Genomic DNA, 461,373 nt, shown 5'->3' with positions numbered 1-461,373 from the left:
TGCTCACGTGGAGCAATACAGTTATTGGATAGGAGTGGAGAGAAACCATACTGTACCCTTATTATATGTATACGTTTTCATTTTGTCAACACTTTCAGTAAAATTGTTTGAATTAATTATATCTTTCGGTAAATCAGGATAATACATCCTTTTTTTCTGTGACTGAAAATCACATAACAACTCCAATATAACCTCACAAAAAAGAGGGCTTTCGCCCTCTTTCTCGTCTTATATCCACACTTGATAGCCTAAGGAATCCAATAACGTCTTGGCTCGTTCCATATCTTCTTCCTGACGGAAAGACAGACGCATAATGCCCGGCACATCCACCCGGTTTTCGATAATCTCCAAGTTGCTCAAGTTGATGTCATTCGCCCCAAGCTCAGTTGCGATCTTACCGATCATACCCGGTGCATCCTGGACATCAGTATATAGATCAAATAACGGCGAAATCATGCCTTTGCGTCGTTCTGGTAATATACTGCGGAACTCGCGGGCCTGACGGAATGCCTCCTCTATGCCTTCACCGTTCTTATGCTCCAGCATATCCGTAAAGGCCGTCATTTGGCTATTCCAGTCCTTAAGCAAGCCCAGCAGTACATCACGGTTGCTAAGCAAGATATCTCTCCACACAATCGCATCACTGGACGCAATCCGGGTAATATCCCGGAAACCACCCGCAGCCAGCATTTTATACAGTGGATTCGACTCATTATATTCACGCACCTGATTCACCAGTGCAACAGCAATAACATGTGGCAGATGACTAATCGCCCCCACGATGTCATCGTGCAGCAGAGGCTCCACACGCACGATCTGTGCCCGCGTATACGCAAGCAGCTCAGACAACCTGCTGTAGGCTTCCTCAGGTACATGTTCTGAAGGGGTTAAGACATAGTATGCATTCTCAAATAACACGGCTGAGGCCGCATCTACGCCTGCACGCTCCGACCCCGCCATAGGGTGACCACCAATGAAGTAAGCGTCAGTTAACCGCACATGCTCGGCACAAGCGGCAATGGAAGCTTTAGTGCTTCCTACGTCCGTGATGATACATCCTTTTTTCAATGGCAGCTTGGAGAGCTTTTCGAAATAGGATTCAAGCAAACCTACGGGAACGCACAAAAAAATAAAGTCGGCATCCTCTACCGCTTCTTCCAGAGAGAGCGTAGCATCATCCACTACACCGCTCGCTATGTACTTGTCCTTCAGTTCATCCAAGTGGGCGTAGCCCATCACGGTTACATCTGGCTTGCCTTTGAAGCAGAGCGCCAGTGAACCGCCGATGAGTCCTACACCAATCATTGCAATTTTTAGTTTCATGGGTCCTCACTCTTTCATCGCCAGTATTAAGGGCGTGCTACCGCCTTCTCAGCCAGCGTGTTCTCCAGTGCCGTGACAAATACACGGTTCTGTTCTGATGTTCCGACGGACACACGAATGTAAGTTGGGTATACGTTGAATCCTGAGCGAACGATAATGCCTTGTTTGAGCAAGGATTGGAACGCATTTGCCGAAGGCATATTCAGGTCAACCATAATGAAATTACCCTGTGAAGGGAAATACGACAATCCGAGACGTGCAAATTCATTTTGCAGGTAATCCCGATCCGTTGCATTCCGCTTCGAGCACTCTTGAACAAAATCCTGATCCAGTAGTGCAGCTTTTGCCGCAACCTGTCCAAAACGGGAGGTGTTAAACGGTTCACGTACACGGTTAATCAAATCAATAATTTCGGGACGTGCAATACCATATCCGATCCGGAGCGAAGCCAAACCGTAAATTTTGGAGAATGTCCGCAGGATGACCAAGTTCGGATACCGTTCGATCAATGGTATACTTTGCGGGTATGCTTCATCGGTTACGAATTCATAATAAGCTTCGTCCAGTATGACCATCACATGAGCAGGCACACGGTCCATAAAGGCTGTAAGTTCCTGCTCGGAGATAATCGTACCTGTCGGATTATTTGGATTACACACCCATACTGCTTTGGTTTTGTCGTTAATTTGCGCGAGCATCGCGCTCAGATCATGCGTGCCATCTTTCAGAGGCACTTCGATGGACACGGCACCCTCAATATCTGCATTGCTTTTATATACAGAAAATGTCTGATCTGCCATGATGGTCTCGTCACCCGGCAAGAAGAAAGCTCTCGTGATCAAAGCAATAATCTCATCGGAACCACAACCAAATATTAAGTTGTTCCGTTCAACGCCAAGATGCTTGGCAAGAACTCCCGTCAGCTCAACCGAGCTACCGTCTGGGTATATGCTTATATTAGTCATTTCTCTCGTAATGGCTTCCAGGGCGGCAGGAGAACTGCCGTATGGGTTTTCGTTGGAGGCCAGCTTGATGACTTGTTCAAGCCCCAGTTCACGTTTCACTTCTTCAATCGGTTTGCCCGGCTGGTACACAGGCAGATTGACAATCTGGGATTTCGGTTTCAACCCGACCGCCTCCTGTTATTGAAATAATGTTAGACACGAATCAGCGTGCACCTTACGTGTCCAAAAGATGTCCTTTCAGGACATCTCTATCCCTTTAATTGTGCCACAAAGTTGCGAATTTGCAACAGTCCCGCTACACGCGTATCCGGATTTTCAAGCAGAGGAATCGCATCTTCCACCTGACGAACAATGGCACTACCTACAACAACGCCATCGCAGATGCGGGAGAAATGTGCTACCTGCTCATGACTAGAGATACCAAAACCCACCGCAACAGGGAGGTCTGTCAGACTTTTCACCGTCTCAATAAAGCTCTCTACGCCATCAAAGAAAGAAGCTCTCTCTCCGGTTACCCCAAGGGATGATACACAATAGATAAAGCCCCTCGCGCCCGTTACAATCCGCTCAATCCGGGCATTAGATGTAGGTGCAACAAGCGGCACCAGATGCACACCAGCACGATTTGCGCGTTCTCGCATCTCTTCCGCTTCCTCAATCGGCAGGTCCGGAATGATCATGCCACTAATATCGTGTTTGACCAATTCATCAAAGAATACATCCAGGCCTGTCTGCAATACCGGATTATAATAGGTGAACAGTACAAACGGCAGTTTCACACCTGCCTTACGAGCTTTTGCAGCGGTTTCCATAACAGTACGAATGGTAATCTGGCTTTTCAGCGCACGTTCGGAAGCGCGCTGAATGACTGGGCCATCTGCAAGCGGATCGGAATAGGGAACACCCAGTTCCAAAATGTCCGCTCCAGCCTGTTCAAGCTCCTTGATGATATCAATCGTTGTATCCACATCCGGGTCTCCCACGGTTAAGAATGGAATAAGTGCCGTGCGATTCTGTTCCTTCAATTGCTGGAAGGTCTGGTCCATCAGATTCATCCCAAGTCACCTCCCGTGTATTTCATGATGGATTCAACATCCTTGTCTCCACGTCCCGACAGACAAATGACTACAATATCATCTGCTGTAAGTTCAGGCGCCAGTTTGACAACTTGGGCTACCGCATGTGCAGACTCCAGAGCAGGAATGATTCCCTCCGTCCGACATAGGAGTTGCAGGGCATCCAGTGCTTCCTGATCCGTGATCGGTACATATTTTGCCCGTTCAATATCCTTGAGATAGGAATGCTCTGGACCAACACCCGGATAATCAAGTCCGGCCGAGATGGAATGCGCTGGCTGAACCTGTCCATACTCATCCTGCAACAGGTAACTCATAGATCCCTGGAATACACCATGCGTGCCTTTGGTCATCGTTGCAGCGTGATACTCGGTTTCGACCCCTTTGCCTGCGGCTTCAACACCAACAAGCTTCACATCCTGATCACCGATAAATGGATAGAACATACCGATCGCATTACTTCCTCCACCAACAGCGGCTACAATTACATCCGGCAAACGCCCTTCGATCTCCTGAATCTGACGACGGGTCTCATCACCAATCACACGTTGGAAATTCCGCACCATCATCGGATATGGATGAGGACCAACGACTGATCCGAGCACATAGAATGTATCCTCCACATTGCTGACCCAGTAGCGAAGTGCTTCATTACCAGCATCCTTCAGTGTCCGTGTTCCAGACGTCACCGGAATAACTTCTGCTCCGAGCAGCTTCATCCGAAATACGTTTAACTGCTGACGCTCTGTATCTTCTTCGCCCATAAATACTTTGCATTCCAGTCCAAGCAATGCGGCTACGGTTGCGGTCGCAACGCCATGTTGACCTGCACCCGTCTCGGCAATAACTTTCTTTTTGCCCATCCGTTTGGCAAGCAAACCTTGTCCAATGGCGTTATTAATTTTGTGCGCGCCTGTATGATTGAGATCTTCACGTTTTAGATAAATTTTCGGTCCGCCCAATCGGCGTGACAATTGCTCTGCATGATACAATGGCGTTTCACGTCCAGAATACTCGCTTAGCAGATAGTTCAGTTCCTTGTTAAATTCCTCATCTTCAGAGAAGTGGCTGTATGCCTCCTCCAACTCAATAAGTGCGTTCATTAGTGTCTCAGGTACAAAGCGGCCTCCGAAGTGACCGAAACGCCCGTGTTGATCCGGCAATTGATGTGTCATGCCTGCTTCACCCTTTCTACGAATGCTGTAATTTTGGCAATATCCTTCACACCTTCAGTCTCCACGCCACTGGATACATCGACGCCGAAAGGTGCATATGTCTGTATTAGTTGTTGTACATTGTCCGGCTGCAACCCTCCTGCAACGAACAGAGCAATTTCGCGACTTTTCGCCCATTCAGCATAGGCAGGGATTCGCTCCCAGGCAAACGTTTTCCCGGAGCCCCCTCCATATAGAGGATCATGGGTATCAAGCAATATCGCATCCACGAATTTATCATAAGTATCAAGAGCCCTTATGGCTGCATCATCAGCTTCCGGTCCCGTTTCATCTTTGGGAAAAGAAAAAACTTTGAACACTTTGGCATTCCACCGCTGCTTCACCTGCTGGCAAAATTCCGCAGTCTCCTGTCCATGCAGTTGAATAACATCCAGCTGAGCAATGTCCATAATGTGTTCCAGTTCTTTGAGCGTAGGATTCACAAATACACCCGCAAGCTTCGGCCGATCATAGGTAGACCATTCGAACAACACCGTTCTTAATGCAGCAGCCTGCTCGGGTTCGATTCGGCGGCGTGATTTGGCAAAAACAACACCAATGTAATCCACAGGCAAGTTTATCATCGATTTTAGCACTTCAACGTCCTGAAGTCCACATATTTTTACGGCCGCTGGCAGCGGGTTTCTCAGTTCTGACATACTGTCGCCTGTGCCATCGTGTAAGGAAGTATTCATCATTTGGGTCCCATCAGATCATATACAGCCGCCTCGACATCATCCTTGCGCATGAGATGCTCACCTACGAGAATACCATGAACACCGGCCTGAATCAGAGGGACTGTTGATTCTGGTCCGTCAATACCACTTTCGCTAATCAAGGTAACGCCGTTTGGAATCAATTCCATCAAATCCAGTGTCGTGTTCAGACTGGTTTCGAATGTTTTCAAATTACGATTGTTGATGCCCACTAGTGTTGCCTGCGGAATCTCCAATACCTGCTCCAGTTCTGTTCGATCATGAACTTCAATCAAAGCGTCCAGCCCCAAACTTTTGGCAAATTCCAGATATTGACGAATCTGTTCAGGTGTCAGAATACTGGCAATCAGCAATACCGCGTCCGCACCCAGCAATCTTGCCTCGGCAATCTGTCGTTCATCTATAATAAAATCCTTGCGCAATAGCGGAATGTTCACCGCTTGATGAATCGCCTGCAAGTACTCATTGCTCCCTTGAAAATACGACACATCTGTTAATACGGAGATGCAGTCTGCACCCGCTCGCTCATAAGCAGCAGCAATCTCTACCGGATGAAAATCCGGACGAATTAACCCTTTGGATGGCGAAGCCTTCTTCACTTCAGCAATAAGGCCGAGTTTGCGATTGCGTCCGCTCGATAGTGCTTGTTCAAACCCCCGAGTTGCGGGTAGTTGTTCGATTTTTTGGATAGCTTCATCCATGCGAAATGTCTGTGCAAGAACTTCAACTTCTTTATGTTTGGTTGCAACGATTCGATCAAGATACATGACTGTACGCCTCCGTTGTATGAATTAACTGTTCAAGCTTCCCGGCAGCTTTGCCCGAATCTACCGCTTCTGCGGCAAGTGTCACCCCTTCAGCAATGCTATCTGCAAGACCGGATACATAGATGCACGCTCCGGCGTTCAACAGAACGACATCACGATAGGCACTCTGCTCACCCTGGAAGATCCTCTTAATAATTTCGGCATTCTGTGCCGCATCTCCTCCAAGTACCGCTTCAAGCGGATGTAGAGACAAACCCATATCACGTGGATCAATATCATAGGTGTGCACTTCACCATTGCGAAGTTCAGATACCTGAGTCGGTGCCGAGATACTGATTTCATCCAGACCATCATGGCTGGCCACGACCAACGCTCTTTTGAGACCAAGACGATTCAGTACTTCAGCAATCATCGGCGTCCGGGAACGATCATACAGGCCAAGCAATTGGCGATCTGCTCCCGCAGGATTGGTTAATGGTCCGAGCATATTGAAAATGGTACGAACACCCAGCTCTTTTCTTGGTCCTGCCGCATGTCGCATGGAAGGGTGATATACCTGGGCAAAACAGAAGCAGATTCCGATATCATCCAGACATTGTCTGGCCTGCTCACCGTTCAGATGGATATTTACACCGAGTGCCTCTAATACATCTGCACTACCCGCTTTGCCTGAAGCTGAACGGTTGCCATGTTTGGCGACCCGAACCGAGACGGCCGAAGCAATGATCGCGGATGCTGTGGAAATGTTGAATTTGTGAATACCCGATCCACCTGTTCCACAAGTGTCCAGCAAGCCGCTGCCATCCGTTAGAATTCGTCCGCCCTGACCACGCATGGCTTCAGCAAAACCGGTGATCTCATCTACCGTTTCACCCTTCATCCGTAGCGCCATCAGCAAACCTCCGATTTGAGCCGGCGTTGCCTCACCTCTCATGATCGAGTACATCAAATCTCTTGCTTCGGCTTGCTCCAGATGGCTGCCCTCTAGAATCTTCGCCAGGCCATTTTTCATGCCTTCCTCACGAGTAATCTCAGCAATAGGGGTTACAGGGTTCTCATTCATTATTGGGTTTATGTTCATCTCCGGTCTCTCCTCTCTCAGTTCTTAGCGGCCGCTGGTGTGACAAAGTAGTCTGCATTCGCCAGTCTCAACGTGCTGTCCTTTTCTTTGGCAGGAAACATTGCTTCTGCTGTTCGAATCGCCTTGAGCAATGCTTTAGCTTTGTTAACCGTTTCCTCATACTCATTCTCAGGCACAGAATCCCATACGATTCCCGCTCCGGCCTGTACATATGCTTTTCCTTTTTTGAAAATAATCGTACGAATTGTAATACAGGAGTCCATGTTACCTGAGAAACCGAGGTATCCGATTGCTCCTGCATAAGCACCACGTGCCTCTTTCTCCAGTTCCGCGATAATCTCCATTGCACGCAGTTTCGGTGCTCCGGATACAGTACCCGCTGGCAAGCATGAGAGAAACGCATCGAAGAAATCCTTGTCTTCTCTAAGCTCGCCCGTAACGTTGGATACCATGTGCATAACGTGAGAATACCGTTCAATCTCCATAAACATGTCACACTTCACACTGCCGAAGCTGGATACCCGGCCCAGATCGTTACGACCCAGATCAACCAGCATCAGATGCTCCGCACGTTCCTTCTCATCCTGGAGCAGATCAGCAGCGAGTGCACGATCTTCCGCTTCTGTTGCCCCCCTTGGACGTGTGCCTGCAATCGGTCGTGTTTCCACACGATTTCCATCCACCTTGACCAAAGCTTCAGGCGAAGTACCCACGATAATCTCATCATCCATTTTGAGGTAGTACATATAAGGTGATGGATTCAGGGTCCGAAGCACACGATACACGTGAAGCGGAGAAACTTCCGTATCAATGTGGAAGCGCTGGGATAATACCACTTGAAAAATATCACCTGCGCGAATGTAATCTTTGGCTTGCTCCACATTACCGATAAATTGTTCCTTCGTGAGGTTGGAGCGAATATCCCCCAGTTCCACGTCTCCCGGAATAGAACGCGGATTCAGGTTCTCCCCTGGTCCTTGCTGCTGCAAACGTTCTGCGGCCTGCTCCAGCTTCTCCGAAGTCACTGCATACGCTTGACGTATCTCGTCATCCGTTGCACCGTCCTTGACGTGTACATTCCCAACGAGCAGCATCTGCTGCTTCACATGGTCAAACACGATAATCTGGTCACAGAACATAAAGCGAATGTCATCCATATTCAGGTCATCCAGCGCGTGAGCTGGAAGTTTCTCATAATAGGACAGCAGATCATATCCGAAGAAACCAATTGCCCCACCTGTGAATGGTGGCAGTTCATCATCTTTTGGACTGCGATACTTACGCAGCAGTGCTTTCAGTTCTTCAATCGGTTTTCCTGGCAATTCACGAGTTTTCCCTGCTTCTTCTACAACAATCCGGCCTTTCTTGGCCGAAATCATCAGGAACGGATCTGTACCGATGAACGAGTATCTCGCCCATTGGATACCGCCCTCTACACTTTCCAACAGGAATGCCCGGTCGTTGTCAGCATAACGGCGGAATATTCGAATCGGAGTCTCCATATCTGCCAGAATCCGTTTGACTACCGGAATCAGATTATACTCATTCGACATTTTCAGTACTTGATTAACGTTTGGCGTTATCATCAGATCACGTCCTTTCAGATTTAGGTAGAAGAAAAGGTTATATGTACAAAAAAACCTCTACCATCAGGTAGAGGTTTGGTTATAAGCTGTATTTAACAGGGTGATGCTTCATAAATAACAAGTCCCTATACTTCGCTGTCGGATTATTCACAGGTCGCTGAATTGATGCATCTCACATCATCCAATTCGGGAAAATAAATTAGTTATAACACTTCAACTACTCATTCCAATATTTCGTAAAATATAGGAGAGTGCCTTGATTGTGTTTATACCAAAATATATCAAAACAAAGATGTCCTATGACACGTTTGTTTTCCCTGTTCCTGTTACCTATTCCGTAGCACGACGTACCGTGAATCAGTTGACCGGTTTCTGTTGCACCGGTTACCACCCACTGGACTCTGCTATATACTCCACTAGCTCAGCTGCTCTCAGCTCAATCTCAACTCTACTCAACTGGTTCTCACTATACATCATTATGATCGGTTTGACAACCCACTACTTAAGAGCCGGAAGGTGCTGCCAAATCGGGACGTAATGCCTGTGCACCGTTCAGATACACATGGTTGATTTCATTCTGAGCTTTGTTTGTATTGACATGCACCATGAAACGAATGCACTGCGCCAAGGCACCTTTAACAGGAACCTCCAGTGCACACATTAGTGGTACGAGTTCCCAGCCATCCAGTTGGCGAATAGCTTTTGCCGGGAAAGCAGCATCCAGATCCCCAGTTAACGTAATCCACACACTGCAGATATCTTCCGGTTGGATCTCATTGCGATCCACGATCTCCTGCAACAATACTGCCGTTTCCTTCAAAATCTGTTCTTCGTTGTTCTGCGTGACTGTTGTAGCCCCGCGAATTCCCCGTGTGACCATCGCTGTTATTCTCCCTTCCTGAGCATTTCAATGACGTCCCGAACTGTCGACACAGGTACGTCCTTCACAATTCTTGCAGCCCCGATCCGATCAGGAATGATAAACACCATATGACCTTCACGGAACTTTTTGTCATGCATCATCGCTTCCATTAATGCATCCGTGTCGAGATGCGCAGGCATCGTTGTTGGAAGGCGAAGTGAACGCAACATGCGGACCGTATCTTCATAGAGCCCTGCTGGCGCACCAAGCTTCTCACCAAGCAATGCTGAACCAGCCATACCGATCGAGATCGCTTCTCCGTGCAGAAATTCTCCATAACCGGCAATCGCTTCAATGGCATGACCAATCGTATGTCCCAGGTTCAACAACGCACGTTCTCCATTTTCACGTTCGTCTCTGGATACAATCTCCGCCTTAATGCCACATCCACGTTCCAAGCCGTATCCAAGTACTTCCGGATTAAGCGCAAGCAGTTCTTCCGCATGTTCCTCACACCAATGTGCAAAAGCCTCATCACGGATCAGCCCGTGCTTCAGCATCTCTGACAACCCTGCCGATACATCTCGTGGCGGCAAGGATTGAAGTGTGTCCACATCATAGAGCACTAGCTCGGGCTGGTGGAATGCACCAATCATATTTTTGGCCAGCGGATGATTGACAGCCACCTTGCCGCCTACACTGCTGTCATGCGCCAAAATCGTTGTAGGTACTTGAACAAACTTGATTCCACGCATATATGTAGCGGCAACAAAGCCAGCCAGATCACCTACGACACCACCACCTAAGGCCAGAATCGCAGAACTCCGATCCAGTTTGCCTTCAATAGCAACGGTCATCATATCCTGGTACACAGAAAGGGATTTCGACGTTTCACCAGAGGGTACAACCGCCGATACGACTGTATAACCAGCCGTACGCAGCGTTTGCTCCAAACCTGACAAGTATTTGGGAGCCACATTTTCATCTGTAATGATGAGCAACGGACTTTTTTTGGTCAACCCATATTGCTCAAAATATTGAGGGGCTTGTGCCAATAGACCGCTGCCAATCAGAATCGGATATGAGCGTTCCTCCAACTGTACCGTCAGCTGACGCATATTAGTAATTCTCCAGTTGAGCATTATAACTAGCAACATTAGCACGGATCTCTTCCATGGAATCCCCGCCGAATTTCTCCAGGAATGCTTTGGCAATTTCCCACGCTACAACATGCTCCATAACCACACTCGCTGCTGGTACAGCACAAGCGTCCGAGCGCTCAACCTGAGCCGTAAATGCTTCTTTTGTATCAATATCGACACTTTGCAGTGGCTTATACAACGTTGGGATCGGCTTCATCACACCACGTACAATGACTGGCATACCGTTTGTCATACCACCTTCGAATCCACCCAGACGGTTGGTTGCCCGGTGGTAGCCGCGCTCATCCGTATGCATGATTTCATCATGCACCTGTGATCCTCGAATGACTCCGGCTTCGAATCCGATACCAATCTCTACACCTTTGAATGCATTAATGGACATTACGCCTTGAGCGATTCGTGCATCCAGTTTGCGATCGTATTGAACATAACTACCAAGACCAATAGGTACACCTTCAACGATACATTCCACTATTCCTCCGATGGAATCGCCTTCTTGTTTAATCTGGTCGATGTAGGCTTCCATCTTCTTCTCTGTCTCAGCATCCGTAACACGTACAGAGGAAGCTTCTGTTACTGCGATCAGTTCATCAATCGGAAGGTCCTGATACGGAGCTTCGATCTCTCCAATACGAAGTACACGTCCAGCTACCTTGATTCCGAATTCAGCCAGGAATTGACGTGCAATGGCACCACATGCCACACGTACCGTTGTCTCACGTGCACTGGAGCGCTCCAGTACGTTACGCAAGTCTTTAAGATTATACTTGAGTCCACCATTCAGATCAGCGTGTCCGGGACGAGGACGATGAACGCGACGTTTCTCTTCGTCACTGCCTTCAATCGGCTCAATATTCATAATATTCTGCCAATGTTTCCAGTCGTTATTTTGAACAACCAGCGCTACCGGAGCACCTGTTGTATATCCGTGACGGATACCACCAACAAAATTCGCCTGATCCTTCTCGATCTGCATCCGGCGTCCACGGCCATATCCCTTTTGGCGGCGGTGAAGCTGGAAATTCAGTTCTTCAAAATCAATTGTCAAATTACTTGGCAATCCTTCAATAATAGCGGTCAATTGGGGTCCGTGCGTCTCCCCTGCGGTTAAATAGCGTAAACTCATAATACGTTCCCCCTTTAAACTGTTAAACTTCACATTGCTAAAATCCCATAATTTCTTTGCTTATTATAGTATAGCTGACCGGCTTTGACAAGAAAGTCGGCTCTTTCTTGTACTTGGTATACAAATAACCGCCTGAACACATGTACATGTGCTTCAGACGGCTGAACAACCATTATCATTATTTTTTCCGATAGAAAAATGTCTCTGCTGTCTCCAGACCATATTGTCCCGGGGAGAAGATCTGCTCCGTACTGCCCACAAACAAAATACCGCCTGGACGCAAACTTGCTGCAAATTTGTGATACAACAGGTTTTTGGCTTCCTCGGTAAAGTAGATCATGACATTCCGGCACACAATCAGATCGTACCCATCGTCAAAACGGTCCACCAGCAAATTTTGTTTCATGAACTTGATCGAATTTTTGAGTTGCTCATCAATACGGTATACCAAGCCATCCTGCTTGAAGTAACGGTTCGCCGTTTCCTTTGGCACATCCTTAAGTGAGCGTTCCATATAACGCCCTTCCTTGGCTTTGGCCAAAGCACCTTCATCCAGATCACTTGCCGTAATGGAGCTGTCCTTCAAAATGCCCATCGTGTCCAGAATCATGGCAAGTGTATAAGGTTCTTCACCTGTTGAACAGGCCGCACTCCAAACTTTAGCACGACGCTTGGACCCCAGCAGCTCAGGCAGGATCTCGTCCCGCAGCACTTCCCAACGATTGGGATTACGCCAGAATTCCGACACGTTAATCGTCATACGATCAAGGAATTCGTAAAACAATGATTTATCTTTCTGCATAGCTTCAAAAAAGTTAGAAAATGTATGAAACCCGTTTTTGTTGCGAAGTGTGGTCAGCCTTCTTTTCATCTGGCCTTCCTTGTATTGAGCAAGATCAATGCCTGTGCTCTCTTTGATTTTACGAATGAATCCGGTGTAATCCGGGTCTAGTAGTTGTTCTTGCTCCAGCATCGTGTATCACCCTTTTGGCTAATAATTACAACCAGGCTGCGATGCTCTTGTCGTATACCACCAGTTCATCTGAAGCAAAGAAATTTGCTGCTTCACGGGAAGCACTTTCCGGTGAATCTGCCCCATGAATCAGATTATGTGGTGTGTGGCTGGCGAAGTCTCCGCGAATGGTACCCGGAGCTGCTTCCTTCACATTGGTTTTTCCGATGACGATGCGCGCAAGCGCCACAATATCGTCGCCTTCCCACACCATGGCAAATACAGGCCCAGATGTGATAAAACGAACCAAATCATCGAAAAACGCTTTGCCCTCATGTTCAGCATAATGGCGTTTTGCCTGTTCCTCAGACATCTGCACCAATTTGCCTGCCACCAACTTAAATCCTTTGTCTTCCAGACGGCTAATAATTCGACCGATCAATCCACGCTGCACACCATCCGGCTTCACCATCAAAAATGTACGATCCATCAGCTCACTCCTCACTCACGGTTCAAAGTTAATCACTATGTAAACGCAATCCCTCTGATTGTAACATACATGTCCAAATCCTCCCAATGAGGAATCTCACAGTTCTGTTCAACTTTGGGTATGAGTAATCTGAGAGTCGAAGGTCATACATTGTTTAATGCGTACGTTTAACCACAAAATGAGCGATATCACGCAGGTTTTTGGTCGTCTTGATGTTAGGTAGCTGATCGAGAGCATCGAGCGCTTTCTTCATATATCGGTCAGCAAGGGCTTCTGCTTTAGCAATTCCTTGACTTTGTCGAATCATTCCAATTGCATCCGATGCACTTGCCCGTCCTTCTTCATGCTGGACACGGGAAATCTCCTTAAGCAAAGGTTCCCGCAGATCGGATTCTTCCAGGGCATAAAGTACAGGAAGAGTAATATTTCCTTGCTTCATGTCACTGCCAGGTGGCTTCCCAAGTTGTTTCTCGGTACCTACCAGATCAAGTACATCATCTTGAATCTGGAAGGCCATCCCCACATTGTATCCGTACGTATACAGCAGGGAAGATACATGCTCAGGCGCACGTGTAGCCAATGCCCCTAACTGACAGCTAACTGCAATCAGAAGTGCTGTTTTGCGGCGAATCCGCAGCAGATAGTTACGAACACTTTGTCCCGTATTGAAAAAGTCGCGAATTTGCTCCATCTCACCAATGGACATTTGTACCATAGCTTTGGCAAGAATACGATGAATCGCTGGATCGGATAATCCGGCAGTCATTTCAAGTGCCTTACCGTAGATATAGTCTCCAGTGTACATGGCAATCCGGTTATCCCATTTTGACTTCACCGTGGGTTTGCCTCGGCGTGTCTCCGCATTATCAATGACATCATCATGAACGAGGGATGCCGAATGGATGAGTTCCAGCGGAACCGCAACCAGCTTCAGACGTTCAATGTCGTATGTACCAAATTTCCCACCAAGTAACACAAAAACGGGCCGCAACCGTTTTCCTCCTGCTTTGAGCAAATGAAGTGACGTTTCACTCAGCAGCTTCTGTTCTCCTCGAACACTGCGATACAACTCTTTCTCAATGTAATCCATGTCCTTTTTTAACAACCCGAAAATATCCAATAGTTTCATTCGTTCACCCGTATCAGCGTATTGTCAGTCCATAAATTCATGCTTACCTTCCCCTCCAGCAAGTCGGGCCTGCAGGCATTACGAGAAACCCGGCTTACCGTTCTTGCTTGTGTTGTTCTATAAGGTAATCTAACGTGTTTTTCTTCTCCGAATGTCATAGCCAACACCCGAAAATTAAACTCTGCGACTTGTTCTGAAACAAAATACAGAAGTTGCCGGAGCATGGGTCAAGACTGTGGTTCATGAAGACTCACCATCAGTGCTCACCAATACCCCGGGATTCGGGGGACAAATAAACCGAGCAACACTTTGGCAAAAAACAGCCTTGTATCGAACTCAGTCGTTATCCCCGTTCATCCGGTTCTCCCCATCTTGTAAACAGTTGATGTGGGATGCGCAAGCTATCCAGCACTTTACCCACTAAAAACAGAATCAACTCATCCATAGTCTGAGGTTTGTAATAAAAAGCAGGCATAGCCGGTATCATTCGTACACCAAGACGAGAAAGCTTCAGCATGTTCTCCAGATGGATTGCATGAAGAGGCGTCTCACGTGGTACGAGAATCAATGTTCTTCCCTCTTTCATCATAACATCCGCTGCGCGAGACATCAGATTATCCGACGATCCCTGCGCGATGGACGAAAGAGTTCCCATCGAACATGGCATGATAATCATGCCGTCGGCCAGATAAGAACCACTTGCAATGGAGGCCCCTATATCACTCACAGGATGATAGATCAGAGAACCGGCACGGTTGGCGAATTTTTCTTCCAGCACCGCGTCCCGATTCGTCACATCCCAGTCCAATTCTTCTTTCAGTACACGCCACCCTGCATTGGATATGACCAGATGAACGTTATATTCCAAATCAAGCAGCGTTTCAATTAATCGAATGCCATATATGCTGCCACTCGCTCCGGTAATTCCGACAACCAGTCGTTTATTGTCCGGCTGCTGCACCATTTATTTCACCGCCAGATCAATCAGAGTGAACGTAAATACAATTAAACTAAGCAAACTGTTCATGGTAAAAAACGCCGTTTGAACACGGCTCATATCATTAGGCGATACAATATAGTGTTGATAGAACAGAATTCCATACGTCACCAACATGCCTGCGCCATACCACCAGCTCAGATCTGTCATCAACAATAACGCAAGAAAACCAATTGCAGTAATCACATGGAAGAACTTGGCGATCTGCAAGGATTTAACCAGGCCAAAACGGGAAGGTATGGAGTGAAGACCCTCTCCCTGATCGAATTCCAGATCCTGACATGCATAGATAATATCAAAGCCCGCTGTCCAGAACACAATCGTAACGTACAGCACAATCGCTGTCCAATCCATCGTTCCTGTTACAGCTACCCAGCCACCAAGTGGTGCCAAACCAATCGTCATACCGAGAACAATGTGGCATAACCATGTGAATCGTTTGGTGTACGAATACAGTACCAACATAAACACAGCAATAGGTAATAGCTGCATCGATAATACATTAAGATTGGATGAGGCCCAGAATAACAATATAAATGAGATAATGACAAATATAACAACTTCCCCATTTTTCAACAGTCCTGCCGGGATGGCTCTCATCGCGGTACGCGGGTTTTTGCTATCAATCGCTTGGTCAATAATTCGGTTCAAACCAAAAGCCGCACTACGTGCGCCGACCATCGCAAGCAATACCCACATGATCTGCATCCAGCTTGGGAAGGTATCATTCACTACCATGGAGCCGAGGATCGCCCCCATAAATGCAAAAGGTAAAGCAAAAAGCGTGTGTTCAATCTTGATCATTTCTAAAAAGATGCGAATTTTCCTAAACATGCTGATTCTCCTTGGTTCCAATATGCAGTGCCGCGATACCTCCGGTCAGAGGGTAGGCCTGCACTTGCTGTAATCCAGTTTCTGCAAAAATTTCTGCCAGTTCCTGCCTTCCCGGGAAAATGGCCAGTGAGTCCGGCAGCCATTTGTACTGCTCAAAACTTTTAGCAAACACTTTGGCAAGATTCGGTAAAACCTTCTCAAAATAAAAATAATAAATGCCTTTGAACGGCTGCCATGTTGGCTTGGACAATTCCAGGCACACAACCATACCACCCGGTTTGACCACACGTTTCATTTCAGACAACACTTGTCTGAGATCAGGTACATTACGCAACCCAAACCCGATCGTCACATAATCAAACGAATTGTCTTCAAAAGGAAGTGACATGGCATTTCCCTGTGTCAGGGTAATCTGTTTTTGACGTTGCACCGCATTGATCTTTGTCTGGCCGACCTCCAGCATGTTGCTACTGAAATCAAGTCCGTGCATGTGCCCCGTTTCACTTGCCTCTGCCATAGCAAGCGTCCAGTCACATGTGCCGCAGCACAAATCAAGACCGGTATCGCCTTTGGACATATTCATCTTTTTCATGGTGAATTTACGCCAAGCCTTATGCCTGCGGAAACTTAGAATATCATTCATGACATCATATTTTCCGGCTATACTCTGAAAAACCGAATGGACATATTCTTCTTTCGGTTTGGTCTCTCCGCTCCCCATTCGTCTGTCTCCCCCTCAATCTTCCCTTACTGCCGCATGTGAAGGCTGCAAATACGCCAAGTAAGGCTCTAGAATTGCATGTATCTCATGCAAGCCCATTCGCCCTTCCTCGTCTTGCAACAACAGTTGAATGCGGTGTGTACACTCGCGAAGCTTGTCCAGCAAAACCTCGCCAACCCTATGCTTCAGCACCATAGCGTTCCATGCACGTGCATCCAATTCAGACTGACGCAACACATTGCGCTCCTCGTCATTACCATGCTCGTATATGTGCCAATATGCATAGCTGTGAAGATATTGTTTTGCGTCATTCATCCGCTTCAGTTCTTCCACGATCGTTTCGCAGGAGCTGAATTCGGTCAACAGGCTGTTCCATAAAGACTCTTCGTTATGTTGAATCATGCCTGTAAATGAAAGAAACAGCTGCATCCTCAGCTGTACCGTTTCACGCAAGTATTCATCAGCCGAAACGAGAAGCTTCTTCATCCGTTCATACAGCGTCATCTTGCGTGCGTTCACTCCAGATACAGCACCACTGAGTTTGCCAATCATTTCAATTCTGCCCGCTTGGGCAAGCAATTGATAAAAACGGCTACTTAAATAATCCCCGGCGAGTACATTCAACTGACGTGAACGCATCTCCTGCTCTTTCCGCTCACCGGAAATGGTATCGATTCGATCATGCGTATCCATGGCCAACTGAACGAGCGAAGTTGCAAGAGCATATAACTCTTGATGCACCTTTTCGTCTGTGCGGCCAACAAATACCTGCAACAGACGTGCCCGGCTATCCGGAAATGATGGGATTTCCGTATGTTGTCGAATCATGTCGTAATCCGTATATTTCTTTGCTAGTTGGGGTACGCGATATGAATTCATTCTCAGCCTCCGAGCCTTAACATTGTTAAACCATTTCTGCACTACAATCTTATATATTATAGCATATGTTGAACGGGCACGCACTGAATCCTGCTATTCTATTACCCCTGACTTGTCATTTCGAATTGCTTCTTCCAGAGTTCGGTCTCCATCAAATGAAACCAGTCCTTCAATTCATCTGAAAAGGCCGCACTTTTCCAGTTCCGTAATGTTTCAATTGCATACAGAGGCCACTCTCCACGCCGAATATCAGCAGCAAGTAACAGATGTCGTTTATGCATCCATTCATCTTCTGCCATCACACGTAGCAGCACCTGATCCACGTTATCCAGACTCCGAAAGCCCAGATCTGCCACAGCTGCCATATTCTCATAGATTTCAGTGTAACTTGTACCCGTTCCTTTAACTTTGAGGTCCAGTCTCAAAATGGACTGCTTCCATTCCACTCTTGCAATGGGAGTTGATAGTTGCATGGAGCTTAGCACATCAACCAGATTGTCATTCGTTAGCTGAACTGGATGATGTGATGCAGAGGCAGGCTGTACGTTGTCCCCGCCCCATGTACGCATATGTAAGGTTTGTATCGCAACAAGCAGAAAGACCGCCGCAACCGTTGCCAGCATTGAAGCAGTAACAATCATCCGCGGTTTCATATACGCCTCCCTGCCTTTACCTGTTAGTGTAGTCTGTCCGGTAAAGGCTCATACCTCATTGTACAATGAAAAAAAGCAGGCTATGCCTGCAATCTTCATTTGAATGTATTCAATCTGTCCATTACTCCGATTCAATCTGTCCATGCTTGGTAATCAGCGTGGCTTTGCCCCGGATTTTAATAGCTGAAGTATGGGTGGTAAATTGGGCAAACATCACTTCACCTTTGTCCAATTTCTCGGTGTGGTGAAAACGTGTATCCTGACCTCGGGTTAATCCGATCACCTGGACACCATTTTCCTCTGCCTTAATTACAATATAATCATTGCCGGTTGGATGATCCATCACGCATGTCCCCTTCTTTAGTTCGATAGCGTTAATGATGATTAAGATTGTTTCATTTGTCAACCTGCGCCTTATACGAATGAACCGCAAGAATCATCGTTAAAGGGCAAAAGAAAAGGCCGTGAACAAGTCACGGTCTTTTTGTCGACATATGGAATATGTAGAAATCTTATTTAATTCCGTCTTTGAGCGCTTTACCTGGTTTGAATGCAGGAATTTTGCTCGCAGGAATTTCGATTTCTTCACCTGTTTGCGGGTTGCGTCCTTTACGTGCAGAGCGCTCGCGAACTTCGAAGTTCCCAAAACCAACCAATTGTACTTTATCTCCGCTTTGAAGAGCCTCAGAGATTGCTTCGAATACGGCATCAACCGCTTTCGTTACATCTTTCTTGGACAATTCAGTCGCTTCAGATACGTGTGTAATCAAGTCTGATTTGTTCATTTGTTTTTCACCTCCTGTATCAATGTCCTGAATGTTATACTGTGTTTCCGTTTTATAGCGAAATATACGTTCATACGCAAAAAATCTACGTACATCTTGAGCGCTGAACACAAATCTCCGCCTGCGGTCAACAGTCATTTTCGGCAGAATATCGTCTGAAACCACGGGCATTTCAGACGCCGAACAAATTTCATACTAATACAGACAGCCCACAATTTCAAGTCCGGTTGCGGTTTAAGACGTAAAATGTAACCGCCAGGGCAAGCACGAGAACTCCACCTTTTACAATATCATGTGTGAAATACTGTACGTTCATCATCGTTAAACCGTTCACAAGTACACCAATCAGAACCGAACCAATGAAGGTTCCGATGACATTGGGTTTACCCGCACCAAACACAGAGAAACCGACAAATACTGCAGCTACGGATTCCATTAACAACGGTGATCCAGCATCGATTTGCCCAGATCCTACTTTGGAGGCATAGATGATACCACCGATTGCTGCAAACACTCCAGCGGCTACATAGGCGAGTGTACGCACCTTTTTCACCTTGATTCCAGACAAACGTGCAGCTTCCTCATTACCACCTGTAATGTACATCTGGCGCCCATATTTCGTATACGTCAAAAAGATATGCACACCTATTACCGCAATAAGTAACATGATAACCGATATCGGCATACCAAGCCATTTACCCTGTCCTATAAGTAGAAATGTCGGGTCCATCTCTCCCGCAGCTTTGCTCCCGTCAGGGAACTGCATGTGATTGTAAATGGTATATCCCTGTGCATACGTTTTGTGAATACCTCCGATAATGTACATCGTGGCAAGGGTTGCGAGCAAATCCGGAATACGCAATTTTACAATAAGCAAAGCGTTAAGTAAACCAATAACAGCGCCAATGATTAGTGGCACAATAATTACAATTGCCAGTGGTTGTTGATACCAAATCATTAACGAAGCAGTAACGACGGTAGTTAATGAGACAGTCGCCCCAACCGAGAGATCGAATCCATCAACAATGAGAGATAACGTAACACCGATCGCTACAAAAGTAACGATAGAGATCGAGCCCAAAATATCGGTCAAGTTACTGTACGTAAAGAAATAAGGTAATTTAATGCCGAAAAATGCGATAACACCTATTATGACTATAATCGCCCCGTAACGGAACGCAAAATCCAGTGATTTATCCTTCATGATTGCACCTCACCTCTTGTCCACCGCTTGCATAGTATAGCAGCTGTTCTTGGTTAGTCTCGCCTCGTTTGAACTCTTTTACGATAACACCTTCGCACATGACAGCGATTCGGTCACCAATTCCCATGCCTTCATCCAGTTCACAGGTGAAATAGATTACACCCTTGCCCGCCAAAGCCAGTTCATTAATGATGCGGAAAATGTCACTTTTTGCCCCAATATCTACGCCTTTGGTTGGCTCATCAAATATAAATACATCCGCATCCGCATTAAGCCATTTACCAATGGCTACCTTTTGCTGATTACCACCGCTTAGATATTTCACTTCCTGTTTCACGGACGATGTTTTAATTCCAAGCTGTTTCACCAATGACTCTGCGTTCAGACGTTCCCGCTTGCGGCTTACGAAACCTAATGTACTAAGACGACTTAGCAAAGGTAGACTTAAATTCCGTTCCACGTTCTCCTGAATCAGAATTCCTTGTTTACGCCGCTCCTCCGGTACAGAAACAATCCCCAGAGCCGCCGCATCCGCAGGCTGAGACAGGCGGAGGTTGCGGTTGTTAAGCCGGATCTCGCCTCCCTCCAGCCGATCTGCACCAATCAGCAAACGAGAGCTTTCCGTTTTACCCGCGCCTACCAGACCCACCACAGCGAGGACTTCACCTCGTCGTACAGAGAGGTTAACACCTTTTACCTTCACTCCACGACGAAGCCCAAGTGCCTCCAAAAGCAGTTCACCCACAGGCGCTTCCGTCTTCGGAAACTCTTCTTCGAATGGTTTGCCCAGCATCTGTGTAACCAAATCGTTGATCGTCAGTCCTTTTGCTTCACCGGTAAATACATGTTGTCCATCTCTCATGACCGTAACGCGATCACAGTGACCCGTCACTTCAGCAAGACGATGGGTAATGAAAATACAGGCAACGCCCCGATCCTTCAGGAGATGAACAATCCGGAAAAATGCATCCGTTTCTTCCTGGCTCAGCGGTGCAGTCGGTTCATCAAAAATGATGACCTTGGCATCCTGAATCAAAATTCGTGCCAGCAGTATCATCTGTTTCTCTGCAAGTGTCAGATCGGCCACTTTTTGGTGAACAGATATGTCTGCTCCTAATTGCTTCAACGCCTCAACCGCACGCTGTTGCAGTTTTCGTGGACTTTTCCACCAACCTCCAGCAGATGAAGCCAACTGATCCAGCATAATGTTCTCCGCAGCCGTCAGCTGTGGCACCAGTGCCGCATCCACTTCCTGATAGACACAGTGAATCCCACTTGCCTTCGCGTCTCCCGGAGAACTCAAGTGAAGCGCTTGTCCACTCAACTGAATCGTACCCTGATCCAATGGATAGGCACCGGACAAAATTTTCATTAACGTGCTTTTACCGGCACCATTGGCACCCAGCAGCGCATGAATCTCCCCGCCTTTTACAGAGAAATCCACATCCTTCAGTGCAGGAATACCTGAAAACTGCTTGTGGATATGTTCCATTTGAAGCAGAATCGGTGCAGTGCTCATGATGTTAACCTCCAATCGTTCCCATACGGGAGTATCCCTTTTTCATCCAGACTACACATATCTTCATTATGGTTAAAAAAGCGCGCCTTGCGGCGCGCTTCCCATACGCTGCTTATTTAGCAGTAATTCCGTATTCGCTCATCCAGTCCTTGATTCCTTGTGTGCTACCACCCCAACCTTCAACGAACTCTGACAACTCCGAAGTGGAGATTTGTTTATCTGGCAGAGCTTCACGTTGAACATAGACCGGGTTAAGAACAACTGCATCTTCCGTCTCGTCCCCGTTCAGTTTTTGATAAGCATAACGCACTTGGACACGACCAATATCCGTTGGATCAACAGCAGCAGAAGCAACCCAAGGATTTTTCGGGTCCTGAATCATTTGCAGGTCCTCGTCACTCATATCGATACCATACACTTTGATCTCATCACGTCCAGCTTGTTGAATCGCACGCGCTGCACCTTTGGCGAACTCATCCCATGCAGTCCATACAGCTGTAATCTCACCTTTTGGATATTGTTTGAGAATAGCTTCCATTTTGGCTTGAGTATCCAGCGCCGGGTTCTGTGCAGAACCGAATGTAGCTATTTCCTTGATGTCCGGATTTGCTTTCATGAATTCACCGTATGCAATCTGACGGCGTTCCATCGGTGCGAAACCAGCTACCCATACTTTGACAATATTACCTTGTCCATTGATATCTTTTTTCATTTGCTCCAGCGTCAGTTCAGCCATCTTCTGGTCATCCTGCGACAGGACTGTAGCTCCTGGAACACTGATAGCTGCGTCAAACACGACCACTGGAATATTCTGTTCTACTGCCTTCTTCACGCCTGGCTCTAATAGGGAATCCCCATGATCCGTGAGAATGGCATCAAATTTCTGGTTAATAGCGCTATCAAGCAAGGAAACCATCTTTGCTTTGTCATTATCGGCAACAAACGTTGTCAGTTCTCCACCGAATTTTTCGATTTCTTCTTTTACACCTTGTACATATTGCTGCGAGAAAGTACCTGTATTAAACTCCATAATAAGTGCAATCCGTTTGCCGCTTAGAGGGCCTGTAACTGCTTCCGTTTTTGGTGTATCATCTGATGCACCCGAAGCCGGAGTGGCTGCCGGTTCTTTTTTGATTCCGCAAGCGGACAGCGCCAATGTAAATACTAATAACACACTCAACCACAGCCATTTTGTCTCTCTTCTTTTCATCTCTGTATCCCCCTGTCCAATCTCTGTGATCTCGATCACAATAGTTGAATATTAATATAACGGCTAATCCCTAGTATGTAAATGGGTTTTAGCAATTTAAAGCTAAAACTCGCTAAGTTTTTTCGAAAGTACTATTCTTCCTATCCATTTCATCCAAAATAAAGAAATCACGTAAAAAAGACCGCGAGGGGATGCCCCCTTACGGTCTTTTGATGTCTTACAGAATGATAGCGATCAAGCCGCCCGAACCTTCGTTAATGATTCTTCCCAGCGTCTCTTGCAATTTGTATCTTGCATTATCCGGCATCATGGCAATCTTGCCCTGGATCCCTTCTCGCACGATGGAGTGCAGCGAACGACCAAACATGTCTGAATCCCATACCTTGATCGGGTCGTTCTCGAAGTCCTGCATCAGGTATCTCACCAGTTCCTCACTTTGTTTCTCCGTACCGATGATTGGAGCGAACTCCGATTCCACATCAACCCGGATCATGTGAATGGACGGTGCCGTTGCTTTCAAGCGTACGCCAAATTTGGTGCCCTGACGAATGAGCTCAGGTTCATCCAGAGCCATCTCGGCAAGAGATGGAGCAGCAATGCCGTATCCGGTCGTTTTGACCATCTCCAGCGCTTCTGCAAAGCGGTCGTATTCTCTCTTCGCATGCGAGAATTCCTGCATCAATTGCAGCAGATGATCCTTACCGCGAATCTCGATGCCAACCACTTCCACGAGAATCTGATCATACAGCTCATCCGGTGCGTACAGGTCAATTTCGGCTACACCCTGCCCCATATTCATGCCACTCAGGCCTGCGCGATCAATGAATTCATATTCCATGAACTGAGCGACAACCCGATCCACATCACGAAGTCTGCGAATATCCTTAACGGTATCCCGTACGGAGTTTTCGTAGTTGCTACGCAGCCAGTGAGTCTCATTGAGTACCATAACCCAGCTCGGCAAGTTTACATTCACTTCATGCACAGGGAACTCATAGAGCACTTCACGAAGTACACCCGTCACATCATCTTCCGTCATGGTTGCTGCACTGAGTGTCATCACCGGAATGTCGTATTTGGCAGCAAGCTCACTACGCAATTGCAGGGCTTCTTCACTGCGAGGACGAGTGGAGTTGATGACCAGGACAAACGGTTTACCCACTTCTTTTAATTCCGCAATGACGCGTTCTTCGGATTCCACATAGGAACTACGGGCAATTTCGGCGATTGTGCCGTCTGTTGTTACCACAACACCCAGTGTAGAATGCTCCTGAATGACTTTGCGAGTACCAATCTCGGCGGCTTCCTGGAACGGAATTGGCTCCTCGAACCAAGGCGTGGAGATCATGCGTGGACCATTCTCATCCTCGTATCCCTTGGCTCCTTCCACCGCGTAACCTACACAATCCACAAGGCGCACATTGACATCAAGTCCTTCTGCCACCTTGATCTGGACTGCGTTATTTGGTACGAATTTTGGTTCGGTAGTCATGATGGTTTTACCTGCTGCACTCTGTGGAAGTTCATCCACCGCTCGACCACGGTCAGCCTCGTTAGTGATGTTTGGCAACACAATGGTTTCCATGAATCGTTTAATAAATGTTGATTTTCCCGTCCGGACTGCGCCGACAACCCCGAGATAAATATCCCCTCCGGTCCGCTCAGCTATGTCCTTAAAAATGTCCACTTTCTCCAATGAAATCCCCTCCCTAAATTACTCCGAAGGAAAAATGCTAAAGAGCATCCGCTTCGTTTTTTCAATCAGAAGACTGAAATCCCTGCAACGGTAGAGCCGCCTTTGTGAGTGCCCGGAAGTCGTCCGCCGCCGAACGTTGCATTCTGATGAAACCGGCGAGAGCGGCGTTAACTCGTACATGCAATTGGACTAGTATCATCTTATGTATCCGTATGCGGCAATATGACGCGTATTTTTGTTTTTTTATCTTATGGTGATGACATTAGGAGAATCCCCCGATCTCGGACTGCGCGTCTTTATTTCAATCTACTTTATGTGATCCGCGAAGCTTTTATGACGGTTATTGCTCATACTGACAAAAGAAAAAAGAGATATCCCTTATTTGGAATATCTCTTTTTGAACCATTAGAGCCATGGTGGTTATACAGCTAAATCATTTGAATGGCAACCATGCTTATTTTATGGGCTGGGCAACCGGCGCATTATTTTTCCAAGCGTAGAAAACCGATTTTACAGGTACGAAGTAGGAGTGTTCCACCAGCAAATCCCGAACATCTTCAGTCTCTGCTGGAGACACGTCAGACTTTTCCACTGCCTGCATAATATCAAAAGCATAATCTACATAGACCTTGCCTTCGTCATCCATCATAAACGGTAACGCCTGACCTGAATATACACTATTCAGCGTAATGGAAGGAGTACCTGCCTGAGCAGCCTGCTCCATATTCACAGCATATAACCCCGGATACAGTTCTTCCCCGCTTGGCAGCTTATTGTTATGTACGGACTTATATTGATTAACCATTCGTTGCACATCGTTTACTTTCTGTACGGTCAGAAGATCCATCACTTTAATGGTCGGATTCACTTCTTCGTCCTGAATAAGGAAGTAAGCGCTCCCACCACTTTCAAAAGCAGTCCCCGGTATTTCATCCAGATACCCCAGTTGTTTCAACTTGGGCAGGTCCACTCTGAACTTTTCATATTTTGGCGTTTCCATATCTGCATTGATGATTGGCAAAATCCCCTCATCTTGCTGAAATGCCTCGACCGCACTCTGGATGCGGCTCACGCTTTCCCGATAGGCTATCTTAGGGTCTGAATTGCTCTGGGATGGATACATACAACCACTTGCTGTAAAAGCAAACAACAGGAATAACAGCAGACCGCCCGTCTGATGTTTCAGACGCTGCCGTCCGCTTCCTTCCACACATTTTGGCTTGTTCCTAATCATTCGTGTCCTCCTTGAATAACTCATTAGAGAATCAATGTCATAACTCTCAGAACCAGTCGTCTTCCTGTTGTTGACGTTCCAGTTGTTTCCGAATGGCTGCCTTCAGCGGGTCCTCTGGAACATGAACCGATAGAGATCCACACACCTTGGCCTGACAAGACAGTCGTGTACCTGCTTCCAACAGTGAACCCAGCTTGCGCTTTTCTGCATCTGTTGGTGGATACAGTTCCGTCCGATGTTCTTCATCCACGTTCACTTTGCACATCAGGCAAGCCGCTTTGCCATCACATCGGGTCGTAATCTTGACTCCAGCACGTCGTGCTGCATGCAGAAGTGTTGCCCCTGGTTTGAGCACTATCGATTTGTTCATAGGTAAAAAAGTAACTTTATAGTCCATCATTTTCCTCCCTCAACCTACTGGGGCCATGTAAAGCCAACAAGCTCTTCCACTTCGGCTCTGAAGCGGCTTGTCCAGACATTCTGTTGACTTAACAGCATCATTATAGGTTGATGTGCATCTGGTTGCTCGCGCATCTGTTTCGCAATGGGGACATAACGATCTTCACGACCTCGTAGCAGATTAAACAAAAGCTCATGCGCAAGCGGCATCAGTCGCAGGCTATATGAACCCAATTGTGCTACTGGTGCATGCGGAGCAAGTACATGTTCAATCTCGATACGGTACCAACTTTTGCGAGCCCATATTTCGAAACCACCCACCAGTTCCAGCGCACATTCACCCACCTGATAGTGGCTCAGCAGAGAAGCATACGGTCCTGTCTTGTCCACTGTAGGCTCGTCAAGCATTTCCCCCGGAGCGCTACGGTGAAGTTCTTTAGCAGCAGCAACATCCGCATAGATATCAATATCTCTCGGAGCCTGTTGCAACTCCACCCCTTGAAGCAGCAACCCACAACTTCCTCCAAGTAACCATGTCTGTCGCTGTGTGTTCCAGGCTTTGGCCGTTTCCAGCAAAGCCGCGTGTAATTCCGGATAACGCTCTGTCCGACCCTCCGTATCATGCGGCCCCATAGACTCACACTCCCCTCATCCGTATTCATTGTGTCAGTTCTTATGATGTGCTTATGCGGATGTTATCTTTCAGGCATGGGAAATCAGGTCAGAGAAGCGATTCCACCGAAAAAGCCAATCAGCATAATCAAAAATGCAATCAGAGAAAGAATCCCCCGTACAATACCTTTTGTTTTGGCACGAGCAAACGTAATCAGGAATACAGATAGTCCCATAATGAGGATGGCCACCAATGACAGCCACATCTTGTCCATTGCGCTCATAATCCAGCAGTCTCCCCTTCAGTCCGATATTCATCACTGACACTGTGACAATTGCAACCATTATAACACGAAATTCAGCTCAACTTTCCAAAAAAAAGACAAAAAAGCAAGCCGGCAGAAGCCGACTCGTCTTTTTGTCTTACTGGATCACCTGCACATGCAGGTGTGATCTATTATTTTTTCATCATCATTTTCATTAACGATTCCATACTGCTCGGATTCAATCCGCTTTTCTTGACCGCACTCACAATATCCTTAACCGTATCCTCAGATACCGGAACTTTCGCCATGGCGGATACTTGTTTGATCAATTGGCGCAACTGAACTTCATTCTGAATCGTCGTTGGTTTCACCGTGCTTGCCAATTTCTTAACGGCACCTTCCGTTATCGTTTTACCCGTTTTCTTGTTGATTGCATTCAGTGCATCTTTGGAAATGTTGTTACCCATTCGTCTCCCCTCCTCCGGCAATACTCATGTGTATAGTATGAGTCTGCTACAGAAAAGGTGAATAAGCTTCTTATTTCACAAGGTACGTTTAGGCTGATTACAATCAGGAATGCCATTGCTCCCAGGTTTCAAGCTTCATGACTTCCATTTCAGTCTTCGGGTCACGTCCCATCAAGGCTTCAACCGCATCACGCGGCTGTCTCTCTTGGAATAAAACGTGATATAACTGATCCGCAATTGGCATTTGTACACCGTATTTTTGTGAGATGAAATAGGCAGCTTGCGTAGTTCGAATGCCTTCTACCACCATGCCCATGGACTTCAGAACATCATCCAGCTTCTGTCCCTGGCCCAACATGGAACCTGCTCTCCAGTTCCGACTGTGCTGACTTGTAGCCGTTACAACCAGATCCCCGATTCCAGCAAGTCCCGAAAACGTTAGCGGATTTGCTCCCATCTCAACACCAATACGTGTGATCTCTGCCAGACCACGTGTTAGCAAAGCGGCTTTGGCATTATCACCAAATTGAAGACCATCCGACATACCTGCACCAAGAGCAATGATATTTTTGAATGCACCCGCCAACTCAACACCGATCATATCCCGATTCGTGTAAACCCGGAAATAAGCATTCATAAACAAAGCTTGGGCAGATTCGGCAGATGCCTTATCCAGTGAAGCTACAACCACTGTCGTTGGACAACGCTTCACCACTTCTTCCGCATGGCTTGGGCCAGAAAGAACAACCACACGTCCTTCTTCACATTCAAGCTCTTCTGAAATGACTGTGGACATCCGTTTGAGGCTTTCTGTCTCAAAACCTTTGGTTGCATGAATGACTAACATCTCAGGCTTGTAATAAGCCTTAAGCTGGTTCGTAACTGCACGCATGGCTGATGAAGGCGCAACAATTAACACAGCTATAGCGCCTTCCACCGCAGCTTCCATATCAGTTGTTGCTTGAATCCGTGGTGAAAGCTCCGCATCCGGAAGATAGCGAGTATTAGTGTGCTTGTTATTGATTTCGTTAGCCTGGTCTTCACCACGTGTCCACATCATAACATCCAACTGATTGGCGGCGAGTACACTGGCCAGAGCTGTTCCCCAGCTCCCAGCGACTAGAACAGCAACTTTTTTAGACAACTCGTTTACCCCCTCCAGGGTTTTTCGATCCCAATTTATTTTCCTGTCCTTTGGCGAGCTTCGCAATATTGGTACGATGTCTCCAGAACGCAAACAGACAAATAATCAGACTCCCCCAGAAGATATTCATTGAATATCCGGGTAATACCATGATAAAGATGGGTGTAAATGCTACAAAAATCAGAGACCCCAATGAAACATAGCGTGTCAATACAATAGACAGAATGGCGATCACCCCAGCACATAACGCAGGCAGGAAAGCAAGACTCACCAGAACACCAATGGCTGTGGCAACGCCTTTTCCTCCACGAAAATGGAAGTAAAGCGGCCAGTTATGTCCTGCAATGGCTGCTATACCACTGAGTGCAGGAATCCAGGCAGAACCGTCGCTCAGCCAGATTCCAATCCATACAGCTGCAACACCCTTAAGTACATCAAGTAACAGAACAGCAATTGCCGGTCCTTTACCCAAAATACGCAATGTATTGGTAGCTCCCGCGTTTCCACTTCCGTGCTGACGAATATCGATCCCCCGTATCGCTTTGGCAAGGAGGACACTAAAGCTGATCGAACCGAGCAGATAACTCAGTACAATCGCTGCGATTTGTAAAATCACACACTTCTCCCCTAACTTTCGTCGGACTTCTTCCGAGTAAATATGCGAATTGGTGTTCCTTCGAAGTCAAACGCTGCACGGATTTTATTCTCCAGGTAGCGCTCATATGAGAAGTGCATCAATTCCGGATCGTTCACAAAAACAACCATGGTCGGTGGCTTAACGGCAACCTGAGTCACATAGTTAATTCTCATTCTCCGTCCTTTATCCGTTGGCGGAGGGTTAATTGCAACCGCATCAGACACCACATCGTTAAGTAGATGTGTTTGTACACGTAACGAGTGTTGATCTGCTACCCTTTTCACAACCGGTAACAATTTTTGTAAGCGTTGTTTTGTGAGGGCTGACAAGAATACGACTGGAGCATAAGTCATAAACAGGAAGTGATCCCGAATTTTTCTCTCAAACTCTTTCATCGTTTTGTCATGCTTCTCTACCACGTCCCATTTGTTCACAACAAACAATGACGCTTTACCAGCTTCGAATGCATATCCTGCAATATGCTTGTCCTGTTCAATAATGCCTTCTTCACCATTAATGACAATCAGAACAACATCTGCACGCTCAATCGCACGCATCGCACGCATTACACTGTATTTCTCAGTTGTTTCATATACTTTACCACGCTTACGCATACCTGCTGTATCAATCAGCACGTAACGTTGGCCGTCTTTTTCAAAAGGTGTATCAATTGCATCCCGGGTCGTTCCAGCCACGTCACTTACAATGACACGTTCTTCACCCAGAATAGCGTTCACCAGTGAAGATTTACCCACATTAGGACGTCCGATCAGAGCTACACGAATGACATCTTCATCGTAAGTCTCTTCCTCAAGTTCTGGCAACTTCTCCACTATTGCATCAAGCAAATCACCTACACCTGTACCGTGACTTCCGGATACGCCAATAGGATCACCGAAACCAAATCCATAAAACTCATAAATGAGCTCACTTCGTCCGATATTATCCACTTTGTTAACGGCTACAACAATAGGCTTGCCTGAGCGGTAGAGCATCTCTGCTACCTCTTCATCCGATTGCGTAATACCTGCTTTTGCATCACACATGAATACAATAACATCCGCTTCTTCAATAGCGAGCTCTGCTTGCATCCGAATCGATTTTAAGATTACATCTTCACCATCAATTTCGATACCACCTGTATCAATGATACTAAATGGTTTACCGTTCCATTCACCGATTCCATATATACGGTCACGGGTAATGCCCGGCTTGTCTTCCACAATGGCCAGTCTGTCGCCGATGATCCGATTGAAAATGGTGGATTTACCCACGTTCGGTCGTCCGACAATTGCCACAACGGGTCTTGCCATACATTCCACTCCTCCTGTCCATACTTACGATACTCATCATAGCAAAAAAGATATATCTTGGCTAACGTTTCATGCCAAATTACTCGCAATAAAAACAATCGGCGAACCCGCCTTGGGCTCGCCGATCTTGCTTTTGTTATTCAGCAAAATATGCAGTATATAACTTAGAACCATGCATTGTTAACTTATTTGAATTTGCTGAGTTTGTCTCCAAACAGTTCGCCAAGCGTAGTGCTCATACCTTGATTGTTCAAGGAAACGTTTGGATTGTTGATTTCTTCACGCGGAGCGTTGTTTCTTGAAGGTCTTTCTGATTTTTGTGGTTGAGCTGGAGCTTCTTCTGTTTCTTTGATGCTCAAGCTTACACGTTGCTCAGAAGGGTTCATGTCCAAGATTTTAACTTGAACTTCTTGTCCTTCTTTCAGCACTTCATGAGGAGTGCCGATGTGTTTGTGGGAGATTTGCGAGATATGCACAAGTCCCTCAACACCAGGAGCGATTTCAACAAATGCACCGAAGTCTACCAGACGTTTTACAACACCTGTTACGATATCGCTGGAATTGAATTTTTCGCTTGCTGTTTCCCAAGGACCTGGTTGAACAGCTTTCATGCTCAGGCTGATTTTGCCTTTTTCAGGGTCAACTTTCAGCACTTTCACACTAACTTTATCACCTTCAGACAGTACGTCGGATGGTTTTTCAACGTGTGTCCAAGCCAGCTCGGATACGTGAACCAAACCGTCAACTCCGCCCACATCAACAAATGCACCGAATTGAGTCAAACGTTGTACTGTACCTTCGATCACTTGACCTTCTTGCAAACCAGCCATTACTGTAGCTTTGTTTGCTTCGAATTCTTGCTCCAGTACGTCTTTTTGGGAAAGGATCACTTTGTTGTTCTCACGGTCGATCTCTTTCACTTTAACACGCAGTGTGCGTCCTTTGTAGTCGCTGAAGTCTTCAACGAAATGGCGTTCAACCATGGAAGCCGGGATAAATCCACGTACGCCCACGTCTGCTACCAGACCGCCTTTAACAACATCACCTACAACAACTTCGAATACGTCTTGGTCTTCAAAATGCTTTTGCAATTGATCCCATGCGTTTTCGCTGTCGATTGCACGTTTGGACAGAACGAGTTTTTCTTTCTCGTCGTCGATGCTAAGAACTTTAGCTTCAACTTCTTGTCCAACTTCTACTGCGTCAGACGCGCTGTCAACATGTAATGAAGACAGTTCACGAATTGGAATGACACCGTCATATTTATATCCAATGCTCACATAGGCTTGGTTATCTTCCAATTTGACGATGGTTCCTTTTACGGTATCTCCTTTTTTCAAGGAAACGAATTGATCCAACTCATCTTGGGTTGCTTCTTGATTTTTCATTTCTTCCGACATGTCAAATACCCTCCTCAATTCAAAAACCCCATTATATTCAAACCTGCCTGTAGCAGAGTTCAAAACACTTTCATCACTGAGTGCTCAAACTTTAGTCTCCCTCAAAAATATGGAAACATGCACTCAGCTACCGACGAAGCCATTACTTGCTTGGCACGCCCGTTTGCACCATCTCGTTAATCTTGGACATAATCTTTTCAGTCGCCTTCTCCAGAGCCTCTCCAGATGGGTCTTCCTTGAACTCGTCCAAACTTACTGGTGCTCCATATACAACTTTCATCTTACGAAAAACTTTGTAGTTACCGATAATAGCAGTAGGAATAACTGTAGCGCCACTGCGGAGAGCAAAACTCGCTGCCCCTTTTTTGCCGATACCTCCATCATTGTGACGGCTTCCCGAAGGGAAGATTCCAAGCACTTGACCATCACGCAAAATATTGAGTGAGGTTTTGATGGATTCCTTGCTGACACCTCCACGTTTAACGGGGAAAGCGCCCACGGCTTTAATAATTCGGCCGAGTACCGGAATTTCAAACAATTCGCTTTTGGCCATGAAACGTACCTGACGGCGAAGTTTGATACCAACGGTTGGAGGATCGAAGTTACTAATATGATTGGAACATAAAAGTACGCCGCCTTCTTTCGGAATATTCTCCCGTCCAACGGCCTCCAAGCGGAAAAGAATGGTATAAATGATCCGCAGTAATGTGCTGCAAAATGTGTAAATCATAGACCGATCTCTCCTCTGACCATTGTGCAATAAGATACGATTTTGTCAACCACTTCATGAATGTTCATCTCCGTTGTATCAAGGACAATAGCATCCTCAGCACAACGCAATGGGGAAATTTCCCGATTCTCATCCAATCTGTCACGGGTGGCAATGTCTCGCTCCAGCTGTTGCAACGTCAGTCCTTCAGAGGGGTCCAGTTCTTTGAAGCGGCGAAGCGCACGCTCTTCCACACTGGCAGTCATGAAGATTTTCACTTCCGCATCGGGCAGTACTGTCGTTCCGATATCGCGTCCATCCATGACGACGCCCTTGCGCAAAGCCATTTGCCGCTGAGTATCCACTAATTGCGTACGCAGCCCCTCGATTTGCGCATATCGGGACACGATTCCCGTCACTTCACGGGAGCGGATTTCCGAGGTTACTTCTTCCCCATTACAGAACACTTTCTGTCCGTCGGGATCCGGTTGTAAATCAATGACCAGCTTTTGGGCTTCCTGAAGTACCTGTGTCACATCTTCCGGTGTAATACCTTTCCGAAGCATATGCAAGGTTACCGCACGGTACATTGCGCCTGTGTCGACGTATACATACGCGAGCGCCTCTGCAACCAATCGGGCCACCGTGCTTTTCCCGGCACCGGCAGGTCCGTCAATTGCAACGTTCATTTTCCCGTTCTCTGATGTGTTCTGGCTTGCCAACGGGGCATTCCTCCTCAAACGATAAACCTCAATAAAAAAACAGGCATTGCCTGCATCGTGAAAATTATACCACACTCTACACATGGATGCAAAAACAGACAAATCAACGACGTTTGTAATCATTCATCGTTTGCACTTCAATTGGCGTTCCTTCCAGGCGGTCAATGGTGGTCAAATTCTTTTTGAAGCCTGGTACCAACAGCAGCAATTGATATACCACAAGCAGGATTAGAAGGACTGTAATCAGAATCGTAACCTTTCGTTCCATTCGCCTGGAGAAAACATAATAAAGTCGTTCATATCTGCGGGTTGCATGACGACGATTCAAGGCAATACCTCCGTTTTTTTCATTACGGTACCCGCAGTTCCCTCTCTTTATGCCACAACATTCCTATTTCGTGCGATAGTCAAGTTGCCGCTCAAAACAAAACTTGATAATTTTCTGGCGCTCCGAATCTGAAATCTGCACAAATTTCAGCATGCATAGCTGTCTGCCGGTTTCCATGGTTTTGATCCGCACAACTTCAGCTTCAAAATTCACATGTTCAATGGTTGAATTCCGGTAGGGAACCAGCAACCAGCATTTCAATTTTTGACCTTCAGCTATTGAAAAACCTGTTTCGCCGTAGATGGACAATCCACCGCCACCAATATCTTCAGTCAATCCGACGGCACGGGTCAGGTCTTCACTCTGGATGGCCAATTCGAGGTTTGCATGAACACGAAGAAAGCTGCGCCGTTGTATTTTGGATATATCGCTCGGGAGCGGTTTGCGGATACGGACAAGACGGACCACATCTTCCTCAAATCCCGTGACATAGGTATTAAAATAATGCCGGACCCCATCCTCCGTAATATATGAAATGGACAATTCATCTCCGAAAAAGAGCCTTTTCAGACGGCTGCTTCCTTGTTGCATCGGGACCTCAATCAGAAAACTGCTGTCATCCATATCTGCAATGCGTGATTTGTACTCTTTGTGTTCCTCTTTTTCATCTGCAGAAGCAATCTGGATGTATAAAATTTCATTTATTTTCGGAAACAAGCTGTTCACCGCCACTTTATGTATTTATCTTCGTATGTACAAGGACTATTATACCATGACCTTTCTCACATTGAACAAGAAAAAAACAGACCACATCGTGGTCTGCCCCAGTTATTCGCTCAACTTCAAATTCAAATTATCCATCTTTTTATGAGGTTGCATTGACCGGTTTGATCTCTTCAACCGCTTCTTCTATTCCTGTATTCGCATTAATGTATATCCGGTAACGAGAACCGTTAATTTTCCCTCCGAATTCATAACACAATACTTCTTTGCTGTAATCATTCTCAATCAGGGATTTGCGAACATAATTTTCTTCGAACTCCGAATTAAGCTTTTTCCGCGCCTGTTGCTCCGTAAGAGTTGCTTTCGGAATTTTGCGCATGTCATTATGTTCGTAAACAAAGTCACTCGCCTGGAAGCCGGTTACTTCGCCTGTATCCAGACCTACACGAACTGACATTTTCTCGGGATAAATCAAGGTGTCCCCTTGCTTACGCACATAAGTAAGGTTACCCAGATTACCATATTCATCGTAGTTTACAGCCTTCATATCCTTATAGCCTTTGTTCATTAGAAATTGATCTGCTTTAGCCATGGCATTCTGACGAGACACTTTTTTGGTTCCGATTGGACGCGTATCACTGTAAGAGATCAGCATTCCGCCATTACGGGTGAAATCCATCATCAGTTTGCCATTGTTGGCATGATCAATCGTGGCAGTGTAGGACTCCCAGTCTGTTCCTTTGCCGTTCTCCTGCACTTGGATTTTGTTACGATCCGCATCAGAGAATTTTGCAGCCTTGCTCTGAATCTGTTCTTTGGTCACCGGCAAGCCGTCCAGTTTCTTGACTGATCGTTTTGCATAGATATTCGATACGGAAGGACCCCAATCAAGCTCCGGGTATTCCTGTACCTTTTTGTTCACTGTACGAAAACCATCAACGATCGTGTTGTCCATGGTTTGCTCTTGGGTTGCCATGGCAGTCTCTGCATCCATCCAGCGCAATCGGTCCGTTAGGACTTTCTGCTGTACATCCTGCAGATTCTTGGTAATCTCGGATGAATTCTGATACAGCTTTTTCAGGTTGCCCATTTCCTTCTCGCTTAGCGGTTCGTTCGTCAAATCACGCATCGACGCCCGATAGGCAAAGTTGGAAATACGCGAGAGAAACTCCTCTGTCTCGTTAAATGGCAACATGGTGAGTGGCAGTTGGTTGATCTCATTCTGCGCTTCACTGGTGAGTCGCCATACATTCATCAGACCTTTGCGATGCATCCCCTGTGATGTAGAGTGAACCGCCAAGGTGTTACCAATCTCCGAATGCAATTTGTCCATATGAAAAGATAAATCGTGAAAGGCACGCTGATATTGATTCTCTGCCTTGATCAGAATTGCATTCTTCTCCTGATTCTCCTGATAGCCCCACACGAGCGCACCGACCAGCAGAACCGCAAATATCGGAAACATAACTGAACTTAATCGTTTATACATCGGTAGAGTCTCCTTTCTTCTAAACCACTACCTCTATTGTGGATCGAAGAAAGATCTCTTATGCATGCGATTTCCAGTCCTTACACAAGCAGGCTGCTAAAGTACCGTTTGGGTCCTCTTTTTAATTCAGCTGAATCCCAGTTGCCATGCCCTCTTCTTCAATTTCGAACTGGTCTCTGTTATCACATAGGCACTGCTTGAATCCCGTCTCAATCCGGCCCCGATCTTTCTTGCCTCGTAATGTAAATCGTTCACCGCATTGTTTGCATCTGATTTTAATTTTAATTCTCATCACAACGATCTCCGTTTCTGTCGGTCATTCCCCGGGAGTTTATCTGTAAAAATAAAAACACACCGGAGTCATAGGCGCAATATGCGCTTTATGTCCACCAGTGTGTCCGTATTTTTATAATTTAACCTCTTCCTCCCGCTTCACAAAACGAAAAGGAGAACGGTTATTAGCTCGTGTAATTTTACCCATTGCCCCATACCACAGGCCCGCCATTAGCGGCGCTATAAACCACAACCAATGATTCACCATGGTGTTCATGATGACATCGTACAATGCATGCCAGAAAAAAGGTAACACCAGAGAAAGAACCAGATACCACCGCTTTTTCTTACCACCGATAAACTTGGCTTTACCCATATAATAACCCATGATTACCGCAAACATAGCGTGCCCTGAAACGGGGAGCAGTGCCCGAAGGAACATGGCTGAGACGGATGCATTCCCCGCAAAGGCATACAACACATTCTCAACAGTGGCAAATCCAAGTGAAACAGCGACTGCATATAAGATCCCGTCATACGGCTCATCAAATTCGGTGTGATTATAGATGATATGATAAAGTACGAACCATTTAACGAATTCCTCCACACCACCTGAGATCATAATGGCCTCAAGATAAGGATTATCCCCGAGCCACATCATCATGCCACGCTGAATAATCATCACAGGCAGTACCATCAGAATCCCCATGAGGAAAACCCGCAATACCATATGAAGTGGCTCATAATCATAACGGTCTTTCAGGTAAAAGTATGTTAACAAGGCGAGACCCGGAGCAACTGCTGCCGCTAAGACCGAAAACAAAAGCACCGAAATTCCCTCCTCTGACTAAAGACGCGATTACAACTAGAGATTAATCCTGACGTTTGAAGTGGGTGCAGATAACATCAATCGCTTGTGCAGGAATAACAACCTTACCATACTCTTCCATGACTGCTGGAGTAACTGAGGAGCCTTCGCCAAATTCAGCAAGCAAGGCAATCAATGCCGCATGTTTGGTGGAATCTACCTCATCTGGCTCCAAATGCAAGAACCACTTGTCTTTATAGGAATAAAGTCTCCCAGCATCCGTAACATGCTGACGCAACATATGTGCAGCTTCAATTAGCACTTCAAAGTCCTTGAATGCATAAACAATGGAATCGCTTTGCTCGAGTGTAACTTCCATTTCATATACTTCTTCAGGAAGATCATCTTCATGACCTAAACCATATTGTTGCGGATCATATTTTCCACGTGTGACAATGACAACCATCCCTTGAGCGGGAAGTGCGAATACTTCGACAGCGAGTGGACCTGTGGCATCAAATCCAAGTTCGGAATAGGCCTGATCCATCATTTCAGTGAACAGTTCATGAACCTTAGGTATTTCCTGCCACATATCTTCTTTTTGTATTCCGCGCTCGCTCAGATCGTCAAAGGTCAGGAAAATCCGTATCTTATCGTGACTTAGTCGTTCTATTTTCATACAGGATCTCCCCTTTATAAGCAAGTCTTATAACAGATTATGAAGCACAAAACAATATGTGCTGAAAATAAATCTATGTAGTTATGTTATCATTTTATACCTCTAAATGCACGAAGTAAAATCGACAAAAAAAGAATCATTCCACAGCAAATCAAGACTGTGGATGATTCTAATTGGAGGTTTTGGTTTATAAACCCGGTACTGTTGTGTTTGTTTGGCTTAAAATTTGCTCAACTTCATGCTTCACATCGGGATTGGTGCGAATAAAATCTTTGAGCATGCTCATATTCGCTTCTTTTTCCTGCGGTGTGATTGCTCTTGCGGTCTTTGCTGCCGGATTTTTGTGGGATTCACCATGTTGATTTTGCTTACTTGTGAACCCGTCCATACCCGGGAAAGTCATTTCCATCATCTTATGTTTTGCCTGATCCATCATATTTCTTGATGAACCCGATGACATCATGGGCAATTTGCCTTTGGACAGCCATGAACTGGCTGCAACACCAATGACAATGCCCCAAAAAAAGGATGAAGCCTTCATTACACCAACCTCCTTCAAGTGTTAAAATCATATTTAGTGTTTGCGGTAGTGAGCGATCTCATTCCGTATAATTACAGGAAAGCGAGTTGAAATCATGTTTAGACATACCGCCGCATTGATCATTGCTGCAAGTTTGCTGTTGTCAGCTTGTGGGACAGCGGAAGAAAAAACATCTGATAATTCCACACCAGCGGGCGAATCAACTACCACGGTTCAAGAAGAGCAAGGTAACTCTAACCCAACTGAAACAGGAGAACCCGGAACTGGTGTGCCCGAGTCTTCAACGAAAGATTCAACTGCGACAGAAGAAGAACCTGAATCTTCGGAGAAGGTTTCTACAGAAGAGAAAGTGGAAAAGACGTATCATATGAATGAAAATTATTATATTAAACCAAACGATGAAGCGAGCCCAAGCAAAGTGGTCTTGTTAACTTTTGATGATGGACCCAAAGAAGAAAAAATGATTACTTCACTGATCGACACTTTAGATAAACATAACGCTAAAGCGATTTTTTTCGTCAATGGATATCGGGTGAAAAGCCATCCGGAATTACTCAAACTCATACATGAACGGGGTCAGATTGTAGGCAATCATGCCTGGGATCATGAGGATCTCAAAAAAATGTCCAACGCTGAGGCGGCAAAACAGGTTACAGATGTCCAAAAAATAGTGAAGGATACCATTGGTGAGGAACCGCAATTCTTCCGTCCACCTTTTGGTTCGGGAAATGATGCTCTGAAGGCTGCTGTGAAGAAAAATGGCATGTTATATATGACTTGGTCTAATGGTTCGCTCGATTGGGATAAAAGCACCAAAGACAAACCGGAAAAAGTCATTCAAAATGTACTGGACCAGTTAAATCCCGGAAGCAATATCTTGATGCATGAGTTGCCATGGACGGTTGAAGCATTGGATGAGTTGCTGACCAAGCTCGAAAAGAAAGGTTATTCCTTTGTTGATCCGCGTGCAATTGAATTGGAAGCTCGTTAGATTGTAATTTTGCGCATTAAAATAAAACAGCCCTGATCCATTGGATCAAGGCTGTTTCTCTGTGAGTGCTTTTTCCGCGGGCACTCTTAACGTGATGATATGCATCTCCGCAGGACAACTTAGTCGGAGAGGAAGATGATTTGTACCGTATCCTCTGCTAACAAGCATTTTGCCTTCTTGGTGAATGTCCTCCGGACTTCGCTTCAGGGAGTACCACCCGTTCGATACCGGACGATACGCTTTGCTCAGGAACACAGGTCCGAAAAATGGCAAAACCAATTGTCCGCCATGTGTATGACCGCTTAAAATAAGATCTGCATTTTCTTCCAAGCGAAGGGCCTGCAAAGGATCATGAACGATAGCAATTTTGCAAAAACGGTTACTGATCTGCTGTAGTAATACATCGCCCTGTTTGGAACGATAGTCTATGCCGATCAGGCTCAATCTGTCGTTGCCCCTTTGCAGATATTCTACATTATCCTGCAGGAGCCTAACGTCCGATTCCCGAAGGATTCGCGCAAGTTGAGCGGTACCAGCCCTCTTGTCATGGTTGCCATACACCGTAAATGAAGGAGCAATGTTCGATAAAATTTTCATGTTATGTCTAACTAAAGACCATGAGATTCCTTTTTCCGCAACATCCCCACCGATGAGAACCCAGTCCACTTTGTTTTTAATGTTTGCCAGATTCTTCTGCTTCAGCTTGCGCTTGTGCGTGTCGGATACATACAAAATCTTAGCCCCGTCAAAGGATGTTGGCAGATGAGGCACTTCAACCTCTTCTTCAATCATTAGATGAATATGGGCTTCACGCCACATATGAAAAAGCAGTAAAACTCCCATCAAAATGATTAAACCTGCGAGTAAAAGCATTACCACGGCAAGGGAAGGAACGTATTGAGAGCGGGTGCCCCTTCAACCCCCCACCAAACCAGACTAATCGTTAACATGACAAAAATAAAAATGAGTGAATTAACAAACCTCTTGCTCAATTTTAACCGACGTGAAGGATGTAATTCTGTCCGTGTAGGAAGCGAACCCGCTTCGGGGATCGATTCTTCCGTTGAATTTGGCGTTTTTTTGGAGCGTGATGGTGCCCTTTGAGGAAGTACTGGACTTTCCAGTTTTTCTGTATAGGGCTTGCGCTGTGATCTAGGTAAAGAAACGGAAGTAATTGGTGTGATTCCGCCAACCTCAGCAGCTGCTGCCGTTTCAGCAACGATGCTTACTTGAGAAGCCACCTGACGCTCGGATTTCTCTTTTTTATCCGATTGACGATGGCGCTGACTGCCATATGTCTTCATTCTACTTAATGGCTGATTCATGATCCCCTCCGAAAACGTATCGCTAATCCGGACACCAAATCAATTATAAAGTGACATAATATAGGCGCCCATAATGTGCCGGACTGCAAGTAAATCCAACCCAATCCATAACTTGAGACAAACACCCAGCCTGTTGGAATCCAGTGGCGCAAATAACGAATATGGATAACTGCAAATAAAATACTTGTCCAGTAAGGACCGATGGCATGTTGGATGGCTCCACGGAATAATAATTCCTCACACACAGCAACAATGGCTGCTATACATACAATGTGCCAGATCGGACGCCCACGGAACAACATCTCGTTAATTCCACCGTCATCCATGCTTTCCTGAGGTATAACATACGACAGTACCAAGTCCATAACAAGCATTATTCCTGCAAGACCAAGACCCCACCATATAAATTGGTAATTGTCAGGCCATGCGAGTACATCTAACAAGTTTCGTTTCTGCAATAAGATCCATACAACTCCGATAATCAGTGTCAGACCTTGTGTAAAGTATAGATTAATTAAAAGCAAACGCTCGGTAAGCTGCTGTGGCTCAGCCTTCTGAATCTTGAACTTGGGAAACTTGAATTTTTTCATCGGATGCGTCTGTCCTCTTGAGTTAAATTTGATGGATAATAATTACGTTGTCCAATCGGATAGTATACTAAATGATAGCCAAAAAACCAATTAGGTTCAAGACCTGCCCCAAGTCCTGGTTATATGTCCGTGCCATTACTTCATTAAAGCAGTAAAATTCAGTTCACCAAACAGCTTACTTTCCATCTTCTTGTGGTAGGTATATTAACTATTGTATTACTTATGGTGACTCTGTTTATGTGTGAATCTAAAGACATCTGCAAAACATTTTAAAACATTTAAGCCTATTGACATGCTCATGTCAGCCATGATACATTATGAAAAAATTAGTCACGTTAAACACGATGATGGAAAAAAGACGTTGCTTCGTCTTACAGAGAGCCGATGGTAGGTGTGAATCGGTGGCAGGCAAATGGTCTTGAGCGCTCCTGAGTTATTGCATTGAAATTGGAGTAGGTGCAATCGGTTTAGACCCGTTATCCTCTTCGGTCTTCATTGACCGCTAAGACTGTCGTTGCGAAACGGCGGTGAATTAGGGTGGTACCACGACAACTCTCGTCCCTTATTGCGCAAGCAGTATGTGGATTGAGAGTTTTTTGATTTATTTTAAAGGATATCTGTGGGATCACTCTATTTGCTTCACCTTCCCCCTCTGTTGCGACACCGCGTTGTTGGGCGGAAGAATCAACCTGGTTTTAAGGAATACCTCTTCGCTGAGGTCAGACCTTGACGATATAGATACACATACCTAAGGAGGAAGAAACCATGTACAAAGTGTTAGTGTCGGACCCAATCAGTGATCTGGGGATCCAGCAACTGGTGGATGCAAATGATGTTGTTGTTGAGAAGAAAACCGGTCTTAGTGAAGATGAACTTGTTGCCATTATTGGTGATTATGATGCCCTCTTGGTTCGTAGCCAGACTCGTGTTACAGATCGTATTATGACGGCTGGTACCAACCTTAAGGTGATCGGACGTGCAGGGGTTGGTGTAGATAACATTGATCTGGAAGCTGCTACACAGCGCGGTATCATCGTTATTAATGCACCTGATGGCAATACCATCACAACCTGTGAGCACACGTTTGCCATGATGATGGCATTGGCACGACACATTCCTCAGGCATATGCCAAGACTATTCAGGGTACGTGGGATCGTAAAACCTTCCTGGGTGTGGAATTAAGAAATAAAACGCTCGGTGTACTGGGTATGGGACGGATCGGTAGTGAAGTTGCCAAGCGCGCCAAAGCATTCGGAATGGACATTCTTGCTTACGACCCGTTCCTCACGGAGGAGCGTGCCGAGAAGCTGCAAGTGAAGCTGGCTAGTGTAGATGATATCATTCGCAATGCGGACTTCATGACCGTTCACACACCATTAACACCGGAAACACGGCATATGATCTCACGTCCACAATTCGAAGTGATGAAAAAAGGCATGCGTATCATTAACTGTGCTCGTGGTGGTGTAGTTGACGAGATGGCACTTGTCGAAGCCATTGATCAAGGTATTGTTGCTGGTGCAGCATTTGACGTATTCGAAAGCGAGCCGCCAGCCGCTGATCACCCGTTCCTGAATCACCCAAGCATTATCGTTACGCCTCACCTTGGTGCGTCCACAGTAGAAGCACAAGAGAACGTGGCTATCGATGTGTCGGAACAGGTGCTTCACATTTTGCGCAATGAACCGTTTAAAAACGCAGTTAACATGCCGGCTGTTGCACCAACTGTGATGAACAAATTGCAGCCGTATTTCAAACTGGGTGAAACGTTGGGTAGTTTTGCAGCACAGATTACACAAAATGCAGTGCAAGAGATTCGGATCGACTATGCTGGTGAACTTTCTGAAGTAGATACTTCTCCTCTCACTCGTTACATTGTGAAAGGGATTCTCGCCAGACATTTGGGTGGGGAAGCCAACATCGTTAACTCCATGCATCTGGCCAAAATCCGTGATCTGAATGTGGTTGTAAGCCAAACCTCAACAACTAAAGGATTTACTAACCTGATTACCGTAACATTGGTTACAACTCAGGATGCTGAGGAACGTCGTGTAGCAGGTACATTGCTTGCAGGTTATGGAGAACGTATTGTTCGTCTGGACAAATTCCCGGTAGATATCGCTCCGGAAAGTCATCAAATTTTGATCTCCCACAACGATAAACCAGGTATTATCGGACGTGTAGGAACCCTGCTTGGACAAAACGATGTCAACATCGCATCCATGCAGGTTGGACGTAAAATTATTGGTGGTGCAGCGATCATGATTCTGACCGTAGATAAAGCTGTTCCAAAAGATGTTCTTGTGCAGCTTGCTGCGTTGCCTGAAATCAATACTGCTGTTGAAATTGTTCTGGAATAATTAAACTTATTTCTATATGTAAAAGGAAAGACGGGACCCTAGTGGTCAATGTCATTAAGTTTAGCTCAAAGATAAAACTGAGAATCAAATGAAATCTGAAACGGCATGGGAAAAAGTCCCGTGTCGTTTGTTTTTTTGTGTATGCAAGGAAAAAAGCGTACAGCAAACAAACGGATGGATGATCCGCTTAAAAAGTGTTCATACGAACCGAGTTTATGCTACTCTGTAGACGAAGCTAACCGATGATTTATAACGTATTTTGCGCGTATTCTGCTGCCCTGGTCGAATGGGTCGAATCGGCAAAACGTTTTTGCGAATCAGTGCTTCAACATCGGGCGGGGGGTCATCGTCTCTTGAGCGCAGGAAATGTCTACAAACATGAACGGCAACCGTGAAGTTGACTTGGTAGTGGTACTGTTTAGCTTTTTGGGAAATGACGACGTGCGAGGTCATCATTTCTGCAAAATTGTACATGATCATTCTTGCAAAAATCTCTTGGATGACGGACTCTCGTCTCTTTGCGTGAAAATGGGTCAGACCGACGGTGTATTTTAATGCCCTGAACGAGGTTTCAATTCCCCACCGCATGTTATAGATGGACCTGAGTTCATCGGGTGGAAAATCTGCGTCAGATAAATTCGTAATAACGGTCTCATAAGCGCCATCCGGCAGGACAAACCGAACGACTCGAAAAGATATGGGGTAGTACAGATGCTCCTTCAAATCTAAGAAATCAAAGGTAGACTTAGAAGGGATGAACTTGTACATTTCGGGATGAGCTTTGATCTCTTTGGTTTGTTTTTTAGTAAGCACTAGATGAACCTCCTGATCAAACGAACCGCTATCGGGTAAACGCAAGCCCGAGAGAATACCACTGGAGGCCAGATCTTTTACTCGAATGACATAGCTCCACCCTTTGCGTTCAATATGTGCGAAATTGTTGTAACTTTCATAACCTCGATCGGCAATGACAATGGTTTTTCCCTCGATGCAGGAACGGTCAACCATATCCCCTAACGCTTTTCTCTCATTACTTAATCTTCGCGGTTGAACAATCGCATCCACGTAAAGTCTGTTGCAAAGGTCATAGGTGGCGTTTAAATGCAGCAGATTATAGCCTCTTGCTTCCGGTTGACTTTGAAAATAGGTGTCGGTATCCGCAGGGTCAGTGGCGAAATGCAAATCCGAACCGTCAATGGCGAGTAACCGATACCCTCGGTAGTTCTTGAAATCCGTATACGATTGCGTAAATTCTTGAAACAAATGTGCCATGGCAGACGGCAAAATTTTATTTCTCTGTTGGACAAAAGCAGAAGAAGTGGCCGTATTTACATCATAGCCCTGTGATTCCAAGAGTTCCTTGTATAAACTGTTTCCGCCCATAAAGATCAGTAGTTGCATAACCGTTTCAAAGGGTAACTTTTTCTTACGGGTAAAATCTTTTTCAGGATTTTTGACATAAGGTGCTGGTACAACTGACATTTCTCGTATGAGGGAGGTCAGTTTTTCTTTTAGCGAATTCGCATATTCATTCATTGGCGTAACCCCCTCGTTTTTCAAGGGCTTCGCCACACCTTTTCACCTGCTTGTCAAGTCTTTTTTCTTATTTCACACAAAAAAGAGCAGGCTATCTTTTCGATAACCTGCTCTTTTTATTGATTTTTGGTCCTGTTCCTTATCTTAATGACATTGCCCTAGTGGTTCCCGTCTTTTTTCATGTACTCGCTGAAATATCGGTGAAGAAGTTTGCAAACAAAATATTTTTGGAATTGGAAAAGGGGTGCCCATCAACCCCATATGAACTCCGCTTCTTTTGCTCACTGAGAAATAGTCTTAATACGTAATCGAACTATTAACTTAACTGAATAATGTTTAGTGTAGACCCCGGAGGAGACAGAACGGCTGCGCCAACAAGCCCGAATAATTGTAACTGTATTGTAGAACCAGCGGTAACGGTAACCATAAAGTCAGACTGCAGCTGACTGAGAGAAAGTACTGGAGATACTACACTCGCTGGAATTGCTGCGCCGTTAAGTAAAACCCGAGATTGGATAGCAAGTGCAGCTGTCAGATTTATTTTGTATGAGATATAGTAGCGACCTGCGTTGGTCAGTGTGAAGGTGTCATTTGTCCCATTGACGGTTATACCTGTGCCAATATTTTGGTTATTCGGTAATGGAACGAGTGTACCACCCAATATTACAACAATCGTACCATTAGTGTTCTCAGCAAAAGCCGAGTTAGATGTTACAGATGTTCCGGTTGCACCTGTTGCTCCGGTAACTCCTGTACTTCCGGTTACGCCGACTCCCGTGGCTCCTGTTCCCCCAGTCGCGCCTGTTGCTCCGGTACTTCCCGTTATGCCGACTCCTGTTGCTCCCGTTATACCTGTGACTCCGGTTTCCCCCGTCGCACCAGTAACTCCTGTACTTCCCGTTACGCCGACTCCCGTTGCTCCTGTTATACCTGTGGTTCCTGTTCCCCCAGTCGCACCAGTTGCCCCGGTACTTCCCGTTACGCCGACTCCCGTTGCTCCTGTTATACCTGTCGCTCCTGTTTCACCAGTGACACCAGTTACTCCAGTACTTCCCGTTACGCCGACTCCCGTTGCTCCTGTTATACCTGTGGCTCCTGTTTCCCCCGTAACACCAGTTGCCCCGGTACTTCCCGTTACGCCGGCTCCAGTTGCTCCTGTTATACCTGTGGCTCCGGTGCTCCCCGTTACGCTGATTCCCGTGGCTCCCGTTATACCTGTAGCTCCTGTTTCCCCCGTAACACCAGTTGCTCCGGTACTTCCCGTTACGCCGACTCCCGTGGCTCCCGATATACCTGTTGCTCCGGTTTCACCAGTCGCACCAGTAACTCCAGTACTTCCCGTTACACCTGCTCCCGTTGCTCCTGTTATACCTGTTACGCTTACTCCTGTGGCTCCTGTAATTCCCGTCGCCCCAGTCAACCCTGCAACACCAGTCGCTCCTGTTTCACCAGTACTTCCGGTCACTCCAGTTACTCCTGTTGATCCCGTTACGCTTAGTCCCGTGGCTCCTGTAATTCCAGTCGTCCCGGTTAACCCTGTAACACCAGTCCCTCCTGTTTCACCAGTACTTCCGGTCACTCCAACTCCAGTTGCACCGGTCACACCTGTTACGCTTACTCCAGTTGCGCCAGTCAATCCCGTTACGCCTGTTACTCCTGTTTCCCCTGTAGCACCAGTACTACCTGTTACACTTACTCCTGTGGCTCCTGTTATCCCCGTCGCCCCAGTCAACCCTGCAACACCGGTCGCTCCTGTTTCACCAGTTGTCCCGGTTCCTCCAGTTACTCCTGTTGAACCCGTTACGCTTAGTCCCGTGGCTCCTGTAATTCCAGTCGTCCCGGTTAACCCTGTAACACCAGTCCCTCCTGTTTCACCAGTACTTCCGGTCACTCCAACTCCAGTTGCACCGGTCACACCTGTTACGCTTACTCCAGTTGCGCCAGTCAATCCCGTTACGCCTGTTGCTCCTGTTTCCCCTGTAGCACCAGTACTACCTGTTACACTTACTCCTGTGGCTCCTGTAATTCCCGTCGCCCCAGTCAACCCTGCAACACCAGTCGCTCCTGTTTCACCAGTTGCCCCAGTTCCTCCAGTTACTCCTGTTATGCTTAATCCCGTGGCTCCTGTAATTCCCGTCGCCCCAGTCAACCCTGCAACACCGGTCGCTCCTGTTTCACCAGTTGCCCCAGTTCCTCCAGTTTCTCCTGTTACGCTTAATCCCGTGGCTCCTGTAATTCCCGTCGCCCCAGTCAACCCTGTGAGACCAGTCGCTCCTGTTTCACCAGTTGCCCCGGTTCCTCCAGTTATTCCTGTTGATCCCGTTACGCTTAGTCCCGTGGCTCCTGTAATTCCAGTCGTCCCGGTTAACCCTGTAACACCAGTCGCTCCTGTTTCACCAGTACTTCCTGTCACTCCAACTCCAGTTGCACCGGTCACACCTGTCGCTCCTGCTCCAGCGATCAACGTGTAATCTGGTGAAGTCCCCGGCGTTCCGGTTGGTGATGCTACATTTGCAATATACGTACTGCCATTGAACGTTACAACCTGACCCGCTGGATACGTCGGGGCTACGGCTGGATCGAATGGTACAATACCACTTAAACCTACACCAGTCGCTCCTGTTACGCCCGATGCTCCTGTAGCTCCGGTACTTCCCGTTCCACCAATGCCGGTTGCTCCTGTCACTCCCGTTGCTCCTGCGCCAGCAATCAACGTGTAATCTGGTGAAGTCCCCGGCGTTCCGGTTGGTGATGCCACATTTGCAATATACGTACTGCCGTTAAACGTTACGACTTGACCCGCTGGATACGTCGGGGCTACGGTTGGATCGAATGGCACGATACCACTTAAACCTACACCTGTCGCTCCCGTTACTCCTGATGCCCCTGTGACTCCGGTACTTCCAGTTACTCCAACGCCAGTTGCACCGGTCACACCAGTCGCTCCTGTTACGCCCGATGCTCCTGTAGCTCCGGTACTTCCCGTTCCACCAATGCCGGTTGCTCCTGTAACTCCCGTTGCTCCTGCGCCCGCAAGCAATGTGTAATCCGGTGAAGTCCCCGGCGTTCCGGTTGGTGACGCGACATTAGTTATATACGTACTGCCGTTAAACGTTACAACCTGACCCACTGGATACGTTGGGGCTACCGCTGGATCGAATGGCACGATACCACTTAAACCTAAGCCTGTTGCTCCCGTTACACCTGATGCACCTGTGGCTCCTGTAGGTCCTGCACCTGAAAGCAATGTATAGTCTGGCGAAGTACCTGGCGTACCCATAGGAGAAGCCACAGTCGTTATATACGTGCTGCCATTAAAGGTAACGACCTGGCCGGCTGGGTATGTTGGAGCTACTGCAGGGTCAAACGGAACCGCACCATTGAGACCGATGCCCGTAGCTCCGGTCACACCTGTAACTCCTGATCCTGCTAACAGCGTATAATCTGGAGAACTTCCTGGCGTACCCGTTGGCGAAGCGACATTTGTAATATAAGTACTGCCACCAAACGTGACGATCTGTCCAGCTGGATATGTTGGGGCTAATGCGGGATCGAATGGCACGATGCCACTTAATCCTGCACCTGTGGCTCCAGTTGCACCAGTCGCCCCCGCAGCAGCGATTAATGTGTAATCCGATGAAGATCCTGGTGTTCCTAGAGGACCAGCTACACTCGTAATGTAAGTACTACCGTTATACGTAATGACTTGACCTGCTGGATAACCCGGGGCGAGCGCTGGATTAAATGCCACGGCTCCTGTCAAACCAGCTCCGGTTGCTCCCGTTGCTCCAGTCGTCCCACCCGACAGCAAAAGAGTGTAGTATGGAGAACTTCCGGGTGTACCCAAGGGGCCATTTACATTAGCAACATAAAGACTACCCTCGTAGCTTACTACTTGACCTTGAGCATAAGTTGGTCCCAGTGCAGGATCAAATGCAGTAATATTGTTCAAACCCACACCAGGTGCTCCTGCCGGACCCTGTGCTCCCTGTGGACCAACTGGGCCAACCGGTCCTACTGGTCCAATTCCTCCTGGTGTGCCAGTAGCCCCTTTTACCCCAGGGACTCCTGGGACACCTGGTACCCCCGGGACTCCTGGCACTCCCTGTGGGCCGGCTGGTCCGGTAATCCCTCCAGTTCCAAGAGTTGTCGTCGCACGGCTAAGCGATATGGAGATCGATCGAATTAATCCCACAAGTTTATCTTTTTCTGCAGGTGGTACTTCCAGAAGCAGCGTCACACTTAACAAGTCATCCAGTAAGTTTTGCAAGTTACCTGCGAGATTAATAAGAGGAACAGGAACAACCTCTGAACCTGCAATCGTTAATTCCAATACGGCTTGTAATTCTGCCTTTACTCCGGCACGAAATCCGGATTGATTTACAAAAGTAAGTAACTGGCGTAATCCATTCTGTAATGACAGTATATTGGCTGAAGTCGGCTGACTAATTGCAGCAGGAATAGCCACAGCCAAAGAACGCAGTATGGATTCAAACTGCTCCAGTTCGCTTGTGGTTATTGGAATAAACGGAGAGCCTGCTCTAAAAGATCTGCCTTCCAGGAAAGCTTTAATATTGACCCTTTTTCGATCATCGGACATGCTTAACTCAATCCTCCTCTATCTTGCCTGCTTTTCAAGCTTATGTTACATAGGAAGGAAAATTATCTTGGACACTCTTTTTAGTCAAAAAAAGACCATTCTTGTTCCACGTTGAACAAGATTAAACGGTAGTCTTCAACAAAAAAACACCCTCCATAAGAGGGTGTCTCCGCACTTTTTGTATGAAATTCAGGCTATTTCGATGAATCCAAAGGAAATTGCAAAATAAACTCTGTTCCTTCGCCAAGCACACTATTGACGGTAATCATGCCTTGATGCGCATCAACAATATTTTTCACAATCGCTAAACCAAGCCCCGTACCTACACTTTCTCCCCGAACACGAGCCTTGTCTGCTTTGTAGAATCGTTCGAAAATAAATGGCAAGTCGGATGAAGGGATACCTACACCCTGATCCTTCACAGAAACTCTGACAAATGGAGCACGAAGATAAGTGACCCGCTCGGCTGAGATCATTACATTTTTGCCAGTAGGTGTATGTCTGAACGCATTATCCAGCAGATTCGTAAATACTTGCTCAAGTCGATCCTCATCTGCCTGTTGAAGTTCAATGGTTGGTTGTTCGAACTTAAATTGCAGTTGAATTCCCTGTTCTTTTGAACGCACAGAGAACTTCCGATATACACGTTCAAGTAGTTCTCCGAGGTCAACTTCCTTCATCACCATGTCCGTGTGTCCAGCTTCCATCCGCGCAAGATCAAGCAAGTCTTTAACCAATCTGCCCATCCGTAGAGACTCATCATGAATGACTTGGATCAGTTCTTCGCTCTCTTCCGGTGAGGTTGCCATACCGTCCAAAAGGGCTTCACTGTAGCCTTGCATCATGGATAGCGGAGTTCGTATCTCATGAGATACGTTAGCCACGAAATCACGCCGCATTTTCTCCAGACGCACTTCTTCTGTTACATCTCTTAAAACAGCCACAGCCCCTCTGACAACACTGTCAGCGTACAACGGTGCCATCTGAACAGACCAGACACCTTGCTGTACGTGAACATTGGAGTTCTGGTCCCCGCCTTGCTCCATCACCATTCTGAACAAAGGAAGAAGGGGCTCAGGTACATCCCGCGAAGTCTTGTCAGACTGCTCGGATTCTTGTCCTTCGTCCATTTTCGCCCAATCGAGATCATACCATGTCTGCATGATCTTCTCTCCAGGCGGATTCGTCAGAATAACTTTGCCTTCACCATCAAATGTAACAACAGCATCAGTCATGCTGCGAAGCACACTCGCCAAATGTTCCTTCTCATGGTTAAGGTTTCGAATATTATCTTCCAGTTGGGCAGCCATATGATTAAATGTGTTGGCAAGTTCACCAATCTCATCACTCGTTACCAGGGAGAGACGTGTTCCGTAGTTCCCTTTGCGAATCGCATTGGCTGCCTGAATCAATTGCTGCATGGGCTGCGTTATTTTAGTGAATAGAAACAATGCAAAAAACGTGGTTAAACTGAATCCGATAATACAGATATAGGTAAACAACCGCTTAATATCTCTGGATTCGGATTCTGCAAAGTTCGTATCAATGTAGGGCAGCAAAAAAAGACCCAGCGCTATAAGGACACAACCCACAAGGCAGATAATAGTGATCCATAACTTCCCGACCAGTGATCTCCAGAAACTAAAACTACTTCGGTACTTCCAATTTATAACCCACACCCCACACCGTCGTAATCATGGCCGCCGATTCAGGCGATACCTTGTTAAGTTTCTCGCGAAGACGCTTCACGTGCGTATCCACGGTACGAAGATCGCCAAAGAATTCGTAATTCCATACATCTTTGAGCAATTCTTCTCTGGAGAAAACTTTGTCGGGAGATGTTGCCAGGTAGTGAAGCAATTCATATTCTTTTGGTGTAAGACTAATCTCTTCGCCACCAGCAGTTACCCGGTGGGCATCATGCTCAATAACCAGATGCGGGAACACGATGTTGTTACTCGAATTGCTCTCCTTGGAGAGATAAGCTGTCGCGGAAGCTCGACGCAAAATCGCTTTGACGCGATAAATCACTTCACGCGGGCTGAATGGTTTTACAACATAATCATCAGCGCCAACTTCGAAGCCTTGAACCCGGTTAATCTCTTCACCTTTTGCAGTGAGCATCAAAACCGGCGTTGATTTCACCTGACGAAGACGGGTACACACTTCAACTCCATCCATACCCGGCAACATCACATCAAGCAAAATCAGCCCGTAGTCCCCTGCTGTTGCTTTACGCAGTGCAGTTTCCCCATCCTCAGCTTCATCGATTTCATAACCTTCTTTTTCAAGATACATTTTCAAAAGCCTGCGGATTCTCTCTTCGTCATCCACGACCAGTATTCGATTCTCATGTTCAGCCATGCCTCTCCAGCCCCTTTGCAATAACTCCTCATCACTTCTATTATGTTCGATCTGGCGAACAATATTTGAATACCCTTCAATAAAAAGGTACATTTGTGTTTCCCGCTTCTAAACTCAACCTCTGCAATACGAGTCTGTCCTAGTCAGCTCCAGCATAAGAATGTAATCCGGCAATGATCAGATTCACTCCAACCAGCGTAAACATAACCACCAGGAAGCCAAGAACTGCAAGCCATGCAGACTTCTGACCTTGCCAACCTCTGGATAAACGCAAATGCAGATACACACTATAATATAGCCATGTAATCAATGCCCACACCTCTTTGGGGTCCCAACCCCAAAAGCGACTCCAGGCAATCTGAGCCCAGATCATGGCAAAAATTAATGCTCCCAGCGTAAATATCGGAAAACCAATGGCAATCGCGCGATAACTTATCTCATCCAGATCATCGGCATCGATTCCATCCATCATTGGTTGTAACGCTTGTCCAAGTGGTCTGCGCACAAGAAGTCGTACAATTCCATACAGGATCAGACCAACAATAAGTGACCAAACCACCGTATTCAGCTTGCGCCCGGCATTTACCCCGTTCATCCAGGAAGGCGTCTCAAGTAAAGGTTTTTTCATGCCAAGAAACGGTGTCATGCTCTCCACTTCGCTATTATATGGTGCAAAAATCGGAGGCATGCGATAAATCACTTTCTCTATTGTACTATTTTCCTGTACCTCTGTGTCAATGCTGACCGTTTTCTGTACAAAAACCGCCTCGTAACCAGCTGTACGAAAGGCAAATACCGTTCCGATGAATCCGATGACTACAACGATCGTAACCAGGGTGAATTCAACCCATCCTCGTTGACGTCTTGAAGACTTGTCTTTACCACTGAAATCAACAGTACGGAGCAAATACATGAACCCTGCGGCAAAACCCACGGCGAAGAATGCTTCACCAAGCGCGGCCAACGTCACGTGAATTTTCAGCCAGATGGACTGAAGTGCTGGGATTAATGGTTGTACCTCCTGAGGAAATACAGCGGCGTACGCCATAATAATAATGGTAAGTGGTAACGCAAACAAACCCAGTAATGACTTGCGGTATATGGCATATACAACAATAAATGCAACCATAATCATCATGGACAGAAAAGACATGAACTCATACATGTTACTAACCGGGATATGACCTGCCCCAGCCCATCGGGTTACAAAAAATACGATGTGTGCCGCCAAGGCGACAGTCGAAGCGATGAAAGCTCTTTTACCCCAGCGATTCATATGGTCCAGAGGATCACGATTACTCCATTTTTTTCCCATGACCGCGACAGCATATAACAAGAATGCAGCACAATAGAGAAAGAAAGATACTATAAATGCGTCGCTGCTGAAATCCAATAAACTCATGCCTGATTCCCCCCGTTATCCAACGACTTCTCTTCCACTTCCAGATTCATCTGTTTTAAGACGGTCGCAACTTCACGCCTGAAGCCAAACCAGTTTTTGTTGGTATGTCCACCCAAGGTGAGCTGTTTATCATCAAAACGAATCCAGATGCGGCGATGATGCCAATAAAAACCCATGACCAGACCCAACATAACAATACCGGCTCCTACCCACACAAAAGGCATTGCCTTATCCACTCTTATATTGAGATAACTTACGGACTGAATAATATCGACCTTGTCCATGCTGTCTACTTCCAGCTGTAAAGGAATCTCAGCTCCAATCAGCTGTTGGTTAATTGCATCCTGTTGAAACCGTTGTTTATCAATCTGCTTCGCAAAGTACAGATATTGTATCCCCTCTTCGGGCAGATCCGGTCCCTTGATGAGAAAGAGAAAAGCAGGTGCATTAGGTGAAGGTGATTTTGATTTGGGCTGACCATTCTCATCCAATCCAAAGTCCATAAACTTTTCTTTTACCGTGAGCTTATAAGGACCAGCTTCAAATGTTCTTTGGGTATCTACCATATCGATCTTAATTGGCCCATATACTTCACCTGTCTTTGTATTGACCAGATCAGGCGTTACGGAACGAATGGTGGGTGTTAGATCATAATCAAACTGATATGCTTTCAGACCGTTATAATTCAATGGATGATTCACGCGTACATCATGTCTGGCTACCTCAGCTAACTGAGGTTTCTTCGAGAGATCCGAACAATCTGCTGTACATTCATACAAAACAACTTTTGTTTCGAACAGTTTTGGAACGGTCTTATTCAGGTTACGGAATTGCTCAGGTACTTCTTCCTCACTGTAGAATTCAACATTAAACTGTTCATTTTGCAGATACATCGATGTATTCGGGATCTTTTTGATCTCCCCTTCAGGAAAAGCAACATGCTCGTCCAGATTCAGACCAGGAAGTCCTCGTGCGAGCACCGCCAGCAAAAATATAATGAGTCCAATATGGATGACATATGGGCCCCATCGACTGAATCGCTGTTTCTCGGCGAGTAATGCATCCCCCTGGGTGTGCACGCGGTATCCTTTCTTTTTCAAGGGCGTAACCGCTTTCTTAATCCAGTCTTCTGGTGCCTCTTCGATGGTACCTTGGTACACCAGACGCTGTCTTGTCAAAAATTGTGTATGCTTACGTATTCTCTGTTTATTCAGTGCTTTGTAGAGCGGTAGGACGCGATCCAGACTGCATATCACCAATGATGCCCCAATCAGCACCAGCAGTAGAATAAACCACCAGGATTCGTATGTATGGGATAAACCCAACAGATAATAGATATGACCCAATTGACCGTATGTTTCTTTGTAGTACACGGAGGGATCGATATTCAGAAATGTACTTTCTTGCGGATAGATCGTGCCAAGCATAGAACCTACAAGCGTAAAAACAATCATATAGACGGCAATTTTAACGGAAGAAAAAAAGTTCCATATGCGGTCAATGATATTAGGATTACTGCGCTGTGAACGGCGCGCCATGCCATCATAACGCATTTCCAGCACTTCATCCGATTTAGCTTCAGACTCCAGCAGCGGTTTCCCACATGCTTCACATAGTACAGTGCCTACCGGATTCTGGTGTCCGCACTCACATTTGGTATTTTGGAACACGAATAGACCTCCTGTCAGGGCTGCTTCGCCAGTTGCGAAATTTGAGCGTCAAGTGTGTCCAAATCAAGTTGCCCGATATGAATGGTAGAGATTTTGCCCGTGTCGGATACAAAAAATGTCGTTGGCATGGGAGAGATCCCAAAATCACGAACCGAGTTTTTGTCCCGGTCAAGCATGATTGGAAACGTAACGCCAACCTGCCGTACAAAATTATCCACGGTCATCTGGTCTTCTCCAACATTAATCCCGACAAATTGTACTCCCTGGTCCTTCCATTTGTCAGCTTGCGCCTGAAGTGCAGGCATTTCTTTAACACAAGGTTCACACCATGTGCCCCAGAAATTGATCACCATCGCTTTTCCTTTGTACTCATCAGACGTATGAACTTGACCATCCAGGCCCAGCAGTTCAAAAGAAGGAGATTTGTCCCCTTCCTTTGGCTTGCCATTCGAGCCGGATACCGATGTGGTAATCGCATATCCGCCCAACACCAGGATCAATAACAAAATGACGATTTGCACCGTTCTTCTTGATTTCCCCATGTGCTGCTCCCCTTTTAAGTGACTGTAGCATTCGCATCTTATTGGTATAAGACAACTGTGAACATCCTATGAACAATTATAGCGAATTTCGTCACAAAACTGCGGCGGTTTTATGAAAATTATGTGTCCTCACATTACCTTTTTTTCATTTTTTTGGCTGGCTCTGATTGTGCGAGGGTAATCAGGTTGTTGACTTCCTCTTTGGTCAGATGACGTGTCAGACCACGTTTCAGGTTTTGTAGCAAAATACCACCAAACGAAATCCGTTTCAGACGGGTTACCGGATGATTGATTGCCTCGAACATACGTCTAACCTGACGGTTACGTCCTTCATAGATCGTAATGGAAATGACCGACTCATTGGCCGCTGTATCCACATCTTTGTACTCTACCTCTGCAGGAGCAGTCATACCGTCATCCAGCATAATGCCTGTCTTTAATTTCTCCAGAGCTGTACCATGTGGCACACCTTTAACCGTTGCATGATACGTTTTGGGTACGTGATGCTTCGGATGCGTCAGCAAATGTGCAAACTCACCATCATTGGTGAGAATTAATAAGCCCTCTGTGTCATAATCCAGACGACCTACAGGATATACGCGTTCCTTGACACCTTTCAGGTAGTCGGATACAATTTTCCGACCTTCCGGGTCAGATGCACTTGTGATTACGCCTTTTGGCTTGTTCAACATCAAGTACACTTTTTTCTCACTGCGGATCGGTTTTCCATTAACCGTAATCATATCCTCTTCGGGGTTCGCTTTTGTACCCAGTTCGGTTACGACCTCCCCGTTAACTTCTACTTTGCCGGACAGGATTAGTTCCTCGCTCTTGCGGCGGGATGCAATGCCTGCCTGTGCGATAATTTTTTGTAATCTTTCCATGTTTGTCATGTCACCTCACACTAATGATACCCATCACGCAGGGAAATCACAAGGATAATCCAAGGATTTTGTAAACTGGCGACACGAATATGCATTTTAGACTACCTTCCCTTTTGAGATTGACGCAAAAAAAGCCTGCCTTTACACGACCTGTTGAACACAGATGGCGTAAAGATAAGCCTTTTCCTCAAATCATTTAATTGGAAACTTTGCCGGCAACTGCAACCTGTTTTTTGGCAGGGTTAGTGCTCTCTTTAATGAAAGTCTGCAATGTCTTGGAAGTAATATAATAGGTACGTCCACCGTACACAAATGTCATCATACCAATGACCCGGTTGTTCTGATCCAGAACAGGGCCACCTGAATTACCTTGGGCCATGGATTTCACAATACTGCCGATTCCCTTTTTACCTGGGACGTCCAAAGCTTGGGAACTAAACACTCTGCTTTTGGCTATCGTATTGAAGGTTGAAGGAAAATCTTCATCCAGGATGACAAGATCACCAGCAGGATTTTTGGGGAATCCAATCGTATAGACAACCTGGTTATCCCTTGCATTTGCAAATGCGGCCGGTTGGGCGTCTATTTCCTTGTCCAGCTTCAGCAGTGCCATGTCTGTGACCGGATCTGTCTTAATAATCTTCGCCTTTACAGGCTTGCTAAGGGAACCCGGACTTGCAACAGTCAGTGTACCTTCATCACCATCAGACAGTTCAGCAAAACTCTGAACGACATGATAATTCGTGAGCACTTCATCCTTTGAGATCAATATTGAGGTACCAACATCATAATATACCATATCGGGTTCATCCTGCTTGACCAAACGTACATTCACGACTGGAAAAGAATCCGCTGTGACTGCCATTTGTGCACGCAGCTGTTTATCGAAGAAACCTGTAAAATGTATCGTCTGAACGGCTTGAGCTGCCGCCAGCCCCGTTGACCCTGCGAGCATTGCAATAGCAAGCACGCCTGACATTCCGACACGGAGCATTCGTTTCCAACTCTTCTGCATGTCTCACTCTCCTCCGCTATTATTCTAGCATATCTAATATATCGGAAGGAAAGGAGATATCTTTTAACCAAAAACGAGCAAACAAATGGCGAGCGCAGCAATAAAACCAACAACATCGGAAAACAACCCTACTTTGAGTGCATATCGACCGTTCCGTATACCTACAGCCCCAAAATAAACAGTCAGCACATATAACGTGGTGTCTGTACTCCCCTGAATCGTAGATGCCATACGTCCAATCATGGAATCAGGGCCATGGGTTTTGATTAGATCGGTTGTAAACGCCAGAGAGCCTGTCCCCGTTAAAGGACGCAGTATTCCGAGTGGCAACACTTCGCCTGGAACACCCATCCAAGACACCAGCGGAGCGAACAGGCTAATCACAAAATCCAGTGCACCCGAGGCACGAAATACGCTGATTGCGACCATCATGCCCACGAGATGCGGAATAATACTGATTGCAGTAGAGAAACCATCCTTGGCCCCATCAACAAAGGATTCGTAAACCGGGACCTTTTTGGTAAACGCATATAATGGAACAAACGCGATAATAACCGGGATGGCCCAGACGGAGATCCAGTTGATGAAGGTTAACAAAGGTGCTCATCCTTTCATGCCGGGATTGCCACTTTTCTGTATGCGCGGCGGTTTGTGTAAAGCCCTGTTTCGATACCAGCGATCGGCGATTATAGCAGCAAGTGTAGCGATAATGGTAGCCATCAATGTTGTTCCCACAATCTCTGTTGCATTGGCGGAATGATAGTTTAAGCGGATGGCGATCAGCGTTGTCGGAATAATGGTAATACTAGCCGTATTCAGAGCCAGTAAGGTGCACATCGCAGGAGAAGCGGTTTGTTTGTCCGGATTAAGCTCCTGCAGCTGTTGCATCGCTTTGATTCCCATGGGAGTAGCTGCATTTCCTAGCCCCAGCAGATTCGCACTCATATTGGAGAGAATATAACCCATCGCCGGATGATTTTTGGGCACATCAGGGAACAGGAAACCAACAACCGGACCGAGCAGCTTGGCGATCCTTGCCAGAAGACCGGCATCCTCAGCCATTTTCATCATGCCCATCCAGAACACTAGCACACTAATCAGTCCAAAACAGACCGTGACTCCCGTTGCCGCCCCATCAAAAGCGGCTTGCGTGACCACTTCGATATTGCCGTTGACGGCTGCAAAAACAAATCCGATTAAAATCATGAGCAGCCAAATTAGATTAATCATGGATTATATCCTCCCTTCAATGGCGATTTAGCTAAGGAGACAACAGATGGCTTAACACGGCGCGCCATGCAGCTGCCCAGGAAGAGACATCACCGATTCCACCCAGCGTTGCATCTTCTGTCTTCGGTTCAGGAGGAATATAACTGCCTTTGCGATACACGGGAATTGAGCCCACAAGTTTGCCGTCAAGTTGCATATCAATGCGACCTGCCAATCCAAACGAAGGATCTGTCGATTGTTCCTTGCCTTCCGTTTCCGACTGTCCTCTATTTTCGTGTAGTATCAACTTCTTGGTCAATGAGCCTTCTTCACTTTTAGCCAGTGGGTACCAGAATCCCCGGCCCGTAACGACATCTGTATTTTGCACAGGTTGTTCTTGCTTGGCGACCTCTACTAACGGGAAGTACTCAAAACCGAAATCTAGCATCCGAGCATGATCGTTCCAATCGTTTCCGTCGTTCAGCGTTACTGCGGCGAGCTGCTGTCCGTTACGTGTAGCGGAACTGACCAAACATCTGAAAGCTTTTTTTGTGTAGCCGGTTTTCACTCCATCCGCACCTTCATACATCCGCAACATTTTATTTTTATTGTGCCAAGAGTATTCCCAGCTTTCATTGGGGTTCGGTGCGGATTTGTCCTCCGTGGCTACGATGCGTTTGAACACCGGATTGTGCAATGCATATGCCGTTAATCGTGCCAAGTCGTTAGCTGTTGAATAGTGACCTTCTGCATCCAGTCCATGAGGGTTCATAAAATGAGAATGCGTCAGACCGATTTGCTCCGCCTTTTTGTTCATTAACAGGACAAAGCCTTCTTCCGATCCACCGACATGTTCTGCGATCGCAGAGGCTGCGTCATTGCCTGAACGGAGCATGAGCCCGTATAACATGTTTTCAAGCGTCATCTCTTCACCTAACTTGAGATAGAGAGAAGATCCTTCTTTGGCAAAAGCCGTGGGAGACACTTTCACTTTATCATCCAGCTTGCTGTGTTCGATCGCTACGATCGCTGTCATGATTTTGGTCAAGCTGGCAATTCGCAGTTCTTTATCCCCATCCTTGCTGTATAAGATCCGGCCTGATGTGACATCAATGAGAGCAGCGCTTTGCGCATGTGTAGACGGACCTTGAATCGTTGCCTGGGCTTGAGTTGCCCCTAATGAAGACAGCAAGAAGACAGGGATAAGCATGCATGCAATGACTTTCGTTATTTTTCGCATCAATTCATTCCTCCGGGTCACTTGGAATCTTGTACTATCTTATGTTCGGACAACTTGGAGTATGTCCCATCGGGCAAAAACAGCAAAAATCCCTCACGCTGGGATGCGGGAGGGACGTTATGTATGAGACATTATATAAGATATGAAGGGCTTAGACGACAATCAAGCCTGATCCTTTTTATCCAGCATTTTAGCTACTTTTCGCATAATTCTAGAGACTCTCATTTGGCTAATGTCTTCCATATTTGCGGTCTGGGTTTGATTAAACCCTTCAACACGATGCTTCAGTACAGTCACTTCTTTCTCACTAAGCTTGCGCTTGACCGAATCAATAACCGCATCAACGTATAACTTGTCCAGAATATCTTCTTCAATATTCTCCCCGCTATAGATGGTATCCATCAACGTCACGGATTGAGTTTGTTGATCATCAGCACCTACAGGCTCATCCAGGTATTTCACACCTTTACCCACTTGAAGTGCTTTATTGATCTTCTCTTCTTCCTCATCAAGCAACAATGCGATTTCATGTGCTGGTGGGAGGTAGCCCATATCGTGCTCAAGTCGATTGATTCGGTTAATTAATTCCGTAGCTGTGCGAGTTGGACGAATAATGCTTGCACTATCTCTCAGAAAACATCTGATTTCTCTGACAATCGCAGTAACACTAAACGAACTGAATTTTACGCAACGCCCCGTATCAAATGCTTTAACCGCTTTGATGAATCCCAGACGACCCAGTTGAAGAATATCATCCTTCTCCACACAATGATTCTTAATAATCATTTCAGGTTTTCCAATATACTTATGAACAGAATGCCAAATCAAGTTCTCATTGACCAAAATACAATCCCCGAGGAAATGCTCATCGAGCTTACAACGTTCAATATTTTCTACTTCATCCATTGTGTAGTGCTTCTTATTTACCTGCAAATTCGTGCTAATATGTTCTGGAAATTTTCCCATTTGGATCTCCCTATGTAAAATTGATAAACGATCTTATAGTATTCAAATTCTATTGTTAAATGATGTTTATTGACCTTTTTTGATTATTTGAAGCATCTTGTTATGATGTTCCTGCACTTGATTGTAGTACCAGGTGCGAGCCTTTCCCTTATCTACATTGCCCTCCCCCTGATTGTACGCAATGGTTGCCGTACGAAGATTTCCGTCGTACTTATCCATAAGATATTCCAAGTATATAATGCTTGTCCTGATATTCGTTTCAGGCTGATGTAGCTCCTGTTTGCTAACTCCAAACGTTTTCGCTGTGCTCGGAAGAATCTGAAGTAAACCAATCGCTCCATGAGATGATACACTTTCCTCTAACATCCGGCTCTCTTGCCACATCATTGCCAGAATCCAGACGGAATCGATATCCGTATCCTTCGAATATTGAACTACCCACCTCACATACTTCAGCAGCTTTGTCCGGCTCACTGTTTTCTCATGGTGGAGTTCTATATACTGCTCAAGCATATCCGTCATTTGTATGTGCTCAGGAGCAACCGATTTAACTTGTTTCTGCTGTTTCTGTTGTTTTCCCTGCTTCATTGGCTTTACCTGCTCTGCTTCCGTTGCTTGGTATTGTGAAGCTAATACCACCACCGCAACAACAATACCTATTACTCTTTCTAAAGTGAGCAACAGATTCGCCCACCTCCTTACTGAAAGCTCTATATTATAGAAGGAATAATCTCATACATACGTTAGGATTGGTCTTGTTCACTTGGCTGATATACAATGATTGCTGCAAATTCCAACGTGTTACTGGATGGATCAACGGTGGAGGTAAACTCCAGTCCGGTAACGAACGTGTGTGGTTTGGATAACATCCATGCGTTGATTAATTCTTCCACACCTGTAGCGCTAGCGGACACAAACGTTTTTACAGCTAAATCCGAGGCGTAGTTTAACACCTTCATTGCTCTTCACCAGATGAGTCTTGTTCCTCTTCCTTTTTCTCTTCAATGAGTTGATTAAACTCCTCTTCGGTCAGTTCATGAATCTCCAATTCGTAAGCACTTGTCAGAATGTACCCCATACCATCCGTTAAATGAACGTTATAAAATGTCTGTAGTTCTTCATGAAAGGTACCCTCTTCGTAGTTGAATCCAATAACGGCTTTTTCGTAACCAGCTACACGACCAGCAAACCATACGTTGGCTTTCGTTGTTGCGCCGGTTGGCGTCTGGATTTCATGCATATTGGTCGGCGCGTGGATATACTTTCCAATCATACTGGCTACGATTTCTTCCGTTAATTTATCATCTTTTGCTTTGATCATATGAGTCATTGAATTATTCCTCCATTAGTTAAAGTCTAGCGAATATTCTTGCCCTTACATTCTCTATACGTGTTATCGGAGCGGCAGTTAAATTGGAGCCGTAGATGAAGTATTGGTTCCGCTGCTTAAGACCATATAGTTCGTCCGCATATGATGTACAGCCACGTCCAGATCAGCCACTCGTTTGGAGACAAAATCTTCGATGACAGGCTCCAAAGGCCTGAAACCTACACCCAAGATCGGTTTTTTATGTATATTAGCATGATGCATGATCACAATATCAGTAGAGGTCAAATGATCCATACCCAGATTAACCAAGACAGCATCAGCCTGTACCACTACTTTCTCAATGATCAAGGCATACTCCCTGTTGCTTAAATCAGAAGCTGTCGAAGAATCATGACTTGCCCAAGCGATATCCGAATACCCCTCTAGACGTTCCACAGAAAATCCTAAAACCACCACACTAAGCATCCTTGTTCCGCCTTTCTTTCTGTACTAATCTCTCTATACGACATAAAAAAGCACCCAGTTAAGGGTGCTCTCTCTGTTCTATGTAGGTTACTGAATCTATCTTCATCTAACTTAGGCTATTAATTGCCACTTATGACTACAATGCTTCGTATTTCTCACGAATCGCTTTCCATAACTGGGATATACGTGCCTTGGATACACCTAGCATTCCTGCAATCTCTACAAATTCATACCCCGAAGTCCGAAGCTTAAAGATTTGTTTCTCACGTTCGTTCAGCCTCATATTTTCCATAATATCTGTTACAAACTCAAAATTCTCATAAGCAAACCCCGCATGACCAAGCGCTAATGCGATGTCTGAGCTTTCCGATTCATCGCCACCACCCTGATCCGTGCACATGATCTGTACAGCATTAACCACACTGAGATTTTTCTCAGACATACACTTGCGGTACATGTCCTTAATTTTATTTTCGATAAGATGATCAACAAACGTCGACATTTTGGCCTTTTCTGCATCATACTTGTCCAGGGAGTTAACTAATTTGATCATAATCTCCTGGGTCACATCTTCTTTCTCCATCCCGGCAAATGTTTTACCTCTAAGCTTGTGACGACACTTCTCCTGAGCTTTATTCAGGAACATGTCTATATCCCCAATCTCAAATAAATCATCAAAACCCATAGCAGTTGTAGCAGACATTATTCATTTCCCCCATTAACTATTTAATTATCAGTAATCGTATTCTTTCTTCACAATCTAGTCGCTATCCAGCATGATCTTACTCTATATTCCCGCTATTGCTCCCGAAATCTCATATACCATATGTAGTCTTGTTACACACAATTGAAGCTAATAAGCCTAATTACACACAAACAATCAAGAAATCTCCCTTTGATCCGCCTCCCCATTCCCATCCTATTACATTCAGAATAACAAATACGAACTAATGTTCGCAACATTTATTTATTTCGTTCGCTTATATGCCTTTTACTGACTATATACGAAGTATACAGTGAAAGGTAAAGTAGCATTTTTTACAAACAAAAAGACCAACACAGAGCGCACCACTGGAAAATACCAAAATGGTGGAATGTGTCGGTCTTGGTCTGACATCTATTTCGTCCCAATTACCGAAGATATGGCCTTCAAGTTCTTTAACAAGGTTATAGGCTTCGTCAAGATTATTAATCTATTCGATCGCCATAAGGGTAGTATAAGGAAATATGTAGGATATTGTCAACAACAAAATTAGTTCCTAAGAACCTGTCCAGTATTCAAACGTTAGTTAATAGGTCTTAAGGCATGTTAATCTCATCATTTTTCAGCAGCACTTCAACATCCTTGTTCATCTTGAAGACTGTAATCTGCTCTGCAAAATCATGACCAAAAAATGTTGTGTCGATGTCTTCGATCTTCAGACCCATGTTGATATAGGAGAAAACGGGGTTGAAATCTTCTCTCATCATATGTGCTAGCTTCATCTTGTATTCGGCGAAAATTTGACTTGAGTGTGATTGCATATGTTCCAGCATGAATGCTTCAGGCTTGGTGAATTTTGCTGTAAACTTTAAGATGATAAAATGATTCATGATAGAGACTCTGGTATCTACCGGCCCGCGCTCAGTAAAATCTTTTCTTATTCTGGATGCCAACTTTGCGAGCTCTCTTTCCAAGTCTTTTATCTCAATGTCCCATCCCTCCTTGCCAATCATCCTGACCCCTTCTACTGCCCCTGAACATATGAATTCAACCTAGTTTAATCAAAACTGCTTGTACAAGACAAGTTTCAATGGATGCATTAAATCAAGTCACTATCAACTTTTCATGAAAAAGGAATAGACCCCAGAACTAGGCTTGGGGTATATCACTTTATTAACTATATTTTATAATTATTCAAATAAATTAGAAGTTGGTGCTGAAAAGCTAACATTAGTTAGCTTTTACGCTTAATTTATCATTTCATTGGTAAGCTCTATTTTGAGCAGGCTAAACGCAACCAGATTCAAAACGACATTGGCACCATAGTCTCTTTCGATCAAATCGAACGCTTCTTCCGTTGCTCCAACCAGATCCTCCTTATCCGAGGTCATCTCCGTTGTGACAATTTCCTCATCATTCAGTGCAAAGGTCAGCCTGTACAGCATCTGTATTCCCCTCCTTAGAGGTCAATTCAATATTTCGCACATCGGTAAGATCAATAATATGAACCACATCGTCTGTATCTTCCAACGTGATCGATTTCCCCTCGTTCTTGTGTTTGGTGAATAGTCGGCGATATTCTTGCTTAACCTCATCCGCAGTTAACGGGATTTCGCGTACGACCTTATCCGAATCTTTCTCTTTCTGTTGTAATCTAGGATTATCTTCCATCCAGTTCACTGTTTTTTTCTTCCCACTTCCCTTGAAATAGAAATGAGCAGTAAGTTCAATATTCATCGTACACTACCTCCCGGAATAATTACGTTCTCATACTACTTTCTCTATACGTCTTGATCAGCTAATTGTTAATGCTAATCTTCAATGCAGATGTGGGATACACAAACTATTTCGTTGTAAAAAGAAAAAAAGGACAGCATATGCTATCCTTCCGTATTAGTATTTCTTAACCGCTATACGATTGCCGTATGAGTCATATATATATTGGAAGTTAGTTTGAACAGGTGTTGTTCCCAACCTGGTGATGGACTTGGCCACCAATCTTCCCTCATCATCATACTGATAGATGACATCAACCAAAGTAGGAAGTTGCACGAAGTCCAGACCGTCATATCGATATATCTCACCAATCGAAATGACTAAGAAGGAATCATCCTGTGCATAACCTTCTGGAGAAGCCGGCATGGTAAGTACAGGTTCTCTAACCAGCTGCTCGGTGTAGTTGTCTGTAACGACTTGTCGAATAACTCTTCCCTGCATGTCAAAAGCAAAATATGTAACTACATCTGTATAATCTACCAAATCGCTGATCGATTCCCACGGATCAATGACATTCAGGCGTTTTCGTTCACCCCAAGTCATGCTCACATGTGTTTCTCCATCGCTGATCATATCGGCACTATGTGTGTCAGGATGTGTGTAATAATTGGCCTCAAGCTCGATGTTGGACAACTTTTCACGTTCGTTCAGAGTCATGATAACGTTATGACTTCCATCTGTTAACATATCAGCACTGTGTGTATCCGGATGGCTATAGATCACCGTTTTGGTACCATTAAGATTAATCGTTCCATTCTCAGGATGGTTCGAAACTCGATCACCACCCACCTTTACATATTTCCCACCGCTGTATGTATAGGTCGTTGATTCATTTTGATTGCTTGAGTCTTGGCGTACCAGATATAATCTTCCTGCTTCACCTACGGTTGGAAGTTCTGTTTTCAGTCTGACCGAGACCACGTTTCCTACTGACACTGCGTCCAGTCTGCCATCAAGTGAGGCATAAGAATCCCTGGCTTGTTTAACTTCACGTTCTACTTTGGCAGCTTTGCTGTATGAAACAATATCCATGTGGTGGTCCTCCTCTCACCTTGTAGTCAAACCAACGACCTCAATATCGAAGTTGGCAACATCTGTACCCAGATTTTTTAACGACAAGTGAAGTGTTGAAGTCCCATCTACGTCCTCATATGGCAAATCAATCATATCGTAAATCCCTTCCATAAAATTTCCCGTCGAGTATTGGGCATTGTTGAAATAGAGAACCTCTGGATGTGGACCCGCACTGTTCAAAACATGAACTTCCACATTCGTCTCTCTGGACGGAATGACCCTAATCGTTTTGATCATGAATCGAGGATGTTCCATGGGAATATCAATCATTGCCTTCGCCCCACCGCCAACATACTCTACTCTTTGGGCAAACGATACCGGCAATAGCACTTTTCTCATCTCCTCCATCAGTTTCCATGTCCTGTTCAAGAACCTTCCCTCCTTCTAGGAATATGTGTATCCGGATACCGTCGTGGACGAAGATGACTATCAGATGTGTTTCCACTTCCGCTGTAGGACCAATCCCCCCACGTTTTCCCCACTAACCCAGCCTGCTGGACAGGAATCTTGACCTTAATACACCAATCGAGCCCCGCATAATTTTGTTTCACTTTGAGGCCTCTTATGGTATCACGAATTAAACCTACTCCACTGGACTGGGTCAAAAATTTATGCTTGAGTATCATATTTTTTTCATTAGGAACTCCCACTCTGGTTCGTGGCCCATAAATATACTTATCCGTAACGTATCCAATCAATTGATCATTATGGTTGTCCAGCATCCTCCATGTACCCCAACGGTAGATGTCAATTAATTCAGCCGTAGTGGATAACGTTCCTAATGAATAGACTATTTCCTTACCTTCAATGGTGACCGGAACAGCATCAAGATCGTATCCAATGCCATGGAGAACTGCCGCCTTACTCTGGGTATAGAGAGAACCGCTCTCGGCGGTCCCTACAACTTTCCCTTGATGTATAGCCATGTCCATCACCACCTTAATTCATCAGGACAGCAACCGTAGCTCCTGATAAGAAGCTCTGTCCACCAATCGACAGCGAGTATACCTTATATGTTTTAGTGCCCACTTTGATCTCATCTCCATGTGAGACTCCGGCAGAAGGTACCGCATAGATATCAATAAGTTCGCCTCTAGGGCCTTCCACACCATTACACATAATAACTGGAGCAAGATGATAAAGAGACCCCCACCCTGGATTAACAGGAAGCATGGCAGAGTAAGCATCATAAATGTTATTCACCATCTGTTTATCTTTATCACGCAACGTCCGGATACCATTATCCCCGTTGTAGCTGAGGCCAACACTCAAACTCGAGGAATCTGTCTCTGTGGCATACCTGTTCAGAATTCCGAAGTAACCCAGATTGGATATACCGGTAACCGAGTTCACATCCCCCTGCAAATAAATAATAATTCGGTTTGGTTGAACTGAAACTTGGTAATCGATTAATAGATTCGTATCAACCGCACTCGTATGACATAGGAAGTCCTTTTTCACTTCGGCTCTGCCCAAAGGAATACTACCATCTGTTGCCATCACATCTTCAGCCACACTCACGGTCAATGTGTTTCCCGATGTTCCCTTCGTGTTTCCAACCTCAAGTCTGAAGAACAGTTTATCTGAACCTGTTGTTCCCACTGATTTGAGCACGATCACACTCGCTGTCTCGTAAAATACGGACCAGGGAGATCCCGCAATCGTTTTAAAACCTTGAACAATATTCGCGAATAATTCATTCATCTTAACTTTGCCTGTGAAATTAGCCATTCCTCATAAACACCTCCTAAATTTGGAAAAGTAATGCTCTTTGTCCACCACCAAGCAGTCTGGCACCATGGAAGAACTTCGGTCTTGAATACACAGGAGCCAGGTTCGAATTGTAGTAATAACGTCCATAGTCTGTATTCGGATAATCCTGATCTACGACATGAAACACGTAATACTTGCCATCATTGCCAAGATCCAGGATCGATCCGTCCGGGTGCTGCGCACTGTTTTTAAATACAATGGAACGCATACCCTTGAATTCACCCCTAGCTCCTTCAGATGGATGATAGACCATAAAAGGCGTAACATAGTATCTTGAACCTACACCTGGAGAAGGGATGGACTCTGTCCCAAAATTGTACAGTGCGTACTCCGTTCCATTCCGTGAAGTCATCACGACACCTCTGGGAGTGTCATATTGATCTGATATGTTGTTATCCGAAGCAGATAAAGGCATATGTGGGAAAACGCCATAAAATTTATTGGCAATCGCCGGGTCTTCTTGCTCTAATGGCTCGCATTTACCTAGGAATATTCGTACTGGGTAAGCTCGTTCCGGGTAGTTCAGACTCTCTCCATGGATAAACAGAATATCCTCATTCGTTATTACAGACCACTTATAGTTCACATTGTACTGCACGTTATGACACAAAAATGGCGTTTCCGTCATGAATTTATCTGTGTCCACTGGCGGATTTACGAATAGATCTGGTGATGCCACATTGCTTCCCAGGTTCTTCAGTCCCCAGCGAATGTTGACTCCCCTGGCGTGTGCAATCACACACATGGTAAATCGCATGGATGTATTTTTTTTATTGGTAAGCAGCGCATTTCCCCAGTTGGCATAAGTCGTTTCGGCCGTATGTATGGTATCCCAGTAAGGATCGAGTGCATCTTTCAATGTGTTAACAAGCGTTGAAGTAAACAAGCTTAGCGTACTGGTAAACTCGTGTCTGCGAATCATGGTCATGCACTACACCTCCTTCTCGATCTCGAATAGCAGCACCCGTTGTCCGCCACCGAGAAGTAACGCTGAATCGAAGAAGTAGGGTTGACCCTGAACATATTTTCCTGCCGTGGTAAACCACCCTTGATGGTTTGCAGGATGCGCTTGGGAATAAGCATGGAATACATAGTACCGTTCATCACCAAGATCTAGGATGGAACCATCGGGATATTTACTAGCATCCTTTAATACCGCTGTTCGTACCCCATGAAACTCTCCTCTAACCCCTTCATTAGCATGCCACACGTAGAAAGGTGAAATAAAGAATCTACCTCCTACTCCTGGTGAAGCGATTTGACTATTCGTAGCCAAGTTATAAAGAGCATTCTCAGTTCCATTTCTGGATTTCCTTACGTAGCCGCCGCCTGCTCTATATTTCAGCTCATCAGCAGCGTCATCAAGCCCCATAGGGAAGTGACTAAATACTCCAACAAAATCATTAGCGATTAGTGGGTCCTCATCTTCAAACGGTCTAAGCCTCCCTAAGTAAAGACGTATAGGATAAGCAACCGTTGTATTATTCTGGGGTTCGCCGTATAAAAAGATATATTGTTCGGTAACAAAAAGCGTCCATTTAAAGTAAACATTAGTAAGTGAATTAGTTGTATCGCTAGTCCCAACATACGAATCCCCCGTATGCAATGGAATTTCACTAAGATGGCCTAGTTCACTGTATAAGTCTGGAATGACTGCAGCGCCATTATTACGAAATCCTGTACGTAAAAGATAGTTCTTATAATACAAACGGTCACTATATGTATTGGCCATGGAAAGATTACCACATATTGTAAAAAACATACTGGGATCTTTAATATTCTTCGCTGTGATTGTACCCATATTACTCGAAGTCATGGTGCTCCTGTTCCAAGCTCTGGGTGTAGCATAACTATTATTGGTACTAAGCGTCCACTCCCAGTGAATATCTCCATAGAGATCTTGTGTCACCGTATCATATAATGTTTGAATGAAATTTGTACAATACGAGTAAAACTCATAACGACGCAGGGCACCTAACAAAATATTTTCAGCCAACTATCCCACCTCCTTAAGCACCAAATCGGATTTTCATTTCGTGAAAGATGTTCTCTTTAAGTACGGTTAACAGAATTGATTTCACCATGTCACTTCTCTCGGTTATGAGATTCTCTTGATAAGACTGCTCTTTGTCCCCAGCTCCATCCTCTGTCTCCACACCACTAGCAGCCTCATGAATTTCAGGTAGCCCTTTAAGTGAAGGCAGAAACTTATGAGCCACATTATCAAACAGGATATTGCTTTCAAATGCAAAGATCAGGATTTCAATTTCCTCTGTACTGAATGGCTCCGAGTGATTCCCCACTAATTTATCCATAATGGTATGTAGAGCAAATTTTACATCCTGCACGGTCCTCGTCACGTCAAATCACAACCTTTCTAATTTTTACTTGTTTGATGTTACCGCTAGCATCGTATTCAAATGCCTTCTGAACTCCCTGGCCGTCATAGATCAAGGTCTCAGTCTTAACGGTACCATCTGTATTGTAAGTAAACGATGTTTTCTTCAATAGCTGTGGAGTCAAATCTACTGAAAATACTTCCTCCGACTCGATGTCACCATTAGAGAAGTAGTTATACACGACATCCAGTTCAAGTGTACTTCCTTCAAGAAAGACAAGCCTCCTCCGAATGTCTGTGTCATCGAAGGTAGCACCTCCTTGAAGCACATAATACTCTGCACCATTGTTGATTTCGCGCAGTACTTTCCCCGTAATGTCACGCTGATACTCAATGGACTTGATCTGTCCGTTACTCTCAGTTACCTCCTGTCGTTCCAGACTTCCATCCGGGCTATAGAAGTGCTCAATGGTGCGGTTGATCCCTCCATCAATCTTCTCCGTATGCACTTTTCCATCTGGATAATAGGTATATTCGGTTACCGAAGTGGTGTTAATAATTGATCCACGACCAATGACAGTTACTCGGGCTTCCTTGGGCACATCAAAAGTAAACCGTATAAGCGTATCATTATATTCAATGTAATCGTCTCCTGCATCCATGCGTATTCCATCCAGAAATACCTCTGCAGAATTTGAACCAATCACATATCTGGGCACTTGAAAATCTCTAGTCGTCGACAACCTGCTGTTAGGAGCAGAAGTGAAATGGAATACGGATTGATGCTCCATAGTGCCTCGACTCTCAGCGAGTTCAAGACGACTCTGCATGTTGTCGAGTCTGTCCTTGAGAGCATCATAGACGACTCCATTTTTGTCTTCTCTTGAAACCACAACTTCTTTAGCAGTTGCTTCTAATTGGGCTTCCATCGCTTTGATCGCCGTATGATGTGTAGCAATTGTTGTGGTTTGCTCACCAACGGTTTTTTCCAGATCATCTACACGAATTCCCAATGCTGACATGTCATTTTCAACAGATCCCTTTGTTAAGAAATACCTGAAATCCAAAGCCGTGAGTGAAGTTGTTGGAGAAACTCCAACATCGAGTCCACCAATGATCATGGCATCCTTGGGCTCTTCTTGATCTGAACTGTAAGAGTACTGCCCATTTTCATGAAGAAAAATATAATATGTCGTATTTGCCACAATGTCTGGAATGCTGAATGTCTGGGTAAATTGATCCACAATAATCTTGTTGATACTGGCTCGTCCTGCATTAATCGTAACTTGGACACTGTTATTTGCATCTAGGTACGTGGGGTTGGTAACACTGAGATCCTGAATGGGTTGCTTCGCTACAACTTCAATCGCTTTCTCCAACGTGTCAAATCGATGATCTATGGATGCCTCTGCTCCACGTGCTTCTTTTATCTCCGTCTCCGCAAGACTCAATCTCTTCTCATGGTCATCCTGACTCTTGGAAATGGTATTGACATCTGCTCTTGCCGTCAGAATATCCTGCTGAACATCATCCAATCGTGAGCTGTTTGAAGTAACCTTAGTCTCGACATCGCCTAATCTCTGCTCATGATCTTTTACTGCATCTCGGCTATCGTGTGCAGATTCTTCTACGAGTGTGATTCGGTCACCTAGACTGAGCGCAGACCCTCTGGCTTCTTCCAACTCTGCAAGATAGGAATCAATCTCATCATGCGTACGGACCCCAATATCACTTAATTCCTTATGACTCTTGGCGGATGATCGATGAGACTGGTTAATTCTTACTGACATTTGACCACCTCCATTCATGCCTTACATGATCTATACGTAATTACTCCAATACGATTAAGTCATATGTATGTCGAATACATCTGTAGCGAAAATTTGACCTGGGAAGCATACCTGTCTTGAGATTCTTCCCTTTCCATTCGCAGCCAGAATGGATAGGACGCTCCTGGTAGAATGGTAAACGCGGTGATCGAGTAGCTGAAAGACCCAGGAATGCCTTCAACATCAGGCGCAATCTGCACTTTATCCGTCCCGCTTGTGAGCGCAAAGGTTACATTTTTAAAGTCTCCTGAAATCATGGGGTTCTTGGCAAACATTCGAACTTCTTGTGTAGCAGAACCACCTGCCGTTAAATAGCCTAGAAACCTATCCGTGTTGGGATAGAGAAGCACATCGAAATCTTCTCCTGTTTCAGGATTTGATTCTTTGTAATATAAATCTGGTGTAACCTCAAAATACATTAGGTCTCCCCTGTATAACTTTATAGAATCCATGGCCTGAAACCGATTTCCATCCGGAAGCCTAATCCCAAAATTGCCCTCAAACGGATATGAATATGGATCCATGTTAAAATGTACAACCGTTTCTTCAGATCGGCATACCCTGGACTCAAGCACAACACCATTCTGATCGATTAGATCAACCACAGTTCCTTTGGTTAGATTGTCTACGGTAATAGATGTTCCTTTGTTGAGTCGAATATACTGAATATGCATGGGGTGATCCCCTTCACCCTTCAGATACAGACCAATTTTAGGGGCTCCCACCAGTTCTACAGAACCAATGATGTTCCAAATCATGCCATCATCCGACCAATACGCCGTATAATAGTTATAGTCTCGAATCAAACGTATCCACGGGTAAGTCTTCAGCAAAGGCTTTGGCAAGGACATATCCAAAAACTCTTCAATCTCCATGTAGTTATGTTCATCTACAAACACGATAACTCCACCGTAACATCCCTCTGTATCGGGATTGTAACTGTTCTTCACATCCATGACGAATTGCTTCATATCTGTCAGAGGTTTATAGAACATATACAGCGGATCTTGGCCATGTTTGAGCACCAGGCTGCCACTACCCGCTTCATAGCGAGTAGCATCGTTAGGGAGTACTTCCCATTTGGAATCCAGGTTGGAGCTTACGAACGCATCCTCATAAATCCTGCCTGACTCTTTCAATCTCGCAACACCCATACAGAACCTCCTTTCTTTACGTGAATAACCAGATGCGTTTACCGATCACACACATCTTGGGCCTTGCTTTCCAAACTTCCAGCAAACATTTAATAAGCGCTTCAACACACTTGTCTCCCCCACCACCTTCGCAGTAAGGAATGACATAGACGTCATCACAGATCCAGTTGGTCAGTTCCATCCAATCCAGATTAGCGTATTCGTAACTACGCGTACCCACTTCCTGAAGTGAGGTGAACACCCATTTGAACTCATGTTTGCCTTTAGGCACTGGATGTGAAAATGTATAGTATCCACCCTCTTGAGTGAATGTTTTGATAAGCTCATCGTCAATGAAGAAATCCAGTTGACAATCAAACGGCTCAGGCACCCACACCCATCTTTCGTAGGCTTTGAAGTCATGCACCCGGAAGGTGGTCAGATATCGTTTTCCTGTCCAATCGCTGATTTGCCCCTTCTGATCTGTTGTAATCTCCACCTTATACTTGCTATAAGGCTTGGGAGCCAGATCATTCAGTTCGAAGCCACGGTACCCATCCCCGTAATACTTTTCATCCCATAACACTTTGCCATCCTCGCGGGTAATTTTTACGCGCATATTACTGTTATCGCAGCCGCCCATCCAGATTGGTTTGTTATTCCAAACTTCAAAGTGAGTCACCTCAGCCCAGGATGGATCTAATTTGCTAATATCGTCAAGTTGCATCGATCCGCCCCAGATCATCGCTCCATCTCCCGGGCAGCCCTGTTCAAATCGAATGCGAACCTCATAACTTTTCTTCTGATCTGATGTATTTTCTACCTCAATAGAAATGATTTGGTCATCTTCATTTGTGAATGGTCGAGTATCAATTACTTGGCCTTCTTCAAGAGTTTCGATGACAATTTTCGTTCCGGAACAAGCTCTACTTGTATTTTTATATAAACGAATTACATCGAGCCAGGCATGACTTCCACCATCTGGCGCAGTCGTAACTGGTCCGGGCGGATTCCATGAGTCTTCACTTGGATGTGGAGACTCTCCTTCTCCATACAGTAATCCCTGAGCGTCTCCGCAGAAAGCATCCCATGTCTCTAAAAAGCTACCTCCGCTGAGAGTGAATCCACCAGCATCCAATCCAGAAGCCGTAGTTTCACCCCTTTTTTTATGAAGGGTGTACTCAATTCGATAGGTATGACCAGGTGTTAAAGTTTTAAAGCTGTCTGTAAATTTTCTAGGCTCTCCGTTTAATAAATTATAAGTGGCACTTCCCGCTTGCATATCTAGTGTTAAATCCCATATTACTGCTTGTACTTTCGTTTCATAATCATAATCGGGATACCCAATCAAACTATTTTCATTTTTACTGTAAGGGTCTTCAGTATGTATCTGCAAATTACCAATAGTCGCATGATAGCGGACATTTTGCTTGTTTTGATCATTATCTGGATAGGTATCCGTAACTCCAATACTTACTGTATACCTACCTGGTCGGGGTACATTAATTACATCAGATTGATAGGATGCTGCCGATTTTTCCCAAAATTCATTGGTGAAACTGTCATAATCAACAGTGGTACTATTGTATCCTCTGTTGTTATTCTCTTCATGGATTAGCTTTTTTTGTTTTGACTGACCTTCAGGATAGAAATATACTCTAAGTTTAGCTCTTGGGTTCTTGTCTACAAGGTAACTAATAAATTTATAGTTAAGTCTGAATTTTCCTTCACAATGAAAAGAAATTTCTATTTTTTTCGTGTATTTACTATCAAAATCAGAATTATTATCTCCTGGCTCTGTACCTTTAACGTTTATAGAATAATAAGATGTTCCCAAAAATTTAGGATATCTTACTCCTGAACTTGGAATGATAGTTGGAATAATTTTTCTTAGACCTTGAACTTTTTTATTTTTCACCGGATAAACGGTAATTTGCTCATTGTATAAGATACTTCCAGTAGGTGGAGCTTTAAAATACCGTGTGACTGTCTTACCTTCATCCAGCACTTTAATACCCTGCATACCATTATCACTATAAATTAATCCATCGTTCTTCCATCCCCACTGGCTAGACTGTGCTGAGTTTCCGTCATATGGGACTTGCCCATATTGAATTTTGTGAGTTTGAGTACCTGCTGGAAAACAGCTTTGTCCAAAAGGATCGGTGACTACATCTCTTATTTGCTCATTTGCTGTACCATCTCCACCGGTATTTCCAGAGCCTCCGGAGCCTCCTGAACTTCCCGCACTAGGAGTATATGCCTTCCCATCCTGGTATATCCAGCGGAATATATGATTACCAGCAGGGAGGGGATACATACAATCTGTACCTTTATCACCGTTGGATTGACTTCCTGTCCATACGCTGATGCCATCTATTTGTAGTTCCAACTTCTCCCCCGTATCAAAGTCGCCACCATACTGCCAGCATATATATCCAGAGTTATTCATTGAAGCTGTAAATTCACAAATAAAATTTTGGTTATGTCCCTGCGCCCACATTACACCATCTCCAACCGGGATTGGATCAGGGGGATTGTCAGGGTTATATTGCGGAGGTTTGATATCTTTCCATTTCCAACCACCAATAAATTTCAAAGACGGTTTATACACATCCTTTTTATTAAATAACTCTCCAAATATTTCGATGTCTCTTGAAGTCCCTTTATCTGGGTCATAATTGGAATCCATTGCAGGATAGATTCGCATGTGCTCTTTAATTTTTAATTTGGCACCAGGATTGAGCTCTGCGCTGTATGTAATTGTATCTCCATTTGTTTGTGTAGATGCTCCAGCATCGGTTACATCCCATCCACGTGTCACATCAACATATGAACCTAGCGGTGACGTTGTACGGTATGTATTACCCGTGTTATTACCATAGGTGAACAAATGATTCTTCTGATACTTAAATGGCTCCTCTGTCAATCTATCTTGAATATGAAACTCTATGATGTTGTGTCCAGCCTCTAATGGAATACGCACTAGTTCCCTGGCACTTTGCATGGACGTATAATGTACTAACATTCCGTTAACTTTTACTTCAAAAGCTTCAGTAGGTCTAAGCAAATGCGCGTAACTGAATACAAACCACCCCTCATGATCTAATATCACCTCTGTCTGTGCTATCATATTCCCTTCCGTTGGTTCATCCAAACGTAAAATATCTTCTTTACGGATCCATCTCGGATTTCCCGACATTAACCATTGATATTTTCCAATTCCTTGTCCATAGTGAAACGGTTCCCAATGATCAATCTCTCGCGGAGGACAAGTTACTTCGAGTGAACCTCTCAAGTCCACGGTCGTATCCGGCCCTGCAACAATTTCATATTCGATTTTAGCCTGGTTAGTCTCCGTTTCTGAATATTCCCCATTCAGTCTCCACTCCACACCATGCACTGATGTAGCATAACTGCCATGATCTCCATCCCCGCGCTGAGTGCGTTCAAGCATTTTATCATCAAAAAATAACTGATAATCATGATCGGGATACGGCTCTTCATCCACCCCCATCTTGTAAGCAAATGAAACCGTTCCATCACATTCGTTATCCAGATCCATCGTCATGGTTTTCTTACGTAAATCATCCGTAATGAACTGTCCTTTAAAATGGGCCTGTGCCACACTTTGCGGTGATCTTACAACCCAGTTTCCATACTCATATACGTCCTCACCATCCAGATCAATATCCAGAGGTGCAGGCGGCTTACGTGTATCCACAATCTCAACGACTTCAACATCCTTAATATAGATGCCATTGTTCTGCCATACTTCAGGTCTCATTTTGCGAATTAACCAGTCGAACTTGTACATCTGTCCTGGCTGCAACGTAAAAGCCGCTTCCTGCCATCCGCTATTCTCGCTCCATTCACCTCCGACTTGCTGCCCATTAATATAGAACAGCATGCCATTACCGCGCTTGGCACTAGCCAGGTACTTGAACCTGATCTGTCCATAACGCTTCACACGCCAGTTAAATGTAATTTTGGATGAGTTGCCAATCTCCAGAAGTCCTAGGTCCAGTTTCAAGATCATCTCTGAACCAGATTGTTCATTTCGCCCTACGGAGTGGACAGCTACCCATTCCTGATCCTCCGTTGATGATACATATCTGAAGAAATCAGGGAATTTATTCGAGAACGGAACATCCTTTTTCATCGAAAAGAGTGGAATCTCATATACGGTTGCATCAAAATGATTAAAGTAATTCCCACTAAAATGATGGTAGTAGGGTGCCGGACAAACGGGCAATGATACACCATGATGACTACCGCCAGGCTTCTGAGCATTTTCAAGAATCTTGTGAATACAATCTTTAATCATCTGCAGTACTCGCTGATATTGTGTTTTATCTGGAGGCTGCTGTTGTTCTACCCACCATTCAATCCTGCGATACATATTCCACAGTGCTTCACGGCATCGTACACTCGCATACCACGACTTATCTTTCAGATATTGCTCAATGATTTGATCAATACTATTTTCCAGTGCATCCAATTGAACCGTCTGCCATCGTCCGATCTGACCGTAACCTGGATCACCCAGAATAGGATTATTTTCTTCACCATGCCGGTCCGTTTCACTCCTCGGTGCATTGGGACTCTGCGGTAAATACGCAGGGTTATTGGGGTTACCGTAACTTTCGTCCGCAATCTTCGCTCTCATATTGGCGAACAATACACCTTTCTGTGATTTGGAGAACAAACCAAATGTATGACCCATACCAATCACCTCCCAATCTCTCTATACGACAAAAAGAGCACCGAGTTAATCGGTGCCCGTCAGATCATATTGCAATTTCGAATCTGTGTAGATCTGGAGTTTATTTTTCATGACCGACACGGACAATGTATACCATTTTTCCTTCTCCCACTTAAAGGGTTGCATCGGAGAACCCACTGCAGTTGGATTGCCAGCAACGATTTTATATAGCTGCATCGGCGTTCTCATATCCAGACTGTTATCGCTGTCTCCTCCATGAACCATAAACATCCAATAATTATTTTCATCGAAGTATTTGAAAATAATTCCTGCGCCATTCCCTTCCGTACTTGTATCCACCTTGAAATCAATGGAGAACTTATACGTCTCAGCCAGGAAATTATTGCGGTACCATCCACTGATGTCCTTCGTATCTGCCTTAGAATAAAACTTTCCAAGCAATGGATCCCGATCCCAATCGCCTTGACCGAATTTAGTCCAATCGTCAGACTGGGATAATTCCAGCGCATCCATATCCTTGGAATACGGATAGTACACATTAAATGGATCATTCGGATCATAGTCCTCCGGCACACCCAAACCACCTTCCCAATCTTCAGGATCCATCCCTCGATCGAGCAGATCTTCCGAGTAATCGAATATGAGACCCTGTGCCATGGTATCCATCATTGGAATGTAAGCATCAGCGGATTCCCGTTCAGCCACCGGGTGATCAGTCAGTGTGAAACTCTCACGCGGTTCCATCTTGGCTTCGTGATACATTTCCATAAGATGAGCTGTTCTCTCGGGAAGGAACGCGTGCAACTGTTCCAGATACTCTGCTCTTTTCTCAGGTCTTTCAGCGAAAATAAAACCTGTGATGACTTGAGAACAGCGTTCTTCAAATGAAGCCATGAGAGAATCAGGATCTTCAATTTCAGACAATCTGGCGTTCGCTATACCAGTCGGCAACTCTCTTGCAATGCTAGATTCACGTTCCTCTGTTATCCCTTCAAAATCATCTTCACTAAGATAACCCGGGTCTATTAACTTACTGCCAAAGCTCTCGCCGTCATTAACAATGTAACTTGTGTATGGAAGACTATTTCCGTAACTTAACTCCTCACTGGAGAAAGCAAACCTCTGGAGTGTGGTACCATATATCTCATCAAAATGCTCACCAGCTCGCTCATCCCCAACGCCACTTTCCATTTCATGTGAATGACCATATCGATCTATTTTCTCCGCTGCGAATTGCTCCCAATCCAGAGTCGTGCTTCTTAACAAGTTCATTCCAGAATCCAATTGATGGTTATACGCGTCATAAGAACTTCTGGAGCTCATGAACGAATTATCTTCAATATGAACGTCTCTCGTTTTAAGGTAAGCATATTCGCTTTGGATCAGGTCTAGCTGTTTATATTGGAAGCCAACCAGTTCCATGTCCATAATGGATTCATTAAATTCCTTGTTTCCGTAGAACATGTCCTGATCCAACGATCCATTTCGCAGCTTCACTACATCATTGATCGTCTCATGGGTATGCGCCCATCTTTCAGCTTTTACCCCCAAAAGGTTGTCATGCAGGAATGCTGACCTATCCTCTTTATTTAACTCAAGCGTTTGGATCAAATCAGCTTCTTTACCGTTTTTAAACGCATGAATTTGCTCATCAATAGTGGAATCTTTGGCATTTTTCAGACCATACATGTTCTCTTCCAAATATCCATATTGCGGTTTGTCAGCGAGAAGATTCTCTTCCATATTACCGTACTGGGGTTTATCCGCTGAGAGAGCAATCTCTGTTGTTCCATACTTCAAGTTTGTTCCACCAACAATCTCAACCGGAACATCACCGTATTTCAGATTTGTTCCCCCAACAATCTCTACAGGTATATCTCCATAACTGAGCCCCGTCCCACCCACGGATTCCACTGGAACATCAGCATATTTCAAATTTGTACCGCCTAGTGGTAGCGTGAGGTCAAGGTAACCATATTGCGGTTTATCCGCTATAAGTTGTTCTTCAAGATTAGCAATCTTTTCAATCGTGCTATCAGTTGTCTCATGAAGGTAAGCGTCATGAGTAAGCTTATAGGCAAGGATCACATCATGATCCAGTGCCGAATCCTTTTTACTCTTTATCGAATCATAGATTAGTTCGACCAAGTCAGTATCTTTGATATCTTTACCACCGTACCAACCCTCACCATGCAATTCACTTAAGCGTAACTTAACAACTTCACTCTCAATCTCATGGACTGATGCCTCTTTCACGATTCTTGTAAAATGGTTATCTTCAAGCATGAGAGATAATCTATTCATGTTATCCGAAATGATTTCAACGTTTAATTGTCCTTTGCGCATGATTGAATGAGCCGTCAGCATATCGTCAAGATTCGCAGATTTCATTACAGTAGTGGCTAGAGATATCTCATCTTGCACGGATCCATATCGATCTACCCTAATCGCTTCAGAAGTAATATTTACCAACGTGGATTCCCAAGCTTGCCGCATACCTTCGTTAAACTCAATATCCATCGCACCTTCTCTTGCCCACGATGAACCAAGCGTATATCCAATCTCAGCTACTCCATCTCGATATTTCGAGCTGCTTATGGAATAATCCTCGCTGAGCAGCGCAGATCTCCATTCCAAAGTCGCCAGTGAGTAATCTATATCAATAGCTGCCTGACGTGGTTCAATCATGCCAATAGAATAGCTCTCATTCAAATACAACTGTCTGATCTTGGCTGTGCCTATGGAGTACTCACCACTGATTAAACCTTCTCTTATTGGATTAGTAGCCATAAGTTGTTGATCATACGAGTATCCCTCACGAGTCTTTGACGTTCCAATAGCATATTCGCTGTTCAAAAGCATCTGGCGCAAGTTCGTGCCACCCATGGTGTATTCATCATCAATTATTCCATATCGATACCGGGAAACCCCGCCCATATTAAATTCGGTATGAATCACACTCTCACGGTTCATGTTGGAACTCACGATATGATGGTCGAGAGCCATTCCGTCCCGTTTATATTTTGCGCCTATCCCGTACTCATCAAAGGTTTGTCCTCTGCGTTCAACTTGACTTCCTTCATACGCTGGGTCATCCGGGAATAATCCCCCTCCAGGATTCAGGTAACCTAATGAATCTTCAAACTCAATAATAGCCGGTCTTGCATTAAAATCTGCGCCGTAAATGACTTCCGTAATTTCGCCATGCTGATCTTCCTTTACTTTCACTCCCTCGAAAACGTCTGTCTCTAGAGTAGAATTACGTCTGTTCAGTTCAGCCGATCGAGATTCATCCTCAAGTACTGTTATGCTCAAATCTTTGGATGCTTCTGAGAGTTCCGTCCCTATATCACCAAGCTGAGATTCCTTCGCACCTTCGAAATTAAAGGAAATGATGCCTGATCTGCTTCCTTCTTTATCAGCTGTTAAGATCCCACAATCGATTAACGCATCTACCCGCTCTCTAACCCCAGCCAAAAACGGTTCATCAAAATAAACCGAAGCGTCTGCATTATTCACAGCTTCCATCATCATTTCCAGGATGACTGCCGGGCTGTTCTCCAAGATCTCCCCAACAATAAATTCCTCGTCCAGATATCCAGGGTATGCTTTATTCCCCAACCATCCTCCACCAACCAATTTGTCTAAAAGCTCGTCTCGAATCATGGTTGGTCGGCTATTATCTCGGATGGATTGCAGGATTGTTTCCAGGTGTAGCTTTTTAGACTCTCTATGTGATACAAGTGGTTTGTCAGTCAGATGTACATACTTCTGTTCATCGTTCTTTCCATACGAATTTAGCTTTTCGAGCATGGTAGAACGTAATAATTCTTTGTCAGCCAAATGGTCCTCAGACTCAGGTAACCACAAATCATGAGCCAACGCTCTTTCTGCCGTTGTTGAACCAGCCGTATAGCTTTCAAAGGATGCTTTTCTTTCTGCGCCTTCCTCGCTGTTCGGAATGAACAAATTCCTTTTTTCTGTTTTTGCAGTATGGAACTTGTCCTCAATATAGCTATCGAACTTGCTTTCCCTTTCACCAAGTGATTGCTTGTTGAGTATTTCAAGAGCCTCTGCAGTCACTCGTTTGCCTAACCTACTCTCCTTCTCTACATACCCAGGAACCTTACTGATCCTTCTGCTCTCCTGCAAATCTCTGAAAACAAAACCGTGCTCCTTACTTTCACGATAAGCCTGTTCTGCATGACGGTCCACCTCACTATGAACCACATAAATTCGTCGTGCCTTAGGACGCTTATGCTCAATATACATTTTCTCCACATAAACTCTTTGCCCCGTAGTCAAATCACCTATGACGTTCATATCTTCTACTTGATCTCGAACAGCCCAAGGAAACTGTCGTTCCACATCCGTAATAGTCCCTATATCTCTGGATGCCAAAATGATACCGGATGCTGTAGTTGCTGGATGTTTGTCTATAATTCTGTGAGCTTGGAGCGGATGCCAAAGGGTATCACTCGGACGAAAGACTAACGCATTTCGATGTTGGTCACGGCTGCTTTGACTGAGATCATCATGAAAGTAAAGTTGCTTGTTGACTTCTCGCGTACTTCTCATTTCGGTATGTAGAACAGTGGGGTACTGACGATCCTTCAGTTTGGCAAGAACATTCTCATGAGTTGTCATTTCATTCTCAATTACCCGCGTAGCCTGATTCAGTCGTGAAAGAAACATGTTCTCTTCGATGTCTCTGATTGCTTGAACAATTGTGCCTGTAGTCGTTCCACCAAAAGTTGTTTCTCGCACAGCTGTTCCCAGTGTATGCATGAGTGTCAATTGTGAAATGTTATCCACTCTTTGGGCTAACGGCAACGTCCGATCAAGGTGCATATACTTTATTTCCTGAAATCTACGAATATAAGCAGTCGACATATCAGAGAGAATGGATAATTGCTGATGATCATCTACCCTTTTCCCAATCATGGTAGCTTGTTCAGCAAATGTTTCTTTATGAACATCACGTAAACCTAGCAGATCCTGATATAGAATTTCCACGTCTTGTTTGCTTACCTTCCGGGATTGAAGGCTTCTCTCCAGTTCTGTACTTCTGAAGTGGTCTTGAATGGCTTCTAACAAAAAGTCATTTTGTGCCCGGCGTCCAATGATCTTCTCCACTTTCTCGAAAACCTCTGCCACATCCATATCCGGTTTATCGTTTCGAACAGAGTGTATCAATTGTTTAATCACCAGTTCAGAGCTGTTATCTTGCTCTGCACTATCTGCATAGTCCGCAATCATCCCAAATTCACTAACCCTGAAACTGATTTTTCCAGGCTCCAGCTTATCCAGATTCTTAACAAAGTTACGAGTTAAACCCAAATTACGGACAATCTTCAGCTCTTTATCGTTATCTACGCGCCAGCCCTCTGACATATCTTCAGGAATGAATGAGTCCTTTAAACCTCCGGGTCTGTGGCCCTCATCTTGATGATCCATCTCCAAAGCTTCAATTAACGCAGACCGCTGCATTTCAAACGAAAATTCCATGACATCGCCTTGCTTGGTAGCTGAGCTCGATCCTTCCATGGAACTGTGCAGAAGTCCTTCTTTATCCTGTTTAGCTTCACTTAGGACAATAAATCGTTCTTCTCCTTCCAGATCCTTGCGAATCGCTTCCACAAGTTGATGATTAAATCCATGTGAGATCGATCTTGCCATGTAAAAATCAAGCATCAGGACACTTGGATACCGGCTGTAAGGCATGTATATAAATCGATAATCCTCAGGCCTGCTTCCTGTAGTTCCGACTGTAAACAGGTAACCGTACTGAGTTGTCGTGTAATCTATAACGGTGAAATCAAACTTATTGACTACTTGACTCACGTCACTGCCCCCTTCCAACTAAAAAAAAGGGAACCCCTGAGTGGAGTCTCAGAAAGTTCCCTCTCACTGAATCTATACGACTCAGCTTTGATTCAGTTTAACTTACGCCGTATAACGGACTTCCTTCAGAATAGCCACACCCATACGTTGGTTGGCAGACAGATTCATGAAATTCTGCGCTGTATCGGTATCGAAGTAACGATACACTTCTTGGTCCCAAGACTTGCCTTCCACATCAATAATTAACTCATCCAGGTGAAGGATATTATGCTTCGTAACCGCGATGCAGTTGTCGAATTGACCGCGGTAGCCCTCGTAAGGGTGAACCACGTAGATCGGAGACAAGTGATATTTGGATGTCCATTTGGACGCCTGGAAGCCTTGAGGCTCCAGTTCCAACCCCGTATCCCCCAATTCCGGATCTTGATAAGCTTTCCCCTTCGGTGGAGCTTGAGTAATAAAGGAAGGATAGTGCTGCTGGAATTCAATACCTGATTTGGTTTTCAACATCTGAAGTGTGTTGTTACCTGCAGAAGTATATTGACCGTAGTAATACGTTCCTGTTGTTGCAATCTGAGAGATATCTGGTTCTTCGATTACTGCTCCAGCTGTCAGCATTACATTTCCGTCTACGTCATTCAGGTTGTATTTGAACGGTTTCAATGCACCTGCATACAGGAAGGATTTTTTGTAATCAAGGAAGTTTACTGCTGGGTCCGCAACGAGAACCATCGCCAAACGATTGTTCATGACATTTACATACATGTATACAGGTTTTTCTTTATTCCGATCCGTTGGTGTATAGTTTTCCAGTGCCCATTGGTAGAGTACCGGATGTCCTGTTAGCTTGAATGTAGGGCGAGTGGTAACTGGTAGTGTAGTTGGTTCGCTGCCTTCCAATCCTTCAAGCAGCTGAACAGTCAACGTACTATGCTCCTCATAGGCTGGAACTGGTGCAACGACGCGTGGTACCAGAGCATGATTAATGAAACTAACATAGAAATGTTTAGTAATCGGTGTTGCTTGTGTTCCAATGGTCATGATCCCGCGAAGAATAAGTTCCTGAATACGGTCACTACTGTCCTTTTCTTCGTAAAATACTTCCCACAGATTTTGTTCCTGAGACTCGCCTGCAGTGGATTCAAATGGGAAACTCTTAAACCCTGTAACTTCCTCTTTCAGTTTTGTCAACACGTCCTGTGAAGTAGTGATTGTTTCTACATATTTAAAATTTGCCATTATGTAATCCTCCTTATTTTATCTCTTTCAAAAATGCAATCGTAATTACATCTGGTGATGGGGAATGCTTGAATAGATTCAACGGACTCTTGATACTGAAAAACTTGTAAACCTCTGTCCACGTACCCAACGCAGGTTTGGAAGGATCTTTCAGAATTTCTGTATCTACGATTAATTCATCGCGATTGACCAAATTATGGTCGTATATCGCAACTACACCGTCCATATAACCCCGATATCCTTCTGCCTGATGCACAAGGTAGATTGGGCTTGCGTGATACTTTCCTGTCCAGAGAGATTTCTGGAACCCATCCGTATCTACAATCAATTTCGAGAGGCCCGGGGGAAGTTTACCCACAGAAGGATAGTTCGGAAGATGCGAAATAAATGCCGGGTAATACCGCTGGAACAAGACATTACTGCGTGTCTTCAACATGGACATGGAGTCCATACCATTTGAAGTGTACTCACCGTATTTGGCATAGATATCCGGATTAAGATCCGTGAGAATATCATTTTTCGTATAACCTGTCATATCTGTTCGCAGATCACCCATGCCAACGGTGACACCAAAGTTTCCTCCATGGTCGTAATCATTGAACGGAACGATCTTGCCTATGTATCCAAAACTGCGGTAATAGCTGTGAATATTCGGTGAAGGATCACCTTCCAGAACAAGAACTACTCGATCATTGTTTACCGATAAAGTGTAAGCTACCAGGTAATCCGGTCTGCGTTTTTTGTTAGGCAACCATGACGTGGTAGAATGTCGTCCGTGGAAAAATCGAGCTGCCGGGCTTACGATCTCTGTCTTGCCGTCATAATCCAGCTTCCACTTCGTGGATGGTGGGATGAAAGGTTTAATGGCTGATGAATCATTCCATGTTAAATACATATAATGTGCCTTCAATTGGTCAATGACTGTAGGTGCTTTCCCAATCGTTATGGTTGCAGGATCACAGATCCCATCATACGTTTCGCTCTGGCTTCCTTGAGCAACTTTCCCCTCGAAACCTTCTCCATAGTAGATGTTAATGTAATTCCAGTCATTGGGTGGCTGCTCAAACATGACATAATAATCTCGAACCTGAATCCCTGTGGGAACTGTAGGAGTTGCTTTCACTACGGTCTGAGCAGTTACATTGTTCAATACATCAGCTGTATAGAACAGTTCATCGAACTTGTAAAGTTGCTTTACAGGTTCATAGGAATAATCCACAATATTACCCCAAGCCCAGTAAGGATTATATTGATAGTCGTTAACTCTTCTGGTTAAGTTGTATTGGTACTTGCCTTTAGACACTAGCTTGATTGCATATGCCCAATCTGTAGGCATCTCTGTGACAATCTCAAACTGATTCCATTCCTTTGATGGTTTTGTTGTGCCATCCAGGTTTCCAATCACCTGTCGTACCAGATATGCTCTGTACCCATCAGGAACTGAATTATCTACAACAACAGTTACCAAACAACCAGGAACATCAACATATATTGTTTCATTTGTCTGAGCATCTTTGTAATTGAATTGTACAACCTGAATTTTACGTCCTGTCTTATAATTGCCGTAAGTTTTTCCGATGTTTGCTGTGCCAGGTTGAGTCATACCTTCAGCTGATTCGTCAAAATAGGTTTGTCTTACTTCCCATAAACACCCATCCGCATCTAAGGCAGATTCTCCTGTGTAATTTTTGGCTTCAGTCCAATCCGGAATTTTGTATACTTCATACTGATTTCCATCCGAATGGGTGTACATGCCAACAATACCTTTGTGATAACTTTTACTGTAGGTCACCCACTCAGCTCCGCTAGATTCGTATACCTTCTCCCAGCGATTGGCGTCAATCCCGCCCTCTACTTTGGGAATATCAGCACCTACGATTTCATCGGCCAGCGTGTTGATTAGTTTTTGTGCTTCCGACTCTCCGTCAATATAAGCGGCAAAGTTCGTCTGCGGTTTTTGCAGTGCCATCGTCACCCTCCTTATCTCAAAAATTTGATGTTGTACCAGACCGACTTGGCTTCAGCCACCGCGTTGTAGAAGTCAAACTTAATGGTCGTCCCCGCCGGAATCGGGTAGACAATTCCGAAACTGTTCCCCATGGAAACCGACTCGGGAAGTTCCTTCGTATAGATGGTTTGACATACTCGCTCCGTCCCAATCATCAGCTCCCAGTAATCGCCGACACAGTAGTGGCTCGCAGCAAATGCAATGCTCAGAAACTCTGTGTCATACGCCAAGGTGAACGTATCAGACTTGGTGGTCTTCGCCGCCGGAATGTCCAACATCTGTCCCCGAATGAACGGGATCGTCTTTTTACTGAAGTGTGGGTACGGCAGCTCGCGCACTTTGTCGATGACGCCACCCGCGATGTAAGATACATTAAATGCCATGGAACCACCTCCTACATGTTATATACGACTTACGCTCGTTCCAGTTAAGCGTCCTTCGTCATCATAATTTAGACCAATATTGTAAGTGAACATCGACTCTCCACTCGGATCATATGTACGGGCCGTCACCTGCGTTAACCTGAAATACTTGTAATAATCATAATCCGGGTGGGAATAGCCCACTCCGGAAGGAAAGTCTTCCTCATCCTCTGAGCCAAACTTCATCCAGATCGAAACCTTCCATGCCGATTCATACAAGAGGTCTGCTCCAGTCACCCTGTCCGGGTCCTGTATGTGCTCCCGATATAATGTAACGGAAGGTTCACCTTCAAGGGGAGAAACATTCGAATTGGAGATACTGCTATATTTGCGAAGCTCCCGGTGGATTAGATCCAGCACGGGAAATACAATATTTTCATTCACAATGCCGGCCATTACACCATCACTCCCTTTCTTGCCCACATCATATCAATGACCTGTAACATGCCACGGTCGACCGAATAACTGGTTTTAATACTCTTAATCGTATATACAGCTCGTGTGGTGGTCGTTTTATCCGTCACAATGACGTTGTCGAGCAGATCAAGCGCAGGATTCGCAGGAATGGACACCTGTAGCGTACGGCACATCCGTTTCATATCAAAAAAAGCTCGTTCTGCCACCTGTCTCTTGGCTTCAACCGTCTTCGCCCAAGGAACGGCCAGCACCATGGTTCGGATTTCTCCTTTGAGTTCAAGCAAAATCTCCTTGTCCACGAAACTGCTCTGACTACTATTCGAGTCGATAACAACGATGTGACTTCTTCCTCTGGACCAATCCGTGGATTTGGTAATGGAGATCAGATTGTCATTCTCGGAAAACTCTGCCACGACCGGTTTGTCATAATTCAGGCGCTCCAATCGGTATGTACCATAACGGTCACAGTAGCTTCGATACGGAATCTCCGAGATCACTTCCTGAACGGCTTCCGTAACTTTGCTTGACCATTGCTCAAACGTCCTGCCATATTCCTCGATAAATGGATTAAGCCATCCATTCGGTGTCAGTACTGTACTTGCATCCTTGACTTCAAACTCACCTTCTTGACCCGGTACGGGGACAATGACCCTACCCGTCTTCTGATTTACCTCAATCAGATAGGTCTCGTCAATCACGTAGTCAGGATAAGAGCGATCCTCACTGGTAGCCCGCCAACCCACCATACCTGCATGTTTAACGAGATCTAGTACTACCGTAGATTTGACCCAGGCCGGCTTTTCAAGCTCCACAGGCTGAGCGGGTGTTGGATTAACTGCCGGAGTGGAGGTTGCTGTAATGGTCCAGCTTGCCGGGTCTGCGAGCATCTCCTGATAATAGGTCCATACCTTGTCCACCCAATTCTCCCGATCTTGACTCCAGGTCATGGGAGCAATGTCTCCACCATTATGGAAATAAAGTACATCCGCCTTGGAACTCACTTTTTTCCCTCTGGACGCCAGCGCCTTGGACATCCGTTCTGCTCCGCGCTTCATTTGCTCCTGAATACCTGCGTATTTCTCAGTACACGGCCCCTCACTAGGACAGCCATATCCAAGAATAAAGCTGCCGTTCTCATCTTTACCCTTACCTTGTGTTCCGAGAACGGTCTCGTGCCTGCATATCGCAAGCAAAAACTTATGATTAGGTACACCATACGCTGCAGCTTGGGCCTGTGCGGCCTGAATTATGGATGATGTCCGGTCCGTGCCAACTGCTGCAGGCGGCACCGGATCTGGCACATTATCAATCTCATCTACTTCTGGATAAGCTTTTTTCTCGGAAATGACTTTCTCGATAATGCGCTTGTACATATCTCGGGCCGTAATCTCCAGCGTGGAGCCTTCGCCATTGATGTCCACCTTGTCAATCAGTCCAGTAAATACCCGCATCATGTGCTGACCATATCCCATATATATGCGTATCGGTGTATTTTCACTCAGCACCCCGATATGGAATCCGTTTGCGAAATAAGACCATGGAGACGGCACACCCCCAAGCTCAGGAAAATGAGCAGGATTATAATCCGGGGAGAAGAATCCTCTCGGATTGGAGATGGTCAGCCGTGCTTCCCTGGCTTCAGAATCAAACTGATCATCGATTTCGGCACTAATAATATTTGGAAGAACCTGCGTGTCCATATAGACAAAAGACCCGACCTGAATAACATCCGTCTCTGTCCTTCTATTATTGATAAAATCTCCGTAGCTGTTCGTTTGATAATATCCTTTAGACGGATCGAGCCCTTCTTCACTCTTTTGATTCTTCAACGGAGCAGGTAACAACTCTTGTATGCGAATATAATCAATGGCGAATTTTTTATACTTCTTACTCGAAGCAGGAACAGACCCGGTTGGGACAGTGGGGTTTTGTTTGCCCCCATAGGTCACCTTAATCTTGATACTCTTGGCTTTTGCAGGGATCACAATATTATTCAATTCCGTGAGTTTGGTCAGATCATATGCCCCGTTAAACTTATTGACAAAGGCATACGTTTTACCATCAATCACCACAGCGAAAGAATCCCCTTCCACTTCACTAAAATTAGTCCCCATTCCAATACTAAGCAGCCCTTGCGTAGGCATACTCAGTTTCGTAACGTTAATCTCAAATTCAGCTACGGCAGCTTTGCCTTCAAAGGTGTATAGCAACTTGCCTCCTGAATCAAACATAGTCCAGCCCGATTCAATCTTGGCATAATCCGAAAATTTCAATCCGATTGTATAAACGTTTTTCTCATGCCAGTTTCGCTTGTCGAACTTCTCATTCAGTTTGATCTCTCCAGGATATCCTTCGACCTGAACCGGCTTTATATCAGTAAATGTTGTTTTCGCATTTCCGTGCAACTTGCGCTGTCCCTTGAAATACAATTGAGGATTAACTGCCTTACCACCTTCTCCAGTTCTCGTTGTTGGATTGACTCCTTCCCAAATTTCAAAATGTAGATGTCGTCCCTTGCCCACCGCACGTTCAGCCGCAGACACCTTATGACCACCGGTATATACGCCACCCGTATTGCCTAGTGTTCCAATGACAGCCCCTTGAGCTACTTCATCATCCACCGAACAGAGTATCTCTTTTAAATGGAAATACTTAGTGATTACACCGTTTGCATGTCTTATATTTACGGCATTACCAGCACCCTTTGTTTTACTATAGGATATTCGAACAACCTTTCCAGCCCATGCAGCCAAAATCGGCGTTCCAATCTCATCAAACAAATCAATACCTTTATGAATTCTTGTACCTTTATCACGAGGAGAGCCAAAATTATCTGTAACTGTAATACTATCAATCGTTTTACCCTTAACCGGAAAAAAAATCTCCTGAGCATTCGCTTGAGTCGAACCGTTATATATACCATTACTCGACTCATCCACCCAAACGGATTCTGTACTGATGATGGGTACCTGCTCGGTTACGATATGCCTGAACTCTTCTGTCCGTCCCGGGATAAATGCCAGCCGATCTACTTCGACCCGGATATTGGGAAGCGCTCCTTCCCCCAGCTTCAGACGCTGGGATAGCACATTCATAACCTCATCCGAAATTGGAATCATATTGTAATCTCCCCCTTACTTGAATCGCTCGATGGTCCACTTCATGAATCGGTCCAGGAAAGCTACGGCTTCAGCCCGGGTCATAGCGGAATTCCCAAGGAACCATACCTCTGCCTGTTCTGTGCCATTTGTAGGTCTCCCCATATCTGTTACTATCGCTGCACCATCCAGCTTGTTATTGATCGGAATGCCAGCAATTAGTGGATCATTGTTCGCAAATGTTTCGTCTTCCATTTCCGAGACAGCTATTTTCCAGAAGGCATCCTTGTTCTGTACAACTCGCTCCTTTTTGTCCCGATAATAAATGGCCGAATCTTTGCCGACGTCTGCGAACCTCTCGCTCACATCTTTGAGATAATAGAACGTCACTTCGTCGCCTTCTGAGAAAGGTTGATTGAAGACAACCGTATGGTTGTCAATTTCCGAATAAGCCGGTGTTTCTTGGACTTTATCTTTTTTTTCGTCTTTGAATTTCACTGTAATTTTAAGTTTCTTTTTACCTGCCGGATAATTGCCGTTAAGTCTAAAAACCCGTTGTCCCTGAAATGCCGTAATAGGTTGATTAATACCTGTCGTTGGTGCTTTCATGTCCGTAAATCTGGCATAGAACACCTTGCGTAACTTATTAATCAGATGAAAGGCTTCTCCCCGCTGTATAATGGCATTAGGAAAGAAACAATTGTTGTATGCTGGTTTGAGGGTTGTCGCTTTGATATCTTCACTCATGAACTTGTTATTCTTTGTCCAATAATTGAACTTGCAGGTGACACCGTTCAGATTAAAAGGAAGAAACACCGAGCCCCCTGGGCTGACACAATATACATCCGTTCGGTAACCAATAGCCTTTGTTGCAATTTTGGTTACCGCCGCGGCATCTCCCATGGTGTCTGCCCATACCTCGGAAGGAATACTGAGTCTGCGAAGCGGTTGGCCTGCTGCATACAAATATTCCTGATGATTACGACTGAATGGATCGTAGAAGTAGGTCGTCGCTGCACTAAGTACAGCTCTAGGCAGATCTCCAGTCCAGGACACGGGTGGCCTTTTCCAAGCACTGTCTAGCAACGGTTCTCCATAACTACAGAAGGACACCACCTGACCTGCTTTCACACCGGTATACAACTCCACATCGGTTAATCCCTTACTATTGGTTTCAGCCGTTTGGTAGATCGTTTGAACACCGTCAATAAACACATACAGTGGATTGTCATCTGTTGGTTTAATCAGCACAGGCAGACTAAATGAGGTTTGCCCCGCTTTCCCCTTGATTTCCTCATATACAAAAGGCTTGCCTTCCTCAAACTTGTTGTAGTTGATCCCGGCAACAAAAACTTCACCATCTTCCAAAACCATATTCGTGGCTTCCATGACATCGTTATAGAACCAGTCCCCTTCGTTTACATCAACCCATTTTCGTATGATAAACACCTCCTATCTTTAGAATAGACAGAAAAGAGAGTAGGTCACCCTACTCTCGAATTGTTCGTTCCAGCAGACGCTTGGTTCGCATCAGGAAAGTAACAAACTCTGCTCTGGTTATGAAGTTTTCCGGTCTGAAATATAGAATTGGGGTGCCATCCAATTGTGTTACAACCGTCAGCCCCAAATCAGCCAAGCGTTCAATGGAATCTCTTGCCCAGTGGTCCTTGCCTTCTGTCGTCTGTAAATCCTGAAACTGTATTGCACTCTTACGGTCATATCCATCTTTTTTGATAAGGGTCATGGTCAATTCGACCTTGTACCCCTTCTGATCTTTATCCATCGTATCCTGATGGTAGAAAATAGGGTCAACTTTGATGGACTCTACAACACCAACATAGATATTACCCTTCTCATCATAAAATTTGTGTGTCCAGCCTACGTACATCGCGTAGTCGTGATAGGATTGCTTATCTTTAAACAGGATGTTAATGATGGCCTTGTACGAAGACACGCCCATCTGATGAAAATGCGAGGGAGCATTAATCATTTTAATTTCCCTCACTTGCGGATTGGGCGAAGGTGAAGAGTACGGATCAATAATTCTTCCGTTCACTGGCTCAAACTTCATGCCTGTATCTATATACAGCTTTCTTTTATACCGGTCATTAACTAAGCCAAACGGGTCTTGCTGCGTCATATCAGATGCCCTCCTTACCTATTTTATCTGGGGATATGATTACTTCCCATTCCCGCACCAACATTGCTGGCCATTCGGTTTGCAATACCAGGACTGTTCTGCCGTAGTGTCTTGTCCAACGTAGATGTAAGTCTCTCCACATCTTTTGTGCTGCCTGTCATATTATCGATGTTCACATGAACCGTAACATCCCCCGAGCCAACCATCACACTTTTATGTGTATTGTTCGTCGTCATGTAGTCAAAGTAATCCATGACCTTAAGACCTGCTGGAATGTTGAATGAAGATATCGGTTTATCCATTTTTTTGCTAATTTCATACAAATTTTTGGACTGTTCTACACCCAATGATTGGATTTGTTTAAAAATCTGCATATATTCATCCGAGCCCGGTTTAAACACACCACTATTCAGCAGATTCTTCCAATCTTGCTTGATCGAACTTATTTGTGAGTTCATTTCAGATGCACGGGATTTGTTCAATGCAATTAATTCTGGTGCATCTTCCTTACCCCCATTAGCCGCAAGAAGATCATACATTCGTTTATCATAATCCAACTGCGTCAACTCAAACTGATCATTCATCTTGCGTCTAAGCTCATCAATCTGGCTGTTTTTAACACCATTCAGTTCAAGCTCTGATTGTGCCTTCTGCTGTTTCTTCTCATTGATCTCCAGGCCCAGTTCATCTTTATCCTTACCTTCAGCCATCTTGTTGTATGTCTTCTGTAAACTTGCAATGGCCTTATCGAAGAACTTGATATTCTCTTGCAAATATTTCTCCATTAGCGCGCGCATCTGACCAGAATCTTCGCGAACACCACTAATCAACAGACGGGATCGAGTGACTTGGTAATTGGTTTCGTTATCACTTGTCGATTTGTTAAGCTGCCGATTAATCTTGGCGATCATTTCATCAATACCATTGCTTTGCGGCTGTGGCCTATAACCGTTAGCAATAGTTCCTATTCCACCCGCAGCAGGAATATACTGCATTTGAGGTTGAATGTATTGTATCTGCGGTTGTTGTTTGTTGTCCCCAGGCGGTTTTCCAGACTCTTTATCCATTTGAATCTGGGCTTCTTTTTTCTCCTGCTTATAGTTGTATTCCTTGCCCAGTTTCTTCTCAACTGCATCTCCGCCGTCTTCGCTCCATACCGCCTTAAATCCCTTCCAGTAGTCCCCGAACTTGTTATTCGTTGCATTGTTACCAAATAGGCTGCTGATTCCTCCCTTAACAACTGCATCCATTCCAAGGTTAAGGCCTTTCCACACTTTACCTACAACTGAAGACTGCTCCATATCTTTAAAATCCTTGGCCAGTTCCTCTTTATTTGTTGCACGAATACTTTGCTTCTCCGCTTCTGACTTACCCATATTACTCAGCGGATCAACAAGACCGGACACTACATCCACAGCAGTCATGGCAGCCCCAAGATAAGGAACGGCTTTTAGGGGTTTCAGTATAGACTTACCGAACTTGCCGAGCTTTGCTAATTTCCCTGGAATGTCTCCTTTTTTCTTACGCTCGCTTGTAATATCACGTTGGGTAAGGATATCTCCAGGGGTTCCATCAGGTTTATCCGGACCTCTTAGTACGTTCCCATCCTTGTCACGAATAGGTGCATGACCGTTAAAAAATGCTTTTTTACTACCGACTTCTTTCATATCTTCGAATCTCTGTTTTATCCCTCGTCGCTTCGGCTTGTCCTTCTTCTTCTTGTCTGAACCAAAATCCATAACTTCCTCAATCTTTGATTTAGCCATATCCTTAATTACGTCATTGATAAAATCTTGATGTCTCTCTAAAAAAGGTTTGTTTGCTGAATCTTCCTTGTCATCCTTAACAGGGGATCCACCACTTCCTGCACCTGGAACAACTAACAATCCTCCTGGACCACTCATCATACTCGCGAGCTGAACCTGTTCAAGTTCCTTCAGTTTGGATATGTATGCTGTAGCATCGATCATGCCTTGTCTAAAAGAAGCATTTAACTCATTGACTTCGGTTCTCAATGTGGAGAGAACGTCATTCAATAGAGTTGACTGTTTACGCAGCTTCTGGATCTCGGATTCGTACCGTTGAACATCGGTTGAACCGTATGTAAACTCAGCATTAAGGAAATACAACTTATTTCGTAGTTCAACCGCATCGAGGTCCATGTCATCCATCGCCATCATCAAAACTCTAGCTTGGTGTTCAAGTTGCATCATTGCTCTACTCGTGTCATCCAACTCTCGCCCTAGAAACTCAAGGCTTCGCTTCGTCTTTGCAATCTGAATATCGAGTGAATGCATTTCTTCTCGCAACAGAAGAAGTTCTCGACTATACGTTTTGACTCGCTTCTCAGCTTCGTCACGTTCTTCTGCATGAATGGAAGAAGCCGCTGTATCCCCATCTTGTATAGCCTGATTGTACATTTTATGTTGATGATCTCGGTTAGTCCGGGCCTGAAGTACATCATCTTGCTTGGAGGCGGCCCTACTTTGAATTTTTGTTCTGCGATGATCCAGAGTCTGTAGACGACTCTGCTGTCTGCCCATTTCTTGCGCTACACCAGCACGTTGCACATCCATGACTCGAAGTGACTCGGGAACATCGCTCCCCGTATTTTCGACTTTCCCTGGATCCGCATTCTTATCACCGTATCGTTTCTGATCGCCTTCATTCATCACTTCACCGAACTTATCCCACGCAACCTGAACACCGACTTCATCCATAATTCGGTTAAGCAATTCCATATGATCAACAATGCCACCCGTACGATCACCAATTAACCGCATGACTGCGATAAGATAATCGCCCAGCTCGGCAAATTCCTCTTTCAACCCTTGCATAGCCTCATGTGTTGCAATCTGAAATGCGATTTCGATCTCTCGTTGTCGGAATTGAAGGTTGTCTCTACTACCGGTGCGCTGATGGATCGACGCGTTTGCATCCGTAGCCTTCACTTGTTCAGCAAGAAGATCGAATCTAACTCGATTCGATGCAAAGCCCTGCTGAGGATGATCTCCTTTTGACTGAACCAACAATCCAGCCTTGCTAATCCAGTTGGCTAATGCATCCTCTTGTGCAAGCGTTCCATCAGGGTTACCATCCATTGGAAGGGTCTGGCGCATCATATCCATCAAGTCCTGAATGCCAATATCCAACATCGTTGAAGCTCTAATCATCATGTCTGTGACTTGGGACAGATCAAAGCTATTGCTTCCCCATGCCGAAGTAACAGCTTCCAGACCTGTTGCCGTCTGTTCTACATCCATATTGCCCACTGAATGTAGCTTGGCTACTTCTTCAGCAAACGCGGCAGCTTCAGATGCATGATCATAATTACGAGAACCAATGCGATACGCAAGACCTACATCTTCCTGATCCATACCATGTTGCAGTGCAATTCGTTGCAGATTTTTGACCGTTCCGGTTTGTGTGAATTGCCCACTGTCATTTGTTGTCCCAGACGATCTAAGCTCCAAATTCTGGTCGGCCCGGCTTATCTGTTGATCCATCTGCTGCGACGAGTCAAGGGATTTCTTAAGTAATGTTGATGAATACCCCTTGGTTTCACCCACTGAAATATATTTCATCGTATTCATCACGGAGTCTATCAACCCCTGTGAGCCAGCTGCAGACACACCCTTCATTTCACTGAACGCTCCACGATAAAAGTGCTCCAAATCGGTAGTCAGTGTTTCAATCATTTCCGACTGCATATCACTTCTGATTGTCTCCACTCGTCTAACCAATGTGTTAACACCCGAAAGGTAGCTTCCTTTCAGCGCTGTATTTTGTCCAGTTAATTGATCCATATCTGTTAATATTTCTTGTGTTAAGGAATGTTTATCTCCTTGTCCTTCTGTTTCAGTCAAAAGAATCACCGCCTTTATGCATAAATCCCGTTCTACCTTCATTTAGGCAAAACGGGACATCTCTCTCTTATCCTCCGAGCGCTTGTGCAAGCATACCGATATCATCTTCTGATATCTCCGTGTAATCCTCGTCATTGAAGGTTCTTTTACGTCTGACGGTCCCATCTTCTTCAACTTCCTCGCCCCCACCGCCACCGAACATGCGAAGAGGTGCTGTCATAAGTTCAACCTCAAATTGAATATATTTTTCGGCTGACTTGCATAGCTCCGCAACCTGAGGGAGTGTGTACTCCCAAATCTCCCACTTGTTCAGCCCACAGTGTTTATGGAGGGTGAAAAAGATTTCTCCCCAGTGAACAGGTTCCTGTGTTTCCGTATCACGGATTTCGGTTCCCTCCAAAGACTCCCCCTCGGTGCGTTCTACTTTTTTAAACCATTGAGTCCAATGAGCATATCAATGACTTTGCGAGCTGTGTTCAGATCAAGGTACTCATCCAGATATTCTCGATTGATGATATACTCACCATGCTCATCTTTCGTCACGATATGTGGATAGTTTTTGAATGCCATTGCCAATACATCAAATAAATCCTGCTGCCGCTTTTCATCCAGTTCATCATTCTCAGTCGGAATGAAGTTAAGAATAATGGCATCGATATTCACCGTTTTTAGCAACTTCATCAGACGGCGGGCATCCTTCAGGTTACATGGCGGAATACGATATTTCCGTCGATCCCGCAGCGTAATAATCTCATCATCTTCAAAGAATGCACGCTCAGCAGCTTCCACTTCCTCCGGAGTCACCCGTTTGTTTTCTGGATCATCTTTGATTCGTTTCGCCGCTTCCTCATTTAGCTTTTCCGCAAGCTCACGCTCGGATTTTTCTTGTTCTGTTTCCATGAATTTAAAGACCTCCCCAGGACATTCTCCCCCATATAATAAAAAACCTGGCAAGGCAAGGCTCTGTGAAGGGGAGGACACAGATGCCGTTTGATACCTTGCCAGGAGCAATCAACCTTATTTAGATATTAGATCTTGCTTGGTGCGCTGAAGCGTTTGATACTGCCGATTTTTCCGTCAGCACGTTCAGGATCAAGAATCTGCAAGGAGATTGCAGATGCAGAAGCGGCAGCACGCTGGGCATTGATGCTGAATGTTCCTTTTGCACGGCACATGTACAACTCGGTTTCAACCCCTGCATACGAACCATCTTTTTGCTGGAACGTACCGTGATGAATGACAGAGATCGGGAATGGTACTTCGTCAACCAACAGATCAACCATGTCTACAATTTGATCTCGCTTGTAGTTCAACACAATCTCTTTACCGATATGGAACGCATTCAGGATGACTACACCGTTCGCTTCGTCGTAGAAGAACGCATTGGGTTCCACGGCTGTTCCTTTAGTAGTGAGTTGTTTCAGCAACGTGTTGGAATCTTTGAGACGAACCGTAATGTCACCGTTACTTCCATAGATATCACTCGCATGCTTCGGTTTGGCTTCCGCAAATCCAGAATTGGATACGCCTGCAGCCACTGTAGACTGCTCATTCAGCACCCATACATAAGACTTCACTTGCTCTTGTACCGTTGAACCCATCATCAGCTGGATCGCATCCAGATCGAATTTGGCATCTGTTGCCGACACTTCAATCGATTTGGACTTCACCAGTACATCAATGGCGAACAGACCGTCACCACCAAAGATGTCCTCAAGCTCCACGTTAAGGTCAATTTTCAGATCTTGCAGGGTACCCAGGGTAACTACCTCAATTTCGCCCATCGGATCTTTTGGAAGGCGTTTAGCCATAAACGTACCTACACCTTTGATAATCATTTTTTTAGCCATTGAACAGTCCACTCCTTAGGATAGTATGTAATTTTAGCTACGGAGACTTGCTTAAGCCGGGATCAGGTTAATTGACTTGATGATCGGGAGATCCATTTCGTTTAACCCGTCTGGCTGTTCGCCGTCTCTGCTTTTTATAGTGTAGAACGCTATCTTCAATCCCTAACGATAATGTAAACGAAATATATTGAAGCACGATTAGCCCCGTCATCTTTGGAAAAGGAAAAGGCCTATATACGATCAAAGTAAAGACCCCTACATTAGAGGGGCCATTCTGTTTGGCAAAGCATCTATAATTTGCGCTACCTGTTCCGCACGTTCCTTGATCTCAAATTCATCGGCAGTAACCAGATGAACATGTGAGCAGTATTTGCCATGCTCATAGATTCTCTCGGGTGTAATGAAGACAACGTCAGCAACAGCTTCCATCTTGTGTTTGTGCTTCTCGTACTGATCCGGATCGGTCAACGAATCAAATACGACCAGATCAGGATAGGCTGTCTCGACAGAACTTGCCAGCCGACTATCGTTCACCCAATAGATTACGCGATCACCTTGAAACAGCGTACGGACATTATGGCCCACACGGGCTACGACAAAGTTTGGAAGCTCCGGATGGGGATACTCCAAGGCATCTACCTGATAGAACTCATCACTGGAGTTGATATATATTACATTGTAGCCTACTTCCGCGAGTGCTTTTAACAGCCGTTGTGGTCGACGCCCGAATCGTTCACTATGGAAATCGATCGCAGGCAGATATACAATCGTTGTATCCGTGTTTGGGGTGTAGGTCGTAACATTGAACTCCGTCGCGTCAATCTCTATTTCTTCAAGCTCAATTGTCGGTGTAGTCGATTGGCTACCAAACATTCGTTTAAATATCTTTCTCATTTCTCATACCTCCTATGACCTGATTAATCATCTTCACGGCATCCATTGCCCTGCCATCCCAGCTATTAGACTTAGCCACCCTTACTCTTGCCGCAATTTTGGAAGCACTATTCTCACGAATCGCTTTCTCCAACATCACCCCGCAATTATGCTGATTCATAAAGTAAGTTACATCGCTGTACTTATGAACAATTTCCTCCATACGCGTTGTCAACACAGGTTTGCCCGCTGACAAATATTCGTAATACTTGATTGGATCGCAGCCACGGATCATCTCTGTCAGCTTGAATGGCACGATACAGACATCGAATTGAGCAATGTAGGCGGGAAGCACTTTATAATCTTTGTGCGGAAGACAAGTCACACTGGGATGCACAATATTTTTTTGATAGAGGGCATTGTTTCCAATCAAAACAACACGATAACCTTTATCTGCAATAGCGGTAATCAGCGAATAATCCACCCACGATGCCATTGCACCGTGGAAACCCACAATCTTTTGCCCATCATGAACATCGGGGAAGTCCGCCGGTTTGGGCAGAATTGCCCGCGCTTTCTCAAAATGTTGGTAATCTGCCCCGTTAGGGCACATAAAGATTGGTTTGCCGTCATGTTTATGTGCCTCGTACATCACCTTGGCAGTCGTGGCAATAAGATCTGCACGGTCGAAACATTTCGGGATGTAGGATTTCCACACAGCAAACTCATCAGCCGAATTATCAAGGTAATCAAATACGGTAAAATCAAACTTCCGTCCATCCGAATAATTGTACTGACCTGGATTCGAGAACCAGAGTACCTTCTTTCCTTTCACCAGGTGATCGTAGTTCACACCTTTTTGCACAAGGAACAGATCCTCATTTAACTTTTCAATCGGGCGGGTCTGCTTTCTGTACGTTTCTTCATTGATAAAGATAGCCCTTATACCTGGAATATTAGAGAAGGCGGTCATCAATTGCTGAGGACGTTGGAACAAGAGGTTCCAGTCAAGTGCGGGCGGGTAGACAATGGTCATTTCTATACTTTCAAAAACCGGATTTTCTCGTTGTTTTCTACGAAGCAGCCAATTGAGCAATCAACTCCACCCCTTCCGCATAGGCATGAACGGGACGCAACCGAGTATCTACAAACAATTGAAATCCCAATCTTCTAGCTTGCTCACAGAATGGTGCATCTTCACCTGTTGGATGGGAACCATATCGAACCCCTGCTTCGATCACTTCACGCTTAATAAAATATACGGCACCTGTCAGTTCTACCGGGAACAAACCCGCTTTGAATTCAGGTATATGTTTTCCGCCGATCATGGCATTATGAGCCTTCAATTTTGGGTGATTCCGTATAAGCATTGCGCATATATCTTTGTCATTATCCATTAACTGCCGTAGGCTACCCTCAGGAATGATGATATCCGTATCAATTGAGAACAGATAATCACAGTCCGATTTCAGAAACTCATCCAGAAGCATATTCCTCAACAACGCCAGGTTGTGATAGGAATATTGTCCACGTATATGACCATATGTTCTCCCCAGATTATGAGTCAGATAAGGAATCTGATGACAATCAAGGATATGCTCCGTCTGATCTTCACTATCATTCAGGATGTACATATAATGCTTCTGCACTGCTTGTTGCTCAAGTGATTGCAAGTGCCGTTCCATAATCCAAGCCCGATTACGTACAGGACTACCTATAAATACGTTTTTCACAGTCCATCCCCTCTCCCTTTTTACATAGTCTAGACTGTTGCTCAATAACCTTCGCACATTGAACAAAAAAGGAGTGATTCCTCAAAAGAAGAGAGAGAACGAAGCATTTTTCCTATTCTAGTACAGAAGGAGTTGATGAATATGTATACCAAAGAAACTATTATTCACACATGGGAAGAAGGTGACAGGCATGCTGGGGAGTGTAGAACTAATCCACAACTGGTTCCAAATGGCCTCTGATGGAGAAGCCCATGCTTCTGTCCGATTTGGGGATGCTTCCAACACCATTCTGGCCCACGATACCGTTCTGACTATGGATTTCATCAAGTCTCACTACGGCTGGTTGAACGATCCTACCTATTGCGGGATAACCTTACCCAATGCAAGTGCGAGAGAAATTATCGTACACTGCCTGCGAAAAGCGGATTACGTCGGACATCTGATCCAGACAGATCACTGGTATTTCAAGCCGTTATTCGATATGTGCCTTGCATATTACAAAGTTGAGCCCAGAGAGACCTTCTATGCTTTTGAGAATAATTACATCGCCCGATTCAAGTTATTCTACGAAACATTCAAGACCATGCCTATTCTGATCTGCGGAGCCAAGGCCGAGCAATATCGAGAAGTTCTGGAGCGGAGATACGGGTGGACAAGCATCGTGGGAACGGTGGACTGCCCCTCGTGGTCTCATGTGAGCACAGCATCCAAACAAATGGAACATATCTACCAACAGACACCGTGGAAGCTTGCTCTGGTGTGTGCAGGTGCACCCGGCAAGGTACTGGTTATTAAAGCCAAAGAACTGCAAACCGTAGGTGTTGACTTTGGTTCCGGAGCAGATGTTGCCATTCAAGCCGACAGCGAAAATCTGAACGCATGGGATTACAACGGATTTCCTGATTATTGGGAAGGCAGACCCAAAAAATGACCCTCTCCGGGTCTTTTTTGCTGGATAAAACTATGATTCCAAATCCGATTTTATTGACTTAGTAGCTGTTGATAATTTAAACTATCTGCCTTATTATTGTTAAGATAACTCCTAATCTAACCTGGTTTAAACTTGCATGAAGAGGAGCTCTGCTAAGATATTCAAACCGTTGGAGGGAAATGTAATGGCGTACTCGCAGTCAAAGACCGAAATAGTAGCAACTCATTTACGAACAAGATTTATGGAAGGTAACGTAGAGGGACATGAGATCGTTGTTGCCTTGATCAGTATGGTCAAAGCTGAGAAGATTAATTTAGATGAAGTTGCCCCTATTCTCTCTACAGTCTTTTTTGAACAACCGCAAGGTATTCTATTGGCACTCGAAAAAGCAAGCACTCTGATTGATGATGAATTAATTGATTCCATTCTCCACGAAGTAAACGAAAAAGCTTAATCTTACATACAAAGGGAGAGCTTATCATCAGATTTTAATTTACAACAACCAGTTATTCTCTCCACACTTTTAGATTGAATAGATTCATCACTGAGAAATTGGAATTTCTCGTTATTTTCTGTCCTCCTCTGCTTATTCTAGTAGTATTACGAAGGAGGGGACACCAATCGAGACAGTGAATAAAGCCATTTTATTTTTAGCAGTTATTGAAACCATGCTTGAAGCGCTCCACCATACAGAAGTAGATCAGACAGAACTTGTGGATTCGCTTGTCATGTTAGGTTTTGATCCCATTGAGATGTTGTATGAGACAAATACCATTAGATCTTTCCAAAAGATATGCAGGGCTTTCGCAGAACTCCATCTTACAGATGAGGCCCTGGACACGTTCTCAAAAGAGTAGTTACATAACCAGAACCCCACATCACATTCGACGTGGGGTTCTGGTTTTTTTTGAATTTGAACCTTTTTTGAAACGGATCAGTTTAACCTTCCCCATCCTGCCTCGTATAGGTCATCTAGGGACTATGGACATCTCCATCGCCCCTGTTGAGTCTGACTTAATAAACGAAAGGATGGTTGTATGAGCTCACCCACACCAACACATGTGATCGAAACAAATCAACTCGCTGTTATTGGAGTCGTCGATGAATCCTCGATTCAGACCCAATATGAACTTGAGTATCCTGATCATATCGTGATTATACAACATTTTTATTTTTTGAAAGATCCAGCACACTTTAACTCCTGGTTAACCAGCAGACAGGTATAACCTCTATCTGAGATGTACTTTGGGTCAGGACTTTTTACGTCTGCGCTCATCAATTAAAACCTTCAGTAACAGCAACTCTCCATAGGTTAACTTCTTCTTGCGTACCTTCTCTACCCATGCCCAATCTTCAATCACCTTGTCGTTGTAGGCATCTCCAATGTACTGATCAAGTTCATTCCAGGCCCATTGTGCATAATCCAGAACTGTATTCATATCATCATCCTCCGCGACTGCTACTTCTTGTAGTGGGTTTAATTTTATATGTACTGCTTGCTTAAATCTTTCATATTCACCTGGTTGTTTAATCCATGGCAGCGGGCATTCCTTCCATCCAACCACTTCTTTATGTGTGAAGAAGACGGGTGGAAAGCCCCGTTCCCTGATTAGGTATACCGCGAGGTCTACAACGTTATTAAATGTATCTTCATGAATACTGCCATCCTTTTCAATGCACATCTCAATGCCCACTGTACTATTGTTAGGATATGTCCCAAGTTTGGCTATAGCTTCCTTCGTGTATGTTGCACTCCCGCAGTGGTAGGCCAGTTCATCATCCGGTAGACTGTTATATATCGAAGTTCGATCTACCGAGAAGTGCGCGCTTGCATAACGACCTTTCACTGCTTTATTGGAATCCTGCTGTGCCAAACTTGCAAAGTATTTGCTAATGTTCTTCGCGGGCGCTCCGGGAGAAGCCGTATAATGCATCACAATTCCACGTTTCGCTTTTAACTTAAGTCCGGCCCGACTGTATTTATTAACAGGTATGTAATCCTTGGTGATCTGTATCATGACATCTTCTCCTTATCTTCAACTTGATCTTCATTCCCTCGAAGCTTAAAGAGTGCTGAAGTGATAAACTTCGGTACAGGCAGGCCCAGTTTCCCCATGTTCTCCAAAATACTGATTCCTTCGGTACCAATGATGAACATTAACATTGCATCTCGCATAAAATCATTGGAATTGCCTGCAACCATATCCAGTTGATGTGCAATAATGACAAAAACAAATGTCAATGACTTACGAGCAAGCCCCCACCATCCAACCCTGCTGGATAACTCCTTCCTATACCATGCAGACAGTACCCCTGTGATGTAATCCAGCCCCACAAAGATGGTCACGGCAATAAACAGGTGATCAATTCCTCCTACCAAATACACGACTGCCGATAGCAGCCAGCCAAACAAAACCATAAACACGGTATCTCTGTGCATTAACGTTCCCCCTTTAATAACCTATTTCATGTCTAGGTTAGGCGGATCATAGACATAAGTCTCATGCAATACGGAAACCTCCGAAAAAACACTCACCATCCGCTATACAAACAGCAAAAATCCCTCACGCTTGGATGCGGGAGGGATCATGACGAAATGATTCAGCTATAGGTTGATGGATCTGGTGTAACTGGTACACCTGTTGTATTCGTTGGTGTTGTATTCCGTTGGAACATGCCTTGAATTCGGTCCAAAACATAAGGGGTGGAGTCAATGAGTTTCTCAAACAGATGTGTGGAGTTATCGAGTGGTACAATGTGTACCCCCTGTTTACCTACCACCAGGAACGCAATAGGACGTATGGATACACCGCCGCCACTACCGCCACCAAATGGAGAAGCTACTTTAGCTGAACTCGCATGTTCAGCAGAGGTACCCGTAGCACCACTTTTGCCACCACTTTCTCCATTAACGTGAAAATCACTACCACCGGCAGCAAATCCGAATCCCACCTTACTGATTGGCAGAATCACGGTACCATCTGGTGTTTCGACTGCATCGCCAACAATTGTATTGACATCCACCATGGCCTTGATATTTTCCATTGCGGTTTCCATTAAGCCTTGAATTGGATGATCTGACATTTATATTCCCTCCAGTTTCAATGTAAGCTAGGTTTGATCTAACCATATCATCCCCAAACTTGAAGGGACTTATGTAATAAGCATTTTAAATACACTCACCAAATCCCAACCTTACATTCCCAAAAACAGACCGACTATGATGGGTTTTTATACTGTTGTCCCACTAAGCTTATTCTTTTGTTTCTCCTTATGCCTGCGGCGCTGTTCCTGAAGAAGCTTAAACCACATCCGCCATCCCCCTTCGACTTGAAGCACACGGGTGAGTAGTGTAACTCCAGCGATCAGAACGGCTGTAATCCGAATTTTCACTCTGAAATCAAGCTCCGTTCTAAATTCCATTTCATCGGACCATACCGGCATAACCTGAAGCACGGGTGTTTCATCAAAGCGGATCTGATAGGTGAGAAAACCAATAATAATGGATTTGATACTCCACACCCAGCCCGTCAGCACCGCTGTATATGCTGCATCACCAACGCCGATGTGGGTAGCCCAGGACAGTTGGGTCATATGTACGCGTGTAAGTGTTTGCTTCAGCCACAGTTTGAGCGCGTCCGTTGCCCTAAGCATAATTTTCACATCTTTAGCCCACTTTTTGACTTTGCGTTTGTTGACCCGCTCGCTTCCCTGGGCCTCGCCTCTCGAATGATTCATGGATTGTTCGGTTTTGACCAAGAAACCTTCCTTCATATTGCGAAAAACAATACTCGGGATCTCATAGTTAATCCGCACAATTCCATAGAGAAGACGAACATTAATATTGGCGTAATCATCACTTTTATGTTTACTGAATGTAAAATGTACATGAACATTTGAGATGAGGACTGCGGCAATCAGCAATGCGAACAACAAACCGATTCCTCCAAGCCAAATCCACACAGGCCTTACCTCCAAGCCCTCAATTCTTTTCTCGTCTAGTATGGCACTCTGAATAGGAAAAAATTCACGTCTGACCTAAAAATCCCATTTGATATTTGTTTGGAAACTGTTTTATTCACCATTTATCTAAAAACAATGCGCAAAAAAACCGACTCCACTGATGGGTGTCGGTTAGGATGAGCTTGCAAATTAGAGTGAAGAATCCGTATTATCGTCTTCATTGTCAAATTGACTTGCATCATCTGTTGGATCAGCACTTTCCGGTTCCAGTTGTTGCAAATCCAGTTTGTTGAACAACAGTTGTGTCTCTTCCTCCAGGTTTTCGGAATCTTCGAACAAGCCCGGTTCCGGAAGGTCTTTAATTGAAGCCAGTCCGAAATAATCCAGGAATGACTTGGTTGTTCCGTACAGAATTGGTCGTCCGATCGCCTCGGCTCGTCCCACTTCAATAATTAGATCCTTATTCACAAGCGTATGGATGGCCCGCTCCGATTTTACACCGCGGATTTCCTCAATCTCTACCCGTGTAATGGGCTGCCGGTACGCTACAATAGCCAGCGTCTCCAGAGCCGCTTGGGATAAGGACGTACGCGCGGGAGAGTATGCCAGTTTCTCGAAATATACAGCGTGGTCAGGCAAGGTGCCCAACTGAACTACACCCGCGATCTTGAGAATCTGTACACCTCGTCCCTGCTGTGAAAATTCATGAATCATCTCCTCAATCGCGTCCGTTACAAGTTCCACTCGTTGGTCGACGATCTCGGCGATTTGTTTGATACTCAGACCTTCTTCTCCGGACAAAAACAGCAGGCCTTCAATAATCGATTTCAATTTCGGAAAATCCATGATTCTTTGTTTCCCCTCTCCACTCCATAACAATATCCTCAAACATCCGTTCCTGATAACAGACAATCTGCTTCATCTTCATCAGTTCCAGCACCGCCAGAAAAGTGACAACAATCTCATGGCGATAGATATGCTCATCCATCAACTTGGAGAATAACAGTCTGCCTCCCGGCCCCATACTTTCCAAAGCGCCGATGACATCCCGTATCCGGTCTTTAACCGAAATCTCATCCCGTTTGATTCGAGTTACAGTTGTGCGCTTCTCAGCCTTGCGTAGCGCCTTCTGAAAGGCTGCAATCAGGTCAGAGGTGTGTAAACCCTCAACCGGATTCGATTGGGCTTCTACGGGCATATAGGGGCGCAGATCCTCGGGCTCTTTGGAAAATATAAGGCTGCGTTCCCACTCCCGTTCATGAAGATGACGCGCAATTCCCTTGTATTTGCGATATTCTATCAGACGTGCAATCAGCTCTGCACGTGGATCATAATCTTCTTCTTCCATAAAATCATAATCCTCGAAGTCCTCAATGACCGGTGGTTTGGGCAATAAAAGTTTGCTCTTGATCGCCAGCAATGTTGCTGCCATGACCAGAAATTCACTCGTAATATCCAGTTCCAGTTCCTGCATCGAATGCAGATACGCCATGTATTGATCGGTAATATCGCTGATGGGAATATCCTGGATATGAATTTCAGCCTTATCAATCAGATGAAGCAGCAGATCCAAAGGCCCTTCAAAAGTCTCCAGTTTGTATGTAACTACCGTCACTAGACGAATCCTCCCGCCAGAAAAATACAAAACCCTGCTAAGCCGTCCGAATCCGGTTTCCCGTGTTCGTCTGCGCAAAGCAGGGCACTACTATTAAATAAGCACTATTTTAGCTGTTTCGTCAAGTTTGCCATCTCAATTGCCGCCGTAGCTGCATCCCAACCTTTGTTACCCGCCTTGGTTCCGGCACGTTCAATCGCTTGTTCAATATTTTCTGTTGTAACCAGTCCAAAGATCGTAGGCACGCCAGTTTTCAGGTTAATTGCTGCTACCCCTTTAGCCATCTCGTTGCACACATAATCGTAATGCGTAGTTGATCCACGAATAACGGTTCCCAGGGTAATCACCGCATCATACTTGCCGCTCTCCGCCATTTTCTGCGCAATCAAAGGGATTTCGAACGCACCTGGAACCCAGGCTACATCCACTTCATCATCCTGCACGCCGTGGCGTTTGAATGCATCGAGTGCTGCGCTAAGCAATTTACTGGTAATGAATTCGTTAAAACGTCCAACGACAACTCCATATCTGGATCCTTCTGATACTAAATGTCCTTCAAAAAATTGTGGCATTCAAGTCATCTCCCTAACGGTATAATGTAATGTAAGTAACGGAAATTCCTAAGTAATCTCTTCCATAAATTACATGGTGAACGTTATTCATCTAAAATATATTTACTGTTCGTTCTGCTCGATATCATCAAACTTGAGCATATGCCCCAGCTTGGCTTGCTTGGTATGAAGATACACCGTATTGTCCTCGTTCTCCTCCATCTGGATCGCGACACGCTCTACGACTTCAAGTCCATATCCTTCAAGGCCTTTAATTTTACGAGGGTTGTTAGTTAGCAGTCTGATCTGACGAACCCCAAGGTCTTTCAGAATTTGAGCGCCAATTCCGTAATCACGCAAGTCAGCAGCAAAACCCAAACTCAGGTTTGCATCAACAGTATCCATACCTTCCTCTTGCAGCTTATAGGCTTTGAGTTTGTTGATCAGGCCAATACCCCGACCCTCTTGTCTCATATATAAAAGTACGCCATTGCCTTCCTCGTGAATCTGTTTGAGTGCCGCATCAAACTGCGGACCACAGTCACAACGATGCGAATGGAACACATCACCTGTCAAACATTCAGAGTGCACTCGTACAAGCACAGGTTTCGAACCATCAATTTCTCCTTTGACCAGAGCCACATGTTCCTTATTGTCCACAGCATTTGTATAAGCCACCGCTTGAAACTCACCAAAGTCCGTTGGCATACGCACAGCTACTTCACGTTGAACCAGCTGCTCTTTTTCGTTACGGTAACGAATCATGTCCTGAATACTGATCAGCTTCAGATCATGTTTGCGGGCAATCTCCTGCAGATCCGGAAGTCTGGCCATCGTGCCATCTTCCTTAATCACTTCACAGATAACGCCAGCAGGGTAGGAACCACACATGATAGCGAGATCTACAGCCGCTTCCGTATGTCCGGCACGCCGAAGTACACCGCCGTCTTTTGCAATCAGCGGGAACATGTGACCAGGCTTACGGAAGTCTCCGGCTTTCGCTTCAGGATCGATCAGACCTTTCACGGTAATAGAGCGTTCATGTGTCGAGATACCTGTTGTTGTATCTTTGTGATCCACAGAGACGGTGAAGGCTGTTCCATGGAAATCCGTATTTTGTTGAACCATCGGTTTCAGGTTAAGTTCGTCCGCACGTTGTTGTGTAATCGGAACACAGACCAGACCTCTACCTTCAGTAATCATGAAATTAATGACTTCAGGCGTCGCCTTTTCGGCCAAAGCGATAAAATCGCCTTCATTCTCCCGATCTTCATCATCCACAACAATGACGGGTTTACCACGCATGAGATCATATATGGCTTCTTCTATTGTGTCCAGAATGGATTGTTCTGACATTGGTCCACCTCCAGTTAATTTCTGTTCTCTATTTATGCAAATCCGTGATTGGAGAGAAAATCTTCACTGATACTGCGCGGCTTGCCAGTACCCGTCTCCCGATGTCCTCTCCCATACTGGAGCAGATGATCCACATATTTGCCCAAAATATCGCATTCGATATTAATGGTATCCCCTGTCTTTTTCACATTTAGTACAGTTTCACCAATGGTATGCGGGATAATGGAAACCGTGAATGCGGTATCCGATGTATGGACAACGGTCAAGCTAATGCCATCCAGTGTAACCGATCCTTTGGGGATCAGATATTTGAACAACTGGTGATCATCAGGCTTGATCTCAAACACAATTGCATTCTGATCACGTGTTATACTGCCAATCACTCCAGTACCATCGACATGACCCTGAACGATATGTCCGCCAAAACGACCGCCTGATTGCATGGCCCGCTCCAGATTAACTTTACTGCCAGATTGCAGCTGACTGAGATTGGTATGGCGATAGGTTTCAGGCATTACATCGGCGGTAAAACCTCCACCTTCGAGCGTTGTCGCAGTTAAGCACACGCCGTTCACTGCTACACTATCACCAATCTTCAGATCGTCCATGATGGCGGAAGCTCCGATATTCAGGACCATCGCTTCGCCTTTCCGACCAATACGCCGGATCTGACCGACTTCTTCCACCAAACCGGTAAACATGCTGCCGCCTCCCTTTTTCAAGTTATAAAGAACCTAACTTTCTACTTTCAAATCCATTTATTTATTCAGGCCACACCGGAATACCGCCAATGCTGATATTATCTCCAACTTGTTCAATCTCCAACTGATTCAATTGAATCGCCTGATTCATACGTTCCACACCCTCGAAGCGGAAGCTTCCAGGTGTATCATAACCGCCTACAATCTTCGGAGCGATAAACATGAGCAGTCGATCAACCAACCGTGCCTCCAGCATAGCTCCATTCAAGGTACCTCCACCTTCAAGCAAAATTGAACCAATGTCACGCTCACCCAACTTGCTAAGTCCGTTTAACAGATCCACACGTGGTCCAGGACCACAGCGTATAATCTCGACGCCGTAGGCTTCCAAACGTTCAGCAGCTTCAGGACTGGCTTCGTCTGTTGTCAGCACCCATGTTGGAGCAAGACCATCCTTAACCATTTTGGCACCTACGGGAAGACGTAACTTGGAATCCACTACAATGCGCACTGGACTAATGCCTTCGACTTGCAAACGGGTTGTTAGTTCCGGATTATCGGCGATTACCGTGTCGACGCCAACCATGATTCCCTGGTGACGATGACGAAGGGCATGCACAATCTCACGAGCGGGCTCGTTAGAGATCCACTTGCTGTCTCCGCTGCGAGTAGCAATTTTGCCATCCAGAGTAGTTGCCGTTTTCAGTGTCACGAAAGGTAGACCCGTTGTGATAAATTTAATGAACTTTTCATTCATACGTCTTCCACGCTCACGCAGTACGCCAACTTCAACTTCAATGCCTTGTTGACGAAGCATGCTTATGCCCCTGCCGGATACTTGCGGATTTGGATCTTCACAACATACCACAACACGTTTCACCTTTTCATGAATCAGGCGTTCACTACAAGGTGGCGTCTTGCCATAATGACTACAAGGCTCAAGTGTAACGTATACCGTACTTCCTTCTGCATCACTGCCTGCCATGTTAAGTGCATGCACCTCTGCATGACCGGTTCCACGTTTCAGATGGCTCCCCAGGCCTACAATACGACCTTCTTTCACAACTACACATCCAACGACCGGATTAATCCCCGTCTGTCCCTGTGCTCGTTCCGCCATATCCAATGCCAGTGCCATATAAAATTCATCATTGATCATTTCCAAATCCGTTCACCCCGCGGTTTAAAGTCTTGTTTATTAAAAAATCCCCGTCGAACAATCAGTTCGATGGGGATGATGAGAGACAAATGTCACCAGCAGGAGTGAAATGGATACAGCACGCCAACACTTTGCCCAAAACTTCATTTCGGGCAAGTGAAAATAGACACATACCTTAATGAACATCAATTACAGGTAAAGAGCTTTTATAGTGCGGCATATGTATGGAACTGTCCGGCGTAACCGGATCTTCCCTGCACAGTGCAAGACATCACAAATCGTGACTGTGCAGCAATACTCCTGCTGAATGCAAACCTGTTAGGTCTGCACCTCTCCTTCTCCCATCCAGACTATACTGTCGGTTCTGGAATTACACCAGATCAGCCATCTGCCAATGGCAGACAGGTCACGGACTTTGCATCAAGTGCTGGACTCATAGGTCCTTACACTTCCTGCATCACCGCCGGTAGGGAATTGCACCCTGCCCTGAAGGATTGCTTTCGTTATTACTTGGATGTTAGCACTTTAATGCCAAAAAATCAATTGTTTTTTGTTCCTTTTTGTCACATACTAACTTTTAATAAGCTAAGAAACAACAAAAACCGCTTCCTCTCAAGGAGGCACGGTTTTTGCTTGGAGGCCCATTTCACATCCATCGCATCATTCTACATATCAGGAAAACACCAGCTCGCCATATGCTTTAATTCTTTGGCATTATGGAATGGAGTGCGATCAGGTTCTTGCAGGGGCGAAGTCGGAAGCGGGAACTCTCTTGCCACCCTTCTGACCCAACTTGTGGAATCGATCGCAATAGCCGAGCATTTCCAGCGTCCATTCGCTCTCGGTCGAAACGTCCCATGCAAATCTGCTTTTCCCGGCATCTCTGGGAAGACTCCATCCAGATATTCAACGATGACGCGCTTGTCTCTGACTTCATGACAATATACAGTCACCCATACACCTTCCCGGACCCGAACAGCATACACATCTCCAGACTGTACCTCCCCGGTACCTGCATCAGGTGATGCCTTTGGTACTTTTCCGCGAACACTTCTCTTCTTCTCCAATGCCCCTAAGATCGTGTCCTTTACAGCTGGACTCTCACCAGGCTTATCCGCAAGTGATATATTATTCAGATCAAAATCATGAAATATCTTGTTCAGGTTGTTCTCATTAATTCCGACAGATGAATCCCACCACGCCAGAGGGGCCTGCACTTCCACCCGCACATTGGGGCGTGCGTCACGCTGCATGTAAGAGGTGAATTCCGTGATCATTCCAGGATGTTCCGGCGTATCCAATATGCCAATCAGAGCTAACGTCTCAAGTAAATCACGGTAGGCATATTCCTTCTGTGTAGGCAAAAGACGTTCCTTCTTGAGCGCTACTGCTGCCTTGCTGTAACGTGTTTTGGGAGGTAATTCGCGTAGCACCGTTAACACCGCACGGAATGTCCAGCGGTCGTACTCATTGGGTATTGGAAGCTCCTGCGCGGTAGCCAGCTCTCGAAGTGCCAACACATATCCAAAAGGATCACCGTCCAACGGTGTTCCATTGGTCATCCGCCAATACCATTGTAGCGTTGTGTCGGTTGCTTGATCTACACTTAATCCGCAGATCTTACAAGTGTTCGAAGATGGATATGGCGTATGTTCATGGCTTGGCATACTGCTCGCAATAAGCTTGCCCGTAAGCAACGAACGCCAGATCATGGGTGCTGACCACAAAGAGGATACAAAGGCCTGCGCTGCATCATTGATCGTCCATTGATTCGCAACTTTTTTCAGCTCAGTAATCGTCTCATCATGTTGCGGACGTACAAAGCGATTCGGTTCATGCCCGGCTGCCTCAAGCGCTTCTCGATCCTTTACGGATAGACTATCCGGAACGACATGGCGCGATGCCTGCAATTCTTCATCCCACAACGTGCGCTCACTATAAATTTGTTTTAACAAGCTTAGCTGAGTAACCATATCCAAGGTTTTATTCATCCTTTCTAATTATGGATCTCGAATACGTGACATATGAAAAATAAAAAAAGTGCTTCTATAAAAGAAGCACTTCATGTTTGGATCCAGTTAAGGTGAAGGTATTAAGCTTCTACAACTTCAACAGTTTCCATTTTGTCTTTACCTTCTAAAGCGTCCACGAACTCCATACCTTTAGTTACTTTACCAAATACAGTATGTTGTCCATCCAAATGTGGTTGCGGTTGGTAGCAGATGTAGAACTGGCTTCCACCTGTGTTACGGCCAGCATGTGCCATAGCAAGTGTTCCGCGCTCATGTTTGTTTGGGTTAATTTCACAGTTGATTGTGTAACCTGGGCCACCTGCACCGGAACCGTTAGGGCATCCGCCTTGAGCTACAAAGCCCGGGATAACGCGGTGGAATGTAAGACCATTGTAGAAACCGGAGTTAGCCAGTTTCTCAAAGTTTGCTACTGTGTTTGGAGCTTCTTGATCGAACAGATCGATCAGAACTTCTCCGCCGTTTGCCAATTTAATTTTCGCTTGTTTCGCCATATGTAAATGACTCCTTTCGTATTGACCATCGTTAATGGTGCCAGAACGCATGACCCTGGGCCAAGCATTACAGCACTTTTCTTAGTGTACACCGAAAATGTCTGGATCGCAAAAAAAACAGCAACTTTTTTCATGATTTAGCTCAAATACGCAAAAAGCAGACGAAAAAGGAAGGTCCCTTTTCATCTGCTTCAACTGCAAAATCCCTATATCTTGAATAATGCAGAAACGCATTATCTTTTGACGAATTAGCGAGTTACTGGCTGTTTTCCAATGCGCGCAGGTACCAGGTCATTCTGGATGATATCCTGATACGTCTCACGGCGTACCACGACATCTCCTTGACCGTCTTTGACAAATACAACGGCTGGACGACGAATCCGGTTGTAGTTGCTCGCCATGGAGTAGTTATACGCACCTGTGCAAGCTACAGCGAGTAGGTCGCCACTTTCCACTTTTGGCAGGTCCAGATCCCAGATCAACATATCGCCACTCTCGCAACATTTACCCGCAACAGATACTGTTTCCTGAGCAGCCTCATTCGCACGGTTGGCAAGCACAGCTTCATATTTGGATTCATACAAAGCAGGACGTGGGTTATCAGTCATACCACCATCAACGGCAACATATTTACGCACGCCTGGAATGTCTTTGCTTGTTCCAACGGTATACAGCGTTGTTCCCGCTTCACCCACGATGCTGCGGCCTGGCTCAACCCAGATCTCAGGTACGGCATAGCCGATTTGAGCAAAATGATTTTTAACGGCGTCTGTAATAGCCTTCACGTATTGTGCAACTTCAAGTGGCGTATCTCCATCGATATAACGGATTCCGAATCCCCCACCAAGGTTAACCACTTTGAAAGCAACATTAAGACGCTCATATACACTTGCTGCAAATTCAGCAACACGTTGAACAGCCATCTGGAAGCCTTCAACTTCGAAGATTTGGGAACCGATGTGGGAATGCACACCGAGCAATACCAGATTAGACTGCTTGGAAGCCAAGTCAATCGCTTCAAATGCTGTACCATTGCCGATATCAAATCCAAATTTCGAATCCGTCTGACCTGTAGAAATATATTCATGCGTATGTGCCTCAACACCAGGCGTCACACGAAGCAAAATGTTTACTTTACGATTTTTGTCCGCTGCTACAGCCTGCAACAGATGCAATTCATTGAAGTTATCAACAACAAAGCATCCAATCTCTGCATCAAGAGCCATTTCGATCTCTTCCAGCGTTTTGTTGTTACCGTGGAAGTGAATGCGCTCAGCCGGGAATCCTGCTTGCAGTGCAGTAAACAGTTCACCGTCAGATACAACATCCAAGGAAAGTCCTTCTTCAGCTGCAAGGGCACACATCGCCATTACACAGAATGCTTTACTTGCGTAAGCAACCTGGAAGCCCAGTCCGGAAGCACGGAATGCTTCCATGTACTCTCTGCAACGCTCACGAACCAATTGCTCGTCCACAACGTACAGGGGAGTTCCAAACTGTTCTTTCAGATCTGTTGCATCAACTCCGCCAATCTCCAGATGCCCTTGCGCATTTATTTTACTTGTACCATGTAAATACATAATCTGCATTCCTCACTTTTTATATACTGGAACAATTGATATTCCAATGATTTTACACCAGTATATCAAATTAGGCAGCGAGATGAATGGATTTTTTGGAAGATCATTTGTGTTTTTTACTTTTTTGCAGTTCCCCGTCCGGATCATCGGACATTTTGGTGTTGTCACGGGTTTTATTGAATGATGGACGTTTTTTATTTTCCAGCAGCGGAAGCCGGAATAAAAAGTTGCCCAAGGCCTTTGCATTAAACGGTATAAAAGGCCAGAGATACGAAGAATTGTACGACCGGTGAACGGTGAGCGCCAATATGAGTAATGTACAGCCCACGACCAACCCCGGAACCTTGAATATCGCAACAGCGACTAGCAGAACCAGCCTGACCAGCCTATTGGCGAGACCCAATTCGTAACTTGGCGTGGCAAACATACCGATGGCTGCGATGGCCATATAGAGCACAACCTCATTGACAAAGTATCCTGTTTTCACCGCGATATCCCCGACTAGAATGGCCGCGATTAAGCCCATAGCCGATGCCAGAGGTGTAGGCGTATGGACCGCTGCCATACGTAATAAATCGACGCCCAGTTCGATCAGTAGAAACTGTAGAATCAGCGGTAGCTTTACATTTTCCTGTGGACCAATGAAGTCAAGTCCCATCGGTTTAATCGAAGGGTCAATAACCATGAGAAGCCATAATGGTAGCAAAAACAACGAGATGAGAATCCCTGCAAAACGCACCCATCGTAAATATGTTCCCATCAAGGCCGTCTGTCTGTTCTCCTCCGCATGCTCACATAGGTCGAAAAAGGTCGTTGGTAGAATCATCACACTGGGGGAAGTGTCTACGAAAATGACGACTCGTCCTTCCAGCAAATGAGAAGCTGTAACATCTGGTCGTTCCGAATAACGAACGAGTGGGAACGGATTCCAACCCTTGTTGATAATCGCTTCCTCCAGCTGTTTATCGGCTGCGGGAATACCATCGATATCTACTCGCTGAATTTTTTCACGAACTGAATCGACCTGCACTTTATCCACAATATCATCAATATACACCACGCAGACATCGGTTTGTGTTCTCCGCCCTACCTGCATAATCTCAAACTTCAGTCCCGGGTCGCGTATTCTGCGACGCACCAGGGTCACGTTAGTCAGGAGTGTTTCGGTAAAGCCGTCTCTGGAACCTCGGACTACCCTTTCCAAGGAAGGTTCTTCGGGTGAACGTACTGGATAACTCCGGGTATCCATAATTAAGACCGAGCGATCTCCTTCAACGAACATTGCGCTCATACCGGTAAGGACCTTGTTGATGACAGCACTCATCTTCTCGACTTTTTCCACCTGAATGTGGGGAATGTAACATTCAAAATAGGATTTGAGTGCATGTCCTGAGACATCATCCGGCGTGAGATAGGTTAATCTTTTCAAGACTTCAAGCAAAATCTCATCCTTGGCAAAGCCGGTGATCATCAGCAATCCAACGTGCTTACCACCTAGGACCATTTCCCTCATATTCACGTCGAACGATTCTCCAAGCCCCAGTACCTGTTGCAGTGTATATCTATTCTCACTCATGCGTGGGGAGATATCATCGTTTTCCTGCCAATATTGTACGGATTCCTCAATGCTGTCGGACATCTCATTTTGTTTTTTCTTATTGTACGCTTTCTCCTCTTCTTCCTTCTGAATCTCATAAGCAGACTTGTGTAACATCTCTTCCGTTATACCTTCACTATTTTCCTGGCCTGTGTGCTCCGTTCGTTCATCCATCTTCCATCCTCCTATGGCCACGAGTTACCGCTGATATATGAAAAAATCAAACAGGGAACCTGTCATTTTGCCCAAAATCATGGCGAGCAGTAATCCAAATAAATAAGGTTTCATGCCCAATCGTTTGGCTAGCACGGGCAGTACATTGAGTACCTCAGTGAGCGCTGCGGCCAGTAGACCGATGAACACGCCACAGAACAAACCAACGATTGGGCTGAGCAGTAGCACCCCATGCATTTTCCAATGCCAGAAGTCCGCCACCGTCCCGAGCAGTGAACCACCAATTAGCGCCCCTTCGTACCAGTGAGTTTTGTCATACGATTGCGTAAGTTGAGCCAACCTGGGAATCATATCGAGCACCAGAATGAGCGCAATTACGCCGCTCCCTACGGCAATCCCCCCTGCAATACCCAATACAATGCTGATTGCTCCATTAAGAACGCTCATCCGCATTCATCTCCCTGCGTTCCTGCTCGTGCATCCGTTCACTTTCTTCAATCACCACATATTTATCTACATTTTGCTGGTATAGGAACATCTCTACTTCCAGCGGGGTAGGCTCCTCATTCCACTTTTTCTTAAACAAATGATTAAAAAATACTGCCATTCCGAATCCAATGCCAATGGAATACGCCACTTGAAACAGATAGGGATGTTCGTCCCGATGCCCAGTAAGCATCTCCACAATACGAATTTGTACTTCCTGCATGTTCACATCGGCATGAAAATTCATAATGGTTAAGGCCGATCCGAAGAACAGCAGCAGCCAAACCAATATGAACAGAGACTTGGAAGGTTGACCATTTCCCGCAATGACTTCAACCAACGTATGGCCTGATCCTATCAGTTCCACACTTACCTCCGGCAAGATGTGCCGAATTCGGGGAATTATCTGCAATATATCAATGAGGATCAGATTGCCATCCTCCGGTCCAGGGCGTAGCAGTTCAAGCTCCAGTAGCCTGACCTCTTGGTCTTCTGAAGAGGTCAGTACATGTGCAATGTCTCCAAGCTTGACTGCTCTGCCCCTCTGGATGCGAATACGGCTGCGCAGACGAATATAGACCATTGGAGTGGGTGTCTGGGACATCCATAGCACTCCTTTACTGCGTAATTTAGGTTAGTATTTGAAGAATGTGCAAATTTATTACAAACGGGTTGGAAAAAAGGTGGAAGGCTGAGTTGGCGCTGCGGGATGGATCGGTCATTGGTCGCTGTTATCCCCGGATTTCTTGAACTCTCCTTTTCAAGGAGGAAATCCGGTGCTAAAGGCGAACGCTTCGCTCCTTTTGACCGATTCCATCCCTCCGCTGCCCATCGTCCTCCCGTTTCCAAACGTTTGAAATAAATATGCTGGGGAGGTGGCAGGAAGGGAATTGAAAGATGAGCTTTTTGGGGTTATTTTGCTCAAAATTCTATGATGTTGGAGTTGTCTTCTGGGACCGTCTAGACTACAGTTGTGTAGAAATTTGGAGACAAAGGCGCACGCTTCGCTTCTTCAGGTCTAATCTGCCGCCTGCGTTGCTTATGTATCCTTAGGTGAACGCTCACGCTTCACTCCTTTTGACCGATTCCATCCCTCCGCTACCAGTCGTCATCCCGTTTCCAAACGTTTGAAATAAATATGCTGGAGGAGTAGGCAGAAAGGGAATTGAAAGAAGACCTTTTTGGGGTTATTTTGCTCAAAATTCAATGACTTGTGAAGATAGCTTCTGGATATTAATTTTAGAAATTTGGGGATTTGAAGCGCAACTGAGTGTGAAGCATTATTTTACATATCAAAAAAAGTCGCCGTATGGGCGACTCTTCGGTATTTAGATTGGTTCACGGATCATGAACATTATCTCAAGAATTATTTTCTTTGTCTCTTTGACTCAATTCCCTTCCTAAATCGTAAAGGGGTTGAATTCATTGTTTTGCGGAATTGGTTAATGTAATAACTCGTGCTGTTAAAACCGACCTCATAGGCAATTTCGGTGATGCTACGCTTGGAGGATTGCAATAGTTCGATGCTTCTTTGGATGCGGTACTCAATCACATATTGCATGGGTGTGGTTTTCAGGATTTGCTTGAAATAACGGCATGTCTCCGATCGACTTAACTGTCCAGCCTTTGCAATACCTTCAAGCTTAATTGGATCGGCATAATTGAGATTAATCCATTGCAACATGTCTTTCATTCGGTTGTTTCTGCTCATCTCTGATGGATCATGTTCAAGAGAATATCCGTTCATAATCAGCAGTTTCCACATATTAAGCACCGCCGAAGCAATATTCACTTCGTAAAAAGGAACTTGGTGCACTAGCTCCTTTCTAATCCATGCAACAGCATCCAAGATCTGTTCTCCCCAAGCGTTAGCTCTTTCGATATACAGAAAAGGCAAATTAGTTGCTGTTACATATGGATGTACGTACTTTATATACAAATCCGATGGCATGATAACGTGTGGGGACAAATTCAGACATAAATAAATGCAGTTCTCGCTCACCCCGTGATCTTCGGCCATATGCATTATTCCACTGTTGATAAAAACCCCGTCACCTTTGGACAAAATCATCTTTTGATCGTTGATATGAAACAACGCCGTACCCTGAAGAACGGCAACAAACTGCAATTCATCATGCCAGTGGAGAGGAATATGTCCGTGAACATTTTGAACAATGGTTGTCTCATAACAGGCTATAGATAATGTATCGGTACGGTGTTGCGTCATTTCTTTCAAATGTTGATCAATGATAAATTCGATCTTCTGCATGGCCCTCATCTCAATATAGTTATATTTTTAAGTGTAATATTGATATAAATGTATCGTATTTCTCTTTAATATAACACTATTCTTATATTTAAGGTGAGGCGAACAAGAATGACAACTTCTGCAAAATCCAAAATTTCAGGCATCGTGCTCGTTCTGACGGGAGCCATCTGCTGGGGCATTGGGGGGACGGTATCTCAAAAATTGTTTCAGCTGGATGGAATTGAGGTCAATTGGTATGTCACTGTACGATTGTTGATTGCTGGGTTACTATTACTGGTTATTCAATCGTTTACAAATGGAAGATTTCAGATTTTTGATGTATGGAGAAATAAAAAAACCGCTGGGCAGATGATCATTTTTGGATTGGTGGGCATGCTTGCCGTTCAGTATACGTACATGGCATCCATTAAACACGGCAATTCAGCGGTGGCTACACTCCTACAGTACCTGTCCCCTGTCATGATCATGATTTACATCGCACTCCGTAAGCAGTCGGTCCTCACACGCAATGACCTTGCATGCGCCGTTCTGGCTCTCAGTGGGTGTTTTCTCCTGCTCACGAATGGCTCGCTTACGCAGTTATCTGTCTCCTCGCTTGCAGTGATATGGGGGCTGTTATCTGGGGTTTCAGCTGCATTTTATACGCTGTATGCCGTGCAACTGATTAAAAAATTCGATTCACTTGTTGTGGTCGGCTGGGCTATGATCATCGGTGGTTTGGGAATGGGTTTTATTCACCCGCCCTGGAAAATGAATTTTGCTAACATCACGCTTGAAACCTACGGTTATTTGATATTTACGATCCTTTTTGGAACCATGATTGCTTTTTGGTTTTACATTGCGAGTCTCAAAAGTCTTACACCCCAGGAAACTAGCCTGCTCGGGAGCGCAGAGCCGCTTGCTGCTGTTGGAACAACCGTCATATGGCTCCATGAACCTTTTGGCTTCTATCAATGGATTGGTATGGCATGTATTCTTGGCATGATGCTGGTCATGCAGTCCAATCGTTCGGAATCTCCCCGTATTAACAACAAATAACCTCCCTCGCCATAATGCGCGATAGAAGGTTGTTAGTTGTCGTATATTGGTGTATAAACGCCAATACTGTTGGTGCAACCCATGAAATCACTGCGCGATCTGGTCGCGGATGGATTGCAGTATTTTTTTCTCCAGACGTGATACCTGCACCTGAGATATTCCCAGCCTGCTGGCAACCTCGGACTGGGTCTGATCTCGGTAATACCGAAGATAAACGATTAATCGCTCCCGCTCGCTGAGACCACCGATGGCTTCGTTCAGAGCCAGCTTGTCAAACCAACGTTCCTGAGACTCGTCGGCAATCTGATCCATTAACGTAATGGGATCACCGTCATTCTCAAATACCGTCTCATGGATGGAGGTCGGTGGTTTGTTCGCTTCCTGGGCAAATACAACTTCCTCCGGGGTTACCCCCAGCTCTGCGGCAACTTCCTTAATCGTTGGTAAACGATCCAGATGTTTGGACAGTTCGTCCCTTTTTTTGCGGACTTTATTCGCCATCTCTTTCAGTGAACGACTGACCTTAAGGGTACCGTCATCCCGCAGGAATCGCTGGATTTCTCCGATGATCATCGGTACCGCGTAGGTTGAAAACTTCACGTCATAACTGAGATCGAATTTGTCCACTGACTTGAGCAGACCGATACAACCAATCTGGAACAGATCTTCCGGATCATATCCCCTGTTCATAAAACGCTGTACGACGGACCAGACGAGTCTGATGTTGCAGTTCACCAGCGTATCCCGTGAGACATGGTCACCCGACTGACTGAGCGCAATCAGCCGTTTGACCTCGGCATCGTCCAAATAGGTCTGTGAAGATGGTTTCACTTCAGCATCCATAAGAACACCAACCCCTAATTATACAATGCTTTCTTGGATTCAATCCTTTTTTTCATCTTGATGGAGGTGCCTCTGCCGGGCTCACTGCTGACTTCGAATTCATCCATAAAGTTTTCCATAATGGTGAAGCCCATGCCCGACCGCTCAAGTTCGGGTTTGGACGTATATAGCGGCTGCTTGGCCAGTTCAAGATCTTCGATTCCTTCACCGCGGTCTTCCACGATGATAGTGATCATGTCTTCCCGAATCTCCGCCTGGATGGACACCACACCCTCGGAGTTGTTGTTGTATCCGTGGATGATGCTGTTGGTCACGGCTTCCGAAATGACCGTCTTCAGGTCACTGAGCTCGTCCATCGTTGGATCAAGCTGGGAGATAAACGCAGCAACGGTTACCCGTGCAAACGACTCATTCTCTGACTTGGCCGCGAATTGCAGATTCATGAAATTTGTCCCTGTTCCTTCATTCATGAGACGACCTCCAGACCTGAGAGAGCAGTTCCCTCATTTTCGTATATCGGCATAATCTTAAACAGCCCCGACATTTCCAGCAAACGGTACACTGGCGAATTGACGTCACAGACCACCATCTTGCCACCTTTATTCTTAATGAGCTTGTATCTTCCCAAAATGACACCCAGACCTGAACTGTCCATAAATTGCAGATCTTTCAGGCTGAGTACGAGATGCTCGCTTTGTCTCCGCTGGATGGCTTCATCCATTTGCATCCGTACCATGTCAGCTGTATGGTGATCCAGCTCCCCGGATAATCGTACAATCAGAATCCCGCGATGGTGTTCCATTTCCACATGCAAGTTCACGTTTGCTCACTCTCCTCCCTGTCTTAGAACAAGGATTTCTACGCTTCCGAAGGCTTTTCCTGCCCCCCGACAAAACTAGAAGAAAACCCCTATTTAACTACAAAATATGTTCGAAGGATACGTGCAACTCGCAGAAATCGCCGTTTAGTCAAACAGATTGGACGTTGTCCGCTTAAACAGCTTCCACCAGCCCGCCTTATTCACATCCTGCGGAGCCTGAATGTCGAACTCCTTAATGACGTCATTACCCTGATAAACCACCAGTTTACCTATACTTTGCCCGGCTTTGATCGGAGCTTTCAATTCTTTGGCGACCAGCAATTCATGCCGGATGTCATTGGATTTGGCTCCTTTGCGCATCAGCACACTATAATTTTGCGTGGCATTCAGAGGCAATTCGGCAACTTCACCTTTTTCGATCTTCAGACTTCCCAGCAGATCCCCTGCCTTGTAGAGCGCCTTCATCGTATATTGACTAAACGCATAGTCAAACATCGAAGACACTTCACTGTTCCGTGTTTTGGTATTTGGTTCACCGAGTACCACGGAAACGACACGTAGTCCGTCCTTGGACGCTGTTGCGGAGAGACAGAACTTCGCTTCGGATGTGTAACCTGTTTTCAAACCATCTGCCCCTTCATAAAAACGAACCAGCTTGTTTGTATTCACCAGCCAGAAGGGCTTTTCCGTATCTTTGCGAAGGTAATCCTGATATGCACCGGTGTACTTCGTAATCCCGGAATGTTTCAGCAGTTCACGGCTCATGACGGCAATGTCATGGGCGGAAGAATAATGATTATCGACCGGAAGGCCGTTACAGTTGGCAAAATGAGTATCCTTCATGCCAAGCTCCTTCGCCCGCTCATTCATCAGCTGCACAAAGGCTTCTTCCGAGCCAGCGATCTTCTCAGCCATCGCTACCGAGGCATCATTGCCCGAAGCCATCGCGATCCCTTTTAACATATCGTCGACCGTCATTTCTTCCCCAGGCTCCAGAAAGATCTGCGAACCGCCCATGGAAGCTGCGTATTCGCTCGTTCTTACTTTGTCGGTCAGCTTCAGCTTGCCTGAGTCGATCGCTTCGATTGTAAGCAGCATGGTCATAATCTTTGTAATGCTCGCCGGAGGCAGCTGATCATGACTGTTTTTCTCATAAATGACCGTTCCCGTGTCTGCATCCATTAAGATCGCAGAGCGCGCCGACGGGGCCAGATCAGTTCCTCCCGCTGCCTTCGGTGTTTCTTCAGCTAATGCCGTTGATGCCAAAAGGGACAGCAGGATACAAAGGGTCATGAACGATGCCATTATTCTTTTCTTCACAAGGTTACCTCCTCAAATGACTTGCTTACTGCATGTTCCATGCATGTACTGCTAATCATTGTCGGCCCGTTTCCAGTAAATTATTCCATGTAAAGCATGATTTCCCGAACTTTTATTGAAAATGTGGTCATAGTCAAAAAAACGCACTGTACTCAAGGAATGAGTAACCGTACGTTCAACACAACAAAAAAAGGTTACCCCCCGATGATTTCTCATCCAAAGAGGTAACCTTATCTACTCAAATCTTGCTTACATTTGTGGAATAACTGCCACTACCAGCGCCAGGAACGACTCACGCACACGTTCCGTCGTCTCCATAACCTCATCATGTGACAGTGGCTGGTCCAGAATTCCGGCAGCCATGTTGCTGATACAGGAAATACCGAGTACTTCCAGGCCCGCGTGGCGTGCCACAATCACTTCAGATACAGTGGACATGCCCACTGCGTCTGCGCCCAGTGTACGCAGCATTCTGATCTCTGCCGGTGTCTCATAGTTCGGACCGAGCATACCTGCGTATACCCCTTCACGTACGTTAAAACCTTGTGATGCAGCCGTATCCTTCGCCAGCGCACGCAATCGGCGGCTATATGCTTCGGACAGATCCGGGAAACGCACGCCCAGTGCAGCGTCATTTGGTCCGATCAGTGGATTTTTGCCTGTGAGATTCAAGTGATCCGAGATCAGCATCAAGTCTCCAGCTTCATACGACGTATTCACGCCGCCTGCAGCATTGGTTACAAGCAGGCTGCTTACACCCAGTTCTTTCATAACCCGTACCGGGAAAGCTGTCAATTCCGGACCATATCCTTCGTACATATGGAAACGGCCTTTCATCATCACGACTGGACGACCTTTAATGGTTCCGACCAATAGTTCACCTTCATGTCCTTCTACTGTGGACACTGGAAAATGCGGAATATCCTGATAAGCAATACTTACGCCATCTTCAATCAGTTCTGCCAGTACGCCAAGACCCGAACCCAAAATCAAACCGACTTCCGGCTTGATGGAGCTTTTGCTTTGAATATAAGATGCTGCTTCCGAAATCATTTGTTGGTTTAATGCTGTCATGCGATGTATGTTCCTCCTTGAGTTAAAACGATCCGTCTTATGTATAACGGCGTTTGGATGTATTCAATTTATTTTATCCTAAATCGGCCCAATGTTCCGCATTTATTTGTGAATGCCATGCGTCAAAATCTATCTTGCCCTCGGATGATGGGTTTCATAGATTTCTTTCATGGTTTTGCGACCATGATTGCCATATTGTTGTCCAGGCTGCTCCACGTGACCCAGCATGTCTTGAACCGCACGTGTATCCGCCCCATTGGCAATCAGGTGTGCTGCAAACGAATGACGAAGGGTATGCGGCGTAATTTCTTCCGAGATTCCCGCATCCACCGCCGCTTTTTTGAGCAGCTTCCAGAAGCCCTGCCGGGTTAAACGTCTACCAGATACATTCACGAATAGTGCCTGCTCGTCCGAATCGGTTTTGAGCAACTTGTTGCGGAATTCCTCCACATATACACTTGCCCAATGTGCAGCTGGTGCACCAATGGGAAGGATACGTTCCTTGCCCGCCCCACCGCATCGTATAAAGCGCATCCCTGGCTGTACATCCCGAATGTCAAGGGCAATCAGTTCCGAGACCCTAATGCCTGTAGCATATAACAGTTCAAGCATCGCTCGATCTCTCACACCCTGCGGTGAACGAGTATCAGGCGCTGTCAAAAGTTGTTCGATCTCTTGGATACTTAACACCTGTGGTGGCGTCTTGTCCGCCTTGGGAGCTTCCACATCAAACGTAGGGTCCTGTATAATATCACCCCGTCGCATCAAAAAATGAAAGTAGGAGCGCAGAGATACGATGCTGCGGGCAATGGTTGCATTGGCACGTCCTGCTTGTTTGAGCTGACCTGCAAACAGGACGACATGTGTACGTCTGACCTGGTCGGCTTCGCGTATGCCATATTCCTTATCTGCAAATTCAATGAACTTGTCCACGTCTCGGAGATACGATTCAAGCGTGCTGCTCGACATCCCTTTATCATCTTCCAAGTATAAGGCATAGGCGTGTATCGTCTGTTTCATGTACAACGCTCCTCAACTGACAGATCTGCCGCTCTGGCAGACTGCTCCCGTATTTGCATCCCTGGCTGTTCGAAGCTACTCCCCGTACCAATAGAACAAACGGAGACGCTCTGCCATCGTAGGACGTCCTTCTCCATTACCCGGCCAATCCGTTTCCTGAAATACTTTGATTGCATTGCCAGTTGGCATCTGATACTGATCCACAGGTGAGATCCAGCCATTAAACAGATCCAGAACATGATAGAACAAATAAACTAATGCAGCAAAAAATATAATAAATCGAATAAAACGGAGCCCTCTCCGCACTGATATAATCATGGGCGCGTCCCCTCCTGATTCGAATCCGGTAATGTCCTTGAATCAGGGTATGTCCATAAACACAGGTTTATGCCATTTGGGCGAAACTCCAGATCATGTCCGGTGCCAAAAAAGCTCTCCCGTCAAAACCGCCGGTGAGAGCTTGAAGATATGCTATGTTATTCTTCATCTTTGGGTTTCTGTTCATTTTTAGCTTTGCAACGATAACAAATTCCATGAAAGTCCAGTCGGTGATCTACTACCGAAAAGTTGAATTCCCGCTCCAAACGCTCTTCAAGCGGTCCAAGCCAGTCTTCACGTATTTCATCCATACTTCCGCATTGAACACAGATTAAGTGATGATGGTGATGCTTGGATGTATCTCCGCGCAGATCATAACGCGCTACACCGTCGCCGAAGTTGATTTTCTCTACAACATGCAGCTCACTCAGCAGTTCGAGGGTACGGTACACGGTTGCCAGACCGATTTCGGGAGCCTTTTCTTTAACGAGCATGAATACATCTTCTGCGCTCAGATGATCTTCTTCATTCTCAAGAAGTACTCTTAAGGTGGCTTCCCGCTGGGGCGTTAATTTATATCCTTGGGACTGTAGTTGCTGCTTAATTTTATCAATCCGTGCTTCCATTTTCTCCCTCCCCCTAGGAAATCACTGCACACTGCAACTTAACCCACTCTTTTCATTATAGGGGGAGTGCGTAATTAAAGTCAACATTTTACACTATACGGTACACGTTAGGCCGGTAGTAACATTGGCGTGACCCAACGCATCATCGCAGGTGTAACCCATGTTTCAAAAGACGCCACACCGAGCAGCAGTGCAGCCATAACCAAAGTTAACACTATATATGAAGCAAAAGGCCTTTGTCGACCAGGTGTTCGCTGCATCAAAACACGATTGCGAATGATGTATAACGAGAACGTCATCGCCGCTACACTGCAGATCAGGAGGATCGGAATGACAAATAGATTATGCGGTGCCACGGACACCAGTGCAAACAGCAACCCTTTCCAGGAATACTGTCCAACAAGGTACCCCACTGTGAATCCAATGAGCACACCTTTCAAAAAATCCAGAACCAGTATACCGGGTAGTCCAACGACGGATAAACCCAGAATAAAGATCAGACCCACCCATTTCAGATGGAGCATGGCAATGTCCCAATATGCCCCGGTCTCAGTCACTTGTGCACTGTGCTGCACGGTCATGAAGAAATTACCGAGATAGCCCTCCAAATCCTGGCGTTGCTCGAGAGACAATGCGTTCACCATGAGCGCGCCAAAAATGACGCCGACCAGAAACAAGACGGCCACGAATACATATAACGAAGTCTGACCTTTAAATGTAAAGTAGGAAGAGCGCATACAGGTACGAGTCCCCTTTCCGGTATCATGCTGCAAGGATTTTCATTTACATCCTCATAGTCATTCTTATGAACCGGAATGCACCTGTATGACTTCTTGTCCAGATTGGACCTCTGTATAGCGAAAGCTATATGAGTTGAACTAAAGATTATTTACACCGGTCACTCCGAGGCTTTTTCCTGAACAGCAACCTTTCCGTACGTACCGCCACCTCCGGAGGACAGCTCCAGTTGTCCGTTCCGTGCAGCCACAATCAAGCCTGCCAGCACAGGTCCAACAACCGCAGCAAGCTCTTCCTCACGCGTGCGATGAAGTACGTTCATTTCTGTACCAAAATGGTCCAGTAGCTGGCGCAGTTTGGCTTTGCCAAGTCCCGGAATAAACTCCAGTGGTACCTGATAATGATAGGCTGGTCTGTTTGCAGGAACATGAGGACTCTCCCGATCAGAGATCGCCAGGATGCGATCCAGCACCCCCTGCACCAGCTTCAGACTGCCACAGTGCGGACAGCGCTCTGCTGACATCGCTTGCTCATCCATAATGCTGCCACATGCTGCACAGTAGGTACGATGATATTTGCCCAGCCTTGGATTCAGTCCATAATTGGCAGCTATGCTCCTGCCGGCTTCTCCTTGAAGTGCCATACGGAATTCATCAAAAGAAGGGGCAGCAACTTGCAGTTCGTTATACTCCCGTCCAATCTTACCGAGTGAATGAGCATCCGAATTGGTCAGAAAAGGGACATGATCCAACTCCCGAATATAACTGGCCATGGATGAGTCCGAGCTTAACCCCAGCTCTACCGCATCCACGAGGCTAGTATCCAGCACTTCGCCCATACGGGGGGCTGTACTGCCATAGATGCCTTTATGCGGTGTAAATACATGTGCAGGAACAATAAGTCCCCCACGTGCCTTAATCTCCGCCTGCATCTCAAGAGCGGGCACGTAGACCCGCTGAGAACTGAGATTCACATTTTTCATATAACGTTTCATCCAGTCCGTGAAGGACTTCATCGTTTTCAGATCACGGAAGTACGCCAGCATATGGAACTCACGCATTCCAGGCTCGCGCAGCTCAATCTCTGTACCCAACAGAATGGTCGTATCCTGGTAGGCAATACCGCCGCCCTCAATCTCGGACATGGTACCACTCTCCAGCAATTGCTCGATATCCATCTGAACAACCGGAGAATGACAATCAATAACACCAAGCAAATGAATTCCTTTGCGATCCGATGCTTCCCGGGCAATATTCTCAAATGTCAGATCACGACTGCCGCTGATTTTAACAGCCTCACCCCGAGAGGTTCGTCCAATGTGGATATGCAGGTCTGTATAACAGGGCTCCCACGTCGTGGACGTTTCCAGTTCGTCTTGCATGCCTAGAACCGTCCTGTCGTTCTGTAAAGGTCCCACGCGTACACGGCCATCATCGTTTTGGCATCGCTAATCCGGTTCTCGTCCATAAGCGCATAGGCTTCCTCCAGAGTTATTTCGGCAACTTCAAGGAATTCATCTTCGTCCAGCGCCATGTCCCCTGCTTCCAACTCTTCAGCGATGTAAAGATGAATGATCTCATCTGCGAACCCCGGTGACGTGTAAAACGAACGCAAATGACGCAGCGACTTGGCTACATATCCCGTCTCTTCTCGCAATTCACGTGCTGCGGCAACCTCTGGCTCTTCTCCCGGGTCCAGTTTTCCCGCAGGAATCTCCACTTCGGTGCGTCCCATTGCCTGACGATACTGATCCACAACAAGCATGCGATCCCCATTCAGAGCGAGTACAGCTACCGCTCCAGGGTGCCGGATTATCTCACGTGTAGCCGTCTGGCCATTCGGTAGTTTAACGGTATCGACTTGAAGCGAAATCACTTTGCCCTCGAAGATTGGCTTAGTGGATACGGTCACTTCATCCAGTTTTGGATTGGCAGGTTGCGCCGCGTGGATGGATTGGGCAGATTGATTTGGTTTCATTGGTTCTTCAACTCCATATCGTAGGATTATATATTCGGTTAATGTATATATCTCTTATTTTGGGCATATGGTGAGCGTATAGAACTCTCACAGCAAATATAAACGAATCAGGGGGACTTTCAATGAATAGTTATATGACGCCTCAATCCTTACACGTGGTAGGACAAGCACGGCAAGTACAGCTCATACTCAAACAATGGTTGCGCGAGTGGGGCCCAGATGCCAAGTTAATTGATCTGCTCGCTGGACGTAAATAAACGAGTTTCTCCCATGAAATATAACATGAATTCACAAAAAGTCCGAATCCGATACAGATAGACCGGGTTCGGACTTTTGTCTAACAACATGTGAGGTAACATGTGCTCTATATTATTTCTTGTCAGCTGCCGTTTCCTGAATAATAGCTACGACTACCTGGGATAACTTCACAATGTCTTCGGCACGAATACGTTCTTTGGTTGTATGAATATCCTCATACCCTACCGCCAAGTTCACTGTCGGAAGGTCGAATCCGTTAAAGATATTGGCATCACTGCCACCACCGGAAGCAAACGTACTTGTCTCCAGCCCAATACTGCGGATGGCACGTTGTGCAAGTTGTACAACTTCGTGTTCATCATGGAAGCCAAATGCAGGGTAAAGAATCTCACTTCTGAATTCAGCTGTTGCACCGTATTTGCGACAAGTCGTTTCCAACGCGTCACGCATCTGTGCAACCTGCAATTCAACTTTCTCCTGAACAATACTGCGAGCTTCCGCTTCAAGCTGTACAAAGTCACATACCACATTGAGTGCTGACCCACCCTGGAATTTGCCAATGTTTGCTGTTGTCTCGTCATCAATTCTGCCCAGTGTCATCGCTGCAATTGCTTTTGCCGCAACCTGAATGGCGCTGATCCCGTCTTCCGGATTCACGCCAGCATGGGCAGACTTACCATAGATGCTCATTTGAATTTCAGCTCTCGCTGGAGCAGCAACACAGATCGTGCCTACAGCTCCATTAGAATCCAGCGCATAACCGAACTCGGCATCGATATCCTTCGGATTCATGGCACGTGCACCCACCAGTCCAGACTCTTCGCCGACCGTAATGACAAATTGAATTTTACCATGTGGAATCTTGTTTTCCTGGATCACACGAATCGCTTCGAACAATGCCGCAATCCCTGCTTTGTCATCTGCTCCCAGGATCGTTGTTCCATCACTGCGGATCCAGCCATCTTCACCCAGTTCAGGCTTGATTCCCTGTCCCGGCGTCACGGTGTCCATATGACATGTGAAAAAGATCGGTGCAACCCCTTCAGTTCCTTCAGCTTCCCAAGTAATGACGAGGTTTCCGGCGCCATGTCCGGTTTGCTCCATGGTATCATCCTCATAGACATGAAGCCCGAGATCTGTAAACTGTTCTTTTAACACCTTGGAGATGTTCTGTTCATTTTTCGTTTCACTATCAATCTGCACCAGTTCCATGAACTGATCGATAACACGTTGTTGTTTAATCATAGGACTTTCCTCCCTCTCGTGGATACGGTACAATACAATTACTATGGCTTGTTTACTTTATGAGGTTGTTCAAAAAGTCCGCTTTTGATTACGAAGGATGCCTCGCGGCATCATCTGCATCGAATATGGAATTCAGCCGAAATAAGCGGGAGGCTTACGAAGTATGTTTCCTTTGGAAACATTGTGGTTGCTCACGTAGTTTTCCCTACGCTCCGCTACTCCATTTCTAGCTTCATCCCATCTTCTTGGTACTGAAAACCAGTCTTTTTGAACATACACTTTATGTTGAAAGGAGTTCTCTCATCCATGCAAAAAAAGAAATGGTTCAAAATCATCATCTATCTCATGCTGATCGCCATGATCGGGTCCACCCTTTTCATAGCTCTCGAACCGTTGCTGTTTGGATAGCAACCTAAAGCCTTTCGACGACCTGTTTACAGACGTTGAAGGGCTTCTTTTTCCGTGACCCAATTAATTTGATATTGAAAAATACGATTAAAGTACGGAACAATCTCCTGCGCTACTTGCTCCACCGCATAGGACTTGCCCGTTATATCCTCCAGTGAAGTAACGCCATACTGCTCAATCCCACAAGGAACGATCCCCTGAAACCCTGCATGTTGAATGCCTGAGCTGATGTTAAAAGCAAACCCGTGACTGGTCACAAAACCGCGGCGGTGTTTGCAACGATTAAACTTGATGCCGATTGCAGCAATCTTCATATCGCCAATCCACACACCCGTGTAACCCTCTTTGCGTCCGGCTTCGATGCCCTGGTCTGCGAGATAATCCATAAGCACCTGCTCAAGTTTCCGTAAATAGCCGTGCAGATCCAAGTCTTCATCCCGCCCAAGAATCAATAACGGGTAACCTACCAACTGGCCCGGGCCATGATAAGTAATATCACCGCCACGGTCAATTTGAAACAAAGAAATCCCTTGCTCACGCAACTCTTCCGGACTGAGAAGCAGATGCTCCGGATGATTTTGTGAGCCGATCGTATACGTTGGCGGGTGCTGTAAAAGCAACATCTGCTCCGCTCCCTCGCCCTCGTCCAATCGCTGCACAATCGCTTTCTGGCGGTTCCAAGCCTCTTCATAATCAAGCATTGGTATGTATGCAACATCCAGCAGCTTGCTCATGATTCCCCACCCCCTTCTGCTTCAGGTTCAGTGTACAATTGAGCACCTGTCCGTAGACAGCAGGAAAAGTGCACGGCCTCCGGCACATACACTTTCCCGACAACTATTTACTTAATACACCTTGGTCTCCATGGTATATCCTTCAAGGTTTTCTTTGACACGTTGCAAGAAACGTCCGCTGATTACACCATCCAGGATTCGGTGATCCAACGACAGACACAGGTTAGCCATCGAGCGAACAGCGATCATATCATTAATAACCACTGGTTTCTTGACAATCGACTCGAATGTAAGAATCGCTGCCTGTGGATAGTTAATGATCGGCTGGGACAGGATCGAACCAAATGAACCGGTGTTGTTCACCGTGAACGTACCACCTTGCATATGGTCCAGCTTCAACGTACCTTCACGTGTTTTGCGAGCCAGTTCATCCACTTCACGGGCCAGACCTGCGATATTTCGCTGATCGGCATGTTTGATTACGGGTGTCAGTACGGAATCTTCGGTTCCTACTGCCATGGACAAGTTGATGTCCCGTTTGACGATAATTTTGTCCACTGCCCATACCGAGTTCATGATTGGGTAGTCTTTAATCGCATTAACGACTCCCTTCATCATGAAGGACAGATATGTCAGATTGATGCCTTCCTTACGCTTGAACTCATCCTTGAGTTTATTGCGAAGCATCACGAGATTCGTTACGTCTACTTCAATCATCGTCCATGCATGCGGGATTTCCGATACGCTTTGACGCATATTCCGGGCAATGGCATTACGCACAGGGGTAACATCGATGAAATACTCCGATCTTCCCTGGCCGCCACCTTCCACTTCGATCTGTGGAATTTTCGGACTTTCGGTTAGATGAATGCCTGAATGTCTCACAGGAACACCTGCATCGGACGCTGAGATCGCTTCTCCAGCGGTCAAACCCATTTCTCCATTTCCACGATTCACTCCGCTGAATGGAGAAGCAGAAGGCGCATGCTGTGCTGCAAGAGATGATGCTTGTGCAGACGATCCAGCCGCGTTACCTCCTTGTGCAACAAATGTCAGCACATCTTTGCGGGTAATACGACCACCGGCACCTGTGCCTTGGATACTTTGCAAGTTCAAGCCATGCTCTGCTGCCAAGGATTGCACTGCCGGGGAATACCGATTACGCATCGGCTGGTTCGGATCATGTCCTGCTGTATTTGACGCGGCAACAGGAGTATGGCTCGCATGTTGCTGCACTTGCTCCTGTTGCTGCGATACTTGTGTTACTTGCTCAGCCGCTTCTTCGTCAGAAGCTGCGACCTGCATGCGGCAGATTGCTTCACCAACAGCAATCGTTGTGCCCTCTTCCACCAAAAGGTCACCCATAATTCCATCCACAGTGGATGGAATCTCGGCATTAACTTTATCAGTGATTACTTCACAGATCGGCTCGTACTGTTCCACACGGTCGCCCGGTTTTTTCAACCATTTGCCTATGGTAGCCGAGACCAGCGATTCCGCCAATTGCGGCATAATGACCTCGATCCATTTCATACGTTCAGCCATTTGATTATCACTCCAAACTTTACTTTTAAACGATCCAAAAAACGAAATTAAAACTCGGCAAGTGTACGCATTGCAGCTTTAGCTTTGTCCTTGCTCAGCATGTAGAATTTCTCCAATGTTGGGCTAATTGGCATGGCCGGCACATCAGGTCCGCAAAGACGCTGAATCGGTGCATCCAGTTCAAAAAGACATTCCTCACTAATAATCGCGGCAACTTCGGCACCTACACCACCCGTTTTGTTATCTTCGTGTACGATCAGCACTTTGCCTGTCAGACGAGCGGAAGCAATAATCGCTTCACGATCCAACGGTTGCAATGTGCGCAGATCGAGAACGTGTGCTGTAATGCCTTCTTCACGCTCCAGCTCCTCAGCAGCCTGCATGACAAAATGCAGCGGCTGACTGTAACCGATCACCGTAATATCCGCACCTTCACGAAGTACGTTGGCTTTACCAATCGGAACGATGTAATCATCTTCAGGCACATCTTCCTTGATAAGTTTGTAGCATTTTTTATTTTCAAAAAAGAGTACCGGGTCCGGGTCGCGAATAGCGGCCTTCAGCAGTCCCTTAGCATCGTATGCCGAGTAGGGAGCTATAATTTTCAGACCAGGCGTACCAAAGAAAATCGATTCCGGACATTGGGAGTGATACAACCCACCGAAGATTCCGCCACCAATCGGCGCGCGTATAACAATCGGACAGCTCCAGTCATTATTAGAACGATAGCGGATCTTCGCCGCTTCACTAATGATCTGGTTTGTTGCTGGCAACATGAAGTCCGAATATTGCATTTCGGCAATCGGCTTCATGCCATACATCGCTGCACCAATGGCAACACCTGCAATAGCGGATTCAGACAAAGGTGTGTCCATCACTCTCATTTCGCCAAACTGATCTTGCAGCCCTTTAGTTGTGGTAAACACACCACCTTTGAGACCTACGTCTTCACCAAGGATAAACACATTTTCATCCCGTTCCATCTCTTCTTTCATCGCGAGACGGATTGCATCAATATATTCCATCACTGCCATACTTACCGTCCCCCTTCTTCGCTGTCCGCATAAACGTGCGTCAGAGTTTCCTCAGGTTTAGGATATGGCGCGTTGTCTGCATATTCAGTTGCTTCTTTCATTTCCAGCGCAAGCTGGGAAGCCAGATCCGCATCCCGGGCTTCGTCCCAGATGCCGCAATCGATCAAGTAGTTCTTCATACGAGGAACGCCATCTTTCTTCCAGTTCTCCTCAACTTCCTCTTTGGTCCGGTAAGCCAGATCATTATCGGAGGTGGAATGAGGTGACAACCGATACATCATCGCTTCAATCAGTGTCGGGCCTTCCCCGGCTATGGCACGGCGACGTGCTTCCTTCACTGCAGCATATACTTCTAATGCATCATTACCATCTACACGTAGTCCGGGGAAACCGTATCCTTGTGCTCGATCGGATATTTTGCCGCTCAACTGTTTATGAATCGGTACCGAAATTGCATATTGATTGTTCTCACACATAATAATGACAGGCAATTTATGCACACCTGCAAAGTTGGCTCCCTCATGGAAGTCACCCTGATTGCTTGATCCTTCGCCAAACGTAACAAAAGAAACAAATTCTTGCTTCTTCATTTTGGCAGCCAGCGCAAATCCAACAGCGTGCGGAACCTGTGTTGTAACCGGGCTGGAACCCGTCACAATCCGTAGCTTTTTGTGACCGAAGTGACCCGGCATTTGCCTACCGCCACTATTCGGATCTTCCGCCTTCGCAAAAGCAGACAACATCAACTCACGCGGAGTCATGCCTACCGCCAGTACAAAACCGTAATCGCGGTAATAAGGTAAATAATAATCGTGATCCCGATCCAAACCAAAAGCAGCGCCTACTTGCGCAGCTTCCTGTCCTACACCGGATACGTGAAAGTTAATTTTGCCAGCCCGTTGCAAGAGCAAGCAACGCTCGTCAAACTTGCGCGCGAGCAGCATGTATTTGTACATATCCAATACTTCACCATCGCTAAGTCCCAGCTGTTGATGCCGGTGGACCGCGTCTGCAGTACCTTGTGAACTCATATGAGGTACCTCCTTTTAATCAGAGCCTGTGCCACTCTTACTACCCGATCTTATAACCTGGTACTAAGACTTGGCTTAACCTTATTATAATCCCTTTTACCCAAAAAAGGAAAGGACCTTTCTCATAAGCTTGTTTGGCTTACATTCCAATGGCCTTTCCATCGACCGCCAACATGGCTTCACCCATAATTTCTGACAAAGAAGGGTGCGGATGAATGGTTTGTCCGACTTCCCAAGGTGTGGCATCCAGCATCTGAGCCAGAGAGGCCTCAGCGATTAATTCCGTCACATGGGTGCCAATCATATGTACCCCCAATATATCATTCGTCTTGGCATCTGCGATCACCTTCACGAATCCATCCCGACTTCCGTGAATAAGCGATTTGCCAATGGCCGAAAATGGGAACTTGCCTGTTTTGATGTCATAGCCACGTTCTTTGGCTTCACGCTCGGTGAATCCGATGCTTGCTGCTTCCGGGCGTGTGTACACACAGCGCGGGATGCGGTGGGATTCTACGGCATGTACCGTTTCGCCCGCCAGATGTTCGACAGCGAGAATGCCTTCATGACTTGCGGCATGTGCAAGCTGCAAACCGCCGATGCAGTCACCAATGGCGTAGATGTGACCTTCACCGGTCTGTAACTGTTTGTTCACAGCGATGAACCCACGCTCCAGTTTGATATCTGTATTTTCAAGTCCGATATTTTCCACATTAGCTTGACGTCCAACCGATACGAGCATTTTCTCCGCTCTCAGCGTTTCCTGCTTATCTTCACCAAGCTGCACATCAATCTGGATGCCCTCTTGATCTGTGTTATATGTTTCCGTTAGAACGGTGGCACCTGTCAGGAAACGAACACCTCGTTTGCTGAGCAATCGCTGCATTTCTTTGGCAACATCCTCATCCTCGGCAGGCAACACGTGAGCAGCTGCTTCTACTACTGTGATGTTTACGCCAAAGTCATTCAGCATGGATGCCCACTCCAGTCCAATCACACCCCCACCGACAATGATGAGTGATGCAGGAAGTTCATCCATACGCAGGGCTTCGTCGCTGCTCATTATGAATTTGCCGTCCGGTTCCAGGCCCGGCAACACACGTGGACGCGAACCAGTGGCAATGATGAGATTGGTTGGAACTACCGTATCCATCTCGCCATCTTCAAACTCCACAGCGACTGCTCCGCTCTGCGGTGAGAAGATGGATGGTCCGATGACGCGACCTTTCGCGTGTACAACCTGGATTTTATTTTTTTTCATCAAATATTGAACGCCCTGATGGAGCTGTTCGACAATTGCATCCTTGCGCGCCTGTACTTTGGGAAATACAAGTGTAGCTCCAGCTGTCTCGATACCATACGTCTCGCTCTCCTGGATTTCGGCGTATACTTCCGCACTTTTCAGCAAAGCCTTACTCGGAATACAGCCACGATGCAGACAGGTACCGCCAAGCTTGTCCTTCTCAATAATAACGACATGTTTTCCCAGCTGTGCAGCCCGGATCGCGGCTACATATCCACCGGTCCCTCCTCCAAGAATTGCAACATCACATGTAATTGGCATCTCTCATGCTCTCCTCTATGAATCAAATTTCAATATAATTTATGATAGCTTAAATCATGGTTTAGCTTATACCCTCTATATGCCATTGTACTCTCCTTGAGCGGTCAACTCAAAGTTTGAACCAATCACACATGGACAGCCTATGCATTCCAAGCTATGATGGAATCAGGTATGATCTGTAAGCGTAACCTTTATTTAATCTCGACTTTGGCAGAAAGGGTATAATGCTCATGAATACAAGATTGGTCTTTGCGCGATTTTTGGCAATTGTTGTCCTGGTCATCCCCGGTTTAATGGCAATGAAGGGTTTTCTGATGATGAAAGATGCCCTGTTCCTATATTATGCCGAGCACGGGAACGAACTGATTTCACCAGGGTTCCAGTGGCTTTCCTTTGGCGGTGGACTTGTCCTTTTTGCCGCAGGTATGAGTTTTCTGGGAGGCTGGATCCTGTTCCGTGACCGTAAGCGTAATTATGTAGGTCCCCGTTTCCGGTCCAAAAGTGTACCCGAAAAAGCAGAGACGCCCGGAAGGACTCCATGAGTCCGGGCTTTTTGTGTGTTCATACAACACACCGCCTACTTTACATAGACAGGATGGATCATCATGGTATCATTTCTAATCACGTTACAACGATTGCTCAAAGGCATTTTCCATGCGTTCAAAGACCCTAAGTTTCTGGCTCTGTTCGCGTTAACGGCAGCAACGTTGCTGTCAGGCACTTTATTTTACACTCGTGTTGAAGGTCTGCACTGGATCGATGCGTTATACTTCTGTGCGGTTACCCTGACTACGGTGGGACATCCTGAATTTGTGCCAACCACCGGATTCAGCAAAGCCTTTACCGTGATCTACATGTTTGCAGGCATTGGTCTCACCTTTGCCATGATTGCCAGAATTACAGCAGGTATTCTGTTCCCTCGCAAATTAAAGACAGAAGAGGACCCGGAGTAATCTCCGGGTCATTCGTATAAGGCATCCCGCAGTTTGGTAGACATACGTGATTCTTTGGAAGAAGACTTCAAGATCGTTCTACGCAAGGTAAGGTTACTTGCCTGCAGTCTCTCCGCTTCTGCGAACAGTTCTGCAAATAATGCCTGCGCCGCTTCATCTAGAGATCCCTGTTTTTTCAGGCTTTCATATCGCTCTTGAAGTGATGTTAATGCTTCACTCATACTAAACACCTCTTTTCACAACTCCTGTTAACTAGCTGCCGTAACCAATACCTTAACAATCCATATAGTAACACAAAGCTGCGCAGATTAGTTCTGGCTCTTTCCAAAGATTTTGTGGTACTCTGTAAAGGTCGCTTTTTTTGTTGAATCCCGTATGTGAGAGGAGTAGCAGCACCGTGCAAACAGGACGTATTACCGTAATTACTGGACCCATGTTCAGTGAAAAATCCGGTGAACTCATTCGCCGTTGTCAGAAATTAATACAATTTGGTCGTAAAAAGGTTGTGGCCTACAAACCAGCCGAGGATAATCGGTTTGCCCAGGACGAGATCGTGAGCCGAATTGGTTATCGACTCCCTGCCCATTCCATTCCCCGGCAATTAACCCCGGAATCCGTAGAAATGATCTTGAACCAAACCATAGATGCTGATGTTGTTGCATTTGATGAAGTACAATTTTTCAGCAGTGCCATTATGGAACTTGTCTCGGAGTTAGCGTATTGTGGCAAACATGTCATTGTGGACGGACTTAATATGGATTACCGTGGTAAGGAATTCGGATATGTCGGTGGTTTGCTTGCCATGGCAGACGACATTGAGAAACTCTCGGCTTTCTGTGCGGTATGTGGCAGCCCAGATGCAGCCTTTACGCAACGTATCGTCAATGGGGAGCCTGTTACCTTGGGTCCGGTTGTCATGATTGGCGATTCAGAAGCTTACGAGCCACGCTGTCGTTGCTGCTTCATTCCTCCTCACAAAGTTGAATGCTCATCATAATTCCTAAAAGATCGATCTTAGATATCTTCCAAAAAGGCCCCTTGGGGCTTTTTTTGTTATAGAGCAAACATTCGTACAAAAAAGCACCGCTTCGCAGCGATGCTTCCAGAGTCACTTCCCGCTAGTCCCGGGAAACAAAATATTTGTTGGTCATGTAGTAAGCGTCACCACGCGACGTTTCCACCATTCCTTTTTTGGCATCCAAAAATACAATCTCTTTACACTTTGTACAGTACCATTTTGTGCGCTTGTATGGGGATTCCGTCACATAAGCCGTGCCACATTTACAATCAATCTTCATTAATAACTCGGTTGATTTATAAGCACTGGACAAGCGTTCCAGGTTATCCTGCTGCTGTGTAGGCATAATGGTCTGCTGATAATCCGATAAATGATTTTGAACCTTGAAGTCTGCTACCAATCCTGCATTCAATCCAAAAAACTCCTTGCCGATTTCGGTCACGAAGCGCTTCTCATTTCTGTAGCAATCCAGCCACTCAATAATCTGCTTATTAGACAGTGGAACCGTACCCTTGATACCGCTGTTTAAGGTGTAGGTCATGATGTATAAAGTATCGTCTTGTCTACCTGAGTACATTAGAATCCTCCTTCGAATACATTTGCTAATGTACTACAAAAACGCGCATAAATCAAAAAATTCTTATTTCCTGAGCGCATCTCTTCTTATTAAATGGGAAACATTCCACGTTCATCCGCTAAAGACTTACAAGAACTGCATACACCTGAAACATTTCCCTGTGGCGCGGCATAATGCACGACCGATTTAACGTTTTTCTTGCATATGGAACAGTAGTGCCTCCTTTCCTTTTTTGGGATATAGTCCGATAGCTTAACCACGTTTTTGTTCGGTCGGAATCGTTGTAAGAAACCCGGCCATTTCATCTCGCTTCACTCTTTCTTGTTCGTCTACTTCGTAGTCATTTTTTTACTCTGGGCTAAAAATCATCTCGTCTTTTTTTATGTATACGATTCCAAGTTGTGCGTGCCTATCTCATAATCTATTCGACGTTTTGAGCGTTTTTCCTGTTTTAATCTCTACACATATAAAAAAAACCGACAGAACCTGCTCTCCTTTTTTTCGGAAGAACAGTATTTTAGTCGGTTCCAGCCTTATTTATAAAAAGTTCCCAGAACGTCCAGCTCTGATGAACGCTCAATTCGAAATGGATAGATATACCCCTGATTCATTCGGGTAAATTTGCGGCTCCACAGATCCAGTCCCGATGTGAACTGATAGGCCTGATATATAAACTTGGAGCAGTAATTGCGCTCAATACTGCGCAGATTGGTCTGCAAACGGTAGAATTTTACCTGCTTGTAATGGTCGTGTACCCACCCCGCTGCTTTCATTCCTGCCTCATTCAATCTGGAACGGAATACAATGAAACGATCTCCTTCATAAAATCGCGTCAGATACCACTCTAATGAATCAGCAAATACAGGCCCATAAGGGTGCACATGATACACCTTGCCGTCGAGACCGATAATGCCCATATGCCCGGCGTAATACGTCGATTCCGAGCTTGGCGTGTACACAATATCCCCTGGCTCTAGCTTCATCTCGCCCAACGCGTTAATAGGCAAGTCCTGATGCAGCCGTTTGGCTGCTGAACGTTCACGCCGCCCTTCAACCAACAAGCGATGAAGCGCGCCAGCCAGTGCGAGATACATTTCAGACCATTTGATCTTTTTTTTATCAGATCGTTTGAACCACCGCTGGATGAAGGCGAAACCTCGTTGTGGCTGTGATCCCTTTTTCATACGCTGCACTCCACTCTGATCTAGTTATTGTATCTTGATGTTATTCTACTGTTTCTCAGGCTTATTATAGACATTTGGTAGTGTATATTCAATTCGGAAGCTGTTAGTTCTGGTGAAATTATGCCTTTATAATACCCATTTTATGCAAAAAAGATGACTTCGGGATTAAATTACCCCGAAGTCATCTTAACGTATCCAATTGCAGACTTTTATTCTTCTACAACACCTAGAGCTTTATTTTTCTCCTTAAAGCGACTGTTATGGGAAGAAACATAAGCCACTTTTTCCGCTTCAGGGTCCATGTAAAGCTTCGCACTGTTTACCGCTAGCGCTGCATCAGTGAAGGTACCCGCAATCAGGTACAGTTTGCTACCATAATCTACAAAATCGCCTGCGCCAAACACGCCGGGAATATTGGTTTGCAATCTTTCTGTTGTAGTGACATGCCATTCGCCAAGATCAAGTCCCCAATCCCGGATTGGACCAAAGTCACTCTTCATGCCATGGTTTACAATGACAGCATCGACTTCAAGCAGTTCAGTTTCACCTGTGTCCACGTGTGAGATGGTCACCTGTTCAATCACATCACCACTCATACTATGCAGTGTCTCTACCGCGTAAGGTGTACGGACATCTACAGATGATTCTCTCATACGCAGTACATTACGCTCCAACCCGCCAAAGCGGTCACGACGATGCACAACCGTAACTTGCTCTGCCAGTGCTTCCAGTTCATTCGCCCAGTCCACAGCAGAGTCGCCTCCACCCGAAATCAGCACGCGTTTACCACGGAATGGCTCCAGTTCTTGCACGGTATAGTGCAGATTGCTAACCTCGTAACGGTCTGCACCTTCAAGCTCCAGCTTGGCCATTTTATATATACCATATCCGATTGCCATAATGACGGTACGTGTCCAGTGTTGTTCACCTGTTGCAGAAGTTAACAGAATTGTGCCATCAGGTTGACGCTCGAATCCTTCGATCTGTTGTTCAAATACGAGGGTTGGCTCAAAAGTTCTTGCCTGTTCTTCCAATTGTTTGATCAGATCTTCACACAGAATTGGCGTCACACCCCCGACATCCCAGATCATTTTCTCCGGATAAAAGAGCATGCGACCTCCCAATCTGTCACGTGCCTCAATCAACTTGGTCTTCATATCTCGCATGCCGCTATAAAAGGCAGAGTACATGCCCGCAGGGCCACCGCCGATAATGGTTACATCATAAAGTTCCAACTGATTCATATTAAAAATACCTCCGTTAATTCGATCCAGAACATCGAGTATTTGATATCGATTCTCATTATCACTTAAATCCTAGTGTAATGGTAATCTTATCAAAATACAATGGCTAAAAAACAAACATTTCTTGTACAAACATTTCACGAACAAATCCGCTCTTTACTATTGGGCTCTTGGAGCCGCCAACAGCTTTTCAACGACAAAATCAATTTGTTTATTGATTGAATAGATATCCGAATAATAGAAGAAATCAAAATCAATTTCAATTAGGCGACCTTCTTTAACAGCCGGGATGCTACTCCATATTGGATCATCCGTAAGGTTATCTGCCCCTTCATACACCGAACGAAACACGTAGTCCCCGATATACTCAGGCAGTACTTCCATGGATAAATTGGAGCCTCCCGCTTCCGAAACTACATCAATTTTCTTTTGTACCACTTCAGGTGCTTTCATCCCCAAGTATTCATATAATGCCTGAGATCCTCGGCCATATTGCTTGCTCTCTACAACGACCATACCTTTCAAACCGCCCTCCACAATGGAAACCGTTTTGTCTAATATGCCTGCGTCTGCTAGTGTTTGCTTACTCTCTTCGACTTTGCTATTGAGATTATTGATTAATGTCTCAGCTTCCTGTTCTTTTCCAAAAATACTCGCTATACTCTGGAGTCTTTCTTCTGTTGTCATTTTCTCGTATGGAATATATACCGTAGGTGCGATATCTTTTAACAACGTATACGTCTCTTCTGAAGGAACAATGATCAGATCCGGATCAAGATCAATGACAGCTTCAGGATTCGGTTCGAACCAGGTACCTAGTGAATTTACACCTTCAAGCTCACTCTTGTAGGCAGCCCCGTTGAATACTTCAGATGTAGCAATTGGCTTAATTCCAAGCGCAACGACGTCTCCCTGGAGATATAGTACAACAACCCGTTTCGGATTCGCTGGAACAACTACGTCGCCCTTAACCGTTGAGACCGTGCGTGTTTCATTGTCTTTGTTCGTCTGGCTTCCTGTGTCTGATGATACTGCCGTACTGCTGTTATTGGAACTGGCACCCGTTCCTTCGCCAGCTGCTGGTGTTGTTGCTGTACCTGAAGAGCAGGCTGCGAGGAGCATCGTTATGCTCAATAATGCAACCATAATCATACTGGAACTTGTTTTTCTTCTTTTCATTGGTGTAGACCCTCCGTCTATATATTGATAATGATTCTCATAATCAATATATCCCGACTTCCATCTTCGGCCAATGGACGATTCAGAGATTACCAATGGACGATCCTCTGTTCTCGCTTCTTCTCTCATCTTTCGTTGATACTGTATCGGAGAGATCCCCACATGTTTTTTGAAGATACGACTAAAATAATACACATCCGAATAACCTACTTCTGCTGCAATTTCACTCAGCGTTGCATCAGATCGCAAAAGCAGATTGCGAGCCTTAGCGATTCGGGTCTGAATTAAATAATCAATGGGACTGTGACCCGTCTGTCGTTTGAATTGCATGGATAAATGTCGGGAGCTGTAGTTGAATTGTTCAGCCAGGAAATCAAGCGTGACCTGTTCCCTATAATGGTTCTGTATATAACGAAGTGTTTGTTTCACCGGGTCAGCAAGCTCTGTTTTGATCTCCTGCTCTGCCAGCTGAACCATCATTTCATGAATGAATTGGTAAAATAAACTTTTTGTATGAAGCAGATCCAGACTGCCAGATTGTACCCATGCACCTTCAAGCTCATCAAGGTAACGTAACAGTCCAAGTGGACTACTTGGCGTAAATCCATATTGCAAAGAGAACGGTGCAACCTCAGGCTGTGCCAATAACCACTTTTTGCGATAACTTGGAAAGGCAAGGAATGCTCTATAATAGAGCAGAATATATTCGAATTCTTCGTTGGTTTGGATATCCAGTGAAGATCCTTTCGCCCCATGAAGCATGTAAAATCGCTCTGCCTTGTATGTTTGTCCATCCAATTGAAGTTGAGCCGATCCTCGAATCGTATATATAAAACCATTTGCTGGAAGTGTATAGGAACTCAGTTGTGCGCCTGCCTCCATAACGATCCGCCGTATATCCAGAACCTTAACAGCGGCATGATTCCAGCATTTCATCTGTTCGTCTAATTGCATCGAATACTCTCCAATCCCAGCACCCCCGTAACAAAGACCTCACGAAGTAAAGGTCATCATTCTGCCGAACATTCTTATAACATATGCGTAGCAGAGGTTCACTAATATTCCTTTCATTATAGATGATAATAATTTTCATTATCAACTGTAATTTGGGCTGGAATTGGATTTTATCTTATCAAGCACAGGTTACATTTATTTTTGTCCAGATATCTTCGTAAACCACGCGGCCAATTCCTCGGTCTGATCCAATGTTGCAATCGGGTCAAAGTACCATGAACGATCCGGGCTCCAGATAAACACTCGATCATTCTTAACCGCATCCAGTGAACTCCAGACCGGTTTCGATTTCAACTCTTCCAGGGTCAGATTATCTGCTGTTAGAATGATGTAGTCTCCGGCAAATTCAGGAATCGCTTCCGATGAAACTTCAACCAGTTGATCCTTCATTAAAATCTCTTTTTTATCTGCAGGAGGATTCAAACCAAGCGCGCTGTAGACTGCCTGACCTCCCCGACCAAAATTATCACCAAAGGCCAACGGTGCTTTATCATAGAACTGCATGACCGACACCTCGGCCTGCGGATCAATTGCCTCACCAACACGTTTCTTGGCATCTGCAATTCTTGCGTCATAATCGGTTAACCATGCCTCAGATTCTTTTTCTTTATTTAGCACTTCACCAAAGTAGACGATCTCTTCATGGGTGTTTTTCAATTCCCCATAAGGAACAACCAGGGTAGGTGCAATTTTGCTAAAGGAATCAAATAAATCAGGATTACCTGTCACAATGAGATCCGGTTCAAGCTCCAACACCTTTTCGAGAGAGATGGTTTCATATTCACCAATATTCTGCACACCCTCAAGTGATTTGATAAAATAAGGATTCTTCAGGTTCATCTCGGGTGTACCCACAGGCTTGATCCCAAGGGCGATTAGACTTCCCAGATACAAGTCAACCACAATCCGTTTAGGTTCAGCCGGAATTGTAATATCTCCCTTCACCGTTGAGATTATACGTGGTTCAGATGTTTTGGTTTGATTATCCGCTGTTACTGTGTTCGTGGAACTTGATGTACTTTTGCTTCCGGAAGCATCCCCGCTCGAATTACTGGCAACACCTGTTGAGCAGGCACTTAGCAGTAACGTAAGACTTAGTAGAATACTAAGCAACATTCCCGTTCTTGTCTGTCTGTTCATATTTATTGACCCTCCATGCTTATATTGATAATGATTATCACCATCAGTATAAACATACCTTCCACTTCCACCTCTGAAAATGTCATTTCGCGCCACACCTGATGTCAGATCAGGCCAATTTAGAGGTGCTGAGGTCTTTTCTTTAAATTGCAGAGGAGAAAGACCTGTATGTTTTTTGAACATACGACCCAAATAATATCCATCCGGATAACCGATGCCTGCTGCGATCTCATCCAACGTGGCGTCCGTTTGCAGCAACATCTCCTTGGCTTTGAACAAACGAAACTGAATCAGATAGTCGATGGGACTATATCCCGTCGACTGCTTGAACTTTCGTGACAAACTCCTCGGGCTGGAGCCGATCATTTCTGCCAAAGCATGCAGCGTAAGCGGCTCTGTGTATGAAGACTGTACAATTTCAATGACTTTGCTGACCTTATCCACAATACTCGGATAGCGGTTAGATACACGAGGAATCTGTGATGATATCTGCTCCACAAAGGGATAGAACAAACTCTTGGCCTGAAAATGCTGAATAGGATTCTTTTGATCCCACAAAAAGTGCATCTGTTTCAATTGCTCATATAGAATGGTTGGCATATCGGGGGTAAACCCATAGTTCATTTGGAACGGATTGATACGCTCCATTAACCTTCCCAGATCGTTTCTCCCTCCACTAGGCAGGTTCGCTTTGTACATCAAGTAATACAAGCGTAATCCGGCTTCGCCGGCTTGAATAACCAACTTACTCCCTTTTCCCCCATGGAGAACATAAAAGCGGCTCACTTCATACGTTTGGTTGTCTATCGTCACTTCAGCCTCACCCTGAATCGTGAGTACAAAAGTACTTGTCGGAAATTTGTATTTCATCTCCTCATATGCCCCGAATTCCATGTATCGGATATCTGTTATACTCACAGCAGCATAGTTCCAGAGTATATAATAATCATTCCACATTTTGCTAACCCATCTCCGTCTACATAGATTGTGTCTGAACTTCCACTCACTTATTGATAACCATTATCAATTATTATGATGAAGTACGCAATACAACCGAGTAAATGAATCATTTGATGAAACAAGAGCTATTCAAATCCTTCTCTTAACATCCGATATATGTAAATAGAACCATGATAAAGCGGAGAAGGAGAACAGAGGATATGAATTCAATCTCATCTGCAACCAAAAGCAGTTTCACTCCCGGGAATCAAGTCTCCAATCGGGATAAAGAAATTCAGGGACTCATGCAGCAGAAGATCCGGCTCAATGAAGAAATGCAAGGTGTAAAAACCAATGACGAGTTGGATACCAAAACCAAAGCTCAGCGAATAAAATCCTTAACAAGCTCTATTTCCCAGATCGATAGCCAGATTGCCCAAATTAAAGCTGAAGAATTGCAAGAAAAGAACAAATTTAGACAGCCCGAAAAGGCTCAACAGCAACAACCCAAACCAACCGACGAGGTACAAGCCCCTTCACTCGATCATCTGATCAAGCATAGTCAGACTTATGATCAATTGGGTAAGCTGGTCGGTTTGCGTGATCGCATGCAGGGCTCCATTCAGACCACCGAAGGAGAAACCCGCTTTGACCGACTTGTTCTCGAGATCAATCCTCCCGCAAATGATCTCGATCTAGGCAAATCAATGATGTTGGAAAATTCAGAACGCACCGTCTTTCAGGCAAAGCGAGAGACCGTCCAGGACATCAACTCCCAGTTAAATAAGGTCAATCAGAAGATTGGGCAACTGGTGCAAGAGATCCATCAGCCCGCACCTATAAAAGGAGTACAACCACCTATCTCTGCAACATCTGGAGAAGAAGATCAGGAAATAAATGAAGGAAAGAAAACGGGAAATAAGGAGCACCCTTCAGATGGTGGAACCACAGATCAGGAATCAGGAAATGGTCCGCAAACTACGGCTTCTACATCTCCTGCTGCTTCATATCCATCTGTCGATATTCGAATCTGAGTACGCATTGATCAAACATAATTTTATGTATACATAATGAGCTTAAAGATTAAAGTGGCTCGTTTGCTACACAACCTTTGACTCGCATCCAATGATAGAACCGCTATTACAGGTGACTAACTCCTGATAAGTAGCGGTTTTTCTGTATTTTAACGTTATGGGTATAGAGGCGAAGCCTCAGCTTCCGAAGAAGCTTTCTTACAGAAAGCTTTTAGAGACCCACATCTCAGGTTCTCTCTGTCCTCTACGTTCTCGAAATTTTATGTCTAGCACGAAGTCGTGGCGGTATCATTTGCACAGATGATACTTCCAGCAATCGCTTTACAACCTTTTTTGATGCGTGTGGCCTCATCAATAATCTGATCTATGTTTTCATATTTTCGCTTGCTATTGGTTACAACGGCGATGGATACCGACACCAGAGGAATGGGCCGATTTAGCCCGGAACGTCCTTCCCCCAGAACATATTGATGATGCCAATCATGTTCGTTGTAAAATGTCTTTTTCATTTCCTCAAAACCTGAGATGACTTCCTCACTAATATATTTGTAATCATGGTGATTCAGGATCGTAATAAAATCATCACCACCGATATGTCCAAGAAAAGCTTCAGGGAGAACAAATAGCTTGCGAAGCAAGTTAGCTGTCGCCTGAATAAGCTGATCCCCCATTTTGAAGCCGTAGCTATCATTGTAGGATTTGAATTGATCGAGATCAACATAGAGTACGCTAAATTGGTCCATCTGAAGAGCCTGAGACAGCCTTTCATCTATGATATGATTACCAGGAAGACCAGTCAGCGGGTTCATAAAAATCGCCATTTCAGCCCGTACATCAGCAACAGCAAGTAGCAAACGCCGAATACTCACAGCTCCAAAGAAACTTTCTCCTGACGTGACCAACACAAGATCATATATTTCCCCTTCATCTCGATCCATGGCTAGAACACTGACATCTGTAATCTGTTCCGAATAATCCACGACCAGTGCCTGCGTATTCATCACCAGTTCTACAGGACGTCCCATATACAGATTATAGCCATACTGGGTGCCAATCTGCTGAAAGAATCGGGGCCGCATCATTAATGACACATCCTTCTCCCCCATAACAGCTATACCTTCCAGACTAGGATTGGACTTGAAAAGATGATAGACGATATCACATTTTGTATCAGATTGTACTACAGGAATTGGTTCAGCAATCTCGCCTATTTGCGTAAACATACTATTCTACTCCTCTGTTCGTAGCATCTTATCCGAACTTTTTAAATATATATGTAGGTCTTTGTCAATGGTCACATCGTACCACTTTCTACTTGAAAAAGCGTTAACTGAGAGTAAAAGTTTATGAATTATTTCCTTTTCTAAACTTTGCTATAGTGAGCTTATTTTAATACTTGATCTCAAAATTTTGAAGCAATCATGCAACACTAAATTTCATCATCATGTTCTGTGTTATTTCGTTATGCAAAAATACCGTCATTTACTGGATATCTTTAATCCAATAAATGACGGTATTCGTTGGCATATATTACAGAAGTTTATCGGCATGAAATGAACGAATTCAGATATAGGCCGCCAAAATTTCATTTGGCTAGAATCTAATCTGAATCCAAACTATACTTGCCAGCTCACTACTCCTGACCCTTTCAGCTTACCTTATGCTCAATTCTCAGCTTGTCAGCAACCATCGCAATGAATTCCGAGTTTGTCGGCTTCGACTTGCTGATGTTGATTGTGTAACCAAACAGGTGGCTGATGCTGTCGATGTTGCCGCGTGTCCAAGCCACTTCAATGGCATGGCGGATGGCACGTTCGACGCGGGACGGCGTGGTTTTGAATTTTTCGGCAATCGCCGGATACAGAAATCCGCTAGTTTAAACGGTCAACGTGACGCAAAGTTTAGCGTGAACATACGCGAAATAGTCTGTCGCTATAGCGATAAAGATTTCGCAGCTTTATCGGAACATTTAGCGTAAATTTATCGCTAAAGGAGGCGCTGATAAATGGCGCAGAAAACACCTAAGTTTACGTTTGTATCGAAAGAGGGTAAGCCGCTTAAGCTTGCGTTAGGAGATCGCATCGCGCAGTTTCTCGACTCCAAGCGCAGGGACCGCCGCTCAATAAAAACGGTTAGTGCCTACGCGCAGGTCTTGAATCAATTCGAGAAGTGGTATAACGAGCGTGAGTATGACGAAATTAATACGGAGATCCTGCGTGAGTACATCGAGTATCTCTCATTCGGAAAGGTACGGTGGGACGATCATCCGACAAGCCCAAACGGTGCAAAAGGACTATCGCCTCGGACGATAAACAACGTCATACGTAATATGCGCATCTTCTTCAATTACTTAATAGAAGAAAGAGTTATCACGTACAACCCTATGGAGGCAGTTAAGTACCAAGCCGAGGCCAAAGATACATTCGATATATTCACGGACGAAGAAGTGGTCAAGTTACTCAGCGCGCCCAACCGACGGGTATATACAGGACGACGAGATTACTGTATGATGCTCCTCCTCTGCGACACCGGCCTACGTATTAAAGAACTGACGAGTCTTCGCGTCTCAGACGTTAACTTTAAGACACGGCAAATCATAGTACGTGCTGAGACGTCAAAGACGAATATGACTCGCGTAGTACCTATCTCTCCGCTTACCGCCCGTGAGCTTGAAAACTTGATTTCATACATGGACGTTAGCGAGGACGATCCGCTCTGGCTTACGCAATTCGGCGAACGCTATTTCGGAGACACCTTCGCTAAGATGCTTAAACTTTACGCAAAGCGCGTAGGCGTGACGGGACCGCGAGTGTCTCCGCATACCTTCCGCCATTACTTTGCGGTTAAGTTTCTCCGCGAAGGAGGCGACGCGTTAACCCTGGCGCGCATTCTAGGCCATACATCACTAAACATGACGCAAACATATGCGAAATTCACCGGAACAGATATAAGAGAGCAGCATGATAAGGCGAGTCCGATTTCGAGTTTGATCGATAAGGGTAATGAGAAGAAGCGCGGTAGAAAAATGTTTAAGTAAGGATCACGACGAAGGGAGATGAGCCCCTTCGTTTTTCTTTTACTCAATTCTCCCGCTTGCTTCCTCCGCCACTCCCGCGCTATACTAAGAACAAACGTTCCCTAACGCTAATTAACGGAGTTGAAACGGAAAATGATCGATATCACCTCGGAAGACCACACGCTCATCAAAACGCATATTATACTGCCGCGCGTCCTCACCGCATTCGAACGGGATATCGCGCTCATCAACGCTACATTAAAGACGCCGGGCCCGTATGTCGACGTAATAGCGGAGGCCCAACGCAAACTCACCGCAGACCTATACGAGATCCGCAAAGGATTCCGTCAGCGCGGCATCAAGGTCTACGAAGAGGTCTCGGATAATGACGGAGTAACGGCGCGCTATAAATGCCGCGGCTATGAATCGCAAATGCGGATTAGGTGGACGATGATGGCTGCGGACGCGAGCGTGGTTATGCGGAAGTATCTCGGGGTGAATACGGATATGTACGTTGATCCGTCGGTTCCGGAGTGGTTACAACGCGGCCCATAAACGCAGAAAGAGCGCCCACCTCCGGAGAGATGAGCGCTAGGTCTTGCGTATTTATTTCACCGAGCCGATATCGATATACACGTAGTCTGCCGAATCAAATAGGTCAAACATGTTATCCCGTACTGCGAGCTTTACGGATGTTACATCCTCTGGTACCGCGAAAATAACTTTACGCGTTAAACTCAGCCCCGGATTTATACTATCCATCAAGAATATCGGATCACCACCGAAACTATCCATTGCGTCCGTCTCAAACTTCCGGTCGTTTTGGTCATACATTTCGAAGTAACTACTATCGACGTTGATCGGCTCTTTACCAATATTCTTTACGCTAAGTTGTATCTGGATAAGCTTGGAACCTTCCTCGGTCCCTTTTGTACTCTCCGCGCCTTTTACATTAATTTGATAATCACCGAATTTTACAGTATCTTCAGCGGAGTAGATAGTAGGTTCTTTTTTCTCGGCGGTGGAAGTCTCCGGCGTAATCTCTTTAACTTCTTCCGTTAAGACCGAAGTTGTTGCTGCGGGAATCTGTTTTGGCTCATTGTCCGAAGGATCTAATGAGAGTTTTAAAATAAGACCCAACACGAAAACTCCCACTAAAAGCCACACTATATGTACTAAAGCTCGTTTCCTCATCTCACAACCTCCTCAGTAACCAAATAGTACCATCGAATCATATAAAAAGGAAAGACCTACCTACGATACAATACGTAGTCATCCGCAAGTAGGTCGCAGTTTTATTCCGCCGCGTCCGTTTTCTTAAACGTAGAGTACACGCCCGTCCCGATCAACGCGTACGTCACGAGGTCAACGCCGATCTGCCACGTACCGAAATCCGGAGCAACTCCGTACTTTTCGAGTACCTGGTACGCAAGCCCTACGGCCGCCGCGATGAATAGCGGATTCGTTAAGCGCTTCTTCATATTACTTCGCCTCCTTCGTAATTGTCACCGTTTTAGTCTTCGCGTCCCACGATACCTTCGCGCCCAATGCTTCCGCCACAGCTCGCGCCGGTGTATACGTAGTTCCTCCGTCAAGCACGCCGTCCGTTACTTTCTTACCGTTCACAACTACGCTTACGATTACGTCCTTCTTCACGTTAGCATCCGCCACCTTTTCGTTTAGTTTCGCAGCCACAGCCGCCTTAAACAGACCCCAACCGGTCCATGCGCCACCGTCGTACATTAAGCGCGGGCAGATTTTACCGGACCAATCGTAGTGGCGGCGCAATCGATCAACGCCCCATCCGCGCTCTTTCAGCATCGACGCAACGAGAGTAGCCGCGTTATCTAGCGTCTTTGCGTAGTTGCCGCTCTCGCAAATTTCGATGCCAATTGACGTACGGTTTCCGGAACTTGCTCCGCTACCGTCTCCGGAATGCCAAGCGTTCTCATTCAGCGGAATGCATTCGATAGCCTCGCGCTCATCCACTGCGATATGGAATGACGCGGTGCGTGCGTTCGACCCGTTCGTCAGCCAAGCGCGTTCGTTAGCCGCGGAACTTGCCGGATTACCCGTATTGTGTATCGTAATTGTTGTCGCGGTCATTACGTTAGCAGGCCGCCGATTAAACGCGGTACCTTTCGGAATATAATCTTTGCGATAGTTCACGCCGCATCATCTCCGTATTTGATTTCGATATTCACAGCGCGTTCGATATACTGCATCCGCATCTCCATCCGTTCCAATGTCGATACGATACGCGTCTGTACTTCTTCCGTTTTCGTCAAGTGCTCCATCAACCGGTCCTCACGCGCCAATGCCTCCGCCTTGTTCTCGTCAACGAACGCCATCAACTTATCCTCGCGCTTCTTAGCGTCTGCCCGGTTAGCCTCCGTCTGCTCTTTCTGCGCGCGTAGCATAAGCCATACGAGCACGCCGATTACGAGTACGGCCAGCGGCATCCACGCGCCCTCTTTCAATAGCGTAAAGGCCAGCGCTGATATTCCCGCAATGTCCATCACCAATCAACCCTCCCGATAATTCCGTCTATTGTCGCGGGGCCTACGCCCTCAACGCGATCCAATTCGTACACATCCGCGTAGGGACGGCCACTCACGATGCGATCCGCAAGTACCGGCCCGATTCCCGGCAGTGTTTCGATTGCGGCGCGGCTGCTTACGTTAATGTTGATGCGTGATTTAGTTACGGACGTTGCCGTGATGACGCTCGCTACGAATGTTAAGGCCAGCGCGAGCAGAACTAGGATGCGATAAAGCTGCGTCTTGTTCACGGGTTCACGTCCTATCCGTAAAATAAAAGAAGCGCCTAAGCGGGCGCTCAAAAGAGTTGGATCTGTGTATGCCTGATGATGTACTCAGCCAACCCGTAGTTTTTGGTGATCGACTCATTAATCATTGATTTAACAGTGTCAACATAAGTCTTGTTTTCTCTTAGGCTATTATCAATAACACCACCGAAGAATTGAACGAAATAGCTGTAAGTTGTTGCACACGAGCTGTCCCACTGTACTACTTTACCTTGCTCAACGGTCTGGACATCAAAGTGCTGTGTAATAAAATCTTCCATACTTATCCCTTCCTCTCTTTCTTACCTGCAGAGTGTGTTAAAGCTTGTTTGAGAACCTCTATTGTTTGTCAATTTAACCGCACCCGCTGTGTCGATGTAAATCTGGTAATCTTGCGCTTGTTGAGACATACCACTAAGAAACCCGCCATTCGCGCTATTAGCTACTGATACGGAAAAATAAGTGGCATCCGTTTGAGCCTTGCACGCCGCAAATACAGGAATGAATCCGACAGGTACCGTTATAGTGGAGCCTGCAGGGACAGTAACCCCCGAATTGGAGTACCGCTGCATTGCCTGCACTGTGAAATTTGGATAAATCCCCGATGGAAAATTTTGTTCTACGGTTGACGGAGCTATAACGGTAGTCCCACGCACGGCCAACGTACCCGTAACGTCCCCGTCATCGTTTGTCGCTGTTTTCCCCGCTCTGATATCTCCCGCTACTGCGGTACCTGAGCCACCAGAGCTATCGGCCAAAAAATCCGATCCCACTTTACGAAATGTGTACGGTTTACCTACCGCAAGCTTACCCGCTGCGTACGCGATTCCTTTTTGATCTTTGAGCGGAACAGCTCCCAGTCCGTTTACGTTAAGCGTCGGGCTTGCTCCGTTTGCAATATGCGGAACAATAGTGATCCCGAATCCGTCCGGCAGGGTAGTCGGAATTGGGGTTAGCGTCGCGGTGTAGGCCGTTGACGTTCCGCCAGTAGTAGCGAATCCAGGTTGCCGAATATAGTCGGACACAACGCTTACCTTCGCGTCATTGACCGCCTTCTCCGTAGCTGCCACCGTCTCAGATGTCCCACTCGTGCTGTTCGATAGTTGCACCTTACCTTTTACGGTCAGGCTCGCGTCAGGAATACTCACGTCCGCCAGCGCTTCCTCAACCGCTGTATCCACCGCATTCGCCAGCGCATTCATATCCCGCGGCACATCCGCAGTCATCGCGCCGTCAATCAGCGGCAATCCTAAATTTGGCGTTGTTGCCATCGTTATAACCTCCGATTGTAAATATCGTCGTACGCGTATCCCGTTAAGCTCGCGTATGTCGCACCGCTTCCCGTAAGCTCTCCGTACGTATAGAAGCGGAATACGTAGTCAATCGCCATATGAGCCGGAATAATATCGCGTAGATTCGCTTTTAGCGCGTCAAGTTGCGCAGGCACACCAAAGACGCCGACAAACGTAATCGTCAACGTATAAGCCGCGCTATCTACCGCCACATCCACGTCGCCGTTTGCGTAGGCTTCCGCTACGTTCTCGATGAGACTTACGCTAATCTTACCGACGCCACGCATTTTACCCCGCAGGACTTCCCGCCGCTGTTCATAGGTTGCGTCAGCTTCCGGTACTACGCCGAATATCCGCTCCCACCGCGCCAATCCCCACGTTGCGCGATCGATGTAAAACTGGTCGAGCACATCGTATATATCCGCGTTAAGCTGCGCGATCTCTATAGCCTCCGCGTTAAGCAGTCCGCTTGCTACGAGAGAATCGCGGTAATATTGCGGCACGTAATCGAGCATGTCACGCTGAATCTCCGTCAATGTTCTCACGTCACTGTCACCGTCCCAAGAACCGCAACCTCTCCATTAACTACGACGATATTCGCGGTTCCTCCATTAATCGTAAGGTCGCGGTAATCAATAACGCGAGGCACGTCGAGGATAACGTTAGCAATCCGCGTAATCCGTACGAGAGGGTCCGCAAAGGCCAGCGTTGCCAGATACGCAGTGACTCCGGCTTCTAGTTGTGCGCGCACTTCTTCGAGCGTATAGCCCGGTTCGACGTCGACATCTACCGCGACATTAATCGGAACTTCGACCGCTCCTTGAACGGTAACAACCGGACCAATTGGCGCAACTCCTTCGCCGTGACCGTCCATTGTCGGGTCAATATACGTTTGGGCCGCGGTAACAACCGAAGGATCTGGCGAAGTCTTATCCGCGCCGAGTAGTACGACTTTAACCGTGCCTGGGCCGGCCCATATCGGATAGACAATCGCGTCGGCTACGCCAGGTACTTCGAGCGCCCATTGGCGGTATTGATTCGCGTTGCCGGACGTGGCTGGCCGCTGTGCCCGTTCTTGGTAGCGCGCGAATAAAGCCGCATCCGACTCCGTATCTACGCCGCCTTCGAAGTTGACCGCGTTATTTACCGCAACAATGCCGACTAGATCGCCGACCATCGTGTAAATCGCGCCCATGCCGACGTTTCCTACAGCACCTGCATCCTGCGCTTCTGCTGTGACAGTAACCGTGGAGCCTGCGATAGTTGCCGCCGCGGTCGTTACGAAATAGACCGGCGTGTCTCCGCCAGTTGAGATAACCGTGGCCGCCGGAATTACCGTTGTATCCGGACCGGTAAACGTTACTGATCCGGTTGATTTGATCGCGGCCTTACGTATAAGCCCGTAGTCAGATGCGCGGCTATCCAGGTACTCGCCGAACGTCGTATCCGTGAATCCGTAGTTGAGTACGTTGTCAAGCTCCGCGTAAGCTAGCGAAATCTCAATGGCAGCAGGCGAAGCTAAATCGTAAGTTACCGAACCTGGCCGCTTATCAATATCGTTAGGTGGTTCCGCGAGTATCCGCTCTAAGACCGCGGCCTTCGTTTGATCTTCGTATGCCATTATTAAATCGTCACCTCCACCGGAATCGTTTCGTTATCTACTTCCACGAAAAAAGAGACGTACAATTTGTCCGCCTCCCTCGTTAATGTAAAGTCACGCACCGCAAGAATCCGGTCGTCGTATATTAGCGCGTCCTCAATTGTCCGCGGTATTTCCGTTTCTAATAGTTCGACCGAAACTTCCTGGCCGATTAAATCGTCTAACTCGCATCCGTAGTCATCGTCGAATATCGCGAAACGGTAACGCGCAGTCCGGATCGCTTTGTAGATGAACTGTTCAATCGCAGCCGTTCCGTCAACTGTCCCGCCCATTTCGCCAGTCTCAACGTTTAGTGCGTATGTTTTGAGCGGCAGTATTTCGTCAACTACCGCCTCTTCCGTTTCCTCGTCGGTAATTACCGCAAGTGGACTAAGCGCCATCTCCAACGCCCCCTAACCGGTCAAGTATTACGTAATCCTGTCCTGCATTGAACATCTGGAGTACGACGCGATCGCCCGCTTCCAGTACCGGCGGAAACTCGATCACCGAATCTACTCCGTTGATTTTAACAGTCCGCGTGTACCCTTTTAGGCGTTCCGGAATAACGAGATCCTCGCGTTCCAATTCGAAGTTGACGTTATCAAGTTTCACGCGAATATCCGGAAGAGGTGCGATGACCGTTCCGATTTCTACGTCAACGTCCTTGTTGTAACCGAGTTGCCGGATGACGTCGCGCAATTTACTTACGCCGCCCCCGTCGATAGTTTCGAGAGCCACCGCATCACTTCCCTTTCTTCGCTTTTTCTTTCGCCTTCTTCTTCGATTCTTTCGCCTTTTTCTTCTTCTCCGGCTCCTCTTCGTAATCCAGCTTCGGAAGGTCATCCGTTTTAGATAGCGTCAGGTCCATCATGTGGATTCCGTCGCTGAACGTATGCGTGTCCGCGTTGACGTAAAAGCCGCCGACCAAGTCCGTCATGCTTTCGAACGCGTAGACCGCTATGCCGGCGACGACGTCCGTAATGCCGAGCGCGTTAACTGATACGTCTTCCTTAACGGTCGATAGCTCCTTGAGGCGCTGTTTCGCGAGCTGGCGCAATTGAGACGCGTTAAGCTTCGAATCTGCGCTTTCGTAATGCTGCATGAGTCCGTAACGCGTAGCTAATGCCGCATTCTTTTCAGACGCGGTTATCTGCTTCTCTTCCGACTCGCCTCCGACAACTTTAACGGCCGTCCGTAACTCTTCGATTGAGCGCGTCCGTGTTGCACCGATAATGTTAACGCCGTCCTCGATCATCCAACGCACTGCGGCGTCCTTCTTCTCGCGTAGTCCAAGCTTACCGTTAGATGCGTAGACAACGAACTTCCGCCCGTTCTGCTTGCGCGTTTCCGTCAGTGCCGTGACCATCATGTCCCACAGCGTCTTACTCCGGAGGATCATGCGCGGTATAACGTAGCCGGTATTTGCGATGTCGCCCGTCGGGATTCCGAATGACTTACATAATTCCGCAATCATCGCGCCCGCCGTCATCTTGACAAACTTCCGCGTATCTGTATTCTTCGTGAGATAAACGTTCTCGTCATACGCAATTACTACCGCTTCGCCCTTCTCCGATATGTCATACGTAAAGATGACACCGCGAAATACGCCTTTACCGTCTACGTAAAAGCGTACTTCCTTTCCGAGTTCGAACGCGATCTCTTGATCCTCGCCGTTGAGCGTATTGGACAAGGACAGCGTAAGTGTTCGATGAGGTTGCGCGACGTCCCCGGACCAAGTTGCGGTCTTTACGAGAGACTCAACGTTATATTTACCGTCATATAAAACGCTAATCTTCGTACTCATTTCGGGATCACCAGCTTCTGACCCGGCTTGAGTGCGTTAGGATTCGCGCCGATTACCGATTTATTCTTCGCATAGATGTCGCGCCATCGATCGCCGTTTCCGTAGACTTTGGCCGCGATCTTAAACAGCGAGTCGCCGGACTTGACCGTGTATGACGTCGGTGTCGAACGCGTAGAAGGGCGCGCTGGATCAGTCGTAACCTTAGGCGCAGATATATTCGTCTTCTTTGCGTTAGGGTCCGACTTTTTCGCGTTGGGAATAAACGTGTACTCCTTGAGTTGCAGCGTGTAGTAAACGTCGCCAGGCTCTCCGCCGCGTTCCTCGTATTCAAACGACCGAATCGTAACCGCGATGTTAATCGGCGTATTCGTCACAATAAAACGGACAGGACGGCCGGACTTCTGCCACCGTTCGATTGTCTTAACGATTTCCCACGGATCTTTCAACTTCGAATATTGGCAATACGACCCGTTATAATCGCGCGGAAAGAACGAAGATACCGTAAATTCTTTCTGCCGATTGTTTCCGAGAATCGTGTACTCGCCGAGATTCGATACGCTGACGTCTTCGTAGCCGTACGTGGATGTTGCGTTGATTGTTTCGGGATTAACGGGAAGCCATAAGACCTCCGCGTTATTGTTATACTTGAGCCAAAACTGCGGCTTGCCTCTCGCCAATAATGCCGCCTCCTCTCCGTTCTATTGTGCCAACCGAAGCGCGATTCTGTTCGCAATATCGTCAATGTCGTTATCATTACGCACAACGAACGTATTGCCCGTTACCATTACGGAAGGGCCGCCGATACTGCTATTGCCATCGCGTCGATTACGCGCCTCTGTTGCGGTTAACACTTCCTCGCCTTGGTGGAGCCGCGCTGTGTAGCCGCTGTACGGCACGTAATCAAGACCGCCGGAGTGACCTAGCGCTTTGTTTCCGGCATAGTAAGCACCGCTGGCGTCCGGTCTCTCGACATTGTCGGGAAGTTTACCGCCGATCCGCACTAATTGCTCGTCGCTAAATCTGCTTTGGACCACTTCAACGCCCTTTTCTCCGATAAGGAGCTTACCGAGACCTTGGCCGATCCCCTTCGTAATAGCGATACCCACTTGCGTGCCCAGTGTCATAGCGGCCTCAATAAGCGGTTGCGATGCCTTCAGCGACTCTCCTAGAATATCGATTGCCCTACGTGACATATCTTGGATCTTATTGGCCCCGCCTGCATCCAACCATTTCTGGAATGTTTTTGACAGATCCTCGAAGATGAACTTTATTTTGCTTTGAATGTCGGGAAGAGATTGAAAGCGGGGGTTGTTGATGAAATGTGTATTTACATAGCTCTCCGCCGAGTCAACCATCCTCTGTACCGCCGCCGTAATCTGCGGAGTATATTCAGCGACAAGCCCCGCGGCTCCTCCTGCCAGCTTACGTATAATAGGCATTAGCGGAGTAAGAGCGGATATCTGCAGCGTCTCAACGGCACCGCGGAACTGCTCAATCGCACCCGCCGCGCTATTCATCTTCTCTTCCGCAACTTTTAACGCAGTAACTTTACCCATCTCGTCGTAGAACTTCTGAACACCTTCCGCGCCTTCTTTGAACAAGATATTACCGGCACGAATTGCGTCTGATCCGAAGAGTTGGTACATATAGTACTGGCGTTGCTCGCTCGTTAACTTACCGAAACGGTCTTGGAGAACATCGGCGACTTCCGCCAATTTCTTGATCTCACCGCGCTCATCGTAAAACGCGGAATGGACGAGGTTATTCGCCATCAAGAACTTCTGCGTCTCTTTTGCCGCCTTACTGGTGCCGACTTTTAGCCCCTTCATTTGCGCAACGTATTTCTCGACGTCGCCCGTTACTTGTTGGAGGGAGTTTCCGGTTGACTTTATACCTTTGTTTGCTAAAAACTCCATGGCGGCGGTTGTGTCGACGGTTAAGAGGTTAAACTGCTCAAACAACGCGTATGCCTTATCCGTCATCGGAACCAAATTGGATATCATCGTTTTGAGGGAAGTACCCGCGTCGGATGACTTAATTCCGTTATTCGCAAACAAACCGAGAGCCACGTTAGTATCGGCGAACGACATACCCACACCTGACGCGACTGCGGAAACGGCCTGTAAGGACAGACGGAGTTCCTGCACGCTGGTAGCGGAGGCATTGGCGGTTCCTGCGAGAATGTCCGCGGCTCGTGCGGCGCTCATTTCGTCTTTTTTGAATGCGTTAAGCGCGGTAGACATTATTTCCGCCGCATCAGCGAGCTCTAGTCCGCCCGCAGTCGCAAGGTTCAGAGCCGCGTTCAGCCCGTCCGCTTGAACTTGAGCTGGCGTAAGGCCCGCTTTCAACAGCTCCTCTATACCTTGTGCGGCTTCGAGAGCGGAGTATTTAGTCTTCGCCCCTTGTTCGAGAGCTAACGCCTGCATCTTAGCCATCTCATCCGCTGATGCTCCCGTAAGTGCTTTAATAGATTGTATCTGCGACTCGAAGTCCATTGCTTTCTTGAGGCTGTCCCCTACGATAGCGACCGTACTTGCGACAGCTCCGATACCCGCCGCAGCTACTCCGAATTTAAGTAATCCCGAAGTCATACTCCGCAGGGGCCTCGTAGCGTTGTCGATAATACGCAAATGTCCTACGATATCAAACGACATCTAGCGATTCCCCCTTTGGCGTTCGACTTGTTTACGTTCCCGCGCCTCTTCCTCAAGAACGAGCATGTCGGAGGCGTACATCATCGCGCGGTGGCGACTTTCTTTCGCGTAGACCACATCGGGCGGTATGTTATGGCGCTGATAAACAACGTGAAGCATGTACGCTTCCCCACCCGCCCGAATTAGTTTTTTGCGTCTTCAACCATCTCGTCATCGACGCCGAATCCGGACAGCTTAGCGATTTCCTCCGCCATCTTAGCGATCTCACCCGGCAGCAACGCCTTACCTACGCAATCCACGTCATCACTCGCGCCGTAATGTGCCTTGAGCGCCTTATCGTTAAAGTCCGGATCAACGCAAGCCATCGAAATCATAACGTAGCTGAGCGTCGTTGAATCCACGTTGTCCTTGCCCGTTGTAGCGCGCAGTCTCGCCTTTGTTGTCTCCGCGTTAGTCAGCGCCTTGATCGTAAATGTCGTTTTAAGTCGCGGAATGTAAACCTCTTTCGTAACGTCCAAATTCGCACCTAACAACGCCTCTAATCCTTTTGCCATATATGTCAACCTCCGATTATTTTCGTAATTAAAAACGGACCACCCGAAGGCAGTCCGCTAGTTTTGTTGCGCTGTTATGACGGACGGATTGCGTCCAGAATTTCGTAACCGGAGAACACAAACGTATACTCCTGCTCAACAATCGAGCCAACTTCGTAATTTACAACCGGAATCCGGTCGAACGTTACGTTTTTCAGACGTACGCGATACGCACCGAACGCTTCCGGGTCGTCGATTTTAACGATAAGCTCCGTAACGTACGGCGAGCTGACATCGTCGGTGACTTGCGCCATCTTTTCGATCCACTCGGACGTAACGAGGTAACCGTTAATCGATCCGCTACCTTTGAGCGTAGTCGTCTTGTTGCCGAGCCAGCGCGTGCCGGCCAGCTTGATTTCTTCCATGCCGATTTCGATATTCGCTTCCACGCTGGTAACGTTAGACAGCCATTCGCCGTCTTGGTCGAACAACTGACCGTAGTTACCGCTGATAACGCGTTTTGCATCCAAAGTCATTCTCTCACCGCCTCGATTAGATATTTACCGTGATAAAGATGCGTTCCATTGTGTCGGTTTCCATATAGCTAACCGCAAGGAAAACGGAGTCTCCTACGCTTGGCCGTTGCGGATCGAGCATTACAACGGGATTCGTAAGAACAGCCGCGCCTAACGATTCCAGGTACGCCTTAACCGCGACCATCAACGTAGCTTGACCGTCCGCGTTATTCGGAAGCTTGCCGATGTAACTGTCGGTAGCTGTGCGCGAGATATCATTCGTGACCGCTTGCTGCGTGCGGATCGACTTGATCTTGAGGCCGCTTGTTACGAGACCCTGCTCGATCTTCACCTTCGCGCCATCATTCGTAAATAACAGCGATCCGGCCGCCAATGCTGCGACTGTCTGCGAATTGGTCAAGCGCTTCGTCACGTCTTCAAGCGGCAATTGATCGTAGGTAATCGACTCGCTAATCGGAGTCCCTGCGATGTCGCCCGCAACGTAAGGCGCGTACTCAGCCGAAGTGTACGTAACGCCGCCTACAATACCGCCACTGATTACGTTGACGATGTAGTCGTCTTCGTTTAGCGTCGAACGTGCGTTACCGAGCGCAGGATCGGCGTCTGATGCCGCGTCTCCGCCGATTACGACGATAAAGTGTTTACCTTCGTCACGATTGCGCGCCACCCACGTTTTAGTTGCGGCTTGTTGCGTAGCGTCGAACTCTCCGTCGAACACGAACACGTTAAACGGACGCGCATCGAGAGCTTCGCGCATGTCAACGTAGTCATCCGCAACGGCCGTATCCGGCATCGTGTAGACGAGAACGTCCTTAGCGCCGCCAGCTAACGCGAGTAGAACGGATTGGATATTCGCGCTACCGAACAGCTCAACCGCTGCGGCTTCGGATTCAACCGTATAGAACGATTTCTCCACCGCTGTGCCGGCGTATGTCAGAAGCGGAATTGCGACTGTACCGAGCGTGCCTCCGCTAATCTGTGCGGCTGCTGCTCGGACAAAGCGCATGTAAATACCGGGACGTGTCGGTAAATTTGATGGGTCCCAAGTTGCCATGCAATGACCTCCTTTAAATTGAAAAGAGCGCCCGGATGGACGCCCTAGTTAAATCGTGAATTAACGTTTTGAATAAGCGGATACGACTGCTGTGTACGTGATTGGCGCGAGGTGATCCGAAGTATGCCGAGTGTTGCGTAGCCCGCGTTAGTGGTCGCTGCCTTATCGGTATCCGTCCGCAGGGGCTGCGAGTAGTTCAGCGCGTTCAGACGTGAGCCTGTCGCAACGATCCGTTGAGCATCGTATATCGCGTTACTGAGCGCGTCCATAACGGGGAATGCCGCTTGAGGATTCGCGCTGTAATAGATCACCTGATAATCGCGCTCTATCCGGTAGTGATACGCAGTCTCATCCGTACGTGACTCCATTAAAAAGCGCACGACAAAAAGGCCCGGCGTAGGTTGCAGCGGGACCGTTTGCTTTTCGACTACTGCGCCAGGAACGACGGACTTGATAAACGCTTCGATGCCGAGGATTTCGTCGATGATTGCGGCCATTATAACCGCCCCCGTTTAATCGCGGCTTTAATTTCGCCTTCGAAGATACGCGCCCATTCCGCCTCATTCTCCTCGGCAGGTACCGCCAGATAGCGCGGAATCGTTCCGGACGTTGTCGGATTCTTAAAAGAGTCGCCGTACTTCTCCGGATACGTATCGTGGATGTACGTTGCGTAGTCAAACCGCCGACCGCCGCGCATGGTTACCGCCGTTGACGTAATCTCACCGGTCCACGTCTTTCCGTTATGCGTGACTTCCGTTTCAATGCCGCGTCTCAGGTCACCCGACTTAAGGGGCGCTAAGTCCGTGGCCTGGCGTTTCCATTCGTCCATAACGTCATGTGTGCCGGTCATTGCTCCGTCTTCAATTGCGGCGGTCAAGCGCTCCTCGTATCGGCGGGAAAAGCGACTCACCAATCGCCGTATAAATCCGCCTCCGCGCCCAGTATCAAAGTCTATGCGGTTACGCGCCATCAGACGTTCACCTCCGTTAATCCGGGGCGGCCGCTGTACATGCGCTTAGGCTTGATTGCAATAGGTTTGCGCGCGATCGTAACACCCAATTCGTTCGTATACGTTATCGTGTCGTCGTACGATATATCCGGTAGCTTATCAAGCAAAATCGTCATGCTGGAAACGGCCTCCTCTCCGAAAGTGTTGACGACCGTCTTCGTCTGTTCGGTAACGCGCGCTTTGTATACGACAACAACATCGTCAGTCTTGTCGCCCCATCCGTCACTTGCGCCAGCCTTCGTAACAGTAATCGTTTGATTCATCGCTACTAACGGCATTACAAGATCACCGACTTCCATGCGCGGCGAGAAATCTTAACGCCGTTCTCTTCGCCGATTAGATCAAGCGCAACCTGCGGTATCTTCTTGCGCATATCATCGTAGGGCATCGACGTTGTACCGTCCTTGAAATTAACGTTGAACACTCCGGTCAAGCCGAACGTGGATACGCCTTGCTGCTGCATCCGGAGCATATCGTTGTACATAATCGCAAGCACGTTCGCAAATTCGTAGACAGCCGCGTTAGGTATCGTGTATTTCGAATAGGCGCGAGTCAGCGTTGATCCTGCGACATTTAACATTCGTGTTTTTTTCGCGGTATCGCTGGCCGTCCAATCCTCGATATCAATACAGTTCGCGTTGATGTACGCATCTGCGTCAGGTATTACGTAGTTCATCCGCCACACCTCCGTTTATTTTGCGGAGGACGTAGCGTTAGCTTTGCGCTTAGTGGTTGCCGGAGCTTTAGCGGGTTTGTCTTCCGCTTCCACTTCGTCCACTTGCGCAGGTTCCTCCGTATCTGGTTCCGCGTCCGATAAGCGGTTAAGTACCGCTACTTCTTCCGCAGTCTTTGCGTCATATACGCCGCCGGAAAACTTACGTTCTACGCCGTTAACGTAAAACGCGAGTTCCGGATAGCGTGATTTATACTTTGCCATCGTAAAACCTCCGTATTTAACGGGAGCCTCCGAAAAGACTCCCGGCTATTTGCGGTCGGCTTACGCCAAACCTTTGATGCGTGCGTGCGCTTGTTCTTGGTGCAGCTCGAACGTATACTCGCCGACGATCATACCTTGGTAGTAGTCTCCTTTTTTACCGAGGTACTCGTGTTGGAACTCACGACCATTCAGGTTACGGACGCTCGCGCGGTTTTTATCGACGATGAATACTTCGGTTGCAGCCAAGTTATCGTTGATGGATACCGGGAACTCACCGAAGTCCGTAGTCAGTTGGGATACAACCGTACCACGACGTTTATCATTTTGATCGATACGCACCTTGTCGTCACCGAACGCGGAGACTACGCGTTTTTGTTTCGCAGGAACGATGATCTCGTACATACCACCTGTTGAGAATCCGCCTTTTGTATAGACTGCTTGCAGGCTATCGTTGATCATGTCGAGGCTTAGCGCTGCACCAGCCGCGTCTTTAACGTTGGTCTGGATCAAGCTGCGCAGACCGGCCATTTGGCGTACGCTACCGTTTTCGTATTTGATACCGTTGATCAACGCTTTCTCCAATTGCAACGCGAGCTCAAGCTGTTTCTTCGATTGCTCGTACGTATACATGTCGGAGATACCGTAGTTAGCTACTGCCGCGGCTGTGCCGGTGATTTCTACAGTGTCCGTGAAGATTTGGGTGATGTTAGACTTACGCTCACGCTTTTTGAAACGCGCATCAATAGCATCGCGACCTTCCACACCTTCTGTGAATTGGAATTGAACCGGCGCATTAGTTGTAGCGGCCGCTGCGGTAGTGCCTGCGTATCCACGCGTAACAGTCAGCGTTTTAGTTCCTACGTTGATCGCGGTAACTTTCAGGAGCTCCTCGCCCAATTTAACTACGTCGTTAACGCGGAAAGGCTCAACGGATGCAACTACGACTGCAGTTGCGCTATTAGCGATATCAGCTGTGATTGTGGACTCTGTTGCAAACATTGCGTCCTCATACCAGTTATGCTCAACTTGACTAACTGCGCCCGCAAATCCTAGCATTGCAAGCATTGGTGTTTGGTGTGGGTTCAAAAGCAAAATCTGCTCTGTTACGGATTCCGGCTTACCGATCAAATCAGCGTTAAAAATCTTAGTCATTGTGTGTTTCCCCCGTTTAAAATTATTTTTTTTGTAAACAAAAAGGCCATCCGTTTTCAGATAGCCCTTAGCTCAGTTCTCTTTTTAGTTGTGTAAACTTGGCTACAGCTTCGTATGTGGGGTTCTCACGAACCTTCTCCGCCGCTTCTGCCAGTAGTTGTCCCTTCGTCTTCAACGGCTTCGCTTCTCCACCAGAAGGCTCACCGATTGTTCTCGGTTCGACCGGTGCTTGCTCGACCATGTACGGATTATCTTCGATCAGCGCCTTAACCGCGTCCTGAAGCCCTTTTACGTTGCCGTCACCGTCTACTTCTACCGCGGATAGATCGACGAGTTTCAGCGCAGATTTTACGGCGTCAGGACGCAATTTAAGCTCGCGGGCAACATCCCGGAACTCCGCATTAATAAGGCGCTGGTTAGCGGCTGATAGTGCGTTTTCTTTCTCTTTCTCGGCTGCCTCAGCGCGTTCTAACGCTTTGGTGCGCTCAGCTTCGGCTCTCTCAGTTGCGGACATCTCCGCTTTCTGCCGTTCTTCCTCCGCGCTCTTTAACTTGGTGAGCTCGGCTTTCAAATCGTCGTAGTCTCCGTACTTCTTTCGCTCTCTTGCGAGTCGATCCGTTACTGCTCGGTCCATGTCCTCCTGCGTAAATGTCTTCGTTGGCTGCGGATCAGCCGGCGGGTCTTGCGGAGTTGGTTCCGGATTCGGGTCGCCTTCTGCGAAAAGTTGCAAGTTCATCGGATACTTAACGTTTTTCATATCGTTTCCTCCCGCGTTTTAGCGCCGCGTAGCGCATAGTGTCCGTCAGTTTAACGACTTATCGTAGGTCGTGTTACGTTAGTTACTCCATAGATCGATCTTGACCTGCGATGCGACCAGCGTCTTAGCTACGGCCGCGCTAGTGGTTAGTTTTGCGATACATTGTAGGTCTCCGTCGATAAACGAATCGGTCACGTCCGCAAGCGCGCCAACTTGATCGTCATTTTGTACGTATACATAAACGCGTCTGCCGGTCGAAGCTGCGTATTGTTTACCGGTAAATAGACGTACGGTCAAGTTCTTGCTGTTCTGGCCTTCGTCGCCCGCCATATTTACGGTGAAGAACGCCATCTTCGTCGGATAGTCCGTGTACGTCCCGTCTGCCTTATATGCGCGGATGATTCCGCTCGGCTGGTTGACGTTGTGGAAAAACGTTATTCCCGCCTTGCTGTCCGCGCTCTTAATGCCAATCTGCGCCGATATCTGGATGTTACCGTTAAACTGTAGGCCTTCGATTGTGTACGAAATCTCCGTAAACTGCGTACTGTTGAACGTTGCGGTCGATTTTAACTCAACACTACTTGCTGCGGTCGCTGCTGTCGTCAAACGCAATAATCCACGTCCTGGCGGCGGTTCAAATGTCGGTGTGCCCACGGTTGTTAACCACGATGGTAGCGCGCCATCCAGAAAGTTAGCGCATAGTTGTTTGTGTATCTTGCCGCTCGGTATCTCCTTACCGTCTAGTCCGCGATGTAACATTACGCCACCTCCGTATGGATGAGTCCGACGTTAGTGTCCGTGTTGTAGTACACGTAAATGTTTCCGTCCAATACGGATACCATCATCGACTGCATGTTCGTCGTCTCCCAAGGCAACGTCGGAAATGGTACGAGGTCGATCGGTCGATGGAGTAGCTGCCGCAAGTCCGGACTAATCCGGGCAAGGGCCGGTCGAGCTACGGTTGTTTCGCCTCCGGACGCATATGCGGACATCATCCCGAGCCACCACATTTGACCTCGGTACATAAATAGTCCCGCGTTAGACCGCGAAAAGTTCTCTCCGTAGGTGAGAGTTGCGTCGTTACCGCCGAGCATTGCGCGCGGATCAGAGTACCAGAATTTCCCGTCGTTTGAGTAAGATATCGCTTTGCGGCCATAATCTCCGCCGCCCATAACGCTGTATCCTACCCACTTTTCCGCGAACTTGAACACGGCAAAATAACCGGTATGGCCATCACCTGGGTATCCGTCCGGTTTATCAAGTACGATTCCTATTCGCGTCCAGGTCAACATATCGGGAGATGTCGCGAGTAGCGTAGATTGATTGATGCCTGCGCCTGATTGCTGGTAGTACATATAAAACAGGCTATCTTTTTCGTTGTAGACTACGAATGGCGTCTCGGTCGAATTTCCCACGACGGTATCAACGTATATCTCTCCGTAGTTCTTGAACGGACCTTTCGGATCATCCGCGTAAGCGAGTCCGATGCCTCCCCGCGCATTATGGTTCGTCGAAAATGTCGCGTAGTACTTGCCGAGCGCATTCGGAATCAGTCCGTCAACCTTGATTACGCGGAACCAATAGATACTCGACTTTCCGGACATCGCCGCAGTGAATATCGGAGGACCTTCGAGCTTCGTAAACTTTGGTGTGTACGATTCAACTTGCGCACCGAATCCGTATGGCGCGACGCCGTCGTTCGCTTTCTTGGCGGTGATAGCCGCCTTTCTTGCGCTGTTCCTTGCGATCGTGTCACGTCCGGCCATTAACCGACACCTCCGGGAATAACGCGAACATACCCGCGGTAGGCTGAATTGCCACTAATAGAAAGCGTGGTAAACGGATCTACGCGCTCATCTAATGCATCGCCCGCCTTAACCACCGCTACAAACTTCCCGGCTGTTACGGTAATGTCCGCTGTTCCATCGTTAAAGACTACGATGTAGTTTGCGGTGTTCTTGATTGGTACGTTCGCCGTCCCCGTTCCTGAAAACGGATCTCTTGCGATTGGGTCCGCCATCTAAATTCCTCCTCCGATATTTTCCGGATTGCGGACCGGAGAAAGCACGTGACGACAGCGTGGGTGGAATATTTCTCGACGAGGTAGATCGCCTACATACGGATAATCTCCGGGAGCATCCGGTGTTAACTTTACGATGCGGCCTTCCCAGTTACGACACGCATCCTTTGCGCCATGACTCGATATCTGCGCGTAATAAACGTCACGGCCAAGCGCCTCATTAATCGTTGCTTCGCGCTGTGTCTCGGACATCTTCGTGAGTACAACTGTCTCAACGTAGACTTCCGGTTTCCAACGCCGTCCTGCAGCGTCGATAATGCCGGTGTCAGCTGCCTGGCCGAGCGTGTTTCGGAGACGGCTTAGCGCGTCAGCACTTATTGTCCGCGAGCTGTTAACGCCTTGGCCGAGATTGGCGCGCATAGCCTCCGCAATTGCCTGGCGGATACTCATACGCGTTCTGCGGTCCATGTTTTGCGTAACTGCGAGAAGGTCCGCGTACGTGTCCGCCTTGGCCGCGTTTAACATGGCGAGGTTGATGCGGGTGAGTTTAACGTCAGACACCGCGCTTCCTAGGCCGAGTGAAATGAGTACCTGGCGCATTCCGTCTTTGGCCGCTTTAGTTAGCGCCTCGTCAACGTGCTTCCGTGACTCCTCGTTAAGCTCGGCGAGTATCTTCGCGGACTCTTTCGCGGCCACATCGCCATTCTTACGGGAAAAGCCCAACGTAAATAAGCGTCCGACTGCCGCACTCACTGCGGATTTCGCACGCTTAAACGCGTTGACTATTTTCGATACCGGCCGCTCATCCATTGTTAAACACCGCGTCCGCTGACATTGAATCCGCTATGCCGCCGACGCGCGTTTCATCTTCGTCAATACGACGGATAGTTTCCTCGGCCTCGGCGTCAGTCACTCCGTCAAGGTCTTTAATCGCGTCAGTAACGGACCATGTCGCTTTGTTTCCGGTACGTATTTGCGCTGTTTCGGCGGCTTCCTTTTCATTACGCGGAATGCCGTCGCGCCACCCAATCGCTGGATATACCGGTTCGTAGCTTCCGAATGTCTCTACGCCTTTGTTCGCAATGTTTTCGAGGACCATCGCCTTCCATAACGCGTTTCTAACTGCGCGGTCAACGTGTGTCCGGATACGTTCGACTTTTTTGAGGATCGGCATAAAGCGCGCTTTAATCGCCGCGCCATCCGTATGTGACGTGCCAGTTCCGCCGCTGTCCGCCGTAATCGTTGTACCGAATAGCCATTGCGGAGTTTCCGCCATTTGATAAACGAGTCCGAGCAAGTAGTCGAGCTCCTTAAACGCGCCGTCAAGCTGCGAGTTCCACGTCATGTAGCCCGGCGTTACGTCCTCTTTCTCAAGCGGAATGTACTTACCGCCACCAACGCGGACCGTATCACTTCCGTCGTCGTCAATATCCGGACCATATGCGGTCGGGTCGCTGTGTTTCCACAGGATATAATCGATCTGTACAAGCCGGTCGTTAATCGCGGACAGTACGCTCTCCATCTTCTCTACCGTTGATATCCCGTACCAGTGGTCGTCCGTCGTTTTATGCGGAATGTGGTCAACGTTAAGGTGCGCTGTCCCTGTTTCCACAACATCTGCCTCGCGTCCAGTCGGAACCTTTTCGCCAACGATATAAATCGGAATAGCCACGTCCTCTGACGCGTCCACTCCGTTCTCAATCAACTTGTAGCGTTCGTATACGATATAGCCCGGTATGTGGCGCTCAACGTTAAGGTACGGCGTTTCTGTCGACGGTACGCCGCGGATAAAGGATATTACGCCGCTTGTGCGTTCGACTTCCCACTCAACCCACGCGATATTAATCGCTTTGAACCGCTTCTTAGATCCCCGCGCCAATTCCGGAAAGACGATCGATGGATCAACCGTTTCTATAATAGGCTCTGGCTTCGTAGGCGGCACCGTCAATCCGAGTTGCAGAGTCTCCGTAAAGTCATCGCGGAATCCATAGCGAGTCTTAATAAACGAGTCGCCGCGATAACCTCCGCCGATTGTCGTCTCGTGAATCATCTGGTTCAGGTCGTTTTCCTCAACGATAGAGTCAATTCGCGCCTGTTCCGTTGACTTCGGACCCTTGCCGCTGTTATATGTTGGCCTCTCGCCTACCAGCAAATCCGCCGGCTTTGTTACGAGGACGTCCACGATATTCACCGCGATAAACAACGTCTTAAGCTGCGCGGCGTGTGGCGTGTCCCGTAACAGCGCGGAAGCCCGATCGTAAATCTCAGCGTGACGTCCCGCGAATATCTTACGGCCACGCTCGTACTTAGCTAGGCGGTGTATTTCCGTTTGTGGCGGATATTGAGCGCCTGGATAAAACAGCTTCGTTTCCTTCACCGTATAAAATTCGGTCAATTTGCGTCCTCCTTTCCGTTACATTCCCCGCGGTTTCTTGCGGATTTTCTTGCGGCCTGATTTCGCAATGCTTACGGCCATTTCAGCAGCGTCCGGCAAATCGTCGTGGCTCCCGGTTCCGTAATACTCGAATTGCTCAATTAAAAGCGCGTGCCTCTTCGAAAACTGTATCGCGCCACCTTCAATATCCGGTAGCATCGCCTCAATCCGCAGCTCTTTACGGCTCCGCTGGTGTATTTCCTTAACGCGAGTCCCCGCCGGATATCCCGCAGCTCTTAGCGCCTCTTTTAGCTTCTGTACGAAGAACTCCTGCGCCGCCTGCGCCTCTGCCGCAATTCCAATCGGCTGATACCGCATAACCTTCTCGACAATAACGCGGATAAACTCGTCAGGCTTAACGCGTTCCCCATACGCATCGATTACGTACTTGGTACCGGTCTTCTTATGCCGCGCGATCGTAACAATAGCGGAATAGTCGCCGCGCTGTTTACCCATCGCAAAGTCAACGCCAGTGTAGACGTCCGACTCCCGCAAGATTGCGTCAAGCTCCATTTTTCCGTCCCAATACGTGAATGACTCCGGATTAAATACCATCGATTCCTCGTCGACCGGATTGTTCTGATACTCCGTGTTAAACGCCTTCGATCCGTTGTCCCACTTGAATTTCATCAAGCGCCATATCGGTTGTGCTTCCGGCCACAATACGGTAACCCCGCGATCCATTTCCGCGCGATTAGCTTCGTAAAGCTCTACTGCATCCTTGGCGCGTGCTTCTTTCGGTCTGTCCGGATCTTTATAAACGAGCCGACACGCTTCCCACAAGTCCATACGCTCAGGCCAATCGATAACTGCGCGGTAAATACGACTTTTAAAGTCGGCGCGATTATAGAGAACGTCAACGAGGAGCGCTTCGTGATGGACCGTTGTTCCCATGTAAACGAAGGCCGTCCGTTTCCCTTTCGGATCGCCGAGCGGTACGACGGTCTGTGCGAACCAATCGCGCAGCTTCTTACGCAAGTCCGGCGTTGATGCATTACCGCCAGGCCGCGCATCTTCCAAGTCATCACATACGATTAAGTCCGGCCGAACACCGTTCCAGTTACGTCCGCGGAGCGCTTGGCCGGTTGATGCCGCCTCCACCTTCGTAAGAAGCTTCTTCGTTCCGTCTTCGCGCGGTTCCCATGCGATAAATTCCGAACTGTTGTCCTTCGGATTCTCTTGTTGCTTCGGACTTAGTAGCGGGCCGAAGTCTGCGCGCAGTTTAACGTTGCTTTTAAGCTGCATCGCGATCCAATCGAGGTTGCCGGAGCTGACCGTTGGCGTATCCGAAATAATAATCTCGTATTTGCGCTTCCTATACGCAATCTCTCGCAAAGGGAAGCCCTTGGATAAATACGTTGATTTCGCGTGAGAACGGGGCGCCGCCACCGCAACCTTATCGTTTGTCGTATCGTTGGATACATCGTCCATAATCACGGCAATTTCACGGTGAAATACAGGCGCAAACTCCGCGTCCGTAATATCGAAGCCGTCCCAATTTCCGTCGTTGCCGGGATTCCGCGCTTCTGAGAAGTATTCAAGCGCAAATTCGATTAGGTCCGTTTCGCAGCGGTGTATTCGTTCTAGGCGTTCATACTCCGCAAGCTGTGCGTCAATGTCCGCCGCATCATCCGCTGAAAGATCGGCGATATCTACGCCTTCGAGCACGTCAAGTAGCGCGGAAAGATCGTTCAGTCTCTCCCCGCGTTCATCTCTTCCGATCCATTTTCCGTTAGTCCATGCTATAGATATCGCCTCCCTTCGTAGTTACGTTGAATTTGCGTAGATTTAGCGTGTTTAAGCGCTGACCCTAACGGATACACTCCGGAGAGGTGAAACGCGCTATTTTGACGGTGATTTTACGTGAATATTTACGATACGGCTGATAGCCGCGCCATAAATAGCTTCTGCCGGACTGTCCGCATACCCAAACCACACGTTTAACTTCGGCCCATCGCCTTCTATGCGTGCGACATATTCGCGCTCGTCTTGATCGTACGTTACGGTTACGCTATAATTAGCGAATACTTCGTCTAAGCTGGCGAAATGCTTGCGGAACTCTGCGTACCTGGCCGCGCTATCCATATCGAACCAACTTGCGTAGTTCATCTTCGTAATCCCTCCGTAAAGTCCAAAGTTAAAATTTGATACGCGGATGGTAAATGTGCCTGATCCGGCCGCCCGCGGCGGGGGCCTTGGGGGTCACCGCTTCACCGCACTAACGCTTCGCAGACACTTCAGTTTATTCATCCGCAATGCATAATCGTAATCATCACGTTTAATCACCGTTATACACGGACATATTCACATAGTACGTATTTTGCGTAATAGTCCGGTCCGCAAACCCGCGCCACATCAACGTTTATCCACGCTGCATAAACGCGCTTTATACATCGCATATGCATTTCCAGTTAATAAAGCGTATAACCCGCGGTGCTATGCGGATTACACCCGTTAGTAGCTGGAAGATTATGCGCCTATTTCCCGTACCCTACCCGCGCCTATATGCGGCCGTTATGCATCGGTAATTCACCGTTATACAGGCGGATGCATAAAACGTCGCGCTTTAACGTAGTGAAGTCCGAAAGTTTCACACTGTACTGCGCTAAAGTGGCGCGCTGTAGGTAAAACGCGGCCCAGTCGGACCCAGTCGCTTACTCTCGCGCATTTCCCTTCATATAATGACGCCTTATTCCGCCTCATCCGACTTCACACGTTTGATCGTACTAATACGCTGCATCAACGCATCCAGATCGGTTGCTCCGCTATCCTTCGTTTCCACTTCGACTTTATCCGTAAGCAATCCGTTAATCTGTAACGCCAATTTCGCCATTGCTGCGTTACCATCCCGCATAGCAATCGTAGATAACGAGTCGATAAGTTCCGGTAACTTGTCTTGGCTGTTGCGCACCATCTGACGCTTTAACTCCGCTTCGAATACGGGATTCTTCTTCCACTCGAATAACGTTGACCGATGTACTCCGATAATCTCCGCAAGCTCATCGTATGTCTTACCACCGCGCTTAGGTTGCGCCATCCACGCTATTGCATCGTGTTGTTCCTGCGTTAATTGCTTCGCCATAACTACGTCCTCCTTCCGTGTATTTAACGTAAATAGCACGCCTTCCTACGCTCAGGCAAGGCGTAAGATAGACGCGCTATTTGTACGTGATTATTACGTATTTCTACGTCTCCATTCGTCAAAGTCATCGATCCACATTACGATAATAAAGAGCGCCGGAACATACGGTATCAGCACAATCAATCCGAGATTCTTCGTCACTTGTATGAATCCGTTGCGTGATTGAATAGCGTTAGGAATGTACGCGATTAATACGACAAGTACTAACGCAATATGAACGCCTAATATAACGAATAGTACGTTTAACATACGTTCTCCCTCCGCTCACTTAGCGTTCGCTTAACGTATGTGAATCCGCGTTATTTTGTACTACATGAGGTACTTCGAGGAATAAGCTTCTTGACTACTACAAGCAAGGTTTGAGCTTAAGGAATGCTTCGTCACTGCGTTCCTAGCTCCATCGCCTGACGGCTCTGGAACATATAATTGATGACGCGTTATTCAACATGTTCACAAGGACCTGCTCCTGGTCCGAAGTGTCGGGCCGCTCCTGCCCGAATGTCTGTAGTGTCTCGCGTACCTTTACTGCGCGGTAAATCCCGTTATCTAAGACTAAGAATAAATTTGACCCCCTAAAACGCGCAAACCCTTGCGGCAGTAAGGCGGAGGCCACTTTTTTCGTGTTCGCGTTTTTACCGATGAAAGGCCGTTTTTGTTCGCGTTTTTACCGATGAGAAATTACGACGCCCGTTTTGCGAAGTTATTTCGGATGGAAAACATCTCCCGTAACGTCGCGTCAGGCTGTCCGCTTCTGCGGTAGAACACGAATGGGTTGATCTTGTAATAGCGCGACTTCCCGTAAATCACCTCGGCAAATACGTACTGATCGCCAAAGCGCAAGTTACGCAACTTCGTATATACCGATTTCTCCGTAATGTTCGTCAACCTGGCGATATCCTCTTTCGTAAGCGGCAACGTATTCTCAACGTCACGCTCGTAAGGATTCGCGCAGATCGTATTCGTTTCGAGGTGGATATGCGGAAGCAACTTGTACACGAAGCCGAGATCCTTCGCGTTAACCTCCGTATATAGCTCCTTCACCTTCGCAACGAACGTTTTGATGACCGCCGTGTTATCCGTTTTACCTTGGAAGTGGTAGCGCGGATTAAGCCGGTACTTGTCGCCCTCCTCTTCAATCACGCCAGCCTCCGTTGTCTCCCGTAGGAAGTGATGCAGCGTTGTCCGTCCGATCTTGAGCGTACGCATCATATCTTCGCGGCTCATTGCGGATTTGTCCGGATTCTCAAGGATCGCGTCGTAATTAACGAAGCATTGCAAATAAAGAAGGTACCCGCAGTGTTTATCGGATACCCTCTCGATTACTTCGTCAATATTGCGCATCTGTGTCACAGTAAATTCCGCGCTGCGTCCGTTATGTATCTTAGCGTATGCCTCACGTTGTGCTGCGCTTGTAACGCGGTCACCGTCCGCAAGGACTGCGGTACGTTCGTGTATTTCGCCCGTTGTCGGGTCAATTAAGCGTTTATATTGGGCCATTATAGAGGCGCCTCCTTAACGTTGGATTAACGTAAGGGTGTGCGGAGTATACCCGCATCGTTCGTAACCTTAACGCGGTGGAAAAGTACTCTCCCCTTATTGCCCGTAAAGTAAGGTGTTTTATCGTGTTTTTCAGTGATAAAATTATAAATAATTTCAGGAAATCTGCGCCAATTTATCGTATACTTTTCATATGAAAACGCTAATTACAGACACCGAATTGTTAACCGCCGCCCTCGCACAAGTCCGCGTTACTATCTACGAACCCGGCGCCCACACGATCGCAGATTACGGCGGCACCGTCGAAAAGTATATGCCAGACTACGTTAAGATCGCTGGCACGTATTTTAGGCGCGACATCTTCGTATTCAAGACACAAAAAGACCGGATTATCTCCGGTCCCACCTTCGTATAAAGCGTAATATCTTCCGCCATTTTCGAGCCAATCCCGTCTGCCACACGATCCTCCGCACATCAACGCGCTTTTTCATCCGCTGCTCCCACTTTTACCTCGACCCACTCGCCGCTCGCTACCTTTACGTAACTCCGCCCGCCCATCCGCTTACCTACCGCAAATAACCGCTTATTCATCCGCTAGTACCTCCTTACGCGCATCGTTTAAGTTACGTAACTTCGCTATCTTACGCGCGGCTGTGTAATCCGCGTCATTAACGATCGATTCAACCATGCCGACGAATGTTGCGTGGATTAGCGCCCGGCGATGTTCAGGCGCATCCTCCTCCGTATAACTGTTGCGTAATATTGATGCGTATGTCTCCGTACTCATTTTCCGCCCACCTCCCGAAAGTATTCGTTAACCTGGCGATCGAGTAGCGTATGGCCGCGGATAATCCAGCGAGTTTCGCCTGTGTACGTGGCTGGTGTTGTCATGCGGGCGACTGCGAAGGTGCCGCGGTCGAATCCGAACTTAGCAAAAGGCTTAGCGCAGATTACGCGTTTGGTCGGCGTATTAGCGTTGCCCGTGCCGGCGCATCCGTAGCAGACGTAGGTTTCGTTGTAGCGGCCAGAACCGTCGCAACGTTCGCATTTTACATGTGTAATATCAGTCATCAATTACGCCTCCATTGTCCCGTTTAGCGTTCCATTTATAATCCCAATATACTATGTCCCGTTTAACGTGTCAATACATTTTGGCACTTTTAACGTGACGAATTTTACGCTATACTAAACGTAGGAGGTGGCAATCCAATGTCCACGTATAAAGTCCGCCTCAAACTCGACGAGCTACTTAAAGAGCGCGGCATAGGCGATCGTGAGTTCGGCCGCTTAACCGGAATACGCCGTACGTCTGTCGGTGAGATGCGCGCCAACAAGACGCTGCGGCTACCGCTTGATAACCTCGCGATAATGTGCGAAGTTCTTGGCGTAGAAATAACGGATATACTCGAACTAGATAAGGGGGAAGCGCAATGAGTAACGACTGGAAGAAAGAGTGGAAAGGTGCCGATGTTCATAAGCGCGTTAATATCGTATTAATGGGCGTGCTCGCCGCCGGCTTGTGGGTCCACGTTGTCTTAATCGCGCTTGGAGTAGAATATTGATCGTAAACAACGAAAGCGCCCCGGAATGAGGCGCTTCTTTTCGTTATGCTGCTGTGGGCATTTCGGTACCATTCACGTCGTCCTCGCTGCCTCCTTCAAGTAAGTACTTCTCAAGAGGACCGTTAAATTGGCGCTTGTCTGCGCGATCAGACGGAAGTCTAACGTAGTCCTTATGAGACTCCTCGCTATCCATTCCAGGTTTCGGCTTAACGTATCGGTTACCCTCGATCTCCATGTCATAGTTATTTCTTTGGGGCGCGTAAAAAAGAACTTCTTTGTCGTTAACTCTCCGCCTCATTTGACGGTCAGAGAACACGTCTGCGGGCATCTCAGGCGCAAGTATCCAAGTAGCTAACCTTTCCAGTTGGGTACTATCTGGCATCTTGCCGAATTGCTCGAAGTGTTCTTCTGTAAGCTTAGCCGCCCACATACTTCGTTCTTTTGAGTCTAAATATGCGGTATGAGGGAGTTCGTATAAATTATGCAATAAGAACAAAATCTGTAGCCCACTCTTTTCGTAGCAACAAGTAGCTTTTCGTACTTCCTTAACAAGCCAACCTAGACACACATCCGCCTCAAACAGCTTGTTTACATCTATAAGTTTCACGCCACCACTCCTCACTATATCCTTGTGATTCAGCGATTTTTAGTATCGCTCTATATACTCGGTCGTTCACTGTGTTTTGAGCACATCCTAGCTCTGACGCCGCCTCTTCCTGCGTCATTTTCTCCATGTAGACATAGTAAAGTGCGCGCTTCTGCTTTGGAGTGAGCCTAGCCTCTTCCAGTGCACCAATAAAGTCTAATACAACGATAAGCGCGTCATAGTCTCCCTCGGTGACCGTACGCTCCCACAACGAATGGTAATCTTCGAGTATAGCGCGTATTCCAAACGGATTGTCCATCGGATACTTAAGATCGTATTGACGCTCCAAACGCCATAAGTCTACGGTAACTGCGCCCATCTACAGACCGCCCCATTCCGATTCAAACTCGCGAATAACATCGCGGCATTCGAGACACACTTTTCCGTTCTCTTTCGTCTTATACAGCTTCTCTCCGTGAATAAGTTCGCGATAACAATGTGCGCACTCTCTTACGCGGAGCTCACCGTTATATTCAAGTTCCGTAGCTAGGTAATCGTCTCCGAACTCCTTCACGCCAAATCCGCTCCCTTTTAACGATGAGAAGGCGCAGGCCGTGCGGATAATCTCGCGTTAACAAGACACCGCCAGGCCCACCGCTCCTCTATCGTGAATTTTTCGAATACTTACGTTTTCATACGTATGAACGCGTAATCCCCAACTCATTATCTACGTACTGTTCCTCGCAAAATCCGTCGTGTGTCTTCGCACCGCTTGCGTAAGATGTAACGGAATGGATGCCGCGCTCAATCGGTTCGCCGCAATAGGCGCAGTAACCAACGATCTCCACGTGTTCATCTGGCGGCTGGAAACGGTCAAACGCGCTCATTACGCCGCCTCCGATAAGGATTGCGATAAAGCTACGTTAAGTTGCTCGGCGAGCGCAATACCGATTAAGTAAGAGACGCGCGATGCGACTCCGTTGCCAACGATGCGGTATTGCGCGGATAGAGAGATTGATTCCGGAAGAACGTACGAGTCAGGTACGGACTGGATGCGGAGGCACTCGCGGACCGTGAATCTGCGCGGTTGTGTAGGATGAGGCTTAGACTGACCCTCGCTCGCAACCGTTAGTGCAGCTTCGTCGGTTCCTGCTCTGGCATAGTTCTGCCAATAAATATCGCCTAGTATTTCAGCTGCCCTGCGTGTGCTCACTCCTTCACCTTTTGGCAGTTTAGGCAAGTATTCTGCATCTGTCTTCAATCCGTTAGGTTTCCGGTGATTGTATGTGTGCGTATTTGGTTCCGGTAAATCCCCGATTACATCACGTAGAACCTGCGTTCGATAATCTTCCGGTCGTGGCTCCGGAAACTCGAACGTTAATCCGATATCATTACGAACGCCTACGATAAACACGCGCTCTCTCTTTTGGGCGACCCCGTAATCCCACGCGTTAACCAGGCGCCAGGATACGCTATATCCGATCTCCGCGAACTTAGCGAGCAACGCGTCGAATGTCGGGCGGTGCTTTTTCGTGAGCAAACCCTTCACGTTTTCAAATACGAAGGCTTTCGGTTGTTTCCGCTCAATAATACCGAGATACGTCCATACGAGTTTGCCGCGCTCACCCTCTTCGCCGTCTCCCGTTCCAGCAACGCTATAGTCCTGGCACGGCGGTCCTCCTGCGAATATATCTGCGTCAGGGATCTGCGCTTGGATTTCGTCGCTCGTAATGTCGCCACAAACTACGTAATCGCCGAGGTTGTAGGCGTAAGCTTCCGCCGCGCGCTTATCGAAGTCGTTTGCGAATGTAATATCGTAACCTGCCGCCTTGAGTCCGACGGCCATCAGACCGCCGCCACAAAAGAACTCGGCGACCGTAAGGCCGTTCGGAGGTAATTGCGGTGTGACGTTATAATTTCGGATGGTCATCGTCTCCTCTCGTCTCTTCCGTATCCTTCCGTTTCTGCAACGGCGTCCGATCGTCGTAATCTAATCCGTCTAACGCGTCGTATCTACCCGCCTGATATCCGGCTTGATAACCTTTGCGCCACTCTTCCGCGATGTTAAGCGTAGTTTTCGTAGTCATGCCGCATCACTTCCGCTCAACTGGCGCTCTTTTCCTGGCGAGCGCAGTGAGTCGATGATCTCGTCAATCTGCGCGTACAGCTCCGGCAAGCCCGCATCGTTTACGACCGTGAAGTCCGCGCTGTAATCATCGAGCGCAGTCTCCGTGCCGTGCGTAAGGTCGCGGAGGTTAAAGCGGTCGCCTGATGTAACTGCGCGATGGATGCGGAGGGCTTCCGGTGCTTCGACGCGGATGAGGACGTAGCCGGCGGCTTTCAAGCGTTCAGCCTCGTTTAACTGGCGTGTGTCGGTGATGACTGCGGGAATATTATCCGGATCGCTGAACGATAACCTGTGCGCGTCTACGTTCTCGAAGCAAGCGTCGATCCATACGTCCTCTCCGTAATACTCCCGCATGAGCTGTCCGTGCATTTGGTAGCCGACGCGTGGTTTAGGATCGCGTGGGATCTCCGGATAGCGGCGGTGGAAATCACGCTTGAGCTCGTCTCCGAATGCGAACGCTGTGTATCCGTATTTTGCCGCGAGATAGTCTGCCAGCGTGTCTTTCCCGCTACGAAGGCGTCCGATTAAGCCGATGTTAGGTAACGTACTCATTCCGCAGTCACCTCCGGTTTAATTACGTAAGCTTTAACGGAGAACTTAGCGCGAATCTCCGCCTTCACATCGTCAGCGGCGCGCCAACCTGCCCGGCCATCTACCGCTCTCGTAACGGCCGCTTTCGCCATGCCTTCCGTGTAATAAGCGGCTCGGGCGGCGTGTTTGTACGGAGCGCCTCCGTAATAGAGAACGTATACCGCGTGTTCCTTCGCCATATTACGCCACCTCCTTCCGGGGCTCTGCGCTGTCTGATTCGGCTTCGCGGGAATCGTCTGTAACGGATAAATCGTGCTCGAACGCCCAAACACATCCATCTGCGCGCCAGGACTCGTCGCTACAGTACAGTACGCCATCTTCTGCGAAGGATACTACCGGCCCTGATGAGCCGCGAGCGAACGCCGAACTTCCCGTTGCTTTAACGATATCCCCAACGCGAACCTCCGTAGGCTGCGGCGCGCTAACGTACTCTTCCGGAATCTCCAAGCCGAGCGCACGTCTCAACGCGATAGCTTTTCCGATCCATACGTTGAACACGTCTCCTGGCGTACATTTGGCGATGCCGCGCGTGATCTTACCGTCAATTGTGCAACGGATGATTGCGACTACCGTTCGTTTATCGCGGTTAACAACGTACTCTACCGTATGCATCGCGGTGTAAAGCGTCGGTTTATTAGCACGCGGCCAGAACTTTACGGAATCATTCGGCACTTGAGTTCCCGCAAACTTCCGCAAGTCCGCCACGTCCTCCTTCGCACGCTTAACGATGTCATCGCGCTTTCTCTGGCGTGCTTCCTTCGCACGTTGCGCCAAAGCTGCGGACGCTTCCGCAACTGTGACGGAGGGACGTTCCTGCGCTACTCTACGCGGAATAGGCTTAGCGCTGGCTACTTCGAGCATTGTCACGCGTCTTTCGAGCGAAGCCACTCGCGTCGTCAACTTCGCGATGATTTCGGCGGCTTGGTCAGGCGCGGGCTTGGCGGATAGGAGTGGCACCGGCCCCGCAAATTTGGCGGAGGTTAGCGGTTCGAGTACGCGGTAATCACGCTCAATATCCGACACTTGATCGTTTCCTACGAAATACGTCGCGCTATCGTAGTCAAACGTATCGCTTCGTCCAATCTGCCCGACTACACCCGGCGGAATAGCGTGGCACATGTGGTCGCTTACGACAATCACACGCTCGCCCGCCGCAGCTTTCCGATCGACCATGCGGAAGCGGGTTCCGTTGATGCGGACGATATCGGTGGGATATAGCGCGAGGTAACCGTTGACTGCGTCTGGTTTACCGATACACGCCCGCTCTCCGTTCTCGAAATCCGCCCACGCGTCGTCATCACCGTCAAACTCGGTTACTACGCCGATATCTCCGTCTTCATAAAATCCGCGCAAACTGCCCGTAACCTTAATCCGCTCACCAACGCACGCCTTCCGCTTAACCTCGCGATATTCACGCTCAACTCCGCCGAGGCTTTCGTCTTTCAATACGGTAACTCCGGTTACTTTTTCGTCCAATATGCGCAGCCCCTTTTCTCCGTAAATGTGGCGTTCTCCGTTCGCGGCCTCTACGATGAATACCCGTTGATTATCGCGCGTGACCGTCTCCCCGCGCTTGCCGACCGAAGACAACACCGTTACCACATCACCGTCTTGCGGACGTGTGCGATAATCCTGTTCAGACGGTACGGCCGCGTCAGGACATCCGAGTTGATTCGCCAGCGCTTCGAACGAGGACCAACGTTGTAACCTGTTAGTGATAACCGCTTTTCTTCCGTTAATGTTCGTCATATAAAATCCGCTCCCTTATCGTTTAGTTTTCGATTTTAACGCGTACTTTCTGGCGGCCAAACTGGCGCGCCTCCTTTTCTGACGCGACTAATACGTCAAGCTTGCGGCCTTTAATCAAACCTCCGGTGTCTTCCGCAATCGCCGCGATCTCCGTCCCGTCTGCCAAACGGATCGTAAGCGGAGTGTGTAATGCAATCACGCGCTTATCTACGGCTACGACGCGTCGTCCTTCGTGTGTGATCGTGTTGCGTACGTCGAGTTCCGTATAAGTGAAGCCGCTGCATCCTTCGGAACACATCGCGGTATATGCGGTCGCTTCGTACGTTGTCCATTTCGCAAGTTTGCCTGTTACCTGCGAAGAGACTGCGGACGGTTGCGGCGGTTCCCGCGTAGCTATTCCGTTGATTGCGCTGATTCCGACTGACACTGCGATGATGATCTGCGCGATAATATTTAGCGAGATTACTTCGCCTCCTGTCCGCCGAAATGTGCGTCAATCTTAGCGATGAGAGATGCGCGGGCTTCTTCTGGCGTGATTTTAACTAGATGCTCCGGCTTGAACGCTTCGAACACCGCATACCCGAGTACTGGCGAAAACACTCCGATCGGATAAATTGCGCTTTGTGCTCTCGCAATTTCGGAAACCATAACGATCTCATTTTCTTCGAATCGCCCTCCGTCAGGCCCGTCAACAACCCGCGCATAATCTCCGACTTTCAGACGCGATTCCTCGGCGAGCTGCGCTTCGAGTTGCGCGATTTCAGCCGTGAGAGTTGCGAGTTGGGTGCGTTTGGTTGCGAGGATGTCCATGGTTCCGGCTACGTAGGTCAAGTCTTCGTTAACCTTTATGCACTCACGTTCATCACCCGCGTCATCATGAATGTAATACGCATACGGAGTCTCTCGTTCAATTTCGTATACTTTACCGACTGTTACGTCCAGTCCACCGCGTAGAGACATTAAATACTTCGCCATCTAATCCGCTCCCTTATCGTTAATTTACGTTGTTAAACGTCGTATTCGTACGAACTAACCTCGCGTATCTCCTCGATCAATAGCGTCCGTTCGCGTTGGTTAACGCCCATATATTCCGTCATGATTTCGCCGCGCAATACGTCGTCCTTCGTCTTGGCTGCGATAATTACGCCGGTAACTTCGCCAGCTCGCGCCAGTTCCGCATACCGTTCGAGTAGCGCGATGACGGCCACCTGCGCCTCTTGTTCCGGAGTTGGACGTGGGACAAACGGGAGGACTTCGGCAAGGCGACGGGGTTCCGCTACGACTACGTCAAACTTTTCCGCAAGAGCATCAATAAACTCACGTGAATATAATCCGCCAACCAACGCGTCACCATATCGCGCCTTTACACATCTGTAGGTACCGGGAATATGCGTGTAGGTGAATCCGAAAGCCGCGCGTTCTCTGTCATCCGTTTTGATCTCGTTCATTCGCGGCCACCTCCGTCCAGATTTGTTTCGCAAGGATAATTCCGACTACGTAAGCGAGAAAGCCTTCCGCTGGACTTGCGTCGAAAACGTGGAATGCGAACTGTTGCGTGATTAACCCTGCGGCAAGCTGTGCGATTAGTTTCATTCTGCGTCCTCCTCTACGTTAAACTCCGTGTCACTTACCGCGGTAAATTCCCACTCGACCGCGAAGTCTTCGTTAAATAGTAGGTCCTCGATGCGGGCGCAGACTTCCATGCCACCGATACCCGGATTCCTTACTTCGTCCGGGTCATATACGACAAAGCCGCGTATTTCAACACGTTTCATTCTGCGTCCTCCTTTTTCGTGAGCAATTCGCCGATCGATACGGGGAATCGCGCTTCAATCAGCGAGAGAACCGCCTTGGCGTACGCTTGAATTTCGACCTGCGCATCATGTTCGAGACGTTGCGCCAGGAAATGCGCGACACTCTGCAGGCTTGCGGTCCAATACCAACGTACGTACATTCCGTAGGCCGGAAGGAATAGGCGCGCTTGCTCTGCGCAGATACCGAGCTTCAATGCTTCCTCATAACGCGAGATGCCGTCGTCAATGTACTCGACCAAGTCCGCAGACAATGACGCTCCTAACGGTAATGGGACGACGTCTCCGCTCCCCTGCTTCGAGTTCTCCGGAGCACTGCGCCATTCGTCAGCGGCTGGCACGTAAAATACCGGCTCCTCCGTAATATAACGGCGACTACTTTCGTTCCACGCGTCGAGACTATCTCCGGTCCCTTCTTGATGCGCGGAGCCTACGATGTACTTGAACCACTGGCGCGCAACCATTAGCGGCGCGTATACTTCGAATTGCGCGATCGCATGGCGGAATGGACTCGTATGATTTTCGCGTGCCAGGAACTTAATAAGGCGTACATCGCGCTCCGTGAGTACTTGCGATTCCTTTGCGTATGAGACGCGGGCGGCATTTACCGGAGTCAAGTCCGTTCCCATTGCGTCGACTAGGCGGACATATCCGTTATCCAAAACGTTGATTTTAGCGGTCAATTAGCGTCATCCTTCCGGTGATAATGTTTGTGAATCGTAACGAAATTGAATCCGTGTGCCGCAACCGCAAGGGCTACGCCGCCCGCGAGAATTACCGCAGCTAATCCGTATAAATCCATTAGCGTCAACTCCTTATCGTATAATCGTCCGGACTAGAAGTCCGATCCAAACCGTCGTACAGTATGCGGTGATGATTGCGTAGGTGTAACGTTTGATCAAATTGCGTTCACTCCTTATTGCGCGTTGCTAATTCGTTGTACTCCGTAATCCATTCGGGAGGTATCGGATGACCTGCGTTGACATATCGTGTAATGGCTGCGTGAATCTCATACATGCGGTGAATTTCGTGAGTGGCGCGCGGTTTGAGTCCGATTGGGTGTATCATGCCGAAGTCACTCCGCTACTGCCGAATCCGCCGTCTCCGCGCTCCGTATCGTCAAGGTCCGCGACCTCTTCGAAGGATGCGCGTGATACTGCGGCGAGTACGCCTTGGGCGATGCGATCACCTTTGCGGATGAGATACGCACCTTCTGGAAGAAATCCGCGAACAGGCGCTTGTGTCGGCTTCCCTTCGATATCTAGCGCGTATCCTGCGGCGGCGTCCCATACTGGCGCAGTGTTATCGATAAGCACCGCAACCTCTCCCCGAAAATCCGCGTCCAGAGTACCCGGCGAATTGGCTACGCGAAGCTTCGTCTTAAACGTAACTCCCGAACGCGGCCGGATTTGGATTTCGTAGCCTGGCGGAATCTGTACCGCGAATCCGAGCGGAACCTTAGCCGTCTCGCCCGGCGCAATGATTACGTCCTCCACCGCGACTAAATCGAAGCCGGCGGCCATTTCCGTCGCGTACTGCGGAATCTTAGCGTCCGGATGCAGGCGCTTGAATTTTACGTTAATTGCGTTCAAATACGATCACTCCTTCGTTAAATTAACGTGTATACCACGATTAATCCCGCAACCACTACCGCAATCGCCGCCCAATCACGCGCAGCCTGTTCGCGTTCGATACGTTTGGCTGGCGCGGTTCTGACGCTGTAGCCGGTCGGCGTGCGTTCGAATTTATACGCCATAGTTGGCGCCTCCTTTACCATGCGAGTTCATCGGCATGTTGCGCCAATTGTCCGCGGAAGTTACGTGTTAATTCGCATACATTTGCGTAAGGCTCATTGCGGAAGTGTTCGATATATGGCGCGAATCCAGACTTGCTCGCGTCAGGGAGATCGCATTGTAGCGTGTGTCCGATGACGATAACGACACAGTCATCGTGGACTCTCGATAATAACTTCTTCAACTCGCCGCGCGTCATATTCTGCGCCTCATCGAGTATCACCGTTTTACCTTTGATATTGATACCGCGAGCGAATACGTGAGACATCGGATACACCCAGTGGTCGCCGCGCTTCATAGCCGCAAAGTCTTCCGGATTGAATATCGCTTTCTCCGGAGTCTCGCCGATCTCAGCCAACGCATCGGTCAGCGGAGTGATATACGCGGCTTCCTTTTCGCGTTGTGTGCCGGGACGGAATCCCATGCGGCCTTCTTCTACCGGACTGAACACGTAGACTAGCGGCTTGCCGATCAACTTCGCGGCAGCTACGGCGAGCGTCGTTTTACCCGTGCCGGACTTCGCGTTAACGAACGTGATGCGGTTATCGAAAATGCTATCGACGTAAATACGTTGTTCATTCGTTAACTTGTCGGCGAATCCGAAGAACATATTTCCTTTGGGTATCGGCATGGCTTGCGGCCTCCTTAGCGTTATTTGTCACCTAGTTTCCACGAGTACATTGCGGCAAGCACACACGCACACACTATCGAAATTTTCCCTACGTCAACCCCTGCGATAGTCAACGCGCCGATAAGCAACCACCAGAACGCTATTAAACGAAATATCATTCGCCCACCTCCTCGATTACGATCTGACCTGCGCCAACCTCACGCAGTTTAATCTCCGTTGTTAGCCGCTGTCCTTCCGCCCGCCATACGAGGATTTGCGCATCGCCGGGGAGAGACGACCGTGTGAGTGCGATAATGAGTTCGTCTTTGGTCATCATACGGCTTCACACGGCTCGAACGTTGCTTGCGGGTAGTATGCGTCAGTGTCGTCGATGACAACGTATTGAGTATCGGCGACCCAGCCGCCCTCGACCGTTGTGAACGCGTTCCCTCCGTAGCCAATCCCGTCACAATACGTGCATCTTGATTCAAGCGTCATGGTACATCCGATATTGTGACCGGTAAGCTTACGCACTTTTGCGCCCGCGCTCGCCTTTTCCGGCTTAGGCGCATTCACGAACGCCTCCGTCACCGTCAGGCCGAGCGCACGTTCAGCCGCGATTGCCTTGCCGATGTCTGCGTTGAATACGTCGTCGGGCGCGGCCTTTGCGATGCCTACTGCGTTGGGCTTGCGGCGTTCCCGTGTATAGGTGAATCCGTTGAGGCGGTATACAAGCGCTGTGACTGCGCGCTTATCGCGATTAACTACGTAGTCAATTTCGTACCATGTACCGCGTAACGGGCTTCCTTCGAGGCGCGCGTCATCATCACGTCCGATCCGCGCCAACTCCGCCACCCTTTCGCGAGCCATTTCGATAACCTTGGCGCGAGCTAGTTGCGGTGTTTTAATTTCGAACACGTCCGCCAGAGGCTCCGCGCTATCAACCGGATCGATCTCCGCCAAGTAGCTGCGTACGGCCGGCGCATTGTCGCGGATGAATTGCGCGAAGAGGTCCGGGAGGTTAACGGATACTGGCGCGGAAGCTACGATAGGTTCGAGGACTACGTATTCGCGATGGTATATTGCGATTCCCACTCCCGCTACTGAAACCGCTTGGCCGGATCCTGCGACTTTCCACCGGTTAGCGTCGGTTACCGTAAAGATGTCACCGTTTGAGTATCCGAAAGCCTGATCCGCGGCTACGATCTTGATGCGCTCACCTGCGTTGGCTTTGCGTCGGACTTCGCGATATTGAGTTGCGTTGGACATCGTATCATCTCCGTTTCGTTTAGGTGTGGCGCTGTGTGCGGTGATTAGTTGCGGTGATTAGCATGTTGTCTGCGCCTTATACTTATATAGTGCCGGTCAACTCAAATCTCGGGTATTTTACGTAAATAAAAAAAACGGAGCAGCCCGCAGGCCCTCCGTTAGTGTCCGTTTTATACCGCGAAATCCGCGTCCGTAAGCGGTACGATATTGACCGCCTTCTGATATCCGTTGCCTTTTTTGCTGAAGAAATCGTGTATCTTTGTCGCGGTATTAATTCCGTTGAGTACGATCGGGTTAAACTCTTCGTCAGGGAATTGTGTATTGCGGCCTAGGTTCATTAACGCACGGTTGAAGTTATAGCGTAGGAAGCGCAGCACGTCCTCCTCTAACCCGATCGGCGTGTAGATGTCAACGGTATATCCCGCTTCATTGTCGTAGAGGCGGCGCATCAGTACGTCAACTTCGCGGTCAAGCTCCGCCTGTGTTTCCGCCGGCAACTCTGCGTAAACTTCACGCGCTAGTGTTCCGACGTACTGACCGTGGACGGCCTCATCCCGCATGATTAAATCGATGATCTCACCGCTTGCCGTCATCTTACCGCGGCCTGCGAGAAGAAGCGGATAATAGAAGCCGGAATAGAACAGCGCGGATTCCAAGAACACTGACGCAACCATCGCCATGTATAAGCGGTCAGGCGACGTAATGGAACGGTAGTAACCGCCGATGATTTCTCCTTTACGTTGGAGGAACGGATTTTGCTCCGTCCATGCGAATACGCGGTCGGATTCCTCCGTTGAGGTGAGCGTAGCGAAGATCGCACTATAGGACTTCGCGTGGATGTGCTCCATCATGCCCATGAACGAGAGGACCGCCTTTTTCTGGACGGACTCTACGTGTTGCATAATTAGCGGCATCCCTTCCGAACCTTGCTCCGTATCTAGGAACGTTAGCCCGCCAAGCACCTTCTTGTATACGTCGCGTTCCGTATCACTTAACGCAAGCCATGCCATTTTATCGTCATCTAGCGGGATTTCATGTTCTCGCCAGATTTGCATAAAGTTCTGATCGAGGAAATCCTCGGAGTAATCATCGTCAGGTCGGTTCCAGTTAACAGCGCGGATAATATTGTTGGTCATATAATCGTCTCCCTTCGTTTTAGACAGCGCATGAAGTACACTCAGATACCGGCAGCAATTTATTACGCGTATAGTACAGTGATTTAAGGTCTAATTTATGTGCGTATAAATAGTATTGGACGAGCTCGTTGGTCGGTGTATTTGAATCTACGAAGAGGATCGTCGATATCCCCTGGTCAACGTGTCGCTGGATTGTCGCAACCATTTCGATAATCTTGCGCTGGTCCATTTTAAACGCGCTGGTATACGATATCTTGTTCTCACGCGTCAGAAACGGAGCCGGATAGTATGTCGTAGAGTTTCCGTACGTACGCGTCTCCATTACGTCAGAGATCGGAAGTACGGAGCTGGTTGCGTTCTGGACATACGAGATACTTTGCGTCGGCGCAATCGCAAGCCTATATGCATGCCACAACCCATGCTGCGCGACATCCGCAGCCAGACGCTCCCACTCGTCAGGTCCCGGAAGCTCCATCCCGACACTGGTAAATAGATCCGCCACTCTCTCGAATTTAGGCCGGAAGTCATTTTCGATATACTGCGTGAAGTACGCCCCGTTGGCGTAGTCCGAACGGTCAAACCCGTAAAACGTACCACCGCGCTCCTTAGCGACTTCCATCGAACGCTCGATCGAGTAATAGTTAATCGCGGCAAAGAATGCGTCGGCAAATTCGCGTCCGATTCCGGATTGGTACGATATGCGGTTCTTCATCAAATATCCGTGAAGGTTCATTGCGCCGAGCCCTACGCTGTGCATCAAATCGTTAGCTTTACGGACGCCTGGCGCATTGGCAATCGCGGTCATGTCGGAAACGGCGGTCAGCGAGTCCATTGCGGAATGAACCGCGCGGCGAAGGTCTCCGGATGCCATTGCGGTAACAATGTTGAGTGATGCGAGATTACACGATATATCGAGGCCGATTTCGTCAGGTTGTCCATAGTCGTTGATGACGCTGGTTTCTTGTAATTGGAATATTTCGGTCTTTACCTTCGCGTGGATTCGCTAGGCCCACACCGCCTTACGGCTGCTGCATATCGCTATGCAGAAGAGACTATATCTTCGACCACGAGGGCCGCCCACCGTTTCGAGCGCCAATCGCTTGCGCCCTACTCTACTCCCTTCCGCGCTAGGCGTGGTTTCGATAGTCGTTCGGCATTTCTTCGTCAACGTAGATCCACGTTTTGTACTTATCTGACTCAGCCTTAAGTCGGTAACTTACCGTTGAAATTTTGACCCCAAGTGCGGCAGAGGCTTCCGTTAAGCTTCCGTAAACAATTCCGTTGATGGAAACTTTCTTGGAGTTAGCCTCCTTGACACTCGCGATCATGCGCTCCGACTTTTCTTTTCCGAACATCGGATTTCCTTCCCCACTGAATATCCTGCTTTTGAGTTCTCGTATTTCCTCTCGCCGAGGGTTATGCGTAAATGTGTCTCCTCCCAATGTTGAATTAGCGATGTTATACGATACTCCTCGGGAGCCGTCTATGAGTTTCTGCTCTTTTTCTAAAGATTCTTGATAGTCTGAGCAGAGTTCGATAACCTCAAAAACAAAGTCGTCCTCCCCGAACAGGGTCCAGTCGAGTTGTAGCTCGGAGTTACTGTGGCTGTTTTTACGTAGCATATTACGATGAGAACGCCAACGCTTAACTACCTCTTGGCTTCTTCCGTAATACGTACGGTCGTTTGACTTACACGTGATCTTATAAATTGCGTACATTTAGCATCGCCTCCGTATTTAGATTCGGGGCTACGCTGACGAAGGTTTAGCACGGGATTGTCTCCGAAGAGGGTTTCCCCGTTTAGGTGGGTTTGCGCTCCTGGATCGCTCCAAGAGGGTGCTATATCAACACAGGTTAGACATCTTTACTTGGCCGACGCCTTTCAGCGCATGACCTTCGTTCGCGTTATCTTTGAACATAAGATACGGATATCCCGATTCAAGCTGCGTCGTCGCAATCTTCGTCAACATATCACGCGCATTTAACTCACGTTTCTTAACGGACGGATTCGCAACCAGCTCGTCGTACATCGCGCTAATATCCATATCGTCCAGATGCGTTCCATACGCCTTGTATACGGTGTACGGCGCAAAGACATAGTACGGCGCGTCCGTTTTCGCAAGCTCGATAAACTTCGACGGAACGATGAGGCCGATCGACAACGTTTTAAGGCGCGACCGTTCATCCGCGTTGATCTTCTTCGCGTCAAGCAACTCCATTACGTCCCATCCGAATATGTTGTAATAGACTGCTCCGCTCCCTTTCCGTTGTCCCATTTGGTCCGCGTAAGAGAACGCCATTTCGAGTTGTTTGGCGACCGGAAGTATGCCCTTCGCTACGCCTTCCTCCTCTTTAATCGCCTCGCTCCGCCCACGCAGTTTCGACAGGTTCAACGCCACGCCTCCGCCTATTTTCGAAAGTTGCATCGCGGTATTATGTGCGTGGCCGATCGCGTTCAGGCTATCGTCAAGCTCCGTAAGGAAGCACGATACCATCTCGCCGCGTCTCGCTTTACCTGCGTTAAGGAACGTTGGCGTTGCCGGCTGCACTCCGTTAAGATAGCCCCACATGAGTTCGCGCGCCTGCTCGTAATTACCTTGCGCCAGATATAGCGCGATGATTGCGTAACGTTCTTCCGGCGATTCCAGGTACGTCTTCTTGTCGCGAGTCTTAAGCGCGTAGTCCGTGTAGTATTTGAACGCGGCCATGTACGAAGCGAATCGCAAGCCCGCATCGTCCGCCATGCGGTGAACATCCGTAATCTGCTCCGGCGTGTATTGCGTCAGGACTTCCGGATAGTAATATCCGTTGTCGACCATGTACTGAACACGCGCCATTACGGAATCAAACCGCATCTTATTATCGCGGATGAAGCGCATGAACTCGTTAACGGCCTCCGTGTCCTTTTCGAGCTGATAAAATCCGTCCTTCTCCACGGTAACCTCGTTATTTAGTTCGATATATCTATACGTTTGCGACAAGCGCGCTCACTCCTTCGGTGAATTTTAGTATGTCGGTAGGCGTGCCCGCCAGTTCGAATTTGCAAACGATCGGCACTCCGTATTGATTCGATATTTGATCCGCGGCGAGTGCGTAAGCCGGCCCGAAATTACGGTTGCCGGACGCAGCCACGCCGCGTAAGTATTCGTTGTTATGTGCGAGGAACTTGCGTGTCTTAGCCGGAACTTCTCCGATCTTATCCGTATATGTTACGAGGATAAACGGTTCAGTTACGCGCAAATCCTCCGTAAGCTTGATCGTACGATACGGGAGACGCTGCGCGAATAGGCCGACATTTCCCGTACGTGATGCGTAAACGATTAGCATTATACGCGCTCGCTCCTTTCATCTATTGCGCGGGCGTCGGCAAGTTTCCGTTCGTACTTATCCGCAAGCCCTCGGTATATCGCTACGGACCGTTCGAGGGCTGCGATTTCCTGGCGTTGGTGTTCGGCTAGGCGTGCGGCTAAATCGCTCATGCTGCGGCCGCTTCCGTATCTATTAAGTTCTCGCGGATAAGGTACGTTAAAATAACAGCACATGCGTCTGAGTCGTCGTTACCGTCTTTAAACGGATAGTCGTCTGGCAGGCGAAGTAATCTGCGTACACCGTTCGCGACTTCCTTCTTATCAGCGCGCCCACTCCCACCAACCGCCTTCTTTACGGTTGTTGGCGTCAGATGCTCGCCCTTCTTGAACTTCGCGGATTCGTATCCAAATACGTTCAATGCGCGATCGGCGGCTGTCCACGAGTTAAACACCGCGCGGGTAGCGTCCTTGTTCTTGCCTGACGTAAAATCCTCGCGTAGTACGATTTCGAACGGCATGTACTCGTAGACGTTCTGCGCAATAAACGATTCGACTACAACGGAGCGCGCCGCGTGATTAATGTTGGTATCCGTTGCGACTGAGCCTGCGTAAACAAGCGTTGGTATGCGTTCCTTCACGTCGATTACCGCGAGGCCGGGGGATAGCGACAAGTCGAGTCCGAGGTAACGTTTAGTCTGCGCTTTTGGCTTCGCCAGGACTACGCACCTCCTCGTACGTGGCTTCGAATATCTCCGGCTTACACGGGTAAATCTCTCCGGCAACTCCGCGGATAATGTAATCTCCGTAATCACCGCGCATAACTCCTTCTAACGTTTGGATTTCGCAATACGTGCGGGAGAATTCGAAGGGCCATGTTGGGTCATTTCCTCCTACGCGGTACGTCAGAATCTCATTTGCGATAACCTTGTCTGTAAACCAATCTGGCCTCGGATCGATTCCCATACAAAACGCGTCAACAACTACCGGCTTCTTACGATATCTTCCCATAGTTACGCAGCCTCCTTCGTTTGGCTCTCCGCTTCTTCCGGCTTCGCCTCTGCTCTTATCCGTTCAATATCCGCTAACGCCTCCGCCGGTCCGCGTTTCTTCCAGTCCGGTAGATTCGATCGCATAATCGCGGCTACTTTGCGCCTTAACGCTTCCACCTCGTCTTCCGAAAGTGACAACGATACCGTCCGCTTATAATCCAGAAATAACCACTTATCGAGATCCAACGCAGGCGGCTCGCCCTTATTCGCAGCGTCAACGATTCCGGCGAAGTGATCAAGCATTTCTCCGCGCATCTCATCCGTAATGTGCAAGCCGAACGCCACAATGTCCGGGTACTTTTCGATATCCGCATCAGGCATCGCCCACGCCTTCTTACTCGCGTTAACGTAGAGGATTACGTAATAGTCGACGTCGTACATAATCGAATAGCAGACGCATTGCTTAACGTGGTCCTCTTTCGCTCCGTTCCTCGTGGAGTAGCCGGATGTCGCCGCGTACGTACTCTGCTTCGATTTAATTTCGAGTCCGACGCGAATTGTACGCCCGAGCTCCGGTACGAATACCTTCATAATTCCGTCGCAAGTCCCGTATAACGCGAATGTCTGGCCGCCGTGATTAACGATATGGCCGCGCTTAGCGAAGTCCTCGAATACCGGCTCGCCGAGATCGTTACGGTCGAAAGAAAAGCTCGGATTCTCTCCGTAATGGCGTGCATAATGTTTCTCCGCGAATAGAATATCGCGCTGAATGACATCGCCAATTGCCGTCCCTATCCGGACCCAACGTCCTTGGTGCGCAGGTCGATCGGATGACTCACGCTTGGCTCCGCGCATCTTTTCGTAGAGGCCGCGGGCGTCGGAGTTGGCGGAACTTGGGGAGAAATACGGAATGCCTCGCGGCGGCCATACTTTGCGTGATTTGTCCGTGAGGGTATCGGCGTACAATTTGTGGATATGCGCGTCGAGTGCGTCGTCATACACTTCTGGCGCGGAATGGACTTCGTTCAGAAATACCGTAAATTGCTCCGCGATTCTATTTGCGATTAATTGGTTATCCGTAATTTAAACCGCCTCCTCTATTCTAGTTAATGACTTTCCATCCGTAGCCGGAGCCTTTATTCGTTTCTTCTAGCGTACGACTGGATAATCGCGTTCCTTTGAAGAAGTCAAACACATCCGCCATATATAGGGAGTAACGTTGACCCAATACCGTATCCTCCACGATAAGTCCCGCACTAGACCGCGATGAAAACCAATCGACAACACGGAAATCTCCGGACACTTGACATTTATCCCGCGTCACTAATTCGGTATGACAATGACAGTGGAAGCACCATTTACTTCCGGACTCTTTACCACACTTCGGACACGTCGGCATATTAATCTTACCTTTCGCCATCTACGCAACCTCCTTCGTTTGTTTACGTTCAATCGTCCGAACAATCGCGCCAGGCGGCGTATAAGTCAGCGGCCGATCCGGACTGTCAACGACGACATTGCGGTATGTGATTCCGTTAACTTCCGCCTTCTCCCGCAGGATTGCGTAAAGCTGTAGCGTAGCCTCCACGTCATTCATAGCGCGGTGGTGGCCGTTAAGCGCGATTCCGTAACGAGGACATACGTCCTTTAAACTCGCGCTCTCGTCCGGATCGATTAGGCGGGACATGGCGCGAGTGCAGGCGAACCAGCCGGAAGGAAGTCCGTCATAAACGCGGTCGATGAACGCAAAGTCAAACGGGGCGTTGTGCGCAACAAGATTCGAATCCCTTGCGAAGTCTAGCACCGAGTCAACCGCGAACCAGTGCCGAGGAGCACCGCTTAAATCCTCCGTCTTAATTCCGGTCAATTCCGTAATCTTCGCCGGAATCTCAACAGCTTCGCCCGCTATCGACGACAACGCCACGTACGTCTGGAAGCGCCCAATCTCGCGGATGTAGCCGCCTGGCCCAACTTCCGCACGGATGGCGGCGATCTCCGTAATGTGATCGGTGAGCGGGTCGAGTCCGGTTGTTTCGATGTCAATAACGGTGACGATTTTGTTCATTTATGCAGCCACCTCTCCTTTAATAATTTCACGTACAAATACCGGTAGGACTCTTCCGATCGCCTTACGCACGCCCTTCTCTTCGTAGTCTGCCGGCAATTCAGCGCCCTCCTCTTTCAGCAAGTCATCGTATACGCGTCCGCCAAGCTCACGCAGGATAACGCCCATGTCATCGAGTCCGAACGCTTCCGGAATAGCCGCCTCGTCTACGAGTTTGCGTAAGAGCTTATCGACGCGCGCTTCGGTCAGGTACGTTTTAACGAACGCCGTCTCGACCGTTTCTGGCGCGTTAGGATCACGCGGAGGCTTCTGCGGCTGACTCTCGCGGAATCCATCGCTTACGAGCTTCATAAACGTTTGCTTATCGTATTGATCCCGGAAATTTACGTTCTTGACAACGATGCCTTCGCCGCCCTCTGCGTTTACCGCGTAGGAGGAACGTCCGACAAACGATTGCAAGTGCTCGTAGGAAACGTAAGGGCCCGCGTAGAGGATAGGTGCGATTGCGAGTCCTAAGCGTGCGGCTTCGGAAATAACTACGTCAGTCGGCGCGTAATCCTCGTCTGTTGTGCTGTACACGTCGAACAGATAGAACGTTGCCGCTTTGTCACCGTAGTCAACTTTGTGCTTGACGAGCCATTCTCCGTAGTAGATAACGTCCGGCATTAGCGCGGAAGGGTTGATACCGCGAGTAAACTCGTAGAATCCGCGTAGGTTGTTCTCTGGAGAGAGCTGTGTATTACGGGAGAACGCGAGGACTTCTCCGTCAACACTTAGCGAAAACGACGCGTTAGCTCCGTCCAGCTTTTCGTATACCGTAATGTAGTCGCCTTCCTTAACGACGCCTACTGTATCGCGATGACCCATCCGTACAATACTCGTATATTTGCGTTGTTCCATTTACGCAGCCTCCTTTTGTTTGAACCAGTCTTCCGGCGTCACGCCTTTGCCCCACCGTTTCATAATCGCGATATCCGTTCCGTTAGCTACGGTTCCCCATGCGTAAGATTGCGTCATGATCCGCTCTATAACCGCGATATCCTCACGCGTAAAGTCATCCGGAATCTCGAATACGAGCTCGTCATGGATCGTCCCCCATAGCGCCCATCCTTCGCGATGTTTACACTCTTCATGCGCGCGGATCATCGTAACCTTCGTTTGGATTGCGGAGCTTCCTTGGACGCGTGCATTCGTTCCCTGCCGCATCGCGCGGTTAATACGGGAGTTATGCTTGCGATGCTCCTCATATTTGGCGTCATTCCACTTGCCGAACGGGATTTCCTTCCGCTTGAGTTTTCCGTCAGGTAGTCGGCGCTTCCGTTGCTGTCTATCCGCCCACACAAATCCGTACTTGGCGACATCCTCTTCGTTCGCTTTTAGCCACGCGCTTAGCTTCGGCATTCCGCTGAACAGCTCTTCTTTAAACGTGGTCGCTTCCGGCTTCTTCAAGCCGAGCATATCCGCGAGTGAAAAGTCGCTCATACCGTATAATGTCGCGAGCCATACGACCTTCATCGCTTTACGTTCCGGTGTATCCTCTCCGCTTGGTAGCTTATTAACTTCGTGATACGGACGCTTGTAGTACATACTCGCCATGTTAGCGTAAGGATCGATTCCTTTTTCGAACGCTTCGATCAGGACGGGCTCGCCGGATAAGTACGCGGTACAGCGAATCTCTTGCGCTTTAAAGTCCGCGGATACGAGTACCTTTCCCGGAGGGGCAACGAACATCTTCCGCGCATCCTCCGGTTGGTTCTGAACGTTGAACTGATTTGAATCCGCAGCCTCTTCGTCCTTCCCGGAACTGAATCGTCCTGTAACGGTGCCGATCGGGTTAAACCGCGAATGCCAACGCTTAGTCGTCGGATTCTGCTTCGTTGGGAGCGCGTCGATATAAGTTCCGCTGAGCTTCGTGATCTTCCGATATTCCAGGAGATCCGCAATGACTTCGAAATCACGCGCCATCGGCTTAAGCGTCTTCTTCGCGTCCATATTCGGGAGTTCCTTACCGATCACTTTAGATAACGCGGCTTTCATTTGCGGACCTGAGTTGAGGTTAAGCTCCGCGTCTCCTTCGTGATGTTTCGATAACACTTCGATGAGCTTGGCGTGGAGCACTTTTGCTCGCGCTCCTAATTGCTCTCCGTATTCCTTAGCGAAGTCCAAATCGAGTATATATCCGTTGGCCTCCATTTCGACGATTACGTACAGTAGCGGAACCTCAACCGTTCGGAAGTATTCGAGAACCGTCGGCATCTTCGTAAAGTGTTCGTATTGGAACTGATATAACTGCCACGTCAAATCCGTATCCTTGCCGGCATATGCCAGCGCAATGTCGAGCGTAATTTCGTTAAACGGTGTCTTTCCGAATAACTCCGCGAATGTATCCGACTCAACTCCGAGATACTTCGGCGCCAGGTCTTTCAAGCGGAATGACGGTTCGTTTTCGTTCAGCAAGTGCATCGCGACCATCGTATCCCAGGTAAGTCCGCGAAGATCGGAGCCGTGTCGCCTAAACATCGCGATATCAAACACCGCGTTATGAAGGACCTTGCCGATGCCCTCGTCGTATAGAAACCAGCGCAATTCGGATAATACGTAATCACGCGTTAATTGTTCGCCTTCATCGTGCATAACCGGAATGTATACGTGCATCCCTTTTTCGCGTAATGGCGGAACACTTACGGAGGGCAACGTTATGGAGATACCGACAATTACGTCGGTATAAACATCTACGCCCGTTGTCTCTGTATCGACCGCTACTTCCGTCTCTTCCCGTAACCTTTCGTTCAGCCGCGCCAACAGCTTCTCGTTCGTGATGAGGAAATAATTGCGCGGAGTCTTCTCGACCATTTCGCGTAACGTCTTTTCCCGCAATACTACGCGCAGGTCCGTGTAAATCCGCATTGCTTCCGCCTTACTAAACCGCTTGCCGACGCCGGACGGATGTCTGCCTGTTACATCCGTCTCCATGGCGTCTTTTACCGCAAGCAACTTTTCGGTATCCGAATCGCTGTTCTTCATCGCAAGGATACGTATCCACGCGTCCTCTATCGTCTCCTGCGCCGCCTTCTTCCGCTTAGTCGCGTCGGCCACCCGATCGGCGGCTCCGTCATCTGCAGGCGGTCGTAAGTTTAGCGTTAATTTCGGTACTATATGCGCCACTCCTTTCTACGCGTTATTTACGTGAAGCTTGCGGTTATGCGGCGTCCACCTCCCGGTCGAAGCGTTGTTCTACTGGTACGATAAGCGTAATTGTGTCGCCCGAATCTTCGAATGCGGAGTAGTATCTGACTCCAGCTACGTAAGCCTTCGAGGCCATTCTGACACCGATATTTCCGTCATCGCCACCGTCCTCCACTGTACCCACGCCGCGGAATGAGTCGTGTTTGCGTATAATCTCAACGATATCCCCGCGCTTATACTCGTTCACCTTACGCCCGATCGCGTTCCACTTCGTCTCCTCAGCGCGTTTGGCGGCTTCTTCCGCTTGCTTGCGTTCGATCTCCGCGATTTCGGCTGCGGTGAGTTTAACGATATCGGACGGTAGGGCAAATCCGCGGAGTCCTCCGGTCTTGATTTCGACGCGAGTTCCTTTGTGGTACGAGTTAATCGGATTGCTTACGGTATAAACTTCGCCGTCCTCAAATCCCGTGAGAGGCCACGCTTTTCCTCCGCTAACCAACCGCACCTTATCGCCAGCCGCGAATTGACTACGCGGATCTTTAACGGCCGCCACTTCTTCGTCTGTTGCGCGGATTAGTTTATCAACGGGTGCCCACGCCGTGTTGCCGTCAGTCAATCGTTTAACACGATACGGAACGAAGCTCCGGTCAACTTCCGTAATCTCTACGATATCTCCGGTAACCATAGCGTTACTTCCGCCTCTTACGTAACGCGCATAATCTCCGACGGCCAGGCGTTCAGGTTTCGTAGGCTCCGCGGACATTGTTACCGGTTCGAGTACTACGTATTCGCGATGGTAGATTGCGTTATTAACTCCGCGTACTGAAACGGCCCGTCCGTTGTTCCATCTATCCGCGTCAGAAACAACGTATTCTTCGCCGTCTTCGTAAAGTCCGCCACTCTGTTCCGCTGCTACGATCTTAATCCGTTCGCCTACGTTAGCTTTCCGTTTAACCTCGCGGTACTCTTGCGCCTTCTCTCCCGCAACCTTCTCGTAGACTTCGTAGTCATCTCCTCCCGCGTCGTAGCTGTCTTCATCATCGTCCGTAATATGCGGATCGCTATTGAAATCAACCTCGTTTACAACGTACAGCTCTGCTTCGGTCAAGTAGCTCGAACGGTCCTCATCCGTAAACTTAATCGCATCGCCTTCGCGGACAACGCGGTCTACTTTGCGCCATGTTGCGCCTTCGAACGTGATTGTGTCCGTCTGTGGTTGCGTAGCTGGTTCGGAGATTGGCGCGTAGACTTCGAATAGTTCTGGGCAGTCCCGCAAAGTAACCGGTCTGCTATCGTTTTCATTGTCATAGAACGTATGTCTTCCGCGTTCTTCTTGGACCGCGTAAAACGCGCCACCCGTAATATCCTCCTCGTTTTTAAGCGCCTTAACGATATCGCCCGCTTGCGCCTTACGGTCAACCTTACGATAAGTCACGTCGCCCACTGTTACTTCTACTGCCGGAATTACCACGTTAAGTTTCGCCATATTATTTATCGTGCTCCTTCGCGTGGGCTGTCCGTTGGGACCTCCGCCCGATCGTACGTTAATAACTAAATAGCGCTTCGATCGATATGCGACCATGTAGTTCCGTTCCAGATGTGCGATAGTGTAGACTTTGCGACGCCATACTCAGACGCGATATCCTTTTGCTGCTCACCGGCCTTTATGCGAGTCAATATTTCAATAACCTGTTCCTCAGTAAGCTTCGCATGTAAAGAATCTTCGCCTCTCTTAGCCCTCAAACGGTGTGTAGCCGCCATCTTAGCTCTAGTTTCGGGTGGGACTGGGTTATTCCTACGGTACTCTTTGTATGCCATAAGGGTTGCTTCCGAAGGTTTCCTCCCTTTGGCTGTTTCGGACATTTTACGCTTAGTTGATTCAAAGTGAACCCTTCCGCGCGCCTTACCTGCCACTGGAAGTATGTTATATAGTAGAGAGGTGCCTCTGCTCTTAACTTCATCCATCCAAAATTGCTCTCGATTGAAACGGTCTCCCTCTTCATTTAATACCTCAATCTCGGAGAATAAGAACGAGTCCTCACCGAAAGTGTCGTAGTCCTCTTGAATATAGCGATTACGATGATCCCCACACCTAAGCATGTATTTGTGCTTGTTTATGCGTGTGCGGTAGTTTTTGGTAGACCCTATATACTGCTTACCGTTTATTAGATTTATAATCAGATATATTGTGATCATTAAGCAACCTCCGTCATCGTCCGCCTGTTGAGCGCCATTGGTAACTCCACCCAACGCTCCGATGCTTTTGCTTCTCTGCACCAGTACTCACCTTTAAGTTTATTCTCGAACATGAATACGCGCGGCATTTCGCCATCGACCGCCCAGACGCCAATTATCAGATCGGCCTCGGATAAGTCGTACGTCGTCCCGTTCCCTTTCCGCGCATAAACTACGAGGTCGCCGCCGCGGTCCATCCGCTGCCTAACGGTTTTAACCTGAATCTTAGCGTAGTCACCCGTTAATGGATCACGCGCAAGGATGTCGTACGCTTCGTCCGTCTCCGCCTTGTGCACGGTCCATCCGTTAGCTAACAGCGCAAGACGCGCCGCCAGCTCCGAATACTTTCCGACTGTTTCCGATATATGTGCGATATTAATCACTCTCCCTTTCCGGTGTAAATACGATTTCAAATTCGCTCTCTTCCAGAGGCAACTCCGCAGCACCGAACGCCGTATATTGCGTAGGTTCAACGCTCAGTGCGACCTCGACGGTGAACAGTCCGTGATCCTTCGTGAGCGCCGTAAGAAACTTCGCGAGATGGCCGCCGACCTGCGGAAGCCTCTTCGCGTCTGAAACGTTGATTAAGACGGTTACCTTGCGTGTTTCCGGTCCGGCTACGTTCATGTTACCGCCTCCTTAACGTTTAATTAGAACGGTAATTCGGAGTCTTCGATTTCAGGCGCGTCATTATCGGATGGAGCTGGCGCGGTGTTAGAGCTGGCACCGATCGAGAGTCCGAGGCGTCCGATATCGAAGCCCGCGATTACGAGGTTCTTCGTTTGCTCCTCTTCGTCAGCTACGTACAAGCACGTTTCGAAGTCCGCGAAGTCAAACGGTTCGTCTCCGATCTTGGCGAAGTTAGCGCGCTCCTCGTCCGTCAAGTCGCGGTCCATTTTAACGATGGCGTTAAGTGATACGACAGCCGCGGTGCTTGCGCCTTTCTTGGCGAGTTTGAACGTGATTACGTCCAAGTCGTCAACGTTGTCTTCGATAACGGATTTAAGCGTCTGCTCCTGTTTAGGCGACAGATCAACTACGATGTCCTTGCCCGTAGTCAGATCGTAGAATGCGCGGAGATAACGTTTCTTACCTTTGTACAAGTACGCTTCGTCCGTAATTACTTTTAACGCGTCCTCACTTGCGCCGGCCTCTTTAGCTGCGTTTGCCTCTGCGTAAAGTAATTCGGAAGCTTTGTCCCATACCGTCTGGCCTCCGGTAATAAACCCTTTGGCGTTACGAGCTGCGGGATTCTTCGGCACGAACGTATTTACCTTGTTAAAGATGCTGTATCCGTAGTACTCCGCGACGTTGTTGATCGACTTGACTCCGACTTTGAAGAGGCTGCCGGACTTAAACGATGTCATCGGACTTTCCTTCGCGCCTCCGTTATCTGTACCAGCTGCTGCCGCTTCTGCTCCAACCTTCGTAAACATCGACATTCAATCACGATCCTTTTCGGTTTATTTTGGTTTGGTGGCTATTTACGCTAAATCCGGTCTTATTTTACGTCCTCCCGGCGAGGAACCCGCGGCCACCTTCGCGGACCGTATTTCTACGCAAATTATCGAACGGGGATTGCGCTACTGGATACCTGTGCACTCCGTATCGTTCGCGGCTTACTCTTCGCCTGTGTTAAGCGGATCATTGTCCGCTCCTGTTCCACGGGTCCCACGCCCGCTGCACGGCACTAACCGGATATGTGCGAAATTTCTACGTCTCTAGTTAATACCGCGCAGCCGACGCAGGGCCGACTTGATACGCCATTTAATAGGTAATGACACGGTTTAAACGTAAGCCGCTACGCTCTTCATAATGTTCGTTTTCTCGCGTTGTACCAGTAAAATCTCGCGCTCCAGCGCCTTCAATTCGGAGTCAATTTCGTTTATCCGCGCAGTCATCTCGGCAACGATGCGGGACGACTCGGATTTAACGCGTCGCAACTCGACCTGAGCGCGTTCTAACATAAGCTCCGCCTTCTGTACGTTGAGTCGCTTGACCTCGCGTTTCTCCTTGCGCTCAGCCGCCTTCACTGCGCGGAGAATAATGCGCTCAATGGGATTGCGTACGGATTCATGCGCTTGATGCTGCGGGTACAGTGTGATTACGGTATCTTCCGTTGGGTGAACGATGAGCGTCGTGCTGCGATACGAGAACATGCGGCCCGGATTGCCTTCTTCGTCGACTACGTGATTAGATACTAGCGACGCCTTGCGCAAAATATCCATGACGTACATTGGCGCTCTGCTGCGCTCAACACCGAAATGTTCAACCGCGCGGTCACAAGCGTGGGGCTTAACGAATATCTTGCCGACGAAATGCGTTCCAGCCTTCGGATCAATATCGTGTACGACGGCCATTACGCAATCACCCTGCCTCTCATAACTGCGCGGACATCAACGTAATCGGCGGCGTCTTCATATTCGCGCACGCCTCCGTTGTAGCATACGTCAGGGTAACGGCGGGACTGTGGGAGAGAAATATTAAGAAAACGTGAAACTTCGTTGTTAGATGAACGTAATTTATTAGCAAGGGCGCGTTTCAAGGCGGCCACCTCCGGGTATAATATAGTTAGATAGCGTTGACAAGCGTTATCAACCGTGGTAACATGCTAATTGTGAGTTAAGCGCGTTACCAAAGATTTACAACATACATATTGAAACGGCATTGTTTAATTGTTAAGAAAGTGTGATATACTCTTTTTGAGCAAAGGTCGGGCTTCTTGCCTGAAACTCCGACCGTGCTCAAACGGGTTACGCGGAAATGAATTCCTTTTTTACTCGGATTCCGATCGGGAAGTAGTCTCGGATATCTCCGTCCTTTTCCGGTCTGTACTGTCGAGCTAATAAAGAGAGCTTTCTGCCTACAGTTTTGTGGCACATGTTTAGCTCTTTGGCGAGAGCTGTGTCAGTTAAGAACTGTTTCGAACCTGTTAATTCAACCATGTGTGTGGCGATCTTTTTCGCTACTGGATCGTTGGCGCGATCCGCGAGGATGTCCAGGAGTTGGCGCTTCTGGGCATCTTTTGTTTTAAGAGCTTCGTCTTCTGTCAGTACCTCATCGACCGGCTCGTTCATTGGCGTAAACGTTCCGTCCTCATGCTCAATTGACGCATCCAGCGTAAGTTTAAATCTCTCGTTTCTCCTTACTGTGCTTCTGTGTCGTTCCATCCTTTTTAATTTAAGTAAGGCGGACAACGCTTCCCCGAAACCTTCTTCTTTACGACGATCAAACGCAGCCAGTAGTGCATCGTGGAACGTTTCCTGCGCGTCGTGCAAAGTCACACCTCTGATCTTAAGTATCATATGGATGTGGGTCTTAAGCAATAACTGGGATGCCTCGGCATAAACATCACTAAAAGTGAACTCTGTTGGGCGATATCTATGTACCGCCGCCAGGCTATTTAGTTTTTCGAATTTCATTTCATTTAGTCACTCCTTGTCGTGTTATACTTATATAGTGCCGACCGCTTTAATTGTCGGGCATGTTTTTAGAATTTTTAACTCTTTATTTTATGTTGGAGGGTTTTATGTACGAAGTCGGTAAATGCCGACTTCGGGAGATACTTAAGTCCAAGAGGATGTCGCAAGTAAATTTGGCTGAACTTACTGGGTATAGTAAGCAACAAATCAACAACTGGATTAACCGCCAGCATATTGTAGGTGTAATGGGGTTAGAGGCCCTTCGCACCATTGCGGAAGCACTTCACCTAGACTCCCCTTATGAACTGTACGAGATGAATAAAGTACCGTCTAAAGCACTGCCATCTCCCGAAGAGGCTACAAGCGATTAGTTCGCTTGTACCGACGAATAGTACACAAGTTTGTGTACTGCCTAATATTACATGATATGACGATATGTGTCGATACTATGTTGCGCCATTATGAAAATATTTCTTCTAACAGCGTGTGCAACCGTATTCTGTACCGCCATCTCATCGCCTACCTCGTTCGCATCTTTCGTACCATCCGGCCACCTCGCGTCATATAACTCGCAGTAACCGCGCATCTTATCCGCAACCTCTTCTCGCAGCTTCTCGCCGGCCGCATCGTTATCCGTCCCGATCACAAGCGCCGTCACCGGAGACATCCGCAGCATTTCCGCCTGGTCATCCGTAAACGTAGATCCGCCGACGGCTATCGCGGGTATTCCGCAACTCCACAGATATAACGCGTCGGTCTCGGATTCAGCGATAACTACGCGCCCAATTCTCCGTTTATAAACGAGGTGTATTCCGTATATCATGTTACGGACAGGCGCGCCTCCCTTAGCGTACCAAAACGCCTTGCTCCACGTTGCCCGCCATTTCGCGTTGATTACTGTACCGTCCGGCGCGTGCCACGGCATTACTACCGCATTCTTAGCCGTATCATAACCGCAATCGAAATCGCGCTGTACTTCCGGATCAATTCCGCGTCCAGTTAGATACGGAACGGATACGGTCTTATACGCGCTCACATCGATCGGCTGCGGCTTTGGCGGCGGACCGGGCGGTACGAGTTTGATCCGGAGTTTAGGCGGACCGTCCTCCGTTACATCACCGCTTACCAATTCCTCCCGCGCCTCTTCGTACGTGATGTTCCGTAAGAACGCGTAGAGCTTAACGGGACCGCCACGAGCAAAGTCCGGATTATTAGCGCCTGAATCACGCCAGCAACCGAAGTCGGCTGAGTCCGGATCGATAATTACGCTGAAAGAAGGCGTCTTATCATCGCGGAGACCGAACGGTGATGATGCGTTGAGGCGGCCGCGAGTATTCGGTTGTACGTTGCGCCAGTCATGCGTATCGAGTGCGGCAAGGAACATGTCAACGTTTATAACATTGCTGATATATTTGTCCTCCTTTCGGTTGCTCCGATATACAAAACGTGATATAGTGGATAAAAATACCGATTCACGTTTCGTGTATCCTCATCCTAATACACGTTTCGTGAAGAGTCAAGGAGAAGTTTACATGAGTTACGAAGAGATTGTTGCCCGAAATGTCCGCCATCTTATTGAACAGAACAACGTAGAACAAAAGGAACTTTCCGCCGCGCTCGGCATTACACCGCAGAGCCTCAACAACTATCTTTCGGGAACCCGTAAGTTTCCTATCGGTCTAATCCCGGTAGTCGCGGACTACTTCAACGTGTCAATTGACTTCCTATACGGACGCGAAGCATAAGAGGTAATCAAAAACCGCTCACGCTCGCAAACTGGCCCGCCTGTGTTCGCTTGTCTGGTTCGCGTAGAACTCCGTAGTCCATTAGCGCCAGCAACTCGATCACAATACCTTCTCCTCCGTTACGTCCCTTCTCGATACCTATCTTCCCTAAACCGTTCACCGCATCGAATACGAATAGGTTAGTCGCGATTTCCAATACCGCTTTCGTCGTTTTTACCTGATCGCGCTTCGGCAGTTTTATCTCGCGGACTGCTCCGTCCTCCGTTTCCTGCTTTTCGGTATTCGCTTGTATCGTATAGATTCCGACCACATCATGCGCGCCGATTATCGCCTCAAGTCTACGCGCCGCTTGTTCCGCAGCTCCACCCGTGGTCTTATTCGAGTTTTGTCCGTATACGTCAGCCAGTCCGTAAAATGGATCGATGACCACTACGTCAATCTCCGGATGTTCCGTAAGCTCGCGATCCAACTCGTCGAGTGTTCGCGTTAACTCACCGTCTCCCTTCGCCTGCAGAATCAGGTTGCCCGGATAGTAATCGTTAATTTTTGTTGCGAACTCAAGTACGTACGATTCGATATCTCCGTCTAGTGCGCCGGACAGCAACCCTTTGTTCGGGACGCCTACCTTTACTCCGCGCTCATCCGTGAGCACTTCTTCATGTGCGGTTGCTATCGAGAGAAGACGCGCCATCCATGAATACCACTTAACCTCGTAGGACTTGACGAGTACGTTCGCTCCTTGCCGTAATAATGCGTCAATTATTGCCGCAGATAAGTACGTTTTACCGCGTCCTGACTCGGCCATTATTCCGTAAACGTCTCCGGAGTATAGACCGCCTATCTCTTCGTTAAGGGATTCGAATGGTGTGCGCCATAGTTTAAACGACTTTCCGAGCTTCCGTTGTTCGTATTCATGTCCGAACATGACTGCCAGGTCAGAAAAGGAATTTCCCACCTTTTCAAGAACACCCGTTCGTGTTTCCATTTTAATCCGCGCCAAGCGATCGGTCAAGCTATTAATGAACGCTTCCGTCGGCAATGTCTCGTAAGACTGCTCGAACGCTGGGCTGTTAATATATTCCGCGAAGTCGCGCTTGCCTGACGCGTCTTTTAATTCTCCCGCCAAGTATTCGAATGAGTCCGTAACCTCCGGAAGGTACATAACCTTACGCACATTGTCGGCGAAAGTTGCGTATGAAGGCGTTGCGCCTCCGTTCTCCGCCGCATATTTAACGATGAAGTCGTAAGCCTCACGTTCGCCTGGCGTCGGGAAGTCCGACCGCTTAACGTTATACTTAGCGAGGGCCTGCGTTGAGCCTTCGTCTATTATTTTTGATAATAACTGCTGACCTGTAACTGCCATAATTCCTTACACCTCCTGTTGTACACTGTATGGGTACATACGGTCAAACCCCGTATTAGGACAATTTTACCCCTTGACAATGTAGTACCATTTCGACACCAATGTAAATTTACGTAATTAACTGGACGAATTTAGGAAATAAACGAGTGTAAATGTGAATTTTAACATCGCTGTCAAGTCGCATTTTGTCGAACAAAAAGTCGAATGTCTCAGCGCAGTTTTAAGTCACCTCCCGAATGCTCCCGTTTTCTCCGTTTTACGTTTTTACGCTCTTTTTAATCCGCGATGACTAATTCCGACAAACTCGCGCTCGATACAAAGATCCCGCATCCGGTCTAATAATCTCGGTTTCATTTCGCGAAACACCGAATTTAAGTCGCGCTGTGGAATATTACTCGTATACGCTGTCACCATTCCGTTGGTCACGCGGTGGTTGATAATCGTGTGTAGGTCTCCGCGAAATCCCTCCGTCATATCCCGCACGCCAATATCATCAAGGACCGCAAAGGGTGCTACCTCTGCCGCCGCCATCCATGCGTAATATTGGCGTGCGGCTGGCTCCGCAACGTCAGCCGGTACCATCGGACGATTGAACTTGTTATACAACGTCTGCCACGCGTTTACATCGAGAAAATACGCCGGTCGATCCAACGCTTGCCTGTTACGCTGGATTGATCCGATATAATGTCGCGTAATATATTCCGTGAGTACCGCGGCGGCTGTCGTAGTCTTACCTGTGCCGGGACTGTCGCTATAAAAGTACAGCGATTTGATTGGCTTCTCCGGCCTCTCTTCGAACTGTCGCGCAAATGTCGGAACGTAACTGTTTAATATGCGATAGGTGGCCGCCTGTTCCTCCCGTGCTGGCGAGTTGGTCAACGTCACCCCTTCGTATTCAGATGGTAGGTTTGCCGCGCCTACACGTCCTCCTGCGCCGTTTAGCCCATGCGTTGCAATATAGCTCGGACATAGCTTCGTACATTGCGCGGAGTCGGCTAACGAACAGTGCTGCGCTAGTATGCAGTTTTTAGCGTTGGACAATATCCCACGCTCCTTTCCGCTCGGCCTCCGTCATGCCGGCGTTACTCATCGACGCGTAGTGAGCGCCAACCCACGTTACCACGAGCTGATCCGGAGTATAGCGTCGGCCTGTGTTTGATACTACGGTGATGCCTTGCGCGCTGGCTTGCGCTGCTTCGAGTATGGTCATACGCGTTCCTCCTTTTATTACTTGTGCATATCCGACGCGAGTTAAACGTTACTAAAATAAATCGATAATCTCATCGTCAGTCAATACGTTGTTATCCGCACTATCACCGCAATACTCCGCCTGTTTCTCCACTCTCGCCTGTTCCGCCAGCACTTGCGGCATGATCCGAGATAGCATAAACGAAACCATGAATCCCGCCGTCAATTGCGGATACTGCAGCGTCGGCTTATATTCGCGGAAAGCTCGCGTAATCGTTTCGCGTAGGGCTTCCGGACCATAATCGGTGAGTGCGCGTTTGAGAACGCCTTGTTCAAATCCGTAGCCGCGCATCGGAATGTACACGGTGACTCCGTAATGATCACGGTTCAAGTCGACGAACATCTGCTGCAGTGTGAGTACGTTCCAGTGTTCGAGCGGGAGATTGCGCCAGTCCTTGCGCTGGTCTGCGGTAATCTTCGGTTTAGGAGGCTTCTTAGCGCGAGGCATCGGCGGTCACCTCCGGGAATAGAACTGGGCGGATTTCATCGACTAATCTCCTTGTGTACGGTCGATCCTGAAATACGGGAGTACCTACGCACATTCCACCGTCCCAACGCGCGACATCATTCTGTGCTTTAGCGAAGATACCGCTAAGTATTTCACGAAGCCGCTCAACTTCCGTGTCGGTTGTGACTGTTTCGGACCGCGTATCTGGCGAGTCAAGGTTTTGGACATGCATGCGTGCACTAAGAACCACATAATCCGTTCCGCTTGACAGTCGAGTTTTTGCGATCCTGCCATCATCCAACGCGGCCACAAGCGCCTTGAGCCAGCGTTCTGATTCGTGCAGTCGTTCAACCTCCGCCTCAGCAGCGATCGCCCTACGCAATGCAATCGGCCAACCTTCGCGTGATTCTGCGATATATTCCGGAATGCCTACCGTATAGCTATTCGCGATATTGTCGAGTTCTCCCGATCCTGGCGGAAATTCTGCGCACACGTCCTTACCGTGCATAACGAACCACTTGCCGGGCGATGCGTTTGCCGCCGCCTCACACAGCGCAAGATCCGCCTGCAAATCCCGTTTAGTTTCCGTTGTCATCTCGTTGACACCTCCGATTATATGTTAGTCCTACGTTTCCTTCAAACCGCATATTCGGCGATTTCTCAGACCGTAAAGATTACGCCAAACACACCTCAGGCAAACGGAGAGTACGGCTCTCAGCGAGTCAATTTCTCCGTTAATATTGACTTTTTACTGAAATGGTCCATTTCTCTTAAAATTACTCGTTATTTCTCTTATTTTCACCGCTTTGGTATATTTCGTATTCCTAAGGTACCATTGTTTGGAATTAGACGCGAACGAGCCAGGAAGCGAGCCAGCGAGTATTCGAGAGATATTTACAGGATCAGTGCTCTTGTGTTTTAAATATTCGGACTATTTTCGGGTTTTGTTAAAAGTTCCTTTTAGTGTATAGTTATAAATTTTCCCTCGGAGTCCCTTATTATTTCCCGTAATTTCCCGCCCGCATCAAGCGTTCACTCCTTCGATTAGTATGCTAGTCTCGCCGAGCACGAACTCGATTCCGTCCGCGAATCCATCGCAATACGCGTTACGCTGGCGGCGACTGTCCCGATTGATCCATTCCCGTTTAATCGCGTCGTGTGTTCGTTCCTCCTCCGACAACTCCCGCTCATACCCATTAACCAGCGCGGCCAGCAACGTATCAAACGGTATGGCGCGTAATTTTTCCCTGCGCCCAGGATCGCCATCGTACGCGTTGGTAATGTCGCGATTATTACAGTACGGGATTTTACGCATCGCCTCGATAATGTCCGCAACCTCTGCGGGAATAGTCGGCCTCTCTGGCGCAGGCCCTTTCGCTACGTTACTCATTCGCGTCATCTCCTCCGTTTTGTTTGCGATAATATTCGATGATATCGTCGATCGTTTCGAATGTTGGTGCGTTATTCATTTCCGTTAATCCTCCCGTTAAATACTGCGAATCATTACGCGGCCGTTTACGATCGCGACCACACGGTACATATGCCCGCCAATTGCGTAGTTACCTCCGATAAAGACGCGAAAGTCTCTGTCCGCGATAACGTTAAGGCCGCCATCGTCTGCGAATAATGTTTCGTTCCGATAGACCTGCGTCATACCGCGATCACTCCCGCTTCTTCTAAGTATCTTTCGTAAGCTTCGCGCGCTCTCTTCGCATGCGAAATCGAAGCTCCTACGCGTATCGCTTCCGCTACAAACTCCCGTTCTTCGTCTCCACACGGGATACCTAACGACCATAGACGCCAGTGAACGAGTTCGTGTAACAAATTGGCCTCAACTTCTTCCGGAGTTAGCCTCGCATTTGTTGGCGCTGACATCCGAATTTCCTGCACAGAGCCGTCCGTCATATACGCAAAAGCCGCCTCCTTGCGTGCCCATTTCCGCGTTTGTAGCCGCAGCGTTCCCGTGTAATCCACGCCCCAATGTAGCTGCGCGAGTTCATTTGCGCGTTTGAGCAATCGTTCCTGTTCCGCAAGTAATTCCGCTTTCTTCATCGGCCCCACTCCTCGCTCATTAATCTTTGTGCATTTCCGAGTTTTCCGAGCGCCCGGTCAAGCGTATCGTTAACCACTGCGTTATGCGCACGTTCCTTTGCCAACTGTTCCGCGAGGTTTGCGGCCGCCTTTACGATTTGAATAGCGATGGTAATCGGGACCTCGTCGCAACCTTCGTAATGCCGGCGAGTTAGTTCTGCATGAATCTCCGTTAAATCGCGTTGAGCTTTTGCTGCGTCTTCCATTATTCCGCGCCTCCTTCGTGTGCCATTATGATATCGATTACGCTCTTTGCGATATCTTCTTCGTCGACTATTTCACAACGATGTGCGCCGATCTCAAACGTCGGCTCAGTACACTGGTCGCAGTCCAAGTGCTCAAGCTCTTTTGGCAACCGCAGGTAAAGCTTCTGTGAGAAGAAGTCCTGCCCGATGCATCTGAACATCTTACGTCCGTCTACGATTACGATCTTGCCGCGGTAATCATTCATATCTAAGCAACTCCCATCGACATGAATCGTAGTTGCGTTTCGTCTACCGCAAGCATCACGTTTTCAGGCGAGAGTGCTGCGCCACTTGGAACGAACAGCGCGCCCTTACCTTCCGTGTAATAAACGTCAATCTTAGCGTTGTTCTGTTCGCTGATACTCCGTTGCATGCTCGCAAGCACTTGGTTGATTTTTGACATACGAATCCCTCCCGTAATTTAACCGTGTTATTAGCGCCTTTCCTCCGTACCCTACCGAATACCCTCCGCCCGTCCTTACGCGCCCATCTTCACGCTAAACTCAGGCGATAATCCAGCGTTAACAGCCGCGATAATCTCCGTCGTCGTTTCGTTGATTACGTACGCCAGGTCCGCTAGACTGCTGATCTCGGAATCCGTTGCCTCACGAAGTCTAACGCTATCGATCAGCGCGGTCAGGCCGGCGGTAGTCAGCGGATAATATGCGATTTCGTCCCACCGTTCTTTTAGCGCGGGTGGTTCGGCGCCTTCAACCGCTTTGTAACCGGGCGCCTTCGTTGGATCGACGATCTTGCGCTGCATAACGACGAAGTTGCGGTCGTCCGTTTTGAGTGCGTAGTTTTGCGTGATTTTAACGTTGTTTAACATGTGGAAACACCTCCGGTATATTTGTGACGAGCGATGCGTAATCGACGTAAATCCACGCGATTATTACGGTAATTCCGAGGACGTAGGCGGCGATGGTTGCGTTGAGTCTGCGGTCTGGGCGCATCATAAACGGCCGTCCCACGATTGGAATGCGTCGATGGCGGCGGACTTGCGTTGTGCTTGTGCCACGGCGGCGCGATTGTTCGCAAGCTTAACGTCGATTGCGCTTAGCCAATCCGCGTATACTCGGCGGGCTATTGCGATAAAGTCTGGATTAATTGCGTCATAAACTCCGTCGCCTGTGCTGTAGTGGAGTCCGAACACCCTGCGATAACCGAACCATTTGCGCGGAACGTACAAGCGGCAGACTACGTAATCCGGAGCCCAATCGCCCGGCCATTCGTTTATCTTAACGCGATACTCCGTGCCGTCTTCGGCAATGACGGGAAATTTCGTGAGTTTGCGGTTTGACATTTATAACGCCTCCTTAGCGGATTAATTTTCGTTGAACTTTAATACGTACTTGCGACCGCTTGGCGAAGTTACGAAGAATGCGCGGTCCCAGGACGTCCGGTGATACTTACCGACAAACTCGTTAACAACGTATCCATCTTCGCGCAGAACTTCCGAGATTAATTCGGCCATTAACGCGTCGTCGAACGCTTTATCTGCGTCTTTCATAGCGTAGTTCCTCCGTTTCTTTTGTAGGTGCGTATATGCTCGCGATTCACTTCGTTCATACTTACCGTCGCCTTTGACTCCGAATCATTTACCGCGCGGATAGATATGCTAATCTAATTCGTCCCGCGAGGTTTAGTTTGCGAAGCAAAATCAACTGAGCGGTAATGTTTAATCTAGTTATAAAGATGGTTCTAGTTAATAACTGGTTCTACTTAGTGTGACGTTAAAACCGTGTTAGCTTCGAGCTGTGTGATGCGAACGTCACCTGGTTTCTTCGCTACATTGAGGACGGGTAGAAATTCCTTAATCACGAAAGTCTCGTAGATGTCGCGCTCATAAGGATCATCTACGTGGAATCCCCTCACATGAGTTAGGAGGTGGGCATAAAGAGTTGTAGCTCCTCCTGCACCGCGAATATGCTGTTCTATTCGATTGAACAACTTGGCGCTCTTTCCTGCGTAAACGTGATAATCACTGCTCGTAAAGATGTAAATTCCTCCGCGCGATTTATCTACGTCTCCTAATAATCTACTGAGGAGGGTTCTTCTGGCTTTGTAGTAATCCTCACTTATGGTTGCAATGCCGTTTTGTACATGCGTGTACTCACTCTTTGTCTGCACAAACCTACGCATATCACCTAGGTCTATATCAAAGTCAAAACGAGGTAACTCTATATTTATCAATTCGCGTCCTCCTTAGTTGTCAAATATCCGCAAGCCGCTGATCGGCAGGATTTTGTACACGGTATTCTCCCACTTCTTACTATCCGGATGGCGCGTCCGCTCCCGTAACATTAACGGTTGCCCTTTCCATCGGTAGTCTGCGAGTGCCTTAACGCGTCTTCCCGCCGTCTCACGCGCGGTTCCGAGACTGCTAGCGATCTGCCATTGCGTAGGGTAACACGTACCGTCAGCGCCCATATACGAAGCCAGCACGATAAGCGTCTGCAGACGCTCCGGCCCTAGATCCGCTATCATTCCGGAGCGTACGGCTTCAACGTAGAATTTAACGAAGATGCGCGTTTCGGTTGCGCCGGATGTGACGGAGTATTCCGTTTGAGATTCGACGGAGACTAGGCGTTGCGTTTCGGATGATTGCGTCATTATGCTGCGTCCTCCTTTCGCGTAATATCGTTGTTAATCGTAGTATCTCCGAAGTCTACTGCGATCGGAAACGGTAAACCCGTCTGTTCACGCCATAATTCGAGCGATGGCTTTTTGTACTCGTATCGTGCGTTGTCTTCCGCGATCTCTTCGACGCTACGCGGATTGTCAAAGCACCAATACGTGAATCTGCGAAACTCTTCCGGAGTCAAACCGTTCTGTGGCGCCAGTTTGGCGACTAGTGCGTCGAAACGGTATTGATCGAGATCAAAGCGTTGCCTGTTCGCTTCGAACCATTCGAAGGGGTTTGCCGCGCTCTTGTTAGCGTTCAGCCACGAAGCTAATGGGCGCATGTTTCCGAGGTATGTTCCACAGTGTCCGGTAGCTACCGGAATGAAATGGTCGTCATCACATTCGAGCTCATCCGTAAGATCACACGTACCACCTCCGTCAAGCCTCATCGCTATCCGGTTAGTACGTTCCCAATTCGTAGGAAGACTTAGTAATAGCGTACGCCTCCGGTTTGCTGCGGCTCTTACAACGTCCTCGTTACGCTTGTTGCAGGCTCTGCACCGCGAATTAATTCCAATATAGCATTTAGTTTTTCGCGAATATTGACCAAGGGGTAAAAACTCACTGCAGCCTGCGCATACTTTTAAGAAGTTGTCTCTTAGGCGCATAATTCCCCTAAGTCTCAACCAGCCTAATACTCCTCCGTAATTTACCCCAAGGTATTGGTACAGCATCACGGTTAATCTGTTATTTCGATTCGGAGGCGGAATAAGGACAGCCTCGTTATTAAAAGCGGTGCGCCACCACTCGTCCAGCAGGTCCTCTATATCCCATTCCGTCACTTCCGGTACTTCGAAGGTGGTACGATCGTCGTATGCCACGTAAAGTTCAACGTTTCCGCGTACGATTTCCCTCCGAACGACTTCATGATGTAAGTTTAGTTCCCGTGCTACTTGAGCTAAGGAAGCTCCGCTGTCTAGGAGGTCTTGTAGAAGCTCCGCGTTCACTTTATGCTTATGTGCCATACCTTCGTCTCCTCTCCGATTTGCTTTATACTCTAATAGTGCCGGCCGTTATGTTTTTCGGGCATTTTACGCAAAAAAAACGCACATCTCCGAAGAGACATGCGTTTGTATTCTTTCATTATATGCGCTATTATGTTTATCAGCTAAATGACCGATAAGTTTACGCTAAAATTGCGCGGAGATTCGGACAGTTTACCGGAACAACGTCCGCATAGTTTATCGGAATCTCGCGACCAACGGCCGATAAGTTTACGCGAACAATCGTTCTAGTGGACGTCTGAAAACGTTGATATAGCGGGGTTTACGAGACTTTATGCTCAATTCTCAGCTTGTCAGCAACCATCGCAATGAATTCCGAGTTTGTCGGCTTCGACTTGCTGATGTTGATTGTGTAACCAAACAGGTGGCTGATGCTGTCGATGTTGCCGCGTGTCCAAGCCACTTCAATGGCATGGCGGATGGCACGTTCGACGCGGGACGGCGTGGTTTTGAATTTTTCGGCAATCGCCGGATACAGTGTTTTGGTGATGGCTCCCAAAATTTCGATATTGTTATACACCATCGTAATCGCTTCGCGCAAATACTGATATCCTTTAATATGCGCAGGAACGCCGATTTCATGTATGATGGACGTAATATTTGCATCCAGATTTTTGTGTTTGCCCATTGGCACAACATTGGATGATTTCATGAACATGGATGATCCGCTGCTTGTGGACATCGCCGTCTGTGTTCCCACCAGTTGACGCACACGATTCGCAAGCACTTCCATGTCAAACGGCTTAAGAATATAATAAGAAGCTCCGAGTTGCACGGCACGCTGTGTGATATTCTCTTGTCCGAATGCCGTAAGCATAATGACTTTAGGCTGTGGAGACAGGTTCAGGTCGCGCAAGCGCTCAAGCACACCCAGTCCGTCCAGGTGAGGCATGATAATATCCAGAATCAATACATCCGGCACATCCCGAGTTTGCTCCAGCAATTGCAGTACTTCTTCTCCATTGTATGCAATACCGGTTACTTCCATATCTTCCTGCTCAGATATATATTCGGCAAGCAAATTCGTAAATTCACGATTATCATCGGCCAGCAATACCTCAATTTTTTGCAAAACGGTATCCTCCTTTAAATTAAACATCGTTTCGTACATTTCCTTACACGTTTAATTTTCGACACAGCCAGTTAAATTCCTCCTGTCGAAAATTATTTTTCTTTATTTTTTTTTCTTGATCCTATATAATAAATAATTTATTTCATTATCCGATATATTATGTTTGCTTTCGACAAAAAAGAACCTCAGGGCTGTTTAGCCAGCCTTGAGGTTCTTATCGTTTTCCTTTTTCATCATAACGCCAGCATCTTGTAACATCCATTCAATGAAGCAACCGTAACCCGATTTTGGATCATTCACGAATACATGAGTAACTGCACCGATCAATTTACCATTTTGAACAATGGGGCTGCCACTCATCCCTTGAACGATACCTCCGGTCTTATCCAGCAGTTTCGGGTCCGTAATTCGAAGTACCAGACCTTTTGTTGCTGGTTCAGTTTGATCTGCCACATGAACAATGTCAATGGAGAAGCGTTCAACTTGTTGACCGTCAACCACGGTAAGTATTTCGGCCGGTCCTTCCTTTACTTCATGAGAAAAAGCGACGGGAATGCCTTTCGAATACAAACTGTGCTCAGGATTTCCGGACATTTTACCAAAGATACCAAAAGCCGTATTACGTTCAATATTGCCCAAAATTTTGCTTTCCTTGAGGAAATGAGCACGTTTTTCACCCGGATCACCGGTCTCACTTTTAGAAATGGACGTCACATTGGATTGAACGATCTGACCACTACCTACAACAATAGATGTTTGTGTGTTCATATCTGTAATGACATGGCCCAGTGCACCGTATACGCCCTGATCGGGTGCATAGAAGGTAAGTGTGCCAACACCGGCTGCAGAATCACGAATGTACAATCCAAGCCTCCACGCTTGATCCTCGGAGTCATACGCCGGAGTTAATCGTGTCTTCACCGTTTCCTTGCCCCGTTTTAACACAACATCAATACCTTTTTTACTTTTCCCTGCAAGTTCAACGGCTTCAGAGACACCTGCTACGCCATCCAGACGTTTTCCATCCATATGCGTAATCAGATCTCCGAGCTTAATGCCCGCTGTTTCTCCGGGCGATACACGCTCATCCTGACCGGAACGGACCAGATGATGTCCAACCACCAGAATGCCTGCCGATTTAACCTTGACGCCAATCGTTTGTCCCCCGGGTACAACACGCAAATCCGGTATCACATTCACATGGACTGTTTTGACCGGAATTTTACCCCACAACTTCAACGTTAATTTGGCATGTCCCGTCTGTTGAGGGTGAAGATGCAAAGGTTGTTGCCTGGTAACATGCATCGCTGCCTGATCATCCAAACCAACGATATCAGGACGATCTACAACGGCGCTTGAAGCAGCAGGTACAGCGAGCCGGACATCCGCTTGCCTGCCAGCAAACACCTGCAATTCATCCGGCAGTGAAGCATAACTTTGCACAGGCTGAATGGCCTGGCTAATCACACAAAGAAAGAAGGCAAATAAAAGACCTAGCAATTTCTTCCTGAGGGGGGAATTCAATGGCTGTCACACTCCCTTTGCTTCTTTCGCTTGACGAAAGGTGGTCGCCAATTGCGTACCTATAAGATAACCTCGCCCCCAGGCTTTTATTACTGTCAATCATTACGCCAGCCGTCCGTTTCACCCTTTTTTGGCTTCCGCCAAATTCAGCATTTCCTGTGCGTGATGCAGCGTTTTTTCTGTAATTTCCACGCCGCCCAGCATACGTGCCAATTCCTTCACTCTGCCTTCGTCTGACAGCGATTCCACCTGCGTCATTGTCCGTCCATCGTAGACATGTTTCTCAATGAGATACTGATGATCTGCCATACAAGCCACTTGTGGTAAGTGAGTTATTGAGAAAACCTGACAAGTCGAAGACAAACGGAACAGTTTTTCCGCAATGGATTGAGCTGCTCTACCGCTAACTCCGGTATCAACTTCATCAAAAATCAACACAGGTATCCGGTCATGTCGCGCAAAGATACTCTTCATCGCCAGCATCATTCTCGACAACTCACCACCTGAAGCAATTTTGCCAAGTGGTCGTAATGGCTCGCCCGGGTTTGGTGAGATTAGGAATTCCGCATTGTCCGCACCATGACGATTCAGACGAATACGACGTCCATTCCATTCAATCCCCTTTGGATCTTCGAAAGGAGTAATTTGAACACGCAGTGTAGTCCGCTCCATTTGCAGATCCTTGAGTTCGCTTTCCACCTGTGCAGCAAGTTCCTCGGCGCATTGTTTGCGAACCTTGCTGAGCTCTTCAGCAGACTCCATCACAAGGTTAAGCATTTTGTCACGTTCAGCTCGCAATTTCTCCAGCCGTTCGTCCTTGTTCTCCAGTTGGTCGGTTTCATGGCTAATCTGATCATAATAACTCAGAATAAGTTCAACACTGTCCCCGTATTTCCGTCTGAGGCCAGAAATCAGATTCAGCCTTTGCTCCACTTCTTCCAGCCTTGCCGGATTAAATTCAATCTTCTCCCGGTAATCCCTTAACTGAAATGTCGCATCTTCCAATTGATAAAATGCAGATTGCAGCTGTTCTACGATTGGTTGCAGTCCTTTGCTATCATATCCAGAAATGTCTTCAATTCTTGAAAGAGCAATGCTCACAGCTTCAAGTCCGCGTTGACCACTGAGCAGATCATATGCACCAGCAACACTGTCCATCATTTTCTCACTATGGGATAGTTTGACCCGTTCTTCCCCGAGTAATTCATCCTCGCCTTGTGTAAGGCTTGCTGCTGCGATCTCCTCAAGCTGAAAGCGATACATGTCCAAGAGTTGATATGCCCGCTGACTGGACTCCTGAAGGGCACGCAGTTCTTTTTCCGCCGTGATAAACTTGCTGTAGCGCTCCTGGTACTTCGCTTTGATCGGTCCGATGACTTCCGAGCCATAAGTATCGAGAAGCCCCAGATGGCTCTCAGCGCGTAGCAAACTCTGATGTTCATGTTGTCCATGAATATTGATCAGCTTCTCGCCTACTTCCCGCAGCATGGTCAGATTGACCAATTGCCCATTAATGCGGGACGTACTCTTCCCTTGACTATTCAACTCACGTCGTATAACCAAATGCTCTTCAGGCTCACAATGGATACCCAATTTCTCTAATGTCTGCCATACCGGATGACTCTGCTCCATCTCGAACAAGGCTTCCATCTCTGCCTTCTCACATCCGTACCGGATCAGATCAGCTGAACTGCGTCCACCGGCAATTAAGCCAAGTGCATCTATAATAATCGACTTACCTGCACCCGTTTCCCCTGAAAGTACATGGAATCCCGGATGGAATACAACGTCCACTTCTTCCACCACAGCCAGATTACGAATCGATAACGTAACTAACATCTGCAAAAACACCTCCGGATGACTAACTCAGATATTATGTTTTTGAACCATTGATTCAAGAGGTTGTTCAAAAAAGTCCGCTTTTGATTACGAAGGATGCCTGTTGGCATCATCAGCATCGTATATGGAATTCAGCCGAAATAAGTGGGATGCTTACGAAGTATGTTTCCTTCGGAAACATTGCAGTTGCTCACGTAGTTTCCCTACGCTCCGCTACTCCATTTCTAGCTTCATCCCATCTTCTCGGTACTGAAAACCAATCTTTTTGAACACGCACTTTAAGCAATGTAACCCATGATCCGCTCAATAACGGTCACACTGTTACCTTCAGTCCGGCAGATAATCAGAATGGTGTCATCTCCACAGATCGTGCCCATGACTTCATTCCACTCAATATTATCAAGCAAAGCTGCAATGGAGTTGGCTGTTCCTGGCAAACATTTCATCACAACCAGATTGTTTGTGTGATCAATGTGCAAGAAGTTGTCAACGAGTGCACGCTTCAACTTTTGAATCGGATTATATCGTTGATCTGTCGGTAAAGAGTACTTGTATCTTCCATCATCCATCGGAATCTTGATTAACAGAAGTTCCTTGATATCCCGGGATACCGTCGCCTGAGTCACCTGAAAACCTGATTTGCGTAGTGCTTCAACCAGATCATCCTGGGTCTCAATTTCATTTTGACTAATGATTTCACGAATCTTGATGTGCCTTTGTCCTTTCATATATGCCTCCAGTTAGATGTATTGCAATAAAGCAGCATTTGTAATTCGCCGCAGACTTTGCCCTGCAATGTTCATTCTTTTATATTAGTCCAGATCATCTCCATCATACACATCTTCCTGATAGTCCATGAGCCTGATTAACTTAATATCGGAATCCTCCACGTCAACATACAGCAATCCTTCACAGCCAGGATATAACAACAAATAATTGAGGAAGCGATCCCTTAGCGCAGGGCCGGTCATATCGATTGGCTGTCTGCGACGAGACGTTTTCACGAGGTATCTGAGATCCTCACGTTCTGCAACATAATCAATGAATAATCTGCTGTAATAAACGGATTCATTGGCCTCAAAAGCCAGAGGGACTTTCATTTTCCCACCGATGACTTCGTAGCCCTGTGCTTCAAGCAAATCCAAGGCCGGGGAATCTTGAATCTTAACGTTCAGTTGCATTCCAGACAAGCTTACCGGCGTCGGTCGGTTCACCCAATTACGCAAGCCAAAGAACAGCCACAAGATCAAACAGACAGCAAGTACACCTATAAAGATTGTGTCATATTGACCATCCATTATCGCTCACCTCGAAGACATATTCGAGGTTCAGTAATGATTTCCCTTTACGTCAATCACCTTTCCAGCGAAAAGAAACCCATCTTATGATGAGTTTCCCGTAAATGTATGAGCTGCTTCCTTTGCAACTTGCTCCGCAAGTGCGTCAAGTGAAGCTGGATCGATCTCTGGTTGTGTTGCCTCTGGTGCTTCCAGACGCCAATGTGCGAGAAATTCTATATTACCTTCTCCACCCGTTATCGGTGAAAAAGTTAAACTCTGCAGATGTAAACCAAGTTGACTGGAAAAATGAAGCATTGTCTGCAATACATCCTTGTGTACCTTCGTATCACGTACCACACCGGACTTGCCTACTTTTTCACGCCCTGCCTCAAATTGAGGTTTAATCAATGCAACGATATCTGCAGGTTGTTTCAAAAGAGCCAGAAGTGGCGGCAATATGATTCGCAGTGAAATGAACGACACATCAATGCTCGCAAAGTTCGGCACGGGTCCCGTCAGATCTTCAGGAGTCACATAGCGGAAATTAGTTCGTTCCATAACAGTAACCCGCTCATCATTACGCAAAGACCAATCGAGCTGATTATAGCCCACATCAATAGCGTAGACGTGAGATGCGCCATGCTGAAGTGCACAATCCGTAAATCCACCGGTGGATGAACCAATGTCGAGCATGACAAGTCCATTCATATCAAGGTCGAAATGACGGATCGCTTTTTCGAGCTTCAATCCGCCTCTGCCGACGTAGGGATGTACCGAGCCTTTAACTTTCAGCTCGGCTTCCCTTGGAATTTTCATGCCCGCCTTTTCGATCGGCTCATTATTGGCATATACCAGTCCAGCCATGATGGCAGCTTTTGCCTTCTCACGACTTTCATAATAGCCCTGCTCAACCAGCAGAACATCAATTCGTTCTTTCGGGAGTGACATGTCTGTCTCCTATCATGTAAATTTACGAAGGAAAACGTGTTTTGGGTATGCCGTAAGATGATTGAACAGCCATCTTGCGCAGTTCAGCACATACATTTTCAACGGTAAGACCCACTTCCTCACGTTGTTCCTTAATACTGCCATGCTCGATGAAGCGATCCGGAATCCCCATCAATTGTACATGAACATCATGTAGTCCCTGTTCTGCATAAAACTCCAGAACTGCACTACCCATGCTGCCTGCCTGGGATGTTTCTTCAAGTACAATCAATTTGGTGCCTCGAACAGCTAAATCACGCAACATTTGCTCGTCAAGAGGTTTCAGGAAGCGAGCGTTGATTACGCCTGCTGTGATCCCTTCCCGCTTCACCATCTCTGCTGCTTCTTCTGCAAGCTGCACCATCGAACCTGAAGCGATGACAGCATATCCCTCGGATGGACGCAGTTGCTCCCATGATCCGATTGGAATCGGAACAAGTACATCATCCAAAGGTACACCGACCACATTGTTTCGTGGATAACGGTAAGCAATTGGACCTTCATTATAATCAAGCGCCGTTTTCATCATATGACGCAATTCATTTTCGTCTTTTGGCATCATCAGAACGATATTTGGAATATGGCGCATAAATGCCACATCGTATACCCCTTGATGTGTTTCCCCATCCGGACCAACAAACCCGGCACGGTCAATGGCAAACATCACGTTGGCGTTATGACGGCAAATATCATGTACAATCTGATCATAAGCACGTTGCATAAACGTAGAATACACGGCAAAGACCGGCTTCAAACCTTCCATAGCCAGTGCAGCACACATGGTCGCCGCGTGCTGTTCTGCAATACCTACGTCAATCATGCGATCGGGAAATTCCTTACTGAACGGAATAAGACCTGATCCTGTAGGCATTGCTGGCGTTACAGCTACGACCCGCTTATCCTGCTTCGCAAGATCAATTAACGTTTGACCAAACACTTCCGTGTACATCGGTTTTCCGACTGCCTTCAGCACTTGCCCAGATTCAATTTTGTACGGAGAAATCCCGTGCCACTTGTGCGAATCGGCTTCTGCTGGCTGATAACCTTTGCCTTTGGTCGTGAGCACGTGAACGAGCACAGGGCCATCAACGTTATCTGCCTGTTTGAAGGTTTCGATCAATTTGGGAATATCATGCCCATCAATCGGTCCCAAATACGTGAAGCCCAGTTCTTCGAAAAGAACACCTGGTACCATCATATATTTGACACTATCTTTGATCCAGCTTGCCGATTTGGCCAAACGGTCCCCAATAGCAGGAATTTTTTTAAGCATGCCCTCGACATCATCTTTTGCTTTCAGATAATGACGATCCGAACGAATCTTGCTCAAATATTTATGCATGGCCCCAACGTTTGGAGCAATGGACATTTCATTATCATTCAGAATAACCATCAGTTTTCTCTGCTCATGACCGATATGATTGAGGGCTTCAAAAGCCATACCACCCGTAAGCGCTCCATCACCAATCATCGCGATAACTTGGTTGTCCTCACCCTTCAGATCACGTGCAAGGGCCATCCCCATCGCAGCAGACAATGAAGTACTGCTGTGTCCAGCTTCCCATACGTCATGTTCACTTTCGTTGCGTTTGACAAACCCGCACAGACCGTTATGTTGACGCAATGTATCAAAGCGATCCATACGGCCTGTCAGGACTTTATGCACATAAGCCTGATGCCCTACATCAAAAATCATTTTGTCTGCTGGACTGTTATAACAGTAATGCAGGGCTACCGTGAGCTCAACCACGCCTAAGTTGGGTGCGAGATGCCCACCTGTAACAGACAGTTTCTCAATCAGAAACTGCCGGATCTCTGCCGACAAAAGGGCAAGATCATCCTGAGACATCGACTTTAGATCACTGGGTTGTTTAATTTGTGGAAGCAGCACGAGAATCTCCCCGCTTTCCTAGATTGTTTAGTTATTGTTGTAAATCGATATATACATTATGAATCAAATGACATTAAATCATTATAACATAAAAGAACAAGAATCATAATTTACTGCACTATACTCCCGATAACGAGCATTCTCGCCAGCAAGTTATTTAAAATTCTTCTCCATATGTATTCACGCATCCACTCGGGACAGACTTTTTCCATCCACTCGGAAAAAGAACATTACATTCATTACACGGTTACATAGATTTTGAAACAGACCGCTCCGTCAGAATCTAATGGTCACGACTCATCAGGTAATCTGCAATTTCCAACAATCTGGATGCATCAGGTAACTCGGCTCTTTCAAGTGCGTCTTTTGCAGATTGGGTAAGGGATTTCACTTCATCTACAGAAGCCTCCATGCCAATAAAATAAGGATATGTTACCTTCTGCTGATTCACATCGCTCTGTGTTTTCTTGCCCATCTTCTGCTCGTCACCCGTCAGGTCGAGAATATCATCCTGAATCTGGAACGCCAGCCCCAAATCACGACCAAACACACGTAAGGCTTCCAATTGTCCTTCCGTTGCACCACCAATTCGTGCTCCAGCAATGAGTGAGAAAACAATCAGATCACCCGTTTTGTGCAAATGAATATATTGGAGCTGTGAAAGATCAGTCATGCCTTGTTCGCCTTCCATATCCGCAACTTGGCCGCCGACCATGCCTCTTGCTCCAGCAAGTTCGGACATGTCCTCTACGATGGACAGCAACGCATCTGCCGCCACACCACTACGACGTCCAGCTTGAACAATGCTATAAAAAGCATGAGTTAGCAACGCATCGCCCGCCAATATGGCTGTTGCCTCACCATATACCTTATGATTCGTTAATTTTCCCCTGCGGTAATCATCATTATCCATAGCAGGCAGGTCGTCGTGGATCAGTGAATACGTATGAACCATCTCCACGGCGCAGGCTACCGGCATTGCAGCTGTACGCTGTGCACCGAAGGCTTCCGCCGCAGCAACGACCAGAAGAGGACGAAGGCGTTTGCCTCCGGCCATGAGTGAGTACTGCATCGCATCCGTCAACGATTGGGGTACATCCCAGTGATCGGGAAGCGTGTGTTTCAACGCTTCTGTCACCGCAGCTGTGACCTCTTCGAGGTACACTTGAAACGAAGGACGATTACTCATGGACTTCACCGCTCTCATCGTCAGCAGTTCCGAAGGGCTTCTTGCGAAGCTCTCCATCTTCTTCTACGATCATCTCGATCTTGCGTTCCACTTGTTCCAGCTTCAGACCGCAAAGTTGCGAAAGTTTCATCCCGCGCTGAAACAGATCGATGGCCTGTTCCAACGGAACATCACCATGCTCAAGCTGACCTACGATGTCTTCCAATGCCGCCATTGCCTCTTCAAAATTCAATTCCGGTTCATTCGCCATGGGTATTGTCGTCCTCCTTCATTCCCCAAACCTGACAGTCCAGCTGTCCGTCTGTTAATTTAATCTTGATTGAATCTCCAGGCTGTACATCCTTCGTCGACTTGATCAATCGCTGTTCCTGCTCGTCATAGACAAGGCTGTATCCACGTGACATGACTTTAAGCGGGCTAAGCGCATCCAGATGCCGCACAGATGATTTCCACTGTTGCTGCTTCGATCTGGTTATGGACCTGATCGCAAGTTCCAGTTGTCTGCGTGCTGCCGTAGTTTCACGGCGTGCTGCATTGACCTGCTCACGAGGATTGAATCGTTGCAGTGCCGCCCGAAGACGCTCCTGCTTCTCTCCTGTCCATTTCATACGCGTATCCACTGTTCTCAAAAGCCGTTGATGCATCATATCCAGTCGTTCCGTATGCTGCATTAACGTACGTCTTGGATGAACCAGCACTGGCGAACGCTGTAATCTCGCGAGCCGTTCACGATTATGTACAGCACGTTGACGTAAGCTGTGCTGTAACTGGCGCTGACGTTGTCCGATCTGATCGAGCAACTCAGCTCGATTAGGTACAGCCAGTTCCGCAGCAGCTGTTGGCGTAGCCGCACGCAAATCGGCCGCAAAATCGGCAATGGTGAAGTCCGTTTCGTGCCCAACCGCAGAAATGACAGGAATATCCGAAGCAACTATTGCTCTTGCCACAATCTCCTCATTAAAGGCCCACAACTCCTCCAGTGAACCGCCTCCGCGTCCAACGATAAGTACATCGGCTTCTCCCATCCGGTTCAGGTTGCCAATCGCTTTGACAATGGAAGGTGCTGCACCCTTCCCTTGAACCAGAACAGGATATAAAACAACTTTGGCAGAAGGGTATCTGCGCTGGAGTGTGATCATAATGTCTCGCACCGCCGCTCCCGTCGGTGAAGTTACAACCCCGATGGTCTGTGGATAACGAGGGATCTGTCTTTTTCGAGAAGGTGAAAATAACCCTTCATCCTCAAGTTTTTTCTTCAGCTGTTCGTAAGCCAGATACAGACTTCCAATTCCGTCCGGCTGCATATGGGTAGCATAGAATTGATACTGCCCATCCCGTTCATACACCGAGACATTACCACGGGCAATAACCCTTGCACCCTCCTTCGGTACAAAGGGTAATCGCTGGTTATGGGACGCAAACATAATTGACTTGATCCGGCTGTCCTTGTCCTTCAATGTAAAATACATATGGCCGCTGGAGTGATGTGTGAAATTCGAAATCTCCCCGCGCAGCCAGACGTCCGACAGGACCTGATCCGATTCCAGTTTCATCCGGATGTATCGGTTCAGGTCTTTGATGGAGTAGATCTTTTGATCTGCCACAGACAAAACCCTAGGCCAATCCGTGAGCGCGCTTGGCAGCGATCAATGTATTTTTCATCAGCATTGTGATTGTCATCGGACCAACACCGCCAGGAACGGGTGTAATTGGACCAGAAACTTCTTTCACACTCTCGAAATCAACGTCTCCTGCCAGTTTGCCATTATCCAAACGGTTCATGCCGACATCGATAACAACAGCACCTGGTTTCACAAAATCAGCATCCACAAAATTAGCACGGCCGATGGCTACAACTAAAATGTCCGCCTGACGTGTAATTTCTTTCATGTTGGCTGTACGGGAATGACACATGGTTACCGTCGCATTCTCACGTTGGAGCAACAGCGATACCGGTTTGCCAACGATGTTGCTTCTTCCGATAACCACTGCATGTTTACCGGACATTTCCAGTCCAGTACGTTTGATCAGTTCAATTACACCCGCTGGGGTACATGGAAGCAGACTATCGTCTCCAATTACGAGATTACCAACATTGACTGGATGGAATCCGTCTACGTCTTTATCCACGGCAATCGCATCAATAACCGCTTTCTCTTCGATGTGTTTCGGTAGTGGAAGTTGAACCAAAATTCCGTTAATGGATTGTTGATTGTTCAGCTTGTCCACCAGCGCAAGCAGATCTTCTTGGGACGTATCTGCATCCAACCGATGCACTTCGGAGTAGAAACCGAGGTCGTGACATGCTTTTTCTTTATTACGCACATATACTTGGGATGCCGGATCTTCCCCGACGAGCACAACAGCCAGACCAGGTACTACCCCCTGTTCGCTAAGCTGTTTTACTTCTGTTGTCATGCTTGCGCGGATCTCTTGGGATACTTCTTTACCGTTAATAATAGATGCTGTCATTGTACTCTCTCTCCCTTATGTGAATATAAATTTAGAGGTTGTTCAAAAAGCCCGCTTTTGATTACGAAGGATACTGAAAACCGGTCTTTTTGAACACACACTATAATTAATCATAACTTAAGATAATTTTGCTTTAATCGCGTCAACTTCCTGAATCATGCGTCCAAGTACACCATTGACGAACTTGCCGGATTCTTCTGTACCAAAATATTTGGACAGTTCAATTGCTTCATTGACCGATACCTTAGCCGGAATGTCATCACGAAACACCATTTCATACGTGGACAGTCGTAGAATCTGGCGATCTACACGTGACAGACGGCTGATCTGCCAACCTTTCAAATAATCCACAAGCAAACCGTCAATGGCTTCCTTATTGTTCCAGGCTCCTTGTACAATCTCAGTAACATAAGTACGCATTACATCTGCATCGCGGATAACTACTTCGGTTTCATTATCTTCAGCAGCTTCATTGATCAACATGTTCACAGCTTCTGCTGCACCTACCTCATTCATTTCCATCTGATACAGACTTTGTACTGCAATTTCCCTTGCCAAACGTCTTTTCATGTCCTGCCTCCTGCAGCGCTCCGTCTGGAGCGTCATCATGCTTATTTTATAATCCATGCAACCATCTCATCAAATCCTGTATTGGATTGATCGATGACTTCCACGGTATTGTTATTGTTATCCCTTTTCACAAAAAAACCTGCAATACGTATCCTCCAAAAAACGGGCAACCTAAACTACAGCTCTATTTTCGGAAGAAACATATTGCAGGGTTCAGGTAGGTCACTTAAACGGACGCCAGCGATCGCCCAGCCATTGCCCCCACTCCCTCCAGGGAATGGACGAACCCAGCTTCGAATCGCTTCGTCTGCCTAACGTATAACCGATGAACACCAAGAGTGCAAAGAACAACATATCCCAAAAACCGATCCATACATAAAGAAATCCAAAAAAGATGCCGCCGATAATTCCGGTAATTCGGCCTCTGTGACTATCCCAAATCTCTTTCCACAGCATCAGTGAAACTCACCTCATTCCACTCGACTCTTGTAGTTAGGCGACTGGGTTACATTAGCGATATACACCGTGACAAAAGAAACCGGGATGCCCGTAATCTCTTGTACATGATCATGTATCGCCTTTTGCAGATCAGAAGTCAGCGCAGGAATAGGTGTCTCACCATCCACTACTGCACGGATCATAATCTCCAGTCCTGACTCAACCACACGTATGCGTGCCTTGACATCACGTACTCCCCGGAAACGGGAAGTTGCCTTCAAACAGAGATTCTCAATCGTCTCCATCGAAATCTGTACATCACCAAACTCAGTACGTTGATCTACAGACGGCAACGATGCACGCTCACGCCGAACCGAGATGTAGAAAAATCGCAAACTCAGGATAAACAAAATCGCTGCTGCAATAACCGACGCAACAATAACGTTCTGTTCCTGCTGGTAATTCAATTCGTAAGGCAGCACACCGCTAATCAGAAGAATGACGGCTGCCGATATTGCTCCAACGCTTATGCTGTATATAAACAACAGAAGCCGATCCAGTATTTTAGCCACGAACTGCACAGCCTCCCTTGCTCACTAACATGACTTAACCTGTTCACTAGCAAAAAATCAGATCCTCATCTAGCTTTCGCTATAATGAAGACCTGTCCAAGACGGGATAACCCCCGGCAGATGATGCCGGGGGAATCTGTCTTCTTTTATTTTACGCGCTGACTGTTCAGGTCGATCTCTTCCACTTTCTCGGTGCTCTTGAACTGAACGTCATGAATGTGCACATTCACTTCATTCACATTCAATCCTGTCATGTTCTCGATGGAACGTTTCACGTTCTGTTGAATCTCCGTAGCTACTTGTGGCAGACGGTATCCGTACTCGATAATTACGGAAACATCAACTGCAGCTTCACGTTGGCCCACTTCAACTTTAACGCCTTTGGAAAGGTTTTTGCGACCAAGCAATTCAGCAAATCCGCCAGCGAATCCGCCACTCATGCCTGCAACACCTTTCACTTCAAGGGTCGCCAATCCAGCAATCACTTCAATAACTTCAGGTGCGATCTGGATTTCACCGATATCCGTTCGTTCAAATTCAGTCGGTAGTGTACTCATAACTGTTCAACACACCTTTCGCGAGATAAGTTTGCGGCCATCCGTCAGGGCGCTGGACTCAGGTTAATCAACCTTCAGAACCCTTCCGGTCCGGCTTTACCGGAACTCCTGCAAACATCCGCGAGGTGCGGGCTTATCCTTTGCAGGAGACATGCGCTCTTATTATTCATACTATATCATTTGGGCTACATTATGACAAACAAGCCCAATATACCTTTTAAATCTCGTTTTCCTCAAGAAATTTGATATCAAAGTCACCACGAATGAACGTTGGGTGCTCCAGCAATTTCTGATGGAAAGGAATAGTTGTTGATATGCCTTCAATCGCAAATTCCCCAAGCGCACGTTTCATCTTGGCAATCGCCTCTTCACGATTCGCTCCCCACACGATCAATTTTGCGATCATGGAGTCATAGAAAGGTGAAATGGTATAACCCGGATAAGCAGCACTATCTACACGAACGCCAGGTCCTCCCGGTGCAAGGTAGAATCCGATTTTGCCTGGTGATGGCATAAAGTTACGGTCCGGATCTTCTGCATTGATACGACATTCAATGGACCAGCCATTGATAACCACATCTTCCTGACGGAATGAGAGTGGGTTGCCTTCAGCTACCGAGATCATCTCACGGATCAGATCCACGCCAGTAACCATCTCAGTTACCGGGTGCTCTACCTGAATACGCGTATTCATCTCCATGAAATAGAACTCGCCATTCGGGCTGAGCAGGAACTCCAATGTACCCGCTCCCGAGTAATCCACAGCAAGGGCAGCCCGTACCGCAGCTTCACCCATCAGTGTGCGCACATCTTCGGAGAGAATCGGACACGGAGCTTCTTCTACCAATTTCTGGCGACGACGCTGAACCGAGCAATCACGCTCTCCCAAATGTGCTGCATTTCCGTGTTTATCAGCAATGATCTGAATTTCCACGTGTTTCATACCTGTCAGGAATTTCTCCAGATATACACCTGCATTGCCAAATGCCTTTTGTGCTTCCTGCTGAGCAGCGGTAATCTGCTTAATCAGCGTTTCTTCATCTTCGGCAATACGAATTCCCTTACCTCCGCCACCAGCAGTAGCTTTGATAATGATAGGATATCCGATATCTCTAGCAATCATGATGGCTTCATCCATATTTTCAACAAGGCCGTCTGATCCAGGAATAACAGGTACTCCTGCATCTTTCATCGTCTGTTTGGCAACAGCCTTGTCACCCATTTTGGTGATTGCTTCAGGAGAAGGTCCAATAAACGTAATATTGCAAGACTCACAAATTTCCGCAAAATCAGCATTCTCCGCCAAAAAACCGTATCCAGGGTGGATTGCATCACATTCCGTCAGCGTAGCTACACTCATCAGGTTTGTGAAGTTGAGGTAACTGTCCTTAGACAGTGTCGGTCCGATACAATAAGCCTCATCTGCAAGACGAACATGCAGAGAATCCTTGTCCGCTTCCGAGTAGACGGCTACCGTTGAGATACCGATTTCACGGCAGGCACGAATAATACGTACCGCAATCTCTCCACGGTTCGCAATCAGTATTTTTTGAAATTTCATTTCGTTTTGTCCTCCTTCGAAGCTCATGCGGTTAGCTGTTAACCAGCTATAACGGTTATTCCGGTTTCACCAGGAAAAGGGGCTGCCCATACTCGACCAGCTGTCCGTTCTCAACCAGCACTTCAACGATTTCTCCCTTGATGTCCGCATCAAGCTCGTTCATCAGCTTCATAGCTTCGATGATACATACCGTTGTTTTCTCAACAACTTTATCACCAGCGCTCACAAAAGGACCCGCTTCCGGCGAGGAAGCTCTGTAAAAAGTACCTACCATCGGAGATACAATTTTATGTAAATGACTTGTAGTATCGACCTGCGGTGCAGCTTCACTTACCACTGCTGCCGGCTGTACTTGCGGAGCAGCAATCATTTGCGGTTGCACAGCAGCTGCTTGAACATACTCCGTTTTGCCCGGTTTGCGGATTGATAACCGTGATCCTTCATTTTCAATTTCCAACTCTTGAACGGAACTTTCATCTACCAGTTTAATCAGTTCTTTGATTTCACTCAATTTAAACATTTCCATTATTCACTCCTTCGGCATCATGCCAGTCTCACTAGGACGGTCATATGGCTTTATGTATTATATCATAATCATTAAAAATGGAAAGAGCCCGAGAGTACAACCAGCTCCCGGGACTGCATTTCCATGATTTGGATTACTGTTCTGTGACGTATTGCACGCTGATTTTGTTCTGTGAAACCGCCAATTCTTTCATGACCAGATCCACAATGGATACCGCCTGTTTTACATCCAGTTTGTCACTGAGGACCACAACTTTATACTTGTCGGCATCTTCTTGAACGATCGCATTAGCGTACTGTTGAGAGAGCGTCTCCTCAATGCCAGTGATTTTAGCTTCTTTTTCTTCCAGTGTACGGAGTTGCTCCGTTGCTTTGGCATTCTCCTCTGGCGTTTTGCTCAGATCACCTGCCACGGTCATCAGTTCCTCATACTTACGATTGTTGCTTTCCTCACGTTGCCACTGGTAGTTCTGGAACTGGCTGCTCGCAGATGCTGTCGTATTCTGCTCTTCCATTTCCTTGAGGACTTCCTCATCTGTCTTGGTTGCAGTGCCGCCTGCCTGACCGTCTGTCTCCGGTGTAGTTGTTGCGCCTTTGTCGGTCTCTTTGTTGGTTTCTTTGCCTGCCTCACCCTTACTCTCGCCTGGTTCGACAGCAGGTGTTTTCTCTGTATTTCCAGCTTCTTTACCTTCCGTAGCCGCCGGTTCTTCCACAGCGCCAGCCGCACTTGGATCACTTTCAACTTCGCCGCTATTCACCACTTCATTCACAACCAAACCTTCTGTAGGATCAAGAATGCCTGCCGTCTCCTTTGCTTCCCCTTGCTTGATTCCATCCACTTGTTGACTGTCAGCCACCGGCGCGTTGACTGGACCGGAATCCTCAGTGAACAGATAATATGCGGACAAAATGACCATCAGACTCAGCATGGAAACGAGCCATACCGTTTGACGTTTGTTATTCATTAGAACTTCCTCCTCAAATTGGCTTCAATCTTATGAGAATTGAATCTTGTGATTCAACACATCAGATTAGTCTTGTTTGCGCGGTACAACCGAGATCCGGTAGGCTGCCACATTCAGTCCTTTTTCCACAGCATCGGTTATCAGGTCCTTCACAACCTTGTTCTCTGCACCCCTCGCAACCACAAGCACCCCACGTATCTGCGGTTTGAGCTTTTTGGTCACTATAGGTGTCTGATCCCCTGCTATTTCGTAAGTAATAATCTCGCCATCACGGGTATATTGCGTCATATGCCGTTTGCCCCCGCTAGCATCGGTTTCTTCGGTAAGTTGCTGAGAATCCTTCACGTTCCGCTGAACGACCAATTCTTCTGTGGAATCCACGGTAACCATCACATCAACCGTTCCCACACCAACAATGTTTTCCAACACACCTTTGATTTTGTCTTCAAATGCAATTTCGATCGCCTGAAAAGGATTCTGTTCTGACGGATCACTCTGTATGGATGCCATGGATGTTGCCGGGTCCGGTGGTTCCCGACCGATATTTTCGGAATCAATTTTTTTGACATTGACGAAGGAATTGAACAGCATGATTCCCACCCCGATCAAACCCAGGATAATCAGCCAGCGGAAGGTTTGACTTCGCCTTGCCCCACCCTCTCCGCCACCCATCCAGGTTTCCATCTTTTTGAACCATTGTTTCATCGGACACCCTCCTTCTCAGAGCACTTCAGCACTTTTTGGTTCTGTCACTTGAACGTTGTTTGCATCAACATCCCACTTTTCAGTCAACAATGTAATAATCTGCACCGCATGTTCGGACCTTGTGGATGTCTCACCTTGCTGCTTCGTCTCATCTGCTTGATCACGTATAACAGGCTCCGAAGACGCTTCATTTCCATCACGTTGCCCTCTACTCACATCAATCTGAACATCAGGCACTTCAATCTGACCGATCTGGATGGGCTGCTGTATTTGATGTGATTTATCCTTCTCGACTTCTGTGTCTGTTCCAAATATGGGTTGTGTGTTAGCAGCGACTTCTTGCTGCCCTGCCTTCACTTCTCCTTCTACACCCTCTCCGGCCATCTCGACCAACACACGCTGGATCACAGGCAGTTCGACTGATGAGGCAGCTTCCATCTCCGTTTCATATTTACTCATGGTCAGCTGTACCTCTACGGACCGCACCTTGGCTCCTGTTGTTTCTTCAATCTGACCTTTCATGACATTAGCCAGTTCTTTGGCTGTCCATTGTAAGGATTGTTCCTGTTCATTGGATTGTAGCCGTTTGCCCTGAGCTAATATCTGTTCGAGTGTCGCATTCCCATTCGATGGAGCATCCATTGCAGACATTGCCCGTTTCAGTTCGCCAACCGGATCACTTTTGAGCAGCTTGGTTATGGGTGATAAAAGGGTCAGCAGGATGAGAAGGCTCAGCACAAGCTTGACATAACGTTCCATGGATCGATTGGGCAACAACATATCCACAAAAGTCGCCAGCAGAACGATCATAATCAATTCCTGGAGCCAGTTGCTCAGCCACCCCATCCTTTCCACCCCCTTTCTTGCCAACATACATTCAGCGCATCATGACAGTCAGATTGCCCGCGGTCAGCAAGATGGTAATGGCCAGGAAAAACATCAGCCCGACGGCTGCCAGCGCCGCAAATACGTAGATCATGCTCTTGCCGATGGCCTGGAGGCATCCTACAATCGGGGTGTCTCCTAGCGGTTGCATAATGGCACCAGTTACGTTGTATATCAAGGCAAGAGCCAGAATCTTGAGTGCCGGAAAGGCACATAGAAACAAAATGATGATCACTCCGGTGAGTCCAATTGCATTTTTGACAAGTAAAGAAGCTGTAATTACAGTATCCGTCGCATCCGCAAATGTTCTGCCCACGACAGGGACAAAGTTGCCTGCGATGTATTTGGCGGCCTTCAGGCTAACTCCATCCGCTACGGAGCCCGATGCTCCCTGAACCGAGATTACACCCAAAAACATCGTCAGCAGGATACCCAGCAGTGCCACACTAATATTGCGCAGGAGGTCTGCCAGCTGTGTCAGCTTGTACTTGTCAGACAATGAACTGACGAGATGCAGAACAGCTGAGAAGAAGAGTAACGGGAATACCAGCAAGTGAATCAACGTACTCACCAGATGAATCATGAAAATGATGAGTGGATGTGTCACCGAGACGGTGATGACATTACCCATGGACGCAAGCAGTGTGAATAACAAGGGAACCATGGCCATCATGAAGTTGATCATGCCGGTTATGGCATCCTTGGCGTATCCAATCGCCACACTGAAGCTGTTAATCGCAATAATGATGATGACCATATAACAGATGGAATAGGCGATTTTGCTAATATTATTTTTCTCAAATGCGGTCTGAAGTGTCTCCAGAATCATGCTGAGTACACTTAACATCACAATCGTGACCAGAAGTTTGCCATTATATAAAATTTCATGCAGCATGAAGGTTCCTATCGCTACAAACACCGATTTCAGGCTGAACCCTTCATTGCCGGGGATTAACATATCCATGAAGGAAGGGGTCTTCCCATCCGGGAAGAAACCACCGTATTGTTGCATCAGTTGATCCCAGTATTTCTCCACCTGATCCTTGGGAAGTTGATCGGCCTGCTGCTCCATCCACTCACCGGAAGGCGAGGTTGCAGTAACCTGTCCCAGGATACCAAACAGAAAACAGAGCATCAGCACAACCGTAAGGCGCCACTGCGGCTTAAGATGCATTGATTTCATATGAAGTCCGCACGCCCTTTCTACACCGGCATCAGCTTCATGACGGTTTCGATAATAATGCTGATGATCGGTATAGCAAGTACAAGGATCAGTACCTTACCAGCCAATTCGATTTTGGACGCAATGCTTTCCTGGCCTGCATCCCTGACAATCTGTGCGCCAAATTCAGCGATGTACGCTATGCCAATAATTTTCAGCACCGTTTTCAGATAAATACTTTCCATGCCTGAATTCTCGGCAAGCCGCTTCAACACTTCGATGACTGCTCCGATTTTGCCAATCAACAACATGAAGATGACAATGCCGGTCGCGGCAGCAATCAGAAAGGCAAACATCGGTTTCTGTTCCTTAATGACCAGAATGAGCACTGTTGCGATGAGCGCCAAACCTACAACTTGGATAATTTCCACAGGTCACCACCATCCGGCTTCATGACCGATTTCATTGAAAAAGAAATATCGATTTGATCTCTTGTAGCAGGCTGTCCAGCATACGGACCACCATGAACAATACAACGACAAATCCGATTACGGTCACCCAGTGAGCCATATCTTCCTTTCCCATTTGTTTCAGTACCGTGTGAATCATGGCGATGATGATTCCGATACCCGCAATTTGAAAGATTGCGTTCACTTCTAGATTCATGACCTTGGCACCTCACTATCCCGGCTATTTCAGAAGATCAGAATGACGATTAACGCTCCGACAAGCATCCCGAGGCTTCGGCTCATTCGTTCATATTTCATTTGATCGGCCTGGGCGCGGGATTCCTCATGCATTAGTTGTTGAATGGCTAATGATATATGTTTGGTCTGATCCTGACGGTCACTTGTGCCAAGGCTGAAGCTTAATTGCAGCATCACTTCCTTCTCGTCAGCCTTCATGGCCGATCTTCCCCACGCCAGATCCACGCCTGACTGCAGACTTTCCCGGGCAGTGAGTCCATGAGGAGGTTCCATCTGTGTGGCTGCATGAAGGAACAGCGTCTTTACAGGTTCTTTGGTCTGTGCTCCCATCTTGCCCATGGCATCGGGAAGGGGAGTGAGCCCATAATTAATCTCCGTCATTAGTCGCTGGAGGGCTGCAATGAGTTCTCGCAACTGTCTCGGTCTTAATGCATACTGTCTGGCCTTGTAAAATCCGGCGAGGGTGCTGGCTAACAGAATAATTACCGCACCAAACATGTTAACCAAAGGCTTCACCTCCTGCCCCGGTCTGCTGCAACCCACGCATTTTGCCATCAGCCAGCCGAAAGGTCATGCCCCGGCTCGTCCGTTGCAGCTGGACATAACGTTGAAACATCTGCTCCGTAATTAAGGTTCTGAGGGCGGGTCTGGCCGACAGCTCCGAAAGGTCACGGCCATGCGCAGTCGCAATCACTGAGACTCCTGCATGCAGGGCTTCCATCACAGCCTCGGCATCCTCCGGACGACCGATCTCGTCCACAATCAGGACATCGGGCGACATGGAGCGAAGCATCATCATCATGCCCTCAGCCTTCGGACAACCGTCCATCACATCTGTTCGGGGTCCTACGTCGAAGCCAGGTACTCCTTTGTAGCTACCAGCGATTTCGGACCTTTCATCCACAATGCCCACTTTCAGACGTGGACGTATTCCCTGAACCAGTTCAGTTCCCCCTGTAAGCTTTGTACCACTACTAATTTGTCTCGCCAGATCTCGCAGCAACGTCGTTTTCCCTTGTTGTGGTGGTGATAGGATCAACGTGTGCAGGACCTGTCCGCTCTTCATATCGAGAAGATAAGGAAGGATACGATCAGCCACTCCATGTACCTCACGGGCTACGCGAACGTTAAACCCGTTGATGTCACGCAGGTATTCGACACGCCCACCGCTTAGTACCGTTCGTCCAGCAAGCCCGATTCGATGTCCCCCAGGTATGGTGATGAACCCTTTGCGCAGTTCCTCTTCCAATGTATAAAGTGAATGGTTACTGATCAGGTCCAGCAACCTGTGCGTCACTTCTTTCTGAGGAACATACGCTTCTTCAGGATTCCCGGTCGGACAACCTTGAGGTGTCAGGAAGTGGTATGTGTTGCCTGCATTAATCTCCAGGGGTCTGCCTTCTCGAATACGTACTTCCTCCACTTGTTCCAATAGAGCGGGTGGCATTCTTCCGAGAATGGTTCGGATCGGTTCCGGAAAAAGTTCCCTCCAGTTCACCTTCATGAGTAGGCTCCTCCAACCTTGAGATCATTTGGTTCACACTTCTGGCGCTTGTTCATATCTCAAGTTTATGCCTGTACATTTAATTTATGACGCTGAAATCTATCAATTCTTTAGAATACGGTTGAGAGTTGAAACCATAGATGCACCTTCTGTTCTAGGCACCCGTCTAGATGTGCATGCATATAGTAATTGCAGATAGGTAAGTTCCATTCCGGTTCAAAACAGAACTACCGATCCCCAGATACAGAAAGGAGTTGTGGGGAGTGCGAGTTGATGTCGTTGGCAATGTGAATGAAGTACGTACCATTGATATTGCAGGGAGAAGTGCAGTTGTCATTGATGTATTATGTACGACCAGTACAATTGTTACGGCTCTGGCGTATGACGCTTCGGCTGTGATTGCCGTAGAGACCGTTCCACAAGCCAAACAAATGGAAGTGAAAGATTGCATTCGAGGCGGGGAGCGTTTTGACAAAAAAATCACCGGATTCGAAGTGGGGAATTCCCCCTATGAATATATGACTGCAGGCATTGCAGATAAAACAATCATTCTAACCACAACCGATGGAACACGTGCTTTGATCAAGGCTTCCAAGGGGAAACATGTATTTGCTGGTTCATTTCTCAATGTGCAGGCTGTTGCAGCAGCTCTATGTGAACTTCAACGAGATGTATTGCTGTTATGTGCGGGGAACCAGGATGAATTTGCTCTGGAGGACGGCTTGTGTGCTGGATGTATCATCGATGAACTGCACCGTCAATCCTGTTCTCCCCTTCAACTTAACGATCTCGGCATAGTACTTCATCAGGCGGTATCCCAATGTAAGGAGAGCATCCCGGAGTTGGTGCAGGGGTCTGTTAGCGGGCGGAGGCTTGAAAAGTTAGGCAGAGTTCATGATATTTCGTATTGTTCTCAATTAAACCTGCTGGATTGTGTTCCCGAGATGGGGGAGGGGAACCGCATGCAGCCTTATAGAGGCATACGCGGGGGAAAGATGTTCAAGTTGATGTGAGAATTGCCATGAGAAAAACAAAAAAAGGTGTACTGCTGCCCGTTGGCAACAGTACACCTTTGCTAATTTACATACATTGAAGATACTTATCTGCGATCTTGAGGTCCACCGATAACGGCTTGCTCGGCAGTGTCGAGATCATATGCTGTATGCAATGCCTTAATGACGTCATGCAGCTTATCTCCGTCAATAACACAAGATACTTTGATCTCGGAAGTGCTCACCATCTTGATACTCACGCCTTCAGCCGAAATGACTTTGAACATCTTCGCAGCTACACCAGGATGACTGACCATGCCTGCGCCAACAATGGAGATTTTAACGAGGTTCTCCTCAGATGTAACTTCACGGTAAGGCAAGCGGCTGTGAAGGCCTTCAATGACACGTAATGCGTTCTCACGATCAGACAGCGCCACAGAGAACGAGAAGTCCGCTTTGCCATCCATCACACCGCTCTGAACGATAATGTCCACATCCAGCTGATTGGATGCAAGCGCACCAAATACTTCGGCCAGAACTCCTGGTACATCCGGCACACCCAGAATACTGATGCGAGCCACGTTTTTGTCATAGGCAATACCACTAACCACTACGCCTTGTTCCATTGCTGCTTCCTCCTTCACAACCGTTCCTTCATTATGGTTAAAGCTGGATCTTACAATTAAAGGTACACCGGAATGCTTCGCGTACTCTACTGCACGCGGATGCAGCACCGCTGCTCCCAAATTAGCGAGTTCCAGCATTTCGTCATACGATATTTCTTTCAGCTTACGCGCAACCTTAACGATCCGCGGGTCCGTAGAATAGATTCCGTCTACATCCGTATAGATCTCACACGCATCAGCCTTAATGGCCGCGGCCAGCGCTACAGCTGTTGTATCCGAACCACCACGACCCAGCGTTGTGATCTCGCCGTCTTCCGTCATGCCCTGGAAGCCTGCAACAATAACAATGTTGCCCTCAGCAAGTGCTGCATTCACACGGTCAGGTTGAATATCATGAATACGTGCTTTTCCGTGAACCGGCTCTGTGCGGAATCCCGCTTGCCAGCCCGTAAACGATACTGCCTTACGTCCAAGCGCTTGAATAGCCATCGATAACAAAGAGATCGAAATCTGTTCTCCTGTCGTTAAGAGCATATCCATCTCACGAGCAGGCAGTTCACTATTCAGTTGTTTTGCCTGATCAATCAAATCATCTGTTGTATCCCCCATGGCCGAAACCACAACTACACACCGATGTCCTTCATCAGCTTTTTCTACAACACGTCCGGCCACACGCTTCATGCGTTCTGTATCTCCGACCGAGCTGCCCCCAAATTTCATGACGTACAATGACAACGCAAATCCACTCCCTACCTTGTGCAGTATGCATAATTAATGTCCATCGTCATTATTCTCTACGAGAAATGACTTTAACCCAGTATATTACGAAAGCGCCTGATAGGCTAATCTTTTTTCGAAAAAACCCTCTGCCAAAGGAATGGCAAAGGGTTGTTAATAACCTTTTTTAGCTTACAAGCCGTGAAAGTTACGCACGGGAAGAGTATTTACCTTCACGTGTGTCAATCAGGAGAACGTCACCTTCGTTAATGAACAAAGGAACCTGTACGTTCAAGCCTGTTTCCACTTTTGCATTTTTGGTAGCGCCTTGTGCAGTGTTACCTTTAACACTTGGCTCAGTCTCGATGACTTTCAACTCAACGCTTGTTGGCAAGTCAATTCCGAGGATTTCTCCTTGGTAGCTAACGATCTTAACGACCATGTTTTCTTTCAGGAAGTTCAATTCCCATTCCAGTTGATCACTAGTCAATGTGAACTGATCATATGTTTCGTTATCCATGAACGTGTGCTCTGTACCGCTTGCATACAGGTAGGATACGCCACGGTTTTCGATGATGGCACGACCAATCGTTTCGCCTGCACGGAATGTTTTTTCAACGGTGTTACCGTTACGCAGGTTTTTCAATTTGGAACGTACAAAGGCAGCGCCTTTACCTGGTTTAACGTGTTGGAAATCAAGCACGGTATAGATATCGTTATCTACTTGCACGGTCAAGCCTGTTTTAAAATCGTTTACTGAAATCACAAAAAATCCCTCCTGATATGGTTAAAAAGTAGGTGATATAAGACGATGGGTTAATGTTATATGTAAAATGAGCCCAAGAATGGCCACCTCGTTCACTTCGAGTGCAGTACCATCCTCCGATCGCTGTTATCCCCAGATTTTTTTGATCCCATTATCAATGGGAAAATCCGGTGATAAAGGCGAACGCTTCGCTTCTTCAGATTGGTTCTGCACTCTCCGTTATGGTGAAATTTCTTATTTTCAATTTAAATAACACATTAAAAATCGTCTTATATCCCTGTGGCTGTAATTTAGCCGATTACGGTGAACTTCTTGTCCGACTTCGTAAGAATATGAATACCCGTCTCGGTAATCACTACGTCATCCTCGATACGCACGCCGCCAAGCCCGTCAATATATATACCCGGTTCAACGGTAACAACCATACCCGGTTTCAATACATCGTCGCTAAGCTTGGACAAGCGAGGAGCTTCGTGAACTTCCATACCCAGACCGTGGCCTGTGCTGTGTCCGAATTGATCTCCATATCCGTGACCTGCAATGATATCACGAGCCAATGCATCTGCTTCCCGTCCGGTCATGCCCGGTTTCAGGTTCTCCAGCGTATGTAACTGAGCTTCCAGTACAATGTCATAAATTTTGCGCAGTTCAGGTACAGGTGTACCCGTTGCAATGGTACGTGTCAGATCTGAACAGTATCCGTCCAAAAGTGCACCAAAGTCAAATGTAATTAACTCATTTTGTCCGATGACCTTGCTGCTCGCTACACCGTGAGGCATAGCAGAACGTTCACCCGATGCTACAATGGTGTCAAACGAAGAGGACGTTGCTCCATGCTTGCGCATGAAAAACTCCATCTCCAGATCCACTTCACGCTCCGTCATACCTGGTTTTGCAAACTGCAAAACGTGGCTGAACGTGGCATCCGCCAGATCTGCTGCTCTCTGCATAACCGCGATCTCATCTTCATCCTTGAACATACGAAGTTGTTCCACGATCCCGGATACAGCTTTCAGTTCGATAGATTGAAGTGCTTCAGCATAAGCGGAATGCGTGCCAAATGTGACACTATCCTGCTCGAAGCCCACTTCTTTGATATTTGCGGATGCCAGTAGTTCACGCACTGTATCCATCGGCTTGGCTCCATGCTCCACAACGGTGAATCCTTTGGCTTGTTGAGGCGCTTGTGACATATAACGGAAATCAGTCAGCAGATATGCATCCTGTTCCGTAATCAGAACATATCCCGCCGAGCCTGTAAAACCCGTCATATAACGACGGTTAATCGGGTTTGTAATCAGCATTGCTGTGAGTTCATGCTCACGCATGGCTTCACGCAACTTATTTACTCGTTTGTTTTCCATCGGTAACCCTTCTTTCTCTCACATTCCCGGGTTCCCGGCTCAGGTTTGTTTGTCCAGATGACGCACAAGAGCCAGCAATCCCAGTTCATAGCTTACTTCGCCAAATCCGGCAATCTGCCCGATTGTTTCCGCTGCAATCACTGAATGATGTCTGAACGCTTCGCGTGCATGAATGTTGGATAGATGTACTTCCACTGTAGGGACTTTTACAGCATTGATTGCATCACGTATTGCATAGCTATAATGGGTAAATGCTCCGGCATTCAGTATTATACCGTCTGCCTCACCCATCGCTGCATGAATGCGGTCAATGATGTCCCCTTCATGGTTCGATTGATAAAAAGCGATGGAGACGCCAATTTCATCAGCCTGTCTGCGAATTTTGTCCTCAATATCCTTCAGACTAAGCGTTCCATAGATGCCCGGTTCACGTACACCAAGCATGTTCAGGTTCGGACCATTGATCACAATAATTCGTTTCATCGCTGCTCCACCCTCTCTGCAAATAACCATCTGCTATTTTAACACAGGCATTGCCGGATTGAGAAGCTTTTTTGCGCTATGCCCCCGCTTGCTCCGGCTCGCGTTTGCGTTCGTCCGTGTACTCCATGGCTACCGTGTAACCAATGAACAGCCCCCACAGCAAAAAGAAACAGAGTTCCGTGATGATTGAATCCCACGTTAAACCGTTCAAAGGTTTCATCATCCCCAGTTTTGGTCCGACCAGTATAAAGAGAATCAGCCACCAGACGATTCCATATACCATGCCGGGTAACGGTCCTTTCAGTTTTCTAATCGTGAACGTGTAGAGTAAGGATGCCAAGATGGAAAAGACGATAAAAAACAGCCAGCCTGTCAAATGTCCTGCTGCGGTATATATATATTCATGTTTGAAAAAAGGCTCGGCCAGAAATCCGACAGGTACAATCGTAAAATGCAACAGATAGAATAGCCAATGTAGCCCACCCCAGATAAAACCGGCAAAGAAGCCAAGCTCTAATGCAAAGGAAAATGGCTTCGTATAGTAGTGTGCTTGACCTTGCCTCTGGGTAGGGCGCCTGCCCTTGTCTTTTGACTGCCGTTCTTTCGGACGTTGACCTTCATCTTGTGATGTATCTTCATGCTTACGTTCTGTCATCGATATTCTCCTTCATTCAGTTGATAATCCCGCATTATGCCTCGAATTACCGCTCCGATTCTACGAGGTAGTATGTTCAAAACAGGACAATCTTAACAACATCCTTCAAGGTTTGACTCACAAACTAGAAATTGGTCTCAAAATTCGATACAATAGGGTTATTAAACTGCCTTTGATCGCGAAGGCCAAGAACAGAATAGGAAGGTGAATAATTTGCCTCAACAATCCAAGCCTGTCAGCTATGGGGGGCAAGCTGTCATTGAAGGCGTAATGTTCGGTGGGAAACATGTCAACGTTACAGCTGTTCGTAGAAAAGACGGCGAAATTACGTATCTGGAAGTTCCCAAGCAAGACAAGTCCTGGGTCATGAAATTGCGGCGGATTCCTTTATTACGCGGAATTGTCAGCATTATAGATTCAAGTGTCAAAGGTAGCAGACATCTCAATTATTCTGCTGACGCCTATGCTGATGATGAACTGGAACCGGAAGAGAAAGCCAAGCAAAAAGAGAAAGAAGGTTCGGGCTGGAGCCTAAGCATGATCATTGGTGTGACCGCCGTCGCCATCCTTTCATTCCTTTTTGGTAAAGTTGTGCTCACATTGCTTCCTGTTGTTATCGAGAATTTTCTATTCAAAAATGCATTCGACAATCAGTTTTTGCATAATTTACTGGAAGGCGGCATTAAGCTGATCCTGTTACTCGCTTATCTGTGGTTAATCTCACAGACGCCGATGATTAAACGTCTCTTCCAGTATCATGGAGCGGAACACAAAGTAATCAGCGCACATGAAGCTGGTGAAGAACTGACACCGGAGAACGTGCAAAAGTACAGCCGACTGCACTACCGCTGTGGAAGCAGTTTCATTATGTTGACTGTCATCATTGGAGTGTTTCTATACTCCCTCTTCACGTACGATAACCTCTGGGAACGGATGGGTCAGCGTCTATTGTTATTGCCAGTTGTGCTAGGCATTTCTTTTGAACTGTTAAAGCTCACGAATTCGGTACGTGATATTCCTGTACTGCGTTATCTCGGATACCCGGGATTGTGGCTGCAATTGCTGACAACAAAAGAACCGACCAACGAACAGGTAGAAGTCTCCATTGCTTCGTTTAACCGTATGCGTGAGTTGGATGCCAAGCTTGCTAATGTCTCTGCTACGTCAGAAGTACCTGTTGCAACACTCGATCCTGTGAAAGGGTGAATGATATGAACAAGCAGGCAATCTTATTTTGGACGTTCATCGCACTAGCTGCTGTTGGAGTCTTGACTTGGCTGGGGAACGCTAGTCCATCCAGGATCATTATTCCTCTGGTCGTGTTCGGAGCCGTATTCCTGCTGTACAAATATCCGCCTCGTCGCTGGGCAAGCAAAACCAAATCACCTAAGATTAAGCCATCTGCACGAACCATGGCAAAAGTCAATGCACAGTCCAGTGCCAGAAAGAGCAGCGGCTCTTCAAAGAAACGCAAGGATTATCCTTTCCAAGTGATTCAGGGACAAAAAGGTAAAAGCGATGAAGATATACCGAAATTTCACTAAAAGGTACTGAAAATACAAAAAAGCAGTTCTCCCAACATGCGGAGAATTGCTTTTTTCACGTTTATACAGGAATCAGAGGTGGAGCTTCTGCTTGTTTCTTGCGCAATTCTTTTCGTTGTTTGTCCAGCTGTTCATCATACATTTTCATATTCCATCCGTTGAAAAATTCGTTCCCTGCAGTTGCGCCTGATCGATATAAGGCTGTGCTATCCTGTAACGTTAAATGAAATTGCGTCGGTTTAATGCCAAGCGTTGGTATCTTCACTGTCCGAAACCGGTTAATCTGTTCGATATAGCGTTCATCATGTGCTGTGAGCATCGTCTCCACAAGGGCCTGAAGCATGCTTAGCGGTCCTTTAATCCGGGCGGGTTCTACTTCCGTCTTCCCCACCATTTTGAATCCAACAACCGGAATAACGTCTCCTCCTCGTTCCGAACGATCACCATCGAAGAGCCACAACGGAAAATTGCTAAGTAATCCACCATCCACGACATAAACGAACTGATCTTGAAAAGGAAGTCCTTTGGAGAATACTGGTGATTTGCGTATGACTACCGGATCGAAAAAATACGGGATACTGCAACTCATACGTACCGCCTTTGCAACATCCAGCTTCCCAGGGTCAATGCCGAACCGCCGAATATCGTCTGGCAACACCAGAATGGTCCCATTGGATATATCGGATGCGGTAATAAGCAACTTACCTTGTGGCAAGTCAGCGAATGTGCGAATCCCTTTCTGCTCCAGCATCTTGCGAATCCATGATTCCAGTGCCTCCCCCGAATACAGTCCTTTCTTCAAGAACAGCCTTGCTGCCGGTCCGATCCATCGGGTATTAAATATGGGGGAACGACGAAGCAATGAAACAAAGGGGGTATTCTCAATAATGACTTTCATCTCCTCGGCCCTGTAACCAGCCGCTAGCAGAGCAGCTACAATGGAACCGGATGATGTGCCTGCCACTCGATTAAACTGAATGCCGCAGTCTTGAGCACCCTGCACAGCACCTGCAAGCGAGATCCCTTTGACGCCTCCACCTTCAAACACCGCGTTAATTAACATAACAAAAAACCCCCGTTCTCCAGGCAGCCACGTTTCTACTGCCACTCTATGAGAACAAGGGTTTGTCTTATCACTGTATTGTTAAAATGTTTTATAGACCATAGTAGGCTTTTAATTTGGCAATCAAGCCGAGAGGGTTCTTCGTCAGGTACTGTGAACTGAAGAATATATCCCCTTTAACCGAAGAATACTTCTTGTTGTAGTTCAGCTGATCGATGATCTCCTGTGATGTCTGCCAGCCAATTTCCGGCGTACCTAACTTATAAGGAGAGTGACCGATATACAATTTTACATTTGTGTTAGCCACTTCATTCGCCCACCAGTCCACGACTTTGTCATATCGGGCTACACTCAGTGTCATACTCCAATACACCTGCGGAGCGACATAGTCGATCCACTCTTGGTTAATCCATGTCCGCACATCTGCATTCATGCTGTCATACGCGGTTACTCCTGCTTTGGTATCAGAACCTGTCAGATCAACAGATTTGTTACGCCATACACCAAATGGACTAATTCCATATTCAACGTTAGCTTTCACGCTGTGAATGCTCTGCCCGAGCTGCTTAACGAACTGATTGATATTGTCCCGACGCCATTCAGCACGGTCTTTAGTATTTAATGTGTTGTAAGTTTTGAAGGCTGCATCATCATTAAAAGTCACATTGGACGGATAGAAATAATCATCCAGATGTACACCATCAATATCATACTGATTGACCACTTCCATGATCGTATCGATAATATGCTGTCTGGCTTCCGGGATACCCGGGTTAATGTACATTTTGCCGGATGCATTCACAATCCAGTCGGGATGAAGCTTCGAGATATGGTTTGCAGCCAAGTTTGATGTACTAGCTGAGTTCGTTGCTCTAAACGGATTAAACCAGGCGTGGAACTCCAGGCCCCGTTTGTGTGCTTCCTCAACCATAAACGCGAGGGGATCATAACCTGGATCTTTACCTTGTGTTCCTGTCAATACGCTGTTCCAAGGTACCAAACCTGAAGGATAGATGGCATCCCCATTGGCTCTCACTTGGACAAATACGGCATTAATGCCCATACCTTGCAACGTATCTAGCTGTTTCGTATACTCCTGTTTTTGCTTCTCTACATTTCCCTTGGCACCGGATGTAGGCCAGTCTCCATTCACAGTGGAAATCCAGGCTCCCCGCATCTCTTCAGAAGCTGGTACAGTGCCCGTGCCTCCAGGCTCCGCTGGGGTTACCGGGGTTGGTTCAGGAGTTGGGACTGATTCGTCTCCTGTGTAAAGATCAATGGTCTGGGCAGCCTGATTCCAGTTCACTCGAATGCCCAGGTTCTCACTGACGAATCGAATGGGTACCATGACTCGACCTTGTTTCAATTCGACCGATGCATCCAGACCAACTACAGCGTTATCCACGGTCGCCTGCTGGCGTCCGCTCGTCATAGAGATGACCGAATCGGATTTCTTAATGGTCACGGTACGAGTAGCTTGAGACCATAGAACAGACGCACCCAGTCCTTCGCTAATAACACGCAGAGGCACCATCGTTACATTTACTTTGGGCAAGATGTAGGGTGATACATCCGATTCCAAACGGTTGCCGTCTAGAAAAATAGCGATTTCCTTCTGCCCGGCCGCTTGTGCCGTCATGCCTGCTGTCTGTAATCCAAGTACAAAAATGAGTAGCAACATCAATCCTTTACGAACGTTCATTAGTGCAGTCCTCCAAAATCATTATAAATTTGCGGTAAATTCTACTAGTTTAATAGACGCTCCTACCGTTCGTTTAGTTGCGAAAATCACCAAATTATGGTGTGATTGCAGACAAAAAAATGCTTCCTGCCATTGAAACGGCAAGAAGCATTCCTTTGATCACGGGATACAATTCATTGTATATCACCATGTGTATTCCACTGCTTAAACTTAAGACTCCGTATTACTCATGACGTCCTGAAGGTTTTTGAGGTCACGCAACCGGCTCTCATCCTGACGAAAGTATTCAACCAAGGACTCTATGCATGTAATGGAGTCCCAGCTCAGATGATGTTCAATGCCTTCAACATCATTGTAGATATTTTGTTCCTGAACACCAATCGTTGTCAAAAATTGTTCAAGCAGATGATGGCGCTCCATCAAACGTTTGCCCATCTTTTTGCCTTTTGGCGTAAGCACCAGTCCGCGGTACTTTTCATAGATCAGGTACTCGTCTTTGTCCAGCTTTTGGATCATCTTCGTCACCGATGAAGGATGTACTTCCAGTCCTTCAGCTATATCAGACACACGAGCATAGCCCTTTTCATCAATTAATTTGTATATACGCTCCAAATAATCTTCCATACTGGGCGTTGGCATCTGCTTCCCTCTTTTCTCTCTGACCGGCCCCTATTCGTGCCTGGTCCCTATCTTATAATGATACATGTTATCAATACGCATTGGCAAGTCCTGTACAGTTCGGAGCGCGCTGTTACACAAGTAATTGGCAGGCGTGACTTCCCCCCAAACGAGGCAAACTAAACAAAGTTCCGCATCGAAAGGAGTGATTTCGTGAGTACAAGTGTAGCCTCACCGCCAGTTCGTAAAGCAAAAGGTACTAAACCCTTTATTCCCGATTTGGTGTATTTTGAACCCGGTGCGTTGGAATATGATAAAGGCAAAAGGATTATGGAGTGGGTGACATCCAAAAACATACCTTATCAGATGACCACATCCCATAACCGAATCACAAACTTGCCGGGTGAAACCGAACAAGAAAAATATCGGATGGCAAAGCGTACTCTGGTCGTTGGTGTGCGCAAAACACTCAAGTTTGACCAGTCGAAACCTTCAGCGGAATATGCCATTCCCATCTCTACAGGCTGTATGGGGCACTGCCATTATTGTTATCTTCAAACTACACTTGGTGCGAAACCTTATGTCCGTGTCTATGTCAATACCGAGGAGATCATTCAGGCTGCCAAAGGATACATTGAAGAACGCGCGCCTGAAATTACACGATTTGAAGCTGCCTGTACATCTGATCCCGTAGGACTCGAGCATATCACGGAGAATTTAAGTGACCTGATTCGTTTTATGGCGGAAGAAGAATATGGACGCCTGCGATTTGTAACCAAATATCATCACGTTGATCCGTTGCTGAACATTAAGCATAACGGCCACACCCGTATCCGGTTTAGTGTCAATTCGGATTATGTTATCAAAAACTTTGAACCGGCTACCTCCAGATTTGAGGAACGCATTGAAGCTGCTGGCAAAATTGCACATGCCGGTTATCCCCTGGGATTCATTATCGCTCCGATCATGTGGTATGAAGGCTGGGAAGAAGGATACTCGGATCTGTTGCAGAAGCTGGCAGATACGCTTCCAGAGGAAGCAACCAAGGATCTTACCTTTGAGATGATCCAGCACCGTTTTACCAAAACGGCCAAAGCAACCATTGAGAAACGTTATCCTAAAACCAAGTTGGAGATGGATATCGAGAAACGCAAGATGAAATGGGGCCGCTGGGGTCAGTACAAGTATGTGTATAAGGATGACCAGCAAGATGCGCTGCGCGAATTCATTACGGAACGGATCTTCGAACATTTCCCACTAGCCAGTATTGATTACTTCACCTAAACGAACAACAGGATTCCCCAAAATCATATACAGTTAAAAGCATTCCTAACAAACGATTAAAAAGCAGGTTACATGACCCAGATTGACTCTGGTAAACATGTAGCCTGCTTTGTCATGCATTTTAAATTCAAATTCAGTTCATCCGTTTAAATGATCATCCAGTCTGGTGTAATCTGCTGCAACCAGATCGTAATCTTTGTCATCTGATCTGTAAAAAGCAATACCCCAAGGAACAACATTAATGCTCCCCCAACTTTCATCATGACATTGGAATACCGTAAGATCCAACGTGTCGAACCAATGAAAAAGGCCAAAATGAAGAACGGGATTGCAAACCCTGCCGTATAACCTGTAATCAGCGCCAGCCAGGTTGTGGGCTCACTTGCAGCCATAGCAATGATTGCTGTTAGAATAGGGCCAATACACGGCGACCAGCCTGCTGAGAAACCGATACCAAATATAAAAGAGCCCAGATAGCCTGCTGGTTTCCATTTCATATCCAGCTTGCGTTCCTTCATCAGAAACTGCGGCTTGAACACACCAAGCAAAAATAACCCCATAAGCATAATCAAAATCGCAGACAATTGCCGAATCAGTTCTCGGTTATCATTGAAAAATTGGCCAAACAGTCCGGCACCCAGGCCAAGCGAATAAAATACAGCCGAGAAGCCTAAAATAAACGCCAGCGTGTGCGTCATCGTCTTAAAACGGACTTCTCGCTGATTGCGGTCATCCTTCAATTGTTGCACCGTCATACCTGTAATGTAGGAGAGGTATGATGGATACAACGGAAGACAACATGGTGATATAAATGAGACCAAACCTGCTACAAAAGCCATCCATACATTAACATCAGGCATGAAGCGGATGTCTCCCTTCCCCGGGCTCTCGTGCTTGTTCGTTTAGCCGTCAGGCTCGGAACCCTTTTTTTCCAATCATCGTCAGAATCAGCATCATGATCAGCAATAATACAATTGTTGCTCCAGGTGCGAGGTTCCAGATACCTGCTACAACCAGTCCAAGGACTACGGCAATTTCGCCAATCACCACGGACAAAATAATGGCGGATTTGAAACTTCGGGCCATCAACAGGCTGACCGCTACCGGAATGGTCAATAGTGCTGACACCAGAAGCGCACCGACAATCTTGATCGCCGTGCTTATGACAAGTGCTGTCATCACAGTGATTAACATGTTCAGAATTCTCACAGGCAACCCTGTAACCGCTGCCGCATCTTCCTCAAAGCTGAGCAGGAAAAATTCCTTATGTAACAATGCCACTACAATCACCACGATCAGCGTAACCACACCTACGAGCTTCAAATCCATAGCGTCTAATGTATATATACTGCCGAACAAATAACTCATGACATCTGCATTATATCCTTTGCCCAGCGTAAAGAACAAGGAAGCAAGAGCCACGCCACCGGACATGATAATGGCAATCGATAATTCGGCGTAACTCTTGTACGCTTTGCGCAATTTCTCTATCGCAAATGAAGCAAGCACGGCAAATATCAAGCCCACCGCAATGGGATACACTTCAATCAGGAATCCAAGTGCAACACCGGCAATGGTCACATGAGACAAGGTGTCTCCGATCATGGATAACCGCCGTAAGACCAGAAACAGTCCGATTAACGGAGCGGTAATGCCAATTAACAACCCACCCGCCAAGGCACGCTGAAAAAAATCACTCATTAATATTTCCAAAACAAACACGACTCCTTCGGCCTTACTCTAATCTAATGGGCCATAAATACGGCTAGCGTACCTGTGCAGTGGTATGTTGCAGATTGGTCTCAGCACAATCCTGTACCTCATGCGAATGACGGACATGAAAATTAATTTTGCCATTTGTTACCACAGCTTCAGAACCCAGATAACTCTCCATCCGATCCATATCATGAGACACCATTAGAAAAGTCATTCGGTGATGTTCATGCATATGGGTAATCAGTTCAAAGAAACTGGCCTGTGATTCAGCATCAATACCTACCGTAGGTTCATCCAGAATCAACAGATCCGGGTGATTGATAAGCGCTCGTGCCAAAAATACACGCTGCTGCTGTCCGCCCGACAATTGACCAATACGTTTGTTCGCTAGATCCTCGATCCGCATGACCTGCATCGCATCCGTGCACTGTTGCTGACATTTGCGAGACATACGACGGAACATGTTTTTGTTATTATACAAGCCTGACATGACCACTTCACGAACGGTCGCAGGAAACAACGGGTTAAATGCATTCTTTTGAGGCACATACCCGATTCGGTCCCAGTCCTTGAACCTGCGGATCGACTGTCCGAATAGTTTGATATCTCCCTGCGCAGGAGGAAGAAGTCCTACCAGCATGCGCAGCAATGTCGTTTTACCCGCCCCATTGGAACCGATAATCCCTACAAAGTCCCGTTCCTGGGCCATAAAATCGAGATTCTCAATCACTCGCTGGTCCCCGTAGGAAAATGATAGTTTCTCGATCTCTATAATTGGATCATGACATAGTGGCATGATTTGCTGCATGGCAAAGCCGCCCTTCATTATATATAAGAATTCCATAGCGTCCTAAGAGCCTTCACCGTGAACGGTAAAGACTCTTCGATCTGAATTCTTCATTATATCTTATTTTAATGCGATCAGCAGATTTTGCAAATTTTTCTCCATGAGGGTGAAATAATCATCCCCGTTTGTTGCCTGCTCCTTGGTCAATCCCTCAACCGGATTAAGGACCATGGTCTCCACTCCTGCTTCACTTGCCAATGTTTTCGCCAATTTGTCAGATACTAGCTCTTCGAAGAAAATGTATTTAATGCCTTCATCTTTAACGAGTTTCGCAAGCTTCACAATATCCTGTCCTGTCGGTTCAGCATCCGGGGAAAGTCCCATAATGGCATGCTGGGTTAATCCATAATCACGTGCAAGGTAGCCAAACGCTTGGTGCGAGACAACAATTTCGTTGTTTGGTACGTTAGCCAATTCATCTGTAAAACGCTGATCCAGCGTCTCAAGCTTCGTACGAAGCGCTTCATAACGTTGTTCGTAACCTGCTTTGTGATCAGGGTCTGCCTCGACCAGACTATTTTTGATGTTTTCAGCCATGATCATGGCTGATTTCGGACTAACCCACGTATGTGGATCAATATGATGATCAGCGACATCTTCACTGGTAGCCTCATCTGTATGTTCATCTGCATGCTCGTCTTCGTGCTCTTCACCGTGACCGTGCCCATCATCACCCTCAGCAGTTAACAGTTTAACCCCTTCGCTAACGGCAACAGACTTCACCTGTGTATCACTATTCAGCGACTTCAGGAAATTTGGCACCCATCCTTCCAGTCCAGCTCCATTATAGAGAAACAGCTGTGCCTTGGACGTATTAACAATATCCTGACTCTTCGGAGTCCAGTCATGTGGCTCTACTCCCGTTGGCAGCAGGTTAATAACATTGGCATCCTCACCACCGATTGCAGTCGTAAAAGCATATACAGGATAAAATGTCGTCACAACGTTTACCTTGCCTTCCACAATCTTCGCACTATTGGAACTATCCTGCCCACAAGCTGACAATACCAGCAAAGTGAGAATAAGCAAACCCGTCCACAGTAACTTCATGTTGCCTCTTTTGCTCGTCTTCCCTATCCGGTTATCCTGAGCTTGATGTTGCACTTTATAAAATATCATTATGATTCACTCCGCATCTCTTAATCGTAAACATTACTGAAAGAATTATAGGTAACCTGAACCTACTTGTCAAGCTATCTCGTCCTATTCATTCTTTCCTGAAGTACGGAGTTCATAACAGTATATGCTTGTTCTCTTCCCTTAAGATGCGAATTATATCAACAAAAAAAGGGACCCGAATTATATCGGGCCACCTTGAGTCATTTTTATGACAGAATTTGATTTCTTATTTCACTTGTGCGCCATTAGGCATGTTGTCTGGTACTGTAGCCAGTGTAAGTTGGTCGCCATGGGATGCTGCAAGGATCATACCCTGAGACAATTCACCACGAAGTTTCACCGGTTTGAGGTTCGTGACACAGATGACTTTGCGTCCAACCATCTCTTCTGGCGAATAGAACTTCGCAATTCCAGATACGACCTGGCGCTGCTCATAACCGAGATCGAGCTGCAATTTCAGCAACTTATCCGCTTTTTTGACCGGTTCGCAGGCAATGACTTGCGCGACACGCAGTTCAACTTTGGCAAAATCGTCAATACCGATCTCTTCCGTACCTTCAGGTGCGGTTACCGGTTCAACAGGTGCTGAAGCTCCAGCATCTGCTTGACTTGTTTCAGGCTGTGCTGCTTTTCGGCCACCAGTCATTGCTTCGGAAATATAAGCAATTTCCTGTTCGGAATCCAAACGCGGGAAGATTGGATCACCTTTTTGCAATGCGTTTCCAGCTGGAACCAGACCCCATTGCTTGGCTGTATCCCAAGCCGTAAGTTCACCTTCCTGAATGCCGAGCTGTGCCCAGATTTTATGAGGAGCACGTGTCAGGAACGGTTGCAACAGAATCGAAGCAATTCGCAAGCTTTCGATCAGGTGAGCCATAACGGATGCCAATTCATCGCGTTTTGCTTCATCACGAGCCAGCGCCCATGGCTGCGTCTCATCAATATATTTGTTGGTGCGGCTGACAAACTGGCTGATCGCTGTCAGTGCTACGGAAAACTGCAGGTTTTCCATCGCCTGTTCCACTTTTTCCACCGTAGCATGGCCTGCTTCTTCCAGCGAAGCATCAAATTCCGTTACATTCGAAGCAAACGCCGGGGCTTTGCCTTCAAAATATTTGTCTACCATGGCAACGGTACGGTTCAACAGGTTACCCAGATCGTTTGCGAGGTCGGAGTTGACACGCTCTACGAAGCTTTCCGGTGTAAACGTACCATCGGAACCAAACGGTACTTCACGCAGCAGGTAATAACGCAGTGCATCGAGACCATAACGGTCAATCAGGGTAACCGGATCAACGACATTGCCTTTTGATTTGGACATCTTGCCATCCTTCATCAACAACCAGCCGTGTGCAAACACTTTCTTCGGCAAAGGCAAGTCCAGCGCCATCAACATAATTGGCCAGTAGATCGTATGGAAACGAACAATTTCTTTACCTACCAGATGTACATCCGCAGGCCAGAACTTGTTATACAGGGATGCATCGGATGAACCGTAGCCCAGTGCTGTAATATAGTTGGACAACGCATCAATCCACACGTAAACCACGTGTTTTGGATCTCCTTTAACTTTGACGCCCCATTCAAATGTAGTCCGCGATACGGCCAAATCTTCAAGACCTGGCTTGATGAAATTGTTGATCATCTCGTTCTTACGGGATTCCGGCTGAATAAAGCCCGGGTTCTCTTCATAATATTTCAACAAACGATCTGCATATTTGCTCATACGGAAGAAGTAAGATTCTTCTTTGACCAATTCAACTGGGTGTCCGCTATCCGGGCTCTTGGCCGAGATAATCTCACCATTCTCATTCTTCTCTACATCCACCAGTTGAGTCTCTGTGTAATACGTCTCATCCGGAATGCTGTACCAGCCTTCGTACTCCCCTTTGTAGATATCTCCCTGTTTCAGCAAACGGTCAAAGATATCCTGAACAATGGTTTTGTGACGTTCTTCGGTTGTACGGATAAAGTCGTCATTGGAAATGTCCAACTTGTTCCACAGTTCCTTGATCCCCACAACGATATCGTCGATAAAAGCTTGCGGTGTCTGTCCTTTCTCTTGTGCCTTGCGCTCAATCTTCTGGCCATGTTCATCGGTTCCTGTCAGATAATGAGCATCATAACCGCGTAGACGCTTGTAGCGAACCATCGCATCTCCCGCCACAGTTGTATACGCATGCCCAATATGCAATTTGTCACTCGGATAATAAATCGGGGTTGTCAGATAAAATGTTTTTTGGTCAGCCATGAATGACTTCTCCTCCTTCAAATGTTCCTGCTTCATGTGATCCCTTCGTCCAAAACAACTAAAGAAGAACACAAAAAACTCCCGCCCCTATGGGACGAGAGTTGCTCTCACGTGTTACCACCCAAATTCCCCATGTTTTTCGCAAAACACAGGCTCTGTCGGTCCTTCGACCGCCCATTAACGCTGGATCACGCCTCAGCCTTACGACAGCAGCTCTTAAATCACTGTCTGCACGCTCGAAAGAGGTTCCTCCGGGACCATATTCCATCCTCCTCCCAGACCGGTTCTCAGCTCATCCGGCTCTCTGCACTGGGGGTGTGTCTGTACTTATCCCTTCACTGGAAAATCATATAGGAAAAATATACTGAAATGCGGACCCCTTTGTCAAGTGGACAGCATACTCAAGTTCAATCCTGGCCTGCTTCCAGGCCACCCGAATACTTCAAGCTACATCGTTACTCTGATACCATCATAGACTTTTCCGCCTTTGGTGGCACCAGATCTACACCGCCTGGATGAAACGGGTGGCATTTGGCAATACGTTTCGCTGTTAACAACGAACCTTTGAGCGCACCGTGCACTTCAATCGCCTCCATGGCGTAAGCCGAACAGCTCGGATAGAACCGACATGTTGGCGGTGTTAATGGAGAGATATAGTTGCGGTACACCCGAATGGGTGCCTGAGCAATTCTGCGCGATAACTTCATGGTCAGTGCTTCCCATGAGCGTGCGTGTGTCCCGATGCCGCTTTGGCCGGAGCATGCTCTGCACAGTCCTTACAATATCCAAATACCTCGAACTTGTGGTCCACAACCTGAAATTGCTCAGGCGCATCCGCAAGCTGCATCGGGCAAAAAATAATAGGATATGTCTTCTGACACTTCAGACAGATCATATGATGGTGATGATGATCTTCACTACAGTGCGCTTTGAATTTAACGCCATCTTCGAAGATGACCTGTTCCAGTACACCCAGTTCCTGCATCACCCGCAAATTACGATATACTGTGTCAAAACTCAGTCCGCTGTAAGTCTTACCCATATATTCATAGACGTCCTTGGGTGTAAGATACCCCGGAGACTCGGCAAATAACCGGGCCAGTGTTTTCCGCTGATCGGTAATTCGAAGCCCCTGTGAGGACATGGTTGAAATAATCTGTTCTGTCGACAGCATGATCTAAAGCACCTCCTGTCATACGAGCATTTTGCATCATTCATAGAGCGACAGTTTATTCGGCAAAAGCAAAAACTTTTGCTTTCTTGTATACCTCTAATAATGCATCAAATTACGATTAGAGTCAACGAAGACACCGGGTTAGGTCATTCCAACATCACATAAAAAGGACTCCATGCACATGCATTGCCATTAGTCTAGCTTGAGCTAATGACATTACATTTTGATGGAGTCCCTTCCTGACGGTTCAGATGATCAATCGTTCGGGCGACTTTTGGGGTGAACGGGTATATATGATATAAGCTTTCACTCCAAACCGTCCGTGCATGTTCATGGTATTACTTTTCAGCCGGAAGCGGCGTGAACAGCAGGTTAACAGGCAAGTTACTTCCTGGTGCCGCCGAGAAGAGAATAGTTACACTCTCGCCGTACGAACCTGTGCGATACATAACACTTTGCTCATTAGGTGCAGTTACAGATTTACCTGTGGAAATCTGAACGACCTGTCCATTCACGAGTGCCACACCTGAATATCTGCCTCCACGAGGGTTGAATGAAATCAACGTGCGCGGAGCAACATTATTCAATGTAATTTTGTACAATACACCGAAGTTACCCGCGTTGGACGCTTCAGTGAAAGCCATAGGGTCCGTTCCTACAAGGTTTGGATCACTTGCATTGTCTCCAAGTGGAAGACGTGCAGGTTTCGACCCTACTTCTTGATCATACGTAATGATCCGTGTTGCATTTGGATAGGTACCACGGTTGTGAACTCCATCACGATCCAGAACCGGCAGGCTCGATAACACTTCCATCGGGTCCTTGTTTTCTTCGATCATGATAATGTTGTAATCCAGTTCATAGTCACTGAATACATCCGAATACAAGGAAATGACTTGTCCCTGTTTCATCGGAAGAACGCTCAGATCATTAAGAATCAGCTTGCTTTCTCCTGGCTGGATGTACACTTTCTTTTGTCCGGTACCATTCTGCATCGACTGGAACCAACGGTCAATCGACAGCTTTCCAGCTACCGTTGCAAAAGGAGACGGTCCTGCAAAACCCATGTTTTGCTGGTCAATGGATGCCGTGTATGCATTGTTGTTTGTCGCTACAACATACATTTTTACGCTTTTGCCCGTGTTGTTCACATGGTGAATCATGAAGCGTGTCTGTCCAAAGGAAGATTCCTTGTACACAATGCCTTCCGTATTCACAGTTTCCGGGCTGTTACTGCGGATCAGCAGACTTGGTTCATCATAATAAGTGAAAGGTACTTTCTCCAATGCCGGTACTCCACCACCGTCAAAAGTGAACTTCTCACCGACTGGTGTGAACAATTGATTAAAGTCAGTCACACTATAAAGTGTTTCTCCCGTAATATTGATCATCTTGGTATAGCTATTGCTAGCACCATGTTTATCGGTAACTGTAATCGTTACGGTCTTCGGTCCTGGAACAAAGAATGCAAGTGCATTGTTATCCCATTCGGTTTTTACAATTGCATTCTCATCATCTGTGCTTTGATCAATATAAGTGATTTTCTCACCCATTTTGTATTCTTCTTTATCTGTCGTAAACATTGCCACAGGTGGCAAATTCGGTCTTTCAACCTTAATAGTAACCGAATACGGATCGCTCCATTGACCACTTGAATCCTGGACCGCATAGGTTACTGTGTATACACCTGGTTGGTCGAATGAATCCTGACGGCCTGTCCAACGCTCATCTACAATGCTGAGTCCCTTGGGAGAGCTGGATCTGGTTGTGTAGGTTACCTGGTCTCCGGCAAAGACCTCTTTTTGTACCGTGAAGCTTGCCACCGGTTTGGTACTCAGATTCAATACAACCGTTTTGGCAGATTGATTTACTTTATACGTAATGTCCAGAGCCTGTGTAATTGAAGTCAACGGCACCATGAACGTATTTTTTTGTTGATAAGCCGCGCCCTTCATCGTTCTGGACACACCATTAACGGTATAGATCTTGCTGTTTGTTTTGAAACGCAGCTCATCTTCACCACTAATAATGATCGTTTCTTTAGTTGTGTTATCATATTTGACATCATAGCCAACCCGATCAACGAGAGCACGGATCGCTACATAGGATACACCATTTTTTACAGCCATCGGCTGTCCAGCAAGATATGTTTTGCCATCTTGCATCATTTTATTACTGTTCATATAAAGAGTGAGGTCTCCACCCCGGCCTCCAGCAACAGATGAACCGCCTGTAGATGGTTGCTCCACTTCTACTGGTGCAGGTGCTGGTGTTTCCTCAGCTGTACCTTCTTCGTCCATAGGTTCAATTACCGGCTCAACAGGAGTCGCGTCTGTTCCTGTAGGAACATCTGTCTCAGGAGGGTTCACTTCTTCAGTTGTTTCATTATTTGATGTTGGAGTGTTTGTTCCGGATTTCACTTCGGATTCCGCGATGGTCTGTTCTTTCTTCACAACCTCCACGGATTTAACTTTGGCTGTATTCACTGATGTAGTATCGCTCTGATCTGCTGATTGTGCATTGGCAGGAATCACTGCAAACGCCTGAAACACAGCAAAAGCGGTAAGTATGGACAATTTCTTCTTCAAATTCATTCTTTGTCTTTGGCTCCTTCTGCTCCCATTTTATAAATATCCCCCTCAAAAAGTCATATTATTAGACGCTTGGAACCGGGAAAAGTTGCTAAAAAGTTAAGAGGAGAATTGTAAACTTTTAATAGAAGGAAAATACTATGAAAATAGTTATCTATCAATTATCTTTTTGGCATTCATATCCCAAAATTAACCAATAGAAAATTCCAACAAAAAAATCTCTCCAGGAGATGGTCAATTAGCACCATATCGCAGAGAGATGTAAGGATTAAATAGGTCTAGCGCAAACGGACAGGTAGACTTCCTGTTGGTTGCAGTCCACCGGTTAACACATGGGACAGTACCCGAACAACTGCAGGTGTATTCTCATATGTACATACATAACTACCCGGCCTCGAGATCTCCAGCAGATCATATGGATTGCGTAGAGCAATTACAATCAGCGAATGATTTTTACTAAGCTTTTCAACCAAAAACTGCTGCCCTTTCGGAAGATGACCTGCCGATGTGTACGTACATACGATAACTTGTTCACTATCTGACACATCAGCCAATATCCGATCTGTCTCATCATAAGTGGGCTGCGTTGTAATTTTGTGCTCACGAACTCTGCCTCGCAGCTGCGATAACGCCATACCCAACGATTCTGTATGGGACCATGGTTCATCCACCTCTGTCCGTTGCACAACCTCAGGCCAGATGACATATACGCCCTTCTCTGGGTCCAACGGCAACAGCCCATCATTATGAACGATGGTAATACTGCTTGAAGCAATCTTGAACAACGTCAATTCGTTGGGCTCAGTGGGTTTAGTGCAATTAACAGGTTCGACATCGGTTGCTTCGACCGTTTCACTCGCTTTCGGCGAAACCAGATGATCATTCTGCTGCCCACAGCGCTTTCTTTTCCATGTCATAATACGTTCAACCGCCTGATGAATAACCTCTTCCGAAATGCGCCCCGTTCGAACTGCTTCCACAATGGCTTCCAGCGCAACAACCTGATCTTGCAAGGTATGACTCACCAGAATCAGATCTGCTCCTGCTTCCACAGCACGAACGGCAGCTTCAGCTACCCCATATGGCTTGGATATTGCATGCATTTCAAGACAGTCTGTAATAATAATGCCTTCAAAACCCATTTCCTCACGTAGCAGACCCGTTAACACCTTATGTGACAACGTTGCCGGAATGGGCTCGGGTTCAATAGAAGGGAACATCACATGAGCTGTCATGATAGCATCAACTCCGGCCTCAATCGCCTTGCGGAACGGTAACAACTCCATCTGTTCCAGCCTGTTTCGATCATGAGGTACTGTAACCATACCAAGATGAGAATCTACAGCGGTATCTCCATGTCCAGGAAAATGTTTGGCAGTAGCAGCTATGCCCTGTGATTGATATCCGGTGATGGCTGCTACGCCATGAGCGGCCACACTTTCAGCATGTTCACCATACGAACGCACACCGATAACCGGGTTAAGCGGGTTGTTATTCACGTCGACCACTGGCGCAAGATTCATATCAATACCGATGTTTTTTAACTCACGACCCAGAATTTGAGCACACTCCAGAGTATATTCCGCATTGCCTGTCGCACCAAGCGCCATATTACCCGGCACTTGGGTCATTCCCTCTTGGTCAATCCGTGCAACCATGCCACCTTCCTGGTCCACCGAAATCATGAGTGGTAGGGCCCCTGCTTCAGCAGCCATATCTTGCAGTTCGGCGGACAGCCGTGTCAATTGATCTACACTTTCGACATTACGCCGGAAATAAATGACACCCCCGACGTGATAGTCACGGATTAAGCGAGTAATCTGTTCATCTGCGTGCTGACTGTGAAATCCACACATCAACAATTGTCCTACCTTTTGCCCCAATGTCAGATCATTCAAGGGTTTCATTCGACCTCTCCTCCCGTTTCCCTTGCTACTACAAACCCAATTGTTTACTCTGCCTGTACTCGGAGGGTTTCATGTGGAAGTGTTTATGAAACACCTTGGAGAAGTACCGGCGCTCCTTGAAACCTGTGGCTTCCCCAATCGCTGTAATGCTCCATTCGGTTGTACTCAACAATAAAGCGGCACTTTCCATCCGTTTCTGCGTCATATATTCCACAAAAGTAACACCCATTTGGGTTTTAAATAGTTGGCAAAAGTATCCCGGGCTGATTCCAAGCCAATCTGAGACTTCATCTATTCCCAAGTCCTGTTGCAGCCGTGCGTCCATATACTCACATGCAGAGAGGATCAGTTCCGATACAGAAGGACGTGGTTGCGTTTGTTTGCCCTGAGAGGCATGGGTAACAACCTCTGCAAGTTCAAGGAGTTCCCTCATGGATACAGCCCCTTGCAGTGCATTCCAAAAGTTCACTTCGTGTTCTTCAGCGAGGGCCTGTACTTCACGCAGTTCCCGAAGCATGTGTACAAGCATAAACCGAAGATTGGTTTCATCTATCCTGTTGAAGGATTGTCCTGAATTCCCCATTTGCTGTTTAAGCCGCTCCAATACATCACGTAACCCCTGCTTGTTCCCTTGACGAATCCACCGAGTAACAAACTCCAGATCTTCTCTTGTAATCCATGAGTTAGCCCCTTTGGAGGCCGTATGATCATACGATAAGGTGGTTTCGGGACAACTCGCCTTCAGCACCTTGTCTTCACTCTCCGAATGGGACATCAGTATTTTTTGACAATGCCGGTATCGCTCCAGAATTTGACTTTCCAGGTTCACGGGCACAGCATCCTGAACAACCCTGAACTTCACACTTGAATCCAAGGACAATATCGCATTTAATTCGAGACACAGTTGATGGGCCAGTTCCTCTGAGCGACGTTTCCACTCACCTGATGCCTCCAGCAGGATGCACCACTCCCCTTTGCGGGTCGCAAGAATCTGACAGTCCTCCGTAATTCGATCTGCCACTTCCCTAAGTCTGGAACTTATGGTCTCATGCCATCGTTGATGCTGAAGCTCGGACCAGCCGATAGAATGGCGAAAATAACCGACCGCATCCACCAGCAGCAACGTATACGGTGTAGCAGTTGTTATGAATTCAGGAACAGAGGCAGGATAGGCAACCTTCAATGGTGCTTCTCCTCGCAAAAGGTCAATCAACTGTTTGTGTCTGATCCAGCTTTCCATCTCTTGGCTGCGATAAAGTTGCGATTCGTTTTCCTGACGTCTCTTCTGGATCTGCCCGGCAAGTTCACGCAGTTTATGTTCAAGATTCAGATAATCAATGGGCTTACATATGTATTCATGTACGTTATACTTGATAGCGGTTCGAGCATATTCAAACTGCTGATACCCGGTCAGCAAAATAATCTCACACGTTTCACCCTGCTCTCGCAGCAAACGAATAAGTTCCAATCCATCCATAGACGGCATCCGAATATCACACAAGAGAATGTCCGGATGACTTTCTGTTACTTTCCCCAGCGCTTCTACACCACTTCTCGCTGTACCTGTGATTTCAATCCCCATCTCTTCCCAGGGTAAAATGTAGTTCAGATTCTCCAGAATCGGCAGCTCATCGTCAACCAGCATTGCAGTCAGATTCATCCGGCTTCCTCCTGCTCATATAATGGAATAATGCATCGAATAACTGTGCCATACCCCGGTGCTGAACATATAAATATGCCATACCCGGCCCCGTATTGAATACGAATTCGATCTGCCACACTTCGTAATCCCAATCCCCTGCGTTCCGTTATGGACGATAATGATTCCGCCCCTTCCGCGAGCATATCTTCCGGTGGATCTTCTGCCATATACTCAAATCGTGCGAGCATTTCCTGGGGAATACCGATCCCATTATCCTCAACACATAACACCAGATGACCCCGTTCTGCATATGCGCTTATCCGCAATACACCTGGATAGGTGATCCCCTCAAACCCATGTTGAATACTATTTTCCACCAGAGGCTGAAGGGTAAGCTTAAGCAGAATTGAGCTGTATAGATGGGGTGGAATGTCAATCTCATAGGTGAACAAATCACTGAACCTGTACTGTTGAATCTCCAGATAACTCTGCAAATGTCTTATTTCCTCACCCAGCGGAATCTCCTCCTGATCCTGAATGCTGATACGAAGCATATTGCCAAGTCTGGTCACCATCTCGCTTACTTTGCGGCCCTCCCCTCGCAGCGCTAACCCATTAATGGATTCCAATGTGTTAAACAGAAAATGAGGTTTGATCTGGGCCTGTAGTACACGCAGTTCCGCTTGGGCCTTCTGATCTTGCTCTGCCCGAACGCGACGGAATAATCCCCCGATCCGATCCAATAGTTCATTGAACCCTTGCGCAAGCAGCTGCATTTCATCGAATCCTTTTCCTTCCACCCTCGCATTAAAGTCACCATCATCCACACGACGCATAAACCTTACAAGTACAGCAATGTTACCCGTAATGCGATTCATGAAAAAAAGATTAAAGATCATCGCTGCGAGCAGACATGACAGAATAATGATGACAGACCAACCTGCAAAGGCATTGGTTTCCGCAGATAAGGCTTCCCATGAAGTCACACTGACGAGGCTCCAGTTATAGTTCTTCAGATGATATTGCGAAATGATGCTCTCTTTGCCGTCAAAGACCGTTCTGACACTGCTAAAACCGGGACCGTAACGGCTGGATTCAGCACCAAGGTTTTGCATGTTCTCACCGTTATATATACCTGCAGGATCATAGACGATCAGCCCTTCTTCATTAATTAACAGGAATGATGTATCCTGTGCCGAATCGCTGATTTGTAGGTGACGGAAGATCCGGTCGATCTCTCCTTTTTTGATCTGAACAACAAGCACGCCGATATTTTGAAAATAACTGAGTTCTTTGACCAGTCTGATCTGGGTGAAGACAGGCTCTACCCCGGTTAATTCGGGATATTCCAGAGGTGCGAGCCATTTAGGCACGCCATTAAGTTGCTGAATTTCGTTGAATAAGGGATGCACTTTGAATTGCTGAAAAGGAAGGGCTTGAAAATTTTCTTTGGTGAAAATGGAGACAATCTGGTTATTCTCGGAAGAACGCAAATCATATAAAAAGGCATAACTAATGAACGGATAATTATATAGAAGGGAACGGAAATTGCGCTGGCTGGCATTCAGGGATAACTGATTACCGGTTCCCAGATCCTGCTTGGTCGGATCTTTGGCATTCAACGCCATTTGAAAAACCGATGTCGCTATCCCGTTGTCGGTCACATTATTAATCTGCTGAAATACATTCTCGATATTGTAGCTGATGGCCTGAAGCGCATATTCGGCCTGTTGATTGTATTTTTTCTCAATCGTATGTGATGTGACCAGAAACATGCCAATGCCCAGCGCACACATCGGTACAATAATCAGCAGCAGAAATGCCAAGGCCAGCTTCATTCGCAAGTTCATATCCCGTTCTCCCTATTAACTGGTTCATGGTATTAACCTTTGACACCACCTGCAGTTACTCCTTCTATAATTTTCTCCTGGAGTATAGCGTAGATCACAAGTACAGGTACAACGCTGTATACAATACCTGCCGACATCTGAGCATAGTTCATCTGATATTGATCCCGAAACTGGACCATGCCCACTGGCAGCGTACGCAATTTATCGGTGGATAAAAAATAGTTGGCGAGTAAAAATTCGTTCCAGTTGCCGAGGAAATTAACGATAAAAACCGTAACAATGGCTGGAACTGTAAGAGGTATCACTATTTTAGCAAAGATACCCGGGGCCCTCAAGCCGTCCATGACCGCCGCTTCCTCAATCTCCCCAGGCAGAGAACGCATAAAAGCCGCCAGGATAATAATTGTAAAGGGGATCGCATTGGCCACATAGGGCACGATCAATGCCAGATGTGTATCCAATATGCCCATTTTGCGAACAAGCAGATAGATCGGAAGCATAAGTGCATTGTTGGGAATAAGCATGCCCGCCAGAATTAAACTGTACAGAAACAGGCTCCATCTCCGGTGTCTCATCCGGGTTACGGCAAAAGCAAACATGGCGCCGAGGACAATCGTACACGCCGACGATAAAACCGAAATGTACAGGCTGTTCCAGAAATACGTGCCAATCTTGGCATTCACCCAAGCCTCCACGTAATTGTTAAACTCCCATGTTGTAGGCAAACCGAATGGATTCAGGGCGATTTCATTGTTATCCTGCTTGAAGGAAGAGAAAATTACAAATAAAAAGGGAAACAAAATCGCGATCAAATACAACATTAACAACACATGAGGTATACTGCTTTTTATGCTTTTCGCCATCAATATTCCACCTTCTCGCCCCGCCTCGCCACCAGCAGTTGATACACCACAGTGAGCACAAGCGTCAGAGCAAAGATCAGCACTGCAATGGTATTACCATAACCATATTTGAAGTTGGTAATTGCATATTTGATCATATATGTCGCCAGAACCTCAGTGGACCCAGCGGGCCCACCTTTGGTCATGACAATCACGATGTCGGCTGCTTTCATGGCACCTGCGATGGACAACATGATCACCACCGAAATGATCGGCCGTATCAGCGGCAACGTAATTCGCATTGCACGTTGTACCGCCGTTGCACCATCGATTGCGGCCGCTTCATCCAGATCACGGGGAATCGCCAGTATGGCCGCCAGCACCATGACAATGTAAAATCCCGTCCACTGCCAGGCATTGGTCACCAAGATGGACAACATGGCAAATCGGTTATCCGATAACCAGTAGATTGGATCGATTCCCAGCACATGAAGCATTTTGTTTAATAGCCCGATATTCGGTTCATAGATGAATCCCCATAAAATACCGATAACGGCTGTCGACATGATGGATGGTAAAAAAACAGCGGTTTTATACAGACCTTTCAGCCTTTTCACATTGGCAATCAGAAGCGAAAACAGGACGATTAGGGGTACCTGAATCAGTACCGAAAATCCGATGAAAAAGCCGTTATTACGTGTGGAAATCCAAAAACGTTCATCGGTCAGTGCCTTCACATAATTGGATAAACCCACAAAACGTGGCTCAGCCGATACCCCATTCCAACTCGTCAGACTGTAATACAGGGAGCTACCAATAGGGTATAGAAAGAACATTACAAACAGAATTAGGGCTGGCATTACAAACAACGTATAGATTAACGGGCTGCGGAGTGAAGTATTCATGGTCAGCCTCCTTCAGTCACTTCAACGATCGCAGTTTCGACTTGAATTCGTTTATTCCACTGAGGCGTTTGCTTCCTCTTGCACCTTTTGCAACTCTTCTGCCATTTTCTCTGGCGTGGTCTGCCCACCAATCAACTTCTGGATTTGCAGATTGCTGATCTCTGTCGTCACATCGGCCTGAACAAGTGCATCAAATGCCGGGAACGACGTCTTGGACGCATTAAGCACAGCCACAATTTCTTTCATCAGATCATCGGTAATGCTATCGGTCAGCACTTTCTCGTCCAGCTTCATGGCAGGCAACACACCATCTTCCACAAGGCCGCGGATCTGCATATCTTCATTGTAGAAATTTTTGATAAAAGCTTTCACTGCGTCCAGCTTCTGCGGGTCATCCGCCACTGCTGCCGAGAATCCGTATCCATTATTCACATCCCGCATCAAAGACGTCTGATCACCTGCTCCGTTCTCTACCGGAGGCATATTGAAGAATCCAACCTTGCCAATGAGCGATTCACCGCTCTGACCTTCCTTAAATACAGATGATTTCCATGTTCCGTCATACATTAATACCGCTTCGCCACTTGTAAATTGCGTGGTATATTCGGCATACTCAAAGCCCAGTTCACCTTTTTTGAAATAACCCTTATCCACCCATTCCTTATGTTTGGCAAAACCTTGCACAACACCCGGATCGGTCCACTTCGCTTCACCTGTTGCAAACTTTGCGGTAATCTCCGGCCCGGCATACCGGGACCACAGATGGTTGGTTAACATAAGCGGCACCCAGCCCGCCTTAGATGCGGAAGCAAGCGGCACTTTGCCATCAGCCTTGATCTCAGCCAGTATATTATCCAGTTCAGCCATGGTAGTTGGGGCTTTCCATCCTTTTTGTTCGAAGTACTCTTTATTATAGAAAAAACCTTCGCCCGAACCGCCAATCGGCAGTCCATATACTTTGCCTTCATACGTAAACGGTTCAAGGGATGTAAACTGGTCCTGAATGCCCAGCTCTTGCAGGATTGGGGTCAGATCAAGCAGCATACCTTCCTTGGCATAAACTTTGGAATCCGGGCTACCGAACAGTTCAAATATATCCGGCGGGTTACCTGCCGCCATCTCTCCGCGAAGCTTTTCCTTACGATTCACATCGGATTCGACACCATCCAGCGTAAAGGTCAGATTGGGTATCTCTCCCTCCACTTTGTCCACAACATCCTGCAGAATGGCCAGTCTTTTCTGTTTGTCGGCTCCCACCTGTGTGTGGCGGAGAAGCATTTCAACCGGTTCCTTACTTGTTTCCTCCACAGGTGTATTGCCTGCGCCTTGCTGTGGCTCGTTACTTGAGCTTGCACATCCCGCCAAAGTCCATGAAGTGATAAGCAATAATGAAAGCAGTAATGTCATTCTTTTTTTCATCTGGTTGACCCTCCTCAAGATATTGAGCATTTGGCTTTACACTCTGATTATAAAAAGCCGGAGCTTACATCGTAAGGATGACAATTCATCAATGGAGGGATAAAATCCTTCACTGGACCCATAATCTTGCATTTACAATGGATAACAGCAAAAAAACAGCCCCTGCGAAACATGTTCGCAAGGACTGCTTGGGTTGAAATATAAGTTGAACTTAAAAATAATTACACTTGCCACTCCGATGACAGAACAACCTTCCGATCGCTGTTATCCCCAGATTATTTTTAATTCAATTTTACAAAGGTGAAAATCTGGGGATAAAGGCGAACGCTCCGCTTCTTCAGCTTATTTCTGTCCTCTTCGTTCTCGTGTAAAAAATTAGTTCAAATTATATAGATCCTGTATATAACTGTAGTTACTTACCTGAACAAGCCATGCCAGCCGTTTCCTGGCGACCTTGTTCGATCAGGCGATACGCCCGCTCCACTTCTTCTTCACTTGGTGAAGGAACTCCATCCAGTGGATATACTTTACCGAGCGCCTCCCATTTGTAGATCCCCATCTGATGGTATGGAAGAATTTCGAACTTCTCGACGCCATTTAATGTTCCAATAAACCGTCCGAGGTTAAGCAGATCCTCTTCCTCGTTATGAATACCAGGCACATACACGTGGCGTATCCACATTTTCCGACCTTGCTCCGATAACCACTTGGCTGTTTTCAACGTTCTCTCGTTGGATTTGCCTGTCAACTTGATATGTTTCTCATCATCAATATGTTTGAGGTCCAGCAGAACCAGGTCTGTGTGATCCAACAGATCGTGAATCCGTTCCGGTTCGTTAAAACCGTTGCTATCCAGTGTCGTATGCAATCCCCAGCGCCGCTTCACTTCCTTGAAGATCTCGGCTACAAAGTGGGCCTGTAACGTTGGTTCTCCGCCAGATATCGTGAGCCCGCCTCCGGAGCTGCGGTAGTAAGACAGGTAAGGCTCAATTTCAGCCAGTACCTCCTCAAGCGTCATTTCTTTTCCACCATCCAGCGCCCAAGTATCAGGGTTGTGGCAATATTGACATTTGAGTAGACATCCTTGCATAAAAAGCACAAAGCGGATGCCTGGGCCGTCAACCGTCCCGAAAGTTTCGAGTGAATGAATATGTCCGTTAACCATGCTGCCTCTTCCTTTCTGTATCCGCATCCGCTGTGCGTTTAATATGATTTGGAATACCTTGCTCTAGCGGTCTTCTACTAGCAAATTACTTACATCGAGCCATGGAACGTACGGTTGATGACATCCAACTGTTGTTCACGAGTCAATTTAATGAAGTTAACGGCATATCCGGATACCCGTATAGTCAGTTGTGGATAGTTTTCCGGGTGATCCATCGCATCAATCAATTGCTGACGATCAAATACATTAACGTTCAGGTGATGAGCGTTTTGACCGAAGTAACCATCCATCATCGCAGTCAGATTGGATTTACGTGTAGTCTCCTCTTTACCCAATGCTTTTGGCACGATGGAGAAGGTATTGGAAATCCCGTCAAGACTGTGTTCATAAGGCAATTTGGCTACCGAGCCAAGGGATGCCAGTGCACCTTTTTTGTCACGACCATGCATTGGGTTTGCACCTGGAGCAAATGGTTCACCTGCTTTACGACCATCCGGTGTAGTCCCTGTTTTCTTACCATATACCACGTTGGAAGTGATCGTCAGAACGGATTGTGTTGGAACTGCGTTACGGTAAGCTTTGTGCTTGCGAATCATGCCCATGAAGTTCTCGACCAGTTCAACAGCAATGCTGTCTACGCTGTCTTCATTGTTACCGTAACAAGGGAAGTCTCCTTCGATTTCGAAATCAACAGCGATGCCTTGTTCGTTACGAATTGGCTTTACTTTGGCATATTTGATCGCACTCAGTGAATCTGCTGTAACCGACAGACCAGCGATACCACAAGCCATCGTACGTACAATATCACGGTCATGTAATGCCATTTCGATACGCTCATAGCTGTATTTATCGTGCATGTAGTGAATGACGTTGAGGGTGTTCATATACAGCTTAGCCAGCCACTCCATCATTGGTTTGAAGCGTTTCATAACCTCATTGTAATCCAGCACTTCGCTAGTAATGGCAGGATACTCAGGTCCAACTTGTGCTCCGGATTTCTCGTCACGACCACCGTTGATCGCATACAGGAGAGCTTTAGCCAGGTTGGCACGAGCGCCGAAGAATTGCATTTGTTTCCCGATCTTCATAGCCGACACACAGCATGCAATACCGTAATCGTCACCGTAGATCGGACGCATCAGATCATCATTTTCATACTGGATTGAGCTGGTTTCGATGGATACTTTACTGCAATAATCTTTGAAAGCTTCTGGAAGTTTCGTTGACCAGAGAACAGTCAGGTTCGGTTCTGGTGCAGGACCCAGGTTGTGCAGCGTATGCAGGAAACGGAAGCTGTTTTTGGTTACACGCGTTTCACCATTCACGGACATACCACCGATGGACTCAGTCACCCATGTTGGATCTCCACTGAATAGTTCGTTGTAATCCGGTGTACGCAGGAATTTGACAATCCGCAGTTTCATTACAAAATGGTCAACCAATTCCTGAGCCTGTTCTTCGGACAAAATGCCCTCTTGCAGGTCACGTTCAATGTAGATATCCAGGAAAGAAGATACACGTCCCAGTGACATCGCAGCACCGTTTTGTTCTTTGATCGCAGCGAGATAACCGAAGTACAACCATTGGAACGCTTCTTTTGCTGTTGTCGCTGGCAAGGAAATATCGAACCCGTGCATATCGCCCAATTGTTTCAATTCTTGCAATGCACGAATCTGTTCAGACAATTCTTCCCGCAGACGAATGACATCTTCATCAATAACATCAACTTCGAGTGCATTCAGTTCGCCTTTTTTGTTACGAATCAGGAAGTCTACCCCGTACAAAGCTACACGACGATAGTCACCGATGATCCGGCCACGGCCGTAAGCATCTGGCAGACCTGTAATAATTCCTGCTTTACGCGCTGCACGCATGTCGGAAGTATAAGCATCGAATACACCCTGGTTGTGTGTTTTGCGAATGTTTGTAAATATATCAATGACGCCCTGTGGCATTTCAAAGCCATATGCCTCACATGCGTCAATCATCATGCGAATTCCGCCTGTTGGTTGAATGGAACGTTTGAACGGAGCATCGGTCTGAACGCCGACAATCTGCTCTTTGGATTGATCCAGATAACCGGGTTGGTGAGAAATAATAGTACCTGGTGTGTTCACGTCAACGTCAAGGACACCGCCGTTATCCCGTTCTTTTTTGGTCAGATCAGATACGATCTCCCACAATTCTTTGGTATTCTGGGTTGCACCTGCGAGAAATGCTTCGTCGCCGTAATACGGAGACAAGTTGTGTGCCAGAAAATCATTCACATCTACGGATTTGGTCCATGTTCCTTTGGTAAAGTTTCTCCAGCCTGTTTGTTGTTTGACATCTTTTTCAATCACCGACATCGTAATCCCTCCACTAATTTGGATTTCTGGACACATAACATCTTGCTTCATTCGTAGCATTGTGTGCCCAGAGCCGCGATTAATGTGAATTGTTTCACATAAACCGGAACATGTTCTCTCTACTTGGGAACCGGAACCGCGGGATGAATGTTTTTCTTACATTTTCAGTATACGACTTGAGGCTTTCATCATCTGTGATTTTTGTCACAAAGCCAGTGAACTAACTCACTCCACCTGCGCTGTGTCCCATTGACCCCTGTAAATTCACACTTAGCCACTGCGCGGGCAGAACAACTTCCGATCGCTGTTATCCCCGGATTTTTTCAATTTTATATTTCAAAGGGGAAAATCCGGGGATAAAGGCGAACGCTCCGCTTCTTCAGTTTTTTCTGCCCACTCCGTTATTGTGTGAACATCTGGCTCAAACAGCCACATCACGGATTACGTGTAACCTCTATAGAACCCTTTGCTCCTCTATGCTCGGAGCAAATCAAATCTTAGAATAAATCCTGAAAAACAGGTGCTTCGCTCTTCTGTTTTTCTGCCCTCTCGTTATTGTGTGAAAGACGGAAATCGGGGCTCCCCTCTCGGGGAACCCTGATCTTCTTGCCGTAAAGCACGCTTTGTTCTAAATTTATTATTCAAACTTTCCGTAGAAAGCGTTGCGGTATACATCAGCCAGTTCAGTTACCAGCGGCAACTTCGGATTGGCGGTTGTACATTGGTCTTCGAAGGCACGGTCAGCCAGATAATCGACATGTGCTTCAAAGTCTTTGGCATCGAATCCGATCTCTTGGAACGATTCTTCAATGCCCAATGTTTTGTTCAGTTTACGGATGGCATTGATAAGACTGGTTACGCCTTCTTCTGTCGTACGAGCAGGCAATCCCAGTATGCGGGCAATTTCGGCATACCGCTCATCCGCTACAAAGTGCGAATATTTCGGGAACGATGCAAATTTGGTCGGTTTTTTCGCGTTGTAACGAATGACGTGTGGCATCAGGATTGCATTGGTGCGTCCGTGTGCGGTGTGATACTGACCGCCCCATTTGTGCGCCAAGCTGTGGTTAATGCCCAGGAATGCGTTGGCAAACGCCATACCTGCAATTGTGGAAGCATTATGCATTTTCTCACGTGCGAGTTTATCACCTTGCAGCGCAGATTGCTCCAGGTATTGGAATACCAGTTGGATTGCTTTGATCGCAAGTCCATCCGTGTAATCATTTGCCATAACAGATACATAAGCTTCAATCGCATGCGTCAGTACGTCCATACCTGTATCGGCAACGGCTGTTCTCGGCAGGGAGTATACGAACTCCGGATCGACAATCGCTACGTCTGGAGTCAGCTCATAGTCAGCCAATGGATATTTGGTGTTACCTTGATTTTTATCTGTGATAACCGCGAACGATGTCACTTCAGAACCTGTACCGGATGTGGTTGGGATCGCTACAAATTTGGCTTTTACGCCGAGACGTGGATATTTGTAGATCCGTTTGCGGATATCCATGAATTTTTGTTTCAGGTCGTTGAAGTCCGTGTCTGGGTATTCATAGAACAACCACATGGCTTTGGCAGCATCCATCGGTGATCCACCGCCGAGTGCGATAATGCAGTCCGGTTGGAAGCGGCGCATCATTTCGGTTCCGCGATCTACCGTTGTTGTCGATGGATCTGGCTCAACATCGGAGAATACTTCGATCGCTACTGGCATTTGGCGTTGACGCAGATAGTGTTCTACCTTTTCAACATATCCAAGTTTCACCATCATGGCATCCGTAATAATCGCAACACGTGTGATGTCAGGCATTTTGGCAAGATACTGCGTTGCCCCTTTTTCGAAGTAGACTTTGTTCGGCACTTTGAACCATTGCATATTCACGGTACGGCGAGCCACCCTTTTCACATTGATTAAGTTCACAGCGGTTACGTTGGAAGAAGTCGAGTTACGTCCGTATGATCCGCATCCCAGTGTCAATGACGGCATGTTTGTGTTGTAGATATCCCCGATGGCACCGTGTGTGGATGGTGAGTTCACAATAATCCGTCCAGTTTGCAGACGATCTGCGAATTTGCCGATCACTTCTTCATTTGTTGAATGGATAACCGAAGAGTGACCCATACCGCCAAAAGCAACCACTTCTGCTGCACGTTCAATGCCCTCTGCTGCCGTTTTAACTTTGTAACAAGCCAGTACCGGGCTTAATTTCTCAGCCGACAATGGGAATTTGGTACCTACCCCTTCAATCTCGGCCACGAGAATTTTGGTGCCTGCCGGAACTTCAATACCGCACAACTTCGCAATACTCACCGCAGATTGACCAACAATAGCCGGGTTCACCGCACATTTCTCGGCATTAATCGCACCTGCTGTCAATTTTGCTGCTTCATCTTTGTTAACAAAGTAACAGCCATTTGCAATCATTTTTTTCTTCACTTGATCAAAGATCGGTTCTTCAATGATGACCGCTTGCTCGGAAGCACAGATCATGCCGTTATCGAAAGATTTAGACAGGATCAAATCCGTTACTGCCTGATTGATATCCGCGCTTTTCTCGATAAAGCAAGGAACGTTACCCGGTCCTACGCCCAGTGCAGGTTTACCACAGCTGTACGCTGCACGTACCATGCCTGATCCGCCTGTTGCCAGAATGAGAGCCACATCATTGTGATTCATCAGTTCGTTTGTACGATCCATGGAAGGATCATCAATCCACTGAATACAATCCGCTGGTGCACCATGTTTCACAGCCGCTTCCAGTAGGATTTTAGCAGCTTCCCGGCTACAATTCTGTGCAGATGGGTGGAAACCAAAGATGATCGGGTTACGCGTCTTGATGGAAATCAATGCTTTAAACATCGTCGTTGATGTTGGGTTGGTAACTGGTGTAATACCCATGATGATGCCGACCGGCTCCGCAATTTTCTGGAAGCTTTCATACTCGTTATCTTCAATCACACCTACGGTTTTATCGTACTTGATGCTGTGGTACACATATTCTGTTGCAAATATATTTTTGGTGATTTTATCCTCATACACTCCGCGGCCTGTTTCTTCTACGGCCATCTTGGCAAGCATCATGTGTTTATCCAGACCCGCAAGTGCCATCGCTTGCACAATCCGGTCAATCTGCTTCTGGTCCATCTTCATGAATGCGGCGTGTGCTTTATTCGCTTTGTCGATTAACGTTTGAATATACTGACCTGCTGTCGGTTCTTTTGCTGGGGCGACTTCGTTCTTTACAGCCATCTCCCTCATCCTCCTAAAGGTTCGTATTAGTTTGTCTCTCTCGTTTACATTCACATCGTAACATGACAATAAACTTAATTATGTGATTTTTTTCACAAAGTATAACAAATTTAATTTAAGTTTTGTAGTGTCCTTCATACGACCATTTTCACTTCCTATTTAAAATATAGGGCTGTAAAATTCATCCTCTCCATCAAAAGTGAATTTTATCACAATGTTTGAAATTTCGTCATTTTTGCCCCCTTTCCTTCCCCCTCAAACGGTAAGATTAGGTATATACTGAACTTAAAAATTGAACCACCGCAATTTGTACCGTCCTTCCTCCCGGCCGAGATGACCCTGATCAGGACGGCAACGGTTTGCGGCGAACCTCGGAGGCTACTGCTTACTACAGAAGGTCGTCCGATGGACATAAAGGGGAGATAGACTTATGAGAGAACTAACAACTGTACTGGAAAAGCGCGGTAATACTAACTGTTTCTCGGAAGCAAATTTCAACCATCTGCTGGTTACCATGAAAGATAGAACCTATCCGGAAGGTACACATCTGTACTGGGAAGGCGATATCTCTGACAAACTTTATTATATGAAACGGGGCCGTGCCCAGATCACCAAATCCACGGATGAAGGCAAGGAACTGATCATGTACATGTATCAGTCCGGTGATATGATTGGGCAGGCTGATCCCTTCTTTGGCTCTAAACACAGCTTCTCAGCGGAAGTGCTGGAGGATAGTGAGATCGGTGTACTGGAGCATAAAGACCTGGAAATGTTAATCTGCCAGCATTGTGACTTCGCGATCGATTTTATGAAATGGATGGGCATCCACCACCGGTTAACACAGACGAAGTTCCGGGATCTCATGTTATATGGCAAACCGGGTGCACTCTGCTCCACCCTCATTCGGTTGTCGAATTCGTATGGTGAGCCTCATGGAGAGCATGTCATTATTCACAAAAAAATTACCCACACGGACCTGTCCAATATGATTGGAGCCACTCGTGAAAGTGTAAACCGCATGTTAAGCGACCTGCGTAAGAAAGATGGGATTGAATATGACAATGGCATGATTGTCATCAAAGACCTGAAGATGCTGCAAGGAATCTGTCACTGTGAGCTTTGCCCGAACGAGATCTGTCGTATTTAATATTTGACTATGCTGATCGGATCTTGTTTATATATTTAATGAAAAAAAGCCCAGTTCTCTAAAAGAGATTGGGCTTTTTGGTATACTTAGGATGCATTGGTTAATTCGAGCTTTACCGCATCACGTGGATTCAATTTCATGTCCAGACCATTTTCCATTAATTCTTTGTCATTCACCATAATGACCCAACGCTCATTCATACGAGGCGTGACATTCTCGACCGAGACGACAAATTTGTTGTTCTCCGACATTCTTACAATGCCGCTGGACTTCAACACATCGCGAACTGTGCACTCTTGAACGTAGACGCCGGCATATTGACGATTAAGGGTTGGCATAATGTTTCCACCGCTAACCTTGAGTAACGTTGTCTGATATGCAACGCCATCCCCCCCACTGTCAGCGGCTTTCACGTAAATGATCACTTCATCTTTGGCATGAAGCTCCATGTCCCAATCTTCCTGCTCAATATCCTTGCCATTTAATTTGACAGCCCAGCTCAGCGAAGAATCCAGAGAAACTTCACCCACGGATTGAATCCGTTTGCCATCTGCCGTAAAATCAACCAGTCCGCTATTGAGTAATGCTTTTTTGAGTGTCAAACCCTCACTAAAATCTCGCTTAATGGACTTTGTTGCATCAGGCAAAAACGTACTGCCATCTACAGCCACTGTGATTGTATTCGCTGTTTCTGTCTCTTTGACAATTGGCTGCTCAGAAGGCTGTGTCTCACTACAACCAGCCAAGATCGCCAGTAGGAGCAAACATACACCTATGTAACCGGGGATTTTCTTCATCATGTAGGTAACACCACCCTGCGTAAAATCATTCACCCTGTTGTCCATAACCTCTATTATGGCACAACCTTCGGCAAAAAAAAGTGTCAAAGCCGTTACTTTTATAGGCTACCGCCTGCAAATAAGGCTTGTACAAGAAAGAGAGCCTGCACACAGGCTCTCCAATCTATATCATTTTTATGTTCTAATTGGTTACGTTATCATTGGACACTAGCCTGCATGTATGTCCGTCCTCCATCGCCATCTTTCAGATATGGATTAAGCCCGAAGAACTGCTCCTCAGATACGTATACACCTGTCAGCAATCGCCCTTCAAGCAATCCACCGTCAACCTGCACGCAACATGAAGGTGCGTCTACATACTCCTGATACAACGGAATCTGCCCATATTGTTGATGGACCTTGAATACCTTCCCTTGCTCATGCAAAGGGCGTTCCGAGAAATAGGTAGGCACAATGTAACGGGCAATGACATCCAGCTCCTGCACGCTATAAAAGGGTTCATCACCAAGCCATGGTGCAAACATTCGAATCTTCTCATATTGCGACCAAACGACCGCCTGAATCAGCATTTCGGCCTGAACCAGCCGACCTTCTCCCACATCCAGAACCAACCGCTTCCCATGGATGGTTTCTTCCATCTGAGAAGTCATTGAATCAGGTTGTCCCAGCTCACATCCGATACACTTCCAGCCCCTGGACGTTTGAATCCATTTTTGCAGCACCGCCGGAGCTAATCTCGGACCATCGCTGTTCACAGAATGCGTATTCACTTCGGCAAGATCATCCTTAACCGAACGGGAATAGGCTGTGCGCTTAAACAACTCTGCAGCTTTTTTGTAAATTAGATGGACCTGAATGGATGCGCTCTCAAGTTCTGCAATATCTTTTTTGCCGTAGCGTACTTCACGGGATAAGCTTTCTTCTCTCATGACAAGTGGGCCTCCTTCGCTCCGGCCGTCTGTGGCCATTTTCTATAGATTATACTACAACTCATGACAACATGTGCATAGCCCAAGAGAAAAACGCCGATCAACATAGTACTTAAGACAAAAACCCCTGATTTCCACAGAAATCAGGAGTCTATGTCATTCATGCAACAAAAGTGGGTGATATTGCTTATGCGTTAGTCAACCCACTGCTCAGCCCAGTCTTGAATTTGATTCATGACAGGCTGGAGCGCTCTACCTTTATCCGTCAGTTCATATTCAATACGAACTGGCGTCTCGGGATAGACGTGACGAACCAGAATACCTTCACTCTCCAGATCTTTCATCCGTTCGGATAACATCTTATCACTCATGGATGGAATCAGATTGGAGATATCCTTGAATCGCTTCGAACCACTCATCAATGTTTGAATAATTAAACCATTCCAGCGCTTGCCCAAAAAAGAAAACGCCGTCTCAAAACGCGGACACATCCGCAAGTCTTGACCTTCCACATTAATCACCTCTTTAGAGATCACTCAAATCAACTTACATTTTGTTAGTATATTTCATAATAACATATTTAAGCTTCAAAGAAAACGCCTGCAACTAAAAAGTTTAAATTTTAGAAGCATATCATCCAAAATGGATCATACATCCCAGTATACATTACACGCTACGTCGTCACCATGGGAAATATCTTATAACTTCCCCATAGTACTATCTTACCCAAAAAGAACCCAGCTGCCACAGTCATCAATGACTCGGAGAAGGGTTCTTTTTGAATAAAACTTATAATTTCCATTACACGATTGAGTTAGTGAATTAGACCAGCACGCCACCAAATGGTCTTACAGGTTCGCTCTTGCCAAATTCCGGCTTAAAGCTGCGGGCAGGATATGCCCATTTCACAGCATTGCTGATCACTCTTAATATTTCCGGTTTGTAATAGGTCGGATACGTCTCATGACCTGGTCGGAAATAAAAGATTTTACCTTCACCACGCCGGAACGTACATCCGCTCCGGAATACTTCCCCACCCTGGAAGTTACTTACAAACACCAGTTCATCCGGTACTGGAATATCGAAGAATTCGCCGTACATCTCTTCTTTTTCCAATACAATCTTGCCTTCGATGCCATCCGCAATCGGATGAGATGGGTTAACACACCATACAATTTCCTGCTCGTCAGCTACACGCCACTTCAGATCGCAGCTGGTTCCCATCAGCGCTTTGAATGGTTTGGAGAAATGACCTGAATGGAGCACAATCATTCCCATGCCGTTCAGCACTCGCTGCGCAACCTTCTGTGAGATCTCATCGCTTACGCGATCATGTGCCATATGTCCCCACCATATGAGCACATCTGTGGAATTCAGCACTTCATCACTTAATCCGTGTTCAGGCTGATCAAGTGTAGCTGTACGAATAGCAAAGCCTTCGCCGCCAAGTCCGTCAGCCAGTGCTCGATGCAGACCATCCGGGTAGACTTCCCTTACTTCATCGTGAATTTTCTCATGGACAAATTCATTCCAAATGGTGACGTTGATCATATTCAATTTCCCCCTAGTGTAGCTCTAAACCCACCACATGTCGCCCAGCGGTTCTTCGATCAATACTTGCTGGAGATTTTGCACGGCTTTAGAGAATCCTTCTTCAACCGACATCAGACCGTCTTCGTGCTCAATACTTACTACATAATCATATCCGACCAGACGCAGGGCACTCATAATGTCTGCCCAAGTCTTGTTATCATGTCCATAACCGACCGAGCGGAACTGCCAAGCCCGATCCAGCATATTGGTATAGTCCTGCATATCCGTTACACCGTGTTTGTTCACGTTGACCGGATCAATCGTTGTATCTTTTGCATGGAAGTGATGGATGGCTCCTTCACGTCCCAAGATGTGAATTGCCTGAACCGGATCAATACCTTGCCACCACATGTGACTTGGGTCCAGATTGGCTCCGATCACTTCACCTGCTGCTTCACGCAGTCTCAGCAGGGTTGCTGGAGTATGAACGGAGAATCCACCGTGCAGCTCCAATCCAACTTTTACGTTACGATCTGCTGCAAATTTACCCCACTCTGTCCAGTAAGGGATCACTTTGTTCTCCCACTGCCACTTCAGGATCTCCTGGAAGTCATTTGGCCATGGTGCAACAGGCCAGTTCGGATATTTGGCATCCTCATGGTCTCCCGGACAACCGGAGAATGTATTCACTACAGGTACTTCCAGCTTCTCAGCCAGTTCTACCGTTTTAACAAAATCATCGTGAAATCCTTTGGCAATATCCTTTTGCGGATGTAGCGGGTTACCGTGACAGCTGAGTGCACTGATCGTCAAATCGCGTGATTCCACTGCATTTTTGAAGTTTTTCAATGCTGTAGGATTGCTTAACAACTCATCTGGCTTACAATGTGCATTGCCTGGATGTCCGCCTGTTCCGATCTCTACTGCTTTTAATCCCTTGGATGCTACATAATCAAGAGCATCCTCCAATTTACGTCCTCCGAATAGTACCAAAAATACGCCGAGTTTCAAGTGCGATTCCTCCCTGGATTAGATATCGTATGATTGCTGAATTCATGAATATTGAACTGTATACAATTACCGTTCAGATCACATGCCTGTTTGATTAGTGTGGAAAATCGAGAGTGTTTCTATCCTGAAATTGAACGTAAGAATACTGGTTATTCTGCTTCACTCGTAAGAGCATCAAGCTTCGAACACTTTTACTCAGACTAGTGGGATTCCACGGTTTCAATCTCAGTTTGAACTGTGCGAGTTACTGCAAAAGAATCATAGCTGCTTTCCAGATGTATGTGCTTGCCTTCAAGTGAAGAACGCTGGAATGAATGCATGGCTTCCAGTACGTGATAAGCAAGCTTGCCACTGGCTTTGTGTTCCCGTCCGGCACGAATGGATTCAACCATTTCCGTTACGCCGATGCCTCGTTCGTTTTGTCCACTTTCGAAGACTGGTTTGACCGTCTCCCAAGTGTCTTGACCGTATCTGCGAACCTTCACTTCCCCGTTAAAATAATTGGGGTCCGGTACACTAAGCGTACCTTCTGTACCATAGATTTCAATACGTGGCAGATCCGAAGCTCCACGAATATCAAAACTGGTGATCATGGTTGCAATGGCACCCTCTGCAAAATCAATGGTTCCTGCCAAGTGGGTAGGCGTCTCTACTTGCAGTGCTGTGCCTTCCTTCGGCCCAGAGCCAATCTTGCGATCTGCAATCTGTATGCCTGCCGAGGCGCTGATTCTGCGTATCGGTCCAAGCAGCGTAATCAGAGCAGTCAGGTAGTAAGGTCCCATATCAAACATCGGTCCGCCACCTGCGACATAAAAGAACTCCGGATTAGGATGCCAAGCCTCTGGTCCTCCACCCATGAAGAATGAAGTCGCTGCAACCGGCTTACCAATCAGCCCATCCTCAATCGCTTTACGAGCTGTCTGTATGCCTGAACCAAGGAAGGTATCCGGTGCAGAACCAACATACAATCCCTTTTCCTCAGCCAACTCAACAACTTTGCGACCATCCTCAAGAGAAATTGCCAGCGGCTTCTCGGCATACACATGTTTGCCTGCTTCGAGTGCAGCCAGATCGGTCATGGCATGACTGCCAGGAACCGTAAGGTTCAACACAAGTTCAATTTCGTTATTTTGCAGCAACTCATCTACATTGTAAACGTTTGCGATATTAAATTCATCTGCCCGTTCCTGAGCGCGTTCACGAATCAAATCCGCAACAGCCACGACTTCAATGACCGGGTTGTTTTTGAGATTTTCCAAGTAGATGGCGCTGATGTTACCACACCCGATGATGCCTGCTTTCATTTTCTCCACTGTGACGTTCATCTCCTTACGCATGGTGAAAATCTGCGTTTGAATGGTTGAGATACATATGTTTTGTTGGATGTTTCCTGTTCCTTAAATCTAATACTATGGTATTCCGTTTCAGCTTCAATTAAAATGAATAATATGATTGAAACATGAACTATCTGGTCATAATTTTCAAATTGCAAGGAGTATGCCCATGCCGACAGATCAATCCTGCCAAGTTCTTACAGCAGGCTTTTCATTTCATCGTAAACCCTACGCTATGGTGCAGCCTGAAGGGGTGAAGAACTACCTGTTAAGACTGCAAACAGACGGACGTTGCCGTGCACGCATAGACGGGGACATGTCCCTGGTGGATGCGGGCGATCTGCTTCTTTTTGATCCTGACGAACCCTATGAGTTGAGAATAGACAATGAAACCAATCCGATGGGAGAACGACTGGTGGAGAGTGGTGACTATCACATCTTCTTTAATGGTTCCTGGGTGGATGAGTGGTGGAAACGGCACAAACGGCCGACCCGGATCAAAGTCGAACTGACGGAAAGTCTTTTGGTCCTGTTTCGACAGCTCGTACTGGAACAGCGCCGCATCTCCAATCCTTATCCGGAAATTTCAAGTTATTATATGCGGATTTTATGTCTCGAAGTGGATCGTCTGCTCGCGGAGCATCCAACGATAACCAACACCAATTATGTGGCTTATGAGATCAAAAACTACATTGAAGAAAACGCTTCCTCTTTATTCAAGCTCGATGATGTGGCAACACATATTGGCATCAGTGTCTCACGGGGTGTTCACCTCTTCAAAGAAGCGTTTGGCAAAAGCATCATGCAATACACGCTTGACGTACGGCTGAATATGGCCAGGGAACGGATTATTTTCAGTCCAATGACCCTGGAGCAAGTGTCTGAGTCTTCCGGCTTTAACAACTATACCTATTTTCATCGGGTATTCCGTTCCCGGTTCGGCATGTCGCCGAAGGAATTCCGCGTCATTCACCGGGAACAGATGTAATCATACCAGTATACGTAAGTTGAACTTATTTGCGCGCGGCTATGGCCTCGGATACAACCATCGCCAGATCTTCATTGCCAAACATGGACAACACGCCAAGTACCGTATCATCCGGGATTTCACCGGCTTCCTCCTTGGATACAATCAGCTTCTGCACCTGCTGCAAACGCTCGTTGCTCTGCTGATCCGGGTAGGCTTGCCGGTACATCTCTTCCGGGTCCAAACCATTATTGACACACCACTGGGCAAATACGAGGATCATCATCTCTTCTTCCTGTTTATAGGTTTCTACAACAGCTTCCTCGATCTGTTTATTACGTTCCTTTTCATATTCATCCATAACTTGTATTCCTCCGTATGTGTATTCTGCAATTATTTGCGAATCAATTGTTCCGCCAGTTCATGACTGTCCATGACGTGACTTGCACTGATCAGGCAATCATCAGGTGAGTCCAGACAAGCCAGGAAATTATCAACTGCTCCGCTAAAACCTCTGCGTGTTAACACGGTTTCCCAGCTCCCGAACGTTTCTTTGGTTTCCAGACTCCCCTGTTCCATGCAGCTGATCGTGTCCATGTTCACCACTTCAACAGATCGTCCACCACCATGCAATTCGATCTTCTCCAGATCTGCCCCAGCTTCACGCACCATATCGAATCGACCGTAGGCTGTTCTGCCCAGCTTGGCCGTTCCGGTTGCGTGCAGCAGTCTGTCCAGATCATTCTTCCGAATCCATTGATGAAGCAACTCCACATTATGATCCGAGTACCACAACATCAGATCCAGCATATGGATGAGATCATCATAGATGGTTTCTGCCGCAGGACGATCCTGAATGCCTGTACGATGTTTGGTCACTGTCAAGGATTCAAAACCTTTTCCATCCTGCATCCATTCTTTCGCTTTTTGGTACATCGGTGCGAATCTACGGTTAAAGCCTACTGCGAGTAGCAGCCCTTGTGCCTCGGCAAAAGCAGTCATCTCTTCCGACTCCCGAATCGTATAGGATAACGGTTTGTCTACGTACACGGCTAATCCCTGTTCCAGACATTGCATGACAATGTCAAAGTGCGCTTCCGTTGCTGTATGTACAAACACCGCATCCAAGTCCCAGGACAACAGTTCCTTCAGATCCGTTGTTCCCCGTTCTAATCGATACGCCTCCTGAACGGCTTTGACCGGCTCCGGAGATCGGTTCATAATGCCTACAATCTCCACGTTCGGATGAGCTGTTAACAGCGGCAAATATACTTTACGTGCAATATCGCCGAGGCCGATAATTGCAACTCGTTTACGTTGGGTTGTTTCCATGATGATCATTCCACCTTCAGTTCGGTTCTATATTTCCACGTCCTATAGTGTAACCCTTCGGACAGCAACTTGCCAGTGATTGCAGCACACTTCGCACGAATTGTTCAGACAATGGGCGAACGTGGTAAACTTAGGAGGAACAGCAGTACAGATCGGGACACGACCAGACCTGCCTGATCTGAAAGGAGCGTTTGGGATTTTGCGAAAATGGTTATGGCTTCTGTTATATGTTTTACTTGCAGGAGTCACGTTTATTTACAGATATGAACTGCTGGCCTGGACAGATCTTCATCAGTCCATTCCGCTGTTACTCGCCATGGCAACATTGTTTGCTCTTGTGCCTGTAATTCCTTATAAGTTTGTTATTATCGCCTTTGGTTACAGTTACGGTACCACCACGGCAGCCTGGATATGCTGGCTTGGCACCACACTTGCAGCCATGCTCGTGTATGGCGGAGCAAGAACCATCTTCAGACATCAGGCGAGATCGTACCTCGAACGTATTCGGGGTCTGAACCGTTTTACCACATGGATGGAAGCACATCCGTTCATGGGTGTCATGTCGATGCGACTGTTGCCGATCGTGCCTCAGATGGCCGTTAATATCTACGCAGGTATAACGTACACGCCATTCTGGGTCTTCATGCTTGCCACGGCCATTGGGAAAATGCCAGCGATTTTTGTATTTGCCTATGCAGGTGCACAAGCTGAAACCTCAATCTGGCTGAGCTTGGCCATCCTTGCCGGATATCTGGTGTTCATGGCCATTGTATTGCTCTTATTTCGCTTTCGGTCACGCAACAAAGCCTGAATTCAGAATTCGCAAACCGTTCAGATTCAGCTTGTTTTCATTCCGGCTTGGTTGGCTCGCCAATTCAGGATATAATAGAAGAGCAAGCCTAATGCTTGTGTAACAAGTTTAATAAAACGGTAGATTGCTGGAGCTCGAACATGAGCGCTAAATCTTCATCAGAAATGGAGTGACTATAGCATGGAACAACATTCAAGTGAGTTAGCAACTTTTGCAGGCGGATGCTTCTGGTGTATGGTATCCCCCTTTGAAGAACTGCCCGGTATTCATAAGATCGTATCGGGTTATACAGGAGGACATACCGAGAATCCAACATATGAAGAGGTCTGCTCGGAGACAACAGGACATGTAGAGGCTGTACAAATTACGTTTGACCCTGCCATCTTCCCTTATAAGAAACTGGTTGAACTGTTCTGGCAGCAGATTGATCCTACGGATACAGGCGGACAATTCCATGACCGCGGATCTTCCTATCAGACGGCCATCTTCTATCACAGTGAAGAGCAGCGCCAGATTGCGGAAGCTTCCAAAGCGGAGCTGGGACAAAGTGGACGTTTTGACAAACCAATCTTCACACCCATTTTGCCAGCCAAACCGTTCTATGAAGCGGAAGAACATCATCAAAATTATCACCGGAAGAACCCTGCCCATTACAAACGCTACAGCAAAGGTTCTGGACGTGTAGATTTCATCGAACGCAACTGGACCGGTAACGTGGATAAAGACGGGCTGAAAGAGCGTTTGACGCCGCTTCAATATGAAGTTACCCAGAACAGCGCGACCGAGCCTGCATTCCATAACGAATTCTGGGATCACCACGGTGATGGTATCTATGTGGACATCGTATCTGGCGAGCCATTGTTCAGTTCTACCGACAAATACGACTCCGGCTGCGGCTGGCCGAGCTTCACACGTCCATTGCGTGACCACAACGTGAAGGAAAAAACCGATCTCAGCCACTTCATGATTCGTACCGAAGTGAGAAGTCGTGAGGGTGATTCCCATCTGGGTCACCTGTTCAACGATGGTCCTGCCGAAGCAGGTGGAATGCGTTATTGCATCAACTCTGCTGCACTTCGTTTTGTACCCAAAGAAGACTTGCAAAAAGAAGGTTACGGTGAGTACGCCGTCCTTTTCCAATAAGTTATAATACAAATACAAAAAGAGCAGTGGGATGATCCCGCTGCTTTTTTGTCGTACATTCTTGTTTTCATAGACGAACTATTGTTGCACGAGAATGCGTTGATTAGGTTTGGCTCGAAGAGATTTCCGAATTCAATTGATTGGCAGGAGCCGTCTGATCATTACGAAATTGAATTCGCATCGCTGGAACAATACCCAGGATCATCACGGTAACCGAGATTGCGTAGACGATAAAAATGGATGTGCTGTTCATCAGTACACCTGCCATGGAAGATCCAAGAAGCATACTTCCTATGAATAAAGGTGTGATGGTGCCATTCACTCTCCCGATCAAGTGCTCATCTATCCGAGTGACCAAGTATGTGGAGATGATGACGTTGATAAATGCCATACTGATTGAGCTTAAGAAGCTGATCAAAAGGGTCAGCCAGAACCAACTGGATAACACTTCCCCCATCGTGGCTACAGCCAGACACAGCACACCTACAAGCAGAGTTAAGGTCTGGTTCAGCTTAGCACTTACAGCAGCCGCAATACCTCCTCCAATCAATAAACCTATTCCAGATGCACCAGATAAAAACTGTAACGACGTTGCTTCAAGTCCCAGACGTTCAGTGATCAGAAATATTCCAAGTGGACTGATGAGACCCGCCGAAAGCCCTATACAGATGAATACCAGACTAAGCATTTTTAACGAGCGAGATCGAGCAACATATTGCCAGCCCTCTCTGATATCCGCTAATAATGAGGTATTTGTTTCCCGCTGAGTGGCGTCTTTAGGCAGAAATGTGAGTAGAAGCGCAGAGATGAGGAACAGAATGAGTAATGCGTACATGGATGCCTGAATTCCCATTGCAGTGTATATAAACGTTCCGACGATTGGTCCCAGAATTAAAAACAACGATTGACCACTCTGTGTAATAGCAATTGCAGATTGCAAATGTTCTCCCTTTACATTTCGCCTCACAATCTTTAGAGAGGATGGTTGAGAAAACTGGCTAACGATAGAGGATACAAACGTGGCTACGTATAGAATCTGCCAATACCCGGAAGATAAAACACCGATAATCATGACAATAGACAACGCGCTCAGAATATCCCCCAGTATCATCGTACGTTTGGGATTCCAGCGATCAGCAAGTGCACCGCCTATGATGGAGAAAACAAAAATCGGGGCATATTCAAGCACGGTAATCAGCGAGACGGCTATTGGACTTCCCTGAGTTCGATCCATCACATAATAGAGGATCGCCATATTCCGGATCCATATCGCCAGATTTTGCAGCAGATCAGACCCTGTCACGATTAAAAAAGCTTTATTCCTGAACAATGAGTTCATTCTCCATCTCCTCTTTTAAACCGACTGTCCGGTTTATTAATATTTAAAAAGAAAAACTGACTTTACATCAGCTTTTCATGGTTAATGTTGTTGAATGCCTGCCAGCAGACCGGCCATGCCTTTGTGGTAAATACGACGAATATCCGTCAGGTCCTTCTCATAATAGAGTGTAGTCAATCCGCTAAACAGACCGTAGATAATGTGCATTACATCCTGTGGGTCATCCGGTTTTAACTCCCCATCTTCCATCCCTTTAGTAATAATGGACTCGTATGTCGCATACGGAATTCGGATCAGGGAAAGCATCTCATCAAGCATCTCCTGACTGACGACCTGACCCGAGACAAACTCGTTAATGGCGTGATTCAGCGGGTTAGCCAAATCATCCACGTAATGATCAGCAAGTCCGTACAATTTGTCTATGGCAGTCTTATACCCGGATTCTTTGTCCAGCCAAGCATCCATCCAATCTTCATTGTTAAGCTTGATTAGATACATGAATAACTCTTCTTTGCTTTTGAAATGATAATAGATGCTGCCTTTACTCCGATTGTTAATCGTACATATGTCTTCCATGGAAGTTGCACTATATCCCTTTTGGGCAAACAGTTCCTTGGTATTACGTGCAATGTCTTTCTTTATCTGGGTAACATCTTTTCTTCGTTTAACTTCGATTGGAAAAACCTCCATAAATTAAACCGACTATTCGGTCTAATAGTATCACAGCACAAATACCCCGTCAATTCAATTTGCTCAGGCACCCTCTCATTTGCTGTTTCAAAAGGATGTACAAGAGAGTGCCTGGCTACAATTCAGGAAAGAAGTCGTCACATCATACTTACGATCCAACCGATCCAATACGCAAATGGAATTAATAACAACTGTGCCAACAGTGTACCGAATAAACGGGATACGAGCATGCAACCATAAATCTGATTCATGCGATCCAAACGGATCTCGCCACGTAATGATCGGTCACTGAGCAGGGAAATCCGCGGATCAATCAGGATGGTTAACAAAATAGTCGCTATTCCGTTAATTAACCCGGTTGATTGGGATGCAGCTACAGCCTGCCCTGGGTAAAGGTACGCTGCGTATAAGCTGGACAGGACACCTGTGGTATAGATTGCGGTTACCGCTACATTAAGCAGCATTAACCGTCTTGGCATCCCATGTTGTACCAATCGTTTGGCCATCTTCCAGGATGGCGGGGTGATGTAATACGTTGCATTTCTAATCTTGCTTCGCTTCAGCATACCGCGAACCATCGCAGGGATGGAACCGGCTGCTTCAAAATGTACAACCATTCTTGATGAGAGCTTCACCATGGTTGGAAAGCACAATATGGCTAATGCCGTTCCAATTGTTGCCGCACCCATTAACCAGTGCAGCTGCGCCGCAAAGTGTGGATTGGTTCCACGTGTTGCAGTATCCACTAGATTACCTACCATCGGACCCTGGGCCATATTCGAGGTTCGAGAAACCAACAACAAGATACCTGCCAATGAAATAGCCAACGCGATTCTGCGGGTGCGTAATCCACCGAGGCGGAGCGCGTATGACAAGCTGTCTGCGGCATGAATCAGCATGGTGAACAGCATAGGGATTGCCAGACTAATACTAAACATATGTATGTACTCCTTTATATTCCTGTTATTGAACTTATTTCTTTCATGGACAGCATTATACTCCTCTGACTTGCAAAAGTATAGGAACGAGATCCTTCTATATGAGTTGAACTAAAGAATATTTACACTGGACACTCCGATGACAGAACAACCTTCCGATCGCTGTTATCCCCAGATTTTTTTGATTCCTTTTATAAAGGGATAAATCCGGGGATAAAGGCGAACACTTCGTTTCTTCAGGTTTTTTCTGTCCTCTCCGTTTCGTGTAAATGTTTATTTCAATTTATATAGATCATCGGTAAATGCACTTACGACCTCGGATGTTCATCGTTTATCCCTCACCTCAGAGGGTAATATACAACTAATCCATTATTGTACAGGAGGGGTTCATATGCCTTGGAACAAACAGGATTATCCGGTATCCATGAAGAACCTGGAACCACGTGTTAGACATAAAGCAATTGAGATTGCTAATGCTCTGCTCGATGACGGGTATGAGGAAGGGCGCTCGATTGCTATAGCGACAGCTAAGGCGGAAGAATGGGATGAAAATCATCCCGCACCGGAAAGTTCGAAATCGGACTCCACATCTTCTTCCGAAAATTCCAACCGTAACAAGTCGTCTTCCACAGATCGTCGTCATTCTGAGCCCGTTTCTTCGTCCAAAAGTCATGATAACATCCATGTCGTGCCTACCGACTCCGGTTGGGCGATCAAGGAAGAAGGAAAGTCTACCTATCTGTCCACATTTGATACTAAGGCAGAAGCTGTAAATAAGGCCAAAGAACTGAGTAGCAAACAAAATATTCGAGCGATTATCCATAATCAGGATGGTCAGATTGCTTCTTCGATCAAACCCTGAATGAATCGGAAAACAACAAAATCCCTTTTGCTGCTGAAGAGCAGTCAAAAGGGATTTTGTATGAACTTTAACTATCAAGACCTGAATGTGCATACAGGTTATAGTTGTTCTGAAACGTATGGTTAATTGGATACACCTCTAGCCACCGTAGTCCGTTGTGAAATAGCAGCAGCGTTAACTGCCTTGGCTGCAGCCGATGGCATCGGCAATTTCACAGCCGAAGTTGTAACCACGGTTCCGCGAGCCGGAACACTAACGACGTACGTGATGACTTTGCTGGCAATCCATACGGCCAGAATCGTATATAAAGTTTCTTTTACCGGAAGAAAGAAAAGCGACAATCCCAATACAAAAGCATCGCTGACAAAGAAAACTGTTCCCAGCTTCCATCCCTTCCAGCGGCTAACCAGCACGGCGAGAATATCGTCTCCGCCTGTCGCTCCACCGAATCGAAGCACGATCCCAGCGCCTACCCCTGTCAATATACCGGATAGAACTGCCGGAATCCACAGATTTCCGTTAAACGACAATACCAGTGTGGAGTATCGTTCAAAGCCGTCATAGAATAGGGAAAATGCACCGACGCCAAGCAATGCCTGAATCATGAATTTCCAGCCTTTGAGGAACCAAGCCAGGATCATGACCGGAATGTCCAGTAACAACATACCGATAGCAGGTGATAAGCCTGTTGCGTATTTTCCGAGCAGGGCCAGACCAACAAATCCGCCCTCCGATAAATGATTCTGAAAGTTAATGTGATAATAAGCAAAAGCTAAAATAAATGTACCGAGTAGCATAATGGCGAATTTGATCGCCTCTGTTTTAACGTGTTGTAAGGTTAACGATGTTCTCTTCATTCAGGTTCCCTCGCAGTTTGTAGGTTGGTTTTTTAGACCGACCGTACCCTGCAAAAGGTAAGCCTGGAAGAAATCATCGTGTACGTCCTTCGAATATTCATTCCAATCCCCTCTTTCGCAGAGTCAGCCGTTTTTTTGAACCGGTTGGTGTACTCTACAAGGGGCGCTATGTGTATGAGAGATCGTAACGTTTCCAGATCGTCCTTGGGGAGATTGTCCTTCGGGAACTCATGGTATCCTGATCCTTTCTGTTCTGTTGTGGTTAGCTGTGCTCAGTTAAACTGAAAAATAACTACAATGCATAAGCTTGAACATTTAATTGTACACTTACACTTGGATTACAGTACCCTCTTTTGATCGCGGTTATCCCCGGATTTTTGGAATTCCATTTTCCCTCTGGGGAAAATCCGGTGATCGCTTATGCTTCCGAAGCTGCTTTCATTCAAAAAGCTTTCAGGCGAACGCTTCGCTTCTACAGATGGGTTCTGCACTCTTCGTTCTTGTGTAAATTGTAAATCCAACTTACAGCAGTTGCAAGTTCATTCAGTTTAAACACCAAAGCTAACTTGCTTGTTCTTCTATTATATAACACCAACGTGACCGGGTCTAAACAGTAGACCCCTCAAAAACAGGCATAAAGTAGCCTTTGGACTGCTCCAGCAGTCATACGGCAACACCAGGATAAGCAATGCTTGCTAATGGTGCAACCTGCTCCTTTATTCTATGACCAAAGCTTCCAAAAATAACTGTCAGTCACCCAACTGTTACAAATTGGGGCCTTTTTTTATTTTCTTGCGCTTTTTAAAGGAATCATTTTCCTTTCACACATACACTATAGCAAACGTAATCGGCTTATTCTTTGTCCAGTTCAGACGTTTCCAGACTTACTCTGTTGTTTATGGTATAATATAACAATTGAATCCCACTACCGTTTAAGCGAGGCGGATTGATGAAAACGTTAAAGCCAAGAGTCTTTATTGGCTGCTCGCTGGAAGCGAAGCCGATTGCAGCCGCAGTACACGAAAACTTACGTTTTTCAGCCGAAGTTACCCCTTGGTATTCCGGGGTTTTTAATCCAAGTAGCTATACCATGGACGATCTGGAAGTAGAGGTCCGTACGACTGACTTTGCCATTTTTATTTTTCATCCGGATGATATATCCAAAATCCGCGGGAAGTACTACGCGTCAGTCCGGGATAATACAATGCTGGAAATGGGTCTGTTTATGGGTCGTCTGGGACGAAAACGTATTTTTTTCATTCTTCCTGAGGATATTACAGACATCAAGGACACAACCAAGGTCGAAGGATTGCGTATGCCCACAGATCTGCTGGGGTTAAATCCACTCGTATATGAAATCCGTTCTGACGGAAAGTGGGCACCAGCCGTGTCCGTGGCATGTTCCAAAATCGCAGACAGTATTGAGGAACAAGGACGCTGGAGTGATCCAGAATTGGAGAACATCATTGAGAAGCATAAACGCACTGAGGGAGAAGCAAGGTTACAACTGCTTAAGTTGCTGCGATTCTTTAGGGAATTGCTGCGTACCCGCAAAGCAGATGCCAAGATGCTGGAGCGAATGAGCGATGCCTTACGTACTGCCTTTGTCTCTCATCCTCCATTCGCTGTACGTGGCACAGCCATATACCGTACAGATGACAGTGGTTACATCGAGCAATTATGTGGTAATGTTGGAGAACCGGGGAGAAAGTATGACTTGTCCGCTAACGACGACAAACAACCGGATGATCCCAAGCGCATCCTGGTGATTGATTCTTACCGGGAGAATAAAATCAAGATTAACCTGTATGATGATTACCTTGAGAAAGAGTATCTGCTATGCTATCCTGTAGCCAAGAGGTATGTTATCACCGTTCACATTATTGGACATATTGAAGCGGATGAGGCGGTATTTCAGCAGATTGACCTACAGAATCGTCAACTGTTCAACGCCATCAACGATTTGTTAGGAGGCGAACCGGAATGAAACCGGAAACGAAAAAAATAAGCAAGCGCTGGGGCAGCGAAAAAAAGGTACGCCTCAGTTCTGCGCCCGAATCATCACGACCGGTTCCGGAACCCAAGGAAGAAGATCGTTTCCACAAGCCGGCCGTACCGCTAACTACCATTGGGCCCTCCCTGAAGGGCAAGGAAAGACCTTATAAGGTCATCCTTGAAAAAGAGGCGTTCTACGAAAAGCCTCAATATCTTGCATAATTCCTGAACACATCATCAAACCTGCCGCTGAATCGGCAGTATTCCATAGGCCCCGCCGCCCAAGGCAGGGGCTTTTTTGTTGCTCATTTTCGCTAAAATAAAACTGCTTCTACTCGTTGACCTGGTGCCATCGTGTTGCGGCAAGACCTCCTTGAATCATGATCATAATCGTAATAGCAATTCATTGCAGTAATTCATTGCTTGTAATTACTTCTGTAGCAGACTGCATTGCATAAGGCTTATTTGGTTTATGGCCTTAGGTTTCCTGCAAAACCCATAAATTATACCTTATTTTGGAGCAGGCTTGTCCCTAAATCCCTAGCCTCACTCACTATCTGTACCTTTAGGAAAATGCGATAATGTGTGCTTCCAATATTTCTCGGTTGTATTGTGTATCTCCATTACATATATTGATTATAATATAGGAACACGTGTTCTGTAAATATAAAATTCCAATTAAAGGTTAAGGAAGTGAACATATGACATCCTCAACTTCCGCCCCATCCCCTGCGGATGAAGACCATCGTCTGATTAAAGGTCTGGTTGTGCGCACGCTATTGCTGGATGTACTTGAACGAGATATTCACACACTGGATACGTTGCTGCTGAAGATGCCCGAAGTCTACATTCTGTCGCTGACCCGCATTCAAAACAATGTGCTCAAGGAGATGTTGGCCCTTCGTAAACAGATGAGAACCCGCGGTGTCAAAGTACTGGAAGAGAAACGGGAAGCCGAGGGTATCGAAACTCTGTATATGTGCAGAGGGTATTGGCAACGGTTCTATATGCTGTGGACATTCGCACGTAATGAAGTCAAAAAAGAACTCAGTCGGCATCTGCAGATGGACTTGGCGCAGACCTGATACAACTCTAACAATATTGAACCCATCCCCAGCAAAACAAGTTGACCACGGAAGGTTACGTTCATTAAGATGGAGAAGAGATATCCAACCATTCCAATAAGGCATGAGTTGATTTCAACCGGATATACTCTCAACGTCTTATCAATCAAGGAGTTGTACTTCATGGATTTGAATACACATTCGATTAAACAAACACCCGCACATACAGGCATTGCCGCAGATGTAACAGAACTGATCGGCCAGACACCTGCCGTTAAACTGAACAGACTCACAGGCAGCAACTCTGCTGATGTATACGTGAAACTGGAATACTTCAACCCAAGTGGCAGCGTCAAAGACCGTGCAGCCTACAACCTGATCGTTCAGGCTGAACTTGCGGGACACTTGCTCCCTGGTGCTACCATTATCGAACCGACGAGCGGCAACACCGGGATTGGTCTTGCGATGAACGCCGCCGCCAAAGGATATAAAGCCATTCTGATTATGCCGGACAATATGTCCAAGGAACGCATCAACATTCTGAAAGCCTACGGCGCAGATGTGGTGCTCACCCCTGCTGCGGAGCGGATGCCTGGTGCAATTCGCAAAGCGAAAGAACTTCAAGCAGACATTCCAGGAAGTTTCATTCCGCAGCAATTCGAAAATCAGGCGAACCCGGACATTCACCGGATCACGACGGCTCCCGAGATTATGCAGCAGATGGAAGGCAGGCTGGATGCTTTCATCGCTACGGCGGGAACCGGCGGAACCATTACTGGCACCGGGGAAGAACTGCGTAAGCAGTTGCCCGATATCCGCATCTATGCGGTGGAGCCCAAAGGTTCTCCGGTGTTGTCCGGTGGCGAGCCCGGACCACACAAGCTCGTCGGTACAAGTCCGGGGTTCATTCCGGACATCCTGAATACCGACGTGTGGGATGCCATCATCCAGGTGTCCGATGAGGACGCACTGGATACGATGCGGCAGCTTGCTGCTCGGGAAGGGCTGTTGCTCGGCCCTTCCTCTGGCGCTTCGGTGTGGGCCTCCCTTCGCATTGCGAAGGAACTAGGGCCGGGGCACCGCGTGCTCTGCATTGCGCCGGATACCGGGGAACGGTATCTGAGCATGGGTATTTTTTAACACAGCATAAATCTGTACACATCACAAAGGGGCTTTCATGTCCCATAAGTCATGAGCATGACAGAGGCCCTCCCTTATTAGCGCTCATTGGTCATTGGTTCTAATGAACCTGACACACGCTATTCGCTCCTATTTTGCGCAGGTCTGACGTGTAACGAATCACAGCGACGTTATTTCTCCAAATTCGGTCGATTTACAGGCTTAAGAGCTATTTTCGGCGGGATAACGTTACTGAGATTCGTTAGAATTTACATCTCTTCATTATCACCCTAATAAGGTGCGGTAGGTCGTTAGAATGTTGGAGCGATTGGTAGCGAGGAGCGAGGGAAAACCCCTCGAAAAAAAGGGAAGAGAAGTACATTGAAGGAACCATCAAAACAAAAAAGCTCTTGCTCCCATACGGATGATGAATCCGCAGAGAACAAGAACTTATTTTGGTAAGAAACTTTGTATGAAACAAAGCAAGAATATTTAACGTAAGCTGGTTAGTGTGTCAGGGTTGTCCATTTCACACCTTCGGGAAGCAGGGCCGCAATGCGGTCTTTGGCTTCCTTTTTGGTATACAGCGATTCATCGAGAATGACCGCAGAACCGGAATCGGTGCTTGTCCGAATCAGACGTCCAAGACCTTGCTTCACACGCAGGAGCATATACGGAAGATCGATCTCTTCGTATGGTGCTGCCGACGCACTGCGTTTTGCATTGAAGACAGGGTCCTGTGGTGGATACGGAAGCGACCAGATCATGACATTGGATAATGACGGACCTGGAACGTCCAGTCCTTCCCACAGATTAACGGAGCACAACACACTCTCCTCATCCTGCTGGAATGCCGCGATCAGATCACTGATCTCCCGGTCGCCCTCATACATAAAGCGCAAACCTTCTGCTTCAGGTACATGAACGATGTCCTGCTTGAACGCACGTAGCTCTTCCATCGTACGGAACAGAACCAGCGCACGTCCCCCGCTCTCCTGAAGTAACGACACCGCATCACGCATGCGATTTTCGTTCTCCGGGTGACCCGGTATAGCTTCATCGGTAATTTTCATCTTCATTTTGTCCGCATAATCATACGGGGAAGCCACCGAGAATGATACAAAATCATCAATGCCCAGGCTGTCCGCCACATAACGGAATGAACTGTCCACAGATAACGTCGCGGAGGAGAATACGATTGGAATACCTGTGTTGAACACACGCTCGTTCAGCATTTCCTTCACGGTGCGCGGCATGATCGATAAGGTCGTCTCATCCTCGCTCTCTTCCGCCCAACAGATGTAACCATCTTCCTTGCGGAACAAGGCAAGCGCAGACTGAATCATATCGAGATGTTCTTCCACGACACGCATCTGATAACCATCCAGCGAGAACAATCCGCTCTCAAATACCAGTTCCTCACCGATCGCATCCAGCACACTCGTCAGACGTTCAATCTCACGCAGAAGCGGTGCTTCTACCCGAACTTCTTTCCGTTCCGAACCAGGGATCGCCACCGTATACGTATCCAGCAATGCAAACAGTCGCTCACTGCTCTCAATCGCTTCATCTACACACTCCGCGAGGGATTCACGAATCTCTCCTTCTAACAGGCGAGTGACGAGTTCCTCAAAGATGCGGTGTTTCAGCTTGTAGCTCAGTGCGTTCAGGGCTGCTTCTTCCAGCAAATGTCCTTCATCAAATACAACTGAACTGTGATCAGGCAGCAGTGGCAATTGTCCCTCGCGTTTGCGCGCATCATAGGTCCACACATGCTCCATGTAATAATCATGGGAACAGATGATGATGTCTTTGGAACGTCGGTAATGGTCACGCGACAGCGTCAGGCCGCAGCGTTGTCTTTTAGGACAAACAAAACAATCCTGGAACGGGTCCCAGTTGATTTTGTTCCACTGACGATCATTCAGATGTGGATACTGTTTGCGGTCACCATACGGATGAAAGGCCTGAAGTGTACCCGGCGTGTTCACAAAATCCGGCAGACTCTCATGCACTTCTTCAATAACAGGCGCATCTTCATCCGCAAATCGCATCGCACTTAGTTTGTTCAGACAGACGTATTGATCCGGTGACTTGCCCAGACGTGCGTCCACTTCCAAGTCCAGATGTGCAGCCAGCTTCGCAATATCTCCACCGGGCTTCACAAGCTGTTCAATCAAGGACTCATCGGCACAGGCGATCACCGCCGGTTTGCCCGTATAACGTGCATAACAGACCGCGTAGAGCAGATAGACTAACGTCTTGCCTGTTCCGACACCGGCCTCCGCCATAATGGTCTTTTTATCTCCATAGGCCCGTTCGAGCTGGTACGCCATAAAAATCTGTTCATCCCGTACCTCGAAGCCGAACTCTGGCAAAATATCGTAAAAAACATCGGCAACCCATTCCCCGAGACGGGATACAAAAGGTTCAGCCGGATCATATGCAAAAGGATAACGTTGTGTAGACAATCCTAGGTCAGCCTCCATTCTTAGACGCGGTCCTCTTTCATTTTTCCGTTCAAAAAAGGCCGCAGGGCAAAAGTTAATTATCTCACGCGATGAAGCGGGTGACAAGCTTTTTTTACGAGATTATTTGCGAGGTTTAATGTATAGAACCAATTTTCAGGGAAAATATATACAGGAATCCACTTTAAGGAAAGGCGGTGCTCCACTCCATGAATCATCAGTCTTCACAACCAGAGCATTCCTCAGACAAATCAGCTGAGACATTAACGGATCGACAAGGGCATCCCATTACGGACAATCAGAATGTACGAACCGTTGGCAGCCGGGGACCGACTACGCTGGAGAACTATCATTTTCTCGAAAAGATTACTCACTTCGACCGTGAACGTATTCCAGAACGGGTGGTTCATGCCCGCGGTGCTGGCGCTCATGGCGTATTTGAAGCGTATGGAACAGCCGGGGATGAACCAGTATCGAAGTACACACGTGCACGTCTATTTCAGGAAAAAGGCAAACAAACGCCCGTTTTCGTTCGCTTCTCTACCGTTATACATGGCGGACATTCACCGGAGACACTGCGGGACCCGCGCGGATTTGCTGTAAAATTCTATACCGAGGATGGCAACTGGGATCTGGTGGGTAACAATCTGAAAATCTTTTTCATTCGCGACCCGCTGAAATTCCCGGATATGGTACACGCCTTCAAGCCAGACCCGTTGACCAATGCACAGGATATGGAGCGGTTTTTCGATTTTGTATCACTAAGTCCTGAAGCTACCCATATGGTGACATTCCTCTTCTCTCCATGGGGCATTCCAGCGAATTATCGGCAGATGCAAGGCTCGGGCGTTAATACATATAAATGGGTCAATCAGGAAGGCACGGGCGTGCTCATCAAATATCACTGGGAACCGCTCAATCAAGGGATACGCAACCTGCTGCAACAAGACGCGAGCGAGATTCAGGGACAGAATTTCAATCATGCGACATTGGATCTGTATCACGCCATTGAAAAAGGGGAATATCCCGAATGGGAGCTGTGCGTTCAAGTGATGGAAGACGGCGAGCATCCGGAGTTGGATTTCGACCCGCTGGACCCGACCAAGTTGTGGCCGCAGGAGCAGTTTCCTTTTCTACCTGTGGGCAAAATGACGTTGAATCGTAATCCCGAAGATTATTTCAATGAAGTGGAGCAAGCGGCGTTCGGCACAGGTGTCTTGGTGGACGGGTTGGATTTCTCAGATGACAAACTGCTGCAAGGACGGACCTTCTCCTATTCAGATACCCAGCGTCACCGGGTAGGTGCGAATTATCTGCAACTGCCTGTGAATGCGCCGAAAAATCGGGTGGCGACCAATCAGAGCGGCGGGCAGATGCAGTATCAAGTGGATCGGGCGCCGAGTCAAAATCCGCATGTGAACTATGAGCCTTCATCGCTCGGTGGACTAAAGGAAGCGGCGCCACGTGGTAAGGAGCATGAACCATTGGTGGAGGGCAGGCTAGTGCGTGAGAAGATCGAACGTACGAATGATTTTGGTCAAGCCGGTGATACGTACCGGGCGTTCGAAGATTGGGAGCGGGATGAGCTGATCAGCAACATGGTCGGGGCTTTGGCGCAATGCAAACCGGATATCCGGGAGCGTATGATCTCTTACTTCACCCAAGCGGATGCGGATTACGGTCGGCGCGTCTCTGAAGGGTTGGCCTCTGTTCAAACCGATGATAGTGCGACAGTCCAACCGAAACATGAACCAAGCGTGGAGCAAGCGAAGAAACAGAGTCGTGAGACGGACGGATATTAAGGTGGATGGACAGCGTTTGGATCGCTGAGTCTGACACTGTTGGTACATTTGGGTATTTTGAGTAAGCAGATTACGTTCTGAATTAAACATAGCCCTGATCGTCAAGTTGCCAGTTGCAGCTGCTATCAGGGCTTTTTCATGACTAGCTGGAGTGTAATCTCCACTTCAGGATGTAGGCTGCTATTTATTTTAGGTTGAATGAAGTTCATAGGAGTGGATCATAAGTAAAACTGGTACTCTGAGGATGGAAAAGCGTACTTCTCTACGTTCATTTCAGATGATTCTTCGTTAAATGAGAGCTATCACCCAATGGAAAGATTACATAATTCACGTGATATTACAGGCATTGGAAGCCTGCAGGCCTGACCTGCCTGCATGTACCTCCATCTGATCAGATGATTATTGATGATAACGCTTACAACATTTACCATAAAGTTGTGTCCTAGAGATTACATCTAACCAGCCGGCATGACCTCTCTCATAGGTAACGGTCTGGTACACGGATACCACATGTTCTTCATTCTATTCCCAATTAACCAAGGAGGTTTACGTAATGAAATTATTCCCATCCACATCCACTCATGTATCTGCACGTTCTCTGAAGGAACGCTCCCTCAAATCCAAAATGGCCCAGATCTGTCTGAGTGCCGCGTTCCCTCTATTATTAATTGGTGGTGGATCGGCCGGTGCTGAGGAACTGATCGAGAGCAGCTTGCAAAATCCCTCTGAATCGGTGGCGACTTCGAATATCGCACTTGCTGCTGGTGATCTGTATGTGTCTCCTGGTGGCTCAGCCAGCAATCCGGGAACACTGAACAGTCCAACGTCACTGGCTAACGCATTGACCCAGATCGCACCAGGCAAAACGATCTATCTACGCGGCGGTACCTATAACTTCTCCCAGACCATTACCATTGAACGTGGCAACAGCGGCACATCGAGCCAACGTAAAAACCTGGTGGCGTATGGATCGGAAAAACCGGTCTTTGATTTCTCAGCCCAAGCCTTCGCTTCCACCAATCGTGGACTGCAAATGTTCGGAGACTACTGGTTCGTCAAAGGGCTTGAGGTGAAGGGTGCGGGCGATAACGGCATCTTCATCGGAGGCAGTTACAACCGTCTGGAGCAGATCGAAGCTCATCACAACCGGGATACGGGTATTCAAATGGGACGTTATGCTTCCACAGCCGCCAAGAGTGAATGGCCTGCATATAATGAAGTGATTCGTTCCTACTCCCACAACAACTATGACCCGGATGACGGCGAGGATGCAGACGGTTTTGCGGCCAAACTGACCGTTGGCCCAGGTAATGTCTTCGACGGTTGTATTGCGGCCTATAACGTGGACGATGGCTGGGATCTGTATAGCAAAACGGACACAGGTGCCATCGGCGCGGTTACGATCCGCAACAGCATCGCCTACGCGAACGGTGCAACAGCAGACGGTACTTCTACCTCCAACAGTGATGGAAACGGCTTCAAGCTCGGCGGCGAGAAGATTGCAGTGAATCATATCGTTGAGAACAGCATTGCGTTTAACAATAAAAAGCACGGCTTCACCTACAATAGCAATCCCGGTTCGATCCAGATGAAAAATAACACCTCCTGGAACAATGGGCAAAGCAACTTTGCCTTTGATGTAGGCACCCACATCTTCACCAATAACCTGTCCTTCCAAGGCGGTGCCAGCGACAAAACAAGCGGAACCGACGTTAGCAGCACCAACGTCTGGTGGAAGAACAAAAAAAGCGAGAACGCCAAAGGCCTGCTCGCCAGCGCAGCCGACTTTGTCTCCCTCGTGCCTTCGGTAACGCGCAGCGCGGACGGAACGCCTGTCTTGGGTAATTTCCTGAAGCTTGCGGGTGGCAGTGATCTGATTGGCTCAGGTACGCCATCGGGTAAGAATATTGGGGCACGGTAGGTAGTAGTTATTGAGATAAAGGAATAATTTAAAAGCAAAATCCCCTCTCCCATGCCAGCCTGCTCGGTGGTAATGGATGAGGGGATTTTTGAATTGTTGTGTAATGTCTGCTGGCTTCTAAGTAGATAGATAGTCACGGCTTGGCTAAAACCTCAATCATCATTCTACCGCCTGTGCGAAAACCTTGCTCAAACGCTGCTTCCACATACATAGATGTGGATTGTCCGATTAAGTCTATCAGTTGCTCCAAAGCATCGTATTCTGTATCTGTGAGATTTGTTTTGTAGTCCTGCATCAGGTCCGATATCTGGCGATTGATCTCCTGATACTCAGTTTGTTCAGGATGAATCGACTCGTCCAACCGCAGGTTTCCGTGAAACAAATCTTCGATCAGGTTTGACATGTTATCCTTCATGGTAAGGTCACCTCAGGAAGATTGTAACTCAAGGGATGAGGTGAGATGGGGATTTAGCGGGAAATCCGCTAAATCAGTCTTTAGTTCATTCAGAAGAAAAACTAAGCTCTTATTAGAAATTGCTCTCTCCCTTTCGAACTAATTCTTTAATTCGTTGATCTATTTTCTCTATTTCATTCACAGGATTCTTCCACCAGTTTCTGCTCCAGATTCGCTCAATGATCCAGCCTCTTGATTCCAGATATCTTTGTCTGTAAACATCACGTTCTCTAGCACTTGGCGAACTGTGATACATAGCCCCATCACATTCTATACCTAGAATATACCTGGAAGAATCATTTGGATGGACAACTGCCATATCAATTCGATATCCCGACATACCTACCTGTGTGGTCAGTACATATCCCAAGTTACGGAGTTGCTGATACACTTGTTCTTCAAATGGAGAATCGAATTGCACGGATTGTTGAACTGTCTGCGTGCTTATTGTTTCATTGATCTCTTGGATCACTGATTTGATATCTTCATTTTTATTTCCAGACACGGCTCTAGCATATTTTAGGTAACTTTTGAATAGCCTAGGACCTGGTTCAGAGGCATTGGCTACATTTAAATCCTCAGGCTCAATGCTGGAAACCACTGTTATACTTTCCTTAGCACGTGTAATCGCCACATTAAGTCGATTTTCACCATTCTTTTGATTGAGTGTTCCAAAACGGTTATGCACTTTACCATCTTCATTTTTAGCGTATGCGATAGAGAAAATGATGATATCTCGCTCGTCTCCTTGGACATTCTCAATATTTTTGACAAAGAGCCTTTCATCTAAGTCACGAGCCATTTGTTCTGTGTAAAGTACCCTGAACTCTTCGTCTTCTAATACTGTTTTATCAATCACGTCAAGAATTTTAGACTGTTGTTTCGCGTTGAAAGTAATAATACCAACCGATTTTTGATCTTGTTCGATTAATATCTTTTTCAACTGCATAACAACTTCCAAGGCTTCGACCTCGTTCGATTGGTTCAACCATCTGCCGTTTACCTTCTTCCAGACAATTGCAGGAGGTTTCTTAAACGGAGTAACGTTTGGCGCAATTTGGACATACCCATTATAAAAAGCATGGTTAGAGAAGTTAATTAGTTCTTCATATTTTGAACGATAATGCCACTGTAAAATTTTTTCTGGAAAGCGTCTTTTCGCTAGATTGAGTAAGCTTACAGACTCGTCGACATCATACTTTGCTTCGTCATCTTCTTCGTCATCTGCATAGCCGGATCTAAACAAATTAGATGGTTGAAGTTGCTTTTCATCCCCAGCTACAATGATTTGCTTACCACGGTATACAGAAGGCATACTACTTTCAACGGTTAATTGCGAAGCTTCGTCAAAGATAACGATATCAAACATTCCCTCTTGAAGAGGAAAAATAGAAGACACCACATCTGGCGAAGCCAGCCAAACGGGTAAAATATCTGCTAATACGTTATCGCTAAATTGGTTTACTAACTTACGAAGAGGCCAAATTAATCTCTTTTTACCCGTTTGATGTTTTAACTCTTTTGTAAATTGTCCTTTATTAAGCTGTAAAAGATTCACATGATTTTTTAATTCGTTAATTAAATATTTTGCGGATACTTTCCGTTTCTCTTCCAATAACTGTGCAAATGATTGGCGTATTCTCTTAAATTCATTTGTAGAAATCTTTTGAACATCGGGATATTTCGCTTCAATTTGATCAATCCAGTGTACATATGCTGAATTTTTAAAAATTTCCACCCAAAACTTATTGAGCGACTGTTCATAATCGACTTCTTTTTCCTGCAACGCTAAAATAACACTTTTTATTTCACTACTGGACTGCTTCCAGAACGTATCCATTGATTTCAAATCATCAAAATCTTGCTGGAAATATTCTAAAAACAAGATTAATTCTTCTAAAGGGATATCGCCGTCCGCTACTCGCTCCTGTAATCTGACTACATGTTCTTCCTTAACTATAGAACGTAATGCATTCAATTCTTCTGTTAGTGTCATGGTTAATTTGCCTAAATCGTGCGTGTTCTTCAAAATCTTTTTAATCTTTACCCACTCGCTTGAATTCGTCCCTTTGAACACCTCTCCATTCAGAATCTGATCAATAATGGACTTGCCTGTAATTCTGGTCCACCAGAATAAGCGTAGCCCTAGAAACGAACGCTTTTGGTCTCCATCAAGTTCTGGGTATATTTTGTTTATCTTTTGTTGTACTTCCCAAGCATAAGCAGGAGTGAACTTTATCAGACCTAGCTTTTCGATAATAGCTATGGCTATTTTTGCTTTGTCGATTAAATCTTCCAATTTTTTAATCGTGTCCAGTTTCTTTTTTATATCAAAGTCAGCAAAACTTTTACGATCACGAAGCGGATAATGTTCTTTTCCATACAACTCATACCATTCTCCATAGGTGAATATAGCCTCCGTCATTTTAGGAAAAGAATCCTTCGCCAACTGATCAGAAACACTTTGCAGCGAAATGATTTTGTTCGAATCGATAATAGGATTGGATAGGCCATAAAGTTCATACAATCTGTAACCAAACGGTTGCTTTTCGTAAAGTGCTTTTGCGATTGTATTAAGTAATTTTTCTTGCTCATTCAGCCTGGAGGTAACGTTTATTAATTCTTCTACAGCTTCAGCAAATTGCAAATCGTTATGCTCTAATACTGTCGTTATCTTTTTATAAAGCAATTTTCGATCAATATTTTCATCGTGCACCAGAGCAATATGATCACTTAAACCCAGTGTATTCATCCGTTGATAAACTACATCTAATGCAGCTCGTTTTTGACAGACTACAAGAACTTTTTTCTTCCTATGTAGAGCATCCGTAATTAAATTTACAATAACTTGGGATTTACCCGTTCCTGGAGGTCCGTGGACGACTAGACCTTTTTGAAAACGGGCTTCTCGAATAATTTCCTCTTGCGAACCATCACTTTGCAATACATTTAAAATGTCACCTTTAATATCAACTCGCTCATCAAGTTTGACTGGATTAGCCAGTAACCCTTCATCCCTTAAAGAATTATTATTAAAATCAATCATTTTTCCCACTAATGCAAGAGAGCTGGTCTCATTTAAATGAATTAATTCATCAAAATCACGAACAATGGCTGACCCTCCTTGCGGAAAATCTCCTATCACTGCATTTTCCAGCAATGTCATATTTGCTACTTCTGGAATGTCATTAGACATGTACTCTTTTAAGCGACTTAGCCCCGTTTCTGTATATTCGACCTTTAGCTGTTGCTTTCCTAAGAAATCGATAACTTCTTTAAAATCCATAGAACCTGCAACTGAGACAGCCTCTTCAAAAATCTCTTCTGGGAAATTAAGTTGATTTAATTTCTTTAAGGCCAGGAAAAGCGTTCTATTGAGCTGTGGGCCACCTTCTTCAAGTTGTATCACCCATTTTTGTAGTTTTGTGTTGTCTTTCTCTAATCGGATTGGAAATAAAAAAAGAGGGGCTTGAATAAAGGTACCATCAAAAAGAGTTCCTGATAAAAATGGATAGCCTAAGTATAAATCGTGGACACCTGATTCATCTTCTGTCGCTTTAATTTGACGATAAAGGTCTGTAAGCTTTTTGGATAAACTTATTGATTTTTCATTATCAATTGATGGTTTCAGTAAGGTGATTTTTTCTTTGATCCTCTGTTCTAAAATTCCCTTTAGAATTGATTCCGTTTCTTGCTTTGTTTCCACAATATCTATCATAGAAAGGTCAAAGCTCCATTTTTGATAAATCTTTAATAATCGAATAGAGCGATTACGTTTATTGATATTGTTTAGCTTGTCACGCATATGCACTAACTGATCTTTCAATGTTTTCACTTCCTTAAAACAGAAATTATATCAATATGGTATTATATTACACAAGAAAACTGAACAAACAGCAAAGGAACAGAAAATTGACAGGTAATCAGAAGTAGTACACTGACAACAGCGTTGACAGCTGAAGACGGTGACTCGTCAAGTTACATAAAATTAGACCCAGCATAAGCTGGGCCACATAGTCGTAATTGTAGGTGCAAGTAACATTGTGTAACAAGACAAATATCTTCAATTCAATTATAACCCTAAATGATATCCGTTTTACAACTTAAATAAACCTAAAAATTTCTTTGGTGATTCATTTTTAATAGCATAGGATGTTAGTTGACCAAGCATTTGAGTTAATCCGTTCTCAAACTCTAAAGATTCATCATCTGCACCAGTATACGCATGGGCTATTTCATGTAACAGAGTGCCTGAAAAATCGATTACATTACGTAATTGGCTCCGTTTGATCGTAATCTTCTTTTCTATAGGTTCCCACAATCCAAGTGCTTCAAAACCAGAATAATCAACCCGCATCGTCTCCGAGATTCTAATTTCTTTTATGTTTTTTGTCTGACTACTGGGTAGCCAATTTAAGATTAAATCTTTTACAGCAAAAACCTTTTGTTCCTCTTTTGACAAACTAGAGACAGGTATGTAAGTAAAATGAAAACTTGTATTAAACTCTTCTCGATAACCTTCTAAATCTCGAATAGGACTCCCCTCTATGTCTTGGAGTTTTGTAAGTCTATAAGCAATGGACTCTGGGACGACCACAACTCGGTAACCATCATCCAGGGCATGAGTGACTAAAGAACCACCATTCCTCATTTGGTCAGGCGTGAGAAAAATTACATTTTCGTTAGCATTTAAAATTTTACATGCATGGAGTTGGACATCTGTCCACTGGAGTTCGTCATGAATATAACCTGTTTCGTAATTTTTCAGATCCGCAGCCATTTCATTAGCAACGACTGAATCAGTACATGCAAGCAGTATAGATTTCACTCTATCTGTATAAGCACTGCGCCCGACGTTCGTGCGCTCCCGGTTGAGAGCTTTGCGTAGCGCCGCATTGGTAGAGGTAATATTATAGCTAAACAAGAAATTTTCTTCTTCGGCTACACACAGCCCGTTCACATAAATTCTTGCTTTATTCTCTTTCTTTGGTTTTAAAACCGAACCGTAAGACGTTTTTTCTAATATTTCATCCCCTGAAAAATGTAGAAAGAAATCTTTGGCTTGTTCCATGTCCTCATCGTTGACTCCGTATAAAATTACATCAGTTCCAACAAGGGTAGGATCAGATGGTGACTGAATTACAGCATGCAGGGTAACGATATCATCAAATCCATGCTTATTGCTCTTGTCCATAGTGATATCTGCATGACGAGAACGAATCAAGATTTGGATATTTTGACGGTCAAACGTAGCCATTGCATCCTTCAATCCTACGCCAAATTTTCCAATAACCATCTCAGGATTATTTAACTTTTCCTTATTTTCGTTTTGTGTAAAGTGCTCATATCGTAAACCACGGCCAAAATCACGAATATGCCATGCTCCCTGCTCATCCTTGTAAATCTTTGGTACAGACGTCTCTGATAGTAAATATTCATCGAAGGCATTAGCAATTAGTTCTCGTAAAGCGTAGGCAGGGGTCCAATGTTCAAGTACTTTTTCAATATTTAAGTCAAACTGACGTGCGACTTCCATTATGGTTCTCCTCCTTAGATATATTTCATATTGTCGTTATGTATGGTCATGAATGAGGCTCAACTGCCAGCAAAAATATGAAAGCTTACAATGCACTGATGATCATTTCATCAACTCATACTGTAATAAACTGTGATTCAAATGAAGAAAATCTAATCCTACTTTTCGTATTTTAATTCACAAAACACCTTCCTGTAAAGATTCCCATTTTTGAGACGTTAAGGTTAGGCTTGGTAAAGTTCAATGATATGCCTGTACTTACTCATGTTAGTTTTTGAGTTGACTAGATTCAATTTTGAATCATTAATTAGCCGATGTAGCCTTCCACTCTCTTTTTGTAAAGTCAAATTTCAGATAACTTCATATTTAATTTAGGATACTCGGTAGCACTTTTAAATTACTTAATACCTCCTTTGGGATTGTACTTATACGTTTTCTGCTCATCTGATGATGTAAATTTAATTGTTTTAACATTCTTCTATGTTGGTCACGTTCATAACTGCACCAGTTTTTTAAGGACACTAAATAACTCGTTCTTTAACTCTTGTATCTTCTACCGTCCCTGATGTGTCTAAAAGATCCCTGATACTTTTGTAAAGCTTAGAGCGTAGCATGATCTGTTTAAAATACATTACATATCAATAAACTTAATAACTAATTAGACTTTTAGACGTATATACTTAAATCAAAAAAAACCTCGAAAGTGGGATAACCAATCGAGGTTGCGTTGTTCTTACAATTCAAATGTTGTTCTATTTGGAAATTGTCCATTTTCACGATTCAGACACATTGCCAATCTCTGAGCCGCTCTATCAAAATAAAATTTCGACTCGTTATTGGCATTTACTACTGGCGTCACTTCTTGTATCGTTTCATTCTTTTTATTTGCTCTATCTTTCCCATAATTTGTTCATTCGGCCCAAAATGATAAATAACCTTTTCCTCATCTTCATAATCTTTCAACAATAATACAAACGAAGCCATTACATTCCCTCCATAACAATTTGAGATGACGTCTGGACATTTATATACCCCAATAATCCTTATCACACTCAATCTTTTGTACAGAATCGCAAGCACGTTGGAAATCTGCTTTCGTATAAAGTTCCGTTAACTTATTCGCCTCTTCCTGCCAATCGAGACCACACTGTAAAAGGTAATCTGTAAACCATTCATAGTAGGACGGGTTGATTGGATTCGACAGGATCAATCTTTTATATATCATCATCACACATAGGATCGGCAGAAAGAATCTTGAAACTCAACATTAATCTTTTCTAATAAACGATAAGTATCGTCAACGATCTTTTGCGATTATTGACTCTCAATCTCAGAGATCTCAATATATTTTTTGGTTATCCACTCTAATGCTAATTCCGCTTGTTCTTTCAAGATAACACCTCGCTGGGTTTTATACTGAAAGTTCTCTTTTGCCCACAACAATAGTATCTTTACATATTCTAATGTTTCAATTTCACATGTACTGTCCTCTTCATCTTCTTCTGCAAAGATATCTTCAAAAGTTGTGAAAGACTTATCAGATTTTATTAAGTTCACATTCCCTCCACCTTCGTATAACGTTATTTTCCCTTTCAGTAATTCGATTAAGTTTCCGATCTCTTCCTGGATCGTGGCAAAGTCTCCAAATATATCCGATCCCAAAGAATTACTAATCAAATAACCATTCTTTAATGATGAATCGATGCCTAAGTCCACGATAACTTCGTTGAAATCTTCTTTATATTCGATTGTATACCTGTATTTAATCATGTTCGTATCTCCAATCTTCTTAATACAACGGATAAGCCGATGTGATTTTCTCATTTTTTATAACAAATTCAATAGTCACTCCTGTACTGGAAGTCCCCCTATATCTATTATTTTTAAAAAGAACTTTGTTATCGAATGCTATATTTATTTCATCAATTACTTGTTGTGGTGTCCAATCTTTCGAAAAGAACGTGGTCTTCGCTTTTTTTAGTATTCCATCTACCTCTACATTGGCTCTATACACACCATACTCATTAGGAGGATCAATATTCCCAACAACTTTCCCTTTGGTATTTGGCATACCTTCATAATGAAATCCAACCGCTTGTCCCTTTATTATTTCACCCTCGAAGATATGATTCAATGCATTACTTGTAGTTCCTTTTTTAAAAACCTCAGTATTCTTTAACTCATTGATTTTCCAACTACTGTGCCCCGTACCCTTAATACTCCCCTTTTGCCCATTCGCTTTCCTCGCCTCAGCCGCTTCCAAATTCTTTTTAATCTTCGCCACAGCTGGATGAGAAGAAGGTAGCCGAAAAGGTCCTTTGCCACCCGGCATACTCCCGCGAACCATCTGAAATGCCATAAATAGTTGGCTGAACTTCAGAGAAGTCAACATCATCTGAGCATACTTATCGGATACAGGCTCGCCTGTGAAGGGATGAATTCCATTTTCAAAAGCTTTGATCTGCATCGCATAAATATCTTCCCCTGGCACTTCAGCATCCGTAGCTTGCATCCGATTAAAATCCAAATGCCCCTGATCCTTCTTATATGCCTGCAGGGCTGCCTGATCCGTAACACCATTCTCATTCACAGGCATCCACATCAGCTTCCCAAACATATTGACTTGTGCCATCCGGTAGCCCTTATCATCCGAACCAGCATAATATCTTGAGGTCTTCATCATTGCTCCCGCACCTACAGCGCCAACAGTACTACCAAGACTCACCTTTTCAGCATCAACATTCTCAAATCGCGTGGCAATATCCTTCAATTCCTTAGAGGTGTTCACCATACTTTCCAGCGCCTTCTGCAATACAGGACGTGACCGCGCAAACTCATCATAAAAACGCTCCTGCGTCACACCTAGCCACATCTGCTGAAGGAACATGATCTGTCTTGTGAGATCCTCCCGTATATGCTCCAATTGTTGTCTCGCCTGATCCACTTGATTCGATACGTGATGTAACTGTTCAGGGGTAACTTTAATGGTATTCATCCATTTTCACCGCTCATCTAAGATATGATACAACTATGTTAGCAGAAGTTTAATGGCAATTACATCCGGCTAATCTCCTGATTTCACTGCATGAATCCACGCTCAGAATGATTTATATCCGTCCCTCAGCCCATACGATCTCTATGTAGGTGTATACATGTTCCAGAGGGTTTTCCTTTTACGACTACAGGATACTGTGGCATTTTACTAGAACAAGCCGAAAACTTTAACAAATCATAGTATTAATGAAGAAACTTGACTCGTGCGGATGATTAGGTGTACTATATGTTTGTATAAATGGAATATATTGCAATTTAAATATTTATTTTGGAATCTTATATTTTCAAGGTGGGTATCAGAGCCTATCATAGCTGAGATATCAATGCGTATAAATGAGTTTTACATTTTGTCTGCAACACATAATCATTGGCAGGCATTCATTTTACATATACATTCCTACTTCATAGAGTTTTCTAGCCTGTAGAGTTCTACCTCCTTAATTTCTTTTTCAGTAAAGAAAAAAGGGGAAGAACCATCTTTAAAAGAGAGGAGGGCAAGAGGCTTTAATCTGCAAGCAGGTCTATTTGTCGTAATCACATGTTTTTGTAAAAGAATACCCATAACAAGAAAGGTGGAATTTATTGCTATGAGAAAATTGTTTAGTTTAGCTCTTATTCTTGTTCTAGTACTTTCGTTTAATGTAGCTGCTTATGCAGACGCTGACGTAACTCAAGCCAAGCCTATGACAAAGGAAGAGATTATTAATTCCAAAGAATTCCGTGAAGCTGTGAAAGCAGCTAAGGCTGAATTTGAATCGCAGAAGGCTGATAATGCGGGTGGTCCAGTTTTGTTTGCGCCTGCTCCGAAAGTATCTCACATTAATGTATACGGTGTCGTATCTCCTAATGGCGGTCAAGAAATTTACGGCTTCAATAACAACCCACTCTCCACGACCAATGATCATGGTGGGGCTTGGATTCAGTGTATTACTTTCCAGATCGGTTATGACAGCAGTCACTACGGCACACTCGCCAGCAATACAATGACAAACAACTGGTCTGAAGCTATTGATCTGGACGGTGATCGTGTTGTAGATGCTTGGGCCTATTCTTGGGTTTATGAAGCGCCTAGTACAGGCGGACAATTTGTAGGTACGGTCTATTCCATTAATATTCCAACACAGTGGACCGCTTGGATTAATGTTCGTTAACAGGAAGGATGTAATATGTATATCGGAGGAATTGGCTATCCTGGTTCTATCATGAGGAATACGGGAAGTAAGCCCAAAAACTCATCAGCTTTGGATACGAATCGGATCGCACCCTAATAGGAAATAATAGCTCATTCTTCTGCTAACAATTACGTTAGCTTGATCAGACGCAGGGACACGCTTCCCTGCGCCTTTTCTCATTGTGACGTTACCCTAAGAGCAGTAGCCGAGCAAAAATGCCAAGGCAATGCCGAGTATCTTTTTGCCACAACAAGCCTGAACTTGTAGCCCAACAATGCCACGTTCGTACTACTCTTGAATCCACATTTTAGACTAAATGAATCCAGTGCCTCTTGTCGTACCTCTGAAATGCATCAAAAATAAACAAGCCAGCCCACGATTGGACCAGCTTGTTCATTCGAATTTAACATATTAATTTGTTGAGAAAGCAAAGCGTGCATTTTCAACCGTTAAATTAGGGAGATACGCTCCCCGCGCTGCTATTTTGCTCTGTTTTTGTAGTCGGCAATTGAATCATTGGCGTATTTGACCCACTTACATATGGAAGGGCTCCATCCCATTTCTTGATGGTTTCATATTCAACGAGTTGACTCGATAATGATTGTTGAAGCTCTTTATTTGCTTTAGCCTGACCTTCTGCTTCGATCAATAGTTTGTCTGCATTACCTTGCGCTTCCACGCGCTTACGATCTGCTTCTTTCTTGGCGATCTCAAGTTCAGTCGTTTTACGTTCAAGTTCTTGAGAAGCTTCGACACGCTTATCGATTGCTTCCTGAGTCTTGGCGTCAGGTTGAGGAACACCTACAGTAACGTTTGATACAATAAAGCCTAAATCTTTAACGTCATCAGAAAAACGTTGTTGCACGTCTACTCCTGCTTCGGATGACTTTTCACCATACACATCAATGACTGTAAACTTGGAGATACCTTTACGAGCTGCGTCACGGAAACGTGTTTTGAGATATGTATCCTCAATTTCTTGAATGCTAATTGGCCCAAATGTATTAAAGATAGAAGATACTTTACTTGGTTCTACTTGGTAGTTGTAAGCAAAATCGATTGTGATGTTTTTCCCGTCAGAAGTAGCAATCTGAATATCTCTGTATTCCACCGTTTGAATTCGGATCGGATATTTCGTCACTTTATCAAACGCTCCAACGAGTTTCCACCCTTGACTCAGTGTGCTATCTTTTACGCCTCCATTGGGTGAATAAACGACCCCAACATATCCATTAGGAATTCGTGTTAAAAAGAAGGTCACCAGTAATACTCCTACAATAATAACGAATGCAACTGTAATTGCCCCTACTCTAAACGTCTTTGAATTTTTCATCACCATTCTCCTCTTGTTTGAATTTATTGTATTTCTTCAGAATTCTACTACCTATTTTATTGAATAGCGGGATCATTAATGCCCATAGAATAAATGCTAGGATCAAGATTAAAATGATTCCCCCAATAAATGGCATATTCGTCCTCCCCTCTTTGGATGTAACCGAGTACAAATTTATAAATAACAACTAATTATATCCTTCTTTATATATACTTTGTAAATTCATATTAGGTTTCAAGGATATTCGGCGTCACTTCCTGTAGACCTCTGTAGATACAAACATATTCCGAACAAGACTGCCTTAGTCTTACAAAAAAAAAGCCATCAAATTATTTGATGGCATTTTACGAATGCGTAACCTATACAAACCAAAATTTATAAACCATTGTGCAACAGGCTACTGTCCCTCTGAATATATAAATACATAAGTACACTCATCCGACTTCTCTTCTGAAAAAACAAAACCTAACCGATCAAAGTCTCTTATATCCTCCACATCTGTAATCTTCCGCTCAGCCATATATCGTACCATCTCACCTCTAGCCATCTTGGCCCGGGTTGCCTTTTCAACAAGTTTCCCATCGACCATTTGTCCGAATACACAAGTGATCAACCGGGTTTCCTCCTTCAGGAAAGGCGTGATGTTCTTGCTATACTCTTTGGAAGCCAAATTTAGAATACAATTGCTTTCAGATTGAAGTTGATCCGCCAATTTGCTGCCCCAGAATTGATAGAGCGATTTGAAACCTGGACCTTGCAGCTTACCCTGCATCTCCAACCGATACGGCGTAACGCCATCCAAGGGCCGTAAAATGCCATAAAAACCGGATAATATGCGTAAATGCTGCTGAAGATACGCCAGTTCCTCATTTTGAAAAACGCCCGGTGCCATATATTGATACTGAATGCCCTCGTAGGCATAAATGGCTGGCGTAAGATTTGCTCTTATATTCATATTCCGAATCCGCTCCACGTTCTGTTCAGCGATTGCATCGTTACACTTCCACATCACTTTCAGTTCGTCATAGGATAACTTTTGAAGCAGACTCAATAGCTGTTCTGACTCATGTATAAATTGCGGCATCTGCGCGATAGCCATCAAATCGGTGTCGATCTTCATCTTTTTAGCTGGTGATATTATAATTTTCATCGTGCTAATCCATCCTTAATCTACCTTTGTTTTTGTCGTTATTCATTGTACAGGATTGGATGGGTAAATCCAATGGTGTTGCATATTATCCTCTATTATCTTAGTACGTATGATTGAATTATTCATGCGGATCAGGCGTCAGCTGAATCCATTCATCTGCTCTATAGTAGATATATTCCTGCGGATTGTCCTTGAATTTGACGACAACAGGATACATCGGCATTTTGCTTCGACGAGCAGTGATGCTTATAATCTTATTTCCATCTATTCCTTTTTCGGCGGTTAAATATGTTCTCAAGTCATCCTCCAGCTGCTTCATATCACTCTTATAAGAGCCATACCATGTAAAAGAAGCGATGACCACTAGTGGAACTATAACTAATGAGGTCTTTAGCAACTTCATTTTTACTCACCCTGACTTTAATTTATATACTAATAATCCGAATTTCTCCAATCTGATTGAACCACCTTATCTAGAATAGGCCCTTGCTACTAGATCAGATCAAAACTTGTCAATATGCTATTACCTGAAGTTGGGTCGAAATTCTCATGGGTGACTATGATCTGGTTTGTTATGATTATAAATAAAATGTATTTAAATTAGTAGGGTCTATGAGAAAGGGTGCCGCTTCTTATGTTTATTGTTCATCTATTGCTCGCTCTCGCACTGTTGGGCGGTTCAGACAGCTCCAATGATGCCACATCTACACAACTTCAAGTCAATCCGTTACAACCTCATCCTGCTTATTCTGAACTAGTCTTGGAATCCGGTTTAAAGCCTTTCCGTTCTGAACGAACATACAAAGGATATGATCCAGACTATAATCAATTTGAGCAGGCTGCTAAAATTCTACAAGACAAGCTTCTTGAAAGCGCACTACCACCACTTCTATCCAAATCCGGAGATACAGGTACATTTGATTATGGCGGACATTTAAAATTGTTAAAAACTGTCCCTCTGAAGCAAAGTATTGAATTCGGCCCATTAACTATTCACATGATGGATGTACAATTATTAGAAGCTAGTGATATACCAAATGATACTCGTAAAAACATTTCTATTCTGAACCAAGAAGATATTGGTCCTGATATGACGTATATCAAAATCATCTACAGTGTAGAAAATACAACGGATCAAAATATCGGATTTTACGGTTTGAATTCCATTCATCCGAACACGGGTAAACCAATTTCAGCAGACCGTAATTTCATGAGGAAACCCTATGTTTATCATCAATATGACGGTGTAGTCATGGATAACATGGGCTATGGTTTAGTCTATACAGATGACCCCGACAAGCTGGAATCCATTGAATTGGTTTTCAATAGAATCTATGACTACGACACTGGAGAAACCATTGTAGAGCCTACTTCGTTAAATATTCCTTTCACGTTCCAGAAGTAATATTAAACCCCGGTCACGTACCTGCAGATGAGCAGCATACAGCCGGGGTCACTTGTTGTTTTAAAAGGATGCCTTTGATTTATTTAATATCTCAAACTATCTCATCTCGTAAAATCATGCTGACCAATCGTCAGCAACGTTGGCCTGCTCTTACTCCATACCGAAGTCGCAATCTTCGGATTGTAATAATACAGCGCTCCATTCGTCGGATCAACACCATTTAATGCTTTGCGTGCTGCCTTATAAGAGGTCGCCGTCGGCTTGGTATTAAACTGGCCATCGTCCACCGCCGTGAACTGACCTTTCTGGAAAATGACCTTCGAGATCGATGACGGGAATAAATCCGAATGCACACGATTCATGACAACCGCTCCTACAGCGACCTGCCCTTCAAAAGATTCTCCGCGCGCTTCACCATGGATCAGCTTCGCCAACTGGCGCAGTGTCTCGCCTTCGGCTTTGGCCTTTTTGTTCAGTCTGTTCAGTGTTGCCGGACCTGCAACTCCATCCGCACTGAGTCCTTGCGCCTGCTGGAACTCGCGGACAGCGCTTTTGGTAATCGAACCGTAATAACCGGTCATTCCCGCATCAAAATACCCCAGGTCACTTAATTGCTCCTGCAATTGCAGCACATGTTCACTGCGAACGCCTTGTTCCAGCTTCTGTGCCCCCGCAGAAGGTGCTGCTACGGTCAACCCGACAGCCATCGCACAAGTACCGAGAAGCATACCCACTCGTCCTGCTCTTTTGCCTGCCTTTCTCCCTCTCCGATGGGTTACTTTTCGACTAACGGTGATAGGCTCTATGAAGTCAGCACCCAACTGCATATCAGACCCCTCATTTGTGCTACCGACTCTAATCCGTACATCCTCACTGCCCGTGTACTCCATATTTTTCGTAATCGTCATGTTATTCATAATATTGGTGACCTCCATCTCTTTCGTAGGTTTACTTTCATCCACAACATACACATCATACATTCCGTTTATCTCACTACGTCCATTAATGTTATTATCGCTGTACATTACATGTATGTTGTTATTCCCATGTACTCGCACCATGTCAATCACGTTGTTGTGGCTTCCATTTATGCTATTCGCTCGAGTCGCTTCACCCATCGTATTGTTTTCATTGAATTCACGCATTTGATCCATTTCACGCTTGATCTTCATCTTTTCGTTACCCTCCACTTTTCTGAATCCAGATCCCACATCTTCCTCCTGAATCCTCACGGTTGGACATCCCGAGTGTCATTATAGGATATAGAAAATATGAAGTCTATCGGACCGATGACGCAGTGAAAAAACGAAGCTGAACATAACAAAAAGAGGCATGAGCCCATGGTCACACCATGGTCATGCCCCTTCTTGTATCAACCATATACCGCTTGTCCAACCCGTTTTTCCGTAGGCAGGCAGACCTGTACGAAAGTTGCGTTGTATTTATTGACAATTACTCAGCAAGTTCCTGACCCTTCGTTTCCCGGCCCCAGAACAGTACAGCCGCTGCGCCAATGAGGATTGTCACGAAGAAAATCGTGAAAATCAGGCTGATTGCCACTTCGCGCTGAACCAGCATACCGACCATTAATGGAGCAAGCACCCCACCGATTCGGCCAACCGATGTGGCAAGTCCAACACCTGTCGAACGAACGGAAGTTGGATACAATTCCGGGCTGTAGGCGTACAGACCACCCCAGGCTCCCAGATTGAAGAAGGAAAGACAGATCCCAGCGGTCAGGATTGTCGCTTCCGTTGTTGCCAGTCCAAACGCAATCGCACTGAATGCAGTCAAGGTAAGATACACAACCAGTACGAACTTGCGACCGTAACGTTCAATAAAGTACGCAGCGGTGAAGTAACCTGGCAACTGTGCAATCGTCATGATCAGCACGTATTGAAAGCTTTTAACCAACGTGAATCCTTTTGCCATCACAACCGAAGGCAGCCACAGAAACATTCCATAATAAGAGAAAATGACGGTAAACCACAAAATCCAGAGCATCAACGTTGTACGGCGATGTGGTGCCGACCAGACGGTAGCCACTTTCTCGCGGAACGTGATTTTATGAAGCTTGGTATGATTCTTGTACCGCGGCGGGTCCTGAATGGCACGACGCAGATACAGTGCATAGAACGCCGGAAGCGCTCCAATGGCAAAGGCAATTCTCCATCCGTACTCCGGGATAACAAAGTTGGCAATGAGTGCTGATACAATCCAGCCCCCTGCCCAGAAACTTTCCAATAATACAACGGCACGTCCCCGTTCCGCTGTAGGCATCGACTCCGATACCAGTGTGGATGCAACGGGCAACTCTCCGCCAAGTCCGATACCAGCAACCAGGCGCAGTGCACACAATACGGCGAATCCGGTCGCCAGTGCAGACAGACCGCTTGCAATGGTAAAGATTAACAAGGTCCACATCAGAATGGCCTTCCGTCCAAAACGGTCCGCAAGTGCACCTGCAAGCAAAGCACCTAATGCCATACCGATGGAGTTAATACTCGTAAGCACACCGACTTGTCCGGGACTGAGACTCCATTCCTTGGCAAGTGCAGCCACGATAAAGGAGATCATACCAACTTCCATCGCATCAAACAGCCAGCTCATGCCGGCACTGAACAGCAGCTTGCGCTGCTTGGGATTCCGCAATACTTCCAGTTTGCTCATCACTTATAGCTCCCTTGATCTCTATGTAGTCATTCTGACACTAAATCATTATTATGCAGAATGCTCCAGAAATCAATGCAAAATAAGCTTTTCCTTCCGATTTCTGCGATACCTCACCCCTTGAGTGAACCCGCTGTCAGACCTGCAACAAAGTAACGCTGGAGCAGAAGGAACAACGCGATCATCGGAATGGTCGTTACCAGCACACCCGTAAGCATCATCGGATAGTTCGTCACGTATTCCCCGCGGAACTGCATAAGTGCGAGCGGTAAAGTGAGCTTGGACTTACTGCTGAGCATCAGCATCGGAATAAGCAAGTCATTCCAGACCATGACGAGCAGGAACGTAGCCGTTGCCGCCAGCGAAGGTGCAGCCAGTGGCAGTGCAATCCGCGTATAGAGTCTCCACTCGCTTGCTCCATCCATACTGCCCGCTTCCAGAATCTCCGAATTGAGCATGCGCATGAAACCTGTCAGCATAAATACAGAGACAGGCATCAGCATCGCGGCAGATACCACAATCAATCCCGTGAGACTGTCCGACCACCCAAGTGTACGCGTGAGAGAATAGATCGGCAGCATACTCACCTGGGAAGGAACGATCAGACCGGCTACGAACAGAGCAAACACGATTTTACCTACACTACCGCCCCAGCGGACAATGGCGTAAGCAATCATGCTACTCAGCAACAACTCAATTGCAACCGTGCCAAGCGTCACGACCAGACTGTTTCCGAAATATTGCCACATCGGCTGATTGCGGAACATGCCAGTGATGTTATCCCACGTAAACGGGTCCGGCCAGCTGAATGGACTGGTGAAGAAGTTGCTGCTTGTTTTGAACGAGGATACAAATACAAAGTACAGCGGCACAAGAATCAGCAGCGCGTACACCAATAAGATCAGGCGATTGAACCATTTTAAAAACATGTGAACTCCCTTCTGCCTCAGTTGCAGGATGAATGCTCCAACATCAACCTCAATAACTTACCCGGTCAGCACGCAGTGCCTTGAACTGCAACAGCGTCAAGAGCGCGAGCAACACCAGGAAGATCATGGAACCGGCAGAAGCCAGACCAAATGAATAGCTGCCAAAGGCGGTATGATAGATATATGTTGTCAGAATTTCAGTTGCGTAGTTCGGGCCTCCGTCTGTCATGGTAAAAATGAGGTCAAATGCCTTGAACGACTGAATCGTCGTATAGGCCACAACAATCGTTGCCGAAGGTGCCAGCAGCGGCCAGGTCACGGTACGGAATACCTGCCATTTGCTGCCGCCGTCCATACGAGCCGCTTCATACAGTTCTGCCGGAATGCCTTGCAGACCTGCGATGAATACGATCATCATCTGGCCGGCATGGGCCCATACCTGTACCGCAGCGATGGAATAGATGGCGATCTTGGGATCTCCAATCCAGTTACGAGCAATGCTGCTCATCCCAGCTTCATTCAGTCCATAGTTGATCAATCCAATGGATGGATCATACATGAATGCCCAGATCAGTCCGACCGATACGGAGGACAGAATCGCAGGCAGGAAATACAATGCCCGAAGCACAATGCGTGTCTTGGTATTGCGTACCAGGAGCAGAGCCAGGACAAGTGAAATAAAGGTTTGTGCAATAACAACCGTTAACATGAACTCCACGTTGTTGCCAAAGGCTTTGCGGAATACGATGCTGCTGAGACTGTCCTTGTAATTATCCAGCCCTACAAATGCATACGACGGGGATACCCCGTCCCAATCCGTAAAGGAGTAGAACAGCCCCGTCAATGTAGGAAATACGAACAATCCAACGTACAGCAGCAACCCGGGGATCAGAAACAGGGATAGCTGAAGACGGTTTTTCATCGTTTATTTCCCGATATGCTGATCAATGATCGCTTGTGCCTGCTGTGCTGCTTCTTCTGGAGAAGTGCCGCTCAGTACAGCCTGGATGGAGTTAGTTACTGCTTTTTGATTGTCTCCGTTCAGGATGGTGAACCGTGGCTGGAACACGGTCTTTTTGGTTGCCCATTCTCCGGCTACCTGAAGCTCAGGCGTATCGTACTTCACATCATTCACCGTTACATTTTGTCCCGTTTGGTTGGCATAGTCACTCGCTACATCGGGATTGCTCAGGAATTCGAGGAACTTCTTCGCTTCTTCCGGATGTTTTGACTTGCTGTTCACTGCGAGCATGAACGTAGTGGTATGCACTCCTTCATACTTCGCTTGATCTGCACTTACCGTAATTGGTGCAAGCAGTTTTTGCTCCAGGTTCGGATTCTGCTGCTTGTTCTGAGCCAATTGATACGATCCACTTGCCAGCATCGCTGCTTTCTCTTGAATAAACAGTGCGCCAGCCGCAGGGTCTTTTGTACCCAGTGCATCCTGTTGGAAGTAACCTTTATCGTTCAGTTCCTTGATTTGAGTCAACGTTTTCACCCAAAACTCATCCGTCAGTTTGGCTTCGCCCGCTTCTACTTTGGTAAAAATGTCGTCACTCGGTGCATTGTTCATCACCATTGTATTCATGAATTGCCCTGGGCCAATGTCCGCTCCGGCAAAGGCAATCGGAATGATACCATTGTCTTTCAGCTTTTGGCAAAGTGCCAGGAAGCCTTCCCAATCGGTTGGCGGCGTCAAGCCGTATTGTTCAAACAGTTTTACATTATAAATTGGATCGTTATATACGAGTTGATACGGGATCGCATATTGCTTGCCATCATGCTGTCCTGATTCAATCAGCTTCGAATTGTAGGCCGACAGGAAGGATGATCCGGTCAGATCCGTGAACAATCCCGCTTTCGTGAAAGCTTCGAACTGTGCACCCGGGAAGGATGCAAATACATCCCCTACCGAACCGTCACTGATTTTGGATTGAACGGTGGATTGGTATTGATCGGAGGGCAGCGTCTGCATCTCCACTTTGATGTTCGGGTTTGCTGTCTCAAATGCGTCAATGCTCTTATTCAGTGCTTCCACGTCTTCTCCACGCCAGTGCATGAAGCTGAGGGTCACTTTGCCTGAACCCGAGGAGCCGTTCTCTCCAGAGGACGCGTTATCCCCACCGCCGCAAGCTGACAGCAGGATGGACATCACCAGCATACTGACAAGCGGCAGGATTAATTTTTTATTTTTTTTCATGAAAGACGACCTCCTGAGGATGATTAATGTAAGTTGCACGAAAGTTTTTACACGGGGCACTTCGAGTGCAGTACCATCTTCCGATCGCTGTTATCCCCGGATTTCTTTGAATCATTTCTTTCAATGGTTAAAATCCGGGTATAAAGGCGAGCGCTCCGCTTCTTCAGATCGGTTCTGCCCTCTCCGTTAAAGTGTAAAAAAAGGGCTCTTACTTTAGTTGGTAGTAACTTAGTTAGTAGTAACTTGATGCTGCTTCTGTCTTGTTTTCCATTTTTCGCTAATGATGGGCATCACGGTACGTCCGAAGATTTCGGCCTCTTCCAGATGTGGGTAACCGGACAGAATGAAGGTTGTAACACCCAGATCTCCATATTCCATTAAACGTTCTGCGACCTGTTCGGCTGTACCCACAATAAGGATCGCACCGCCGGAACGCACAACGGACAAGCCTGTCCACAGGTTGGGACCTACGACAAACTGCTGCTTCTCGGACAGTTCACGTAACTCGTTTTGTCTGCGTTGGTTGGTTGCATCCGTTTCGGCAAAAGCGGCTTTGGCTTTCTCGATCGCTTCTGGTGGTACTTTGCTAATAATCTCCCAAGCTGCTGCCCATGCTTCTTCTTCGGTATCCCGAATGAGTACCTGAGCACGCATGCCGTAACGGAGCTGACGATCTTGTCCCGTTTCCTCTTTCACCTGCTGACGGATGACCTCAATCTCTTCGATCTGCTCCTGAATCCAGTCATGAGGCTCGCCCCACATAAGGAACGTATCCGCATGTTCAACAGCGACCTTTTTGGCAATTGGAGAACTTCCTCCCAGATAGAATGGTGGATGCGGATTTTGCACCGTCTCCGGCATGCCTACCTGTCCTTTGAAATTATAATACTGGCCGTTGAATTCAGGATTGGGATTGCTGGGTGCATCTGCGCCAGATTTTGAACCACTTCCTGCAAACTCCGTCAGATTCAGTCCCGTCGATTGGGTCCATGAACGCTTCATCACTTCCATATACTCGCTCGCCCGCACATACCGTTCATCATGCGCATGTGCCAGTGGATCGCCGAGTTCCTCCAGATCTCGAACAGAACTGCCTGTCACCACATTGATCATGGCGCGACCACCAGAGAGTTGATCCAGTGCGGCTCCCATTCGTGCAGCGAGTACAGGTGTAACCAATCCCGGGCGAATGGCGACAAGGGGACGCAATGTCTTCGTGTGACTCATCACAGCCGAGCCAACCACCCACGCGTCCAGACAGGCTCCCCCTGTCGGAATCAGTACAAATTCGAATCCTGCCTTCTCCGCCGTCTGTGCCACATCGACCAGATAATCCAAACTTGGTTCTCGCTCCGGAGCAACCCCTACATACTTACCATCCCCTGCTGTAGGCAAAAACCATCCAAACTTCATATCTTCCTGTTCGCTCACAAAAGTCAATCCCTTCTATGAATAAATAAAGTCTCATGTTAAAAAAAGATCACTGTTCTGCAACTTGACCGTTCCGGTTACGAATCGTTCTTACGATCACTGTTATCTCCAGATTTTTTGATCCCCTTTTCTAAGGGGAAATCCGGAGATAAAGGTGAACACTACGTTTCTTCAGAATCGATTTCGTCCCCTCCACTACGTTTGCACTGGTTGAAATTGATTTTTAAAGTGTGCCTAATTTCTAATTCATTTTCAAAGTAAACATCTAAATGCCGATTAATTAACTTGGTTTAATAGGTATGGACATCATAACAATTGATTTGTCTATGATCAATGTCATTTCGCGGCAATTTTATTTTGTCATTTTGTGGTCTTTTCTCAGATTTAGGTCTTCCTGATCTTGAATATATATAAATCCCACCTGTATAATAGGTTTAAATACATGTTCAAAAAGTCTGGTTTTCAGTACCGAGAAGATGGAATGAAGCTAGAAATGGAGTAGTGGAGCGTAGGAAAACTACGTGAGCAACCACAATGTTTCCAAAGGAAACATACTTCGTAAGCCTCCCGCTTATTTCGGCTGAATTTCAGCTTCGATGTTGATGATGCCACTAGGCATGATTCGTAATCAAAAGTGGACTTTTTGAACTACATCTGTAAGCGAAACTTTTGGAATGTACAAACGATACTTATACAATAAAGAGGTGTTCCTGATGACCGAGAACATGAAGGAGGACCACCATGAGTTTTTGGAACTTATTTTCTTCACTCCATCTGAATTCGAGAAAGCTGGTGGCGCCTGGCCGATTCGCATCGGACGAAATATAGCCAAGACCAACTATCATATTGGCCCGCGCACTACACCTTATTATTATTTGCTATTTGTGCTGGAGGGGGAAGGTACATTCATACAGAACGGACAGCGTCACGCCCTTCGTGCCAGGGATGCGTTCTGTCTGTTTCCACATGTTACCCATGAGTACTGGACGGACCCCGAGGATACGTTGCAGAAAATATTTATTGCCTTTGACGGCGCACATGCAGCCGAGCTACTGTCTCGAATTGGACTTACACCCGACTCACCGTACCGTTCAGGTGTACTGACCCCGGAGACTGCAAGTTCCATGCGCTCGTTCATGGAGGATGTTCGCAAACCGCAGGACGGAGCGAGTGATCTGGGACGACTCACCCGGTTTCTAACTCTATTCGACCGGATTGCCCGCTCCCCCGCAACCAAAGGATTGCAACCGGATTCAGCCACACCTTGGCTCCAGAAAGGCAAGGAATACATGGACATTCATTTTGCAGGCGGCATCTCCGTGGAAGGTGTGTCCGCTCATGCGGGTGTGGATCGAACCCATTTTGCCAAACAGTTCCGCAAAGCCTATGGTCTGTCCCCTGTGCAATATATCCAGCAATTGAAAATGAATCAGGCGAAACGTCTACTCGTGCAGACTCCACTAAGTTTAACCGAAGTTGCTCATTCCGTAGGTTACCCGGACTTGTTCTCCTTCTCCAAAGCGTTCAAAAAGCAAGTCGGTTTGCCGCCCAATCGCTATCGCACAGCGGAGAGCAGTAAAGAGTAAGTCCATAAAGAAAAGTGGAATCTGTTTATTGATATGGCTAGAAAAAATCAAAGGCAAGTTCCTTCGATCATTTGACCGTGGACTTGCCTTATTTTTTGAACTATATAATTGTAATTAACGCTCCTACATATATGTTAGCAACACTAAACAATATGTGTATATAAGAAAAATGAATATAACCTTACATAAATGAAACAAAATTCAAGTTTAGGAGTTACAGATGGTAGATTCACATTTCATTCATATGTATAAAATAAGTTCCTGTGCGTCTCAACTATAGGAGATTCGTTTTTCGTTCAGAACTACCCTGTATAAATAGTTGAGACAATAACGAAACACAAATTGGTACTTAGTAATCTAAAGGAAAAATTTTACTGAACGTATTTAGATCGATTTACTGAGCTAAAGTAAGAAAATTCCTGAGGTTCTCCCTTAATTACAGAAACATTTAAGGGATCTCCCCCTAATAAAGCGGTATCCCTTTTAAAATCTGAATTCACTTAAGAACACACATGCCAGCACAATAAATTACATTATAAAAAAAATAATCGCTACTTTAATCTGTACTATATTTGTATAATTCGCTATTTATCCCTTCTTTGTGACTTTCAAAGGGTAAGAAAAAAAGTGAATTTTGCTATATTTCAAATATTTTATCTAGTTCATAGGCTCTAGATGCTTTGGATTGTCACTTGAAGAGCTGAACTGTTCAATATTCCCGTCTTTGAAAATGATGTATTGATACTTATCATTAGGCTCGTCAGCGAATGTTACGGCAGCACCATAAGGAGCTTCTGAGCTTTTGAAGGAATACGTGCCGGATATATCTTTAAGCTCCTCAGGTGAATAGCCTTTTTGTTGAATTAAATAGGCTCTCACTTTCTCTTCAGCATCATTTTTTGTGATTGGATTACCAAATAAACTTACATATCCCCATCCTGATATAACTACAACTAACGCTAGAATAGATAGCAAACTGATTTTAATTCTTTTAGTCATATAAAGTCCTCCTATTATGAGAGTTGAAACTAGAAATAATTCACAGTTAAGCCCCAAAGGGAGCTTAACTGTGAATATAAGAAAATTAATCTCTGTTTTACCACCTAAATCAAGGGTTTATTTGGAGGTATGAGCTGTGAACGTTGAGTAAGTGCAGGCTATTATGATATGGTAATATTTATCCCCCAACTAATTGTCTTATGTAAAAAAAACCTCCTGAGCTACAGACGCAAGGAACGAATTCCTTTTGCTCAGAAGGGATAGATAAATAACGTTGAAACTCCTCTTGTATGTTGCAGCTATATGCCTTGCTTATAAAATTATTGCTTACAACTATTCCTTCTCCTCATTCTTGCGCGCAAGCGGAATACCGTTCTCCTTGGCATACCATGCTTCATAATGATGCACAGCCACACCTGCAAAAGAAGAATGAGAGGAACCCAGATCAAACACCTTTGCCATCTCTTCATTCATATTGCTAACCGGTTTACGGAAAAAGGTCAGGTGATCCCCCTCGTGTGTATCCGCGAGTTCCGCTCCGATCCAGACTTTCTTGCCGAGATCATCCGCTTCGTCCAGTTCTTCCTTGGACAGATCATACATCTGCTGCCCACTATCCCGGTAAGCCATAATGGCCACCGCATCAAAGTGGGAGATCACCCAGCGACTGAATGTACCTCCTTCAGCCGACTGACGGGCATCAAGCCAGAACGGAATGGCAGCGCTCATGTACAGTCCGGCATCCTCGCCGGCTTTTGTCCAGGCCTTCATGTTGTTCTGCCACTCTGCAATGACGCTGCTCTCCTCGTTCTCCCAGCGCTTCAACTGATACGGCTCCACATCCAGTTGAATGCCTTCGAAGCGTTCATTCTTGGCCGAAGCTGCATTGTATGCTCTTACTCGCTCGATAAAAGCAAGTCCTTCATCCCGCTTCTCCTCATAGGCCCAGTCTGCATGACCGTTAAGTCCATGCACTTCAATCTCAGCCCGTCGGGCAGCCGCAATGAATTTGCGGTATGTTGCGTCAGGCACCTCATCCTGGATTTGCAGGAAGATGGTATCCACGCCCTGTTCTTTGGAGAAAGCAATAATCTCAGGTGTCTGCTCTGCAATAATGGACGCGTCCCACAGCCAGGTCGCTTTGTGTTCCTCTGCCGAGAACCATTTGAACATCCAGGACAGAAGCAGCAGGCACAACACCACAGCCAGAATAGCCCATTTCGCCATACCCACCAGCTTGCCCCGTTGCCTCATATATTTCCTCAGACGAGCAACGCTTCACTTGGCTCAAGCACAGGATGCTGTACCGAGTGACCAATCTTGTAGATATGCGGATGTGTGTATGAACGGAACGCATTACGTGTATCCAGAATCGGTACACCCATCTCGGCAATATCAAAGTAAGGCAAATCGCTGTGGTTGGTGATCAGCACGATGCAATCGTACTTCTTGAACTGCTCCAGATTGAACGCTTCGCTGTGTACGGTCTCGCCATGTTTATCCTGGAAGGAATCCGCATGTGGATCGTAGTAGCTAACGTTAGCTCCACTTTCCTTGAACAGTTCATATACTTCCAGTCCTGGTGATTCACGCAGGTCGGCAATATTCGGCTTGTAAGACATGCCAAGGAGCAGAATATTTGATTTACGTACGGATTTAGCGTATTCGTTCAGAATCGTTGACGTTTTGTTCAATACATAATATGGCATGTTGTCATTGGTGGATTGCGCCAGCTCAATGAATTTGCTATAGAAACGGAAGCCTTTGGCCTTCCATGACAGGTACATCGGATCAAGCGGGATGCAGTGTCCACCGATGCCTGGCCCTGGATAGAATGGCATGAAACCAAATGGTTTCGTCGCCGCTGCGTCAATAACTTCCCAGATATCGATGCCCATACGGTCACACATCATCGCCATCTCATTCACAAAGGCAATGTTCACACTGCGGAATGTGTTCTCCAGCAGTTTGGACATCTCAGCCACTTTTGGCGAAGATACCGGTACTACGGTTTCTACATACTTGCTATATAGCGCTGTTCCGAGCTTCAAGCAAGCTTCAGTTGTGCCCCCGATTACTTTCGGCGTATTAAATGTTGTGAAACGTCCGTTCGACGGGTCCACACGCTCAGGCGAGAAGCAGAGGAAATAGTCTTTACCTGCTTCTTGTCCGATCTTGTCCAGCTGCTGCTGGATCAGTTCTTCGGTTGTACCTGGATAAGTGGTGCTCTCCAGCGTAATCAGCATGCCTGGTTTCATGTGCAGTTTGATCTGATCTACAACCGTCTCGATGTAAGACGTATCCGGGTCCTGATTCTCACTAAGCGGTGTTGGTACGCAGATACTGAGGGCGTCGATCACACGCAGCATGCTGTAATCTGTCGTTGGCTGGAAACGACCGCTTTGCATTACTTTTTTCAACTCATCAGAGGAAATATCGTGAATATAGGAATCTCCTTGATAGATACTCTCTACTTTGGACGCATCCAGATCAATTCCGATTACCGTGAAACCTTGATTGACCATCTCCACGGCAAGTGGAAGTCCTACGTAACCGAGCCCGACGACGCCGAGTACAGCTTCTTTATTTTCAATCGCATTCAGTAATGTGTGGAATTGTTGATTCTCCATGATATTCCCTCCGGGCAGTGTATTTGGTGGTGCTTAAAATCCATATAAATAGATGAGTGTCTGTGCTCTAAATGTTGCTCTAATCTATCTGATTCATAGTGTAAAAAAAGCTCTTACTTGGCACTTCACACAATCAGCTTATTCAAGCCGTCTTCTAATGCAGGCAGCGTCTGATTCGGGCATCCAGTTCTACAGGCGAGAACGGTTTAGTCATGTAATCATCGACTCCGCTGCGGAAACATTGACTAATCGTCTGCTCGACACGCTGTTCGGTCAACACGACAATTTTGGGTGGCTGCTCCATCTCCAGATTCTGAATATGATGGATGAACGGCAGACCATCGATGCCATACAAATTCAGTTCGGTGAGCACCAGATCTGGTGTGACTTTCTCGATCAACTCCAGTGCAGCCAGTCCATCAACGGCTTCATAGGTTTCGTATCCCTGCATCTTCAACCGCAATTGCAGGAATTCGCGTACCGTCGGATCGTTGTCCACAATCAAAATTCGTTCCGGCTCGTCCGCCGTATTGTCCAGCGTGTAGATATGAATTTCCGACGAATCTACGAGCTTCGAGGACTCAGCCATATGCTGAATAGTTGCCTTCGAAGGGCGCTCCCCTTCCGGGAAACTGGCCAGTGTAATCTGTGGATCGGCACCGGGTACAGTCTCTTGCAACTCATGTTTGATCCGAAGTCCTTCATAATGAACTTCATCCAGTGACAAACCTGGCAGCAGGACGGCAATCGTTTGGGTAGCCCCATCCTTCCACACCTGGAAGGCAGACTCACTCGTTTGCTCCAGATGTGTCCTGACCTGCTGCTCAGGTTGAGAGTTTCCTGCACAATGGATGAACATTAAGCCGCATGTTTCGGCACCCGTTTCCTTCAATCCCTGTTCTACACTTCGGTACACATTAACGGCAGCCTCACGCTGCAATGTCGCCGTATTTGGCATGTTCTTTTCCACCCTTCTCCTCGATTATCTATATAAGTCCAAAAAATATTATTTACACTGACACTCCGATGACAGAACAGCCTTTCGATCACTGTTATCCCCAGATTTTTTGATTCCTTTATACAAGGGGAAATCCGGGGATAAGCGTATGCTTTCGATGCAGCTTTCTTTCAGAAAGCTTTTAGGTGCACGCTTCGCTTCTTCAGGCTTTTTCTGCCCTCTCCGTTATCGTGTAAATGTCTAGTTGGACATATAATTGCTTTGATTATTCTTTACTTAAGCGGCTTCGCTTGTTTTCTTCTCATCCTCGGACCAGCTTTGACGTGTCATAGTACCCCATGAGTTGTTGTTTTGCATGAACTGCACATGTCCCTGCAATCTCCACAGTACGCCGAGCTGGTGGTAACCCACGAATTTCAGCGCGGAGTAGACGAGCATTTTGACCAGATCGGAGAGTTTGTTGTAACGTTTGAAAGCAATCTCCTCCAGGACAAGTGCGCCTACACTCAGCAGATAACCACTCACAAAGTTCAGCAGTCCGAACAGAACCAGAATCGGCCATTGCGTCATATCCAAAAGGACATATCCAGCGAGAGCCAGAAGTCCGGTAATCCGGAAATACGGGTTGAGCGCTTCAAAAAGGACGTTATATGGCATGGTCACCATACCCATAACCTTATATTTCGGATTGAACAACATGCCACGATTCTCGATCATGTTCTTCAGATTCCCGCGGCCCCAGCGCTTACGCTGACTGGACAAGATCCGGTAGGAATCCGGTGCCTGCGTCCAACATACGGCCTCAGGACAGAAGGCAATGCGGTACTTCAATTTGTTTTCCAGCATGTAACGGTGAAGTTTGATGATGATGTTCATGTCTTCTCCAGGATAACCATCCCGGTATCCACCTACGGCGATAACAGCGTCCTTACGGAACATACCGAAGGCACCGGAGACAATGATCAGACCGTTCATGTGACTCCAGCCAATCCGTCCGCCCAGGAAGGCTTTGAGATATTCAATCGACTGGAACATGGGCCAGATCTTGCGTGGCAGCGATACATCTTGCACTGCCCCGTTTTCAATTTTGCAGCCATTGGCGATCCTTACATCTCCACCGATGGCTACCGTCTCTTCCGGATTCTCCATATACATCCGTGCCATGCGGATGAGGGCATCTTTCTCCAGCAACGAATCAGCATCGATGGAAGAGATCAACGGATAATGGGACAGGTTGATCCCGGCATTGAGGGAATCGGCCTTACCGCCGTTTTCTTTGTCAATGACATACAGATCCGGGAACTCTGGATTATGGTAGATCCCACGAATTTTCTGACAGGCGATCTTGCCCCGAATCTTCGTATTGGGTACTGGCTTCAGACGATATTCTTCCAACAGGATATTCAGTGTCGCATCACTGGAGCCATCATTCACAACAATGACTTCATACGTTGGATAATTCAGCGTCATCAGGCAGTTCACATTTTCAATAATCGTCAGTTCCTCGTTGTATGCCGGTACCAGCAGAGAAACGGAAGGTACCAGTTCCGAGCCTGACAATGTATTGTATTTGGAATAATGCGACCGCCGGAAGATCGTCCAGATGTTACGGAACGATAAGGCCAGAATGGAAAAATAGAGCGTATTTACAAAAACAACATAGTAGATTGCGACCATGCCGTAGATTAATAGTAGATCCCTAAGCAGTGTAATCCCCTCCTACCGTAGCGACACCTGTGCGCTTCTTGCTGGTTCTGTTCTCTCGTACAGGGCCAAAATAGCGATCGTACAGCAGTCTTTTTTTGTTATGTGCAATCATCTGCTCTACAGCTCTGTCATCGGTTCTCGTGTGCTGCATGGTACTCTCAATCTGCTGCATCGCAATCTCGCGCTCAGCAACTGTACCTTGCACCGCAGCCTGACACAGCGCTTCGAATCCCGGTTCACCGAGCTTGCTCAGACTCTCCGCACTGTTATATCGAACTCTCCAGTCTTCATCCCGAAGCGCTTTGCGCAACAATGGAATGCTACCAGATGCATGCTTGTAACCAAGCGCTTGTACCACTTCGGCGCGAACTTCCGGATCGGGGTCCTGGATCAGCTTCAGGATTGTCTCATCCCGGAGTGCCGGACTTGCGCTAAGATACAGCTTCACCGCCTCGGCACGTACATCCTGATGTTCTGCGCCTACCAGTCTGTCGAGTGCAGGCATCACTTCAGGTACAGCCTGTCCCCACATGGCAACCAGTCCGACTTTGACAAAATCAGGATTCCGGTCTTCCAGCAATTCAATTAGAATTCTGCTCGTATCCAGACTCGTTTCGAGCAGAATATCTGCTGCCAGATGGTGAATGGACTTACCTTTGGTTAACAGCAAAGCGAGCATGTCTTTCAGTTCACCTTGCCGAGTCGTACATCTGGAGATGGATCGACCAATCATAATGGCCATCGGGCCCGGTTTCTCATCCTTCAGTAATTCCATCAAACCCGGAACGGCTTCGGGACAACGCATGCCACCCAAGCGATAAGCCGCATCAATCTGGCGACCATAACGCAGACGGCCCAGTTCCTTCAGATCATGCTCTACGAATCCTGCTTCACGGCACAGTGTGATTAATTTGTCGCGATACTCACCCTTGAACTGGTCGATCCATTCAATCAGTCTGTCCTGAATGACTCTGCGTTCCAGCGGAGCCAGTTTGCCTGGTGGCAATCTGAGCGGACTATTCTCGGTCAAGGCTGTTTGCAGATAGGTGAAATAGTCACGCTGCTTCAATTCATAAAATGCCGTCTTGCGTCGTTTGCCATTGTGGGACATTTTCATGGCAAACAATACGATGACGCCTACAACAACAAGTGCGATACAGATGTACAAAAACAGATAGGCCAAAGCCAAACTTGGAAACATGTGAAAAGGTCCTCCTTTATACTCATTTATTCGATCTGAAAACTAGGAATTTTTTCATAGCTCTTCTTCATTTTTTCGTAGCTTAGCTTCAGGCGTTCACTATACTGCACCTGTTCCCAAGGCTGCCAGCTATATACCGGCAATGTCTTCAGATCCAGGGTCGTCTGTTCACCCCCAGGCCAAGATACTTTCTTCGTGGCGCGGTCCGTTAACCACGGAATGAGGGCAACACCTTCCACAGTAACTGTAGAGAACTCACGTCCATTCTTGAGCGGTCCATAGTCGATCGCTTGCAGCGAACTCGGATCACCGAACCCAAGCAGCATCCAGGGAATTCGCATCTCCACTTGATTGCCGTTATACTGCCATGCCGTTAATGAATCCGTATCTGACTGACCGGGAGCTGTCGTTCCCCGTTTCAATGTTCCGACCTTTTCATTCATGAACGGTTGAGCAGATCGGGTATCCGGCGGTGTCATCCTCAGGCTAACTGCCAGATTCCATGGGTGGAACGGATTATCTGCGGAATCTGACTGCTGATCTGGCAGCATATCGTATCCTTCTTTGCCGTACAGACGCTGATTAAAGTCATAATCCTTGGCGATCTCCACCTGAGATTCTTCATCCTGCCCCAGTGTAATCACCGTCTCAAGAGCATCACTGAGCGTCCGGCCCGGGAGTAACTTGTCAGGCTGACTGCCTCCAGCAAGTGTATCGGTCCCAATTCGCAGCACTGTCTTAGCCGGGTCAAACGGTTGATCCAAGGTCAGCCCAATATACAGATAGGCTTCATCATGAGTCATCTTCATTTCCTGAATGCCGTCCACTTGGCCCTGCCAGGTCGTGACCTCTTCATCCTTCAGATCATCCCAGTCATCCAGTGATCCGTCGATGGTCAACTGTTCCTGTTTACCCGGGTCCATGGCAAGCAGACCAAACATCTTCTCGTTTGTCAGCACGTTCAACCAATATGCACGGCGATCAGCCGGGATTTCCAGTGGCATCGTGTTCCATGTTTTTTTGAACCATTCATCCTGCCACATGAACACAATTGCTCCCGAGTATCCTTCATCATAGATATCCTGCGTCAGTGACGCGTCGATATCTCCCTGCTCTACTTCGTTATGTCCACCCTGATTCCGTCCTCCCATACCCAGATGGGAAATACCAAGAGAAGAGGGTACGCCATACTCTGTAATCATTACAGGCATATGGGAAAACTCGGCTTTCAGCTTGCGCAGATAACTTTTGTACGTGTTGTACTCACCGTTCTCATCCTTGATGGTTTGGAGTGTTTTATCAATATGGAACAGATCCGGGTAATACGGGTACACATGGTAGGCTACAAAATAACCTCCCTGCCACGCCTCCGGCTGAATATGTCGGGCATCCACACTGACGAGATCCTCTTCATACAGCGGCTCGCCGGGATGATCCAGCACATCGGTCGTTACCCAGTTGGTGAAGGTCATCGGATGTTCCCACCCATACTTCTTCTCCAGGACCGCCGTATGATCCAGCAGCTCTGCGAGCCAGTTCTCGAACGGTGATGCTTCTGGACTCGCCGAGAAATGAACTCCCTTGTATTGCGGTACGTCCGCATGTTTTGCGTTTGTGTTGTCTACCATCGCCGGGTCCCATTCCGTCCCCACATGCCAGGCCATCAGGTATTTTCCAGCATTCGTTTTGTATTTGCCGCTGGACTCTCCCTGCTTGGCAGGAATGTCCGCATCGCCATAGACAGCAGATACGGCCTTTTCAATCTCCTGCTTGAACGTCTGCTCAATATGGGATGCATAGGCATCCTGTTTCTCAATCAGCTCTTCTTCAGGTGACCATATGCCCTGTATAAAATATAACGGTTGCTCCCGGCCGCGGTTATATTCGACTAATGCGGAGTAGAAAATCGGTTCGTGAACCGTGTATACCCGGATTACATTGGCTCCCAGATCCTCGATCTGCTGGAACCACCGCAAGTAATCCTCTTTGGTCAGCGGGAATTCTCCCGGGTAATGCCCCGGTGAAGTTGCGCCCAGGTTGACACCTTTGACGAACATCTCCCTCCACGTTCCATCTGGCCCGTATTCCATGAACCGGTCTCCATCGGTCTTGAATTTCATCTCCGTGCCGTTCTCCGCTGTGTACGTAACGAGCTTGGGTTGCATATAGTGCCATCCGGCAAATATCCCACCGGTCACCACCACTGCTCCTGTCAACACCGTTAATAGCCAGCGTCTTCGTCTTTGTCTGCTCATGTCTTTAGATTGCTCACCTCTCTAATATGCATCCTGCTTCAACATCGAATGGTCCAACATGAAGTTTACGAATCATTCCGCTTCGGATGTCCGCTTGGTAGAGATGTCAGCGGTGTAGTTCTCACTATAGCGCTAAGACTCTGCATTTGTATCTAGGCTGATGGAAGCAAACATGAAATGGAACATTCTGCCCATAATTCGTAAAAAGAGCCATCAACTAGCACCGGGAAGCCTCTGAGATACGTCTGATTCCCGAACACTAATATCTGCTGGAATCGCATGGTATTGGTGCCCTGCTGATCTTGCAATTCTGGAACCTATATTGTTATGTGCAACGCGGGTACAGGCAACGTTTGCCGTTTGAACACATACCCCATTAAACGCGAGTCATTATTTAAAGTTGCGGACCTTTTTACAGTATTAACCATAAAGATTACAAAATTGATACTATAGTCCGATAACGCATCAGCGATATTCCGCGTCACATCAAGGTTTTCTGAAAAATGCAGAAAATCAAAAAAGGACGTCAGTCCCCCTCTATAGGACTGTACCCATTTATAAACCTTTTACAAAAACCTAAATGAACGCCCGGTCATCACCCAGAGGTCACAGATCTCTCACATTAAATGTAAAAAAGCACATCTTATTTCCTAATTTCTGCCTCTAATATGGCTAACCCATAATTGTGTCCAATTTGCAAAATAATTCCGGTTGCCGCATTTCGAATTGTCAGATATGCTTATAAAACAAGAACACTTGTTCCATACTGTAAATAAACTGTTAATTATCGATGTTCAAATGAAGATCATTGATGCTTAACAGATGAGCTTAGCATCACGGATAAGGAGAGAAGTCTTATGCCCCGCCAAGACAGACGTGTCATCATGCTGGCAGACTGCCAGTCATTCTATGCCAGTGTGGAGAAGTCTGCACATCCCGAATACAAGGACCGCCCCCTCGTAGTCGCGGGAGATCCGGCGCGCCGTTCGGGTATTATTCTTGCGGCCTGTCCACTCGCCAAGTCCTATGGAATTACGACAGCAGAACGACTGGGCGAAGCCCTCGCCAAATGTCCGGATGTTGTTGTTGTTCGCCCCCGGATGGCCGAGTACATTCGGGTGTCCCTTCATATTACGCGTATCCTTCAGTCTTACACCGATCTGGTGGAACCCTATAGTATTGATGAACAGTTCCTCGATGTCACCGGAAGCCTGGATCTGTTTGGCAGTCCCGAGACGATTGCGCGCAGCATTCAATCGAGGGTGATGGATGAGACGGGTGTATACATTCGGATCGGCATCAGTGATACCAAAGTCGTTAGCAAGATGGCCTGCGATCTGTATGCCAAAAAAGTCCCCGGAGGCATCTGCACGCTGCCCCGCAAAGATCTGCCGTCCACCATCTGGAAAAAGCCTGTGCGAGACATGTTCATGGTTGGTTCCCGCATGGCGCAGCATCTCTACAAGATGGGCGTGCATACGATCGGTGATCTGGCTCAGACCCCACTTGCCCGACTGAGAGAACGTTGGGGTGTGAATGGCGAGGTACTGTGGCGTATCGCCCGCGGTATTGACGATTCCCCGGTCAAACCCGGGACATATGCTCATCAGCAGCAGGGAATCGGACATCAGATGACGCTGCCCCGGGACTATGACTCCTGGGAAGATATCAAAGTGGTACTGCTTGAACTGGCGGAACTCGTCAGTCGACGTTCCCGGGACAAATCACTCATGGGCCATGTGGTCTCGGTTGGATGTCGCGGACAGGATTATGATCGACCAACCGGTTTCTCCCGCCAGATGAAGGTGAATGAACCCACCAACATTACGGATGAAGTATACGATGCGGCAGCAGCTCTGTTCCTGCGCCATTGGGACGGATTACCCATCCGCCGCATCAGCGTGTCACTGACCGGACTAGTGCCTGATTCCGAAGTACAGCTGTCCTGGTTCGATGATCGTGAACGTAAAAGAGAATTGGAACGTGCCACGGATGATATCAAGCGCAGGTACGGAGAAACCGCCATTATGCGGGCATCCTCCCTCTGCTCGTCCGCGCAAGCCCATGAACGTTCTCATAAAATTGGAGGTCATTATAAATGAGTAAAAAATTGCAGCAAAACGGTATCTTCGAGTCCTCACGTATGATGCTCCCCGAACACCGGGAAGCTTACATTCTTCATCAGGAACAACTTTCTCCTCGTACCCGCCCATCCCTGGATGCCCAGGCCGCGGAAGAAATGTCCCGTTTGCTCAGTAACTCGATGATGCTTGGAGATAGGGTCACCATTACCGTGTTTCACGAACATGACGATATCCGTTACACGGGGCAAGTGCTTCGAATGGACCGTCCGGCCCGTACCCTCCGATTGCTGATAGAAGATGGGTCCCGGGATATTCAGATGAACCTCATTACAGATGTGGCCCTTGCCGATGACTGAAGGGAGATATACCCACCCCGATGTTGTGGATATTCCATGATAGATGCAGCATACCCGTTACCATGCAGGACTGTCTTCCTACACTTCCAGGTGAATACCAAAAGTAGCCGACGAGACATATCCAGACCATTCACTTCGTTCTAAAGAAGCAAAATATCAGATACGTGATTCATCGGCTACATATAAGGGTAAAGCTTCTTTTTTCTGAAAAACTTTTAGAAAAAGCTCCAGTCAAATTCCTTGGACAGACGCTCCAGCAGATGCACACCGGCAATACTGTTGCCTTTGCGATTCAGAGCCGGGCCAACAAGACCTATGCCGAATTGTCCCGGCACAAGGGTCAATATCCCTCCGGATACTCCACTTTTGGCGGGCAAGCCGACCTCGATGGCAAATTCGCCTGATGCATTATACATACCACAGGTGGTCATGAAGGTTTTGGCAATCTGAACATAGCGACGAGGGATGAGTTCTTCTCCCGTAATTGGATCTGTTCCATTATAGGCCAGAACGAGTGACATTCGAGACAGATCTGCACACGTCACTTCAATGGAGCAATGACGGAAATACACGGCAAGCACGTCTTCAACGTCATCCTTAATGACCCCGTTGTGCTTCAAAAAGTAGCCAAGTGAACGATTCATATGACCACTCTCCGATTCGGACTGGAATACCTCTTCGTTATAGCCCAGCTGATCATTATTCGCCAGTTTGCGGAAAAACTCCAGAATGCGGCGTGATTTCTCTTCCTTACAGTCTCCTCCAACAAGCGAGGACACCGTAATCGCACCCGCATTAATCAATGGATTAAATGGAATACCGGGTTCAACCAATTCAAGCTTGATCATCGAATCATAATCGTCGCCTGTGGGTTCTTTTCCTACATTAAAGAAGACTGCTTCTTCACCATGGTCCATTAAGGCCAGAATAAGGGTAAATACTTTGGAGATACTTTGCATTGTAAATGGGACACCGCAATCCCCTGCCGACACATAGTTCCCTTCGGCGTCCATGATATGTATACCAAGCTCATCCTGAGAGGCTTTGACAAGCTCCGGGATATAAGAAGCCACCTTACCCTGCCCGGTGTGCAAACGACTGGTCTCCAGCCACTCCGGCAGCAATGCATTCAGACGTTCCATGGTTGAATTGCTCATATGTCATCTCCTCCACATCTCTATATAAGCATCTTGCATGAAATGTACATGGGTGAACCCATGCACCATGGTGATAATGAGTTCCAGCCATCTCATGCAAAATGCCCTATATTATCTGATTACCCTCAAAATAGTTCCTTTACCGCTTCATTTGAAGATTTAACTCCAAAATCTCACCGGGAAGACCATCGTAATCACCTGTCCAGGTGGATACAAAGTTCTGTCTGGTCAAGATCCGGCGAGAAGCAGCGTTACCCGGATCGATAACTGCATAGAGTGATCCAATCCCTGCGGCTTGTGCCTGAATAATCAACCGTGACGCAATGGATGTGCCTTGACCTTTGCCCCAATGTTCAGGTAGGATCATGTAACCTATCTCAGCCTTGGTCGGGTCCTCCTGATCCGGAATCAATTTGGCATACGCCACACCGGCACCATCTTCACTATATACTCGGTAATGTCCACAAGTGGAACGCTCATTAAACTCCAGCATGGACTCAAATTGCGTTCTCGCCTCTTGCTCCGGTATTGCACGTTCTGTAATCTGTTTCATTACTTCCATATTGGAAACCAATGCATAATAATCATCAAAATCAGGTTGTGTGTATTTAATGAACTTCATGATGTGCCTCCTCTGGGGTACATAACTTATCTTGGTCTTGTTGAATTCACCTAGAGTATAACAGATGCGAATGATGGAATGCACACAAGGCAACACGCTTGCAGGCAGCCAGATGATCCGATAGGCCAACTAAGTCAGCAATCTGAACACTGTAGATACCAAAAAGCGGCCTCAACTGGAGACCGCTTTGTTTACTTTGTTTTTTAATTTGCTTTTTAAGATGAAGAAATATCCTCAGTTCCGTACTTCCAGTGCATGTTGTTAACTTGCCCTTGATGAAGGGTTAAGGTTCATCTGTTTTTCACGTTGACGTGCACGACGACCTTCACCTGGAGGGGTAATGATCAGTGCGAGCAACAGCGAGACAGCGCAGAGTACAGCAATCACGATGAAGGTCAGATGGAATCCGCCCAGCAGGGCGCTGATGAATGATCCAGCCAAAGCACCAAATCCAAATCCCTGATAGATCACACCATAGTTTTTGCTCTGATTTTTCAGTCCGAAGTAATCGGCCACAATCGCCGGGAATACCGTAATGTTACCGCCGAAGCAAAATGCAACGGCCGCCACACAGGCGAAGAAGATCCCGAAGGTCAGTGGAACCAGACTAAGTGTCATGACAGCTACGGCTGTAACCAGCAGCGCACCAGCGATGACTTTCATTCGTCCTACTTTATCCGACAGCGCACCGAGAATAATACGTCCTGCCGTGTTAAAGATTGCAACCATGGCCACTGCGTTCGCAGCGGTAGCTACATCAAGTCCAGCGAGTTGTACACCGATATCTTTGACAATACCGATCAGATACAAACCGCTCATACACGCCGTGAAGAAAATAACAAACAGCATGTACGCTTCTTTTGTACGCAGCATCTCTTTCACCGTGTAATCATGACGTGCTACGACTTGTTTGGATCCTTCCTTGCTTGCCGGAGCCTGTTCACGAACAACCGCTTCGCGGATCAGGAATGAACCCGCAACGACCAGAACAAGGACAATAATGCCCCAATACATAAATGCCTGAGCAGGACCAACGGCACCAATCAATGCCGTGTTCACATATTTGAACAATAAACTACCGGTACCAAAGGCGCCGACCGAGATCCCCGAGATTAGACCTTTACGCTCCGGGAACCATTTGATCAGATTAGACAGCGACGTAATATACGCTGTACCATCTGCAAAACCAACGACAAATCCAGCCAAAATGTACAGCAATGTTAGCGAAGTGACTTGGGAACTCAGAATCAGACCCAGTCCAAGCACAACCCCGGCTACACGGATCAGACGCTGAAGACCCCAACGTTCCTGCAATCGTCCTGCAAACAATGTGGCAAAAGCCAAAGCAAAACTGGTAATTGAAAAAGTTATCGCGACCGAGCTGACGTCCCATCCGAAACGATCAGACAACGGTTGATTAAATAAACTCCAAGTATAGATGGTTCCAAGACCCATTTGTACAATGATGGTCCCCAAAACAATAAGCCAGCGATTCATTTTTGTAGGTGCAGATGTTGATTCAGGTGTTGATGAAACGGATGAAATGGTTGCTTTCATCGTGATCTCCCCTTTGCCGATGTCATATACATGAATGCGTTCACAAGCTAATCATACATGAAAGGGGATTCATCACACCGTTTTGAGCATGAGTTGCATCAGATGCGGAATGAAATGCTTCTAGATGCGCATGAGTTGCCTGAATTCTTTGACCTTCCCACGACTCACGGGCACTTCAGCTTCCAAATCGCGCAGACGGAGCAGATACGTATTGTTGAACCAAGGTACAATTTCACGGATTTGCGACAGATTTACGACGTACGAACGGTGGCAGCGAAAGAACGTATCCTGTGGCAGACGGCTGTGAAAATCCGATATGCTCACTGGCATGGTAAACTCCCCATTTTTGGTATATACCTTCGTCACTTTCTCTTGTGCTTCCGCATAGTAGATATCTGCCGTATCCGTAACAATAATATTGTCATTCCGCAGCAGATTAATTCTTCTGTCTGTATGGGAATTCGTATCTCGTTCTCGTACCAGTTCACCATGCGCAGCAGATCCGTCCGCCGTAGGGGCTGGTCCATCCTCAACATGTTGCTCCACCGGCGCATGATCACGTTTGAATGCAAGTTCCAGCTTATGGAGCATTGCAGCAATTCGTTTTTCGTCATACGGCTTCAGAATATAATCAAACGCCTCCAACTCAAAGGCTTCCGCTGCATGTTCCTTATACGCCGTAGTAAATACAATGTAGGGTTTCGTTGCAAACTTCCCAATATGATGGGCCAGCATCATACCGTCCAGCGAGGGAATATTGATATCAAGGAAAATGACATCTACTTCTTGTTCCTGCAAAAATTTCAGTACATCCAGCCCGTCTTCAAGGCGGTCCACCACTTCAATCTGACTATGTTCCTGGATTAAATAATTCAATTCCTCACTTGCCAGAATCTCGTCTTCCACAATAAGAGCTCTCATTGATCCATCATCACCTTGTTACGACATCTCCTTTGGGCACATCAAATAAAATATCGGTTCCTTGTTCCAGCCGTGTAATGGTTACACCTTGTCCGTAGATGAGCTTGACCCGGCGATGCACATTGTATAGCCCGATCTGGTTACCAGGCATACGGTCATGGTAAACACGTTCAATTATATCTGCACTGATCCCTGCTCCTGTATCACTGACACTGATTCGCACAAACTCCGGATAATCCTGTACCCGAATTCGAACAGTCCCGGGTCCTTTGACCTTGAGAATGCCATGAATAATTGCATTTTCGACGAGCGGCTGGATAACGAGACTCGGAATATGCACCGCGACCTCATCAATGTCATAGATCACGTTAAGTCGGCTTCCAAAGCGAGCTTTCTCAATCTCTACATAATTACGGACCTGCTCCAGTTCCTTATGAATATCGATTAACTCATCCGACAGCTCCAGATTGTAGCGCATGTACCCGGATAGGTTCACAATCAGCTCGCGCGCTCGATCCGGTTTGGTTCGGATGGACGATGCAATCGCATTTAATGCATTAAACAGAAAATGAGGATGAATGGTTGTCTGTAACGCACGTAGCTCTGCTTTGTTGGCAGCAGCCTTGATCTCTTCTACCCGCGAAACCTCCATCTGGGTCGAGATGATCTGCGACAGACCTACAGCCATCGTTTGTAATGGATACGTAATTTTGTACGCTTTGCGATAATAGATTTTGAGCGCACCTGTAATGTCTCCTCGTTCTTTGAGCGGAATGATTAACAGCGAGTGGATATCGGGTGTTTTTTCATCAATCACATCATTACTGATCGTAATCTCCCCGCTAGATATTGTCTTCTTGGTCATCTCACTTATAATTTCATTACCGATATGATATCGTTCCTCGCCAAATCCTACATAAGCCAGTACATTCCGGGTATCCGTAATTGCAACCGCGTCAGCCTGAATATCCTCCTGAATAATCCGGCAAATTTTGCGCAGAGAATCCTCATCAATCGAACGGAAATAAGGCAAGGTTTTGTTTGCAATCTCCAGTGCCAGCTTCGCCTGACGAGCTGCAATCATCTCTTTTTCCCCTTCGACACTCTGTACCAAGAGCACAATCAGCCCAATGTTGACTTCACCCAGAATCATAGGCAGCGCAATCTGCGAGACAATATCGGCACCCAGTGGATCGGGATAGGAAAATAGCAGGATTAATAACATCGTGAGTGCTTCACAGATCATTCCAGCACCAATACCGATGATCCACCGCTTGGGCTTGGGCGTGTACTTATGTATATATCCAGAGACCAGACCTGCCAGGATACTCGTGATCAGACACGGTATAGCTGTGACTCCATCCATATCAATCAGATACCGATGCACCCCGGAGACAATACCCGTAATAATACCCACAGGCGCTCCGAACAAAATACCACCCGATAACACGGCGATGATCCGCACGTTTACCAGTGAACCTTCAACATTAATGCCCGTATATGTCCCGAAAATGGCAAAAGCACAGAATAACAAGGTAACCGCAATAGACTCCTGCCACCTTAATTTCCCCTTTTGCAGAATTTGCCTAAACCTCGGCACCCTCGACAGAAAGAATAAAAATATAATCAACAGCGCCGCCCGTTCAAATAAACCCAGCAGCATCGTAAACATTTCCAATCGTACTTCCTCCACATCTGTTTGAAAAATAAAATGCATACCGACACAGCCACGCCTTTTTGAAAGAACATCTAGGACATTAATCCATAAAGCTCGTATGCACCAGTTTACCGCTCCCCCCGGAGGAAAGCAAAGTCCATCCTGTGAAAAAAACATCAACAAGACAGCACCATGCATGCATATGATAGTTCATCCCTTAACTTCTATGAAAATATCCGACTCCAGAAAAACCTATGTTATAATTAGTTGTCATGTTATTCCAATTATTCCCGATCGCTCATCGGCGATTGTCCTGCGAATAATCTTAAGCATCTCAACTCTGACACTCATCGTTCAAGTCTACAACCTTAAAGGAAACCCATATAACTTTATTTTAATATTCGTATTTATCGCTTCATTAATAGCCACTCGTTCTTTTATCGGTACGAACAAAAACAGATAAAAATAAAAACAATAGGCCATGGCAGGCTCTATACGATCTGAAACTAATCCAAAAAGGCCAACCAGACGTACCTGGTTGACCTCAAGTCCAAAATTCATGAAAAATTTCGCCTGATAAAATAACTTGGTGTGCAGCTCCAAGCATGGCAATAACTGTTGACCAAATTGCTACCATAAGGAGAATACGTTTTGTCGTCCGGGTCGTAGAGCTCCCAGAAGGTGTCCGCTCCATCCTTCAGCATACCGCCCCAATACCTTCGGATCTGCTCCAGTGCCTTCTCCTCTTCCCCGCACATTATTAATGCATCAACATAATGATGAACCATGTACGGCGTGGTCATGCCAATAGCTTCTTCGTTACTCATTAACCGATCAAGTAATTGCCGGGAAGCTGGAGCATCCATGATCTCAGCCAGTACCATCCATACTTGCGATGCCCAGGATACCTGTCTTTTTTCACCACTGACGAAAAAGCTCTGCTCACCATCCCACAGATATGTGAGGGCTGCTTGCTCAGCGTCTTTGATGTGTGCGTTAATCCATTCCTCATACTCCGGCAGCCCTATTTCTTTGGCAATCGATCTGCCCCTTTTCATACTATAGATGAGCACTGCCTGAGCACCCGCCTGTTTATTTAATTCTTCATGCCAGTCCAGAAAACAATACCATGTATCGTCATCCCTTACGATGCCCCGCTCATCAAGTCGTTTAAGCCCAATCTCAATCTGTTCTCGAGCCACCGGCCAAAGTTCTTCCAACGTTTCCCTGTCCTTCGTAGCTTCAAAATAGTCCCATAATGTCGCAATAAAGAACAACGCATAGTCATATAGGTAAATGTCGTCCACGTACGGTTCCGGTTGTTCGTACAAACAGGCTCCTACTTGGCCTCCCTCCAATCTTGTTCCGGCAAAGAGATAGAGACAGCGCTTGACGAGATCATTACAGCCGAATGTTTCATAATTGACGAGGGCCTGAAGGCGAAGATCTCCGATCCATAAACGTCGATCGCGCTTCGGTCCATCTTCGAATACCATCTGCATGCAATCCCGGAGTGTCTTCACGGACACGCGATCTATTTCCAGCAGCTCCGTGTCGATACTTTCAGGCAATTGAGGTACTGCCCCTATGTCTGCTGAGGTCACCGTCAAGCAATATATATCGTTAATTCGAATATCGTAACGGATCGACGTTTCTACCACCTCGATTTTAAGATACCGAAAGGCATATCGACGGTTCAGTGTTAGCGTGCCAGGTAACACGTCCACATTCACGATCTCATCTTGAAGCCATGAACGGCTAAGCCAACCCGAATATTCTGCAAAATCATCACCGACCTCACAGGGCATTTCTCCAAATGTGAGCTTCAACCTGAGAGGTGCATCTGCATTACTGCGCTCGTTAAGAAGCGACAAGGTCAGATAACCGACGAGATGCTCCCCGAAATCCAGCGTAACACTGTCTCCCTTGCACAGCACTTGATCCGATAAGTGTTCTGCTAAGCCTATTGGTTCGATACGCCATCCCTGAAAAGCTGACGCATCCGGAACTGCGCTCACGATATGTTCCGGATAGACCTTTTGCTGGCGAAGCTCCGGCATCAGACCCTGCGCTTTTTCCAGCCAGGCTGTGTTTATCACTTTTTCACTCATTGCAGTGCCCTCCTTATCCTTTGACCGCCCCAACGGTCATACCACCGATAAAATATTTTTGCAGGAACAAGAACGCCAGCAGCAACGGTAGTGCGCACAGAAAGCACGCTGCAAACAGGACATTCCACTGCGTGGGATTTTGCTGATCGCCCAAAAATCCAAGCATGGCCAGTGGTAACGGTGAATCTCCTGCGCTGGAAATAAAGATCATATTGAAGAAATAATCGTTCCAGATCCAGACACCTTGTGTAATAATGACCGAAACCGTTACCGGAATGAGTAAGGGGAACACGACGGTCCAGAACCGTTGGAATAATCCCGCCCCGTCGATGTGCGCCGCTTCTTCTACCTCCTCAGGCACACCGCTTCGAATGAAGCCCGTGTACAGGAAAGTTGAAAACGGCAAACTGCACGTAATGAACATGAAAATAGGCGTATATTGATTTGTTGGAATATGCAGTGCATTGATCATTTGCACGATCGGTATCAATACCATTTGCGCAGGTACCACGAGTCCGGACAAAAAAAACAAATACATGAACTTGCTTAGCTTTGTTTTCAAACGGGCCATCGGGTAGGCCGCCATCGCCGCAAACAGGACAACGAACACGACTGATACGCCGGTTAACACCACGCTGTTCCATAGCGCTTCCGGAAAGTGCATGCGGTCGAAGGCAGCCTTGTAACTTGCAAAGGACATCTCCCGGAACAGGACCAGCGGATTTGTGTTGTTGCTTGGATCTCGGAGTGATGTCGAAAAGGCAATAATTAACGGAATCAGGTTTAACGCCATCACCAACAACACAACGACCTGAACGGACCCTTTCCCCAAAACTTTACGAAGCATCATGCCGACACCTCCCGTTTGTTCATTTTCAGGACAAAAACAGCGGTAATGACGATAATCACGGCAAAGGAAATGACACCAAGAGCCGAAGCTTTACCAAAGAGTTGTTCGGTAAATGCCATCTTGTAGATGGTATAAATCAGCGTGTTGGTAGCCGTGCCGGGACCGCCATTCGTCATGATAAACGGGAAGTCGAACGCTTTGAGTCCATTGATCAAACTTAACGTCACGTTGATTGTAATCGCTGTTGCCAGTAATGGAATCTTCACATGTCGCAGCAATCTCCAGGAGCCGCAACCATCAATCCGTCCGGCTTCCAAAAGGTCACTAGGAACAGTCTGTAGTCCTGCAAGGAAGATAATCATTGTCGTTCCGATCGTCTTCCAGATTTCCACGAAGATAATAGAATACAGTGCGGTCGAGTAATCACCCAGGAAATTCAGTTCATTTGCGATACCTAGTTTATCGAGAAAGGAAGAAATCAGCCCGTAATCCGGCATATAGACGTAACTCCACAAAAATCCGACGACGATCGCACTGAACAATGTGGGAATATACGCCAGGGAACGGTAAATCCCGGTTCCTCTTATTTTCATGTTTAACAGCAAAGCCATTGCCAAACCGATGATATTGCCAGCTATGACGGTGACAAACGTATAGATCAGTGTATTTTTTAAAGAAATGCCTAGGATGTCGCTCCGAAACAATTCCTTATAGTTGTCGAAACCGATATAGTTATAGGCTTGGGCGTACCCGTTATAGTCCGTTATACTGTACTGGAACAACCGCAGGATCGGGAAGATCCAGAAGGTCAGGTAGAAGATCAATGCCGGCAAAGCAAACCAGTACATGGACTTTTTCATTACAGTAGAGCTCATCCTGCTCCATCCTTTCCAAGGGGCCTGCGGCAAGGGAAGAAGGACAATCATTCTCCCCTTTACAGCAGACAGCCTCGTTTTGTTCTAGTTTTTCCACAGCTCTCTAAACTTGGTTTCCATGGCGTTTGCCACATCTTCTGGTGTTGTTTTCTGTCCAGCAATAATTTCGGCAAACTTTGCCTGCATGACGTCCGATACTCCGGCTGGCCACATCTGGTTGCTGAAGTAGACGGAATTACCAGTTTGTTGATAGTTGTCATTCACTTCCTTAAACAATTCGTTTTCAAGTTCTACGTCCTTATAGACGCTGATGGAACTGTTGGCTTCCACAAATGCTTTGAACAGATCGGATTCACCATCAAACAGGTAGTTCAGTACTTCCTTGGCTGCATCCAGGTTTGTCGATTTGGCGTTCAAAGCGTATCCGGCAGATGTTGCAGCAGATACAAACACCGGCTGTTCCGGCTCGTTACCTGGCAATGAAGCGAATCCGCGAGTAAAATCGGTAGCGCCTTTGGACGTCATGGAGGCATAATCCCATGTTCCCGTAAAGGTCATGGCTGCTTTCCCGTCGATAAACAACTGCGCAGATTGGGCACTACCAATACCAAGCGAGTTATTAACGACGTAGTTGTTATCATAGAGCTCTTTGTATTTCGATATCGTTTGAACCCACTTTGGATCAGTCAGCGATTTTTCGCCGTTCTGCAGTTTGACATCAAAATCCAGCTCATTCGGATACACGACATTGGCTGCAATCGGATACATACCGAATTGGATCATCCAAGGGTCCTTGTCACCCATCGCAATTGGTGTTACGCCCGCTGCCTGCAACTTTTGACACAAATCCAGAAACGAAGGCCAATCCTTCGGAAACTCGGAATATCCTGCCTGCTGTAACAACTCCTTGTTGTAGTAAACGCCGAGGAAGTCCAGTCCTTCGGCCACCCCGTAAGGTTTACCCTCATAGGACATATCTTCCTTCGCTCCTTGGCTGATGTTGTCCCAGAACTTCAGATCTGACAGATCTGCAGCGAAACCAGCCTTTGCAAAATCAATGACACCGCCAGCCGCATTTTTCGGGAAAATCCAGAAAATGTCCGGTCCCTGTCCAGCCGCAAGCTTGGTTCGAACAGATGTATTGTATTGATCATCAGGCAACTTTTGTACTTCCAAGTTAATGTTCGGGAACTTCTCTTTGACTAGACGCGGCAAGGTCTCCAGTTCGAAATCCTCTCCCTCGGATGCCTTGTTTCCCGAAAGCATCATCGTCAACGTAATTGGCTTTCCTGACTCATCTGAACTCCCGTTATTGGTATCCGTACCGCTCCCCTCCTGACTACCGGAGCTGCATGCGCTCAGAAACATCATGAGGAGTACCAAAGTTAAAGGCAACAATCGTTTTCTATTTTTCATCTTGTCATTCCCCCAATTCATGTTTATTCTTGCTTTGTGCACATTCTCATCATACGGTGGGCAAAAGTGCATTTGCTTTGGCTCGTATGGTGCACTATTTTTAGAATTGACAAATGGCGGGAGGAGCACGTATGATTCTGTTCAACATCAAAACTAAACTTTTTCTGGTCCTCGTCCTCGTATCAATCGTGCCAATTATCGTTGTGTCTGTCAGTTCCTATCGCAGTTACACGAAGCTGGTGAATGAGCAGACCTCTCTCGTGACGTCGACAACTATAGGCAATTCGGTCAAGAGCATGGAGGAAATTTTGCAGAACATCGACCGGATCTCTGTCACACTCCTTCAGCAGTCTTCCAATGCAACCGCTTACAGCACTGTGAGTGATGAACTAATCAAGTTGAACGGTACCAACGATCAATATGAAATCTTCATGATCCGCAGCAAATTGAAATTGATCTTTGAAAACATTCTGCTTGGTTACAATTACATCAATGGTTTGTACCTTTTCACACCTGATGGCAAATGGATAAGCTATGGCAGTAGCGGTACAGACCTACGCCTCGATTATGTAGCACTTCGGGATGAGTGGTATCTGGATACGATCCAGCGTAAAGGCGATTTGTATATTGGTGAAGTAGGCGTCAAACCTTACATCATTAACGCCAAGGAATCCATTGGCTTCTCCAGAGCCCTCTACGATCCCAACAACAACGAGTTCCTAGGCGTGTTTATGCTGGATTGCAGTATGAACATTTTTGACGGTCTAAAACGTAACCCGGCACCAAGCTTGTCCAATCTATATCTGGCGAACGACGCTGGCGAGATCCTGTACTCCAGCGACGGAAGTAGAGTTGGCACTCCTCTCTCCGATACTCTGGCTGCGGCAACGCATCAAGTCGGAAACAGTTCACAGTACAAATCAATCCAAGATAACATGATGACGGTAATCCAGAAAGTTCCTGGTCGCAATTGGAACGTGATTGCCAACATCTCTATGGATCGGTTGTATGAGGAGTACAACATCTCACAAAAGTTGCTGTTATACGTGGCCGTAAGCTGTGCCGTCATTTTCCTTCTACTTTCCTTTTTCTTGTCCAACCTGATCACCAAACCCATCATCGAATTGACCAAGCTGATGCGCAAAACCAAATCTCATCGTTTTGTGACCATCAAGCCTCAAGTAACGAGGCAAGTCGATGAAATAGGAATCCTTTACCACGAGTTCAACAAAATGATGAAAGATATCGATACACATATCCGAGAGAGTTACCAGAATAAAATCCTCATGCTGGACTCCCAGATGAAGGCATTGGAAGCACAAATCAACTCCCATTTCCTCTACAATACGTTGGAGTCGATTAATAGCATTGCCGAGATCGAAGAAGTTGAGAGTATTGTGGTGATGACCAAGTCACTCGGGGACATGTTCCGCTACAGCATCAAAACGGACAGCGAGCTGGTCGCGGTCAGCGAAGAACTTCAACATGTAGAAAACTACATGGCCATCCAGCAGATTCGGTATGGTGACAAGTTCGCGTTCAACCTTAATGTAGACCCGGAAATTCGGAGTCGTCGCATGCTGAAACTTCTGTTGCAACCACTCGTGGAAAATGCCATCTATCACGGGTTGGAGAACAAACGTGGGAAGGGTTCCGTTACCATTACCGGTTTGTTTCAGGGGGACAGCATCGTGTTCGAGATCTGGGACGATGGCGTGGGCATGTCCTCAACACAAGCGGAAGAACTTCGACAATTGCTCCAGCAGCCACCTGAATTCGTCGCCGTTGGTCAAAGGCATAAACAAAGCATCGGCATCAAAAACGTGCATTCACGAATTGCTTTGTATTACGGAGAGGGTTACGGCCTTTCGTTTCATACCGATTTGAATACAGGAACTCGAATTACACTCGAAATTCCGGCCAATTGGGAAAAGAGGTGACCAAGAGATGTACACGTATATCGTTGTGGACGATGAACCCTTGATCCGCAAAGGTTTGTTGAAAAAAATCGGGACTTTTGAGCACTCGCTTGAACTCTTAGGCGAAGCAGATAACGGAGCAGATGCCTTGGCTTTGATTGAATCGTTCAAGCCGGACATTATCTTTACGGACATGCGCATGCCTGAGGTCGACGGCAAGCTGTTGATCAGGACAGTATGCCAGCAATATCCGGGTATCAAGTTAATTGTCATTAGCGGACATACCGATTTTGATTATATGCAGGAGGCAATCTCTGCGAAAGTTGTAAATTACCTGCTGAAGCCTTTTAGCCGGGACGAGATCCACGGTACGCTTCACCAAGCCATCCAAGCCATCGAACAGGAGCGTTCTCTTCAGCGGGAAGTCGTTCTAAGAGAAGTAGAAACGGAGCAGATGAAAAGGGATACAGACATGCAAGCCTTCCTGAATTATGTGCTGGCTCCCCATTCATCCATCAAAACACCTGTGTTCCGCTCTGCGGAATTTGCAGCCATCATGGCATCTGACCAGTTCATTTTATTGACGATTTATGGTCCTCAACCGCTTACAGCACAGCAACTACCTACCTTTTCGAATGGCCTGTACATTCCTCATCCACAAACGGATCAAGTACTGTTTTTCCTGATGCATGATCTGGATTGCTCAGGCCAGCTTGATTTGCAGAAAATGGCGGAACAAACTGCGAGTATCATTTTGACCAAATCCGAAACTACGGATTGTTGTGTGGGGATCAGCTTGCCTCATACAGGCATTGGTGGGGTCCGAGAAGCTCATCATCAAACGATCCTTGCGTTGGACGAACGAGCCATTACCGATTTTGGCAAATGTTACGTATTTTCACGGGAGCAATTTCCTTTACATCTACTGAAGTGGGCTCGAACATATGAACTGTTATTTTTTATAGAGAGCGGGAATGTGCCGAAGGTGGAAGAGCTCATCACCGATTTCTTTGCTTTCTACATACGCCAGCCTGACGCTTTGCTTGCCCACCTGAAAGAGCAGTGCAGAGACATTATCACGGAAACCAAACGGCTGCTGAGTAACTATATCCAGAACGGAGGTAACAGTAGCGCCTCTTCCAGCTTGGAAGCCGTCCTGAACGTCTCGTTCGATATGGAGTGCATTAGGCATTACATGGTAAAGGTGCTGACGGGAACAGCCCTTCTGCTTAAGGAAGACAACCCCTACGCATCAGATCAAGTAATCGACAACGTCAGGACATATATCGATAATCACTATACCAAGGATTTAACGCTGGAATGGGTATCGTCCCTGTTCTACCTGAACCCGAGTTACCTCAGTCATTTATTTAAAGAAAAGACATCCGAGAACTTCACTGATTACGTAAACAGACTACGGATCAGGCAAGCCAAGCAGCTCTTAACGAGCACAGACGATAAAATCTACCGGGTTGCCAAACAGTTGGGTTACGACAATCCAAAATATTTTTTTCGGGTGTTTAAAAAATTGACCGGTTGGACTCCAGAGGAATACCGAAAGCAACACAAATCCTTCACCACAAAAAACAAGGAACCAGGCCATGCATGATGGCCCAGTTCCTTGTTTTCGTTGTTGTGGCTCTTATCGATCCAGCCGTTCTACTATCCGGTCATGCACACGGACAATGACAGTTGCAAGTTGTGCCCGTGTAAGGGTGCTCTGTGGTTGTAGCAGTTTATCCGGCGTACCTTGAAATATACCAAGCTGAATGGCCGTTGCCATGACCGCCCGGTTATTTGGTGTCAGCTGGGCCTGGTCCTTAAAATCTTCCAGCCATGATTCAACCTCTGCTTCCGGCAGTTTCGTATCCACTCCAGACAAGTTCAGCGCACGAACGAGCACCATTGCCATGTCCTCACGTGACATTGGGGCATTTGGCAGGTACTGCCCTTCTTCCATCAGGCCATATTCCTTGGAGGCTCGCAAAATCGGATCAAACCATTTCTCGTTTGCTGCCGCTCCCCCCGGCTCAATTCCTAACGCATTCGAGGCAGCCATCAACGTTTGGGCTGATGTTGTCGTTCCCTGGGGTTGCATGCGGCGTTCCGATACGCCATTGATCAACAGCAAGCTGTTGGCTTTGGCTATATCTTTGGCATACCAAGCTGAAGGTTTAACATCAACAAATTCGCGGAGCGAGTGAATCGCAACGTACGTGCCTCCTTGGTTTAGCAGTACTTTCCATACCTTGTTTCCGTTTGTGTCTTTGGTCAACACGCCAGGCACCGGCGTAAGTTGGCCTCCTGCTCCAACATATGCGATTGCTGTGGAGTTTGCAGCTACGACATCGTTAACAGGCAGCGCTGCAATGACATACGTGTTCTGCTTATCTTTGATGGATACGTTCCATGGATCACCGATGACCCGGATGCCAGATGAGCGGATACTTGCTGCCTTAGCTTGATCAGCAACATCCCCCGTTTGCACGGTCACGACAGTAGAAACATTGCCCTCCGAATCCGTTTCGCCTTCAGTCTCGGACCCGGATGCTGGTGGCTTAACAGGAGTTCCAACACTACCTGATCCAGGCGTGCTTGGCGAATCAGGATTTGTTCCTGGATTTGTGCCTGGACTTCCTGGATTTGTTCCCGGCTCTTTCAACGTAAATGACAAACTGTCAATCCGAAGATCCGGTTCATGAAACACCAGATACAGATCATGTACGCCGCTCACGGCAGCAGAAATATCCGCATCTACGTCAATGTACCCTAATTCCTTGACCGTTACGTTAGCATTACTAATCTTGTAGGAGACAGGCTCTGTCATCGGTACGTTCCACACAGCAAGCGGTGCGGTATCGAGCGCATCCGCATGCAACGAGATCGTGCCACCTTGCACATTAGATGCGACAGTTGCCTTCACCTTCTGTGCACCTGTGAGGTCAGCCTTAGGCAACGCGATCCACGATCCATTTTGTTTGGACCGAACTGCGTAATAACCTCCAACAATCGCTTTGGCTTTTAATTGGGCTGCCGTGCGTTCCTTGGATACTTCGTGGTAAACGACTTCATTTGAAGCAAACGCATGGTCAAATACATTTATGGGTTGGGTAAGAGGTAAGGTCGCAATCGACTTCTCACCAATGCTTAATGCCTTCGATACTTGCACGTCTGCATCCGCTGCCGAGGTCCCAATCATGAATTCATAACTGCCCTGTTCAACAATCCATTCACTCCGATTCACATCCCATAATGCCAGCGTTTGTGGATCAACTTGCAACAGGACTTCTTTTGTTTCACCCGGAATGAGATGAATCTTCTCAAATGAAACCAGCTTCTTTTTAGGCGCATATGCGCCGTATGCAGAGTTGCTGTTACGGTTGTACAGCTGCACAACCTCGGAAGTGGCTACGTCTCCTGTATTGGTTACGCGGACCGACACCGTGAATGGTTCATCTCCCGTTACAGAAGACGGTACGGTCAGGGAATCGTACGTAAAATCAGCATATGATAACCCGTAACCAAACGGATAGGTCACCGTGGCATCTGTATACATATAAGTCAGCTCAGATTCAATAGGGTCTGCATTCGTCATATCAACCGTAAATCGGGGGTCGATGTCGTCAAGACCAGTAATGTTACCTTCTGGTATAACATATGGACTAATGGAAGGGAATGCATCCATCCCCGCATACCATGTGGACGTCAGTCGACCTGTGGGTGCGTAATCTCCGAACAAGACCTGGGCCAGAGCATACGAATCGTATTGACCCCCATATGGCTGGTAAACGATCGCCGAGACGTTAGGATTGTTCTGAATTCGCTCCATGTTTACAGGGAAGCTCGATTTAACCACGACAACGGTTTTCTTACCCTGGGTTGCAAAGGCAGCAGATACTTTGTCGACCAGTTCATAATCAGCCTCGCCCATATCGAGGGTAGAGCGGTCATTACCTTCTCCTGCGCTATGACGTGGAATTGCGCCGACAAAGACGATGGCATAATCGTCTTCCGTGGCTCTTGCTACTGCCTCTTCGCCCACGTTCTTCACCACGGTCTTCTCAAACTTCACCTCGTCCGGGCGATTCGCAGCGCTATCCTTGCTTCCCAGTGGAGATGATGCTGTTACGAGCTTACCAGCATCATCTACCTTGATAAAGCGTCCGTTAGCATAATACCAATTTGTAAAGTCACCAGAGAATCCTGTACGGTACCCATTGGTAACAATAGACATTGAGCCATCCTCGTTCGTTTCCATTCGTAATGTTGGGGGTATGGCACTCGTATCACCCATCATCTCAGGAAGGTTCCAATCATTGTTCGTCAGATTAAGACTGGTACGATCCGTATTGCCAACTGCTGCATGATTTGTGGCAGGGGAAGTCACCCAACGCTGGTTGTACAGCGACAATAAACTTGAACCCGCCTGACCCCAATCGTACACTCGGAACAAGTGGGAGAAACTGGACTCATCTTGGGCATCCGAAGTTGTGATGAGCTGAGCTCCCTCCGTGCCTGCATTTGGACTATACACGTCCGCTGTGACCGTTTGTTGATTCGCTTTAGAGGTTAGTGCAATGACTTCATTTCCTGGGGCATAGTTTACGTTGCTACTGCCATTCATTTTAATGATTGAGAGCAGTGGAGATTCACCGGCGTTTTCCACCGTAGGTGTCGCGCCAACTGAATACGTCGTCTTGAAGCGTGCGTCGGCATACACCCCAGAAACAGCAGCGTCATTTCCTTTTTCCAGCGGAAGTGTGCCGTCATTTTTCAACAAAACAACGCTCTCCTGTGCCGCTTGAAGTGCTATTTCCTGATGGTTCACTTGGTTATAATCGGAAGGCGGAGACGTCCTGACATCCCTTGCTTCCTGGGCAAAAGGATAGTTTTTCGGTATGCCCTGCTCATCAGTTTCATTAAAAATCCCCAAACGTACCAGCTGGTTTACATGTGGTCTGGCTGCTTCTATAAGTTCTTCCTCGGTGATTCCATATTCCCCTTGCTCTACAAGCGCCACCAGATCGGTCACATCCGCAGGTGTCGTCCCTGACGGCCGACCCGCATTCGCCTGAGCAAGCGCCATGAGAACGGTTGCATGACCGCGGTCCACGGCATAGCGGTCGTCATATCCATTTCCGAGTTGGTTCGCGTTGGATACAATTGCATCTCCATTGAAATCGGGCGAGCTGTATACGCCATATTTGGCGTCCAAATTGGCTAATAATTGTAGCGGGGAAAGGATGTTTGGAATGCCGTTAGTCCGGCCATAAGATGTCATTGTGCCCGCCAGCGCACCTGATTCAAATCCAGGGAGCGCGGCTCTGGTTTGGTACTCAAACAATGAACGCGCGCTTGCACTGTTATTCGCTGTCTGCCTGAACCACTGCGCGTTATATACGGAGTAATGCTTTGTCCCCACCGCAGCCCTCATCCAGAATCCATCTTCGCTGGTGGACTGATCAATTCCGCTAAGACCCGAAGCCATCTTGTCGATCAAGACTCCGGCCATATTGGGATCTTCAGAGAACCCTTCATCGAAGCGACCGCTAAGCGGATTGATACGCATATCACTGACCACACTGAACGCCACGCTGAGGGAAGGATCATTGCCCCCATGAATGTTGGATTCGCCCTGCTTGACCTTTAATTTGCTGATTTTCTCGTTCCCCATCACTTCACCGATATCGGACAAAAGTTCTTTGTTCCAGCTCTGTCCCATGCCAATCAGAGCAGGAAAATCGGTCGAGACACCCTGAACATTATCTGCAGCAGATAACGCACCGGGAATGACCTTGCCCGCATGTTTCCCCTGCTTCAATGTGTAATGGTTTCGCGAACCCGTCACATAAACGGCTGGACCTTCGAGGCCAGTGTATTCGAAATAGGTGTCTACGTATGCATCCAGATGCGCTGGCACGCCATCAAATAATGGCATCCCGTCAAAGACACCTCCCTGCTGAGTTTGGAACTTTAAAGTACTTGTCGTAGATGCTGATAGTGGCGTGGCCCCCCAGGACCCCCATGTCAGACTGACCACGGTGATGACCGCAATCACTTTGCCGCTAATCTTCTGCTTGAAACCTCTAGTCAAAGTCAATGTTACCCCTCCTTTATTTGTAATCGCTTACAATTTGATACTCACTCATTATAGTCGGAGGAATGGTACATTTTGTTTATGGATTGAGGTACAGTATTTTTAGAAATTACGGTTATGTATCGTTAAAGGATAAATTTGGATTCATATTAAATATAAGCCTCATACTCCACCCATCACTGTACTAAGATGCTCGATTTAACCAACAAAGCTACTCAATGAAAAATTTTGTTTTTGCGGTAACACAAGCCAGGTCATGGGTCATTTCGATAACTACAACGAATATTCAACCAAGTAATCCCACAAGGCTTGTCCCTGGTTATTCAATCAAAAGGGCGTTCCATAAGTCATCTTCCTGACTTATAGAACGCCCCACCCACTAAAATTACTTCATAAACATTCGATGTAATTTGGTTTTTTATAAAATGAACTCCAGCTACACAGTAACGGAGAGTGCAGAACCAATCTGAAGAAGCGAAGCGCTCGCCTTTATCCCCGGATTTCACCCTTTCAAAGGGTGATTCAAAAAAATCCGGGGATAACAGCGATCGAAAGATGGTACTGCACTCGTAGTGGCCACGTGTAACACCCTGTAGTTCATTTTACCCCACCCAACATTACATCGAATCCCTACCTAAACATCCCCCACAGCTTAATCAAATGAAACGTATTGTTCGGATCAATCTTCTGCGCGAGTACAAACGCAACAAACTGCTCCTCCTGCGCCGGAGAGAAATTCTCATTCATAATGACAGCTGAAGACTTGACCAACCTTCTGACCTTGGCCTTATCTTGCAGATCAGACTTGGTCACGCCATCAATCAACTTTTTGATACGCTCTTTGACAGCGGGATTTTTCATCTTTAATTTGATCCGCTCCACCAGCTGCGGACTAATTCCATATTGTTGATAACCCAAAACGTATAGCACCTCCCAAAAGAATGAACTCACTTCTTATTCATATGTCGGGAGGGCTTGTACACTTGTCTTTTTTTACAAAGGTAATACGAAAAACCAGCTATCAAGGTAAGCTTTAGTCAATCAGATCGCCCTTAAATACCTGCTGTTGCTGTAGGAAATCACGCAGAGGTGCATAGTCCATAGAGGTCCAGAAGGTCGCATCCTCAATTAAGTGGGTCACGTCATCTCTGGCTTGTTCGAGCACAGCAAAATCGGCAACCATATCGGCAAGACGGAACTCGGGTAGTCCGCTCTGTTTGGTACCAAAGAAATCACCCGGGCCCCGGAGATCCAGGTCACGCCGGGATACCTCGAATCCATCCTCCGTTTCTGTCATGACCTTCATGCGTTCCTGTCCAACCTCCGTCTTGGGATCAGCAATGAGTACACAATAGGAAGCATGCGCACCACGACCGACCCGACCACGAAGCTGATGCAGCTGGGAGAGACCGAAGCGGTCCGCGTCCATAATGACCATCAACGTGGCATTTGGCACATCGACCCCTACCTCCACAACGGTGGTGGAGACAAGCAACTGAATATCATTGCTATAGAAGTCCCGCATCATCTCTTCTTTCTCCGCAGCCGTCATCCGTCCATGCAACAGACCAACACGATATTTTGGAAAGTTCTGCTGCATCTGCACATGCAGATCAATGGCATTCTGCACATCCAGCTTCTCCGACTCTTCAATGAGCGGACAGATCAGATAAGCCTGACGTCCCTGATCCACTTCTCTCGAGATAAAACCGAGCACCCGCTCCATCATATCGTGTTTGACCCAATACGTGGAGATTGGAATCCGTCCCTTCGGACGTTCCGAGATCGTGGATACTTCAATATCACCAAAAGCTGTAATGGCCAGTGTCCGCGGAATAGGCGTTGCCGTCATCGTTAACACATCCGGGTTATATCCTTTGCGTCGTAAAACGCTGCGCTGATTCACCCCGAAGCGATGCTGCTCGTCCGTCACCACAAGACCCAGATCACGGAAGAAAACATCTTCCTGAATCAGGGCGTGTGTACCCACCACAATATCAATCATGCCCATTTGCAATGAGGCGATCAGATCTTTACGTTTGCGTCCATTTACACTGCCCGTTAACAGCCCTACGGTTACCCCAAACGGTTCAAACAGCTTTTGCAGTGAGCGCATATGCTGCTCCGCCAGAATCTCCGTAGGCACCATCAGAGCCCCTTGGAATCCAGATCGAACAGTGGTGTATAGCGCAATTGCCGCAATAACCGTTTTACCTGATCCGACATCACCCTGCAATAACCGATTCATTGCATAGGGCGAACGCATATCATGCAGAATTTCAAGCTCCACCTTTTTCTGAGCATCTGTCAGTTCAAAAGGTAAACTGCGTACAAACTCACGAATCGTCGTATTGTCCGTGGTATGCACTACACCATCCATGCGATTCCGGTTGAGCGCGCGATACGCCTGCATTTTCAACTGGAACAGAAACAGCTCTTCATACACCATCCGCTGTCTGGCCTGCTGACCTTCCCGGTTGTCCTGTGGACGATGAATTCCAGCAATCGCTTGTTTACGAGGCATCAAGCTGTATTTCCTCATCAAGGACTGAGGCAGAATCTCAGGAATCATATCTCCGAATTGAATTAATCCCTGATTGATCGTTTTCCGCATCCATTGTTGTGTCAGTTTGCCAGTTACCGAATATACAGGTTGCAATGTACCTGAACGCCCATCGCCTTTATCAGGGAACTCCGAGTCAGTCACGGTCATCTGCATGCGTTTTTGTTCCCATTTTCCCGTAATCACAATCTCCCGATTGGGGGTTAGTTGTTCTTTGAGGAAATGGCGATTGAACCAGGTGGCTGTAATCATCCACTCTTCCGTCATGATCTTACAGGTAAGACGGGACTTTTTACCGTATCGTTGTAATACAGGAATACCCATCACCTGTCCCTGGACCGTAATCTTGTCCCCATCCTTCACTTCACTAAGTGAACGCAGACGATAATCCTCGTAACGGAACGGATAATATTCAAGCAGGTCTTTAACAGTAGAGATGCCAAAGGCGTGAAGCTCTCCCTCTTTGAGAGCACTCACGCCGTTAATTTGCTTAACTGATATTTCTTCCAATTTCATGTCTAATCCCTCATTCCGGAACAGGCCACATAAAGATCGCAATGACACCAGGTCCAACATGACTGCCTATTACGGCTCCAATATTGGTATAGATCACTTCATTCAGTGTAAAATGACCCCGTAGCTGCTCTGCACAAGCGATCGCTGATCCCGGGTCAGCGGTATGACCTACCGCCAGGTTCACCCGTTTGCCTGCAAGATCCTTCTGAAACAGCTCAATAATGCGTGCCATTGCTTTTTTATGACCTCTGACTTTCTCAACTGCGTAGATAACGCCTTCTTCATCAATAGACAGGATCGGCTTAATGTTAAGCAACGTTCCCAAGATGGCTGAAGCTTTGCCAATCCGACCGCCCTTTTGCAGATACTCCAAAGTATCTACAAGAAAGAACAACTTGCGAGATTGTTGCATCCCTTCAATAGCCGCAGCGATTTCGACTGCTGACTTGCCCTGTTCGGCAAGTTCAGCAGCCTGTACCACCATTAGACCGTATCCATAAGATGCTGACTTCGAATCCAGCACGGTGATGTCACCCTCAGTCTCAAGCAAAGACTTGCCAAGCATGGCCGATTGATAGGTACCACTCATGCCGGATGACAGGTGGATCGATACAATCGGGCGTTCCGGGTTCTCATCAAGAAGTGATTGGTACACATCCATGAAATCGGTTGGAGATGGCTGTGAAGTTGTAGGCAACACAGATACCTTCTTCAACTTTTCGTAGAACTGTTCCGAAGTCAGATCAACGCCATCTGCATAGGTCTCTTCACCGAACAGAACACGTAGCGGAACAATATGAATCCCGTATTTGCGAATGAGTTCTTCGGGAATATCTGCCGTACTGTCTGTTACTATCGTAACCTTGTGGCTCATGACTCTCCTCCTTTTCGCTAGAGTGCTATAAGTACATGTTCAAAAAGTCAACTAGAGACTTTTTGAACAACCTTTATTAGGACTCTACGGAGAACAAATAATAATACACAGGCTGTCCTCCAAGATGTACCTCTACCTCAGCATCAGGATACTGTACTTCAAGCCATGCAGCGAGGGCAGCAGTAACCTCAGGGTCAGCTTCTTCCCCTTCAAGGATCGTCACCACTTCATCTCCACTCTCCATCATCTGTTTGAGCAGACCTTCACATGCTTGAAGCATGGTTTCATCCGTCGCTACAATTTTGGAGTTATGAATACCGATATAGTGCCCCGCCTTAATATCTAATTCATCATATTGCGTATCACGAACCGCATGAGTCACTTGACCGGACTGTACCCGGCTGATGGCCTCCAACATTTGGTCACGGTTTGTTTCCGCAGACTCATCTTCCTGGAAAGCAAAAGCAGCAGCCATTCCCTGTGGAATGGTCTTGCTTGGAATAACCGTAATCCGGCGCTCATCTTCAAGCAATTCACGAGCCTGCTCGGCAGCCAGTACAATATTCGAGTTATTCGGGAGTATAAATATCTGCTCCGCAGCAATGGAACGAACGGCTTTTACAAAATCCTCAGTACTCGGATTCATCGTCTGTCCACCGGACAGAACAACATCAACGCCAAGACTTTGGAAAATCTCAGCAATACCGTCACCGGAGGATACCGCAATAAAACCATACGGTGCCATCTCATCTGCAGGAAGCACAGCCTCTTCCATACTGCGCGCTGCCTCAGGTGGAATCTCTGCAAACAATTCAGGTGATGGAGCAATGTCCATGCCTGCTGTCAGGAGATCCCGATGCTGTTCACGCATATTGAGAATATGAATCTGTGTAATCTCACCATAATGCAGCGCCAGGTTTAATACATCGCCTGGTGTCTTGGAATGGACATGAACTTTGATGACTTCATCATCAGCAATAATAATGATCGAATCTCCATTAACTGACAACGCTTTCCGGAATGCTTCGTCATCAAATGCCACTCCTGCGTTCTCTCCAAGCTCACGATTAATGAAGAATTCCATATCATACAGAAATTCAATATCTTCCGTCTCCAGTCTCGCCTGAGCAGACAATGGCATCTCCGGTGCAATCACCTGCTGTGCAGGCTTCTTGATATCCACTGCTGTCGGTGCAGCCGGTTTCAAAGCAGATGCTGCCACGGATGGGGTTACTTCTTTGTTCAGTGAAGTACGACTCCCTCCATCACTTTGCAGCAATACTTCCATAAAGCCCTCGTAGATATATACAAGCCCCTGACCACCTGAATCCACAACACCAACCTGTTTCAGTACAGGCAGTAATTCCGGAGTCATTGCCAGTGCTTCTTTTGCTTTTAACAAAACTTCATTCATTAATTCAGTAATATCATTCGTCCGTCTTGCGTAGTAGTTGGCATGTTTCGCCGCTTCCTTGGCTACGGTAAGAATGGTCCCTTCAACGGGCTTTACGACTGCTTTGTAAGCTGCGTCAACACCGTTCTGCAGGGCTGCTGCAAATTGGAGCGTATTCAGTTCCTCATAGGGAGCAGCTGAACGACTAAAACCACGGAACAATTGCGACAGAATAACTCCTGAATTCCCCCGTGCGCCCATAAGCAGGCCTTTCGATAGAATACCGGCAGCTTCGCCGATGGAGGCAGAACTTTTTCTTTTAATCTCTGCGACTCCTGCACTCATTGTCAAATTCATGTTCGTTCCCGTGTCACCATCCGGCACAGGGAAAACATTCAGGGAATTGACGTGCTCTGCATGCTGTCCAAGTTGTTCCGCTCCGGCAAGTACCATTGCGGTGAAATCTGTTCCATTTAAAGAACGTATACTCAAGTGAGAATTCCCCTTCCTAGCTTGATACACGAACACCTTGCACCAAGATGTGTCTGGTCTGTTCATGCGCTAACGCGGACTGCGTTATTCTTCGTCCATACCTTGTCCGGCACAGGCATACAATACAACATGTCAGCCGGATTAACGGTCTGGGCGGCCGGGCTACCAATATCCTGCACTCTCTGCACCCCTAACTTCGGGGCATACGGATATGCACCGGTATCAAGAGCCGGCATGAATGCCGCATGGAGACTGGTGCCAATGATGGAATGCCGCAGCTCACAGCGTTGCCAAAAAGCAGACCACCGACCTCTAAGTACGGTTTATTCTCCGACTTCCTCGCGGCAACAGCCTGTTCACCACTGTATTATGGACTACTCAACATTGTACTATATTAGACAGGAGAAATAAATAAAGTTTTTGGATCAGTTGACGAAGCTTTTTTAATTATGATATTATATTCAAGTATTGTTTTATGCAGGTTAAGTAATGGAAATGATCCGGCTCATGCCGGCTTAAACAACGCCATTAGCTACTGAAACCTGATCTTTATGATCAGGAAGAACAATTTAGTCCTTATGGAATGACTTTTCGTTTCTGAAGGCAACTGGTTATTTTAGGATAGGAGGTGTAATCTATGTCTCGCAAATGTTATGTGACAGGTAAGAAACCGGGCACCGGTAACCACGTATCCCACGCTAACAACCGTAACCGTCGTACTTGGGGCGTAAACGTTCAGAAGGTCCGCATTCTCGTTGACGGCAAACCAAAACGTGTATACGTAAGCACCCGTGCACTGAAAGCCGGTAAAGTGACTCGCGTATAATCACGCAAAGCTACTATAAATCGGGTAAGCAAAAAGCACCTTGTTCCTTGCAGGTGCTTTTTTGGTATTCAAAAAAGGGATTCTTGAATACGCTCATTAACATGTGAATGGCCGCCGCATGGCGCTTCGCAGGTACGAATTCCAGATAAGCCTGAGCCACAGCGGCGGTATTCCCTGTTACCTTATCAATCGGATCAGTGCTTTTGAAACGTATTAAGAATCGCCTTTACAAACCCTCCCAAAAACTTCGGCAGTTTGAATGTGTAAAATTTCATAATTCACCCTCCCCATCATGCTCATGCGTCCGCCGTATCCTATGCTTCAGGCCTTCTTTACCTCAAACACGACAAAAAAGGCTACATGAGAAACCTGCTCATGTAACCATATTTATGCGGAACCTTCGATCCCTATTCCACAATGACAAGCCCGAAGATCAGGTCATTTACGTTTGGGCAGGAATATATTGATAGGCAGCGATCATGAAAACACTCAGTAAATAATACAGTATGCCGAAAATGACAAAAGTAACCCGATGTCCCGTACGATCAAATTTGCGGAAATACATAATAACAACGCCTACCCCAATTAATGACGTAATAGCATTAAACGGGGATTGAATAACCGCAAACAAAGCAAGCACAAGTCCCGTCACGAGACTCGCAGCCATCGTCCACAGTGTCTCCTTGAGGGTCATAGATCAGCCTCCGTAGCTACGGCGAATTTCAGTAATCGCGGCAGCACGATCCTCACGTCCAAATACGGCACTCCCGGCAACGAGCACATCTGCTCCAGCTTCCACCACAAGAGGGGCTGTATCGGCAGCAATTCCGCCATCTACTTCGATATGTACATCATGGCGTCCCTTTTCGTTCAACCAGGTACGAATCTGCTTGATTTTGTTCATGGTACCCGAGATGAAAGCCTGTCCGCCAAATCCAGGATTGACCGTCATAACAAGAACCATATCCACATCATCCAGAACTTCGAGAATGGCAGACGCTGGCGTTCCTGGATTAAGGGCAACTCCTGCTTTCACTCCTTGCTCCTTAATTAAATGAATAACGCGGTGCAAATGCACACAAGCCTCAGCATGAACGGTAATTACCGCTGCACCCGCTTTGGCAAATTCCTCAACATAACGCTCCGGATTCTCAATCATCAAATGCACATCGAGCGGCAAGCTTGTATGTGGAGCGATTGCTTTCACAATCGCAGGTCCAAGCGTAATATTAGGGACGAAATGACCGTCCATAACGTCAACATGAATCCAGTCTCCTCCTGCAGCTTGAGCTTCTGCAACTTCCGCACCAAGGCGGGCAAAATCAGCTGATAATATCGATGGGGCAATTTTAATCATGTTAATACCTCCGCTTCTTATCTTTCATTTCGTTCAGGAACAGCACATAGTGCTGATATCGGCTTTCGGAGATCAGACCTTCCTCCTTGGCCGCAAGCACACGACAGCCTGGCTCATGTGTATGGGTACAACCTCGGAATTTGCACTGATCTGCAAACTGGGCGAATTCGCGGAAACAAGTGGAGAGTTCCTCCACACCGATCTCCAGAAAGTCCAGTTGGCTGAATCCTGGCGTATCTGCAACAAACCCACCATTATCCAACGGAATAAGCTCCACGTGCCTGGTGGTGTGTTTCCCTCGTCCTAGACGCATGCTGATCGCATTTGTCTCCAGCGTCAGGCCCGGCATCAATGCATTTAACATCGAAGACTTGCCTACACCGGATTGTCCGGAGAATACGCTGATCTTACCAGCCAGTCGGTCTCTGAGCAATTCACTGCCTTCACCGGTACGTGAACTTGTGGAGATCACTTCATAACCAACCTGCTCATACAATGCTTTCACTTCAGCAACAGTGTCTTTGGCTGGATCAGCCAAATCCAGTTTGGTCAACACAATGAGTGCATCCAACCCCGCCTGCTCGATGTGAACAAGGAACTTGTCCAACAGGTTCAGGTTCATATCCGGTTCCTTCACAGAGAACACGAGAACAGCCAAACTTACATTGGCTACAGGAGGACGGATAAGTTCCGTCTCACGCTTCCGGATTTCATCTACCGTTCCTTCGCCGTTCTCTGTCAACATGTAGCTGACGCGGTCACCTACAAGCGGTGACGTTCCCCGCTTTCTGAAGATACCTCTGGCACGACATTGAACGGCGGAACCTTCAACCGAAGGAACCCCGTTGTCTTCCACTGGCATGACATAATAGTAACCGCTTAGCGCTTTAACGATGATACCTTCTGGCATAGCTCCGACGCCCTCCTTTAGATGGTGGTACATTTACTCCAGACGCCAGCATAAGCCGCCCTTATGGACGGCTTGATGCGTTAATGACTTCCTTTTTCTTCTCTTTTTCCTTGCCGTGCCCCTTACCATTACTCATGGCAGAAGTGTCCTCATCTACGCTGTCACCCTCACCGTCTGCCGGTGTGGACTCAGGTTCACCTTCCTGATTGGGATCAACACTTCCCTCATCAACGCTACCTTCACCTGGATCAGGCTCATTTTCTGGCGGCGTCTCAGTGCTTTGTTCCGGGTCAATGGAAGGAACGTTTACTGTTCCGTTTTTAGCTTCACTGTAGGAGACAAGATACGTATCCAGAAACTGTCCATCACGATAGACGGACACAGCCCCATTTTCATTTGGAGCGAGCACAAGTGGAATGGTCAAGATCTGGGTTGAGTTCACGGTGCGAGTTCCCCATTCCTGATTCTTGCCACGTGCATCTTCATATGTGATACGGATTTTACTGTTTTTGCCCTCTTCTTTGGGTGATACATTGATATCAAAAGGATATTGCAGCGCTTCAGGCGGATACCCTGTGCTGATAAAGATCGTAATCTTATCGCCAGGACTCACATCGGCGCCCGCTTCCACAGGCCATTGCTGCGTCACTTTGCCCTTTTCTACCGTATAACTTTGTTCTTCCTGCACCTGAGCAAGCACAAGTCCAGCAGATTTAAGTTTTTCTTCGGCTTCACTGCGGGTATGATTTTTCAGATCAGGCATTTTGACCGTTTCAGTGCCTTTACTTACGGTTAACTCAATCTGAACTGTCACAGGATCGAATTCCTCATTCACACCCGGCGTCTGGGAAATAACAGAACCTGAAGCCACATCATTGGAGAAGTCATCTTTCCGCTGAATCTGATCTTCCTTAATGCCAAGCGCAGTCAACTTCTTGACAGCCTCATCATAAGTTACTTGTTTGACATCAATCATCTTCACCAGTTCTTTTTCTGCACCAACACTGATCTGGACCTCGGAGCCTTCTTTGACAACATCGCCTTCTTTTCTGCTCTGGTCAAACACAATACCGGGTTCGACACCTTCCTGGTAAAGACGGATGACCTCATCACTGACGACGAGTCCTTTCTCCTCAAGTAGTTCCCGAGCCTTTTCTTCTGTCTGGGTGATCACGTTAGGTACGGTAACTTCAGGTACAACCAACATACCCTTGACATACCATACAACGCCCACCATGGCGATTAGAATAAGAACGGTTAATGAAATGAGTAGAGCTGGCTTCTTCCAGCTCTTCGATTTCGCTTTACCCTTGCCAGTTTCTTCGTCAGACTCCATCACAGGCACCGCACCCGTCGATGTAACTCCACGCGGTTCAGGCTTGATCGCTGGCATTACGCGAGTCTGGTCTATATCATCCTCATCCGGAAAATCAATCTTCGTTTCATTTCGTCTCTCCGGCATCAGGCAAGTTTCCAGATCGGTCTGCATTTCTTTGGCCGACTGATAACGTTCCTGCGGATTCTTACGCATGGATTTTAAGATGACATTTTCCACACTTTGCGGAATCAATGGATTGAATTTGCGTGGTTCATCGAACTCTTCCTGCAAATGCTTCAATGCCACACTGATTGGACTTTCACCCAGAAACGGAAGTTGCCCGGTAAGCATTTGGTAAAGTACGATCCCAAGAGAATATAAGTCCGATTTTTCACCAGTAACGATGCCTTTGGCATGCTCTGGTGAGAAGTAATGTACAGAACCAACTACGGAACCGGTCTGCGTAATCGTTGTAGATGTAACCGCACGGGCAATCCCGAAATCCGTTACTTTCACACGGCCATTCCGGCCAATTAATATATTGTGGGGTTTGATATCCCGATGAATGATTTGATTATGATGTGCATGATCAAGAGCATCTGCAATCTGGGAAGCGATTCGCACCGATTCGTCCACCTGCAGAGGGGCGCGTTCTTTAATAATTTCATTCAGGTTTTTGCCTTCCACATACTCCATGACAATATAATGAACGTCATCTTCCTGCCCCACGTCATAAATGCTGACTACATTCGGATGAGACAGCGATGCTGCCGACTGTGCTTCCCTGCGGAAACGGCGAATAAACTCTTCGTCATGCACAAACTGTTGTCTAAGAACTTTGATCGCTACATTCCGGTTCAACAGAAGATCCTGGGCTTTGTACACAAGAGCCATGCCGCCACCACCGACACGCTCAATCACTTCATAGCGTCCGCCTAGCTGGTGCCCAATCATGACTCACACCCCGTTTCCGTATCCACGGAACCTTCCCTCTGCAACTCGAACAAAGCAAGCGTGATGTTGTCGTCTCCCCCAGCAAGTAAAGCCAACTGAAGCAGTCGGTCTGCACGATCTTCCAATGCCAGTTCCAGATTGCCGGCAACCTGAATAATCTGCTCATTGCTGACCAGGTTACTGAGACCATCACTGCACAGGAGAAGAACTTCGCCTTCCTCCAGCTTGACGGTATCCAGATCTACCTTCACCTCGGCATCTGTTCCAAGCGCACGAGTTAGTACGTTGCGACGTGGATGATGGGACACATCCTCTTTGCTAATCTGACCATTTTTGAACAATTCATTCACCAGTGTATGGTCCTCGGTTAGCTGGATCACAGCTTTGTTCGCAATTTTGTAGGCTCTGCTATCACCGATGTGTCCAATAACACCTTCCGTATCGTTCAATAAAGCCGCAACCACCGTTGTTCCCATGTTGTGATACTTGTCATCTGTTGATGCCGTGCGGAAGATAACTTCGTTGGCATGCAAAATAGCATCGCTGAGAGCCGCAGACAGAGACGCATGTGACAGACCTGGTTCCAGTGTTCCCAAATCTTTCACCAACGTCTCTACTGCCAAGCGGCTTGCCGTATCCCCTGCAAGATGTCCACCCATGCCATCGGCAACAATACCCAGAATATATCCTGTATCGAGATTACGAATCCAGGCTGAATCTTCATTCACCGAACGCACTCGTCCGATATGGCTCACATGAACTGTTTTGATCAAAACGTTCTCACCTCAACTCCATATGCTTTGCACGAAGCTGACCGCAAGCGGCAGCAATATCATGTCCCTGTTCACGACGAATGGTTACATTAACACCCTGTTCCGAGAGAATCTTCTGAAAATTGAAAATGTCGCTTCTTGATGTTCTTACGTATTTGCGTTCAGGTACATGGTTAACCGGAATCAGATTCACGTGGCACAACATGTTCTTAAGCACACTTGCCAGTTCTGCTGCATGCTCTGGCTGGTCGTTTACCCCACCAATAAGTGCATACTCGAACGTAATTCTCCGACCTGTTTTGGCCAGATAATAACGAAGGGACTCCATCACGTCTTCAAAAGGAAAACGACGGTTAACCGGCATCAATTTCGAACGCAGTGCATCATTTGGTGCATGGATCGAAATGGCGAGGTTAATCTGTGTATCTTCATCTGCAAACTTGTAGATGTTCGGAACGATTCCGCTCGTGGATACCGTGATGTGACGCTGACCGATGTTCAGCCCTTTTTCATGAATCATAATGCGCAGGAAAGTCATCGTAGCTTCATAGTTTTCGAAAGGTTCACCTGAACCCATGATCACGATGCTGCTGACACGCTCGCCCCGTTCATCCAGAATTTTCTGAGCCTGCACAACCTGGGCAACAATCTCACCAGCCGTAAGGTTACGCTTGAGTCCACCCAATGTGGATGCACAGAACGTACAACCAATACGACAACCAACCTGTGTGGTTACACAGATGCTGTTCCCGTAGTTATGCTTCATAATTACTGTCTCAATGGCATGATCATCATGAAGACCAAAGAGGAATTTAACCGTTCCATCTTTGGATTCAAACTTGGTAATTTCCTTAAGCGTTACAAATTCAAATTGCTCTGTCAGTTTTTCACGCAATGGCTTGGACAGATTGGTCATTTCACTGAAATCATTCACGCGTTTTACATAAATCCAGTCAAAGATTTGGCCACCGCGAAACGCCGGCTCCCCATTCTCCACAGCCCATTGCTGCAGTTGTTCCAGAGAATAATCATATATAAAAGGTTTCATTTTGTTGTCAACACCTATTCCTTCTTTTCTTTTCGTTGGCTTCCTTCTTTTCGTTCCATTCGTCCTATTCTATCACAAAGACCACGTTACATCCATGTATACCCTTGATATCTGTACTTCATGCATTATAACATCTCAATGCCGCCATCGCACCCTGTCACCACATTCTCTGACAATTATATCGAAGTCCCATCACAAAGAAATCCGCCGAAGTTCCCCTCGGCGGTCATACTTCCGTGCTCTATTAAACTGTTATTCCGCTGTTTTTGTCAACCGTGCGATGAAAAATCCGTCGCTGTGAGCGTATTGTGGCAAAATCTGAATACCACCTTTCACAACCTTCAAGTTCGCTATCTCCGATTCAGACCAGACAGATGCTTCTGCTGGACTATATTCCGGATGTCGATTCAAGAAGTCTGCAACCATATCCTCATTCTCAGCAGGCTCAATCGTACACGTGCTATACACCAGAATACCACCTGGTTTTAACAACGGCGCAACCTGATCAAGCAATTCACGTTGCAAGCCTGCGATATCTTCGATATCTTTTACGGTTTTGGTCCATTTCACATCAGGCTTGCGGCGAATAACACCCAGACCTGAACATGGTGCATCCAGCAAAATGCGGTCAAACGACGCTTCCGGGTACCGTTCATTCAGGTCTAGCGCATCTCCAGTTACAGCATCGATACAAGTCAGACCGAGACGCTCCGCCTGATCCAGGATCAGCTGGCGCTTGTGAGCATGTACATCATTCGCGACAATACGACCGCGATCCTGCATTTTCTCAGCCATGTGAGCTGTTTTACCACCTGGAGCTGCGCAGCAATCCAATACAAGTTGGTCTACTTCTGGCGCAACTGCTTCAGCGACAAGCATGGAACTTTCGTCCTGTACAGAGAACAACCCGTCCCGATACCAGGTCGTTAGAGCCATGTTTCCGCCACTACGTACAAGAATTCCATCGGAACTCAGCTGAGAAGCTTCAACGACTGCACCTGTACTGGTCATCTCATGCATCAGTTTCTCCCGTGTGGTCATTGTTGTGTTGACCCGGACACTCACCGCTGGCGGCTCATTATTCGCACGACAGATCGCTTCCGCTGTCTCTTCGCCGTACTGGGCAATCCAGCGTTCAACCATCCATAACGGGTGGGAATGCTCCAGTGAAATACGTTCTGCAGCGGGCAGATGTTCTGGAATACGAAGTTCATCCCGATTGCGGATCATATTGCGGAGCACTCCATTCACCATACCCGAGATTCCCTGATGGCCCAGTTTCTTCGCCAGATTAACCGCTTCGCTCACCACGGCATGTTCAGGAATACGATCCAAGTATATCATCTGATATACGCTAATTCGCAGCAGGCTGCGAACCCATGGTTGCAGTTTGGATACTCCTTTGGCGACGTAACGTTCCAGAAAATAATCAAGTGTATTCAATCTGGCGATTGTTCCATACACCAATTCGGTAGCTAGTCCAGCATCTGCGGGGCTTAAATCCGCCTCTTTCAGACGGCGGTTCAACTCCAGATTACTGTATGCTCCATCTTGCTCAACAGCACTCAGAACCTTGACTGCCAATGTACGAGCAGATGTTTTAGGTTGCTGGGAGCGCGATGCACCACCCGATTTACCTGAATTCGGACGACGGTTTCCTTCACGTCCGGATGAATTTCCATTAGCTTGCTGGCCTTTTCCTGACGAACGACCTGGTATATTACCGCTCATCGCAGCACCGTTCCAGGTTTCAGTGTACCACCGCGAGCAAAGTCAGCGGCCTGCATCACCTTTTTACCTGCTGGCTGCACTTCAGTCAACCAGAGAGATCCATTGCCTGTGCGGACTTCAATCCCTGCCTTATTCAATTGTAGCACCGTTCCCGGCTCTGCTTGTCCAGCATCTGAAGAAGTTTCTAGGTCCACCTGATCGGGATTAGCCGCAGCCCAAACTTTGAAGACCTGATCATCCCACATCGTAAATGCACCGGAGAACGGCACAAGACCACGAATCTGATTGAACAGTTCACGTGAAGTACGACTCCAGTCCATTTTCTCGTCATCCCGAGTCAGATTGCGAGCATATGAAGCCTCGGCATCATCCTGAGGGACCGCTGTTGTCTCGCCTGCAATCAATCGTGGCATTTCTGCCTGAAGCAGTTTGGAACCAGCCTCACTTAATTTATCAAACATCGATCCTGATGTATCTTCATCCGTAATTGGCAGTTCCACACGCGAGATCATATCTCCGGTGTCCAAGCCTTCAGCCATATACATCAATGTGACTCCTGTCACGGATTCCCCGTTAATAATGGAACGTTGAATCGGTGCTCCTCCCCGATATTTCGGTAAAAGAGAGCCATGCACGTTCACACAACCACGAACAGGCATATCCAGCACGGCTTTGGGCAGAATCTGTCCAAAGGCCGCGGTTACGATCAGATCCGGCTTCCATTCAGCCAAGCGGGCTACCGCTTCCGGATCACGCAATTTAACAGGTTGAAACACCGGCAGACCGTGGCGTTCTGCCGCGGCCTTAACCGGTGTTGGCGTAAGTACTTTTTTGCGTCCCTGTGGTTTATCAGGTTGAGTCACCACACCCACCACATTGTACCCCTCTGCCATCAGCATATCGAGAGAAGGAACTGCAAATTCAGGTGTTCCCATAAAAACAATATTCAAATCGATCACTCCTTAATTACGACGCGGTCCCGTTTGATCGGCTGCAATTTCGTACACTTTCTCGGCGACATCCGTAAAGAGTACGCCATCCAGATGATCAATCTCATGCTGGAATGCACGGGACAGCAAGCCACTACCCGTAATAATCAGCTCTTTACCTTCACGATCCAGACCTTTAACTGTAACGGTCTCGAAACGGCGAACATCACCATTAATTCCAGGGATACTCAGACAACCTTCAGGTCCAAATTGTTCTCCCTCACTTGCAATGATCTCCGGGTTAATCATCTTGATCAGCCCTTGCTCATCACCTGCGTCGATAACAATCAGACGTTTCAAAATACCGACCTGTGGCGCAGCAAGACCCACACCTTCCGCATCGTACATGGTATCAGCCATATCATCCAGCAATTTTTGTACATTTGGTGTAATTTTGGTTACTTCTTTGGCTCTCTTGTGGAGCACCTCATCTGGTTCTTGCACGATAATGCGAATCGACATGTTGTAAGCACCTTCCTAATCCTCATCATAATTTCAGGACGATATCTGTATTTTTGGGGTATTCATTTTAATCTATGTTTATACCGCTTGTTTACATCCGCATTGCTGCAAAATGCTTACATTAACATTTGCGGGTCTACATCCAGACTAATAAGTAATTTTTGCGCCTGAACATCATCGTCCATGCGCCGGGCCGTAGCCAGAGCGAGTCCTATGGCGTCTACATCCCCCCGCCATTTTATCATACATTGGAATCTGTATCTATTCTTGATCCGAGGAATCGGAGACGCTACCGGCCCCAGTACATCAAAGGCATCATTGCTGAATCGATCCAGACTGCCGAGCCATCCAGCCGCATTAGCCTTCTCTTTCAGTATTCGCGTATAGTTCTCGGCAAGACGAATCAATACCGGAAGTTGCTCATGCGAAAAGGTCACCAGAATCAGGCGACAGTATGGCGGATATTGCAAATTGCGACGGTGCAGCAATTCCTCACGTACAAACGACACGTAGTCATGCTGACTCGCATGGCCAATGGAGTAGTGTTCCGGCGTATAGGACTGAACAAACACCTCACCAGGCAATTGATGCCGACCCGCTCGGCCAGCTACCTGTGTTAATAACTGAAACGTTTTTTCCGCAGCACGGAAATCAGGTAAATTCAACGCTGAATCCGCTGTTATCACGCCAACCAGGGTTACATCCGGGAAATCAAGTCCCTTCGCAACCATCTGGGTGCCCAGCAATACATCCGCCTTTTTCTCACGAAACTGTTTCAGTAGCTTCTCGTGAGCCCCTTTTTCCGTTGTTGTATCCACATCCATCCGAATGACCCGAATACCCGGGAAGAGCTTGGCAAGCTCTTCCTCGACTCGCTGTGTACCTGTACCAAAGTATCGAATATGCTCACTTCCACAGTCCGGACACACTTCCGGAGCCGCTTCCGCATACCCGCAGTAATGACAACGGAGATTATTCGAGCGCTGATGATACGTCAATGAAATATCACATTCAGGACAACCTGCCACATATCCACAACTTCGGCACATAACAAAGGTCGAATACCCACGGCGATTCAGCAGAAGCACCGTCTGTTCACCACGTTCCAAGCGTTCCTCCAGCCCTTTGTGCAAAGCCCTGCTGAACATGGAGCGGTTGCCATCCTTCAACTCTTCACGCATATCAACGATCCGCACTTCAGGCAGCTTGTTACCCAGTGCCCGCGTTGGCATCTCCAGCAAGAGTGGTGCAAAATCATCATTACTCTGCGAGCGTGCTGCATAATAACTTTCCAGCGAAGGTGTCGCTGAACCCAGAACAACCACCGCCTGATGCTGCTGTGCTCTTTTTACCGCCACATCACGGGCATGATATTTCGGAGTTTCCTCCTGTTTGTAGGAAGTCTCGTGTTCTTCATCCATAATGATCAACCCAAGCCGACTGAATGGAGCAAATACAGCTGAACGTGCCCCAATTGCAACCTTTACCTGACCCTCACGAATCTTGCGCCATTCATCATAACGTTCACCGCCAGACAGACGACTGTGCATAACAGCAACTTGGTCCCCAAATCGCCCTTTAAAACGTTCTACCATCTGTGGTGTGAGTGCAATCTCGGGCACCAGTACGATAGCCTGCCGATCCTGTTCGATGCATTGTTGAATGGTTTGAAGATAGACTTCCGTCTTGCCACTTCCCGTAACACCATGTAACAAAAACACCCCATGGCGTTGTTCCTGCAATCGGCCATTGATATTGTCGTAGACAAGTTTTTGCTCATCGGTCAGAACCAGCGGTTCAGTCGCTTTGAACGTCCTGCCCTGATAAGGGTCACGGAAGACCTCAACGTCCTCGGTGACGATCAATTCCTTTTCCTCAAGCCCTTTAATCGTTGCAGCCGATACCTGTAGTGTAGATAACACTTCTTTCATCGGCATGGGCAGCAGTTCTTTCATTTCCAGCAAAAAAGCCAGAATCTCCTTCTGCCGCTGTGCTTTCGCCGGGAATGAAGCAAGTGCTTCCTGAGCAGCAGCAATATCTACAGCCAGATCAACGGACTTCATCGTTTTTTTATTTAACTTGTCCTTGATGGCCTGACTTTCCAGCAGTACACCACCAAGCAATAATTTCTTAATTAGTGCAGCATGATTGGGATATTTTCGACTCAGTTGTTGCAGCGGTACCTGACCCCGACTTTTGACAAAACGGATGATATCCTGCTGTACTTTCTCAGTCGTAGACTCTTCTCCCCAAACAAATAACACCTCATCATCCGGTTGTGCACCCGCCATCTGTCCATCAAGTGCATCTCCCAGCGAGATGTATCGCTCTGCTTTCCCTTTCAATGCCGTCGGCACCATGACCTGCAATGACAAAATCCGGTTACTGGCATAACGTCCACTCATCCATTCGGCCAACTCAACCAAATCCTTTGACAACGGGGGAACAATGTCCAGTAACTCCTGAATCTGCTTAAGCTTGAATGTTTCCTCTCCGCTACGCGGCACAAGATCAATCACGAATCCCTGCACCGTCCGATGACCAAAAGGTACACCCACCCGGCTGCCAATCTCGATCCATTCTCTCATCGATTCAGGTACCAGGTAATCAAACGGCCGGTCTGTTTCCTTCACGGGAACATCGACTATGACCTTGGCAATCTCCATATCCTAATTCCTCCCGGCAATGCGCTCCGCCGCAATCCGGAGCAACCGATGAGCCACATCGTCCTTGGCCATCACTGGAAGCTCCTCCACCAAACCTTCCCGGTCATAGATATGTACCGCGTTGGTGTCTGTTCCAAATCCTGCACCCGTGCGGGTTACATCATTGGCTACGATCAGATCACAGTTTTTCCGTTCCAATTTCTCACGTGCATACATCTCAACTGACTGAGTCTCCGCAGCAAAACCAATCAAAAATTGATGGGTTTTCTGTTTGCCCAGTGTTTCAAGAATATCTATATTTTTAACAAGTTCGAGCGACAGCGTGTCGCCTTTCTTCTTGATCTTCTCGGTATAAACTTCCTTTGGACGATAATCGGCAACTGCCGCCGCCTTAACCACGATATCAGCATCGTCCCACTCGCGTGTTACCGCTTCATACATATCCTGTGCAGACTGTACAGGGATCAACTCCACGTTCTCCGGTGGCTTGGCTTGGGTACTGCCCATAACCAATTTCACATCTGCCCCCAGATCACGCGCAGCTGCGGCTATGGCAAATCCCATTTTGCCAGATGAATCGTTCGTAATGTATCGTACTGGATCAATGCGCTCAATCGTACCTCCAGCCGTAACAACAACCTTCTTGCCTTGTAACAGTGAAGCTTGTCCTTGCTGGGCACGGTCTGCAGACTCGCGCTGTTCGAAGAAACGTTCCACCACATCCACAATGCTATCCGGTTCTTCCAGACGTCCCTTGCCCACATATCCACACGCAAGCAGACCTTCACCCGGTTCAATCATCATGGCGCCCCGTTCAACAAGCAGGTTCATATTATGCTTTACAGCTGGATGATCATACATATGTACATTCATCGCTGGAGCAATCATGACAGGGGCTGTCGTCGCAAGAAGAGTTGTTGAGAGCATATCATCTGCCATGCCATGCGCCATCTTGGCAATCACATTGGCTGTTGCCGGAGCAACCAGAACAAGATCAGCCAGATCGGCCAGATGAATATGAGATACGACTGCTGGCTCACGCTCATCAAATGTATCGGTGTATACGGTGTTTCGGGTCAACGTTTGCAGCGTCAATTCGGTAATAAACTGTGTAGCGGAAGCTGTCATAATCACATGAACATCCGCTCCCTTTTGCACCAGTCTGCTGCATAATGTTGCCGCTTTGTAAGCGGCTATGCCGCCAGTCACACCAAGCACGATTTTTTTACCGTTCAACATGTTTATTTCCCCCGATATTTATACGACGTCTAAAGAAGATTCCGTTAAAATAGGCTTATTGGAATCAATATCATAATACCTTTAGTTGCTTCAATCAAGGCTAGATATAGATCAAAACGATTCAATTTGTCTATATTTAGTTGCAAAAACGATGATTTAATGAGTTATGAAATTGATTCATTCGTAAAAAAATAACAACCTCGCGGTTGTCAATTAATCCGGCTTACGCCGTATGCAGTTGAAGAGCAGCCGCAGGCGGCTTACTCTTCTTCTTCGTCCTGTCCTTTGATGACAACGAGCAGGTCTCCATAGATTTCTTCCAGTGCAACGCCAACTTGTTTATGGGATCTCGCACCTCTTAAATCCGTTTTTTCACCTTCACGTAGCTGTCTAGCCCGGCGGGAAGCAGCAACAACAAGGGAATACTTGCTGTCGACTTTGTTCATCATTTCATCAATAGAAGGATACAGCATATTAACAAACACCTCTTCGCATTAGTATAATCACAAGTTGCCGCCTGACAGAACTGATGTGGCATGTCTTCACACCCGGGCATTCCGAGAAGGAGTGCTTCAGTATATGATATGACAACTGCCCCACTTATATCGCATTCTGCAGCGGCAAAAGGGATTATTTATTGATCTTACAATGTTCGGCGATTATGATGCTTTCTATTCTCTTGCACGCCAAATCAATTTCATCATTAACAACAGCGTAATCATACTGCTCCAGCAGACTGATCTCATCAACCGCCACGGACATCCGGTGATCAATGGTCGCTTGGCTTTCGGTACCACGGCCCTGAATGCGATCTTTCAGCTCGTCCAATGAAGGAGGAAGCAGGAAAACAAAGATCCCTTCCGGGAATTTCTCTTTCACTTTTAACGCGCCTTGAACCTCAATCTCCAGAATGATGTCGCGGCCTTCGTTAATCGTTTTCTCTACAAAATCACGCGGTGTTCCGTAATAATTACCAACATACTCCGCATGTTCCAACAATTGATCTTCAGCAATCATGTTCTGGAACTCTTCATGACTTCTGAAGAAATAGTTAACACCATGTTCTTCACCAAGACGAGGCTGACGGGTTGTTGCCGATACGGAATAGATCAATTCCGGCACCCGTTTGCGCAAAGCGCTGCATACAGTACCCTTCCCGACCCCAGATGGGCCGGACAACACTACCAGTAATCCCTTAGACATATTACACTCCATTTTATTCGTCGTTATCATCATCTTTCGAAGAAAGACGATGGGCGACCGTCTCAGGCTGAACTGCAGACAAAATGACATGATCGCTATCCGTAATAATTACGGCACGAGTACGTCTTCCGTACGTTGCATCAATCAGCATGTGACGATCTCTTGCCTCTTGTATAATTCTCTTGATCGGCGCCGATTCCGGACTCACGATGGATATAATCCGGTTCGCCGATACGATGTTACCGAATCCAATGTTAATGAGTTTGATTGCCATAATCAGGTTCTTCCCCCTATACATGCGACTCTTTTGCCGAAATGTGGCCGTTCATTCGATATTCGCAGCTTGCTCACGAATCTTCTCCAGCTCCGCCTTCATCTCGACAACACGATTCACCAGAGCCAAATGGTTGGCTTTTGATCCAATCGTATTGACTTCCCGATTCATCTCTTGAATTAGAAAGTCCAACTTACGACCTACGGGCTCATCACTCTTCAGCAGTTCCCTGCTCTGTCCAAAGTGACTCTGTAGACGCGTAAGCTCCTCTTCTATGTTAGAACGATCGGCAAACATTGCAATTTCCATACCCAATTTATGCTCATCAAAAGGGAAAGAGCCTTCTTCCTGCATTTCCGTAAGCCTTTGTCTTAGCTTGTTGCGATAATCACTTACCACAGTCGGTGCAAGATCAAGCATTTCGGTATGCAGTGACTCCAGACGGGTAATCCGCCGTTCCAGATCACTGGCCAGATGAAGACCCTCGCGAGCGCGCATCTGTTCAAGGCTGGACAGAGCCTCTTTCAATCCTTCCTGCAGAACTCGCTCCCATTCGTCCTTCTGCTCTTCGGGAATGGAACTTGTCCCATCCGAATGAACCATGACGTCCGGCAGACCAAGCATATCCACAATACTTGGTTTGCCCTGCATTCCATATTGGGTCTCCAGTTGCTCTGCAGCCTGCAGATAGGCCCTGACCGTCTGTTCATTCAGAACAGCGGGAAGAGCCTGGTCTTCCTCTTTTTCTTTCATTACATAAACATCAATCCGCCCACGTTTCAAACGACTCTGTACGATCTTCCTCAAACCGTCTTCATAATACGTCCACTCTCTTGGCAGACGCATCATCACTTCGCAATAACGATGATTAACAGATTTGATCTCTAATTGTACCTTATAGCCGCCAAAATGAAAGGCGGATTGACCGTATCCGGTCATACTGAATGACATCGGCATCACATCCGTTTTACTATTGTAATTGATTATTAGGGTTGAAACAAGTAGGACATTGATGCTCCGACTTCTCCCATACGTATTGAGTCAGTTCGGCCGTCATGCCGTAGAACATAAACGGTGTCATGAGATAGATGCCTTTGAAATGCGCTGTTGCTACGTCCAGCAGTTCTTTGGCAATTTTTACTCCCATCGCACGGCCTTCTTCGCCTTCCAGACCGGCCATACGGGAACGCACTTCATCCGAAAGCTGAATTCCGGGAACCTCGTTGTGCAGATACTCTGCATTCCGTCCACTCGCTAGCGGCATTACACCTACAAAAATGGGCACATCCAGATGTTTGGTCGCTTCGTGCATTGCTACAATCAACTCAGGATCATAGATCGGTTGTGTCATGATGTAATCAGCGCCAGAGGCAATTTTCTTCTCCAGACGTTGTACAGCTTTTTCCAAATATTTCACATTGGGATTAAATGCCGCTCCGATGACAAAACCAGCTTTTTGCTTCAGCGGTTTACCTGAGAAAGCCACTCCATCGTTCAACTGTTTGATCATGCGTATGATTTCAAAAGAAGTCAGATCGTATACCGAGCTTGAACCAGGCAGATCACCAAACCTTGCAGGATCTCCTGTTACAGCCAGTACATGATTAATACTCAAAGCATCAAACCCCATCATGTGGGACTGCGTTCCAATCAGATTCCGGTCACGGCAGGCAATATGCACCAGTGGACGAAGGCCCGTGCGATCCTGAACGAGGTGACCCAGCGCCATGTTGCTCATCCGTGTAACCGCTAGTGAATTATCGGCCAGTGTCAGGGCATCGGCTCCGGCTGCTTTTAATGTCTCGGCACCTTTCATGAACTTGGCAATGTCCAAGTCCCGCGGCGGGTCAAGTTCAACAATAACGGTGTGACGATGCTTGACCAGGTCAACGATCGTAGGCTGTCCGCCACGTCCGGAACGCTCATCCACATTTTCATGCAACACAATACGCGGTTTGGATTCTGACGGATCAGGCTCCAGAATAGGCGAAGGCACATAGTCAGCAAGCGCTTCTTTCATAGCGGTGATATGATCAGGTGTCGTACCACAGCAACCACCGATAATACGAGCGCCCAGTTCAGCAAATTGCACTGCCGTCTGACCAAAGTACTCCGGAGTCGCACCATAACGGAACTCACCATCTACATAATCTGCTGCACCAGCATTCGGGTAGACGGACATTGGAATACCAATTCGTCCCGAGACGGTTTCCATGGCACGCATAATCCCGTTTGGACCTGAGCGACAGTTAAAACCAATGACATCCGCGCCCTGCTCCCGCATAATCCGGAAGGCTTCAGGCATTGTATATCCGTCCAGTGTGTGTCCAACATCCTCTACCGCGAACTGTCCAATTACGGGCAGATCACTTAGCTTGCGCGCTTGCAAAAGAGCAATATCCATTTCCTCGATATCATAGAAGGTCTCAAGCAAAATGCCATCCACGCCTTCATCTAGCAGTGCAGAGATCTGTTGTTGATAAAAGCGTTTCAGTTCACTCGTTGACACGTTTGTCCGCTTGCCACCTCGAATGGAACCAACTGCACCAAGCACATAACCGGTATCTCCAGCTACCTCTTTGGCAATGCGTACACCGGCACGGTTCACGTCCTCCACCTTGGACTCCAGACCGAACTTGGACAACTTGTCGTAATTGGCAGAATACGTATTTGTTTCAAATATTTCTGTACCTGCATCCCGATAACGGCGATGTACATCCGCCACTACTTCAGGTGAAATCAAGTTTAATTCTTCATATGAAATCCCCACCGGGAACCCCATTTGGTACAGAAATGTTCCCATGGCCCCATCTCCAACGAGAACCCGTTCCTGCATAACTTTCCGCAAATCCGCCTTCATCCCATTTCCCCCCGCCTAGCTGTGATCATTTACATACTAATGTAACACAAAAAACGCTATAAAACGAAGAAAAACACAGGTTTTTGATGAGTATCCAGCTCATATGGACGTTCTTGCCATACAGCCCCCAATATGTCTCTGTACAGGAGACACGACCTGTCCTTTTTGACAAAAAAAGAGGCCCGCAGGCCTCTTTGGTTAAACCTTCCACTTCTTTATGAAGTGATTCCTTTAAAAACAACTTCAGCAGGTCCAGTCATGTACACATGATTGTCAGCTTCGTTCCACTCAATGTGGAGATCCCCACCCTTGAGGCTGATGACTGCTGTACGATCTGTATGTCCATTCAGGACAGAGGATACCAGTGTCGCACAAGCTCCGGTTCCACAAGCAAGTGTTGGACCCGCTCCGCGTTCCCATACACGCATGTCCACATATCCACGGTCACGAACTGTGGCAAATTCCACATTGATTTTTTTTGGAAACATCGGATGAACTTCAAGAAGGGGCCCCCAAGTTGTGAGGTCAAAATTTACAGCGTCATCTACATAGATAACCGCATGCGGGTTACCCATGGATACGGCAGTGAATTTGAACGCATGTCCATTTGCTTCAATGTAGTGATCAACCACTGGGTTGGCATCCACCGTTGTAGGCACTTGAAGACCGTTCAGGATCGGCTCGCCCATATCGACACGAACAGTTTCCACTTTACCATCACGAATGTTGAGACTCACAGGTTGTACCCCTGCACCAATCGTTTCAATGGTGATCTGCTCCTGGTTCACGTGACCATGATCGTATACATATTTGGATACACAGCGAATGGCATTACCGCACTGCTCTGCTTCCGAACCGTCCGAATTCATGATACGCATCTGAAAGTCTGCCTTCTCCGAAGGCAGTATATAAACCAGGCCGTCCGCACCGATGCCAAAGAAACGGTTGCACCATTTCACAGCCAATTCTGCCGCATCTGCCGGAAGCTCCTTTTCACCAAATACAACGATAAAATCGTTACCAAGTCCATGCATTTTCGTAAATTCCATAATCTTGCCCACTCCTTTTGGCAGTCTGCTGCCAAAGCTATATTCTTGCTCTTCTACAGGATTACCATAGAAATTCATATTCAACATTTACACAAAAAAGCTATCCTGCAAAATGCCAAAGCTGCCGCTTTGAATCATTTTGAGGATAGCATAACGAAATAGGTAAGGAAAAGGTATTGATTTTATGCCGAAAACTTTGTACTTTTCGGTACGAAGCGGCCAGTACCACCCATACGGCGGCGGTTACGACGACCACCCCAGACGCTGCCTGCGCCCATAAGGAACGTTGGAATGCCTGCAGCAACGATACAGAGCGCCCATTCACGCAATCCCAGAGGTACGGTTTTGAAGATCGGCTGCAATGGTTCAACGTACATGACAACCAGCATCAGTACAACCGATGAAATCACCGCAAGAACCAGATATTTGTTCTGTAAAGGATTCCGGTGGAAGATGGACCGCGAACTACGGCAATCAAAGACATGAATAAGCTGCGCCAAAACGAGTGTAGCAAAAGCAACAGACTGTGCCTTGATCAGTTGACCCGGATTATCCGGCGCAGCCTGAAGGGTAAGCCAGAACGCTCCGAGTGTGCATAACCCAATCAACACACCCCGGCTGACGATTTTCCACCCCAGTCTGCGAGCAAAAATGTTTTCCTTGGCGCCACGGGGTTTGTGTTCCATCAGATCTTTCTCAGGCTGATCTACCCCCAGCGCCATTGCAGGCAAGCCATCTGTTACGAGGTTAACCCACAGAATCTGAATAGGTACGAGTGGCAGCGGCAAGCCCATCATCATCGCAAAGAACATCGTCAATATTTCGCCCACGTTTGATGCCAGCAAATAACGGATAAACTTGCGAATGTTCTCATAAATATTACGGCCTTCTTCAATCGCAGCCACAATGGTTGAGAAGTTGTCATCACTCAGGATGAGCGCAGAAGCTTCCTTCGTCACATCCGTTCCTGTAATGCCCATCGCTATGCCGATATCTGCAGCTTTGATCGCCGGAGCATCATTGACTCCATCACCCGTCATCGCGACGACATGCCCTTTGCGCTGTAACGATTTTACGATGCGAAGCTTATGTTCAGGAGACACTCTTGAGAACACATATATGCCCTCTACCTGTTTATCCAGTTGATCGTCTGTCATGCCTGCCAGCTGCTGACCACTTAAGGAGGCACCTCCACGAGGAAGAATCCCCAACTGATGCGCAATGGCTTCTGCCGTTGTTCCATGATCACCTGTGATCATGACGGTACGAATGCCCGCTTTGCGGCATGTGGCAATTGCATCTCGCACTTCCCGACGCGGTGGATCAATCATACCTGCAAGTCCTACGAAGACAAGCTGACTTTCGGCGGCGTGTTCGTCAGCCACTTTTTCTTCCGGCCGCACTTCACGGTAGGCCATTCCAAGGACACGCAGTGCCGCTCCGGCCATGCTCTCGTTGGCTGCCATCACTTTTTGCCGCAGCGTTCCAGTGAAAGGTACGACCTTTCCTTCCCACAAAATATAACTGCAGTGTCCAATCAACACATCCGGTGCACCTTTGGTATAAATCATCCGGCCTCCCTGGTGATGAACCAGGACCGACATGCGTTTTCGCTCCGAATCAAACGGGAACTCCTGCTGGCGGGCATACAACTCTTTGAGTCCGGTCGGAGTAAGCCCCATTTTGGAGGCCAGTGTGACAAGTGCCCCTTCCGTTGGATCACCTTTCAGCTCCCAGAATACATTGTCTCGTTGAACTGTTTCTTCTTTGAAACCATCCTTTTTCGTGTTTTTCTTGCTTTCCTTTTTGGTATCCTTGCCCTTTTTCTTGCTCCCCACCTCGCTTGCAACACTCTCCACAATACTGGCATTGTTGCAAAGCGCGCTAATCTGGAGCATTCTGCGTAGCGACTGGTCACTCTTCAATTCCACCATTCGACCGTTCTCCAACATCTGCCCTTCAGGTGCATAACCATCCCCGGTAACCTTGATGTTGCGTCCTTCCAGCCACACATCCGTTACCGTCATCTTGTTCTGGGTGAGCGTGCCTGTCTTATCCGAACAGATTACGGATGCACAGCCCAGAGTTTCGACAGAAGGCAGTTTGCGCACAATGGCTTTACGTTTGATCATACGCTGCACGCCTAGTGCAAGTGCAATGGTTACAATAGCGGGCAGACCCTCCGGTATGGCAGCCACCGCGAGGCTGACCCCTGCCAGAAACATGCCAACCGCTGGTTGTCCGTGCAGTATCCCTGCGACGACAACCATAACAGTTAATCCCAATGCGACAAAAATCAGAATTTTGCCCAGTTGTTCCAGCCTGTGCTGTAACGGTGTTTCTTGCTCCTCCGTATTTTGGATCAGATCGGCGATTTTGCCCATCTCCGTCTCCATCCCCGTACGGATAACCACACCTTTGGCTGTACCACGAGTGACCATGGTACCCATAAAACCAATATTCTTCTGATCACCCAGCGGAACGTCCTCGTCCGCAATCGGAAGGCAGTGTTTGCTTACAGGAACCGATTCCCCGGTAAGTGCCGACTCCTCGACATCCAGACTGTTCGTTTGCAGCCAACGCACATCAGCGGGTATGCGGTCCCCACTCTCCACCATAATAATATCCCCGGGGACAAGTTGTTTGGCGGCAAGGTGTACTTCCTGGCCTGAACGAAGCACTTTGGCAAGAGGTGCAGACAACTGTTTCAATGCACGAAGAGATCGTTCAGCCCGGAATTCCTGTACAAACCCCAGAATCGCATTCAGTACGATAATAGCCACAATCGTTACCGCATCCAGATACTCACCCAGCAATCCGGATACCAACGTTGCTCCCATCAACACCAGCACCATAAAATCCTTGAACTGATTCAAGAGCAATGTAATTGGAGAAATACGTTTTCCCTCGCTCAGCTCATTTGAACCGACCACTTTCCTCTTCTCTGCTACAGCTTCATCCGTCAATCCTTCCTGCGGGCTGACGCCAAGAGTGTTACGAAGCTCTTCATCACTAAGTTGATGCCACTTGGTATGTTCCATGCTTCAAGTTTCCCTCCCAGTCTGTATTTCATCTGCAAAATAAGCTCACATGACTCACCGGCGCGCTGGTCGACAGGCTGTACACTATGCCGGACAAACTACCTGCTCTATATGTATTCGGACAGGTCTGTGATTAGCACCCGGAAGGTGAATCCTTTCCCTGATGGACAGAATAGGCTAAAATAAAAGTCTGCGATGTTCTGCGCAGTACCAATTCCAGCGTTCAACAGGCAAGCAACGAAGAATCTGTAGCCAGTCCTTGTTTTTTTACATACCTGGTTGCACGTTTCAGTTATATAGATGAAGCATTTGGCATGATAAATGCAGATGCTCGATAGAGAGAGGAAGTGGAAAAAATGGCATTGGACGGCATTGTGACACGGGCCATTGTTCATGAACTGCAAGGCTGCATTGGTGGACGTATCAGCAAGATCCATCAGCCGAATGGCCATGACGTAGTTCTCACCCTGCGTGCTCAGCGCGGAAATAGTAAATTGCTTGTTTCGGCAAGCCCAACCTATCCCCGTGTGCATTATACGGAAAAGACATTCCTTAACCCTACGGAAGCACCCATGTTCTGCATGTTGCTCCGTAAGCACTGTGAAGGTGCAATCATTGAGGAGATCCGTCAGATTGGTATGGAGCGTATTATCCACATCAATGTGCGCCAGCGCGACGAACTGGGGGATGTTTCGGTTAAACGGATCATCATTGAATTGATGGGGCGTCACAGTAATATTATTTTGCTTGATCCTGTAACTGGAACGATTCTGGATGGCATTCATCATGTGACTCCTTCAATCAGTAGCTACCGGGTAATCATGCCTGGATTCGCGTATACTGCCCCACCCGAGCAACATAAAAGTAATCCGCTCGAAGTGAGTCGTACAGCTTTCGAGGACAGCTATCATGCCGCTGAAGAAGATGCATCACGCTGGCTTGTGAACTCCTTTAGCGGTCTTAGCCCGTTAATTGCGGGAGAGATTGCTGCTCGTGGAATTGCTGCTGAAGGCACCGTGAGCACTCCAGCTGTGGTTGAGGGTGAAAGCCGAGTTGAGGCTGGTGCACTCTGGAACGCTTTTGAAGCCGTGATGGGACCTGTCAGAGATCATATCTACACACCTGTAACCGGAATGAACGCCAAAGGCAAAATGATTTTCTCAGCCGTTCATCTTCAGAGCATTCAGGATTTGGAGAAAACCTATGACACGATGAGCAAGTGCATGGAAGATTATTACGGAGATAAGGCTGAACGAGACACGGTTAAACAGAGAGTAAGTGATCTGCTCCGTTTTCTGCAGAATGAGCGAAGCAAAAACATCAAAAAGCTGGACAACCTGAACAATGATCTACTGGAAGCAGACGATGCGGACAAGTTCAGACTATGGGGTGAGTTGCTGTTTGCCTCCCTGCATCAGGTCCACAAAGGGGACAAGAGCGTGGAGCTTGTGAACTTCTACGATGAAGACCAAGCCAACATTACCATTCAGCTTGATCCGTTGCTCACACCGTCTGACAACGCACAACGTTATTTCAAGCGTTATAACAAATATAAGAACAGTCTGGCTGTTATTCATGAGCAGCTTGGAAAAACCAAAGACGAGATTGACTACCTCGATAACCTGTTACAGCAGCTCTCCATTGCATCGATGAACGATATTGAGGAAATACGGGACGAGCTTGTACAGCAAGGATACCTTCGTGACCGTAATAAAAAGGGTAAAAAGAAGAAGAAAAGTGACCGTCCAACCGTACACCAGTTCACCTCCTCGGAGGGAATTGATATTCTTGTGGGCAAAAACAACCTGCAGAATGAGTACGTGACCAACCGTCTCGCTTCTTCCAACGACACCTGGTTGCATACCAAAGACATTCCAGGTTCACATGTCGTTATTCGCAGTACGGACTTTGGTGAAGCTACATTGGAAGAAGCAGCACAGCTTGCTGCCTATTTCAGCCAGGCCAAGGAGTCCAGCAGTGTGCCTGTGGATTACACGTTTATCCGTCATGTGCGCAAACCAAGTGGTGCGAAGCCTGGTTTTGTGATCTATGATCATCAGAAGACGTTGTTTGTCACGCCAAATGATGAATTGATCAAGAGTCTGCCATCCACCATTAAAAATGGATAGTATGCTTAGCTCATAAGGTGCGATGTAACAGTAACAATAGAAAAATCCCCTGACCATTAACGGTTCAGGGGATTTTTGTTATTGCATTAGTTGTTTGAGTGATAGGTGAAGCTCAGCTTATTTATCATTTTATTGAATATTAATTCATTTATATGTATAATAATTCAATTCTAAGAAATATAAATTACTGTTAAGGAAGTGTACCATGACCATACATATCAGAGAAACTCAACCTAATGATCTGAAACCCCTGATGGCCTTAATGCATGACTATGTGGTGGGATTCTACAACAACCCCTGGCCTGGTGATCAATCCATCCAGCTTTTGATCAACAACCTGCTTAATCAGCAGATCGGTGCTCAATTCGTGGCAGAAGAGGACGGGAAGCTTATCGGATTTTCTACCCTGTTCTTTACATACAGCACGATGAAAGCAGAGCGTGTCGCCATCATGAATGACCTATTTGTTACGGAAACATTCAGAGAAGGCGAAGCAGAAGCCAAATTATTTGCACACTGTCAGCAATATACGCGTGACCATGGATGTGCATATATGTCTTGGATCACAGCAGTGACCAATGAGCGGGCACAGCAATTATTCGAACGTCTCGGGGCTACACGTGGCGCTTGGGTAAACTATTCCATTACATAGACTATTTTCAGAACAAAAAAAGGGACATGCAAACATGAAGGTTCAGCCCTATCATGCTTGCATGTCTCTTACTCCTTCGATCTTAAAATGTATCCAGTAATACAGAATTTATTATAGTCAGATAGAGCGTTGCAACGTCTCGCTTACTCTCCCCTTTGCTGTGAAGCAGCTGCCTTCAGCCTTTCCAACACATCAACCGTTACGGTCTTGCTACCAAGATCCCCGTGGAAAACAATACCTTGCCGTTTACCATGATAATCAGATCCACCTGTTTCAATGAGGTCGTATTCCTTGGCCAGCTTACCATACCTGCGTTCCTCTTCCGGGCCATGGTCCGAATGAAACACCTCAATGCCATCTGGACGAGAGTCTTCGATGATACGTCGCACCAGTTCATCATCGTTATAGAGACCCGGATGGGCAATCACAGCGGCTCCACCTGCGGCTCTGATCCACTCGCATGCATCCTCTGGTGCAACGCGGGGTACAGATACAAAGCCTGGCTTGCCTTCAGCAAGATACCGATCAAATGCATCCCGCATGTCAACAGCGTAGCCTTTTTTCACCAGCACATCGGCCATATGAGGTCTTCCAATACTCTCATCCGGCTCTAGCGGCCGTCCCAGCTCATCGAGTACCTCCTGCCAGCTTATATCAAGCCCGAGTTCTTGCAGCTTGCCAATAATCAGATGATTCCGCTCATCTCGCGCTTCTCGTAATCCGCGCAACCGTTGCAGGAACTGCTCATCCTCTGTATTCACATAATACCCAAGCACATGAATATCTTTCCCACCAGCCCGAGTGCTGATCTCCACTCCAGCAACGACATCAATATCGTACTCTTTTCCCGCTTGTTGTGCTTCGGCTACACCAGCTACTGTATCATGGTCCGTTAGGGCAACCGCAGATAGCCCTTTTTGTTTGGCAAGCTTCACATTATCAGCAGGTGGCTGCATTCCATCGGAAGCCTGACTATGCGTGTGAAGATCACAGCGTCCTTGGCGCTGATCCATGAACAACAGCTCCTTTGTGTAAAATTGATTATGATTCAATCTTATCTATCATTGATGTTGCCAACGATTATGCCTTCCCCGTCTTATGTACCGACTTAGGCTGCTCCTGCTGACGCAGATAATTCAGGAAAGCGACTGCTGACAGGGGCAACAAGGACGACTTTAGATGGATGGCATAGAACTGCCTTTTGAATTCGAGTCCGCGGATATCCACAATATGAACAAGTCCCAAAGCCAGTTCATGCTGCACCGAAGAAGGAGATAACATCGTAATACCTACCCCTGCCTCCACAGCCGATTTTACCGCTCCTGTACTGCCAAGTTCCATTACAACATTCATATCCTGCGGATCAATCTTTTTCTTTTGCAATTGGTCTTCCATCACCTGACGAGTACCCGAACCCTTCTCACGCAGCACAAAAGGATAATTCATTACATCTTCAAGATTCACTTTGCCACGCTTCGCCAGATCATGCCCGGCAGGTACAATCAGTTTCAGCTCGTCCTGCATGACAGGCTCCACAATCATGTCCGGGTGGTTCACAGGCGCTTCAATAAGACCGAAGTTTAGCTGATGCTTCAATATGTCATCCATAATTTGCGTTGTATTCATCACTTTCATGACGATTGAAATATCCGGATATTGAAGTGCAAATGGTCCGAGCATGCGTGGAAGCACATATTCCCCGATCGTTAAGCTGGCTCCCAGCTGGAGTCTGCCCTGTAACATCTGGGTAAACGCCGACATCGCTTCATCCGTCTGTCTGACCAGCTCTACACTCCGTTTCGCATGAGGTAATAAAGTCCGTCCAGCCTCGGATAATTCTATTTTTTTGGTGGAACGATGCAGTAACTTGGTGCCAAAATAGTCCTCCAATGATTGAATCTGCATCGTTACTGCCGGTTGAGTCATATGTAATGCTTGTGCAGCAGCCGAGAAACTCCCCTTCTCTGCTACCGTATAAAAAATATGCAATTGGTGAAAATTCATATCTTCGCCCCTCTTCGATTACACTCTCTACATTGTAGCCGATTTCCCGCTTGGCAACAAAAAAAGCATGCAGCTTGTCTGCATGCGATAATCCTTGAATCTATGATTTCAACATATTGAATCTACTCGGGCTTACTTATGCTTGCGGCTATTTTTGACCAACGTCATTCTTCTTGAATGTCTTAACCATGAATAATATGACTTCAGGTCCCTTAATTCAATGGTCTCCGACATACGTCCCAGAAACGTAACTACAATCATTTTGTGCAGCGGGTTGCCCGCAATATCATATTCTCCTTCAAGTTCGGAAAATTCGGCGACCACCACCAGATCCTCATCAATCAGGTAGACGTCCTGTTCATTACGGTAGTATGGTGTTATACGGTCCTGCTTCAGACACTCCCATAACCACGCCGCAATATGGTCATCATCACTACGTGCAGGCTCAATACGGTCTGCATACCGCATCTTGGCATGATGGGTAATGACGATGTCAGCCACTTTCTTGTCTCCAAGAGCCACGAAAAACGGCTCGTAGGTGCTCCAACGTTGCATCACCTTATCACGCATGGGAATCACTCTCCACCAGATAGGACTTTCTATCTATTTATTACCAAATATATTACAACATTAGTCCCGCAACCTCAAGGCGTAAGTTTAACTTTTTTTCACAATATCCAATTTGTGTATAATTCAAGAAAAGAGCGACCCCAAAGGGTCCCTCCAGTTTCTCGTCTATATTCCGTAAAAGCTCGTTTTGTCCATCGTTTTGCTGGCATACTCGGTTTTGATCTCATTACGATACGAGCGCTCGATCTTGCGCACATAGGAAAGTCGCTTCACATTTTTCATCGTATCATCTGCCCGTTCTGCATTAACATACATGACTACATAATGCATACGGCGGGAGATATAATGCACGGTGCCATATTTTTCGAGATTACGGGCAGCTTTCAAATCACTGACCCAAATAATGAATCCTGTCCTTTCCGCAAACATCATCGTTCCCCGCCCTTCTATAATGATTACTTAACTGCAACCACACTTGCCGCCACTACCGCAGCCGCCCTTCGGATTCGGATCATTGCTCGGTACCTTAATGGTCGTTGACACTGCAAATGCAATGGTCTCTGACATCTGGAATAACATATCATCCAGGGACTTCTCTGCCTGTTTGAAGCGGATTACCGCCTCGAAATTTTCCAACTCCTGTTCCAGAGCCTTCACCTGGTCTTTTGCTGCATGATAATCCGGGTGAAAATGACCGAAACGCTGTGTTTCTTCAAACAATTCCTTCTTGGCATTCAGCTTCCGAATCCCCATCTGAATCTCAGGAGTAGTCTCGACTTGCTGCTTCCAATATAAATAATCCGATACTTCGGCAGATTGGTTAATCATGTCGCCCAGTTCATATGCGCCCGTTAACACTTGGGCCATATCGACCGTGTTCATTTCCGCTACGCTCATGAAATATTCATCCTATCTATATATAAAGTTCTACTTAACGTAGACTACCTCATCATAGCATATCCATGAATAGTTAAGAAGAGTTTTTCCTGCAATTAGAAATAGGGGGAACTCGAAAATTCGCCTTTCAACCTGATATTCACGTGAAATAGTCAGGTTATGACATCATCTGGCAGGATAAGACGCATTGTATCCCACTCTGACGGGGAGAATGTACGCCATTCCGTCTCTGATGTATTTTCACTTGAATCCAACATGCACCAACCGCTTAAAGTCCATTGTTCATGACCCTCTACCTGATGTGGAATGAGGTATTGCGTACGATTTTCCTGTTGTATCCCCAGCTTGGTCTGCCACTCAATGGCTTTGGCAGCAATCTGTCGGGCGGTTGAACTATGATATCGACGCCACTCCTTGTACCAGGTCTCCGGTATCTCCTCAAATCCCAACAGAGAGAACTTCTTCTCAATGACAGAATGATCACGCTCCAACCCATGCAGAGATGCAGGGACATCAACCAGACCTTGATTATCGGATGTGTAGAAAGAAGAATATACACCGCTCAACATATCTTTTTCTAATAACTTCGGATCATCTGCGGAGCCTGTACTTTCCTCCATTACCTCCATACTTCTATCTACAGTCAACGGTGCAGCATCCGTCTCCTTGCCCCAATCTGCTAACGCAATACGTACATTCTCTGGTATGCCTGTCAGCGCATATTGATCCAGAAGCTCTATCACTTCATGTAATGCATACCCTCTGGCTATGGCCGAAATGAATCGTTCTCTTGTCAAACGGTAGATGGACATTCGATCACCCGTCACCCGTTCTGCGTATTGCTCCAGCATCCAGATTACATCAGGCCCTGCTTCCGGCGGTACCAACACTTCGAAATCAGGCTGCATGTAAAATCCACACGGCTCCGCCTCACTTACCATCTCTTGTTCTCGATATAACAGGCTATGCGGTTCGATCAGCCAACGGAATGCCAGCGCTCCCGACTGATCTTCTCCTACTTCACCATAACCCCAGCCAGCCAGTGCGTATAGCCAGCCCCTGATCCGTGGTTTCAATTCCGAATTCTCTATATGGCACCATATGTTTTTTTCTGGAGCAAACAATGCCAATTGATAACGGAAATGCTGCAACGCGGGTTCAGCTTCTCCGTATCTTTCCATACACGCTTGATATATTTCCCGATGCATCTGTCTCCACGAGAGCTTCAACCATGTTTGTAATCGATGATCTACAATCTGAATTCGTCCATCTGAATTCTGAGCCAGATTCAGACTGAGCAGTAGATCGAGAAGGATAGCTACGTGGGTCGGATACAAATCCGAATGATCATATCGGATGCCCAGACCTTCAAAGTCTGTCGAAGATAACACCGTGATCACACTTAATTTTTGAACCGTTCTCTTATGTATCGTACCTTTACCTGTCAAAGGAAGTCCTTCTCTTTCGATCCACGCGATCAGATGAAGCAGCTCTGCAGCAATATCCGGCTTTCCCTCCTGTAATACATGAGCATGCTGTGCCATCTGTTTAACGGTTATGCCCACTTTTTGTGCGTAAGCAATCGTCAATGTTTCCATCAACGAAGCAGGAATATAAAATAATTGCTCTCCCCAACTCTTATATACAGATTCAATCCATTTTTGCTGCCTAAGGCTGGCGAATGAAGAATTGGCTTCTGCGACACTTAGTCCTTCGATGGCCCACTGTTCTCGCGGCAGGAGGGAGGAAAAAGGCTGACCGGCATGTTTGTGAAAAATTGCACCAAGCACTTTTTGTTCCACCAAAGCAAGCTTTGACCATGAATCAAGGTTCAGTATCACAGGCTCATCTATTGGTTCAAATGAGGACATATCCCAATCCCTCCTCTTTTCGCGAGTATAAATGGACTATTCGTTCTCGTGCACAATGGCATATTCATATCCCTGCTCCACCAAGAACATCTGACGGTTTAATGCAAACTCCTGTTCCTTACTATCCTCTGATACCAACGTATAGAAATATGCTTTGTTTTCTCCAGCTTTTGGTCTCAGAATTCTCCCCAAACGCTGTGCCTCTTCCTGTCTTGACCCGAAACTCCCGGATATTTCAAGCGCAACAGCAGCATCAGGCAAATCCACAGCAAAATTGGCAACCTTGGATACCACAATTGTTTTAATATCTCCACGTCGAAAAGCGGCAAACCACTTGATTCGCTCTTGCTGTGACATGGTACCCGAGATCAAAGGTGCTTCAATTTCCCGGGCAATCAACTCAAGTTGATCCAGATATTGTCCAATCACTAGCGCAGGCAAATCCCGATGACGTTCCAGCAAACGCTTAACTACATGTACCTTCGCCGGATTCTCGGCAGCCAATCGAAATTGATGTTTAACCTCGGCTTGCAGATAATTTGATCTTAGTTCCGGGGAAAACGGGATACGTATCTCCTGACATTGTACATCAGCAATCCACCCTTGCTGCTCCAGTTGTTTCCACGGCATATCATAGAGCTTTGGACCAATCAACGAAAACACATCCTGTTCACAGCCATCCTCTCGAACCAAGGTGGCCGTCAATCCCAGCCTTCGCGTAGCTTGAATATCCGCAGTTGCACGAAACACTGGTGCTGGCAGCAAATGTACTTCATCATATATGATCAGCCCCCATTGCCGCTCACTGAGCAGTTTGATGTGGGTAAAATCAGCATCCTTTGATTTCCGGTGTGTAAGAATCTGATATGTAGCTACAGTCACAGGTTTCACCTGTTTTTTCTGACCGGAATACTCACCGATCTGTTCGCTGGTAATCGTGGTTTTGTCTTGAATTTCCTGAATCCACTGTCGCACAGACGTTGTATTGGAAGTCAAAATAAGGCATTCACATTGAAGCCGCTCCAGCACGGCCATGCCAATGACCGTTTTTCCTGCCCCGCAAGGAAGTACGAGTAAACCACTTCCTCCCATGCCCTCACTGCCTTCGAATGCATCCACAGCCTCTCTCTGGTAAGAACGCAGCACAAATCGCTCAGAGTGGTCCCCTGGATCATTAGACCGCCAATCAAATGAAAGCTTGGTTCCCTCCCGATATCCCACGTAATCAAGTACGGGGTAACCCAATCGTGTTAATTCCCTTTTTAATAACCCTCGCTGTTCTCCTGGGAGCAGAAGTTCATGAGCGTCCTTACGTTCCATGCGAAAGGCAGCTATTGTTTTCAATCCACTTAATTCATCCAGCAACCGCTCATCCTCACTGTAAAGGCGCATTCTGGTGTGATCTGCTTCGGAATGCAGCTTTAATTTGCCATACTGATCCATGATTCTCCGAACATCCTGTATCAGTGCAGCAGGCACGTTCCAGCGGGATACCAGCTCCAAACTTGCGATGACCTGATCTGCATTCCATCCCAGCGCAGCCGCATTCCAGAGCGATAACGGAGTGATTCGGTAGGTATGAAACGCTGCTGGTGTCTTAACCAGTTCTGAATACATCCCAAGCTGCTCTCTTGCTCTTTCGAATCCGGGGTGACCAACTTCCAGCAAAACTGTAAAATCTCGCTGAACGATACAAGCATCTGTCCTTACCGTATGTTCTGTTTCTTCCATTTGGAGCCTTCCTCCTATCACAAAAAAAGTCCAGTTCCGGCAACTTCCGAAAATGAACCTCTATAAAGTGCACGTTCAAAAAGTCTAGTTTTCAGTACCGAAAAGTGGACTTTTTGAACAACATCTATAAAATCCACAAAAAAACATCCTGCCCATACCTCGGTATGAACAGGATGCCCAACTGCATCTAAAGTCATTCGGCTGTGTAACCCTTAGCCATAGCTATGAACAATCTAACGGCCGTCTGCATTGCGTCTTCATCAAAATCAAACATCGGATGATGATGCGGATAGATCGCATTTTTATCCGGGTTACCTGCTCCAACAAACATAAAGCACCCTGGAACCTTCTGCAGATAATACGCAAAATCTTCCGCTGGCATCAGCATCGGGGAAGCTTGCACTCGTTCTGCCCCAAATAATTCTGTAGCTTCTCTGAAGAAACGTGCTGTCTCCTGTTCATCGTTCACCACAGGCGGATATCCCATAATATATTTCACTTGCGTCTCTGCGCCATAAGCTGCCCCTGTCTGGGCTACCATGGTAAGCACACGCTCTTTCATCCCGTTTCGGGTCTCTTCATCAAACGTTCTTACCGTACCGCTCATTTTGCATTGCTCTGCAATTACATTCTGAGCCGAGCCCGCCTGCATTGTACCAATGGTCAGCACCGCGGGTTGCAATGGATCCACCGAACGACTGACAACGGTCTGAAGCTGCATCACAAGCGCAGAACCCGCGATAAGACTATCTATCGTGGATTGTGGCATCCCGCCATGTCCACCTTTGCCTTTGATCTCAATGTAAAAATCGTCCGCCGCCGCCATCATCGGTCCTGCTTTACTGGCAACAACACCTATAGGCAGCGGGGTCCACAGATGAATGCCATATATGACATCCACGCCTTCAAGCGCACCATCCGCAATGACCTGAACTGCACCACCCGGAAGCAGTTCTTCTGCTGGCTGGAACAAAAAGCGAATCTCGCCTTGGATCTCCTGCTTGTGACGGCTGAAATACAATGCCGTACCGAGCAAGATGGAGATATGACCATCGTGGCCGCATGCATGCATCGCTCCTGCTTGTTGTGATGCATACTCGATATTCTTTTCATCCTGAATTGGAAGTGCGTCCATATCAGCTCGCAGCATGACGACAGGACCCGGCTTGTCCCCACGAATGGTACCGATGACCCCGTGACCACCAACATGACGCCTCACTTCAACGCCAAAGCTCTCCAACATATCCGCTACAAAAGAGGATGTCTTCTCCTCATGAAAGGAAACCTCGGGATTGCGATGAAGATGACGCCGCCATTCCACCATGTGGATCTGCAGATCTTCCCACCATATATTATTAGTCATGTCTATCCACCCTTTCAATCTTGAACGGGACTTGGATCAAGCCCGAACCTTCCTCTTCAAACCTATTGCTGTATATTGTAGCAGAATTGGAAGAAAACCGATACGAAACGCCTTTGGAAAGCTTGCACGGGAAGGGGAAACATACTATCATGAACTAGAGAAATACTCGAGAAATTATACTCGGAAGCTTATGAGGAGGATCAAACGCTTATGATTTTTGAGAATACAGGCTTGGATGGCTTGAAGAGCGACTTGGCATACCTGGATGAGAGCGCCGAGAAAGTCGGATTTGTCCGGTGGCAATGGGAATATTACCGTGCTACATATGACTACAAAATTGAAGATGAACAAACCAACTCAGAATACTTTGTACGCATTAATACCCGCGCTGTGGAAGGCAAATTGGAAAAACCGGATACCGTTCTTGCTGTGGAAGCAGTATACCTCGGCAAAGCCACTTTCCCTCACGGCCTGGATTATGACTCTTCCGTTCCGCAACCAGTCGTGAAGCTGGCAGCCGAAAAATTACAGCAGCTTAAAGAACTGCTGGAAGCATAGGCTGGGCCAACGATGAAACAACAAACGGCCCAAACGAAAACGAAGAGAGGCACGCCGGATTTTCAACTGCTAATCCTCACTTTATTGTTGGTGGGCTTTGGACTGGTGATGGTATTCAGCTCCAGTTCCAGCATTGCAATCGCAAGCGATAAATTTAACAATGATGCCCTTTACTTCACGAAAAAACAACTTATGTGGGCGATTATCGGTCTATTTGGCATGTTTTTTGCCATGAATATCCGCTTCAACAAGTACAAAAAGCTCTATGCACCCTTTTTCCTGCTCACTACGGTCATGCTGGTGATTGTTTTGATCTCAGGTGCAGTATTGAACGGTGCACGAAGCTGGATTCACATTTTTGGTTTCAGTCTTCAGCCTGCAGAGTTCGCGAAAATTGCTATCATTCTCTATCTCTCTGCTCTTATTACCAAAAAAGGTGAGAAATTCAGGGTTTTCAAGACAGGGTACGTTCCCGTCTTGTTCATCGTTGGATTCATCGCAGGGCTGATTATGCTGCAACCAGACTTCGGTACCACCTTCATTCTGGTGTCCACCTGTGGTCTCTTGATCTATGCCGGTGGAGCCAGTATGAAGCATATCCTGGGTTCGATTCTCTTGGTTGTACTCGGTGGGGCACTGGCGTTTGGAGCGAATTCCTTGTTTTCTTCCATGTCTCCTTCCGACACAACGACTGCTACAACAGCAGTCACTGCGGAGCAGAACTACAAGATCGGACGTATTCAAGCTTTCTTGAATCCATTATCCGATATTAATGGGGGAAGTCTTAACCTCTACCGTTCCCTTGTTGCCATTGGTGATGGCGGCATGACAGGTTCGGGAATTGGACAAGGTACGATGAAGCTGCACTATTTGCCAAATGCGTATAATGACTTTATTTTCTCCGTAATCGGGGAAGAACTCGGATTCATCGGAAGTGCCTTATTCCTGCTTGTTTACCTGTACTTCATCTGGCGCGGAATTATTGTCTCTCTCCGCTGTCCCGATCCATTCGGAACATTGGTCGGCATAGGTATCATGGGACTAATCGCGATTCAGGCATTTATCAACATCGGTGGTGTAACTCAAACCATTCCGGTGACGGGGGTCACGCTTCCATTTATCAGTTATGGGGGTACCTCACTCTTTGTAATGATGGTTGCCATGGGCATTCTGCTCAGTATCTCACGTACTAACAATCTGGACGTGATCAAGGAAGAGAAAACGAAGTCCGTGACTGTACAGACACAGACTCGTACCTCTCCTGCTCTTCGTTCACGGGAGTCCATTCGTCGGATTCGATAAAAAAGCAACACAAAAAAGGCTGTGCACCCAATGGATGCGCAGCCTTTTTCTGTGTACTGAATAAACTCTGTCTATCAAGATGAAGAACAGGTCAATATCGCTCTGTCCTCCATTGCGGATTGCGATTTCTACAGATCGTCGCCTTTGAAAGATACGCCTTCTACCTTTACATTGACTTCAACCACGCGTAATCCGGTCATGGTCTCTACCGCTTCTCTTACATTCTGCTGAAGCATACGGGAAACTTCATGAATCGGGGTTTCGTACAGGACGATGATGCGCAGGTCAATGGCTGCTTCCAGCTGGCCGACCTCAACGCTCACGCCTTTCTGTACGTTTTTACCGCTGAGTCGCTTCGCCCAGCCCTCTGACAATCCTCCAGACATTGCGGCAATTCCGGGTGTTTCCATTGCAGCCATTCCGGCAATTTTTGCAACCACGTCATCGGCAATCCGGATGTTTCCGCTCTCCAGTTGAAGTTGTTCTGCCATGCCACATCCTCCTTCACTTCGTTACTCGTATTTTAAATCCTTTCCACCCCAAAAAGCAAATTAAACTCAAAAAGATGCGTTTACAACCTACCACCATTTGGTTATATTGAAATATGAAAATAATCTCATAAGCGATTTACAATGCAATTCAAAACAAAATAATTTATAACCGAGGTGTTTGTTGTGAGAAACCGGATTTCATCCATTTTGCTGATTGCGTTCTTTGCACTCAGTGCCATCGCCCACTACTTGAAATGGGATTCGATTCTACAGTTCGTGATATCAGCCATTTCGGTTATTTTTGTGGCCGGTTTTTTAGGCAAAGCCACCGAAAATGTAGCCCACTACGCCGGACAGCGGCTGGGTGGATTCTTGAATGCCACCTTCGGCAATGCTGCCGAATTGATCATCGCCATTTTCCTCGTCAAAGAGGGACTCTTCGACATGGTCAAAGCTAGTCTGACAGGTTCCATCATCGGAAATCTACTGTTAGTGCTCGGGTTAAGTATTTTTGCCGGAGGACTCAAGTTCAAAATTCAGAATTATAATGTTTCCCTTGCAGGTCTGAATGGTTCCCTGATGATTGTTGCCATCATTGCCCTGTTTATTCCGGCAGTCTTTCTCAATACACATTCCATTACACAGAAAGACACCAATACACTTAGTCTCATCGTGGCCGGATTGCTCATCCTCGCGTATATTGCGTGGTTGCTATTCTCCATGGTGACACATAAGAACTACCTCGCAGACGTCACTGAGGATCGCGATGAAGAGCTACCTCATGAGCATGCTCCAGCATGGTCCAAGAAAAAATCAATTCTCTATCTGGTGCTCGCAACAGTCATGGTTGCCTTCGTCAGTGAATGGCTGGTGGGCACGCTTGAAGTCTTCACTTCGGAATTTGGACTTAGCGAACTGTTTGTCGGTGCATTCCTTGTGGCCATCATCGGTAATGCGGCCGAACACAGTGCAGCCATCATGCTTGCCATGAAAAATAAAATTGGAGCCGCCGTTGAAATTGCGGTTGGCAGCAGTTTGCAGATCGCACTCTTCGTTGCTCCTGTACTGATTTTTGTCAGCTACTTCACAGGCAGAACCATGGATATCGTATTCACAACGATTGAACTGGTCGCCATCGGCGTATCCGTATTTATTGCAAAGTCCATTACCCAAGATGGTTCAACGAATTGGTACGAAGGTTTACTCCTGCTCGTGGTATATATCATACTCGGTGTTTCCTTCTTCCTCGTGTAACCAGGCCCTCACGTTGCGATTAAAATAACAAGCCACAAGAGGCAGCCACAATATACATTTGGAGCTGTCTCTTTGTTTGTATACGCCTTCCGGCTGGCTTTCATCCCAGTCCCGTTCAGGCGCACAAAAAAAGCATGCATAAACGCCTGCATGCCTTCTATTCTGACCCGCGCATTTGCAGGCTATTGCTCATTCTTCTTGTTCAAGGCTTCATATAAAATTGCCAAATTCCGCTCAAGCGCGCTAACCAGCTGCTTACCTGCACCTTCTGGAAGGAGCCCTGCACGAACAGCAAAATCAACTTCTTTGGAGAACCCATACATCTGTGTATCCAATACTTCCTCATAGAGAGGGCAGTAGCGGGTAGCCAGATTCTCCATCTGTACTTCAATAAGCTTCTGTATTTTATCTGCATCTTCTTGAAGAAGACTGATCGCTTTCAAACTCAGCTGGTCCTGCAGATCAGATGAAGTCATGCATTTTTCCCCCCTATGTCCCAAAAATCGCGTAAAGACGTTCTACCTCTAATATTAGACGAAATGAAGAGCTAATACAAGAACCTGACCAAAATAAGCCCGCAAAGTTAAGCCTTTTGTTGAAGCTTAATCCACCTGTTCCAGTCACGTCCAGACGAGTATTCAGATCATTCCATGCCAAAAAACACCCCTGCCAAAAAAGGCAAAGGTGCTTCTTGAGAGCTATTACTCAGATGCGATGCTTACATTCAGTCCATGCTTGGCAAATACTTCTGACATGGCTGCTTTCGCTTCAACTGCATCTGGACCATGAACATGCAGTTCATAGCTGTGCGTGCTGATCAGCGTTGTAAACAATCCGAGAATACTTTTTACATCGATATACTTGTTCTCCGAATGAAGCACGATTGAAGAAGTAAACTTGCCTGCTGTTTGAGCAATTTCTACTACAGCCGCGTTATTACTCGACATAGGAATCCCTCCGTCTTTTTACTATTGGTATCATCTATTAATTACCACTACATGATACCGTGAATCCGCTTTCCTAGCAACAGCAAAATCCTGTTCCTACTTCAAACGGTCCGGATTCAAGCATTCCAGCTCAGGAATGACAAAGATACCGTCTTTACGAATCAGCACATCGTCAAAATAAATCTCCCCGCCGCCATAATCCGGACGCTGGATCAATACGAGATCCCAGTGGATGGACGAGCGGTTGCCATTGTCGGTTTCTTCATACGCCTGACCTGGCGTAAAGTGTAAGCTGCCTGCGATTTTTTCATCGAACAGGATGTCTTTCATCGGATGAAGAATATGCGGGTTAAATCCAATCGCGAATTCACCGATATGACGAGCACCCTCATCCGAATTCAGGATTTCATTCAAACGCTCTGTATCGTTACTTGTCGCTTCAACAATTTTGCCATCCTTGAACGTGAACTTGATATTTTCAAAAGTCACTCCATTGTACAGGGTTGGCGAGTTATAACTAATCGTTCCGTTCACCGAATTGCGCACAGGGGCACTGTACACTTCGCCATCCGGGATATTTTTTTGGCCAGAACATTTCTCTGCACCGATATCTTTAATGGAGAAGCTCAGCTCTGTTCCTGGTCCGGTGATACGAACTTTATCCGTCCGCTTCATCAGGTTAGCAAGCGAGTCCTGCGCTTTGTCCATTTTGGCGTAATCCAGGTTACATACGTCGAAGTAGAAATCTTCGAACGCTTCTGTACTTGTATTGGCGAGTTGCGCCATACTTGCGTTAGGGTAACGCAGTACAACCCATTTCGTATGTTTGACACGTTGTTCACTATGTACCGGGTGGGAGTACAATGAATTGTACATTTTCATTTTTTCTTCCGGCACATCGGACAGATCATTCACATTTTCTCCCGCACGAATACCGATATAACAATCCATCTGTTTCATACGGTTCAGATCAATCTCTGCCCATGTTTTCATCATTTCTTCTGTGGCATTTTTCAGCATCGCACGCTGTACGGTTTTATCGGTCAACTGTACAAAGACGTTACCACCTTTTTTGCCTACCTCTTCAATAATGGCGTTAATCAGATCACGTTCCGATCCAATCATCTCAACCAATACATTTTCACCAGGCTGTACATCTACTGAATAGCCCACCAGGTTTGCTGCAAGCTTTTGAATTCTTGGGTCTTTCATCTTGGTAAAATCCTCCTGTCATCTGCCATACTTGAATTGAACAACGGTAAATTACGATACTATTGTAGCACGCGAACAGTCATCCCGTCAGCAGGCAGTCCCTCACTTCGTTTATTGATATGACTTGAAGTTAACATCGGTGACAAGGGCTTCTTTGTTACTTTTACGGTTGTTGTCCGTGTAACTCATCTGACTTTCAGAGGATAAGCGAAGAGGCAGACTGCTCTTCCGATCTACCGTGAGATGATATACCGTCTGCACGCTCGCTTGTTTCATCATCTGTTGCATCGTTGTTTCACCCTGTTTCCAAACTTTCTCCAGATCCTTCTCAAGCTTCTCCTTACGCGCCCCTTTCACCGTAGCTGCCTTATGCATATATTCTGCCCGAATGGCGTTCATCTCGTCGTTTAGCTGGGTTACAGCCCATGATTTGGCGTCTTCCGGTGCAAGTTCAATCCGTAATGTTCTGGTTCGACGACCAGCACCATACTCGGATTGAATGGTTTTGTGCATCCCATCGATCTTCTCCAATTGGGCAATTGGATTAAATCGAGAAAGAGACCCACGCAGCGGCTCATGCTGCGCTGACAATGCCATCCATTGCCCTTGTTTCCGCTCGAAAGAGGCGCTAAACCCACTGGGCTGTCCATTATTTTTTACGGCAGTTGTTTGAATGCCTGTGCCCACAGCAGTTACTTCTCCAGGTAATCGGGTCTGAAGGGTCAGACGATCATGATTCTCCAGCTTGCCTTCAAACTTGAACTGATTCTCGAACAGCCCACTGTTCTCCCTTCGAAGTCCTGCCTCTCCTTCAAAACTCAACGTTTCTTTTCCCGCTATCCCCGATAAAGCCAAGGAAAAAACCTCCTCAGGCGTTTGATCTCGCTGCATTAATCCACAACCCGGAACACCAATAATCACGATGCTCACAAATAACCATAATGTACGTACCGAATGGCGGTTAAACATGTCTATCTTCACCCTTCCGTGAACTTTCTCCATAGATTGCCCCGCCCGTATATGCTTATACTTCCTTCTATACACATCTTGATCTGCGATGCACAAAAAAAAGAGAACGACTCCGCAATTGGAATTGTTCTCTCTTAACGTGTTACTTCCTGTTCCTCTACAACGATTCTGTTCCGACCACCATTCTTGGCGCTGTACAAAGCCATATCAGCCCGATAAAACAAGGACTCTACACTGACCTTTTCATCCATCCAATTCCACTCTGCGATGCCACTGGATACCGTAACGGGCGGTCTGGTCTCTTCTGCGACTCTCTTTCGAATCACTTCCGCATAATCTAACGCCTGCCTTACACTCACCTGTGGCATATAGATCGCCAGTTCTTCTCCACCCCATCTGGCACATACATCCTCCGAGCGAACAGAGCTGGTGACGATCTCACTCACTTGCTTCAATACTTGATCCCCCGTCTGGTGTCCGAACGTGTCATTCACCTGTTTGAACTGATCAATATCCACCACAATGAGGGAGCCACAGAATTCATGAGCCTGTCGCTCGTGAATCACACTGTCCAGATAATGCCTCACGTACAGACCTGTCAACATATCCAGATTAGCCAAGCGCCGAACCTCGGCATGCAGCGTGGCATTTGACAGGGCAAGCCCGATATGAATAGATAACATCTGCAAGAGCCTATAGTTATCATATGAAAAGTAGTGCTCTCTACTGTGTCCCAGCAAAATGGCACCCTTCACTTCACCATTGACTCTGATCGGTGATGCAATCAGTGACATGGATCCCGTATCTTCCATGAAAAAGGAGGACACTTTATCAAATTGCGCATAATTGGCTATAATAAGCGGTTCCTCTGTTCGATAGACCAAACCTGCGATACCGTAGTCTACAGAAAAGGATTGGTGAAAAACATCTTTCACGTTAGATGACATGACTTCGAAGTCATTTGTACTGTCATTGAGTTGAAGAATGCAACACGTTTCAGCCTGGAATATTTCCTTTAACTCTTGTTCGGATAGTTGATAAATCTCCGAAAGATGCAGACTCTTGTTCAACCGCTGTGTAAGATCATTAATTAAACGAAGTTCCTGAATTAACATATTGGATTGTTCATGCAACTTGGCGTTCTCAAAGGCCGTTCCTGCAGTGTCTACCATCATCGTAATCAATTGCAAGTCCGATTCTTCCATAATCTCTTCATTCATTTCGATATGGAACACACCGTATATGCCTTGTTTGCCTTTCAGCGGAATCCCTACATCTACAATGCGGTTCTCTGCATCATGTGAGCGAGCAACGATCAGCTTACCTTCCATAAATGAACGCACACAAATATCTTCTCCTCGCTCGTGGACAAGCAACGGTTTAATCCGTGGATCAGAGTTGCTCTGATCCTGAGACATATACAATTTGATATAAGTGGCCGGGTACAAGTAATCCATACTGTCAAATACCTCATCCAATATGGCCTCGACATCCATTTTGTCATGCATTCGCTGAACAATCTGAAAGAGGATGGACCTCCGGTGTTCCTCACGAGCTGTTTGTTCATGAGCATGTAACAGGTCCGTCATAAATATGTATTCGAATCTTCGGTAAAAGCAGGTGTGATAATGCAATGCCTCAGATTGAACCACAGCTTCAGACGTTTCATATCCATTGGATTCATAGATCACAGCAGTGAATACGGCAAACATATCCTTGTTAGTTCTGGAGAATAAGGGATGTGTTATTATAAGATATTCTCCGTGTTCGCTTGTCCCTTTAAGGGACAGGGCCTGTCTCTTATCCAAACATTCCAATACCAGCCTGCGTGCATTTACGCCCGGATCAGCTTCATGATCGCTATCGAATCCTATGCAATCACCTTCCGTGTTCCACACGCTGTAAAAGGTTGATGGTCTGGCCAGCCTTGAACCCACTCTGGAGTTCCAGTCACTGTATGCCTGCTCTAGCAAGCTGCCCAAATATGAAAAATCAAAAGGTGTGATATCCATTTTTTGCATCCACAACACATGCTCTTCATGAGAACGAGGAGCGGCAAAAGATGCGGAATCGCCCGAACTTCGTGAATTCAAGCTGGCAGGTAAACTTCTTAGATGTTCTAACATGTCAGGCGCTCCTTTGCACCGTTTTTGCATCCGCCAGGATGCATTAATCTGCAGACGTTATCGCAAACCTGCAAATTCGTTGCGATAACCTTGTTACATAGAGATGATTTAAAGTTAAGATACAATCTATTTTACTCTGTTTAAACCATTTTTGCATCCATATTTCAGAAAATTGTCCCATTATTTTAGGCCCAATGACCTATCGACAAATTTAGACGTTTTTTTGCTTTTATTCTGCGCTTGACTTTGTTTCTCTTAAACTGTAATATAAATTGTTGATGAAGACTACTAATGGGTCTTTAAATTTGGGCATTACCGGTTGTGTCACCCTCATTCTTTTTGTTGCTTTCAGGACAGCGGCTGAACTTTCCTGATCGTTCTATGCGTGGCCAAGCCCGCATCAACAAATTGGAGCGCAAACAGAGCCCTAATATGAACTTTAACTAAAAAGGAGCTACTTTAAACATGGCACGTTACACTGGTCCTAAATTTAAATTGAGCCGTCGCCTCGGCATTTCCCTTAGCGGAACAGGCAAAGAATTGAAACGTCCTTTCCCTCCAGGTCAGCACGGAGCTAACCAACGCAGAAAAATCAGCAACTACGGTATGCAATTGCAAGAAAAACAAAAATTGCGCCACATGTACGGTTTGGGCGAGAAGCAATTCCGCACACTGTTCTCTAAAGCTCAAAAAATGCAAGGTATTGCCGGTGAGAACTTCATGTTCTTGCTTGAGTGCCGCCTTGACAACCTCGTTTACCGCCTTGGGTTTGCTAACTCCCGCGCTGGAGCGCGTCAGTTGGTAGCACACGGTCACGTAACTGTAAACGGTAAAAAAGTCGATATCGCTTCTTACCAAGTAAGCACTGGCGATGTAATCGGCTTGCGTGAGAAGAGCCGCGCTCTTTCTTCCATTAAAGAAGCTTTGGAAGGCCGTTCGCATCTTCCAGCATACGTTGAATACAACGAAGCAGCTGTAGAAGGTAAATTCATCCGCTTGCCTGAGCGTGCTGAATTGTCCCAAGACATCGATGAAAAACAAATCGTCGAGTTCTACAACCGTTAATCGTTGCAATCACATTAAAGTTTCAACCCAAACAGCTGTCGAGATTTTCTCGACAGCTGTTTTTCTATGCTTTTTTTTAATTATCTTCATTATAGGAACGTAAATAACGATATAAAATATAGACTCCCTTCAGGAGAAGCACACATCCATATATACATCACAAGAATGACATCGAGGGGGATTAAAACATGCATTTTTTTCGCAATCGCAAGCTCGCTGTTAAGCTTGGACTTTTACTTGGGATCGTATTACTCTGTTGTATTGGAGCCCTAATTGCATTTAATACCAAATCCATTTACGACAAAAGCCTCCAGTACGGCGAAACCGTTGCTGGACAGGCAGCAAACCGGGCTACGAATGAGTTTATGACTGACATTAATCAGGTGAAAAACACGTTGGACACCATGAGTACCACGTTATTGGATGCCGCTCAGAACGGATCACTCAACCGTGAAGAAGTCGTCAGACTCCTTGAACAATATCTGAAGAAGGACGAGAAAGTTTTTGGCTTTTATACGGGCTGGGAACCAAATGCCTTTGATGGAGACGATACGGAGCACATTAACAAAAAAGAATATGATGATGCTACGGGTCGATTCGTTCCATACGTTATACGTGATGGCAACTCCCTGCATTTTGAACCTATGCCTACTTATGAGGGAAGCGGTGAAACTAGTACTTACTATCAGCAGCCAAAGAAAACCAAATCCATCTATTGGTCCGAGCCTGTTACCTACACGGTTGGTGGAAAAGAAACACTGCTCGTTTCGATTGTCCTCCCTCTATTAGATGAAAACAAAAATTTTCTAGGCATTGTGGGGGCCGACTTTACCATTGATCGTTTTCAGCAAAACATAGCATCACTTAATCCGGATCAGGGTTATGCCATGCTTATTACTAGTGAAGGACAGATTGCTGCACACGGCTCCAAACCGGAACTGGCTAATGAAGGAGCCGTAATTCCATCTGAAATGAAGACAGTCATTCAGCGTATACAGTCTGGCGAGTCTCAGTTTTACGCTACAGACCCTGAAGTAGGGGAAGAACTATTTATTGCCGAGCCTGCCAGGTTACAAGGAACAGATTCAAACTGGTACCTTGTATCGGCGCTGCCAAAGAGCCATATCCTTCAACCCTTCTATGACAGCTTGAACTGGTCCATACTGATTGCCGCACTGGCAGTACTTCTGCTTGCAGGTGTGGTTACCTACACCATCGTCTCCATTGTTAGACAGTTGAATCAAGTTAATATCGTCGCTGGACAGCTGGCTGGCGGAGATTTGACACAAAAGTTACCTGTACGATCTAAAGATGAATTTGGCATCATGGCGGGTCATATGAATCAGATGATGGATACCCTGCGTCATACCATATCGGTTATATCCGAACATGCTTTATCTGTCGGCTCCACCTCTCAACAGTTGACCGCAGGTGCCGAAGAAACAGGTAAAGCAGCCGAACTGATTGCATTAACAGGAGTCGAACTTGCAGATAAAGCAGGTAAACAGGTGCAGGAGCTGCAAGAGTCCTCCCGTTCCATGAATGAAATATCTGCAGGGATCGGAAGAATTGCAAAGGCCGCCTCCGATGTATCCGATTCATCGCGAACTGTGGCCGAACGAACAACCATCGGAACTGATAAGATTCAGTCCGCTATGCGTATGGTCGATAGTGCCACTTCTTCTGTGCAGACGTCGATGACCGCACTGGAGAATTTCCGCCAACGTTCGGAAGAGATTGGCCATATTACAGGCATGATCACGGAAGTTAGCCGTCAAACCAATCTACTTGCCCTTAACGCTTCCATTGAAGCATCACGAGCAGGTGAACACGGGCGCGGGTTCGGTGTTGTTGCTTCCGAGATTCGTAATCTGGCTGAACAATCCAGAATATCAGCAGCGCAGATTGCAGCGTTGATTCATAACGTTCAGCAAGAGGTCCTTTCTCTCGTTGAAAATATGGAACAGGGGAATGCCGAGGTGAGCCATATAGCGGAAGTGATCCATGAAAGTGGTGAACTATTCCTCTCCATTTCATCACAGATTACAGATGTTAATGAGCAGATTGAACATGTCTCAGCCATTGCCCAGCAGATGTCAGCTGGATCACAGCAGGTTGATGCCACGTTAGTGCAACTCAAAACCATTGGTCATGAGACAGCAGATCATGCAACTCGTGTTGCATCTGCCTCTGAAGAACAACTCGCATCCATGGAAGAGATTACGGCGGCATCTGCCTCACTGGCTAATCTTACCCAGGAATTATTAGAGCTGATTCAACGCTTTAAAACCTAATGTAGAAGACCTCCAATACGACTAATCATTCAGGTCACCCTATGCACCTCAGCATGGAGGTGGCCTGCTTATTTTGGCTTACAACTCATGAAATGTACTTCAATATCGCATGATATATAGCATAATGCATGGCAGAATGGCAAATTTCGACCATTACTTGTATTTCTCAGGCATGCAAACCCGCCTTTTTATGCTATAATAAGTGCTGTTAAAAGGAGGAAGACACTGAATGGTTGATGTTAATAAGAAAAAGCCCGATGAACAGCCTGTACGCAAGCGTAGCTTTGCCCGCAGACTGGGAAGTTTCGTCAAATGGATGGTTGTCCTTGGCTTTATGGGGGCACTATTTGTAGGCGGTGCTTTGATGGGATACGTCAGTTCCATTGTGAAAGACGAGCCTGTCCGTTCAAGGGCCCTGATTGAACAAAAAGTCAGCGAAAACTCCATCACAGGCTTTGCTTACTTTGCCGACGGCAGTCCGATCGGTCAATTACGTACGGAAGAAGACAGGCGTCCGGTCACTACGGACCAGATCCCACAAAAGGTTATTGATGCTGTCGTTTCAATTGAAGACAATCATTTTTACGAACATAAAGGTGTAGACATGAGCGGAACCCTACGTGCCGTGAAACAGAAAGTGCTGAAAGAATCAGTACAAACCGGCGGTAGTACACTGACTCAGCAATTGGCGCGTCGTGTGTTTTTGAATCTGGATCGCACAGAAGATCGGAAAGTGAAAGAAATTTTGCTCTCACTCCGACTCGAACGTTTCCTGACCAAAGATGAGATCATGACAGCCTATCTGAACAAAGTTCCTTTTGGTAATGGTTCCAGCGGATACAACGTTTACGGAATCAAAGCAGCCGCCAAAGGATTGTTCAATATTAACGATCTAGAAAAAATCAACATCGCTCAAGCTGCTTATCTTGCTGGATTGCCACAACTCCCCTCCTCTTACTCTGCTTTTAACGGTAAAGGTGATTTTGTAGAGGAGAATTTTGACCGCGCAATCAACCGTCAGCATCTGGTACTGCGCCGTATGCTTGAACTGGGCAAAATCAATCAGTCCGAGCATGACGAAGCTCTAGCTTTTGATATCAAAAGCGCACTCGCTCCGAAGACCATCAAGGCTTACAACACTTATCCATATCTTATGATGGAAACGGAACGACAAGCTGCACAGATTTTGATGAAACAGTTGAATTCCGACACAGCTGAATCTACAGACAAAGCTACGGATGCAGCCACACCTCAGAAGGAAAGCAATGCATTATTGGAGGAAGCTCAGACGCAACTGCGGACAGGTGGATATCGTATATACACGACCATCAACAAAAGTATCTACAAAACGATGCGTACCATTGCGGAAGATGACAGCAATTTCTCAGCAGATGATCCTGTCAAAGGAAAAGAACAAACTGCTGCCATGCTGATTAATCACAAAACCGGTGCTATTCTGGGTATGATTGAGGGCCGGGATTTCCAAGATGAACAGATGAACTACGCAACGCAGATGATACGTCAGCCAGGTTCAACGATGAAACCTATAGCCGCTTATCTTCCTGCGCTAGATGAAGGTCTTGTTCAGCCAGCTTCAATTATTGATGATTCACCGATCATTCTCAAAAATGGTCCGAGCGGATACCACATTGCCAAGAATGCCAACAACCGGTATCAGGGACTAGTCACTGCCCGCAGAGCACTGAATTATTCTCTCAATATACCAGCTCTGAAGTTGTTTAATGAAGAAGTGGGGATCGAGAAGGCTTGGACCTTCGCCAAGAAACTGGGGATTACCACCATTCAGAAGGAAGACTATCAGGCTCAGACTGGTGTTCTCGGAGGTCTCCAATACGGTGTAACCGTTGAAGAATTAACCAGTGCCTATGGTGCTATCGCCAATAAGGGTGTATATAACGATTCTTACATGATTAGCAAAATTGTAGATTCCAAAGGAAACATCGTTTATAAACACGATACTGAACCTGTCCAAGCCTTCTCGGAGCAGACAGCATACCTGATGACCGATATGCTGCGGACCGTTATTACAGAAGGAACGGCAGATAAAGTACGTGAAAATTACAAATATTCCAAGAGTGTGCCAATCGTAGGTAAAACAGGTTCCACTCAAAACTACGCAGATGTGTGGTTTGAAGGTTATACCCCAGATGTCACACTTGGCGTGTGGGTTGGATACAAACAGCCCGTGAATACGCTGGAAAGTAAATCACAAAGAAAACGTGCGCAGCAACTGTGGTCGAAAATCCTGAACGAAGTGATCGATACGCAAAAAGATCTGTTCGTTACGGATTCATTCAAAAAACCATCTGGCATCGAAACGCGCACGGTGTCGGCATACAGTGGCAAGTTGCCAACATCCATGACTGACAAATTTGTTACGGATATTTTCAACAGCAAGTTTGTTCCGAAGGATAGCGATGACGGTGTAGCCAAAGCCAAGTACATTACTTACAATGGTGTAAACTATATTCCGCGTGATGGAACACCTTCGGACATGTTGAAGGAAAAAACAGTAATCAAGCGTAAAAAACCAATCTCGGATCTCATCAAAGAATTGCAAAATGCATTCTCACGTATGAGTCGACATGAGTCACTTGCTTATTATCTTCCTGAAGATGCTGGTGCAGACATGCCAACACAGATTGATCCAAGGACAGATAACGGCAAAGCTCCTGATGCACCAGGAAACGTACGCATCTCAACCTCGGGTGACAGAGCAGTCATCACATTTAATACCACACCTGAAAATGATGTCGTGGGTTATCGTCTGTACCGTTCTGTAAACGGTGGAGGATTCCAGAACCAGGGTCAGGTTGTCCTGACTGGTGAATCCAGATCATTCTCTGCATATGCAGCGCAAGGCGGTAACTTCGCCTTCTATGTAACGGCAGTGGATGTTGCCGGCAGAGAGTCTGCTCCTAGTGCTACAGTAAATAGTGCTGGTGTAGCTCCCCCTGTGGAAGAAGAGATTGATGAACCGATTGAAGTTCCAGGTACAGTCGTTACGCCGGGAGAAACGCAGACCGATAATACAACAACGACAGCCCCAGGCACACCTGGTCAAGTCAGCGTATCTGCCCTCACGCAAGGACTGCGTATTCAATGGGCGTCCAGTCCAAACGCAGATAGTTATACTGTATATTACAGTGAAACAGGCTCGGCTCCTTACACCAAAATTGGAACAACAGCGGGAAATACCATGGATTATGGAGTACCCGCATCGACCAGTGGATGGTTCAAGGTATCTGCCAGCAACAGTGCGGGTGAATCCGAACCTTCTGCAGCCATACATTTTCAACCCTGATTCAGGCATAGCGTTCCAAAACAAGCCGCATCCTCAGACTGTATCTGAGTGTGCGGCTTTTTATTTGTATTTACAGTAGTCAAAAAGCCTGCTTCATGCCATTGGCATAAAGCAGGCTTTTACAATCCATTTTTTTAAATGGGTAGAGTCACTGTATTTGGCTTCGTAGAGTATTAACTTCTCCCCACTACTCAATGTATCGGTATCGATAGCACCACATTGATGATCCTAGCATTGTCGCGTTAGTCTTCAATGGTGGATAGATCTCCTGTTGGCAGATCAAGCTCCCAGGCTTTCAGGACACGGCGCATGATCTTGCCGGAACGTGTCTTGGGCAGTTTATCCTTAAACTCAATCTCACGCGGAGCAGCGTGGGCAGATAGGCCCTCTTTGACAAAACGATAGATCTCTTCTTTCAGCTCCGGTGTCGCCTCATATCCTTCACGAAGCGCCACAAAGGCCTTGATGATCTCTCCACGTGTAACATCCGGCTTACCGATTACACCCGCCTCAGCTACCGCAGGATGCTCCACGAGCTTGCTCTCCACCTCAAAGGGGCCGATACGCTCGCCTGACGAATTAATCACATCATCAATACGTCCCTGGAACCAGAAATATCCTTCTTCATCCATATAAGCGGAGTCACCGGATACATACCAGCCCGTAAGCCTGAAATACTCCTCGTATTTCGCAGGGTTATTCCAGATCTTCGCCATCATGGATGGCCAAGGTGCCCGTATGGCCAGATTACCCATACTGTACGGCGGCAATTCCTGCCCGCGATCATCAATAATCGCTGCTTCGATTCCAGGCAACGGACGTCCCATGGAGCCAGGCTTAATCGGCATTCCGGGATAGTTACAGATCAGCTGTGCACCTGTTTCCGTCATCCACCATGTATCATGAATCCGCTGACCATAGGCTTTCCATCCCCAACGAACAACCTCCGGATTGAGCGGTTCACCAACAGACATGACATGACGCAGACTGCTCAGATCATGCTGGGCAATGGTCTCTTCTCCCGCTCCCATCAGCATACGAAAGGCCGTTGGTGCACTGTACCAGATCGTGACTTTGTTCTTCTGGATGGTGCTGTACCAATCTTGAGGACTGAAACGACCACCCCGTATCACATTGGTCACTCCGTTGAGCCATGGAGCAAAGATACCGTAAGAAGTGCCTGTCACCCAACCAGGGTCAGCAGTGCACCAGTATACATCATCCTCGCGTAAATCCAAGACAACCTTACCTGTATAATAGTGCTGAATCATGGCATTTTGAACATGGTACACCCCTTTGGGTTTACCCGTAGAGCCTGAGGTATAATGAATAAGCAAACCATCCTCACGATTCAGCCACTCTACTTCCATCTCATCCGAAGCGGCAGACATCTCTGCATCAAAATCGATGAGTCCTTCTTCAGTCTGCGCGCCCCCACCCACAATAAATATATGTTTAAGTTCGGGCAATTCGGAACGTTTGATGCGTTTCAGTAATTCCGGAGTGGTAACCAGTGCTACTGCTCCGCTATCCTCCAACCGATCCTTCACAGCCGTTTCCATAAAAGCTTCGAACAACGGGCCCGCGATGGCTCCAGCTTTCAATATACCCAGGAGACTAAAATACAGCTCAGGACTTCGAGGCATAAAAATAAACACCCGTTCCCCTTTGGCTATGCCATATTTGCGGAGAACGTTCCCGAACCGACTAGACTGTTCACTCAGATCAGCGAAAGTATAGGACTCTTCACGTGAAGCATCGCTATACAATAAAGCGGTTTTCCCGCCCCTTCCTTCCAGTACATGACGATCAATCGCTTCATGCGCCATGTTTACTTTTCCGCTGGCGTGCCACGTAAAGTGCCTTTCCACCGATTCCCAATCGAACCGGCTTCTCGCCTCCGTGTAATCGCCCAGATTAGATTCAGACACAACCGTTTGCAGCATCTCACCATGTGCTTGACTCATGCTTGCCAGCCTCCTTCAACTCGACATTTCGATTCCCGTTAGGGGTCACTTCTCATTGCCTTTGTGTTGACTGAACTTCCAGTTAGCGCTTACATTAGTAGAGAGAACTTCTCATCATGTACTTGCTCGGCCAAACAGATGTTAACTATACTGTATTGAATTGTGAACATTTTTTGTCTACGCAATTATAGCAAATCTTTTCAATTGTCGTCTATGGCTTTTCAATTTTTTGGATTTTTGCTATAGCGTTCTTTTTGGAACAACCTCTATAAGTAGGAAAGAGAGGAGCATGAACCATGGAACATATCAAAGAACATCATATGCGTTCCATCTTCAAGTCCGGCCACCGTATTACTGTTGAAGGCCCCGTGCAGGCCGAGGAGATAACCCGTCTTGCCTTCCATCCGGATCTGGATGCCTTTCGGCGCCCAATCGAGCAACAGAAAGCGTTGGCTGAAATCGCAGCTTTGCCTGAAGGTCGGATCATTATCGCACACGAAAATGAAACGATAATCGGCTATGTAACCTTTCACTATGCGGATGAGTGTGAACGCTGGTCCGAGGGCAACATGACTGATCTGATTGAGCTTGGGGCAATCGAGGTTGCGGACAACTATCGCTCGCTTGGCATTGGACGTGAGATGTTGCTTACCGCTCTGGAAGATAAATACATGGAGAACTACATTATTTTCACCACAGAATATTATTGGCATTGGGATCTGAAGGGAAGCGGACTAAACGTATGGGATTATCGCAAAATGATGGAGAGGCTGATGGAAACGATCGACATGACCTGGTATGCAACAGACGACCCCGAAATCTGTTCACATCCTGCGAACTGTTTGATGGTACGTATCGGAAGTCAGGTGCCCATCACATCGGAAGAACAGTTTGATCGTGTACGCTTCCGCCATCGGTTCATGTACTAATTCAATGATCTGTTCGAAAAACGATATACATAACAAAAACCGCCTCTCACAGCGTTGCTCCATACTTCATGGAACAGCTAATCGAAGGGCGGTTTTTCATGGATTTCGGATGGGTATTGCAATATAAGCTTATGTCATTACATATTTTCTAACATATGCTCCACAATACGATGTGAACGCTGCGAAGATTCCACGGTAAATTCAGCAAAGTTAACATGCGCCGAACCATCCGCTTTATCTGACATCCCACGCAGGACAACAAATGGTACACGATTCATGTAACAGACCTGAGCAACTGCTGCCCCTTCCATCTCGGCACAAGCACCGTCCATTTCATTATATAACATGTTAACCGTATCTTTGTTCGCAATAAATTGGTCTCCAGATAACACTTTACCGATCAGGTAATTGGCTCCCTGAGCTTTACACGCTTCTTCAGCCAGTGTAATAAGCGAAGCCTCGGCAGGGAATGCAGATGTCTCCTGGTAAGGAATAACCCCGCGTGCAAACCCCAGTGGCGTTACATCCATGTCGTGCTGAACACATACAGACGATATAACCATATCTCCAATGTTCAACTCCGGGTTAACTGCACCCGCAACACCTGTGAAGATAATCCGATTAACCTGAAAACGATCAATCAAGATCTGCGTTGTAACCGCTGCATTTACTTTACCTACGCCGGATTTGCACACGACAATATGCTTGCCCAGCCACTCGCCCGCAACGTATGTAATGCCGGTTTGTTTAACCGTCTCAAGCTGCTTCATACCTGCCAGCAAAAGCTCGACTTCCTCATCCATCGCTCCGATAATACCAATCGTTTCACGCATCTTCTGATACCCCCTGTTTTCATTTTTAAACTAATTCAGCACAAAAGCTCCGTCTCCGGAGCTTTCGCATATCCACTATGTAGAGAGAATAATGACTTCTCCCTTACTGTATATATTCCCGATTAAACTACATCTGCATGACTTACAGACAGACGAAGAATCGTTTCATGCGGCAAAATAACCCGTGGGTTCTCCACATTTTCTTTCTTCATCAACTTGGTCAGCAAACGCATCGCTACTGCGCCAAGGTCGTACATTGGCTGAGCCACTGTTGTCAACTGAGGACGCACCATGGAAGCCATACGGATGTTATCCACACTAATAATGGAGAAGTCATCCGGTACTTTCAGACCGTCATCCTGAATGCTGTGAATGGCACCAATGGCCATTTCATCTGTAGCAGCAAAGATAGCTGATGGTTTTTTCTTGAGTCCAAGGAAATATTTCATTGCTTCCACACCGGATTCATATCGATAGTTACCGATTCGAACAAGATCCTCCTGGTATTCAATCCCCGCTGCTTCCAGTGCTTTTTTGTATCCTTGGAAACGGGCATATCCATTCGCCGGATCTTGCAGTGTACCACTGATCATCGCAATTTCCTTGTGTCCATGACGAATCAGAGTGTTTACCGCATCAAACGCAGCCGACTCATGGTCAATATCCACCGAAGGGAATGTGCCCTTCTCATCACTTGTTGCACAAAGTACAATCGGCACAGCCGCAGACTGGAACGCCTGAATGTGTTCGTCCGTTACTGTTCCGCCCATGAAGAGCAGTCCGTCTACTTGTTTTTCGAGCAACGTGTTGATAACACGAATTTCTTTTTCTTTCTTCTTATCTGCATTACACAAAATAATATTGTAGTGATACATATTCGCAATGTCTTCAATTCCGCGGGCAATCTCCGCGAAGGTTGAGTTCGAAATATCCGGAATAACAACCCCGACCGTGGTTGTCTTCTTGCTTGCCAGACCTCTGGCTACCGCATTCGGACGATATCCCAACCGCTCGATGGCTTCATATACTTTTTTCCGCGTTTGCGGTTTGACATTAGGGTTATTATTAACTACCCGTGATACCGTTGCCATAGACACTCCAGCTTCACGTGCCACATCATAAATGGTTACCGTCACAGTACTTCTCTCCATTACCAGTAAATTTTCATACCATTTTCATTAAGATTTATATTACGACAAATTTTTGCATTAATCAATTAAAATAGGCTTTAGGACTCACTCAAAACATTCGTAAGTGTGGTTCTAGTAATATCTGAATGGGAAGTATGCCATACAGGAATTCCCTTTTTAATCAGGATCGCCTGTGGAGATTCGTGCTTAACACCCAGCTTGTCTGCTGCTTCATTGGATACCGGGCGATCTTCCACAACATAGATAATGCCATATTTCACTTGTTCATTGGCATTGTTAAGCAAATAATCGTTCATCTCCTGATAAGCGTTTGAGCTGATCGGACAGCGCGTGCTATGCTTAAACAGAAGCAAGGGTTGATCCTTGGTAGCCTCCACTGCGGAGTTTAGCTGTTCAATACTTGTCATTTTAGTCATGTCAGCCATTAGATATACATCCCCCTTTACCAGGAATACCGCTATGTTGAGCGTTTTCACTCTTCGATATCTTAACAAAAAGTGAGCGAAAAAGCCAATTTTCATGAAAACAAGCATTTTACACGTCAAAATTAGACAGCATTTGAGAAGTACTCCTGCCACACAAATCCGGATAATTGACTTAATCTACGCTCCGTGGTCTCAATCCACGCTGCATCACCAGACTTCGTTGCGTAACCCATAATGTCAAGCAGCAGATTGATACGCTCCTCCACTGCTTGCTGCATTCGATATTCCATCTCCCGATCGGTCGCATCCGGCCAGGCCAGCAGTAGCTCATGAAACAGGTCTGCCAATTCATTACGTTCACCAAAAGATACGTCTTGCTTCACGGGCTGTTCACCCAATGTGTTAATGCATTCTGTTAAGTCCGGCTTGACCGGCGGAAGCACTTCGTATGATACACAGTCTGTACACGCAAATACGGGTACGTTTCGAATCTCCACTTTTTTGGCGTATACCACTGTTCTTAATTCCAACTCCATTACATGTCCACATCTGCACGACTTGCGCACCACCATCACCTCATTCGTTCTATACTCTATATAAGTACCATTCGACCTATTTCGGCTCAAATCCTGCTATAAATGAAAGGTTGCACAAATTACCACTCCCTCCAGATGAAGGTTGTCGAATGCAGGCAGTTACTGACTTGTAATCGCTTCCTCCAAACTGAATATGCACTTCCATGAAGTCCCTTGGAGATTCTGTTACAATTAAAGACGCAACAGATCTAATCACCGCAAAAAGGAGAGATGGACATGAGATTAACTGGTAAAAAAGTCATCGCTCTGGTCGATGAAGAATTCGAGGATTTAGAATTGTGGTACCCTGTACATCGGGTTCGTGAAGAAGGTGCAGAAGTGCATCTTGCCGGAGAGAAAAAAGGAAAAACCTATATTGGCAAATATGGTGTGCCTGCTGAAGCCGAATACAGTTTCGATGAACTCGACAGTTCAGATTACGATGGCATTCTCGTGCCAGGCGGCTGGGCGCCGGACAAGCTGCGTCGTTATCCCAAAGTACTGGAGCTTGTAAAGGAAATGAATGCTGACCGGAAACCGATTGGACAGATCTGTCATGCCGGCTGGGTGCTGATCTCTGCCAAAATTTTGGACGGAGTTATAGTAACCTCTACACCAGGCATTCGGGATGACATGGAAAATGCAGGTGCCATCTGGAAAGATGAAGCCGTTGTTGTTGATGGACATATCATCTCAGCACGTCGTCCGCCTGACCTTCCCCCTTATGGCAAGGCATTCTGTGATGCACTCGCTGACAAGTAAAAATAACCCCATTGTGCTCTCATGCACAGTGGGGTTATTTTATATAACAAGGTTTCCAACAAATAATTATCACAAATGTAAATATATTAACTTAAAGGTATTTATATCCAGTTTCCCTAATTACGATGCGTTCGAACCACTTTGTTCATCCGGACTTCCCGTGGAGTCATTAAAGACTTGCAGTCGCTCCTCAATATCTCCGCTGGTCCGTAAGGCGAAGCACTTTCGCGCTTCTTCTTTGGCGGTCGATGCTGTTGTGTTCAGCACTCTGTGCTTCACACGTAACAAGGATTGTGGAGACATACTCAAGTGGCGAATGCCAAGCTCCAACCAAAGCGGAATGGCACGTTCATCCCCTGCCATCTCTCCGCACACACTGACATCAATTCCAGCCGTATGAGCCGCATCTGCTGTCGCACGAAGCATCCGCAGAACAGCCGGATGATAGGGGTGATACATATGAGCAATCTGCTCATTCATTCGATCTACTGCCAGTACATATTGAACCAGGTCGTTCGTACCAATACTGAAGAAATCAGCTTCCTCTGCGAGCAGATCAGCAATCATCACCGCTGCAGGAACTTCGATCATAATTCCCACCTGAATGTGAGGGTCGTATGATAATCCCCGCTCGTCCAGATCGGACATCGCCTCACGAAGAATCTCATTGGCCTGCTGAAGTTCTTCCACCGAAGAGATCATAGGGTACATAATTTTGACATTTCCGGCCGCGCTGGCACGCAGAATGGCTGTAAGCTGTGTTTTGAACAGATCTTTGCGGTCGAGACTAATCCGAATGGCACGGTAACCCAGAAACGGATTGTCTTCCTCCGGCAATTCAAAGTAATCGAGTTGCTTGTCACCACCGATATCCAGTGTACGAATAACAACCGATTGTCCTGCTGTTTTCTCTGCCACAAGACGGTACACCTCATACTGTTCTTGCTCACCAGGGAAAGTTGCACGGTCCATATACAAAAACTCTGTTCGGAACAAGCCCACACCTTTGGCTCCTTGTTTCAAAGCAAGGTCCAATTCCTTCACCGAACTGATATTGGAAGCCAAGTGCAAAACGGCCCCATCTTTGGTTACGGCATCCACGGTAGCAAGGACTTGAAGTTGTTCCTTTTTCTTCAGTTGTTTGCTGCGAAGCATGGTATACCGTTCAATTGTCTTGCGATCCGGGTCCGTAAATACCAAGCCATTGTCACCATCCACCACAAGCATATCCCCTGTCTCTACCGGCATGCCAAGACTCGCTTCCAGACCGGAAACGAGAGGAATGCCAAGGGCACGAGCCATAATCGCAGAATGTGATGTTTTCCCGCCAATCAAGGTCACAATGCCTAGTACATGGGTGGGATTCAGATGCGCCAGTTGAGATGGCGACAGTTCTTTGGCAACGAGTACATACGGCTGGGTATCCGAAGGAAGTGTAATCTCCGGTGCACCGAGCAAATGCTTGAGCAGACGGTTACCCACATCCTTGATGTCAATGGCCCGCTCCTTCATATACTCGTCTTCCAGCAAGTCAAACATCGTGACAAAATGGTCTATGGCTTCTTTGACCGCCACTTCTGCTGCCTTATATTGACGCTCAATAATACCGCGAATTTCGTTCATGAATACCGGATCTTCGAGGATTGCCAGATGTGCATCAAAGATACTGGACTCCTCTGGACCAACAACTTCCTTGAACTCATTTTTGATATATTCGATCTCATCCTTTGATGTCCGTATGCCCTCATACAGCCGTTCGAACTCTTGGGCGAGATCCACCGAATCCATCTTCTGATCCGGCAGATCCCATTCCCAACTGGGCAGGACAAATGCTTTGCCGATGGCTATGCCTGCAGCTCCGTTGATGCCTTGTATCTTCATTCTACCCCTCCAACGTTCCTGTCATAGAGCACCACGGACATAACGGATGCCTGACCTTTCTTAACTTGCTTAAATGGAGCAAAACTCCATGATTTTACACGATCTGGATTCGTAATTACCATTGGTGTTGTTAGTGACGCCGCTTGCTCGCGGAGTACTGCCAGATCAAACTTGATCAACAACTGCCCTGGCTCCACCGTATCGCCCTCCTGAACAAAAGCTTCAAAATGGCCTTTCAACTGAGAGGTATCGATGCCGATATGCAGTAACACTTCAAGCCCCTCACGGGTAGATATACCCAAGGCATGCATGGTCGGGTACAAGTGCATAATCGTTCCGTACACGGGTGAGACCAGCTCTCCCTTTTCCGGGACAAAGGCTACACCATCACCGACAAGCTTGGCTGCAAAGATCTGATCCGGCACCTCTTCAATCGGGAGCATTTTGCCCTGAACGGGGGCACAGAACAGAACCTGTTGCAGATCTCTTTCCAGCAGCTTCGCGATTTCTTCCCGAATCAATTCCGAGTAGGTCCCGAATACCACCTGTACGTTACCGCCACCCAACTTGATTAGTCCAGCGGACCCCATACTCTTCATGGCACCCGTGTCGATCAGGCGGTCATCATGCACAGTCAGACGAAGACGTGTAATACATGCTTCAACCTGTACAATGTTACTCTTCCCACCCAATGCTTCGAGGATTAAAGGTGCCTGATAAGGAATGTTACCTACCCAATCTTCCAGCATGGAGCCCTCTTCACGTCCTGGTGTTGGAATCTTGAACGTACGAATCGCCCATCGGAACAGAAAGTAGTAAACCAGCCCATATAGTATGCCAATCGGAATGAGCTTCCAAGCATTCTCCGATAGATGGAAATTGAGTATGTAATCAATAATACCTGCGGAGTAAGAAAATCCATGCCGGATATCAAGCCAGTAACTAATCCACATGGCAACGCCGGACATCACTGCATGCACGATGAACAGATATGGTGCCGCGAACAAAAAAGCAAACTCAATCTGTTCCGATACCCCGGTTAGAAAACAAACGAGTGCCGATGTCAGAAAAGTTTTCTTGATTTTTGGTTTCAGATCTTCCCTGGCTTCCTGAATAATAGCAAAGGCTATTGCCGGAATGGCAAACATCATGATGGGAAACAGACCCGCCATAAAGAATCCTGCTGTTGGATCACCTGCAAAAAATCGGGGCAAATCCCCTTGCACAATGTTACCATCAGGCGTTTCAAACGTCCCTAACTGGAACCAAAATACATTGTTAAGCAGGTGATGAAGCCCAAAAGCAACCAGCACCCTGTATAACACTCCGTAGATGAACAGTCCAAAACCCCCGAGACTGTATTCCCAGGTAGCAATGCCGTTCAATCCATGCTGTAGGATCGGAGCGAGCCATAACATAAAACAGGAGAACAATGCCGAACAAAGTCCGACAATGAGCAAAACAAACCTTGAACCTCCAAAAAATTGTAAAATTTCAGGCAGTTTAATGCTTTTAAACCGATTATGCATCCCACCGGCAAGCGCGCCGAGTATGATTCCGATTAAGGAAGCGGGCTGAACGGTGCCATCCCCGAAGTTCCGAGTTACCTGATCATATATCACGATACCAGCCAGAGCAGCAAGTCCCGCTTGTCCGGCCTGGTTGGAGAGTCCCAGTGCTACACCGACAGCGAACAGATACGGTAAGAAATAAAAAATACCGTGTCCGGCCACGGTAGACACTTCACCGACAATATCCAATCCCCAGGCGTCCCAAGGCAGACTGCCAACACTGAGCAAAATTGCGGCGGCGGGCAGGACCATTGTAGGCAGCATTACCGCTCGTCCGAGCTGCTGCAAGGATCCGAGCCAATTCATGGCGACCTCTCCTTTCTATCCTAGATGGTAAGCTTTACGCAACGTTTTGTCAAAGCAAAACAGTAACCAATTGGTAATTAATACGGCAAAAATAGAACAGAAAAAATCCCGTCAACTTCAAGTTAACGGGATTCATCCTATAATCATTCAATTGGGACAGATCAGGAGATCATCCGATCACAGGTGAACGAGCCTCTCAGCCGCGTCCAGCGCCGCGCAGAACGATGGAATCCTCTACCTTGATACAACGATTCGTTACCGCTGTCATGCCGTTCTCTGCAGCAATCTGGACCGCTTCATCACTATGGATGCCAAGCTGCAACCACAGCACATTTGCTTTGATGGCAGCGGCGTCACGAGCGACATCCGCGCAAAACTCTTCGCGACGAAACACATTGACAATGTCTACCGGCTCTGGAATATCCGCGAGTGTGGCATAGACCGTCTCGCCAAGGATTTCACCTTGCACCTGTGGATTAACCGGGATGATGCGATAACCTCTGCTCTGCATGGCTTCAGCCACCATATAGGAAGTACGATCTGATTTGTCTGATAAGCCGACGACTGCGATGTTGCCTGCCTTGCGCAAAAGTTGTCCAATTTCTTCACGAGTAGGGTTGTTAAATTCCATGTTCAAGCACCATCCTTTTCTGATTAAAGTGCGTGTTCAAAAAATAGGTTTTCGTTTATTTACTCTTTTACCCATTGAACCGAGGCGCCAAGCGCCTGCAAATGATCGAAATATTGCGGATAAGACTTGGCTACATGGTGTGCATCCCGAATACGAAGCGGTTCCTTGGAACGCAGACCAACGACAGTGAGCGCCATAATTACGCGATGATCGTAGTGAGCGTTAATCTCAACGCCGCCTTCAACGCCTTCTGGACGTCCATGTACGATAATCTCAGCTTGACGCTCTTCAACGTTCGCTCCTGCCTTCCGCAGTTCGTTCAAATAATCGGTGATTCGGTCACATTCCTTGTAACGCAGGTTCTCTACATTATAGAACCGTGACGTGCCTTCCGCAAACACAGCTGCGGCTACCATAGCCAAAACGGCGTCCGTCGCGGCATCCCCGTCGAATTCGATCGCTTTCAGTCTGCCATTACCTTGAACATGTACAACATCGTTCTCATGTGTCAATGGCACTTCCATCATGCGCAGCACGTCAACGATGGCACGTTCACCCTGTTTGCTCTGCTCCATCAGGCGCAGAATTTTCACATCAGACTGTGTAACCGCTGCTGCGGCAAGAACCGCTGCTGAGCCGGGATAATCCCCTTGAACTGTGTAGGTCGTTGGTTGGTAAGCCTGTCCACCTGGTACACGGAAGGACATATAATCATCACTTGCATGGATAACGATACCTGCCTGCTCCAGCACTTCCAGGGTCTGTCCGATAACGACCTTGGACTTCAGGTCATTCAGTACTTCAATGGTGCTGTCTTCTGCAAGCAACGGAGTTACAAACAACAACGCACTTAGATATTGGGAGCTGACGGAGCCTGATACACGAATGTGTCCACCCTTGGCATTGCCACCCTTGATTGTAATCGGCAGGCGTCCTTGTTCATGCTGTACATCTACACCCAATTGACCAAGCGCATCGATCAGGTCATCATGGGGGCGTTTGCCCAGCGAATCCGGGTACGTATTCACAAATGTAACGTCAGGGCAGAGCGCTGTAACACCCATCAGGAAACGAAGTACAGCACCCGCATTCCCTACATTCAATTCACGCACATCACGGGGATGACTGCCAAAACCCTGGATCACAATCTTGCTGTCGTCTTCTTCAAGTACTGCCCCCAGATCGCGAATACATCTGCGCATGGCGTCACTGTCTTCACTGTGTGCCGGGAAATGAATAGTACTTGTGCCTTCTGCCAGCGCAGCAGCCAGCAAATAGCGAGTCGTGTAGTTTTTGGAGGACAGAGCCCCGATTTCCCCGTTCAGAGTGGGGGTTGGTTTAACAATAACGTCCATGGATGAAATTCTCCTTCATTGATTATATTGTGGCCAAATTGACATTCCGTGCATCGCTTGGGTATCATTATAGCGTTAAGTCCATACAGAAAAGAGGACCTGAATATGACACAAATAGCTGAAATTGAAACGTCTGAGCTGCGCCGCCGTTTACAGGCTGGAGAGAAGCTGCAGATGATAGACGTCCGCGAGGACGATGAAGTCGCGCAAGGCATGATCGAAGGAGCCAAGCATATTCCGCTTGGGCAGATTCCGGATCGACTGTCTGAGATTGAGAAATCAGGCGAGATCGTGATCATCTGTCGTAGCGGTTACCGCAGTGAGCGTGCATGTGAATATCTGCAGCAACTGGGATATGAAGGCTGTACAAACATGGTCGGCGGTATGCTTCAGTGGCAACAGGAAGACTAGAGAAACCCGGAGCGAAGCGAAGTCATTTGTAACCTTGTGACTTCTGCTCTGTTCCACTCCTAGAAACGGGCCAATATGGCCCGTTTTGTTATATCTGCCACCACCTATCAACTATTAAACTTCCATGATAACAAGCTTAGACGCGGTAATGCGCTAAAATTAAACGAGTCACTTCGGCAGCGGATAACTCGGTTGTATCCACCGTATAATGTGCGAACCGATATGCGTCTTTCCGTTCTTCCATAATTGCCTGAATGCGTTCCTCTGCATTACCTGCGAGGAGTGGGCGATTGTCACAGCCACTAACACGCTCTACAATCACTGCCGGATCAGCAGTCAAGGCAACAACCCAACCATTTTTCAACATCACGTCACAATTATCCGAACGCAGCACCACGCCACCTCCGGTCGCTATGACCTGTGACTTCTTCTCCAGCACCGAGCATAACATGCGGCTCTCGGCATCACGGAAATACGTCTCTCCCTTGCCAGTGAACAATTCTGGAATCGTACAGCCTTCCTCTTTTTCCACCGCGGCGTCTACATCAATCAATCGATAACCAAGCTCGCGTGCAAGCATGTCAGCGACGGTTGATTTGCCGGTTCCCATCATACCAATGAGAATAATATTGTTAGACTTGCTCAAGGTGTACACTCCTTTAATTCAAGCAATTCGTGAGCACTTTTGTCCTATCATAACACAGCCCTGCGGACTGGGAAAGACCATCTCCTCACCGACTTCCTTTCGACCATCCGCAAGTACTTCCAAGACAGATTAAGTAACTCCCGGCATCTAAGCCTACGTCAGATCACCCTCAAGCAGTTTTGAGCCTCCAAACATTTCAATCAGTAATCATCCAGCAACCTAACGAACTCCAATAAGCTTATTTACGTAAAATAGGCGCAGTTAAACTTCTAACGAATCTCAGTAAACTTATTTCAAAAAATCACCGTCAAAACCTCGACATCTCGCTGCGAATTATCGAAATAGGGCCATCTGAGTTCGTTAAAAAATAGAACCGGCTCATTTTGCCAAAATAGAGTGTCTCATGTTCATAAGGTCTAGAACCAGCTACATATCATCTCCATCAACACTATTACTGTATAACAAAGTAAAAAAGAGGCCTAGCGTTAACCGGCAATCACCGGAACGCCAAACCTCTTTTGAGCCCCTTAGCAGGCCAAAGCTCCTGTTTAAAGGCACTTTGGCCAAATCTAATAGACTTGTATATGTGGTACTACTCCATCCAGTTGTGGTGGAAGCTGCCTTCTTTGTCCACACGTTTGAACGTGTGAGCACCGAAGTAGTCACGTTGAGCTTGCAGCAAGTTTGCTGGCAAACGCTCTGTACGGTAGCTGTCGTAGTAAGAAAGAGCGCTGGAGAAGCCAGGTACCGGAACACCTTGTTTTACAGCAGCCGCTACAACTTCACGCCATGCGCCTTGATAAGACTCAACGATGTTTTGGAAGTAAGGATCCAAGAGCAGGTTTTTCAGTGCTGCGTCTTTATCATAAGCTTCTTTGATGTTTTGCAGGAACTGCGAACGGATGATGCAGCCACCACGGAAGATCATGGCAATGTTGCCGTATTTCAGATCCCAGCCATACTCATCGGAAGCTGCACGCATTTGTGCAAATCCTTGTGCGTAGGATACGATTTTACTTGCGAAGAGGGCTTTACGCACGCTCTCGATGAACGCTTTTTTGTCACCGGAGAACTCTTCAGTTGCTGGTCCATTCAGGATTTTGCTAGCTGCTACACGCTCGTCCTTCATGGCAGACAGGAAACGGGAGAATACGGATTCTGTAATCATGGACAATGGAACGCCGAGATCCAGCGCACTTTGGCTTGTCCATTTACCTGTTCCTTTTTGTCCAGCCGCGTCCAGAATAACGTCAACCATTGGTTTGCCGGTTTCCGGATCGTATTTAGAGAAGATATCTGCCGTGATTTCGATCAGGTAGCTATCCAGCTCTCCTTGATTCCATTCCGTAAAGATCGCATGCAGCTCTTCAACGGAAACGTTCAATACGGATTTGAGCAAATGGTACGCTTCACCAATCAACTGCATATCTCCGTACTCGATACCGTTATGCACCATTTTCACATAGTGTCCGGCACCGTCTGGTCCAATATATGTACAACATGGATCGTCACCGACTTTGGCCGAGATTGCCGTCAGGATCGGTTCAACCAGTTTATAAGCACTTTCCTGTCCACCTGGCATGATGGAAGGGCCTTTCAGTGCGCCTTCTTCACCACCGGATACACCTGTACCGATGAAACGAATGCCTTTGTCTTCCAACTCTTTGCTGCGACGTTGCGTGTCAGGGAAGTATGCGTTCCCTCCATCAATGATGATGTCGCCCTCATCCAGGTGAGGAAGCAGTTGTTCAATGGTAGCGTCGGTCGCTTTACCAGCTTGTACCATGATCAAAATTTTGCGCGGGGATTCCAGGGATGCTACGAACTCTTCAATGGAGAATGAGCCTGTCAGGTTTTTACCTTCAGCTTCTTTCAGAAGATCATTGGTTTTCTCCGGGGAACGGTTAAATACCGATACTGAGAAACCTTTGCTTTCAATGTTAAGGGCCAAATTTTTGCCCATGACAGCCAGGCCAATTACGCCAATTTGTTGTTTTGTCATCTGGTCCTCCATCCTTTGCTCCAATTAATTTTATTGAAATAAATTCTCAACAATACTCCCATTTTAACGGTTTTATGTATAGAAGTGAACCCCGTGGCACAGCTACGCAACGAGAAAACACCCCAATCTGCTGAGGTGTTCATCGTATTTTCATAAATACGGCCTTATCTTGTCATCCTTCCAACATTAACAGATGTCCGGACAACTGTTTTAAGACTTGACGGCAAGCATTTGCTTTTTCGATATTATCCATCTGCATGGCCGTGTAGAGGCGCTCCAGTTCATCGTCCACTTCCATACGCAACAACATAAGCCTTTCCTCGCCTTCACGCGAGAGGAACATTTCTTCCATCTCTTCCGCCGTCGGCGCAGGTTCCTTTTGAAAAATGACACGCTGTTTGAACCCAGACACTTCCACGAGCCGAATGACTTCACCGAATAAAATGTTCTCCACGGTCATCTGTTGATCCTTAAATCGCTTCACAACCGCATGCCCGCGTGTATCCCCAATCAGCTTCTCCAGCCACTCTGCAAGTTTTGCATCCTTAATGATATAATCTCCGGTCATCTTGTAGTTCCCCGTGCGTGTCTGTTGAAAGCGGAGCTTTACCAGCTTGCGGCCGGTCCGGACTGACAGGATAAAAAAGGATTCGTCCTCGCTCCAATATAGTGAATATCCCTCACGAATAAGGTCTCTGATCAAATTTTGGATATGCCGACGGTTGAACCGCAGCTCCAGATTGCAATATTCAACTTCATAACTCTTATTCACGGCACTCCCTCCATCTGTACCGGATCAACTCCGGCCCTCGTCTTCAATCGCTTCTACTCAATCGGCTTACCCTATTTTATACTTCATTTTATGTAAGGGTACTTGGTTATTTGACTATTTTTCACCGAAAGGACCGCCGGATTGCAGCTTTCCGCACACGCACAGGGGCAAGCCCCCGATTATCGTGATATATTGGACGCGAAAAAGGGAGCCCCACAACCAAGACGGTTGGTGGAACTCCCTTTTCTTTTGCTTATTTGGCCGGAGCGGTGCGAAACGGATTGCGGGATAACACAAAGTGCACAACGGCAAGTCCTGCCATGACGATGGCACTGCCGATGAATGGAGCCGGATGGCTCACGTGGTCCCACAGCAGTCCGGAAACAATGGGGCCTACAACCATGCCTGATCCCTGCAATGTAAGGAAGAATCCCCAGATCGCTCCCCGCTCCCCTTTGGGAATCAGCGTGGCTACAAAAGCATTCCAGGCGGGCAAAATCATGGCATAACTGATGCCCACGAGCATGACAACACCAAACACCACCGGAATGGATGTTATGGAGGAGAATGCAAACAGACTCGCTGCCGCCATCAAAAAACCAACGTTCAGGAACGGCTTGGTGCCAAACCTGTCTACCATTTTACCTACAGGCAGTAAGGCAATAACAGTTATTCCACCACCCGCAATCAGCAACAAACTGTAAAGGTTCGGCGAGATGTGCAGATCTGTGCGGGTATATAGCGTGATTACTGGACTGAGCAGCCCGATGACAAACGACTGCATAAACAGGGCAGGATACACCAGTGGATTAACATTAAGCGTGCTGCGTACCCGTTGCAGTGTGTCCTTCACACTCTTTTGCAGCCGGATGAACGGCGTGAGCAGATTCGGTTTGGCTGGATATTTCACATCACTATTCTTCGCTGCTTGCTCGGCATGCTCTCCTTCAACAATGACACGTCCAGGAAGAATCATGGCCACCAGAATAACGAGAATGGCACAACCCATCAGCACGAGGAATATAGTTCGATAATCATGATGCGTGCGCTCCAGCAACCAGTTCATGCCTATAGGTCCAAGCCCCGTTCCGCCGAGAGCAGCCATCTCCAGCGCCCCCATTGCTGTACCATTCTTGTTCTGTGGACCTGACATCGCCGTTACCCCTGTCATGGCGCAAGGCCAGAGCGGTGATGTACCAATGCCAAGAATCAGACAGGCCATGGCCAGTCCAACGGCACTTTTGAGAAAAAGGATCATAATAACAGCGATTAAGGTACAGATTAATGCTGTAACCATCGTTGCGCGGAACCCGATCCGTTCTGCTGCCCAGCCGGAAGGCGCCCGGAACAGATTATCTCCCAGATATTGAAGAGCAAATGCCACACCAATGACGCCTGCAGACAGACCCAGTATATTGTCCATATACACGGGCAAAACAGCTACCAACAGGGCTCCTTTGATAATTTCAACTAGAAAAAGTGTCAGCCACATCGCGATAAAAAATGGTGATCGCAGAATTTTGGCTGGTTTTGTGTCGGTTTGCATTCTTTTTCCCCTTTCGGTGTTCATTTGCCTATTCCCTATCCTTAGTGTAACCGTGGGGAATGTGCCCAAATCTCGGCAATTTAAAAAATTGTCGATTTATACTGTTGCATTCGGTTCTTAATTTGCTATACTCATCTTTGTTTACCAATTTTATTAGGAAGGGTTGTGACAGCACTGATGAATCACCACCGTACGCCGCTGTTTACCGCTTTAAAAAATCATGCGGCACTCAATCCGGTACAGTTTCATATTCCGGGCCATAAAAAAGGATTGGGAGCGGATACCGAATTCCGTGAATTTATTGGCGATAATGCCTTCTCCATAGATTTGATTAACATCGCACCGTTGGATGACCTGCATCAGCCAACCGGTGTCATTCAGGAAGCACAGATTTTGGCAGCAGATGCCTTCGGAGCCGATTATACCTATTTTAGTGTACAAGGCACAAGCAGTGCCATTATGACCATGATTCTGTCTGTATGCTCACCGGGTGACAAAATTATTGTGCCCCGTAATGTGCATAAATCGGTTCTGTCCGCAATTATTTTCTCAGGCGCCAAACCCGTATTTGTTTCTCCTTCACAAGATCCCAATCTGGGCATTGACCACGGAGTGACCACACAGTCTATCCGTCGCGCACTGGAGCGTCATCCGGATGCCAAGGCATTGCTTGTAATTAACCCGACTTATTACGGCGTGGTTACCGATCTGAAAGAGATTGTTGAGCTGGCACACAGTTATCAAGTCCCTGTGCTTGTTGATGAAGCCCATGGCGTACTCATTCATTTCCATGAGGATCTGCCGTTGTCTGCGATGGCAGCAGGTGCCGATATGGCTGCAACCAGTGTTCACAAGCTTGGTGGCTCCATGACACAGAGTTCCGTACTCAACCTGAATACCAAGAATGGGTTCGTAAATCCACAGCGTGTACAGACGATCCTGAGTCTGCTCACCTCAACATCAACTTCATACATTTTGCTTGCTTCACTCGATACATCAAGACGTAACCTGGCACTCCACGGTCGTGAGATTGCACAGAAGGCGATTGAACTAGCTGAGTTTGCCAGACGTTCGATTAACGATATGGATGGCCTGTATTGCTTCGGTAGAGAGCTGCTGGGTACAGAAGCGACCTTCAACTATGATCCAACCAAGGTAACGATCCATGTTCGCCATCTGGGTATTACAGGGTATGAGACAGAGAACTGGCTGCGTGAACATTACAACATTGAGGTCGAACTTAGTGATATGTACAATATTCTGTGTCTCATTACGCCAGGAGATACGGATAATAGTGTGGATATCTTGCTGAACGCTTTGCAGGATCTCTCCCGTACCTATTATCAAGTGAACCCGGCCCATGAACTGGTCGTAAAAGTTCCGGATATTCCACAGTTGATGCTGACTCCACGTGATGCATTCTACGGTGATACCGAAGTGATTCCGTTTAAGGAATCCGCAGGACGTATTATCTCGGAATTCATCTATGTCTATCCGCCAGGAATTCCGATCCTGTTACCGGGTGAGGTTATCACCCAGGAAAACATCGACTACATCATCGATCATGTCGAAGTTGGATTACCCGTCAAAGGACCCGAAGATCGCAGCGTAACCAACGTTAAAGTGATCGTGGAAGCCGATGCCATTTTCTAGAACAACCTCCTTGCGCTGTGCAGGGGATAAACTTAAAGGACCAAGCCCTAGCTTGGTCCGTTTTTATTTTATGGGACAAGCGAGTTTGCATTTTCCCGTCTATTTCGTAGTTCAAACCGGTGGTGTAAATGCTCGTATACCTCTTGAAAAACAAACAAAAGGCCCCTTGAGATCAAGGAGCCTTCATGTTATGTTCCAAAAGAATGACTATTCTTGTGATGCAACGAGTTCGTTGTAAGCCGCTTCAACGCGGTTCCACTCTTCTTCGTCTTCAATATTGTAGAGCACCATTTCCTCGTCTTCTTCTTCCATACGCAGGATGATGCCGTCAGCTTCAGGATTGTTACGTTCCAGCAGGAGCGCATAAACATGCTTCTCCACGTCAAACGTCTCCACCAAAACCATCTCCACGTCTTGGCCGTTCTCGTCTGTTAATGTGAGAAGGACTTCTTCATGCTCGTGGTCGTGGTCGTGGTCTTGCCCGCATCCGCAGCCATCGCCGTGTTCATGTGTGTGATCGCTCATTGAAATACCTCGCTTTATAAATAGAAATTGTGTAACCTTGCATATCGTAACATGTTCAATGACACAGGTCAATTTAACTCACAGGGTTATTTTCGCTTCAATCGTTCAGCGCTGTAATGATTTTCTCCGCTACCAGGACGTAGCTGCTGTTTGCATTTTCTTTAATATGAAAGCCGACCTGATATTTGCCGGCACGACTGAAATCATACGTAAAATCATATGTGCGGAACCAGAAGTTATCCTTCTGGGTTGTAAGCTCCTGTGACTGGATATCCTTCACCTGACCGCTTGGATTGGTAATCGTTACTTTCACCGCAGCTACATCTGCTGTTAGACTATCCACTTGTGAAAATACATTGAATTTCAGCTTACCTACGTTAACGTTGCCAAATACAGTGTCTCCCTTGAAGAGAAAAATATGTACATTCGGTTTGATCACCGTTACTCTCTTGTTACTGCTGTCCCATTTGACGACGCCTCCGGCTTCCCTGACAGGTACATAGGTCGTTCCATCAATGAGATAACCTCCATCAGCTGCTTCCTTGCCGTTAATGAGAACACGAATCTTCTCGTTCACCGAATCTGCAAACAATAAAGACCCGCCGAGCAAGGAGAATACCATGACACAAAGCAATATTCGTTTCCATTTCATCCCGTCAATATTCCCTCCCCTGCTGCTAGCTGTTGTACATTTATACTGCAGATTCATCCACAAAGTTGCGCTGTTTTTCATCATTTTTCATTTTTTATCCAGAAATTTTTCCACCCCTTGGAATGCACAAAAAGAGGCGATCCTCATTAAAGGATGCCCCTGATCTATAATTGTTATATATACGGGATTATACGAAGAGTTATGAAGAAGTATGGCGGGTCAATATACAGGGAACGCCCTTGCCTAAAGCCCCTTCAATTCTCATACGTGCAGCGTAATCCATGCCTCGTGTACATGGTGTCTTACATCTCTCGCATACATCGGAAGTGACCAACTTCATGGATACACGAATTTTGTCACTCTTTAATGCGGGAGCTTTCTTTCCCTTTGCTTTTGCCATCCCGGATTCCCCATTTCCCCAAGTGCTTACTGATGTAATGCATCATATGGGGATTCGCCCGGTTGTGTGTCTATTTAGAAAACGTATTTAAATAATAAAAATATGACAAGAAGGATACCTCCGAGAATGAGCCAGTTGCTGATTTCATACCAAATGCTCTTGCCTCCGGACAGGTATTTCTGTTCATTCTCCTGATGACGCTGACGGTGGGTATCGGTCTCAGAGCCATGGGGTGGTTTGCTAAAATCCATCATAAGTACACTCCCCTTTCAGCAGTTTTGTGTAAACTTACTACCATTATAACCCACAATTGAGTGCGAAATTGATTTTTATGCATAAAACACCAAAAAACCTCCGATTTCTCGGAGGCTTCTTATCAACAAATAGTATCAGTGATTACGCCAGTTCCACGTTAACATTCACGTTCCCTTTGATTCCTTTGGAATATGGGCAGTAGTCATGGGCAAGTTTCACAAACTTCTGTGCTGTTTCTTCATCTAGACCAAGGATTTTAACTTCCAAATCTACTTGAAGCTTCACGCCGTTATCCTCAGAGTCCGTCACCAACATTACGGTTGCAGCTACGGTACTTCTTTCAATCTCAACTTTGTGTTTCTTCAATTGAAACTCCAGTGCGGAGTTAAAACAAGCACTATACCCTGCTGCAAACAACTGCTCCGGATTGGTAGCTGTCGTCACTTGTCCTCCGAGTTCAGGCGGTGCAGCAACATCCAACATAAACACGTTATCTGGGGATTGTACGATGCCTTGACGTCCGCCTGTATTAATTACTGTTGTTTCATATAATGTTTTCATTTGTGAAAACTCCTTTAGTTAATTAGATTTATTTTGCCTAAACTTTGATCTTATTTGTATCATCAACAATTACATTGTACACAATTAAATTGTGTATGTAAATAGTTATTATAAAAATAATATAGTTTAATGCTGCGTTTAAATGAATAGCGATGAGGAGGATTATAATGTAGTTATTGGATAACCTGCATCGAACCGTTAAGGAGGAATAACACGTTTGGAGAATAATTCATTTCTAACCCCGGACAAGCCCAAACATAAAGCCAGAGCACTTTCTGAGGTGTTCGCTGTATCAACCAAACTCGGCTTGACTTCATTTGGAGGACCGATCGCTCATCTTGGTTACTTTCATGAAGAATATGTTCGCCGTAGAAAATGGATGGATGAACGAAGCTATGCAGATTTAGTTGCGCTATGTCAATTTTTGCCCGGGCCAGCCAGCAGTCAAGTCGGGATTGGAGTTGGCATCATCCGCGGCGGTTTGCTGGGGGGACTGATGGCTTGGCTTGGTTTCACACTTCCTTCTGTCATTGCGTTAGTTTTGTTCGCTTTCCTTCTGCAAGGATTTGATATCAGCAGTACTAGCTGGATTCACGGCCTTAAGATTGTTGCTGTAGCAATTGTCGCTCAAGCGATATTGGGCATGGGGCAAAAACTAACTTCTGACCGTGACAGGGCAACCATTGCTATCTTTACTGCAGTGGCGACTCTTGTATGGCAGAATGCGTTCACTCCAATCCTTTTTATTGTTATTGCAGGCATAGTAGGCATGATCCATTTCAGAAAAATGACAGGTATTAAGACAGCAGACTTGTCTGTTCCGGTGAGTCGTAACCTGGCAATAGTCTGTTTGGCTACGTTCTTTGGCATCCAGATTCTTCTCCCGGTACTCACACCCTTTGATCGTTCGGGATGGCTGTTATTCTTTGATAGCTTCTACCGTTCAGGATCACTTGTATTTGGTGGAGGGCATGTTGTACTTCCGTTACTGGAACGTGAATTCGTCCCTACTGGTCTGATTAACAAGTCCGACTTTTTGGCGGGATATGGAGCAACACAAGCTGTACCAGGACCATTGTTCACCTTTGCCAGTTATTTAGGAGCAATGATGCGTGGGGTTGCGGGTGCTTTGGTTGCAACGATTGCTATCTTTTTGCCAGCGTTCCTTCTGATCGTAGGAGCATTGCCCTTCTGGAATTCTTTATGTAAAAGTTCGAAAATTCAAGGAGCATTAATCGGAATTAATGCAGCCGTTGTAGGTATTTTGTTGGCTTCGTTGTACGATCCGCTTTGGACAACTGCGATCCTAACTCCTGTTGATTTTGCACTGGTATGTATGTTGTTTCTAATGCTCGTTTTTTGGAAAGTACCACCGTGGATCGTTGTCGCTGCTGGTGCAACAGGCGGTACAATCATGAACCTACTCTAAATAAAAAGGTACCCAAACACTGCACTTCTTTGTCAAAGTGTCTGTGTTTAGGTACCCAATTACCTCAAGTATATCTTTTCACCTATCCATGCAGATAATCTATTTTTTCTCTTTGTCATTCCTCTTCAATTCATGCACCTTGTTCATCTTCCGACGTCTTCCCAGTTTGATTAATTACTCCAGATATCCACTTTCATCTGTGCACATTTGAAATACTTGGCCTCGGCCTTACTTGTAGTCAGTTTCAAAAGACATTGCAGTTCTCCATGTTGGAACAACCCACCGCTAAGGTCAGCCGCAACACCGCCATACTGATCATCCGCACCAAGCCATACGGACGGTCTCTCGAGTCCAGCTGAGAACTGTAATCCGGTACAGAGCAACACAGTGAGATTCTTACGGTTCTGTGCTTCATCTCCTGCTACGCCATGTGTGGTGAAGAACACCATGTTTTGATTAAAATCCGTGTAGGTTCCATCTGCTTTATAGGCACGGACCATGCCATACTTCTGATTTACGTTTTGAAAAAATGTGATTCCGGCCTTGCTATCCTTCGATTTAATGCCAACCTGAACTGAAATTCCAATGTTCCCGTTTAATTGTAGCGCTTCCAAAGTTATTGCAATTGCTGTTACTTTCGAGCTATCAATCAGATGTTTCATTTTCAACTCTGCCGTGGCTCCTGCCGTTGTCGGTGTTGTAACTGTTATGGTTCCTCTGTCGGGCAAAGGCTCAAACGTAGGTGTCCCCACCACCTCCACCCAATCCGGTAACGTTCCGTAAAGAAAATCGGCCACAAGCTGTTTGTGAACCTTTCCAAAGGGCACGATCTGACCCGCTGCATCACGTATAACCATCTCTACACCCCCACCGAATAGGCTACACCGATATTATGATCGGTATTGTAATACACGTACACTACACCGTCCATAACGGACACCATCAAGGATTGCATGTTGGTCGTTTCCCAAGTCAATGCTGGAAAATATATATCTGTAGGTTTGTCCAGCAGTTGACGAAAGTCTGCGCTGATCTTAGCAATGGCAGGTCGAGCTACAGTCGTAACTCCACCGGAAGCATAAGCCGATAACATGCCCAGCCACCACATGCTCCCTTTGTACATAAATACACCAGCATTGGATCTCGAAATGTTTTCTCCCGCTGTTAAAGTTGCATCATTACCACCCATTAATGGTCTTGGATCAGCTAACCAGCTACGTCCGTCATGTGAATGCCAGATACATTTACGACCAAAGTCACCACCGCCCATCACAGAGAAACCGATCCATTTGCCGCCATTTCTGAAACACGAGAAGTAACCGGTATGACCATCACCTGGGAACCCGGGAGGTTTGTCCAAAATCAAACCCACTCTTGTCCAGTTAATCATGTCTACAGAGGTCGCAAGTGCCGTCGATTGATTGATCCCCAGTCCGTTTTGTTGATAATACATAAAGAACAATTGTTCTTCATCGTTCCAGATCACAAATGGAGTTTCCGTCGAATTCCCAACCACAGTATCGAGATACACCTGTCCGTGTTTGGTCCATGGTCCTGTCGGGCTGTTCGAGTAGGCTAGTCCAATTCCTCCGATGTGATTATGGTTGGTAGAATACGTAGCATAATAATCTGCTTTTGCATCAGGGATAAGCCCCTTTACCTTGATCGCCCGAAACCAATAGATCGATTGAAGACCCGCCATTGCAGCGGTATACATAGGATTGTCCATTTTTTTATCAAATTGAGGCGTGTACATCCGTCTGGTTTCTGCATCGCAATAATCATAAGGAGCAACGGCCCTGCTTGCCTTCATCGCTGCGTCGAGTGCTTCCTGAGCAATATTATCGGTCATAGACATGGAAACTCAACTCCTTCGTGAGCAGGGTATTACCATTTACCGGTCGCGAATATAAAACATCCGAAGTGTCCTTTAATAGGATTGATAAATCAACAACATTACCCTCATTCGCAACCGGCTCCTGAGTAACACAAAGGATAGGACAAATTCTAGCATTATATGAATACGCTTTCATTTTGTTCATTCCTTTATTTCCTTTACAGTTGTAATCAGCAACTGTCCCTTTCATTGGTACGCCCGGATAATGTTGATCCTTCATATTAATCCCTCCTATTGTTTTCTCCCGATAAGTATATTCATGAAGTTGCCTTTGTGTTAAAGCATTATGCCCATCTTGTAGCCTATTATTCTAAGTCTGGTTTTCATATAAAACACAAACAGGCTAACCAATACAAATTGGCTAACCTGTTTGAACGAAGAAACTGCAAAACCAATTCCTTATTACTCCGCAAAAAGTGAAGATATGGGATTCGCAACTTTTTTATCGGATTTCTCCTTGCCTTGGTTATCCAATACATAGTACTGGTAAAAATCGTTAGTGAATCCGATAGACTCCTGTATTTTCAGCTTAAAAGCTTCAAATGCCTCATCACTCAGATGATCCTCATTCCAGAAATAATGAAGCATCAATCGATTCTGGTTATAGGGATGTTTGATAACATATGCACCCGCGGCGAGAGATTGATTCATGGTATTCTTCCAAGGAAACCCCGTCTGTTTCGTTCGATCAATAATGTTAAGTTTTAAAGCCTGCACCAATCCGTTTGACTTGGCATTGCCAATGACAATAAGGTTGCTGTTGCCGATCTTTTTTTTCATCTTTTGCTTCAATTCCTTGCGATCCCTTATAATGTCGTATTTCATACCAGTCATATCAAGGAATCCGGTCAACTGATTAACCATATCTTCCTGCTGTTTAGTTGCAAGCTTACTCACCTGATCGCTGAGCACAATGGTTAATTCCTCGCCTTGAAGGACTTTGTCCATCAATCGATTCATCACTTCATATGGCAGATTGGGGATCATACCCATGACAGCCTGATATTGCACTTGTAAGACATCATGCACATAGGCGGCGGTCTCTTCCTGTGATAATTGGTATTCCGGCTTTAAGACAAAATCAGGCTGATATAGGGCCATCTGCATTTCTGAACGTATTTCTTTACCAAGCACATCTTCAATGGTTTGAAGCAGCCCCTCTACCGTTGCATTTTGGTACACGTAGCGTTTGAAATATGTCCTCATCAACTCGTCAAATTTCTCTTCACCGACGGAACGGTAAAGCTGATAGATCGCTTGTCGCCCCTTCTGATAATATACCAAACTTGCCAAATCCCCAGCTTCATCGTTTGTTGATGCAATCGCCATATCTACGGGCGCAGTATCAAACTGTATGGATCTGAACCCATTTAGCTTGTCTCCCTGTTTCTCGGCAAAATACACCATGGAGAAATCGGCAAATCCTTCATCCAGGAAGGATTCTGTCTCCGAGTTATTACCGATCAATGCATGGAACCACTGATGCGCTATTTCATGAACAAATGTTGTGTCTTCTTCTGGAATAGCACCATTTTGAATCTGTCCCATCTGGATGAGCCTCGCGTACTCCACGGCAACGCCTTGTACATACGTCTCGACAATTCGGAACTCTGGATAGGGATACTTGCCATATTTCTCACTATAGAAATCGATGACCTTGAATGCCTGATTAATGTAGCGGTCAACTATCTTTTTCTTGGATGGATCATCGTTGTAATAATAGTATTCCACCGTCAGACCGTTACGGGTAACACTCTCCACTTGAAGGTTTGGGCTAGCAAAGAATACAAACTCCCTTGTGTTCTGGGCCACAGCAGAAACAACTTTACGACCATGTTCTGTACTGTTTTGAGTGGTGATCGTACCCGGCATGGCTACCTGATACTCATCAGGAACATTGAATTGAACTTCAAAGTCCGATGAGGTGTAATAATCACTCTCAAATGTTTGACTATACGGTGCCTTGTTCCATTGATGCTCAACCTCGTCGTATACAGACATCACCGGGAACCAGTGTGCACCATTGATCATGTCCTTGTAGTAGGAAACTCGCTGTGAGCCATAGGGTATATTCAACTGAAACTCCAGTTGGAATGATACCGATTCGCCTGGTTGTACGGGCTTCTTCAACTGCACGGTCAACGCTTGGTTTTCCTTATGGAAATCCAGCGATTGGCTATTTGCGGTTACAGCCTGAATATCGATGCCACCCAGAAAGTCCTCCGCTGTCTTCTCAGGGTGATCTTTACTAATCTTTTCATTATGCTGTTGGTACATGCTCGCCTGTGTCGACTTGGAGAGGTTTGCATCAGCATATGTATGAAGGACCAGCTGCTGGAGTGCGTCCTTGCTTGTGTTGTGATACGTTACCTTCTCGCTCCCCTGGATCGTCATGTCCTTCTCATTTAATCGAGCCTGAATCTGGTATTGAATCGGCGTCTGCTCTAAAGAGTCTTTAGGTGTGTTATATATCTTCGTAGATACAGGTGCTGGGCCTGCTTCCGCGGCAACAACCCCCATGTTGGCAAGTGGGCTTGTTGCCAGTATTAAAGCCAGTGTACCCGCGATCCCTACTCTGGCTAACTTTGATGTAAATGGGTTTGAATAATTCATAAGTTCTCTCCTTCTCCTGTTCTATGTTGACCTCAGAACCAAGTATAGAAGACGAACCTTACGCTGAATTTATGTTTTATTTAAGTTTTGTTTAAAAAGAGGAAGAGGAACTGTGCCATTAAAATTATTATCAACAAAAACCACCTACACATATTATTGGAGGTAGCCATATTATTATATAAAAAAACAACTCCTCTTGAGATATAATTCTCAAAAGAAGTTGCCTTTAATTTTACATATAGGACGAGTGGGGATCGAACCCACGACCCTTACCCTGTCAAGATAATGCTCTCCCGCTGAGCTATCGCCCTGTAATAATTAAGATGTATCCATTACGGTCATACTACTATCTTTAGCTGAGCTAACAGATCATGATATATAATTGTTTCCCAATCAAGTAACAGTATCATATCAAGTAACCGTGTTCATTGTCAATGATTTATTTGGTTATAATTCACCCGAAATGGTGCACAATAAAGGAAAGATTACCATTTCAACACGAGGTGAATTCCCTATGAGAAACTTAACAAAACGGTCAAAATCCAATAAATATACATTTACCAAATGCTTCTTTCTCTTTGCTGGGCTTGTGATTCTCAGTACAAACGTTACGGGTTGCGGCTTGGAGAAGGATGAACATACGGTACAATTCCAACAATTACAACAGCCCAATGAAAATAGTGAGTCTCTGCCGGTCTGGCTGGACGTATACTCCAAATCTGTAATTCAAGATGTGTATTCTCCGCGAGGAAGCAGTGAAGTCTTGCCGTGAAGGTTAACAGGTGAATTACTCGTCTTCATCCCACTTGCGTGAGTATGCTTTCTTCGTAACGTAATACAACAGAGTAATCATTCCCACCGACATTAGCAATGTAATTACCATGATGCCTGTCATGCCCATCACTACCCCCTCCTCTCCCAATATGTTCCAGACTTCACTATACAGGAAAAACATTTTTTTGTATAATTCAGTCTGATATGTCGCGCAAGAGCAGAAAGAAGGAATGGAATTGGCAGCTGAGATTAGTTATGTATCGACAGAAGAACAACTGGAGCAAGCCCTGGGAATTCGCCATCACGTTTTTGTGATCGAGCAACAGGTGCCTGCCGAGATTGAGATTGATCAATATGATGTCATCAGTCCCGATGTGCATCATGTATTGTTAAGTACGGATGGCCAAGCTGTAGCCACAGGACGTCTGATCTATTACAGCAAGGATACGGCCAAAATGCAGCGGATTGCGGTGCTTGAGTCTCATCGTTCATTCGGTTATGGACGTGTGCTTCTGCTCGCGATGGAGGAGCTGGCACGTGAACTCGGCTTATCCTATTCTGTACTGGATGCGCAATGTCAGGCACAGAAATTCTATGAAAAACTGGGTTATGAAGTGATTTCGGAAGAACCTTTTTATGATGCAGATATTCTCCATGTTCGTATGAGAAAGAGCCTGTAATACCTCGACGTTGGCTGGTCTTATCAGCATATGGTGCATACTTCCGATGAATTCGGATAGGCTAATCAGGTAAGCAGATTCCTATCTCGTCATATAAGGAGAGTGTGACATCATGGATCAAACAACACGCGAGAGTTTCACAGCCGTACAGAAAAATGGTGACGGTGACCTGACAGCTTTTCAGACTTCAGCAGGACGTGTACTGGATTATCAGCAGGCACTTGCAGAAGTAAAGGCTGGCGCTATTGCCGGTGTGAATGTATTTAAAGGCAAGGATGGCGAAATGTACATTCGCGGCGATGCCGACGGTGACCCAACCAACAACCTGGACCAACTTCCCCATTTCTAAATAGATGCACATGTCGTATGTGTGACACAGTAAGCGCCGATCCGGATATCCGGGTTGGCGTTTTCTTATTAGAATTAATAGTCCGTAAAATATTTTACGGAATCACCGGAAGGTTGGCTTTTGCGAATCGGCTGTTGTGCCTGTTCCCATGCCTGCAAAATCTGTATCCCTTCAAGACTAGACCGGTTCTCCCACGCGATGTGCCCGGTGCGTTCAAGCTCCAGCAAAGACTCATGAATGTAAGCTCTGCTTCGTCCCGTCTTGTTCTCCAGTTCATCCATACGTGGCAGCCTGCGCCGTTGTCCTGCATAATTCACCATAATACGCAAAATCTTGCGTTCAAAGTCGTTCAGCATACTTTACCTCCCCATTCAGATCGGTAACAGGACGCCATGCCAGAATACCTTGCTCCAGAAATGTTCGGGGTGAGCCTTCTTTTCCCGCTGATGCTCTAATCATCCCACCACGTACACTGTTAATTCGAATCTGTCGCTGCGTAATCTGCCCTGCACGATCCATGTAGACAAGCTCCACCATCTGGCCAATATATTTCCCTAGCATAATCATCCCTCCGATAAGAACGTTTGTTTGTATTTTATATTATATGCGAACATAAGTTCTTTATTCAATAGTAAAAAAAGGATTTTGTAAAATAAAAAAAACCAGACTTTCACCTTAATGATTAAGGCAGTCTGGTTCAACCCATAGTATAGCTAATATGAAAACATGGCTTGTAATGACCAAGTCCAGCGGATCAGTGTCGATCCGATTCGGAAAATTGTACTTTCTTTAATTGCTGTGTAGATGGATTAAAATCAACATTTACATAGACTGCGAATTGTTTGCCGTCTTTCGCACGAACCCATAGCTTGAACTGTTCCCGTGATTGATCTGCTGTTAGAGAGGTGCGACCGATATGCTTATAGTCCAAAATATCCACATTATACTTGGTCTGTGTTTCTTTGACCGCAATAATTCCCCACTTCGCATAATCAGGGATGGCGGCGCCTGTGCCTGATGTAATTCCGGCTAAACTCAGAACTACCGACATGACGGTAACGATGAGCATTCTCATTTCACTCACTCCTTGGGACAATATGTTTCTGTTATATTGCCCGTCCGGGTTTCATTTTACACGAATAAACGAAAGATCCAGGCCAGTGGCCGTAGGGAAAAAGGAACCACATGAACAAGTCGGTCAAACGAATCAGGAGGCTCCGTCCGGAAACTCATTCCCCAGTCACCCGAGAAAAAGTGTTGTTGTGTCTTCGGCTCCTCAGGACGATCCAACCCGTATTTCTTTTCAAGTAACTGCCGTGTTTCTTCATCCACCTGAACCTCATTCGTAACGACATATGCTGTGGCAGGCTCGCTGCTTATGTACATCTGAATCATTAGAAACATCACAATCCCAACTATTTGTATCCAACGCTTGTTCATCTCTTACTCCTTTATGGATTCATGACTCTCTTCTCTTGTACGTGAAGACTCGTTTGAATGTTTGATTATACATAAATTTGACCGTATTGGAAATAACAAATGGGAGAAGAGTTGGGGCATGCGTTATGCGATGCTTAAGTCCCATTTGGTTGATTTTTTGTTTAAAAAACCCAATAGACGTGTAATAGGCCATGACAGAGTGACTCCACGATCTGAAACCCTACACGATCTGCAATACTAATTTGAGGAGGTTACACCCGAATGTTCAAACGCTTGGATGAAATCCTGATTGAGATTCCCAATGTCGAGAAGCCAGATCCGAATGCTGCGGCAGCTATACAAGAATTACTCGGCGGCAAATTCGGAGAAATGTCAACGTTGAACAACTACCTCTATCAATCATTTAATTTTCGATCCAAAGAAAAGCTGAAGCCCTTCTATGACCTCGTCATGAGCATTACGGCCGAAGAATTGGGTCATGTTGAACTCGTGTCTCATGGCATTAACAAATGCCTCCGAGGTTCAACCGAGTACAAAGAACCCGACGATACACCGCTAGGTTCCGTGAAAGATGCTCGTCTGTCGTATCACTACCTGGCAGGTGCACAAGGCGCAATGCCTTTTGACTCTATGGGTAATCCGTGGACGGGAGCAAACGTCTTCAACAGTGGTAACCTGGTCGAGGATCTGCTGCATAACTTCTTCCTTGAATGTGGCGCTCGTACCCATAAAATGAAAGTATATGAGATGACGGATCACCCGGCAGCCCGGGAAGTGGTTGGTTTCCTGCTGGTACGTGGCGGCGTGCATGTTGTCGCATATGCAAAAGCACTTGAGATTGCAACTGGCGTAAATGTGACCAAGCTGGTTCCTATCCCTTCACTGAACAACAAAGCCTTCAACGAGGCTCGCAAATATGAAGAAAAAGGGGTACACACTAAGCTGTATACCTACAGTGATAAAGATTTCAATACGATCGGCCAGATCTGGAAAGGAACTCATCCCGAAGATGGACAACCTCTTGAAGTCATCCAGGGGATACCTGAAGGATTCCCGATCCCAGAAGCTCCTGCGGTCGAGGAAGAATTTGCACCGGGTATCTCACAAGAAGACTTTAAGGAAATTTCACGTCGTCTGAAAATGGCTGGGAATATTGCTGATTAAGGAACAATTTGTTTAACAATTTCTTTCCCTATATATATTGTTAACTCTATGTTTAAGTGAAGCCCTCGAACCCTGCTGCTGAATGCAGAGTGGATTTGAGGGCTTTGTTATAATCAATTTTTGATACCATTTTATGATGCAAAATAAGTATTTTGTATGCACGTCATTTCCTGAGAATTTAGCTGTAAAAGTAAACCGGATCTCTGCTCACATCGTTAAACTTAGTTAAACTCCAACACCGATTCCTCCCGCTGACTCATGACTTCAATTAGCATGTTGGCACCCAGACGAAAACCTTGTGCAAACGCTGCTTCCGTATGCATGCCCTCACATCTGCCACACAAGTCAAATAACTGTTCAAGCTCACGGAATTCTTCCTCGCTCAATCGATTCTTCCACTGCTCTGTCAGAGCTGCAATCTGCCGTCCTAACGCTTGGTATTCAGGATGTGTCGGCATCATCATCTCATCCGGTCGAAGTCGTCCATTATATAATGCCTCTAATATCGAATTCATGTGCATCCTCCTGTATATCAATTCGCACCTCACTTGAATGAACGTTCTGCACATGGTAGGATATTTATGCAGTCGCTCATTCAACAAGTGATTGCGGGATAGGAAGCAGCGTGTTCTTCGTGGGACTAGCGCTGCTTCCTTTTTTATTTTTGGAGTTCGTCGTAAATCTTCTCAATCCCTTTGCGAACGATGTCTGATCGATTCGTATTCAGCTTCTCAGCCGAAATATCGAGCTTGTTCATAATTTCCTGATCAACACGAATTTTGATCGTTTCGCTTTTGGGATTGTCAGATAGCGGACGTCCCATCTTCTTGGCGGACATTGCTTCACCTCACTTTTTGTGCCAACAATAATAGTATAGTTGTTGTTGGCACAAAAAGTCAATTCACTTGTAAAACATACGTTCGTTTTTGTGACAGCAGATTCATAGATAAAATGTATAGTCTGTAATCCGTTTGAATGATAAAAAACAACCTTGAACGGCTAGACACTCAAGGTCGTTAGAGTACTATTTCACTCTTCCATTGGCTTTCCATATCTCACTAAGACATGCCAGAGTAATTTTAACTCTTGTAGAACTTCTGTGTAGGTTCCTCTATCGCTCCAATGGCTTGAGTTTCGTTTCAAATCCATAGCTGCAGAACCAATGATATTTGCATCAATCAAATCACTTTTTGCAATTCTTTTGGCTAGTGAAGGCATCGAAGGACCTCGAAAATCCATAGGAACGTCATCAACTAATAGTGTAAAGCCCATGTGCCAGTGGAGATCAATTGAATACTTTAAACATATCTGCTCTAAGATTCGTCCTGTATGTGTGCCTTTAAATGATGGGTCGGCAACAAGCATCTTGACGTCTTCTTTAAGTGAAATGTCACCATGGACCTGAGCTTCGATATAATGGTCCAGATTTCGGTTTGGCTCTTGGTTTGATGGATCTTGGAATGGTTTCTCAAGATTGAAGAGCATATGGTTGATTAACTTTTGAACCGTTAGATTTCTTTCACCAATGGCAAAACCACTATTGAATGCGTCCCTCATGAGAGCAGCCAAAATAAGGTCAAACTCCTCATACGTTCCCTTTTCCTCGGGGTCTTGGTGAGAGTCCAAATATGTATACGTGCAACGATGAGAGACCTCAGCGGATAAAATAAAATAACATGATCCAAAACGCGGAGCAGGTCCATCAGGATGTAACATGACATTGAGTGCCCCATACTTGGGTCGTTCGCTATTGGTTGAGCCATTTATTTGGTACGCTCCGCCAAACATTTTATTCTCCCAAACGTCACGTTCACCGCCTGAAAATGCGGAGACACTTCCATTTGATAAGAAAGTCTCAAACTGACTTTTATAAACTCCCTGCTCAAGTAGTGCTTCAGCCACGCTTATCATGGTCGGATCTAATCGATCTGGGTGAAAGTGTAGCGCAATACTTGCATGAGATTTTAGTTTATTGATAGATTTTTCAAATGTCTTCAGCTCGATGTTGGACATACGAAGGATTTCTCTAATGGTTTGCTCCGCCTCATTTTTGCGGCTTCTTGCATAATTGGTTACATGCTCTTGAGCTAATTGCTGAGACCTTGATAGTTCCATGGGCAGAGGAGTCCTTTCCCTTTTTATAGAATCATAATACATGATGGACAGTAAGAGAACTTACAGGCGGTTCAAAAATCATGATAGCTTGCAATGAATCTAATCCACATCATTTCTTTCAATTTGAATCATATCATAAAGCTATGAACCCCTCATTCTCCGCCCTGCTTCCCCACTTGCTCCTCGTCCTTCACGGTCACATGCACGGCTTGCCCTTCATTAGCTGTCATCGCATCGGCATCCGTCATATGCGCACCATCCGGAGCCACTGGACAAGATACCGCTATCTTTTCTGCTCTGGCCTGCCCGGGATAGGGTTCATTTTCCGGGCCTCCATCCGTCCAGACTTCAACATAGGAGCCGATCTGCGGATCAGGCGCATTGGAGAACCATTTTGCCGGATAATACCGACTTCCTCCTCCGTTCGCACTGAAATCCTCATATGCGGGATCAACCACAAGAATGGAATTGTCTTTACGATCAACCACATAACCAGTGAATCCATCTTCACTTGGTACATCGGCTTGAGTCTGCACGGAGTTGCACTCGATCTGTTCTGAACATCCGGTAAGGCATACGATTAGGGTTGAGAGCAACATAAAGACTTGACGAAGATAGGACATATGTAAATCCCCTTTAATAACACCTCTTTCTAAATTTAACGTTCCATATCAGTTTATTGTTACAAATACAGTTAGCTCACCCTTAACTTCCTGACGGGCTCAGCATGATCAACCCAAATATTCACTTCTTCATATCCCTTTTATACACGTACCTTCCCCATACCACCAACGCCGTACACAACAAGATCACACAATAAGCCCATACAAAAAACATGGCAAGCCCCAACCCGATGTTGGCATCCAGGCGCTTATCAAAGATCTCTGTGTATAGCGAAAAACCGAGTGGCACGGCGCCAACAACGAAAAGTCCAATGGACCATCCACCCCAGCGTTGTAAACCGGACCCCGCACGAGTACTGGAAATTTTGCGAATCCCTTGAGTCAGTAGCCACCAAATCAGAATAAATAATAGACAGGTTATAAGAATTTTCAGCATATCGTTCAACTGCATATCGTGTACCTCCTATATCTTGCAAGATGATGAACATATCTTACACGTTAAGTGTTCTCTTTACTATATTACCCGTTTCCATATCATGATCACAGGCAGACAACAACGTTGCACCTCAGACTCACACCCTAATCATGAAAAAGAAAAAAACGCCACCGTCCTGACTCCTTCCAAGTCAAGAACGATGGCGTTACTTCTCGTATTTACATTGTTACATCCACATCGAATAGGTTACGCACCAAACTGCGCATAGTGAAGGCGGCTGTATACCCCACCTGCTGCGAGTAATTCTTCATGACGTCCCTGCTCCGTAATGCCTTGTTCAGCAACGACAATAATGCGGTCTGCATTTTTGATCGTAGCCAATCGGTGAGCAATAACCAGTGCGGTCCGGCCCTCGGACAGTTCAGCAAGGGATTGCTGAATCGCCGCTTCCGTTTCTGTATCCAGCGCGGATGTGGCTTCATCCAGGATCAGAATTGGTGGGTTTTTCAGGAACATACGGGCAATAGACAAACGCTGTTTCTGTCCACCGGACAGCTTCACGCCGCGTTCACCAATTAACGTATCCAGCCCTTCCGGCATGGACTGAATCAAAGGTTCCATCTGTGCACGTCTGGCAGCCATCCAGATTTCTTCTTCGGATGCATCCAGCTTGCCATAGGCAATGTTCTCCCGAATGCTTCCATCGAAGAGGAACACGTCCTGTTGTACAATTCCGATATGACTACGCAAGGAGTCTAGTGTCATATCCTGTATCTCCTGCCCATCGATCGTGATGCGACCTTCCAGCACATCATAGAACCGTGGCAGCAGACTGCATAGCGTTGTTTTACCTGCCCCCGATGGACCGACAAGCGCTACAGTTTCGCCTGCACGTACGTTTAGATCAATACCTTTGAGAACAGGTTCCTGATCGGAATAACCAAAGGTCACTTGCTCATAACGGATATCTCCACGCAAATGGGATACCGTAACGGCTCCTGGACGATCTTCCACATCCGGTTCCATATCAAGCAACTCCGTATAACGTTTGAAGCCTGCAATCCCTTTTGGATACGTCTCAATAACCGAGTTGATCTTCTGGATCGGTGTCAAGAACACATTGGATAACATAATAAATGCAATGAACTGACCGTAGGTCATACTGCCTTGAATGACAAACCACGTTCCACATACCAGGACAAAGAGGGATACCAGCTTCATCAGCATATAACTGACAGAGGAGTTCCAGGCCATGATTTTGTATGCGATTAGTTTGGTCTGACGGAAACGACCGTTGTTCACAGCGAATTGTGCTTTTTCATGCTCTTCATTAGCAAAAGCCTGAACAACACGGATACCTGTAATATTGTTCTCTACACGAGCGTTGAAGTCCGCGATATCACCGAACATTCGGCTGAATGCCTTGGACATTTTGCTACCAAAGTAGAGCGACAGATAAATAATCAGCGGTACGATGATAAAGGTTAACACCGCCAGATTCCCGTTAATGCTCATCATGATGCTAAATGCACCAATCAGTGTCATCACCGCAATAAATACATCCTCTGGACCATGATGGGCAATCTCACCGATATCCATCAGATCGTTAGTCATACGGGACACGAGGTGTCCTGTTTTTGTATTATCGAAGAAACGGAACGATAACTTCTGCACATGATTGAACAGACTTTTACGCATATCCGTCTCAATGTTAATACCCAGCTTGTGTCCCCAATAGGTAACCACGAAGTTCAAAAATGAATTCAATAAGTAGATACCCAGCAATGCCAGACACGCCCATAGAATCCAGTCCCAGCGGCCGCCTGGCAGCAGATCATCGACTACCCGGTTGACTGCCAGTGGAAATGCCAGCTCCAGCAGAGCGACTAAAATCGCACAACTGAAGTCAAGAATAAAGAGCTTTTTGTAAGGCCTATAATAGGCAAAGAAACGGCGAAGCATGGACTGAAGTCCTCCTTATGCAATCACACAATGATGATTACGTTTTATTTCGTCTTGCTTAAGAGGTACAGGAAGTATGGCGCACCAATAATGGCAACCAGGATCCCCGCAGGAATCTCCGAAGGCTGCAGAATGACACGACCCAGCGTATCTGCAACCAGTACAAGCAATGAACCGATCAGTGCAGATGCGGGTAACAGGAATTGATGTTTTGGACCCACCAGACGACGTGCCAAATGCGGTCCGATCAGACCAACAAAACCGATCCCCCCACTCACAGATACACATGAGCCGGCAAGTCCTACAGCAGCCGCAAGCAAAATCAGTCGCTCACGCTCAACCGGAGTCCCGAGTCCACTTGCAGTCTGGTCACCCAGATTCAACACGTTCAGTACACGCGCCTTATACAGGACAAGCGGTACAAGAATGATCAGAAACGGTAGCAATGCCGTTACAAATTTCCAGTTCGAACCCCAGATGCTGCCTGCCATCCAGGTAGCTACAAATTGATACTTTTCCGGACTAAGCCGTAACGTAAGCACGATCATGGCAGAACTGATTCCCGCCGCTACCCCGATCCCCGTAAGTAACATACGCGTAGGCATAATGCCCTCTCCTTTTTTGTAAGAGAGAACGTAGATCAGAAATGCAGCAAAACCGGAACCGATCAGGGCCAGAATTGGCAAAAGAAATACCGGCGCTGCTGTCGTTGTCGGGAAAAAGGAAACAAATAACATGACGACCAGACCAGCACCTGCATTAATCCCGAGGATCCCCGGATCTGCCAACGCATTCCGAGATACCCCCTGCAAAATACAACCAGATAACGCAAGTCCGGCCCCGACCAGCACCGAAATCACAATACGTGGCAGACGGAATTCAAACAGGATCAATTCCTGTTTCGCCGTGCCTCCACCAAACAGGGTTCGCAACACCTCAAGCGGCGAAAGCTTGGTAAAACCTGTGTTCATGCTCACCACAAAAGCCGTAATAATTAATAGGGCAAGCACAATGAGGACAATCGTACTCTTGGTTCTCTTCTTGCGCTCTGCTCCAACTATTGTTGAGGATTCCATCGTTACAGAGTCCTCCTTTCTTTACGCGCCAGATACAGGAAGAATGGTACCCCGATGAGGGCAACCAATGCGCCAATTGGCGTCTCGTACGGCGGGTTAATCATACGTGCAGCCAGATCCGCAAATACAAGCAACAGACTGCCCATCACAGCGGAACATGGAATAATCCAGCGATAATCGACCCCAACCAGCTTCCGCGTGAGATGGGGAATAATGAGTCCAACAAAACCGACCGCACCCACCACGGACACAGCTGTACCCGCGAGAATCAGTACAACAATCAGGCCTATGAGCTTGATCAGCCCAGTACGTTGCCCCAAGCCCACCGCAATATCTTCTCCGAGACTAAGCAGAGTAATGGAACGGGAGATGAGAAGACCTGCGATCAGTGCCGCGAGTACCCAGGGGAACATGACCTCAAGTTGAGACCACTTCGTTCCGGCTACACCACCAGCTGTCCAGAAAGCCAAATCTTGTCCAATTCTGAAATATAATGCAATCCCTTCACTGAGTGCCGACAACATCGCAGATACAGCCGCACCTGCAAGCACAAGGCGTAGTGGCGTAAGACCTGATTTGGAAGCTGCACCAAAACCATACACCAACAGGACACCAAGCCCTGCTCCAAGGAAGGAATACATGATGATATACATAAATGGCAAGCCAGGGAAGAAGGCAAAACAAACTGCAAGTGCAAATCCAGCTCCTGCATTTAACCCAAGCAGACCTGAATCGGCCAGCGGGTTACGAGTCATGCCCTGCATGATCGCACCAGCTACAGCGAAACACGCACCTACCATTGCTCCTCCAAGGATACGTGGCAACCGAATCTCCCATATGATCTGATGTGGAGTCAGCTCAGGATTGAAATCAAAGATGGCCTTCCAGACTACACTAAGCTTAATATCAGCAGCGCCAAATGAAATGGACAACGCCATACCCAGAGCGAGTAGCAAAACTCCCCCTGTAAGAATAAGTGTGGCTGCCCACGGACGAGTGTGTATCTTCGCTGTGGGTGAATCCGGATTATGTTTTTCTGGTGAAGCTTGTGAACTCATACGCGCCCACCCTCGTTATGAGTGGAGCTGCTCAAACCTATGTACATAACAATCACCTCTCTATAAATACCGAACTTTAATGATATTGATTCTCATTCCCATAGACCATTGTAAGTGAATCCACCGGCTCTGGCAATGGACAAATAGGACATGTTTATTGCATATATGAATATTTGCACACAATTTTACACGCAAAAAGGCTGCGCAAGAGCCAAAAAGCTCGAACACAGCCTTATCATTGCATATGTAGAACATGTAAAATACAGACTCGTTTAACGGGCATGTACCGTAAGTAAGGATGCCAGGACATCCGGAACATCGGTAATGATCCCTTGCACACCCATATCAATCATGGCCTGCATCTCGGCAGGATCATTCACCGTAAATGGATAGGTAACAACGCCATGTGCCAGTGCAGCAGCAACATCTTCTTGTGTGACTGCCAGCTTGTAGGGATGAAGGCCGGTAGCTTCGAGTTTGGCGGCATAATCATAGGGTCGATACAGCTTTTCCATATATAGAAGTGCTGTACGAATCTCCGGGGCAAGACGTTTACATCTCACGAGCGAAGCATGATTGAAGCTGGACAGCACGACCTGTTGCTCCAGATTCCAGTCCCGGATCGCCTGTATAACCTTCTCTTCCATCCCTTTATAACTCACAATACCATTTTTCAATTCCAGATTAAGTAGGGTTCCTTTCCCCTGTACCAGCTTGAATAACTCCTCCAGAGAAGGAATACGTTCCCCGGTAAAATCAGCATGGAACCAGGACCCGGCATCCCGTGTGCGCAATTGATCGTAAGTCGTATCTTTAACCCAACCTTCTGCGCCGCCAGTTCGACTTAACGTCTCATCATGAATCAGTACCAGTCTGCCATCACTCGTCATCTGCACATCGGTCTCAATGCCTGTTGCTCCAAGCTCCAGACTCCGTTCAAAAGCGCTCATCGTATTCTCCGGGCATACGGCAGATGCACCACGGTGGGCAATAATCTCCATGTTCCTCATTCCAGCGCCTCCTGTGTTCAAGCTTCACTCTATGATCCTTACTATAAACACCGTTTGTTAGACCTGTATTAACAGAGCGTATAATGGGTTACCTGCTTCGCTAATACTAGCGACCGGGTTCAACATCTAACGGGCTGGGGATTCACTCATTTTTGCGAACTCAATCTGAAAATCGACATAACATAGTATGAACGATGGAAGCACTGAACTCCGTTATAAGGAGGTTGACTATTGAATCCCTCAAAGAAAAAATCGATACCTACGCGTCCTCACACATCCCAGTTACAGTCGGCTTCCAGGCTTTCCAGATCATCTGTCCATATCAAAAACAAATCCGGCAAGACGGCTAATCAGCGTTCTCTTAACTCCAGTTCACCCAACACACTGGATCAGCTGGCTATTGTTGCAGCAATACTCTCCTTAATTGCAGCCGCCATCGGGCTATATATCGCCTGGAAATCGTTAAGTAATCCGGATCAAACTGCTGTTGTGGTGTAAGCTGCTTGTTGCGCAGCTAATGGCTCAGGAGGCTCTCTCCTGCTTCTGACCTTATTCAGGGGCAGGTTTTTGCTTTTTCAATTATTTACGTATGCTGGAAACGTCAAAAAACCGTTCCCCTGAAACGCCGGCTTATACCGGCGTCTCTTTGGAAAGGTCATTTTTTATTCGGGCGCTGCCTCTGCAGCGTGATCCCCGTCCCGGGATTTGACCGAATTACAGAATGAATGTGCGAGAGATAATAACCAACAGAATGAACAATACCAGAATTGCACCTGTTGATGTCCATGCTCCACCACCGAAGCCTCCGCAATATCCGTAACCTGTACCTTTGAGTTCGCTCATCAGTGACACTCCCCTCTTCATCGAAGTACACTATAGACTATGTCCGATAGCGCAACTTGCTTGGGCAGATCGAAAATTATCCCGAGGAACGAGTGGGGTCAGGCCCATCTTCTTATGCACTCATTTCCCGTTGAGTTGTGACCACTTCTGAGTCAGCTCTGCAGGAATATAGGATGACATTTGTTTGATCAGTTCAGCCGGATCAGCTTCCAGACTCCATAGGCTGAGATGCGAGGTGTTGGAGAATCCTTCCTGTACGCTATGTTCTACCATCTTCATCAGCGGTCCATAATATCCGTTGACATTTAATAAACCAACAGGCTTACGATGAATGCCGATCTGTGCCCAGCACAGTACCTCGAATAGTTCTTCAAATGTACCCATGCCTCCGGGAAGCGCAATGAATCCATCGGATAATTCAGCCATCGTAGCCTTCCGTTCATGCATGGTTCCCACTTCAATCAGTTGTGTGAGCCCTCCATGAACAACCTCTCCCCGGAACAATCCGGTAGGCATAACCCCGATGACCTCTCCCCCTTGCTCAAGAGCAGCATCGGCTACTGCACCCATCAAGCCCATGCAAGAACCACCATAGACCAGTGCATAACCACTATCAGCAATCTGTTTACCCAGTTGAACAGCCTTCTCTGTATAATCGGGGTGATTTCCCGGATTGGAGCCTGCAAAAACAGCTATACGTTTCATTGGGTTTCACTCCTTCTCATGATCTATTTTAATAATATATAACATGAATGTTATGGGTATGTACAACGTACAACAGGTTAACAGAACCAATGGACAAAAAAATACCCGACCGTTTGCAGCCGGTCGGGCTCCCATTTCAATACACATCAATTTAGAAGGGGTTGTTATTACCTAATATACAGACCAAATATTAAATCCGTATGATTTTTGCATGAAATGATTATTAAATCTTCGTATAACTAACGTATGCCACGGCGTGAACGTACAACAAACATATGCTTGTCTTTACGAAGAACCCGACCATCTGCAAGTTCAACCTGATCCTCGTCATGACGCAGAATCGTCGTGGATAATGCTACAATTTTGGCCCGGCGCCAGATCATCACCTGTGACTTGAAATAGATCGCATTTTCGAACTGAATCGCCTTTTTCATCACATATCCAACCTTGTGCACTTCAGAACGTGCTTTCTTTAAGGGAAGACTCTCTTCGGGAAGAGGTCTGATCATTGCGATATTGTCAAACGATACCTTAATCCGTTTCGGTCCGATCCGTACACATTCCGCTTCTTCATCCCACTCGACCAGTGTTCCCTTTAATGGCTCCCGTATGCCTGTTGCACGATATACCGCTACTTTTCGTCCTATCCAATGTCGCAATGTTCTCACCTCCATCTGTCTAGTTTTCAGGTATCTTCCAATCGATCGGTTCAATACCTTTGGAGGTCAAGAAATCATTGGCTTTGGAAAAGGGACGACTGCCGAGGAATCCGCGATGCGCAGCCAGCGGACTGGGATGTGTAGACTCCAGTACCAGGTGCTTGTCCCTGTTAATAAATGCACCTTTCTTCTGGGCATGACTGCCCCACAGCATATATACCATCGGCTCTGAACGTTCATTCAACGCACGAATGACAGCATCCGTAAACGTCTGCCAGCCCAGTGCCTGATGGGAGTTCGGCTGACCTTCACGGACCGTTAGAACAGCATTTAATAGCAGGACTCCCTGCTGTGCCCAATGAACGAGAGATCCATGATTCGGAATGGGCAGGTCCAGATCCGCCTGAAGTTCCTTATATATATTTTTCAGAGAAGGCGGTACACGTACCCCCGGTCTAACCGAAAAACTTAATCCATGAGCTTGTCCCGCTCCGTGATAAGGGTCCTGTCCAATAATAACGGCCTTAACCTGATGATATGGCGTCAGCTTCAGTGCGGAGAACAGGTCTTCTTTGGGCGGAAAGACCGTCTGCGTTTTGTACTCGGCGGCGAGAGTGTAACGAATCTTGTTAAAATATTCGGCTTCCGTCTCTTCCTGAAGCACCTTGTCCCAATCGTTTCCAAACATATGTATAGGCTCCTTTCCCCTGATGAATGCAGTTTCGTTCAGCCCAACTACTGGGCTCTACCTTCTGAGAGCCGCATGTCATGCAACTCATAGACTATCCACCATTTTAACATAACCGGGGACAGCAGACCAGAATTGCGCATCAGGTATAAGTCCACCTCAAAAAAAATCGTATTCTTGCTACATTCCGTATGCTCATCCAAAAAAGTCACCTCGCTATTGCGTGGTGACTTGATGACTTTATACTTGTACGGGTACCTCTTCGACTTCTTTCACAAGCACACTGCTGATTCTCAGTAATCCTTCCTGAAGAACAGAACGCGGACAAGCCAGATTCAACCGAATACAACCCTCGCCATTCGCTACAAACATATGTCCATCTTCGAGTAGCACACCCGCTTGCTCAGCGAAGAATAAAGGTAAACTTACATTTTGTGGAGCATATGCCGAGATATCGATCCAGGCCAGATACGTGGCATCCGGGATGTGAAAGACGGCCAGTGGCAGATGCTGCTTCACATACTGTTCTACACAGGTGAAATTGGCGTCTAGATAGCCTTTTAATTGCTTCAGCCATTCATCACCCGTTTCGTAAGCCGCTTGCGTGGCAGCAATGCTCAGTGGGTTTTTGAAACCATAATGGCGTGCCTGCCAGATGTCTCGAAGTGCCTTATTCGGAATGATGACATTGGAGAACATCAGACCAGCCATGTTAAATGTTTTGCTCGGGGACATGCATGTAATGATTCGATCCGTATCCGGGAACAGCTTTGCGAGTGGCGTATGTCTTTTACCCGTCCGCAGCAGATCACAGTGAATTTCATCCGAAATGACCCATACGTTGTTCCGCAGGCAGATCTCACCCACACGTTGTAACTCTTCCGTTGTCCAGACACGTCCAGATGGATTATGCGGGTTGCAGAAAATACATACCCTTACCTTCTCATCCTTCGCCTTGGCTTCAAAATCCTCATAATCAATCGAGTAACGTCCCTGCTCATTGATCATATCCGAACACACCAGTTCAAGATTGTTATGCTCCGCAGCTGACTTGAAGAAACCATAAGACGGGGTCACGATCAGTACTTTCTCATCCGACTGACAGATATATTCCACCAGTTCATACAAAGCGGGAATGATCCCGTTTGAGGTCTCCAAATGCTCCTTCGGGAAGGACCAGTCATAGTATCTTTTCATCCAGTTCGAGACAGCTTCGTAATACGCCGGATCAAACACCTGGGAGTAACCCATGATTCTACGGTCCAGACGCTCCTTAACTGCATCCAGAATCTCGGGAGGTGTGGCGAACTCCATATCTGCAATCCACATGCGAATAAATTCTTCATCTTTGAATGGAAAAGTCATGTCCTCTGTGGCATTAAAAATATATTGACGGAAACCATCCGTATTCATGGCATTTGTTCCTGTGCGGTCTATAATCTCATCAAAGTTATATTTCATAGCTTCTGCTCCTCTATCTGCTTTACTTTTTCGTTGTCGTTTCATGTCGTATTACACCTATTATTTCATGACGCAGGAATTGCATCAAATGCAATACAATCTATTCTGACGAAACAAATAAGGTTTATTGTTTCTCCAAAATAGGTATTTCCGTGAAAAAGTGATATATTTCTCATATAACATCATTTTTATGAATCACTTTCATCATTTTCACGTACTCTCAAGAAACATTACATAAGGAGAACCGGTTATGAACAATATCAATCAGGAAGTTGGCAAGAAAATACGAAACTTTCGGAAGTGGCGGGGACTGACCATTCAACAGCTTGCGGATCAGATCTTCAAGAGCAAAGGCACCCTCTCCAAATATGAGAGCGGAGATATTACACTTGATCTGGTCACGTTACATCATATTGCGAACGCGCTCAACATTCAGGTGGAACAACTCTTGTACCAAGAACCAAGGCATGCATCTCCCCTGATGAATGCGGTCCCGTCCAGCTTTTTCAAGAACTCCACCCGTTTCTATTCTTACTTCTATGATGGGCGGAACAACAGTCTCATTCGTTGTGTCATTGACATGATGGCTCAGTCGGATGCCAACCGTTATCGCACCGTGATGTATATGAATGTGAAGGATTTTGAGAACTACCAGGAGTGCGAGAATATGTATTGGGGCCACACCGAGCATTATGATACACTCACCACGCTGATTTTGAAAAATCAGGCCACGCCGCTGGAGAACCTATATATTAATATTCTGGCGTCTTTTCAGGAATCAGAGAAAAAATGGGGACTGATGGCTGGTGTCTCCTTCAGACCTTTCATGCCTATTGCGCTCAAAATGTTATTCTCCAGAACCCCGCTGCCCGAGAATCAGGAGTTATATAATGAATTAAAAATCTCAAAGGAAGATCTGCGGACCCTGAAAATATACAACATGCTTGCTGTCACTTGAACAATGCAGCGTGTCACACATTCTCATATCATATGGGATGGAGACAGTCCCTCCCCACTAGAAAAGGCACTTCTATAAGCTGTTGAACCAGCTCATAAAAGTGCCTTTCGCGTTTGACGCATATTCGATCGGGGAATAAGCCGAGACTAACGCTTAATTTTTAATTAAATCCAGCGTCTCGTCAAACATTTGCTTCTGTTCCTCAATCTTGTTCTCATTACCGATCACGCAGCGCTGTTGCTGTTCAAGTATGGCCGATAAAAGCTCAGCAAAACCGATAATGTCGCTTTCCTTTGTGCTTAACACTTCGTCACGTTCCTGTTGCAGATCCGCTTCAGTCACATTCGACAGATAACACTCCAGCGAGAATGCTCCTTCGCCATAAGGCGTTCTCGGCGTATCGAGATCCTGAATCGCACCAATGATATAACGTGTCATCTCCCGCTCGTCTGCCCGGAAATCGGTCAAATATTGCGGTATCTCTTCATATACTTTGTACGTTTTATCCAGGTTCGGATCACGATACGATGCAACGTAGCTATCTCCGTTCCGTCTGAAGCCTGACATGCAGCCATAAGCTCCGCCTTTGGCCCGGATATTCGTCCACAAGTAATCCAGAGACAGGATTCCCTGCAAGACCCGTAGTGAACCGGTGTATTGATATCCTTTGTCGATATAATTGCCCGTTTGCACCACGTACTGTACCTCGGAAGGAGAACGGAATCCTTCCTTATAAATAGCCGGTGTGAATGTAAATTCTTCCTTGGCAACTTCATGTGTGAACAGCTTCGCTTTCAGATCGGATACCTGTTGCTCCAGTCCTTCATATCCCTGCTCATCGGCAGTGTAACTAACAAGCAAGTTCTCTGGTCTGAAAATATACCCCGTCAACTCTTGCAGACTGGAAGATAACTCTTCTTTTCTCGCCTCAAAGTTCGCCTGAAGATCCTCAAGCCACTGGTAAAAGGCAATGCCACTTACAGCTTCCCTGAAATCGGCAACTGCTGAATGTTTGGACGATGACCGGCCAATTCCCGCAGAGTGTCCGCTATTGATCAGATTACGTTGCAGATTACCTTTCATTTGGGAGATGATCTCATATAACCGCTTCGAATTATCAAATTGGGACGTGAACACGATTTCTTTGATCATATCAAAGGCAAATCCAAGCTTGTCATACAACACTTTTGCGTTGAACTCATAGGTAGCCTTGAATTCATTGTGTTTATGCGCGTTAGCATAAGATCCTATCCCGCTATGGATACCACCCGAATGGATATGGATTTCATTGGACAGTTCATTGAACGAGTAGTTTTGAGTATCCACGTAACCCAGCACATTCTTCAGCAATCCTGCATACGGCAGGAGATGACGAGGCACTTCTTTGATATCAAACAACAGTCTCAGATAACCAATTCCGTTGGTGTAAAGGTTATGATGGAGAATGGTTGTGCCGTCGACCTGTTTCACCGTTTGATGCAACGTAGAGGCCTTCTGTTCAATATCTTCAATCGATAACGTCGGAATGACCTGCTGCTGCTCTTTGGTTGAAGGTGTATTCTGATACTCGGCAAGTGCTTCTGTTTTCTGAATCAACGTCTGAACTTCTTCCTCACTAAGACCAGCCTGAATAGTTTTCAGACGTTCTTTCAACGCTTCTTCTTTGCGTGAATTCAACCCTTTGTCCGGTGTCAGGGCTACAAAGGAAGTATGTGTGTTCTGCAAAATATATTTCTCAATCAGTTGCTCGAAGTAACCTTCGTTCATTTTTGTCCGCAGTTCAGCAAATACGTCATTGGCCTCCAAATGGGTGAAAGGTGCTTCTTCATCGTACAACCAGCTTTGCAGGGAGGAGAATCCGTAGATCAGGCCTTTCGGCATTCTGCCGTAGTCCGCTTCCCTGTGATTGAACTCATACGAGTTAATTCCAGCAAGCAGCGCTTTAGGATCAAAACCTTCTTTTACCACACGCTCAAGCACTTCTTTGACCGTTCCCAGGAAATCCTCTTTGCTCGCCAGATTGCTCTTCTTCAGTCCCACAGTGAATACAGGTTGATACAGGCTGTCATCATACGAACCGTAGACATCCTTCGCAATGCCTTTATCCAGCAAAGCCTGTTTCAATACCGCTCCCGGAGCGTTCAAGAGGGCGTATAACAAAATTTGGAACGAAATGTTCAGTTCCTTGTCCAGACTTGTGCCGATCACCGCATTGTAGGTCAAGAAGCTGTTATCCACTTCCGATTCCGTACTTCCGGCAGAGTAAGACTTTACCGTATCCACTCGTGCTGGGAATGTTGGTTGCAGCTTGATTTCCGAATCAATCTCGATACGATCATAGTTGCTCAGGTAATTTTCATCCAGCCATTGCAGCTTCTCTTCCATATCCATATCCCCGTAGAGATAGATGTAACTGTTGGAAGGATGGTAGTATCTCGTGTGGAAATCCAGCAGCCCCTGATACGTTAGATCCAGAATAGCTTCCGGGAATCCGCCAGACTCAGAGGAGTATGTGGTATCCGGGAAAAGGGAGTTCAACACTTCTCTGCGCACCATTCGTTCCGGTGAAGAAAAGGCACCCTTCATCTCGTTATATACAACTCCGTTGTAGGTTAACTCATCGTCGGCAGAGGCCAGATTGTAATTCCAGCCTTCCTGCAAAAATATCTTCTCATTCTCATAAATATTTGTATTCAATACCGCATCCAGATATATATCCATCAGGTTATGGAAGTCATGATCATTACGACTCGCGATCGGATAGATCGTCTTATCCGGATACGTCATGGCGTTAAGGAATGTATTTAATGAACCTTTCAGCAACTCAACAAAAGAATCCTTGGCCGGAAATTTCTTGGACCCACAGAGCACGGAGTGTTCGAGAATATGGGCTACCCCTGTATCATCTTCCGGAGGTGTGCGGAAACCGATACTGAATACTTTGTTGTCGTCCTGATTGGACAAAAGTACAATTTTCGCCCCGGATTTCTGGTGCTCCAACAGATACGCATCCGATTTCAATTCTTCGATTCTGCGCTCTTGTAACACCTTGTATGGCTTAAGCTGTTTCAACATAAACTTGAGTCCTCCGTCCATAAGATTGTTTTATTGGTTTTGTGACTCTACATAAGTTCAAATATGTTTATTTACACGGGCACTCCGATGACAGAACAACAGCTGTCCTCTCCGTTATCGTGTAAATGTGTAGTTGAACCTATATCGTTCAGCAAGGTAAAGGTAATATATGCCTACGGATAGTATACACCATTGTTCCGTCTCTTCATAAAAGTCAGATAAATGTACCTTCTGATATGTATTATGCAGGGTTTATGTTTATGAGCTGCATGGTGATGTGGTCTGCAATGAAGTGACAATCATATTAAAGAACACAAAAAAAGATCGCATTCAGCTTGGTTAACAAGCGTCATGCGATCTTTCTTTTTAAGATGCCGAGGACCGGGATCGAACCGGTACGGTAGTCACCTACCGCAGGATTTTAAGTCCTGTGCGTCTGCCAATTCCGCCACCCCGGCAGGATTATGTATTTCTTGGCGACAAGAAATATCTTACCATGAACTAATTAACTTTGCAACACTTTTTTATAAAATAATCTAACTATATAAGTTTAACTAATGATTTACACGATAACGGAGAGGACAGAAAAAACTGAAAAAGCGAAGCGTTCGCCTTTATCACCGGATTTTCCCTTGAGAAGAGGAATCGAAAAAATCTGGGGATAACAGCGATTAGAAGGTTATTCTGTCATCGGAGTGTCAGTGTAAATAATCTTTAGTTCAACTTATATAAATGAAACAGGCACTGCAAGCCTCAGCTCACAGTGCCTAGAAAGTCCGAGTTGCGGTCCCGGACTTCCGGTAAACCAATCTATATTAAGGGAGGTGTGAGATAAGAATACCTCCCCAACATTAAAGAAACCTAAAATCAGCCTTAAATTAAACTAAAAAAGTAAAATAGGTCGAACACGAGCCGATTCTTCCTCACTGCACTCCACGATAACCAAGATATGGTCCTTTAACAGCCAATCTTCGTAATACCGCGCATCCTCCTCCGAGATTCCCGCTTCAGTCAGTGTAAGCACCAAATCATCGGTCTCACTCCCAATCTCATTACCAGCGAGCCTACGCACTGCATTTCCAATCGACATCGTCTGATCCATTCGCTTCCCCAGACCAGCCAATATGCCTTTCAGAGCGCCAAAGGCACCATCTGTTCCGGCACCCTTCAAAGGTTTGGGCAGCCCCGTCTTTTCGCTCACCAGCTCCAGATTAAGCTGCTCCTTCGCCACCGCCCCCAAATATTTATCCTTGATTCCTTCCTCTTTCACCTGATTCAGCATCAATATAGCCTCGT

458 protein-coding genes, 2 tRNA genes, 3 pseudogenes, 1 riboswitch and 1 other annotated feature (1 of these 465 running past the window's edge) are annotated in these 461,373 nt (G+C 46.7%); of the genes and pseudogenes, 61 read left to right on the top strand and 402 right to left on the bottom strand.

Annotation, left to right across the window (positions count from 1 at the left end):
- Positions 1 to 228: 228 nt before the first annotated feature.
- The 43 genes from MHB71_RS05960 to MHB71_RS05750 all read right to left on the bottom strand — a co-directional run bounded on the left by MHB71_RS05960 (position 229) and on the right by MHB71_RS05750 (position 38,692).
- A complete protein-coding gene (locus tag MHB71_RS05960; protein ID WP_017687717.1) occupies positions 229 to 1,323 on the bottom strand; it encodes a prephenate dehydrogenase in 1,095 nt (364 codons plus the stop codon).
- A 26-nt stretch (positions 1,324 to 1,349) separates the two neighbouring features.
- Complete coding sequence (gene hisC, locus MHB71_RS05955; protein WP_340029068.1) at positions 1,350 to 2,450, bottom strand: histidinol-phosphate transaminase; 1,101 nt, start codon at positions 2,448 to 2,450, stop codon at positions 1,350 to 1,352.
- 86 nt (positions 2,451 to 2,536) lie between these two features.
- Positions 2,537 to 3,343: a tryptophan synthase subunit alpha gene (gene trpA, locus MHB71_RS05950; protein WP_340029067.1), complete on the bottom strand. Its 807-nt coding sequence runs from the start codon at positions 3,341 to 3,343 to the stop codon at positions 2,537 to 2,539.
- Positions 3,340 to 4,539 carry a tryptophan synthase subunit beta gene (gene trpB, locus MHB71_RS05945; RefSeq protein ID WP_017687714.1) on the bottom strand — a complete coding sequence of 400 codons (1,200 nt, stop codon included), beginning with the start codon at positions 4,537 to 4,539 and terminating at the stop codon, positions 3,340 to 3,342. The genes trpA and trpB overlap by 4 nt, the downstream gene beginning before the upstream one ends.
- On the bottom strand, positions 4,536 to 5,237 hold the full coding sequence (locus tag MHB71_RS05940) for a phosphoribosylanthranilate isomerase (RefSeq protein WP_340030130.1): 702 nt from the start codon (positions 5,235 to 5,237) through the stop codon (positions 4,536 to 4,538). The genes trpB and MHB71_RS05940 overlap by 4 nt, the downstream gene beginning before the upstream one ends.
- 35 nt (positions 5,238 to 5,272) lie before the next feature.
- Positions 5,273 to 6,061: an indole-3-glycerol phosphate synthase TrpC gene (gene trpC, locus MHB71_RS05935; protein ID WP_340017819.1), complete on the bottom strand. Its 789-nt coding sequence runs from the start codon at positions 6,059 to 6,061 to the stop codon at positions 5,273 to 5,275.
- A complete protein-coding gene (gene trpD, locus MHB71_RS05930; protein ID WP_091034830.1) occupies positions 6,051 to 7,091 on the bottom strand; it encodes an anthranilate phosphoribosyltransferase in 1,041 nt (346 codons plus the stop codon). Before trpD ends, trpC begins: the two co-directional genes overlap by 11 nt.
- 68 nt (positions 7,092 to 7,159) lie before the next feature.
- The gene (gene trpE / locus MHB71_RS05925; RefSeq protein WP_036607674.1) at positions 7,160 to 8,728 is read right to left on the bottom strand and encodes an anthranilate synthase component I; all 1,569 of its coding nucleotides are present in this window, start codon (positions 8,726 to 8,728) and stop codon (positions 7,160 to 7,162) included.
- Positions 8,729 to 9,230: 502 nt separating this feature from the next.
- Positions 9,231 to 9,608, bottom strand: coding sequence for a chorismate mutase (gene aroH, locus MHB71_RS05920; protein WP_047843558.1), 378 nt, complete (start codon positions 9,606 to 9,608; stop codon positions 9,231 to 9,233).
- 5 nt (positions 9,609 to 9,613) lie between these two features.
- The gene (gene aroB / locus MHB71_RS05915) at positions 9,614 to 10,708 is read right to left on the bottom strand and encodes a 3-dehydroquinate synthase (protein ID WP_340029066.1); all 1,095 of its coding nucleotides are present in this window, start codon (positions 10,706 to 10,708) and stop codon (positions 9,614 to 9,616) included.
- A gap of 1 nt (position 10,709) precedes the next feature.
- On the bottom strand, positions 10,710 to 11,879 hold the full coding sequence (gene aroC, locus MHB71_RS05910; protein WP_340029065.1) for a chorismate synthase: 1,170 nt from the start codon (positions 11,877 to 11,879) through the stop codon (positions 10,710 to 10,712).
- A 178-nt stretch (positions 11,880 to 12,057) separates the two neighbouring features.
- Positions 12,058 to 12,852, bottom strand: coding sequence for a protein-glutamate O-methyltransferase CheR (locus tag MHB71_RS05905; RefSeq protein ID WP_047843560.1), 795 nt, complete (start codon positions 12,850 to 12,852; stop codon positions 12,058 to 12,060).
- 25 nt (positions 12,853 to 12,877) lie between these two features.
- Positions 12,878 to 13,321, bottom strand: coding sequence for a nucleoside-diphosphate kinase (ndk, locus tag MHB71_RS05900; RefSeq protein ID WP_340029064.1), 444 nt, complete (start codon positions 13,319 to 13,321; stop codon positions 12,878 to 12,880).
- 154 nt (positions 13,322 to 13,475) lie between these two features.
- Positions 13,476 to 14,450, bottom strand: coding sequence for a polyprenyl synthetase family protein (locus MHB71_RS05895; RefSeq protein WP_017687703.1), 975 nt, complete (start codon positions 14,448 to 14,450; stop codon positions 13,476 to 13,478).
- A 343-nt stretch (positions 14,451 to 14,793) separates the two neighbouring features.
- Positions 14,794 to 15,414 carry a UbiX family flavin prenyltransferase gene (locus MHB71_RS05890; RefSeq protein WP_340029063.1) on the bottom strand — a complete coding sequence of 207 codons (621 nt, stop codon included), beginning with the start codon at positions 15,412 to 15,414 and terminating at the stop codon, positions 14,794 to 14,796.
- Positions 15,415 to 16,281: a UbiA-like polyprenyltransferase gene (locus tag MHB71_RS05885; RefSeq protein WP_047843561.1), complete on the bottom strand. Its 867-nt coding sequence runs from the start codon at positions 16,279 to 16,281 to the stop codon at positions 15,415 to 15,417. It lies immediately after the preceding gene.
- Positions 16,274 to 17,002: a demethylmenaquinone methyltransferase gene (locus MHB71_RS05880; RefSeq protein WP_100527225.1), complete on the bottom strand. Its 729-nt coding sequence runs from the start codon at positions 17,000 to 17,002 to the stop codon at positions 16,274 to 16,276. Before MHB71_RS05880 ends, MHB71_RS05885 begins: the two co-directional genes overlap by 8 nt.
- 15 nt (positions 17,003 to 17,017) lie before the next feature.
- Positions 17,018 to 17,881, bottom strand: coding sequence for a heptaprenyl diphosphate synthase component 1 (locus tag MHB71_RS05875; protein WP_340029062.1), 864 nt, complete (start codon positions 17,879 to 17,881; stop codon positions 17,018 to 17,020).
- A 101-nt stretch (positions 17,882 to 17,982) separates the two neighbouring features.
- The gene (locus MHB71_RS05870; RefSeq protein ID WP_017687698.1) at positions 17,983 to 18,534 is read right to left on the bottom strand and encodes a hypothetical protein; all 552 of its coding nucleotides are present in this window, start codon (positions 18,532 to 18,534) and stop codon (positions 17,983 to 17,985) included.
- A 121-nt stretch (positions 18,535 to 18,655) separates the two neighbouring features.
- The gene (gene mtrB, locus MHB71_RS05865; RefSeq protein WP_017687697.1) at positions 18,656 to 18,877 is read right to left on the bottom strand and encodes a trp RNA-binding attenuation protein MtrB; all 222 of its coding nucleotides are present in this window, start codon (positions 18,875 to 18,877) and stop codon (positions 18,656 to 18,658) included.
- A gap of 169 nt (positions 18,878 to 19,046) precedes the next feature.
- Positions 19,047 to 19,319, bottom strand: coding sequence for an HU family DNA-binding protein (locus MHB71_RS05860; protein WP_024630670.1), 273 nt, complete (start codon positions 19,317 to 19,319; stop codon positions 19,047 to 19,049).
- A gap of 217 nt (positions 19,320 to 19,536) precedes the next feature.
- On the bottom strand, positions 19,537 to 20,523 hold the full coding sequence (locus MHB71_RS05855; protein ID WP_017687695.1) for an ABC transporter permease: 987 nt from the start codon (positions 20,521 to 20,523) through the stop codon (positions 19,537 to 19,539).
- Positions 20,513 to 22,042, bottom strand: coding sequence for a sugar ABC transporter ATP-binding protein (locus tag MHB71_RS05850; protein WP_340029061.1), 1,530 nt, complete (start codon positions 22,040 to 22,042; stop codon positions 20,513 to 20,515). The genes MHB71_RS05855 and MHB71_RS05850 overlap by 11 nt, the downstream gene beginning before the upstream one ends.
- A gap of 112 nt (positions 22,043 to 22,154) precedes the next feature.
- On the bottom strand, positions 22,155 to 23,252 hold the full coding sequence (locus tag MHB71_RS05845; RefSeq protein WP_074095648.1) for a sugar ABC transporter substrate-binding protein: 1,098 nt from the start codon (positions 23,250 to 23,252) through the stop codon (positions 22,155 to 22,157).
- Between the two features lie 217 nt (positions 23,253 to 23,469).
- The gene (spoIVA, locus tag MHB71_RS05840) at positions 23,470 to 24,948 is read right to left on the bottom strand and encodes a stage IV sporulation protein A (protein WP_036607700.1); all 1,479 of its coding nucleotides are present in this window, start codon (positions 24,946 to 24,948) and stop codon (positions 23,470 to 23,472) included.
- Positions 24,949 to 25,402: 454 nt separating this feature from the next.
- On the bottom strand, positions 25,403 to 26,182 hold the full coding sequence (locus MHB71_RS05835) for a hypothetical protein (protein ID WP_340029060.1): 780 nt from the start codon (positions 26,180 to 26,182) through the stop codon (positions 25,403 to 25,405).
- A gap of 46 nt (positions 26,183 to 26,228) precedes the next feature.
- On the bottom strand, positions 26,229 to 26,579 hold the full coding sequence (locus MHB71_RS05830; RefSeq protein ID WP_076249998.1) for a 2Fe-2S iron-sulfur cluster-binding protein: 351 nt from the start codon (positions 26,577 to 26,579) through the stop codon (positions 26,229 to 26,231).
- Positions 26,580 to 26,596: 17 nt separating this feature from the next.
- Entirely contained in the window at positions 26,597 to 27,214 is a 618-nt protein-coding gene (locus MHB71_RS05825; protein WP_340029059.1) for a hypothetical protein, read from the bottom strand.
- An 83-nt stretch (positions 27,215 to 27,297) separates the two neighbouring features.
- Positions 27,298 to 27,477: a DUF2768 family protein gene (locus MHB71_RS05820; RefSeq protein ID WP_017687688.1), complete on the bottom strand. Its 180-nt coding sequence runs from the start codon at positions 27,475 to 27,477 to the stop codon at positions 27,298 to 27,300.
- 173 nt (positions 27,478 to 27,650) lie between these two features.
- The gene (locus MHB71_RS05815; RefSeq protein ID WP_076317428.1) at positions 27,651 to 27,926 is read right to left on the bottom strand and encodes a stage VI sporulation protein F; all 276 of its coding nucleotides are present in this window, start codon (positions 27,924 to 27,926) and stop codon (positions 27,651 to 27,653) included.
- Positions 27,927 to 28,029: 103 nt separating this feature from the next.
- Positions 28,030 to 29,070 (bottom strand): NAD(P)H-dependent glycerol-3-phosphate dehydrogenase, encoded by a 1,041-nt coding sequence (locus tag MHB71_RS05810; protein ID WP_036607707.1) that lies wholly within the window; start codon positions 29,068 to 29,070, stop codon positions 28,030 to 28,032.
- Complete coding sequence (gene plsY / locus MHB71_RS05805) at positions 29,063 to 29,686, bottom strand: glycerol-3-phosphate 1-O-acyltransferase PlsY (protein ID WP_074095653.1); 624 nt, start codon at positions 29,684 to 29,686, stop codon at positions 29,063 to 29,065. Before plsY ends, MHB71_RS05810 begins: the two co-directional genes overlap by 8 nt.
- Before the next feature lie 11 nt (positions 29,687 to 29,697).
- Complete coding sequence (der, locus tag MHB71_RS05800; RefSeq protein WP_017687684.1) at positions 29,698 to 31,020, bottom strand: ribosome biogenesis GTPase Der; 1,323 nt, start codon at positions 31,018 to 31,020, stop codon at positions 29,698 to 29,700.
- A 185-nt stretch (positions 31,021 to 31,205) separates the two neighbouring features.
- The gene (gene rpsA, locus MHB71_RS05795; RefSeq protein ID WP_036607712.1) at positions 31,206 to 32,420 is read right to left on the bottom strand and encodes a 30S ribosomal protein S1; all 1,215 of its coding nucleotides are present in this window, start codon (positions 32,418 to 32,420) and stop codon (positions 31,206 to 31,208) included.
- 142 nt (positions 32,421 to 32,562) lie between these two features.
- A complete protein-coding gene (locus MHB71_RS05790) occupies positions 32,563 to 33,150 on the bottom strand; it encodes a lysophospholipid acyltransferase family protein (RefSeq protein WP_036607713.1) in 588 nt (195 codons plus the stop codon).
- Entirely contained in the window at positions 33,147 to 33,851 is a 705-nt protein-coding gene (cmk, locus tag MHB71_RS05785; RefSeq protein WP_036607714.1) for a (d)CMP kinase, read from the bottom strand. Before cmk ends, MHB71_RS05790 begins: the two co-directional genes overlap by 4 nt.
- A 103-nt stretch (positions 33,852 to 33,954) precedes the next feature.
- A complete protein-coding gene (locus tag MHB71_RS05780) occupies positions 33,955 to 34,179 on the bottom strand; it encodes a hypothetical protein (RefSeq protein ID WP_076317426.1) in 225 nt (74 codons plus the stop codon).
- A 63-nt stretch (positions 34,180 to 34,242) separates the two neighbouring features.
- Positions 34,243 to 34,896, bottom strand: coding sequence for a flagellar brake domain-containing protein (locus MHB71_RS05775; RefSeq protein WP_340029058.1), 654 nt, complete (start codon positions 34,894 to 34,896; stop codon positions 34,243 to 34,245).
- A gap of 148 nt (positions 34,897 to 35,044) precedes the next feature.
- Positions 35,045 to 36,391, bottom strand: coding sequence for a germination protein YpeB (ypeB, locus tag MHB71_RS05770; protein WP_047843571.1), 1,347 nt, complete (start codon positions 36,389 to 36,391; stop codon positions 35,045 to 35,047).
- A gap of 121 nt (positions 36,392 to 36,512) precedes the next feature.
- Positions 36,513 to 36,683 (bottom strand): hypothetical protein, encoded by a 171-nt coding sequence (locus MHB71_RS05765; protein ID WP_164783335.1) that lies wholly within the window; start codon positions 36,681 to 36,683, stop codon positions 36,513 to 36,515.
- A 114-nt stretch (positions 36,684 to 36,797) separates the two neighbouring features.
- The gene (gene prsW / locus MHB71_RS05760) at positions 36,798 to 37,493 is read right to left on the bottom strand and encodes a glutamic-type intramembrane protease PrsW (protein WP_017687676.1); all 696 of its coding nucleotides are present in this window, start codon (positions 37,491 to 37,493) and stop codon (positions 36,798 to 36,800) included.
- Between the two features lie 43 nt (positions 37,494 to 37,536).
- Positions 37,537 to 38,151 carry a genetic competence negative regulator gene (locus MHB71_RS05755; protein WP_017687675.1) on the bottom strand — a complete coding sequence of 205 codons (615 nt, stop codon included), beginning with the start codon at positions 38,149 to 38,151 and terminating at the stop codon, positions 37,537 to 37,539.
- Positions 38,152 to 38,338: 187 nt separating this feature from the next.
- Positions 38,339 to 38,692 (bottom strand): hypothetical protein, encoded by a 354-nt coding sequence (locus MHB71_RS05750; protein WP_036607724.1) that lies wholly within the window; start codon positions 38,690 to 38,692, stop codon positions 38,339 to 38,341.
- Between the two features lie 94 nt (positions 38,693 to 38,786).
- On the opposite strand from MHB71_RS05750, the gene MHB71_RS05745 reads away from it, so the two are divergent.
- On the top strand, positions 38,787 to 39,683 hold the full coding sequence (locus MHB71_RS05745; RefSeq protein WP_340029057.1) for a polysaccharide deacetylase family protein: 897 nt from the start codon (positions 38,787 to 38,789) through the stop codon (positions 39,681 to 39,683).
- Positions 39,684 to 39,728: 45 nt separating this feature from the next.
- Here MHB71_RS05745 and MHB71_RS05740 read toward each other — a convergent pair whose 3' ends face one another.
- Genes MHB71_RS05740 through MHB71_RS05730 form a run of 3 tightly spaced genes read right to left on the bottom strand, consistent with a single transcriptional unit; the run spans position 39,729 to position 41,598 of the window.
- The gene (locus tag MHB71_RS05740; RefSeq protein ID WP_340030129.1) at positions 39,729 to 40,526 is read right to left on the bottom strand and encodes a metallophosphoesterase; all 798 of its coding nucleotides are present in this window, start codon (positions 40,524 to 40,526) and stop codon (positions 39,729 to 39,731) included.
- Positions 40,527 to 40,555: 29 nt separating this feature from the next.
- Positions 40,556 to 41,008, bottom strand: coding sequence for a hypothetical protein (locus tag MHB71_RS05735; RefSeq protein ID WP_017687671.1), 453 nt, complete (start codon positions 41,006 to 41,008; stop codon positions 40,556 to 40,558).
- Positions 41,005 to 41,598 carry a type II CAAX endopeptidase family protein gene (locus MHB71_RS05730; RefSeq protein WP_036607728.1) on the bottom strand — a complete coding sequence of 198 codons (594 nt, stop codon included), beginning with the start codon at positions 41,596 to 41,598 and terminating at the stop codon, positions 41,005 to 41,007. Before MHB71_RS05730 ends, MHB71_RS05735 begins: the two co-directional genes overlap by 4 nt.
- Positions 41,599 to 41,933: 335 nt before the next feature.
- Positions 41,934 to 42,164: a binding site (T-box leader), on the top strand.
- Positions 42,165 to 42,363: 199 nt separating this feature from the next.
- Between MHB71_RS05730 and serA the strand changes: the two genes are divergently transcribed.
- Positions 42,364 to 43,959, top strand: a complete 1,596-nt coding sequence (gene serA, locus MHB71_RS05725; RefSeq protein WP_047843574.1) for a phosphoglycerate dehydrogenase — start codon at positions 42,364 to 42,366, stop codon at positions 43,957 to 43,959.
- Positions 43,960 to 44,172: 213 nt separating this feature from the next.
- Here the strand turns inward: serA and MHB71_RS05720 are convergent, their stop codons facing one another.
- The 46 genes from MHB71_RS05720 to MHB71_RS05495 form a co-directional block, all read right to left on the bottom strand.
- Complete coding sequence (locus MHB71_RS05720; protein WP_340029056.1) at positions 44,173 to 45,495, bottom strand: IS4 family transposase; 1,323 nt, start codon at positions 45,493 to 45,495, stop codon at positions 44,173 to 44,175.
- A 316-nt stretch (positions 45,496 to 45,811) separates the two neighbouring features.
- On the bottom strand, positions 45,812 to 50,095 hold the full coding sequence (locus MHB71_RS05715; protein WP_340029055.1) for a collagen-like repeat preface domain-containing protein: 4,284 nt from the start codon (positions 50,093 to 50,095) through the stop codon (positions 45,812 to 45,814).
- A gap of 194 nt (positions 50,096 to 50,289) precedes the next feature.
- The gene (locus MHB71_RS05710; RefSeq protein ID WP_026080998.1) at positions 50,290 to 51,765 is read right to left on the bottom strand and encodes an ATP-binding protein; all 1,476 of its coding nucleotides are present in this window, start codon (positions 51,763 to 51,765) and stop codon (positions 50,290 to 50,292) included.
- Positions 51,743 to 52,459: a response regulator transcription factor gene (locus MHB71_RS05705; RefSeq protein WP_036607918.1), complete on the bottom strand. Its 717-nt coding sequence runs from the start codon at positions 52,457 to 52,459 to the stop codon at positions 51,743 to 51,745. Before MHB71_RS05705 ends, MHB71_RS05710 begins: the two co-directional genes overlap by 23 nt.
- Positions 52,460 to 52,598: 139 nt before the next feature.
- Entirely contained in the window at positions 52,599 to 53,861 is a 1,263-nt protein-coding gene (gene ccsA / locus MHB71_RS05700) for a cytochrome c biogenesis protein CcsA (RefSeq protein WP_339186697.1), read from the bottom strand.
- Positions 53,858 to 55,531, bottom strand: coding sequence for a cytochrome c biogenesis protein ResB (locus MHB71_RS05695; RefSeq protein ID WP_340029054.1), 1,674 nt, complete (start codon positions 55,529 to 55,531; stop codon positions 53,858 to 53,860). Before MHB71_RS05695 ends, ccsA begins: the two co-directional genes overlap by 4 nt.
- A 14-nt stretch (positions 55,532 to 55,545) precedes the next feature.
- Positions 55,546 to 56,073: a redoxin family protein gene (locus MHB71_RS05690; RefSeq protein ID WP_036607739.1), complete on the bottom strand. Its 528-nt coding sequence runs from the start codon at positions 56,071 to 56,073 to the stop codon at positions 55,546 to 55,548.
- Positions 56,074 to 56,207: 134 nt separating this feature from the next.
- A complete protein-coding gene (locus tag MHB71_RS05685) occupies positions 56,208 to 56,957 on the bottom strand; it encodes a pseudouridine synthase (protein WP_036607741.1) in 750 nt (249 codons plus the stop codon).
- A gap of 196 nt (positions 56,958 to 57,153) precedes the next feature.
- On the bottom strand, positions 57,154 to 57,972 hold the full coding sequence (locus tag MHB71_RS05680) for a serine protease (protein ID WP_340029053.1): 819 nt from the start codon (positions 57,970 to 57,972) through the stop codon (positions 57,154 to 57,156).
- A 63-nt stretch (positions 57,973 to 58,035) separates the two neighbouring features.
- On the bottom strand, positions 58,036 to 58,569 hold the full coding sequence (locus MHB71_RS05675; protein WP_017687658.1) for a spore maturation protein: 534 nt from the start codon (positions 58,567 to 58,569) through the stop codon (positions 58,036 to 58,038).
- A gap of 6 nt (positions 58,570 to 58,575) precedes the next feature.
- Positions 58,576 to 59,202, bottom strand: a complete 627-nt coding sequence (locus MHB71_RS05670; protein ID WP_036607746.1) for a nucleoside recognition domain-containing protein — start codon at positions 59,200 to 59,202, stop codon at positions 58,576 to 58,578.
- A 31-nt stretch (positions 59,203 to 59,233) separates the two neighbouring features.
- On the bottom strand, positions 59,234 to 60,421 hold the full coding sequence (locus MHB71_RS05665; protein WP_340029052.1) for a D-alanyl-D-alanine carboxypeptidase family protein: 1,188 nt from the start codon (positions 60,419 to 60,421) through the stop codon (positions 59,234 to 59,236).
- A 162-nt stretch (positions 60,422 to 60,583) separates the two neighbouring features.
- Positions 60,584 to 61,387, bottom strand: a complete 804-nt coding sequence (locus MHB71_RS05660; RefSeq protein ID WP_340029051.1) for a sigma-70 family RNA polymerase sigma factor — start codon at positions 61,385 to 61,387, stop codon at positions 60,584 to 60,586.
- Between the two features lie 66 nt (positions 61,388 to 61,453).
- Complete coding sequence (locus tag MHB71_RS05655; protein ID WP_340029050.1) at positions 61,454 to 62,068, bottom strand: lytic transglycosylase domain-containing protein; 615 nt, start codon at positions 62,066 to 62,068, stop codon at positions 61,454 to 61,456.
- Between the two features lie 62 nt (positions 62,069 to 62,130).
- Positions 62,131 to 62,346 carry a hypothetical protein gene (locus MHB71_RS05650; RefSeq protein WP_076328297.1) on the bottom strand — a complete coding sequence of 72 codons (216 nt, stop codon included), beginning with the start codon at positions 62,344 to 62,346 and terminating at the stop codon, positions 62,131 to 62,133.
- Complete coding sequence (locus MHB71_RS05645; RefSeq protein WP_051449827.1) at positions 62,343 to 62,717, bottom strand: hypothetical protein; 375 nt, start codon at positions 62,715 to 62,717, stop codon at positions 62,343 to 62,345. Before MHB71_RS05645 ends, MHB71_RS05650 begins: the two co-directional genes overlap by 4 nt.
- A gap of 78 nt (positions 62,718 to 62,795) precedes the next feature.
- Complete coding sequence (locus MHB71_RS05640; protein ID WP_143781435.1) at positions 62,796 to 63,170, bottom strand: hypothetical protein; 375 nt, start codon at positions 63,168 to 63,170, stop codon at positions 62,796 to 62,798.
- A gap of 148 nt (positions 63,171 to 63,318) precedes the next feature.
- The gene (locus MHB71_RS05635; protein ID WP_051447053.1) at positions 63,319 to 63,885 is read right to left on the bottom strand and encodes a sigma-70 family RNA polymerase sigma factor; all 567 of its coding nucleotides are present in this window, start codon (positions 63,883 to 63,885) and stop codon (positions 63,319 to 63,321) included.
- A gap of 596 nt (positions 63,886 to 64,481) precedes the next feature.
- On the bottom strand, positions 64,482 to 64,898 hold the full coding sequence (locus tag MHB71_RS05630; protein WP_340029049.1) for a Na-translocating system protein MpsC family protein: 417 nt from the start codon (positions 64,896 to 64,898) through the stop codon (positions 64,482 to 64,484).
- 234 nt (positions 64,899 to 65,132) lie between these two features.
- A complete protein-coding gene (locus MHB71_RS05625) occupies positions 65,133 to 65,330 on the bottom strand; it encodes a hypothetical protein (protein ID WP_076251186.1) in 198 nt (65 codons plus the stop codon).
- Positions 65,299 to 65,622, bottom strand: coding sequence for a hypothetical protein (locus tag MHB71_RS05620; RefSeq protein ID WP_169482070.1), 324 nt, complete (start codon positions 65,620 to 65,622; stop codon positions 65,299 to 65,301). The genes MHB71_RS05625 and MHB71_RS05620 overlap by 32 nt, the downstream gene beginning before the upstream one ends.
- Positions 65,623 to 65,778: 156 nt before the next feature.
- Positions 65,779 to 66,693 (bottom strand): hypothetical protein, encoded by a 915-nt coding sequence (locus MHB71_RS05615; protein ID WP_340029048.1) that lies wholly within the window; start codon positions 66,691 to 66,693, stop codon positions 65,779 to 65,781.
- Positions 66,694 to 66,708: 15 nt separating this feature from the next.
- A complete protein-coding gene (locus tag MHB71_RS05610; RefSeq protein WP_036672279.1) occupies positions 66,709 to 67,104 on the bottom strand; it encodes a hypothetical protein in 396 nt (131 codons plus the stop codon).
- On the bottom strand, positions 67,101 to 67,661 hold the full coding sequence (locus MHB71_RS05605; RefSeq protein ID WP_076251180.1) for a hypothetical protein: 561 nt from the start codon (positions 67,659 to 67,661) through the stop codon (positions 67,101 to 67,103). Before MHB71_RS05605 ends, MHB71_RS05610 begins: the two co-directional genes overlap by 4 nt.
- A 13-nt stretch (positions 67,662 to 67,674) precedes the next feature.
- Positions 67,675 to 68,466 (bottom strand): hypothetical protein, encoded by a 792-nt coding sequence (locus tag MHB71_RS05600; RefSeq protein WP_340029047.1) that lies wholly within the window; start codon positions 68,464 to 68,466, stop codon positions 67,675 to 67,677.
- Between the two features lie 16 nt (positions 68,467 to 68,482).
- A complete protein-coding gene (locus MHB71_RS05595) occupies positions 68,483 to 69,436 on the bottom strand; it encodes a hypothetical protein (protein ID WP_340029046.1) in 954 nt (317 codons plus the stop codon).
- 3 nt (positions 69,437 to 69,439) lie between these two features.
- The gene (locus MHB71_RS05590) at positions 69,440 to 70,504 is read right to left on the bottom strand and encodes a hypothetical protein (protein ID WP_340029045.1); all 1,065 of its coding nucleotides are present in this window, start codon (positions 70,502 to 70,504) and stop codon (positions 69,440 to 69,442) included.
- Between the two features lie 13 nt (positions 70,505 to 70,517).
- The gene (locus MHB71_RS05585; RefSeq protein ID WP_340029044.1) at positions 70,518 to 70,868 is read right to left on the bottom strand and encodes a hypothetical protein; all 351 of its coding nucleotides are present in this window, start codon (positions 70,866 to 70,868) and stop codon (positions 70,518 to 70,520) included.
- Between the two features lies 1 nt (position 70,869).
- Complete coding sequence (locus MHB71_RS05580) at positions 70,870 to 72,636, bottom strand: hypothetical protein (RefSeq protein ID WP_340029043.1); 1,767 nt, start codon at positions 72,634 to 72,636, stop codon at positions 70,870 to 70,872.
- Between the two features lie 59 nt (positions 72,637 to 72,695).
- Complete coding sequence (locus MHB71_RS05575; protein WP_340029042.1) at positions 72,696 to 73,829, bottom strand: hypothetical protein; 1,134 nt, start codon at positions 73,827 to 73,829, stop codon at positions 72,696 to 72,698.
- 16 nt (positions 73,830 to 73,845) lie between these two features.
- Positions 73,846 to 78,534 (bottom strand): hypothetical protein, encoded by a 4,689-nt coding sequence (locus MHB71_RS05570; protein WP_340029041.1) that lies wholly within the window; start codon positions 78,532 to 78,534, stop codon positions 73,846 to 73,848.
- 45 nt (positions 78,535 to 78,579) lie between these two features.
- Positions 78,580 to 84,378, bottom strand: coding sequence for a hypothetical protein (locus MHB71_RS05565; RefSeq protein WP_340029040.1), 5,799 nt, complete (start codon positions 84,376 to 84,378; stop codon positions 78,580 to 78,582).
- A gap of 102 nt (positions 84,379 to 84,480) precedes the next feature.
- Positions 84,481 to 85,617, bottom strand: a complete 1,137-nt coding sequence (locus tag MHB71_RS05560; RefSeq protein ID WP_036607790.1) for a hypothetical protein — start codon at positions 85,615 to 85,617, stop codon at positions 84,481 to 84,483.
- Between the two features lie 13 nt (positions 85,618 to 85,630).
- The gene (locus MHB71_RS05555; protein ID WP_076318994.1) at positions 85,631 to 87,586 is read right to left on the bottom strand and encodes a hypothetical protein; all 1,956 of its coding nucleotides are present in this window, start codon (positions 87,584 to 87,586) and stop codon (positions 85,631 to 85,633) included.
- An 11-nt stretch (positions 87,587 to 87,597) separates the two neighbouring features.
- Positions 87,598 to 88,008 (bottom strand): hypothetical protein, encoded by a 411-nt coding sequence (locus MHB71_RS05550; protein WP_076328283.1) that lies wholly within the window; start codon positions 88,006 to 88,008, stop codon positions 87,598 to 87,600.
- 18 nt (positions 88,009 to 88,026) lie between these two features.
- On the bottom strand, positions 88,027 to 88,443 hold the full coding sequence (locus MHB71_RS05545) for a hypothetical protein (protein WP_036672293.1): 417 nt from the start codon (positions 88,441 to 88,443) through the stop codon (positions 88,027 to 88,029).
- Positions 88,443 to 91,583 (bottom strand): M23 family metallopeptidase, encoded by a 3,141-nt coding sequence (locus MHB71_RS05540; RefSeq protein WP_340029039.1) that lies wholly within the window; start codon positions 91,581 to 91,583, stop codon positions 88,443 to 88,445. The genes MHB71_RS05545 and MHB71_RS05540 overlap by 1 nt, the downstream gene beginning before the upstream one ends.
- A gap of 15 nt (positions 91,584 to 91,598) precedes the next feature.
- Positions 91,599 to 92,936: a hypothetical protein gene (locus tag MHB71_RS05535; protein WP_340029038.1), complete on the bottom strand. Its 1,338-nt coding sequence runs from the start codon at positions 92,934 to 92,936 to the stop codon at positions 91,599 to 91,601.
- Between the two features lie 115 nt (positions 92,937 to 93,051).
- On the bottom strand, positions 93,052 to 93,702 hold the full coding sequence (locus MHB71_RS05530) for an S-layer homology domain-containing protein (RefSeq protein ID WP_340029037.1): 651 nt from the start codon (positions 93,700 to 93,702) through the stop codon (positions 93,052 to 93,054).
- 23 nt (positions 93,703 to 93,725) lie between these two features.
- Entirely contained in the window at positions 93,726 to 97,568 is a 3,843-nt protein-coding gene (locus MHB71_RS05525) for a hypothetical protein (RefSeq protein WP_340029036.1), read from the bottom strand.
- A gap of 67 nt (positions 97,569 to 97,635) precedes the next feature.
- The gene (locus MHB71_RS05520; RefSeq protein ID WP_223199730.1) at positions 97,636 to 97,968 is read right to left on the bottom strand and encodes a hypothetical protein; all 333 of its coding nucleotides are present in this window, start codon (positions 97,966 to 97,968) and stop codon (positions 97,636 to 97,638) included.
- Between the two features lie 20 nt (positions 97,969 to 97,988).
- The gene (locus tag MHB71_RS05515) at positions 97,989 to 98,468 is read right to left on the bottom strand and encodes a hypothetical protein (protein WP_036607808.1); all 480 of its coding nucleotides are present in this window, start codon (positions 98,466 to 98,468) and stop codon (positions 97,989 to 97,991) included.
- Between the two features lie 128 nt (positions 98,469 to 98,596).
- A complete protein-coding gene (locus MHB71_RS05510) occupies positions 98,597 to 99,418 on the bottom strand; it encodes a hypothetical protein (RefSeq protein ID WP_036672297.1) in 822 nt (273 codons plus the stop codon).
- Between the two features lie 255 nt (positions 99,419 to 99,673).
- A complete protein-coding gene (locus MHB71_RS05505; RefSeq protein WP_340029035.1) occupies positions 99,674 to 100,312 on the bottom strand; it encodes a hypothetical protein in 639 nt (212 codons plus the stop codon).
- Positions 100,296 to 101,387, bottom strand: coding sequence for a glycosyltransferase (locus tag MHB71_RS05500; RefSeq protein ID WP_076251148.1), 1,092 nt, complete (start codon positions 101,385 to 101,387; stop codon positions 100,296 to 100,298). Before MHB71_RS05500 ends, MHB71_RS05505 begins: the two co-directional genes overlap by 17 nt.
- The gene (locus MHB71_RS05495) at positions 101,365 to 102,024 is read right to left on the bottom strand and encodes a hypothetical protein (protein ID WP_340029034.1); all 660 of its coding nucleotides are present in this window, start codon (positions 102,022 to 102,024) and stop codon (positions 101,365 to 101,367) included. The genes MHB71_RS05500 and MHB71_RS05495 overlap by 23 nt, the downstream gene beginning before the upstream one ends.
- 190 nt (positions 102,025 to 102,214) lie before the next feature.
- On the opposite strand from MHB71_RS05495, the gene MHB71_RS05490 reads away from it, so the two are divergent.
- The 4 genes from MHB71_RS05490 (at position 102,215) to MHB71_RS05475 (ending at position 104,181) form a co-directional block, all read left to right on the top strand.
- Entirely contained in the window at positions 102,215 to 102,955 is a 741-nt protein-coding gene (locus MHB71_RS05490) for a GT-D fold domain-containing glycosyltransferase (protein ID WP_307534725.1), read from the top strand.
- Positions 102,956 to 103,139: 184 nt separating this feature from the next.
- Positions 103,140 to 103,409, top strand: a complete 270-nt coding sequence (locus MHB71_RS05485) for a hypothetical protein (RefSeq protein WP_036607821.1) — start codon at positions 103,140 to 103,142, stop codon at positions 103,407 to 103,409.
- A 175-nt stretch (positions 103,410 to 103,584) separates the two neighbouring features.
- The gene (locus MHB71_RS05480; protein ID WP_036607823.1) at positions 103,585 to 103,812 is read left to right on the top strand and encodes a hypothetical protein; all 228 of its coding nucleotides are present in this window, start codon (positions 103,585 to 103,587) and stop codon (positions 103,810 to 103,812) included.
- Positions 103,813 to 103,992: 180 nt separating this feature from the next.
- On the top strand, positions 103,993 to 104,181 hold the full coding sequence (locus MHB71_RS05475; RefSeq protein WP_340029033.1) for a hypothetical protein: 189 nt from the start codon (positions 103,993 to 103,995) through the stop codon (positions 104,179 to 104,181).
- 24 nt (positions 104,182 to 104,205) lie between these two features.
- Here MHB71_RS05475 and MHB71_RS05470 read toward each other — a convergent pair whose 3' ends face one another.
- From MHB71_RS05470 to MHB71_RS05390, 17 genes are all read right to left on the bottom strand, one after another.
- A complete protein-coding gene (locus tag MHB71_RS05470) occupies positions 104,206 to 104,973 on the bottom strand; it encodes an N-acetylmuramoyl-L-alanine amidase (protein ID WP_340029032.1) in 768 nt (255 codons plus the stop codon).
- Positions 104,970 to 105,395, bottom strand: a complete 426-nt coding sequence (locus tag MHB71_RS05465) for a phage holin family protein (RefSeq protein ID WP_036607828.1) — start codon at positions 105,393 to 105,395, stop codon at positions 104,970 to 104,972. The genes MHB71_RS05470 and MHB71_RS05465 overlap by 4 nt, the downstream gene beginning before the upstream one ends.
- 161 nt (positions 105,396 to 105,556) lie before the next feature.
- The gene (gene ytfJ / locus MHB71_RS05460; RefSeq protein ID WP_339186664.1) at positions 105,557 to 106,039 is read right to left on the bottom strand and encodes a GerW family sporulation protein; all 483 of its coding nucleotides are present in this window, start codon (positions 106,037 to 106,039) and stop codon (positions 105,557 to 105,559) included.
- Between the two features lie 147 nt (positions 106,040 to 106,186).
- Complete coding sequence (locus MHB71_RS05455; RefSeq protein ID WP_339186663.1) at positions 106,187 to 106,918, bottom strand: DUF2953 domain-containing protein; 732 nt, start codon at positions 106,916 to 106,918, stop codon at positions 106,187 to 106,189.
- Positions 106,919 to 107,107: 189 nt separating this feature from the next.
- Positions 107,108 to 107,764: an SMC-Scp complex subunit ScpB gene (gene scpB / locus MHB71_RS05450; RefSeq protein WP_127551004.1), complete on the bottom strand. Its 657-nt coding sequence runs from the start codon at positions 107,762 to 107,764 to the stop codon at positions 107,108 to 107,110.
- Positions 107,733 to 108,533, bottom strand: coding sequence for a segregation/condensation protein A (locus MHB71_RS05445; protein ID WP_127551006.1), 801 nt, complete (start codon positions 108,531 to 108,533; stop codon positions 107,733 to 107,735). Before MHB71_RS05445 ends, scpB begins: the two co-directional genes overlap by 32 nt.
- 104 nt (positions 108,534 to 108,637) lie before the next feature.
- Entirely contained in the window at positions 108,638 to 109,105 is a 468-nt protein-coding gene (gene ribE, locus MHB71_RS05440; RefSeq protein WP_017687651.1) for a 6,7-dimethyl-8-ribityllumazine synthase, read from the bottom strand.
- A gap of 102 nt (positions 109,106 to 109,207) precedes the next feature.
- Entirely contained in the window at positions 109,208 to 110,440 is a 1,233-nt protein-coding gene (locus MHB71_RS05435; protein WP_340029031.1) for a bifunctional 3,4-dihydroxy-2-butanone-4-phosphate synthase/GTP cyclohydrolase II, read from the bottom strand.
- 32 nt (positions 110,441 to 110,472) lie between these two features.
- The gene (ribE, locus tag MHB71_RS05430; RefSeq protein WP_127551008.1) at positions 110,473 to 111,141 is read right to left on the bottom strand and encodes a riboflavin synthase; all 669 of its coding nucleotides are present in this window, start codon (positions 111,139 to 111,141) and stop codon (positions 110,473 to 110,475) included.
- Positions 111,142 to 111,202: 61 nt separating this feature from the next.
- Positions 111,203 to 112,306, bottom strand: a complete 1,104-nt coding sequence (gene ribD, locus MHB71_RS05425; RefSeq protein ID WP_036607842.1) for a bifunctional diaminohydroxyphosphoribosylaminopyrimidine deaminase/5-amino-6-(5-phosphoribosylamino)uracil reductase RibD — start codon at positions 112,304 to 112,306, stop codon at positions 111,203 to 111,205.
- Positions 112,307 to 112,629: 323 nt separating this feature from the next.
- Positions 112,630 to 112,798: riboswitch (FMN riboswitch) on the bottom strand.
- Between the two features lie 167 nt (positions 112,799 to 112,965).
- Positions 112,966 to 114,273 carry a hypothetical protein gene (locus tag MHB71_RS05420; protein WP_340030128.1) on the bottom strand — a complete coding sequence of 436 codons (1,308 nt, stop codon included), beginning with the start codon at positions 114,271 to 114,273 and terminating at the stop codon, positions 112,966 to 112,968.
- Between the two features lie 119 nt (positions 114,274 to 114,392).
- Entirely contained in the window at positions 114,393 to 114,824 is a 432-nt protein-coding gene (locus MHB71_RS05415) for a peptidylprolyl isomerase (protein WP_017687646.1), read from the bottom strand.
- Positions 114,825 to 115,072: 248 nt separating this feature from the next.
- Positions 115,073 to 116,404, bottom strand: coding sequence for a diaminopimelate decarboxylase (lysA, locus tag MHB71_RS05410; protein WP_017687645.1), 1,332 nt, complete (start codon positions 116,402 to 116,404; stop codon positions 115,073 to 115,075).
- Positions 116,405 to 116,507: 103 nt separating this feature from the next.
- Complete coding sequence (locus MHB71_RS05405; RefSeq protein WP_017687644.1) at positions 116,508 to 118,175, bottom strand: spore germination protein; 1,668 nt, start codon at positions 118,173 to 118,175, stop codon at positions 116,508 to 116,510.
- A 24-nt stretch (positions 118,176 to 118,199) separates the two neighbouring features.
- Positions 118,200 to 118,628, bottom strand: coding sequence for a stage V sporulation protein AB (locus tag MHB71_RS05400; protein WP_026080996.1), 429 nt, complete (start codon positions 118,626 to 118,628; stop codon positions 118,200 to 118,202).
- A complete protein-coding gene (locus tag MHB71_RS05395; RefSeq protein ID WP_036607850.1) occupies positions 118,609 to 119,265 on the bottom strand; it encodes a stage V sporulation protein AA in 657 nt (218 codons plus the stop codon). Before MHB71_RS05395 ends, MHB71_RS05400 begins: the two co-directional genes overlap by 20 nt.
- A 762-nt stretch (positions 119,266 to 120,027) precedes the next feature.
- Entirely contained in the window at positions 120,028 to 120,930 is a 903-nt protein-coding gene (locus tag MHB71_RS05390) for an AraC family transcriptional regulator (protein ID WP_340029030.1), read from the bottom strand.
- Between the two features lie 108 nt (positions 120,931 to 121,038).
- On the opposite strand from MHB71_RS05390, the gene MHB71_RS05385 reads away from it, so the two are divergent.
- Positions 121,039 to 121,968 carry an EamA family transporter gene (locus MHB71_RS05385; RefSeq protein WP_340029029.1) on the top strand — a complete coding sequence of 310 codons (930 nt, stop codon included), beginning with the start codon at positions 121,039 to 121,041 and terminating at the stop codon, positions 121,966 to 121,968.
- Between the two features lie 87 nt (positions 121,969 to 122,055).
- Here MHB71_RS05385 and sigF read toward each other — a convergent pair whose 3' ends face one another.
- From sigF to MHB71_RS05330, 11 genes are all read right to left on the bottom strand, one after another.
- Entirely contained in the window at positions 122,056 to 122,811 is a 756-nt protein-coding gene (gene sigF, locus MHB71_RS05380) for an RNA polymerase sporulation sigma factor SigF (protein WP_036607856.1), read from the bottom strand.
- Between the two features lie 14 nt (positions 122,812 to 122,825).
- Positions 122,826 to 123,281: an anti-sigma F factor gene (gene spoIIAB, locus MHB71_RS05375; RefSeq protein WP_036672324.1), complete on the bottom strand. Its 456-nt coding sequence runs from the start codon at positions 123,279 to 123,281 to the stop codon at positions 122,826 to 122,828.
- The gene (gene spoIIAA / locus MHB71_RS05370; RefSeq protein WP_017687636.1) at positions 123,278 to 123,631 is read right to left on the bottom strand and encodes an anti-sigma F factor antagonist; all 354 of its coding nucleotides are present in this window, start codon (positions 123,629 to 123,631) and stop codon (positions 123,278 to 123,280) included. The genes spoIIAB and spoIIAA overlap by 4 nt, the downstream gene beginning before the upstream one ends.
- A gap of 144 nt (positions 123,632 to 123,775) precedes the next feature.
- Complete coding sequence (locus MHB71_RS05365; protein WP_340029028.1) at positions 123,776 to 124,951, bottom strand: D-alanyl-D-alanine carboxypeptidase family protein; 1,176 nt, start codon at positions 124,949 to 124,951, stop codon at positions 123,776 to 123,778.
- A 249-nt stretch (positions 124,952 to 125,200) separates the two neighbouring features.
- Positions 125,201 to 126,025, bottom strand: a complete 825-nt coding sequence (locus MHB71_RS05360; RefSeq protein ID WP_036607861.1) for a purine-nucleoside phosphorylase — start codon at positions 126,023 to 126,025, stop codon at positions 125,201 to 125,203.
- 129 nt (positions 126,026 to 126,154) lie between these two features.
- Positions 126,155 to 127,045: a tyrosine recombinase gene (locus tag MHB71_RS05355; RefSeq protein ID WP_036607863.1), complete on the bottom strand. Its 891-nt coding sequence runs from the start codon at positions 127,043 to 127,045 to the stop codon at positions 126,155 to 126,157.
- 75 nt (positions 127,046 to 127,120) lie between these two features.
- A complete protein-coding gene (locus MHB71_RS05350) occupies positions 127,121 to 127,363 on the bottom strand; it encodes a DUF4227 family protein (RefSeq protein WP_017687632.1) in 243 nt (80 codons plus the stop codon).
- A 158-nt stretch (positions 127,364 to 127,521) separates the two neighbouring features.
- Complete coding sequence (locus MHB71_RS05345) at positions 127,522 to 127,989, bottom strand: Fur family transcriptional regulator (protein ID WP_036607866.1); 468 nt, start codon at positions 127,987 to 127,989, stop codon at positions 127,522 to 127,524.
- 107 nt (positions 127,990 to 128,096) lie between these two features.
- Positions 128,097 to 128,726 (bottom strand): stage II sporulation protein M, encoded by a 630-nt coding sequence (gene spoIIM, locus MHB71_RS05340; RefSeq protein ID WP_017687629.1) that lies wholly within the window; start codon positions 128,724 to 128,726, stop codon positions 128,097 to 128,099.
- A gap of 161 nt (positions 128,727 to 128,887) precedes the next feature.
- Positions 128,888 to 130,108, bottom strand: coding sequence for an endonuclease Q family protein (locus MHB71_RS05335; RefSeq protein WP_340029027.1), 1,221 nt, complete (start codon positions 130,106 to 130,108; stop codon positions 128,888 to 128,890).
- Between the two features lie 2 nt (positions 130,109 to 130,110).
- Complete coding sequence (locus MHB71_RS05330) at positions 130,111 to 130,704, bottom strand: NUDIX hydrolase (protein ID WP_051447058.1); 594 nt, start codon at positions 130,702 to 130,704, stop codon at positions 130,111 to 130,113.
- Positions 130,705 to 130,826: 122 nt separating this feature from the next.
- Here MHB71_RS05330 and MHB71_RS05325 point away from each other — a divergent pair, with 122 nt between their 5' ends.
- Entirely contained in the window at positions 130,827 to 130,961 is a 135-nt protein-coding gene (locus tag MHB71_RS05325; protein ID WP_100527202.1) for a Z-ring formation inhibitor MciZ, read from the top strand.
- A gap of 112 nt (positions 130,962 to 131,073) precedes the next feature.
- Here the strand turns inward: MHB71_RS05325 and MHB71_RS05320 are convergent, their stop codons facing one another.
- Positions 131,074 to 132,207, bottom strand: coding sequence for a M20/M25/M40 family metallo-hydrolase (locus MHB71_RS05320; protein WP_047843589.1), 1,134 nt, complete (start codon positions 132,205 to 132,207; stop codon positions 131,074 to 131,076).
- A 306-nt stretch (positions 132,208 to 132,513) separates the two neighbouring features.
- Here MHB71_RS05320 and prli42 point away from each other — a divergent pair, with 306 nt between their 5' ends.
- The gene (gene prli42 / locus MHB71_RS05315) at positions 132,514 to 132,615 is read left to right on the top strand and encodes a stressosome-associated protein Prli42 (RefSeq protein ID WP_017687624.1); all 102 of its coding nucleotides are present in this window, start codon (positions 132,514 to 132,516) and stop codon (positions 132,613 to 132,615) included.
- 26 nt (positions 132,616 to 132,641) lie between these two features.
- Here prli42 and lipB read toward each other — a convergent pair whose 3' ends face one another.
- The 5 genes from lipB to lpdA form a co-directional block, all read right to left on the bottom strand.
- Complete coding sequence (gene lipB / locus MHB71_RS05310) at positions 132,642 to 133,349, bottom strand: lipoyl(octanoyl) transferase LipB (RefSeq protein WP_076251122.1); 708 nt, start codon at positions 133,347 to 133,349, stop codon at positions 132,642 to 132,644.
- Between the two features lie 111 nt (positions 133,350 to 133,460).
- Positions 133,461 to 134,894 (bottom strand): dihydrolipoamide acetyltransferase family protein, encoded by a 1,434-nt coding sequence (locus MHB71_RS05305; protein WP_340029026.1) that lies wholly within the window; start codon positions 134,892 to 134,894, stop codon positions 133,461 to 133,463.
- Between the two features lie 47 nt (positions 134,895 to 134,941).
- On the bottom strand, positions 134,942 to 135,928 hold the full coding sequence (locus MHB71_RS05300) for an alpha-ketoacid dehydrogenase subunit beta (protein WP_017687621.1): 987 nt from the start codon (positions 135,926 to 135,928) through the stop codon (positions 134,942 to 134,944).
- A 2-nt stretch (positions 135,929 to 135,930) separates the two neighbouring features.
- On the bottom strand, positions 135,931 to 136,959 hold the full coding sequence (locus MHB71_RS05295) for a thiamine pyrophosphate-dependent dehydrogenase E1 component subunit alpha (RefSeq protein ID WP_340029025.1): 1,029 nt from the start codon (positions 136,957 to 136,959) through the stop codon (positions 135,931 to 135,933).
- A 139-nt stretch (positions 136,960 to 137,098) separates the two neighbouring features.
- On the bottom strand, positions 137,099 to 138,523 hold the full coding sequence (gene lpdA, locus MHB71_RS05290; RefSeq protein ID WP_340029024.1) for a dihydrolipoyl dehydrogenase: 1,425 nt from the start codon (positions 138,521 to 138,523) through the stop codon (positions 137,099 to 137,101).
- Between the two features lie 230 nt (positions 138,524 to 138,753).
- On the opposite strand from lpdA, the gene MHB71_RS05285 reads away from it, so the two are divergent.
- Both MHB71_RS05285 and MHB71_RS05280 read left to right on the top strand, forming a co-directional pair.
- Positions 138,754 to 139,065, top strand: a complete 312-nt coding sequence (locus MHB71_RS05285; protein WP_036607881.1) for a DUF2627 domain-containing protein — start codon at positions 138,754 to 138,756, stop codon at positions 139,063 to 139,065.
- A gap of 63 nt (positions 139,066 to 139,128) precedes the next feature.
- Complete coding sequence (locus MHB71_RS05280; RefSeq protein WP_036607883.1) at positions 139,129 to 139,476, top strand: potassium channel family protein; 348 nt, start codon at positions 139,129 to 139,131, stop codon at positions 139,474 to 139,476.
- 8 nt (positions 139,477 to 139,484) lie between these two features.
- Here MHB71_RS05280 and MHB71_RS05275 read toward each other — a convergent pair whose 3' ends face one another.
- Positions 139,485 to 139,697: a hypothetical protein gene (locus MHB71_RS05275; protein WP_289389700.1), complete on the bottom strand. Its 213-nt coding sequence runs from the start codon at positions 139,695 to 139,697 to the stop codon at positions 139,485 to 139,487.
- Positions 139,698 to 139,873: 176 nt separating this feature from the next.
- Here MHB71_RS05275 and MHB71_RS05270 point away from each other — a divergent pair, with 176 nt between their 5' ends.
- The gene (locus MHB71_RS05270) at positions 139,874 to 140,473 is read left to right on the top strand and encodes a thymidine kinase (RefSeq protein WP_017687615.1); all 600 of its coding nucleotides are present in this window, start codon (positions 139,874 to 139,876) and stop codon (positions 140,471 to 140,473) included.
- Positions 140,474 to 140,594: 121 nt separating this feature from the next.
- On the opposite strand, the gene MHB71_RS05265 is transcribed toward MHB71_RS05270, so the two are convergent.
- From MHB71_RS05265 to MHB71_RS05245, 5 genes are all read right to left on the bottom strand, one after another.
- Complete coding sequence (locus MHB71_RS05265; protein ID WP_017687614.1) at positions 140,595 to 141,071, bottom strand: hypothetical protein; 477 nt, start codon at positions 141,069 to 141,071, stop codon at positions 140,595 to 140,597.
- A gap of 533 nt (positions 141,072 to 141,604) precedes the next feature.
- Positions 141,605 to 142,255 carry a hypothetical protein gene (locus tag MHB71_RS05260; RefSeq protein WP_221822108.1) on the bottom strand — a complete coding sequence of 217 codons (651 nt, stop codon included), beginning with the start codon at positions 142,253 to 142,255 and terminating at the stop codon, positions 141,605 to 141,607.
- Between the two features lie 209 nt (positions 142,256 to 142,464).
- Positions 142,465 to 143,499: an NAD(P)/FAD-dependent oxidoreductase gene (locus tag MHB71_RS05255; RefSeq protein WP_340029023.1), complete on the bottom strand. Its 1,035-nt coding sequence runs from the start codon at positions 143,497 to 143,499 to the stop codon at positions 142,465 to 142,467.
- A gap of 159 nt (positions 143,500 to 143,658) precedes the next feature.
- Positions 143,659 to 145,632, bottom strand: coding sequence for a helix-turn-helix domain-containing protein (locus MHB71_RS05250; protein ID WP_340029022.1), 1,974 nt, complete (start codon positions 145,630 to 145,632; stop codon positions 143,659 to 143,661).
- A 195-nt stretch (positions 145,633 to 145,827) separates the two neighbouring features.
- On the bottom strand, positions 145,828 to 147,702 hold the full coding sequence (locus MHB71_RS05245; RefSeq protein ID WP_340029021.1) for an AraC family transcriptional regulator: 1,875 nt from the start codon (positions 147,700 to 147,702) through the stop codon (positions 145,828 to 145,830).
- Positions 147,703 to 147,992: 290 nt separating this feature from the next.
- Here MHB71_RS05245 and MHB71_RS05240 point away from each other — a divergent pair, with 290 nt between their 5' ends.
- Positions 147,993 to 148,805 (top strand): FlxA-like family protein, encoded by an 813-nt coding sequence (locus tag MHB71_RS05240; protein WP_340029020.1) that lies wholly within the window; start codon positions 147,993 to 147,995, stop codon positions 148,803 to 148,805.
- 266 nt (positions 148,806 to 149,071) lie between these two features.
- On the opposite strand, the gene MHB71_RS05235 is transcribed toward MHB71_RS05240, so the two are convergent.
- Both MHB71_RS05235 and MHB71_RS05230 read right to left on the bottom strand, forming a co-directional pair.
- Positions 149,072 to 150,028, bottom strand: a complete 957-nt coding sequence (locus MHB71_RS05235; RefSeq protein ID WP_340029019.1) for a GGDEF domain-containing protein — start codon at positions 150,026 to 150,028, stop codon at positions 149,072 to 149,074.
- Positions 150,029 to 150,453: 425 nt separating this feature from the next.
- A pseudogene (locus MHB71_RS05230) lies at positions 150,454 to 150,669 on the bottom strand (sporulation initiation factor Spo0A C-terminal domain-containing protein); the annotation flags it as partial.
- A 141-nt stretch (positions 150,670 to 150,810) separates the two neighbouring features.
- Here MHB71_RS05230 and MHB71_RS05225 point away from each other — a divergent pair.
- Together MHB71_RS05225 and MHB71_RS05220 are read left to right on the top strand one after the other, a co-directional pair.
- The gene (locus MHB71_RS05225; RefSeq protein WP_340029018.1) at positions 150,811 to 151,842 is read left to right on the top strand and encodes a tyrosine-type recombinase/integrase; all 1,032 of its coding nucleotides are present in this window, start codon (positions 150,811 to 150,813) and stop codon (positions 151,840 to 151,842) included.
- A 132-nt stretch (positions 151,843 to 151,974) separates the two neighbouring features.
- Positions 151,975 to 152,376, top strand: coding sequence for a hypothetical protein (locus MHB71_RS05220; protein ID WP_340029017.1), 402 nt, complete (start codon positions 151,975 to 151,977; stop codon positions 152,374 to 152,376).
- A 51-nt stretch (positions 152,377 to 152,427) separates the two neighbouring features.
- Here the strand turns inward: MHB71_RS05220 and MHB71_RS05215 are convergent, their stop codons facing one another.
- The 36 genes from MHB71_RS05215 to MHB71_RS05040 all read right to left on the bottom strand — a co-directional run bounded on the left by MHB71_RS05215 (position 152,428) and on the right by MHB71_RS05040 (position 178,158).
- The gene (locus MHB71_RS05215) at positions 152,428 to 153,015 is read right to left on the bottom strand and encodes a DUF4352 domain-containing protein (RefSeq protein ID WP_340029016.1); all 588 of its coding nucleotides are present in this window, start codon (positions 153,013 to 153,015) and stop codon (positions 152,428 to 152,430) included.
- Between the two features lie 101 nt (positions 153,016 to 153,116).
- Positions 153,117 to 153,302 (bottom strand): hypothetical protein, encoded by a 186-nt coding sequence (locus tag MHB71_RS05210; RefSeq protein WP_340029015.1) that lies wholly within the window; start codon positions 153,300 to 153,302, stop codon positions 153,117 to 153,119.
- A gap of 1 nt (position 153,303) precedes the next feature.
- Positions 153,304 to 153,990 (bottom strand): N-acetylmuramoyl-L-alanine amidase, encoded by a 687-nt coding sequence (locus MHB71_RS05205; protein ID WP_340029014.1) that lies wholly within the window; start codon positions 153,988 to 153,990, stop codon positions 153,304 to 153,306.
- Positions 153,987 to 154,343, bottom strand: a complete 357-nt coding sequence (locus MHB71_RS05200) for a hypothetical protein (RefSeq protein ID WP_143023576.1) — start codon at positions 154,341 to 154,343, stop codon at positions 153,987 to 153,989. The genes MHB71_RS05205 and MHB71_RS05200 overlap by 4 nt, the downstream gene beginning before the upstream one ends.
- Positions 154,340 to 154,612, bottom strand: a complete 273-nt coding sequence (locus tag MHB71_RS05195) for a helix-hairpin-helix domain-containing protein (RefSeq protein ID WP_340029013.1) — start codon at positions 154,610 to 154,612, stop codon at positions 154,340 to 154,342. The genes MHB71_RS05200 and MHB71_RS05195 overlap by 4 nt, the downstream gene beginning before the upstream one ends.
- A 47-nt stretch (positions 154,613 to 154,659) precedes the next feature.
- On the bottom strand, positions 154,660 to 154,908 hold the full coding sequence (locus MHB71_RS05190; RefSeq protein ID WP_340029012.1) for a hypothetical protein: 249 nt from the start codon (positions 154,906 to 154,908) through the stop codon (positions 154,660 to 154,662).
- Between the two features lie 21 nt (positions 154,909 to 154,929).
- Positions 154,930 to 155,898 carry a phage tail protein gene (locus MHB71_RS05185; protein ID WP_340029011.1) on the bottom strand — a complete coding sequence of 323 codons (969 nt, stop codon included), beginning with the start codon at positions 155,896 to 155,898 and terminating at the stop codon, positions 154,930 to 154,932.
- Between the two features lie 2 nt (positions 155,899 to 155,900).
- Positions 155,901 to 156,464 (bottom strand): putative phage tail protein, encoded by a 564-nt coding sequence (locus MHB71_RS05180; protein WP_340029010.1) that lies wholly within the window; start codon positions 156,462 to 156,464, stop codon positions 155,901 to 155,903.
- A complete protein-coding gene (locus MHB71_RS05175; RefSeq protein WP_340029009.1) occupies positions 156,461 to 157,540 on the bottom strand; it encodes a baseplate J/gp47 family protein in 1,080 nt (359 codons plus the stop codon). The genes MHB71_RS05180 and MHB71_RS05175 overlap by 4 nt, the downstream gene beginning before the upstream one ends.
- A gap of 2 nt (positions 157,541 to 157,542) precedes the next feature.
- On the bottom strand, positions 157,543 to 157,959 hold the full coding sequence (locus MHB71_RS05170; protein WP_340029008.1) for a DUF2634 domain-containing protein: 417 nt from the start codon (positions 157,957 to 157,959) through the stop codon (positions 157,543 to 157,545).
- Positions 157,949 to 158,296 (bottom strand): DUF2577 domain-containing protein, encoded by a 348-nt coding sequence (locus MHB71_RS05165; protein ID WP_340029007.1) that lies wholly within the window; start codon positions 158,294 to 158,296, stop codon positions 157,949 to 157,951. Before MHB71_RS05165 ends, MHB71_RS05170 begins: the two co-directional genes overlap by 11 nt.
- A 4-nt stretch (positions 158,297 to 158,300) precedes the next feature.
- The gene (locus MHB71_RS05160; protein ID WP_340029006.1) at positions 158,301 to 159,362 is read right to left on the bottom strand and encodes a hypothetical protein; all 1,062 of its coding nucleotides are present in this window, start codon (positions 159,360 to 159,362) and stop codon (positions 158,301 to 158,303) included.
- Positions 159,359 to 160,039 (bottom strand): LysM peptidoglycan-binding domain-containing protein, encoded by a 681-nt coding sequence (locus tag MHB71_RS05155; RefSeq protein ID WP_340029005.1) that lies wholly within the window; start codon positions 160,037 to 160,039, stop codon positions 159,359 to 159,361. The genes MHB71_RS05160 and MHB71_RS05155 overlap by 4 nt, the downstream gene beginning before the upstream one ends.
- Positions 160,040 to 160,060: 21 nt before the next feature.
- Positions 160,061 to 162,016, bottom strand: coding sequence for a phage tail tape measure protein (locus MHB71_RS05150; protein WP_340029004.1), 1,956 nt, complete (start codon positions 162,014 to 162,016; stop codon positions 160,061 to 160,063).
- Between the two features lie 182 nt (positions 162,017 to 162,198).
- Positions 162,199 to 162,570, bottom strand: coding sequence for a hypothetical protein (locus MHB71_RS05145; protein WP_340029003.1), 372 nt, complete (start codon positions 162,568 to 162,570; stop codon positions 162,199 to 162,201).
- Positions 162,571 to 162,644: 74 nt separating this feature from the next.
- Complete coding sequence (locus MHB71_RS05140; protein ID WP_091032436.1) at positions 162,645 to 163,085, bottom strand: phage tail tube protein; 441 nt, start codon at positions 163,083 to 163,085, stop codon at positions 162,645 to 162,647.
- Positions 163,086 to 163,101: 16 nt separating this feature from the next.
- Complete coding sequence (locus MHB71_RS05135; RefSeq protein WP_340029002.1) at positions 163,102 to 164,139, bottom strand: phage tail sheath subtilisin-like domain-containing protein; 1,038 nt, start codon at positions 164,137 to 164,139, stop codon at positions 163,102 to 163,104.
- Positions 164,140 to 164,183: 44 nt separating this feature from the next.
- Entirely contained in the window at positions 164,184 to 164,636 is a 453-nt protein-coding gene (locus MHB71_RS05130; RefSeq protein ID WP_340029001.1) for a hypothetical protein, read from the bottom strand.
- On the bottom strand, positions 164,636 to 165,109 hold the full coding sequence (locus tag MHB71_RS05125; RefSeq protein WP_340029000.1) for an HK97 gp10 family phage protein: 474 nt from the start codon (positions 165,107 to 165,109) through the stop codon (positions 164,636 to 164,638). The genes MHB71_RS05130 and MHB71_RS05125 overlap by 1 nt, the downstream gene beginning before the upstream one ends.
- Positions 165,109 to 165,426, bottom strand: a complete 318-nt coding sequence (locus MHB71_RS05120) for a hypothetical protein (RefSeq protein ID WP_340028999.1) — start codon at positions 165,424 to 165,426, stop codon at positions 165,109 to 165,111. Before MHB71_RS05120 ends, MHB71_RS05125 begins: the two co-directional genes overlap by 1 nt.
- Positions 165,426 to 165,824 carry a hypothetical protein gene (locus tag MHB71_RS05115; protein WP_340028998.1) on the bottom strand — a complete coding sequence of 133 codons (399 nt, stop codon included), beginning with the start codon at positions 165,822 to 165,824 and terminating at the stop codon, positions 165,426 to 165,428. Before MHB71_RS05115 ends, MHB71_RS05120 begins: the two co-directional genes overlap by 1 nt.
- Before the next feature lie 15 nt (positions 165,825 to 165,839).
- A complete protein-coding gene (locus MHB71_RS05110) occupies positions 165,840 to 166,085 on the bottom strand; it encodes a hypothetical protein (protein ID WP_340028997.1) in 246 nt (81 codons plus the stop codon).
- 60 nt (positions 166,086 to 166,145) lie between these two features.
- Positions 166,146 to 167,150 (bottom strand): DUF5309 family protein, encoded by a 1,005-nt coding sequence (locus MHB71_RS05105; protein ID WP_340028996.1) that lies wholly within the window; start codon positions 167,148 to 167,150, stop codon positions 166,146 to 166,148.
- A gap of 154 nt (positions 167,151 to 167,304) precedes the next feature.
- Positions 167,305 to 167,994, bottom strand: a complete 690-nt coding sequence (locus MHB71_RS05100; RefSeq protein WP_340028995.1) for a scaffolding protein — start codon at positions 167,992 to 167,994, stop codon at positions 167,305 to 167,307.
- Positions 167,995 to 168,072: 78 nt separating this feature from the next.
- Positions 168,073 to 168,753, bottom strand: a complete 681-nt coding sequence (locus tag MHB71_RS05095; RefSeq protein WP_340028994.1) for a hypothetical protein — start codon at positions 168,751 to 168,753, stop codon at positions 168,073 to 168,075.
- Positions 168,753 to 169,598, bottom strand: coding sequence for a hypothetical protein (locus tag MHB71_RS05090; RefSeq protein ID WP_340028993.1), 846 nt, complete (start codon positions 169,596 to 169,598; stop codon positions 168,753 to 168,755). Before MHB71_RS05090 ends, MHB71_RS05095 begins: the two co-directional genes overlap by 1 nt.
- 161 nt (positions 169,599 to 169,759) lie before the next feature.
- Entirely contained in the window at positions 169,760 to 170,014 is a 255-nt protein-coding gene (locus MHB71_RS05085; protein WP_340028992.1) for a hypothetical protein, read from the bottom strand.
- Complete coding sequence (locus MHB71_RS05080) at positions 170,015 to 170,824, bottom strand: phage minor capsid protein (protein WP_340028991.1); 810 nt, start codon at positions 170,822 to 170,824, stop codon at positions 170,015 to 170,017.
- The gene (locus MHB71_RS05075; protein WP_340028990.1) at positions 170,817 to 172,409 is read right to left on the bottom strand and encodes a portal protein; all 1,593 of its coding nucleotides are present in this window, start codon (positions 172,407 to 172,409) and stop codon (positions 170,817 to 170,819) included. Before MHB71_RS05075 ends, MHB71_RS05080 begins: the two co-directional genes overlap by 8 nt.
- 18 nt (positions 172,410 to 172,427) lie before the next feature.
- Entirely contained in the window at positions 172,428 to 174,116 is a 1,689-nt protein-coding gene (terL, locus tag MHB71_RS05070) for a phage terminase large subunit (protein WP_340028989.1), read from the bottom strand.
- A 174-nt stretch (positions 174,117 to 174,290) separates the two neighbouring features.
- The gene (locus tag MHB71_RS05065) at positions 174,291 to 174,557 is read right to left on the bottom strand and encodes a hypothetical protein (protein ID WP_340028988.1); all 267 of its coding nucleotides are present in this window, start codon (positions 174,555 to 174,557) and stop codon (positions 174,291 to 174,293) included.
- Positions 174,558 to 175,137: 580 nt separating this feature from the next.
- On the bottom strand, positions 175,138 to 175,530 hold the full coding sequence (locus MHB71_RS05060; protein ID WP_340028987.1) for a phBC6A51 family helix-turn-helix protein: 393 nt from the start codon (positions 175,528 to 175,530) through the stop codon (positions 175,138 to 175,140).
- Positions 175,531 to 175,623: 93 nt separating this feature from the next.
- Complete coding sequence (locus MHB71_RS05055; protein ID WP_340028986.1) at positions 175,624 to 175,839, bottom strand: hypothetical protein; 216 nt, start codon at positions 175,837 to 175,839, stop codon at positions 175,624 to 175,626.
- A 429-nt stretch (positions 175,840 to 176,268) separates the two neighbouring features.
- Positions 176,269 to 177,087, bottom strand: a complete 819-nt coding sequence (locus tag MHB71_RS05050) for a hypothetical protein (RefSeq protein WP_340028985.1) — start codon at positions 177,085 to 177,087, stop codon at positions 176,269 to 176,271.
- A 583-nt stretch (positions 177,088 to 177,670) separates the two neighbouring features.
- Positions 177,671 to 177,874, bottom strand: coding sequence for a hypothetical protein (locus MHB71_RS05045; protein WP_340028984.1), 204 nt, complete (start codon positions 177,872 to 177,874; stop codon positions 177,671 to 177,673).
- On the bottom strand, positions 177,871 to 178,158 hold the full coding sequence (locus MHB71_RS05040) for a hypothetical protein (RefSeq protein WP_340028983.1): 288 nt from the start codon (positions 178,156 to 178,158) through the stop codon (positions 177,871 to 177,873). The genes MHB71_RS05045 and MHB71_RS05040 overlap by 4 nt, the downstream gene beginning before the upstream one ends.
- A gap of 138 nt (positions 178,159 to 178,296) precedes the next feature.
- On the opposite strand from MHB71_RS05040, the gene MHB71_RS05035 reads away from it, so the two are divergent.
- Entirely contained in the window at positions 178,297 to 178,521 is a 225-nt protein-coding gene (locus MHB71_RS05035; RefSeq protein WP_340028982.1) for a helix-turn-helix transcriptional regulator, read from the top strand.
- Positions 178,518 to 178,649 carry a hypothetical protein gene (locus tag MHB71_RS05030; protein ID WP_340028981.1) on the top strand — a complete coding sequence of 44 codons (132 nt, stop codon included), beginning with the start codon at positions 178,518 to 178,520 and terminating at the stop codon, positions 178,647 to 178,649. Before MHB71_RS05035 ends, MHB71_RS05030 begins: the two co-directional genes overlap by 4 nt.
- A gap of 43 nt (positions 178,650 to 178,692) precedes the next feature.
- Here MHB71_RS05030 and MHB71_RS05025 read toward each other — a convergent pair whose 3' ends face one another.
- The 40 genes and pseudogenes from MHB71_RS05025 to MHB71_RS04830 all read right to left on the bottom strand — a co-directional run bounded on the left by MHB71_RS05025 (position 178,693) and on the right by MHB71_RS04830 (position 205,527).
- Positions 178,693 to 179,256: a hypothetical protein gene (locus tag MHB71_RS05025; protein WP_340028980.1), complete on the bottom strand. Its 564-nt coding sequence runs from the start codon at positions 179,254 to 179,256 to the stop codon at positions 178,693 to 178,695.
- Entirely contained in the window at positions 179,225 to 179,614 is a 390-nt protein-coding gene (locus MHB71_RS05020; protein WP_340028979.1) for a sigma factor-like helix-turn-helix DNA-binding protein, read from the bottom strand. The genes MHB71_RS05025 and MHB71_RS05020 overlap by 32 nt, the downstream gene beginning before the upstream one ends.
- Positions 179,615 to 179,809 carry a hypothetical protein gene (locus MHB71_RS05015; RefSeq protein WP_340028978.1) on the bottom strand — a complete coding sequence of 65 codons (195 nt, stop codon included), beginning with the start codon at positions 179,807 to 179,809 and terminating at the stop codon, positions 179,615 to 179,617. It lies immediately after the preceding gene.
- 118 nt (positions 179,810 to 179,927) lie between these two features.
- Positions 179,928 to 180,122 (bottom strand): hypothetical protein, encoded by a 195-nt coding sequence (locus MHB71_RS05010; protein WP_340028977.1) that lies wholly within the window; start codon positions 180,120 to 180,122, stop codon positions 179,928 to 179,930.
- Positions 180,122 to 181,165: a DNA cytosine methyltransferase gene (locus MHB71_RS05005; RefSeq protein ID WP_340028976.1), complete on the bottom strand. Its 1,044-nt coding sequence runs from the start codon at positions 181,163 to 181,165 to the stop codon at positions 180,122 to 180,124. Before MHB71_RS05005 ends, MHB71_RS05010 begins: the two co-directional genes overlap by 1 nt.
- Entirely contained in the window at positions 181,146 to 181,322 is a 177-nt protein-coding gene (locus MHB71_RS05000) for a hypothetical protein (RefSeq protein WP_340028975.1), read from the bottom strand. The genes MHB71_RS05005 and MHB71_RS05000 overlap by 20 nt, the downstream gene beginning before the upstream one ends.
- Positions 181,319 to 181,915, bottom strand: a complete 597-nt coding sequence (locus tag MHB71_RS04995) for an adenylate kinase (RefSeq protein ID WP_340028974.1) — start codon at positions 181,913 to 181,915, stop codon at positions 181,319 to 181,321. Before MHB71_RS04995 ends, MHB71_RS05000 begins: the two co-directional genes overlap by 4 nt.
- Entirely contained in the window at positions 181,912 to 182,133 is a 222-nt protein-coding gene (locus tag MHB71_RS04990; RefSeq protein WP_340028973.1) for a hypothetical protein, read from the bottom strand. The genes MHB71_RS04995 and MHB71_RS04990 overlap by 4 nt, the downstream gene beginning before the upstream one ends.
- Before the next feature lies 1 nt (position 182,134).
- The gene (locus MHB71_RS04985; RefSeq protein ID WP_340028972.1) at positions 182,135 to 183,703 is read right to left on the bottom strand and encodes a hypothetical protein; all 1,569 of its coding nucleotides are present in this window, start codon (positions 183,701 to 183,703) and stop codon (positions 182,135 to 182,137) included.
- Positions 183,704 to 184,165: 462 nt separating this feature from the next.
- Positions 184,166 to 184,663, bottom strand: a complete 498-nt coding sequence (locus tag MHB71_RS04980; RefSeq protein ID WP_340028971.1) for a hypothetical protein — start codon at positions 184,661 to 184,663, stop codon at positions 184,166 to 184,168.
- A 47-nt stretch (positions 184,664 to 184,710) separates the two neighbouring features.
- The gene (locus MHB71_RS04975; RefSeq protein WP_340028970.1) at positions 184,711 to 185,151 is read right to left on the bottom strand and encodes a hypothetical protein; all 441 of its coding nucleotides are present in this window, start codon (positions 185,149 to 185,151) and stop codon (positions 184,711 to 184,713) included.
- Positions 185,129 to 185,296 (bottom strand): hypothetical protein, encoded by a 168-nt coding sequence (locus tag MHB71_RS04970; protein ID WP_340028969.1) that lies wholly within the window; start codon positions 185,294 to 185,296, stop codon positions 185,129 to 185,131. The genes MHB71_RS04975 and MHB71_RS04970 overlap by 23 nt, the downstream gene beginning before the upstream one ends.
- Positions 185,293 to 185,478, bottom strand: a complete 186-nt coding sequence (locus tag MHB71_RS04965; RefSeq protein ID WP_340028968.1) for a hypothetical protein — start codon at positions 185,476 to 185,478, stop codon at positions 185,293 to 185,295. Before MHB71_RS04965 ends, MHB71_RS04970 begins: the two co-directional genes overlap by 4 nt.
- Entirely contained in the window at positions 185,475 to 186,197 is a 723-nt protein-coding gene (gene thyX, locus MHB71_RS04960; RefSeq protein ID WP_340028967.1) for an FAD-dependent thymidylate synthase, read from the bottom strand. The genes MHB71_RS04965 and thyX overlap by 4 nt, the downstream gene beginning before the upstream one ends.
- On the bottom strand, positions 186,194 to 186,316 hold the full coding sequence (locus tag MHB71_RS04955; protein ID WP_340028966.1) for a hypothetical protein: 123 nt from the start codon (positions 186,314 to 186,316) through the stop codon (positions 186,194 to 186,196). The genes thyX and MHB71_RS04955 overlap by 4 nt, the downstream gene beginning before the upstream one ends.
- A gap of 107 nt (positions 186,317 to 186,423) precedes the next feature.
- The gene (locus MHB71_RS04950; protein WP_340028965.1) at positions 186,424 to 186,582 is read right to left on the bottom strand and encodes a hypothetical protein; all 159 of its coding nucleotides are present in this window, start codon (positions 186,580 to 186,582) and stop codon (positions 186,424 to 186,426) included.
- On the bottom strand, positions 186,579 to 187,106 hold the full coding sequence (locus MHB71_RS04945; protein WP_340028964.1) for a deoxyuridine 5'-triphosphate nucleotidohydrolase: 528 nt from the start codon (positions 187,104 to 187,106) through the stop codon (positions 186,579 to 186,581). The genes MHB71_RS04950 and MHB71_RS04945 overlap by 4 nt, the downstream gene beginning before the upstream one ends.
- A 17-nt stretch (positions 187,107 to 187,123) precedes the next feature.
- On the bottom strand, positions 187,124 to 187,270 hold the full coding sequence (locus tag MHB71_RS04940; protein WP_340028963.1) for a hypothetical protein: 147 nt from the start codon (positions 187,268 to 187,270) through the stop codon (positions 187,124 to 187,126).
- A gap of 14 nt (positions 187,271 to 187,284) precedes the next feature.
- A complete protein-coding gene (locus MHB71_RS04935) occupies positions 187,285 to 187,938 on the bottom strand; it encodes a PhoH family protein (RefSeq protein ID WP_340028962.1) in 654 nt (217 codons plus the stop codon).
- Positions 187,939 to 188,092: 154 nt separating this feature from the next.
- Positions 188,093 to 188,254, bottom strand: a complete 162-nt coding sequence (locus tag MHB71_RS04930; RefSeq protein WP_340028961.1) for a hypothetical protein — start codon at positions 188,252 to 188,254, stop codon at positions 188,093 to 188,095.
- On the bottom strand, positions 188,251 to 189,186 hold the full coding sequence (locus MHB71_RS04925) for a hypothetical protein (RefSeq protein ID WP_340028960.1): 936 nt from the start codon (positions 189,184 to 189,186) through the stop codon (positions 188,251 to 188,253). Before MHB71_RS04925 ends, MHB71_RS04930 begins: the two co-directional genes overlap by 4 nt.
- Before the next feature lie 170 nt (positions 189,187 to 189,356).
- A complete protein-coding gene (gene nrdF, locus MHB71_RS04920; RefSeq protein WP_340028959.1) occupies positions 189,357 to 190,322 on the bottom strand; it encodes a class 1b ribonucleoside-diphosphate reductase subunit beta in 966 nt (321 codons plus the stop codon).
- 19 nt (positions 190,323 to 190,341) lie between these two features.
- Positions 190,342 to 191,298 (bottom strand): hypothetical protein, encoded by a 957-nt coding sequence (locus MHB71_RS04915; protein ID WP_340030127.1) that lies wholly within the window; start codon positions 191,296 to 191,298, stop codon positions 190,342 to 190,344.
- 151 nt (positions 191,299 to 191,449) lie between these two features.
- Positions 191,450 to 191,677 (bottom strand): hypothetical protein, encoded by a 228-nt coding sequence (locus tag MHB71_RS04910; protein ID WP_340028958.1) that lies wholly within the window; start codon positions 191,675 to 191,677, stop codon positions 191,450 to 191,452.
- 492 nt (positions 191,678 to 192,169) lie between these two features.
- A pseudogene (locus MHB71_RS04905) lies at positions 192,170 to 193,303 on the bottom strand (ribonucleotide reductase N-terminal alpha domain-containing protein); the annotation flags it as partial.
- Complete coding sequence (gene nrdI, locus MHB71_RS04900) at positions 193,287 to 193,649, bottom strand: class Ib ribonucleoside-diphosphate reductase assembly flavoprotein NrdI (RefSeq protein ID WP_340028957.1); 363 nt, start codon at positions 193,647 to 193,649, stop codon at positions 193,287 to 193,289. The gene nrdI and the pseudogene MHB71_RS04905, both read right to left, overlap by 17 nt.
- A gap of 148 nt (positions 193,650 to 193,797) precedes the next feature.
- Positions 193,798 to 194,301 carry a crossover junction endodeoxyribonuclease RuvC gene (locus MHB71_RS04895; RefSeq protein WP_340028956.1) on the bottom strand — a complete coding sequence of 168 codons (504 nt, stop codon included), beginning with the start codon at positions 194,299 to 194,301 and terminating at the stop codon, positions 193,798 to 193,800.
- Between the two features lie 19 nt (positions 194,302 to 194,320).
- The gene (locus tag MHB71_RS04890; RefSeq protein WP_340028955.1) at positions 194,321 to 194,638 is read right to left on the bottom strand and encodes a hypothetical protein; all 318 of its coding nucleotides are present in this window, start codon (positions 194,636 to 194,638) and stop codon (positions 194,321 to 194,323) included.
- A gap of 2 nt (positions 194,639 to 194,640) precedes the next feature.
- Complete coding sequence (locus tag MHB71_RS04885; RefSeq protein WP_340028954.1) at positions 194,641 to 195,000, bottom strand: hypothetical protein; 360 nt, start codon at positions 194,998 to 195,000, stop codon at positions 194,641 to 194,643.
- Positions 195,001 to 195,721: 721 nt separating this feature from the next.
- The gene (locus tag MHB71_RS04880; RefSeq protein WP_340028953.1) at positions 195,722 to 196,039 is read right to left on the bottom strand and encodes a hypothetical protein; all 318 of its coding nucleotides are present in this window, start codon (positions 196,037 to 196,039) and stop codon (positions 195,722 to 195,724) included.
- Complete coding sequence (locus MHB71_RS04875) at positions 196,040 to 196,684, bottom strand: 3'-5' exonuclease (protein ID WP_340028952.1); 645 nt, start codon at positions 196,682 to 196,684, stop codon at positions 196,040 to 196,042. It abuts the gene before it with no gap.
- Positions 196,685 to 197,584 carry an RNA ligase family protein gene (locus tag MHB71_RS04870; protein ID WP_340028951.1) on the bottom strand — a complete coding sequence of 300 codons (900 nt, stop codon included), beginning with the start codon at positions 197,582 to 197,584 and terminating at the stop codon, positions 196,685 to 196,687.
- Positions 197,585 to 199,780, bottom strand: a complete 2,196-nt coding sequence (locus MHB71_RS04865) for a DNA polymerase (protein ID WP_340028950.1) — start codon at positions 199,778 to 199,780, stop codon at positions 197,585 to 197,587.
- A gap of 103 nt (positions 199,781 to 199,883) precedes the next feature.
- Positions 199,884 to 201,356 (bottom strand): hypothetical protein, encoded by a 1,473-nt coding sequence (locus tag MHB71_RS04860; RefSeq protein ID WP_340028949.1) that lies wholly within the window; start codon positions 201,354 to 201,356, stop codon positions 199,884 to 199,886.
- Positions 201,357 to 201,421: 65 nt separating this feature from the next.
- Positions 201,422 to 202,066, bottom strand: coding sequence for a GIY-YIG nuclease family protein (locus MHB71_RS04855; protein ID WP_340028948.1), 645 nt, complete (start codon positions 202,064 to 202,066; stop codon positions 201,422 to 201,424).
- The gene (locus MHB71_RS04850; protein ID WP_340028947.1) at positions 202,066 to 202,488 is read right to left on the bottom strand and encodes a hypothetical protein; all 423 of its coding nucleotides are present in this window, start codon (positions 202,486 to 202,488) and stop codon (positions 202,066 to 202,068) included. The genes MHB71_RS04855 and MHB71_RS04850 overlap by 1 nt, the downstream gene beginning before the upstream one ends.
- Entirely contained in the window at positions 202,481 to 202,732 is a 252-nt protein-coding gene (locus MHB71_RS04845) for a hypothetical protein (protein ID WP_340028946.1), read from the bottom strand. Before MHB71_RS04845 ends, MHB71_RS04850 begins: the two co-directional genes overlap by 8 nt.
- Before the next feature lie 23 nt (positions 202,733 to 202,755).
- Positions 202,756 to 203,547: a hypothetical protein gene (locus MHB71_RS04840; RefSeq protein WP_340028945.1), complete on the bottom strand. Its 792-nt coding sequence runs from the start codon at positions 203,545 to 203,547 to the stop codon at positions 202,756 to 202,758.
- Positions 203,548 to 203,892: 345 nt separating this feature from the next.
- Positions 203,893 to 204,465, bottom strand: a complete 573-nt coding sequence (locus MHB71_RS04835) for a hypothetical protein (RefSeq protein ID WP_340028944.1) — start codon at positions 204,463 to 204,465, stop codon at positions 203,893 to 203,895.
- Positions 204,466 to 204,858: 393 nt separating this feature from the next.
- Positions 204,859 to 205,527, bottom strand: a complete 669-nt coding sequence (locus MHB71_RS04830; RefSeq protein WP_340028943.1) for a hypothetical protein — start codon at positions 205,525 to 205,527, stop codon at positions 204,859 to 204,861.
- A 62-nt stretch (positions 205,528 to 205,589) separates the two neighbouring features.
- Between MHB71_RS04830 and MHB71_RS04825 the strand changes: the two genes are divergently transcribed.
- On the top strand, positions 205,590 to 205,898 hold the full coding sequence (locus MHB71_RS04825) for a helix-turn-helix transcriptional regulator (RefSeq protein WP_340028942.1): 309 nt from the start codon (positions 205,590 to 205,592) through the stop codon (positions 205,896 to 205,898).
- A 47-nt stretch (positions 205,899 to 205,945) separates the two neighbouring features.
- On the opposite strand, the gene MHB71_RS04820 is transcribed toward MHB71_RS04825, so the two are convergent.
- Positions 205,946 to 206,656: a toprim domain-containing protein gene (locus MHB71_RS04820; protein ID WP_340028941.1), complete on the bottom strand. Its 711-nt coding sequence runs from the start codon at positions 206,654 to 206,656 to the stop codon at positions 205,946 to 205,948.
- Positions 206,657 to 207,059: 403 nt separating this feature from the next.
- Here MHB71_RS04820 and MHB71_RS04815 point away from each other — a divergent pair, with 403 nt between their 5' ends.
- Positions 207,060 to 207,272 (top strand): helix-turn-helix transcriptional regulator, encoded by a 213-nt coding sequence (locus tag MHB71_RS04815; protein WP_340028940.1) that lies wholly within the window; start codon positions 207,060 to 207,062, stop codon positions 207,270 to 207,272.
- 7 nt (positions 207,273 to 207,279) lie between these two features.
- Here the strand turns inward: MHB71_RS04815 and MHB71_RS04810 are convergent, their stop codons facing one another.
- From MHB71_RS04810 to spoIIIAA, 41 genes are all read right to left on the bottom strand, one after another.
- The gene (locus MHB71_RS04810) at positions 207,280 to 208,434 is read right to left on the bottom strand and encodes an AAA family ATPase (protein WP_340028939.1); all 1,155 of its coding nucleotides are present in this window, start codon (positions 208,432 to 208,434) and stop codon (positions 207,280 to 207,282) included.
- Positions 208,435 to 208,899: 465 nt separating this feature from the next.
- On the bottom strand, positions 208,900 to 209,520 hold the full coding sequence (locus MHB71_RS04805) for a DNA replication protein (protein ID WP_340028938.1): 621 nt from the start codon (positions 209,518 to 209,520) through the stop codon (positions 208,900 to 208,902).
- Between the two features lie 376 nt (positions 209,521 to 209,896).
- Positions 209,897 to 210,331 carry a hypothetical protein gene (locus tag MHB71_RS04800; protein WP_340028937.1) on the bottom strand — a complete coding sequence of 145 codons (435 nt, stop codon included), beginning with the start codon at positions 210,329 to 210,331 and terminating at the stop codon, positions 209,897 to 209,899.
- Positions 210,318 to 210,926 (bottom strand): hypothetical protein, encoded by a 609-nt coding sequence (locus tag MHB71_RS04795; RefSeq protein WP_340028936.1) that lies wholly within the window; start codon positions 210,924 to 210,926, stop codon positions 210,318 to 210,320. Before MHB71_RS04795 ends, MHB71_RS04800 begins: the two co-directional genes overlap by 14 nt.
- Positions 210,927 to 211,355: 429 nt before the next feature.
- The gene (locus MHB71_RS04790) at positions 211,356 to 211,730 is read right to left on the bottom strand and encodes a hypothetical protein (protein ID WP_340028935.1); all 375 of its coding nucleotides are present in this window, start codon (positions 211,728 to 211,730) and stop codon (positions 211,356 to 211,358) included.
- Positions 211,731 to 211,817: 87 nt separating this feature from the next.
- Positions 211,818 to 211,985, bottom strand: a complete 168-nt coding sequence (locus MHB71_RS04785; protein WP_340028934.1) for a hypothetical protein — start codon at positions 211,983 to 211,985, stop codon at positions 211,818 to 211,820.
- The gene (locus MHB71_RS04780) at positions 211,982 to 212,383 is read right to left on the bottom strand and encodes a hypothetical protein (protein ID WP_340028933.1); all 402 of its coding nucleotides are present in this window, start codon (positions 212,381 to 212,383) and stop codon (positions 211,982 to 211,984) included. Before MHB71_RS04780 ends, MHB71_RS04785 begins: the two co-directional genes overlap by 4 nt.
- On the bottom strand, positions 212,380 to 212,628 hold the full coding sequence (locus MHB71_RS04775) for a hypothetical protein (RefSeq protein ID WP_340028932.1): 249 nt from the start codon (positions 212,626 to 212,628) through the stop codon (positions 212,380 to 212,382). The genes MHB71_RS04780 and MHB71_RS04775 overlap by 4 nt, the downstream gene beginning before the upstream one ends.
- Positions 212,628 to 212,873 carry a hypothetical protein gene (locus MHB71_RS04770; RefSeq protein WP_340028931.1) on the bottom strand — a complete coding sequence of 82 codons (246 nt, stop codon included), beginning with the start codon at positions 212,871 to 212,873 and terminating at the stop codon, positions 212,628 to 212,630. The genes MHB71_RS04775 and MHB71_RS04770 overlap by 1 nt, the downstream gene beginning before the upstream one ends.
- 2 nt (positions 212,874 to 212,875) lie before the next feature.
- A complete protein-coding gene (locus MHB71_RS04765) occupies positions 212,876 to 213,070 on the bottom strand; it encodes a hypothetical protein (protein WP_340028930.1) in 195 nt (64 codons plus the stop codon).
- A 75-nt stretch (positions 213,071 to 213,145) separates the two neighbouring features.
- The gene (locus MHB71_RS04760) at positions 213,146 to 213,496 is read right to left on the bottom strand and encodes a hypothetical protein (RefSeq protein WP_340028929.1); all 351 of its coding nucleotides are present in this window, start codon (positions 213,494 to 213,496) and stop codon (positions 213,146 to 213,148) included.
- A 123-nt stretch (positions 213,497 to 213,619) separates the two neighbouring features.
- On the bottom strand, positions 213,620 to 213,970 hold the full coding sequence (locus tag MHB71_RS04755; protein WP_340028928.1) for a hypothetical protein: 351 nt from the start codon (positions 213,968 to 213,970) through the stop codon (positions 213,620 to 213,622).
- A gap of 21 nt (positions 213,971 to 213,991) precedes the next feature.
- Positions 213,992 to 214,177: a hypothetical protein gene (locus MHB71_RS04750; protein ID WP_340028927.1), complete on the bottom strand. Its 186-nt coding sequence runs from the start codon at positions 214,175 to 214,177 to the stop codon at positions 213,992 to 213,994.
- A gap of 212 nt (positions 214,178 to 214,389) precedes the next feature.
- Positions 214,390 to 214,860 carry a GIY-YIG nuclease family protein gene (locus tag MHB71_RS04745; protein ID WP_340028926.1) on the bottom strand — a complete coding sequence of 157 codons (471 nt, stop codon included), beginning with the start codon at positions 214,858 to 214,860 and terminating at the stop codon, positions 214,390 to 214,392.
- Between the two features lie 12 nt (positions 214,861 to 214,872).
- Complete coding sequence (locus tag MHB71_RS04740; protein WP_340028925.1) at positions 214,873 to 215,280, bottom strand: helix-turn-helix domain-containing protein; 408 nt, start codon at positions 215,278 to 215,280, stop codon at positions 214,873 to 214,875.
- Positions 215,280 to 215,741 (bottom strand): hypothetical protein, encoded by a 462-nt coding sequence (locus MHB71_RS04735; protein WP_340028924.1) that lies wholly within the window; start codon positions 215,739 to 215,741, stop codon positions 215,280 to 215,282. The genes MHB71_RS04740 and MHB71_RS04735 overlap by 1 nt, the downstream gene beginning before the upstream one ends.
- 877 nt (positions 215,742 to 216,618) lie before the next feature.
- Complete coding sequence (gene spo0A, locus MHB71_RS04730; protein ID WP_036614349.1) at positions 216,619 to 217,428, bottom strand: sporulation transcription factor Spo0A; 810 nt, start codon at positions 217,426 to 217,428, stop codon at positions 216,619 to 216,621.
- 195 nt (positions 217,429 to 217,623) lie between these two features.
- A complete protein-coding gene (gene spoIVB, locus MHB71_RS04725; protein ID WP_036614352.1) occupies positions 217,624 to 218,952 on the bottom strand; it encodes a SpoIVB peptidase in 1,329 nt (442 codons plus the stop codon).
- Between the two features lie 120 nt (positions 218,953 to 219,072).
- A complete protein-coding gene (gene recN / locus MHB71_RS04720) occupies positions 219,073 to 220,791 on the bottom strand; it encodes a DNA repair protein RecN (RefSeq protein WP_340028923.1) in 1,719 nt (572 codons plus the stop codon).
- 278 nt (positions 220,792 to 221,069) lie between these two features.
- On the bottom strand, positions 221,070 to 221,519 hold the full coding sequence (gene argR / locus MHB71_RS04715; protein ID WP_017687604.1) for a transcriptional regulator ArgR: 450 nt from the start codon (positions 221,517 to 221,519) through the stop codon (positions 221,070 to 221,072).
- A gap of 84 nt (positions 221,520 to 221,603) precedes the next feature.
- A complete protein-coding gene (locus tag MHB71_RS04710; protein ID WP_036614357.1) occupies positions 221,604 to 222,089 on the bottom strand; it encodes a hypothetical protein in 486 nt (161 codons plus the stop codon).
- An 84-nt stretch (positions 222,090 to 222,173) separates the two neighbouring features.
- Positions 222,174 to 223,019, bottom strand: coding sequence for a TlyA family RNA methyltransferase (locus MHB71_RS04705; RefSeq protein ID WP_036614359.1), 846 nt, complete (start codon positions 223,017 to 223,019; stop codon positions 222,174 to 222,176).
- 22 nt (positions 223,020 to 223,041) lie between these two features.
- Positions 223,042 to 224,949, bottom strand: a complete 1,908-nt coding sequence (dxs, locus tag MHB71_RS04700) for a 1-deoxy-D-xylulose-5-phosphate synthase (protein WP_036614362.1) — start codon at positions 224,947 to 224,949, stop codon at positions 223,042 to 223,044.
- Between the two features lie 283 nt (positions 224,950 to 225,232).
- On the bottom strand, positions 225,233 to 226,156 hold the full coding sequence (locus MHB71_RS04695; RefSeq protein WP_083669823.1) for a polyprenyl synthetase family protein: 924 nt from the start codon (positions 226,154 to 226,156) through the stop codon (positions 225,233 to 225,235).
- Complete coding sequence (xseB, locus tag MHB71_RS04690; RefSeq protein ID WP_017687599.1) at positions 226,131 to 226,388, bottom strand: exodeoxyribonuclease VII small subunit; 258 nt, start codon at positions 226,386 to 226,388, stop codon at positions 226,131 to 226,133. Before xseB ends, MHB71_RS04695 begins: the two co-directional genes overlap by 26 nt.
- Entirely contained in the window at positions 226,378 to 227,742 is a 1,365-nt protein-coding gene (gene xseA / locus MHB71_RS04685) for an exodeoxyribonuclease VII large subunit (protein WP_340013648.1), read from the bottom strand. The genes xseB and xseA overlap by 11 nt, the downstream gene beginning before the upstream one ends.
- A 10-nt stretch (positions 227,743 to 227,752) precedes the next feature.
- Positions 227,753 to 228,610, bottom strand: coding sequence for a bifunctional methylenetetrahydrofolate dehydrogenase/methenyltetrahydrofolate cyclohydrolase FolD (gene folD, locus MHB71_RS04680; RefSeq protein WP_315371040.1), 858 nt, complete (start codon positions 228,608 to 228,610; stop codon positions 227,753 to 227,755).
- Positions 228,611 to 228,727: 117 nt separating this feature from the next.
- A complete protein-coding gene (gene nusB / locus MHB71_RS04675) occupies positions 228,728 to 229,180 on the bottom strand; it encodes a transcription antitermination factor NusB (protein WP_017687596.1) in 453 nt (150 codons plus the stop codon).
- A gap of 222 nt (positions 229,181 to 229,402) precedes the next feature.
- A complete protein-coding gene (locus MHB71_RS04670; RefSeq protein ID WP_017687595.1) occupies positions 229,403 to 229,636 on the bottom strand; it encodes a DUF2273 domain-containing protein in 234 nt (77 codons plus the stop codon).
- 14 nt (positions 229,637 to 229,650) lie between these two features.
- Positions 229,651 to 230,190: an alkaline shock response membrane anchor protein AmaP gene (amaP, locus tag MHB71_RS04665; RefSeq protein ID WP_017687594.1), complete on the bottom strand. Its 540-nt coding sequence runs from the start codon at positions 230,188 to 230,190 to the stop codon at positions 229,651 to 229,653.
- Positions 230,191 to 230,336: 146 nt separating this feature from the next.
- Positions 230,337 to 230,747, bottom strand: coding sequence for an Asp23/Gls24 family envelope stress response protein (locus MHB71_RS04660; protein WP_017687593.1), 411 nt, complete (start codon positions 230,745 to 230,747; stop codon positions 230,337 to 230,339).
- 217 nt (positions 230,748 to 230,964) lie between these two features.
- Positions 230,965 to 232,308 carry an acetyl-CoA carboxylase biotin carboxylase subunit gene (gene accC, locus MHB71_RS04655; protein ID WP_036614375.1) on the bottom strand — a complete coding sequence of 448 codons (1,344 nt, stop codon included), beginning with the start codon at positions 232,306 to 232,308 and terminating at the stop codon, positions 230,965 to 230,967.
- 55 nt (positions 232,309 to 232,363) lie between these two features.
- Positions 232,364 to 232,828: an acetyl-CoA carboxylase biotin carboxyl carrier protein gene (gene accB, locus MHB71_RS04650; protein WP_036614903.1), complete on the bottom strand. Its 465-nt coding sequence runs from the start codon at positions 232,826 to 232,828 to the stop codon at positions 232,364 to 232,366.
- Positions 232,829 to 232,967: 139 nt separating this feature from the next.
- Positions 232,968 to 233,798: a SpoIIIAH-like family protein gene (locus MHB71_RS04645; protein WP_340028922.1), complete on the bottom strand. Its 831-nt coding sequence runs from the start codon at positions 233,796 to 233,798 to the stop codon at positions 232,968 to 232,970.
- Between the two features lie 66 nt (positions 233,799 to 233,864).
- On the bottom strand, positions 233,865 to 234,503 hold the full coding sequence (gene spoIIIAG / locus MHB71_RS04640; protein WP_036614381.1) for a stage III sporulation protein AG: 639 nt from the start codon (positions 234,501 to 234,503) through the stop codon (positions 233,865 to 233,867).
- Between the two features lie 15 nt (positions 234,504 to 234,518).
- Positions 234,519 to 235,349: a stage III sporulation protein AF gene (gene spoIIIAF, locus MHB71_RS04635; protein ID WP_036674995.1), complete on the bottom strand. Its 831-nt coding sequence runs from the start codon at positions 235,347 to 235,349 to the stop codon at positions 234,519 to 234,521.
- 31 nt (positions 235,350 to 235,380) lie between these two features.
- A complete protein-coding gene (gene spoIIIAE / locus MHB71_RS04630) occupies positions 235,381 to 236,571 on the bottom strand; it encodes a stage III sporulation protein AE (RefSeq protein WP_339186631.1) in 1,191 nt (396 codons plus the stop codon).
- A gap of 20 nt (positions 236,572 to 236,591) precedes the next feature.
- Positions 236,592 to 236,981, bottom strand: coding sequence for a stage III sporulation protein AD (spoIIIAD, locus tag MHB71_RS04625; RefSeq protein ID WP_017687586.1), 390 nt, complete (start codon positions 236,979 to 236,981; stop codon positions 236,592 to 236,594).
- 31 nt (positions 236,982 to 237,012) lie between these two features.
- A complete protein-coding gene (gene spoIIIAC / locus MHB71_RS04620) occupies positions 237,013 to 237,216 on the bottom strand; it encodes a stage III sporulation protein AC (RefSeq protein ID WP_017687585.1) in 204 nt (67 codons plus the stop codon).
- 29 nt (positions 237,217 to 237,245) lie between these two features.
- The gene (gene spoIIIAB / locus MHB71_RS04615) at positions 237,246 to 237,764 is read right to left on the bottom strand and encodes a stage III sporulation protein SpoIIIAB (protein ID WP_036614389.1); all 519 of its coding nucleotides are present in this window, start codon (positions 237,762 to 237,764) and stop codon (positions 237,246 to 237,248) included.
- The gene (gene spoIIIAA, locus MHB71_RS04610; protein ID WP_036674989.1) at positions 237,757 to 238,761 is read right to left on the bottom strand and encodes a stage III sporulation protein AA; all 1,005 of its coding nucleotides are present in this window, start codon (positions 238,759 to 238,761) and stop codon (positions 237,757 to 237,759) included. The genes spoIIIAB and spoIIIAA overlap by 8 nt, the downstream gene beginning before the upstream one ends.
- A gap of 263 nt (positions 238,762 to 239,024) precedes the next feature.
- Between spoIIIAA and MHB71_RS04605 the strand changes: the two genes are divergently transcribed.
- A complete protein-coding gene (locus MHB71_RS04605) occupies positions 239,025 to 239,774 on the top strand; it encodes a 2-phosphosulfolactate phosphatase (RefSeq protein ID WP_051447358.1) in 750 nt (249 codons plus the stop codon).
- An 86-nt stretch (positions 239,775 to 239,860) separates the two neighbouring features.
- On the opposite strand, the gene MHB71_RS04600 is transcribed toward MHB71_RS04605, so the two are convergent.
- The 5 genes from MHB71_RS04600 to MHB71_RS04580 all read right to left on the bottom strand — a co-directional run bounded on the left by MHB71_RS04600 (position 239,861) and on the right by MHB71_RS04580 (position 244,364).
- The gene (locus MHB71_RS04600) at positions 239,861 to 241,114 is read right to left on the bottom strand and encodes an aspartate kinase (protein ID WP_036614392.1); all 1,254 of its coding nucleotides are present in this window, start codon (positions 241,112 to 241,114) and stop codon (positions 239,861 to 239,863) included.
- Positions 241,115 to 241,304: 190 nt separating this feature from the next.
- Positions 241,305 to 241,862: an elongation factor P gene (gene efp, locus MHB71_RS04595; protein ID WP_017687580.1), complete on the bottom strand. Its 558-nt coding sequence runs from the start codon at positions 241,860 to 241,862 to the stop codon at positions 241,305 to 241,307.
- 290 nt (positions 241,863 to 242,152) lie between these two features.
- Positions 242,153 to 243,226: a Xaa-Pro peptidase family protein gene (locus MHB71_RS04590; protein WP_036614396.1), complete on the bottom strand. Its 1,074-nt coding sequence runs from the start codon at positions 243,224 to 243,226 to the stop codon at positions 242,153 to 242,155.
- A 39-nt stretch (positions 243,227 to 243,265) separates the two neighbouring features.
- Complete coding sequence (aroQ, locus tag MHB71_RS04585) at positions 243,266 to 243,709, bottom strand: type II 3-dehydroquinate dehydratase (RefSeq protein ID WP_036614400.1); 444 nt, start codon at positions 243,707 to 243,709, stop codon at positions 243,266 to 243,268.
- 76 nt (positions 243,710 to 243,785) lie between these two features.
- Complete coding sequence (locus tag MHB71_RS04580; RefSeq protein WP_047843627.1) at positions 243,786 to 244,364, bottom strand: YqhR family membrane protein; 579 nt, start codon at positions 244,362 to 244,364, stop codon at positions 243,786 to 243,788.
- A gap of 213 nt (positions 244,365 to 244,577) precedes the next feature.
- Here MHB71_RS04580 and MHB71_RS04575 point away from each other — a divergent pair, with 213 nt between their 5' ends.
- Together MHB71_RS04575 and MHB71_RS04570 are read left to right on the top strand one after the other, a co-directional pair.
- A complete protein-coding gene (locus MHB71_RS04575; protein WP_047843628.1) occupies positions 244,578 to 245,570 on the top strand; it encodes a DUF1385 domain-containing protein in 993 nt (330 codons plus the stop codon).
- Between the two features lie 5 nt (positions 245,571 to 245,575).
- A complete protein-coding gene (locus MHB71_RS04570) occupies positions 245,576 to 245,908 on the top strand; it encodes a hypothetical protein (protein ID WP_036614407.1) in 333 nt (110 codons plus the stop codon).
- A gap of 61 nt (positions 245,909 to 245,969) precedes the next feature.
- Here the strand turns inward: MHB71_RS04570 and MHB71_RS04565 are convergent, their stop codons facing one another.
- The 3 genes from MHB71_RS04565 to mntR form a co-directional block, all read right to left on the bottom strand.
- On the bottom strand, positions 245,970 to 246,971 hold the full coding sequence (locus MHB71_RS04565) for a patatin-like phospholipase family protein (protein WP_076327966.1): 1,002 nt from the start codon (positions 246,969 to 246,971) through the stop codon (positions 245,970 to 245,972).
- A 91-nt stretch (positions 246,972 to 247,062) separates the two neighbouring features.
- The gene (locus tag MHB71_RS04560) at positions 247,063 to 248,673 is read right to left on the bottom strand and encodes a family 10 glycosylhydrolase (RefSeq protein ID WP_340028921.1); all 1,611 of its coding nucleotides are present in this window, start codon (positions 248,671 to 248,673) and stop codon (positions 247,063 to 247,065) included.
- Positions 248,674 to 248,883: 210 nt separating this feature from the next.
- Positions 248,884 to 249,312: a transcriptional regulator MntR gene (gene mntR, locus MHB71_RS04555; protein WP_036614415.1), complete on the bottom strand. Its 429-nt coding sequence runs from the start codon at positions 249,310 to 249,312 to the stop codon at positions 248,884 to 248,886.
- A gap of 192 nt (positions 249,313 to 249,504) precedes the next feature.
- On the opposite strand from mntR, the gene splB reads away from it, so the two are divergent.
- Positions 249,505 to 250,575 carry a spore photoproduct lyase gene (gene splB / locus MHB71_RS04550; protein WP_047843632.1) on the top strand — a complete coding sequence of 357 codons (1,071 nt, stop codon included), beginning with the start codon at positions 249,505 to 249,507 and terminating at the stop codon, positions 250,573 to 250,575.
- Between the two features lie 146 nt (positions 250,576 to 250,721).
- On the opposite strand, the gene MHB71_RS04545 is transcribed toward splB, so the two are convergent.
- From MHB71_RS04545 to adhE, 17 genes are all read right to left on the bottom strand, one after another.
- Positions 250,722 to 251,435 (bottom strand): cytochrome c biogenesis protein CcdA, encoded by a 714-nt coding sequence (locus MHB71_RS04545; RefSeq protein ID WP_036614418.1) that lies wholly within the window; start codon positions 251,433 to 251,435, stop codon positions 250,722 to 250,724.
- 49 nt (positions 251,436 to 251,484) lie between these two features.
- Entirely contained in the window at positions 251,485 to 252,288 is an 804-nt protein-coding gene (locus MHB71_RS04540) for a metal ABC transporter permease (protein ID WP_340028920.1), read from the bottom strand.
- Between the two features lie 52 nt (positions 252,289 to 252,340).
- Positions 252,341 to 253,099 carry a metal ABC transporter ATP-binding protein gene (locus tag MHB71_RS04535; RefSeq protein ID WP_036614907.1) on the bottom strand — a complete coding sequence of 253 codons (759 nt, stop codon included), beginning with the start codon at positions 253,097 to 253,099 and terminating at the stop codon, positions 252,341 to 252,343.
- A 99-nt stretch (positions 253,100 to 253,198) separates the two neighbouring features.
- Positions 253,199 to 254,188, bottom strand: a complete 990-nt coding sequence (locus tag MHB71_RS04530) for a zinc ABC transporter substrate-binding protein (protein ID WP_180361737.1) — start codon at positions 254,186 to 254,188, stop codon at positions 253,199 to 253,201.
- Between the two features lie 295 nt (positions 254,189 to 254,483).
- A complete protein-coding gene (gene metG, locus MHB71_RS04525; RefSeq protein WP_340028919.1) occupies positions 254,484 to 256,544 on the bottom strand; it encodes a methionine--tRNA ligase in 2,061 nt (686 codons plus the stop codon).
- A gap of 419 nt (positions 256,545 to 256,963) precedes the next feature.
- On the bottom strand, positions 256,964 to 257,215 hold the full coding sequence (yidD, locus tag MHB71_RS04520) for a membrane protein insertion efficiency factor YidD (RefSeq protein WP_017687565.1): 252 nt from the start codon (positions 257,213 to 257,215) through the stop codon (positions 256,964 to 256,966).
- 2 nt (positions 257,216 to 257,217) lie between these two features.
- Entirely contained in the window at positions 257,218 to 257,682 is a 465-nt protein-coding gene (locus MHB71_RS04515; protein ID WP_017687564.1) for a Fur family transcriptional regulator, read from the bottom strand.
- A 338-nt stretch (positions 257,683 to 258,020) separates the two neighbouring features.
- Positions 258,021 to 260,276 (bottom strand): stalk domain-containing protein, encoded by a 2,256-nt coding sequence (locus MHB71_RS04510; RefSeq protein WP_036674972.1) that lies wholly within the window; start codon positions 260,274 to 260,276, stop codon positions 258,021 to 258,023.
- 275 nt (positions 260,277 to 260,551) lie between these two features.
- Positions 260,552 to 262,180 carry a beta-N-acetylhexosaminidase gene (nagZ, locus tag MHB71_RS04505; RefSeq protein ID WP_340028918.1) on the bottom strand — a complete coding sequence of 543 codons (1,629 nt, stop codon included), beginning with the start codon at positions 262,178 to 262,180 and terminating at the stop codon, positions 260,552 to 260,554.
- 28 nt (positions 262,181 to 262,208) lie between these two features.
- Positions 262,209 to 263,840, bottom strand: coding sequence for a response regulator (locus tag MHB71_RS04500; protein ID WP_036614425.1), 1,632 nt, complete (start codon positions 263,838 to 263,840; stop codon positions 262,209 to 262,211).
- Positions 263,837 to 265,672, bottom strand: a complete 1,836-nt coding sequence (locus tag MHB71_RS04495; protein ID WP_036614428.1) for a sensor histidine kinase — start codon at positions 265,670 to 265,672, stop codon at positions 263,837 to 263,839. The genes MHB71_RS04500 and MHB71_RS04495 overlap by 4 nt, the downstream gene beginning before the upstream one ends.
- Before the next feature lie 32 nt (positions 265,673 to 265,704).
- Positions 265,705 to 266,535: a carbohydrate ABC transporter permease gene (locus tag MHB71_RS04490; protein ID WP_036674968.1), complete on the bottom strand. Its 831-nt coding sequence runs from the start codon at positions 266,533 to 266,535 to the stop codon at positions 265,705 to 265,707.
- Complete coding sequence (locus MHB71_RS04485; protein WP_282320858.1) at positions 266,535 to 267,419, bottom strand: sugar ABC transporter permease; 885 nt, start codon at positions 267,417 to 267,419, stop codon at positions 266,535 to 266,537. The genes MHB71_RS04490 and MHB71_RS04485 overlap by 1 nt, the downstream gene beginning before the upstream one ends.
- Before the next feature lie 51 nt (positions 267,420 to 267,470).
- A complete protein-coding gene (locus MHB71_RS04480; protein ID WP_211085310.1) occupies positions 267,471 to 268,838 on the bottom strand; it encodes an extracellular solute-binding protein in 1,368 nt (455 codons plus the stop codon).
- Positions 268,839 to 269,250: 412 nt separating this feature from the next.
- Positions 269,251 to 270,003, bottom strand: coding sequence for a pyruvate formate-lyase-activating protein (gene pflA, locus MHB71_RS04475; protein WP_036614436.1), 753 nt, complete (start codon positions 270,001 to 270,003; stop codon positions 269,251 to 269,253).
- An 89-nt stretch (positions 270,004 to 270,092) separates the two neighbouring features.
- Positions 270,093 to 272,351 carry a formate C-acetyltransferase gene (gene pflB / locus MHB71_RS04470; protein ID WP_036614438.1) on the bottom strand — a complete coding sequence of 753 codons (2,259 nt, stop codon included), beginning with the start codon at positions 272,349 to 272,351 and terminating at the stop codon, positions 270,093 to 270,095.
- 637 nt (positions 272,352 to 272,988) lie between these two features.
- Positions 272,989 to 275,601, bottom strand: a complete 2,613-nt coding sequence (gene adhE, locus MHB71_RS04465; RefSeq protein ID WP_074095716.1) for a bifunctional acetaldehyde-CoA/alcohol dehydrogenase — start codon at positions 275,599 to 275,601, stop codon at positions 272,989 to 272,991.
- 430 nt (positions 275,602 to 276,031) lie between these two features.
- Here adhE and MHB71_RS04460 point away from each other — a divergent pair, with 430 nt between their 5' ends.
- Positions 276,032 to 276,748, top strand: a complete 717-nt coding sequence (locus tag MHB71_RS04460; RefSeq protein WP_036614443.1) for a Crp/Fnr family transcriptional regulator — start codon at positions 276,032 to 276,034, stop codon at positions 276,746 to 276,748.
- Positions 276,749 to 276,834: 86 nt separating this feature from the next.
- Here MHB71_RS04460 and MHB71_RS04455 read toward each other — a convergent pair whose 3' ends face one another.
- From MHB71_RS04455 to MHB71_RS04430, 6 genes are all read right to left on the bottom strand, one after another.
- Positions 276,835 to 277,548 (bottom strand): hypothetical protein, encoded by a 714-nt coding sequence (locus MHB71_RS04455; RefSeq protein WP_017687552.1) that lies wholly within the window; start codon positions 277,546 to 277,548, stop codon positions 276,835 to 276,837.
- 197 nt (positions 277,549 to 277,745) lie between these two features.
- The gene (locus MHB71_RS04450; RefSeq protein WP_340028917.1) at positions 277,746 to 278,477 is read right to left on the bottom strand and encodes a hypothetical protein; all 732 of its coding nucleotides are present in this window, start codon (positions 278,475 to 278,477) and stop codon (positions 277,746 to 277,748) included.
- Positions 278,478 to 278,671: 194 nt separating this feature from the next.
- On the bottom strand, positions 278,672 to 278,968 hold the full coding sequence (locus MHB71_RS04445; RefSeq protein ID WP_074096966.1) for a helix-turn-helix domain-containing protein: 297 nt from the start codon (positions 278,966 to 278,968) through the stop codon (positions 278,672 to 278,674).
- A 331-nt stretch (positions 278,969 to 279,299) separates the two neighbouring features.
- The gene (locus MHB71_RS04440) at positions 279,300 to 280,028 is read right to left on the bottom strand and encodes a trehalose utilization protein ThuA (protein WP_017687549.1); all 729 of its coding nucleotides are present in this window, start codon (positions 280,026 to 280,028) and stop codon (positions 279,300 to 279,302) included.
- A 24-nt stretch (positions 280,029 to 280,052) separates the two neighbouring features.
- Entirely contained in the window at positions 280,053 to 281,021 is a 969-nt protein-coding gene (locus MHB71_RS04435) for a sugar phosphate isomerase/epimerase (RefSeq protein WP_340028916.1), read from the bottom strand.
- A gap of 200 nt (positions 281,022 to 281,221) precedes the next feature.
- Entirely contained in the window at positions 281,222 to 282,334 is a 1,113-nt protein-coding gene (locus MHB71_RS04430) for a Gfo/Idh/MocA family oxidoreductase (RefSeq protein ID WP_036614448.1), read from the bottom strand.
- A 190-nt stretch (positions 282,335 to 282,524) separates the two neighbouring features.
- Here MHB71_RS04430 and MHB71_RS04425 point away from each other — a divergent pair, with 190 nt between their 5' ends.
- The gene (locus MHB71_RS04425) at positions 282,525 to 283,343 is read left to right on the top strand and encodes an AraC family transcriptional regulator (protein WP_017687546.1); all 819 of its coding nucleotides are present in this window, start codon (positions 282,525 to 282,527) and stop codon (positions 283,341 to 283,343) included.
- 25 nt (positions 283,344 to 283,368) lie between these two features.
- Here the strand turns inward: MHB71_RS04425 and MHB71_RS04420 are convergent, their stop codons facing one another.
- A complete protein-coding gene (locus MHB71_RS04420) occupies positions 283,369 to 283,683 on the bottom strand; it encodes a hypothetical protein (RefSeq protein WP_036674958.1) in 315 nt (104 codons plus the stop codon).
- Positions 283,684 to 283,715: 32 nt separating this feature from the next.
- Positions 283,716 to 284,654, bottom strand: coding sequence for a Gfo/Idh/MocA family oxidoreductase (locus tag MHB71_RS04415; RefSeq protein ID WP_340028915.1), 939 nt, complete (start codon positions 284,652 to 284,654; stop codon positions 283,716 to 283,718).
- Positions 284,655 to 284,853: 199 nt separating this feature from the next.
- On the opposite strand from MHB71_RS04415, the gene MHB71_RS04410 reads away from it, so the two are divergent.
- The gene (locus tag MHB71_RS04410; protein ID WP_036614914.1) at positions 284,854 to 285,465 is read left to right on the top strand and encodes a VTT domain-containing protein; all 612 of its coding nucleotides are present in this window, start codon (positions 284,854 to 284,856) and stop codon (positions 285,463 to 285,465) included.
- 180 nt (positions 285,466 to 285,645) lie between these two features.
- Positions 285,646 to 286,608, top strand: a complete 963-nt coding sequence (gene msrA / locus MHB71_RS04405; protein WP_036614455.1) for a peptide-methionine (S)-S-oxide reductase MsrA — start codon at positions 285,646 to 285,648, stop codon at positions 286,606 to 286,608.
- A 103-nt stretch (positions 286,609 to 286,711) separates the two neighbouring features.
- Here the strand turns inward: msrA and MHB71_RS04400 are convergent, their stop codons facing one another.
- The 3 genes from MHB71_RS04400 to MHB71_RS04390 form a co-directional block, all read right to left on the bottom strand.
- Positions 286,712 to 287,947: an MFS transporter gene (locus MHB71_RS04400; protein ID WP_340028914.1), complete on the bottom strand. Its 1,236-nt coding sequence runs from the start codon at positions 287,945 to 287,947 to the stop codon at positions 286,712 to 286,714.
- Positions 287,948 to 288,028: 81 nt separating this feature from the next.
- A complete protein-coding gene (locus tag MHB71_RS04395; protein WP_340028913.1) occupies positions 288,029 to 288,637 on the bottom strand; it encodes a TetR family transcriptional regulator C-terminal domain-containing protein in 609 nt (202 codons plus the stop codon).
- A 137-nt stretch (positions 288,638 to 288,774) separates the two neighbouring features.
- On the bottom strand, positions 288,775 to 289,575 hold the full coding sequence (locus tag MHB71_RS04390) for a lipid II flippase Amj family protein (protein ID WP_340028912.1): 801 nt from the start codon (positions 289,573 to 289,575) through the stop codon (positions 288,775 to 288,777).
- Positions 289,576 to 289,966: 391 nt separating this feature from the next.
- Here MHB71_RS04390 and MHB71_RS04385 point away from each other — a divergent pair, with 391 nt between their 5' ends.
- Entirely contained in the window at positions 289,967 to 290,437 is a 471-nt protein-coding gene (locus MHB71_RS04385) for a DUF2188 domain-containing protein (protein ID WP_340028911.1), read from the top strand.
- Between the two features lie 122 nt (positions 290,438 to 290,559).
- Here MHB71_RS04385 and MHB71_RS04380 read toward each other — a convergent pair whose 3' ends face one another.
- A complete protein-coding gene (locus tag MHB71_RS04380) occupies positions 290,560 to 291,294 on the bottom strand; it encodes a YitT family protein (RefSeq protein WP_036614465.1) in 735 nt (244 codons plus the stop codon).
- Positions 291,295 to 292,243: 949 nt separating this feature from the next.
- Here MHB71_RS04380 and MHB71_RS04375 point away from each other — a divergent pair.
- The 4 genes from MHB71_RS04375 (at position 292,244) to cysK (ending at position 295,493) form a co-directional block, all read left to right on the top strand.
- Positions 292,244 to 293,281: a nucleotide-binding protein gene (locus MHB71_RS04375; protein WP_051447360.1), complete on the top strand. Its 1,038-nt coding sequence runs from the start codon at positions 292,244 to 292,246 to the stop codon at positions 293,279 to 293,281.
- Positions 293,278 to 293,511, top strand: coding sequence for a hypothetical protein (locus MHB71_RS04370; RefSeq protein WP_017687536.1), 234 nt, complete (start codon positions 293,278 to 293,280; stop codon positions 293,509 to 293,511). Before MHB71_RS04375 ends, MHB71_RS04370 begins: the two co-directional genes overlap by 4 nt.
- Positions 293,512 to 293,990: 479 nt before the next feature.
- On the top strand, positions 293,991 to 294,374 hold the full coding sequence (locus tag MHB71_RS04365) for a hypothetical protein (RefSeq protein WP_036674948.1): 384 nt from the start codon (positions 293,991 to 293,993) through the stop codon (positions 294,372 to 294,374).
- Positions 294,375 to 294,536: 162 nt separating this feature from the next.
- The gene (gene cysK, locus MHB71_RS04360; RefSeq protein WP_127545588.1) at positions 294,537 to 295,493 is read left to right on the top strand and encodes a cysteine synthase A; all 957 of its coding nucleotides are present in this window, start codon (positions 294,537 to 294,539) and stop codon (positions 295,491 to 295,493) included.
- 485 nt (positions 295,494 to 295,978) lie between these two features.
- On the opposite strand, the gene MHB71_RS04355 is transcribed toward cysK, so the two are convergent.
- Positions 295,979 to 297,961: an ATP-dependent DNA helicase gene (locus MHB71_RS04355; RefSeq protein WP_340028910.1), complete on the bottom strand. Its 1,983-nt coding sequence runs from the start codon at positions 297,959 to 297,961 to the stop codon at positions 295,979 to 295,981.
- 188 nt (positions 297,962 to 298,149) lie between these two features.
- On the opposite strand from MHB71_RS04355, the gene MHB71_RS04350 reads away from it, so the two are divergent.
- Positions 298,150 to 299,742: a catalase gene (locus MHB71_RS04350; RefSeq protein ID WP_340028909.1), complete on the top strand. Its 1,593-nt coding sequence runs from the start codon at positions 298,150 to 298,152 to the stop codon at positions 299,740 to 299,742.
- Positions 299,743 to 300,295: 553 nt separating this feature from the next.
- On the top strand, positions 300,296 to 301,663 hold the full coding sequence (locus tag MHB71_RS04345; RefSeq protein ID WP_340028908.1) for a right-handed parallel beta-helix repeat-containing protein: 1,368 nt from the start codon (positions 300,296 to 300,298) through the stop codon (positions 301,661 to 301,663).
- A gap of 133 nt (positions 301,664 to 301,796) precedes the next feature.
- Here the strand turns inward: MHB71_RS04345 and MHB71_RS04340 are convergent, their stop codons facing one another.
- From MHB71_RS04340 to MHB71_RS04315, 6 genes and pseudogenes are all read right to left on the bottom strand, one after another.
- Entirely contained in the window at positions 301,797 to 302,078 is a 282-nt protein-coding gene (locus MHB71_RS04340) for a DUF6809 family protein (protein WP_340028907.1), read from the bottom strand.
- Between the two features lie 112 nt (positions 302,079 to 302,190).
- Positions 302,191 to 305,943, bottom strand: a complete 3,753-nt coding sequence (locus MHB71_RS04335) for an AAA domain-containing protein (RefSeq protein ID WP_340028906.1) — start codon at positions 305,941 to 305,943, stop codon at positions 302,191 to 302,193.
- Positions 305,944 to 306,213: 270 nt separating this feature from the next.
- Positions 306,214 to 307,653: an ATP-binding protein gene (locus MHB71_RS04330; RefSeq protein ID WP_100527149.1), complete on the bottom strand. Its 1,440-nt coding sequence runs from the start codon at positions 307,651 to 307,653 to the stop codon at positions 306,214 to 306,216.
- A 733-nt stretch (positions 307,654 to 308,386) separates the two neighbouring features.
- Positions 308,387 to 308,637 (bottom strand): annotated as a pseudogene (locus MHB71_RS04325) (hypothetical protein).
- Positions 308,638 to 308,967: 330 nt separating this feature from the next.
- A complete protein-coding gene (locus MHB71_RS04320) occupies positions 308,968 to 309,423 on the bottom strand; it encodes a hypothetical protein (RefSeq protein WP_100527147.1) in 456 nt (151 codons plus the stop codon).
- Between the two features lie 19 nt (positions 309,424 to 309,442).
- On the bottom strand, positions 309,443 to 310,648 hold the full coding sequence (locus tag MHB71_RS04315; RefSeq protein WP_340028905.1) for a WXG100 family type VII secretion target: 1,206 nt from the start codon (positions 310,646 to 310,648) through the stop codon (positions 309,443 to 309,445).
- A gap of 646 nt (positions 310,649 to 311,294) precedes the next feature.
- On the opposite strand from MHB71_RS04315, the gene MHB71_RS04310 reads away from it, so the two are divergent.
- Entirely contained in the window at positions 311,295 to 311,858 is a 564-nt protein-coding gene (locus tag MHB71_RS04310; RefSeq protein WP_340028904.1) for a DUF4879 domain-containing protein, read from the top strand.
- A gap of 475 nt (positions 311,859 to 312,333) precedes the next feature.
- Here the strand turns inward: MHB71_RS04310 and MHB71_RS04305 are convergent, their stop codons facing one another.
- From MHB71_RS04305 to MHB71_RS04295, 3 genes are all read right to left on the bottom strand, one after another.
- The gene (locus tag MHB71_RS04305) at positions 312,334 to 313,212 is read right to left on the bottom strand and encodes an SPFH domain-containing protein (RefSeq protein WP_340028903.1); all 879 of its coding nucleotides are present in this window, start codon (positions 313,210 to 313,212) and stop codon (positions 312,334 to 312,336) included.
- A gap of 397 nt (positions 313,213 to 313,609) precedes the next feature.
- A complete protein-coding gene (gene yaaA / locus MHB71_RS04300) occupies positions 313,610 to 314,362 on the bottom strand; it encodes a peroxide stress protein YaaA (RefSeq protein ID WP_340028902.1) in 753 nt (250 codons plus the stop codon).
- 118 nt (positions 314,363 to 314,480) lie between these two features.
- Positions 314,481 to 314,765: a DUF3139 domain-containing protein gene (locus MHB71_RS04295; protein WP_076250931.1), complete on the bottom strand. Its 285-nt coding sequence runs from the start codon at positions 314,763 to 314,765 to the stop codon at positions 314,481 to 314,483.
- 231 nt (positions 314,766 to 314,996) lie between these two features.
- On the opposite strand from MHB71_RS04295, the gene MHB71_RS04290 reads away from it, so the two are divergent.
- Positions 314,997 to 315,767, top strand: a complete 771-nt coding sequence (locus MHB71_RS04290) for a hypothetical protein (protein WP_340028901.1) — start codon at positions 314,997 to 314,999, stop codon at positions 315,765 to 315,767.
- A 101-nt stretch (positions 315,768 to 315,868) separates the two neighbouring features.
- Here MHB71_RS04290 and MHB71_RS04285 read toward each other — a convergent pair whose 3' ends face one another.
- The 6 genes from MHB71_RS04285 to MHB71_RS04260 all read right to left on the bottom strand — a co-directional run bounded on the left by MHB71_RS04285 (position 315,869) and on the right by MHB71_RS04260 (position 322,979).
- On the bottom strand, positions 315,869 to 316,939 hold the full coding sequence (locus tag MHB71_RS04285; RefSeq protein WP_340028900.1) for a cell wall hydrolase: 1,071 nt from the start codon (positions 316,937 to 316,939) through the stop codon (positions 315,869 to 315,871).
- Between the two features lie 280 nt (positions 316,940 to 317,219).
- Complete coding sequence (locus MHB71_RS04280; protein ID WP_036614537.1) at positions 317,220 to 318,437, bottom strand: MFS transporter; 1,218 nt, start codon at positions 318,435 to 318,437, stop codon at positions 317,220 to 317,222.
- A 113-nt stretch (positions 318,438 to 318,550) separates the two neighbouring features.
- The gene (locus MHB71_RS04275) at positions 318,551 to 319,366 is read right to left on the bottom strand and encodes a carbohydrate ABC transporter permease (protein WP_340028899.1); all 816 of its coding nucleotides are present in this window, start codon (positions 319,364 to 319,366) and stop codon (positions 318,551 to 318,553) included.
- 49 nt (positions 319,367 to 319,415) lie between these two features.
- Complete coding sequence (locus MHB71_RS04270; RefSeq protein WP_017687487.1) at positions 319,416 to 320,288, bottom strand: sugar ABC transporter permease; 873 nt, start codon at positions 320,286 to 320,288, stop codon at positions 319,416 to 319,418.
- A 3-nt stretch (positions 320,289 to 320,291) separates the two neighbouring features.
- Entirely contained in the window at positions 320,292 to 321,566 is a 1,275-nt protein-coding gene (locus MHB71_RS04265; protein WP_340028898.1) for an extracellular solute-binding protein, read from the bottom strand.
- A 228-nt stretch (positions 321,567 to 321,794) separates the two neighbouring features.
- Positions 321,795 to 322,979 carry an LLM class flavin-dependent oxidoreductase gene (locus MHB71_RS04260; protein ID WP_340030126.1) on the bottom strand — a complete coding sequence of 395 codons (1,185 nt, stop codon included), beginning with the start codon at positions 322,977 to 322,979 and terminating at the stop codon, positions 321,795 to 321,797.
- Positions 322,980 to 323,710: 731 nt separating this feature from the next.
- On the opposite strand from MHB71_RS04260, the gene MHB71_RS04255 reads away from it, so the two are divergent.
- The gene (locus MHB71_RS04255) at positions 323,711 to 324,583 is read left to right on the top strand and encodes an AraC family transcriptional regulator (RefSeq protein ID WP_340028897.1); all 873 of its coding nucleotides are present in this window, start codon (positions 323,711 to 323,713) and stop codon (positions 324,581 to 324,583) included.
- 657 nt (positions 324,584 to 325,240) lie between these two features.
- Here the strand turns inward: MHB71_RS04255 and MHB71_RS04250 are convergent.
- From MHB71_RS04250 to MHB71_RS04220, 7 genes are all read right to left on the bottom strand, one after another.
- A complete protein-coding gene (locus tag MHB71_RS04250) occupies positions 325,241 to 325,582 on the bottom strand; it encodes a DUF3139 domain-containing protein (protein WP_340028896.1) in 342 nt (113 codons plus the stop codon).
- Positions 325,583 to 325,915: 333 nt separating this feature from the next.
- Positions 325,916 to 326,836: a hypothetical protein gene (locus tag MHB71_RS04245; RefSeq protein WP_340028895.1), complete on the bottom strand. Its 921-nt coding sequence runs from the start codon at positions 326,834 to 326,836 to the stop codon at positions 325,916 to 325,918.
- 8 nt (positions 326,837 to 326,844) lie between these two features.
- Positions 326,845 to 328,212: a nucleotide sugar dehydrogenase gene (locus MHB71_RS04240; protein ID WP_076318928.1), complete on the bottom strand. Its 1,368-nt coding sequence runs from the start codon at positions 328,210 to 328,212 to the stop codon at positions 326,845 to 326,847.
- Positions 328,213 to 328,366: 154 nt separating this feature from the next.
- Positions 328,367 to 329,170, bottom strand: a complete 804-nt coding sequence (locus tag MHB71_RS04235; protein WP_076250918.1) for a response regulator — start codon at positions 329,168 to 329,170, stop codon at positions 328,367 to 328,369.
- A 276-nt stretch (positions 329,171 to 329,446) separates the two neighbouring features.
- Positions 329,447 to 330,847: a glycosyltransferase gene (locus MHB71_RS04230; protein WP_174806433.1), complete on the bottom strand. Its 1,401-nt coding sequence runs from the start codon at positions 330,845 to 330,847 to the stop codon at positions 329,447 to 329,449.
- Between the two features lie 22 nt (positions 330,848 to 330,869).
- The gene (locus MHB71_RS04225) at positions 330,870 to 332,078 is read right to left on the bottom strand and encodes a HEAT repeat domain-containing protein (RefSeq protein ID WP_340028894.1); all 1,209 of its coding nucleotides are present in this window, start codon (positions 332,076 to 332,078) and stop codon (positions 330,870 to 330,872) included.
- 26 nt (positions 332,079 to 332,104) lie between these two features.
- Complete coding sequence (locus MHB71_RS04220; RefSeq protein ID WP_340028893.1) at positions 332,105 to 334,333, bottom strand: hypothetical protein; 2,229 nt, start codon at positions 334,331 to 334,333, stop codon at positions 332,105 to 332,107.
- Between the two features lie 857 nt (positions 334,334 to 335,190).
- Between MHB71_RS04220 and MHB71_RS04215 the strand changes: the two genes are divergently transcribed.
- Positions 335,191 to 336,435 carry a DNA polymerase IV gene (locus MHB71_RS04215; RefSeq protein WP_340028892.1) on the top strand — a complete coding sequence of 415 codons (1,245 nt, stop codon included), beginning with the start codon at positions 335,191 to 335,193 and terminating at the stop codon, positions 336,433 to 336,435.
- Positions 336,432 to 336,773 (top strand): YolD-like family protein, encoded by a 342-nt coding sequence (locus tag MHB71_RS04210; protein WP_340028891.1) that lies wholly within the window; start codon positions 336,432 to 336,434, stop codon positions 336,771 to 336,773. Before MHB71_RS04215 ends, MHB71_RS04210 begins: the two co-directional genes overlap by 4 nt.
- A 215-nt stretch (positions 336,774 to 336,988) precedes the next feature.
- Here the strand turns inward: MHB71_RS04210 and glsA are convergent, their stop codons facing one another.
- From glsA to MHB71_RS04165, 9 genes are all read right to left on the bottom strand, one after another.
- On the bottom strand, positions 336,989 to 337,930 hold the full coding sequence (gene glsA / locus MHB71_RS04205; protein WP_036614565.1) for a glutaminase A: 942 nt from the start codon (positions 337,928 to 337,930) through the stop codon (positions 336,989 to 336,991).
- 139 nt (positions 337,931 to 338,069) lie between these two features.
- Positions 338,070 to 338,552, bottom strand: coding sequence for a GNAT family N-acetyltransferase (locus tag MHB71_RS04200; RefSeq protein ID WP_047843670.1), 483 nt, complete (start codon positions 338,550 to 338,552; stop codon positions 338,070 to 338,072).
- 261 nt (positions 338,553 to 338,813) lie between these two features.
- Positions 338,814 to 340,049, bottom strand: a complete 1,236-nt coding sequence (locus tag MHB71_RS04195) for an OFA family MFS transporter (protein WP_036675050.1) — start codon at positions 340,047 to 340,049, stop codon at positions 338,814 to 338,816.
- 180 nt (positions 340,050 to 340,229) lie between these two features.
- Positions 340,230 to 341,030 carry a LytTR family DNA-binding domain-containing protein gene (locus MHB71_RS04190; protein WP_047843671.1) on the bottom strand — a complete coding sequence of 267 codons (801 nt, stop codon included), beginning with the start codon at positions 341,028 to 341,030 and terminating at the stop codon, positions 340,230 to 340,232.
- Positions 341,031 to 341,040: 10 nt separating this feature from the next.
- The gene (locus MHB71_RS04185) at positions 341,041 to 342,702 is read right to left on the bottom strand and encodes a sensor histidine kinase (RefSeq protein WP_235431634.1); all 1,662 of its coding nucleotides are present in this window, start codon (positions 342,700 to 342,702) and stop codon (positions 341,041 to 341,043) included.
- Positions 342,703 to 343,244: 542 nt separating this feature from the next.
- Positions 343,245 to 344,798, bottom strand: a complete 1,554-nt coding sequence (locus tag MHB71_RS04180) for a sugar hydrolase (RefSeq protein ID WP_340028890.1) — start codon at positions 344,796 to 344,798, stop codon at positions 343,245 to 343,247.
- A gap of 13 nt (positions 344,799 to 344,811) precedes the next feature.
- Positions 344,812 to 345,648, bottom strand: coding sequence for a carbohydrate ABC transporter permease (locus MHB71_RS04175; RefSeq protein ID WP_076318917.1), 837 nt, complete (start codon positions 345,646 to 345,648; stop codon positions 344,812 to 344,814).
- Positions 345,645 to 346,523: a sugar ABC transporter permease gene (locus MHB71_RS04170; RefSeq protein WP_036614579.1), complete on the bottom strand. Its 879-nt coding sequence runs from the start codon at positions 346,521 to 346,523 to the stop codon at positions 345,645 to 345,647. Before MHB71_RS04170 ends, MHB71_RS04175 begins: the two co-directional genes overlap by 4 nt.
- An 84-nt stretch (positions 346,524 to 346,607) precedes the next feature.
- On the bottom strand, positions 346,608 to 347,939 hold the full coding sequence (locus tag MHB71_RS04165; protein ID WP_340028889.1) for an extracellular solute-binding protein: 1,332 nt from the start codon (positions 347,937 to 347,939) through the stop codon (positions 346,608 to 346,610).
- A 131-nt stretch (positions 347,940 to 348,070) separates the two neighbouring features.
- Between MHB71_RS04165 and MHB71_RS04160 the strand changes: the two genes are divergently transcribed.
- Together MHB71_RS04160 and MHB71_RS04155 are read left to right on the top strand one after the other, a co-directional pair.
- Positions 348,071 to 349,879 (top strand): sensor histidine kinase, encoded by a 1,809-nt coding sequence (locus tag MHB71_RS04160; protein WP_340028888.1) that lies wholly within the window; start codon positions 348,071 to 348,073, stop codon positions 349,877 to 349,879.
- 7 nt (positions 349,880 to 349,886) lie between these two features.
- Positions 349,887 to 351,467, top strand: a complete 1,581-nt coding sequence (locus tag MHB71_RS04155) for a response regulator (RefSeq protein WP_340028887.1) — start codon at positions 349,887 to 349,889, stop codon at positions 351,465 to 351,467.
- 33 nt (positions 351,468 to 351,500) lie between these two features.
- On the opposite strand, the gene MHB71_RS04150 is transcribed toward MHB71_RS04155, so the two are convergent.
- The 5 genes from MHB71_RS04150 to MHB71_RS04130 all read right to left on the bottom strand — a co-directional run bounded on the left by MHB71_RS04150 (position 351,501) and on the right by MHB71_RS04130 (position 361,793).
- Positions 351,501 to 355,958 carry a glycoside hydrolase family 3 C-terminal domain-containing protein gene (locus MHB71_RS04150; RefSeq protein WP_340028886.1) on the bottom strand — a complete coding sequence of 1,486 codons (4,458 nt, stop codon included), beginning with the start codon at positions 355,956 to 355,958 and terminating at the stop codon, positions 351,501 to 351,503.
- A 627-nt stretch (positions 355,959 to 356,585) separates the two neighbouring features.
- Positions 356,586 to 356,873 carry a stage VI sporulation protein F gene (locus tag MHB71_RS04145; protein WP_036614589.1) on the bottom strand — a complete coding sequence of 96 codons (288 nt, stop codon included), beginning with the start codon at positions 356,871 to 356,873 and terminating at the stop codon, positions 356,586 to 356,588.
- A gap of 115 nt (positions 356,874 to 356,988) precedes the next feature.
- Positions 356,989 to 359,034, bottom strand: coding sequence for an ATP-dependent DNA helicase RecG (gene recG / locus MHB71_RS04140; protein WP_340017911.1), 2,046 nt, complete (start codon positions 359,032 to 359,034; stop codon positions 356,989 to 356,991).
- 10 nt (positions 359,035 to 359,044) lie between these two features.
- Complete coding sequence (locus MHB71_RS04135) at positions 359,045 to 359,908, bottom strand: DegV family protein (RefSeq protein WP_036674905.1); 864 nt, start codon at positions 359,906 to 359,908, stop codon at positions 359,045 to 359,047.
- Between the two features lie 76 nt (positions 359,909 to 359,984).
- Positions 359,985 to 361,793: a DAK2 domain-containing protein gene (locus MHB71_RS04130; RefSeq protein WP_340028885.1), complete on the bottom strand. Its 1,809-nt coding sequence runs from the start codon at positions 361,791 to 361,793 to the stop codon at positions 359,985 to 359,987.
- 637 nt (positions 361,794 to 362,430) lie between these two features.
- Between MHB71_RS04130 and rpmB the strand changes: the two genes are divergently transcribed.
- Positions 362,431 to 362,619 (top strand): 50S ribosomal protein L28, encoded by a 189-nt coding sequence (gene rpmB / locus MHB71_RS04125; protein ID WP_017687459.1) that lies wholly within the window; start codon positions 362,431 to 362,433, stop codon positions 362,617 to 362,619.
- A 194-nt stretch (positions 362,620 to 362,813) separates the two neighbouring features.
- On the opposite strand, the gene spoVM is transcribed toward rpmB, so the two are convergent.
- The 19 genes from spoVM to MHB71_RS04030 form a co-directional block, all read right to left on the bottom strand.
- Entirely contained in the window at positions 362,814 to 362,894 is an 81-nt protein-coding gene (gene spoVM, locus MHB71_RS04120; RefSeq protein WP_017687458.1) for a stage V sporulation protein SpoVM, read from the bottom strand.
- Positions 362,895 to 363,061: 167 nt separating this feature from the next.
- Complete coding sequence (locus MHB71_RS04115; protein WP_047843680.1) at positions 363,062 to 363,313, bottom strand: hypothetical protein; 252 nt, start codon at positions 363,311 to 363,313, stop codon at positions 363,062 to 363,064.
- 3 nt (positions 363,314 to 363,316) lie between these two features.
- Positions 363,317 to 363,976 carry a ribulose-phosphate 3-epimerase gene (rpe, locus tag MHB71_RS04110; protein ID WP_017687456.1) on the bottom strand — a complete coding sequence of 220 codons (660 nt, stop codon included), beginning with the start codon at positions 363,974 to 363,976 and terminating at the stop codon, positions 363,317 to 363,319.
- Position 363,977: 1 nt separating this feature from the next.
- A complete protein-coding gene (gene rsgA / locus MHB71_RS04105; protein ID WP_076328024.1) occupies positions 363,978 to 364,886 on the bottom strand; it encodes a ribosome small subunit-dependent GTPase A in 909 nt (302 codons plus the stop codon).
- A 61-nt stretch (positions 364,887 to 364,947) separates the two neighbouring features.
- Positions 364,948 to 367,158 (bottom strand): Stk1 family PASTA domain-containing Ser/Thr kinase, encoded by a 2,211-nt coding sequence (pknB, locus tag MHB71_RS04100; protein WP_340028884.1) that lies wholly within the window; start codon positions 367,156 to 367,158, stop codon positions 364,948 to 364,950.
- Positions 367,155 to 367,931: a Stp1/IreP family PP2C-type Ser/Thr phosphatase gene (locus MHB71_RS04095; RefSeq protein ID WP_017687453.1), complete on the bottom strand. Its 777-nt coding sequence runs from the start codon at positions 367,929 to 367,931 to the stop codon at positions 367,155 to 367,157. Before MHB71_RS04095 ends, pknB begins: the two co-directional genes overlap by 4 nt.
- 7 nt (positions 367,932 to 367,938) lie before the next feature.
- Positions 367,939 to 368,979, bottom strand: coding sequence for a 23S rRNA (adenine(2503)-C(2))-methyltransferase RlmN (rlmN, locus tag MHB71_RS04090; RefSeq protein WP_036614609.1), 1,041 nt, complete (start codon positions 368,977 to 368,979; stop codon positions 367,939 to 367,941).
- Between the two features lie 252 nt (positions 368,980 to 369,231).
- Positions 369,232 to 370,710, bottom strand: coding sequence for a 16S rRNA (cytosine(967)-C(5))-methyltransferase RsmB (rsmB, locus tag MHB71_RS04085; protein ID WP_340028883.1), 1,479 nt, complete (start codon positions 370,708 to 370,710; stop codon positions 369,232 to 369,234).
- Positions 370,707 to 371,660 carry a methionyl-tRNA formyltransferase gene (gene fmt, locus MHB71_RS04080; protein WP_340028882.1) on the bottom strand — a complete coding sequence of 318 codons (954 nt, stop codon included), beginning with the start codon at positions 371,658 to 371,660 and terminating at the stop codon, positions 370,707 to 370,709. Before fmt ends, rsmB begins: the two co-directional genes overlap by 4 nt.
- 12 nt (positions 371,661 to 371,672) lie before the next feature.
- On the bottom strand, positions 371,673 to 372,161 hold the full coding sequence (def, locus tag MHB71_RS04075) for a peptide deformylase (protein ID WP_017687449.1): 489 nt from the start codon (positions 372,159 to 372,161) through the stop codon (positions 371,673 to 371,675).
- Between the two features lie 116 nt (positions 372,162 to 372,277).
- Positions 372,278 to 374,827 (bottom strand): primosomal protein N', encoded by a 2,550-nt coding sequence (gene priA, locus MHB71_RS04070; RefSeq protein WP_340028881.1) that lies wholly within the window; start codon positions 374,825 to 374,827, stop codon positions 372,278 to 372,280.
- 3 nt (positions 374,828 to 374,830) lie between these two features.
- Positions 374,831 to 376,066, bottom strand: coding sequence for a bifunctional phosphopantothenoylcysteine decarboxylase/phosphopantothenate--cysteine ligase CoaBC (gene coaBC, locus MHB71_RS04065; protein ID WP_340028880.1), 1,236 nt, complete (start codon positions 376,064 to 376,066; stop codon positions 374,831 to 374,833).
- Between the two features lie 260 nt (positions 376,067 to 376,326).
- Positions 376,327 to 376,539, bottom strand: coding sequence for a DNA-directed RNA polymerase subunit omega (gene rpoZ, locus MHB71_RS04060; protein ID WP_036614619.1), 213 nt, complete (start codon positions 376,537 to 376,539; stop codon positions 376,327 to 376,329).
- Between the two features lie 157 nt (positions 376,540 to 376,696).
- Positions 376,697 to 377,269, bottom strand: coding sequence for a guanylate kinase (gene gmk / locus MHB71_RS04055; RefSeq protein ID WP_017687445.1), 573 nt, complete (start codon positions 377,267 to 377,269; stop codon positions 376,697 to 376,699).
- 13 nt (positions 377,270 to 377,282) lie between these two features.
- Positions 377,283 to 377,543 (bottom strand): DUF370 domain-containing protein, encoded by a 261-nt coding sequence (locus MHB71_RS04050; protein ID WP_006209218.1) that lies wholly within the window; start codon positions 377,541 to 377,543, stop codon positions 377,283 to 377,285.
- 51 nt (positions 377,544 to 377,594) lie between these two features.
- On the bottom strand, positions 377,595 to 378,494 hold the full coding sequence (locus tag MHB71_RS04045) for a YicC/YloC family endoribonuclease (RefSeq protein ID WP_076211386.1): 900 nt from the start codon (positions 378,492 to 378,494) through the stop codon (positions 377,595 to 377,597).
- A gap of 19 nt (positions 378,495 to 378,513) precedes the next feature.
- Positions 378,514 to 380,403: a bifunctional homocysteine S-methyltransferase/methylenetetrahydrofolate reductase gene (locus MHB71_RS04040; RefSeq protein ID WP_339186538.1), complete on the bottom strand. Its 1,890-nt coding sequence runs from the start codon at positions 380,401 to 380,403 to the stop codon at positions 378,514 to 378,516.
- A gap of 215 nt (positions 380,404 to 380,618) precedes the next feature.
- Positions 380,619 to 381,452, bottom strand: coding sequence for a diaminopimelate epimerase (gene dapF, locus MHB71_RS04035; protein WP_036614947.1), 834 nt, complete (start codon positions 381,450 to 381,452; stop codon positions 380,619 to 380,621).
- Between the two features lie 182 nt (positions 381,453 to 381,634).
- Entirely contained in the window at positions 381,635 to 384,493 is a 2,859-nt protein-coding gene (locus tag MHB71_RS04030; RefSeq protein WP_100527115.1) for a calcium-translocating P-type ATPase, SERCA-type, read from the bottom strand.
- Positions 384,494 to 384,849: 356 nt separating this feature from the next.
- Between MHB71_RS04030 and MHB71_RS04025 the strand changes: the two genes are divergently transcribed.
- Positions 384,850 to 386,622 carry an NFACT RNA binding domain-containing protein gene (locus MHB71_RS04025; protein ID WP_340028879.1) on the top strand — a complete coding sequence of 591 codons (1,773 nt, stop codon included), beginning with the start codon at positions 384,850 to 384,852 and terminating at the stop codon, positions 386,620 to 386,622.
- 205 nt (positions 386,623 to 386,827) lie between these two features.
- Positions 386,828 to 387,274, top strand: coding sequence for a GNAT family N-acetyltransferase (locus MHB71_RS04020; RefSeq protein WP_047843690.1), 447 nt, complete (start codon positions 386,828 to 386,830; stop codon positions 387,272 to 387,274).
- 143 nt (positions 387,275 to 387,417) lie between these two features.
- On the opposite strand, the gene MHB71_RS04015 is transcribed toward MHB71_RS04020, so the two are convergent.
- The 8 genes from MHB71_RS04015 to MHB71_RS03980 all read right to left on the bottom strand — a co-directional run bounded on the left by MHB71_RS04015 (position 387,418) and on the right by MHB71_RS03980 (position 395,710).
- Positions 387,418 to 388,287 carry a PHP domain-containing protein gene (locus MHB71_RS04015; protein ID WP_100527113.1) on the bottom strand — a complete coding sequence of 290 codons (870 nt, stop codon included), beginning with the start codon at positions 388,285 to 388,287 and terminating at the stop codon, positions 387,418 to 387,420.
- Between the two features lie 67 nt (positions 388,288 to 388,354).
- Positions 388,355 to 389,278 carry a selenium metabolism-associated LysR family transcriptional regulator gene (locus MHB71_RS04010; protein ID WP_100527112.1) on the bottom strand — a complete coding sequence of 308 codons (924 nt, stop codon included), beginning with the start codon at positions 389,276 to 389,278 and terminating at the stop codon, positions 388,355 to 388,357.
- Positions 389,279 to 389,410: 132 nt separating this feature from the next.
- Positions 389,411 to 389,848: a hypothetical protein gene (locus MHB71_RS04005; protein WP_017687436.1), complete on the bottom strand. Its 438-nt coding sequence runs from the start codon at positions 389,846 to 389,848 to the stop codon at positions 389,411 to 389,413.
- A 165-nt stretch (positions 389,849 to 390,013) separates the two neighbouring features.
- On the bottom strand, positions 390,014 to 390,277 hold the full coding sequence (locus MHB71_RS04000) for a YlbG family protein (protein ID WP_026080981.1): 264 nt from the start codon (positions 390,275 to 390,277) through the stop codon (positions 390,014 to 390,016).
- Positions 390,278 to 390,307: 30 nt separating this feature from the next.
- Positions 390,308 to 390,745, bottom strand: a complete 438-nt coding sequence (locus tag MHB71_RS03995; RefSeq protein ID WP_036614642.1) for a YlbF family regulator — start codon at positions 390,743 to 390,745, stop codon at positions 390,308 to 390,310.
- A gap of 152 nt (positions 390,746 to 390,897) precedes the next feature.
- A complete protein-coding gene (locus MHB71_RS03990) occupies positions 390,898 to 392,616 on the bottom strand; it encodes a helicase-associated domain-containing protein (RefSeq protein WP_340028878.1) in 1,719 nt (572 codons plus the stop codon).
- A 36-nt stretch (positions 392,617 to 392,652) separates the two neighbouring features.
- The gene (locus MHB71_RS03985; RefSeq protein WP_340028877.1) at positions 392,653 to 394,347 is read right to left on the bottom strand and encodes a DNA repair helicase XPB; all 1,695 of its coding nucleotides are present in this window, start codon (positions 394,345 to 394,347) and stop codon (positions 392,653 to 392,655) included.
- Positions 394,348 to 394,540: 193 nt separating this feature from the next.
- Positions 394,541 to 395,710 carry a M20 family metallopeptidase gene (locus tag MHB71_RS03980; protein WP_340028876.1) on the bottom strand — a complete coding sequence of 390 codons (1,170 nt, stop codon included), beginning with the start codon at positions 395,708 to 395,710 and terminating at the stop codon, positions 394,541 to 394,543.
- 210 nt (positions 395,711 to 395,920) lie between these two features.
- Between MHB71_RS03980 and MHB71_RS03975 the strand changes: the two genes are divergently transcribed.
- Together MHB71_RS03975 and ftsW are read left to right on the top strand one after the other, a co-directional pair.
- A complete protein-coding gene (locus MHB71_RS03975) occupies positions 395,921 to 396,268 on the top strand; it encodes a YugN family protein (protein WP_074095774.1) in 348 nt (115 codons plus the stop codon).
- Positions 396,269 to 396,280: 12 nt separating this feature from the next.
- Entirely contained in the window at positions 396,281 to 397,570 is a 1,290-nt protein-coding gene (ftsW, locus tag MHB71_RS03970; protein WP_100527108.1) for a putative lipid II flippase FtsW, read from the top strand.
- Between the two features lie 128 nt (positions 397,571 to 397,698).
- Here the strand turns inward: ftsW and MHB71_RS03965 are convergent, their stop codons facing one another.
- Positions 397,699 to 398,061 (bottom strand): Asp23/Gls24 family envelope stress response protein, encoded by a 363-nt coding sequence (locus MHB71_RS03965; protein ID WP_017687428.1) that lies wholly within the window; start codon positions 398,059 to 398,061, stop codon positions 397,699 to 397,701.
- 183 nt (positions 398,062 to 398,244) lie between these two features.
- On the opposite strand from MHB71_RS03965, the gene cax reads away from it, so the two are divergent.
- Positions 398,245 to 399,315: a calcium/proton exchanger gene (gene cax, locus MHB71_RS03960; protein WP_036674882.1), complete on the top strand. Its 1,071-nt coding sequence runs from the start codon at positions 398,245 to 398,247 to the stop codon at positions 399,313 to 399,315.
- 182 nt (positions 399,316 to 399,497) lie between these two features.
- Here the strand turns inward: cax and MHB71_RS03955 are convergent, their stop codons facing one another.
- The 5 genes from MHB71_RS03955 to MHB71_RS03935 form a co-directional block, all read right to left on the bottom strand.
- Complete coding sequence (locus MHB71_RS03955) at positions 399,498 to 399,791, bottom strand: YlaN family protein (RefSeq protein ID WP_036614657.1); 294 nt, start codon at positions 399,789 to 399,791, stop codon at positions 399,498 to 399,500.
- Positions 399,792 to 400,016: 225 nt separating this feature from the next.
- Positions 400,017 to 400,262, bottom strand: coding sequence for an HPr family phosphocarrier protein (locus MHB71_RS03950; protein ID WP_036614658.1), 246 nt, complete (start codon positions 400,260 to 400,262; stop codon positions 400,017 to 400,019).
- 96 nt (positions 400,263 to 400,358) lie between these two features.
- Positions 400,359 to 401,474 carry an aminopeptidase gene (locus MHB71_RS03945; RefSeq protein ID WP_076328038.1) on the bottom strand — a complete coding sequence of 372 codons (1,116 nt, stop codon included), beginning with the start codon at positions 401,472 to 401,474 and terminating at the stop codon, positions 400,359 to 400,361.
- Positions 401,475 to 401,585: 111 nt separating this feature from the next.
- Positions 401,586 to 402,443 carry a hypothetical protein gene (locus MHB71_RS03940; protein ID WP_100527107.1) on the bottom strand — a complete coding sequence of 286 codons (858 nt, stop codon included), beginning with the start codon at positions 402,441 to 402,443 and terminating at the stop codon, positions 401,586 to 401,588.
- A 134-nt stretch (positions 402,444 to 402,577) separates the two neighbouring features.
- A complete protein-coding gene (locus MHB71_RS03935; protein ID WP_338706549.1) occupies positions 402,578 to 404,569 on the bottom strand; it encodes a sensor domain-containing diguanylate cyclase in 1,992 nt (663 codons plus the stop codon).
- Between the two features lie 465 nt (positions 404,570 to 405,034).
- On the opposite strand from MHB71_RS03935, the gene rpsD reads away from it, so the two are divergent.
- The 3 genes from rpsD to MHB71_RS03920 all read left to right on the top strand — a co-directional run bounded on the left by rpsD (position 405,035) and on the right by MHB71_RS03920 (position 411,253).
- Positions 405,035 to 405,634, top strand: coding sequence for a 30S ribosomal protein S4 (rpsD, locus tag MHB71_RS03930; protein WP_017687421.1), 600 nt, complete (start codon positions 405,035 to 405,037; stop codon positions 405,632 to 405,634).
- 188 nt (positions 405,635 to 405,822) lie between these two features.
- On the top strand, positions 405,823 to 407,928 hold the full coding sequence (locus tag MHB71_RS03925; protein WP_340028875.1) for a methyl-accepting chemotaxis protein: 2,106 nt from the start codon (positions 405,823 to 405,825) through the stop codon (positions 407,926 to 407,928).
- Between the two features lie 229 nt (positions 407,929 to 408,157).
- The gene (locus tag MHB71_RS03920; protein WP_340028874.1) at positions 408,158 to 411,253 is read left to right on the top strand and encodes a transglycosylase domain-containing protein; all 3,096 of its coding nucleotides are present in this window, start codon (positions 408,158 to 408,160) and stop codon (positions 411,251 to 411,253) included.
- Positions 411,254 to 411,495: 242 nt separating this feature from the next.
- On the opposite strand, the gene acsA is transcribed toward MHB71_RS03920, so the two are convergent.
- Positions 411,496 to 413,220, bottom strand: coding sequence for an acetate--CoA ligase (gene acsA, locus MHB71_RS03915; RefSeq protein ID WP_340028873.1), 1,725 nt, complete (start codon positions 413,218 to 413,220; stop codon positions 411,496 to 411,498).
- 296 nt (positions 413,221 to 413,516) lie between these two features.
- Here acsA and MHB71_RS03910 point away from each other — a divergent pair, with 296 nt between their 5' ends.
- A complete protein-coding gene (locus MHB71_RS03910) occupies positions 413,517 to 414,149 on the top strand; it encodes a GNAT family N-acetyltransferase (RefSeq protein WP_340028872.1) in 633 nt (210 codons plus the stop codon).
- A gap of 137 nt (positions 414,150 to 414,286) precedes the next feature.
- Here the strand turns inward: MHB71_RS03910 and MHB71_RS03905 are convergent, their stop codons facing one another.
- The 4 genes from MHB71_RS03905 to MHB71_RS03890 form a co-directional block, all read right to left on the bottom strand.
- Positions 414,287 to 414,982, bottom strand: a complete 696-nt coding sequence (locus MHB71_RS03905; RefSeq protein ID WP_340028871.1) for a 5'-methylthioadenosine/adenosylhomocysteine nucleosidase — start codon at positions 414,980 to 414,982, stop codon at positions 414,287 to 414,289.
- Positions 414,983 to 415,104: 122 nt separating this feature from the next.
- Complete coding sequence (ccpA, locus tag MHB71_RS03900; RefSeq protein WP_036674877.1) at positions 415,105 to 416,118, bottom strand: catabolite control protein A; 1,014 nt, start codon at positions 416,116 to 416,118, stop codon at positions 415,105 to 415,107.
- Positions 416,119 to 416,210: 92 nt separating this feature from the next.
- Positions 416,211 to 416,558, bottom strand: a complete 348-nt coding sequence (gene ytxJ, locus MHB71_RS03895) for a bacillithiol system redox-active protein YtxJ (RefSeq protein WP_036674876.1) — start codon at positions 416,556 to 416,558, stop codon at positions 416,211 to 416,213.
- A 122-nt stretch (positions 416,559 to 416,680) separates the two neighbouring features.
- Positions 416,681 to 417,094, bottom strand: coding sequence for a hypothetical protein (locus MHB71_RS03890; protein WP_017687413.1), 414 nt, complete (start codon positions 417,092 to 417,094; stop codon positions 416,681 to 416,683).
- Positions 417,095 to 417,370: 276 nt separating this feature from the next.
- Between MHB71_RS03890 and MHB71_RS03885 the strand changes: the two genes are divergently transcribed.
- Positions 417,371 to 417,895, top strand: a complete 525-nt coding sequence (locus tag MHB71_RS03885; protein WP_076250844.1) for a type 1 glutamine amidotransferase domain-containing protein — start codon at positions 417,371 to 417,373, stop codon at positions 417,893 to 417,895.
- A gap of 120 nt (positions 417,896 to 418,015) precedes the next feature.
- Here the strand turns inward: MHB71_RS03885 and ptsP are convergent, their stop codons facing one another.
- From ptsP to aroA, 4 genes are all read right to left on the bottom strand, one after another.
- Positions 418,016 to 419,776 carry a phosphoenolpyruvate--protein phosphotransferase gene (gene ptsP / locus MHB71_RS03880; RefSeq protein ID WP_036674873.1) on the bottom strand — a complete coding sequence of 587 codons (1,761 nt, stop codon included), beginning with the start codon at positions 419,774 to 419,776 and terminating at the stop codon, positions 418,016 to 418,018.
- Positions 419,773 to 421,653, bottom strand: coding sequence for a glucose PTS transporter subunit IIA (locus MHB71_RS03875; RefSeq protein WP_036674872.1), 1,881 nt, complete (start codon positions 421,651 to 421,653; stop codon positions 419,773 to 419,775). Before MHB71_RS03875 ends, ptsP begins: the two co-directional genes overlap by 4 nt.
- Before the next feature lie 196 nt (positions 421,654 to 421,849).
- Positions 421,850 to 422,284, bottom strand: coding sequence for a CoA-binding protein (locus tag MHB71_RS03870; RefSeq protein WP_017687409.1), 435 nt, complete (start codon positions 422,282 to 422,284; stop codon positions 421,850 to 421,852).
- 59 nt (positions 422,285 to 422,343) lie between these two features.
- Positions 422,344 to 423,639, bottom strand: coding sequence for a 3-phosphoshikimate 1-carboxyvinyltransferase (aroA, locus tag MHB71_RS03865; RefSeq protein ID WP_047843705.1), 1,296 nt, complete (start codon positions 423,637 to 423,639; stop codon positions 422,344 to 422,346).
- A 105-nt stretch (positions 423,640 to 423,744) separates the two neighbouring features.
- Between aroA and MHB71_RS03860 the strand changes: the two genes are divergently transcribed.
- Positions 423,745 to 424,050 carry a rhodanese-like domain-containing protein gene (locus MHB71_RS03860; protein WP_017687407.1) on the top strand — a complete coding sequence of 102 codons (306 nt, stop codon included), beginning with the start codon at positions 423,745 to 423,747 and terminating at the stop codon, positions 424,048 to 424,050.
- Between the two features lie 136 nt (positions 424,051 to 424,186).
- On the opposite strand, the gene MHB71_RS03855 is transcribed toward MHB71_RS03860, so the two are convergent.
- From MHB71_RS03855 to MHB71_RS03840, 4 genes are all read right to left on the bottom strand, one after another.
- Complete coding sequence (locus MHB71_RS03855) at positions 424,187 to 424,696, bottom strand: shikimate kinase (protein WP_036614703.1); 510 nt, start codon at positions 424,694 to 424,696, stop codon at positions 424,187 to 424,189.
- Between the two features lie 592 nt (positions 424,697 to 425,288).
- Positions 425,289 to 426,698, bottom strand: coding sequence for an NADP-dependent phosphogluconate dehydrogenase (gene gndA, locus MHB71_RS03850; RefSeq protein ID WP_074095790.1), 1,410 nt, complete (start codon positions 426,696 to 426,698; stop codon positions 425,289 to 425,291).
- Between the two features lie 172 nt (positions 426,699 to 426,870).
- Positions 426,871 to 427,470: a hypothetical protein gene (locus MHB71_RS03845; RefSeq protein WP_036614719.1), complete on the bottom strand. Its 600-nt coding sequence runs from the start codon at positions 427,468 to 427,470 to the stop codon at positions 426,871 to 426,873.
- Between the two features lie 253 nt (positions 427,471 to 427,723).
- Positions 427,724 to 429,016 carry an MFS transporter gene (locus MHB71_RS03840; protein WP_101313582.1) on the bottom strand — a complete coding sequence of 431 codons (1,293 nt, stop codon included), beginning with the start codon at positions 429,014 to 429,016 and terminating at the stop codon, positions 427,724 to 427,726.
- A 177-nt stretch (positions 429,017 to 429,193) separates the two neighbouring features.
- On the opposite strand from MHB71_RS03840, the gene MHB71_RS03835 reads away from it, so the two are divergent.
- On the top strand, positions 429,194 to 430,669 hold the full coding sequence (locus MHB71_RS03835; protein ID WP_036675042.1) for an aminotransferase class I/II-fold pyridoxal phosphate-dependent enzyme: 1,476 nt from the start codon (positions 429,194 to 429,196) through the stop codon (positions 430,667 to 430,669).
- A gap of 207 nt (positions 430,670 to 430,876) precedes the next feature.
- Here MHB71_RS03835 and MHB71_RS03830 read toward each other — a convergent pair whose 3' ends face one another.
- The 4 genes from MHB71_RS03830 to MHB71_RS03815 form a co-directional block, all read right to left on the bottom strand.
- Complete coding sequence (locus MHB71_RS03830; RefSeq protein WP_036614722.1) at positions 430,877 to 431,194, bottom strand: DUF1292 domain-containing protein; 318 nt, start codon at positions 431,192 to 431,194, stop codon at positions 430,877 to 430,879.
- Between the two features lie 97 nt (positions 431,195 to 431,291).
- Positions 431,292 to 431,846, bottom strand: a complete 555-nt coding sequence (locus tag MHB71_RS03825) for a copper amine oxidase (protein WP_340028870.1) — start codon at positions 431,844 to 431,846, stop codon at positions 431,292 to 431,294.
- Positions 431,847 to 432,320: 474 nt separating this feature from the next.
- On the bottom strand, positions 432,321 to 432,500 hold the full coding sequence (locus tag MHB71_RS03820) for a hypothetical protein (protein WP_017687398.1): 180 nt from the start codon (positions 432,498 to 432,500) through the stop codon (positions 432,321 to 432,323).
- Between the two features lie 142 nt (positions 432,501 to 432,642).
- Positions 432,643 to 433,062, bottom strand: a complete 420-nt coding sequence (locus MHB71_RS03815) for an organic hydroperoxide resistance protein (protein WP_017687397.1) — start codon at positions 433,060 to 433,062, stop codon at positions 432,643 to 432,645.
- Between the two features lie 217 nt (positions 433,063 to 433,279).
- Here MHB71_RS03815 and MHB71_RS03810 point away from each other — a divergent pair, with 217 nt between their 5' ends.
- Positions 433,280 to 434,491 (top strand): chromate transporter, encoded by a 1,212-nt coding sequence (locus tag MHB71_RS03810; RefSeq protein ID WP_340028869.1) that lies wholly within the window; start codon positions 433,280 to 433,282, stop codon positions 434,489 to 434,491.
- 170 nt (positions 434,492 to 434,661) lie between these two features.
- Here the strand turns inward: MHB71_RS03810 and MHB71_RS03805 are convergent, their stop codons facing one another.
- The 5 genes from MHB71_RS03805 to MHB71_RS03785 all read right to left on the bottom strand — a co-directional run bounded on the left by MHB71_RS03805 (position 434,662) and on the right by MHB71_RS03785 (position 439,312).
- A complete protein-coding gene (locus tag MHB71_RS03805; protein WP_091028587.1) occupies positions 434,662 to 435,348 on the bottom strand; it encodes a hypothetical protein in 687 nt (228 codons plus the stop codon).
- A 2-nt stretch (positions 435,349 to 435,350) separates the two neighbouring features.
- The gene (locus MHB71_RS03800) at positions 435,351 to 436,349 is read right to left on the bottom strand and encodes a hypothetical protein (RefSeq protein ID WP_340028868.1); all 999 of its coding nucleotides are present in this window, start codon (positions 436,347 to 436,349) and stop codon (positions 435,351 to 435,353) included.
- The gene (locus tag MHB71_RS03795) at positions 436,333 to 436,608 is read right to left on the bottom strand and encodes a hypothetical protein (protein ID WP_340028867.1); all 276 of its coding nucleotides are present in this window, start codon (positions 436,606 to 436,608) and stop codon (positions 436,333 to 436,335) included. The genes MHB71_RS03800 and MHB71_RS03795 overlap by 17 nt, the downstream gene beginning before the upstream one ends.
- Positions 436,609 to 436,790: 182 nt before the next feature.
- On the bottom strand, positions 436,791 to 439,001 hold the full coding sequence (locus MHB71_RS03790; RefSeq protein ID WP_340028866.1) for a M1 family metallopeptidase: 2,211 nt from the start codon (positions 438,999 to 439,001) through the stop codon (positions 436,791 to 436,793).
- Positions 439,002 to 439,240: 239 nt separating this feature from the next.
- Positions 439,241 to 439,312 (bottom strand) — tRNA-Val (locus MHB71_RS03785).
- A gap of 203 nt (positions 439,313 to 439,515) precedes the next feature.
- On the opposite strand from MHB71_RS03785, the gene MHB71_RS03780 reads away from it, so the two are divergent.
- The 3 genes from MHB71_RS03780 to MHB71_RS03770 all read left to right on the top strand — a co-directional run bounded on the left by MHB71_RS03780 (position 439,516) and on the right by MHB71_RS03770 (position 440,804).
- The gene (locus MHB71_RS03780; protein ID WP_340028865.1) at positions 439,516 to 439,773 is read left to right on the top strand and encodes a hypothetical protein; all 258 of its coding nucleotides are present in this window, start codon (positions 439,516 to 439,518) and stop codon (positions 439,771 to 439,773) included.
- A 238-nt stretch (positions 439,774 to 440,011) separates the two neighbouring features.
- Positions 440,012 to 440,455 carry a GNAT family N-acetyltransferase gene (locus MHB71_RS03775; protein ID WP_036614958.1) on the top strand — a complete coding sequence of 148 codons (444 nt, stop codon included), beginning with the start codon at positions 440,012 to 440,014 and terminating at the stop codon, positions 440,453 to 440,455.
- A 112-nt stretch (positions 440,456 to 440,567) separates the two neighbouring features.
- Entirely contained in the window at positions 440,568 to 440,804 is a 237-nt protein-coding gene (locus MHB71_RS03770; protein WP_017687389.1) for a DUF3892 domain-containing protein, read from the top strand.
- Between the two features lie 74 nt (positions 440,805 to 440,878).
- Here the strand turns inward: MHB71_RS03770 and MHB71_RS03765 are convergent, their stop codons facing one another.
- From MHB71_RS03765 to MHB71_RS03750, 4 genes are all read right to left on the bottom strand, one after another.
- Positions 440,879 to 441,160, bottom strand: coding sequence for a hypothetical protein (locus tag MHB71_RS03765; RefSeq protein ID WP_340028864.1), 282 nt, complete (start codon positions 441,158 to 441,160; stop codon positions 440,879 to 440,881).
- Positions 441,144 to 441,365: a hypothetical protein gene (locus tag MHB71_RS03760; RefSeq protein WP_017687387.1), complete on the bottom strand. Its 222-nt coding sequence runs from the start codon at positions 441,363 to 441,365 to the stop codon at positions 441,144 to 441,146. The genes MHB71_RS03765 and MHB71_RS03760 overlap by 17 nt, the downstream gene beginning before the upstream one ends.
- Positions 441,366 to 441,558: 193 nt before the next feature.
- A complete protein-coding gene (locus tag MHB71_RS03755; protein ID WP_036614744.1) occupies positions 441,559 to 441,879 on the bottom strand; it encodes a DUF3889 domain-containing protein in 321 nt (106 codons plus the stop codon).
- A 56-nt stretch (positions 441,880 to 441,935) separates the two neighbouring features.
- The gene (locus tag MHB71_RS03750; protein ID WP_036614747.1) at positions 441,936 to 442,244 is read right to left on the bottom strand and encodes a hypothetical protein; all 309 of its coding nucleotides are present in this window, start codon (positions 442,242 to 442,244) and stop codon (positions 441,936 to 441,938) included.
- Positions 442,245 to 442,505: 261 nt separating this feature from the next.
- Here MHB71_RS03750 and MHB71_RS03745 point away from each other — a divergent pair, with 261 nt between their 5' ends.
- Positions 442,506 to 443,408 (top strand): manganese catalase family protein, encoded by a 903-nt coding sequence (locus MHB71_RS03745; protein WP_340028863.1) that lies wholly within the window; start codon positions 442,506 to 442,508, stop codon positions 443,406 to 443,408.
- 221 nt (positions 443,409 to 443,629) lie between these two features.
- On the opposite strand, the gene MHB71_RS03740 is transcribed toward MHB71_RS03745, so the two are convergent.
- The 9 genes from MHB71_RS03740 to MHB71_RS03700 all read right to left on the bottom strand — a co-directional run bounded on the left by MHB71_RS03740 (position 443,630) and on the right by MHB71_RS03700 (position 451,688).
- Positions 443,630 to 443,923, bottom strand: coding sequence for a DUF6809 family protein (locus MHB71_RS03740; RefSeq protein WP_074095811.1), 294 nt, complete (start codon positions 443,921 to 443,923; stop codon positions 443,630 to 443,632).
- A 143-nt stretch (positions 443,924 to 444,066) separates the two neighbouring features.
- The gene (locus MHB71_RS03735) at positions 444,067 to 444,246 is read right to left on the bottom strand and encodes a ribbon-helix-helix protein, CopG family (protein WP_076328061.1); all 180 of its coding nucleotides are present in this window, start codon (positions 444,244 to 444,246) and stop codon (positions 444,067 to 444,069) included.
- Positions 444,247 to 444,437: 191 nt separating this feature from the next.
- Positions 444,438 to 445,523 (bottom strand): DUF3626 domain-containing protein, encoded by a 1,086-nt coding sequence (locus MHB71_RS03730; RefSeq protein ID WP_340028862.1) that lies wholly within the window; start codon positions 445,521 to 445,523, stop codon positions 444,438 to 444,440.
- 152 nt (positions 445,524 to 445,675) lie between these two features.
- Positions 445,676 to 446,146: a DUF3221 domain-containing protein gene (locus tag MHB71_RS03725; protein WP_340028861.1), complete on the bottom strand. Its 471-nt coding sequence runs from the start codon at positions 446,144 to 446,146 to the stop codon at positions 445,676 to 445,678.
- Between the two features lie 121 nt (positions 446,147 to 446,267).
- Positions 446,268 to 446,597, bottom strand: a complete 330-nt coding sequence (locus tag MHB71_RS03720; protein ID WP_340028860.1) for a hypothetical protein — start codon at positions 446,595 to 446,597, stop codon at positions 446,268 to 446,270.
- A gap of 231 nt (positions 446,598 to 446,828) precedes the next feature.
- On the bottom strand, positions 446,829 to 448,544 hold the full coding sequence (locus tag MHB71_RS03715) for an ABC transporter ATP-binding protein (RefSeq protein ID WP_340028859.1): 1,716 nt from the start codon (positions 448,542 to 448,544) through the stop codon (positions 446,829 to 446,831).
- 44 nt (positions 448,545 to 448,588) lie between these two features.
- A complete protein-coding gene (locus tag MHB71_RS03710) occupies positions 448,589 to 449,620 on the bottom strand; it encodes an iron ABC transporter permease (RefSeq protein WP_036674863.1) in 1,032 nt (343 codons plus the stop codon).
- Between the two features lie 2 nt (positions 449,621 to 449,622).
- The gene (locus MHB71_RS03705) at positions 449,623 to 450,678 is read right to left on the bottom strand and encodes an iron ABC transporter permease (protein ID WP_036614761.1); all 1,056 of its coding nucleotides are present in this window, start codon (positions 450,676 to 450,678) and stop codon (positions 449,623 to 449,625) included.
- A gap of 272 nt (positions 450,679 to 450,950) precedes the next feature.
- Complete coding sequence (locus MHB71_RS03700) at positions 450,951 to 451,688, bottom strand: glycerophosphodiester phosphodiesterase (RefSeq protein ID WP_076250811.1); 738 nt, start codon at positions 451,686 to 451,688, stop codon at positions 450,951 to 450,953.
- Between the two features lie 231 nt (positions 451,689 to 451,919).
- Here MHB71_RS03700 and MHB71_RS03695 point away from each other — a divergent pair, with 231 nt between their 5' ends.
- On the top strand, positions 451,920 to 452,186 hold the full coding sequence (locus MHB71_RS03695; protein ID WP_036614763.1) for a hypothetical protein: 267 nt from the start codon (positions 451,920 to 451,922) through the stop codon (positions 452,184 to 452,186).
- Between the two features lie 216 nt (positions 452,187 to 452,402).
- On the opposite strand, the gene MHB71_RS03690 is transcribed toward MHB71_RS03695, so the two are convergent.
- From MHB71_RS03690 to MHB71_RS03670, 5 genes are all read right to left on the bottom strand, one after another.
- A complete protein-coding gene (locus MHB71_RS03690) occupies positions 452,403 to 452,531 on the bottom strand; it encodes a hypothetical protein (RefSeq protein ID WP_255319930.1) in 129 nt (42 codons plus the stop codon).
- 120 nt (positions 452,532 to 452,651) lie between these two features.
- Positions 452,652 to 453,236, bottom strand: a complete 585-nt coding sequence (locus MHB71_RS03685; protein WP_017687370.1) for a TIGR00730 family Rossman fold protein — start codon at positions 453,234 to 453,236, stop codon at positions 452,652 to 452,654.
- 239 nt (positions 453,237 to 453,475) lie between these two features.
- Positions 453,476 to 453,895, bottom strand: coding sequence for a hypothetical protein (locus tag MHB71_RS03680; RefSeq protein WP_017687369.1), 420 nt, complete (start codon positions 453,893 to 453,895; stop codon positions 453,476 to 453,478).
- A 19-nt stretch (positions 453,896 to 453,914) separates the two neighbouring features.
- Positions 453,915 to 454,583, bottom strand: a complete 669-nt coding sequence (gene ung / locus MHB71_RS03675; protein WP_047843722.1) for a uracil-DNA glycosylase — start codon at positions 454,581 to 454,583, stop codon at positions 453,915 to 453,917.
- Between the two features lie 240 nt (positions 454,584 to 454,823).
- Positions 454,824 to 456,044 (bottom strand): MalY/PatB family protein, encoded by a 1,221-nt coding sequence (locus MHB71_RS03670; RefSeq protein WP_340030125.1) that lies wholly within the window; start codon positions 456,042 to 456,044, stop codon positions 454,824 to 454,826.
- 250 nt (positions 456,045 to 456,294) lie between these two features.
- Between MHB71_RS03670 and MHB71_RS03665 the strand changes: the two genes are divergently transcribed.
- Positions 456,295 to 457,002 (top strand): helix-turn-helix transcriptional regulator, encoded by a 708-nt coding sequence (locus tag MHB71_RS03665; RefSeq protein ID WP_017687366.1) that lies wholly within the window; start codon positions 456,295 to 456,297, stop codon positions 457,000 to 457,002.
- A 153-nt stretch (positions 457,003 to 457,155) separates the two neighbouring features.
- Here the strand turns inward: MHB71_RS03665 and MHB71_RS03660 are convergent, their stop codons facing one another.
- The 3 genes from MHB71_RS03660 to MHB71_RS03650 form a co-directional block, all read right to left on the bottom strand.
- Positions 457,156 to 460,077 (bottom strand): insulinase family protein, encoded by a 2,922-nt coding sequence (locus MHB71_RS03660; RefSeq protein ID WP_340028858.1) that lies wholly within the window; start codon positions 460,075 to 460,077, stop codon positions 457,156 to 457,158.
- A 372-nt stretch (positions 460,078 to 460,449) separates the two neighbouring features.
- A tRNA-Leu gene (locus tag MHB71_RS03655) sits at positions 460,450 to 460,535 on the bottom strand.
- 425 nt (positions 460,536 to 460,960) lie between these two features.
- On the bottom strand, positions 460,961 to 461,373 hold the 3' portion of the coding sequence (locus MHB71_RS03650; RefSeq protein ID WP_340028857.1) for a hypothetical protein. It continues 37 nt past the right edge of the window; 413 of the gene's 450 nt are visible here — the last part of the coding sequence; its start codon lies off the right edge, out of view; the stop codon is at positions 460,961 to 460,963.

Source organism: Paenibacillus sp. FSL H7-0940 (assembly GCF_037979415.1).
Taxonomy (GTDB): Bacteria; Bacillota; Bacilli; order Paenibacillales; family Paenibacillaceae; genus Paenibacillus; species Paenibacillus amylolyticus.
Note: the sequence above shows the minus strand (reverse complement) of the source record. Positions and strands in the feature narration are given on the sequence as shown.

Coding starts and splice junctions, on each gene's coding strand:
- MHB71_RS05960 (WP_017687717.1), bottom strand. CDS start 1,323: ATGAAACTAAAAATTGCAATGATTGGTGTAGGACTCATCGGCGGTTCA.
- trpA (WP_340029067.1), bottom strand. CDS start 3,343: ATGAATCTGATGGACCAGACCTTCCAGCAATTGAAGGAACAGAATCGC.
- trpB (WP_017687714.1), bottom strand. CDS start 4,539: ATGACACATCAATTGCCGGATCAACACGGGCGTTTCGGTCACTTCGGA.
- MHB71_RS05940 (WP_340030130.1), bottom strand. CDS start 5,237: ATGTCAGAACTGAGAAACCCGCTGCCAGCGGCCGTAAAAATATGTGGA.
- trpC (WP_340017819.1), bottom strand. CDS start 6,061: ATGTATCTTGATCGAATCGTTGCAACCAAACATAAAGAAGTTGAAGTT.
- trpE (WP_036607674.1), bottom strand. CDS start 8,728: ATGATAACGCCAAACGTTAATCAAGTACTGAAAATGTCGAATGAGTAT.
- aroH (WP_047843558.1), bottom strand. CDS start 9,608: ATGGTCACACGGGGAATTCGCGGGGCTACAACAGTCACGCAGAACAAC.
- aroB (WP_340029066.1), bottom strand. CDS start 10,708: ATGCGTCAGCTGACGGTACAGTTGGAGGAACGCTCATATCCGATTCTG.
- aroC (WP_340029065.1), bottom strand. CDS start 11,879: ATGAGTTTACGCTATTTAACCGCAGGGGAGACGCACGGACCCCAATTG.
- MHB71_RS05905 (WP_047843560.1), bottom strand. CDS start 12,852: ATGCTGGAGCAAGAACAACTACTAGACCCGGATTACACCGGATTCATT.
- ndk (WP_340029064.1), bottom strand. CDS start 13,321: ATGGATCGTACATTTTTGATGGTGAAGCCGGATGGTGTGCAGCGTGGA.
- MHB71_RS05895 (WP_017687703.1), bottom strand. CDS start 14,450: ATGAAACTATTGGATATTTTCGGGTTGTTAAAAAAGGACATGGATTAC.
- MHB71_RS05890 (WP_340029063.1), bottom strand. CDS start 15,414: ATGGTGCAGCAGCCGGACAATAAACGACTGGTTGTCGGAATTACCGGA.
- MHB71_RS05885 (WP_047843561.1), bottom strand. CDS start 16,281: ATGTTTAGGAAAATTCGCATCTTTTTAGAAATGATCAAGATTGAACAC.
- MHB71_RS05880 (WP_100527225.1), bottom strand. CDS start 17,002: ATGGGGAGCGGAGAGACCAAACCGAAAGAAGAATATGTCCATTCGGTT.
- MHB71_RS05875 (WP_340029062.1), bottom strand. CDS start 17,881: ATGAATTCATATCGCGTACCCCAACTAGCAAAGAAATATACGGATTAC.
- MHB71_RS05870 (WP_017687698.1), bottom strand. CDS start 18,534: ATGAAACCGCGGATGATTGTTACTGCTTCAATGCTGGCAACGGTTGCG.
- mtrB (WP_017687697.1), bottom strand. CDS start 18,877: ATGGATCATCCAACCGGCAATGATTATATTGTAATTAAGGCAGAGGAA.
- MHB71_RS05860 (WP_024630670.1), bottom strand. CDS start 19,319: ATGAACAAATCAGACTTGATTACACACGTATCTGAAGCGACTGAATTG.
- MHB71_RS05855 (WP_017687695.1), bottom strand. CDS start 20,523: ATGAAGGATAAATCACTGGATTTTGCGTTCCGTTACGGGGCGATTATA.
- MHB71_RS05850 (WP_340029061.1), bottom strand. CDS start 22,042: ATGAGCACTGCACCGATTCTGCTTCAAATGGAACATATCCACAAGCAG.
- MHB71_RS05845 (WP_074095648.1), bottom strand. CDS start 23,252: ATGAAAAGAAGAGAGACAAAATGGCTGTGGTTGAGTGTGTTATTAGTA.
- MHB71_RS05835 (WP_340029060.1), bottom strand. CDS start 26,182: ATGATTAGGAACAAGCCAAAATGTGTGGAAGGAAGCGGACGGCAGCGT.
- MHB71_RS05830 (WP_076249998.1), bottom strand. CDS start 26,579: ATGGACTATAAAGTTACTTTTTTACCTATGAACAAATCGATAGTGCTC.
- MHB71_RS05825 (WP_340029059.1), bottom strand. CDS start 27,214: ATGGGGCCGCATGATACGGAGGGTCGGACAGAGCGTTATCCGGAATTA.
- MHB71_RS05820 (WP_017687688.1), bottom strand. CDS start 27,477: ATGAGCGCAATGGACAAGATGTGGCTGTCATTGGTGGCCATCCTCATT.
- MHB71_RS05815 (WP_076317428.1), bottom strand. CDS start 27,926: ATGGGTAACAACATTTCCAAAGATGCACTGAATGCAATCAACAAGAAA.
- der (WP_017687684.1), bottom strand. CDS start 31,020: ATGGCAAGACCCGTTGTGGCAATTGTCGGACGACCGAACGTGGGTAAA.
- rpsA (WP_036607712.1), bottom strand. CDS start 32,420: ATGTCGGAAGAAATGAAAAATCAAGAAGCAACCCAAGATGAGTTGGAT.
- MHB71_RS05790 (WP_036607713.1), bottom strand. CDS start 33,150: ATGATTTACACATTTTGCAGCACATTACTGCGGATCATTTATACCATT.
- ypeB (WP_047843571.1), bottom strand. CDS start 36,391: ATGTATAAACGATTAAGTTCAGTTATGTTTCCGATATTTGCGGTTCTG.
- MHB71_RS05765 (WP_164783335.1), bottom strand. CDS start 36,683: ATGAGAATTAAAATTAAAATCAGATGCAAACAATGCGGTGAACGATTT.
- MHB71_RS05755 (WP_017687675.1), bottom strand. CDS start 38,151: ATGAAAATAGAACGACTAAGTCACGATAAGATACGGATTTTCCTGACC.
- MHB71_RS05750 (WP_036607724.1), bottom strand. CDS start 38,692: ATGAAGGCTTCATCCTTTTTTTGGGGCATTGTCATTGGTGTTGCAGCC.
- MHB71_RS05745 (WP_340029057.1), top strand. CDS start 38,787: ATGTTTAGACATACCGCCGCATTGATCATTGCTGCAAGTTTGCTGTTG.
- MHB71_RS05740 (WP_340030129.1), bottom strand. CDS start 40,526: ATGGGAGTTTTACTGCTTTTTCATATGTGGCGTGAAGCCCATATTCAT.
- MHB71_RS05735 (WP_017687671.1), bottom strand. CDS start 41,008: ATGAATCAGCCATTAAGTAGAATGAAGACATATGGCAGTCAGCGCCAT.
- MHB71_RS05730 (WP_036607728.1), bottom strand. CDS start 41,598: ATGAAAAAATTCAAGTTTCCCAAGTTCAAGATTCAGAAGGCTGAGCCA.
- serA (WP_047843574.1), top strand. CDS start 42,364: ATGTACAAAGTGTTAGTGTCGGACCCAATCAGTGATCTGGGGATCCAG.
- MHB71_RS05720 (WP_340029056.1), bottom strand. CDS start 45,495: ATGAATGAATATGCGAATTCGCTAAAAGAAAAACTGACCTCCCTCATA.
- MHB71_RS05715 (WP_340029055.1), bottom strand. CDS start 50,095: ATGTCCGATGATCGAAAAAGGGTCAATATTAAAGCTTTCCTGGAAGGC.
- MHB71_RS05705 (WP_036607918.1), bottom strand. CDS start 52,459: ATGGCTGAACATGAGAATCGAATACTGGTCGTGGATGACGAAGAGAGA.
- ccsA (WP_339186697.1), bottom strand. CDS start 53,861: ATGAGTTTATTGGATTTCAGCAGCGACGCATTTATAGTATCTTTCTTT.
- MHB71_RS05690 (WP_036607739.1), bottom strand. CDS start 56,073: ATGGGGAAATCAAGAAGAACGGTGCAAATCGTCATTTTGTTATTGATC.
- MHB71_RS05685 (WP_036607741.1), bottom strand. CDS start 56,957: ATGGAAAGATTACAAAAAATTATCGCACAGGCAGGCATTGCATCCCGC.
- MHB71_RS05680 (WP_340029053.1), bottom strand. CDS start 57,972: ATGCAGAAGAGTTGGAAACGAATGCTCCGTGTCGGAATGTCAGGCGTG.
- MHB71_RS05670 (WP_036607746.1), bottom strand. CDS start 59,202: ATGATTAATCTAATTTGGCTGCTCATGATTTTAATCGGATTTGTTTTT.
- MHB71_RS05665 (WP_340029052.1), bottom strand. CDS start 60,421: ATGCGAAAAATAACGAAAGTCATTGCATGCATGCTTATCCCTGTCTTC.
- MHB71_RS05660 (WP_340029051.1), bottom strand. CDS start 61,387: ATGGGAAAATTTCCAGAACATATTAGCACGAATTTGCAGGTAAATAAG.
- MHB71_RS05650 (WP_076328297.1), bottom strand. CDS start 62,346: ATGAAGGTGTTAAACTACGCCTCGGATTTAGCTGTAAAAACGTTTGTG.
- MHB71_RS05645 (WP_051449827.1), bottom strand. CDS start 62,717: ATGACTCATATGATCAAAGCAAAAGATGATAAATTAACGGAAGAAATC.
- MHB71_RS05635 (WP_051447053.1), bottom strand. CDS start 63,885: ATGTCTGCTACAACTGCTATGGGTTTTGATGATTTATTTGAGATTGGG.
- MHB71_RS05630 (WP_340029049.1), bottom strand. CDS start 64,898: ATGATTGGCAAGGAGGGATGGGACATTGAGATAAAAGACTTGGAAAGA.
- MHB71_RS05625 (WP_076251186.1), bottom strand. CDS start 65,330: ATGCTGTACAGGCTGACCTTTGCACTGAATGATGAGGAAATTGTCACA.
- MHB71_RS05620 (WP_169482070.1), bottom strand. CDS start 65,622: ATGAATATTGAACTTACTGCTCATTTCTATTTCAAGGGAAGTGGGAAG.
- MHB71_RS05615 (WP_340029048.1), bottom strand. CDS start 66,693: ATGGATATTGTTTCATACAGCAAAGCTGCCAAAGTAGAACGTGAAGTT.
- MHB71_RS05605 (WP_076251180.1), bottom strand. CDS start 67,661: ATGGCTATACATCAAGGGAAAGTTGTAGGGACCGCCGAGAGCGGTTCT.
- MHB71_RS05600 (WP_340029047.1), bottom strand. CDS start 68,466: ATGGCTAATTTCACAGGCAAAGTTAAGATGAATGAATTATTCGCGAAT.
- MHB71_RS05595 (WP_340029046.1), bottom strand. CDS start 69,436: ATGACCATGATTCGCAGACACGAGTTTACCAGTACGCTAAGCTTGTTT.
- MHB71_RS05580 (WP_340029043.1), bottom strand. CDS start 72,636: ATGTCAGTAAGAATTAACCAGTCTCATCGATCATCCGCCAAGAGTCAT.
- MHB71_RS05575 (WP_340029042.1), bottom strand. CDS start 73,829: ATGGGTGTTGCGAGATTGAAAGAGTCAGGCAGGATTTATGAGGATGCG.
- MHB71_RS05570 (WP_340029041.1), bottom strand. CDS start 78,534: ATGGGTCATACATTTGGTTTGTTCTCCAAATCACAGAAAGGTGTATTG.
- MHB71_RS05560 (WP_036607790.1), bottom strand. CDS start 85,617: ATGGCAAATTTTAAATATGTAGAAACAATCACTACTTCACAGGACGTG.
- MHB71_RS05555 (WP_076318994.1), bottom strand. CDS start 87,586: ATGGCACTGCAAAAACCGCAGACGAACTTTGCCGCTTATATTGACGGA.
- MHB71_RS05550 (WP_076328283.1), bottom strand. CDS start 88,008: ATGGCATTTAATGTATCTTACATCGCGGGTGGCGTCATCGACAAAGTG.
- MHB71_RS05545 (WP_036672293.1), bottom strand. CDS start 88,443: ATGGCCGGCATTGTGAATGAAAATATTGTATTTCCCGTGCTGGATCTA.
- MHB71_RS05540 (WP_340029039.1), bottom strand. CDS start 91,583: ATGATTCCAATTTCGGATGAGGTTATGAATGTGCTATCCCAGCGTCTG.
- MHB71_RS05535 (WP_340029038.1), bottom strand. CDS start 92,936: ATGGTTTTGGAAGATGGTGAAGTTTTTGTTGCCGGGATCAACTACAAC.
- MHB71_RS05530 (WP_340029037.1), bottom strand. CDS start 93,702: ATGACGCAGCAAGACCCGTTTGGCTTAGTTAATGACCGGTATAAAAGA.
- MHB71_RS05515 (WP_036607808.1), bottom strand. CDS start 98,468: ATGGAAACAGAACAAGAAAAATCCGAGCGTGAGCTTGCGGAAAAGCTA.
- MHB71_RS05510 (WP_036672297.1), bottom strand. CDS start 99,418: ATGGCTAAAAAAATGATTATCAAAGGTGTAGGTACGTTTATGGCTAAA.
- MHB71_RS05505 (WP_340029035.1), bottom strand. CDS start 100,312: ATGAGAAAGATATTTAAACGAATGTTTGGTAGCCAATCGACTACACCG.
- MHB71_RS05490 (WP_307534725.1), top strand. CDS start 102,215: ATGCTGGGGAGTGTAGAACTAATCCACAACTGGTTCCAAATGGCCTCT.
- MHB71_RS05485 (WP_036607821.1), top strand. CDS start 103,140: ATGGCGTACTCGCAGTCAAAGACCGAAATAGTAGCAACTCATTTACGA.
- MHB71_RS05475 (WP_340029033.1), top strand. CDS start 103,993: ATGAGCTCACCCACACCAACACATGTGATCGAAACAAATCAACTCGCT.
- MHB71_RS05470 (WP_340029032.1), bottom strand. CDS start 104,973: ATGATACAGATCACCAAGGATTACATACCTGTTAATAAATACAGTCGG.
- MHB71_RS05465 (WP_036607828.1), bottom strand. CDS start 105,395: ATGCACAGAGATACCGTGTTTATGGTTTTGTTTGGCTGGCTGCTATCG.
- ytfJ (WP_339186664.1), bottom strand. CDS start 106,039: ATGTCAGATCATCCAATTCAAGGCTTAATGGAAACCGCAATGGAAAAT.
- scpB (WP_127551004.1), bottom strand. CDS start 107,764: ATGGATTTTCCGAAATTGAAATCGATTATTGAAGGCCTGCTGTTTTTG.
- ribE (WP_017687651.1), bottom strand. CDS start 109,105: ATGCCACAATTTTTTGAAGGACATTTAGTATCAGAAGGATCCAGATAT.
- MHB71_RS05435 (WP_340029031.1), bottom strand. CDS start 110,440: ATGTCAGAACAATCCATTCTGGACACAATAGAAGAAGCCATATATGAT.
- ribE (WP_127551008.1), bottom strand. CDS start 111,141: ATGTTTACCGGTTTGGTGGAAGAAGTCGGTCAGATCCGGCGTATTGGT.
- MHB71_RS05420 (WP_340030128.1), bottom strand. CDS start 114,273: ATGGTTACTCAGCTAAGCTTGTTAAAACAAATTTATAGTGAGCGCACG.
- MHB71_RS05415 (WP_017687646.1), bottom strand. CDS start 114,824: ATGGCGAAACAAGCGAAAATTAAATTGGCAAACGGCGGAGAAGTTCTG.
- lysA (WP_017687645.1), bottom strand. CDS start 116,404: ATGTATTTACATGGTACAAGTAAAATAAATGCGCAAGGGCATCTGGAG.
- MHB71_RS05405 (WP_017687644.1), bottom strand. CDS start 118,175: ATGGATGAACGAACGGAGCACACAGGCCAGGAAAATAGTGAAGGTATA.
- MHB71_RS05400 (WP_026080996.1), bottom strand. CDS start 118,628: ATGCGGATGAGCGTTCTTAATGGAGCAATCAGCATTGTATTGGGTATT.
- MHB71_RS05395 (WP_036607850.1), bottom strand. CDS start 119,265: ATGTCCCAGACACCCACTCCAATGGTCTATATTCGTCTGCGCAGCCGT.
- MHB71_RS05390 (WP_340029030.1), bottom strand. CDS start 120,930: ATGCAGAAGATCGAATTTATCATTGATCAACATTTGAAAGAAATGACG.
- MHB71_RS05385 (WP_340029029.1), top strand. CDS start 121,039: ATGACAACTTCTGCAAAATCCAAAATTTCAGGCATCGTGCTCGTTCTG.
- sigF (WP_036607856.1), bottom strand. CDS start 122,811: ATGGATGCTGAAGTGAAACCATCTTCACAGACCTATTTGGACGATGCC.
- spoIIAB (WP_036672324.1), bottom strand. CDS start 123,281: ATGAATGAAGGAACAGGGACAAATTTCATGAATCTGCAATTCGCGGCC.
- MHB71_RS05360 (WP_036607861.1), bottom strand. CDS start 126,025: ATGACAGCATTAAACCAACAAATGATTTCGGAAGCAGCATCTTATATT.
- MHB71_RS05355 (WP_036607863.1), bottom strand. CDS start 127,045: ATGAAACAGACGATACACGCCTATGCCTTATACTTGGAAGATGATAAA.
- MHB71_RS05350 (WP_017687632.1), bottom strand. CDS start 127,363: ATGATTATATCAGTGCGGAGAGGGCTCCGTTTTATTCGATTTATTATA.
- MHB71_RS05345 (WP_036607866.1), bottom strand. CDS start 127,989: ATGGAAGCACGGATTGATAAAATTAAGCAGCAACTACAGTCCCAAGGA.
- spoIIM (WP_017687629.1), bottom strand. CDS start 128,726: ATGCGCTCTTCCTACTTTACATTTAAAGGTCAGACTTCGTTATATGTA.
- MHB71_RS05335 (WP_340029027.1), bottom strand. CDS start 130,108: ATGCAAGACGAACTGGAAACGTCCACGACGTGGGAGCCCTGTTATACA.
- MHB71_RS05330 (WP_051447058.1), bottom strand. CDS start 130,704: ATGAAACCAAATCAATCTGCCCAATCCATCCACGCGGCGCAACCTGCC.
- MHB71_RS05325 (WP_100527202.1), top strand. CDS start 130,827: ATGAATAGTTATATGACGCCTCAATCCTTACACGTGGTAGGACAAGCA.
- MHB71_RS05320 (WP_047843589.1), bottom strand. CDS start 132,207: ATGATTAAACAACAACGTGTTATCGATCAGTTCATGGAACTGGTGCAG.
- prli42 (WP_017687624.1), top strand. CDS start 132,514: ATGCAAAAAAAGAAATGGTTCAAAATCATCATCTATCTCATGCTGATC.
- lipB (WP_076251122.1), bottom strand. CDS start 133,349: ATGAGCAAGCTGCTGGATGTTGCATACATACCAATGCTTGATTATGAA.
- MHB71_RS05305 (WP_340029026.1), bottom strand. CDS start 134,894: ATGGCTGAACGTATGAAATGGATCGAGGTCATTATGCCGCAATTGGCG.
- MHB71_RS05300 (WP_017687621.1), bottom strand. CDS start 135,928: ATGGCAGTGATGGAATATATTGATGCAATCCGTCTCGCGATGAAAGAA.
- MHB71_RS05295 (WP_340029025.1), bottom strand. CDS start 136,959: ATGAGTTCACAAGGTACTGCAGACGCGGTCCACCGGCATCAACAGCTG.
- lpdA (WP_340029024.1), bottom strand. CDS start 138,523: ATGCCAATTACATGTGATGTTGCAATTCTTGGAGGAGGGACCGGTGGA.
- MHB71_RS05285 (WP_036607881.1), top strand. CDS start 138,754: ATGAATACAAGATTGGTCTTTGCGCGATTTTTGGCAATTGTTGTCCTG.
- MHB71_RS05280 (WP_036607883.1), top strand. CDS start 139,129: ATGGTATCATTTCTAATCACGTTACAACGATTGCTCAAAGGCATTTTC.
- MHB71_RS05275 (WP_289389700.1), bottom strand. CDS start 139,697: ATGAGTGAAGCATTAACATCACTTCAAGAGCGATATGAAAGCCTGAAA.
- MHB71_RS05265 (WP_017687614.1), bottom strand. CDS start 141,071: ATGTACTCAGGTAGACAAGACGATACTTTATACATCATGACCTACACC.
- MHB71_RS05260 (WP_221822108.1), bottom strand. CDS start 142,255: ATGAAAAAGGGATCACAGCCACAACGAGGTTTCGCCTTCATCCAGCGG.
- MHB71_RS05255 (WP_340029023.1), bottom strand. CDS start 143,499: ATGAATCAGTTGGAACTTTATGATGTAACCATTATCGGCGGTGGCCCT.
- MHB71_RS05250 (WP_340029022.1), bottom strand. CDS start 145,632: ATGCAATTAGACGAACAGATGAAATGCTGGAATCATGCCGCTGTTAAG.
- MHB71_RS05245 (WP_340029021.1), bottom strand. CDS start 147,702: ATGAAATACAAATTTCCGACAAGTACTTTTGTACTCACGATTCAGGGT.
- MHB71_RS05240 (WP_340029020.1), top strand. CDS start 147,993: ATGAATTCAATCTCATCTGCAACCAAAAGCAGTTTCACTCCCGGGAAT.
- MHB71_RS05235 (WP_340029019.1), bottom strand. CDS start 150,028: ATGTTTACGCAAATAGGCGAGATTGCTGAACCAATTCCTGTAGTACAA.
- MHB71_RS05225 (WP_340029018.1), top strand. CDS start 150,811: ATGGCGCAGAAAACACCTAAGTTTACGTTTGTATCGAAAGAGGGTAAG.
- MHB71_RS05220 (WP_340029017.1), top strand. CDS start 151,975: ATGATCGATATCACCTCGGAAGACCACACGCTCATCAAAACGCATATT.
- MHB71_RS05215 (WP_340029016.1), bottom strand. CDS start 153,015: ATGAGGAAACGAGCTTTAGTACATATAGTGTGGCTTTTAGTGGGAGTT.
- MHB71_RS05210 (WP_340029015.1), bottom strand. CDS start 153,302: ATGAAGAAGCGCTTAACGAATCCGCTATTCATCGCGGCGGCCGTAGGG.
- MHB71_RS05190 (WP_340029012.1), bottom strand. CDS start 154,908: ATGGAAGATTTTATTACACAGCACTTTGATGTCCAGACCGTTGAGCAA.
- MHB71_RS05185 (WP_340029011.1), bottom strand. CDS start 155,898: ATGGCAACAACGCCAAATTTAGGATTGCCGCTGATTGACGGCGCGATG.
- MHB71_RS05175 (WP_340029009.1), bottom strand. CDS start 157,540: ATGGCATACGAAGATCAAACGAAGGCCGCGGTCTTAGAGCGGATACTC.
- MHB71_RS05170 (WP_340029008.1), bottom strand. CDS start 157,959: ATGGCGCTTAGTCCACTTGCGGTAATTACCGACGAGGAAACGGAAGAG.
- MHB71_RS05160 (WP_340029006.1), bottom strand. CDS start 159,362: ATGAGTACGAAGATTAGCGTTTTATATGACGGTAAATATAACGTTGAG.
- MHB71_RS05150 (WP_340029004.1), bottom strand. CDS start 162,016: ATGTCGTTTGATATCGTAGGACATTTGCGTATTATCGACAACGCTACG.
- MHB71_RS05145 (WP_340029003.1), bottom strand. CDS start 162,570: ATGGCAAAAGGATTAGAGGCGTTGTTAGGTGCGAATTTGGACGTTACG.
- MHB71_RS05140 (WP_091032436.1), bottom strand. CDS start 163,085: ATGACTTTGGATGCAAAACGCGTTATCAGCGGTAACTACGGTCAGTTG.
- MHB71_RS05135 (WP_340029002.1), bottom strand. CDS start 164,139: ATGGCAACTTGGGACCCATCAAATTTACCGACACGTCCCGGTATTTAC.
- MHB71_RS05130 (WP_340029001.1), bottom strand. CDS start 164,636: ATGGCCGCAATCATCGACGAAATCCTCGGCATCGAAGCGTTTATCAAG.
- MHB71_RS05125 (WP_340029000.1), bottom strand. CDS start 165,109: ATGGCGCGTAACCGCATAGACTTTGATACTGGGCGCGGAGGCGGATTT.
- MHB71_RS05120 (WP_340028999.1), bottom strand. CDS start 165,426: ATGCCGTTAGTAGCGATGAATCAAACGATTACTGTTACGAAGGCTGGC.
- MHB71_RS05115 (WP_340028998.1), bottom strand. CDS start 165,824: ATGAACTACGTAATACCTGACGCAGATGCGTACATCAACGCGAACTGT.
- MHB71_RS05110 (WP_340028997.1), bottom strand. CDS start 166,085: ATGGCAAAGTATAAATCACGCTATCCGGAACTCGCGTTTTACGTTAAC.
- MHB71_RS05105 (WP_340028996.1), bottom strand. CDS start 167,150: ATGCTTGCAATGCTAGGATTTGCGGGCGCAGTTAGTCAAGTTGAGCAT.
- MHB71_RS05100 (WP_340028995.1), bottom strand. CDS start 167,994: ATGAAAAACGTTAAGTATCCGATGAACTTGCAACTTTTCGCAGAAGGC.
- MHB71_RS05095 (WP_340028994.1), bottom strand. CDS start 168,753: ATGTTACATCGCGGACTAGACGGTAAGGAGATACCGAGCGGCAAGATA.
- MHB71_RS05090 (WP_340028993.1), bottom strand. CDS start 169,598: ATGTCCGGAAAGTCGAGTATCTATTGGTTCCGCGTAATCAAGGTTGAC.
- MHB71_RS05085 (WP_340028992.1), bottom strand. CDS start 170,014: ATGGCGGACCCAATCGCAAGAGATCCGTTTTCAGGAACGGGGACGGCG.
- MHB71_RS05080 (WP_340028991.1), bottom strand. CDS start 170,824: ATGGATGAGCGGCCGGTATCGAAAATAGTCAACGCGTTTAAGCGTGCG.
- MHB71_RS05065 (WP_340028988.1), bottom strand. CDS start 174,557: ATGAACTACGCAAGTTGGTTCGATATGGATAGCGCGGCCAGGTACGCA.
- MHB71_RS05060 (WP_340028987.1), bottom strand. CDS start 175,530: ATGGCGAAGCAATTAACGCAGGAACAACACGATGCAATAGCGTGGATG.
- MHB71_RS05055 (WP_340028986.1), bottom strand. CDS start 175,839: ATGTTAAACGTACTATTCGTTATATTAGGCGTTCATATTGCGTTAGTA.
- MHB71_RS05050 (WP_340028985.1), bottom strand. CDS start 177,087: ATGGCCCAATATAAACGCTTAATTGACCCGACAACGGGCGAAATACAC.
- MHB71_RS05045 (WP_340028984.1), bottom strand. CDS start 177,874: ATGAGTACGGAGACATACGCATCAATATTACGCAACAGTTATACGGAG.
- MHB71_RS05040 (WP_340028983.1), bottom strand. CDS start 178,158: ATGACTGATATTACACATGTAAAATGCGAACGTTGCGACGGTTCTGGC.
- MHB71_RS05035 (WP_340028982.1), top strand. CDS start 178,297: ATGTCCACGTATAAAGTCCGCCTCAAACTCGACGAGCTACTTAAAGAG.
- MHB71_RS05030 (WP_340028981.1), top strand. CDS start 178,518: ATGAGTAACGACTGGAAGAAAGAGTGGAAAGGTGCCGATGTTCATAAG.
- MHB71_RS05020 (WP_340028979.1), bottom strand. CDS start 179,614: ATGGGCGCAGTTACCGTAGACTTATGGCGTTTGGAGCGTCAATACGAT.
- MHB71_RS05010 (WP_340028977.1), bottom strand. CDS start 180,122: ATGAGCGCGTTTGACCGTTTCCAGCCGCCAGATGAACACGTGGAGATC.
- MHB71_RS05005 (WP_340028976.1), bottom strand. CDS start 181,165: ATGACCATCCGAAATTATAACGTCACACCGCAATTACCTCCGAACGGC.
- MHB71_RS05000 (WP_340028975.1), bottom strand. CDS start 181,322: ATGACTACGAAAACTACGCTTAACATCGCGGAAGAGTGGCGCAAAGGT.
- MHB71_RS04995 (WP_340028974.1), bottom strand. CDS start 181,915: ATGAGTACGTTACCTAACATCGGCTTAATCGGACGCCTTCGTAGCGGG.
- MHB71_RS04990 (WP_340028973.1), bottom strand. CDS start 182,133: ATGGCGAAGGAACACGCGGTATACGTTCTCTATTACGGAGGCGCTCCG.
- MHB71_RS04985 (WP_340028972.1), bottom strand. CDS start 183,703: ATGACGAACATTAACGGAAGAAAAGCGGTTATCACTAACAGGTTACAA.
- MHB71_RS04980 (WP_340028971.1), bottom strand. CDS start 184,663: ATGTCTCTACGCGGTGGACTGGACGTAACAGTCGGTAAAGTATACGAA.
- MHB71_RS04975 (WP_340028970.1), bottom strand. CDS start 185,151: ATGAACGAGATCAAAACGGATGACAGAGAACGCGCGGCTTTCGGATTC.
- MHB71_RS04970 (WP_340028969.1), bottom strand. CDS start 185,296: ATGAAACTAATCGCACAGCTTGCCGCAGGGTTAATCACGCAACAGTTC.
- MHB71_RS04965 (WP_340028968.1), bottom strand. CDS start 185,478: ATGAAACGTGTTGAAATACGCGGCTTTGTCGTATATGACCCGGACGAA.
- MHB71_RS04955 (WP_340028966.1), bottom strand. CDS start 186,316: ATGGATTTATACGGATTAGCTGCGGTAATTCTCGCGGGCGGCGTAGCC.
- MHB71_RS04950 (WP_340028965.1), bottom strand. CDS start 186,582: ATGATACACCCAATCGGACTCAAACCGCGCGCCACTCACGAAATTCAC.
- MHB71_RS04940 (WP_340028963.1), bottom strand. CDS start 187,270: ATGGCGTATAAATTCGAACGCACGCCGACCGGCTACAGCGTCAGAACC.
- MHB71_RS04935 (WP_340028962.1), bottom strand. CDS start 187,938: ATGCCGATACCCAAAGGAAATATGTTCTTCGGATTCGCCGACAAGTTA.
- MHB71_RS04930 (WP_340028961.1), bottom strand. CDS start 188,254: ATGATGACCAAAGACGAACTCATTATCGCACTCACACGGTCGTCTCTC.
- MHB71_RS04925 (WP_340028960.1), bottom strand. CDS start 189,186: ATGTCCAACGCAACTCAATATCGCGAAGTCCGACGCAAAGCCAACGCA.
- nrdF (WP_340028959.1), bottom strand. CDS start 190,322: ATGACCAACAATATTATCCGCGCTGTTAACTGGAACCGACCTGACGAT.
- MHB71_RS04910 (WP_340028958.1), bottom strand. CDS start 191,677: ATGTTCGGAAAAGAAAAGTCGGAGCGCATGATCGCGAGTGTCAAGGAG.
- nrdI (WP_340028957.1), bottom strand. CDS start 193,649: ATGCTAATCGTTTACGCATCACGTACGGGAAATGTCGGCCTATTCGCG.
- MHB71_RS04890 (WP_340028955.1), bottom strand. CDS start 194,638: ATGGGAAGATATCGTAAGAAGCCGGTAGTTGTTGACGCGTTTTGTATG.
- MHB71_RS04885 (WP_340028954.1), bottom strand. CDS start 195,000: ATGCCTGATGCGGATATCGAAAAGTACCCGGACATTGTGGCGTTCGGC.
- MHB71_RS04880 (WP_340028953.1), bottom strand. CDS start 196,039: ATGGCGAAAGGTAAGATTAATATGCCGACGTGTCCGAAGTGTGGTAAA.
- MHB71_RS04875 (WP_340028952.1), bottom strand. CDS start 196,684: ATGAACAAAATCGTCACCGTTATTGACATCGAAACAACCGGACTCGAC.
- MHB71_RS04870 (WP_340028951.1), bottom strand. CDS start 197,584: ATGGAACAACGCAAATATACGAGTATTGTACGGATGGGTCATCGCGAT.
- MHB71_RS04860 (WP_340028949.1), bottom strand. CDS start 201,356: ATGGCGAAACTTAACGTGGTAATTCCGGCAGTAGAAGTAACAGTGGGC.
- MHB71_RS04855 (WP_340028948.1), bottom strand. CDS start 202,066: ATGATCACAATATATCTGATTATAAATCTAATAAACGGTAAGCAGTAT.
- MHB71_RS04845 (WP_340028946.1), bottom strand. CDS start 202,732: ATGAACGTAGCCGGACCGGAAACACGCAAGGTAACCGTCTTAATCAAC.
- MHB71_RS04840 (WP_340028945.1), bottom strand. CDS start 203,547: ATGTCGATGTTTACGAAGGTTGGAGCAGAAGCGGCAGCAGCTGGTACA.
- MHB71_RS04835 (WP_340028944.1), bottom strand. CDS start 204,465: ATGGCCGTCGTACACGATATTGATCCGAAGGCTGGAACGCATTTCGTC.
- MHB71_RS04830 (WP_340028943.1), bottom strand. CDS start 205,527: ATGAAATTCGAAAAACTAAATAGCCTGGCGGCGGTACATAGATATCGC.
- MHB71_RS04825 (WP_340028942.1), top strand. CDS start 205,590: ATGTTTTTAGAATTTTTAACTCTTTATTTTATGTTGGAGGGTTTTATG.
- MHB71_RS04815 (WP_340028940.1), top strand. CDS start 207,060: ATGAGTTACGAAGAGATTGTTGCCCGAAATGTCCGCCATCTTATTGAA.
- MHB71_RS04810 (WP_340028939.1), bottom strand. CDS start 208,434: ATGTACCTTCCGGAGGTTACGGACTCATTCGAATACTTGGCGGGAGAA.
- MHB71_RS04800 (WP_340028937.1), bottom strand. CDS start 210,331: ATGCCTCGCGCTAAGAAGCCTCCTAAACCGAAGATTACCGCAGACCAG.
- MHB71_RS04795 (WP_340028936.1), bottom strand. CDS start 210,926: ATGACAACGGAAACTAAACGGGATTTGCAGGCGGATCTTGCGCTGTGT.
- MHB71_RS04790 (WP_340028935.1), bottom strand. CDS start 211,730: ATGACGCGAATGAGTAACGTAGCGAAAGGGCCTGCGCCAGAGAGGCCG.
- MHB71_RS04785 (WP_340028934.1), bottom strand. CDS start 211,985: ATGACGCAGGTCTATCGGAACGAAACATTATTCGCAGACGATGGCGGC.
- MHB71_RS04780 (WP_340028933.1), bottom strand. CDS start 212,383: ATGAAGAAAGCGGAATTACTTGCGGAACAGGAACGATTGCTCAAACGC.
- MHB71_RS04775 (WP_340028932.1), bottom strand. CDS start 212,628: ATGGAAGACGCAGCAAAAGCTCAACGCGATTTAACGGAGATTCATGCA.
- MHB71_RS04770 (WP_340028931.1), bottom strand. CDS start 212,873: ATGAATGATTACCGCGGCAAGATCGTAATCGTAGACGGACGTAAGATG.
- MHB71_RS04765 (WP_340028930.1), bottom strand. CDS start 213,070: ATGTCAAAAATCAACCAAGTGCTTGCGAGCATGCAACGGAGTATCAGC.
- MHB71_RS04760 (WP_340028929.1), bottom strand. CDS start 213,496: ATGTTAAACAACGTTAAAATCACGCAAAACTACGCACTCAAAACGGAC.
- MHB71_RS04755 (WP_340028928.1), bottom strand. CDS start 213,970: ATGTCAAACCGCAAACTCACGAAATTTCCCGTCATTGCCGAAGACGGC.
- MHB71_RS04750 (WP_340028927.1), bottom strand. CDS start 214,177: ATGAAAGACGCAGATAAAGCGTTCGACGACGCGTTAATGGCCGAATTA.
- MHB71_RS04740 (WP_340028925.1), bottom strand. CDS start 215,280: ATGACGCAATCATCCGAAACGCAACGCCTAGTCTCCGTCGAATCTCAA.
- MHB71_RS04735 (WP_340028924.1), bottom strand. CDS start 215,741: ATGAGGCTTGACGGAGGTGGTACGTGTGATCTTACGGATGAGCTCGAA.
- recN (WP_340028923.1), bottom strand. CDS start 220,791: ATGTTAGTTACGTTATCGATTCGTAATCTGGCTGTGGTGGAAGAAGTG.
- argR (WP_017687604.1), bottom strand. CDS start 221,519: ATGAAAGGACAAAGGCACATCAAGATTCGTGAAATCATTAGTCAAAAT.
- MHB71_RS04710 (WP_036614357.1), bottom strand. CDS start 222,089: ATGGATGGTCAATATGACACAATCTTTATAGGTGTACTTGCTGTCTGT.
- MHB71_RS04705 (WP_036614359.1), bottom strand. CDS start 223,019: ATGTCACTCCCGAAAGAACGAATTGATGTTCTGCTGGTTGAGCAGGGC.
- MHB71_RS04695 (WP_083669823.1), bottom strand. CDS start 226,156: ATGAGAGCGGTGAAGTCCATGAGTAATCGTCCTTCGTTTCAAGTGTAC.
- xseB (WP_017687599.1), bottom strand. CDS start 226,388: ATGGCGAATGAACCGGAATTGAATTTTGAAGAGGCAATGGCGGCATTG.
- folD (WP_315371040.1), bottom strand. CDS start 228,610: ATGACAGCATCTATTATTAACGGTAAAGAAGTATCCCAAGAGATCCGC.
- nusB (WP_017687596.1), bottom strand. CDS start 229,180: ATGAAAAGACGTTTGGCAAGGGAAATTGCAGTACAAAGTCTGTATCAG.
- MHB71_RS04670 (WP_017687595.1), bottom strand. CDS start 229,636: ATGCTGTGGAAAGAGATTTGGGATAGTCACAGAGGCCGAATTACCGGA.
- MHB71_RS04660 (WP_017687593.1), bottom strand. CDS start 230,747: ATGAGTACACTACCGACTGAATTTGAACGAACGGATATCGGTGAAATC.
- accC (WP_036614375.1), bottom strand. CDS start 232,308: ATGAAATTTCAAAAAATACTGATTGCGAACCGTGGAGAGATTGCGGTA.
- accB (WP_036614903.1), bottom strand. CDS start 232,828: ATGTTTAAATTGAGTGAAATCAAAGAACTGATTAAACTGGTAGATGAA.
- MHB71_RS04645 (WP_340028922.1), bottom strand. CDS start 233,798: ATGAATAACAAACGTCAAACGGTATGGCTCGTTTCCATGCTGAGTCTG.
- spoIIIAG (WP_036614381.1), bottom strand. CDS start 234,503: ATGAAACAATGGTTCAAAAAGATGGAAACCTGGATGGGTGGCGGAGAG.
- spoIIIAF (WP_036674995.1), bottom strand. CDS start 235,349: ATGGGGTGGCTGAGCAACTGGCTCCAGGAATTGATTATGATCGTTCTG.
- spoIIIAE (WP_339186631.1), bottom strand. CDS start 236,571: ATGAAATCAATGCATCTTAAGCCGCAGTGGCGCCTTACGGTTGTGCTG.
- spoIIIAC (WP_017687585.1), bottom strand. CDS start 237,216: ATGAATCTAGAAGTGAACGCAATCTTTCAAATTGCGGGTATCGGAATC.
- spoIIIAA (WP_036674989.1), bottom strand. CDS start 238,761: ATGAAGGTGAACTGGAGGGAACTTTTTCCGGAACCGATCCGAACCATT.
- MHB71_RS04590 (WP_036614396.1), bottom strand. CDS start 243,226: ATGGAAAACAAACGAGTAAATAAGTTGCGTGAAGCCATGCGTGAGCAT.
- aroQ (WP_036614400.1), bottom strand. CDS start 243,709: ATGAAACGAATTATTGTGATCAATGGTCCGAACCTGAACATGCTTGGT.
- MHB71_RS04580 (WP_047843627.1), bottom strand. CDS start 244,364: ATGACAGAACGTAAGCATGAAGATACATCACAAGATGAAGGTCAACGT.
- MHB71_RS04570 (WP_036614407.1), top strand. CDS start 245,576: ATGAACAAGCAGGCAATCTTATTTTGGACGTTCATCGCACTAGCTGCT.
- MHB71_RS04565 (WP_076327966.1), bottom strand. CDS start 246,971: ATGTTAATTAACGCGGTGTTTGAAGGTGGAGGCGTCAAAGGGATCTCG.
- MHB71_RS04560 (WP_340028921.1), bottom strand. CDS start 248,673: ATGAACGTTCGTAAAGGATTGATGTTGCTACTCATTTTTGTACTTGGA.
- mntR (WP_036614415.1), bottom strand. CDS start 249,312: ATGCCAACGCCCAGTATGGAAGATTATTTGGAGCGTATATACAAATTA.
- MHB71_RS04545 (WP_036614418.1), bottom strand. CDS start 251,435: ATGCCTGATGTTAATGTATGGATGGCTTTTGTAGCAGGTTTGGTCTCA.
- MHB71_RS04535 (WP_036614907.1), bottom strand. CDS start 253,099: ATGCAGCAAATCATGCCACTATGTCATGATCCAATTATAGAGATCGAG.
- MHB71_RS04530 (WP_180361737.1), bottom strand. CDS start 254,188: ATGAAGTTACTGTGGACGGGTTTGCTTATTCTCACTTTGCTGGTATTG.
- metG (WP_340028919.1), bottom strand. CDS start 256,544: ATGAAGCAGGAACATTTGAAGGAGGAGAAGTCATTCATGGCTGACCAA.
- yidD (WP_017687565.1), bottom strand. CDS start 257,215: ATGAAGTTATCGCGCAGAATTGCTCAGGCACCCATTCGGGTGTACCGC.
- MHB71_RS04515 (WP_017687564.1), bottom strand. CDS start 257,682: ATGCTGTCGACAGAACAGATTATTTCAACCATGTCCTCACAGGGGCTT.
- MHB71_RS04510 (WP_036674972.1), bottom strand. CDS start 260,276: ATGAATTTGAAGAAGAAATTGTCCATACTTACCGCTTTTGCTGTGTTT.
- nagZ (WP_340028918.1), bottom strand. CDS start 262,180: ATGAAACCCTTGAATGATCTGACATTGGGGCAAAAGGTAGGACAATTG.
- MHB71_RS04500 (WP_036614425.1), bottom strand. CDS start 263,840: ATGAATCTGACTGCAATGCTGGTTGACGATGAGCTGCCGATTCTGGAG.
- MHB71_RS04495 (WP_036614428.1), bottom strand. CDS start 265,672: ATGAACTTGCGAATGAAGCTGGCCTTGGCATTTCTGCTGCTGATTATT.
- MHB71_RS04490 (WP_036674968.1), bottom strand. CDS start 266,535: ATGGCGAAAAGCATAAAAAGCAGTATACCTCATGTGTTGTTAATGTTG.
- MHB71_RS04485 (WP_282320858.1), bottom strand. CDS start 267,419: ATGAATACTTCACTCCGCAGCCCGTTAATCTATACGTTGTTTGTAATG.
- MHB71_RS04480 (WP_211085310.1), bottom strand. CDS start 268,838: ATGAAAAAAAGAATGACATTACTGCTTTCATTATTGCTTATCACTTCA.
- pflA (WP_036614436.1), bottom strand. CDS start 270,003: ATGGTTAACGGACATATTCATTCACTCGAAACTTTCGGGACGGTTGAC.
- pflB (WP_036614438.1), bottom strand. CDS start 272,351: ATGTCGGTGATTGAAAAAGATGTCAAACAACAAACAGGCTGGAGAAAC.
- adhE (WP_074095716.1), bottom strand. CDS start 275,601: ATGGCTGTAAAGAACGAAGTCGCCCCAGCAAAAGAACCGACAGCAGGT.
- MHB71_RS04460 (WP_036614443.1), top strand. CDS start 276,032: ATGAGAGAACTAACAACTGTACTGGAAAAGCGCGGTAATACTAACTGT.
- MHB71_RS04455 (WP_017687552.1), bottom strand. CDS start 277,548: ATGATGAAGAAAATCCCCGGTTACATAGGTGTATGTTTGCTCCTACTG.
- MHB71_RS04450 (WP_340028917.1), bottom strand. CDS start 278,477: ATGAGAGAAGAAAGCTTATCCCGTGAAGTACGCTACGGCAAAAAAGAT.
- MHB71_RS04445 (WP_074096966.1), bottom strand. CDS start 278,968: ATGTGTCCGCGTTTTGAGACGGCGTTTTCTTTTTTGGGCAAGCGCTGG.
- MHB71_RS04440 (WP_017687549.1), bottom strand. CDS start 280,028: ATGATCAACGTCACCATTTGGAATGAATTTGTCCATGAGAAAATTCAC.
- MHB71_RS04425 (WP_017687546.1), top strand. CDS start 282,525: ATGCCGACAGATCAATCCTGCCAAGTTCTTACAGCAGGCTTTTCATTT.
- MHB71_RS04420 (WP_036674958.1), bottom strand. CDS start 283,683: ATGGATGAATATGAAAAGGAACGTAATAAACAGATCGAGGAAGCTGTT.
- MHB71_RS04415 (WP_340028915.1), bottom strand. CDS start 284,654: ATGGAAACAACCCAACGTAAACGAGTTGCAATTATCGGCCTCGGCGAT.
- msrA (WP_036614455.1), top strand. CDS start 285,646: ATGGAACAACATTCAAGTGAGTTAGCAACTTTTGCAGGCGGATGCTTC.
- MHB71_RS04400 (WP_340028914.1), bottom strand. CDS start 287,947: ATGAACTCATTGTTCAGGAATAAAGCTTTTTTAATCGTGACAGGGTCT.
- MHB71_RS04395 (WP_340028913.1), bottom strand. CDS start 288,637: ATGGAGGTTTTTCCAATCGAAGTTAAACGAAGAAAAGATGTTACCCAG.
- MHB71_RS04390 (WP_340028912.1), bottom strand. CDS start 289,575: ATGTTTAGTATTAGTCTGGCAATCCCTATGCTGTTCACCATGCTGATT.
- MHB71_RS04385 (WP_340028911.1), top strand. CDS start 289,967: ATGCCTTGGAACAAACAGGATTATCCGGTATCCATGAAGAACCTGGAA.
- MHB71_RS04380 (WP_036614465.1), bottom strand. CDS start 291,294: ATGAAGAGAACATCGTTAACCTTACAACACGTTAAAACAGAGGCGATC.
- MHB71_RS04375 (WP_051447360.1), top strand. CDS start 292,244: ATGAAAACGTTAAAGCCAAGAGTCTTTATTGGCTGCTCGCTGGAAGCG.
- MHB71_RS04370 (WP_017687536.1), top strand. CDS start 293,278: ATGAAACCGGAAACGAAAAAAATAAGCAAGCGCTGGGGCAGCGAAAAA.
- MHB71_RS04365 (WP_036674948.1), top strand. CDS start 293,991: ATGACATCCTCAACTTCCGCCCCATCCCCTGCGGATGAAGACCATCGT.
- cysK (WP_127545588.1), top strand. CDS start 294,537: ATGGATTTGAATACACATTCGATTAAACAAACACCCGCACATACAGGC.
- MHB71_RS04355 (WP_340028910.1), bottom strand. CDS start 297,961: ATGGAGGCTGACCTAGGATTGTCTACACAACGTTATCCTTTTGCATAT.
- MHB71_RS04350 (WP_340028909.1), top strand. CDS start 298,150: ATGAATCATCAGTCTTCACAACCAGAGCATTCCTCAGACAAATCAGCT.
- MHB71_RS04345 (WP_340028908.1), top strand. CDS start 300,296: ATGAAATTATTCCCATCCACATCCACTCATGTATCTGCACGTTCTCTG.
- MHB71_RS04340 (WP_340028907.1), bottom strand. CDS start 302,078: ATGAAGGATAACATGTCAAACCTGATCGAAGATTTGTTTCACGGAAAC.
- MHB71_RS04330 (WP_100527149.1), bottom strand. CDS start 307,653: ATGGAAGTCGCACGTCAGTTTGACTTAAATATTGAAAAAGTACTTGAA.
- MHB71_RS04320 (WP_100527147.1), bottom strand. CDS start 309,423: ATGATTAAATACAGGTATACAATCGAATATAAAGAAGATTTCAACGAA.
- MHB71_RS04315 (WP_340028905.1), bottom strand. CDS start 310,648: ATGAATACCATTAAAGTTACCCCTGAACAGTTACATCACGTATCGAAT.
- MHB71_RS04310 (WP_340028904.1), top strand. CDS start 311,295: ATGAGAAAATTGTTTAGTTTAGCTCTTATTCTTGTTCTAGTACTTTCG.
- MHB71_RS04305 (WP_340028903.1), bottom strand. CDS start 313,212: ATGAAAAATTCAAAGACGTTTAGAGTAGGGGCAATTACAGTTGCATTC.
- yaaA (WP_340028902.1), bottom strand. CDS start 314,362: ATGAAAATTATAATATCACCAGCTAAAAAGATGAAGATCGACACCGAT.
- MHB71_RS04295 (WP_076250931.1), bottom strand. CDS start 314,765: ATGAAGTTGCTAAAGACCTCATTAGTTATAGTTCCACTAGTGGTCATC.
- MHB71_RS04290 (WP_340028901.1), top strand. CDS start 314,997: ATGTTTATTGTTCATCTATTGCTCGCTCTCGCACTGTTGGGCGGTTCA.
- MHB71_RS04285 (WP_340028900.1), bottom strand. CDS start 316,939: ATGAAGATCAAGCGTGAAATGGATCAAATGCGTGAATTCAATGAAAAC.
- MHB71_RS04280 (WP_036614537.1), bottom strand. CDS start 318,437: ATGAGCAAACTGGAAGTATTGCGGAATCCCAAGCAGCGCAAGCTGCTG.
- MHB71_RS04275 (WP_340028899.1), bottom strand. CDS start 319,366: ATGTTTTTAAAATGGTTCAATCGCCTGATCTTATTGGTGTACGCGCTG.
- MHB71_RS04270 (WP_017687487.1), bottom strand. CDS start 320,288: ATGAAAAACCGTCTTCAGCTATCCCTGTTTCTGATCCCCGGGTTGCTG.
- MHB71_RS04265 (WP_340028898.1), bottom strand. CDS start 321,566: ATGAAAAAAAATAAAAAATTAATCCTGCCGCTTGTCAGTATGCTGGTG.
- MHB71_RS04260 (WP_340030126.1), bottom strand. CDS start 322,979: ATGAAGTTTGGATGGTTTTTGCCTACAGCAGGGGATGGTAAGTATGTA.
- MHB71_RS04255 (WP_340028897.1), top strand. CDS start 323,711: ATGACCGAGAACATGAAGGAGGACCACCATGAGTTTTTGGAACTTATT.
- MHB71_RS04250 (WP_340028896.1), bottom strand. CDS start 325,582: ATGACTAAAAGAATTAAAATCAGTTTGCTATCTATTCTAGCGTTAGTT.
- MHB71_RS04245 (WP_340028895.1), bottom strand. CDS start 326,836: ATGAGGCAACGGGGCAAGCTGGTGGGTATGGCGAAATGGGCTATTCTG.
- MHB71_RS04240 (WP_076318928.1), bottom strand. CDS start 328,212: ATGGAGAATCAACAATTCCACACATTACTGAATGCGATTGAAAATAAA.
- MHB71_RS04235 (WP_076250918.1), bottom strand. CDS start 329,170: ATGCCAAATACGGCGACATTGCAGCGTGAGGCTGCCGTTAATGTGTAC.
- MHB71_RS04230 (WP_174806433.1), bottom strand. CDS start 330,847: ATGGTCGCAATCTACTATGTTGTTTTTGTAAATACGCTCTATTTTTCC.
- MHB71_RS04225 (WP_340028894.1), bottom strand. CDS start 332,078: ATGTTTCCAAGTTTGGCTTTGGCCTATCTGTTTTTGTACATCTGTATC.
- MHB71_RS04220 (WP_340028893.1), bottom strand. CDS start 334,333: ATGAGCAGACAAAGACGAAGACGCTGGCTATTAACGGTGTTGACAGGA.
- MHB71_RS04215 (WP_340028892.1), top strand. CDS start 335,191: ATGCCCCGCCAAGACAGACGTGTCATCATGCTGGCAGACTGCCAGTCA.
- MHB71_RS04210 (WP_340028891.1), top strand. CDS start 336,432: ATGAGTAAAAAATTGCAGCAAAACGGTATCTTCGAGTCCTCACGTATG.
- glsA (WP_036614565.1), bottom strand. CDS start 337,930: ATGAGCAATTCAACCATGGAACGTCTGAATGCATTGCTGCCGGAGTGG.
- MHB71_RS04200 (WP_047843670.1), bottom strand. CDS start 338,552: ATGAAGTTCATTAAATACACACAACCTGATTTTGATGATTATTATGCA.
- MHB71_RS04195 (WP_036675050.1), bottom strand. CDS start 340,049: ATGAATCGCTGGCTTATTGTTTTGGGGACCATCATTGTACAAATGGGT.
- MHB71_RS04190 (WP_047843671.1), bottom strand. CDS start 341,030: ATGAGAGCTCTTATTGTGGAAGACGAGATTCTGGCAAGTGAGGAATTG.
- MHB71_RS04185 (WP_235431634.1), bottom strand. CDS start 342,702: ATGTTTACGATGCTGCTGGGTTTATTTGAACGGGCGGCGCTGTTGATT.
- MHB71_RS04180 (WP_340028890.1), bottom strand. CDS start 344,798: ATGAGTGAAAAAGTGATAAACACAGCCTGGCTGGAAAAAGCGCAGGGT.
- MHB71_RS04175 (WP_076318917.1), bottom strand. CDS start 345,648: ATGATGCTTCGTAAAGTTTTGGGGAAAGGGTCCGTTCAGGTCGTTGTG.
- MHB71_RS04170 (WP_036614579.1), bottom strand. CDS start 346,523: ATGAGCTCTACTGTAATGAAAAAGTCCATGTACTGGTTTGCTTTGCCG.
- MHB71_RS04165 (WP_340028889.1), bottom strand. CDS start 347,939: ATGAAAAATAGAAAACGATTGTTGCCTTTAACTTTGGTACTCCTCATG.
- MHB71_RS04160 (WP_340028888.1), top strand. CDS start 348,071: ATGATTCTGTTCAACATCAAAACTAAACTTTTTCTGGTCCTCGTCCTC.
- MHB71_RS04155 (WP_340028887.1), top strand. CDS start 349,887: ATGTACACGTATATCGTTGTGGACGATGAACCCTTGATCCGCAAAGGT.
- recG (WP_340017911.1), bottom strand. CDS start 359,034: ATGAAATTGGAAGAAATATCAGTTAAGCAAATTAACGGCGTGAGTGCT.
- MHB71_RS04135 (WP_036674905.1), bottom strand. CDS start 359,908: ATGAGCCACAAGGTTACGATAGTAACAGACAGTACGGCAGATATTCCC.
- rpmB (WP_017687459.1), top strand. CDS start 362,431: ATGTCTCGCAAATGTTATGTGACAGGTAAGAAACCGGGCACCGGTAAC.
- spoVM (WP_017687458.1), bottom strand. CDS start 362,894: ATGAAATTTTACACATTCAAACTGCCGAAGTTTTTGGGAGGGTTTGTA.
- MHB71_RS04115 (WP_047843680.1), bottom strand. CDS start 363,313: ATGACCCTCAAGGAGACACTGTGGACGATGGCTGCGAGTCTCGTGACG.
- rpe (WP_017687456.1), bottom strand. CDS start 363,976: ATGATTAAAATTGCCCCATCGATATTATCAGCTGATTTTGCCCGCCTT.
- rsgA (WP_076328024.1), bottom strand. CDS start 364,886: ATGCCAGAAGGTATCATCGTTAAAGCGCTAAGCGGTTACTATTATGTC.
- pknB (WP_340028884.1), bottom strand. CDS start 367,158: ATGATTGGGCACCAGCTAGGCGGACGCTATGAAGTGATTGAGCGTGTC.
- rlmN (WP_036614609.1), bottom strand. CDS start 368,979: ATGAAACCTTTTATATATGATTATTCTCTGGAACAACTGCAGCAATGG.
- rsmB (WP_340028883.1), bottom strand. CDS start 370,710: ATGAGCGGTAATATACCAGGTCGTTCGTCAGGAAAAGGCCAGCAAGCT.
- def (WP_017687449.1), bottom strand. CDS start 372,161: ATGTCGATTCGCATTATCGTGCAAGAACCAGATGAGGTGCTCCACAAG.
- priA (WP_340028881.1), bottom strand. CDS start 374,827: ATGGAGATTGCCAAGGTCATAGTCGATGTTCCCGTGAAGGAAACAGAC.
- coaBC (WP_340028880.1), bottom strand. CDS start 376,066: ATGTTGAACGGTAAAAAAATCGTGCTTGGTGTGACTGGCGGCATAGCC.
- rpoZ (WP_036614619.1), bottom strand. CDS start 376,539: ATGCTGTATCCTTCTATTGATGAAATGATGAACAAAGTCGACAGCAAG.
- gmk (WP_017687445.1), bottom strand. CDS start 377,269: ATGTCTAAGGGATTACTGGTAGTGTTGTCCGGCCCATCTGGGGTCGGG.
- MHB71_RS04050 (WP_006209218.1), bottom strand. CDS start 377,543: ATGGCAATCAAACTCATTAACATTGGATTCGGTAACATCGTATCGGCG.
- MHB71_RS04045 (WP_076211386.1), bottom strand. CDS start 378,494: ATGTCATTCAGTATGACCGGATACGGTCAATCCGCCTTTCATTTTGGC.
- MHB71_RS04040 (WP_339186538.1), bottom strand. CDS start 380,403: ATGAAGGCGGATTTGCGGAAAGTTATGCAGGAACGGGTTCTCGTTGGA.
- dapF (WP_036614947.1), bottom strand. CDS start 381,452: ATGGAATTTACGAAAATGCATGGACTTGGTAACGATTTTATCGTTGTA.
- MHB71_RS04030 (WP_100527115.1), bottom strand. CDS start 384,493: ATGGAACATACCAAGTGGCATCAACTTAGTGATGAAGAGCTTCGTAAC.
- MHB71_RS04025 (WP_340028879.1), top strand. CDS start 384,850: ATGGCATTGGACGGCATTGTGACACGGGCCATTGTTCATGAACTGCAA.
- MHB71_RS04020 (WP_047843690.1), top strand. CDS start 386,828: ATGACCATACATATCAGAGAAACTCAACCTAATGATCTGAAACCCCTG.
- MHB71_RS04015 (WP_100527113.1), bottom strand. CDS start 388,287: ATGGATCAGCGCCAAGGACGCTGTGATCTTCACACGCATAGTCAGGCT.
- MHB71_RS04010 (WP_100527112.1), bottom strand. CDS start 389,278: ATGAATTTTCACCAATTGCATATTTTTTATACGGTAGCAGAGAAGGGG.
- MHB71_RS04005 (WP_017687436.1), bottom strand. CDS start 389,848: ATGCGTGATAAGGTGATGCAACGTTGGAGCACCTACGAGCCGTTTTTC.
- MHB71_RS04000 (WP_026080981.1), bottom strand. CDS start 390,277: ATGTTTGCGGAAAGGACAGGATTCATTATTTGGGTCAGTGATTTGAAA.
- MHB71_RS03995 (WP_036614642.1), bottom strand. CDS start 390,745: ATGAGCGTAGCGGAAATGAACACGGTCGATATGGCCCAAGTGTTAACG.
- MHB71_RS03990 (WP_340028878.1), bottom strand. CDS start 392,616: ATGTCCTCATTTGAACCAATAGATGAGCCTGTGATACTGAACCTTGAT.
- MHB71_RS03985 (WP_340028877.1), bottom strand. CDS start 394,347: ATGGAAGAAACAGAACATACGGTAAGGACAGATGCTTGTATCGTTCAG.
- MHB71_RS03980 (WP_340028876.1), bottom strand. CDS start 395,710: ATGACTAATAATATATGGTGGGAAGATCTGCAGATCCACATGGTGGAA.
- MHB71_RS03975 (WP_074095774.1), top strand. CDS start 395,921: ATGATTTTTGAGAATACAGGCTTGGATGGCTTGAAGAGCGACTTGGCA.
- ftsW (WP_100527108.1), top strand. CDS start 396,281: ATGAAACAACAAACGGCCCAAACGAAAACGAAGAGAGGCACGCCGGAT.
- MHB71_RS03965 (WP_017687428.1), bottom strand. CDS start 398,061: ATGGCAGAACAACTTCAACTGGAGAGCGGAAACATCCGGATTGCCGAT.
- MHB71_RS03955 (WP_036614657.1), bottom strand. CDS start 399,791: ATGACTTCATCTGATCTGCAGGACCAGCTGAGTTTGAAAGCGATCAGT.
- MHB71_RS03950 (WP_036614658.1), bottom strand. CDS start 400,262: ATGTCGAGTAATAACGCGGCTGTAGTAGAAATTGCTCAAACAGCAGGC.
- MHB71_RS03945 (WP_076328038.1), bottom strand. CDS start 401,474: ATGAAAGACCCAAGAATTCAAAAGCTTGCAGCAAACCTGGTGGGCTAT.
- MHB71_RS03940 (WP_100527107.1), bottom strand. CDS start 402,443: ATGTTTAACCGCCATTCGGTACGTACATTATGGTTATTTGTGAGCATC.
- MHB71_RS03935 (WP_338706549.1), bottom strand. CDS start 404,569: ATGTTAGAACATCTAAGAAGTTTACCTGCCAGCTTGAATTCACGAAGT.
- rpsD (WP_017687421.1), top strand. CDS start 405,035: ATGGCACGTTACACTGGTCCTAAATTTAAATTGAGCCGTCGCCTCGGC.
- MHB71_RS03925 (WP_340028875.1), top strand. CDS start 405,823: ATGCATTTTTTTCGCAATCGCAAGCTCGCTGTTAAGCTTGGACTTTTA.
- MHB71_RS03920 (WP_340028874.1), top strand. CDS start 408,158: ATGGTTGATGTTAATAAGAAAAAGCCCGATGAACAGCCTGTACGCAAG.
- acsA (WP_340028873.1), bottom strand. CDS start 413,220: ATGAGTCAAGCACATGGTGAGATGCTGCAAACGGTTGTGTCTGAATCT.
- MHB71_RS03910 (WP_340028872.1), top strand. CDS start 413,517: ATGGAACATATCAAAGAACATCATATGCGTTCCATCTTCAAGTCCGGC.
- MHB71_RS03905 (WP_340028871.1), bottom strand. CDS start 414,982: ATGCGTGAAACGATTGGTATTATCGGAGCGATGGATGAGGAAGTCGAG.
- ytxJ (WP_036674876.1), bottom strand. CDS start 416,558: ATGGCTGACATGACTAAAATGACAAGTATTGAACAGCTAAACTCCGCA.
- MHB71_RS03890 (WP_017687413.1), bottom strand. CDS start 417,094: ATGGAGTTGGAATTAAGAACAGTGGTATACGCCAAAAAAGTGGAGATT.
- MHB71_RS03885 (WP_076250844.1), top strand. CDS start 417,371: ATGAGATTAACTGGTAAAAAAGTCATCGCTCTGGTCGATGAAGAATTC.
- ptsP (WP_036674873.1), bottom strand. CDS start 419,776: ATGAAGATACAAGGCATCAACGGAGCTGCAGGCATAGCCATCGGCAAA.
- MHB71_RS03875 (WP_036674872.1), bottom strand. CDS start 421,653: ATGAATTGGCTCGGATCCTTGCAGCAGCTCGGACGAGCGGTAATGCTG.
- MHB71_RS03870 (WP_017687409.1), bottom strand. CDS start 422,284: ATGGAATTTAACAACCCTACTCGTGAAGAAATTGGACAACTTTTGCGC.
- aroA (WP_047843705.1), bottom strand. CDS start 423,639: ATGGACGTTATTGTTAAACCAACCCCCACTCTGAACGGGGAAATCGGG.
- MHB71_RS03860 (WP_017687407.1), top strand. CDS start 423,745: ATGACACAAATAGCTGAAATTGAAACGTCTGAGCTGCGCCGCCGTTTA.
- gndA (WP_074095790.1), bottom strand. CDS start 426,698: ATGACAAAACAACAAATTGGCGTAATTGGCCTGGCTGTCATGGGCAAA.
- MHB71_RS03840 (WP_101313582.1), bottom strand. CDS start 429,016: ATGCAAACCGACACAAAACCAGCCAAAATTCTGCGATCACCATTTTTT.
- MHB71_RS03835 (WP_036675042.1), top strand. CDS start 429,194: ATGAATCACCACCGTACGCCGCTGTTTACCGCTTTAAAAAATCATGCG.
- MHB71_RS03830 (WP_036614722.1), bottom strand. CDS start 431,194: ATGAGCGATCACACACATGAACACGGCGATGGCTGCGGATGCGGGCAA.
- MHB71_RS03825 (WP_340028870.1), bottom strand. CDS start 431,846: ATGAAATGGAAACGAATATTGCTTTGTGTCATGGTATTCTCCTTGCTC.
- MHB71_RS03820 (WP_017687398.1), bottom strand. CDS start 432,500: ATGATGGATTTTAGCAAACCACCCCATGGCTCTGAGACCGATACCCAC.
- MHB71_RS03815 (WP_017687397.1), bottom strand. CDS start 433,062: ATGAAAACATTATATGAAACAACAGTAATTAATACAGGCGGACGTCAA.
- MHB71_RS03805 (WP_091028587.1), bottom strand. CDS start 435,348: ATGGTTATACGTGATGCAGCGGGTCAGATCGTGCCCTTTGGAAAGGTT.
- MHB71_RS03800 (WP_340028868.1), bottom strand. CDS start 436,349: ATGTCTATGACCGATAATATTGCTCAGGAAGCACTCGACGCAGCGATG.
- MHB71_RS03795 (WP_340028867.1), bottom strand. CDS start 436,608: ATGAAGGATCAACATTATCCGGGCGTACCAATGAAAGGGACAGTTGCT.
- MHB71_RS03790 (WP_340028866.1), bottom strand. CDS start 439,001: ATGAATTATTCAAACCCATTTACATCAAAGTTAGCCAGAGTAGGGATC.
- MHB71_RS03780 (WP_340028865.1), top strand. CDS start 439,516: ATGAGAAACTTAACAAAACGGTCAAAATCCAATAAATATACATTTACC.
- MHB71_RS03770 (WP_017687389.1), top strand. CDS start 440,568: ATGGATCAAACAACACGCGAGAGTTTCACAGCCGTACAGAAAAATGGT.
- MHB71_RS03765 (WP_340028864.1), bottom strand. CDS start 441,160: ATGCTGAACGACTTTGAACGCAAGATTTTGCGTATTATGGTGAATTAT.
- MHB71_RS03760 (WP_017687387.1), bottom strand. CDS start 441,365: ATGCTAGGGAAATATATTGGCCAGATGGTGGAGCTTGTCTACATGGAT.
- MHB71_RS03755 (WP_036614744.1), bottom strand. CDS start 441,879: ATGAGAATGCTCATCGTTACCGTCATGTCGGTAGTTCTGAGTTTAGCC.
- MHB71_RS03750 (WP_036614747.1), bottom strand. CDS start 442,244: ATGAACAAGCGTTGGATACAAATAGTTGGGATTGTGATGTTTCTAATG.
- MHB71_RS03745 (WP_340028863.1), top strand. CDS start 442,506: ATGTTCAAACGCTTGGATGAAATCCTGATTGAGATTCCCAATGTCGAG.
- MHB71_RS03740 (WP_074095811.1), bottom strand. CDS start 443,923: ATGAATTCGATATTAGAGGCATTATATAATGGACGACTTCGACCGGAT.
- MHB71_RS03735 (WP_076328061.1), bottom strand. CDS start 444,246: ATGTCCGCCAAGAAGATGGGACGTCCGCTATCTGACAATCCCAAAAGC.
- MHB71_RS03730 (WP_340028862.1), bottom strand. CDS start 445,523: ATGGAACTATCAAGGTCTCAGCAATTAGCTCAAGAGCATGTAACCAAT.
- MHB71_RS03725 (WP_340028861.1), bottom strand. CDS start 446,146: ATGTCCTATCTTCGTCAAGTCTTTATGTTGCTCTCAACCCTAATCGTA.
- MHB71_RS03720 (WP_340028860.1), bottom strand. CDS start 446,597: ATGCAGTTGAACGATATGCTGAAAATTCTTATAACCTGTCTATTATTT.
- MHB71_RS03715 (WP_340028859.1), bottom strand. CDS start 448,544: ATGCTTCGCCGTTTCTTTGCCTATTATAGGCCTTACAAAAAGCTCTTT.
- MHB71_RS03710 (WP_036674863.1), bottom strand. CDS start 449,620: ATGGAATCCTCAACAATAGTTGGAGCAGAGCGCAAGAAGAGAACCAAG.
- MHB71_RS03705 (WP_036614761.1), bottom strand. CDS start 450,678: ATGAGTTCACAAGCTTCACCAGAAAAACATAATCCGGATTCACCCACA.
- MHB71_RS03700 (WP_076250811.1), bottom strand. CDS start 451,688: ATGAGGAACATGGAGATTATTGCCCACCGTGGTGCATCTGCCGTATGC.
- MHB71_RS03690 (WP_255319930.1), bottom strand. CDS start 452,531: ATGAGCGAACTCAAAGGTACAGGTTACGGATATTGCGGAGGCTTCGGT.
- MHB71_RS03685 (WP_017687370.1), bottom strand. CDS start 453,236: ATGAAACGTATAGCTGTTTTTGCAGGCTCCAATCCGGGAAATCACCCC.
- ung (WP_047843722.1), bottom strand. CDS start 454,583: ATGTTTGGAAACGATTGGGACAAGGTGCTTCAGGAAGAGACGGAAGCC.
- MHB71_RS03670 (WP_340030125.1), bottom strand. CDS start 456,044: ATGAAATATAACTTTGATGAGATTATAGACCGCACAGGAACAAATGCC.
- MHB71_RS03665 (WP_017687366.1), top strand. CDS start 456,295: ATGAACAATATCAATCAGGAAGTTGGCAAGAAAATACGAAACTTTCGG.
- MHB71_RS03660 (WP_340028858.1), bottom strand. CDS start 460,077: ATGTTGAAACAGCTTAAGCCATACAAGGTGTTACAAGAGCGCAGAATC.